This window comes from Pseudomonas sp. 1152_12 (assembly GCF_052850675.1).
On the sequence record NZ_VXCW01000006.1, the window covers coordinates 1 to 423,812 of the forward strand.

A 423,812-nucleotide genomic window follows, 5' to 3' on the forward strand; every position below is an offset into this window, starting at 1 on the left:
GGGAATCTCTGGTGTGTCAGGGATTCAGGCGGCAGCCTTGGCGATCCCCTAGCCAGCGCGCCGTGTGCGTGCGCCCCAGCCCGCTCGCCGTCACTTCACTGCGCTCCGGGTTGTCGCTGAATGCACTGGTCGGCACGTACTGCTTCACATACCCCAGGCAATACTCGGTGGGGTTGTTCTCCACATACCGGCACGAGCAGTACTCCTTGGCCGTGTACGCCGCGATGATGTCGGGGAAGGCTTGCAGGTTGACGCGCTCATGCCACACCCAGCCTAACAAGGCGAGTAACAGCAGCAGGAAAACGCTGATAAACGGGTGACGGCGGATCATGGCTGCACCGCCGCCAGCACGCGTTTGAGCAGTTCGTTATGGCGGTAGCTGCCGTCGCGGTCGTCGCCGTAGCGCACGATCACCAGGTGTTCGTCAGGCAATACAAATAGCGCCTGGCCCCAGTGACCGAGGGCGGCGAAGGTGTCGGCCGGGGCGTCGGGCCACGGGCGGGGCGCGCCTTGCACTTCGCGGTTCAGCCACCATTGGCCGCCGGGCACCGCCTCGTCTTGACCGGATTTGTATTGGTCGAAGGGTCGGCGGTTGAAGGCGACCCAGTCTTTGGGCAGCAACTGTTGATCGCCCCAACGACCGTCGCGCGCCATCAGCAGGCCGACCCGCGCCAGGTCGCGTGCGGTGAGGTAGGCGTAGGACGAGGCGACAAAGGTTTCGTCGGCGTCGGTTTCCCAGGTGGCGTTGTGAATGCCCAGCGGTTTGAACAGTGCCTCCCACGGGTAACTCATATAAGCCTTGTGCCCGAGCATGCCTTTGAGGGCGGCGGACAGGATGTTGCTGTCGCCGCTGGAGTAGCGGAAGACCTGGCCCGGTGCGGCGACAGCCTCGGTGTCAGCGGCGAACTCGGCCATGTCGGCGCGCCCGCGGGTGTAGAGCATCGCCACGACGGAGGATTTCAGCGGGGCATATTCATAGTCTTCCTGCCAGTCGAGGCCCGAGGCCCAGTGCAGCAGGTCGGCCAGGGTGACTTTGGGGTGCTGTTTCATCGGCGGGTAGAAGCGTGCGGCGGGGTCGGTGAGTTTGAAGCGGCTTTCGCCATAGGCCACGCCGAGCACGGTGGCCATCAGGCTTTTGCTCACCGACCAAGTCAGGTGCGGCGTACTGGCAGTGGTGGGCGCGCCGTAACGTTCGTAGATGATCACGCCATCGCGGATCACCAGCAGCGCGTCGGTGCGAATGCCTTGGCGGGTGGCGTCGTCACGGGTTGGAAAAGCGTAGGCATTGAGGTCTTCGACAGCGGGACCGTCGAGCGGTGTGCCCATGGCCCACTCCTTGTCAGGCCAGGTTTCGGCGCGGGCGGTGACGGTGGCTAACAGCAGGGCAACGCACAACAGGCCTCGGACCATGGACACAAACTCAAGGGGGGCATTCAAGCCCGCGAGCCTAGCCTGGATGAGTGACAGTTTTGCTACGCGAGTCTTGAGTGGATGCATGTTAATTGTGGGAGGGGGCTTGCTCCCGATGGCAGTGGCTCAGTCAGCTCATCTGTAACTGATCCACCGTCATCGGGAGCAAGCCCCCTCCCACATTTGGATCGCGCTGCATCCGGTAGAAGACGCCCTGCCGCGGCTGTCATCTAAGCGTCACTGGAACTTCATGGAGATGACACCGAGCCTACATAGCCTGAGTTTGGACAAACAAGTCGACCGGCCGAAACGTGGCTGGCACTCGGAGATTCGCCATGACTCAGATCGCCCGCATCAGCGACACCGGCAATGAACGCCGTCTGCAAGCCGAACGCCTGGTTGGCGCACAGGCGCTGCAGGAAGCCCAGGCCCTGCGGTTCAACGTGTTCAGCGGCGAGTTCAACGCCAAGCTGAAAGGCGCGGAACTGGGTCTGGACATGGATGACTATGATGTTCACTGCAGCCACATCGGCGTGCGGGACTTGAACAGCGGTCGATTGGTGGCCACCACCCGTTTACTCGATCACCAGGCCGCCAGCACCTTGGGCCGCTTCTACAGCGAAGAAGAATTCAGCCTGCACGGCTTGCTGCACCTGCAAGGCCCGATCCTGGAGATCGGCCGCACCTGCGTCGACCCGGCTTATCGCAACGGCGGCACCATCGCTGTGTTGTGGGGCGAGTTGGCCGAAGTGTTGAACCAAGGTGGCTACAGCTACTTGATGGGCTGTGCGAGCATCCCGATGCACGACGGCGGCATCCAGGCCCACGCGATCATGCAGCGCCTGCGCGAACGCTATCTGTGCAACGAACACCTGCGCGCCGAGCCGAAAAAGCCGCTACCGGCGCTGGACCTGCCGTCCAACGTGATCGCGGAAATGCCGCCGCTCCTCAAGGCTTATATGCGCCTGGGCGCGAAGATCTGCGGTGAGCCGTGCTGGGACGAAGATTTCCAAGTGGCCGACGTGTTCATCCTGCTCAAGCGCGACGAGCTGTGCCCGCGTTACGCCCGCCACTTCAAGGCGGCCATGTGATGGGCCGCCTGCGCGTGTACGCGCGGATTGCCCGCGTGCTGCTGGTGGTGGCGCTGGGCTTGAGCATGGCCAGTGTGTTTGGTGTGTTCGAGCGTTTGGGTGTGGCCAACTCGATGGTGCGGCGCCAGCGCTGGTCGCGTTTTTTTATGGCACGGTTGACCCACGCCCTGCCCTTTCGCGTGACGGTGCACGGTGAGTTGCCGCAAACGCCGATGCTCTGGGTGAGCAATCACGTGTCCTGGACCGATATTCCGCTGCTGGGCGCTGTGGCGCCGCTGTCGTTTCTGTCCAAGGCCGAGGTGCGCACCTGGCCGGTGGCCGGCTGGTTGGCGGCCAAGGCCGGTAGCCTGTTTATCCGCCGAGGCTCGGGCGACAGCCAGTTGATCCGCAAGCAGATGACCCGTCACCTGGAGCAGCAGCACCCGCTGCTGATGTTCCCGGAAGGCACCACCAACGACGGGCGCAGCCTGCGTACCTTCCACGGGCGCTTGTTGGCCAGTGCAATTGATGCCGATGTGTCGCTGCAACCGGTGGCGATTCGTTATCTGCGCGATGGGCAAGTGGACCCGTTGGCGCCATTTATTGGCGACGATGATTTGCTCTCGCACCTGATGCGCCTGTTCGCCAATGACCAGGGCGATGTGCAAATCCATGTGCTCACGCCGATTGCCTGCGCCGGGCAAGAGCGCGCGGCGCTGGCGTTCCAGGCGCAGCAGGCGGTGCACAAGGCGTTGTTTGGGCCGTTGCCGGAGACGGAGCAAGTGGCGACTCGGCCTGCATTTGCAGCATGAACACACTTTAAAATGTGGGAGGTGGCTTGCCTGCTATGGTCATGGGTATCTACGCAACTTTTTGTGTTGCTTTTAGCCTGTGATGGTTTAGGTAGATTGAGTACATATCCGTTGCTGCGGTAACGGCGGCTATTGGTTCTGCCCTTACGGCGGGTCACTTTTGGAAAAGAGCCCGGAATGCCGGCCCAGCCAAAAGTAACCAAAAGGGCTCTTGCCCCACCACTCGGCACCTCGCTTAGGCTCGGTGTGCCCTCACTCCGGCCATCGTGGTTAACGGGGCGCCTCAGATCAAGATCAAAAGCAAGAGCACGGCGGCCTAGTAGCCGACCTGAGTGGTTGAAGCAAAAGCAGAGCAGAAGCAGAGCACCACCCTATCTAGCTGATGTAATGAGATCCCAATGTGGGAGCGGGCTTGCTCGCGAATGCGGTGGGGCAGTTACACATGAGCTGACTGACCCACCGCATTCGCGAGCAAGTCGAATCGTCGCACCGCCGCGCCCACAATTTTGACCGAGTTCGACTGCCAGCACCGCAGTGCTCTGCTTTTCTGTGGGAGCTGGCTTGTCGGATCGCCGCACCGCTGCGATGCAGACACCTCGGTGTATCAGGCATAACCAGTTGATGCCATCGCAGGCAAGCCCACAGGTTTAGATCTCAACCGTCAGGTGGGATTGTGCAAATTTCTGCAACTCAGGATAGAACAGCCGAAAGTCTTCACTCAGCGGCTCATACAACACCCGCAACTCGTGCATGGCATGCCTCAATTCCTCGGGCTGGGTCAGGCGCCGCGAAATCCCGCGCAACACCTGCTCCATCACCGCGAACTCACGGTACGAACCCAGCCAGTCATCCGCTGCCATATACGGTGCAATCTGCGCCAGCCGCCCCGGCAACTGCGGTTCGGCCGCCAGTACGCGGTACACCTGCGAAGTGAAGTGCTCCAGAGGCTGGTTGGCATACCGCGCCCAATCCCGCGCCAGGCAGTGATCGAAAAACACATCGAGGACAATCCCAGCGTAGCGCTTGCGGGTCAGGCTGAAGCGTGACAACGCCTCACCTACCAGCGGGTGGCTGTCGGTGAAGCGGTCGATGGAGCGATGCAGCTGGATCGCCGACTCGATTTGCGGGCTGAACTGGCCCTGCAGACGACCTTTGACGAAGTCACCATAGAGACTGCCCAGCAGTTGTGCAGGAAGTTGGCCGCCTAGGTGCAGATGTGCGAGATAATTCATGCCGCGCAGTCTAGCACTGCCATCAATGTATCGTTATAACCCGATATACCGAAATAGCCGATCTTAAGACCAAAAGCATATTGGTATATCGGGATGCAGCGATTTAAAGTTCGCCTCATCGCGATATAACGTTTTACGCAACCGAGCATCCCGCCATGTCCATCGACCTCGACGAAATAATAAAAGCCCTGGCGCACCCAGTACGCCGAGACATCCTCACCTGGCTCAAAGACCCGAAAGTGCAGTTCCCCGAGCAAGTGCATCACCACGAGTACGGCATCTGCGCCGGACAGATCGATCAGCGCTGCGGCCTGTCCCAGTCGACCGTGTCGGCGCACCTGGCGACGTTGCAACGAGCCGGGTTGATCAGCAGCCAGAAGGCCGGGCAGTGGCACTTTTTCAAACGCAATGAGGAAGTGATCCAAGCTTTTCTCGCCGCGCTTACCACTGAACTCAGCGCTGAAATCATCGAACCGCTGTAACCAAGGAAACGCTAATGCCCCTCTCGCTCCTCATACTGGCCCTGAGCGCCTTCGCCATCGGCACCACCGAGTTCGTCATCATGGGCTTGCTGCCCGATGTGGCGGCGGACTTGGGCGTGTCGATTCCCGGCGCTGGATGGCTGGTCACCGGCTACGCCCTGGGCGTGGCCATCGGCGCACCCTTTATGGCACTGGCCACCGCCAAGTTGCCACGCAAGGCCGCCCTGGTAGCGTTGATGGGCATCTTTATCGTCGGCAACTTGCTCTGCGCACTGGCCAGTGACTACAACGTGCTGATGGTTGCCCGTGTAGTCACTGCGCTGTGCCACGGGGCTTTTTTTGGGATTGGTTCGGTGGTTGCGGCCAATCTGGTACCGGCCAACAAGCGTGCTTCCGCTGTAGCCTTGATGTTCACCGGCCTGACCCTGGCCAACGTGCTCGGCGTGCCGCTGGGCACCGCGCTGGGTCAGGAAGCTGGCTGGCGCTCGACCTTCTGGGCGGTGACGGCGATTGGTGTGGTGGCGTTGATTGGCCTGATCCGCTTCCTGCCGGCCAAGCGTGACGACGAAAAACTCGATATGCGCGCCGAACTGGCTGCCCTCAAAGGCGCCGGCATCTGGTTGTCGCTGACCATGACCGCACTGTTCGCCGCGTCCATGTTCACCCTCTTCACCTACATCGCGCCGTTGCTCGGCGACGTCACTGGCGTCTCGCCCAAAGGCGTGACCTGGACCCTGCTGCTGATCGGCCTGGGCCTCACCGTGGGCAACATTATTGGCGGCAAGCTGGCGGACAAACGCCTGGCGGCCACCTTGATCGGCGTGTTCATCAGCATGGCGGTGGTCTCCACGGTGCTGACCTGGACCAGCGTTGCGGTGATCCCGACTGAAATCACCCTGTTCCTGTGGGCCACCGCCTCGTTCGCCGCCGTGCCGGCACTGCAAATCAACGTAGTGACCTTCGGCAAGGCCGCACCAAACCTGGTGTCCACGCTGAACATCGGCGCCTTCAACATCGGCAACGCCCTCGGCGCCTGGGTCGGTGGCAGCGTGATTGCCCACGGTTTCGGCCTGACCAGCGTGCCTTTAGCGGCGGCGGCCCTGGCAATCCTGGCCTTGCTGGTGACCCTGATTACTTTCCGTCAGAACGGCAATGCCGACCTGGCCCCTGCGACCCACTGAGCAATTCACTTAAAGAGAAGGGTGTTATCCCATGACGACTATTTTCGATCCGATCACACTGGGCGACCTGGAATTGTCCAACCGCATCATCATGGCGCCGCTGACCCGCTGCCGCGCTGATGAAGGTCGCGTGCCTAACGCGCTGATGGCCGAGTACTACGTACAACGCGCCTCAGCGGGCCTGATTCTCAGCGAAGCCACCTCCGTCACGCCGCTGGGCGTGGGTTACCCCGACACCCCGGGCATCTGGTCCAACGACCAGGTACGCGGCTGGGCTAACGTGACCAAGGCTGTGCACGGCGCGGGCGGCAAGATTGTGCTGCAACTGTGGCACGTCGGCCGCATCTCCCATGAGTCCTACCTGAACGGCGAAACCCCGGTGGCACCGAGCGCGATCCAGCCCAAAGGCCATGTGAGCCTGGTGCGCCCATTGGCCGACTACCCAACCCCACGCGCCCTGGAAACCGCTGAAATCGCCGACATCGTTGATGCTTACCGCGTTGGCGCCGAAAACGCCAAGGCCGCCGGTTTTGACGGCGTGGAAATCCACGGCGCCAACGGTTACCTGCTCGACCAGTTCTTGCAGAGCAGCACCAACAAGCGTACCGATAGCTACGGTGGTTCCCTGGAAAATCGTGCGCGCCTGCTGCTGGAAGTGACCGACGCGGCCATCGAAGTCTGGGGCGCCGGCCGTGTGGGTGTGCACCTGGCTCCGCGTGCCGACGCCCATGACATGGGCGACGACAACCTGGCCGAGACCTTCACCTACGTTGCCAGCGAATTGGGCAAGCGTGGCATCGCGTTCATCTGTTCGCGTGAAAAAGAAGCCAGCGACAGCCTCGGCCCACAACTGAAAAAAGCCTTCGGCGGCGCGTACATCGCCAACGAACGCTTCACTAAGGACAGCGCCAACGCTTGGCTGGCCTCGGGCAAGGCGGATGCGGTGGCCTTCGGCGTACCGTTCATCGCCAACCCGGACCTGCCGGCGCGCCTGAAGGCCGATGCGCCGCTCAACGAAGCGCACCCGGAAACCTTCTACGCCAAGGGGCCGGTCGGTTACATCGACTACCCGACACTGGCAATCTAATGTAACTCGCGGATCGAGCGCGCGGCGGCGTCACCGCCGCCGCGCGTTCACTGCTGCGTCTCTCGCACTCCTCCCTTCGCTGGCTGATACCTGCCCCAGAAATCCCCCCTGTAGCCATCCCCTTCGGGGTGCGCTGATGTTTGTACATCAGGTCGAATATTCCCCTGCATATCCGCGGTTACTCCCGACATACACCTCGCACTTGATTACGGAAGCTGGCGTTCGCCGACTTTCAAGTGAAGGATTATTAAAGATGCCGATAACAAAGAGCTGCCCTTTTTTCAGGACGGCCACAAAGACCTCTCCAGCCTTGGCTGTGGCCAATGCCCTGGGCCTGTTGGGATGCCTGTTGTTGACGCCGATTGAGACCCAGGCTTATGTCGAACAGGGCCGCCTGAACGATGCTGCCAGCTGGCACAACGAAGAGTTCAAGCTGAATTGGGGATTGGCCGCCGTTGGGGCGGACCATGCCTATGCGCGAGGGTTGAGTGGCAATGGGGTGCGGGTTGGTATTTTCGATTCCGGGGTTAATTTGCACCACAGCGAGTTTGCCGGCAAGGCACCTCTGAGCCTAGTAACAGCCGCACCTGGGTGCACTAGCGACGTCGTTCTGGGCAATGGCGCAGGGTGTTTTTTCAGCGAGGGCAACAAACCCCAGATCAACTATCAGAACATCTTGGCGCAAGAACTGGATTTCATCACGGAACTGCTCGCCAGTAGCGAAATCGAGCCTGAAGAAAAGACGGAACTTCAGGCGCTTCTCGACACCGCTGGGCCGCATTATTCCACCCACGGCACCCACGTCGCCGGAACGATGGTGGCAAACCGAGATGGCTCAGGCATGCATGGCCTGGCTTACGGCGCAGAACTAAGCACAATGAGGCCCGCCAGCAATACCTTCAGCCCTTCTTTATTAGAAGATGGCACGCTATTGACCCGCCCCCCTGCCGGGACGTTGGCGGGCGTCTATGCCCGGTTGCGCGCGAAGGGCGTGCGTGCCGTCAATAACAGTTGGGGAATGGCCACCGCTGAGTTCACTACCGAAGAGGTTGATGAGTTCTTGGCGAACCATTATCTGAGCGATGCGCTGACCCAAGGCTCACGTGATTTCGGTCTGCTGCAAGTGTGGGCCGCTGGCAACACAACAACCGCGAACCTCACACCACGGGACGCACCGATAGCGTCATTAGAGGCTACTCTGCCTCACCTCACACCGGAACTTGAGCCTTACTGGCTGAGCGTGGTCGATCTAAACCACGACTTGAGCCTCAGCGATGAGTCCCGTCGTTGTGGCCTGAGCAAAGACTGGTGCCTCGCCGCACCGGGCACAGACATCACCTCCTCGATTGTCGTTGGCAAAATCGACGCTGAACTGAACGTCGACGCTAAGGGCGAGGTAAATGGCTTCCGTGTCACCGCAGAACGCCCAACCTTTGGCTACGGCACGTTATCCGGTACTTCCATGGCCGCCCCTCACGTCACCGGCGGCCTGGCCCTGCTGATGGAGCGCTACCCCTATCTCGACAACCCGCAAATTCGCGACGTGCTGCTGACCACCGCCACTGACCTCGGCGCATCCGGCGTCGATGATGTGTATGGCTGGGGCTTGATGAACCTGGAAAAAGCCATCGACGGCCCCGGCCAGTTACGGGTCGATACCGACGTCAATATGGACCGCTACGCAGGTGGCGCAAAAGTCTGGGAAGGCGGCGCCTGGGACGATTGGCGTAACGACATCGACGGCCCGGGGCGCCTGGGCAAAAGCGGCGTGGGCTGGCTGCGCCTCAGTGGCGAAAACCGTTTTGCCGGGGCCACGCTCACACAAGGCATCCTGGAGCTGAACGGCCTCAATCGCTTGAGCAGCGACGTCAAAGTAGGAGGAGGCGCGTTCATCCTCAACGGCACCTTGCAAAATACCGTCCTCAACGTCAACGGCGGCGTTGCCCAGGTCAACGGCAGCCAAGTCGGAGCCCGCACCACCGTCGGTGCAAAAGGCACGTTAACCGGCACAGGCCTATTGGCCGACACTCGGGTTGAAGGCACGATCATGCCCGGCACTGACCGCCAGGCGTTGAGGGTCAATGGCGATTATCGACAGGCCACCGGCTCGACGCTGGTCGCCCTGGCCCATGGCACGCCTGAACAATGGGCGTTACGCGTCGCCGGACACGCTCAAGTCGATGGCGGTACGCTGCGCATGGCGCGCCAGGACGGCGTTTTCCCATTGGGCCAGCGCTACCACATTTTGCACGCCAACAGCGGCTTGAACGGCGGTTTCAGCACAGTTGACCACAATGCATTTTCGCCCTTCCTGAGTTTCAATCAGGTGCTTGATGCCAATGCTGTGCGGGTTGATGTTGGGCGGGGTCGCACCTTGGCATCCGCCGCCAACACCCCGAACCAACTGGCCGTCGCCAGTGCCGCTGACCGTGAAGCAATGTCCGGGGCCTTGCCCCAGCGCCTGACTGCGCTGTTCCCGGAGCAAGCGCCGCACGCCCTGGATCAACTCAGCGGTGAACTGCATGCCAGCAGCCAGGCGGTACTGATCGAAAACAGCCGCATTTTGCGCGACGCAGCCCTGGACCGGGCCCGCAGCACAGCGGTCACACGCAGCCGCACACCAGGGGAGCCACGCTCAGGCGTCTGGGTACAGCTACCGCGCTACTCCGGCACATCCGGCGGCGATGGCAACACGGCCCGAACCTCGAACACTACTGCCGGAGTGCTGGCGGGCATTGATCATGAGCTGGAGCAAGGCACGCGACTGGGCGTGGTACTTGGCAGTGGACGTACAGACGTGAAAGCGGGATCGCGTGGCAAAGCCAACATCGACACCTACCAGATCGGCCTGCACGTGGGGCATACCTGGGACGCGTTTGGGTTGTATGGCGGGGCGGCATACGCTCAGCACGAGATCCAGACGAAACGCCAAGTCAATTTCCCCGGTATCAATGAGCGCCTGTCGGCTGATTACAGCGCCCGTACCCTGCAAGTATTCACTGAGGCCAATTATCGTTTTGACCAGGGCGCCTGGGACTGGCAACCGTACGTGCAGCTGGCCCAGGTGCGCCAGCGCAGCGACGGTTTCAGTGAGCACGGTGGCGTCAGTGCGCTGAAAGGCCTGCGCGCAAAAGAGACCGTCAACCTGACTACCAGCGGCGTACGCTTCAACGTTGATCTAAATAAAGCGCACATCGGACCATCGTGGCTAAGCCTGCTTGGCGGCGTGGCCTACACCTTGGCCAATGGCGATGTGCAACCGGCCACCCAGGCTGCCTGGGACGGCGGTTCCAACCTGCAGGTGACGGGGGCGCCGCTCAATCGTCAGACCACCCGACTGGAACTGGGCGCCATCGCCAGGCTGACCCGCGACAGTTCACTGGACCTGGGTTTCAGCCAGCAATGGGGCGAACGCTTTCGCGATCAAAACATCACCGCGCAGTATTCATTGCAGTTCTAGCGGCGCGGCAGGGAAATAGAAACGTTGCCCACGGCAGCGTCTCCAGCGAGGCAACGTGCTGAAACGAAAAAGCCCCGGCTCGCAGGAACCAGGGCCTTTTCGTTGAGGCCGGGAAACATTCCTTCACAGCATTGCAACAATATCGCTACAAAATACTTAGTCGGCTACCTATCAACCGCCCGCATGCCCGTATATAAAGTCATCCTACAAATCCTGCGAAGGGACGATTGACCGTCTCTGGACTTTGCTATTGACACACTTGGATGCAATTACGCATTTTGTCTTAATTGCGTAGGCTGGGGCTCAAGCGCAGCATGTCCAGCCCCGAATCAACCCAGCGTTCGGCATCCTGATGCAGTTGGAAGCTGTCAGGGACCAGTAGCCACTGGCCAATCAAGCCGTGGATGTAGGCATGAATGCACACCGCGCCACGCGCAGTGTCCAGATTTTCCGGAAGTTGCCCGCGATGGACCGCGTTGCGCAATGTCAGGCTGATACGCAGGTTGCATTCCAGGCTATGGGTTTGACGTTGGCGCCGCATATCACACATTTCATCGGTGAACTCGCACTTATGAAACAGGATTTCGTTGATGCGCCGGGTTTTCGGGTCCAGGGCCACTTGATGATAAAGATGAATCAACAGCTTGCGCATACAGCCCAGCGGGTCGACTTCATCCTCGCTTTCACTGGCCCGGGCCAATTCATCGAGGGGCTCGTGCAGCGTGTCGAGCAGTGCCTGCAGCAAATCGGACTTATTGCTGAAATGCCAATAGATAGCGCCGCGCGTCACACCCGCCAACGCCGCGATGTCCGCCAGCGTGGTCCGCGCAACGCCGCGCTCATAAAAGGCTTGCTCGGCGGCTTGGAGAATTTGGCTGCGCGTTTCCTGAGCTTCCTCTTTGGTACGACGAACCATGGCAGTAAAACCTCAATCAGAACACTTGGGACTATCGGTAACGCGGCTTTAATAGACGGTAACGATCATCTGAATAATTGTGGGACGACACCGTCATGGGCGCCGAACGTACTAAAATCGAGGCTTTGGCGGTTGCTTTGTCAACAATCCGCGAAGCCTGTCAAGAGTTTACAAACAACCATGAACGTAAGTATATTGCGTAGCAAGCTACTTATCTACTCACAGCTTGATTTTTACCCTTCCACACTTCTTGTGCGCATTCTGCGCGCCTGACCCGAGGATCTTCATGCAACTTAAGCCAGCTGTTACCGCTCTGGTCACTGCCGTCGCCCTGGCATCGCTGCTCAGCGGATGTAAAAAGGAAGAAGCGGCTCCGCCCGCTCAAATCCCTCAGGTCGGCGTGGTCACTATTCAACCGCAAGCCTTTACCCTGACCACCGAGTTGCCGGGCCGCACCACGGCCTTCCGCATCGCGGAAGTTCGGCCGCAGGTCAACGGCATCATTCTCAAGCGACTGTTCAAGGAAGGCGGCGACGTGAAGGAAGGGCAACAGCTCTACCAGATCGACCCGTCGGTGTATGACGCCACCTTGAAAAGCGCACAAGCGAGCCTGACCCAGACCAAATCCATCAGCGACCGCTACAAGCAGTTGGTCGATGAGCAAGCCGTCAGCCGTCAGGAATACGACACCGCCGTCGCCAACCGCATGACTGCCGAAGCCAACGTTCAAACCGCCCAGATCAACGTGCGCTACACCAAAGTGTTCGCGCCGATCTCCGGACGCATTGGCCGTTCCTCGGTCACCGAAGGCGCACTGGTCAGCAATGGCCAAGCCGACGCCATGGCCGTGATCCAGCAACTGGACCCGATCTATGTCGACGTCACGCAGTCCTCGGCTGAAATGCTGAAACTGCGCCGCGACCTGGCAAGCGGCCAGTTGGAAAAAGCCGGCGAAAACGCTGCCAAGGTCAAACTGACCCTGGAGGATGGCACCGCCTACAGCCAGGACGGCAAACTGGAGTTCTCCGAAGTGTCGGTCGACCAGACCACTGGTTCCGTGACCCTGCGCGCCGTGTTCCCGAACCCTGACCACACCCTGTTGCCGGGCATGTTCGTCCACGCCCAACTGAAAGCCGGTGTGAACAGCAAGGCTATTCTGGCGCCGCAACAAGGCGTGACCCGTGACCTGAAGGGCACTCCAATGGCGCTGATCGTCAACGCCGACAACAAGGTCGAGCAGCGTGAACTGGTGGCCAACCGTACTTACGGCGCCTATTGGCTGGTGGAAAAAGGCTTGAACGCCGGCGACCGTGTGATCACCGAAGGCTTGCAGTACGTCAAGCCGGGCGCCGAGGTCAAGGTCAAGCCTGCCGACAACGCCAAGCCTGCTGACGCTGGCAGTGCTGCTGCTCCTGCTGCCGCTGCCGGCAAAGGGGAGTAACCCATGTCGAAATTCTTTATCGACCGTCCCATTTTCGCCTGGGTGATTGCCCTGGTGATCATGCTGGTCGGGGCACTTTCGATCATGAAGTTGCCCATCAACCAATACCCGGCCATCGCGCCGACCGCCATCGACATCCAGGTGACCTACCCAGGTGCGTCCGCACAAACCGTGCAGGACACCGTGGTGCAGGTCATCGAACAACAGCTCAACGGTATCGACAACCTGCGTTATGTTTCCTCGGACAGTAACTCCGACGGCAGCATGACCATCACCGTAACGTTCAACCAGGGTACCAACCCGGATATCGCCCAGGTTCAGGTGCAGAACAAGCTGAACCTGGCGACCCCACTGCTGCCACAAGAAGTACAGCAGCAAGGTATCCGCGTCACCAAGTCGGTGAAGAACTTCCTGATGGTGATCGGTCTGGTGTCGGAAGACGGCAGCATGACCAAGGACGACCTGTCCAACTACATCGTGTCGAACATCCAGGACCCGATTTCGCGGACCGCGGGTGTAGGTGACTTCCAGGTGTTCGGTTCGCAGTACGCCATGCGTATCTGGCTCGACCCGGCCAAGTTGAACAACTACCAGCTCACGCCGGTGGATGTCAGCGCTGCGATTTCCGCACAGAACGTGCAGGTCGCGACCGGCCAGTTGGGCGGCTTGCCTGCCCTGCCCGGCACCCAGTTGAACGCCACGATCATTGGCAAGACCCGCCTGCAGACGGCCGAGCAGTTCGGCAATATTCTGATGAAGGTCAATACCGACGGTTCACAGGTACGCCTGAAAGATGTCGCCCGTATAGAGCTCGGTGGCCAGAACTACAGCATCGCTGCGCAGTTCAACGGCAAGCCGGCTTCCGGTATGGCGATCAAGCTGGCTTCGGGCGCCAACGCCCTGGACACCGGCAAGGCCATCCGTGCCACCGTCGCGTCGCTTGAACCGTTCTTCCCGCCAGGCATGAAGGCGGTGGTGCCGTATGACACCACCCCAGTCGTGACCGAATCGATCTCCGGGGTAGTCGATACCCTGGTCGAAGCGATCGTGCTGGTGTTCCTGGTGATGTTCCTGTTCTTGCAGAACTTCCGCGCCACCATCATCACGACCATGACCGTACCGGTGGTGCTGTTAGGTACTTTCGGGATCCTGGCCGCGTTCGGTTTCACCATCAACACCCTGACCATGTTCGGCATGATCCTGGCCATCGGCTTGCTGGTGGATGACGCCATCGTCGTGGTGGAAAACGTCGAGCGGGTGATGGCTGAGGAGCACCTGTCGCCTAAGGAAGCGACGGTCAAATCCATGGGCCAGATCCAGGGCGCCTTGGTGGGTATTGCCTTGGTTCTGTCCGCGGTACTATTGCCGATGGCGTTCTTTGGCGGCTCTACCGGTGTGATCTACAAACAGTTCTCCATCACCATCGTTTCGGCCATGGCGTTGTCGGTACTGGTTGCCCTGATCTTCACCCCGGCCTTGTGCGCCACCATGCTCAAGCCGATCGACCCGGAAAAACACGGCCAACCCAAGCGTGGTTTCTTTGGCTGGTTCAACCGCACCTTCGACCGTGGCGTACTGAGCTACGAGCGCGGTGTGGGTAACATGATCAAGCACAAGATCCCGGCGTTCCTGGTGTACCTGCTGATCTTCGCTGGCATGATCTGGTTGTTCATGCGCATCCCTGCGGCGTTCCTGCCCGATGAAGACCAGGGCGTAATCTTTGCCCAGGTGCAGACGCCGGTCGGTTCTACGGCTGAACGTACGCAGAAAGTCATCGACGATATGCGTGCGTACCTGCTCAACGACAAGGAAGGCGAGCCAGGCGAAGGCAAAGGCGTGAAATCGGTGTTTACCGTAAACGGCTTCAACTTCGCCGGTCGTGGTCAAAGCTCGGGCCTGGCATTTGTGATGCTCAAGCCGTGGGCCGAACGTGACGCTTCGAACTCCGTGTTCGAAATCGCCAAGCGCGCCCAGGGCTACTTCATGCAGACCTTCAAGGACGCCATGGTATTTGCCATCGTGCCGCCGTCTGTACTGGAACTGGGTAACGCCACCGGCTTTGACGTGTTCCTGCAAGACCAGGGCGGTGTTGGCCATGACAAATTGATGGCGGCGCGTAACCAGTTCCTCGGTATGGCAGCACAAAGCAAGATTCTGGCAGGCGTGCGCCCCAACGGCGTGAACGATGAGCCGCAGTACGAGCTCACCGTCGACGACGAGAAGGCCAGCGCCCAAGGCATCACCCTGTCGAATATCAACCAGACCCTGGCGATTGCCTTGGGTGGCAGCTACGTCAACGACTTCATCGACCGCGGTCGGGTGAAGAAGGTGTACGTGCAAGGTGACGCCGCCAGCCGCATGTCCCCTGAAGACTTGGACAAATGGTACGTGCGCAGCGACTCCGGGAAGATGGTGCCGTTGTCCTCCATCGCTTCGGGCAAGTGGATCTTCGGTTCGCCGAAACTCTCGCGCTACAACGGTGTAGCGGCGATGGAAGTCCTCGGTACGCCGGCTCCGGGCTACAGTACCGGTGACGCCATGGCCGAAGTCGAGCGTATTGCCAAGCAATTGCCGGCGGGTGTTGGCTATGCGTGGACGGGGCTGTCGTATGAAGAACGTCTGTCCGGCTCCCAGGCGCCTGCGCTGTACGCCTTGTCGCTGCTGGTAGTGTTCCTCTGCCTCGCAGCACTGTACGAAAGCTGGTCGATCCCGATCGCCGTCATCCTGGTAGTGCCGCTTGGGGTTGTAGGTGCGTTGATTGCGACCAGCATGCGCGGGTTGTCCAACGACGTATTCTTCCAGGTGGGCCTGTTGGTGACGGTGGGCTTGGCGGCGAAAAACGCCATCCTGATCGTGGAGTTTGCCAAAGAGCTGCACGAACAAGGCAAAGGCATCGTCGAGGCAGCCATCGAGGCATCCCGCATGCGTCTGCGGCCGATCATCATGACCTCCATGGCGTTCGTGCTCGGCGTATTGCCGCTGGCGATCTCCACCGGCGCCGGTTCGGGCAGCCAGCACGCAATCGGTACCGGCGTCATTGGCGGTATGATCACTGCCACCGTCCTGGCGATCTTCTGGGTGCCACTGTTCTTCGCAACCGTATCGGCTGCTGGCGAACGTAAAAAGAAAGTTATTCCTGAAACTCCTAAAGAGGCTGGCCAATGAGCAAGTCGCTACTTTCCCTAGCCGTCACGGCATTCGTGCTCAGTGGCTGCTCGCTGATACCTGACTATCAGCGCCCTGAAGCACCGGTAGCTGCGCAATTCCCGCAAGGGCCGGCGTATTCCTCGGCCCAGGCGCCGGGCCAGGCCGCTGCCGAGCAGGGCTGGAAGCAGTTTTTCCATGATCCTGCCCTGCAACAGCTGATCCAGACCGCGTTGGTGAACAACCGTGACCTGCGTGTCGCGGCGCTGAACATCGACGCCTACGCGGCGCAGTACCAGATCCAGCGCGCCAACCTGTTCCCCGCCGTATCGGCCACCGGCAGCGGCAGCCGTTCGCGCACCCCGGCCAAGCTGTCGCAGACCGGCGAATCAACCATCAGCAGCCAATACTCGGCGGGCCTCGGGATCAGCTCGTATGAGCTGGACCTGTTCGGTCGTGTACGCAGCCTGAGTGAAGAAGCCCTGCAAAAGTACTTCGCCACTGAAGAAGCGCGGCGCAGCACCCAGATCAGCCTGGTGGCCAGTGTGGCTAACGCCTACCTGACCTGGCAGGCCGACAAGGAACTGCTCAAGCTGACCCAGGAAACCCTCGGCGCGTTCGAGCAGAGCTACAAACTGACCTCGCGCAGTAACGAAGTCGGCGTGGCCTCGGCCCTCGACCTCAGCCAGGCGCGTACTTCGGTGGAAAACGCGCGGGTGCAACTGGCGCGTTACACCCGCCAGGTGGCCCAGGACGAGAACAACCTGACCCTGCTGCTGGGCACCGGCCTGCCGGCGAATATCGCCAGCAAACCGCTGTCGGATGACCTGCTCAGCGAAGTGCCGGCCGGGTTGCCATCGGACCTGCTGCAACGTCGTCCCGACATTGTGCAGGCCGAATACAACCTCAAGGCTGCCAACGCCAATATCGGCGCGGCACGTGCAGCGTTCTTCCCAAGCATCAGCCTGACCGCCAGTGCCGGCACCGCCAGCCCCACCCTGGGCGGCCTGTTCAAAGGCGGCTCGGGCACCTGGTCGTTCGCCCCGCAGATCAACATCCCGATCTTCAACGCCGGTAGCCTGCGCGCAAGCCTGGACTACTCGAAGATCCAGAAAGAGATCAACGTGGCGACCTACGAGAAAGCGATCCAGACCGGCTTCCAGGAAGTCTCCGACGGCCTCGCCGCGCGTGAGACCTACAAGCAGCAGTTGGATGCACAGCGTGGCTTCGTCGCGGCCAACCAGGATTACTACCGCCTGGCCGAGCGTCGCTACCGCATTGGTGTCGACAGCAACCTGACGTTCCTCGACGCCCAACGCCAGCTGTTCAGTGCCCAGCAATCGCTGATCACCGACCGCCTGGCGCAGCTCAACAGCGAGGTCAACCTGTATAAGGCCCTCGGCGGTGGCTGGAACGCGCAGACCGCGAAGAACGAACCGTTGAAAGAAGAAGCACCGGCAATGAAGTTGTTCTGATCGTGCGGGTGTAAAAAAACCGCTTCCCTCACAGGAAGCGGTTTTTTTATGCCTCGGCCTTTTGTTCACCCCAAAATGGGTTCATGTACTCAACTTAAGCGTTGAGAACTTGACCTCCATTTCCTCGCCATCCTCCGCTTGATAATAGAGAGAGAAGCTCACAGTCAGACTAATCTTGCCGTTCTCGTCCTCAGAGATGTGTTCAATCCTCAAACTCCCCGAGTAGTCCGGCGGGAGGTACTCGAGATAGCCCTCCCAACCAAAGCTGGCTTGTATAGGCAGGGGTCTCAGGCCGATGGGGTATGTCTGCCGAGGTTTCAGCTTGCCCGCCTCAAGGGTCAGTTCATTTTTCGAACCAGGGTTGCCCTCAAGGCCTAAGCGAACGAAAAATTGATAATCCTCGATGTAGCTCAACTCGACGCTATCGAAATCAAGCGCGATCTTCTCGCCATCTGCGTTGATCAATTCCCCACTGAACTTATTCACAGTGGTTAAAAAACTCCCCATATCTGATCCAAAGCTCATGATTCATTCTCCCTTCAAGACCTGATAGTAACTGCCACCCTCCCCAAAATAGGCCTTTGAAAGCAGGTGTCTACTGTCAACCCTGACAGTAGACACCTGCACCTGAACACCTGAATCTGACGAGTTGAGTGCACCTTGCGCTCCCTTCAACCTTTCAGGGTAAAATTGGTAACAGATTCTTACAGACCACAAAGGGAGCTTGTCGTAATGATCGTAGGAATCGACCTAGGCACGACCAATAGCCTGGCCGCCGTCTGGCGCGGCGATGCCGCCGAAATGGTACCCAATGCCCTTGGCCAGTTGCTGACCCCGAGTGTGGTCGGCCTGGATGATCAAGGCCGTATCCTGGTTGGCCAAGCCGCTAAGGAACGCCTGCATACCCACCCGCACCTGACCACTTCGCTGTTCAAGCGCTACATGGGCAGTGCCACCGAAGTGCGCCTCGGCGACCGCTCGTTCCGCCCCGAAGAACTCTCGGCGCTGGTCCTCAAAAGCCTTAAAGAAGACATCGAACGCACCTACGGCCAAACCGTCACTGAAGCGGTAATCAGCGTGCCCGCCTACTTCAGCGACGGCCAACGCAAAGCCACGCGCATCGCCGGTGAATTGGCGGGGCTCAACGTTGAAAAGCTGATCAACGAACCCACTGCCGCTGCTTTGGCGTATGGCCTGCACCAGCGTGACAAGGAAACCTCGTTCTTGGTCTTCGACCTCGGCGGCGGCACGTTTGACGTGTCGATCATCGAGCTGTTCGACGGTGTGATGGAGGTGCGCGCCAGCGCCGGCGACAACTTCCTCGGCGGCGAAGACTTCGACACCCTGCTGCTCGAACACTTCGTCGACAGCCAGCGCAACGCCCAGGGTTTCCCGCCCACCAGCAGTGTATTGCAGGCCCTGCGCCGCGAAGCCGAGCGCGTGCGCAAAGCCTTGGGCCAGGACGACAGCGCCGAGTTCGCCCTGCGCGTCGACGGCCAGCAGTGGGTCAAAACCATCACCCAGGCTGAACTCGCCAAACTTTACACGCCCTTGTTGGAACGCCTGCGCGCGCCGATTGAACGCGCCCTGCGCGATGCGCGGATTCGGGTCGGCGACCTCGATGAAATCCTACTGGTCGGCGGCACCACGCGCATGCCGCTGGTGCGCAAACTCGCCGCTGGTTTGTTCGGGCGTTTCCCGTCCATCAGCCTCGACCCGGACCAGGTGGTCGCCCACGGCGCGGCGATTCAGGCGGCGCTCAAAGCCCGTTCGGCGGCGCTGGAAGAGATCGTGCTGACCGACGTCTGCCCCTACACCCTGGGCATCGAAACCTCAAACCAGTATGGTGGCCATATTGAAAGCGGGCATTACCTGCCGCTGATCGAACGCAACAGCAGCGTGCCGGTCAGCCGGGTCAAGAGTGTGGTCACGCTTCACGACGACCAGGCCTTCGTGCTGCTCAAAATCTATCAGGGCGAAAGCCGCCTGGTGAAAGACAATATTGAACTGGGCCAGCTGGAAATCCCTGTGCCCAAGCGCAAGGCCGGCGAAGTCTCGCTGGACGTACGCTTCACCTACGACAACAACGGCTTGCTCGAAGCCCAGGTGAACATCCCGCTGACCGGCGAGCAGCATTCGCTGGTGATCGAGAACAACCCGGGCGTGCTCAGCCCGCAGGAGATCGAGCAACGCCTGCAAGCGTTGGCGCTGCTGAAGATTCACCCGCGCGACCAGCAGGTCAACACGGTGCTGACCGCCCGCCTCGAGCGGCTCTACCAGGAAAACCTCGGCGAATTGCGTGAGCAGCTCGGGCACTGGGCCGCGCAGTTCCAGCAAGTGCTCGACACCCAGGACGAACGCCGCATCCGTGAGGCCCGCAGCGAGCTGACCCGTCAACTTGAGCAACTCGACAACGGGTTCTGGCGCTGAGAGATAACCACATGGACTGTTGGACAGTGTTGCAACTGGCAGACGATGCCGACGAGCGCACCATCAAGCGCACTTACGCGCGGCTGCTGAAAAGCTGCCGCCCGGACGATGACGCCGAGGGTTTCCAGCGCCTGCGCGAGGCCTATGAACAGGCGCTGAACATCGCGCGCTGGCGGGCCGATAACGAGGAGTTGGAAACCGTTGAGGCGCCGATGGCCGAACAGGCCCACGGCAATCTCAACGAGCTGGCTGAACTGATGGACGTTCGCCCCCTGAGTCCTGCGTCGTTCGAACCACCCATGGCGAAAAACGCGTATGACCTCGCCGAGCTGATGAACATCAGCCCGCTCAGCCCCGCCGCGTTTGAAGCGCCAAAGCCCAGCCCGACCCACGCACTGCTCGCCGGCGTGAACGTGCACAACCTCGATGAACGCTGGGCCCAGGCCCAACAGCAGCGCTGCGAAGAAGCATTCCAGGCCGGCCTGCTGCGCCATTGCTTCGAAGCCCCCGGCGAGCGCAGTGCAATCGTCGGTTGGGCGATGCAACACCTGGAATGGCTGACGCCCTGGCAACAGGTGGCGATGACCCCTTGGCAGCACGAAGCCCTCACCCGCGAACTGCTGCAGGATTACCGTCGCACCTTGCAGGAACTGCTGGAGCAAAAGGCCGAGCGCGAGTTCATCACCCAACTGACGCACTACAACGAGCAAGCCTGGCTGCGGGTGTTCGATCAGCAGCAACAGTGGCAACACATCATTTTGCAACTACTGCACGACACCGAATGGAGCGTGCCGCTGTTTGAACGCGTGTGCCAGGCCTTTGGCTGGGACGACCAGAAAGGCGTGTACCCAGAGCCCGCGTGGATGTGGCGCACGCTGGTCGAACGTTGCGAGCAGCAAAGTTTCTACGACAACCTGCTGGAAAAAGCCCAGAACGGGCCACGCAATGCAGTCGACACCTTGGCTGCGCGTCTGTTGCTGACGCCGATGTCCACCACCGAACAGCATCGACTGACTTCACAGTTTGGCGCAGACCAATGGAACGCCTGCCAGCAACTGTCGGAAAAACTCGCCTGGCGTTACCCGTCGTTGCTTGAACGCCTGCCCCAGCACGATGTGTTTTTCTGGCGCAAGTTTCTGCCGCGTCCAGTCACCCAAAAAAGCTGGGCCAGGGTATGGGGCGGGCTGGCCATCGCCACCTGCCTGGCCTCCATCCACCTGAAAAAAAGCCCGGCGCCGGTCGAACTCGTCATGTTCATGCTGCTGACCTTTCTGCCGGCCACCGTCGCCATACGCGCCACCCAGGCCTGGGCGGCATTCACCTCGTGCTTGCGCGTTGCGGACCTGTGGCTGAGCGAGCGGGTGTTGCCCAAACGCGTCAACCCGCGCCAATACTGGCTGGTGCTGCGCCACGGTGTGCCGCAAGTAGGGATGCTGTGGATGTTCGGCTTCGTGCTGGGGCTGATGGGCATGTTCACCTACTTGGGCATGATTCTGATCCACCTGTTCAGCCACCGGCGCATGGGTGAGGTCGACGAATCCTTTAATGCCAAATGGCCGTGGATCAGCGGCCTGCACTGGAGTTACTGGAGCCCATGGCAACTGGTGTTCCTAGTGGTGATGGTGGTCGTGACGCTCGCCTGCCAGCTGTACCTGCCCGGCTTTCCTTTGACCCGCTTGATTGAGTCTCGACTGTAAGCCACCCGTGGCGGGCCAGCCGTTGCAGCGGCGGCCCGTCAACTTGCGTTCGATCATCGCCCACAACCCGCCTGCCCCCACTTTCATCACGCCCACACCGCCAAGCAACATGGCCGACACCTGCATAACCCCAATAACAACAGGTCCTACACCATGAGCACTTTGCACCCGCGCCAGCTGTTGCTGGCGACCGCTGTCGTCAGCCTTGCCCTGCCCGTCGTCGCCGCAGAACACGGCTTTCTCGAAGACGCCAGCGCCAACCTCAACTTGCGCAATTTCTTCATCAACCGCAATTACACCAACCCGACCAAAGCCCAGGGCGGCGCGCAGGAGTGGACACAAAGCTTCATTCTCGACGCCAAGTCCGGCTTCACCCAAGGCACGGTGGGCTTCGGTCTGGATGTGCTGGGTTTGTACTCGCAAAAGCTCGATGGCGGGCGCGGCACCGGTGGCACCCAGCTGTTACCACTGGACCACGATGGCCGCCCGGCGGATAACTTCGGGCGCTTGGGTGTGGCGTTCAAAGCGCGGATTTCCAAGACTGAGGTCAAGGTTGGCGAGTGGATGCCGGTGCTGCCGATTTTGCGTTCAGACGATGGCCGGTCCTTGCCGCAAACCCTGCGCGGCGGGCAGATCACCTCCAAAGAGATCGACGGCCTGACCCTCTACGGCGGCCAGTTCCGCGCCAACAGCCCGCGCGATGACAGCAGCATGACGGATATGTCGATGTCCGGGAAAACCGCTTTTACGTCCGACCGCTTCAACTTCCAAGGCGGCGAATACGCGTTCAACGACAAACGCACCCAGGTCGGCGTGTGGAATGCTCAGCTCAAAGACATCTATCGCCAGCAGTTCGTCAACCTGATCCACAGCCAGCCCGTGGGCGACTGGACCCTGGGCGCCAACCTCGGGTTCTTCTACGGCAAGGACGACGGCAGCGCCCGCGCAGGGAGCCTGGACAACAAAACCTGGTCTGGGCTGTTCTCTGCCAAATACGGCGGCAACACCTTCTATGTCGGCCTGCAAAAACTTACCGGCGACAGCGCCTGGATGCGCGTCAACGGCACCAGCGGTGGCACCCTTGCCAACGACAGTTACAACGCCAGCTACGACAACGCCGAGGAAAAATCCTGGCAAGTGCGCCACGACTACAACTTCGCCGCCCTCGGCATACCGGGCCTGACCCTGATGAACCGTTATATCAGCGGCAGTAACGTGCATACCGGCACCGTCACCGACGGCAAGGAGTGGGGCCGCGAGAGCGAACTGGGCTACACGGTGCAGAGCGGCACATTCAGGGATCTGAACGTGCGCTGGCGCAATTCGAGTATGCGCAGGGACTTCAACAACAATGAGTTCGATGAAAACCGCTTGATCGTCAGCTACCCCATCAGCCTGCTGTAAGCGTCCAGGTCAGCCCGGGTGAAAGCCGCGTGCTGATTGAGCGCGGCTGTTTTGTCGCAAGTTGCCTCAATTGCAGTAGGAACGTTTAACGCTAATCGCTCGACTGACGGATACCTGCGCCGGCGTCGCAAACGCCGGTTCTAAAAACGCTAAGATCCGTCAGGAAGGTAACCCCCCATGAGCTCAGTAACGTCGCATCACAGCCACTTCATGGCGCCATCCCAACCTACCGTCAACAGCAACCCACCCACACCGCGCTCCAACGCACCACGTACTCAAACCACCCAAAAAATGCTGGTGGATGACGGTAACCTGCGTGCAGGTCAGGTACTGATCAAGGGTCTCAAAAACCCTGAACGCCCTGAGACGCTAGCCAATGTTCTGCTCCTCGAAACAGGCGATAAATCAGACCAGATCCACATCAGCCAACGTCCTGATGGCCAACTGTATGCGCAGGTGAACGGTCGCTGCTACGCCTTCAATACGCACGACGGCGAAACAAATGTTCCGACCTTACTGCACATCAAAACCGGGGCGGGTAACGACCGTATTACCATCGATCCCAATGTCACCGTGCGTGTGGAGATCGAAGCCGGCGACGGTGATGACTTTATCCAGGCAGGCGGCGGCCACACCACCATCTACGGCGGGCGCGGCAATGACCATATTCGGCTTGGCAGCGGCATAGCCTATGCAGAAGGCAATGAGGGCGACGACACGATGATGGGTGGCACTGGCAACGCCGTCATGTACGGAAATCGCGGCAGAGACCGCATGTACGCAGGCAGCGGGCCGGCGAGTAAACACAGCCACCTGGATGGCGGCGCCGACGACGACCAGCTTTACGCGGGCAATGGCCATACCGTGCTCAATGGCGGGCTGGGCAATGACCTGCTGGTGGGCCATGACGACACCACCTTTTACACCGGGGAAGGACACGACACCGTCAGGGCCAACACCATCAAGGCACGTATCTATGCACAAGAGACGGATCGCCTCATCGGCACTCAAGGTGCAACCATCAACCACGTGACGCCGACCAAAGCGGGCCGACAAGCCTTCCGGGTAATGGGACCACCCGATTTCATTCAACGGGTCGAAGACGATCTGGAATTGCTTCGCGCATCGCCCCAAGGGCAAAAAGTGCTGGTGGCGTTGGATAAGGCGGCGCTGCAAAACGGCGGCCCCGTCAACATTGTTCCCTCCGATGGCCCCGGTAATCGCTACATATTCTCAAGCGCCGAGCTGCAAAGACTGGAAGATACCCGACAGCTTGGCGATGAACCGGATAACCCGAAGCACGGCTATATCAAGGATGGGGTGCCTGGCGCGCGCGCGGACAAAGCCACAATTCTCTATGACCCGTCATCCTATGGCACCGACGACCCGACTTCGCCCCTGGTCCAGCTGTACCATGAGATGGCGCACGCCTGGAACGGCGCCAACGGCACTTTCCTGCCGGGCTCGAGCAAGCCGACCGCAAAAAATCCTGAGCGTCCTGGTCCACCCAATGCAGAACTGCAAGCCGTCGGCCTGCCAACCAACGCGGCGCCCTTTGACTTCGATAACAACCCCTTCACGCCTCCCACCTCAACCAACCCTGCCCCCTTTACGGAGAACTCGCTAAACGAAGAAATGGGCAAGCCGTTGCGACAACGCTACGCCTTACATCTGAAAGCGGGCTGAGTCAGCGGTCCGCTATCGCTTAAGACCAGCGGCAGTATTTAGCGGTGATGACAGCCGCGATCATGCTGTATCGTGCACGCGCCCTTCACCCGGCACACGGACCCTCGACACGGATGACGACCTCTGAACCCAGGCTGCCATGAAATACCTGACTGTCATTCTGTCGATCCTGCTCAGCGGCTGCATAAGCGCGCCCATTGCCCTCACCGCGCAGACCGAGCAGCGTTTACAAGCCCAGGCCCCCATTCGCTTCTTGCTGACCTTCGATGACGGCCCCAGCGCCTCGGGCTATAACAACCCGAGCCGCTCGGTCATAACCGACCTGGCGCACAACCCGGTAATGCCGGGAATCAAAGCGGTGTTCTTCCTGCAAACCGAATCCTCCCGCGCAGGCGGCAGCCCTCGGGGGCGCAAGACCATTGCGCGTGAATACGCAGCCGGACACGTCCTGGCCTTCCACACGGCCACGGGGTTTCACACCAACCACCGCTGGCTGAGTGACGCCGAGCTTGAAAGCACCCTCAGCCAGGGCGCGGCGGATATCGCCTCGATCACCGGCACGCCGCCTCTGCTGGTGCGCCCGCCCTTCTGGAACTACGACAAGCGCACCTTCGCCGCCTACCAACGCCACGGCATGCACGTATTGTTGACCGACCTGAGTGCCAATGACGGCAAGATCTGGGGCTTCAACGGCAGCCCGCGCCGCCGGGCGAATTTGTACCGGCAACTGTCGGTGGTACGCGAGCGCATTGCCTTGGGCGAGTTACCGACGGTAGACGGCGTGATACCGGTGGTGGTGACCTTCCACGATATCAACCGCTACACCGCGCGGCACTTGCAGGAGTACTTGCAGATTCTGATGGACAGTGCCCGAATCAACGGCATGAAAACCGCTGCCGAGCCGTTCTACACCGACCCCGCCACGCTCGAACGCGCGGCGCTGGCGCGTACGGTGAAGGATATGAATGAAGTGGTGCACTTGCCGGGTGCATGGAGCTGGATATGGGATGCGGACTCCCACTGAAGATTGGAATCGCGCACTTACCGGGTTCATTTTCTTGTCGTCTATGGAACTGCTCACTTATGAGACGCCACTGATGCAGCTTTCGACATCCTATGTTTTCAGGGTTTTCTATAGTGAATACATTACGCCCCGACCAACCCTCACCCGACTCTGCGTACCGCTCCTACATTCACCAGGCGAACGCTTCTGAACATAAAAAAACACTCCCCCCGGCCCTTATCGACGGTAATGTCAAACCTGATACCCCTTACAACTCCACACCCGCCACTCATAAAATTCCGCAAAACCCATCAACAATCGACTTTTACGCGCTCTTCAAAGACGCCAGCATTCACGTGTCCAGAGAGTGCACTGTACGTGAAAGTGAAGTCCGCGCTTATCCCCCTAAATTGGTACGCGATACGTTGACGATAAAAACTGGCGACGGTGATGACATTGTGAACGTCAGTAATGGCGCAAATGGTCATCTGCGTATCACCATCAACACGAGAATCTACGACGTAAAACTTGCCCCCAAGCAAACACTAAAAATACAAACGGAAGGCGGCAATGACCGCATAAAAGTAGACAGCGATGTCCATGCCGAAATCCAGATAGAAGGCGGCGACGGTGATGATCATATTTGGGCTGGCGGGGGCCGTACGAGGGTATTCGGAGGCGCCGGCAGCGATCACATCTATCTTGGCGCCGGCACCAGTTATGCGGAGGGCGGTGACGGTGCCGACTGGATTCAAACCGGCACAGGACGAGCAGTTGTTTACGGCAACAATGGCAATGATGTAATTCAAGGCTACGTAGGCCCTGGGGGCAAACCCGCCTATATGGACGGCGGCAGCGGGAAGGATCAGATTCACGGGGGTTCCAGCCACACCGTCATGAACGGCGGCTTGGACGATGACACATTAAGCAGCGTCGGACGCGCTACCTTCTACTCAGGAAAGGGTGACGATACGATTGTATCCATCCATGACAGCGATCTTATCTACGCAAAAAAAGATGACCTGATAAAAAAGACCACCGCCGCAAAACTCACACTGATCTCACCCAGCGACGCTGGAAAAAAAGCGTTCACTCTTGAAGGCTCTACAGAGTTCCAACAACGGATCAACGATGACCTGGAGATGCTTAGGGGCTCCCCTGCTGGTCAGGAAATGCTAAGCGAGTTGGACAGGATGACCAAGCGCAACGGCTTCCCTCTGAAAATACTGGAGGTTCAATCCGAGGACGTTAACTTCTACACGGGTCATAACGAATACTATGAAAACCTGATCAACACCGGACAAAAACTGCCTATTGGAGAGGATCCAAAGCTGAGCACCCTTCAAGAGGGAAAGCGGGGCGATGTGATGACCAGTGGCGACGTATTCAGTAATCGCTCCTACGTGCCTGAAGGCCCGGTTAACAGATCGCCCCTGAGTGCCTTTTACCATGAACTGTCACACGCTTATAACTTTGGTAACGGCACTGTTTTCCCTGGTAAAACCGACGGGGAACTCAACCTCGAACGTCAAGCTGTCGGCCTGGACACCAATGCCCCTGAATTTGACTTTGATGATGACCCGCTGACGCCTGCCAGCAACACTAACCCCTACCCGTTCAATGAAAACGCACTTCATGAAGAAATGGGTGAGCCGCTACGTGACAAATACCGAGGTTGAGCTGAAGACGCAAGCAAGCTTGGCGGCAATCAAGTTTTTCCGCGCGACTCTACACCCAGCTCATCCCACACCGACTCCGCCAGGTGAAACGTCGCGTTCGCCGCCGGGATGCCGCAGTAAATCGCGCTCTGCATCAGCACTTCCTTGATCTCGGCGCGGGTCACGCCGTTGCTCGCGGCGGCGCGCAGGTGCAGCTTGAGTTCTTCACTGCGGTTCATGCCGATCAGCATCGCAATGGTGATCAGGCTGCGGGTGTGCCGTGGCAGGCCGGGGCGAGTCCAGATATCACCCCAGGCGTGGCGGGTGATCATTTCCTGGAACTCGCTGTTGAATTCGGTCAGGGCGTTGAGGCTGCGATCGACGTGCGCGTCGCCCAGCACTTCGCGGCGCACTTGCAGGCCATCGGCGTAACGTTGTTTCTCGTCCACAAAAAGCTCCTGGTTCAATGAGATATCAGCCCGATCACCCGAGGCGAGCCCACTGGTTGTGATGAATGGGCTCGTTATGGCGAGCGGGCTTGCCACAGAGGGTTAATCAGTCAGCAAAAAACCCAATACACGGTCGCTGAACTCAGCCCCGGCCTGGACGTTCGACAGGTGCGCCGCATAGAACTCGGCGTACTCGGCGCCCCGCACATGGTGCTGGATAAAGTGACTACCGGCCGGCGGCGTGACCGCATCTTCAGTGCCGGCGATCACCAATGTCGGCACTTGGATCGCAGCCAGTTGCTCACGAAAATCGGCGTCGCGCACCGCTGCGCAGTTGGCGGCATAACCCTGGGGCGATGTGGCCGCAAGCATGTCGGTAATCTGCTTGGCCTGGTGCGGATTGGCGGCGGCGAAATCGGCGGTGAACCAGCGCGCAATCGACGCATCGCGCAACGCCACCATGGCGGCCGGGCCATCGCGCAGGACCGTCTCGATACGTGGGTTCCACACCTCAGGCGTGCCAATCTTGGCCGCGGTGTTGCACACCACCAGCCGCTGCACACGGTCACCCGCGTGAATGCCCAGCCATTGGCCGATCAAGCCGCCCATGGACAGCCCGCAAAAATGCGCGCGCTGGATATCCAGTGCATCCAGCAGCGCGATCACGTCACGGCCAAGTTGCTCAATGCTGTACGGCCCCTCGGTGACCAACGATTTGCCATGGCCACGGGTATCGAAACGCAGCACGCGAAAATGCGCTGTAAAGGCCGGCATCTGGATGTCCCACATATGCAGGTCGGTCCCCAGGGAATTGGCCAACACCAGCACGGGTGCGTCGAGCGGCCCGTCCAATTGGTAATGCAATTCGCCCTCGGCGAGTTGTACAAAAGCCACAGCGGTCTCCTTACGCGGTCAATGCAAAATGGTCGGCCACCGCGCGGGTGACCCACATGTGTGCCTGGCCCAGGTAGTGGGCCGGATCAAGCAGGCGGTCCAATTCAGTCGCTGACAGTTCGCCGGTGACCTGTGTTTCGTTCGCGAGTACCGCGCGCAAATGTCGCCCCTCGGCAACGGCGCGCTTGCAACAGTGCTCCAGCAGATGGTGCGCAGTTTCGCGGCCCAGGCGTTGGGCAAGCACACTGCTGACGGCTTCAGCCAACATCAGCCCTTGGGTCAGATCGAGATTGCGCGCCATGCGTTCAGGGTCGACCTCCAGTCCCTCACTCACTAGCAACGCTTGCTTCAAGGCGCCGGACACCAGCCGGCAAATGTCCGGCAAGGTTTCCCACTCAGCGTGCCACAGGCCCAAGCTGCGTTCGTGCTCCTGGGGCATGGCGCTGTACATCGTCGCCACCAATCCTGGCACGCGGGTGGCCGCGCTGATCAGCACAGCGGCGCCCACGGGGTTGCGCTTGTGCGGCATGGTCGACGAACCGCCTTTGCCTGGCGCCGACGGCTCGAACACTTCCGCCGCTTCGGTCTGCATCAGCAGACTGATATCGCGCCCCACTTTACCCAGGCTGCCAGCAATCAGGCCGAGCACGCTGGCGAATTCCACCAGCCGGTCGCGCTGGGTGTGCCAAGGCTGCTCGGGCACACTCAGTTGCAGCTCCGTGGCCAATGCTTCGGCCACCGGCATGGCGTGTTCGCCGAGCGCCGCCAGGGTGCCGGACGCGCCGCCGAATTGCAGCACCAGCAAGCGCGGCTTCAACTCGGCAAGGCGCTGGCGACTGCGCGTCACCGCGCCCAACCAACCGGCGATTTTCATTCCCAGGGTCACCGGGGTCGCATGCTGCAACCAAGTACGTCCGGCCAACGGCACGCGCGCATAGCGTTGCGCCTGCATGGCGAGAATCTCGCCCAACTGCGCCAAGTCCGCTTCGATCAATTCCAAGGCGCTGCGCAGTTGCAGCACCAGGCCGGTGTCCATCACGTCCTGGCTGGTCGCCCCCAAGTGCACATAACGTTCGGCACCGGCGTCTTCGCTGGCGATCAACTTACCCAGCGCCTTCACCAGCGGAATCGCCGAATTGCCCGCCGTGGCAATCGCCACGCCAAGCGCATCCACGTCGTACAAAGACGCCAGGCACGCCTGGGCAATCGGTGCGACGGCGGCCTGGGGAATCAACCCGACCTGGGCCTCGGCCCGGGCCAACCCCGCTTCAAAATCCAGCATGCCCTGCAAACGTCCCCTGTCGCAGAACACCTCGGCCATGCTGTCAGCGGTGAAGTAAGCGTCGAACAGTTGGTTGCTCGTGCGCAGTGTCATAACTCATCCCTTACAGATCGTGATGCAAGTACGCCGCCTCTTTCGGTAGGCGCAAGCTGAACAGGAAGGCCACCGCCATCATCACGGTGACGTACCAATAGAAGGCGTTTTCCATGCCGATGGATTTAAGGCTCAACGCGACGACTTCCGCCGAACCGCCGAACACCGCATTCGCCACCGCATAGGCCAGGCCAACGCCCAATGCACGCACCTGCGGCGGGAACATTTCCGCTTTGACCAAGCCACTGATGGAGGTGTAGAAACTGACAATCGCCAAAGCCAGGGTGATCAGCACGAAGGCCAGGAACGGGCTGCTGATGGTTTTTAACGTGAGTAGGATCGGCACTGTGAACAGTGTGCCAAGGCCGGCAAACCACAGCATCGAATTACGCCGGCCGATCTTGTCCGCCAACATGCCGAACAACGGCTGCATGCACATGTAGAGGAACAGCGCGCCGGTCATGATGTAGCTCGACGTCTTGGCGTGCATGCCAACGGTGTTGACCAAATACTTCTGCATGTACGTGGTGAACGTATAGAAAATCAGCGAGCCACCGGCGGTGTAACCCAGTACCGTCACGAATGCTTTACCGTGGTCGCGTAACAACGCGACGATGCTGCCCGCGTCCTTGTTCTCGCGCATTTCCTTGCTGGAGGTTTCTTTCAACGTGCGACGCAGCAGCAGAGAAATCACCGCCGCGATGGCGCCGATCACAAACGGAATCCGCCAGCCCCAGGCACGCAGTTCGTCTTCGCTGAGGATCTGTTGCAGGATCACGACGACCAGTACCGCCAGCAGTTGCCCGCCGATCAGGGTCACATACTGGAACGAAGCGAAGAAGCCACGCTGGCCCTTGAGCGCGATTTCACTCATGTAGGTGGCAGTGGTGCCGTATTCGCCGCCCACCGACAAACCCTGGAACAAACGCGCCACCAACAGCAAGGCCGGGGCCCAGGCGCCGATGTCTTTGTAAGTGGGCAAAAAGGCGATGACCAAGGAACCGGCGCACATCATCAGCACCGAGATCATCATCGAGCTCTTGCGCCCGTGCTTGTCGGCCACCCGGCCAAATAGCCAGCCGCCGATAGGACGCATCAGGAACCCGGCGGCGAATACGCCAGCAGTGTTCAGCAGTTGGACCGTAGGGTCATCCGACGGAAAAAACGCCGGGGCAAAATAGATGGCGCAGAAGGCATAGACATAGAAGTCGAACCATTCGACGAGGTTGCCAGAGGATGCGCCGACAATTGCAAAAATCCGTTTGCTGCGTTCTTCTCCGGTGTAGTGAATCGTTTTTGTTGTCATGTTTTTTCACTCAGTGGGAACGGTTATAGCCTAGACATACTTTGCAACAAACATGTTCCGCAAGCGGACTTTTGGATAATTGTTGTCTGAACCAGCCTCATCGGGAGCAAGCTCCGTCCCACACTTTGATGTGTGAATTCAGTCAAATGTGGGAGGGGGCTTGCTGCCGACAGGATTTCAAGCCAATTCAGTAATCGAAGAACACCGTTTCCTTATCTGTGCCCTGCAACACCACATTCCACTGATACACACCGCCTGCATCCGTCTTGGCCATCAACGTGCTGCGCCGCTGTGCGGGCACACACGCCAGTAACGGGTCATCCCTATTCAACGCCTCACCGTCAAAATAAATCCGCGTCAGCAAGTGCTTCACCAACCCGCGTGCAAACACTAGCACCACCAGGTGTGGCGCCTGAGTCGTACCCGCAAGCCCCGGCACGCTGCCCGGTTTTATCGTGGTAAAGCGAAAGCGCCCTTCGGCATCCACCGGCACCCGACCAAAGCCTTCGAAGTTGGGATCGACGGCTTTGTCCTGTTCATCTTCAGGGTGATCGTATTTGCCGGCGGCATTGGCCTGCCAGACTTCAAGCATCGCGTCGTTGACGACATCACCGTTGCCGTCCACCACCTGTCCGCTGATCGCCACGCGCTCGCCGAGGGTAGCCGACACGGTGAGGTCTTCGCGGTTCAGCCAGGTCAGGCCGATGTGGTAATACGGCCCGACGGTGTGGGACGTGGTCGCATAGAGTGTCATCTCATTTCTCCATCGGCGTGGCGTCGCGGCCGCGCAGGACGATGTCCCAGCGGTAGCCGAGGGCATAGGAAGGAATGGTTTTTTCCAGATCAAAACTCGCGATCAGGCGCTGCTTGGCCGAGGTGTCCGGCACGCAGTTGTAGATCGGGTCGTATTCCAACAGCGGGTCGCCGGGGAAGTACATCTGTGTAACCAGGCGCGTCAGCACGCTCGGGCCAAACAGCGAAAAGTGGATATGCGCCGGGCGCCACGCGTTGTGGTGGTTGCCCCACGGGTAGGCGCCAGGCTTGATGGTCTGGAACTGGTACCCGCCATCGGCGTCGGTGACGGTGCGGCCGGTGCCGGTGAAGTTCGGGTCCAGCGGCGCGTCGTGCAGGTCGCGCTTGTGGTTGTAGCGGCCGGCGGCGTTGGCCTGCCAGATCTCCACCAGAATGCCCGGCACCGGCAGGCCATTCTCATCCAGCACACGGCCATGAATGATGATGCGCTCGCCTTGCGGATCGCCTTCATGCTGGGCGGTCAGGTCATTGTCCTGCTCATTGACGCGTTCAGCGCCAATGCACGGGCCGGTGATTTCCGACAAGGAATGCGGCAGAAACACCAACGGCTGGGACGGCGAACGCAGGTTCGTCGACTGGTAGGCCGGGTGCAGGTATTCCGGTTGAGTACCGGCTTGCGGGCGCCGGTATCCGGGCTTGTCACTCATGGAGCAATCCTCTCGTATTAGATGCGTTCAATCGCCAGGGCCAAGCCTTGGCCGACGCCCACACACATGGTCGCCAAGCCTCTGCGGCCACCGGTTTTTTCCAACTGGTGCAAGGCCGTCAACACCAACCGCGCGCCACTCATGCCCAGCGGATGGCCGAGGGCGATGGCGCCGCCGTTCGGGTTCACCTGGGGTGCGTCGTCGGCGATGCCCAACTCACGCAGCACCGCCAGGCCTTGGCTGGCGAAAGCTTCGTTGAGCTCAATCACGTCAAAGTCAGTGACTGCCAGGCCCAGGCGCTCCACCAGTTTGCGCACCGCCGGCACCGGGCCGATGCCCATCACACGTGGTGCGACACCGGCACTGGCCATACCCAGCACGCGGGCACGGGCGGTCAGGCCATGTTTTTTAATCGCTTCAGCGCTGGCCAGAATCAGCGCTGCCGCACCGTCATTGACACCTGAGGCGTTGCCGGCAGTGACGGTCCGGTCCGGGCCATTCACTGGTTTGAGCTTGGCCAGGGCTTCCAAGGTGGTGTCGGCGCGTGGATGCTCATCCTGCTCGACCAGGGTTTCGCCTTTTTTATGCGCGACGCGTACCGGCACGATTTCTTCAGCAAAGAACCCGGCAGCTTGCGCGGCGGCCGTACGTTGCTGGCTACGCAGGGCGAAGGCGTCCTGATCGGCGCGGGACACGCTGTAGTCGTCGGCGACGTTATCGGCGGTCTGCGGCATCGCCTCCACACCGTATTGGGCCTTCATCAACGGGTTGATAAAACGCCAGCCGATGGTGGTGTCTTCAAGTTTCATGTTGCGTGAAAACGCGGCATCGGCCTTGCCCATCACGAACGGTGCGCGGGACATCGACTCGACGCCACCGGCAATCGCCAGCTCCATTTCGCCGCTGGCGATGGCGCGAAAGGCCGTGCCGATCGCGTCCATGCCCGAGGCGCATAAACGGTTGAGGGTCACGCCGGGAATACTTTCCGGCAGGCCCGCCAACAGCAGCGCCATGCGCGCGACGTTGCGGTTGTCTTCACCGGCTTGGTTGGCACAACCGAGGAACACTTCGTCGACGGCACTCCAGTCCACCGACGGGTTACGCTCGATCAGCGCCTTGATCGGCAATGCCGCCAAGTCATCGGCACGCACCGTGGATAGACCTCCGCCAAACCGGCCGATGGGCGTGCGGATGGCATCGCAGATAAATACGTCACGCATCAGGCGTCTCCTGGCGCTTGGCCATGGGCGGCGGCGGTGCGAGCTTCGAGATCACGCAGGGCCTTCAGTTCGATATCAGTCGGTGCGTCGGTGATGCTCACCGGGTCGGCGAACCGAATCGCCCAACCGGTGGCCGCGACCACTTGCTCGCGGGTCACGCCGGGGTGCAGCGCGGTGACCACAAATTCATGGCTACCCGCTTCCGGCTCCATGATGCACAGGTCGGTAATAATCCCTACTGGGCCAGCGCCCGGCAGGCCCAGACGTTTACGTGAATCGCCGCCTTCGCCGTGGCCCACCGAGGTGATGAAGTCCAGTTTGTCGACAAACGAGCGCGCCGACTGCTTGAGGATGATCAGCACGCTCTTGGCCGAGCCGGCAATCTCCGGCGCGCCACCGGCACCCGGCAGGCGCACGTTGGGCTGGTAGTAATCACCGACCACGGTGGTGTTGATATTGCCGAAGCGGTCGACTTGGGCAGCGCCCAGAAACCCCACGTCGATACGCCCGCCTTGCAGCCAGTAGCGAAAAATCTCACCGGTCGGCACGACGGTGTCGGCGGTTTCCGCCAGCTCACCGTCGCCGATGGACAGCGGCAGTACACTGGGTTTTGCGCCGATCGGGCCGGACTCGTAGATCAGCACCACATCGGGTGACGAGGTCAGGCGCGCCAGGTTGGCGGCCTTGGAGGGCAAGCCGATGCCGACAAAGCACACCGAGCCGTTCTTGAGGCGGCGCGCGGCGGCGACGGTCATCATTTCATTGGTCGAGTAAGCCATTACTTGGCCTCCTGCGCGGTGGCCAGCTTGGCCTGGAATGCACTGAAATCGACGGTGCCGTGGATGTATTCGTCGATCCAGGCGGTAAAAGTCCCACGGTCACGAGAGATCGGGTCCCACGCCTGGTAGAAGCGGTTATCACGCTCGTTGTAGCCGTGGGCGTAGGACGGATGCGCGCCACCGGGTACATGGCACACCGCCGTCAGCGCCCAGGTCGGCAGCACACAGCTGTTCATCGGTGCATTCAGGTCGTCGACGATTTCTTCGACGGTGACGATGCAACGCTTGGCTGCCAACGCCGCTTCCTTCTGCACGCCGAGAATGCCCCAGAGCAACACGTTGCCCTTGCGGTCGGCCTTCTGGGCGTGGATCACGGTGACATCCGGGCGCACCGACGGCACCGCCGCCAGCACTTCGCCGGTGAACGGGCAAGTCACGGTCTTGATCAGCGGGTTGACCTTGGGCAGGTCGGAGCCGGCGTAGGCACGCAGTACGGCGAACGGCAGGCCCGATGCACCAGCAACGTAGGCGTTGGCCAGGTCGGCGTGGCTGTGCTCTTCGATCTCCAACGATTGCGGCCAGTGTTTTTCCACCGCATCACGCAGGCGATGCAAGGAGCCCACGCCGGGGTTGCCGCCCCAGGAGAAAATCAACTTGCGCACGCAGCCGGCACCGATCAACTGGTCGTAGACCAAGTCAGGCGTCATGCGCACCAATGTCAGGTCTTTCTTGCCCTGACGAATGATTTCATGACCCGCTGCCGTAGGGATCAGATGGGTGAAGCCTTCCAGTGCGACGGTATCGCCGTCGTTCACGAATTGCTTCACCGCGTCACGCAGCGCAAGAATTTCAGCCATCGGTTGGGCTCCCGGTGTTGATCGAAAAAGGCGCTGAGGTGGCGCCGAAGTGCTTGAAGATTAAGCCGGGGCAATGGGGCGAACAATCCGATAATCGACTCAGTGTTCGATTATCGAACGAATTGTTGTCTAGCTAATCGTTCTGCGAGCACGGTCAATGGGGGAGCTGGCTTGCCAACTCCCACAAAAGCATCCTGGGTGCCACGCGATCGCGTCGAGCTTCAGGTCGCATCCGCATGGCTGACCATGCCTTTGATCACCACGGCTGCCGTGGCCAATGCCGCCGGGATCACCAATGCAGTCAGCACTTGCTCGAAGTTCCAGCCCAAGCCCAGCAAGGTGGCGCCCATCCACGCTCCGAGAATCGCGCCGAACCGACCGATGCCGAGCATCCAGGACACACCGGTAGCCCGGCCTTGGGTTGGGTAGAAACGTGCGGCCAGGGACGGCATCGCCGATTGCGCACCGTTGACGCACATGCCGGCGACCAGCACCAAGGTCGCCAATAGCGTGATGTTGCCCAGGCTCTGCCCTACCGCGTAGGCAAACACACCGGCCAGCAGGTAAAACGTGCCGATGACCTTGTGCGGATTGAAGCGGTCCATCGCCCAGCCCACGCCGACGGCGCTGAGTACACCGCCGAACTGGAACAACGCACCGATAAACGCGGCCTGTTCCATGCTGGCGCCGCTGTCACGCATCAGCGTGGGCAACCAACTGGTCAGCAAGTACACAATCACCAGCCCCATGAAGTAGGTGAGCCACAGCAACAAGGTGCCGGCGCTGTAGGTGCCGGAGAAGATCACCGCGAACACGTTGCGCGCCTTGACAGTTTTTTGCTCGGGCACGCTGAAACTGGTGGCTTGGGCAACGAGGTTGGGCTCGATGGGCGACAAGGTCTTGCGCACTTTGTCGCTGCCGCGGTTGCGCACCACCAGGTAGCGCGCGGATTCCGGCAGCCACACCAGCAGCACCACGGCCAGGATCAACGGCAAGATGCCGCCGATCATCAGCAGGCTGTGCCAACCGAACGCCGGGATCAGCTTGGCCGAGATAAACCCGCCACCGGCCATGCCCAGGTTGAAGCCGCAGAACATGCTGGTCACCAGCAGCGACTTATGACGCTCGGGGGTGTATTCGGAGAGCAGCGTGGTGGCGTTCGGCATCCCTGCGCCCAAGCCCAGCCCAGTGAGGAAGCGCAATGCCAGCAACTGGTCGATATTCGTGCTGTAGGCCGAGGCCAGGCTGAACGCACCAAACACCAGTACCGCACTCACCAGCACTACTTTGCGCCCGAAGCGGTCGGCCAGCGGGCCTGAACCCAGTGCGCCGAACACCATGCCGATCAACGCGGCGCTCATCACCGGGCCGAGGCTGGCGCGGTCGATGCCCCAATCCTGGGACAGCGCGGGCGCGATAAAGCCCATGGCGGCAGTGTCGAGGCCGTCGAGAAAGACGATAAGGAAACACAGGATCACCACGCGCCACTGATAGCGTGACAGCGGCTGGGCGTTAATAAAGGACTGCACGTCCAGGTTAGTACCGACAGAAGGCTGATTCATTATTGTTATTTCCACACCGATGGGCGGGCGAACGGCTTGGGGCCGTCATTATTATTGGGGCGGCGCTCAGAGCGCTGCCGCACATTAATAAGCCGCGAGAATCATCGTCAATCGATCAGGCCGGGATCTGTGCGGTCACCGAACAGCTTAGGCAAACAACTGCGCACTCAACTCGCAGCTGGCGCTGAGCATGCTGGGCAAAAATCGTTGCTCAAGCTCACTGCGGCTGACCCGGCCCGCGTGAGTGCTGACGTTGAGCGCCGCCAACACTTGGCCGGACGCGTCATACACCGGCACGGCAATGGAACGCAGGCCCTGTTCCAACTCCTGATCGACGATGCACCACCCTTGCTGACGCACGTGTTGCAGACATTCGAACAAGGCTTCGGGTGTGGTCAGGGTGCGGCTGGTCTTGGTTTGCAGGTCGGCGTGGTCGAGATAGTCCTTGAGCGAGGCATCGTCGAGCGCCGCGAGCAGGATGCGGCCCATGGAGGTGCAATACGCCGGCAAGCGCCCGCCTACCGACAAGTCCACGGAAATCAGGCGCTGGGTGGTGGCGGAACGAGCGATGTAGAGAATGTCGTCGCCTTCCAGGGTCGCCATGTTGCAGGCTTCGTGCAGTTGCTCGCTCATGCGGTCCAGGTACGGCTGGGCCGAGACCGCCAAAGGCGTGGAAGATAAATAGGCATGGCCCAGGGTCAAGACTTTGGGCAATAGCGAATAGGTACGCCCGTCGGTGGTGGCGTAGCCAAGCTTGATCAAGGTGTGCAGGCAACGTCGCACGGCAGCGCGGGGGATTTCGGTGCGATGGCTGATTTGAGCGATGGTCAGGTGACGTTTGCGTTCCTGGAACGCCTGCACCACGGCCAGGCCACGGGCCAGGGACGTCATGAAGTCAGGATCACCGGTAAACGCCTGGATGCGCTTGGCCGGTGAAGCCACGATCGGCGGCGCCACTGACGCGAAGGAGTTGCGCAATTGATCGTTCATTTCAGGGTCCTTTCTCTTATTTTCAACCGCTGGGAGGGTTGGCCGCTATTACAAGCCGCGCCAGCCGCGATGCACAAGGCAGGGCCCGCAACATTGGGCGATTATCGGACGATCATTCGATAATCGCAATTTTGCGAGCAGTGGCGAATCCCGAGCACTGAAGTTTCAGGTTTGCCTTATCGACCCATAAAATGTGCGTGCCCATTTTTTCTTCTAAAAAAGTGCAGCATTTATGGTGATGGTTTTCACACATATTGACGCATGTATGTAACAAAGCGCACATACCGCGTTGACGCTTTTTAACTTTATGGTGATAGTGTTATTCAAATACGCCGCTATAATGCAGGTTGTGCAGAGGTCAGCCCGTTATCTATATCGGGATGGGAGCTCGCCAGGCGTTGCGCGCTGTGTGCATCGCCGGTCACAAGTAGTCGCTTAAAAGATTTGCCCTTTGGCCCTCTTTCAAACTTGAACGGTGCACTGTTCAATTTGAAATAACCTGGGGACGACTTTCAGGCATGACGCTGCACAATCAATAAATTCAACTCAACTCAATTAGGTAACACTGTGACGAAAGACGAACTGCGCGCGGAACTTGAGCGCCAGGAGCAACGTTACAAGGACGTTTACGGCGGGGAAGTCACCACCTACGCCGCCCAGCCTGAGCCCGAGCGCAAACCGTGGCGCAAGCGCGCCAGTTTGCTGGATCAGGCATTTGCCCAGGAAATCCAAAAGATTGAACAGGAACTCAAAACCGAAGAGCCATAAGCGCTTTGAGTTGAGCTTCCCGGTTTTGCCACCACCGCTGGCGCATTGCCAGTGGTGGGCAACCTGATTTTCGTCAGCCCCCTAAAGCCCTAGGCGAAATTTCGTACAAATGTTTCAAACGTGGCATTTCGGTCAAAAAAACCTGCCTTTACGATCCCGCGCTTTATAAATCAAAGACTTGCCAAAGCCCCGAAAACCCTGGGATACGTGCCTGTACCCAATGATTTTTCAGTGAAGATTGTTACCGATGAGCAGCTAATGCATCGATTACTGAGGTTTTCTGGCATAATCGCGCCCCCTTACGACCGGGTCAGAAAACCTTCATGATCGATTTATTCAGCGGACTGGATGCTTGGGTTCTCGTGAGCCTGTTGCTCGCCCTCGCCTTTGTCCTCGCCTTCGAGTTCATCAATGGCTTTCATGACACCGCTAACGCGGTGGCCACAGTCATCTATACCAAAGCCATGCCGCCGCACCTGGCCGTGTTCTTCTCCGGGGTGTTCAACTTCCTCGGCGTGTTGCTCGGCGGTGTAGGTGTCGCCTACGCCATCGTGCATTTGCTGCCGGTGGAGTTGCTGATCAATGTGAACACCGGCCATGGCTTGGCAATGGTCTTCTCTTTATTGGCCGCAGCGATCACCTGGAACCTGGGCACCTGGTACTTCGGCATCCCGGCCTCCAGCTCCCACACCCTGATCGGCTCGATCCTCGGCGTGGGCCTGGCCAATGCCCTGATCAACGATATCCCGCTGGCTGACGGTGTGAACTGGCAGAAAGCGATCGATATCGGTGCGTCCCTGGTGTTCTCGCCGATGGCCGGTTTCCTGGTCGCAGCCCTAGTGCTGCTCGGCCTGAAATGGTGGCGCCCGCTGTCGAAGATGCACAAGACCCCGGACCAGCGCCGCAAGCTCGACGACAAGAAGCATCCGCCCTTCTGGAACCGTCTGGTCCTAGTGATTTCCGCCATGGCCGTGAGTTTCGTGCACGGTTCCAACGATGGTCAGAAAGGCATCGGCCTGATCATGCTGGTGTTGATCGGTATAGTGCCGGCGCAGTTCGTACTCGACCTGGGCAGCACCACCTACCAGATCGAGCGCACCCGCGACGCCACCCTGCACTTGAACCAGTTCTACCAGCGCAACCACGATACCCTCGGTGAGTACCTGGCGCTGGGCAAGAGCATGAAGGACGACCTGCCGGGCAAGTTCCAGTGCAACCCGCAGCAGACCGAGCCGACCATCAACGCGTTGCTGGGTACATTAAAAGGCGTCTCCGACTACCATTCGCTGACCTCCGAGCACCGTATTGAAGTACGCCGCTACCTGCTGTGTCTGGACGATACCGCGAAAAAAGTCGGCAAGCTGCCGGGCCTGGATGCACGCGAGAAGTCCGACCTGGACAAGCTGCGTAAAGACCTGACTGCCACCACCGAATACGCACCGTTTTGGGTGATCCTCGCGGTCGCACTGGCCTTGGGTCTGGGCACGATGGTCGGTTGGAAACGTGTGGTATTGACCATCGGTGAGAAGATCGGCAAGCAGGGCATGACGTATGCTCAGGGCATGTCGGCGCAGATCACCACGGCGAGCATGATTGGCTTGGCCAACATCTTCAGCCTGCCGGTTTCCACGACTCACGTGTTGTCCTCGGGTGTCGCAGGGACCATGGTAGCCAACAAAAGCGGCCTGCAAGGCGGCACAGTGAAGACCATTCTGATGGCTTGGGTGTTGACGTTGCCGGCAACTGTGGCCTTGTCGGCAGGCTTGTTCTGGCTGGCGTCCAAGGCGCTGGGTAGCTGATAGGCTGCCGCTGAGAAAGAAGGCGCGATCTCTTTAGGGGTTGCGCCTTTTTTACGGGCGGTTGATTGAGTACCTATCCGTTATTTGGGTGATGGCTGGCTATACACTCTAAACCGCAGGCAAAAAAAAAGGCGACCGAAGTCGCCCAAAATGCCTTGCGTGCTCATACAACCCAGAAGAACTTACGGTTCTTTACGCTTATTAGCGTCCTTCCAGATAAAAATCCCAAACCCTACAAAAAACAGCACCATGAGGCTGACAGTCAGCACCCCGGCAAACACCACATTATCGAAAAACATGACCGGCCTCCTGCTCGTGCCCTGTTGCGATAGGGCTAAGTTAAAGGAGAAGGCGGATTGGAAAATTGACGAGGATCAATGTCGCCCACAACCGGGCGTAAAGAAGGGGCAATAACTGACCTGCATCAAAAGATGCAGGCTATTTCAACGCTTTTTGGGTTTTTTCTTAGGCTTTTTCTTTACGGTGCCAAGCGGCATGGCTTGTTCAAACGCCTGGCGCACTTCATTCAGGCGTTTGTCATTGAGATCATGCACACGCTTGGCACGCTCGGCATTCAGGTCGATCAGCTTGTCGTCATCACTCATGGCTTGGCTTACGTCGTGGCGGGAATACCTCAATAATGCGGCCTCCCCCGCCTGACAGCAAATACCTGGTGAAAATCCCACCGCATCGCCCTACGCAGCGCTTACTGATCACGCTCAAACGTAATGATAGAGCGAGTGGTCCCCGGCCAGTTCGGCATTTGCCGCCAAGGCGTCAGCACTTCGAGCGTGTCACCCACTATGTGAAAGTCGCGGCACTGTACAGTGCCGACCCACTCCGGGTTCCAGGCAGCATCAACTTGCGTGCACCATTGGTTCCCCTCGACCCGCTCAATACCGGTGTAAGCAACCAGGGTGCTCAACAGCGCTGATTTTTCCGCGTCCGTAGAGCCGGCCTGCCTTCCCTCACCGGTCAACACGAACGCCACCCGATGATCCGCAGTAAAAATAACCCGGCCGGAAGGACTGCCGCCCATCGCGGGGATTTTCTTGCGGGTATCTTGGGATTCGACCTGATAGCCGACCAGCTTCCAGGCCCCGGCCAGCGGTGACTCACTCGCTGCTGCAGCCCCGCAGAGGCCGACAGCAATGCCCAACCCAATCACATTTGCCTTTATATAGTTTTTCATCGCTCTACCATGTCAAAAAACGACACAGAGCTTTGCGCACTAATGCCTAGGGCGATGTAAGAAATATCGCCAAGCTACGACAGCAGAATCAGAGGGCGACAAAAGGTAGGACATTGCCCAAAATCGACATTCCTCATTATCTGTAGGCGCATTCAGTTGGCACTGCACCATGACCTTCCGCCGTTGATGGCCCTGCGCGCTTTTGAAGCCGTGGCGCGGCACTTGAGTTTTATCAAGGCGGCGAACGAGTTGTCGGTCACCCAGAGCGCACTCAGCCACCAGGTGCAAAAGCTCGAACAGCATCTGGGTAAACCGCTGTTTATCCGACGCACCCGAGCGATAGATCTGACCGCCGATGGCCAACGTTACTACGCCGAAATCCGCCCCGCCCTCGACGCAATCGCCGCGGCCACGCGCGCCCAGAAAGTAACGCCCAGTACCACCGTGCTGCGGGTCGGCCTGCTGGCATCCTTCGCCACCCTGTGGCTGGCGCCGCGCCTGGCCAGCTTTCTCAACCGTTACCCGCACATCCGGGTGGAATTGCTGCCGGCGATTCAGCTGGCCAACGTCGCCGCCGCCGAGGTTGACCTGGCTATTCGCTATGGCAAGGGCGATTGGCCTGATGTGCAGGCCACGCGGCTGATGCCTGAAGTGATCTCGCCCGTGTGCAGCCCGGGGTTCAAGGCCAGCCAACTGCACAACGGCCCATTATTGATGGCCACCTCGCACCGCCCTTTCGAATGGACAGATTGGTCCGTGCGCTATCAAGTAGACCTCGAGCGCCATCCCCGCGTGCTGCTGCACGACTACAACATCGTGGTCGAAGCCGCCGTGGCTGGCCAGGGCATCGCCATGGGCCGGCACCGTTTGATCGAACGCAAATTGCAGGATGGCAGCTTGGTGGAAGCCTTCGACTGGCCGCCCTATCAGAGCGAAATTGGTTACTGGCTGATCGCGCCTCAAGGCCCTGCCAGCGAAGCGGCAGACTGCTTTAGCCTGTGGTTGAAGGAAACCTGCACCGACGCGTGAGTTATTTCGATACGTCAGGTGAGATCTATCCGTTTGTCGCGCAGCGCCGCAGCCAACATGCTGAAGCCTTCTTCACTCAAGAGGATTCAACATGAGCGACTCCATCCGCCAACGCGTGCAAGCCCTTGGCCTGACGCTGCCGACGCCCAGCCAGCCCGCGGCCAACTACATCAATCATGTGATCAGCCAGAACCAGCTGTTTATCTCCGGGCAAATTCCCATGCTTGAGGGCAAGCCCGCCTACATCGGCCGCTTGGGCGAAACCCTCAGCGATGAAGACGGTGCCGAGGCGGCAGAGCTGGCGGCGTTGGGCCTGCTCGGGCAATTAAGCGCTGCAGTCGGCGATGATCTATCGCGCGTGGTGCGTATTCTGCGCCTGGGTGTGTTCATCGCCAGCAGCGGCGACTTCCAGCGCCAGAGCGTGGTTGCCAACGGCGCATCAAACCTGGTGGTCAACGCCCTGGGTGACAAGGGCCGACATGTGCGCACCGCCGTCGGTGTTTCCAGCCTGCCGGCCGGTGTGGCAGTGGAGGTTGATGCGATTGTCGAGTTGCAGCCGTGAGCCCGCTCGACGTCCAGCAACTGCGCGACAATACCCCCGGCTGTCAGTCGGGGATCGTGCACTTCAACCACGCCGGCGCCTCGCTACCCAGCCAGGCCAGCCTTGACGCGATCATCGACCAGTTGCAACGCGAAGCCCGCGACGGCCCGATGGAGGCCGGCGAGCATGGCGCCATCCTGGCGGAAAAAGCCCGGCGTGCGGCCGGGCAACTGCTCAACGCGCCGACCGCCTCGATCGCCTTTGCCAGCAGCGGCTCCACCGCCTGGAGCCTGGCGTTTCAGGCGCTGGGGCCGTGGCACCCGGGCGAACGGATTCTGGTTGGCCGTCACGAATGGGGCGGCAACCTGGCGAGTATGCAACTGGCAGTACAAGCCGGTGCACGGATAGAGGTGATTCCCTGCGATGAAACCGGCACGGTCTGCCCGAGTGCGCTGGAGTCGATGATCGATGCCAACGTCAAGCTGATCGACCTGACCTGGTTGCCCGCCAACGGCGGCCTGATCAATCCTGCCGAGGCAATCGGCGCAGTGGCGAGGCGTCACGCCATCCCCTACTTTATCGACGCTGGCCAAGCCGTCGGTCAACTGCCGGTGGATGTGCAAGCGCTGCACTGTGACGTACTCAAGTCGGCTGGGCGCAAACACTTGCGCGGGCCACGCGGTACAGCGTTGTTGTATGTGCGGCCGGAGTTTCTCCAGCGCCTGAATCCCACCCAGCGCGACGTATTTTCGGCACCATGGAACGCCGAAGGTTTCGACCTGCGTAACGATGCCCGGCGCTTTGAAACCAGCGAAGTGTCCTACGCCTTATTGGCCGGTTTGGGCAACGCCTTGCAGGAGGTCAATCGACTGGGTGTAGAGCGGACGTGGGAAAGGGTCTTGCAGCTCAGTGAGCGAATCCGTGAAGCATTGCGTCAGATTCCGGGAGTTTCCCTGCACGACCTGGGCGCTCATCATTCAGGGCTGATCGCGTTCAACCTCGCTGGCTGGGACGCCTTCGAACTCAAACGACGCCTGGGGCTGCAACGAATTAACATCGGCGCCAATGGCGTCGCCTATACGCCGCTGGATATGCAGGCGCGAGACCTTATGAGCATTGCACGGATTTCCGTCAGCCCACTCAACACCGAGCAGGACATTGAACGGCTGATCGGCGCATTGCGCGAGTTGCGCGATTAAACTTCGACGTCCACCCACAGGCCCTGGCGCGGTGCGTCTTCGATTAACGGCACCACCGGCACGGTGTTGTCGGCATTAAGCACATCGCCGGGAATCGCCAAGTGCGCGTCAGGGTCTTCGTCGGCTTCGCGCCGGCGTTTCTGCTGTTCCTGCTGGCGGCGTTGTTCCTCGCGCAGCAGCAAGGTCGACTGCTCGGAATCGCCCTTTTTCAGGTCGATCGTGCTTTCGTTAGAGCCCGCCTGCACTGGCACCACGGGCGGGATATCCGGCTTCTGGCGCACGGGGTCAAGTTGTGACGTGACCGGCACAACACTGACGGGCAGCATGGGTGGCAGCATAATATTACTCTCCTGATCAACAGGCTTTCGGCGGGTTGCAGGGCGACTTGAGGGCAAGCACGCCAAGCTGTGACCCAATCGACACTCGCAAGTGCCCGCCACCTGTCGATCCAGCTTCCGAACAGGTGCGTTAACGGAGTAGTTTTTGTCAGAGTCCTTTGGCTGAGGGCCTTGTTCCGTTAAGATAGTCGGCTTTTTCACGGCGGGAGTCAGGCAGCATGGCGCAGCAGTATCAACCGGGGCAACGCTGGATTAGTGACAGCGAAGCAGAGCTGGGGTTAGGCACCGTTCTGGCACAGGACGGCCGCTTGTTGACCGTGCTCTATCCGGCCACTGGCGACACTCGCCAGTATGCGCTACGGAATGCGCCCCTCACTCGCGTGAGGTTTTCGCCGGGTGACAGCATCACCCATTTCGAAGGCTGGAAAATGACCGTACAGGAAGTCGACGACGTCGACGGCCTGCTGGTCTACCAAGGCCTCAATGGGCAGAACGAGCAGGTCACCCTGCCGGAAACCCAACTGTCCAACTTCATCCAGTTCCGTCTGGCCAGCGACCGTCTATTCGCCGGCCAGATCGACCCGCTGGCTTGGTTCTCGCTGCGCTACCACACGCTGGAACACACCAGCCGCCAGTTGCAGTCCTCGCTGTGGGGCCTGGGCGGCGTGCGTGCGCAACCTATTGCTCACCAACTGCACATCGCCCGCGAAGTCGCCGACCGTATCGCGCCGCGCGTATTGCTGGCTGACGAAGTGGGCCTGGGCAAGACCATCGAAGCCGGCCTGGTGATCCATCGCCAGTTGCTGTCGGGTCGCGCCAGCCGCGTGCTGATCCTGGTGCCGGAAAACCTGCAGCACCAATGGCTGGTGGAAATGCGCCGCCGCTTTAACCTGCAGGTAGCGCTGTTCGACGAAGAACGCTTCATCGAAAGCGATGCCACCAACCCGTTCGAAGACACCCAGCTCGCCCTCGTGGCCCTGGAGTGGCTGGTTGACGACGAGAAAGCCCAGGACGCGCTGTTCGCCGCAGGCTGGGATCTGCTGGTGGTCGACGAAGCCCACCACCTGGTCTGGCATGAAGAGAAAGCCAGCCCTGAGTACTCGCTGGTAGAGCAACTGGCCGAGGTGATTCCTGGCGTGCTGCTGCTCACCGCCACCCCGGAGCAACTGGGCCAGGACAGCCACTTCGCGCGTCTGCGCCTGCTGGACCCGAACCGCTTCCATGACCTGCACGCCTTCCGTGCCGAGAGCGAAAACTATCGCCCGGTGGCCGAAGCCGTGCAGGAGCTGCTGGACAAGGGCCGCCTGTCGCCGAACGCCCACACCACCATCCAGGGTTTCCTCGGCAACGAGGGTGAAGCGCTGCTCACCGCCGTCAACGATGGCGACACCGAAGCCAGCGCACGCCTGGTGCGTGAGTTGCTCGACCGCCACGGCACCGGCCGCGTGCTGTTCCGCAACACCCGCGCCGCCGTGCAAGGTTTCCCGGAGCGCAAGCTGCATGCCTACCCGCTGCCGAACCCGGACGAATACCTCGAATTGCCGCTGGGCGAACACGCCGAGCTGTACCCGGAAGTCAGCTTCCAGTCGCAGCCGGACGTCGAGGAAGAAAACCGCTGGTGGCGCTTCGACCCACGTGTCGAGTGGCTGATCGACCAGTTGAAAATGCTCAAGCGCACCAAAGTGCTGGTGATCTGCGCCCACGCCGAAACCGCCATGGACCTGGAAGACGCCCTGCGCGTGCGTTCCGGCATCCCGGCCACGGTCTTCCACGAGGGCATGAACATCCTCGAGCGTGACCGCGCCGCTGCCTACTTTGCCGACGAAGAGTTCGGCGCCCAAGTGCTGATCTGCTCCGAGATCGGCAGTGAAGGCCGCAACTTCCAGTTCTCCCATCACCTGGTGCTGTTCGACCTGCCGTCCCACCCCGACCTGCTGGAACAGCGGATCGGCCGTCTGGACCGGATCGGCCAGAAGCATGTGATCGAACTGCACGTGCCGTACCTGGAAACCAGCCCGCAAGAGCGCCTGTTCCAGTGGTACCACGAAGCGCTGAACGCGTTCCTCAACACCTGCCCGACCGGCAACGCCTTGCAGCATCAGTTCGGCCCACGCCTGCTGCCGCTGCTGGAAAACGCCGACGACGGCGAGTGGCAAGCGCTGATCGACGAGGCCCGTGCCGAGCGCGAGCGCCTCGAACAAGAGCTGCACACCGGCCGCGACCGCTTGCTGGAACTCAACTCCGGCGGCGCCGGTGAAGGCGATGCGCTGGTAGAAGACATCCTGGAGCAAGACGACCAGTTCGCCCTGCCGATCTACATGGAAACCCTGTTCGACGCGTTTGGCATCGACAGCGAAGACCATTCGGAAAACGCACTGATCCTCAAACCCAGCGAAAAAATGCTCGACGCCAGCTTCCCGCTGGGCGACGACGAAGGTGTGACCATCACCTACGACCGCAACCAGGCGCTGTCGCGCGAAGACATGCAGTTCATCACCTGGGAACACCCCATGGTGCAAGGCGGCATGGACCTGGTGCTGTCCGGCTCGATGGGCAACACCGCCGTGGCGCTGATCAAGAACAAGGCGCTCAAACCCGGCACCGTGTTACTCGAACTGCTTTACGTCAGTGAAGTGGTTGCGCCGCGCTCGTTGCAACTGGGCCGCTACCTGCCTCCGGCCGCCTTGCGCTGCCTGCTGGATGCCAACGGCAATGACCTGTCCGGCCGCGTGTCGTTTGAAACCCTGAACGATCAGCTGGAAAGCGTGCCACGCGCCAGCGCCAACAAGTTTGTGCAGGCCCAGCGCGATCAGCTCACGCCGCGCATCAATGCCGGCGAAGAGAAGATCACGCCGCGCCACGCCGAGCGTGTGGCGCAGGCCAAGCGCCGTCTGGCAGCGGACACCGATGAAGAGCTGGCACGCCTGAGCGCGTTGCAAGCGGTCAATCCGACCGTACGCGACAGCGAGCTAGTTGCCCTGCGCCAACAGCGCGAGCAAGGTTTGGCCATGCTCGACAAGGCGGCGCTGCGACTGGAAGCGATTCGGGTGTTGGTGGCGGGCTAATCACTGCGCTGCCCTGCTAAAAAGAAGGCCCGCGCAATGCGGGCCTTTTTGTTTGGCTTGCGGGCCTCATCGTGGGCATAGGTATCTACACATCTTTTTATGGGTTGAATTCTTTGGTTGTCGCGGGGGCGCTGGGTACATATCCGTTATTTGGGTAACGGCTGCTATTGGTTCCGCTCTTACAGCGGGTCACTTTTGAAAGAGCGCAAAAGTAACCAAAACGCTCTTGCCCCACCACTCGGCACCTCGCTCACGCTTCGGTATGCCCTCACGCAGGCTTTGGACCGTGGGCCGCCGCCATGGGCCATCCTTGGCCCATCGCGGCTAAACCGGCGTCCTGCCGGTTTACCCCCGCTCCAAAGCCTGCGTTCGGCCAGCGTGGTTTAACGGGGCGCCTCAGATCAAGATCAAGATCAAAAGCAAGAGCACGGCGGCCTAGTAGCCGACCTGAGTGGTTGAAGCAAATCAAAAGCACGGCCGAGGCGGCCAGACAGCCGACCTGATATTTGAAACTGAACTCAATCTAATGTGGGAGCCGGCTTGCCTGCGATGGCATCAACTAGTTATGCCTGATACACCGAGGTGCCTGCATCGCAGGCAAGCCACACAGAAAAACAGAGTGCCACGGTGCTGGCAGCTAAACTCGGTCAAAATTGTGGGAGCGGGCTTGCTCGCGAAGGCGTTGGGTCAGTTACACATGAGCTGACTGACACACCGCCTTCGCGAGCAAGCCCGCTCCCACATTGGGATTTCATTACATCAGGTAACTGTGGTGGTGCTCTGCTTCTGCTCTGTTTTTGCCCTGCTTTTGCTTCAACCACTCAGGTCGGCTACTAGGCCGCCGTGCTCTTGCTTTTGATCTGCTTTTGGGGCCTTCCAAAAGTGACCCGCTGTAAGAGCGGAACCCTACGAAGCCGTTACCGCAGCAACGGATATGTACCCATATCTACCTAACCCCGAGTTGCGTAGATACCTATGCTGCGATGGGGTCAACTCGGTCTCAAGCTGTAGCCGCAGCCGACGGCAGTTCCTCCGCCCCCAACCCATCCTTCATCCGCTTGGCATCACGCACAAAACTGCGCGACGCCTGGAACAGAAACAACATGGTCAGGAACAGGGCCACCGGGATCAGGTACATGGCGTCATGCAAGCCGACCGCCTTATACGCCTCAGTCATCTGCGCCGCCCCATCGGCATACATCGCCGAATGGGCAAAATGATCAGACAGCCCGCCCACCACAATCGGCCCCATGCCACCACCGAGCAAGTACAACCCGGCAAAGAACAGTGCCATCGCCGTGGCCCGCAGTCGCGGCTCAACCACGTCCTGAATCGCCGTGTACACGCAGGTGTAGAAGTTATAGGCAAACAGCCAGCCCACACTGAACAACGCCACGAACACACCAATCTCGATACGCCCGGCATGCAAGGCCCAGGCGGTGGAGATGGTGGAGATGATCAGGCTGCACGCCGCGAACAGCAGCCGACCATTGGCGACTCGCTGGTGAATCTTGTCGGCAATCCAGCCGCCCAACGTCAGACCCACCAGGCCGGTCAAGCCAACGATCACCCCGGTGGCCACCGCCGCGTCCTGCAACGGCATCAGGAAATAGCGCTGCAACATCGGCACCAAAAACGAGTTGCATGCATAGGTGGCGAAGTTAAAGCATAGCCCGGCCAGCACCAGCCACAAAAACGTCGGCACCGCCAGCACACGACGAATCGGGCGGTCGACACGTTCCTGTGAGACTTGCACGGTTTCCGCCGCGCCGCGCGCGGGCTCTTTGATATAGAACATGAACACCGCCAGGATCATCCCCGGCACAGCGGCGATAAAGAACGGCGCGCGCCAGCTGTCGAACGCCTTAACCATTGCGCCGATGGTGAAGAATGCCAGTAGCAGGCCCAACGGCAGGCCCAGCATGAAAATGCCCATGGCCCGCGCGCGCCGGTGGGCGGGAAACAGGTCGCCAATCAGCGAGTTGGCGGCCGGTGCATAGCTGGCTTCGCCGATGCCGATGCCCATACGCACCAGCAGAAAGGTCCAGAAACTGCCGACCATGCCATTGATCGCCGTCAGCCCGCTCCAGGCAAACAGGCCCCAGCCCATCAGCTTGCTGCGTGAGCCGGTATCGGCCATGCGCCCCAGCGGCAGGCCGGCAATGGCGTATACGAGGGTGAAAGCGGTGCCGATGATGCCGAGCTGAAAGTCGCTCAGGTGCCATTCCATGCGAATGGGCTCGATGATGATCGCAGGAATGGTGCGGTCGAAGAAATTGAACAGGTTGGCGAGGAACAGCAGGAACAGAATGCGCCAGGCATTCGCCGCTTGGGTCGAGTTCTGCATGGGTCCGTCTCTTTTATTGTTATGAGCGCTACGATGCCCGATATCTGCAACATAGTCAGGCAGGCGCCGGTTGTCTGTAATGATTCGTGAAGCTGATAGGGCGTAATTTCACCCGAACCGTTACCCGTAATCACGAGGGTTTTCCTACGAAAATATAAGTGTTCGCCCCCCTTCCCAACGGCCATGGCAGGATTAGAATGGCGAGCCTTCCGAAACACCCCCATCCCACTTTTCTTATCGATGACGCCCATGTCCGAAGCCAGTCCGTGTCTGAGTTGCGGTGCCTGCTGTTCACACTTCCGTGTGTCTTTCTTCTGGGGTGAGTGCGCCTCATCGGGGGGTACAGTGCCCGATGATCTGGTGGTGCAGATCAACCCTACGCGGGTAGCGATGATCGGTACCGACCAGAAACCTGCGCGCTGCTGCAGCCTTGAAGGTGAAGTTGGTAAGGGCACCCGCTGTACGATCTATGAGCAGCGTTCAAGCCCGTGCCGCGAGTTCGATGCGTCGTGGAGCCAGGGTGAACGGAACGTCGATTGCGATACCGCACGCGCCGCCTTTGGCTTGCCGCCACTGCAAGCGCCTTTAGAACTGGACCTGCCGATGAGCGCTTAGCATCAAACGCTATGACCAGCATGCCAAAATCATTCAGAGCAAAATGCCATTATTCCTGGAAAATCCCGCGAGGCTTCTATACTCGATGTCATAGGCCATTGCTGCAGACAATGACGTACTGACTTTGACGGGACATGCTATGGAATGGCTAGGTATGCATTTTTTTACCGAGCTTCCAGATAACGGGCATTTATTACTCAATTGCAGTCATAACCCTTTCCTGGTGTTGCTGTCCTACTTGGTCGCGTGTGCGGCAGGGTTTGGGACATTGGACTTGGCCGAACGCGTCGGCCATGTCGAAGACCCTACCGCCCGGCGCCATTGGCGCTGGTTGGGCGCAGGGTGTTTGGCGGGCGGGATCTGGTCTACTCACTTCATCAGCATGTTGGCCTTCCAGGCACCTATTGCCATTCATTACGAATTGCTCATGACGTTCGCCTCGCTGGTGATCGCCCTGATTGCCTCGCTGTTTGCCATGCAGACCCTCAGTCATGCGCAGTTACGGTTTTATCAGTACCTGTTGGCATCGGTGTGGATGGGGCTTGGCATCGCCTTGATGCACTACGTCGGCATGTCGGCGATGCGCTCCCAGGCCCAAATGTATTTCGATTCGTGGCTGTTCATGGCCTCGGTCGGCATTGCCATTGGCGCCAGCCTGGCGGCGTTGCTGCTGTCGAGCTACCTGCGTAATGGCGCCGGCGTGTTCCATCAACTGCTCAAATACGCCGCCAGCCTGGTGCTGGGCGCCGGGATCCTGAGCATGCACTTCACCGGCATGGCGGCCATGCAACTGTTGGTGCCCAGAGGGGCGGACCTCACCTTACCGGTGGACAACAACCCCATTCAACTCGGGTTGTCAGTGGCGGTGATCACCTTGCTGGTGATCGGCAGCGGTGTCAGCGCCGCCCTGGCGGATAAAAAACTGCAGCACAAGGAACGCGACCTGCGTCGAGTCAACGCCCTGCTCAGCGAACTGGACCAAGCTCGCGCCTCGCTGCAACAGGTGGCCCACTACGACGCGCTGACCAGTCTCCTCAACCGCCGCGGGTTCAACCAGATCTTTGCGGAAAAGGTCGCTGAAAAAACCAAATACAACGGTATGCTGGCGGTCATCTTCCTCGATATAGACCACTTCAAGCGCATCAATGATAGCCTTGGGCATGACGCTGGCGACCTATTGCTCACCGTGCTGGCCGGGCATATCAAGAGCTCGGTGCGCAGCCATGACGACGTGGTCGCGCGCTTTGGCGGTGATGAATTCTGCATTCTGATCAACATTCACCATCGCGACGAAGCGCGCCACATGGCACAGCGCATCATGCAGAAAATGAAAGAACCGGTCGAATTGGCCGGCCGGCGTATGGTGATGACCACCAGCATCGGTATCAGCCTGTTTCCCGAGGATGGCCTGACCTGCGAGGAGCTGCTTAAAACTGCCGACCTCGCGCTCTACCAGTCCAAAAACGCCGGGCGCAACAGCCTGAACTTCTTCAGTTCCAACCTGAAAACCCGTGCGTTCCTCGAGCTGCAACTGGAAGAGGAATTGCGTGCAGCCCTGCGTGGCCGTAATGAGCTGGTGTTGTTTTATCAGCCGATTTTCGACATGAAGCTCGGCAAAGTCACTCGACTGGAAGCCTTGGTACGCTGGCAACATCCGCAACACGGGTTGCTGGCCCCGGACCGGTTTATCGGTATTGCCGAAAGTAACGGGCTGATTGCCGAGCTGGACCACTGGGTGTTGCGCCAAGCCTGCCACGATTTGAGCCTACTGTCTGACCGGGGCTACACCGAGATGACCATGGCGGTGAACTGCTCTGCCCTGAATCTGGCCCGTGACGAGTTGGCGGACGAAATCGAAGCCGCTCTGCGCTTCGCTGGGATTGGTGCCAACCGCCTGGAGCTGGAAGTCACCGAAAACGCACTGATGGGCAATATCAGCAGCACCCTGGCGCTGCTGCGGCAAATTCGCACCTTGGGCGTCTCGCTGGCGATTGATGATTTCGGCACTGGTTACTCATCACTGGCTTACCTCAAGCGCCTGCCGCTCAACACCTTGAAGATCGACCGTTCATTTATCCAGGACATCCCCAAGTCAATCACCGATATCGAGATCGTCCAGGCGATTATCGGCATGGCCCACACCCTGCATCTGCAGGTCGTCACCGAAGGCGTGGAAACCCAGGCGCAGTTTGAACTGCTGCTCAAACATGGCTGTGATTTCATTCAGGGCTATCTGCTGAGCCCCGCAGTGCCTTTTAGTGACGTTGTTGGCGTGATCCAAGGCATCCAGATGCGCACCCCGCTCTACCCGTTCAACGTGGAGGGCAACAAAGATACCCCCACGCCAACGGGCTCCAACCCCGGCCGTATCGAGCCGCCGTCCACCGTCAGGCCGATTCGCTGACGCCGAATCTTTGGCATTTCGCCATCATTTGCCTAAAGAACGCCGACGAACGGCCGATTCATCAGAGTCCGGCCAGGATTCCCCTTGAAAATTTGGGGTTAAACCCATCCCTCCCGGACTCAGACGCACTGTAAAGTCGCGAACTCTCATTCAGTGATGGCTCCCTGATTTTTCCGGCCATCCGTCCAGGTACATGGCGCCCAATGACTTCCAAAAATAACTCTGTCACCGTGGTATCCGACGTGTTGCCCACTGTACCTGCGGAAAAACCCTCAGGTTCCAAGTCATTGAGCAGCGCCCGCCCGCTGGCCACCCAGCAGTACTTGTACTTCACCGAAACCAATACCGACCGCATCCTCGATAACCTCGACGGCCTGCGTGACATGGTGTTTCCCAGCCTGCCCCAGCAGGAGGGCGACGGCGATGCGCGCAGTGAGCAGGAATTCCCATCAGTGTGCCTGATCGGCCTGGGCCGCTGCGGCTCCAACATTGCCTTGGACGTGGCGGAGCTGGTGTACAACGCGCGCAAGTTTTACCTGAATGAATTCAGCACTGAGGATAAGTCGACGGATAAGGGTTACAGCCCGGCTCAATGGATTCGTAACAATTTGCGCCTGGGCGGCGGCAAGCCCACCAAGCCGGTGTTCCTGGTCGAACCGCTGGTGATGTTGGGCGACCTGGACAAGGACATCGCCGGGCGCATCCGCTTCTCGCGCAAGGGCGAAAAAAGCGGCTTCCTGCGCGACTACAGCAAGATGAAAATAATGGACCTGTCGGAGGTGCACGCCGGCGGCGCCGGTAACGCGCCGATCCTCGGCCAGTACCTGGCAAAAATCATCCTCAACAAAGACACCCAGCGTTTTTCCAGCCCCGACTGGAAGATGATCCACTCGTACTTAATCGACTCCTGCGGCATCAAGGCCAACCAGTCGCGCCTGTACTTCTCGATCTTCAGCGCTGGCGGCGGTACGGGCTCGGGCATGGCCTCGGAGTTCGGCCTGGCCCAGCAACACTCGTACATGAACAAGACATTCGACACCAAACCGGCCGACGAGCACGACAGCAAGAGCGGCCATGCCTTCGTGTTCGAGCCGATCTTCACCAGCGGCATTTGTGTGCTACCGAATATCTCCGATCACCGTAGCGAAATGTCCGAGGCCCTGCACATCAACGCCGGGCGGTTGTTGTGCAAATACCTGTCGGAAGAATGGGACTTCTCGTACAACTTCGACAATGAAGACAGCAGCGAAGCCAGTGTAAAGGGACGTATCCGGCCATGGAACGCGATGATGCTGATCTCCAACGACATCATGCGTTATGCCGAAGAGAGCGATGACGGCAATATCCAGAACATTGACGTCAATGCCATGGAAAAACACGCCAACCAGTACATCTCCCAGCAGATCTTCAATATCCTCACCGCCCAGGCGGTGACGACCGATTACGACCAGAACTATTTCCGGCGTGCCGGTATCGACATTGGCGAAACCATCCGCCTGGATGCCAACGACCTGTTTATGAGCCTGGCGGGACCGGTAGCGATTGCCTATGCCGAGTCCGTGGTGCCGGAAACGCCGGTGCCGTCGAATGACAAGTTCAAGGTGTTCGATAAAGAGCCGCAGCGGCTGAATATCGATGACTTGTTTTTCCGCTCGATCGACCTGCCGCACTTCAATAAAGTTACCCAGGCCATCGAAGGCATCAGCCTGTTGCCGATCGAGTCCAAGCGCTACAAGGCGTCACTGGAGCAATACAAGAATTCCGGCTACGACGCAGCCGCCCTGCATGACCTGCACTTCTTCAAGAACTGCTCGTCGGTGGTGTCGATTGTGTCCTTGCCCAAAGACTACAAGCTGTCCTACATGGACCTGAACCGGCTGAAGACTCACCTCAACAGCCTATTCCCCAACACCACGCTCAAGCGTTACGCCCTGGTGATCGGCGCGTCGGCCAACTTGTCGCTGACCACGCTGATCGCCAAGAGCCCGTGCCTGTCGGATGACTTCCTGACCTTGATCGTGGCGTTTATCAAACGCTGCTTTGCGCGCAACCCGTACCGGTTTGATGACACGCTGGATAACTCGATCCTGGATTTCATCATCCATGAAGACTTCGATGAAGACCGGATCGATGAGCTGCTCAATGAGTTTGAGAACCCGGCGAAGATTCTGGATACCAACTGGTACGCGATCAAACCGATGTACGAGAAGAAGTACCGGGAGTTGATCAACGACAAGGAGAAGTTTGTGTCGATCAACGACATTCGCCTGTCACGGGATTGCGTGAAGAAGGCGATCAAGTATTTGCGTGAGATTTATCGTCACCGGATTGGCAAGACCAAGGTGATTTCGTTGAACAACCATACTGGCAAGACTGCTTAGACCGAGTCGCACCCTTCGCGAGCAAGCCCGCTCCCACATTTTGACCGTATTCCTACAGGAAATACCCGGTACAAATGTGGGAGCGGGCTTGCTCGCGAAAGCGCTCTGCCAGCCACCGCAAACCTGCAACTTTGCCACACCCGGAAACAATTCTCCCGGCCTTACGCCACTCACAAAACTGTTCCCGTGACGCGCACGTCACCCTGACCTGTGACCTTTCTCTACGGCACGATGCCATCACGGCGCCAGCGGTTACTCAGCTACACACTCCCAGCGGCAAAAACACGCACCTTTTCCGTGCGCACGTTTCTTACACTGCCCTTTCCTGGATCAGAATCCACGGCGAAACCACCACGGCCCACAAACTCGGATCACGCTCAACCAGGTCCAACGCCCGCGTCGCAGACACTTCGCCAAGGCTCCCCGCAACCAGCCACGCAGCGACTTTGTCACGGTTATCCTCGGCCATTCCCTCGGCGGCTTCGATCAAATCCAGGCCGGCGTCGACCCACAATAGGGCACCCTTGGCAAAGAACGGTTCAAGCTCCTTCCAGGAAATTTCGGCAGTTTCACCGAGCAGCTTGGCATAGAGGGTGCTAGGTTCTTGCGTCATGGGAGTTCACCTTGGGAAAAAATCGGCGCAATCATACCGTCGAGGCCCTTACAGAAAAACCCAGTTGCAAATGAGGCACCGAACGAAAGTGTCAGGAAAGCCAAGGATTGCCCGAAACTCTGGCATCACCCCGCCGCAATTCTGTCTTTTTCTTTCATTAAAGCGACACCCCACGGTTTTGCCCCCAGCAGCCAGCTTTTCAAGCGATCAACCGGCGCTCTACACTGTACCGGTACAGTTGCCAGGGCACTGCCGGGGGGATATCCGAGATATCTGATCCGGTTCTGCAGCTCACAAGGCCGCTAGAACTATAAAAAATACAACAGTAAGAGTGGAGCACTATGAATAAGGCTACTAAGCAGATTTCCAAACTGTTTGCCGCTATGGTCCTGGCTGGGGTTGCCGGCCATTCGTTCGCAGCCGACACCATCAAGATCGGTATCGCAGGTCCCAAGACCGGTCCTGTGACGCAATACGGCGACATGCAATTCATGGGTGCCAAGCAGGCAATCGCCGACATCAACGCCAAGGGCGGCGTCGATGGAAAAATGCTTGAAGCCAAGGAATACGACGACGCTTGCGACCCGAAACAAGCCGTGGCCGTTGCCAACAAAGTGGTCAACGACGGCGTCAAGTTCGTGGTCGGTCACCTTTGCTCCAGCTCCACTCAGCCAGCAACCGACATCTACGAAGATGAAGGCGTGATCATGATCACGCCGGCGGCTACCAGCCCGGAAATCACCGCCCGTGGTTATAAACTGGTGTTCCGCACCATCGGCCTGGACAGCGCCCAGGGCCCGGCAGCCGGCAACTACATTGCCGACTTCGTGAAGCCTAAGGTTGTTGCCGTACTGCACGATAAACAGCAGTACGGTGAAGGCATCGCCACTGCCGTTAAACAGACCCTCGAGAAGAAAGGCGTGAAAGTCGCTGTGTTCGAAGGCCTGAACGCTGGCGATAAAGACTTCTCCTCGATCATCCAGAAGCTCAAGCAAGCCAACGTCGACTTCGTCTACTACGGCGGCTACCACCCAGAGCTGGGTCTGATCCTGCGTCAGTCCAAAGAAAAAGGCCTGAACGCCAAGTTTATGGGCCCGGAAGGCGTCGGCAACGACTCCATCTCGCAAATCGCCCAGGACGCTTCCGAAGGCCTGCTGGTAACCCTGCCGAAATCCTTCGACGCCGACCCTGCCAACAAAGCCATTGTTGAAGAGTTCACCAAGAACAAGCAGGACCCAACCGGTCCGTTCGTGTTCCCGGCTTATTCAGCGGTTGAAGTCATCGCAGGCGGTATCGCGGCCGCGAAGAGCGAAGACACCGCCAAGGTGGCAGCTGCCATCCATGCAGGCACGTTCAAGACCCCTACCGGCGACCTGAGCTTTGACGCCAAGGGCGACCTGAAAGACTTCAAGTTCGTGGTCTACGAGTGGCACTTCGGTAAACCAAAAACCGAAGTTTCCCCTCAGTAAGCCAGGCGTTACTGGTCAACAAGCCCACTGTGAGAGCAGTGGGCTTTGTTTTACGAGGTTTATGGGCCTGTCACCCGCGATCCGGGCGCTGGCTCACCTGAAAATCTTAAAACCGTCACCAGCGGTTCGCTGGCAAACGCTTTGTGCAAATGTGCTCACAGAACACAGCGCAGGGCCGGAACATGACTCCACCAGTGAAATGCGTATCGGGTTTTTAGGAGCGCTGTAATGCCTGAGCTCTATCATTTTTTCCAACAGCTGGTTAATGGCCTGACCATTGGCAGCACCTATGCCTTGATAGCCATTGGCTACACAATGGTTTACGGCATCATTGGAATGATCAACTTCGCCCATGGCGAGGTCTACATGATTGGTTCCTACGTGGCCTTCATCGCCCTTGCCGGGCTGGCCATGATGGGTATCCACTCCCTGCCGCTGTTGATGACTGCTGCGTTCCTTGCATCGATCGTCGTGACCAGTGCCTATGGCTATAGTATCGAGCGTGTTGCCTACCGTCCCTTGCGTGGCAGCAACCGTTTGATCCCGCTGATTTCAGCTATCGGCATGTCGATTTTCCTACAGAACACTGTACTGCTGTCCCAGGACTCCAAGGATAAGTCCATTCCCAACCTGATCCCGGGGAGCTTCTCCTTCGGCCCAGGCGGCGCACAAGAAGTGCTGATTTCGTACATGCAGATCCTCGTATTCGTCGTCACCCTGGTGGCGATGCTGGGCCTGACGCTGTTCATCTCCCGCTCCCGTCTGGGTCGCGCCTGCCGGGCCTGCGCCGAAGACATCAAGATGGCCAACCTGCTGGGCATCAACACCAACAATATCATTGCCCTGACCTTTGTCATCGGTGCTGCACTGGCGGCCGTCGCGGCTGTGCTGCTGAGCATGCAGTACGGCGTGATCAACCCCAACGCCGGTTTCCTGGTAGGCCTCAAGGCCTTTACCGCGGCGGTCTTGGGCGGCATCGGCAGTATTCCGGGCGCCATGCTCGGCGGGCTGGTGCTGGGCGTGGCTGAAGCCTTTGGTGCCGATATCTTCGGCGACCAATACAAGGATGTGGTGGCGTTCGGCCTGTTGGTTCTGGTGCTGTTGTTCCGTCCGACCGGCATTCTGGGCCGTCCGGAGGTTGAGAAAGTATGAGCAGATATCTTAAATCGGCGTTTTTCAGCGCCTTGCTGGTATGGGCCGTGGCCTTTCCGGTACTCGGCCTCAAACTGAGCATTGTCGGGATCAACCTAGAAGTACATGGCACCGGTCCGGTCACCCTGACCATTATTGCCCTGTGCTCGGTGTTGATGTTCCTTCGCGTGCTGTTCAGCCAGCAGATTGGTGCCTTGTTCAAAGGCAACCGTGCCCCACTGGTTTCGCCCAAGGTCAGTCAATTCCTGACCCTGCCGCGCACCCAGCGCTACATCATCATCGGCCTGATCGTGGCCGCGTTGATCTGGCCGTTCTTCGGTTCCCGTGGTGCGGTGGATATCGCAACGCTGATCCTGATCTACGTGTTGCTGGGCCTGGGCCTGAACATCGTGGTGGGCCTGGCCGGGCTGCTCGACCTGGGTTATGTGGGCTTCTATGCCGTGGGTGCCTACACCTACGCGCTGCTCTCGCACTACCTGGGCTGGGGCTTCTGGATCTGCCTGCCGCTGGCGGGTATGGCGGCGGCCACGTTCGGCTTCCTGCTGGGCTTCCCGGTGCTGCGCCTTCGCGGTGACTATTTGGCGATCGTGACCCTGGGCTTCGGTGAAATTATCCGGCTGTTCCTGCGTAACCTCACCGATATCACCGGTGGCCCCAACGGCATCAGCAGCATCCCCAAGCCAACGTTCTTCGGATTGTCCTTCGACCGCACCGCAGCCGAAGGCATGCAGACTTTCCACGAGTACTTCGGGATCGACTACAACCCGGTGAGCAAAGTGGTGTTCCTGTACCTGGTGGCGTTGTTGCTGGCGCTGGCGGCCTTGTTCGTGATCAACCGTTTGCTGCGCATGCCGATCGGCCGTGCGTGGGAAGCGCTGCGCGAAGATGAAATCGCCTGCCGTGCATTAGGCATGAACCCGACAGTCATCAAGCTTTCGGCATTTACCCTCGGAGCAACATTCGCCGGTTTCGCCGGCAGCTTCTTCGCCGCGCGCCAAGGCTTGGTGACGCCGGAGTCGTTCACCTTTATCGAGTCGGCGATCATCCTCGCCATCGTCGTGCTGGGTGGCATGGGCTCGCAGTTGGGCGTGATCCTGGCAGCGATCGTGATGATCCTGTTGCCGGAAATGATGCGTGAGTTCAGCGAATACCGCATGTTGATGTTCGGCGCCATGATGGTGCTGATGATGATCTGGCGTCCTCAAGGCCTGCTACCGATGCAACGTCCCGAACTTAAACTAAGAGCGGAGCTGCACAAATGAGCCGCGAGATCCTCAAGGTTGAAAACCTAAGCATGCGCTTCGGCGGTTTGCTGGCGGTCAATGGCGTGGCCCTGACCGTAAAAGAGAAACAGGTCGTAGCGCTGATCGGCCCCAACGGCGCCGGCAAGACCACCGTGTTCAACTGCCTCACCGGTTTCTACAAGCCGAGCGGTGGCAGCATCCTGCTGGACGGCCAGCCGATCCAGGGCCTGGCCGGCCACGAAATTGCCCGCAAGGGCGTGGTGCGCACCTTCCAGAACGTGCGCCTGTTCAAGGACATGACGGCGGTCGAGAACTTGCTGATTGCCCAGCACCGACACTTGAACACCAACTTCTTTGCAGGCCTGTTCAAGACCCCGGCGTTCCGCAAGAGCGAGCGCGAGGCCATGGAATACGCTGAGTACTGGCTGGACAAGGTCAACCTCACCGAGTTTGCCAACCGCCCGGCCGGCACCCTCGCCTACGGTCAGCAACGTCGTCTGGAAATCGCCCGCTGCATGATGACCCGCCCGCGGATCCTCATGCTCGACGAACCGGCCGCCGGCCTGAACCCCAAGGAAACCGAAGACCTCAAGGCGCTGATCAGCGTGTTGCGTGAGGAAAACAACGCCACGGTGCTGTTGATCGAACACGACATGAAACTGGTCATGAGCATTTCCGACCACATCGTGGTGATCAACCAGGGTACGCCGCTGGCCAACGGGACGCCGGAACAGATCCGCGACAATCCTGAAGTGATCAAAGCCTATTTGGGGGAAGCGTAAAATGCTGCAATTCGAAAACGTTTCCACTTTCTACGGCAAGATCCAGGCCCTGCACAGCGTCAACGTCGAAGTGCGCCAAGGTGAAATCGTCACACTGATCGGCGCCAACGGTGCCGGCAAATCGACCTTGCTGATGACCCTCTGCGGTTCGCCGCAGGCCCACAGCGGCAGCATCCGCTACATGGGTGAAGAGCTGGTGGGCCAGCAGTCATCACAGATCATGCGCAAAAGTATTGCCGTGGTGCCTGAGGGCCGTCGGGTGTTCTCGCGCCTGACCGTGGAAGAGAACCTGTCCATGGGCGGGTTCTTCACCGACAAGGGCGACTACCAGGAGCAGATGGACAAGGTGCTGCACCTGTTCCCAAGGCTCAAGGAGCGCTTCAGCCAGCGCGGCGGAACCATGTCCGGTGGCGAGCAGCAAATGCTCGCCATCGGCCGTGCGCTGATGAGCAAGCCCAAGTTGCTGTTGCTGGACGAACCGTCCCTGGGCCTGGCACCGATCATCATCCAGCAGATCTTCGACATCATCGAACAGCTGCGTAAGGACGGTGTCACGGTGTTCCTGGTCGAGCAGAATGCCAACCAGGCGCTGAAAATCGCTGACCGCGCCTACGTGCTGGAAAACGGCCGGGTGGTGATGCAGGGCACCGGGGAGCAATTGCTGACGGATCCGAAGGTGCGTGAAGCCTATCTCGGTGGCTGAGCCATTGAGGTAACAAAAAAACGGCCTTCGGGCCGTTTTTTTATCGCGGTTCAAAGCGTCGCGACCAACTCCCCCTTACCCGCGCGCTGGCCTGCCAGCATCAATGCCCCGCCCAATAGCAACAAGCCCGCCGCCAGGAAGGTATACGCGCCGTACACATCCAGCGGCGCGTCGAAATAGGCTATGACACGCTGTGCCACATTTAACGTCTGAGAGCACACCAGCGTGCCGGTTAATGAGGCGATGGCCAGCACCGGCGTGACCGTTGCAGACACACGCCCCATGTAACCTTCCGGCACGGCTTCCTGGAGCATCGGCCCTTGCACAATCGCAAACACCGAGAAGAACAACCCACAGCTGAACATCAGCGCCCAGGCCAAGTAAAACGGCGGATGCAGCGAATACGCCAGGTAGCTGAACCCCATGCACAGCAACGCAAGGGTAAAGGCCTGGCGCGTGCTCAATGACTTCAACAGCGGCCGGACCAGCACGGCAGCAATCAACCCGCCGACAGGGAACGCCGCGAGAATCAGGCCGTATTCATAAGGGCTCAAGCCCAAGGTTTTGAATGCATACAAAGACAATGCGACGTTATTGACCCCCAAGGAAAACCCGTATAACGCCACACCGATCAACAACGTCCTAATCGAGGCGTGCCCCCAGGAAAACCGTAGCCCTGCGAGCACTCCATGCCAGAAGGGCAGCCGTTGTTGCTCGGCCAGCAAGGTCCGGCGCAGGCCCTGGGTAGACGCTATGCACAGGGCCGAACAGGCAAAAGCCAGCACATTGATTAGCAGTGCCAGGGCGGGGCCCACCCACACAAATAATGCCGGCCCAAGGGACGCCGACAACACTGAAATGCCCGTCAGGGAAAACATCGCCTTGGCCGATGCCTCAACGCGTCGTGCCGAAGGGATGACCACTTGCATGATCGCCTGGCGTGATGGGTTGAAAAACTGTGCAGCCGTGCTGTTCACCAACAACAAGAGCAGAACGCCAACGAGCACTTGCATCGGGTCCAGCCTGGCCAGTGAATAGATCACGAAAAAGATCAGGAAGTTGAGCACCCGAATCCCATCCGCCGCGATCATCACGTGCAGCGGGGCCATCCGATCGACCCAAGCCCCGGCCAGTGGGGCCACCCATACACGCGGAATAGCAGAGGCCGCCACCGCCAGGCCTACAGCTGTCGGCAAGAACGCACTGTCGTGAAACAAGTCAGTCACCAGCCACACAATGACGGTGCTCTCGAAAACGAACTCGCCAAACGATGAGAGGGCTTGCCCCAGCCACAAGAATGAGAAATTTCTGCTGATGAAAAAATCTGCAAAGCGGTTCTTCACAGCCACATTACCTTATTGGTCGTAAATACGTTCAAAGGACTCGCAACCCCAGGGCACAGGACTTGATGGGTTCGGACATACCGAATCTGGCAGCGATTTCGAGGGCCGCCACCGCATTCTTGTTACCTTTAACCGCTTCCCCGATAGCGTTGACACAGCACTATGCCAGCCAAAAAACATCAGATTAAAAACACCCGACAAGCGCATGACTCGCGCCCTTCCCCATTCAAACGTCCACGACACATAGGCATTACCCCCCCACACAGGGCCTAAATAACACCGCCCGCTTTCTTTTGAGATATCGAAAATCCGCACTTATATTTAAAAAACAGAATCTATTTAATGAAGCCATCGGTACTTAAACCCTATCAGATGAAACGTTACCCGTTACCGAAAACAGCGTTAACCGAACGTCGTTCATTAGGCTTTTATTTGGCTTGGTAAATAGCCACGCAAGGAAACACCTCAACGCCCGAGCCCGAGTATTCAGGGGCGAGTGATCGCGGCGGCTGGCGAACTGAATTTTTTTTGCCAGCCGCTGTAACGCATGGGGGTGCCCCAACTCTAGAGGGGTAAGCAAGCAAAAACGCTTCCTTACCCAACCTCACTGCTGGAGTTACACCATGACGACTAAATCCCGTTCGCTGTCCGCCGCCACCCTCGTTCTGGCCCTGGGTTCGGCCCTGAGCCTGTCCGCCCTTACAAGCACCGCGCACGCCGCCGATGACATGCAGAAATGCTTTGGTGTCGCCGAAGCCGGCAAGAACGATTGCGCCGCAGGCGCTGGCACCTCCTGCGCCGGCACCTCGAAACTCAAAGACCAGGCCAACGCTTGGAAGCTGGTCCCTGCCGGCACCTGTACCAAAACCCCGAGCAGCACCTCGCCGACCGGTTTCGGCCAGGAAGCAGCCTTCACCGCCAAGTCCTGAAACAGCCCTCGGCCTGAGTACTGATGATGACGCTTTTTCCCCAACACACGGTCTCACCGGCTCAGGTGCCCGGCCTCCCTTACAGGTCCGGGCTGGGGCTGAAGAACGAGCACTTCATCGAAGTGCTCGAGACCTCGCCCGACATCGGTTTTTTTGAAGTGCACGCCGAAAACTACATGGTCGCCGGCGGCCCGTTCCACCATTACCTGGGGTTGATCCGCGAGCAGTACCCACTGTCGTTGCACGGCGTGGGTCTGTCCATCGGCGGCGAAGGCCCGTTGAACCGTGAGCACCTGGCACGGTTGGCTACGCTGATCGAACGTTATCAACCCCACTCTTTTTCCGAACACCTGGCCTGGTCCAGCCACGGCCCGGTGTTTCTCAACGACTTGCTGCCCTTGGCTTATGATGCCGCCACCCTGAAACGGGTGTGCGAACACATCGACCAGGTGCAAAGCACGCTCAAACGTCCGATGCTGCTGGAGAACCCGTCGACTTACCTGCAATTCCAACACTCCACGTTGGACGAGACGGACTTTATCAGTGCAATCATCCAGCGTACCGGCTGCGGCCTGCTGTTGGACGTCAACAACGTCTATGTGTCGTGCATCAATCACCAGCGCGATCCACTTTCCTACATCGACGCGCTGCCATTGGGCGCAGTGGGAGAGATTCATCTAGCCGGTTTCGCCGAAGACACTGACAGCCTTGGTGACCGCCTGCTGATCGATGATCATGGCGCACCGATCGATAACGCCGTATGGCAGCTGTACGAACAGGTCCTCACACGCACCGGGCCAGTGGCCACGCTGATCGAGCGGGATAACCAGGTGCCGGCTTTCCGTGTGCTGCACGCCGAAGCCCAACAGGCCGACGGTTACTTGTCACAGGTGAACGTATGAGCCATCACGCTACGTTTACTACTGCGTTGCTCGCGCCCGACCAGCCCTGTCCCGACGCTCTGTTCAGCAGCAACGGTGCCGACCCCGCCAGTCGTTTTGCGGTGTACCGCAACAATGTCCACAGTTCATTGATCAACGCGCTGGCGACGGCTTACCCCGTGACCTTGCAATTAGTCGGCGATGAGTTTTTTAGCGCCATGGCTGGCCTGTTTGTACGGACGTGCCCGCCTACCAGCCCACTAATCAACGAGTACGGCAGTGCGTTCGCAGCCTTCATTCAGGACTTTGAGCCAGCCGCCAGCGTGCCCTATCTGGCCGATGTCGCACGGTTCGAGCGCTTGCGGGTGCGCGCCTATCACGCGGCGGATAGCCAACCGCTGGACCAGCAAGCCATTCTTCAAGCGCTGCAAGGCCAAACAGAACTGGGGAAATTGCGCCTGCACCTGCATCCCTCCCTGGCCACCTTGAATTCCAGCTACGCGGTAGTGGCCGTTTGGGCTGCGCACCAGACAGAAGGCGCAGTGGCCACCTTGAATCCCTGGCACGCCCAAAGCGCGCTGGTGTTGCGCCAAGGCTTGGCGGTCAAAGTGTTCGCCATCGACAGGGGCTCAGTCGCGTTTATCGACAGCCTGAAGCAGGGCATACCGCTGGAAATGGCGGTGGAACAGGCCGTGCAAGCCTCAGCCGAATTCGACCTGCACCAATGCCTGACCCTGCTGATCAGCCACGACGCCATTACTCATTTGCACTCAGAACAAAAGGTATCGCCATGAACACCTCCCCTTCTTGCCTGGTTAGACGCGCTATCGCACTGCTCGAGAAAATCCCCTACAGCTTGATCGCATTTCTCGCACGTTTTTCCATTGCAGCCGTGTTCTGGAAGTCCGGGCAAACCAAGGTGGAAGGCTTTGCCATCGACCTGATCAGCGGCACCTTCCAACTCGGCGAACCGCGACTGGCCGCGTCAACCTTGCCGCTGTTTCGCAGTGAATATCACGTGCCCTTGCTGTCACCGGAAGTAGCCGCGCACATGGCCGCGTTTGCCGAGCACTTTTTCCCGGTGCTGATCCTGGTGGGCTTTGCGACACGCTTCTCGGCGCTGGCCCTGATCGGTATGACCCTGACCATTCAACTCTTCGTTTACCCGGACGCCTACCCAACCCACGGCACCTGGATCGCCGTGTTGCTGCTGTTGGTCGCCAAGGGCCCGGGCCGCGTGTCCATCGACCACCTGATCTCACGCCGCTACCGCTGAAGCCGATCCAGGGCTTCGCCGCTGCGCTTGAACCAATCCACCAGGTAATCGGCCAGTACCTGGGTGCGGCGCGGCAAGCCGCCCTGATAAGGGTGAACCAGGTACATCGGCATGCTCCGCGTCTGATAATCACGCAGGAGCCAGCGCAATCGACCGTCAGCCAGTTCGGCAGGTAATACGTAGGACGGCAGGCGGGCGATACCGGCACCGACCAGCGCTGCTTTTTTCAACAGGTTGTAGTGGTTGGAGGCAAATGTGCCAGTGACCCGCACGCGCAGCAGCTCATGCTGCTGGTGATACAGCCATTCTTCACGCCCGCTGTAGTGGCTGTTGAGCAAGCAGGCATGGGTGGCCAGATCCGCCGGGGTCAGCGGCTCGCCATGTTGCTCCAGGTAGGCCGGGCTGGCGCAGGTCATCTCGTGCCAGGCCAGCAGGGGCTTGGCCACCAGCCGCTCGTTTTCGATAGCCCCCAAACGTACACCTAAGTCAAAGCCGTCGCGTGCCAGGTCTCGGTAGCTGTTGTTCAATTCCAGCTCGATCTGCACCTGCGGGTATTGCTTCGAAAACTCCAGCAGCAAGCCATCAAAGAAGGTTTCCCCTAACGAAACCGGAACCGTCATACGCACCGGCCCGGCCAAGTCGTCCTTCAGCCGCGCCAATGCCTGACGGGCGCGCTCCACTTGTACCATCAGCGCCTGGGCCTGGGGCAACAATGCCGCACCGGCTGCGGTAAGGCTGAGCTTGCGGGTGGTGCGGTGCAACAGCAGCACGGAAAACTGCGCTTCCAGCTGACTGATGCGCTTGGACAACTGGCCCTTGCTGCACCCCAGTTGTTCGGCCGCGACAGTGAAACTGCCAGCTTCGATCAGTACCGCAAAGGCCGCCAGGTCATCCATCTCGCTCATGGATTGTTTCCAATTGAGAACCAAAGGTTGCCTATTAGCGCGTTTATCCACCTGAAAAGCCACACTAGACTGAACCTTCACTTACCCTTGGAGGAACCGCACGATGAAAATCCTATTGATTGGTGCCAGCGGCACAGTCGGCTCGGCAGTCAAGGCGGAACTGGCTCAGCGTCACGAAGTGATCAGCATTGGTCGCACCAGTGGTGACTTCCAGGTGGATATCAGCGACAGCGCCTCGATCCGTAAGCTGTTCGAACAGACCGGCACCTTTGACGCTCTGGTGTGCGCGGCGGGCAGCGTGAATTTCGTAGCGCTGGGTGACATGAGCGAAAGCGATTTTGAACTGGGCCTGCGCGACAAACTGATGGGCCAGGTCAACCTGCTGCTGATCGGCCGTGAGTATGCCAACGACGGCGCCTCGTTCACGTTCACCAGCGGCATTCTCAACCGTGACCCGATCCGCACCGGCGCCTCGGCCGCGCTGGTCAATGGCGCGATTGATGCTTTCGTCAAAGCGGCAGCGATCGAATTGTCACGCGGCCTGCGCGTCAACTCCGTTAGCCCGACAGTCCTTCTGGAGGCCATGGGCAGCTACGCGCCGTATTTCCGTGGCTACAAACCTGCTCCGGGCGCCGATGTGGCATTGGCTTACGCGAAAAGTGTCGAGGGCCTGCAGACCGGCCAGACCTTTATCGTCAGTTGAATGCACCTTCTGTAAGAAACACCTGAAGCTGGCCAGCGGGCTTGTGGTGCGGCGTCAGCCTGCGTAACGTGGCGGCACTTGTTTGGAGACCCGATAAATGCGCGCCGCCCGTACCCTAGCTCTGTTTGCCTTGCTGCCCCTGTTCACCGCCTGCCAGATGTTCGAGAGCGAGCCGGCCAAACCCTCTACTGCGGGGCTGACGCGCATGCAGGGTGAGCTGACCGCAGTCGGCGGCAAGCTGTTGTTCCAGCCTTGCGGTGACAAACGCAACTACGTGGTCAACGACACGGGCGGCACCAGCATCCTGCAGGAAGCCGCTTCCTTGGCTGGTCAGCAAGGTGCGCTGTTTGCCGATTTACGTGGCAAATTCTCCGGAGTTGCCAGCGGTACCCAGGGTTCGGTGGACCTGCAACAGCTCTATCGCATGGAACGTTCGACCTCAGCCTGCAACGACCCGGACTTCAAACGCATGGTTCTGCGGGCCAACGGTCATAAACCCGCCTGGGCCATGAACGTCACCGCCAAGGGCATGGTGCTGGAACGCGAAGGCCAACCGCCACTCGCAGTACCCTTTGTAGAAGAGCAACTGGGCGACGGCCGTTTCAACCTGATGACCGAAGCCAATAACCAGCGCATAGAACTGTGGGTCGCCCCACAGCGCTGCATCGACAGCGTCAGCGACAGCCTGCAACACATGACTGCCGAGTTGCGGGTCAACGGCCAGGTCCAGCGTGGTTGCGCAGCATTTGGCGGTTCACGCGACGACTGATTCAGCACTGCGCTGTTTTAACCTGACGGAAAACCACCATTGGGGCTTATAATCGCCGGTTTGCAAAACAGCCGGCCTTTTTGTCCGCCGCCTACCGGATCCCGTCATGTTACGAATCACCGAACTCAAGCTGCCCATCGACCATCCCGAAGAAGACCTGCGCCCTGCCATCGTGCAGCGCCTGGGCATCGCCAGTGATGACCTGCTCGATTTCACCCTGTTCAAGCGCAGTTACGATGCCCGCAAAAAATCGTCGGAGCTGTGCTTCATCTACACCGTCGACCTGAACGTGAAGGGCGAAGCCGCCTTGCTGCTCAAATTCGCCGATGATCGCAACATCAATCCGGCGCCGGACGTCAGCTACAAGGTGGTGGGCCAGGCGCCACAAGGCCTGGTCGAACGCCCGATCGTGGTGGGTTTTGGCCCGTGCGGGATCTTCGCCGGGCTGCTGCTTGCGCAGATGGGCTTCAAGCCGATCATCCTCGAGCGCGGCAAAGAAGTGCGTCAGCGCACCAAAGACACCTGGGGCCTGTGGCGCAAAAACGTACTCAACCCTGAGTCCAACGTGCAGTTCGGCGAAGGCGGCGCCGGGACCTTCTCCGACGGCAAACTCTACAGCCAGATCAAGGACCCTAAATTCCACGGTCGCAAAGTGCTGCACGAGTTCGTCAAAGCTGGCGCGCCAGAAGAAATCCTCTACGTCAGCAAGCCACACATTGGTACCTTCCGCCTGACCGGCGTGGTGGAAAACATGCGCCAGCAAATCATCGCCCTGGGCGGTGAAGTGCGTTTCGAACAGCGCGTTACCGACGTGCTGATCGAAGAAGGCCAGTTGAATGGCGTGGTGATCGACGGCGGCGAGCAGATCCTCTCCAAGCACGTGATCCTGGCCCTGGGCCACAGCGCCCGCGACACGTTCCGCATGCTGCACGGACGTGGCGTGTACATGGAGGCCAAGCCGTTCTCGGTGGGCTTTCGCATTGAACACCCGCAATCGCTGATCGACGCTGCACGCCTGGGCAAATATGCCGGGCACCCGAAACTGGGTGCGGCCGACTACAAACTGGTGCACCACGCCAAGAACGGCCGCTCGGTCTACAGCTTCTGCATGTGCCCCGGCGGCACGGTGGTGGCGGCTACCTCCGAGCCGAACCGCGTCGTGACTAACGGCATGAGCCAATACTCGCGTAACGAACGCAATGCCAACTCCGGCATCGTGGTCGGCATCACGCCTGAAGTGGACTACCCGGGTGGCCCGCTGGCCGGCATCGAGTTACAGGAGCGTCTGGAGTCCCACGCTTATATCCTCGGTGGCAGCAACTACGAGGCGCCCGCACAACTGGTGGGCGATTTCATCGCTGGCACGCCGTCCACGGCCATTGGCAGCGTGGAACCGTCATACAAGCCAGGGGTGTTGATGGGGGACTTGGCCCTGGCCTTGCCGGACTTCGCCATCGAAGCCATTCGTGAAGCGCTGCCCGCGTTCGAGAAGCAGATCAAGGGCTACTCGCTGCACGATGCGGTACTGACGGGTATCGAGACGCGCACCTCGTCGCCGCTGCGGATTACGCGTAACGAGTCGATGCAGAGCTTGAACGTTAAAGGTTTGTTCCCGGCCGGAGAAGGCGCAGGTTATGCCGGTGGGATTTTGTCGGCAGGCGTTGACGGGATTCGGATAGCCGAGGCGTTGGCGCGGGATATGTTGGGCATCGAAGCCTGACGCAAAAGCTGAAAATACCGCAGTTCCAATGTGGAAGCAGGCTTGCTCACTCCCACATTGGGTCTTGTGGTGTTTCAGATGTTGGCGCGTAAAACGCTTTGCGGCAGTGGTTCGCCCTGTTCAACACTCGCCGCAACGGCCGCGATCAATCCGCCCAGTTCGTAGCCTTGCTCTGTGAGCCACTGCTGATCGTAATACGTGGTGGCATACCGTTCACCACCATCACACAAGATCGCCACGATCGACCCCGTCTCCCCCGCCGCTTTCATCTGCTGCGCCGCCACTAACGCGCCGATCAAGTTAGTCCCACTCGAACCACCCACCCGCCGCCCAAGCCGCTCGGCCAGGTAATGCATGGCCGCCAGTGACAAGGCGTCCGGCACCTTGACCATCGCATCAATCACCTTAGGCAAAAAACTCGCCTCGACCCGTGGCCGGCCGATCCCCTCGATGCGCGAGCCACACTCCAGACGCAGGCTGGCGTCGCCGCTCTGGTAGAAGTCAAAGAACACCGAACGCTCGGCATCGGCACACAGCACGCGGGTGCAATGCTGGCGATAGCGTACATAACGCCCCAGGGTCGCCGTGGTGCCGCCGGTGCCGGGGCTGGAAATCAACCAGCTCGGCTCAGGGTAATGCTCAAAACGCATCTGCTGGAAGATCGACTCGGCGATGTTGTTGTTCGCCCGCCAGTCGGTAGCACGTTCGGCATAGGTGAATTGGTCCATAAAGTGACCGCCACTTTCCTGCGCTAACCGTTCGGACTCGGCGTAGATCTGGGTCGGATCCTTTACTAAATGGCTCTTTCCACCGTAAAAGGCGATCTGATCGATCTTCGATTGGGACGTCGTGGCTGGCATCACCGCGATAAACGGCAGGCCAAGCAAACGCGCAAAGTACGCCTCCGAAATCGCTGTAGAACCGCTGGAAGCTTCGATAACCGGCGCGCCTGGTTTGAGCCAGCCATTACACAGCGCATACAGAAACAGTGAACGCGCCAGCCGATGCTTGAGGCTGCCGGTGGGGTGGCTAGACTCGTCCTTGAAGTACAACTCGATACCCGGCAACCCCGGTAATGGCAAAGGAATCAGATGCGTGTCGGCACTACGCTGGAAGTCCGCTTCGATGATACGAATGGCTTCGCGGGCCCAGGTACGGTGGTCACTCATAAGGTGCGTCTCTAAAGATTTCAGCCTTGATTTTAGGGGTTTTCCTAAACTGCACACAGATACAGTGACGACTCAAATAGACGCACAATTGCTAGGCTTTGCTGCAGTGCCAAGGCGACCTGCCGTTTATAACAAATAAGAATATAACTTTTGTTTTAACAACTAACAGTACGGGTTAGGGTAGCCACTTATTGAACCTGGATTGGAGAGCGTCCCTTGCCTCTGCGTAGCACTTTCACCCGTTTCTTCCAGCTGGAAGCCGCCAGCGGCCTATTGTTGATCGCCGCTGCCGCCTTGGCGCTGATCATCAACAATTCACCGTTGTCGCACCTGTACAACGCCTTCCTCGACGTACCGGTGGTGGCACAAATTGGTGCGCTGAAAATCGCTAAACCCGCCCTGCTGTGGATCAACGACGGCCTGATGGCCCTGTTCTTCCTGCTGATCGGCCTGGAAGTTAAGCGCGAGTTGCTCGACGGCCACCTGTCCAAGCCCTCGCAAGTGGTGTTGCCAGGTGCTGCGGCCATTGGCGGCATGGTCGTACCGGCGCTGATCTACTGGGCGATCAACAAGGACTTCCCGGCGGCGCTCTCCGGCTGGGCTATCCCAATGGCTACCGACATTGCTTTCGCCTTGGGTGTGTTGGCGCTGCTGGGCAAGCGGGTTCCAGTGTCGCTGAAGCTGTTCTTGATGACCTTGGCCATTATCGATGACCTCGGTGCAATCATCGTCATCGCCGTGTTCTATTCAGCCGACTTGTCGGGCGCCGCCCTGGCGGGTGCAGGCGCTTGCCTGATTGCTTTGATCGCGATGAACCGCCTGGGCGTGATCAAACTCGGGCCCTACCTGATCATCGGCATGATCCTGTGGGTGTGCGTGCTCAAGAGTGGTGTGCACGCCACGCTGGCCGGGGTAACTCTGGCCTTCTGCATTCCGATGCGCACTAAGAATGCCGAGACCTCGCCGTTGATGACGCTGGAACACGCCCTGCACCCGTGGGTGGCCTACGCTATCCTGCCGCTGTTCGCGTTCGCCAACGCCGGCGTGTCCCTCACCGGCGTCAGCCTGGAGAGTTTCACCCATCATGTGCCTCTGGGTATCGCTGCTGGCCTGCTGATCGGCAAAACCGTCGGCGTGTTCGGCCTTACCTGGTTCGCGATCAAGACGGGCCTTGCTGCCCTGCCCAGTGGTGCGAACTGGGGCCAGGTGTTCGGGGTGGCGATCCTGTGCGGTATCGGCTTCACCATGAGCCTGTTTGTCGGCTCCCTGGCCTTTGTGCCGGGCGCCAGCGAGTTCGCGGGTGAAGATAGAATGGGCATCCTCACCGGGTCGATCCTGGCGGCTTGTATTGGTTATGCAGTAACGGCGATGGCGAGTCGCAAAAAAGCCTGAGCCTCTGAAACACCCCAAAAACCCCAATCGGTCATCCGGTTGGGGTTTTCTAGTTCCGCTGCCTACGTTTAGCCAGCAATCCGCCTGCGCGGCCTAAAGACTTTCATCCTCGCGCCGACTAGCTGTTATGGCGATTTCACCGTCCCGGCCTGGGATACCCGCCCGACCTTGCTCCCCAACGCGTTTACAGCCCGAGCGCCAAGCCTATGTTCCTGAGAAATATAAGAATCGCAGCCAGAGCCTTCATCGGCTTCGCCGCTATTGCGTCACTGAGTGTGTTTCTCGGCCTGTTCGCCCTCAAGCAGATTGGCGAAGTTCAGTCCCAGGCGACAGACATTCAAAACAATTGGATGCAGCGCGTCAGACTACTGGCCTTGGCGAATGCTTCACTCGATCGTTTTCGCCTCGGAGAAATGGCGCACATCCTGTCCTCAAGCGATGCGGATATGCAGACCTATGAAGACAAATCCGCAGGCCGCTTGAAAGCTGTGAAGGAGCAGATGGTTCAATATGCAGGACTACTGCGCACCGCCGAGGAAAAGTCACGCCTCGACGCGTTCAACCAGAGCCTGGAGGGCTATGCCAAGAACCACATCGAGATGCTCAAGCGCTCACGCTCAGGCGACAAAGCTGGCGCCCGCGACTTTCTCAACAGCATTCGAGAAAGCTATGAGCAGATGACCAAGAACTTCGACCAACTGATAGACCTCGCCAACAAAGGCGCAGAACAGGCCGGACGTATGTCCGAAGACGCTTACCAGCATGCTGTGAACGGTATCGCGATCGTCATCCTGCTGGTGAGTGCTGGCACTGTCTTGGTGGCGTGGTTACTGACCCGAAGCATTACCGGGCCGATCATGGAAGCGGTAAAGGTGGCCGAAACGATTGCCAAGGGCGACCTCACCCAGCCCATCACCCCCACGGGCAACGATGAGGCTACCCGCCTGCTCCGCGCGCAAGAAACCATGCGCAATAACCTGGTGCAGACCCTGCGGCAGATTACCGGATCATCCAGCCAACTGGCCGCCGCCGCAGAAGAGCTTAATGCCGTCACCGCCGAAGGTAGCCGCGACCTGCAGCAGCAACACGGGGAGATCGAGCAGGCGGCCACCGCCGTCACCGAGATGACCACCGCGATTGAAGAGGTCGCGCGCAATGCGGCCTCGACCTCAGACCTTTCGCAGGAGTCACGCAGCATTGCGTTGAAAGGCCAGCAGCGCATGGTCGAGGCGTTGAATTCGATCCAGGCCCTGACCCGTGGTGTTGAAGTCAGCTCCGGGCAAGTTGGCGGCCTGGCTGAACAGGCCAAGGGAATCGGCAAGGTACTCGATGTGATCCGCACCATTGCCGAACAAACCAATCTGTTGGCGCTGAACGCCGCCATCGAAGCTGCTCGCGCCGGTGAAGCCGGGCGTGGTTTCGCCGTGGTCGCTGATGAAGTGCGCGCCCTGGCCCATCGCACCGCCCAATCAACTCAAGAAATCGAGCAGATGATCGGCAGTATTCAGACCAATACGGCCAGTACCGTCAGCACTATGCTCGACAGCAGTAGCATGACCCAGCAGACCCTGGCCTTGGCCGAGCTGGCGCAACAAGCGCTGGCAGATATTCTGGCGGCCAACGATGAGATCAACGATCGCAACCTGGTGATTACCACGGCGGCGGCGGAGCAGGCAGACGTTGCTCGGGCAGTCGATCGCAATTTGCTGAACATTCAGCAGCTGTCGGTTCAGTCGGCGCAAGGCTCCACCCAAACGACGGCCGCCTCGCAATCCCTGGCCAGCCTGGCGTATGAATTGAACACGATGGTGAAGCACTTTCAGGTTTGAAGGGCGGCTTTAAACTTCACAATGCCTGGCCGAGCGCAGTCTCTGTGGCGAGGGCGCTTGCTCCCTCGCCACAGGCAAATTTCGACATACTCAGCCCTCCATGAGCTGGGCCTTACCTCCAGCCTACTTACCGGAACACCTGGGCTTTTGGCTACAGGTCATTGTCTCCTGTGAGTATGCAACCTCAGCCGCAAACTGAGTTTGCAATAGAAAACCGCCTTACTAAGGCGGTTTTTTATTGCCTGCGTTTTTTGGAAGATCACAGGTCATAAAAAACCCCAAGCGGTGACCCGGTTGGGGTTTTGTGTTTCTACAACCGCCGCTTAACGCGTAACGCGGCTGGTGCCGTTAACGGTCATGATGCGCACGCGGTCGCCAATGCGGAAGATTTCATTTTCCTGCACGGCTTGTACGTAGGCGCGCATGCTGCCGTCGTCTTCGCGAACGGTGATTTCCACACCTTGGGTACGGGTCAGGCCTTCTTCGGTGGCGGAGCCGAGCAGGCCGCCGGCTACGGCACCGATCACAGCGGTGACGATACTGCCACGGCCGCCGCCAATGGCGCTGCCGCCAACGCCGCCGATGACCGCGCCAGCAGCGCCGCCGATTGGGGTCTTGGTGCCTTCGATTTTCACCGGGCGCAGGGATTCAATGGTGCCCATGCGAACGGTTTGTACACGGCGCGCCTCGTCACGGGAGTACGAGTCGCCGGTCAGACTCGAGGCGCAGCCACCCAACAACAACGACAGGGTGGTAAAGCAGGCAACTAGTAAAACGGACTTACGCATAGCATCAACTCCAAAGGACAGGTATTCATTAGACGCCGCAGCTTGGCGCCTGTCACGGCAAGCACGTCAGAAAATTGCTTTCATTCAGCCTTAGTACAGACTGCCAGTACCAGAAAACTCGACGAACGGTAGCTCTCACCCTGCTCCAAATAATGTCATGGAAGCGTTGATCATTGTAGTCGCACAGCAAAACGCCGAAGCCTCTCAGTGAGAGACCTCGGTGCGGCAGACAGCATTCAGGAAAGGTGACGAAAGGTGAAGCTCAGGGCGCGAGGCGCTCACGAGTCCATTCGCCGGCTTGCAGGCGGTAGTTCAGACGGTCATGCAGGCGGCTGGCGCGGCCCTGCCAAAACTCAATGCGCTCGGGCAGCAGGCGATAGCCGCCCCAGTGCTCAGGGCAGTCGGGTTGGGTATCGCTGAAGCGCTGCTCGGTGGCCTTGAGCAAGTCCTGCAGTTCTTCGCGATCACGGATGACCTGGCTCTGCGGTGATGCCCAAGCGCCAAGACGGCTACCCAACGGGCGGACCTGATAATAAGCGTCCGACTCCTCAGGCGTGACCTTGACCACCCGCCCTTCGATACGCACCTGGCGCTCCAGGCTAGGCCAGAAGAACGTCATGGCCGCAAAAGGCCGCGCCGCGAGCTGTTCACCCTTGGCGCTCTGATAATTGGTGAAGAAGGTAAAGCCCTGCGTATCCAGACCCTTGAGCAGCAGGATGCGGCAGTGCGGACGCCCCTCCTGGTCGACCGTGGCCAAGGTCATGGCATTGGCCTCCACCGGTGGCTGTTCGGTTTTGACCGCGTCAGCGAACCACTGGTGGAACAACGCAAACGGCTCGCTCGGAGCCTGGGCCTCGCTCAAACCGTCGCGTGTGTAGTCACGGCGCATATCGGCCAGTGGCTGGGTCATGCGGCTTTATCCTTCTGGTTCAGCAGATCAGTTTTTCGCCTGGTCGTTGGCAACCGGTGCCGCGGCTTTGGCTTTGGCTGGTTTTTTGGCAGCTGGCTTGGCCGGGGCTTTTTTCGCGACGGGCTTGGCTGCGGTTTTCTTCGCAGCGGATGCCTTTTTCGCCGGCGCTTTTGCAGCTGGCGCCGGAGCAGGAACATTCTGCACAGCGACCATTTCCGCTACAGGCGGTGTCTTGCCCGAGTTGTACTTGCTCAGCAGGGCCAACATAGTTGTACGCTGAGTGAACATGATTTCCATGCGACGGTTCAGCGCACGCCCCTGATTACTGTCGTTGGCAGCACGCGGCATAAGGTCGCCCATGCCACGCAGCATGAGGCGATCTTGCTTCAGGCCGCTGAGGCTGAAAATCGAAGCGATGGACTGCGCGCGCTCGCGGGTCAAAGCCTGGCTCACAGGTTCGGCACCACTGGTGTCGACGTGGCCGAGAACCAGCACGGCGGTCTTGGGATCGGCTTCAACAGCCTTGGCGACACGGGTAAATGGCCCCAAGGTAACCGGCAGCAACATCGCTGGGCGTTTCGGGTTGTAGGAACCATCTACCGGAGCAATTACCACCAGTACGTTGTCGCGACGTTCCAGTTGCAGGTTGCTGTCCTTGATCGCAGCGCGCAGGCGCGGCTCATAGTCGTCCAGCCAGGCTTGGGTGATTTTCGGGTCCGGCATCGGCACGTTGGTCACGTCAACCTTGGCCAATGGCTTTGGCTTGCTTTCGAACGGCCACCACCATTTGGTCTCGGTGTCGGTCTTGGCGACAGCAGGCGCGGCGTCCGGAGTCGAAGCCGGCGTTGCGGCCTTGAGGTCGGCTTTCAGGTCAGCCTTGGCATCTGCGGCCTTTTCATCAGCGCTCTTGGAGAAAAACGGCCACCAGCTGGAGCCGGTGTCAGCTTTGGCTACCGGGGCGGCAGCAGCGGCAGGTGCTGGAGCCGCAGCTGCAGCAACCGGCGCGACAGGCTTAGCGCCTGCAGCAGGTTTAGCATCCGGCTTGGCATTGGTTTGGGTCACTGCGTCCTTGGTAGCAGCCTTGTCAGATCCAAATGACCACCAGTGCCCGCCTTCGGCATCACTTTGTGGAGTTTGTGCGCAGCCAGTAATAGTGAGGCACAGCGCCAGTGCCAAGGACTTGTTCGATAACATGAGATATCCACAAAATGAGAAAAAACCGGGGGGGTCTGGTTGACCCGTTAAACAGACGCTTACAGAACATTAAAGTTACGAAATTTCGTTCAGCGCCTTCTTATAGTTGCCTTTGTAACAAAAAAACGTGAAACAGCAAGCTCTTTACAGACAACCGGCCAATATTCCGACCAACTTCTGTGCACGCGGGTCCATAAGTACGTAAGGCCCCAGTGTATTAGTCGCAAAACCGAACGCTACATCATGTTCCGGATCGGCAAACCCCACCGAACCACCGGCGCCAGGATGGCCAAACGCACGTGGGCCAAGGCCGAACGTGGCATTGGGCAATTGCGGTTGATCCAACATACAGCCCAAACCGAAACGGGTTTGGGTCAATAAGGTTTTATCCGGTCCGACACTGTGTTCGCGGGTCAATTGTTCGAGCATGTCGCTTTCCAGCAAACTACCGTCCAACAAGCCACTATAAAAACCCGCCAGGCTGCGCGCATTACCATGACCATTTGCCGCTGGCTGCTGCATGCGCCGCCATTCGGGCTTATTAGTGCTGGTCAGAATGGACGGTGGATTGGCAAATGCACGCGTAGTCATGGCCGCAGGCTCGCGCATCATTACTTGCAGTAATCGTTGCGCAGCTTCATCGCCCATGTTGCCTTTGCTGCGCGCTATATGGGCAACACGATAAAACTCTTCATCCGCCAGACCTACATGGAAGTCCAACCCCAGTGGCCGCGCAACCCGCGCCACAATGGACTCGCCCGGGCCGCGCCCATCGGCGCGGCGCAGCAATTCACCGATCAGCCAGCCATAAGTGATGGCCTCGTAGCCATGCCCTTGGCCCGGCGTCCACCATGGAGCTTCGGCGGCCAGGGTGTCGACCATCAGTTGCCAGTCATACAATGCCTCGGCAGGCAGCATCTCGCGAATCGCCGGCAGCCCGGCCTGGTGGCAGAGCAACTGACGCAAGGTGATGGCTTCTTTACCGGCCGCCGCAAACTCTGGCCAATAGTCAGCAACGGGCGCGTCGAGTTTCAACTTGCCCTCCGCCACCAATTGCAGGGCTGTAACGGCAGTGAAGGTCTTGGTACAGGAGAACAGGTTGACGATAGTGTCGCTGTGCCAGGCCTCAGCCCCGTCCTTGTCCGCCGTGCCGGCCCATAGGTCGACGACGGTTTCGCCGCCGATCTGGATACACAGCCCGGCACCACGCTCCTGCGGGTCATCAAACAACGCGGCGAACGCTTCCCGTACCGCTTCGAACTGAAGTTCGTAATGACCCTGAATCTGCACCTGACCCGCCTCGGAAAACCCTGTAAGAAGTGGCCGTCATTGTTCCAGTCATCAGGGGTTTTGTGAACCCGTCAACGATAAATCAATGGCCGTTTCCAGCGTGCCCACCGGCGTGTCCGGCGCCCTGTCCCGGGCCTTTGCCTGCACTCCCCGACCTGCCGCCTTCACTCTCACGAACCACGCTGGCGGCCTTGGCCTTTTCCGCCTCTTTACCCAACTGATCGACCGCCGCCAGGTTGCTTTTACGCACGCTGTCGACAAAGCCCAGGAACGGCACATCGGTGATGCCGACAAGGCCAAAGTGGCCGTTCTCACCATCCAGCAGACGGCCGGTCACCGGTTGGTCCAAGTACTGGAACCAGTGCACGCCGACGATCGATGGCTCGGCCATGGCATGTTTGAGGAAGTTGCTGTAAGCCGCGCCGCGGTCTTCTTCCCTGGCCAATTGCGTCACACCGCCCCAGAACGGGCCACGGTCCGCCGAGCCGAAGTTGAACTCGGTGATCAGCACCGGCTTGTCCAGCGCGTGCAAAGCGTTAAAGTCATAACCGTCCTGCGGCTTGAGGGTATACATGTTGAAACTCAGCACATCGCAATACTGCGCGCAGGACGCCACGGCCTCCGGCGTGCTCACGGCATAACGGCCGCCCAGCAGCAACTGGTTGGGCGCGTGCCATTTCAGCGAATCGGAGATGGTTTTGAAATACGCATCGGCGAAGGTCTTCTGGAAGTATTTGAAGTCGGCTTCGATCTCCGGATGCTCAGGGTTTGGCATCGGCGGCTCGAAGCCTGGGTCTTCCATCAGCTCCCAGCCCGCCAGGTGAATGCCCCAAGCCTTAGACAGGCCGTCTTCATTGCGGTACTTATCGCGAAGTTGTTTGAGGAATGCGCGCTTGGCCGGTACGTCGGTGGTCATGCGCAGCGTGCCGTAGGCCAAGGCGTAACGGGATTTTGCATCGCCGCCAGGCCCGGCCCAGGCCAGCTCGTTGTCGGCAAAAAAGCCGATCAGCCAAGGGTCGTCGCGGTGATCGCGAGCAGCAATGGCCACGGCACGTTCAGTGGCCATGGCAAAACGCGGGTCGAACGGGTCGGGCATGCCGCCCCACCAGTCGGTGCCGGTGCTGATGCTGGCGTAGTCACCGACAATCGACAGCGCCAAGGTGTACGGCACGCGGTCGGCGCGGGCCAAACCTTCGTCGCTCCAGTTGCCTACGGTGTTGAAACCCCAGGCTTGCAGACGGTCTAGGGTGTGCGTGACCCAACGCTTCTGATCAAAACCGTCAGTGCCATAAGCGCGCTGCAGGTTGGCGCCATAGAAGTCGTACCAACGCCCTACATTGAAGCCCCGGCCTTGGTCGGCGCCGTTGCCGCCACGGTTATCGCCACTGCCGTAGTACTTATCGAACGGCTCGCCGGCCTGGGGCAGCGCGGAAAACATCCACTCGCGACCGGCCACATAAGTCTGGTTGTTGTCCGGCGCCACAGTGTTGACGCCCAGGGAGTAGAACGGATGGCCTTCCGGCGTCACCAGGTACCAGCGACCGTCGCGCTTTTCGGTGCGGAAAAAGCCGCTGGCGTCGAACGCCGGGCCTTTGTTCCAGCCGCCGTATTGGTCCAGGGAAGACTTGTCGCGCTCAGCCAGCCAGCCCTTGAGTTGTAGCTGCTCTTTGGCTGCTGCGGCCTTGAGTTGTTCGTCGCTGCTGACCTTTTCCGGCCAGCGCGCGCGGGTCGACTGGCCATACGCATCCACCAGTTCGCTGTAAGCCGCCTTCAGCACCGGCTCGCTGTCCTGCACCCCGAAGCGTTCCAGCAGGATACTTTGCGCGGCGTTCGGCTTGATCATCGACAGGGTGACCGACGCCACTTGGCTGCGGTCGATTTCCCCGGCGCTGCCGGCCAGCAATACGCGCTGGCCATCCACGGTGATCGGCATCGGCGGGCCGGCTCTCATGCCCTGGCTCAGCGGGTTATTGGCTTGAAGCGGGATCAGTAGGGTCTGGGCCGGGCCAGCTGGCAGATCGACGCGGCTGACCAGGGTTTTGCCGTCGGTGCTTTGCACTTTGACGTAGAGCGTCAGCGCCCAGTCCATGGCGCTTTGGATGCGCAGGCTCATGGCGCCGGACTGCGACCAGTCCCAGACACCGGATTGCGGGCTGAGCATCAGGCTCGGTTCGGCCGCCGGGTTGAAGGTGATGCGGCGCAGCACTTCGCCTTCGGGGGTTTGTTCGGCATTGTATTGCGGCAGGCTGGCGTCTTGGGTCGCCACCTTGACCACATCGGCAGGCCGCACGAAGTTGAACAGCGTTTGTTGTCCGGCGGGCGCGGCCATCAAGGGTGCGGCGAACAGCAAGGCAAAAAGAACAGGCAGCGTGCGAATCATACGAACAAGGTTCTCCCAAACGGCCGGTGAATGGCCTGATGACATAAATCGATAGCAGTGAGATAGACCACTAAGTGGGCGAGTTCGCCCACGGTGGCTCAAGAAATTTCGCGCCTGAAAGGCGGCAAAGCATTCAGGATAGCTTTGCCATAGCGCTGCGTGACCAAACGACGGTCGAGCAAGGTGATGGTGCCCCGATCTTCTTCGGTGCGCAGCAAGCGACCGCAGGCCTGGACCAGCTTCAAGGAAGCATCCGGCACCGAGATTTCCATGAACGGGTTACCGCCCCGTGCTTCGATCCATTCGGCCAAGGCCGCCTCGACCGGATCATCCGGCACCGAGAACGGGATCTTGGCGATCACCACGTGTTCGCAGTAGGCGCCGGGCAAGTCCACGCCTTCGGCGAAACTGGCCAGGCCGAACAGCACGCTGGAATCGCCACCATCGACGCGCGCCTTGTGCTTGTTCAGGGTTTCCTGCTTGGACAGGTTGCCTTGGATAAACACCTGCTTGCGCCAGTCGCGGTCAAGGCCGTCGAACACATCCTGCATCTGTTTGCGTGAGGAGAATAACACCAGCGTACCGCGCGAACCTTCGACCAACGCCGGCAGGTCGCGGATGATCGCAGCCGTGTGCGCCGCGGCATCGCGCGGGTCAGCCTTGAGGTCCGGCACCCGCAGCACGCCCGCGTCGGCGTGATGAAACGGGCTTGGGACCACGGCGGTGACGGCTTTTTTCGGCAACCCGGCACGCATGCGGAAGCGATCGAAAGTGCCCAAAGCCGTCAGCGTGGCCGACGTTACCAGGCAGCCGTAGGCCACGTTCCACAGATTGCGGCGCAGCATTTCGGCGGCGAGGATCGGGCTGGCGTTGACCTCGATATCAAACAGCGCGCCGCTTTCCGACAAGGTCAGCCAGCGCGCCATCGGCGGGTTGTCTTCCGGGTCTTCAACGGTGAAAGCGGTCCACAGCTCCCAGTTGCCTTGGGAGCGCGACAGCAGGCTGCCGAACAACGGGTACCATTCTTCGGCCTGGTTGCTGGCGATGCCGATGTTGACCTCGCCGTCCATACCTTCCTTGAGCAGGTCAGTCAAACGGGTAAACAGGTCGGTCAGGCGCGAAAAGCCCTTTTTCAGTTCAATGCCCATTTCGCGCATGTGCTCGGGGATCAATCCGCCGACAAAGCGATGACGCGGCCGCTCCCGGCCTTCCACGTCTTCACCGGGCTTGAAATCGGCGACCTGCTCGCAGGCACTGAACATGAATTGCTGCTGGGTCTTGATCTCCCGCGCCAGCTCCGGCACTTGCTCGATCAGCTTGCCCAGGTCGCCGGGCAGCGGGTGTTGGGCCAGCAGTTTGGTGAGGTTCTTGGCGGTGGTTTCCAGCCAGTCGGCGGTGGAGCGCAAGCGCGTGTAGTGGGCGAAGTGGCCGATGGCCTTGTCGGGCAGGTGATGGCCTTCGTCGAATACGTAAAGGGTGTCGCGCGGGTCCGGCAGCACGGCGCCGCCGCCCAGGGCCAGGTCAGCCAGGACCATGTCGTGGTTGGTGACGATCACGTCGACCTTGCCCATGCCTTCGCGGGCCTTGTAGAAAGCGCATTGGCCGAAGTTGGGGCAATGGCGGTTGGTGCACTGGCTGTGGTCGGTGGTCAGGCGCGCCCAGTCGGCATCTTCCAGGGCGGTGGGCCAACTGTCGCGGTCGCCGTCCCATTTATTCCCGGCGAGCTTCTCGATCATGCTGGTAAACAGCTTCTGGCTGACTTCATCAACCTCGATCTTGAAGCCTTCTTCTTCGAACAGCGACGCCGTGGCGGTTTGTGCGTGGCCTTCCTGCAGCAATACATCGAGCTTGGACAGGCACATGTAGCGGCCACGGCCCTTGGCCAGGGCGAAGGTAAAATTCAGGCCACTGTTACGCATCAGGTCAGGCAGGTCTTTGTAGACAATCTGCTCTTGCAGGGCGACGGTGGCGGTGGCGATCACCAGGCGCTTGCCGGCGGCCTTGGCGGTCGGGATCGCGGCCAGGCTGTAGGCCACGGTCTTGCCGGTGCCGGTGCCAGCCTCGACGGCCACGATTGCGGGGTCGCCACTGCGCCGACCTTCGTCGTCGGTGTCGATATCCCCGAGGACTTTGGCCACTTCGGCGATCATCAGGCGTTGGCCGTAGCGCGGTTTCAAGCTCTTGGCTTCGAGAAAACGCGAATAGGCGCCCTGGATCGTGGTTTTGAGTTCAGTACTGATCATGGATAGTCGGGCGCAAAAAACGCTGGATAAATTTTCAGTGGTTCGGATCGGCCGCTATCATACCCCGCTAATTAATCCCGCGCAGAACGGAGTACCACAATGACCGCGTTTAGCCTCGCTTACACCCTGCATGTACTGGCCGCCTTGATCTGGGTCGGCGGTATGTTTTTCGCCTGGATGATCCTGCGCCCCGCCGCCGTGGCGGCACTTGAGGGCCCTGCCCGGCTCAAGTTGTGGGCGAATGTGTTTCAACGTTTTTTCGTGTGGGTCTGGGTCGCGGTGCTGGTTTTGCCGATCAGCGGCATCGGCCTGCTGCAACTGCGCTTCAGCGGTTTTGAGACCGCGCCGCGTTACGTGCAGGTGATGATGGGCTTGTATCTGGTGATGACGGCGCTGTTTATCCGTATCCAGGCGTTGAAGTTCCCGGAGCTGCGCAAGGCGGTGGCGGCTGAGGATTGGCCAGCGGGTGCGGCTGCGTTGGGGCAGATTCGCAAGTTGGTGGGGATTAATCTGATTGTGGGGTTGGTGGTGGTGGCAATTGCTTCGGCTCGGCCGATGTTCTGAGGCAATCTTTATTCCGCCATCGCGGGCGGCCCGGCTCCCACAGGTAATTGCATTTCAATGTGGGCGTCGGGCTTGCCCGCGATGGCGTCAGATCAGGCGACTCAGAGCCGCTGAATAGTCACAGCCCCCGCTGGCCCTGCCGGCCCCGGTTGCCCTTCCAAGCCAGGCCGGCCTTTATCGCCGCCATCGGCGCGATACACCAGGCAACCCTTGGACTGCCCACCTTTGCCAGGCTTACCCGCCGTACCGGGCAAACCGCCTGCCCCGCCGTCCACCCAGACCTTGATCTGCTCAGCCGGGAAGCTTTGCGGCAGCTCGACACGCACGTGTGCACCCGCCGCGCCTGGCAGGCCATCACCGCCGTTATCACCGTTGGCACCACGCCCGGCTGAACCCCAGGTGCATCCCGGGTCGACGCCGTTGGCGCCATCCAGCCCGGCATAGCCTTGGGCACCGGCACCGCCACGGGCGTCCACCGACAGTTCTTCAGCGGCCAGAGCGTTAATGCGCAGGACCAAGTCACGCCCAGCTTTAGCAGGCCTTTCGTGGGTGCCGGGAGCACCGCGCGAGGTGATCTGGCTGCCATGTTCCAGTTGCGCGTTACGCACCTGTAATTGCAGCACAGTGTTGCCGGGGGCGATGGCGATGCGCGCCTCACGCCCCAAGTGCAACTCGTCCACAGAGACTTGGCTGATGGTCGCCGGCACCAACAATGTGCCGTAGTCGGCCACATCCAGGCGCTCCAGCTGCAACACGCTGGTACTGCTGGGCAGGCGCATCAGCGAGTTGGTTTCAACACTGACGTTCTGGGCCAGGGCAACGGGGCTGACCAACAGGGCCAACAGAAAAACCTTACGCATGATTGGCCTCCTTGTTCGTTTCATCAATGGCGGCAGGCGCCGACAGGCCCCGCACATGGAACATTCCCACCAACAGAATCTGCAAGCGGTCACGCCAGGGGTAGGCACGGTGTTTCAAGCTGCTGTTGAATAACAGCAACTCCAACAAGTGGGTAAGAAACAACAGGCTGCCGGCCAGGTTGACCAACAGGTGGAACGGATTGGCGAGCGGTATGAACAGATTGACCACCACCACGACCCAGAACAATACCGTCAGAAACTTTCCCAGCCCCCAAAACACCTTCATCCCGCATGCCCCTGCCTATTATTCTTTGGGCGCACAGTACCGACTTCTACAGGCGCTTTGCCAGTGAAGGATGAAAAAACTTGATAAAGGCTCGGTTTGCCTGCGGTTTCGGCGAGGATCGCCAGCAATGCCCCTGTGGCTCCACAGGGGCAAAGGCTGTCAGCGGTTGATTTGGATTTCAACGCGGCGGTTCAAGGCACGGCCATCGGCGGTTTTGTTATCGGCCACCGGCTGGCCTTCACCCGCTCCGACCACCGACACAAAGCTGCTGCGCGGCACACCCGCGCCTACCAGATAATCCGTCACCGAGTGCGCGCGTTTTTCCGAGAGTTTCTGGTTGTAGGCGTCCTTGCCAACGCTGTCGGTGTGCCCACTGACCCGCAGTTGCGCGCTTGGGGCTTCCTGTTTCAGGCGTGTGGCGATGGTATCGAGCTTGGTTTTGTCCGCCGCCGTCAGCTTCGCCGAGTCGAACTGGAAGTGCACATCGCGGATCACAATGGTCTCCTCCTTGACCACAACCACCTCCTCTACCATGGCCGCCACCGGCGCCGGAGGGCAACCGTTGGCATCCACCTGCACGCCTTTCGGTGTGCCTGGGCACTTGTCGCGGCTGTCCGGCACACCATCGCCATCTTCGTCGCCATCGCCGTGCACCCAGCAATAGGCGCCAGCCATGCCGCCGACCAGCAACGCGCCATAACCCGCGTACGCCGAACTTTCAGTGGCGCCAATCGCAGCGCCCGTCACACCACCGACTGCTGCACAGGTGGGCCAATCGGTTTTTTGCAAACCTGCGCAACCTGTCAATACTCCGGTTAGCAGAACCAAGGGTAGAGCTGTCCGCATGATGCTCATCTGATTTCTCCTGAGGGGATCGGCGGGGGCCGACAGGTGGAGTAAAGACGGCTCTTTTCATCTGCGCCACTGCGCCACACCCCCGTATTTATTGGAGATCGCCGTAGATTCGCGAGTTTTCGCCGCCGCCCGCTCTAGGCCCGCACGCTCAGCCGCGCTAGTCTCTACGGTCCTGATGTGAGGATCTCTGATGACCGCTGGTATTTCTTCCCGTACGCCACAGCAAGCGCTGGCCGCTTTGCTGGATTTGCACCAGCCCAAACGCCTGTTGCTGTTAGGCGCCAGCCAGTTTCCGGCGCTGGAGGCGTTTCAAGCCGAGCACCCGGGCACCGTTGTCGCCATCGCTGCGCCTGGGCCGTTACCGGCAGAACTTGCGGCGCAACGTTTTGACTTGGCGCTGGTGGTTGATTGCCTGGAGCACCTGTCAAAACCACAAGGCCTGACCTTGCTCGGCGGCATTCGCAACCTCAATGCCAGCCGCATTGCGGTGCTGGCCGACCTGGACGCCTGCGGTTGGAAGGACACCGATTTCTTCTCCCTGGCCCTGCAGGCTGGCGAACGTTTCCAGCGTGATGATCAGGTGCTGACGCTGTTTACCTATGATCTGCTTGACTATAAACAGGTGCCGGATTGGCTCAACGCCCGCTTCTGGGCCAACCCGGAAAATTTCGGAAAGTATTGGTGGTAACCATGAGTAAATCCGTTTGCCCCTGCGGCAGTGGCAACCTGCTGGATGCCTGCTGCGGCCATTATCACGCTGGCCACCCGGCGCCCTGCGCCAGTGCGCTGATGCGTTCTCGCTACAGCGCGTACGTGTTGGGCCTTGTGGACTATCTGGTAGCCACTACGTTGCCTGCGCAACAAGCGGGCCTGGACCGCGCCGCCATCGGCGCCTGGAGTGCCCAGAGCACTTGGCTCGGCCTCGAAGTGGAGGGCTCCGAGGTGTTCGGCGGCCAGCCTGAGCATGCGTTCGTGACCTTCACCGCGCGCTGGCACGACAGCGCCGGTGAACACAGCCACCGCGAGCAGTCCTCTTTCGTACAGAATGATGGACGCTGGTACTTCATCGACCCGACGGTAGAGGTGAAGGCCGGGCGCAATGATGTATGTTTGTGCGGCAGTGGGCAGAAATTCAAGAAGTGCTGTTCCAGCTACCTCTAACCACCAAAGGATTAACGCCATGCTTCGGATGTACAGCTTGATGCTGGCGTTAACCTTCAGCCTGACCGGCTGCGCCTCGTGGTTCGAGGACACGTCACCCCCGCCCCACGTTTCCTTGGTGAAAGTCGAAGTGGTGCGGGCTAAGTTGCTGGAGCAGAAATTCAAGCTGTTCTTTCGTGTGGACAACCGCGACGACGCCGACCTCACAGTGCGCGGCCTGATCTATAAGGTCAGCCTGGGCGATTTTGTGCTGACCGAAGGCGAATCCAATGAATGGCTCACCGTACCGCCGCGCGGCCATGCTTTTTTTCGGGTGTCGGTGCGCACCAACCTCTGGCCACAGATACGTGACGTGGTGCAGATGCTGAAAAAACCGAGCAAACCCGTGCCGTATCGCCTGGAGGGCGAACTGAAAACCGGATTATTCATCGGTAATGACGTGCAGGTGAACCACAATGGCGAGATAATCCCCGGCGATTTTATTCCGGAGCGACATCGATGACTCAGCAACCCCATGTCCATGGTCCTGACTGCAACCACGATCACGATCATCATGATCACGACCACGGTCATGTCCACGGCCCGAACTGCGGTCACGCTCACCAGGAGCCGGTGCGCAATACCTTGAAGGACGTTGGTCGCAACGATCCTTGCCCGTGCGGCAGCGAGAAGAAATTCAAGAAGTGCCACGGGGCATAAGCCGCGCTGAAGATCCCCATGTGGGCGGGCGCTTGCCCCCACCCACATTGGATCGCACTGCACATCAGGTCCGGTGCTTAAACTGCAACACCACCTCCAGTCCCCCGCCATTCCGATTACTCAAACTCAGCCGCCCCCCATGCGCCCGCGCAATCGTATGCGCAATACTCAACCCCAACCCGTACCCGCCCGTCTCGGCATTGCGTGAACCCTCCACGCGGTAAAACGGCTCCATCACCTGTTCCAGCTGTTCCTGGGGAATCCCCGGGCCGCGGTCGCTGATGACAATTTTCAAGCTGTCCGCCTGGTCCTCGACCTGCATCACCACGTCGCAGCCATAACGCACTGCGTTTTCCAGCAGATTTTGCACACAGCGCTTGAGGCTACGCGCGTAGCCCGGCAACGGTTGCTTCGCACGGCCGACGATGGTCACGCGTTCGCCCACATCTTCCAGGTCTGCCTGAAGGCTTTGCAGCAAGGCGTTGATGTCAATGTTCTGCCGCGTCTCGTTGATTTCACCGCTGCTGACAAAGTCCAGGGTGCTCGACACCATATGTTCCATTTCTTCCAAGTCACTGCGAAAACGCTCTTTGGTGCGCGTGTCTTCGAGCATCTCGGTGCGCAGGCGCAGACGTGTGATCGGCGAGCGCAAGTCGTGGGAAATCGCCGCGAGAAACCGCGTGCGCTCGGCAATGTTGGCGTTCAGGCGCTGCTGCATCGCATTAAACGCCTGGGCGGCGCGGCGCACCTCCGTGGGGCCGTCCACCGATAACGGCGGGCGCTGGATATCGCGGCCCAAGGCTTCAGCGGCTTTGGCCAAGGCGTTAAGCGGGCGGATGGCCACGCGCACAGCCACCAACGCGATCGCCACCAGCACCAACACCCGCAGTAAATAGATGCGCATCACATAGTCGAACAGCACATCCAGCGGCGAGGTGCTGGTCCAGCCCTGCTCTTCACTGGCATCCACCTGCAACCAGCGCCCATCGGGTAAGCGCAACTCGATCAGAAATTGCCCCACCACCGGCGTGGAGCGAAGCAACGTCGACAGCCCGGCGGTTTGCCCCTCGCCATCCACCAACGACAGGCGCAGCAGGGTCAGCGACTGGATATAGCCGGCCTTCTCCGACAGCACCTCCTTGATCAGGCGTTCGGTGGGCCGGTCGCTGTCGGTAAGGGAGCTGGGCGTGTTGCTGGCCTGGTCGCTCACGGTCAGCTGAAAGTGCGGCGTGTTGAGCAGTTTGATCAGCAGGTCGACCTGCTGCGGATCGCGCTGCATCAGGCGCACCACGTCCGCCAGCCGCGTGGCGATCAGGCGTGCGGGGATTTCCAGTACCTGGCCATGACGCCGGTCGTACCAGATGCTGCTGGTCAGCGCCTGGGCCGCAAGCATGCCGCTGACCAGAATCAGCACCAGCCGTCCGAACAGCGAACGCGGCAGCAGTCTCATGACTCCATCACCACGTCATCAGCGGTGAGCATGTAACCCTCGTTGCGCACCGTTTTGATCAGCCCTGCCGGCAGTTGTGAACGCAGGCGGCTCACGCACACGTCGATGGAGCGGTCGAACGGCGTGCTGTCCTTGTCGAACACATGGTTGAGCAAAAAGTCGCGGCTCAGCGGCCGGTTGGGGTGCTGCAACAACAGGCGCAACACGCGGTAATCGGAGTTGCCCAGGCTCACCACCACGCCTTCAGGCGTGAGCAATTGCCGCGCCCGCGTGTCGAGTTGCCAGCCGGCAAAACGAATGCTCGGCGCCTCGTCCAGCCGTGCGCGGTCCGGGAAGCTTTGCACCCGGCGCAACACCGCTTTGATGCGCACCAGCAACTCACGCGGGTCGAAGGGTTTGGGCAGGTAATCGTCGGCGCCGATCTCCAGACCGACAATGCGGTCGATCAACGCCCCCTTGGCGGTGAGCATCACCACCGGCGTGTTGGCTCTCACGCGCAGCTCACGACATAGGCTCAAGCCATCTTCGCCGGGCAGCATCAGGTCGAGCACGATCAGGTCGATCACATTCAGCGCCAGGCGGCGGCGCATTTCCTTGCCGTCGGCGGCGGTGGACACCTGAAAACCCGCGTCGCTTAAATAGTCGCAGAGCAGTTGGCGGATTTGCGGGTCGTCATCGACGACCAATAGGTGGTCAAGCTTTGCCATGGGCATTCAATCCGAAAACTCAAAACGCAGGAGATAGCCGAAAGCTCAGCCAGCAGTGCGCGCAAATGTAATGGAATGTTGTGGGAAACCATAATCACGCATCCGCGATACAAACCTGGGGTATGGCGAGCCGAAACGCTCTTTAGACTACCGAACCTAAATGAGAGTAATTGTAATTTAGACGCGGAAGTAGCTCATGTCATTGCCCGCGCCTCACCGCCAGTGTCGATTATGAGTGCTAACTTTCCCTCATCAGGAACCTCCGCCATGTTCAAACCCCGTAACGTGCTCCAGCTTGGCGTGCTGTTCGCCGCCCTGCTTCTGGGCCACGCCGAAACCGCCGCCGCCCATGAAGTCACTGACGTGCTGGGCCGTAAAGTGGAAGTGAAGGACGACGTCCAACGCGTGGTGCTCGGCGAAGGCCGCTTGATTTCGGCGTTTGCTTTGCTCGACAAGGACGCGCCGTTCCAGCGCATCGTCGGCTGGCAGAACGACTTGAAGCTGCTGGACCCGCACACTTACACCGCTTATGTAGCGAAGTTTCCCACGGTCAAAGACATCCCGTTGATAGGGCAAGCATCCGAGCAAAGCGTCAGCGCCGAGGAAATTCTCTCGCTGAAACCTGACCTGGCAGTGTTCAGCATTTCCGGTCACGGTCCTACTGAACACAGCGCAGTCGCTGATGTGCTGACCAAGGCCGGTATTCCGGTGTTGTTTGTCGATTTCCGCATCAACCCGGTACATGGCACCCACACCAGTATGAAAGCACTGGGCCAGGCCTTGGGACGTGAAGCCCAGGCCAACGCCTTCCTTGATTTCTATGACCAGCACATCAAAGTCATCACCGACGCCGTCGCCACGCTGCCTGCTGGCACGCGCCCAAGCGTGTTTCTGGAACTGTTGGCCGGTGCCTGGCAGGCGCCAGGGCACACCACCGGTAAAAGCGGCATGGGCGAAGTGATCAAGCTGGTCGGCGGGCGCAACATCGCCGCCGAGGTGGTGCCGGGAGCGCTGGGTGATATCAGCGTGGAGTACGCGTTAAAGGCTGATCCGGATGTGTACGTGGCCACCGGCAACCACACACCGGGGCTGATTCTGGGCGCTGGCGTGAGCACTGATGAAGCACGCGAGGCGTTTGATCGGGTGTTGGCGCGTCCGGAATTCGCCAATCTTCGTGCGATCCGCGAGGGCAAGGCCCACGGCCTGTGGCATGACTTCTACAACTCGCCGTACAACCTACTGGCAATTGAAGCGCTGGCCAAGTGGGTGCACCCGCAGCTGTTCGCCACGCTCAACCCGCAGGCGAGCATGGAGCAGATCAACCGGCGGTTCCTGGGCATGCCGTTGCAGGGTGCTTATTGGATTGATGCAAAAACTAAGTAACACACCGGTAAATGTGGGAGGGGGCTAGCTCCCTCGCACATTTTCAGATGTTTATCGCGTTCAAGATTGTGTGAGCCACATGACCACTCAACCCCTCGATCTCGCCAGCGCCACTCACGGTTACCGTCGCTTGCTGGCACGGCGTGCCTGGCTGCTGGCGCTGCTGGGCACGGCACTGGTCTGCGCAATGCTGCTCGACCTGGCCAGCGGCCCGTCGGGCATGGGCCTGCTGGCTTTGCTCGATGGCATCCTGCACCCCTCGCACCTGAGCGCCACCGACCAGGTGATCATCTGGAACGTGCGCCTGCCCTACGCACTGATGGCGGTGCTGGTGGGCTGCGCGTTGTCGCTGGCAGGGGCCGAAATGCAGGCGATCCTGAATAACCCACTGGCTAGCCCGTTCACACTCGGCGTGTCGTCCTCGGCTGCATTGGGTGCTTCGCTGGTCATTGTGTTTCCGGTCACAACGCTGTGGGTGTCGGCCAACACTGCGATTTCCATCTCGGCGTTTATCTTCGCGGCAGCCTCGGTGTTCTTGCTGCACGTCATGTCGCGCCTGCGCGGTGCGGGCGTGGAAAGTTTGGTGTTGTTCGGCATTGCGCTGGTGTTCAGTTGCAACGCAGTGGTGGCCTTGCTGCAACTGGTCGCCACCGAAGACGTATTGCAACAATTGGTGTTCTGGACCCTGGGCAGCGTGACCCGCGCTAACTGGGACAAGCTCGGCATCCTGGCGGTGGTCGTGGCGGTGGTCATGCCATTTTCGTTTGCTGCCGCGCCGCGCCTGACCCTGCTGCGCATGGGTGAAGACCGCGCACAAAGCTTTGGCGTAGACGTGAAGCGGCTGCGGCTTTTCTCGTTGTTGCGCATCAGCCTGTTGTCGGCCACCGCCGTGGCGTTCGTAGGCACCATCGGGTTTATCGGCCTGGTCGGTCCACATATCGCACGGATTCTAGTGGGCGAAGACCAACGTTTCCTGCTGCCCGCCAGCGCCTTGACAGGTGCGTTGCTGCTGGCGCTGTCATCGATTGCCAGCAAGCTGATCATGCCGGGGGTGATCGTGCCGGTGGGTATCGTTACTGCCTTGGTGGGCGTGCCGATTTTCGTGGTGTTGGTGTTCAAACGCGGGAGGCCGCTATGAGTAAGGGCTTATCGGTACACAACGCCAATGTCAGTTATGGCCAGCGCCAAATCGTGCATGACTTGAGCTTGCCCACCCTAACCCACGGCAGCCTGACCGCGCTGATAGGGCCCAATGGCGCGGGTAAATCGACGTTGCTGCGCGCTGTGGCCGGGCTGGAAAAGATGCAAGGCGTTGTAAGGCTAGGCGGCCTGGACTTGTCGGCAATGTCCGTGGCCGAGCGTGCGCATCGTGTCACTTACATGCCGCAAAACCTGCCTCCGGGCTTAAGCCTCAGCGTGATGGAAAGCGTGATCGCCGCATTGCGCGTGGCCAATGTGCAGGGCCTTCCGTTATCCAGTGAGGCTTGCCTGCGCGAAGCCTTTGAGGCGTTGCAGCGCATCGGCATCGCGCACCTGGCCGATCAACTGTTGAGCACCTTGTCCGGTGGCCAACGCCAACTGGTCAGCCTCGCCCAACTCATCGCACGCCGCCCGCAAGTGATGTTGCTCGACGAACCTACCAGCGCCCTCGACCTCAATTACCAACTGAAGGTCATGGACTGCGTGCGTGGGCTGGTGCGCGAGCACCATTTGATCGCCGTGGTGGTGCTGCACGACATCAACCTCGCTGCGCGCTTTGCCGATCAGATCGCGGTGCTACGCCAGGGCCGGCTGTATGCCAGCGGCTTAGCGGATGAGGTGCTCGACCCGGCGTTGTTTGCCGAGGTGTATGGCGTGCAGGCGCGAATTGAACGGTGCTCGCAGCAATCGTTGCAGGTGCTGGTGGACAGGGCTGTGTGAAGCGCTTCTAACGTTAGACGCAAATGTTTGATTGAATTATTGCCCGTCGATCATCACCTATACCTACAGGTATTCGCTCAATTGGAGAGCTTCATGATCGACCTGTATTACTGGACTACCCCCAACGGTCACAAAGTATCGCTGTTTCTGGAAGAGGCCGGCCTGCCCTACAAGGTGCACCCGGTCAACATCGGCCTGGGCGACCAGTTCAAGCCGGACTTCCTGAAGATCGCTCCCAACAACCGCATTCCAGCCATCGTCGATCAAAACCCGACCGACGGCGGCGCACCGATTTCGCTGTTTGAGTCCGGTGCGATCCTGCTGTACCTCGCGGAGAAAACCGGTCAGTTCATTCCCAAAGACCTGCGCGGTCGCCAGCAAGCCTTACAGTGGTTGTTCTGGCAAATGGGCGGCCTAGGCCCGATGGCGGGGCAGAATCACCACTTCAGCCAATTCGCGCCGGAGAAAATCCCTTACGCGATTAAACGCTATGTGGATGAGACCGCTCGTCTCTATGGTGTGCTGGACCGGCGCCTGGCGGACCGCGCGTTCGTGGCGGGTGAGGACTACAGCATTGCCGACATGGCGATCTACCCGTGGATTGTTTCCCACAAGTGGCAGAGCCAACGCCTGGAGGATTTTCCCCATGTGCACCGTTGGTTCAACAGCATCAAGGAACGGCCGGCGACGGTTCGGGCATATGAACTGGTGCAAAAAGTGAATCCGCCGAAATCCTGATCTGAAGTTGTACGCAGTCAAATGTGGGAGCAAGCCCCTCCCACCTTGATTTGCGCAATACGCATGTTCTCACGCTTAACCTAAAACTCCTGCTTGCGTCGCTTCGCCGCGCTCACTAACGTAGCGGCTTTAATGACGCTACCCCCCGCAGGAGCTTTGCCATGGCCTCGCCAGCCCTCTCACATTTTCTTCCCCGGTTCGGCGTTGCCGCGGCAGTGGCCAGTGCGTTAAGCCTGGCCGGTTGCCAGCTCCAGAGCACCCAGGACACCCTGCCGCCCGTTGCTGGCGTGCAGCCGATCAAGGGCCTGGCCCAGAATGTGTCGGTACGCCGCAATGCCCAGGGCATGCCGTTGATCGAAAGCAACACCTTTCATGACGCGCTGTTCAGCCTCGGCTATGTACACGCCAGCGACCGCATCACGCAGATGGTCACCTTGCGCCTCTTAGCTCAGGGCCGCCTGGCCGAAATGTCCGGCCCAGAGGTACTGGATGTCGACCGTTTCATGCGTGCGGTCAACCTGAAAAAAAGCGCCGGCGAGCTGTATAACGCCTCATCGCCGCGCCTCAAGCGCTTCTTTGAAGTGTATGCGCGCGGCGTCAACGCCTACCTGTTCCGCTACCGCGACAAGCTGCCGCCGGACCTTGCCCAGACCGGCTACAAACCCGAGTATTGGAAGCCAGAAGATTCGGCGCTGTTGTTCTGCCTGCTGAATTTCAGCGAGTCGAGCAACCTGCAGGAAGAACTCTCGTCGTTGGTGCTGGCGCAGAAAGTTGGCGTCGACAAGCTCGCCTGGCTCACGCCAAGTGCGCCGGATGAGCCGATCCCACTGGCCGAAACCGACAAACTCAAGGGCGTGAATCTGAGCCAGATTACCGGCCTTGCCGGGTTGGACTCCGTCGGCCAGCAACTCAACAGCCTCAATGCACTCGCAGTCACAACCTCCAGTAACTGGGCGATCGGCCCACACCGCAGCCGCAGCGGCAAAAGCCTGCTGGCCAGTAACCTTGCCGCTCAACCGCAAGCACCGTCGCCGTGGAGCTACGTGCAGATTCGCGCACCGAAATACCAGGCGGTCGGCGCCTCGATTGCCGGCCTGCCAACCCTGTTTTCCGGCTTCAACGGCAAAGTGGCGTGGAGCATGAGCGCGGTCAAAGGCGACACCCAGGACCTGTTCCTGGAAAAGGTCAAACGCCAGGGCAGTGCGTTGTACTACGAGAACAACGGTAAATGGCTACCGGCCGCCGTGCGCAATGAAACCTACTTCGCCAAGGGCCAGCGGCCGATTCGCGAAGTGGTGTATGGAACCCGTCATGGCACCCTGCTCAACAGCAGCCAAGCGCTCACCACCGGCTTCGGCCTGGCCCTGCAAACCGCCGACTTCAAGGACGACAAGAGCCTGGACGCGTTCTTCGACCTGTCCCGTGCGCAAAACGCCGGCAAGGCTTCGGACGCGACCCGGGAAATCCGCGCCATCGCACTGAACATGATCTTCGCCGACGCCAGCAACATCGGCTGGCAAGTCACCGGCCGCTTCCCCAACCGCCGCGAAGGCGAAGGCCTGCTGCCCTCGCCGGGCTGGGACGCACGTTTTGACTGGGACGGTTACGCCGACGCGATGCTGCACCCCTACGATCAGGACCCGGCCCAAGGCTGGATCGGCACCGCCAACCAGCGCACCGCACCGCGCGGCTATGGCATGCAGTTGTCCAACTCCTGGGATGCACCGGAGCGCAGCGAGCGCCTGGCGCAACTGGCCAACGCCGGTCAGCACGACAGCCGCAGCATGATCGCCATGCAATACGACCAGACCACCACCTTTGCCGCCAAGCTCAAGACGATGTTCCAGGCGCCGGGCATGGCTCAGCCGCTGAAGCAGGCGATTGATGCACTGCCGACGGCCGACGCCACCAAGGCTCGTGACGCGCTGAACCGCCTGATGGCGTTTGATGGGCGCCTGGCGCCGACGTCCGCCGACGCGGCGATCTACGAACTGTTCCTGCAGGAAAGCACTAAGCAGATCTTCCTCGACGAACTCGGCCCGGAAAACAGCGCCAGCTGGAAAGCTTTTATCAGCAACGCCAACCTGTCCTATTCCGCCAACGCGGATCACTTGCTGGGCCGCGAAGACAGCCCATTCTGGGACGACGTGCGCACCGCGCAGAAAGAAGACAAACCGGCGATTCTGGCGCGCAGCCTGGCCGCCGCGATCACGGCGGGCGACAGCCAACTGGGCGGCGATCACAAAGCCTGGCAGTGGGGCAAACTGCACACCACCACCTGGAAAAACACCAAGGGCCAGGTGATTCGCGGCCCACTGGCCAGTGGCGGCGACCAGAACACCTTGAACCCCGCGCCCTATACCTGGGGCCAGGATTTCAACACCACCCAGGTGCCGGCGTTGCGCATGATCGTCGACTTCGGCCAGGTGGAACCGATGATGGGCCAGGGCGGCATCGGCCAGTCCGGCAACCCGGCCAGCCCGAACTATGCGAACGGCATCGACCCGTCGCTCAAGGCGCAATATCTGAGCTTCCCGATGCAGCCGCAGAACTTTGAGAAGGTGTATGGGAAAACCCGGTTGACGCTCACGCCAGGCAAGTAACCGGATCAAAATATGGGAGGGGGCTTGCTCCCGATAGCGGTATATCAGTCACTGATGTGTTGACTGAACCACTGCCATCGGGAGCAGGCCCCCTCTCACCTTTGGGATGTATGCATTCCGATAGAACTTCTGCGCTGCGCCTCTCCTCCTATTTGATAAGCCCATTGCCCCGGCACGCCCATGGACCTTGTCATCGCCCGGCCCGAAGGCCTCTACTGCCCCGTCGGAGATTTTTACATCGACCCGTGGCGCCCGGTCGAGCGTTCGGTCATCACCCACGCCCACGGCGACCACGCCCGCACGGGCAACCAGCACTACTTGGCCGCCGCGCCCGGTGAAGGCATCCTGCGCTCGCGCCTGGGCCTGGATATCAACCTGCAAACCCTGGCCTATGGCGAAAAACTTGTGCACCACGGCGTGACCCTGAGTTTTCACCCCGCCGGGCATGTACTCGGCTCCGCGCAAGTGCGCTTGGAATACCAGGGCGAAGTCTGGGTGGCGTCCGGCGACTACAAGGTCGAACCCGACGGCACCTGCGCGCCGTTCGAGCCGGTGCGTTGCCACACTTTTATTACCGAATCCACCTTTGGCCTGCCGATCTACCGCTGGCAGCCCCAGGCGCAGATCTTCGCCAGCATCAATGACTGGTGGCAGGCCAATATCGACGCCGGCAAGGCCAGCGTGTTGTTCTGTTATTCATTCGGTAAGGCCCAGCGCATTCTGCACGGTATCGACGCCAGTATCGGCCCGATCCTCAGCCACGGTGCGGTCGAACCGCTTAACCGGGTATATCGCGAAGCCGGGGTGTATATCCCCGAAACGCTTTACGCCGGCGACTTCAAAAAAACCGACCCGCTGCTGCGCCAAGCCCTGATCATCGCGCCCCCTTCTGCTGGCGGCAGCACCTGGATACGTCGCTTTGGCGACTACAGCGACGCCTTCGCCAGCGGCTGGATGCGCCTGCGCGGCACGCGGCGGCGGCGCGGTGTAGACCGGGGTTTTGTGCTCTCGGACCATGCCGACTGGCCCGGGCTGTTGTGGGCCATCGAGCAAACCGGCGCTGAGCGGGTGATGGTCACCCACGGTTCTGTCGCCGTATTGGTGCGTCACCTGCGGGAAAAAGGCTTGGACGCTCAGGGTTTCACCACCGAATATGGCGATGACGAAGAGGAAGCCACGGCATGAAAGCGTTCGCCGAGCTGTACGCCAACCTCGACGCCACCACCTCCAGCAACGCCAAGCTCGCCGCCTTGCAGGCCTACTTCCGACATGCACCACCGGAGGATGCCGCGTGGGCAGTGTACTTTCTGTCTGGCGGGCGACCTCGGCAACTGGTGCCTACGCGCCTGCTGCGGGACATGGCCACCGAAGCATCGGGTATCGAGCCGTGGTTGTTTGAAGAGAGCTACCAGTCCGTGGGTGACTTGGCCGAGACCATTTCCCTGTTGCTGCCACAATCTTGCTACACCTCAGAACACGGCTTGGCAGTGTGGCTGGAAGAAAAGCTCCTGCCCCTGCGTGGTCTGCCGCCCCTGGAACTGGCCGAACGCCTGCCAGCACTCTGGGCGCAACTGAATCAACCAAGCCTGATGGTCTGCATCAAGTTGATCACCGGCAGTTTTCGCGTGGGCGTGTCCAAACTGCTAGTGACCCGCGCCCTCGCCGCCATGGCTGACCTGGACAGCAAACGCGTGGCCCAACGGCTGGTGGGCTACACCGACTTGTCCAATCGTCCGACCGGCGAAGGCTACCTCAAGCTGATTGCTGCCGAATCATCCGACGAACATGCGCAACGTGGCGGGCAGCCGTATCCGTTTTTTCTCGCCCATGGCCTGGCGCAACCGGTGGAGCAATTCGACGCCGTACTTGGCTCACCCGCTGACTGGCAGGTGGAATGGAAGTGGGATGGCATCCGCGCGCAGTTGGTCAAGCGTGGTGGTCGGCTATGGGTCTGGTCGCGGGGCGAAGAACTGGTTACCGAGCGCTTCCCCGAACTGCACAGCCTGGTCAGCGGCTTGCCGGATGGCACGGTGATCGACGGCGAAATTGTGGTGTGGAAGGGCTCGGTGCAACCCTTCGCCCTCCTGCAACAGCGGATAGGCCGCAAGACCCTGAGCAAAAAAGTCCTCGAGGACGCGCCGGTCGCCGTCCTGGCCTACGACCTTTTGGAGCACCAGGGCGACGATTGGCGCAACCACACCCAGGCCGAGCGTCGTGCCCAACTTGAGCAGGTGATTGAACGGTGCAACCAAGCCGTGCTACGGCCCTCACCGCTGCTGACAGGCACATCTTGGACCGACCTGGCTGAGCAACGCGAAGACTCTCGTCGCCTCGGCGTGGAAGGCATGATGCTCAAGGCCAGGGACGGCCTGTACGGCGTGGGCCGCACCAAGGACATGGGCGTGTGGTGGAAGTGGAAAGTCGACCCGTTCAGCGTCGATGCGGTGTTGATCTACGCCCAACGCGGCCATGGTCGCCGCGCCAGTCTTTATAGCGACTACACCTTTGCAGTGTGGGACGGCGCGCCCGGCACGGAGCGCACGTTGGTGCCTTTTGCCAAGGCATACTCAGGGCTGACCGACGAAGAAATGCGCAAGGTCGACGCGATAGTACGCAAAACCACGGTGGAGAAATTCGGCCCGGTCAGCAGCGTGACGCCAAGCATGGTGTTTGAGCTGGGTTTTGAGGGTATTGCCCTGTCGAAGCGGCATAAGAGCGGAATTGCGGTGCGGTTTCCGAGGATGTTGCGGTGGCGGCAGGACAAGGCGGTGGATGAGGCTGACAACCTATCCACGCTGCAAGACCTCCTGGCGTGACACACATTCCCGTGAGAGCGGGCTTGCTCCCTATGTCGATAGATCAGTTACAGATAAGTTGACTGGCCCAGCGCTATCGGCAGCAAGCCCCTCCCACGTTTTGATCCGGGAAAAGATCCAAAATGATGCACTGAAAAATCAATGCCCATTTCCGGGCATCTCCTACACTCAGATCTCCCTTATCCCACCTTTTAAAACGCTCATTCGGAACTATGGTGCAGAAATTGCTACTTGTGATCCGTCTGACACCGTTCAGTAACAGTCCTAAACGCGCCACAAGCGCTTATCTTGGTTTCCAGGGATTACATAATGAAAAAAGCATTGCTGACCCTTTCTGCACTGGCTCTGTGCATGGCTGCTGGTGTTGCTACAGCCAAGGAATACAAGGAATTGCGTTTTGGTGTCGATCCTTCCTACGCGCCGTTCGAATCCAAGGCCGCCGATGGCAGCCTGGTCGGCTTCGATATCGACCTGGGCAATGCGATCTGCGCCGAGCTGAAGGTTAAGTGCAAGTGGGTCGAAAGTGACTTCGACGGCATGATTCCAGGCCTCAACGCCAACAAGTTCGACGGTGTGATTTCCTCGATGACGGTGACCGAAGCCCGTGAAAAGGCGATCGACTTCTCCAACGAGCTGTTCTCCGGCCCAACGTCCCTGGTGTTTAAAAAAGGCGCAAACTTCTCCACGCCTGAGTCTCTGAAGGGTAAATCGGTAGGCTACGAGCAAGGCACCATTCAGGAAGCCTACGCCAAGGCCGTGCTGGACAAAGCCGGTGTGACCACCAAGGCCTACGCAAACCAGGACCAGGTGTATGCCGACCTGACTTCCGGGCGTCTCGACGCTTCGGTACAAGACATGCTGCAAGCCGAACTGGGCTTTTTGAAGTCGCCAGCCGGTGCTGACTACGAAGTCAGCAAGGCCATCGACGACCCACTGCTACCGTCGAAAACGGCGGTCGGTATCAAAAAAGGTAACAAAGACCTCAAGGCCTTGCTCAATAAAGGTATCAAAGCGTTACACGATGATGGCACCTACGCCACCATTCAGAAGAAACACTTCGGCGATCTGAACCTGTACAGCGGTAAATAATACCCCGGCGCCCACCTGTTTCAGGTGGGCGCTTTTTTATCGCCATAGGTCCTGAATTCATGTTTGAAGATCTTTTGCAAACCCTGGGGCTGAGTGCCTTCAGTTTGAAGGGGTTCGGCCCGCTGTTGCTGCAAGGTACGTGGATGACCGTGAAACTGTCGGTCGCCTCCCTGGCTGTCAGCGTCCTGCTCGGCCTGATCGGCGCCAGCGCGAAACTGTCCCGCGTCAGCCTGATCCGCATCCCCGCCCAGCTCTACACCACTTTGATTCGCGGCGTGCCCGACTTAGTGCTGATGCTGCTGATTTTCTACAGCCTGCAAATCTGGCTGACCGGTTTTACCGACTTTATGGAATGGGACTACATCGAGATCGACCCATTCAGCGCCGGGGTTATCACCCTGGGCTTCATTTACGGTGCCTACTTCACCGAGACGTTTCGCGGCGCGATCCTCGCGGTGCCGCGTGGCCAGTTGGAAGCGGCGACCGCCTACGGGCTGACGCGCGGCCAGCGGTTCCGCTACGTGACCTTCCCGCAGATGATGCGCTTTGCCCTGCCGGGCATCGGCAACAACTGGATGGTGATGCTCAAGGCCACGGCACTGGTGTCGATCATCGGCCTGGCCGACCTGGTCAAGGCGGCGCAAGACGCCGGCAAGAGCACTTATCAACTGTTTTACTTTCTGGTCATCGCGGCGTTGATCTACCTGCTGATCACCAGCGCATCCAACTTCGTCCTACGTCGGCTTGAACGTCGCTACTCCGCTGGGTCCAGGGAGGCCGTGCGATGATCGAAATTCTGCAGCAATACTGGCGGCCTTTCCTCTATAGCGACGGCCAGCACATCACCGGGCTGGCGATGACCATGTGGCTGCTCAGCGCCTCGCTGGTGATTGGCTTTCTGGTGTCGATTCCGCTGTCCATCGCCCGCGTCTCGCGCAAACGCTACATACGCTGGCCGGTGCAGTTCTACACCTACCTGTTTCGCGGCACGCCGCTCTATATCCAACTGCTGATCTGCTACACCGGCATCTACAGCATTGCAGCAGTGCGCGCGCAGCCGGTGCTGGATGCGTTCTTTCGCGATGCAATGAACTGCACCATCCTCGCGTTCGCCTTGAACACCTGCGCCTACACCACCGAGATTTTCGCCGGGTCGATCCGCAGCATGGCCCACGGCGAAGTCGAAGCGGCCAAGGCCTATGGCTTAAGCGGTTGGAAGCTGTACGCCTATGTGATCATGCCGTCGGCGCTGCGCCGCTCATTGCCGTACTACAGCAATGAAGTGATCCTGATGCTGCACTCGACCACGGTAGCGTTTACCGCGACGGTGCCGGACATTCTCAAGGTGGCGCGGGACGCCAACTCAGCCACTTACATGACCTTTCAATCATTCGGCATCGCTGCGCTGATCTACCTGACGGTGACCTTTGCACTGGTCGGGCTGTTTCGTCTGGCGGAACGCCGCTGGCTAGCCTTCCTCGGGCCGAGCCATTAAGGAGCCTTCATGCGTCATCAGGTACATGATCTGATCGCGCCAGTGCCTGGCACGGCGCGGCAGATTCACAGTTTCCACTTCGGCCCGGAACAGGCCGAAGGCAAGGTCTACATCCAGTCATCGCTGCACGCCGACGAATTGCCTGGCATGTTAGTGGCCTGGCACCTCAAGGCGCGACTGGCTGAGTTGGCGGCGGCCGGAAGGCTGGTGAGCGAAATCGTATTGGTGCCAATCGCTAACCCGGTCGGACTGGAACAGGTGTTAATGGACATTCCGCTGGGCCGTTATGAGTTGGAAAGCGGGCAGAACTTCAATCGCCGGTTTGTCGACCTCAGTGAAGAAGTCGGTAACCAAGTCGAATATCTGCTAGGCGATGACCCTCAGCACAACGCGCGGTTGATCCGCGCCGCCCTGGCCACAGCCCTGGCCGCGCAAACCGCCGACACCCAGTTGTACTCCCAGCGGCTGGTGCTGCAACGCCTGGCCTGTGATGCCGTCCTGGTGCTTGACCTGCATTGTGACTTCGAAGCGGTGGCGCACCTGTACACCACGCCCGAGGCCTGGCCGCAGGTGGAGCCGTTGGCGCGCTATATCGGCTCGGAGGCCAACTTGCTCGCCACCGACTCCGGCGGGCAATCCTTTGATGAGTGTTTCACCCTGGTATGGAGGCAGTTACAGCAACGCTTCGGCGAGCGCTTCCCGATTCCCATGGGCAGCGCTTCGGTGACCGTCGAACTGCGCGGCCAGGGCGACGTCAACCACGGCCTGGCCAACCTCGACTGCCAGGCAATCATCGACTATCTGATCCATTTCGGCGCGATTGAAGGTGCTGCGGCGCCACTGCCCGCGCTGTCCTACCCGGCCACTCCACTGGCGGGTGTTGAGCCTGTGGCCACGCCGGTGGGCGGCTTGCTGGTATTCAGCGCCCTACCGGGTGAATACCTGGAGGCCGGACAACTGATTGCCGAAATCATCGACCCCATTACTGACCGCGTAACGCCCGTGCACTGTAAAAACGCCGGCCTGCTTTACGCCCGTTCGCTGCGGCGCATGGCCACTGCCGGGATGGTGATCAGCCATGTCGCCGGCACTGAAGCCTACCGCAGCGGCTACCTACTTTCGCCTTAAGGATGCACGCCCATGTACAAATTGACCGTTGAAGGCCTGCATAAAAGCTATGGCGACAATGAAGTGCTCAAAGGTGTCTCGCTCAAGGCCAAGACCGGTGACGTGATCAGCCTGATCGGCGCCAGCGGCTCGGGCAAGAGCACCTTTTTGCGCTGCATCAACTTCCTGGAAACTCCGAACGACGGCTCAATGACCCTCGACGGCCAGCCGATCCGTATGGTCAGCGACCGCCACGGCATGCGCGTGGCCGACGACGCCGAGTTGCAACGCCTGCGAACACGGTTGGCGATGGTGTTTCAGCATTTCAACCTGTGGAGCCACATGAGCGTGCTGGAAAACATCACCATGGCCCCGCGCCGGGTACTGGGTTGCAGCAAAAAGGACGCCGAAGACCGCGCCCGTCGCTACCTGGACAAGGTGGGCCTGCCGGCGCGCGTGGCCGATCAATACCCCGCGTTCCTCTCCGGTGGTCAGCAGCAACGGGTGGCCATCGCCCGTGCCCTGGCCATGGAACCTGAGGTGATGCTGTTCGACGAACCGACCTCGGCCCTCGACCCGGAGCTGGTCGGTGAAGTGCTGAAGGTGATCCAAGGGCTGGCCGAAGAAGGCCGCACCATGATCATGGTTACCCACGAGATGAGCTTTGCGCGCAAGGTCTCGAACCAGGTGCTGTTCCTGCACAAAGGCTTGGTGGAGGAGCAAGGCGCACCTGAGGATGTGCTGGGCAATCCGAAGAGCGAGCGCTTGCAGCAGTTCTTGAGCGGCAACTTGAAGTAAACCTTTGCGGCGCCGGGAGGGTCTTTGCAATAGAGCCTCCAGAGCGTCAGCCGCCGCATGGCAAAACCCTTCGACTTCGCTAAAAAATGGTTTGCCGCCAAAGGCTGGAAACCGTTCGCCTTTCAGAAAGACGTGTGGGCGGCGGTCAAGGGCGGCCGCTCCGGCTTGCTGCATGCCAGCACCGGCGCGGGTAAAACCTATGCGCTGTGGTTCGCCGCACTCAATCGTTTCGCCATCACCCGCCCGCCGGACATCGGCAAACGCAAACCGCCTGCCGAGCCGCTGACGGTATTGTGGATCACGCCCATGCGTGCGTTGGCCGCCGACACTGCACGCGCTCTTGAAGCGCCGTTGCAGGCGTTGCAGATCCCTTGGAGTGTCGGCCTGCGCACCGGCGACACCAGCAGCAGCGAACGCGCCCGCCAGACCCGCCGCCAGCCCACTGCACTGGTCACCACGCCGGAAAGCCTGACGTTGATGCTGGCGCGTGCTGACAGCCAGACGAGCTTGGCGCACCTGCGCATGGTGATTGTGGATGAGTGGCATGAACTGATCGGCAATAAACGTGGCGTCCAACTGCAGCTGGCGCTGGCGCGCCTGCGGCGTTGGCATCCGGCGCTGATGGTGTGGGGGATTTCCGCGACGCTGGGCAATCAATCCCACGCGTTGGAGGTTTTGGTCCCACAAGGCGGCGGGATCAATGTGCAGGGGCAAACGGCCAAAGAGCTGAAGGTCGATACCTTGTTACCGCCCACCGACGAGCGCTTTCCCTGGGCTGGGCACATCGGTTTGAAAATGTTGCCCCGCGTGGTGGCCGAGGTAGATTCCAGCAGCAGCTGCCTGGTATTCACCAATACGCGGGCGCAGTCGGAGATTTGGTACCAGGCGTTGCTCGAAGCCCGTCCGGACTGGGCGGGCTTGATTGCTTTGCATCACGGCTCACTGTCGCGCGAGACCCGCGATTGGGTGGAGCGGGCCTTGAAAGACGGTCAACTGAAAGCCGTGGTGTGCACCTCCAGCCTGGATCTGGGTGTGGATTTCCTGCCAGTGGAGCGCGTCTTGCAGATTGGCTCGGCCAAAGGCGTGGCGCGGCTGATGCAGCGCGCCGGACGCTCAGGCCATGCGCCGGGGCGGCCTTCACGCGTGACGCTGGTGCCGACCCACAGCCTGGAACTGGTGGAAGCCGCCGCTGCCCAAGACGCAATTGCACAGCGACGCATTGAAGCCCGCGAATCGCCTTACAACCCTTTGGATGTGCTCGTACAACACTTGGTGAGCATGGCATTGGGCGGTGGCTTTACACCGGATGCGCTGCTAGCGGAGGTCCGTGGCGCCTGGGCTTATCGTGACCTCACGGAGGCCGATTGGGCCTGGGCGCTTGGGTTTGTGCGCCATGGCGGGCTGTCGCTGACCGCGTACCCGGACTACCGCCGCGTCGAGCCTGATGAACATGGCGTCTGGCGGGTACCGGATGCGCGCTTGGCCCGTCGTCATCGCATGAGTGTGGGCACTATCGTCAGCGATGCGAGTATCCAGTTGAAGTTCTGGAGCAAGGGCGGCGGCGGGAAGAGCTTGGGCAGTATCGAGGAAGGTTTCATCGCACGGTTAAAGCCCGGCGATGGCTTCTTATTTGCCGGGCGTTTATTAGAGTTGGTCCGGGTGGAAAACATGACGGCGTATGTGCGCCGCAGCACCGCAAAAAAGGCGGCCGTGCCACGTTGGAACGGCGGGCGCATGCCACTTTCTAACGAGCTGGCCCACGCGGTGGTCGAGCGTTTTGATGCAGCGGCACAGGGGCACTACGACGGCCCGGAGATGCAGGCGGTGCAACCTCTGCTGCAAACCCAGTTGCGCTGGTCCGGCCTGCCGACGCGTGAGCATCTGCTGGCCGAGGCGTTGAAATCACGTGAGGGATGGCACCTGTTTCTTTATCCCTTCGCGGGGCGCCAGGTGCATCTGGGGCTGGCGAGTTTGCTGGCGTGGCGGGTCAGCCAACAGCAACCTGTGACCTTTTCGATTGCCGTGAACGATTACGGGTTGGAGCTGTTGAGTGCCACCGAGGTGAATTGGCCGGTGTTGTTGAACGAGGTGCTGCTGAGCCCGACTGATTTACTGACAGACGTGGTCGCCAGCCTTAATGCCGGGGAACTGGCCCTGCGCCGTTTTCGCGAAATCGCGCGCATCGCCGGGCTGGTGTTTGCCGGCTACCCAGGCGCTCCAAAGAGCACGCGGCAGGTGCAGGCCTCCAGCGGTTTGTTCTTCGAAGTATTCAAGCAATATGACCCGCAGAACCTGCTGCTGACCCAAGCTGGGGAAGAAGTCCTGCGTGATGAGCTGGATATTCGTCGACTGGAACAGACATTGCGCCACTTGGCTGAGCTAAAACTGGACCTACACATGATCGAACGGCCTACGCCGCTGGCCTTCCCGCTGCTGGTTGAGCGGATGCGTGAGAGCCTGAGCTCGGAAAAACTCTCGGAGCGTATTGCGCGAATGGTCAGGGATTTGGAAAACGTCGCAGATAACGGGAGGCGCTGATGCATCGTTCGGTGACGCTTGAGGGAGAGGAGCTGTGGCTGATGGCGGAAAAGGCCATGTATTGGCCCTCACGTCGGTGCCTGCTGATTGCCGACGTACATTTTGGCAAGGCCTGCGCCTACCGCAGTCTGGGCCAACCGGTGCCACAAGGCACCACAACTGAAAACCTGCAGCGCCTGGACCGGCTGTTATCGGCCTTGCCGTGCGAGCAGCTCATCTTTCTCGGTGACTTCCTGCACGGCCCCGGCTCTCACGCCAGCAGCACCCTGAGCGCCTTGAGGGGCTGGCGTGAGCGCAATCGCGGCTTGAGCATGACGTTAATTCGCGGCAATCACGATAAGCGCGCGGGTGACCCGCCTGCCGACCTGAGGATTGCGGTAGTTGCCGAGCCATTACTGATGGGCCCGTTTGCCCTGCAACACGAACCGCAAGCGCATCCCAGCCACCATGTGCTGGCAGGGCACGTGCACCCGGTCTATCGCTTGCGCGGCAAGGGTCGCCAGAGCCTGCGCCTGCCTTGCTTTCAGCTGGGATTGCGGATCAGCCTGCTGCCGGCGTTTGGCGCCTTTACCGGGGGTTATGCAGTGGAGCAGGATGACGGACAGCAAGTCTTTGTGATCGGCGATCAGGACGTATGGCCAGTTCGATGAAGAACTGACCATTGCCTGATCCCACACGGATCAGGCGACCGGTGCGGGTGGCGGCTCGTCGGGAATTGTCGGCACACCGGGTTCGGTGGGTTGCGGGTAATCTTCGTCAGGTTGCCCAGGAATGCCGCCTGCATACGCAGGATCGGCCATCAGGGACCAGGCCAGAACACCAATCTGGTTGGGTTCAAGCCGGGCGAGTTCGGCGCTGATTCGCGGGTCGATCTTCATAAAGTACTCCTCAAGCGTGGCTCGGTGCGTTTTGCACGCACCGAGGCAGTACACCCAATAGAGTCACTTCCTGCAGACTAATTCCCTTTGCGTGTAAGACCTTTCGATCAAGCGCGTGGGAGTGTGACGCCGCGCTGGCCTTGGTACTTGCCTGCACGGTCTTTGTAGGACACTTCACAGGCCTCGTCGGACTGCAGAAACAGCATCTGTGCCACGCCTTCGTTGGCGTATATCTTGGCCGGCAACGTGGTGGTGTTGGAGAACTCCAGGGTCACGTGACCTTCCCACTCCGGCTCAAGTGGGGTCACGTTGACGATAATGCCGCAACGCGCGTAGGTGCTTTTACCGAGGCAAATGGTCAGTACGTCGCGCGGAATGCGGAAGAACTCCACGGTACGCGCCAGGGCGAAGGAGTTTGGTGGAATGATGCACACGTCGCTTTTGACGTCGACGAAGCTCTTTTCGTCGAAGTTTTTCGGGTCGACGATCGCCGAATTGATATTGGTGAACACCTTGAATTCATCGGCGCAGCGCACGTCGTAGCCGTAGCTGGAAACACCGTATGAAATCACACGCTCATCGCCTTCGCCACGGATCTGGCGTTCAACGAACGGTTCGATCATGCCGTGTTCTTGCGCCATGCGGCGAATCCACTTGTCCGATTTGATGCTCATGGCGGGTGTCCTGAATAGCGAGGTGGAAAAATTCTGTTGGGCATCTTACCGGGGCCAGCCGTGGGGTTCAAAGGGCGCGGGTCTTTTCTTGATGAATGCACTGCCTCCTATAAGCCGCAGCCAGCGGGGCCGGTACTCATATTGCAGCCAGCAGTGACAGGAAATACCACCGCCAGTCACGAAAATAGAGAAACCTTAGGAAATACCATTGGCACGTTCCGGAAAAAGGGTTAAGGTGGCGCCACTGTGCTGCTTGTGTCACTGAGAATCTCTACACGATATGTTGAATTTCGATCCAACCATCTCCAAGAATTTTTCCTGCTCTTTGCACTCAGTCTCGGCCAGGGCTTTTCCTGAGTCGCAGTTAACTTTGTCCAAGGAGATACACCATGTCTAATCGCCAAACTGGTACCGTTAAGTGGTTCAACGATGAAAAAGGCTTCGGCTTCATCACTCCACAATCCGGTGACGACCTGTTCGTTCACTTCAAAGCTATCCAATCCGACGGCTTCAAAAGCCTGAAAGAAGGCCAACAGGTTTCTTTCATCGCTACCCGCGGTCAGAAAGGCATGCAAGCTGAAGAAGTTCAAGTTATCTAACTTGTACTGACTTAGTCGAAAAAACCCCGCCCTTAAAAGCGGGGTTTTTTTATGCCTGAAGTTTGGGCATGCCCGGATAAAATACCCCGCACAAAAAAAGGCTTGCTCCCGATGGCGACGGGCCAGTCAATACATCAGCTGACTGCCACACTGCCATCGGGAGCAAGCCCCTTCCCATATTTAAGCGGCGTCGTTACTGGAACAACGACTCACTCGACAAGCCGTTCTTCTCGAGGATCTCACGCAAGCGCTTAAGGCCCTCTACCTGGATCTGCCGGACTCGCTCACGCGTAAGACCAATCTCCAGGCCTACATCCTCCAGGGTGCTGCTCTCATGGCCACGCAGGCCAAAGCGGCGAATCACTACTTCACGCTGCTTGTCCGTGAGCTCCGACAACCACTGGTCAATGCTTTGCGAAAGATCATCGTCCTGCAACAGCTCACAAGGATCTGTCGGACGATCATCCGTCAGGGTGTCTAGCAGGGTTTTATCCGAATCCGGACCCAGCGAGACATCGACCGAAGACACGCGCTCGTTCAAGCCGAGCATACGCTTGACCTCGCCTACCGGTTTCTCAAGCAGGTTGGCGATTTCTTCAGGCGAAGGTTCATGATCGAGTTTTTGTGTCAGCTCACGTGCCGCCCGCAGGTAGACGTTAAGCTCCTTGACGACATGGATCGGCAACCGGATCGTACGGGTCTGATTCATGATCGCCCGTTCGATGGTCTGGCGAATCCACCAGGTGGCGTAGGTCGAAAAACGGAAGCCCCGCTCGGGGTCGAACTTCTCCACCGCCCGGATCAAGCCCAGGTTGCCCTCCTCGATCAGGTCCAACAGCGACAGGCCACGATTGACATAGCGTCGGGCGATTTTCACCACCAGCCGCAGGTTGCTTTCAATCATGCGCTTGCGCCCAGCCGGATCACCCTTTTGCGACAAGCGCGCAAAATGAACTTCTTCTTCGGGAGTGAGCAGAGGGGAGAAGCCAATTTCATTGAGGTACAGCTGCGTTGCGTCGAGCGCCCGCGTGTAGTCAATGTACTTGTGTTGCTTTAACGCAGTGGAGTTCTTGGATTTGGTGCGAACTGAAGGTGCAGACCCTTCATCATTCGACATCGATTCCTTTTCGGTGAGACTCTCCATTTCAAGGAGAACCTCATCGTCGATGTCAAACTCCGGCGCTTCTTTACTGAGAGCCATTGTTATAGTCCTTTGGTGAGTTCGACCTCAAGCTCAAGCGGCGCCTTTATCCTTGGCAGCGCTGGAGCCTGTTCCTTCTACGCGAGGGAACAGGCTGTGCAACACATCAACGGCGGGGTAGGAATTGCAGTGGATCTACAGGCTTCCCTTGGCGGCGAATCTCAAAGTGCAGTTTCACCCGGTCCGTACCAGTTGACCCCATTTCGGCAATTGTCTGTCCGACCTTGACCTGCTGCCCCTCCCGAACCAACAGCCTACGGTTGTGACCGTAAGCACTGACGTAGGTATCGCTGTGTTTGATAATGACCAGCTCGCCGTAGCCCCGCAAACCACTCCCGGCGTAAACCACTGTCCCATCAGACGCAGCTAAAACAGGCTGTCCCAAATCTCCGGCGATATCAATGCCTTTATTCAAACTACCGTTTGAAGAGAATTTTCCAATTAATACCCCATTGGAAGGCCACCCCCAACCGGTCGGCGCAGGGCCAGCAGGTGGCAATGGAGCGGGGGCTGGCTTGCTCGAACCCGTAGGCACGGCGGTGCCTGCGGGGCGCGTGATGATCGTGGTTTTGCTCGAAGACGAGGGCGAAGATCCGGACTTTGTCACAACTGCCGTAGGTGCCGAACCGCTGCGCCCATCGAAACGAATGGTCTGTCCCGGATGTATCGTATAGGGCACAGGAATGTTATTACGCGCTGCGAGTGCCTTGTAATCCCAGCCGTAGCGGAAGGCGATCGAGAACATCGTGTCCCCCTTTCGCACTACATACTGCCCGGTGGTGACCGTCGGTTTTTGCGGCACTGCTTTATTACGGTCAACTACCCGCGCGCCCCCGGAAGGCGTGCTCGAACAAGCAGCCAGTAAGGAACTCAAGACAAGGCCAAGCACCAGTCGCTGAAAACTTGTTTTACTCATACGCTGCGCAAGACCTGTGAGACTCACCCGCCGCTCCCTTTGTGGTGGCTGAACATGAACGCCTGTATCAGGCTTGAAATATGACGCAAGTATAACTGGGCATTGAGTTTTTACCGGCACACGACTGAGACGAAAAATTCATCATATTTAAAGTCGGACGCCATTCATGTTGACTCAATAAGCTCCGCTGTAAGACACATCCCCACCAACAGAATTCACTGCCTGCGAATAAATGATCAGGCCAGCGGGCCATTGAGCAACGGTACGAAGCGCACAGCGCCCAGCACATGCCGGGAAAAACCTTCGTCTTCTCGGATAATGAGCATCAATTGTTGCACTTCGCCGGCCCCCACCGGGATGACCAGCCGCCCGCCGGGCGCCAGTTGATCAAGCAACGCCTGCGGAACATCGGTGGCAACGGCGGTGACAATGATGCCGTTATACGGCGCCAGGGCCGGCCAACCTTCCCAACCATCTCCCCAGCGGAACACCACGTTGCGCAGGTTCAACTCCACCAGGCGCTCCTTGGCACGGTCCTGCAGGACCTTGATGCGTTCCACCGAGAACACCCGCTCCACCAGTTGCGACAGCACGGCGGTCTGGTAACCCGAACCCGTGCCGATCTCCAGCACTTTGTCCAACGGCCCCGCCGCCAGCAACAGCTCACTCATGCGCGCAACCATATAAGGCTGCGAGATGGTCTGGTTGTGGCCGATGGGCAACGCGGTGTCTTCATAGGCGCGGTGGGCCAGCGCTTCGTCGACGAACAGGTGGCGCGGTGTGCGCCGGATGACTTCCAGCACTTGGGCGTTTGATAGCCCTTCTTCGTACAGACGCTGGATCAAACGCTCGCGGGTACGCTGAGAGGTCATCCCGATGCCACGGCGCAGCAAATCGTCGTGTTCACGCGCCATTAACGCAGCCCCTCGAGCCAGCCATCGAGACTATTGAAGGCATCACTGAAGGTGCGATCAAGCTGCAACGGAGTAATCGAAACATAACCTTGCATCACCGCATGAAAATCCGTGCCTGGGCCACCGTCCTCGGCGTCGCCGGCTGCCGCGATCCAATATCCCTCTTTGCCACGCGGATCGACCACCTTCAATGGCGCGGCCGCACGGGCGCGATGGCCCAAGCGCGTTAGCTGGATACCGCGAATATGGTCGAGGGGCAGGTTGGGGATATTAACGTTGAGCACCGTCCGCGGTGGCAAGTCCAGGGAACCGTGGGCCTCCACCAGCTTGCGCGCGAAATACGCCGCCGTCGCCAGGTTATCCAATTGCCGCGAAGCAAAGGAAAAGGCGAACGAGGTTCGGCCCAGAAAGCGCCCTTCAAGGGCCGCCGCCACGGTGCCGGAATACAACACGTCATCGCCCAGGTTAGCGCCCAGGTTGATGCCTGACACCACCAGATCCGGCTCCTGATCCAACAAACTGTTGATTGCCAAGTGCACGCAGTCGGTAGGGGTGCCATTCACGCTGATAAAGCCATTGGCCAGAACCTGCGGGTGCAACGGACGATCGAGCGTCAGCGAACTGCTGGCGCCGCTTTTGTCCTGGTCCGGGGCGACCACCACACACTCGGCATAATCTTGCAGCGCAGCGTAAAGCGCGGCAAGGCCAGGTGCGGTGGCACCGTCATCGTTTGATATCAGAATACGCATGGGCTGTCCGTCTGCCCCACCGGCACCAGATCAACAAGCTCGCGCACCAAGACAGTGGCGAAGCATCCGGCCGGCAGGACGAATTCCAATTGCAGAATGTCAGGACCGGGATAATGCCACGTCAACCCGCCAATGGGCAGTCGCAGAATGCGCCGCTCCTGGCTCATGCCGGCATTCACCAGCCAATCACGCAGGTCGGCTTCACTGGCGGCGACCGCTTGCTCCAACTGATGCGTTGCACCGCTGGCCGGCGAATCGCCTTCGCCCCACTGTGGCCCGGTTGGGTGCAGGTCCAGAATCGCCAGGCGTGGGTCGCTGCATTCAGTCTCCCCGGCCGGAAAAAAACTGCGGCTGTCGGTAAACGCCAGCAGGTCGCCAATCTGGGCGCGCTGCCAGGAACCGTCCGCGACACGTGCCGCCAACACTTTGTTGAACAAAAAGCTACGCGCGGTCGACAGCAACCGCGAACGCACATTGCGCTGCTCCGGCAAAGCCTTGCGCGCCGCCCATTGACGCGCGTCCACCACGTTGCCGCCGTTGTGGCCAAAGCGCTGGGCGCCGAAGTAGTTAGGTATGCCGTGCTGGGCAATCAGTTGCAAACGCGCGTCGATGGCGACGGTATCGCCGGCCAACTGGGTCAGGCGCAAGGTAAAACCATTGGCGGCATGCGCACCGCGCTGCAGCTTGCGCTTGTGGCGGGTCATTTTAAGGATCTTGAGGGTGTCGTTTTCCGCACCGCTCATGTCCGGGTCGGCCTTGCCCGGCAGTTGCACGCTGAACCACTGGCGGGTCAACGCCTGGCGGTCCTTGAGCCCGGCATAACTGACGGTGCGCAACGGTACGCCGGCCGCCTTGGCGATGCGCCGCGCAGCCTCTTCAGTATTCAGACCACGCTTTTCGACCCACAGCCACAGGTGCTCACCGTCGCCGGTCAGCGGGATATCCAGCACTTCGTCTACTTGGAAATCTTCAGCCGTCGCCTTCAGGACCGCGCTGCCCAAAGCCTCGCCATAGGCCCGTGGGCCCAGCAATTCCAAGTCATTCATGCGCGCAGCAACAAGGCAACGGAGTGTACCGCGACGCCTTCTTCCCGACCGGTAAACCCGAGCTTTTCGGTGGTGGTGGCTTTCACGTTAACTTGATCCAATTCAATTTGCAGGTCTGCGGCAATCAAAGCGCGCATCGATTCGATATGCGGGGCCATTTTCGGCGCCTGGGCGACGATGGTGTTGTCGACGTTGCCGACCTTCCAGCCTTTGGCGTGGATCAGGCCGACCACATGGCGCAGCAAGACACGGCTGTCCGCGCCCTTGAAGGTCGGGTCAGTGTCCGGGAAGTGCTTGCCGATATCGCCCAACCCCGCCGCGCCGAGCAAAGCATCGCTCAAGGCGTGCAACACAACGTCGCCGTCAGAATGAGCCAGCAACCCATGGTGGTGTGCGATGCGCACGCCGCCCAAGGTGATGAAATCGCCTTCAGCGAAACGGTGCACATCATAGCCGTGGCCAATACGCATAAAAAAACGCCCCGATTTAATTCAGGGCGTGATTCTACCTACTTTTGCCTCACATTAACCGAGCAAAGCACGACCATGATGTCGCAAATGATCTTCGATAAAGCTGGCGATAAAGAAGTAGCTGTGGTCATAGCCAGGCTGCAGGCGCAGTTCGAGCGGGTGGTTGGCCGCCTTGGCTGCCTGCATCAAGGCCTCGGGCTTGAGCTGCACGGCGAGAAAATCGTCGCGGTCGCCTTGGTCCACCAGCAATGGCAGTTTTTCCGAGGCTTCGCTGATCAATACGCAGGCATCCCACTCACGCCATTTAGAGCGCTCCTCGCCCAGGTAGCGGGAGAAGGCTTTCTGACCCCACGGGCAATCCATCGGGTTGTTGATCGGCGAAAACGCCGACACCGATTGGTAACGCCCAGGGTTGCGAAGGGCACACACCAACGCCCCGTGGCCGCCCATGGAGTGACCGCTGATGCCGCGTTTATCCGAGGCAGGGAAATGCGCTTCAACCAAAGCAGGCAATTCCTTCACCACGTAGTCATGCATCCGATAGTGCTTGACCCAAGGTTCCTGGGTAGCATTCAGATAAAAGCCCGCACCCAGGCCAAAATCCCAAGCGTTATCCGGGTCGCCCGGCACATCCGGCCCGCGCGGGCTGGTGTCCGGCGCGACGATAATCAAGCCAAGCTCGGCGGCCATGCGCTGGGCACCAGCCTTCTGCATGAAGTTTTCATCGGTGCAGGTCAATCCGGACAGCCAGTACAACACCGGCAGCCTACCGCCCTGCTCCGCTTGTGGCGGTAGGTAGACAGCAAAGGCCATGTCGCAACCGAGCACGTCGGAATGATGCTTGTAGCGTTTATGCCAGCCGCCGAAGCTCTTCTGGCAGGACAGGTTTTCCAGACTCATGGCCGACCTCAAAAATGGATGACGGTACGAATGCTCTTGCCTTCATGCATCAACTCAAACGCTTTGTTGATGTCTTCCAGGCCCATGGTGTGGGTGATGAAGGTGTCCAGCGGGATCTCGCCGGTCTGGGCCATTTCCACGTAGCTTGGCAGTTCGGTGCGACCGCGCACGCCGCCGAACGCCGAACCGCGCCAGACGCGCCCGGTCACCAATTGGAATGGACGAGTGGCGATTTCCTGGCCGGCACCGGCAACACCGATGATCACCGACTCACCCCAACCTTTGTGGCAGCACTCGAGGGCCGCGCGCATCAATTGCACATTGCCAATGCACTCGAAGGAAAAGTCCACGCCGCCGTCTGTCAGGTCGACGATTACGTCCTGGATTGGGCGATCGTAGTCTTTCGGATTGATGCAGTCGGTGGCGCCCAGTTGCTTAGCGATTTCAAACTTTGCCGGGTTGATGTCGATGGCAATGATGCGACCCGCCTTGGCTTTCACCGCACCGATCACGGCCGACAGACCAATGCCACCGAGGCCGAAGATCGCCACGGTGTCGCCCGGCTTCACCTTGGCCGTGTTAATCACCGCACCGATGCCGGTGGTGACGCCACAACCCAGCAGGCAGACTTTTTCCAGTGGCGCTTCTTTAGGGATTTTGGCCACGGAGATTTCCGGTAGCACCGTGTACTCAGAGAACGTCGACGTACCCATGTAGTGGAAAATCGGCTGGCCTTTGTAGGAGAAACGCGTGGTGCCATCGGGCATCAGGCCTTTGCCCTGAGTAGAACGAATGGCCTGGCACAGGTTGGTCTTGCCCGACAGGCAGAATTTGCACTTGCCGCACTCCGGGGTATACAGCGGGATCACGTGGTCACCAACGGCGAGCGAGGTCACACCTTCGCCGATCGCTTCGACCACCGCACCGCCTTCATGACCAAGGATCGATGGAAAGATGCCTTCCGGGTCAGCGCCCGACAACGTGTAGGCGTCGGTATGGCACACACCCGATGCGACCACGCGCAACAGCACCTCGCCGGCCTTGGGCATGGCGACGTCCACTTCAACAATCTCAAGGGGCTTTTTCGCTTCAAAGGCTACGGCGGCGCGGGACTTGATCATCCGGGTTTCTCCAGGGAGTTAAAAACTGAGACCGTCAGTGTAAAACATGCTCCAGTGATTAATAATCCGAACAAAAGCAAAACTTTATTGCTGTACAGGGATAATCGACATGTTGGAAAACCGCTGGGAAGGCATTGATGAGTTTGTTGCGGTGGCCGAATGCAGCCAATTCACAGCGGCAGCTGAGCGCCTGGGCGTGTCGTCTTCGCACATTAGCCGCCAGGTTGCACGCCTGGAGGAGCGGCTACAGACGCGCTTGCTGTATCGCAGCACCCGCAAGGTGACCCTAACCGAGGCCGGCCAGACTTTCCTGCAACACTGCCAGCGTTTACAGGACGGTCGCGAAGAAGCCTTGCGCGCAGTGGGTGACCTCACCAGCGAACCTAAGGGCATGCTGCGCATGACCTGCGCGGTGGCGTACGGCGAGCGCTTCATCGTGCCGTTGGTCACACGGTTCATGGGCCTCTACCCGCAATTACGCGTGGATATTGAATTGAGCAATCGCCAGTTGGACTTGGTGCATGAAGGCCTCGACCTGGCGATCCGCCTGGGTCGCCTGCAAGATTCGCGTATGGTCGCCAGCCGCCTGGCCCCTCGACGCATGTACCTGTGCGCGTCGCCGTCCTACCTTGCGCGGTATGGTCGGCCACATAGCTTGTCGGAATTGAGTCGACATAACTGCCTGATCGGCAGCTCGGATATCTGGCAACTGGCCCAGGAAGGGCGCGAATTTTCTCAACGCGTGCAGGGCAACTGGCGCTGCAACAGTGGGCAGGCGGTACTGGATGCCGCGCTGCAAGGCGTAGGGTTGTGTCAGTTGCCGGACTATTACGTGTTGGAGCATCTGCACACTGGCGCACTAGTGCCGTTGCTGGAGGCACATCAACCGCCAAACACGGCGGTGTGGGCGCTGTATCCGCAGCAGCGACATTTGTCGCCCAAGGTCAGGAAATTGGTGGATTTCTTGAAGGAGGGGTTGGCTGAGCGGCCGGAGTACAGCAGTTGAAGATGCGGTTTAACTGACTACCTGCGGTTCGCCCACCGCAGCCGCAGCCATTCCAGATCTTCCGGCCGGGTCACCTTGATATTGTCGGAGCGTCCTTCGATCAATCGCGGCGCCTGGCCGGACCACTCCATCGCGGAGGCCTCATCGGTGATCAGCGCATCGGCCACCAGGCTATCAGCCAAGGCACGATGCAAGGCGCCCAGGCGGAACATCTGCGGCGTATACGCCTGCCAGATCAGGCTGCGATCCACGGTTTCCACTACGCGAGCGTGTTTGTCGACGCGCTTGAGGGTGTCGCGCGCTGGCACGGCCAGCAAGCCGCCGACCGGATCATCCGCCAGTTCAGCCAGGAGTTTGTCGAGGTCGTCACGACTCAGGTTAGGCCGCGCCGCATCGTGCACCAGCACCCAATCGTCATCACTGGCGCCCAGGGCATTCAATTGCAACAACGCATTTAGCACCGACCCCGAGCGCTCGTCGCCGCCATCCGCGCGCACGATACGCGAGTCGCTGGCGCAAGGCAGGTTCGGCCAATAGGGATCATCTACAGCAAGACTGACCACTAGCCCCTTGAGGCCTGGGTGGTCGAGAAAACAGCCGAGGCTGTGCTCAAGAATAGTGCGCCCGCCCAGTTGCAAATATTGCTTGGGACGGTCCGCGGCCATACGGGCACCGACGCCCGCGGCAGGAATCACGGCCCAGAAGGCCGGTAACGAATGGTTCATTGGGCCAACTGGTAGAGGGTTTCGCCCTCCTTGACCATGCCCAACTCATGACGAGCCCGCTCTTCAACGGTCTCGGTACCTTTTTTCAGCTCAAGCACTTCGGCATCAAGGACGCGATTGCGCTCCAGCAGGATTTCGTTTTCGGCGTGCTGATCGGCAATTTGCTGGGTCAGCTCTTTCACCTGCGCAAAGCTGCCATTACCGACCCATAGGCGGTACTGCAGGCCAGCCAGCAACAAGAGCAAGACGAGGAACAACCAATTGGGACTGCGCATCGAAATCCGGGTATCCAGTAAAAAAAGACAGCCATGTAAAACTTTTGAAGCAACTGATAGCACGAAGCCTGGATGAACCAGGCTTGTGCTTGCTAGCCTTCAGATTAGCGTCGAAAACCACTCTATCGTGTTTTTCCGACGTAATCCGCTGACTTTTTACCGTGCTTTACCATCAAGGAGCAATCAGCCGCGAAACTCGCTGCGACCGTTGTACTTGGCTTTACCTGCCAGTTGCTCTTCGATACGCAGCAATTGGTTGTACTTGGAAACACGGTCGGAACGGCACAGGGAACCGGTCTTGATCTGGCCAGCCGAAGTGCCCACGGCCAGATCGGCAATGGTCGAATCTTCGGTTTCGCCGGAGCGGTGCGAGATCACGGCGGTGTAGCCCGCAGCCTTGGCCATCTGGATGGCTTCCAGGGTTTCGGTCAGCGTTCCGATCTGGTTGAACTTGATCAGGATCGAGTTGGCGATCTTCTTGTCGATGCCTTCTTTCAGGATCTTGGTGTTGGTCACGAACAAGTCGTCACCCACCAGTTGGACCTTCTCGCCGAGCTTGTCGGTAAGGACTTTCCAGCCTGCCCAGTCGGACTCGTCCAGGCCGTCTTCGATCGAGATGATCGGATAGCGCTCGGTCAGGCCTTTGAGGTAGTCAGCAAAACCTTCGGAGGTGAACACATGGCCTTCGCCGGACAGGTTGTATTTACCGTCCTCGTAGAACTCGCTGGCGGCGCAGTCCAGAGCCAGGGTCACGTCGGTGCCCAGCTTGTAGCCCGCGTTGGCCACGGCTTCGGAGATCACTTTCAGTGCATCTTCGTTGGACGCCAGGTTCGGGGCGAAACCACCTTCGTCACCCACGGCGGTGCTCAGGCCACGGGCCTTCAGCACAGCTTTGAGGTGATGGAAAATCTCGGTGCCCATGCGCAGGCCTTCGGAGAAGGTCTTGGCGCCAACCGGCTGCACCATGAATTCCTGGATGTCGACGTTGTTATCGGCGTGCTCGCCACCGTTGATGATGTTCATCATCGGCACCGGCATCGAGTAAACACCCGGGGTGCCGTTCAGGTTGGCGATGTGTGCGTACAGCGGCAGGTCCTGATCCTGTGCAGCAGCCTTGGCAGCAGCCAGGGACACGGCGAGGATGGCGTTGGCGCCCAGGCTGCCTTTGTTTTCGGTGCCGTCGAGCTTGATCATCGCGTGGTCCAGAGCTTTCTGGTCCAGCGGGTCCTTGCCCAGCAACAGGTCACGGATCGGGCCGTTGATGTTGCCTACAGCCTTGAGTACACCCTTGCCCAGGTAACGGCTCTTGTCGCCATCACGCAGTTCCAGCGCTTCGCGCGAACCGGTAGAAGCACCGGACGGCGCGCAAGCGCTGCCGATGATGCCGTTATCGAGAAGCACGTCGGCTTCGACGGTGGGGTTGCCACGGGAGTCGAGAACTTCACGACCTTTGATGTCGACGATTTTTGCCATTGTTGTAAACACTCCAAAGTTGACGAAAACGACGCAGCTGAAGGAAATCTTTTGACCGACCGCAAGGGTGGAACAACGGGGCAGGCTTGCAGGCGACAAGGCTCAGGCCCGCAGGCCTGAGCGTAAAGCGAGGGAAAGTCTACCGGAGAAATGGCGCTTACGCGGTCTCTACTGTCGGAAAACTCTTGACCAGTTCGTCCAACTGCTTGAGCTGGGCCAGAAACGGCTCCAGCTTGTCCAGGCGCAGGGCGCAAGGGCCGTCGCATTTGGCATTGTCCGGGTCCGGGTGAGCTTCCAGGAACAGGCCCGCCAGCGACTGGCTGATGCCCGCCTTGGCCAGGTCCAGCACCTGGGCACGTCGCCCGCCAGCAGAATCGGCGCGACCACCGGGCATTTGCAGCGCGTGGGTCACGTCGAAGAATACCGGGTATTCGAACTGTTTCATGATGCCGAAACCGAGCATGTCCACCACGAGGTTGTTGTAGCCGAAGCTCGAACCACGCTCGCAGAGGATCAACTGGTCGTTACCCGCTTCCACGCACTTGTTCAGGATGTGTTTCATTTCCTGGGGCGCGAGGAACTGGGCTTTTTTGATATTGATCACAGCGCCGGTCTTGGCCATCGCCACGACCAGATCGGTCTGGCGCGACAGGAAGGCCGGCAGCTGGATGATGTCGCACACCTCAGCGACCACGGCAGCCTGTTCAGGCTCGTGGACGTCGGTGATGATCGGCACGCCGAAGGCTTGCTTGATGTCCTGGAAGATCCGCATGCCTTCTTCAAGGCCGGGACCGCGATAGGAGATCACGGACGAACGGTTGGCCTTGTCGAAGCTGGCCTTGAACACGTAAGGGATACCGAGTTTCTGGGTAACCTTTACGTACTCTTCACAGACCTGCATCGCCATGTCGCGGCTTTCCAGCACGTTCATGCCGCCGAACAGCACCATGGGCTTGTCGTTGGCAATCTCGATGTCGCCTACGCGAATGATCTTCTGGGCCATCAGGTTTACGCCTTCTTCTGATGTTGCGTCAGTGCTGCTTTAACGAAACCGCTGAACAACGGGTGACCATCGCGCGGCGTCGAGGTGAACTCAGGGTGGAACTGGCAGGCCACGAACCACGGATGATCCGGCGCCTCGACCACTTCAACCAACTTGCCATCACCGGAGCGACCGGAGATTTTCAGGCCGGCTTCTTTGATCTGCGGCAGCAGGTTGTTGTTCACTTCGTAACGGTGACGGTGACGCTCGACGATCACGTCCTTGCCGTAGCAATCGTGAACCAGCGAGCCCGGCTCCAGCAGGCAGTCTTGCGCGCCAAGGCGCATGGTGCCGCCCAGGTCGGAACTTTCGGTACGGGTTTCAACCGCGCCGGTAGCGTCTTCCCACTCGGTGATCAGGCCCACGACCGGGTGGCCGCTGGTGTGATCGAACTCAGTCGAGTTAGCGTCTTTCCAGCCCAGTACGTTACGAGCGAACTCGATAACGGCCACTTGCATGCCCAGGCAGATCCCCAGGTACGGCACTTTATTTTCACGGGCGTATTGAACCGCGGTGATCTTACCTTCCACACCACGCAGGCCGAAACCGCCGGGCACGAGAATCGCGTCAACACCTTCGAGCAGCGCGGTGCCCTGGTTTTCGATGTCTTCGGAATCGATATAGCGCAGGTTGACCTTGGTACGGTTGCTGATACCGGCGTGGCTCATCGCTTCGATCAGCGATTTGTACGCGTCCAGCAGCTCCATGTACTTGCCGACCATGGCGATGGTCACTTCATGCTCAGGGTTGAGCTTGGCGTCGACCACCGCTTCCCACTCGGACAGGTCTGCGCCATTGCACTGCAAGCCGAAACGCTCGACCACAAAATCGTCCAGGCCTTGCGAGTGCAGGATGCCCGGGATCTTGTAGATGGTGTCGGCGTCTTCCAGGGCAATCACCGCACGCTCTTCAACGTTGGTGAACTGCGCGATCTTGCGACGCGAGGAGATGTCGATCGGGTGATCGGAGCGGCACACCAGCACGTCCGGCTGCAGGCCGATGGAACGCAGTTCCTTGACCGAGTGCTGGGTAGGCTTGGTTTTGGTTTCGCCGGCAGTGGCGATGTACGGCACCAGTGTCAGGTGCATCAGCATCGCGCGCTTGGCGCCGACTTCGAAACGCAACTGGCGGATGGCTTCGAGGAACGGCTGGGATTCGATATCACCCACGGTGCCACCGATCTCGACCATCGCCACGTCGGCATCGCCTGCACCCTTGATGATGCGGCGCTTGATTTCGTCGGTGATGTGCGGGATCACCTGAATGGTTGCACCCAGGTAGTCACCACGGCGCTCTTTGCGCAACACGTGCTCGTAGACACGGCCAGTGGTGAAGTTGTTGTTCTGGGTCATGGTCGTGCGGATGAACCGCTCGTAGTGGCCCAGGTCCAGGTCAGTTTCGGCGCCGTCGTGTGTGACGAACACTTCACCGTGCTGGAACGGGCTCATGGTGCCCGGATCAACGTTAATGTACGGGTCCAGCTTGAGCATGGTGACCTTAAGTCCCCGCGCCTCCAGGATGGCCGCCAATGAAGCGGAGGCAATGCCTTTCCCCAATGAAGAAACAACACCGCCCGTGACGAATATGTAGCGCGTCATGAAAAACCCTAGAAGTCTGCGTTAAAGCGGTCCGAGCCGCCGGGGAAAGCGAAGGAAGGCCGAAGCCCCCGATCACCTGCATTAATCACAGTGCACCTTTCAAAAAAACCGCCGCGTTGTGACAGACCAGCAATGAAACACCGGTACGTTGATCGCTACACATTTTTTGGAATCGCCCAGCAAAAACTGCTTGGTAATCGGCAACTGCTGCAATTCAGTCGAATCCACAGAAGTTGTATCAAGAAGGGAGCGTAGTCTACCGGAAAGGCTCTATCAGCTCAAACCTTGATCGCACGTCTGTGGCATCCAATGTAATTGCCAGTCGCCCGGCGATGTCACCCATAACCCCGCAAGGCTGGGGACAGCCAGCAGTTGTTCACCCTGATAGAGCAGCGGCAATCTGCCACGCACGAAGCCCGGCAGCCCACATTCGTTCAGCAAACGCTTAAGGTCACGCCGGCCTCGGCCCGGCACGTCAATGATTTCGCCGCCCTGACGGTAACGGATCACCAATGGGCCTGCGGGGGCTTTGCCGGCAAATCTCAGCTGGCCATTGCCAGGTAACTCTAGAGGGTTTTGCGGCTGCGACCAGCTCACTGACGTGTCGGAAAATTCCGACCACGCGGAAGGCAGCCACCAAATGCGCTCGCCAGAACGGTGCAACTGGCCGTCGGCCAGGCACCACTGCGGTTGCGCGTCGCCCTTGGCATCGCGCAGGGAATACCAGCTGGCCCAGTGGTCGCTGTCGGGTAAACGAGTAAGAGGGTTGAGCCAATGGCGCAGGGCATTGCGCTGACGGGCATCGGTAAGCTCGCGTAACGGCGTAAGGGCCAACGACGGCAAGGACAACCAGGGAAATGCCGAGGGTTGGTCGGCGGCTTGCAGGTCCATCAATGCCAATTCGTCCAGCAGGCCCTGGGCTTCGCTGAGGTGTTCGGCAGTGCGGGCCAGGCTTGCGACCGCTTGAGGCCAACGCTCCGCCAGCACCGGGACGACACGATGGCGCAGGTAATTGCGGGAAAACCGCGAATCGGCGTTGGAAGGGTCGTCGATCCACGTCAACTGGTGTTGGTGGGCATAGGCCTCCAACTCAGCACGCGAGGCATCCAGCAAGGGTCGCACCAAGTGTCCATCCGCCAACGGGCGATGCACGGGCATTGCCGCCAACCCTCGCACGCCCGCCCCGCGCAACAGGCGAAACAGCAGGGTTTCGGCTTGGTCGTCACGATGCTGGCCGGTGAGCATCACCTGCCCTGCCCCGGTCACCTCGGCAAACGCCCGGTAGCGCGCATCACGCGCTGCACGTTCAAGGCTGGCTCCCGACTGAACATGCACGTGCACCACGCGCAAGGGCACGCACAGCTCGTCACATACAACTTGGCAATGACTTGGCCAGGCATCGGCGGCAGCTTGCAGGCCATGGTGGATATGGATGGCGCTGAGAGGCGGCAGGGTTGCGGTGTTTGCCAGGGAGGCGAGGAGGTGCAGCAGGACGGTGGAGTCGAGCCCACCGGAGAATGCGATATGCCAGGCCGGGGCGTTGCGCCAGGGCGCAAGGTTTTGCAGGAGTTTGGCGGGTAAAGTAGGGCTCATCAAAAATACCGGCGCAGAACTGGAATACGGCAGCCAAGCATACACAAAGCAAATGTGGGAGCGGGCTTGCTCGCGAAGGCGGTGTGTCAGTCACTGAATAGGTCGACTGATACAGCGCATTCGCGAGCAAGCCCGCTCCCACATTCGTACGGCTTTGCCTGTCAGATCAGAGACCGTAGCTCATCAGGCGCTCATAACGACGGGCCAACAGCGCTTCGTTATCAAACTTCTTCAGCATCGCCAGTTGCGAGCCCAATTCAGCGCGGATGGTCGCAGCAGCGGCAGCCGGGTCGCGGTGGGCACCGCCTAACGGCTCGGCGATGACTTTATCAACGATACCCAGGCCTTTAAGGCGATCAGCAGTGATCCCCATGGCTTCGGCAGCGTCGGGGGCCTTTTCAGCGGTTTTCCACAGGATCGAGGCGCACCCTTCCGGCGAGATCACCGCGTAGGTCGAATATTGCAGCATGTTCAGTTGGTCGCAGACGCCAATGGCCAGCGCACCGCCAGAACCACCTTCACCAATGACAGTGGCGATGATCGGGGTTTTCAGGCGCGCCATCACCCGCAGGTTCCAGGCGATGGCTTCGCTCTGGTTGCGTTCTTCAGCGTCGATCCCAGGGTAGGCACCCGGGGTGTCGATGAAGGTCAGGATCGGCATCTTGAAGCGCTCGGCCATCTCCATCAGGCGGCACGCCTTGCGGTAGCCCTCAGGGCGCGGCATGCCGAAGTTGCGACGAACTTTCTCGCGTACTTCACGGCCTTTCTGGTGACCAATCACCATCACCGGCTGGTCGTCCAGGCGAGCGATACCGCCCACGATGGCGGCGTCGTCGGAGAAGTGGCGGTCGCCGTGCAGCTCGTCGAACTCGGTGAAGATGTGCTGAATGTAGTCCAGCGTGTACGGACGGCGCGGGTGGCGAGCCAGGCGCGCGATCTGCCAACTGGTCAGCTTGCCGAAGATGTCTTCGGTGAGCGTGCTGCTCTTGTCTTGCAGGCGAGCGATCTCATCGCCGATATTCAGCGAATTGTCATTGCCGACCAGGCGCAGTTCTTCAATCTTGGCTTGCAGGTCAGCGATCGGCTGTTCGAAATCAAGAAAATTCGGGTTCATAAGCGTCCGTCTTGGGTCGACGGCCAAGGAGTGCCTGGCCAGCCGGTTGTCTATTCGCGCCCTACCTTAAGGGAGCGGCGCGTTTAGGTCGAGATTAAATGTTCAGTCGAGATCAGACCTATCTGACCGTCAACGGTATTGGAGGAAGACGTTGTCTCGCCCGAACTGGTCACGCAAAGCTTGAATCAAGCCATCAGCGGGATCAATTCGCCACGTCTCACCGAACTGCAACATTGCCTTGGCATCGTTGCCGGTGTACTCCATGGTCACCGGGCACGCGCCACGGTGGCGCTTGAGCAGGTCACCCAACCAGCGTAGCTGATCGCCCTTGAGCGCTTCAGTCTTGACCTTCAAGCGCAGGCTTTCCGCGAGGTTGGTGCGTGCGTCTTCCATACTCATCACCCGCTTGATCCGCAGGCGCAGGCCACCGGAGAAGTCGTCATTGCTGACTTCCCCTTCCACCACCACCATCGCATCAGTCTGCAGCAACGACTGCGCGGAATGGAACGCGTCGGCAAACAGCGACGCTTCAATCCGGCCCGAGCGGTCGTCGAGGGTGATAAAGCCCATCTTGTCGCCCTTCTTATTTTTCATCACCCGCAGGGCAATGATCATGCCGGCGACGGTTTGGGTATCGCGTGCCGGTTTCAGGTCGATAATGCGCTGCCGAGCGAAACGGCGAATTTCACCCTCGTATTCGTCAATCGGGTGACCCGTCAGGTACAGGCCCAAGGTGTCTTTCTCACCTTTGAGGCGCTCCTTGAGAGTCAGCTCCTTGGCCTTGCGGTGGTTGGCGTATACATCCGCGTCTTCTTCGACGAACAGCCCGCCAAACAAGTCGGCATGACCACTGTCGTGGGTGCGCGCTGTCTGTTCAGCAGCCTTGATCGCTTCTTCCATGGCGGCCAGCAGCACCGCACGGTTGCGGTCTATATTGGCCTGATACGCTTTCGGCTCATCATGGAAATACGGGCCGAGACGATCGAGTGCGCCACTGCGGATCAAGCCATCGAGGGTGCGCTTGTTGATGCGCTTGAGGTCAACCCGCGCACAGAAATCGAACATATCCTTGAACGGCCCATGCTGGCGCGCTTCGGTGATCGCTTCTACCGGGCCTTCGCCAACGCCCTTGATTGCGCCGAGGCCATAGATGATGCGGCCTTCGTCGTTCACCGTAAACTTGAACTCCGAGGCGTTCACGTCCGGCGCGTCGAGGCGCAGCTTCATGGTGCGCACTTCCTCGATCAAGGTCACGACCTTGTCGGTGTTGTGCATATCCGCCGAGAGTACCGCGGCCATGAACGGCGCCGGGTAGTGGGCTTTCAGCCAGGCGGTCTGGTAGGACACCAAGCCGTAGGCAGCAGAGTGGGATTTGTTGAAGCCGTAACCGGCGAATTTTTCTACCAGGTCGAAGATGTTACCGGCCAGGTCTGCGTCGATATTGTTGGTGGCGCAACCTTCAATGAAACCGCCGCGCTGCTTGGCCATTTCCTCGGGCTTTTTCTTACCCATGGCGCGACGCAGCATATCCGCACCGCCAAGGGTGTAACCGGCCATCACCTGGGCGATCTGCATCACCTGTTCCTGATACAGGATGATGCCGTAGGTCGGCGCCAGTACCGGCTTGAGGCCTTCATACTGGTAGTCGGAGTGCGGGTACGCCAGCTCGGCGCGGCCGTGCTTACGGTTGATGAAGTCATCCACCATGCCCGATTGCAGCGGCCCCGGACGAAACAGTGCCACGAGTGCGATCAAGTCTTCCAGGCAGTCCGGCTTGAGCTTTTTGATCAGCTCCTTCATGCCGCGCGACTCAAGCTGGAACACCGCCGTGGTTTCGGCTTTTTGCAGCAACTGGTAGGTCGGCTTGTCGTCCAGCGGAATAAAGGCGATATCCAGCGGTTCTTCGTTGACCTTGGCGCGCTCGCGATTAATCGTTTTGAGCGCCCAGTCGATGATGGTCAAGGTTCGCAAGCCGAGGAAGTCGAACTTCACCAGGCCGGCCGCTTCCACGTCGTCCTTGTCGAACTGGGTCACCAGGCCATCGCCTTCTTCGTCGCAGTAGATCGGCGAAAAGTCGGTCAGCTTGGTCGGCGCGATCACCACACCACCGGCGTGTTTACCGACGTTACGCACCACACCCTCAAGCTTGCGTGCCATGTCCCAGATTTCGGCGGCTTCTTCATCGATCTTGATGAAGTCGCGCAGGATTTCTTCCTGCTCGTAGGCTTTTTCCAGGGTCATGCCGACTTCGAACGGGATCATCTTCGACAGACGATCCGCCAAGCCATAGGACTTGCCCTGCACCCGCGCCACATCACGGATTACAGCCTTGGCCGCCATGGAACCGAAGGTGATGATCTGGCTTACCGCGTTGCGGCCGTATTTTTCGGCCACGTATTCGATCACGCGGTCGCGACCGTCCATGCAGAAGTCAACGTCGAAGTCGGGCATGGAAACCCGCTCCGGGTTCAGGAAGCGTTCGAACAGCAGGTCATATTCCAGCGGATCGAGGTCGGTAATCTTCTGCACATAGGCAACCAGCGAGCCAGCACCCGACCCCCGGCCCGGCCCAACCGGCACGCCGTTGCTCTTAGCCCACTGGATAAAGTCCATTACGATCAGGAAGTAACCGGGGAACCCCATCTGGATAATGATATCCAGCTCGAAATTCAGCCGATCAACGTAGACCTGACGCTTGGCCTCGTAGTCTTCGGTGGTGTCCTTGGGCAGCAGAACGCTCAGGCGCTCTTCCAGACCGTCGAAGGACACTTTGCGGAAATATTCGTCGATGGTCATGCCATCGGGAATCGGGAAATTGGGCAAAAAATGCTTGCCCAGCTTCACTTCGATGTTGCAGCGCTTGGCGATTTCGACAGAGTTTTCCAAGGCTTCAGGCAGGTCGCTGAACAGCTCGGCCATCTCGTCGGCGCTTTTGAGGTACTGTTCTTCGCTGTAGTTCTTCGAACGGCGCGGGTCATCCAGGGCCCGGCCTTCACCGATGCAAACGCGAGTTTCGTGGGCCTCGAAATCTTCTTTCTTGATAAAACGCACATCGTTGGTCGCGACCAGCGGCGCGCCCAGCTTGTCAGCCAGGGCCACAGCGGCGTGCAGATGTTCTTCATCATTGGGGCGGTTGGTACGCTGGACTTCCAGGTAGAAGCGGTTGGGAAAAACCTCCATCCACTCACGGGCCAGCACTTCGGCTTCCTGCGGGTTGCCGCCGAGCAACGCGATACCGACCTCACCTTCTTTAGCCGCCGAGAGCATGATCACGCCCTCGCTCGCTTCGGCCACCCACTCGCGCTCAATGATGATCGAGCCGTTACGCTGGCCGTCGATAAAGCCGCGGGAAATCAGCTCGGTGAGGTTGCGATAACCCACGCCGTTCATCGCCAACAGGCTGATGCGGCTCAGGGGGTTATCCGGATCTTTGTTGGACAGCCACAGGTCGGCGCCACAAATCGGCTTGATACCAGCGCCCATGGCGTTCTTGTAGAACTTGACCAAGGAACACATGTTGTTCTGATCGGTCACCGCTACCGCAGGCATGTTCATGCCCACCAGGGTTTTGACCAGCGGTTTGATCCGTACCAGGCCGTCGACCAGAGAGTATTCAGTGTGCAGGCGCAGGTGAACGAATGAAGCCGGCATAGTGATCCTGTTCTATACGTGGAAACAACAAGGCCCGGAAATCCGGACTTTAAAGCTACTGCGCTTTAAAGGCCGGATTGTACCGGGCCTTGGCAAAAACATCAGCCTCGCGACTAAACCTCGCTGAAGCTCTCACGTAGCTCATAAGCCTGACGCACCGGGGCAAACGAGCGGCGGTGGATCGGCGTAGGGCCAAGGCGAGCCAGGGCTTCCAGATGAACGGGCGTCGGGTAGCCTTTATGGCCGCCTATGCCGTAGCCAGGGTAAATCAATTCGAACGCGGCCATTTCACGATCACGGCTGACTTTGGCCAGGATCGAAGCGGCGGCAATGGCCGGAACCTTGCTATCACCCTTGACCACCGCTTCTGACGGCATCGCCAGTTTGGGGCAGCGATTGCCATCAATCATCGCCATTTTCGGGGTAATGTGCAGGCCTTCCACCGCGCGTTGCATGGCCAGCATGGTCGCGTGGAGGATGTTCAGCTCGTCGATCTCTTCGACTTCAGCACGAGCGATATGCCAGCTCAGAGCTTTTTCACAGATCTCGTCGTAGAGCTTCTCCCGACGGGCCTCGGTGAGTTTTTTCGAATCGTTGAGACCCAGGATTGGACGGTTCGGGTCGAGAATCACCGCCGCCGTGACGACAGCGCCGCACAAAGGACCGCGCCCAACTTCGTCAACACCAGCGACCAGCTCGTGAGCTTCGGCAACCAGGCTGAAATCCAGGCCCATTTGCTTCGTCATAAGGCTTCCTGTTTGTGGCCTATCAAGGTCAGCACGGCATCTGCAGCCTGGTTCGACGCATCACGGCGCAAGGTCCGGTGGATGTCATCAAAACCACGGGTCTGTTCTTCGCCGCCGTCGATCAAGGGTAGTAGAGTTTGCGCGAGGGCCTCGGGCGTCGCATCGTCCTGCAACAACTCCGGCACCAGCAAGCGCTGAGCCAGCAGGTTGGGCAAGGAGATGTAAGGGCTTTTGACCATACGTTTGAGAATCCAGAAAGTCAGCGGCGCCAGGCGATAGGCCACGACCATTGGGCGCTTGTACAGCAAGGCCTCCAGGGTCGCGGTGCCCGAGGCGATCAGTACCGCATCGCAGGCTGCGAGGGCCAGGTGCGACTTGCCGTCAAGCAAGGTCAACGGCAGGTTGCGGCCTTCAAGCAGCGCCTCGATTTGCACGCGCCGTTGCGGGTTGGCGCACGGCAACACGAAGCGCACGCCGGGCTTGAGGGTTTGAAGGCGTTCGGCGGCGTCAAAAAACAACGCGCCGAGGCGACCGACTTCGCCGCCACGACTGCCGGGCATCAGCGCCACCAGCGGGCCGTCGGGTAAACCCACTTCGGCACGGGCGGCTGAGCGGTCAGCTTGCAACGGAATGGTGTCGGCCAGGGTATGCCCGACAAACCGCACCGGCACACCCTTCTCTTCATAGAACCGGGCTTCGAACGGCAGCAGGGTCAGCATCAAGTCGCAGCCTTCACGGATCTTCAGCACGCGTTTCTGACGCCACGCCCATACGGACGGGCTGACGTAATGCACTGTCTTGATCCCGGCCTGACGCAACTTGAGTTCGATATTGAGGGTGAAGTCCGGCGCATCGATTCCGATAAAGACGTCAGGCTTTTCTTCGATCAGTGTCTTTATCAGCAGCTTGCGGCGAGCCAGCAACTCACGCAGACGCCCCAACACTTCGACCAGGCCCATGACCGACAAGCGCTCCATCGGAAAGTAGGAGACCAGGCCTTCGGCTTGCATGAGCGGGCCACCCACACCGATAAACTCCACCGCAGGATGCCGGGCCTTGAGCGCCCGCATCAGGCCGGCGCCCAGAATGTCGCCGGAAGCTTCCCCGGCCACCAGCGCGATACGCAGATTAGCCATGATCAGCGTGTGATGCCGCGAGTCGATGCCTGGATCGAGTCACGGAAGGCCGCGACTTCCGGGAACAACACTGCTGGCTCTGCCAGTTCGGTCAGAGCCTGATCAACCGTCAACCCTTGGCGATAGACCACCTTATAGGCGCGACGCAGCGCGTGAATCGCCTCTTCGCTGAAACCGCGACGGCGCATGCCTTCGAAGTTCATGCTGCGCGCCTCGGCCGGGTTGCCGAACACGGTGACGAATGCAGGAACGTCCTTGCCGATCGCAGTCCCCATGCCTGAGAAGCTGTGGGCGCCAATATGGCAATACTGGTGCACGAGGGTGAAACCGGACAGAATCGCCCAGTCGCCAACATGCACATGACCCGCCAGCGCGGTATTGTTGACCAGGATGCAATGGTTGCCGATCACGCTGTCATGGCCAATATGCGCATAAGCCATGATCAGGTTGTGATCACCCAAGGTGGTCTCGGCACGATCCTGTACGGTGCCGCGGTGAATAGTCACGCCTTCACGGATGATGTTGTGATCACCGATTACCAAGCGCGTTTCTTCCCCCTTGTACTTCATGTCCGGGGTGTCTTCGCCTACCGAGGAAAACTGGTAGATGCGATTGTGTTTGCCAATGCGGGTCGGACCTTTAAGGATCACGTGCGGCCCGATGACAGTCCCCTCGCCGATTTCAACACCTGCGCCGACGATCGACCAAGGGCCGACCTCAACGTCGGCGGCCAGAACGGCCGACGGATCGATGATTGCGCGAGGGTCAATCAAACTCATAGTTTACGTTCCGCGCAGATGATCTCAGCGGAGCACACCGGCTTGCCGTCTACCGAGGCCTGGCATTCGAACTTCCAGATCTGGCGCTTGCAGCTGATGAACTTGGCTTCCAGGATCAACTGGTCACCCGGTGTGACCGGGTTACGGAAGCGCAGCTTGTCGGAGCCCACGAAATAGTAAAGCGTGCCATCGGCAGGCTTGAGGTCGAGCATTTTAAAACCAAGGATACCGGCAGCCTGGGCCATCGCTTCGATGATCAACACGCCCGGCATGATTGGATGCGCGGGAAAGTGACCGTTGAAGAACGGTTCGTTGATGCTGACATTCTTGTAGGCACGAATGCGCTTTTCCTCGACATTGAGGTCCACTACACGGTCCACCAGCAGGAACGGGTAACGGTGAGGCAGGTATTCGCGAATCTCGTTGATGTCCATCATTTCGGGGGGAAGCCTGTAATAAAGATTGGGGGCAGGCGGACTAAACGCAGGCCCCGCTAGCAAATCAAGGAGGCAGTCTCGCGGCTGTGCACACTTGATATGGAAATGGTATCAGCCTTCTGATGAAGCATTACCGTCAGGGGTCACGTCCCCAACACGCTTTTCCACCTGTTTAAGGCGTCGAGCCATGTCATCGATCTTTCTCAAGCGTGCTGCACTTTTGCGCCATTCAGCCGCTGGCTGCATGGCGGTACCGGAGGAGTAGGAGCCAGGCTCGGTAATCGAGTGGGTCACCATGGTCATGCCGGTAATGAAGACGTTGTCGCAAATATCGATATGGCCCACCAGCCCAACGCCACCGGCGAGCATGCAATGCTTGCCAATCTTGGCACTGCCGGAAATCCCCACGCAGGCGGCCATCGCGGTGTGATCGCCAATCTGCACGTTATGGGCGATCTGGATCTGGTTGTCGAGCTTCACACCGTTACCGATCACGGTATCGGCCAAGGCCCCACGATCCACAGCCGTGTTGACACCGATTTCCACGTCATCGCCGATCAATACGCCGCCAACCTGGGCAATCTTGTGCCAAACGCCTTTGGAGTTGGCAAAGCCAAAACCTTCACCACCAATTACCGCACCCGACTGAATGACAACCCGCTCACCGATACGCACGTCGTGGTAAAGGGTCACGCGGGGGGCCAACCAGCCATCGGCACCGATTTCACAGCGCGCACCAATAAAGCAATGCGCGCCCACCGTGACACCAGCGGCAATGCGCGCGTCGCTCTCAATCACGGCGAATGCGCCAATGCTGGCCGCGGGATCAACCTGAGCATCGTCGGCGATAACGGCAGACGGGTGAATACCACCAGCCGCCTTGGGCTTCGGATCAAACAGGTGCGATACCCGGGCATAGGCCAGGTAAGGATCGGCCACCACCAGCGCATCCCCGACAAATCCCTCGGCATCGGCGGCCTTCAGCAATATAGCTGCGGCTTGGCTGTCGACCAGGTATTTACGGTATTGGGGATTTGCAAGGAAGCTCAACTGAGCTGGGCCAGCCTCCTGCAAGGTGGCTAGCCCAGTGATTTCTTTCTCCGGGGAGCCACGTAAGGTGGCCCCCAGGAACTCGGCCAAATCGCCGAGTTTGATAGTCGCGGTCATGGCTTACTTCAGCTGGTTCATGCGCTCGATCACCTGACGGGTGATGTCGTATTGAGGCTTGACGTCAATCACGGCGCCGCGTTCGAACACCAGGTCAAAGGCACCTTTCTTGATGACTTCTTCCACGGCGCTGTCGAGTTTCGGCTTGAGCTGCTTGAGCATTTCACGGTCAGCAACGGCTTTCGCTTCGTTCAGTTCCTTGGACTGGAACTGATAGTCACGAGCCTTTTGCTTGAATTCAAGCTCCAGACGCTCACGCTCGCCTTGCTGCATTTTATCGCCACCCGCTACCAAGCGGTCCTGGATACCCTTGGCACTGCTTTCCAGGGTCTTGAGCTTGGTCAACTGCGGACCGAATTTCTTCTCGGCATCCACGGCATAACGCTTGGCCGCGTCGGATTCCAGCAGAGCCATCTGATAGTTCAGGACGGCGATTTTCATTTCGGCGAAGGCCGGGGTGGTTACCAGCACGGTGGCCAGCAGAACCAATTGAGTCAACTTACGCACGATGTACTCCTACAGAATCCGTTGTCGTTATCTTGGGTCAGACGCTTAGAACGTCTGGCCGAGGGAGAATTGGAAAATCTGGGTTTCAGCGTTATCTGGTTTCTTGATCGGCATGGCCAGAGCAAAGCTCAGTGGGCCAAGCGCGGTCACCCATGTCACACCAACACCCACGGAGCTGGCCAGGTTAGTCAGGCTGACGTCGTTGCACTGAGTCTGGGACTTCACGCCGCTCGGGTTGGTGACCTGCTGACACTTGGAGTCGAACACATTACCCACGTCCCAGAAGAGCGAGGTCCGCAACGAACGCTGGTCCTTGACGAACGGCAGTGGGAACAGAAGCTCTGCGCCACCCTGGATCAACACGTTACCACCGAACGCCAGAGCATCATTATTGGAGTCAACGGTGGTGCCCTGGTTACCGGTTACCGCCTGACCACGGCTTGGGGTACCACGTGGACCCAAGGTACTGTCCTTGAAGCCACGCACCGAGTTGAAGCCACCGGCATAGTAGTTCTCGTAGAACGGCAGCCCATTGGTCGAACCATAACCGTCGCCATAACCCAGTTCAGTGTGCAGGCGCATGGTGTAGTTATCGCTCAGCGGCTGGAACAACTGGCCACGGTAGTCGAGCTTGAAGAACGACAGGTCGCTGCCCGGCGTGGTGGCTTCCGCCGTCAAACTTTGCGAATGGCCACGGGTCGCCAAAACACCTTTGTTCAGGGTCGATTCCGACCAACCGACCGAGGCCTTGAAGTTCAGGAACTGGTCACCTTCACGGCGCACGAAGTCGAAAATCTCGTCCGTGGTGTACACACCGGTCTTGATTTTGTCCTGTTGCGCAGTAAAGCCGAAGGTCAGGCGCGAAGTCTCGCTGATCGGGTAACCGACGTTGACACCGGCGCCGAGGCTGTCGATCGCATAGCTCGCAACGTCAACGTTAAGGTCTTTGTAGTCGGTGGTGCGGTAGAAGGCGTTGTAGCCAAGGCTCACACCGTCAGCAGTCCAGTAGGGGTCGACATAACCGAAGTTATAGCGGCTCTGGTATTCGCTTCGGGTCAGGCCGATGGAAACCTTGTTACCCGTACCAAGGAAGTTGTTCTGGGTGATCGAACCACCGAGGATCAGGCCCGCACTCTGTGCAAAACCGACGCTGGCAGTGATCGAGCCCGAAGCTTGTTCTTCAACGGCGTAGTTCACGTCAACCTGGTCATCCACACCTGGTACGGCCGGGGTTTCGACGTTGACTTCTTTAAAGAAGCCCAGACGCTCAAGACGGGTCTTGGACTGGTCGATCAGGTAAGTCGACGCCCAGCCACCTTCCATCTGACGCATCTCACGACGCAGCACTTCGTCCGCAGACTTGGTGTTGCCACGGAAGTTGATGCGGTTTACGTAGGCACGCTTGCCTGGGTCGACAACGAAGGTGATGTCCACAGTGTGGTCATCATCGTGCGGAGTCGGCACACCGTTGACGTTGGCGAAGGTATAGCCTTCGTTACCCAGACGGCGGGTGATCAGCTCGGAAGTGGTGGTCATCAGCTTGCGCGAGAACACCTGGTTCTTCTGCACCAGCAACAGCGCCTTAACCTGGTCTTCGGGTACCTTCAGGTCGCCGCTGAGCTTCACGTCACGAACGGTGTACTTTTCACCTTCGTTGACGTTAACGGTGATATAGACGTGCTTCTTATCCGGGGTGATGGACACCTGGGTCGAGGCGATATCCATGTTGATATAGCCACGGTCAAGGTAGTAGGAACGCAGGCGCTCCAAGTCACCAGAGAGCTTTTCACGGGCGTACTTGTCATCGTTCTTGAAGAACGACAGCCAATTGGTGGTCTTGAGCTCGAACAGGTCGATCAGGTCGTCATCAGCGAACTTGGTATTACCCACCACGTTGATGTGCTGAATCGCCGCCACGGTGCCTTCGTTGATGTTGACCTTGAGGCCAACACGGTTACGAGGCTGGGGGATCACTTCAGTTTCCACAGACGCTGAGTAGCGGCCCTGGGCAACGTACTGGCGTTGCAGTTCGTTACGCACACCCTCAAGGGTGGCGCGCTGGAAGATCTCGCCCTCGGCCAGGCCGGATTGCTTGAGCCCCTTCATCAAGTCTTCAGTGGAGATCGCTTTGTTGCCCTCGATCTCGATACTGGCGACGGAAGGTCGCTCGACGACAGTGATGACCAGGACATTGCCTTCGCGACCCAGTTGGATATCTTGAAAGAACCCGGTTTTGAACAGCGCACGAGTGGATTCCACCAGGCGACGATCATCCGCCTGTTCCCCGACGTTCAACGGCAAGGCACCAAAGACACTACCTGCGGAAACCCGCTGGAGGCCGTTGACGCGAATATCGGAGATAGTGAAGGACTCGGCGTGAACTTCGGCGATCATCAATACGGTGAAAACCGCAGTTAGCAGCAGACGTTTCATGAAGTCCTTTCTTATTCCAACTGGCAATAAACAAACTGCCGCAAAATGCGGCAGATTCGCAATTCAGCGAAGCGTTACAGTCGTCCCAGATCGTTGACCAGAGCTAACAACATCACTCCGACCACCAAACTGATACCGATCTGTATCCCCCAACCCTGCACCCGATCCGACAAGGGGCGACCACGCACCCACTCGACCAGATAAAACAACAGATGCCCCCCATCCAATACTGGAATGGGCAGCAAATTCAGAACTCCAAGACTAATACTCAGATAAGCCAGGAAATTCAGGAAATCCGCGACACCCGACTGGGCAGAAGCGCCCGCCACTTTAGCAATGGTTATCGGTCCACTCAAGTTTTTTACCGAGAGCTCGCCGAACAACATTTTCTTGAGCGATTCGAGGGTCAGCACACTCATGGTCCAAGTGCGTTTTGCACCCTCGCCAATAGCCGCCAACGGCCCGAAGCTGACCTCCCGCACCATCGAAGGCGGCCACTCGACACCTTTCACACCAGCACCCAGGTAACCCCCGGCCGCCTTGGCCTCCCCGCGAACCGACAGTGTCACAGGGACGTCGATTTGAGCACCATCGCGCTCAACTTTCAGCACAATTTTGGTATCAGGGCGTACACGCACCAAGTCAACCACCTGTTGCCAGTCGCCCAGCGTCTGGCCATCGAGCGCCAGCAAACGGTCGCCCGTTTTCAAACCAGCAGCCTGCGCCGGACCTTTCGGGTCCAGCTCGGCGAGCACCGGCGGCAACGCTGGACGCCACGGACGAATACCCAGGGACTTGATCGGGTCAGGCTCATCCGCCCCCTTGAGCCAATGGTCCAGAGCCAGCTCACGCGGCGTCTCGGTGGTGGAATCCTGATCGCGCACCACGACATTGATGGTGCCACTTTCACCCATGCGGCGTACCAACTGCAAATTGACGGCGCCCCACCCGGTGGTCGGCTCGCCATCAATAGAAACAATTTCCTGCCCGACGACAAGGCCGGCCTTTGCCGCCATGCTGTCCGCCTCGACCGCGCCGATAACCGGGCGCACCTGCTGACTGCCCATCATCGCCAAGACCCAGAAGAACACAATCGCCAACAAGAAGTTGGCGATTGGGCCAGCTGCAACAATAGCGATACGCTGACCAACGGTCTTACGATTGAAGGATTGGTCCAACTGATCAGCAGGCACTTCGCCTTCGCGCTCATCGAGCATCTTGACGTAGCCGCCCAACGGAATGGCAGCAATCACGAATTCAGTGCCACGACGGTCGTGCCAGCGCAGCAACGGCATGCCGAAACCGACGGAAAAGCGCAATACCTTGACGCCGCAACGACGTGCCACCCAGAAGTGGCCGAATTCGTGGAAGGTAACCAGCACACCCAGAGCAACCAGGGTGCCGACAATCATGTAGAGCGCACTCATCTAATTTCTCCGCATTCCAATCCAGTGCCTGAAGACTTAAACCTGCCCACAGACTAACGCGCGTTGCGGTTCAACCATTGCTCAGCCAGCGCACGGGCTTTTGTATCAACCTCGAACACTGCCGTTAAATCATTAACTGCCACTACCGGTTCAAGACTCAAAACATCCTCGATGATACTCGCGATCTGCGGAAAGCGGATGCGCCGTTCGAGAAACGCCGCCACGGCCACTTCATTGGCCGCATTGAGCATTACCGGTGCACTGTTACCCACCTGCGCCGCCTGTCGCGCCAGGCGCAAGCACGGAAAGCGCTGCTCATCCGGCGCTTCGAAGTCCAAGCGCGCAATCGCAAACAGGTCCAACGGCGCAACGCCGGAGTCAATCCGCTCCGGCCACGCCAGGGCATTGGCGATTGGCGTGCGCATGTCGGGGTTGCCCAACTGGGCCAACACCGAACCGTCCACATAGTCGACAAGGGAATGAATCACACTTTGCGGGTGAATCACCACCTCGACCTGATCCGGCCGGGCGTCGAACAACCAACATGCCTCGATCAACTCCAGGCCTTTGTTCATCATGCTCGCCGAATCCACAGAGATTTTTCGCCCCATGGACCAGTTCGGGTGTGCACATGCCTGCTCAGGCGACACGCGCTCCAGATCAGCCAATGGCGTTTGCCGGAATGGGCCACCGGAAGCTGTCAGAAGAATCCGCCGTACCCCCACCTGACTCAGGCCACGGGCAAAGTCACCGGGCATGCATTGGAAAATCGCGTTGTGCTCGCTGTCCAGGGGCAGCAGAACGGCGCCGCTCTTGCGTACTGCCTGCATGAAGAGCGTGCCGGACATGACCAACGCTTCTTTATTAGCCAGAAGGATTTTCTTGCCGGCATCAACCGCCGCCAGTGTCGGACGCAAGCCTGCCGCCCCGACAATGGCCGCCACCACGGTGTCGACCTCGGAGTCGGCTGAGACCTGGCAAAGGCCCTCCTCGCCCACCAACACTTGCGTAGCAAGGCCAGCAGCCCGCAGATCACCCTGAAGGCCACGCGCTGCTGCGGCTTCAGGCACTACCGCAAAACGCGGTGTGTGACGAACACACAAGGCCAGCAATTCAGTTAACCGTGTGTAACCCGTCAGAGCAAACACCTGATAGCGATCAGGATGACGAGCGATCACATCCAGGGCACTCAGCCCGACCGAACCGGTCGCGCCCAGTACGGTCACCTGTTGCAGGCGGCTCACGAAGCCGTCATCCACAACAGTACGGCAAATACCGGAATCGCAGCGGTAAGGCTGTCGATACGATCCAGTACACCACCATGACCCGGCAGCAGGTTGCTGCTGTCCTTGATCCCGGCCTGGCGTTTGAACATGCTTTCGGTGAGGTCACCGACCACCGAGATAAACACGACCACGGCCGCCCCCAGCAAAGCCAGGAGGATTTCCCTCACCGACCAGTCGCGCACAACACCGACAACCAACGTGATGACCAACGTGAATGCCAAGCCACCGTAAACGCCTTCCCAGCTCTTGCCGGGACTGACCGCCGGCGCCAACTTGCGCTTGCCGAAAGCCCGACCGGAGAAGTAGGCGCCGATATCAGCCCCCCACACCAGCACCATCACCGCCATGATCAACCCGTTGCCCATCGGCGAATTCTTGATTTCCACCAACCCTTGCCAGGCCGGCAGCAGAATCAACAGACCAATGACCAATTTGCTGGCCACACTGGACCACTGACCACTGGTGCGCGGGTACGTCAACACGAGAAAGGTCGCGAGCGCCCACCACAGCACCGCTGCGCCCAACACCCAAGGCACGACAACGCTCGAAAGCATATGCATGAGGAACAGCAGCAGCGCCACGACAGCGGCGTACACCACGCGGGGCAACTGCGCACTGAAACCGGCCAGGCGCGCCCACTCCCAGGCCCCCAGGGTCACGACCAGGCCGATAAACAGCGCAAAGCCGGAACCGTCGAGCAGGAAAAACCCGCACAAGGCGATCGGCAGCAGGATCAGTGCCGTGATGATTCGTTGTTTAAGCATTTAAACCCGGGCTCCAGCTTCGATCTGCTCGCTCGTTTTACCGAAGCGACGCTGACGGGAAGCGAAATCGGCCAGCGCATTGCGCATGGCATCGTGTTTGAAGTCCGGCCAGAACAGGTCGGAGAAGTACAACTCGGTGTAGGCCAACTGCCACAACAGGAAATTGCTGATGCGGTGCTCGCCCCCCGTGCGAATGCACAGGTCCGGCAACGGCAGGTCGCCGGTTACCAGGCAGGTTTGCAACAGTTCGGGCGTGATATCGTCAGGCCGCAGATGCCCGGCCTGCACTTCGCGGGCAAGCCGCTGTGCAGCCTGGGCAATATCCCACTGACCACCGTAGTTGGCTGCAATCTGCAAGACAAAACGATTAGAGCCGGCAGTGATAGCTTCGGCCTCGCGCATGGCGGCTTGCAGCTCCGGGTGGAATCGTGAGCGATCACCAATGATGCGCAGGCTGATGTTGTTGTCATTGAGGCGCTTGGCCTCACGACGCAACGCCTTGAAGAACAGGTCCATCAAGGCACTGACCTCTTCGGCGGGCCGCTGCCAGTTCTCGCTGGAGAAGGCAAACAGGGTCAACACCTCAACCTTGGCCTCGGCACACACCTCAATCACGGCGCGCACCGCATCGACACCCGCTTTATGCCCGGCAACGCCCGGCATAAAGCGTTTCTTCGCCCAGCGATTATTCCCATCCATGATGATCGCGACATGGCGCGGCACCGCGGAAGGCACAGTCTGCTTGGTCTTTTCCATGAAGGCGTCCTGACCCCTTATACGGCCATCAGGTCCTTTTCTTTCTCTTCCGTGGCCTTGGTGATCTGGGCCTCGGCGTCTTTGGTCAGCTTGTCGATATCGGCGACGGCACGACGCTCTTCGTCTTCGCTGATTTCTTTATCCTTGACCAGCTTCTTCAGGTCACCCAACGCATCGCGGCGGATGTTACGCACAGCAACGCGCGCATCTTCAGCTGCGCTGCGCGCCTGCTTGGTGAAGCCCTTACGGGTTTCTTCGGTCAGGGCAGGCATGGAGATCAGCAACAACTCGCCCAGGTTGGTCGGGTTGAGGTTCAGACCGGCGCTCTGGATCGCCTTGTCGACAGCGCCGAGCATGTTGCGCTCGAAGGCAACGACTTGCAGGGTGCGCGAGTCTTTTACGGTGATGTTGGCCACTTGGGTAATCGAAGTGTCTGCGCCGTAGTACGGCACCATCACGCTACCCAGGATGCTTGGGTGGGCCTTGCCGGTACGAATCTGACCAAATGCGTGGTTCAGAGAGTCCAGGGATTTCTGCATGCGCTCTTGAGCGTCTTTCTTGATTTCGTTGATCATTGTTCGATTTCCTCGATCAGAGTCCCTTCCGCGCCGCCGTGTACGATATTCAGCAGGGCACCGGGCTTGTTCATGTTAAATACGCGCAACGGCATCTTGTGGTCGCGGCACAGGCAAATTGCCGTCAGGTCCATCACGCCCAGCTTGCGATCCAGTACTTCATCATAAGTCAGATGATCGAACTTCTCGGCATGCGGGTCTTTGAATGGATCTGCTGTGTAAACACCGTCAACCTTGGTGGCCTTGAGCACCACGTCAGCATTGATTTCGATACCGCGCAGGCACGCTGCCGAATCAGTGGTAAAGAACGGATTACCAGTACCAGCAGCAAAAATCACCACCTCTTTGGCATCCAGGTGACGCATGGCTTTGCGACGATCATAGTGATCCGTTACACCGACCATGGAAATAGCCGACATGACGATAGCGGTGATATTGGCACGCTCCAGGGCATCACGCATGGCCAAGGCATTCATCACAGTGGCCAGCATGCCCATGTGGTCGCCGGTGACTCGGTCCATACCGGCAGCACTCAGTGCCGCACCGCGGAACAAGTTGCCGCCACCAATCACCAGGCCGACCTGAACACCGATACCGACCAGTTGGCCGACTTCCAGCGCCATGCGGTCGAGCACCTTGGGATCGATCCCGAACTCTTCCGAGCCCATCAGGGCCTCGCCGCTAAGCTTGAGTAGAATGCGTTTATAGCGAGCCTGATAACCACTGCCCTGCTGAGCCATTGCGAATCTCTCCTGCGGCGTATTTTTTAAAAATTCTTGGCGAGCCGTTTACGGCTTGCGTTCACTCTAGCTGGACGCTATCGCAGCGCCATCGGAACACGGCTTTGTAAGCCAGTTCCGCAGGGAATCCAATTAAAAATTGGCCTTCCCATTTGAAAAGAGGCTGCGCGCGTGAGCGGGCAGCCTCTTTCGGGCGACAGTTAAAAACTGTCTTATTGCTTGGCGGCAGCCAGCTGGGCAGCAACTTCTTCAGCGAAGTTGTCGACCGGCTTCTCGATGCCTTCGCCTACTTTGTAGTAAGTGAAGGAAACGATTTCAGCACCGGCTTTCTTAGCCAGTTCGCCAACCTTGATTTCAGGGTTCTTGACGAACGCCTGCTCAACCAGGCTCGCTTCAGCCAGGAACTTGCTGATACGGCCTTTGATCATGTTTTCAACGATGTTCTCTGGCTTGCCGGCGATCTTGTCGGCGTTCAGGCTCAGGAACACAGCTTTTTCGCGCTCGATTGCGTCAGCAGACACTTCCGATGGCAGCAGGAACTCAGGGTTGCTGGCTGCTACGTGCATAGCGATGTCTTTAGCCAGCTCAACGTCGCCGCCTTTGAGGGCAACCACGACGCCGATTTTGTTGCCGTGCAAGTAGCCACCTACCACATCACCTTCGATGCGCGCCAGACGACGGATGTTGACGTTTTCGCCAACCTTGCCGACCAGTACCAGGCGAGCAGCTTCTTGAGCTTCGATCAACGGCTCGACGGTGGTCAGCTTGTCGTCGAATGCTTTCTTGACGCTGGCAGCAACGAACGCTTTGAAGTCGTCCTGCAGAGCCAGGAAGTCGGTCTGCGAGTTCACTTCCAGCAGAACTGCGGCTTTACCGTCTTCAACCAGAGCGATAGCGCCTTCAGCAGCTACGTTGCCTGCTTTCTTGGCAGCCTTGATGGCGCCGGAAGCACGCATGTCATCAATGGCTTTTTCGATGTCGCCGCCGGCCTTGGTCAAGGCCTTTTTGCAATCCATCATGCCTTCGCCGGTACGCTCACGCAGTTCTTTAACCAACGCTGCAGTAATCTCTGCCATTTCAAAATCCTCTTGGATAGGTTTTCAACCATTCCACCCGATCAAACGGGCGATCAATTCTTCCCGAATCACCCTTGTAGGCCGCTGCACGTTACAGAGCAATGATGCGCTGCCACAAGTGGGCGCCAACAAATGGTTTTCGAGGTGGCAAAAAGGGGGCCAAGCCCCCTTTTTGCTTACTGAGTCAACGCCAGGGCGTCAATTACTCAGCGGCAGCTACCGGAGCTTCTTCAACGAACTGCTCGGTACCACCAGCAACGTGGTTGCGACCACGGATTACAGCGTCAGCCATCGAACCCATGTACAGCTGGATAGCGCGGATTGCGTCATCGTTGCCTGGGATGATGTAGTCAACGCCTTCCGGGCTGCTGTTGGTATCGACTACGCCGATAACCGGGATGCCCAGCTTGTTGGCTTCGGTGATCGCGATGCGCTCGTGGTCAACGTCGATAACGAACAGTGCGTCAGGCAGACCGCCCATGTCCTTGATACCACCCAGGGAACGATCGAGCTTTTCCAGGTCGCGAGTGCGCATCAGCGCCTCTTTCTTGGTCAGCTTGGCGAAAGTACCGTCTTCGGCTTGCACTTCAAGGTCACGCAGACGCTTGATGGAAGCACGGATGGTTTTGAAGTTGGTCAGCATGCCGCCCAACCAGCGGTGATCGACGTACGGCGAACCGCAACGTGCTGCTTCTTCAGCAACGATCTTGCCAGCGGAACGCTTGGTGCCGACGAACAGAATCTTGTTTTTGCCCTGAGCCAGGCGCTCTACGAAGGTCAGCGCTTCGTTGAACATTGGCAGGGTTTTTTCAAGGTTGATAATGTGAATCTTATTACGCGCGCCGAAAATGTACTTACCCATTTTCGGGTTCCAGTAACGGGTCTGGTGACCGAAGTGCACACCGGCCTTCAGCATATCGCGCATGTTGACTTGGGACATGATAGTTCCTTAATAAGTCGGGTTTGGCCTCCACGTATCCCAATGACCAACCAGCGGCATTCGCCTCCGGCACCCAGGTCATCGTGTCGACACGTGTGTGGATTTAAGCTTTACGGGGCATCCCCGGAAAGCGGCGCATTTTATACCACACGAAGGACAAAAACGAAACCCGCAATCACATTCGCCGTATTCCGCTTTTGCGTAAGCCTTTGAATAGAGCCACCCTGCCCTTACCTTATAGAGAGAAGCGATCGTCAGACGCTCATGATTTGCCGCCCGCGTCTGGTAGAATCGCGTTTTTGTGGCTTGTGCGAATTCTGCAACCTTTTGTCGCACACCCGTAAACCGTATTGATTTCAGCGCGTCGCGCTAGAGAGAGCCTGTAATGACCGTTAGTTTGAAAACCGCCGAAGATATCGCCGGCATGCGCATCGCCGGCAAACTGGCTGCCGACGTGCTGGAAATGATCGCCGAACACGTCAAGCCCGGCGTCACCACCGAAACCCTGAACCAGATTTGCCACGACTACATAGTCAATGTGCAGGGCGCCATCCCCGCGCCCCTGAACTACAAAGGCTTCCCCAAGTCGATTTGCACATCGGTCAACCACGTGGTCTGCCACGGGATTCCAGGCGACAAGCCGTTGAAGGACGGCGACACCCTGAACATCGACGTCACCGTGATCAAGGACCGTTATTTCGGCGACACCAGCCGCATGTTCCACGTCGGCACCGTGCCGGTCTGGGCCGAGCGCCTGTCCCAGGTCACCCAGGAATGCATGTACAAGGCCATCGAGATCGTCAAACCCGGCTGCCGCTTGGGCGACATCGGTGAAGTAATTCAGAAGCATGCCGAAAAGAACGGCTTCTCGGTGGTGCGCGAATTCTGCGGCCACGGTATCGGCACGGTGTTTCACGAAGAACCACAAATCCTGCACTACGGCCGCGCCGGCACCGGCATGGAACTCAAAGCAGGCATGACCTTCACCATCGAACCGATGATCAACCAAGGCAAGGCCGACACCAAGGTGCTGGGCGACGGCTGGACCGCCATCACCAAGGACCGCAAGCTCTCGGCCCAGTGGGAACACACCTTGCTGGTCACCGAAACCGGCTACGAGATCTTCACTCTGCGCGCCGACGACACCATCCCGCGCATTTCGGCTTAAAGGCTGCCCTGGTTTTCCCAAACTGTGCTGTGACTGACTGATAGATAGAAAGGAAAGCCGATCGATGCCCCAGGTGGATCCCGAACTCTTCGACCGTGGCCAGTTCCAGGCCGAACTGGCCCTGAAGGCGAGCCCAATCGCCGCCTTCAAGAAGGCTATCCGCCAAGCCCGCGAGGTGCTTGATGCGCGCTTTCGCAGCGGCCGGGACATTCGTCGGCTGATCGAGGACCGCGCCTGGTTCGTCGATAACATCCTGCAAAAGGCTTGGGAACAGTTCAGTTGGAGTGAAGACGCCGATATCGCCCTGGTAGCTGTCGGCGGTTATGGCCGTGGCGAACTGCACCCGTATTCCGACATCGACCTGCTGATTCTGCTCGACAGCGCCGATCATGAGATCTTTCGCGATTCCATCGAGCGTTTCCTGACGCTTTTGTGGGACATCGGCCTGGAAGTAGGTCAGAGCGTGCGCTCGGTAGACGAATGCGCCGAAGAAGCCCGCGCCGACCTCACCGTCATCACCAACCTGATGGAAAGCCGCACCATTGCCGGCCCCGAACGCCTGCGTCAGCGCATGTTGCAAGTCACTAGCACAGCGCACATGTGGCCAAGCAAGGATTTCTTCCTGGCCAAGCGCGCCGAGCAGAAAGCTCGGCACCACAAGTACAACGACACCGAATACAACTTGGAACCCAACGTCAAAGGCTCGCCGGGCGGGCTGCGGGATATCCAGACGATCCTGTGGGTCGCGCGTCGCCAATACGGCACCCTGAACCTGCGCGCCCTGGCTGGCGAAGGCTTCCTGGTAGAGAGCGAAAATGCCCTGCTGGCCTCGTCCCAGGAGTTCCTGTGGAAGGTGCGCTACGCGTTACACATGCTCGCCGGGCGCTCCGAAGACCGCTTGCTGTTCGATCACCAGCGCTCCATCGCCACTCTGCTGGGCTTTGAAGGCGAAGACGCGAAGACCAGCATCGAAAGCTTTATGCAGCAGTACTACCGGGTGGTGATGAGCATTGCCCAGCTCAGCGACCTGATCATCCAGCACTTCGAAGAGGTGATCCTGGCCCCCGAAGACGAAGCACCGCCGCAGCCGATCAACTCTCGCTTCCAGTTGCATGACGGCTACATCGAGGCGCGCAACGACAACGTATTCCGCCGCACGCCGTTCGCCATGCTGGAAATCTTCGTGTTGATGGCCCAGCAACCGGAAATCAAAGGTGTGCGCGCCGACACCATCCGTTTACTACGGGAAAACCGTCACCTGATCGACGACGAGTTTCGCAACGACATTCGCAACACCAGCCTGTTTATCGAGCTGTTCAAGTGCCGCATCGGCATCCACCGCAACCTGCGACGCATGAACCGCTACGGCATTCTCGGGCGCTACCTGCCGGAGTTCGGCTTCATCGTCGGGCAGATGCAACACGACCTGTTTCACATCTATACCGTCGACGCCCACACCCTGAACTTGATCAAGCACCTGCGTAAGTTGCAGTACACCCAGGTGTCAGAGAAATTCCCGCTGGCCAGCAAGCTGATGGCCAAGCTGCCCAAGCCCGAGCTGATCTACCTGGCTGGCCTGTACCACGACATCGGCAAGGGTCGGCATGGCGATCATTCGGAAATCGGCGCGGTGGACGCTGAGGCCTTCTGCCAGCGCCACCAATTGCCGCTGTGGGACAGCCGCCTGATTGTCTGGTTGGTGCAAAACCACTTGGTAATGTCGACCACCGCCCAGCGCAAGGACCTGTCCGACCCGCAGGTGATCCACGACTTCGCCGGGATCGTCGGTGATGAAACCCGCCTCGACTATCTGTATGTGCTGACCGTTTCCGACATCAACGCCACTAACCCGACGCTGTGGAACTCGTGGCGCGCGAGCCTGCTGCGCCAGCTCTACACTGAGACCAAGCGCGCGCTGCGCCGTGGCCTGGAAAACCCGGTGGACCGCGAAGAGCAGATCCGCCGCACCCAAAGCGCGGCCCTGGATATCCTGGTGCGCGGCGGCAATGACCCCGACGACGTCGAGCAGTTGTGGTCGCAACTGGGTGACGATTACTTCCTGCGCCACACTGCTGGTGATGTCGCCTGGCACAGTGACGCAATCCTGCAGCAGCCGGCCGACGGCGGCCCGCTGGTGCTGATAAAGGAAACCACCCAGCGCGAATTTGAGGGTGGCACGCAGATCTTCATCTACGCGCCCGACCAGCACGACTTCTTCGCCGTGACCGTGGCCGCCATGGACCAGCTCAACCTGAACATCCATGACGCCCGCGTGATCACCTCGAGCAGCCAGTTCACCCTCGATACCTACATCGTGCTCGACACCGACGGTGACTCCATCGGCGATAACCCAGTGCGCGTGAAAAAAATCCGCGAAGGCCTGACCGAAGCCCTGCGTAACCCGGACGATTACCCGACCATCATCCAGCGCCGGGTGCCGCGCCAGCTCAAGCACTTTGCCTTCGCGCCACAGGTGACCATTTCCAATGACGCCCAACGCCCGGTGACCGTACTGGAGCTCAGCGCGCCCGACCGCCCGGGCCTGCTCGCGCGAATCGGCGGAATTTTCCTGGAGTTCGACCTGTCGCTGCAGAACGCCAAGATCGCGACCCTCGGCGAGCGCGTGGAAGACGTATTTTTTATTACCGACGCCGACAATCAGCAGCTGTCCGACCCGGAACTGTGCCGACGCTTGCAGGAAGCAATCGAGCAGCAATTGAGCGTGACCCAGGAACCCGGTATCGAGCTGGCGCGACTGACGATATGAACACACGGCGTCTCCCGTGGAGCCGCGCTTGTATGGGTGCGGGCTTGCTTGCGAATGCGCTGGATCAGTCAATATAGGCATAGCTGACAAGCCATCTTCGCCAACATCCCCGCCACCACCTTTGAATTGCTTTGCCTAGCAGACCGAATGCTTTCAACCGAATTTGACGAGATTTGCGATGAACAACGCCCTGAACCAGCTGCAGCCCTACCCGTTCGAGAAACTGCGCGCCCTGCTCGGCAGCGTCACGCCAAACCCGGACAAGCGCCCGATCGCGCTGTCCATCGGCGAGCCTAAGCACAAATCCCCGGCATTCGTTGCCGAAGCGCTGAGCAACAACCTCGACCAGATGGCGGTATACCCGACCACCCTGGGCATCCCGGCGCTGCGCGAGGCCATCGGCGCCTGGTGCGAACGCCGCTTCAACGTGCCCAACGGCTGGCTCGATCCGGCGCGCAATATCCTGCCGGTCAATGGCACCCGCGAGGCACTGTTCGCCTTCACCCAGACCGTGGTTAACCGCAGTGACGATGCACTGGTAGTCAGCCCGAACCCGTTCTACCAGATCTACGAAGGCGCCGCGTTCCTGGCCGGGGCCAAGCCGCATTACCTGCCGTGCCTGGATGCCAACGGCTTCAACCCGGACTTCGACGCCGTGTCGGCGGACATCTGGAAACGCTGCCAGATCCTGTTCCTATGCTCCCCGGGCAACCCGACTGGCGCACTGATCCCGGTCGAGACCCTGAAAAAACTCATCGCCCTGGCCGACGAATACGACTTCGTAATCGCCGCCGACGAGTGCTACAGCGAGCTGTACTTCGACGAACAAACCCCGCCGCCGGGCCTGCTGAGCGCCTGCGTCGAACTGGGCCGCCAGGACTTCAAGCGCTGCGTGGTGTTCCACAGCCTGTCCAAACGCTCCAACCTGCCGGGCCTGCGCTCCGGTTTTGTCGCCGGCGACGCCGACATCCTCAAGGCTTTCCTGCTGTACCGCACCTACCATGGCTGCGCGATGCCGGTGCAAACCCAACGGGCGAGCATCGCGGCCTGGCAGGACGAAGGCCACGTGCAGGCCAACCGTGACCTGTACCGGGAAAAGTTCGACGCCGTGCTGGCGATTCTTAAGCCAGTACTGGACGTGCAAACCCCGGATGGAGGTTTTTACTTATGGCCGAGTGTGAATGGCGACGATGCTGCCTTTTGCCGTGACTTGTTCGCGGAAGAACACGTGACCGTGGTGCCGGGCTCGTACCTGTCGCGGGAAGTGGACGGCGTGAACCCTGGGGCCGGGCGTGTGCGCATGGCGCTTGTCGCGCCGTTGGCGGAGTGCGTGGAAGCGGCCGAACGGATTCGCGATTTTATCCAGCGCCGCCGTTAATGCCGGTGCCGCCCCCACACAGTGGGGGCGGCCGCTACAGATTCATCTTGCAACCCATAAAAGGGAACATAAACTCGTAAACACTTCACCTGAGTGCATCCGCGTTTTTCGCAAAGCGGCTCAACACCGCCACGCGGGCAATGATCAACACCGCAGTTACTTAAGACTTCCCAAGTTCGCCTCACTCATGTCCAGGTCCGCGAGCACTTCACGCAGAACGTCATCATCAATCTGATGATGACGGCTCAAGCTGTACAACTCCAAGCGCTGCGCGCGCAGGGCCTTGAGTCGCAATTTGCGCTCCAACTGGTCCATCTGCTGCGCCAGCGCCTGAGCTTCGGCGGAGTCGTTGAACACTTCCAACTGATGGCGATATTCCGACATCAGCCGCGCCTTGAGCTCAGCGGCCAGGGCGGCCTGCGCGGCGTCCTGGGTTTCGGTTTCTGCAGGCTCTTCTGCCTCAAGGGCATGGATGGCAGCCACGGCGGTCTTTTTCCAGGCCTCGCGTACTTCGTTGTGGCGCTTTTCATCAGGACTCTTTTCGATGCCGCGCAGGAGCAGCGGCAGCGCGATGCAGGCGGCAACCAGTGATAGCAGGATCACGCCGGCAGCGATGAAAATCAGCAGGTCACGCTCGGGAAAGCTCTGCCCGGGGGCCAACAGCAACGGCACCGACATCACACCGGCCAGGGTCACGGCGCCGCGCACACCACCAACGGTCAACAACCAGCAGGAGCGAGCGGTCGGCACCAGGGTCAGCTCGCTTTTCCCACGTAGCCGGCGCAGCAGTCCCGACAGTCGCCAGATGCTCTGCACCCAGATAAACCGTAATACCACCAGCATCAGAAAGATCGCAATCACATCCAGGCAGCGGTACAACAGGGTTGGCCACAGCGTCAGCTCATGGCTGACCACCGCTTTGATGATGTCCGGCAGTTGCAGGCCCAACAGCAGGAATATCAAACCGTTGAATGCAAATTCCAGCAGCGACCAGACACTGCGGTTGAGCAAGCGTGTGCTGGTCTGGCGTGGCAACAGGTCGAGCCAGCTTTGCATCATGCCCGCCGCGACCGCCGAGAGAATCCCTGATGCACCTAGGCGTTCAGCCAATACATACGCGGCAAACGGCAGCAGCAACATGAACACCACGTGGGTGGCCGGGTCGTCCCAGCCCCGCGCGATCATCCAGGCACGCAAACGGCCGACCAGCCAGCTCAACGCCACGCCCACCGCCAGGCCGCCCACCGCCACCAGCACAAAGGTCAGGCTGGCGTCCGCCAGGGAGAACACGCCGGTCAATGCCGCCGCCAGGGCAAACTTGAAGGTCACTAGGCCCGAGGCATCATTCATCAGCGCTTCGCCCTGGAGCATGTGCATCAGCGGCTTCGGCAGCCGGTTTTGGGAAATGGCCGACACTGCTACGGCATCTGTCGGTGATAAAACAGCCGCCAGGGCGAAGGCCACGGGTAACGGGATCGTAGGCAAAAGCCAATGAATGAAGTAGCCAGCGCCGACCACGGTGAACAGCACCAACCCCACCGCCAACGTCAGAATCGGGCCTCGCAATCGCCACAACTCGCGCTTAGGCATGCGCCAGCCATCGGAGAACAACAGTGGAGGCAAGAATAAAAACAGGAACAGCTCGGGGTCCAGGACTACGTGCAGCCCCAGCGTAGGCCAGGCCAGCAAGGCGCCGGCGGCGATCTGCACCAAGGGCAACGGGAGTGGGATGATACGCCCCACAAGACGCGAAACGCTGACCAGCATCAGCAGGATGAGAACGGTGTAGGCGGTTTGCATAACGCGGGTTTCCCGGACAATCGACTTGCGACGACACACATCAGGCAACAACTGGGCATTGAAGTGCCATATTACCCGGGTATGTTACGCGCCTATGCTGCGCGATGGCTTTTGCACAAAAGTCGCACTGCATCATAGGCAAGCATGACGAGCGGCACCCAAACGTGCTGGTCATGGCATAATCCGTGACCTTTAGTTTCTACTTGGTCCAAAGGGGGGCAATTCCTTGACCGCTTCAAGCAAAACGTTGCACCTTTTCGGCATCAAAGCCTGTGACACCATGAAAAAAGCGCGCACTTGGCTCGAAGAGCACGGCGTGAGCTATGAATTCCACGACTACAAAACGGCCGGTATCGACCGCGAACACTTGACCCAATGGTGCAACGAGCACGGTTGGCAGGTGGTTTTGAACCGTGCGGGCACCACCTTTCGCAAACTCGAAGACGAACGCAAAGCCGATCTCGATCAGTCGAAAGCCATTGAATTGATGCTCGCACAACCCTCGATGATCAAGCGCCCAGTGCTGGATCTCGGTGACAGAACCCTGATTGGCTTCAAGCCAGAAAGTTATTCGGCAGCCCTCAAGTAGGCCAGCCTTCCATTTTTGTAGAGGTAACAGCATGTCCAATTCCCTGTTCAGCCTGGGCTTCGGCGTCGGCACTCAGAACCGCCAAGGTGCTTGGCTGGAAGTGTTTTACGCACAACCCTTGCTCAATCCGTCGGCTGAAATCGTCGCAGCCATTGCACCGATCCTGGGCTACACCGAAGGCAACCAAGCCATCACTTTCACCGTTTCCCAGGCCCTGCAACTGGCTGACGCACTCAAAGGCGTCGACACCGCCCAAGCCGCCCTGCTGAGCCGCCTGGCTGAAAGCCACACGCCGTTGGTTGCGACCCTGTTGGCCGAAGACGCTGCACTGACCTCCACACCTGAGGCCTACCTCAAGCTGCACCTGCTGTCCCATCGCCTGGTCAAGCCGCATGGCCTGAGCCTGGCCGGTGTGTTCCCGCAGCTGCCGAACGTGGCCTGGACCAGCCAGGGCGCGATCGACATCAACGAACTGGCCGAACGCCAACTGGAAGCGCGCCTGCGTGGCGAGCTGCTGGAAGTGTTCTCGGTGGACAAGTTCCCGAAAATGACCGACTACGTGGTCCCGGCCGGTGTACGCATCGCTGACGCCGCGCGGATCCGCCTGGGCGCCTACGTGGGCGAAGGCACCACCGTGATGCACGAAGGTTTCATCAACTTCAACGCTGGCACCGAAGGTCCGGGCATGATCGAAGGCCGCGTATCGGCTGGCGTGTTCGTGGGCAAGAATTCGGACCTGGGCGGCGGCTGCTCCACCATGGGCACCCTGTCGGGCGGTGGCAACATTGTGATCAAAGTCGGCGAAGAGTGCCTGATCGGCGCCAACGCTGGTATCGGCATCCCGTTGGGCGACCGCAACAAGGTGGAATCGGGCCTGTACGTCACCGCTGGGACCAAGGTTGCGTTGCTCGACGAGCAGAACCAACTGGTCAACGTGGTCAAGGCGCGCGAACTCGCCGGCCAACCAGACCTGCTGTTCCGCCGCAATTCCGAGACCGGTGCCGTGGAGTGCAAAACCCACAAATCGGCCATCGAACTGAACGCAGCGCTGCACGCTCACAACTAAGCAGCCACTCGATGCCACTGGCGGGCCGCGCCTTCGGGTGCGGCTCGCTTATACGAGTCTTGAACCCCATGCTTGTGCCCTCTCCCTGGCGCGCCGATTTTCCGGCCATCGCCACCCTGCAACGGCAAGACCAGACTTACCTGGACAATGCCGCCACTACGCAAAAACCCCAAGCCCTGTTGGATGCCATCAGCCATTACTATGCCAATGGCGCAGCCAATGTGCACCGTGCCCAGCATCTGCCGGGCGCCCATGCGACCCAGGCGTTTGAAGACAGCCGCAGCAAGGTCGCGCAATGGTTGAACGCAGGGGACAGCGGGCAAATCATCTTTACCCACGGCGCAACCTCTGCGCTGAATCTCCTGGCCTATGGCCTGGAGCACTTATTCAATGCGGGCGATGAGATTGTCATCAGCGCCCTGGAACACCACGCCAACCTGCTGCCTTGGCAGCAACTGGCCAAACGCCGCGCGGTCACGTTAGTGGTATTACCGCTCGGCGATGACGGCGTGATCGATCTGCAAACCGCCGCCGAATTGATCGGCCCGCGTACACGCGTGCTGGCCGTGAGCCAATTGTCCAACGTGCTTGGCACCTGGCAACCTTTGGACGCCTTACTGGCAATGGCCAAGGCTCACGGCGCGCTGACCGTGATCGATGGTGCCCAGGGCATCGTGCATGGCCGCCACGATGTGCAGGCGCTGGGCTACGACTTCTACGTCTTTTCCAGCCACAAACTCTATGGCCCCGACGGCGTTGGCGTGTTGTATGGACGCAACGAAGCTTTGCATCACCTGCGTCACTGGCAGTTCGGTGGCGAGATGGTGCAACAGGCGGACTACCACAGCGCGAGCTTTCGCCCCGCGCCTTTGGGTTTTGAAGCGGGCACACCGCCGATTGCCAGCGTGATCGGCCTGGGCGCCAGCCTGGATTACCTCAGCTCGCTGGATCAATCTGCGGTGGTCGCCCATGAAGCGGCACTGCACGACTACCTGCTACGCGGGCTGACCGCGCGCAAGGGCGTTCGCATACTGGGCTCGCCGCAGGTGGCGCTGGCAAGCTTTGTGGTGGAAGGGGTGCACAACGCCGACCTTGCACACCTGCTGACCGAGCAAGGTATCGCGGTACGTGCCGGCCATCACTGCGCAATGCCATTGCTCAAGGCGATGCACTTGACCGGGGCGATCCGTGTGTCCCTGGCGCTGTACAACGACTCCGATGACCTGGAACGCTTTTTTGAAGCGTTGGACCAGGCGCTGGACATGCTGCGATGAGCCTGCCAGCCGATGCAGTTGACGCACTTGAGTCGTTTCAATCCGTGGGCAGCTGGGAGCAGCGCGCGCGGATGCTGATGCAATGGGGCGAGCGGCTGCCAGCCTTGGCGGATGAGGACAAGGTTGAAGCCAACCTCGTGCAGGGCTGCGAAAGCCTGGTGTGGCTGGTCGGCCGTTTGCAGGACGGCCACTGGCAGTTCGCCGCGAGCAGCGACGCGCGCATGATTCGCGGCTTAGTGGCGTTGCTGCTGGCGCGGGTTAATGGGCTGTCGGCGGCCGATTTGCAGGCGATCGATTTGCCGGATTGGTTTACGCAGTTGGGCCTCTCGCGACAGTTATCGCCTTCACGCAGTAATGGTCTGAACGCCGTACTGCAGCGCATGCGTGAACTAAGCCATACGCAAAACTAAATGTGGGCTCACGCCCACATTTGGATCTATGTTTGGCAGTAAATTTAAGTCGGCTTGACCCGCTCTGAAGGCCTGCGCACCCCTGCCACAATCTTATCCACTGCCTTGGTCGCCGCCACCATGCCGAACGTCGCGGTGACCATCATCACCGCGCCAAACCCACCGGCGCAGTCCAGCTTCACGCCATCGCCGACAAAACTCTTCTGCAAACAGATACTGCCGTCCGGCTTCGGATAGCGCAGCTGCTCGGTGGAAAACACGCACGGCACGCTGTAATGGCGAGTCACGGTGCGCGAAAAACCGTAGTCACGGCGCAGGGTCGAACGCACTTTCGACGCCAACGGGTCATTGAACGTGCGGTTCAGGTCGCACACCTGAATCAGCGTCGGGTCGATCTGCCCGCCCGCGCCGCCGGTGGTGATGATCTGGATCTTGCGCCGCTTGCACCAGGCAATCAGCGCGGCCTTGGCGTTGACAGCGTCGATGCAGTCAATCACGCAATCAATGTTCGGGGTGATGTACTCGGCCATGGTGTCGCGGGTGACGAAGTCCGCCACCGCATGCACGGTGCACTCCGGGTTGATACTGCGCAGGCGTTCGGCCATCACTTGAACCTTGGGCTTGCCCACGGTGCTGTCCAGGGCGTGCAACTGGCGATTGCTGTTGCTAACGCACACATCGTCCAGGTCAAACAGCGAAATCTCGCCCACCCCGCAACGGGCCATGGCTTCCGCCGCCCACGAGCCCACGCCGCCGACGCCGACGATCGCCACGTGGGCCGCTTTCAAGCGTTCCAGGCCTTCAATGCCATACAAGCGGGCGACGCCTGCAAACCTCGGATCTTCTGTGCTCATGACCATTACCCCAAAAACCGGCGCGCATTATGGACTACAGCGCGACAAGATCGAAGCTACAAGCTACAAGTAAAGAACTTAGATGGCCTTTCGCTGACTAACGTCCGGCTTTTCTCTGTCTGCTATACGCTCAGTCAAAGGCCGGTGTAGGATGCGCGCCGTTCGGCGTAGGCCGACACCTCTTTTCGTTCCACACCCTTTGGAACCCGAAATCGCCATGTCATCGCGTAAATTTGGACTCAACCTGGTGGTGGTGCTGGCAATTGCCGCGCTGTTCACCGGCTTCTGGGCGCTGATCAACCGCCCGGTCACTGCCCCCAACTGGCCCGAACAAATCTCCGGGTTCTCCTACTCGCCGTTCCAGCAAGGCCAGTTCCCGCAGAAAGACCAGTACCCAAGCGACGAAGAAATGCGTCGCGACCTCGAGATCATGAGCAAGCTGACGGACAACATCCGTACCTACTCGGTCGACGGCACCCTGGGGGACATCCCTAAGCTGGCGGAAGAGTTCGGCCTGCGCGTGACCCTCGGCATCTGGATCAGCCCGGACCTGGAACGTAACGAGCGGGAGATCCAGCGCGCCATCGAGCTGGCCAATAGCTCACGTAGCGTCGTACGCGTGGTGGTCGGTAACGAAGCGTTGTTCCGGGAAGAAATCACCCCAGAAGCGCTGATTGTGCTGCTGGACCGTGTGCGCGCCGCCGTGAAGGTCCCGGTGACGACCTCCGAGCAGTGGCACATCTGGGAAAAGAACCCACAACTGGCCAAGCACGTCGACTTGATCGCCGCGCACATCCTGCCGTTCTGGGAATTTATTCCGATGGACAAGGCTGGCCAATACGTACTCGACCGCGCACGGGACCTTAAGAAGCTGTTCCCGAAAAAGCCGCTGCTGCTGTCGGAGGTTGGCTGGCCGAGTAACGGACGCATGCGCGGAGGTAATGAAACCTCGCCGGCAGACCAGGCTATTTACCTGCGTACGCTGGTCAACAAGCTAAACCGCCAGGGCTACAACTACTTCGTGATCGAGGCGTTTGACCAGCCGTGGAAAGTCAGCGACGAGGGCTCGGCGGGCGCGTACTGGGGCGTGTACAACGCCGCGCGCCAGCAAAAATTCAACTTTGAAGGCCCAGTAGTCGCTATCCCGCAATGGCGCGTACTGGCCATCGGCTCGGTGGTGCTTGCGCTGCTGTCGCTGACCCTGCTGATGATCGACGGCTCGGCCCTGCGCCAGCGTGGCCGTACCTTCCTGACTTTTATCGCGTTCCTGTGCGGATCGGTACTGGTGTGGATCGGCTACGACTACAGCCAGCAATACAGCACCTGGTTCAGCGTGACCGTCGGTATCTTGTTGGCACTCGGCGCTCTCGGCGTGTTTATCGTGTTGCTGACCGAGGCCCACGAACTGGCGGAAGCAGTGTGGACCCACAAGCGCCGGCGGGAATTCCTGCCGGTGAAAGGCGATTCGCACTACCGCCCGAAAGTGTCGATCCATGTGCCGTGCTACAACGAGCCGCCGCAGATGGTCAAACAAACCCTCGACGCCCTAGCCGCCCTCGACTATCCAGACTACGAAGTCCTGATCATCGACAACAACACCAAAGACCCGGCCGTGTGGGAACCGGTGCGCGACTACTGCGAAACCCTCGGCCCACGGTTCAAGTTCTTCCACGTTGCGCCCCTGGCCGGTTTCAAGGGTGGCGCGCTGAACTACCTGATCCCGCACACCGCCAAGGATGCCGAAGTGATCGCGGTGATCGACTCGGACTACTGCGTGTCGCCGAACTGGCTCAAGCATATGGTGCCGCACTTCGCCGACCCGAAAATCGCCGTGGTGCAGTCGCCGCAGGATTACCGCGACCAGAACGAAAGCACCTTCAAGAAGCTCTGCTACGCGGAATACAAAGGCTTCTTCCATATCGGCATGGTCACCCGTAACGACCGCGACGCGATCATCCAGCACGGCACCATGACCATGACCCGGCGCTCGGTGCTCGAAGAACTCGGCTGGGCTGACTGGTGCATCTGCGAAGACGCCGAACTGGGCCTACGCGTATTCGAGAAAGGCTTGTCGGCGGCGTATTACCACGACAGCTACGGCAAAGGTTTGATGCCGGATACCTTTATCGACTTCAAGAAGCAGCGTTTCCGCTGGGCCTACGGCGCGATCCAGATCATCAAGCGCCACACCGCCAGCCTGTTGCGCGGCAAAGGCACCGAGCTGACCCGTGGCCAGCGCTACCACTTCCTCGCGGGCTGGTTGCCGTGGGTGGCGGACGGCATGAACATCTTCTTCACCGTTGGCGCCCTGTTGTGGTCGGCAGCGATGATCATCGTGCCGACGCGTGTCGACCCACCGCTGCTGATTTTCGCGATTCCGCCCTTGGCACTGTTCGTGTTCAAGGTGGGCAAGATCGTTTTCCTCTACCGCCGTGCAGTGGGCGTGAACTTGAAAGATGCGTTCTGCGCGGCCCTGGCCGGGTTGGCGTTGTCCCACACCATCGCCAAGGCGGTGCTGTATGGCTTCTTCACCACCAGTATTCCGTTCTTTCGTACACCGAAAAACGCGGATAACCACGGTTTCTGGGTAGCCATTTCCGAAGCTCGCGAAGAGATGTTCATCATGCTGCTGTTGTGGGGCGCGGCGCTGGGGATCTACCTGGTGCAGGGCCTGCCGAGCAATGACATACGCTTCTGGGTAGTGATGCTGCTCGTGCAGTCGCTGCCGTACGTAGCGGCGCTGATCATGGCGTTCCTCTCGTCGCTGCCAAAACCTGCGCCAGCGGTTGAGCCGGCAACGGCTGAGTAAAAACTTGCGCAATGCACTAAACGGCGGCCTCTGGCCGCCGTTTTGCTATAAGATAACGGCCGTTTTGCGAGACTTGGCCCGCCCCGGCTCTATGTGGGAGCTGGCTTGCCTGCGATGCAGACGCCGTGGTCTGACAGACACACCGCAGCGATGCCATCGCAGGCAAGCCAGCTCCCACATTTGTCCTGCGCCATCTCAAATGTCCTGCGCCCATTACACGCTTTCCGGAGTTTCCCAATGACGGCCCATGCCGACCTTTCGCCGACCCTTGAACTCGCTATCGACCTGATCCGTCGCCCCTCGGTGACGCCGATCGACGCCGACTGCCAGAAGCTGATGATGCAGCGCCTGGGCGATGCTGGCTTTGCGCTGGAGCCGATGCGCATTGAAGACGTGGACAACTTCTGGGCCACCCATGGCAAGCATGACGGCCCGGTGCTGTGCTTTGCCGGCCACACCGACGTGGTGCCGACCGGCCCGGTGCAGGCCTGGCAGAACGACCCGTTCGATGCGCTGATCGATGAAAACGGCATGCTCTGCGGCCGTGGCGCTGCAGACATGAAAGGCAGCCTGGCCGCTATGCTGGTGGCCGTCGAGCGTTTCGTCAGCGACTACCCGGACCACAAAGGCTCAGTGGCCTTTTTGATCACCAGCGATGAAGAAGGCCCGGCGCACCATGGCACCAAAGCCGTGATCGAGCGCCTGGCCGCGCGTAAGGAGCGTCTGGACTGGTGCATCGTCGGCGAACCGTCGAGCACCACGCTGGTGGGCGACGTGGTCAAAAACGGCCGTCGCGGCTCTCTCGGTGCCACCTTGACTGTGCGCGGCGTGCAAGGCCACGTGGCCTACCCGCATCTGGCGAAGAACCCAATCCACCTGGCCGCCCCGGCCTTGGCGGAACTGGCGGCCGAGCATTGGGATGATGGCAACACCTTCTTCCCGCCGACCAGCTTCCAGATTTCCAACCTCAGTTCCGGCACCGGCGCCACCAACGTGATCCCCGGTGACCTGACGGCGATTTTCAACTTCCGCTTCTCCACCGAATCGACTGTCGAGGGGCTGCAGCAGCGTGTCGCGCAAATCCTCGACAAGCATGGCCTGGACTGGCACGTGGAGTGGGCCTTGTCGGGCCTGCCGTTCCTCACCGAACCGGGTGCCCTTCTGGATGCGGTATCTGCCAGCATCAAGGCGATTACCGGCCGCGAAACCCAGGCATCCACCAGCGGCGGTACCTCCGATGGGCGCTTCATCGCCACGCTGGGCACTCAGGTGGTCGAGCTCGGCCCGGTCAACGCAACGATCCACCAGGTTAACGAACGCATCCTGGCCAGTGACCTCGACGTGCTGACCGAAATCTATTACCAAACCCTGATCAAGTTGCTCGCCTGATGCTCGCTTGCCCCATTTGCAGCGCACCGCTCAACGCGGTGGACAATGGCGTGGCGTGCCCGGTCGGGCACCGTTTCGACCGTGCGCGCCAGGGTTACCTGAACCTGTTGCCGGTGCAGCACAAGAACAGCCGCGACCCGGGCGATAACCTGGCCATGGTCGAAGCACGCCGCGACTTCCTCAACGCCGGGCACTACGCCCCGGTGGCCAAGCGCCTGGCCGAACTGGCCGCCGAGCGTGCGCCACAGCGTTGGCTGGACATCGGCTGTGGCGAGGGTTACTACACCGCGCAACTCGCCGAAGCCCTGCCCGATGCCGACGGCTACGCGCTGGATATCTCCAAGGAAGCCGTCAAGCGCGCGTGCAAACGCAACCCGGCGCTGACCTGGTTGATCGCCAGCATGGCCCGCGTGCCGTTGGCCGATGCCAGCTGCCAGTTCCTCGCCAGCGTTTTCAGCCCCCTGGATTGGGCAGAGGCCAAGCGCCTGCTCAGCCCCGGCGGCGGCCTGATGAAGGTCGGCCCGACTGCCGGCCATTTGATGGAACTGCGCGAGCGCCTGTACGACGAAGTGCGTGAGTACACCGATGACAAGCACCTGGCCCTGGTGCCGGACGGCATGAGCCTGGCGCACAGCGAAACCCTTGAATTCACCTTGAGCCTGGCCGAGCCAAAAGACCGAGCCAACCTGCTGGCGATGACGCCACACGGCTGGCGCGCAAGTGCCGAGCGCCGCGCCGAAGTGATCGAGGCCGCCGAACCGCTGCAGGTCACGGTGTCGATGCGCTACGATTATTTCGTGCTTCAATAACCGACTTTTAAACATCCGCGAATGGATTTTCGAATCCCGCAACGAGGAACATCCATGCGCCAACCTGATATCGAGATTTACCTGAAGGACGCCGACGTCGACCACAAGGCCATTGCCGCCTGGCTGGGCGCCGCACTGGGCCCGTGCACCGACTGGGCCCAGAAAGGCCAGACCTACAAGTGCAAGGCCGGCAACGTGCCGGTCACTTGGTTACCTAAGGCAGTCGGCAAGTGGAACAGCCTCTACCTGGAAAGCGACCAGACCCCGTGGGACGACGACATCGCCTGCGCCCGCGCCGCCTTTGCTGCGCTGAACGTCGAAGTGCGTTGTGCGCCGGGTACGTGGGTTGAGGAAGAAGGTGAGGAAAGCGCTGATCGCTGGATGCGCATCAGCGTGGACGGTGAAGAAGAGATCACCTGGAAAACAGCCTGACCCTGAAGGGTGACCCCAATCAAAATGTGGGAGCGGGCTTGCTCGCGAAAGCGGTGGATCAGTCACTTTTATACTGACTGACACACTGCTTTCGCGAGCAAACCCGCTTCCACATGGGTTCAGCGGTGTAGCAAAATCCAGGTTAAAGACCCACCACATCCTCCGCCTGCAACCCCTTCTCGCCGGTCACCACGGCGTATTCCACCTGCTGGCCCTCGGCCAATGAGCGGTGGCCGTCACCGCGAATGGCGCGGTAGTGCACAAACACATCCTTGCCGTCTTCACGCTGAATAAAGCCATAGCCCTTTGCATCGTTAAACCACTTCACATTGCCGGTTTCGCGCGTTGCCATCTGTTTTGCTCCCACATGCTTTTATTGTTGAGTCGTTCGCATTGAACTGCCGAGTATAAGACAGGCTCAAAAACGATCAACTCAAGTTTACATCGCCGCTTTTTTGCCGATTTTCGACGAATACGGCACACTACCCACCCGAGCGCCTGCTCGGTTTTTTCCACTTGAAGCAGCACGCCTATGACCCGCTCCCCGTTCCGCCGTCTGGTGTTTGGCACCTTGCGCCGACTGTTGTACCTCTGGGTTCGCTCGGAGACGATCAACCAGTCGTCCCTAACCCTTAACCTCGACCGCAGCCGGCCGGTGTTTTACGTCCTGCAATCGCCCTCCCTCACCGAATTGGCGGTGGTCGACACCGAGTGCACCAAGGCCGGCTTGCCGCGCCCGGTGCTGCCGGTCTCGGTAGGCCCGCTGATCGAACCGGCGGCGTTCTTTTACCTAACGCCCGAGCCGGATTGGCTCGGCCGTCAGGACAAACGCGGTGCGCCGCCGACCCTGACCCGGCTGGTCAACACCCTGAGCGACCACGCCGAAGAGAATGCACAAATCATTCCGGTCAGCGTGTTCTGGGGGCAATCGCCCGAGAGCGAGTCCAGCCCGTGGAAACTGCTGTTTGCCGATAGCTGGGCCGTCACCGGGCGCCTGCGCCGGTTATTGAGCATCCTGATCCTGGGTCGCAAGACCCGCGTGCAATTCTCCGCGCCTATTAACCTGCGTGAATTGATCGAGCACAATAAAGGTCACGAACGCACCGTGCGCATGGCCCAGCGCATCCTGCGCGTGCACTTTCGTAACCTGAAGACTGCGGTCATCGGTCCAGACCTGTCGCACCGCCGCAATCTGGTGAAAGGCCTGGTGAACATGCCGCTGGTGCGCCAGGCCATCCTGGATGAAGCCGAGCGCGAAAAAATCACCCCGGAAAAAGCCAAGGCCCAAGCCTTGCGTTATGGCAACGAGATCGCCTCGGACTACACCTACACCGCGATCCGCTTCCTGGAAGTGGTGCTGAGCTGGTTCTGGAACAAGATCTACGACGGCATCAAGGTCAATAACATCGAAGGTGTGCAAAAGGTTGCCCAAGGTTATGAGGTGATCTACGTACCTTGCCACCGCAGCCATATCGACTACCTGCTGCTCTCCTACCTGCTGTTCAAAAACGGTTTGACCCCGCCGCACATCGCCGCGGGTATCAACTTGAACATGCCGGTGATCGGCAGCCTGCTGCGTCGTGGCGGCGCGTTTTTCATGCGCCGCACCTTCAAGGGCAACCCGCTGTACACCTCGGTGTTCAACGAATACCTGCACACGCTGTTCACCAAGGGTTTCCCGGTCGAGTACTTCGTCGAAGGCGGGCGCTCGCGCACCGGGCGCATGCTGCAACCAAAAACCGGCATGCTGGCGATTACCCTGCGCAGTTTCTTGCGGTCCTCGCGCATGCCCATCGTGTTCGTGCCGGTGTACATCGGCTATGAGCGCGTACTCGAAGGCCGCACCTACCTCGGCGAGCTGCGCGGTGCAAGCAAGAAGAAAGAGTCGATCTTCGATATTTTCAAAGTGGTCGGCGCGCTCAAGCAGCGCTTCGGCCAAGTGGCGGTCAACTTCGGCGAGCCGATCAAGCTGGCCGAGTTTCTCGACGCCGAGCAACCCGACTGGCGCGCCCAGGAGCTGGGCCCGAACTACAAACCGGCGTGGCTCAACGAAACCACCCACCGCCTCGGCGAACAGGTGGCACGCCACTTGAACGAAGCCGCCGCAGTAAACCCCGTGAATCTGGTGGCCCTGGCGCTGCTCTCGACCACGCGCCTGGCCCTGGACGAACAAGCCATGGCACGCCAGTTGGATCTGTACCTGGCGCTGCTGCGCCGCGTGCCCTACTCGCCGCATACCACCCTGCCGGAAGGCGATGGCATGGCGCTGATTAAGCACGTCAAGGACATGGACCTGTTGTCGGAACAGAGCGACGCACTGGGTAAGATTTTGTATTTGGACGAGCAAAACGCCGTCCTGATGACTTATTACCGCAACAACGTGCTGCACATCTTCGCCCTGCCGGCGTTGCTGGCGAGCTTCTTCCAGAGCAGCTCGCGCATGAGCCGTGAACAGATCCTGCGCTACACCCGCGCACTCTACCCGTACCTGCAATCGGAGCTGTTTATCCGCTGGTCGCTGGACGAGTTGGACGCGGTGGTCGACCAATGGCTTGCAGCGTTTGTCGAACAAGGCTTGCTGCGCTTCGAGAACGACGTGTACCTGCGCCCGGCGCCGAGTTCACGCCACTTTGTACTACTGACACTGCTGTCCAAGAGCATCGCCCAGACCTTGCAACGCTTCTACATGGCGATCTCGTTGCTGCTCAACAGCGGCCAGCACAGCATCAGCGCCGAAGAGTTGGAAGACCTGTGCACGATCATGGCCCAGCGCCTGTCGATCCTGCACGGCCTCAACGCTCCGGAATTCTTCGACAAGAGCCTTTTCCGACATTTTATCCAGACGTTGCTGGAGCAAGATGTGCTGCGCCGCGATGAAGCCGGTAAGTTGAGCTACCACGACCTGCTCGGTGAGTTGGCCGAAGGTGCGGCCAAACGCGTACTGCCGGCCGATATTCGTTTGTCGATCCGCCAAGTGGCCTTGCATCGCGTGGACGGCGCGGCTGAGACTGCGGTTGAAACCGAAAAAAGCCGCTAGATTGAATAAGGCGCCGGGCGGTTTCCGGCGCCGTTGAAAAGGAGCTGTACCATGAAAAAGATCATCCTCCTGGGCCTGACCGCCCTGCTCGGAGCTTGCCAATCCATGACCCCGAAGGCCAGCCTCGACGGCGAAGTGTTTTACCTGCAACGCATCGCGCTGCCGCCCGCCGCGATCTTGAGCGTCAGCCTGCAGGATGTGTCCTTGATGGACGCCCCGGCCGTGACCCTCGCCGAACAAAAAGGCCCGGTCAAAGGCCAGGTGCCACTGCCGTTTCACCTGAGTTACGACCCGGCTCAGATTAAGCCCGGCCACACGTACTCGGTGAGCGCTCGCATCGAGCTGGATGGCAAGCTACTGTTTATCACCACCGAACGGCACGCTGTGCAGCTCAACGGCCAAGACCCACAACCGCTGCGCCTGCGGGTTGATGCGGTCGCACATTGATCACTCCATTTCAAAAGGAAGCGCTCATGCTCCGTAAATCCCTTCGCCTCACTGCCCTGTGTGCCGGCCTGTTATTCGGTGCCAACGCCATGGCCCTGTCACTTGGCAGCCTGTCCCAGGGTGACGCCAGCGGCGGCCTCAAGGACGCGCTGACCCAAGGCGCACAGATTGCCGTGAAACAACTGGGCGTACCTGGTGGTTTCAGCAACAACCCTGAAGTGAAGATCGGCCTGCCCGGCAAACTGGGCAAAGTCGCCGACAAGCTGAAAATGTTCGGCATGGGTGATCAGGTCACGCAACTGGAAACCAGCATGAACAAAGCGGCAGAAACCGCCGTGACCCAGGCTCAGCCGATCCTGGTCAATGCGGTGAAGAACATGAGTGTGACCGACGCCAAGGGCATCCTCACCGGTGGCCAGGACTCTGCTACGCAATACCTGAACAAAAGCAGCCGCGAAGAGATCCGGGCCAAGTTCCTGCCGATCGTCAAGGCGGCCACCGACAAGGTCGGCGTCGCCCAGCAGTACAACGCGTTGGCTGGCAAGGCGGCAGCGTTTGGCGCGGTTGATGCCAAAAGTGCCAACGTCGAAAGCTACGTGACCGAACAGGCGCTGGACGGCTTGTTCAAGATGATCGCACAGCAGGAAGAAACCATTCGCAAGAACCCGGCGGCGGCGGCCACCAGCTTGGCGAAGAACGTGTTTGGCGCGCTATAAACCCTAAGAGTCATCCTCACTCACTGCACCCAGGTCAGTACGGGCCTGGGTGCAGCTGTCTTACGCTAGCAGCCTAGCGACTCAACGATATAGCGGATACAAAGGCCGGCAAGGCACTGGCTGCTCACAGGTCGGGTAAGTCTGTGTCTGTGTCTGTGTCTGTGGCTGTGGCCGTGGATGCGAGTTGGTGTAGCCCGGCTGGGCGGTGTGGGAATGACAATCAACGGTCTGCTCACACACCGGGTAAGTCTGTGGTTGCGGTTTAGCGTAGATCGGCCTGGTGGGCTGGTGATGACTGGTTTGCCCATAACCTGGCCGCTGCGGCCTAATGTTCCCACTATCGTTACAGCGCAATTTGTTGCCCACCAGCGTCCCCAGAAATGCACCTTTGAAAGCAGCAACGGCATTAAAAAACGACATGTAGTACTCCATAAACTCATTGAAATAGGCACGACCGCCAAAAGGCAAAGCCGAAACCTGCGCCTGTCCATCAGGCAATTCTGAGTGGAGTCAAAAAACCGATCGTTCCAGATGAACCGAGGCCGCTTTGAGTCAGCATGTAAATCAATGAATAACCGAGACCGCCAATCGCCCTATCATGAGCGTGGCGAAACAGCAGATCGCCAGGGGCGTCGCGCGGTTGATCTTCAACGGCTTCAGCCACGCCTGCTGCCCTCACCTGAACACCTTCACATCTCCCAACATAAACTATCGCGCATCCTTCTTGACCCGGAACCACGCCGCATACAGCGCCGGCAGGAACAATAGGGTCAACGCCGTCGCCACAATCAACCCGCCCATGATCGCCACGGCCATCGGCCCGAAGAACACGCTGCGTGAAAGTGGGATCATCGCCAGTACCGCCGCCAGCGCTGTCAGCACAATCGGACGGAAGCGTCGCACGGTCGCTTCAATGATCGCTTGCCACGGCGTCAGGCCGGCCTTGATGTCTTGTTCTATCTGGTCCACGAGGATCACCGAGTTACGCATGATCATCCCCGACAAAGCGATGGTCCCCAGCATGGCGACGAAGCCGAAGGGCTGGCGGAAGACCAACAGGAACAAGGTCACGCCGATCAGGCCCAGGGGCGCCGTGAGAAACACCATCGCCGTGCGTGAGAAGCTGCGCAGTTGCAGCATCAACAACGTCAACACCACCACGATAAACAGTGGCACACCGGCCTTGACCGAGTTCTGGCCACGTGCGGAATCTTCGACGGTGCCGCCGACTTCCAACAGGTAACCATCCGGCAGTTCGGCACGCACGCCTTTGAGGGTCGGCAGGATTTGCTGGACCAGGGTCGCCGGTTGCTCCTTGCCGTAGATATCGGCGCGCACGGTTACCGTCGGCAGGCGGTTACGGTGCCAGATAATGCCCTCTTCAAAGCCGTATTCAAGGGTCGCAATCTGCGACAGCGCGACGCTTTTGCCGTTATCCGTCGGTACGGCCAGGCTCGGCAACAACGACAACTCAGTACGTTCATGCACGGTGCCGCGCAAGAGGATCTCGATCAACTCGTTGTCCTCGCGGTACTGGCTGACGCTGGAACCGGTGAGTGAACTCTGCAGGAATTTCGACAGGTTGGCCGTGCTCACACCCAGCGCGCGCGCGCGGTCCTGGTCGATATTGAGGTAGATGATCTTGCTTGGCTCTTCCCAATCCAGGTGCACGTTGACCACGTGGGTATTTTCGCGAACCTTAGCCGCCACTTTGCGTGCCAGGGCGCGGACTTCTTCGATGTGTTCGCCGGTCACGCGAAACTGTACCGGGTAACCTACAGGCGGACCGTTTTCCAGGCGAGTAACCCGCGAACGCAGCTCTGGGAACTGTTCGTTAAGCGTTTCGATCAACCATGTGCGAAGGCTTTCGCGCTCTTCGATGGTCTTCGCCAGCACCACAAATTGCGCGAAGCTGGCAGCCGGCAGTTGCTGGTCCAGCGGCAGGTAGAAGCGCGGCGAACCGGTGCCAACATAGGCCACGTAGTTGTCGATGCCGGTGTGTTCCTTGAGCAAGGCTTCCAGGCGTTTGACCTGCTCGGCGGTATTGCTCAGGGAGGCGCCTTCCGCCAGTTTGAGGTCGACCATCAACTCCAGTCGCCCGGAGGCCGGGAAGAACTGTTGCGGCACAAAGCGGAACAGCGCAACCGAGCCGATAAACAGCAGCAAGGTCAACACAATCACGGTTTTGCGCCGACGCACACACCATTCAACCAGACGTCTTACGCGCTGATAGAAAGGCGTGCCGTAGGGATCGGGACCATCGGTGCCATGTTTGGCAGCATGAATCTTCGCCAAATCCGGTAGGAGTTTTTCTCCCAAGTACGGCACAAACACCACGGCGGCAACCCACGACGCCAACAATGCGATCGTCACTACCTGAAAGATTGAACGGGTGTACTCGCCAGTGCTCGATTGCGCGGTGGCAATCGGCAGGAAACCCGCCGCCGTAATCAACGTGCCGGTGAGCATCGGGAACGCGGTGCTGGTCCAGGCGAAGCTGGCGGCTTTGAGCCGGTCGTAGCCCTGCTCCATTTTGATCGCCATCATTTCCACGGCGATGATCGCATCATCCACCAGCAAGCCGAGGGCCAAGACCAGCGCACCGAGTGAAATCTTGTGCAAGCCGATGCCAAGGTAATACATGGTGGCAAAGGTCATCGCCAACACCAGCGGAATCGCCAGGGCCACGACCATCCCGGTGCGTACGCCAAGGGAGAAAAAGCTCACCAGCAAGACGATGGCCAACGCCTCGGCGAGTACCTGAACGAATTCGCCGACGCTGGTTTTCACCGCTGCGGGTTGGTCCGACACCTTGCGCAGCTCCATGCCTGCCGGAAGGTTCTTCTGCAAACGTGCGAATTCACCTTCGAGGGCCTTGCCCAGTACCAGAATGTCGCCGCCATCTCGCATGGCCACGGCCAGGCCGATGGCGTCCGCGCCCATGTAGCGCATCCGGGGTGCCGGTGGGTCATTGAAGCCACGGTGGATATCGGCCACGTCGCCAATGCGGAAGGTGCGGTCACCTACACGAATCGGGAAGTTGCGAATCTCCTCCACCGTCTTGAAGTTACCCGAGACGCGCAGTTGCACGCGCTCGGTCGGGGTTTCGAAGAAGCCTGCGGTAGAGACCGCGTTCTGCTCCTGCAAAGCCTGCTGTACAGCAGCCAATGGCAGGCCGAGGGTGGCGAGCTTGAGGTTGGACAGTTCGATCCAGATCTTCTCGTCCTGAAGGCCAAGCAGCTCGACCTTGCCCACATCCGGCACGCGTTGCAGTTGAATCTGGATGCGGTCGGCGTAGTCCTTGAGCACCGCGTAATCAAAACCTTCCCCCGTCAGGGCATAGATATTGCCGAAGGTCGTGCCGAATTCATCGTTGAAAAACGGTCCCTGAATATTCGGCGGCAAGGTCTGGCGAATGTCGCTGATCTTCTTGCGCACCTGATACCACAAGTCGGGAATCTGCGCGGAGTGCATCGAGTCGCGGGCTATAAAAGTGACCTGGGATTCACCGGGACGTGAGAAGGAGACAATGCGCTCATAGTCGCCGGTCTCCATGAGTTTTTTCTCTATGCGCTCGGTGACCTGCCGCGAGACTTCCTGGGCCGTAGCCCCCGGCCAATTGGTCTTGATTACCATGGCCTTGAACGTGAACGGTGGGTCTTCGCTTTGCCCCAGCTTGGTGTAGGACAGAGTGCCGACCACCGCCAGAAGGATCATCAGGAACAGTACGATCTGGCGATTACGCAACGCCCATTCGGAAAGATTGAAACCCATCGGGGACTACTCCTTGTTGGCCGCCAGATTCACTACGCGGTTGGAGCGATCCACGGGGCGCACTTGCTGGCCCTCATGGAGCACATGCACACCCGCCGCAATCACCCAGTCGGAGGGAGCCAGGCCCTCCAGAACCGGTACGGTTTTTTCGCCAAAGGCGCCGATGCGTACCGGGGTGCGCTTGAGTGTGTTGTCCGCCTGTACCCGCCAGACGTAGGGCGCACCATTCTCCGAACTCAGTGCTGACAGCGGCACCGACAGAGGAATAACGCCGTCGGCCTGTATGTATACGCGGGCGCTTTGACCCAATTCAGCCGGGACTTTGCCGCCGGTAAACGCGACGCGGGCGGCGAAAGTGCGGGATTTTGGATCGGCGGCGGGCGACAACTCACGAATGCGCCCGGCAAAACGCTGGTCGGGCTGGCTCCACAATTCGACCGACACCGGCTGGCCGATCTTGAACCGACCGAAGCCTTGCTCCGGCAGGCTGATCAGCACTTCACGCTCGCCATCGGTGGCCAGGGTGAATACGGTCTGGCCAGCAGACACCACTTGGCCGACTTCCACCGCGCGTTTGGCGACCACACCGTCTTGGGGCGCACGCAGCACAGCGTAGCCCGCCTGGTTGCTGGACACGTCGAACTCGGCCTTGATCTGCTTCAGGCGTGCCTCACCGGATCGGTAGAGGTTTTCGGAATTGTCGTACTGGGAACGGCTGACCATCTGACGGTCCATCAGGGTCTTGTAACGATCACGCTCGGCGCGCACGAGGCTCAGGTTGGCTTCGGCGGCGGCTACTTGAGCACGAGTGGCTTCCAGTTGCAGGCGCACGTCCTGCGGGTCGAGTTCGGCCAGCGGCTGATTGGCCTTCACCCGTTCGCCCTCCTCCACCAGGCGTTTGCTGACTTTGCCGCCAATGCGAAAGGCCAGGTCCGGCTCATATCGGGCACGCACCTCACCTGGGAAACTGTCCATCGCCTGCGCCGAGGGTTGTGGTTGCACCACCATCGCCGGGCGGATGTTGGTGTGAGCCGCTTCTTCCTGGCCGCAGGCGGCCAACAGGAAGATCAGGCTGACAGGCAACGCAAGTGGCAGGAAAGTGCTGCGCATGCTGAAGGACCTTTCGCAAATGTAACAAGGAATAATTATACTTACCGGTATGTTATTAATACCAAACTCATCAGTCCAGTATTAAAGGTGAAAATGTCCGACAATCCTGTAAACACCAATAGCCCCGGGCGTCCCAAGGACATGGCAAAACGCCAGGCAATCCTCGAAGCAGCGAAAATCCTGTTCTTGAGTAATGGCTACGCCAGCACCAGCATGGATGCCGTGGCCCTTGAGGCCGGCGTGTCGAAACTGACCGTCTACAGCCACTTCACTGACAAAGAGACCTTGTTCACCGCCGCCGTCGTGGCGAAATGCGAGGAACAACTGCCGGTGATGTATTTTGAGCTGCCAGTAGGCATACCGGTGGAAACCGTGCTGCTGAACATCGCACGGGGCTTCCATCGGCTGATCAACAGTGAGGAGTCGGTGAACCTGCATCGCCTGATGATGACCACCGGCAGTCAGGACGTGAAACTCTCACAGATCTTCTTTGAAGCCGGCCCCATGCGCATGCTGCAAGGCATGGAGCGCCTGCTCAGCCGCATCGACCAGAGCGGCGCCCTGCGCATCGACAAACCGTTTACGGCGGCCGAGCACTTCTTTTGCCTGCTCAAGGGCACGGCGAATTTCTGTTTGCTGTATGGCTGTGGCGGGCAACTGAGTGAAGAAGCCGCCGAAGCGCATGTGCAGGAGGTGGTGGGGTTGTTTATGCGGGCCTATAGGCCCTGAGCGTTGTGCTGCCTGAGTTGGACTGAGCGTAGGCAGGTCGGCGACCACAGAAGAGCTGCTCTGTGTTGCTACGTTGTTGCTTCAACCACTCAGGTCGCCGCACAAATGGATAGATACCCAGCCCCAAAAAACCACGCTCAAGCCACTCGGATGCCCAAGCCGCGACAGGCCCTCAGCCCCGGCGAGCACTCACGGTTTTAAAGCCTTCTTAGGATAGATGTCATACCGGCTCGACTTCCCATCCAACGCATGGCTCGGCTTGGCCCCCTCAATGCACGGCGCCTTGCGCGGGCGCTTGACCACCACACGGTGGGTGGCCAAGGCCAGGGCGGCGGCGAGCAAGGCCGGTGCGTCCGGATCATCGCCCACCAGTGGCCGGAACAGGCGCATTTCCTTCTTCACCAGTGCGGTTTTCTCACGATGAGGAAACATCGGGTCCAGGTAGATCACCTGTGGCGGCTCGCCTTCCCACGTGAGCATCACATCGATGGAGTTGCCCTTTAGCAACTTCATGCGCGCCACAATCGGTGCCACTTCAACGTCATCCGCGCCGCGAGCCAGGCCGTCCTCGAGCAAAGCGCCGATCAGCGGTTGACGCTCTATCAGGCTCATCTCGCACCCCAGGCTAGCCAATACAAACGCATCCTTACCCAAACCCGCCGTGGCATCCAGCACCCGTGGACGCACGCCTTGAGCAATCCCCACAGCCTTGGCGATCATCTGCCCGCTGCCACCGCCGTATAACCGCCGGTGCGCCGCGCCACCTTCGACAAAATCCACGCGCACCGGCCCCGGCGCATCAGGCCCGAGCTGTTGCAGTTGTAGGCCGTGCTCGCCGACTTGAAGGGAAAAGTCCGCCTCCTCCAGCTGTAAAGGTAGGCCAAGCTGCGAAGCCCATTGCTCGGCACGCGCCTTAAAACCTTCGGCCATGGCCTCGACCCGAATGCGGCTGGCCGCTGGTTGTTCGCTCATCAATCGCTACGCTCAAAAATATTAAGGATCGGCAAACAGCGGCCGATAAAAACAACAATCAGGTATTTTGCCAGAGCTGAGCGTCGACCGAGAAAAATGTCAGACATTCTTCCCCTAACTATCGGTGTACTGCCGACCCACAACCACTACGGCCTGCGCAATACTCAAGCGCTGGCCGGGGTGAGTCATGTGTGGCAGGACTTCTTCGCCCGTGCCTTGGCCGAGCAGCTCGGTGACACGCCGGACGCGCTCGCCGCCAAAGCACCGGCACCGAAAGATCCGGCGGTAGAACCCAGTGAAGGCGCCGACCTGCTGTCGCAGATCCTTACCCAACGTGAGTGCGATGTAAAAGACACCGAGATCGTCCCGCCGGAGCCGCTCTTCCTCCCTATCGCCGAACTTGAAACCGAGTTGCTGCCACCGCCTCCCGTGCCGTTTCCTGCAGAAGAGATCGTCGCCCAACAGCGCCAGCAGAATTTCGAAAACGGTTGGGTACGCCCGATTGTAGTGAACGCCGGTCAACCGCTGCCCGAGCCAGGTCCGGCGCCGAAACCAAAGCCGCTGCACTTGCCAATCGCCGAGTTTGAACTGGACTTGCTGCCACCGCCCGCCACGCCGTACCCGACCGAAGACCTGCTAGCGCAACAGAAAGCGCTGGACTTCGATTACCACTGGGCGCGCCCTCTGATCCTCAACAACCTGCGCCTGGCCGCCTAAGCCTCAGCGACACACCCACCAACGGCCCATGTCCAAATGGAAGTGGTTTCGATGGGCGGCGTTGTAGTCCGGGCTCAACACCACGTTGAAATCCTCGCAGGCGCCATCACGTACCTGTCGCAAAAAACGCGCACTGTCGCCCTCCCCCGGCCAATCTTTGAGCACACTGATGCTGCGCCCATCCGCCAGGCGAAAGCCGGTGATATCCAGGGCATTCGCCGAGGCATGCTGACTGAGTCGTCCGTCTGCGCGGTTGTACATGTTGCGGCAGGCAAAGCTGCCCACGTGATCGACCCGCGTCACCGCCTGGCCAAACACCGCCTGGGACGCCGGTTGCAGGCTGTGGCGCTCGAACAGGGCAAATGCGACGGCCAACGGGCAACTGGCGAGAAAGCTGCTGCTCAAGGCTACGTCGGCGCCTTGCACGCGCAAGACATTGCGCAATGGGCACGCGGCGTCGACAGCGCTGTCTGCCTGATGGCTGACGCGCAAACCAGAGGTTTTCAGCACTTGGTCGCACAGCGCCGGGTCGTCCTGCAACCGGCCGAGTTTGAAGCGTGTGAGCACATTCGGGCTGGCGCGCACATCCAGCGGTGCCCAGGGGTTCCACTCAGCCAGCAACGGCACCCAGCCACGCCAAACGCCCAGTGCGAACACACCCGCCAGCAACAGCAGCGCCCCGACCACTCTGAAAAAGCGCACGGCTCAACCCTTGAAAAATTGGTTGGCCTGGCTGAACGGCATCTTGCGGTCGGTGAAGGTAAACGTGCCCAACTCATACACTTCCTGCGCTGCGCGGTAAAACTCGCCATACGCCGCCAGCGCCAAGGCCGAGCCGACACTGATGCGCCGTACACCCATCTCGCTCAACTGCGCGACGCTGAGGTTCAAGCCGCCGGACATCAACACATTCACCGGTTTGGGCGCGACGGCCTTGACCACCGCCAGCACTTCTTCGGCACTGCGCAGAGCAGGGGCATACAACACGTCAGCCCCCGCTTCGGCATAGGCTTGCAGGCGGCGAATAGTATCAGCCAAGTCCAGGCGGCCATGCAGGAGGTTTTCCGCGCGAGCGGTCAGCGTGAACGGAAACGGAAGGCTGCGGGCGGCGGCAACCGCGGCTTCGACACGCTCTACAGACAAATCGAAAGGGTAGATAGGGTCGACGGCAACCCCCGTGGCGTCTTCGATGGAGCCACCGACGATCCCCGACGCGGCCGCACGTAGGATGGTCTGGGCACAGCCCTCGGGAGTATCGCTGAAGCCGTTTTCCAGGTCAGCCGCCACCGGCAGCGCGGTCGCCCGAACAATCGCTGACGCATTGCCCAATGTGTCCGCAAGCGACAACGCCCCTTCCGCATCCGGCCGTCCTAGGCTGAACGCATAACCTGCACTGGTGGTGGCCAAGGCTTCAAAGCCGAGGCTGGCAAGCATGATGGCTGAGCCTGCATCCCACGGGTTGGGCATCACGAATGCGCGATCACGCGTATGCAAAGCTTTGAAGGTTTCGGCGCGAAGGGTTTGGGCATCCATGTCTGGCTCCTGGCGGAAAAAGGAGCCTTAGAGTAACCCCAGTTGCTCGGCAGCGGGTTCTCGATGCAAGGTCGGCAACGGTGGCAGACCCGGCAAACGCGCCATCAGTTTTTCATGAAAGCGCAGCGCCAGTTGCGCGGCCAGGCGGTTATCCGAGGTGTGCAGGAACATGTAGGGCGTGCGACCTTCCTCGATCCAGCCGGCGATTTTTTCTACCCATGGCAGCAGAAATGGGTCATTGGCTTCCAGTTCCGGATGACCGATAAAGCGCACTTGGGGAAACAGCGTCAGTGCAGCCGGGCGCGGTGGCACCTTGGGCTTTTTCGATTGGGCGTGGAGCACGGCGGCCGAGGTAGAGGTGCAACTGAACAGCGCACGTGGGTCCAGACAGATACGCTCGACACCACGGTCGCGCAGCAGGCGGTTGAGGATCCGTTCAGCATCGCCCTTGGCAAAGAACTCCGGGTGGCGTACTTCCACCGCCAGCGGGCGCTCCAGGCCATCAATAAAACCTGCCAGTTCACCGACGCGTTGCGGCGAAAAACTCGCCGGCAGTTGTAGCCACAATGGCGAAACACGCTCACCCAGCGCGCTCATCAAGCCGACAAAACTTTGCGCCGCCGGTAACTGCTCCCGCAAGTCGCCAGCGTGGCTGATGTCACCGGGGAATTTGGCGGTGAAGCGAAAATCCTCAGGCATGATTTCGGCCCAGCGCTGCACGGTGGCGGCCGAAGGTCGGGCATAAAATGTGGTGTTGCCTTCAACGGCGTTGAAGACTTGGGAATACAGCGCGAGGTAGTCGCCGGAGCGTGCATCGGCCGGGTACAGGTACTCGCGCCAGGCGTTTTCACTCCAGGACGGGCAACCGATAAAGTAAGGCAGACGCATCAGATATGGAGGTCGAGACCCAGCACTTCCATGTCCCATTCGACAAAACCGGCGGTGGTCAGGTAGCTGGCCAGGGCGGTGGCGACGCTTTTGCTCATGGAGCGGGGGAAGACCATGTCTTGCTGACGGGCAGGAAGACCGCTGGTACGGGCGCCGCCGGACGCTTGGGCGCTGGAATGGGCATTGGCATGCGACTCGGACTGGACCTCGATGAAGTCCGGCGAATCCTCGACGGAATCGTCTACCGTCACGTTCGCCTTACGTGGCTTACGCTTGAGGGGATAGGACTGTGAGGAAAAGCCGTCTATGCGCATACATGCAGACTCGATATCAATGATGGCAATTTAGCGGCACTTTCCGTAGTGCGCAAATGCTCTGGTGATAACTAGAACACATAATTTGTAAAAGGTTTAAAAACGGGGAGAAATTCTGACGATTGGCGGTTTTTTGGTAGGCCGCACTTAATGTGGCGAGAGAACTTGCTCCCTCTTCACAGTTAAAGGCCGCGTTCAGCCTTGGTTTGAGCGACTTTATCGCGCAGATAAACCGGCGCTGCCTGATCGGCAGGAATCGCCTCGCCGCGTTCAAAAGCGAAGCGCGCCAAGGTCAGTAAGTCTTGCGCATGAGGCAACATCGCAGCGTCCTGGCCAGCCAGCTTCACACCGATGCGCTCGCCATAACCCCAGCCAGTACCGGCACCGAACCAGTCTGCGCTGGCATCATCTGGCAGTACAGAAGACTCCGGCGACTGCACCGCTTCCACGCCCACCAAGCGCATCTCGCCAGCCGTCTCGCGATAGCAACCCCAATAGACTTCGTCCATGCGTGCATCGATGGCCGCCGCGACGTGCGAGGCGCCGTGCTCACGCAGCGCGCGCTGAGCCAGCACTGCCAGGTTGGAAACCGGCAACACCGGGCGCTCCAGCGCAAAGGCCAGGCCCTGCACCACACCGATGGCAATACGCACACCGGTAAACGCACCGGGGCCACGGCCGAAGGCAATGGCGTCGACGGCAGACAGCGTGGTGCCCGCGTCTTCAAGCAGTTGCTTGATCATGGGTAACAGCTTCTGCGCATGCAGGCGCGGGATCACCTCGTAGTGGCTCGTTACCTTGCCATCGTGCAGCAAGGCAACGGAGCAAGCTTCAGTCGCGGTGTCCAGGGCCAGCAGGGTGCTCATGGGTGTGGGTGTCCAAGTCGAAAAAAGTGCGCCAGTATAAACAACAACGGCCCGCAAGCGGGCCGTTGTACGTGAAGCTGATCGCTGAATCAGCTCAGAGCATGCAACACCTTGGCGGTGATGGCTTCAACCGAGCCCACACCTTCGATGTGGCTGTACTTCGGCTTGCCGTTCGCAGCAGACAACTTCTGGTAGAAATCCACCAGCGGTTTGGTCTGAGAGTGATAGACCGACAGGCGATGACGCACGGTTTCTTCAGTATCGTCTTTACGCTGCACCAGGTCTTCGCCGGTCACATCGTCTTTGCCTGCCACTTTAGGTGGGTTGTAGGCGATGTGGTACACGCGGCCCGAGGCTTCGTGAACGCGACGGCCAGCAATACGCTGCACGATTTCTTCATCTTCTACCGCGATTTCAACCACAGCGTCCAGCTCTACGCCGGCCTTCACCAGGGCTTCAGCCTGGGGAATGGTGCGTGGGAAGCCGTCGAACAGGAAGCCATTCTTGCAGTCTTCCTGGCTAATGCGTTCCTTGACCAGGTTGATGATCAGGTCATCGGAAACCAGGCCGCCGCTGTCCATCACGCTTTTTGCGATCAGGCCCAGCTCGGTGCCGGCCTTGACGGCAGCGCGCAGCATGTCACCGGTGGAAATTTGTGGAATGCCGAATTTTTCAGTGATGAACTTTGCCTGAGTACCTTTACCGGCCCCGGGAGCTCCCAGCAGAATGACGCGCATCGATGTGCTCCTCAATTTTTTATAGAGATGACGCTCGGATTCGCCGCGTGGGGCCAATCTCGTAAAAATGTGGGTCTAGGCCGATGAAACGGCCAAAGGCTGATCAAGATACACAGCGGGCCCTATCCATACAAGCCGCCGAAAGTCGCAGGAACCCACGCCGCGCATGCGTTACAGGTCGGGGGTGACTGAGTGCAACCCTGCCCCTTGAACGCCGACCGCCCTTTTCAGGGCGGCCGTCATGGTTTATCCGCAAGCCTTTGAGAACACGCAAGAAACCTTAGCCGGTGTTGCGCAAACCGGCTGCGATACCGGCCACGGACACCAGCAGTGCCTGTTCCAGAGGGCTGTCTTGGACAGCTTCCTGCTGACGCGAACGTGCCAGCAACTCGGCCTGCAGCAAGTGCAACGGGTCGAGGTAGGTGTTGCGCAGGCGGATGAACTCAAGTGTGTCTGGGCTATGGGCCAGCAGTTGCGACTGGCCAGTCAGGCCAAGCACCACGCTGCACGCCTGCGACAATAGGTCGCGTAAGTGCGCACCCAATGGCAGTAGATCAGGCTGCACCAGACGCTCGTCATACAAACGCGCGATGTCAGCATCGGCCTTGGCCAGCACCATTTCCAGCATGTCGATGCGGGTGCGAAAGAACGGCCACTGCTCGCGCATCTGCCCCAGCAGCTCGCCTTCGCCGCGCTCCAAGGCCTTGCTCAATGCCGCTTCCCAGCCGAGCCACGCGGGTAGCATCAGACGGGTTTGGGTCCAACCGAAGATCCAGGGGATCGCGCGCAAGCTTTCAATACCACCCGCACGGCGTTTGGCCGGGCGACTGCCCAGCGGCAAGCGCCCGAGCTCCTGCTCTGGGGTGGATTGACGGAAGTACTCGACGAACTGCGGGTTTTCCCGCACCACGGCGCGGTAGGCGCTGACACCGTCTGCCGCCAATTCGTCCATCAAATGGCGCCAGGCGGGCTCAGGTGGTGGTGGCGGCAACAGCGTGGCTTCCAGAACGGCGGCCAGGTAAAGGTTGAGGTTCTGCTCGGCGATGTCCGGCAGACCAAACTTGAAGCGGATCATCTCGCCCTGTTCGGTCGTACGGAAACGCCCCGCCACCGAACCCGGCGGTTGTGACAGGATCGCCGCGTGCGCCGGGCCGCCGCCACGGCCGACGGTACCGCCACGACCGTGGAACAACAGCAATTCCACTTGTTGTTCGCGGCAAATATCCACCAAACGTTCCTGCGCCCGGTACTGAGCCCACGCAGCGGCGGTAGTGCCGGCGTCTTTGGCTGAGTCCGAGTAACCAATCATGACTTCCTGCGGGCCTTGCAACCGTGCGCGATAGCCTGGCAATTGCAACAGGGTTTCGATCACCGGCCCGGCGTTATCCAAGTCGGCCAGGGTTTCGAACAGCGGCACCACGCGCATCGGCCGTTGCACGCCCGACTCTTTAAGCAGCAACTGCACCGCCAGCACGTCGGAGGCGGCACCCGCCATCGATATGACATAAGAGCCAAGCGACGCAGCGGGCGCGGCGGCGATTTCCTTGCAGGTGTTCAACACCTCGGCAGTCTCCGCCGACGGCTTGAAGTAACCCGGCAGCAGCGGTCGGCGATTGGCCAGCTCCTTGGTCAGGAAGCTGATGCGCACCTCTTCGTCCCAGTCTTCGTAGCGGCCCAGGCCCAGGTAATCGGTAATTTCGGTCATGGCCGATGAATGTCGGCTGGAATCCTGACGCACATCCAGGCGCACCAGGAACAGGCCAAAGGTCACGGCGCGGCGCAGGCAATCGAGCAGCGGGCCATCGGCGATCACACCCATGCCGCACGCGTGCAGTGACTGGTAGCACAGCTCCAGCGGGTCGAGCAGGTCGCGGTTGTTCTGCAATACGTCAACCGGCGCCGGGGTGCTGGCGGTCAGCGAGGTATGCGCCCATTGACGCGTAGCGCGCAGGCGGTCACGCAGTTGCTTGAGCAAGGCGCGATACGGCTCGACGCTATCGCCAACCTTGGCGTGCAACGCCGGGCTGGCCTGCTGCATCGACAGCTCGGAGGCCAAGTGATCAATGTCGCGCAAATACAAATCGGCCGCCATCCAGCGTGCCAACAGCAGCACTTCACGGGTGACCGGCGCAGTGACATTCGGATTGCCGTCACGGTCGCCGCCCATCCACGAAGCAAAGCGAATCGGCGCCGCCTCCAAGGGCAAGTGCAGGCCAGTCGCAGCGTGTAAAGCCTGGTCGGCCTTACGCAAATAATTCGGGATGGCATGCCAGAGCGAATGCTCAATGACCGCAAAGCCCCATTTGGCTTCGTCGACCGGCGTCGGGCGCACGCGGCGGATTTCTTCGGTGTGCCAGGCTTCGGCGATCAACCGTTGCAGGCGTGCGCGGATCTGTTCACGCTCGGCCGTGGTGAGGTCGCGGTGATCCTGCAGCGCCAACTGCGCCGCAATCGCATCGTATTTCTGGATCAGGGTGCGGCGCGCCACTTCGGTCGGGTGGGCGGTGAGGACCAGTTCGATCTCCAACCGCGCCAACTGGCGGGCCAGGGATTCGTTGCTGTGGCCTTCGCTTTGCAGGCGGGCCAGCAACTCCGGCAATACGCGAGATTCGAACGGGGCCGGTTGTGACTCATCGCGCCGGTGGATCAACTGGTACTGCTCGGCGATGTTGGCCAAATTGAGGAACTGGTTGAAAGCCCTTGCCACCGGCAGCAGCTCGCCTTCCTGCAACTGGTTCAAGCTGGCGCTGAGTTCCTCACCGGCGGCTTGCTCGGCTACCGCACCACGCCGGTCGGCCTTGGCGCCTTTGCGGATCTGCTCGATCTTGGCGAGAAAATCATCGCCGTATTGCTCTCGAATGGTGTTGCCCAACAGCTCACCCAGCAGGTGAACATCCTCACGCAAGCGTGCATCGATATCACTCATCAGCCAATCTCCAGCCAGAATTCCGGGACGCGCAGGTGTTCCAGAGTGCCGCCCGCATCGGTTTCTGACAAGACACTTTAAACCTTGTGACTTGCAGCTAGTCTCAACTGTGAGTCAGCACGTTATCCACGCATCTGACTGGACACTCATCACCGCCTGCCATCGTGGGCTTACTGAGGTTGCCATGAAAATCCGAGAACTGGCCCAGCATTGGGAAGAGAACGCCAAGGGTCGCTTGACCAAAACCGAGTACGCGATTCATCTGGACGTGGAGTCGGCCGCACGGCTGGCCGCCATTGCCGAGATGTACCCCAAGCGCCACACCGAAGAACTGCTCGGCGAGCTGATCGGCGCCGCCCTCGAAGAGCTGGAAGCCAGCTTCCCTTACATCAAGGGCCAGCATGTAATCGCCACCGATGAAGAAGGTGATCCCTTGTATGAAGACGTCGGCCCTACGCCCCGCTTTCTGACGCTGTCACGTCGCTATCTGCATGATTTATCGGTAAGCGCTGACGAACAGAAGCACTGATAAACATCCACCAGAATTGATCCAGCCCAAATATTCCGGGCCTTTCAGAGGGTCGGAATACCCCTGGGCGCGGCAAAAGTTCCAACTTTCAAACATTGACCACTCAGTCAGATATTTTTTTAGGCAAATCGCCATCTTCTCTGAACTTTTGAAAAAAGCCTCCGGTCACAGCCAGTAAGCCATCACTTGGAACGGTCGTTTGAAAGGGGCTTTCGAGCTTTACCGCCGAGGCCGAAACCGTTGACCAGTGACGTGGATTTTGATGTTTTTCAGGAGTTACATAATGGAGTTGAAGACGATGAAGACCAGCACTGCCAAGTCCTCGTTTAACCACCTGCGCGGGCTGAAATTGGCCGCGCTGGCAATCGGCACCAGCTTCGTCCTGGCGGGCTGCGCCGGCAACCCTCCGACCGAGCAGTACGCTGTGACCCAATCTGCGGTGAACAGCGCGGTCAGCGCCGGTGGCACCGAGTACGCAGCGGTTGAAATGAAGTCGGCTCAGGACAAGCTCAAAGAAGCCGAAATCGCCATGCATGACAAGAACTACGATAAGGCTCGCCAATTGGCTGAGCAGGCAGAGTGGGACGCTCGCGTCGCTGAGCGCAAATCTCAGGCTGCCAAAGCCGAACAGGCTGTGAAGGACTCCCAGAAAGCTGTTCAGGAGCTGCGTCAAGAAGGCATGCGCCCAGCTGTTATGAAGCAGCAATAAGCCGCCGCCTCTGATTGCATTGCACCCGAAATCGAATTGAAAGGACGACACGACTATGCGTAAACAATTGATGATCCCTGCCCTGCTGGCGATGAGCGTTGCCTTGGCGGCTTGCTCCACCCCGCCGAACGCGAACCTGGAAAACGCACGGACCAACTTCTCGGCCCTGCAAACCAACCCACAAGCGACCAAGCTTGCGGCGCTGGAAACCAAGGACGCCAGCGAATGGCTGGACAAGGCTGACAAGGCCTACCGCGATAAGGAAGACGAGAAGAAGGTCGACCAACTGGCCTACCTGACCAACCAGCGCGTTGAAGTGGCGAAAGACACCATTTCGCTGCGCGAATCCGAAGCCAAGCTGAAAAATGCCGGCGACGAACGTGCCCGCGCCCTGCTGGACGCCCGTGACGCGCAAATCAAGCAACTGCAAAACAGCTTGAACGCCAAGCAGACCGACCGCGGCACGCTGGTGACGTTCGGTGACGTGCTGTTCGCCACCAACAAGTCCGATCTGAAATCCAGCGGCTTGGTCAACATCACCAAGCTGGCGCAGTTCCTGCGTGATAACCCGGACCGTAAAGTGATCGTCGAAGGCTACACCGACAGCACCGGTTCCGACTCGTACAACCAGAGCCTGTCCGAGCGTCGTGCAGCTTCGGTACAACGTGCACTGGCGCAACAGGGCGTGGATATCTCGCGCATCGTGACCCAGGGTTACGGCAAGGAATACCCGGTTGCCGACAACGGCAGCGTTTCGGGCCGTGCCATGAACCGCCGCGTTGAAGTGACCATCTCCAACGACAACCAGCCAGTCAAGCCACGCTCTTCCGTCGCTTACTGATTGATTGAAGTTGAATAAAAAAACCCACCTGCTGGTGGGTTTTTTTATCTATCAAACGTCGACTTTGCGGCTGCTATCGTCGGCAGGCATCATGGCCTCCATGCCTTGGCGACCCGCCATCATTTTCTCAAGTTTCTTTGCATCCATCTGGCCTTCAGAACCCTCAGACCCGCCGCCCTGAGCACCGCCTGCTGACTTCGACAACATATCCATGAGCATTTTCATCGGGTCTTGTTTCTCTTGCTTCTGCGCACCTTGCTCGTCGCCCTGGCCCAGCTGTGCTGCGCCCCGAGCCATTTCCAATATCTTATTTATCGCGCCAATTCCGCCAATTCCGCCAATTCCGCCAATCATGATCACACTCCAGAGTCGTTATACGTAAGTTAACTATCAGCAACACTGACAAGTCATTCAGTGGCGTCTTACGCAATACGGTTCCAGATATTTCCGTAATCAGGCGAATTGAGCTACTCCTGCAGTTGTGGCGTCTCCTGGCCCATGCAACGAACGGCTTGCTTCTTGTTGTTCACCAACACACCGCTCAAGCCTTTCTGTTCGGTATCAAACATGACCAGCACACCGTCGACGCATTGCGCCACTTGCGCAGCTGGGGTCAGTGAGATTTTGTAGTCCTCTCCCGGCACAGTCTTGAGCATGGTGAAATCGCTGAGCAGCAACGCATCTTCCGGCTTGGCGAAATGCAAGTAGCCATAGAACCATAGGCAACCGACGGTGCCGATGATAGTGCCGATGCCGGTGAGGATCAGCGGGATCATGTTGCGTTCTTCACTCATTGCGGGCTCTCTGATGAATCAACTTTAGGGTTCGGGTAGTTGGGGATTTCCCCCAAGCGGCGCAGGCCGTTGAAGTGCTGCGGATCGTCTAGATAACGCAGCATCACGGTTTGCCAGGTCTTGTCGGCAAACGTCTGCACGTGCCCGCCACGGGTTAGTTGCAGCACCCTTGGCGGTGGTGCGGCCTGGTACAGGCGGATGCCATTGGCCAGCGGCACGATCGGGTCATCCACACTATGAAACAGCAACTTCGGCACGCCGGTCAGTTGCGGCATGGCGTTGATCGCACTGTCGCCGTCAGGCACCAGCCAGGACAGGGGCACTTGAAACGGCCATGTTAACCAGGAGGTACTGAGCGCGAACTGTCCTACGTCACGATAACTGGCGGGCACGCCGTCCAGCACCAACGCCTTGAGCCGAGACTGACGCTCCGGGTGCGCCGCCAGGTAATGCACCACCAGCGAGCCGCCCAGGCTTTGGCCCAACACAATCAGCGGTTGGCCTTGGGTTTCGGGGGCTTTGTCAAGCCAGCTGAACGCCGCATCGATGTCCTGATAGATCGCCGGCAACGACGGTTTACCTTCCGAGAGGCCATAGCCGCGATAGTCGAGCAGCAGCACCTGATAACCCTGCTCCGGCAACCACCAACTGCCACCCAGGTGCCAGGCCAGATTGCCGCCGTTGCCATGCAGATGCAGCACCGTACCTTTGAGCGGCACGCCGGGTTTGGCCGGCAGCCACCAGGCGTGAAGTTTTACGCCATCGGCGGTGGTGAGCGTAACGTCACGGTACTGCAGGTGAGCTTTGTCCGGCGTGAATGGCAGGCCAGGTTCGGGGTAGAACAACAGCGAGCTGCAGCCGTTCAATGTGAGTAGCAGGCAAAGAATGCCGAGGATTCTCATCCGTTGAAGCCTCGTGAGCAGGTTGGAAAAAAGTTTTTGAAACCCATGAAGATCAAATGTGGGAGCTGGCTTGCCTGCTCCCACATTTTTGACCCGGTTTCTTCAGGAATATCGCCTAAAGGATGTTGGAGTAATCCGCCTCGATCCGGTCCAGGCTCAAATGGTTGAGGAAGTTGGAGAAGCACATCCACGCCGCCAGGGCGTTCATGTCGCGGAACTGTTCGGGCAGGTATTTGGGCGGCACCACCAGGCCTTCATCCACCAATTGGCGCAGGGTACGCATGTCTTCCAGGGTGGTCTTGCCGCAGAACAGCAGCGGCACTTGTTCCAGTTTGCCTTTGCGCACGGCCAGCTGGATGTAGTTATAGACCATGATAAAGCCCTTGAGATAGGACAAATCCTTGGTGAATGGCAGACCGGTCGGCGTTGAACCACGGAAAACCCGGCTGGCATTGCCGTAGCTTTCGGCCATTTCAAAGCCTTGCTCGCGGAAGAATTCGAACACCTGCAAGAAGTCGGCACCCTCCTCGACCATATGGATAGCGCGAGTGCGGTTGGTCAGCTTGCGCAGGCGGCTCGGGTAGGAGGCGAAGGTGATGATCTCCATCAGAATCGCCAGGCCTTCCTGGGTCACGGTCGATGAGGGTGGGCCCTTGGACAGGAAGGTGCAGATCGGCTGGTTCTGGCCGTTGAGCGTGGTGCCGACGTGCACCAGGCCTTCATGCACTTCCAGCGCGCGCACATCGCGGTCGTTGAACATCGCGTCGGCGCGGATCTTGATGTAGTCGGCACCCGCCGCCGCATCGGCGACGATACCGTCGGACTCAAATACCCGAATGGTTTCTTGCGCCTCGCCAAACACTTTGTTCAGGCGGGTTTGCAGCAACGCCACGGCATCCTTGGCGGTCAAGGTCTTGGCTTCGTCTTTGAGGTCGCCACGGCCGTCGATGTTGTTGAGGTAGTCGGAGAGCATCAGGCCGAGGTCAGCCAGGGTTGGGTCGCCAGCGTGAAACGCATCGGAGGCGGCGCCGTACAACTCTTGGGAGATCAGGCCGAAGTCCTCGGTGCCGCGCGCTTCGAGCATGCGCACCACCATGCGGTATTCCTTGCACATGCGCCGCATGATCTGCCCGACCGGATTAAATTGGCCAAGCTGGCGGGTGATGTCGCGCTCGATGTTCTGAAACTCCAGCTTGACCGCGCTGGAGTCAAACGACAGCGGCCGGTTAAGGTAATAATCACGGTCAACGGCGGGCATGGCCTTGCCCTTGGCTTTGAGGAATCCCTGGCGAATGTTCTCGTCCCACTTCACAGCGTCGAGGACACGAATCGGTGTTTGCGCCAGCACAATGCGATCAGACAAGGTGCGTATCGTCTGCTGGTAATCGTCCACCCGGTGCTTCCTCTTTAAACGTTATTTACGCGCACGCTGGTAGCGCACGGCTTCAACGAACACATCGGCATTGGCCGGGTCATCCAGGTAGGCAAACACCTGGTCCAAGGGGCTGTCGACCAGCACACCAGCGCCTTCGACGCTGTCCACGGTGCTGCCACGTAAAAGCTTTTGGCCGATGGCTTGATGGATTTGCTCAAGGTCGAGGCTGTAGACCACCAATTCAGGCGTTTTGTCGCCCTCACCTTCAAAATCAAAGCCTGCAAGGATGAAATGCCCGCCAAGCCGGTCCGGCAACGGCGCCGACAAATACCAACGGCTGCCATGGCGCGAGACAGTAAACAGGTACTCATCGCGCTGGCCCGGCTTGGCTTTAGGGTAGCTCACGGCTCTATAACGGTGCTCACCCGCGCGGGTGATCTGCAGGTTGAGCGGTTCGCCCCAGGCATTCTTGCTCGACCAATGCCCGAGCAAGGCATCCGGCGCTGATTCGCGCGCCGGCAGCGGTTCCTTGAAGGTCACCAGGCAACCGCTGAGCAATAGGAACGACAAGGCGATTAGCGCGACACGCCAGGCTTTCATCAGATACCCCCCGGTGTCAGACCGAGGCCAACACCAAATGCATGTAACGCTTGAGGATCTCAAGCATCTCTTCACCGGTCAGAGGCTCTGGGCCGCCAAGCAGGCCCTGATATTCCATCCGACTGATAATCGCCGTCAACACTTTGGCATCCTGTTGCGGCTCGCGAGACCCTAATACCCGGAAAAACTGCTCCGTGCCCTGCAGCAGAATCTGTTGGTGTGAGCGCACAAGTTCGGCCAGGCGCGGGTTGAGCAAGGCTTCTTGGCGAAAGGCCTGTTCGGCCATCAGGTATTCGCGACGGTTGGTCAGTTGGCGCAGCACGTAGTCGGCGGTGAGCCGCGCAATGTCATCGGCCAATTGCGAACGCGACTGCGGGCTGCCATCGCCATAGGCGACCATCTCACGCAGCAGGCCTTCGTTACGTACCCACAGCTTGCCCATGAAGGCAGCGCTGCGTTCGACGTATTGGGCGAAGGTATCGGTGAGCAGGTCATCGATATCCTTGAAATAGTAGGTAGTGGCCGACAACGGCACGCCGGCCTCTGCCGCCACCGCGCGATGGCGTACCCCACGTACGCCGTCGCGCACTACGATGCGCATGGCCGCATCGAGAATATCCTGCCTGCGCTGCTCGCTGCCTCGGCGGCTGGCCTTACGGCCTTGGTACTGGACGCTTTCAGCCACGGCAGCAGCAATGCCGGCGGCGCCTTCTTGAGCCATTACGCGGTTCACGACAGATCTTCCTTTTAGACCGATAAATGATCGTTCCACGCTCTGCGTGGAAATGCCGTCAGGTTGTGACGCAGAGCGTCACGGGATGCGCTCCCACGCAGAGCGGGAGAACGATCACCGATTCCCTGGCGCTGTTCGCTTGACGCTTGTTTACGCCACATAAAAAAGCCGCCTTATAAAAGGCGGCTTCGGGTTTCGCTACGGCTACGCTTGTGGCCGCATGTGCGGGAACAAGATCACGTCGCGGATCGACGGCGAGTTGGTCAACAACATCACCAACCGGTCGATACCGATACCTTCACCGGCCGTCGGCGGCATGCCGTACTCCAGCGCGCGGACGAAGTCGGCGTCGTAGTGCATGGCTTCGTCGTCGCCGGCGTCCTTGTCGGCCACCTGCGCCATGAAGCGCTCCGCCTGGTCTTGCGCATCGTTAAGCTCGGAGTAGGCGTTGGCGATTTCGCGCCCGCCAATGAACAGCTCGAAACGGTCGGTGACGTTCGGGTTGTCATCGTTGCGACGCGCCAGCGGCGACACTTCGAACGGGTACTGGGTAATGAAGTGCGGCTGCTCCAGCTTGTGCTCCACCAGTTCTTCGAAAATCATCACCTGCAGTTTGCCCAGGCCTTCAAAGCCCAGCACCTTGGCGCCAGCTTTCTTGGCGATGGCGCGGGCCCTGTCGATGTCGGTCAGGTCGTCAGCGCTCAGCTCAGGGTTGTACTTGAGGATCGAATCGAACACCGACAGACGCACGAACGGCTCGCCGAAGTGGAACACCTTGTCGCCGTAAGGCACGTCGGTACTGCCCAGCACCAGCTGCGCCAACTCGCGGAACAGTTCTTCGGTCAGGTCCATGTTGTCTTCGTAGTCGGCGTACGCCTGGTAGAACTCCAACATGGTGAATTCAGGGTTGTGACGGGTCGAGACGCCTTCGTTACGGAAGTTACGGTTGATCTCGAACACCTTCTCGAAGCCGCCAACCACCAAACGCTTGAGGTACAGCTCCGGCGCGATACGCAGGAACATTTCCAGGTCCAGCGCGTTGTGGTGGGTTTCGAACGGCTTGGCTGCGGCACCACCCGGGATGGTTTGCAGCATCGGCGTTTCCACTTCCAGAAAGTCACGCTGCATCAGGAAGCTGCGGATGTGCGCGATAACCTGCGAACGCACACGGAAGGTCTGACGCACGTCTTCGTTAACGATCAGGTCAACGTAGCGCTGGCGATAACGCTGCTCGGTGTCGGTCAGGCCGTGGTGCTTGTCCGGCAGCGGGCGCAGCGACTTGGTCAGCAAACGCACGCTGGTCATTTCAACGTACAGGTCGCCCTTGCCGGAACGCGCCAGGGTGCCTTCGGCTGCAATGATGTCGCCCATGTCCCAGGTTTTCACCGAGGCCAGGGTTTCTTCGGGCAGCGTTTTACGGTTGACGTAAACCTGAATGCGACCGGTCATGTCCTGGATCACCATGAACGAGCCACGGTTGAGCATGATGCGACCTGCCACCTTGACCGGGATTGCAGCCTCTGCCAGCTCTTCCTTGGTCTTGTCCGCATACTCTTTCTGCAAGGCATCGCAGTAGTTGTCACGGCGGAAATCGTTCGGGAAGGCATTGCCCTTGGCGCGCTCGGCAGCAAGCTTTTCCTTGCGCAGGGCGATCAGGGAGTTTTCTTCCTGTTGCAGGGCTTGCAGGTCGAGTTGTTGGTCGCTCATGTCTTTTGAAATTCCATCACAGGTTCGTTGCCCCCGCCGGAGGCAGGGGACTTAAGGTCTTGGCTTACGGTTTAAAGCCCCGATTTCAGGCTGGCTTCCAAGTATTCGTCGATATCACCGTCGAGCACCTTGTCGCAGTCGCTGCGCTCGATGTTAGTGCGCAGATCCTTGATCCGCGACGCATCCAGCACATACGAACGGATCTGGTGACCCCAGCCGATATCCGACTTGGTGTCTTCCAGCGCCTGGGAAGCAGCGTTGCGCTTCTGCATTTCCTGCTCGTACAACTTGGCCCGCAGCATTTTCATGGCGGTGTCCTTGTTCGCGTGCTGGGAACGCTCGTTCTGGCAGCTGACCACGGTGTTGGTCGGTACGTGGGTAATACGTACGGCCGAGTCGGTGGTGTTTACGTGCTGGCCACCGGCACCGGAGGAGCGGTAGGTGTCGATTCGCAGGTCGGCCGGGTTAATCTCGATTTCCACTTTGTCGTCGATCTCTGGGGACACGAACACCGCGGAGAACGACGTGTGGCGACGGTTGCCGGAGTCGAACGGGCTCTTGCGCACCAGGCGATGCACGCCAATTTCGGTACGCAGCCAGCCAAAGGCGTATTCACCCTTGATGTGCACGGTCGCGCCTTTGATACCGGCGACTTCACCGGCCGACAGCTCCATGATGGTGGCGTCGAAACCGCGCTTGTCAGCCCAACGCAGGTACATGCGCAACAGGATGTTGGCCCAGTCCTGGGCCTCGGTGCCGCCGGAACCGGCCTGGATATCCAGGTAGGCGTTGTTCGGGTCCATTTCGTGGCTGAACATGCGGCGGAATTCAAGCTTGGCGAGGTTTTCCTCGAGACGGGCCAGCTCGGCGACGACATCGCCCACTGCGCCTTCGTCGTTTTCTTCAACAGCCATGTCCAGCAGGTCGCGGCAATCGCCCAGACCGGTGTTCAATTCGTCGAGGGTGTCGACGATCTGCGCCAGCGCAGCGCGCTCGCGGCCCAGTTCCTGGGCGTATTCAGGTTTGTTCCAGACAGCCGGATCTTCAAGCTCGCGATTGACTTCAGTCAGACGCTCATGCTTTTGATCGTAGTCAAAGATACCCCCGAATAGTTTCGGAGCGCTCGGACAGGTCCTTGATGGTGTTAAGGATCGGGTTGATTTCCATGGCGGGCAGCACTCGTTGGCGAACTTTTGAAAGCCGACGAGTATAACGACAAACGGCTGGAAACGGCAGTCCGCTTAGCCGAAAAGGCAGGATTTGTACACAATCCAAGACCCTCCCAGATTGAATTGGGCGCGACCTCAGGTCACTCAATACCCACCTGATTGCGCCCATTATGCTTGGCCGTGTACAACCCCTTGTCCGCCGCCATGATCAGCTGCCGACAATCCGAGCCCTGCACCGGCGTCAGGGTCGACAGGCCGATGCTGATGGTCAGGCTCGCGCCTTCTGCCGGGGCAATGTGCGGGATTTTCAGCGCCGCCACCGCCATGCGCAGCTTTTCCGCTACCAGCCGTGCACCGCCCGGCGAGGTATTGGGCAACACCAGCGCAAACTCTTCACCGCCGTAACGCGCCGGTAAATCCGAAGGACGACTGCTCGCTTCGCGGATGCTTGCAGCGACTTTACGCAGCGCTTCGTCGCCCTCGACATGGCCAAAACTGTCGTTGTAGGTCTTGAAGAAGTCCACATCGATCATCAGCAACGACAGCTGGGTCTGGTCACGCATGGCGCGGCGCCATTCCAGTTCCAGGTATTCGTCGAAGTGGCGGCGGTTGGACAACCCGGTAAGGCCGTCGGAGTTCATCAACCGCTGCAGCACCAGGTTGGTGTCGAGCAGTTGCTGCTGGCTGACCCGCAATGCACGATACGCTGCATCCCGCTGTAACAGGGTCATGTAAGAGCGAGAGTGATAGCGAATGCGCGCTACCAGCTCGATGTTGTCCGGCAGCTTGACCAGGTAATCATTGGCCCCGGCCGAAAACGCCGCGCTCTTGATCAAGGGCTCTTCCTTGGTCGAAAGCACGATGATCGGAATATTCGCCGTAGCCGGATGATTGCGGTATTCGCGCACCAGCGTCAGGCCGTCGAGCCCCGGCATGACCAAGTCTTGCAGGATCACCGTCGGTTTGATGCGAATCGCTTGGGCAATGGCCTGATGTGGGTCGGCGCAGAAATGGAAGTCGATATTTTCTTCATGGGCCAAGCCACGCCTTACGGCTTCGCCGATCATGGCCTGGTCGTCGACCAGCAACACCATGGCAGCATTTTCGTCGGTCTTGATGTCGTCGATCTGTAAATCATTCATGTGAGGTCACCTGAATTACTGCCTGCAAGCCGGTACCGCGAGAGGTTTTGATCATTTTGCAAACACCTCCAGCAATCGGGGCGCAATCCTGTCCAGTGGGCGAATTTCAACAGCAGCATCAATCGCCGCCGCCGCTTTGGGCATGCCATATACCGCCGAGCTCTGCTGATCCTGGGCGATGGTCAAGTATCCTTGTTCACGCAGCAATTTGAGCCCCTGGGCACCGTCGCGCCCCATGCCGGTCAGCAATACGCCGACAGCGTCGCCGTTCCAATGGCTGGCGACGCTTTCAAAAAATACATCGATAGACGGTCGGTAGATCTCGTTCACAGGCTCCGCGGTATAGGCTAGCGTGCCATTTTTCAACAGACGAATATGGTGGTTGGTGCCGGCCAGCAGTACCACGCCACTTTGTGGCGGCTCGCCCTCGCGCGCCAGGCGTACCGATAGGCCGGACGCACTGCTCAGCCATTCGGCCATGCCGGCGGCGAACACCTGGTCCACATGCTGCACCAATACGATGGCCGCAGGAAAATCCCGTGGCAAACCCTTAAGCAGGATTTCCAGGGCGGCCGGGCCGCCTGCCGACGAGCCAATCACCACCAGGCTCTGGCGCTTGCCCGTGGCACGCGGGGCCGCGGTCTCGGTACGTACCCGACTGCCACGCTGGCCGACCAGCCAGCCAATATTAAGGATTTTGCGCAGCAACGGCGCCGCCGCGTCCTTGGCGTTGCCAACCCCCAGCGCCGGTGTATCGACGACGTCCAGGGCGCCATGCCCCATGGCTTCGAACACGCGACTGACATTGGCCTGACGGTCTACGGTGACGATCACAATCGGGCACGGCGTCTCGGCCATGATCCGCCGAGTGGCCTCCACGCCGTCCATCACCGGCATGATCAGGTCCATCAGGATCAGGTCCGGGGTCAGTTCGGCGCAGCGCTGCACAGCTTCCAGGCCATTGTTAGCCACCCACACCACTTGATGAGCAGGTTCCAGATTCAAGGCGCGGCGCAACGCCTCGACCGCCAGCGGCATGTCATTGACGATCGCAATCCTCATGCCCGCGCGCCCCCAATCAGTTCCACCACAGCGTCCAACAACGCGTCGTCATGGAAACTGGCTTTAGCTAAATAGTAGTCGGCGCCGGCGTCCAGTCCGCGACGCCGGTCTTCTTCGCGATCCTTGTACGACACCACCATCACCGGCAACGATTGCAGGCGACTATCACGACGCAAGAGTGTGACCAATTCAATACCGTCCATGCGAGGCATATCTATGTCAGTGATAAGCAGGTCGAAGTCTTCGGAGCGCAAGGCGTTCCAGCCATCCATGCCATCGACCGCGACAGCCACTTCGTAACCACGGTTAAGCAACAATTTACGTTGTAGCTCACGCACGGTGAGCGAGTCATCCACCACCAGCACGCGTTTACGCGGCGCTTCGGTGGCCAGCTGGCTGCGCGGGGCGATGCGCTCCAGGCGGCCGGTATTGAGCAGCTTGTCGACCGAGCGCAGCATGTCTTCAACATCGACGATCAGCACCACCGAGCCGTCATCCAGCAACGCACCGGCGGAAATATCCTGGACCTTGCCCAGGCGATCATCCAGCGGCAACACCACCAAAGTGCGCTCGCCGATAAAGCGTTCCACCGCGATACCGTAGATCGCATCACGCTCGCGAATCACCACGACTTTCAGCGTATCGTCGTTGCTCTGCCCCGCCGGGCGCTGCAACAACTGGCTGGCCGCGACCAAGCCGACGTGGCGACCTTCGTGCCAGAAATGCTGGCGGCCTTCCAGTTGCACAATGTCATCGGGGGCCAGGTCGCACATGCGCTCGATGTGCGCCAGCGGGAACGCGTACGCTTCTTCGCCAACGTCCACCACCAGGCTGCGCACCACCGACAGGGTCAACGGCACCTCGAGGTGAAAGCGGCTGCCCTGCCCCGCCGTCTGCTCCAACACTACGGCACCGCGCAACTGGCGGACCATATGCTGCACTGCGTCTAGACCGACACCGCGCCCGGACACCTCGGTGACTTTGTCGCGCAGGCTGAAACCCGGTAGGAACAGGAACGTCAGCAGCTCCTCCTCGCTCAAGCGCAGGGCGGTTTCCAGCGGTGATAGGTGCCGGTCGACGATGGTGCCGCGCAAGCGTTCCAAGTCGACGCCATTGCCGTCGTCGCTTAATTCCAGCACCAGCAAACCCGCCTGGTGCGAGGCGCGCAGGCGGATCAGGCCTTCTGCGGGCTTACCGACCAGCAGGCGCTGCTCGGGCATTTCAATACCATGATCGACGGCGTTACGTAATAAATGTGTGAGCGGCGCTTCGAGCTTTTCCAGCACGTCGCGGTCGACCTGGGTCTTTTCGCCTTCGATCTCCAGGCGCACCTGCTTGCCCAGGCTGCGACCGAGGTCGCGGACCATGCGCACCTGGCCGGCCAACACATCGGCGAATGGCCGCATGCGGCAGGCCAACGCGGTGTCGTACAGCACTTGCGCGCGCTGCCCGGCCTGCCAGCCGAACTCATCCAGCTCAGCGGTTTTTTCCGCCAGCAGCGCCTGGGCTTCGCTCAACAAGCGGCGCGTGTCGGCCAGGGCCTCCTGAGCCTCGAGGTTCAAATCCAGGGCCTTGAGGTGGCCGTCCAGAGCATCCAAGGCGCGGGCACTGTTGCTTTGAATGCGCTTGAGGCGGTGCATGCTCACCAAGTAAGGCTTGAGCCGCTGGGTTTCCACCAAGGATTTACTCGACAAGTCGAGCAGGCTGTTCAAGCGCTCGGCGGTCACCCGCAGCACGCGCTCGCCGCCTTCGGTCATGCGTTTGTTCTGGCCCGCTGGTGAAGGGGTGACCGGTGGCTCGGGCGGCAGCTCTTCGATGATGGGCGCCGGTGTCGGTGCAGGCGGTGGCGCGATTTTAGCCGTCGGCTGCGATGGATCGAGCAGGCGCTCCATCAATGCCACATAGGCTTGGATATCCGTCGGGCCGACGTCGTTGCCCGGCGTGGCGATGCGCATCAGCAGGTCAGTGCCTTGCAACAAGGCGTCGATATGTTCGGGTTGCAGGTACAGGCGGCTTTCCTGTGCGCTGACCAGGCAATCCTCCATGACGTGGGCCACGCTGACGCCGGCGTCGACCCCGACAATCCGCGCCGCGCCCTTGAGCGAGTGCGCGGCGCGCATGCAGGCTTCCAACTGGTCGGCCTGGGTCGGGTTGCGTTCCAGGGCCAGCAAACCGGCGCTGAGCACCTGAGTCTGCGCATCGGCTTCCAGGCTGAATAGTTCCAGCAGCGAGGCGTCGCGCATCTGGTCGGGGGTCATGTGAGGCTCCGGGTCACGGCGGACAACAATTGCGCCTCGTCCAGCCAACGCAGGCTGCGGCCTTTCCACTGCAGCACACCTTGGGTGAAGCGCGCACTCGCTTGGGTGCCGGAGGCCGATGCAGCCATCAAGGTGCGCTCATCGATGGCGTGAATGCCGTCAACTTCATCGACCGGCACCACCACCGGGCCGTCCTGCGCGGCAATGATCAACATGCGTGGCATGACGCGTCCCCCGCTGGCGCCGTTGCTGGTGGCGTCCAACCCGAGCAACTCGACCAGCGACAGACACGCCACCAGCGCGCCCCGCACGTTGGCCACACCGAGCAGTGCCCGCGAGCGTTGGTGCGGCAGCGAGTGAATCGGTTGCAATGGCGCCACTTCCACCAAGCAGCGGGTGGCGATGCCCAACCACTCCTCGCCAAGACGGAACATCAACAGCGAGCGGGTGACCACATCGCTGCCGACCTCAGTGGCCGCCTGCGGACGCCGGTCGTCCTGCTGCAAGGCATAGCGGTCGAGCAAACGTGTGGCGGCGGCGGAATACACCGAGCAGTTGCGACAGTGGATATGGTCCGCCAGCAAAGGGCAGGACTTATCACCATGAATGCCGATGCGGTTCCAGCAGTCGTCAATGGCTTGGGTGTCGGCCAGGGTCAGGTCCAGGCCTGCGGTGTCGAGCGCATCAAGGCTACTCATCGTTTGGACTCACTGTCAGCTCGCTCGCTACGCGCGGCCCGCGCTTGCAACCGGCGCGCCCCCGCACTATCACCCTGGGATTCGAGCAACGCGGCCAGGTGCATCAAGGCCTGCGGGTGCTGCGGTTCCAGGTACAAGGCTTTTCGATAATAACCCTGGGCCTCCAGGGCGCTGCCGGCTACATCGCTGAGCAGCCCCAGCCAGTAAAACACTTGGGCGGCTGGCGGATGGTGACTTAAATATTGTTCACAGACGGCGCGCGCCTCGGCACTTTTGCCTTCATTGGCCAGCGTGGCGATACGGCTGAGCAAGTCGCCCGCGTCGGTCTGCGGCGCCTTGATCGGCACCACGTGGGCACTGACCGTACTGAACGGGCGCGGCTTGGGCGGAATGGGCGCCGCACTGCGCTGTAGTGCGGGTGCGGGCGCAGGTATCGGTACAAAGATCGGTTCAGGCTTGACCGGCTCGACGTGCCGGCTGAAGGCGAAGGACTGCGGCACGCCAATCGAACGCATGCCATGGCGCCCCAACAGGCTACCTTCAGCCGGGCCGATAAACAGCACGCCGTCTTCATGGGTCAAGGCCTTGAGCACATCAAAGACTTGCTTTTGGGTCGGCTGGTCAAAGTAGATCAGCAAGTTGCGGCAGAACACGAAGTCGTAGGCCAGCTCATTGGCCAGCAGGCCCGGGTCGAGCAGGTTGCCGACTTGCAAACGCACTTGTTCACGCACCCGGTCGGCGATGCGATAACCCTCCGGCTCTTCAGTGAAGTGCCGCTCACGAAAATCGATATCGCCGCCGCGAAACGAATTCTTGCCATACACGCCGCGTCGGGCACGCTCCACCGACAGCGGGCTGACATCCAGACCAAGCACCTTGAATTGATGCGGCGCCAACCCGGCATCGAGCAAGGCCATGGCGATCGAATAGGGCTCTTCGCCGGTGGAACACGGCAGGCTGAGGATACGCAATGCACGCATCTGCTTGATCTCGACCAGGCGTGCCTTGGCCAGACGGGCCAGGGTCGCGAAGGATTCTGGGTAACGGAAAAACCAGGTCTCGGGGACGATCACCGCTTCGATCAACGCTTGCTGCTCATCCAGCGAACTTTGCAAGTGCTGCCAGTACGCCTGCGGCGTCTGCGCCTGCGTGACCTGGCTGCGCTGGCGCACCGCGCGCTCGATAATCGCCTCGCCCACCGAGGCAACGTCCAGACCAATGCGCTCCTTGAGGAAGGCAAAAAAGCGCGGGTCGTTACTCATACGCTCAGCTCGGTGGAAAACAGCAAGGCACGCACGGGCTCGGTGAGCAACTCGTTGACACCAATCCACTGCATCAACCCCAACGCATCTTCACGCACCCGCCCCAGGTAGGGCGCCTCGCGGTTGTCCAGCCCGTACGGCTGGAACTCGTCGACGCCGCAGCGCAGCGTGTCGGTGGCTTGTTCCAGGATCAGCCCCAGCCAGCGCGCTTGAACCCAAGGTTGCGGCTGGTAGTTGACCAACACCAGCCGTGTACTGGTACGCGCCTGGGCCGGTGTGCCGAAGGTCAGCGCACACAGGTCGATCACCGGCACCAGCGCGCCACGGTGGGCAAAAATCCCCGCCACCCAATCCGGCGCGTGGGCGATGGGTTTGAGCGGCAGTCGCGCCAGTACCTCGGCGACTTCGGTCGCCTTGAGGGCAAAGCGTTCGCCGCCGATGTAAAACACCAGAAACAACGCCTTTTGCGCTGCCGGAACGGCGCCGCGTGTAGCCGCAAAGTCGCTCATCAGACTTTAAAACGCGACACGCCGCTGCGCAGACCGACCGCAACCTGGCTCAGTTCATCAATGGCAAAGCTGGCCTGGCGCAGGGATTCCACGGTCTGGCTACTGGCATCACCCAGTTGCACCAACGCGTGGTTAATCTGCTCGGCGCCGGTGGCCTGTGCCTGCATACCTTCGTTGACCATTAACACCCTCGGCGCCAGAGCCTGGACCTGATGGATGATCTGCGACAACTGCTCGCCCACTTGCTGCACTTCGAACATGCCGCGGCGCACTTCTTCGGAGAACTTGTCCATGCCCATCACGCCTGCCGACACCGCCGACTGGATCTCGCGCACCATCTGCTCGATGTCGTAGGTCGCTACGGCCGTCTGGTCCGCCAGGCGGCGCACTTCGGTGGCGACCACGGCAAAACCTCGCCCGTATTCACCGGCCTTCTCGGCTTCAATCGCAGCATTGAGCGACAACAGGTTGGTCTGGTCGGCGACCTTGACGATGGTCACCACCACTTGGTTGATGTTGCCGGCCTTCTCGTTGAGGATCGCCAGCTTGGCGTTAACCAGGTCAGCGGCGCCCATCACCGAGTGCATGGTTTCTTCCATACGCGCCAAGCCTTGCTGACCGGAACCGGCGGCGACCGATGCCTGGTCAGCGGCGGTGGAAACTTCGGTCATGGTACGAACCAAATCCTTGGAAGTGGCCGCGATCTCGCGGGACGTCGCGCCGATCTCGGTGGTGGTGGCGGCGGTTTCGGTGGCAGTGGCCTGTTGCTGCTTGGAAGTAGCGGCGATCTCGGTGACCGAGGTCGTCACCTGTACCGACGAACGCTGGGCTTGGGACACCAACGCGGTCAGCTCGGTCATCATGTCGTTGAAGCCGGTTTCAACGACACCGAATTCGTCCTTGCGCTCCAGGTTCAGGCGTTTGCTCAAGTCCCCCGTGCGCATGGTGTCAAGGATCTCGACGATGCGACTCATCGGCGCCATGATCGCACGCATCAGCAACAGACCGCAGAGGCCAGCGGCAAGAATGGCCAGGATCAGCGAAACACCCATGCTGATCTTGGCGGCCGAGACGGCGTCGTCGATGGCGGCGGTGGCGTTATCGGCGACCTGCTTGTTCTCACTAATAATGTCATTGAGCTTCATGCGGCCTTCGGTCCAGGCGGGCGTCAATTGCTCATCGAACAGCTTTTGCGCCTCGACAGCGTTGTTAGCCTGATGGGCCTCCAGGACCTGAGCAAGCATCTTGTTGTAGGTCTGATGGAGTTTCTCGAAGGCGTCGAACTCGGCGCGATCCTGACCAATTTTGATAGTGCCCGCGTAGCTGGCCATATGCTGTTCAAGGCGTGCTTCGAAGGCCTTGTAGTCCTGCTTGTCGGCCTCTGAGATGCTCTGATTTTTGTGCGTGCCGACCAATTCCTGGGTTTGCAGGTAGCTGTCGACCCAGGCGCTGCGAATCATCGAGCTGAAAAACAGCCCAGGCACGGCGTCGTCCCGAACGGACGTTTCGCTGACTTCGATCTTCAGCAGACGTGAATACGAGACCACGACCATCAGCAGCATGATCGCGATAATTACCGCAAAGCTCGCCAAAATTCTTTGGCGCAAGGTCCAGTTCTTCACAGTAATTCCTCGAAGGGGCATTCAAATGGAGGGGAGTATAGCTGAGCAGATGCCCTCCTTTATCAATGCGGTTTGATGTAACGATCACAGAAAGCAAAAACACCCCGAACCAGGTTAACGGCCGGGGTGCTGGAGGTCCACGGTGCGTGTTCAGAGTGTGGCTTGGCGCACCTGCTTTTCCAACTCGACCTTCAGACTTGGTTCAAGCTTCAACTGGCGCGCCAATTCGTCCAGATAGGCCTTTTCCATGAAGTTTTCCTCGTCCACCAGCATCACGCTGGCGACGTACATCTCGGCGGCCATTTCCGGCGTGACGGCTGCGCGCGCCACATCGGCGGGGTCCAGGGGTTTATTCAACTCGGCGTGCAGCCAGTTTTGCAGCTCGCGGTCATTATCCAGCTTGGTAAACTCGCCTTCGATCAGCGCGCGTTCGCGCTCGTCCACATGCCCGTCAGCCTTGGCGGCCGCGACCAGCGCTTTAAGAATGCCCTGGCTGTGCTGCTCGACCTGGGCCGATGGCAAGCGGTCGATGGTTTGCGGCTCGCCCTGGGGTGCATTGGCCTGTTGCGCCTGCCAATTGCCGTAGGCCTTGTAGGCAATTACACCCAATGCTGCCAAGCCACCGTAGGTCAGGGCCTTGCCGCCAAACTTGCGCGCTTTTTTATTGCCCAGCAACAGCCCCATGGCGCCCGCCGCCAAGGCTCCGCCGCCCGCGCCGCCAAGCAAACTGCCCAGCCCGCCACCGCCGAGCAGCCCATCGAGGGCGCCTTTATCATTCGGTTTGCGCGGGTCGCCGGCCTTTTTCTGCAACATATCCTGGCCAGACTTGAGTAACTGATCGAGCAATCCACGGGTATTCATACATAGCCTCCAGACACTGGGTTCGTAGGACCAATAGGCCCTCAGCGTAAAACTAAGTGCCAAAAACCCCAGATCTAGAGTGCTTCGAGTTGTAACGTCGCCAGCCAATACCGGAAACCTCTTGTTTCATATGCAACGCCATCACCCCGCCCTCAACCAATTTTCCTTCCTCATCGAACCGCTTAAGCTATCCGGCGTCTGTTTAAAGTCCGTTGCGTTTGGCCGAAGGCATGTCCGAACCGTTATTTCTGATCCGCTACGTGCCAGGAACGGCGCGGGATTTGCTCACGACAGGTTGTCTCTATGCACCGCAGGAATTTGCTCAAAGCGTCCATGGCCATTGCGGCTTACACCGGTTTATCCGCCACTGGCCTGCTGGCCGCACAGGCCTGGGCAGGTAACCGTGCCGCCGATGGCAAGGCCGTGGCGTTTGATTTTGAAGCGCTCAAGGCCCAAGCCAAACAGCTCGCCGGGACCGCGTATAAAGACACCAAACAGATGCTGCCGCCGACCTTGGCGACCCTGACGCCGCAGAATTTCAATGCCATCGGCTACGACGGTAACCATTCGCTGTGGAAGGAATTGAACGGCCAGCTCGACGTGCAGTTCTTCCACGTCGGCATGGGGTTCAAGACGCCGGTGCGCATGCACAGCGTCGACCCCAAGACCCGCGAAGCACGCGAGGTGCATTTCCGCCCTTCGCTGTTCAACTATGAAAAGACCACGGTCGACACCCAGCAACTGACCGGCGACTTGGGGTTCTCCGGTTTCAAGCTGTTCAAGGCACCGGAACTGGATCGCCATGATGTGCTGTCCTTCCTCGGCGCCAGCTACTTCCGCGCGGTGGACTCCACCGGCCAGTACGGCCTTTCCGCACGCGGCCTGGCGATTGATACCTACGCGAAAAAACGCGAAGAGTTCCCTGACTTCACGCAGTTCTGGTTCGAAACCCCAGCGAAGGACGCCACGCGCTTTGTGGTCTATGCCCTGCTCGACTCCCCGAGTGCCACCGGTGCCTATCGCTTCGACATTGATTGCCAGGCCAACCAAGTGGTGATGGCCATCGACGCGAACATCAACGCGCGCACCGCCATCGAGCAACTGGGCATCGCGCCGATGACTAGCATGTTCAGTTGCGGCACCGTTGAGCGCCGTATGTGCGACACGATCCACCCGCAAATCCACGACTCGGATCGCCTGGCGATGTGGCGCGGCAACGGCGAGTGGATCTGCCGCCCGCTGAACAACCCGGCCAAGCTGCAGTTCAACGCGTTCACCGACACGGACCCGAAAGGCTTCGGCCTGGTGCAGACCGACCATGAGTTCGCCAGCTACCAGGACACCGTGGACTGGTACAGCAAGCGCCCAAGCCTATGGGTGGAACCGACGACGGCGTGGGGCGAAGGCTCGATCGACTTGCTGGAAATCCCCACCACTGGCGAAACCCTGGACAACATCGTGGCCTTCTGGACCCCGAAAAAACCTGTAGCCGCCGGCGATTCACTCAACTACGGCTACAAGCTGTACTGGAGCGCGCTACCACCGGTGAGCACACCACTGGCGCAAGTCGACGCTACCCGTTCCGGCATGGGCGGCTTTACCGAAGGTTGGGCACCGGGCGAGCACTACCCCGAAGTGTGGGCGCGTCGCTTTGCCGTGGACTTCAAGGGCGGGGGGCTGGATCGCCTGCCGGCCGGCACCGGAATCGAGCCCGTGGTGACCTGTTCCCACGGTGAAGTGAAAGACTTCAGCGTGCTGGTGCTCGACAACATCAAGGGCTATCGCATTCTGTTCGATTGGTACCCAACCAGCGACAGCGTGGAGCCGGTGGAATTGCGGCTGTTTATCCGCACCCAGGACCGTACCTTGAGTGAAACCTGGCTGTACCAGTACTTCCCGCCAGCGCCGGACCAACGCAAGTACACCTGACACCGAGGTGCACAATGTGGGAGGGGGCTTGCTCCCGAATGCTGAGTATCAGTCGCTGTATCTATTGGCTGACCCATCGCATTCGGGAGCAAGCCCCCTTTCACATTATTCAGCGGTGGCTCAGAACCGCGAGACGCTTTTCATCGCCCCAATCAAGTACAGCATCGCCACCTGATCGTTCTCGGTCAGCGCGCGGTACTGCTCCAGCAATTGCACCTCATCCGAGCTCAACCTTCTGCCACGCAAAGACACCTTGCGGGTCAGAAACCTCACCACCGCACCCGCAACACCATAGGACTTGGCCATGGACTGCTTCTCCTGATATCGATCTATGACTCCTGGCGCCCATTACCTGCCTCCCGTGACGCGCAAGGCGTTTGCGGACTGAACCGACTGACTCCCTGGGCCAGAAATCAGACTTACCCTAAGCGTAGAAACAATCTGCTCCCGTGTGGGATTTTTTTAGAGTATTAACTTAAATAAATCGCTTAGGTAACAAAGACCTACAGCGTCTTCCCACACTGTCGCCGACAGAGGTAAATGCCGCAAAAACAACCGCGAAAAAAACCCACCGGGTCAGGGCAGGTTTTGATGGGCCAAGTGTGGGATCAATCCCTCAGATCAGATTCATGGATCGGCTGATCGCGGTGGGTCGCCCGTTGATACTGCGCCGGCCAGATCGCCTGGCGCCCGCCCAAGTCATCATCGGCATGCAGCGGCCAGTACGGGTCACGCAACAGTTCACGGGCCAAGAAGATGATATCGGCCTGACAAGTACGCAAGATGTGCTCGGCCTGGGCTGGCTCGGTAATCATGCCGACCGTACCGGTGGCAATGCCCGACTCCTTGCGCACACGTTCGGCAAAGCGCGTCTGGTAACCGGGGCCGGTGGGAATTTCGGCGTTGGCGGCGGTGCCACCGGAGGATACGTCGATCAAGTCCACGCCACGGTCTTTCAGGCGTCGCGCCAGTTCCACGGTTTCATCCGGGTTCCAGCCGTCTTCCACCCAATCGGTGGCCGATACCCGCACGAACAGCGGCAGCTCCTCGGGCCAGACTTCGCGCACCGCCTTGGTCACTTCCAGCACCAGGCGGATGCGATTTTCAAACGAACCACCGTATTGGTCCTGACGCTGGTTGCTGATCGGCGACAGGAATTGGTGCAGTAGATAACCGTGCGCAGCATGGATTTCCACCACTTCAAAACCGGCGGTCAGCGCGCGTTTGGCGGCAGCGACAAAGTCGGCGATCACGTGCTGGATTTGCGCCTCGTCCAATGGCGTGGGCTGCGTGTGATTGGGGTCGAAGGCAATCGGCGATGGCCCCACCGGCACCCAGCCGCCATCTTCCGGCTTAACGCTGCCGTGCTTGCCGATCCACGGCCGATGGGTGCTGGCCTTGCGCCCGGCATGCGCCAACTGAATACCTGCCACCGCGCCCTGGGCGGCAATGAAACGCGTGATGCGTTGCAGCGGTTCGATTTGTGCGTCGTTCCACAGGCCCAGGTCCTGGGCGGTGATACGACCATCAGCGGTCACGGCGGTGGCTTCAGTGAAAATCAGCCCGGCGCCGCCCACGGCACGGCTGCCAAGGTGTACCAAGTGCCAGTCATTGGCCAGGCCATCGTCGGATGAGTACTGGCACATCGGCGAGACGGCAATCCGGTTGAGCAGGGTCAATTGACGGAGGGTGTAGGGTTCGAGCAGCTGACTCATGGCGCACCTCTTCTGGGTCCTGTGGGCACTATTCAAACAGTGCTTAGAGCCTAGTCGACAACAGTGGATTGCACAGGGTTCAGACGGAAAGCGGGAGCCGATTGCCGGCTCCCGTGTTGCAGTGACTTACATTTCGACCTGGGTGCCCAGCTCGATCACCCGGTTTACCGGGAGCTTGAAGAAGCGCAGGTTGCCGTTGGCATTCTTCAACATGAAGGCAAACAAGCTTTCACGCCAACGGGCCATGCCCTTGATGCGCGAGGCGATCACCGTTTCGCGGCTGAGGAAGTAGGTGGTACGCATCGGGCTGAAATCCAGGTCTTCCAGATGGCACAGCTTCAGCGCCTCGGGCACGTCAGGCTCGTCGGTAAAGCCGAAATGCAGGATCACCCGGAAGAAGCCTTCCCCATAGGCGTCCACCTCAAAGCGCCGTGAGGCGGGCACGCGCGGAATATCTTCGTAGACCACCGTCAGCATCACCACCTGTTCATGCAACACCTGGTTATGCAACAAGTTGTGCAACAACGCGTGGGGCACGGCGTCCGGGCGCGCGGTGAGGAACACGGCGGTACCCTGCACACGATGCGGCGGCTGCACGCGGATACTGCTGATAAAGATCGGCAAGGGCAGCCCGCCTTCGTCGAGGCGGTCCATTAACAGCTCTTTGCCGCGTTTCCAGGTGGTCATCAGCACAAACAGCACAATCCCTGCTAACACTGGGAAGGCACCGCCCTGCAAGATTTTCGGCACGTTGGCGGCGAAGAACAGGCCATCGACCAACAAGAAGCCGATCAACACCGGAATCGCCAGCACCGGTGGCCATTTCCACAGCAACAACATCACCGCCGACACCAGGATGCTGGTGATCAGCATGGTGCCGGTCACTGCCACGCCGTAGGCCGAGGCCAAGGCGTTCGAAGATTCGAAGCCCAGCACGAGCAGGATCACGCCGACCATCAGCGACCAGTTCACCGCACCGATGTAAATCTGGCCTTGCTCGGCACTCGAGGTGTGCTGGATGTGCATGCGCGGGATGTAACCCAATTGGATCGCCTGGCGGGTCAAGGAGAACGCGCCGGAAATCACCGCCTGGGAGGCAATGACGGTGGCCAGGGTCGACAGTGCCACCAGCGGGATCAACGCCCACTCCGGCGCCAACAAATAGAACGGGTTACGCGCCGCTTCGGGGTTTTCCAGCAGCAAAGCGCCCTGACCGAAATAATTGAGCACCAGTGCCGGCAGCACCAGAGCGAACCAGGCGCGGGCGATCGGCTTGCGGCCGAAGTGCCCCATGTCGGCGTACAGCGCTTCGGCCCCCGTCAAGGCCAGCACCACGGCGCCGAGGATTGCCACGCCTATGCCCGGATGGGACACAAAGAAACGCCAGCCCCACGCCGGGTTCAGCGCATTGAGCACCTCAGGGTGTTGCACAATCCCGTGTACACCGAGGCCACCGAGCACCAGAAACCACACCACCATCACCGGCCCGAACAGCTTGCCGATGCGGTCGGTGCCGTGTTTCTGAATCAGGAACAGGCCCACCAGCACCACCAACGACAGTGGCACCACCCAGCGCTCAAGGCCATCAAAGGCGAGCTCCAGACCTTCGACCGCCGACAATACCGAGATCGCCGGGGTGATCATGCTATCGCCGTAAAACAACGCCGCACCGATCAGGCCGAGGATCACCAGCACCGAACGTAACTTGGGGTACGGCGCCGCCGCCCGCCGCGCCAATGCCGTCAGGGCCATGATGCCGCCTTCGCCCTGGTTGTCCGCGCGCAAAATAAACAGCACGTATTTGATCGACACAACCCACACCAGCGACCAGAAAATCAGCGCCAGAATGCCGAAAACGCCGTCATGGTTAACCTGAACCCCATAACCGCCGGTGAACACTTCTTTAAGGGTATAGAGCGGGCTGGTACCGATATCGCCGTAAACCACCCCGACCGCCGCCACCAGCATGCCAATCGGCTTTGCATTGGAGTGCTCGGCACCTGCTGCCTGACTATTTGCCTGACCCATCAACCACTCCTGCCCTTTGACCTGAGGTCTTTTATAAACAACGCGTCTAAGCTGACCGTAGCATGCGCTGTTTTACTTCTCGTAACAGACGTTTTATTGACCCAAGGGTTTTACCCATGGCAACGGCGCGAAGCATAGCGCAGCACTCGTCGCATTTCCCTGCATAAAGCTGGTCAAGTGCGTTGCCCATCGCTAGAATTGCGCACTTTTTGATCAGAGGCGCGTTAAGTGCCCGTCCGCCGCCCTGCCCTTCATGGCGGCGGCGTCATTCAATACCGAGGTTAGACATGTCCACCACCATCGCAAAAGCCAACCCCAAGGTCGGCTTTGTATCCCTGGGTTGCCCGAAGGCTCTGGTCGACTCCGAGCGCATCCTCACGCAACTGCGTATGGAAGGCTATGACGTCGTGTCCACGTACCAGGACGCCGACGTGGTGGTGGTCAACACCTGTGGCTTCATCGACTCGGCCAAGGCTGAGTCGCTGGAAGTGATCGGCGAAGCCATCAAGGAAAACGGCAAAGTCATCGTCACCGGCTGCATGGGCGTGGAAGAAGGCGCTATCCGTAATGTGCACCCGAGCGTGCTGGCCGTGACCGGCCCGCAGCAATACGAGCAAGTGGTTAATGCCGTGCACGACGTAGTGCCGCCGCGTCAGGACCACAACCCGCTGATCGACTTGGTGCCGCCGCAAGGCATCAAGCTGACGCCGCGCCACTACGCGTACTTGAAGATATCCGAAGGCTGCAACCACAGTTGCAGCTTCTGCATCATCCCGTCGATGCGCGGCAAGCTGGTCAGCCGCCCGGTCGGTGACGTACTCGACGAAGCCCAGCGCCTGGTCAAATCCGGCGTGAAAGAGCTGTTGGTGATCTCCCAAGACACCAGCGCCTATGGTGTTGACGTTAAATACCGCACCGGTTTCTGGAATGGCGCGCCGGTGAAAACCCGCATGACCGAGCTCTGCGAAGCCCTAAGCAGCCTGGGCGTATGGGTACGCCTGCACTACGTTTACCCGTACCCGCACGTGGACGAGCTGATCCCGTTGATGGCCGCCGGCAAGATCCTGCCGTACCTGGACATCCCGTTCCAGCACGCCAGCCCGAAAATCCTCAAGGCGATGAAACGCCCAGCCTTTGAAGACAAGACCCTGGCGCGCATCAAGAACTGGCGCGAGATCTGCCCGGAGCTGATCATCCGCTCGACCTTCATCGTCGGCTTCCCCGGCGAAACCGAAGAAGACTTCCAGTACCTGCTGGACTGGCTGACCGAAGCGCAGCTGGACCGCGTCGGCTGTTTCCAGTACTCACCGGTGGAAGGCGCTCCGGCCAACCTGCTGGACGCTGCCATCGTACCGGACGACGTCAAGCAAGACCGTTGGGAGCGCTTCATGGCGCACCAGCAGGCGATCAGCTCGGCGCGCCTGCAACTGCGCATCGGCAAGGAAATCGAAGTGCTGATCGACGAAGTCGACGAGCAAGGCGCAGTTGGCCGTTGCTTCTTCGATGCGCCGGAGATCGACGGTAACGTGTTTATCGACGATGCCAGCGGTTTGAAGCCGGGCGACAAAGTCTGGTGCACGGTGACTGACGCGGACGAATACGACCTGTGGGCGCAAAAGCGCGACTGATCGTCACTGACGTGTAAAAAAATGAAAAAGCCCCGCCTCTGGACAAGATGCGGGGCTATTTTAGGTCTATCGTTTGCCCATTGGCGCCAATCATCGGCAAGGGGCAGCGGGCATGCGTCAGCGTTCAGTTATCCACACACCTAAAATCAGCGACTACGCGCAGTTGGCGCAGATCTGGGAAGACTCGGTGCGAGCCACCCACGATTTCTTGCCGGACAGCTACATCGTCCTGCTTAAGGACCTGGTACTGAAACGTTACTTGGACTCGGTGATGCTGATCTGCACCAAAGACGCTCGCCAACGTATTACCGGGTTTGCCGGGGTGGCAGCGGGCAAGATCGAAATGCTGTTTATCGACCCGCAGTACCGTGGCCAGGGCCTGGGCCGACAGCTGCTGCGTTATGCGATCGAGCACATGAATGCCGATGAGTTGGACGTCAACGAACAGAACCCCCAGGCCGTGGGCTTTTACTTCAAACAGGGTTTCGAAGTGATCGGACGTGCGGAACATGATGGTCTGGGCCAGCCGTACCCGTTGCTGCACATGCGTCTGCGTCAGCAGCAACATCTACGCAGTGGCTGACCCCACACATTTTGAAGCCTGTATTGACCAATAAAGCACCGTGCTGAAATGGGGCCGGGATTAACCGCGCCCACACAGGTACAATAGCCGCCCCCTTTTGCTACGGCCCTTGTCATGACTGACCCCATACGCCTCTCCAAACGCCTTATCGAACTGGTCGGTTGCTCCCGTCGGGAGGCCGAGTTGTTTATCGAAGGCGGCTGGGTCTCGGTGGACGGCGAAGTGATCGACGAGCCGCAGTTCAAGATCACCACCCAAAAGGTCGAGCTGGACCCAGAGGCGCAAGCCACTGCGCCGGAGCCGGTGACCATTCTGCTGCACGCGCCGGTGGGTGTGGATGCCGAAACGGCCATGGCCTCGATCAGCGCCGAAACCTTGTCGGAAGAACACCGTTTCAGCAAACGCCCGCTTAAAGGCCACTTCCTGCGCCTGACCGCCAGTGCCGACCTGCAAGCCAAGGCCAGCGGCCTGCTGGTGTTCACTCAAGACTGGAAGATTCTGCGCAAGTTGACCGCCGATGCCGCCAAGATCGAGCAGGAATACGTGGTGGAGGTTGAAGGCGACATGGTTGCCCACGGCCTCAACCGCCTGAACCACGGCCTGACCTACAAAGGCAAAGAGCTGCCGGCCGTGAAAGCCAGCTGGCAGAACGAAAACCGCCTGCGCTTTGCGATGAAGAACCCGCAACCGGGCGTGATCGCCCTGTTCTGCGAAGCCGTTGGCTTAAAAGTCATCGCCATCCGCCGCATCCGCATTGGCGGTGTGTCCATCGGCAAAGTGCCGGTGGGCCAATGGCGTTACCTGTCCGGCAAAGAGAAGTTCTAAGCCGCCCCTCCTTTTCTCGGCACCGACACATGTGCGCGGTGCCCTCAGTTGAATACCAGGATTACCCATCATGATTCACAACGACGTACTGCGCAGCGTGCGCTACATGCTCGACATCAGCGACAACAAGATGGTCGAGATCATCAAGCTCGGCGGTATGGACGTGACCAAGGAAGACCTGCTGACTTACCTCAAGAAAGACGAGGAAGAAGGCTTTGTGTTCTGCCCGGATGACGTCATGGCCCACTTCCTCGATGGCCTGGTGATCTTCAAGCGCGGCAAGGACGAAAGCCGTGCGCCGCAGCCGATCGAAACCCCGGTGACCAACAACATCATCCTCAAGAAGCTGCGCGTGGCCTTCGAACTGAAAGAAGACGACATGCACGCGATCCTCAAGGCTGCCGAGTTCCCGGTATCCAAGCCTGAGCTGAGCGCACTGTTCCGCAAGTTCGGTCACACCAACTACCGTACGTGCGGCGACCAGTTGCTGCGTAATTTCCTCAAGGGCCTGACCCTGCGGGTTCGTGCGTAAGCCATGAGTTACAACGTCTCGCCCGTCGGTTTCGTGCGCTCCTGCTTCAAGGAGAAGTTCGCCATCCCACGCCAACCGCAACTGGCACCGGCCGCCCGTGGCGTGCTGGAGCTGGTGGCGCCGTTCGACAGCGGTGAGGCGGTGCAGGGCCTGGAGCAGGTCAGCCATGTCTGGTTGCTGTTTCTGTTCCATCAAGCCCTGGAAGACAAGCCGCGCCTGAAAGTACGCCCGCCGCGCCTGGGCGGCAACACGTCCATGGGCGTGTTCGCCACTCGCGCCACCCATCGGCCCAATGGCATTGGCCAGTCCGTGGTGAAACTGGACAAGGTCGAGCCGGGCCGGCTGTGGATTTCGGGGATAGATTTGCTTGATGGCACGCCAGTGCTGGATATCAAGCCGTATGTACCGTACGCCGACATTATCGACGGTGCCACCAACCGTGTCGCCAGCAGTGCGCCGCAGCTGATTCCCGTGCAGTGGCTGAAGACTGCCCTGCAACAGGCACAGGGCCATGCGCAGCGCCTTGACGAGCCATTGGTGGCCTTAATCGAACAGTGTCTGGCGCAGGATCCACGGCCGGCGTATCAAACGCCGGGGCCGGAGCGCGAATATGGCGCGCAGTTCTGGGATGTGGATGTGCGGTGGCACTATCCCGAGGTTGGGGTGATTTGTGTGCTGGAAGTCATTGCGGCCAAGTAAACGCCGAAAACAAATGTGGGAGCTGCCACACAAGCCTGCTCCCACATTCATTTGGATCAGCGTTTATTTCTCGACGAACGCACGCTCGATCAAGTAATCACCCGGCTCACGCATACGTGGCGAAACTTTCAGACCGAAGCTGTTCAGCACTTCGCTGGTCTCGTCCAACATGCTTGGGCTGCCACAGAGCATGGCGCGGTCATCTTCGGGGTTGATTGGCGGCAGGCCGATGTCACTGAACAGCTTGCCGCTGCGCATCAGGTCGGTCAGACGGCCTTCGTTTTCGAATGGCTCACGGGTCACGGTCGGATAGTAGATCAACTTGTCACGCAGGGCCTCGCCGAAGAACTCGTTCTGCGGCAGGTGCTCGGTGATGAATTCGCGGTAAGCGACTTCGTTGACGTAACGCACGCCGTGGCACAGGATCACTTTTTCGAAACGCTCGTAGGTTTCCGGGTCTTGGATCACGCTCATAAATGGCGCGAGGCCCGTACCGGTGCTGAGCAGGTACAGGTGTTTGCCCGGCTTCAAATCGTCAAGCACCAGGGTGCCTGTCGGTTTTTTGCTGATGATGATCTCGTCGCCTTCCTTCAAGTGCTGCAATTGGGAAGTCAGCGGGCCATCAGGCACCTTGATGCTGAAGAACTCCAGATGCTCTTCCCAGTTCGGGCTGGCAATGGAGTAAGCGCGCATGAGCGGGCGGCCATTAGGCTGTTGCAGGCCGATCATCACGAACTGACCGTTCTCGAAGCGCAAGCCCGGGTCGCGGGTGCACTTGAAGCTGAACAGAGTGTCGTTCCAGTGATGAACACTGAGGACACGCTCGTGGTTCATGTTGCTCATGTACGGGGGACTCCTGGAAATGGGTCTGCGCCAAAATGTTGGATGCGCAATTGCACAGCATTCTAATGGCGGCGACAATATCTGTTAACTGGATTATTAAGATAAGGGTTATCGGTTATATCGATATGCGATTTACTCTCCGTCAACTGCAAGTCTTCGTCGCCGTCGCCCAGCAGGAAAGCGTCTCACGCGCTGCTGGCCTTCTGGCCTTATCGCAATCCGCCGCCAGCACCTCGATTACCGAGCTGGAGCGTCAATCCAGCTGCCAATTATTCGACCGCGCGGGCAAACGCCTGAGCCTCAATGCCCTCGGCCATCAGTTGTTGCCCCAGGCCGTGGCGCTGCTGGACCAGGCCAAGGAGATCGAAGACCTGCTCAACGGCAAGTCCGGCTTCGGCTCGCTGGCGGTCGGCGCCACCCTGACCATCGGCAATTACCTGGCCACGCTGCTGATCGGCAGCTTCATGCAGCAGCACCCCGAAAGCCAGGTGAAGCTGCACGTGCAGAACACTGCACATATCGTGCACCAGGTGGCGCACTACGAAATTGACCTGGGTCTAATCGAAGGCGACTGCAGCCACCCGGACATCGAGGTACAAACCTGGGTCGAAGATGAGCTGGTAGTTTTTTGCGCACCGCAGCATCACTTGGCCAAACGCGGCGTGGCGAGCATGGATGAGTTGACCCACGAAGCGTGGATACTGCGCGAACAAGGCTCCGGCACGCGGCTGACCTTTGACCAAGCCATGCGTCATCACCGCAGCGCGCTGAATATCCGCCTGGAGCTGGAACACACCGAGGCGATCAAGCGTGCGGTGGAGTCAGGGTTGGGGATTGGCTGTATTTCCCGGTTGGCACTGCGCGATGCGTTTCGCCGTGGCAGCTTGGTACCGGTGGAAACCCCGGACTTGGACCTGGCGCGCCAGTTCTACTTCATCTGGCATAAACAGAAGTACCAAACGTCGGCGATGCGCGAGTTTCTAGAGCTGTGCCGCGCCTTCACCGCCGGGGTTCAGCGCAGCGACGAGATCGTGCTGCCGAGCATTGCCTGAGCCTCAGATCAGAATCACGGCCCACACCAGGGTAATCATGGTCAGCGCGACGAATTGCGCGGCGCTGCCCATGTCCTTGGCGTTTTTCGACAGCGGGTGCAGGTCGAGAGAGATCCGGTCGATGGCGGCTTCCACCGCTGAATTGAGCAACTCGACGATCAACGCCAGCAAGCACACGGCGATCAACAAGGCGCGCTCGACGCGGCTGACGTGCAGGAAAAAGCTCAGCGGGATCAGGATCACGTTGAGCAATACCAACTGACGGAATGCTGCCTCGCCAGTGAAAGCCGCACGCAGGCCATCCAGGGAATAACCACCTGCGTTGAAGATACGTTTGATACCGGTTTGACCCTTGAAAGGCGACATAGATGTAGGCAACTGAACCAAAGGAGTGGGGGAAACTAGATCACGCAAAGTCAAAAAAGCGTGAATCAGTAACAACTTAATGCTGCGAAATTGACTCAAGTTGTTGCAAGAGCAACGCTGCCTGAGTGCGCGTGCGTACGCCCAGCTTGCGGAAAATCGCCGTAACGTGGGCCTTGATGGTCGCTTCAGACACGCTTAGCTCGTAGGCAATCTGCTTGTTCAACAACCCTTCGCAGACCATGGTCAGTACTCGAAACTGCTGGGGTGTCAGGCTGGCAAGGCCATCCCGGGCAGCCTTGGCTTCGTCGGACACGTTGATTTCTTCGAACGCTTGCGGCGGCCAGGACACGTCACCGTCCAACACCATACGCACGGCTTTCTGGATATCTTCTATACCGCTGGACTTGGGAATAAAGCCGCTGGCGCCAAACTCCTTGGAGCGCACCACCACGTCAGCGTCTTCCTGGGCCGAGACCATCACCACCGGAATCTGCGGGTATTGCCCGCGCAACAGTACCAGCCCCGAGAAACCGTAGGCGCCGGGCATGTTGAGGTCGAGCAACACCAGGTCCCAGTCGGATTTTTCGGTGAGACGGGCTTCCAGCTCAGCAATGCTGGCCACTTCGACCAGGCGCACGTCCGGCCCAAGGCCCAGGGTTACGGCCTGATGCAGCGCACTGCGAAACAGTGGGTGGTCATCAGCTATCAGGATTTCGTATGTGGCCATTGATTAAATGATCCTGTTTTTATGGCAGCCCTGATGGGTTCAGGGTTCGCCAGTACACAAGGCAACGGCCAGGCAGCCATCACCACAGGGCATGCTCAACGTCAAAAACACCTGCAACGACGCTGAAAATTCACGCTTACGCCCCAATCGGCGCCCAGCATGCCCAGCGTAGCCTAGAGGGTCAAGCACTACGCCCGCGGGCATTCTAGCGGGCCGCGGGTTTACGGTGCCATCATGCAAACGTCGTGTGGTTATAGCACCGGGATATAGGGTGTAAGGCGAGTATGGACGATGTCCGTCGGGTCCAGCGGTAGTTGGAACTTGGCTGCCAAGTAATGGGTGCTGAAGACGTCGAGGTAGGCGTCCAGCACTTCACTGGCGGCTTGGTCGTTGGCCAGCTCCAGGCACAACGCCGCGACTTCGGCGGTGCAGAAATGGTCATCACGTTTGGAGCGGCGCAGCTTGTAGCGCGACAGCTGTTCGGGCGCCAGGCTGAGCACCGGCAAGTGTTCCAGGTAGGGGCTTTTGCGGAACATCTTGCGTGCCTCGCTCCAGGTGCCGTCCAGCAGGATAAACAGTGGGCGCTTGCCAGCCTGCACCGTGACTTCGCCGACGACCCGCTCAGGCGCGACGAATTCGCCGGGGAACACGATATAGGGCTGCCATTGCGGGTCGGCCAGCAAGGTCAACAGTTCGGGGTCGACCTCGGTGCGCGACCAAGCGAACGCGGTGGTGTCTTCGATCACATCGGCGATCAGCCAGCCGGTATTGCTGGGTTTCATCGGCTCAACGTCGTGCATCAGCAGACACATGGCCGAGCGAGCTTCTACCTTCGGCCGCCAGGCACACAGGCAATACTCGGGAATTACCCGACAGCCGGGGCAGCGTTGGGCGCGCGAACCACGGTTGAGAAAAGGCCGCACGGCCCGCGCCAGGCGCTGAGTACGCAAACGGGAGACGGCATGGCTCATCGGGTACAACCCATGAAAGGGGAAATCGACACTGAGGGAACTCGAGGCAGGCTTTAAGTGGCCGCAGTTTACCAGAGCCATCCGCACTTCTGAGCGATACGCCTGGCTGTAGTGGCAAGGGCTCACCTATAATTGCGCGCCACTGAACGCACAGCGCAGTGGCTGGTCTATGCACCAGTAACCGAATCAGGAGAGTTTCATGCTGCGTTCCATGCTGCGCGTTGTCGCCCCATCCGTCGCCCTTGCGTTGGTGTTGCCTATGGGCGCCCACGCGGCCTCGCTGCTGGAGGCCCAAATGAACCGCAAGCTGCAAAGCGTCGCGGCTGAAAGCAACAAGGACCTGCCCCGGGAAATCGACGAAAAAACTCTGGAAGTGGCCTACACCGTTGAAGGCATGCAACTGATCGATCACCTCAGTGTGCAACCTGACCGCGCTGAACAGATGCGCGCCAACCCCAAGGCCGTGTATTTCCAGCTGGGTCAGAGCGTGTGCCTGAACAAGGGTTACCGCGAGTTGATGGCCAAGGGCGCGGTGATGCGCTACGAAATCACCGAGAACAAGACCAACCGCCCAGTGGCGTCGGTCAAGTTTGTAGAAGCGGATTGCCCGGCACCTGCGGCAGCCAAGAAGAAAAAGTAATAGACGCCCCACCGTCGCGCGCTGCTGTCCTGTGGCGCGCACGTCCCTCGCTGCCTATGCCAGACAACAGCTAAACTCCCTGATGTGTCGCCAATAACCGGTTGCCAGTCAAGGGTTTTTCGGCTCATGATCACGTTATCCCGGCAGCCCTTCCATCGCGTTTTTCACGCCGCTCTGTAACATTTTCAGGGCAAAAGAAGGTTGCCCTCCTGCGATTTGCAGTGCAAAGGTTTCCAAATCACAAGGAACATACAGAGCCCGCCTTGCCACTCGGCGAACACCCTGCAAGCTTGTGGCATGCAGCGACACATGCAGTGTCGTGGCCGCGGACGACTATCTCGCCGATGGCCCAGGTTCTGTGAAGAAGGAGAAGTTGAATGCCTTACGAATCGAATGACCACCTGCTCCGTCATTTTGAAGAACACGGGACCGACCTCACACAGCAGGTCGATGCGCAACTCCAGCTGATCGCTCCCCAAAGCCCGAATATCCCCCTATATCGTGACATGATCCTCACCGTTCTGCGCATGGCCCAAGACGACCGCAATCGCTGGAACGCCAAAATAACCTTGCAGGCAATCCGCGAACTGGATAACGCGTTCCGCGTATTGGAACAGTTCAAGGACCGCCGCAAGGTGACGGTATTTGGCTCAGCGCGAACGCCGGTCGAAAGCCCGCTGTACGCCTTGGCCCGCGATGTCGGCGCCAAGTTGGCGCAATCAGAGCTGATGGTGATCACCGGCGGTGGCGGCGGCATCATGGCAGCAGCCCACGAGGGCGCCGGCCTGGAACACAGCCTGGGGTTCAACATCACCCTGCCGTTCGAACAGCACGCCAACCCCACCATCGACGGCACCGAAAACCTACTGTCCTTCCACTTCTTCTTCACCCGCAAGCTGTTCTTCGTCAAAGAAGCCGATGCATTGGTGCTGTGCCCAGGCGGTTTTGGCACACTGGATGAAGCGCTGGAAGTCCTCACCTTGATCCAGACCGGCAAAAGCCCGCTGGTGCCGGTGGTACTGCTGGATGCTCCGGGCGGCGGGTTCTGGCAAGGCGCACTGGACTTTATCCGCAGCCAGCTGGAAGCCAATCGCTACATCCTGCCCACCGACCTCAAGCTGGTCCGCCTGGTGTACAGCGCTGAAGAGGCGGTGGACGAGATCAATCAGTTCTACGCCAATTTTCACTCCACGCGCTGGTTGAAGCGCGAGTTTGTGGTGCGCATGAATCACCCGCTCAGCGAGCGTGCCCTCGCCCACTTGCAGAGCGAGTTTGCCAGCCTGCGCCTGAGCGGGGAGTTCCAACAGCAGGCGTATACGGGTGAAGAACATGATGAGCCGAGGTTCGGCCATTTGACGCGGTTGGTGTTCAATTTCAATGGGCGTGATCAGGGCCGTCTTCGCGAATTGGTGGATTACATCAACTTACCGGAGAACTGGGCACAGGCTCAGGGGAAGGCACAGCAGCGAGTGACGCCTGAGCCGGCGTGACGTTTTGAAAGCAAAAAAAAAGGCCCACTATTTTCATAGTGGGCCTTTTTTGTGGTGCCTCTGGTGACCTTGCAATGAAGCGAATGGGGCTGCTGCTCGGCCCAGCGGGAGCAAACTCCCTCGCCACAAAAGCTCGCCTATCGTCCTGGTCAATCGTCCATGTCTCGGCCACTCAGTAGTCGGCTGATCATCTCCATCGAGAACCCGCGATAACTTAGGAAACGACCTTGCTTCGCACGCTCCCTGACATCAATCGGCAGATGGCCGGCAAACTTGCGGCGCCAGGTATCTTCGAGCTGCGACTGCCAACTGATACCGCACTCACGCAGGGCAAGATCTATATCGGCGCGTTGCAGACCGCGCTGGCTAAGCTCTTCGCGAATTCGCGCGGGGCCATAGCCGGAGCGCGCTCGGTAGGAGACAAAACTTTCGAGATAACGGGCTTCCGATAGCAGCCCTTCTTCCGTTAAGCGGTCGAGGGCAGTTTCGATCATCTCAGGCTCTGCGCCGCGCTGACGCAGTTTACGCGTCAGCTCGACTCGACCGTGCTCGCGCCGAGCGAGCAGGTCCATTGCAGTACGCCGAACGGCGACGAGTGTATCCAGTACAACAGTCATCGTTTGCTTCAGATGTCAGTGTCGGCTTCTTCTACTTCTTCAACCGGTTCACGGTTGGCTGCAGCTTTCACGTCAGGTGCTGGAGTCAGCAGCTTGTCGCGGATCTGCTTCTCAAGCGTGGCAGCGATATCCGGGTTGTCCGCCAGGAACTTGGCCGAGTTGGCCTTACCCTGACCGATCTTGCTACCGTTGTAGGCATACCAGGCGCCGGACTTCTCGACGAAACCGTGCAGCACACCCAGGTCGATCATCTCGCCGTTCAGGTAGATACCCTTGCCGTAGAGAATCTGGAACTCAGCCTGACGGAAAGGCGGGGCCACTTTGTTCTTAACGACTTTAACGCGGGTTTCGCTACCGACAACCTCGTCGCCTTCTTTAACCGCGCCAGTACGACGGATGTCCAGACGGACCGAAGCGTAGAACTTCAGCGCATTACCACCGGTGGTGGTTTCCGGGCTGCCGAACATCACGCCGATCTTCATACGGATCTGGTTGATGAAGATCACCAAGCAGTTAGCGTTCTTGATGTTACCGGTGATTTTACGCAGCGCCTGGGACATCAGACGGGCTTGCAGGCCCACGTGCATGTCACCCATTTCGCCTTCGATTTCAGCCTTGGGCACCAGGGCCGCCACGGAGTCGACCACGATCACGTCGATGGCATTGGAGCGCACCAGCATGTCGGTGATTTCCAGGGCTTGCTCACCGGTGTCCGGCTGGGAAACCAGCAGGTCGTCAACGTTGACGCCCAGCTTGCCGGCGTATTCAGGGTCGAGGGCGTGCTCGGCGTCGACGAAGGCACAGGTAGCGCCCATTTTTTGCGCCTGGGCAATCACCGACAGAGTCAGGGTAGTTTTACCGGAAGATTCAGGCCCGTAGATTTCAACGATACGGCCTTTTGGCAGGCCGCCAATGCCGAGCGCGATGTCCAGACCCAGAGAGCCAGTGGAAATAGCCGGGATCGCCTGACGGTCGTGATCGCCCATACGCATTACGGCACCCTTGCCGAATTGACGTTCGATCTGACCCAGGGCCGCAGCCAAGGCTTTCTTCTTGTTGTCGTCCATTAAAGTCCTCACGCAATCAATAAGGCCTGACGGCCAACACCTGTATAAGTAGACAGTATTGTTCCACAAAGATCGAAGATCGCCTACCCCTGATTTTCTATTTCTGCTGCAGCTCGTCGCAACAAGCCCTCTAACGCGGCTTTTACCGTTTGTCGGCGGACCTCGTCACGGTTGCCGGGGAAGTGCGCCAGCTCCGCCGTCACCTCTTCGCCAACGCCAAAGGCCAGCCAAACGGTGCCCACCGGCTTGTCCGGCGAACCGCCGTCGGGGCCCGCCACGCCGCTGACCGCCACGGCAAAGCGCGACAGGCTTTTTTCCTGCGCGCCTCGGACCATTGCCTCCACCACCTCCTGGCTGACGGCGCCGACCTTGGGGAACAGGTCGTCTGGAACACCCAATTGCCGCGTCTTCTGTCGATTGGAGTAAGTGACATAACCGGCCTCGAACCAGGCCGAACTGCCCGGAATCCGCGTGATGGCTTCGGCAATGCCCCCGCCAGTGCAGGACTCAGCGGTGGTGACGTGGGCATTGAGCACCTGCAAGCGGCGACCCAATTCAGCGGCCAGTTGAGTGATTTCCTTCACGGTCGTCTCCAGAAGTAGGCGGGGATTTGCCTACCCTACAGGAGCAAATCGCTCGCGCAAGCCACAGACTGGATCAAGATGCTAACGCCCGACGGCGCGCGCATACGCCTGGCAGGCCCGCAAGGCGATCAGGGCGTTATCACCGTCGTCGGTGATGGCGATAATTCGTTGAGCATGCGCCGGGTCAAGTCGGGCTCGCGCGGTTGCATGAACCACGCCGCCGGGGGTGGTGGAGGTTGGCACAGGGCAACCAATGGTGGGGCCGGTGGCGTCGAGTAGGACTGACAAGCGCACATCAGCAGAGGCCAGGCGGTCGCGCAGAGCAGCTTGGTTATGTTGGGCATCGCTCAACTCCCGAGCATGTTGTTGGTCGCTCGCGCTGAGTTGTTGCTCCAGGGCCAGCCGTTTGTCGTGTTCTGCCTGCTGCTGATGCACGTACGCTTCGCGTTGCTGGCTGAGTGCCTGGGCATGCTCAACCGATTGCTGCTCGAGCTGCACGCCATAACGCCAACCCTGCACCTGCCATGCCACCGCCATCAGCAAGAAAACACCGACCCAGCGGCCCGCCTCTAGGATGCGCATAACAGCGCTTTCGCCCGTGCCCACAACTGCAAACGGTCTTCCAGGCCATTGAGCCCACCGTTGATGCGCCGGGTAATCGTGGTGAACTGGTCCCTGTCAGCGAGTTCGTTCAAACCGTTGCTCTGCCAGAACCACGCAGCGGACTCACACGCCCACTGCGGTTGCTCCAGCAGCTCGGGCTGGCGCAGCAGGCGATCATCATCAAACAGCGCCAGGCTGCAGGCGAGGTAGTTACGACGCCCGGTGATCTGGATCAGCCCCCGGCCCCGATACTTCTGGCCGTCTTCGTCCGCCTCGGGGGTATTGCCCAGGCGGGCAGCCAAGGTGCCAGTGTCGTATTTACTCAGGTATTGATCGCTGCCCAGCTCGCGAAGGTAGCGCAGCTCGCCAGATTCGTGACCGATCTGGGCGAGGAAGGCAGCGATGCGCTTTGCACGGTTTATCTCGAAACGAACGAAAGCCCCATTTAAAGGTGTTAAAAAAACGCCCGCTCTAAGGCGGGCACCCGGCATAACGCCAAGCAACTGGGGGAGTGTTATCAGCATTGGTTTTACCCTCAAAAACCTCTATGTCGACAACCCATACGCCGTGATCGAACTGCGATAGCCCGTCACTGGATCGCCGACATGAACCACCTGATTTATCGACCAGCGCCCCTGCATATAGGACGGCCAGCTCTCATCGAGCACTAACAACCCTTCGGCGGCCAACAATGGATTGCCTGGGCAATCGATCAGCAATTTCAAATCTTCACGCCCCACACGACGGAGTTCGCCTTCGGCAACGGCGCGCGCTTCGGCTTCGTTCTGGTAGCGTTGGCGCAAGGTTTTGAACGGCGCATTTCCCACCTGGACCACACGCTGCTTGCCAGCGCCGGCATCCCACCAACTGGCGCGGCAACCTGCGTATTTCGCGCGGGAAGTTTCGTCGAGTTTGGCGGTAATGAAGCTCTGTTCACCGGGGCGGTTGTCTTGCGTCACGGACAGCTTCACCTGCGGCAGTAGCTGGCCGGAGAGCGAATTGGCTCGACCGGCTTCGGCCAACACATAGAGTTCGTTAAACGGTTTGGTGACCGCAGAGTAGAGTTTGGCAAGGCGCGAAATGAACGCCATGTCACTTTCATTGGACTGGTCGATGTGCGCGATCGCAATCCCCTCCAGCGCGGGTGCCACCCGTGGTGAAAAGCCGTGAGGGCTGACCAACTGACGAAACAGCGCGCCCAGCGTTGTCGGACCGTAGCTGGCGGATCGACGCTGACGGTAACCCGTGGCATCGACCACACTGAAGGGCGCGGCGGTGGCCACGATCATCAAGCGCATGGGAAACAGCACCGGGGTACGTTGGGTGACGACAAACTCGCCCTTTTCCACCAAGCCCGACTCCAGATAACCAGCACGCAAGCCGATCTTGCCGCTCAGGGTGGGCAAACCTTCCAGTCCTTCAATATTAAGTGTCAGCTCCAGCCGATCCGCCTTAATGCCGGCAGCGTCAGTGTGGCTCCAGTGCATCAGCCGTTGATTAAGCAGCGCCGCGTTGGCGCCGTAAAACTCCACGATGGGTGTGAATCCCTGTGCCATGCAGCCTCCTTAATCCCAGGCCAGAACAGGCCGTACCGCAGCGGGCCGCGCTTGCATTTCAGGCACGATCACCCACACACCGGCCGGCAGTACCGGGCCGTATTCGGCCAGTAAGGGGTTGTGGCGCCAGAGGGTTTCTTCCGCCGCGTCATCGCAACGCCCCACCTCGCGGTAGAGCAGCAGGTTGACCGAATCACCGGCAATACTTCGTACTCTACGCATTGACGAACTCCTCTAATTCCATGGTCCAGTTCATGAGCATGGCGGTGCCGTCGTCGATCACATTGCTCTGGGTTTCCGCCACCGAATTGATCCGCCAAAGACCCCAGTTACGGCCGATGCCATCGACCAGGGGCAATGGCGCCCGCGCATTTTGCAGCGCACGCAATTCATCCAGGCGCTGCATGCCGATGGCGTACATGGCCATGCCGCTGAACGTGAGTTTTTCCAGCTTCTGGCCGCTCTGCCGCGACTGAGATTTGCTGGCAATAATCGCCAGGTCACTCCAGCCGCCGTCGCTGGTACGTATCAGCGACGAATAGGCAAAGCCTCGGGACAAGCCAAAGATAAAGTCGCCGAGGACCATTTGTTGTCGCATCAATCACCTCCTGAAGGATCGGCCAGTGCCGCGTTGCGCCGAATCCCCAGGCTGTCGGTGACCATCGGCATGCATTGAAATTGCAGGGCCTGGATCACTTGGTTGACGACGTGCTGGGCATCGGCGGGGTTAACGCCCGTGATCTGGATGCTCGGGGCGAGGGTGACTTGCACGTTGTCTGTGCGCGCACTGTTGAGCTCTTTGCTCACCGCCGCGGGTGCAGGCAAGCGATCGCTTGAGCTGAACAACTTATCGCCCAGCCAGGCGCCCGCTTCACTGCCGAGCAGGCCGCCGATGGCGCCACCGATCGCAGTGCCGACACCGGGGAAAACCAGCGTGCCGATAGCGGCGCCAGCGGAGGCACCGGCCCAGGCGCCACCGGCTGAGCTCAGGCCTGAACCGACAGCTTTTGCGTCGCCATTGCGTACGCCCTGGATCACATTGATGGCGGTGTCGGCATACCTCAACGGGCCGAGGCGGCGGGCGCCGACTGATCCCAGCCGTGTCATGGCGTTCGCCAGCCGAGAGGTTGCCGGCGCTGACACGCTGGGAACAGCACCCGCGGCACGGTTCAACGGCGTGGGTGACGCAGGCTGGGGCGGATTCGCGCTCACTTGGCCGGGCATCGGGACCAAGCCTCGATCCAACGCCTCAATCAATCCGACGCCCTTGCCTGGCGCCAGATTGCGCGCGGCATTGGCCCCCAGCCGATTGGGCGGCTGACTCGGGCGCGGGGATACCCCTTGAGTCGATGCACCGCTATGAAAGCCCAATCGCGGGCCTTCAAATGCCTTCCCAACCCTCTCGAACAGGCTGCGCACCGTCGCGGTGAACCCGCTGGTTGTTTTGCTGGAGGTATTCCTCCACCCCGCTAACCTTGATCTGCCCGCACCTTTGCGCGCCGGCGTGTTTTTGGGCCCAAAACGCTCGCGCCCACGCAGCGCCTCGCTGACGCCTGGGCAGCAGCCATCATTGCCCTTGCTGGCGCCCTTGAACAACGCACCTATGCCGGGAACTCTGCCAAGCGTGCCCTCAATGGTCTTGTCTGAAACCTTGGTTCTGAACGAACCCGTCAGGCCTTCTCCCGACCACTTGAGAAACTTGATGAGTGAGGATTCGTCGGCAGGCGCTTGTCCTTTCGATGTGTTTTTCGCTTCACTGGCAGCGGTGCCGCCCACCGTGCCCGCCAGCGTAGCGCCCGTAATGAATAACGTACTGGTCAGGGTTTCCAGTGTCTCTCGCAGCCGCACTTGCTCCAGGGTCAAGGCGTTGATGTCCACGCTGACGGTGACCAGTGCCGAGCTGAGCTGCGACTGCGACTGTGGTTGCGGCTGCGGCTGCGGCTGCGGCGCAGCATTCAGACTGACAGGCGCGGCAAGGCGTACGGAAAACGGTGCCAGCACATTGCCCAGATCCGCATCGCCGAGCATCCAGCGCTTATCTTGCTGAGCAAGCCTGGTCTGAAATTGAGTCTCTTGCATCCCGCTTACTCCTGTTTAACGCCAAGGCGAGTGATCGCAATGTCGTAGCGGCGCAATGCTTTGCCGGCGTCCCAGTCGAGGATTTCCGCCTCATTGACCGAGTAAATCAGCGGCACCACATCGAGGATCACTTCGATGTCGCGCGCCGAAAGAAGTCCGCCGGTTGATTTAAAAAATCGTCGATACGCTCCTGCAATTCCGTCCAATCGGGTACGGTCAGGCCGGCGAGGTCAGGGATCATCAAGCCGGTGCAGTGAGCGGTGATGAACTCGGCACGCTCTTTATTGGTGGCGAGTTTTTTCATCACTTTGGTGGCGCGCAGGGCGGGCATTTCCAGGGGCAGTTCGGTCAGCGAGCGGCCAGCGGCGTCGAGGGGCAGGAGCAGTTGGACCGACTTGTCGTGGGACGCTTCTTCGTGCGCCTTCAGAAAGAACGACGCAGGGCGCGTCGACATTTCATGCACGTACTGGGCGATGCTCACGTAGTCCGGACGCTTGAGTTGGTCGAGTTCTTTTTCCGACAGGCCGGTGGCGAGTTTCGCCAGTTCAAAGAACTGGTCGTCCTCGTCATCACCGGCCCGGGCCAGCGCGGCTTTTTGCGCGGCGTAGTACAGCGGTTTGAGTTGAACCTGCTGGATCGTCGCGCCGGTGTCGGCGGTGATCGGAGACAGCAGAATATGCAGCGGTGGCATCCAGGCCATGGGGCAATTCCTTGTAGTGCGTGTTTGAAAATCTCAGGGCGAGCACGGTCAATGTGGGAGCGGGCTTGCCTGCGATGGCATCACCTCGGTACACCAGACACACCGAGTAGCCTGCATCGCGGGCAAGCCCGGCTCCCACATTGACTGTGCCCACTTCAGATCACCGTCGTCGTTAAGGCATCAATACGGCGCGGCGCGCATCGCCGAGAATGTCGACACCGTTGAGCACGAACTTCTGAGTGCGCACGTCGATGTCGATCACCGAAATGCCGTTTTCCAAACGGTTGTACGTGCGGCAGGACAGCTCCAGCGTGGTGGTGGCCTTGTCGCCCATCTTCAGCTTCGCCTCCTGCAGGGATTTCAACTTGCCGCCGACGGTGTGATAGGTGAAGTACGTCTTGCCATCCTGGTCCTGGCCGGCTTCACGCACGTTCAGCAGGATGTCGTCACCCAAGCGCACGCCGAGGGCCAGCATGATTTCCGGGCCGGCACCTTGCAGCACCAGCGTGGCATTGAGCACCTTGCCGCTTTTGGCCATTTCCTCAGCGATGAAGCGCCCACCGGACATGGCTTCCATGTCGAACTCGATCTTCGGCGGGGTGAACTCTTCCACGGTCGCGGACAACGGCAGGCCTTGAAGGGTGGCCGCAATGGCCTGTCTTACACGGTTGGTAAACATTAGAGAACGTCCTCCAGAAACTGCTCGATGATTTCATCGCGGGCATTGAGTTGATAAATCATGTGTTCGTTCGGCGCGTAGCGGCCGTAGTCGATGACGATGAACCAGGTGCCGTTCTTGTACTTCTCGACACTGTTCAATTCCGGGTGCAGGTACACGCTGCCGCCGGGGATGGTTTCGTCGGCAACCAGGGTTTGCAGCCAGTCGTTGATGCGCTTGACCTCCAGGTCCATGAAGGACTTGGTGAGGTTCTTGGCCATGGCCTTTTGGCCAGCCTTGACCAGCTTGCGGCTGATCGCATCTTCCAGGCCCACGTAGCTGATGAACTTGCCGGTGATGGAGCGGTTACCCAGCAGCGAAAAACCGCCAAGAATGGTGCGCGCGTAGTAGCTCACGCCATAACGGTTGAGCAGGTCGCCTTCGGTGGACGTGTCGAGGATGTTGTACTCGACCACGCGGGAAACGTCCTCGGCGAACGTCACCTGATTACCTGGGCTTTCCCACTGCTTGACCTTGGCCAAAGCGGCGATGGCCAGCGACGATGGCGACAAGAACACATTCTTCTTGGCTGCCTTGGAGTACACCGACGGCATGTTGTGCACCAGCAGGCAACGGTCGAAGCCGAGGTCGGCACCGCCCAGCTCGCCGCTGTAGGTCACTTGGTCGGCGACGGACACGTCCTTGCCATCCAGCACCACACGCGCCTTGATGCGCTTGCCAAAAGAGGCGAATTCACCGGCCACAGCCTTGGTGCCCGTGAAGCCTGGCGCGCCGATGATGGTCAGGTCTTCCGGGACGCTGCTCAGGGCCGCCAGGCCCAGCTTGCGGCCGGTGGCTGGCTCATTGCCGCCGATCACATTGTTGACGGTGTCGGCCGGGGTTGCGCCCTCCTCCACGATCACCACGTAGACCGGCACCTTCACCACTTTGAGGATCTGGTAAACGGCCTGGAACAGCGTGCCCGACTCAGCGCCGGTCGGGTCCAGCAGCGCCTGGGTGGTGAAGCTGTTGATACGAAACGGCGCGTTTTTCGGGATCGACGCGTGGGCGTTCGGCGCAGTGCCGACCAGGCCGATAACGTTGTCGCCCAGGCCACCCATGGCCTCGGGGGATTCGGTGGCATTCACGGTGATGCCGTTGTGCTCGAAGTTCAAAACCTCAGCCATGGTTAGTCAGCCTTCTTGGGGGTGGAGTTGAGGACGCTGGTCAGTTCCAGGCGGCCGGCGGTGCGCAGGGCGGATGCTTCGACGTCGAGCAGTTCCAGCTCTTCGCCGGCGGTGGACCAATGGCCACCTCCGGTGGGGAATGGGATGAGGACGGTGTAGGTTTGGCGGTTGGCCATGGGTGGATCTCCGGGCATAAAAAAAACCGCAGCGCGGTTTTCGTGTGGGTTAGTTGGTGTTAAAGGAAAATAGAAAGGGGCGTCTTATGTTTCGCGCTGCTCCTGCCCTTTTTCAACCTGTCTGTGGCACTTCTGGTCGAAGTAACTCGTCTGGAAAGCCTGTTTGCTCTGGCCAACCACGAAGAGCAAGTCGATAACTTTGCAATTGCCGATATTGCTCGTCTGTCAATGTTGGTATATGTCCCGCATCAAGTTCGTCCCTATGACGCGCCACCAACATGTCAGTCCTGAGCAGCTCGGTGTCTCGCCAAAATCGCTCACGCTGAACCTGCTGTTCAACATTCAGCGCAGGGGGGTCCACGGCGACTGGCAGACCATTTTTTCCCGCAGTGATTTGCTTACCCGATGATTGCGCTTCAAGTAGCGCTTGACGCAAATCCTCGGAAATCTCTATTGCGTCTTTTGGCAACTGATCACCATAGATATCGTCGTCATAGAATGCTGAGGTCACCGCACAAAAGAAGACCGTCATGTTTACTCTCCAATAGCCCAAAGTCGGTAAATACGCATCCCAGTGTCATTTGAATATACAAAGCCAGAAGCTCCGGAATAACTTGAGCCTTCAACACTGTAGGCAGGGAAATGAGGACCAATACCGCTACCCAGTCCTAGGATGGGTTGAAAGGTAGCGGTACGAAAAGAAGTCGGATAGGCGATGGTCCATGGCACGGCAACGCCAGGAACATGAGTGACCGTGAACTCACACCACTGCATAATTTGCCCATTAAGCAAACGTGCCCAACCATTCTTCCCTGAGGACTTCATCACCGCTTTGATGCGGCCGGCCTCGATATTGTCGACTCGAAAGACAATGTCTGACCCAGCCTGCGGGATGCCGCCCTCTGCGAACATGCCAGTATCGCCATCTTCAGCAAAGGAGTAACCGGAAACGCTCGAAGAATCGCTCTGGTTCGGGGGCCCTTTCGGCGCACGAACACCTTTGAGTATTTGAAGAGCCCCCGATGTGTGTTTACGCATCAACATATCGCCATCAGCAAACAGCTCGATCTGGCCATCGCCGCTACTGAACAACCCAGTATCAGCGTCGAAAACAAACCCACATCTGTTCGGATTTCCGGGCCCGCCTGTCCCTACCTTGCCTATAAGCATTCCGGTCATTTGCCCGCCAGAAAGGGCTAGTTTCTTCGCTGAGGCTGCGTCTACGGCGTTCTGAACAAATGCAGTATTGGCGAGCTTAGTGTCATTGGTTTCGGGAGCCGCAGTAGGTGTCGTCGCACCTGGTAATACCGCGTTCAGAATGGTTGATTTGGCAGCTCCGAATCGAGCCAATTCGGTAGAGTCGGACATGAGCAGAAGTTCACTACCGGATTGTGGCAACGTGCCTTCCGTCGCAAACAAGCCAGAATCACCATCGACGCCGAACGCGTAGCCCATGTCAGATGCGTCGTTGGTCGGCACACCCTTTTTTGAGCGGACACCCGCGGAAGCAATCAAGGGCCCCGTCATAATGTCGCCGGCCTTCGATACCTTTGCGGCCAGCGCACTTTTCATATCTTCTTTGGTCGGAGCGTCAAGAATGCCGCTTTCAGCTAAAGTCGTCGGGTTCGTACCGGCAGTAGCCCGACCATACTTATCGACAGTGAGACTCTTATAGGTTCCCGCTTTAATACCGGTTCTGCCTACCAGCATTTCAAACACCAACGCCGTCGAACCGAGGCTTATCGGCCCATTCGTGACCAAGGCCCAAAGAGAATCACCGAATGCTGTGCCCTCCTCGACCATAACCGTCAAACCCGGTGTTACTTTGGCGCTATTGTCAGCATCAGAAGCACGCGACCATGCACCGTTGGCGACAACATAGATACCGTTGCCCCTCGATTCAGCCTGGCCAGTCACCAACACCCGCTGACCCGCTACAACTGCAAAACCATCAATTTGCTGTGCGCCACTCAATGCGATGTTCGCGGTAGAAACCACGCGCACCGACTGTTTCGCATCCAGCTTGGCCAACTCGTCAGCCACATAACCCGTCACCCACGCCCGCGTTGCCTTAACCACCGTGTCATCAATCAACAACGTCACAAGCGCCGCATTACTGGTCTCGAAAATCGATCGAATATAGAACTCTTTCCCCGAACCCGACGTCGCAAGCACCGGCTTGAACGACTCCGGGTATTTAACGATTGCGTAAAGAACCCCGGTATCCGTCCAAAGCCCAGCCTCACGCACATACCACCCACCGACCTCAGGTGGAATCGTCACCTCGGCCAGCAACCAGCTTGGATTTTTCTCATCCTGAAACAGCGCATTCAACGGCCCGCGCCACACTTCACGTTTCAGCGCTTTTGCAGTGGCGTCGGGGTTGTAGACGGCGCCATTGCCATCACCCACCGAAATCTGCGCGAGTTTGATCGGTACGCCAGCAGCTTTGCAGGCAGTTTCATAAGCAATCCCTGCATTAGTCAGCAGGGTATAAAAGTCGGCCATTTAGGACCCCTGTGGATAAATAGTGACGGTTTCGACCGTGTAGAGCCCGCAGGCCATAAAGGCCGCGCCGGACGCTTCGAGCCCCTGGATAACAATCGGATAAATAGTGGTCAGCTCACCGCAGACGGTAGCCGCCCCGATGGAGTGGCTGCCAAACGCGCTCAAACCCACCGTGACAGTAAAAGTGTCGCGCTCGCTTTTAGCCTCCGCCAGGCGCCGGTCCAGTCGTGCATCGATTTCTTCGCTGTAGGGCAGCTCGGAGAAAGCCCTGATGGCGAAGCTATAAGGTTTGCCTCGCGGGGACTGTTCGTACCAGGCCCGTACTTCGGGGATCAGTTGCAAGCCTTTGGCCGCGTTCTCAAGCGCTTTACGCGTGCCTGCCTGCCGAGCGGTCGGCCAGGCAAGCTTTACTGTTGCGCGCTTTTCGACCTCTGGAGCAGTAGCGCTCCACTCGTTCACGCCTCGGTCAGCCGCCAGATACGGTAAAAAATCGGCGGGGGTATGCGTCGGGTTCATCAACTCGGGAAACGGCGGCATGACTCGCTCGAGTAACTGACCGAAGCCTTGATCCAGCGCTTTTTCCAAAGGCGAGCTGTTGGCGGGCAACAGGCTCGGTTTGCGCTCACTCATAGCGTGCGCACCTCCACTTCAACCCCGGTGCAGAACGGCGCCTGGAAGGCCGTCGCAATGATCGGCGCCAGAGGCTCAAGGATCTGCAGTTGCGCAGCACCGGCACTGTGAATCGCATAGTCAATCCAACTCGGGTCCACCCGCCCTTCCAGCCGATGACAAGACGCTGCGTAGTCCTGCAGCAGTTTCTGTGCGGCGACTTGAGTGAGCCCCGAATCCGGGCCGGCGTTGATTTTGGCGACCACGCGGATTTTGTACGGCAGGATTTGCGCACCTTGCACGCTGACCAGGTCAGTCTCCGGTCGCACATCCGGCCGTGCGAAATGGCGACGAACGCCGTCAAGCAAATCGGCGGACGGCGTGCCGTCGCCCTCACGAGAAAGCACGGTGACCATCACTTCGCCGGGCGCAGTGCGTCGGCCATTGCCATCCTTGACCTGGGCCGCATAGCCGTCCGGATCAAAGGTGTAGCTGACCGTCACCACGCCCGGTGTCGCGCTTTGCACGTTCACCGAAGGCCGCTCGCCGAGGGTAAAAACCTCGCGGCGATACTGCATTCGCGAACCTGCGGCCGGGGCGTGTGGCGCCAGGTAATAACGCAGTCGCGCATCGTCATCGCTTTCCAACGTCGACGGCACGGGTGGGAAAGCCGCCGGGTCTCCGGGGTCGAGTACTTGGCGCTCCAGGCCCATGTCGGCCAGGCGTGCATCCAGGTTGCTGCCGGTGGCCCACCACGCCAGCATCTGCTTGATACGCGCATTGTATTTGCGCTCGTGGGTTTGCAGGCGCACGCAAAAGGCTTCCAGGGCCAGGGTCAGTAACTCGCTTTCGTTGTCGAGGCTGACCTTGAGTTTGGCTGCGCTTTGCGGCGCGCGGGTGGCGACGTAATCGACCACGAACGCCTTGAATTCAGCCAGCAACGGTTCGAACTCATCTACCGCGACGATGGCCGGCTCCGCCAGTTGGTTTTGGCCGGGGATCAACATGCTCATGTCACGACCTCGAAGGTTTGTTGGCGGTTTTTCCAGGTGCCGGCAAAACGCAGCAACAGGCCGGCACCTTGGCGGGTGGCGACGATGACCTGGGGTTGGAAGTCGCCGATGCCGTTCTGCGCGTTGTAGAACGCTTGGGCGGCGTGGCTTTGGGCGAGGATCAGCAGGTCGTCGCCGAGGTTCTGGCCCAGCAGTTGCGGGATCATCGAGCCATACAGCGGACGCTTCTGGCGGGTGCCCAAAGGGGTGGTCAACGCTCGGGTGGCGCGCTGCACGAATTGCAGCCAGTCATCGACGGCTGCCCCGGTGTTTCGATCGATTCCGATCATGGGATGTCCTTATCGGGGGCTGATGACGCGTCCTTGGTGGTCCACCACCGGGCCGCTGAAGTGCGCGCCGCCGGCATCCAGCAACAGGCTGGTGCCGCCGACTTGCAGGGTGATGTTCTGGGCGCTCAGCGTCAGGCGGGCAGCGCCGACCTTGATGTCGACCTGTTCGCGGGAACCGCTGAAGGTGGTGGGGCCGTTGACCCAGTTGAAGGTGTGGCTGGCGTCGTCGTAGTCGCTTTGGGTGCCGTCTTGATGGCGGCGTCGGGTCAGCGTCGCCACGCTGGAAACCGGCGGGAAGCGATCACTGTTGAGGCCAAACAACGCCACTGACTGCGAGCCGCCCTCACCGCCGCCGTAGTTGAGCAACAGGCATTGCTCACCCACAGTGGGGATGCGGGTTTCGGTCTGCGCACCGGCGCTGGGGTTGAAAAAGCGGATCGCCGGTGTGAGCAAGTCGCCATGGCTGACCTTACAAGTGTTGCTGGCAGCATCGACTTCCTGGCACACGCCGATTCGACAGAAACTTTCAGCGCGTCGGTATAAGTCTTCGAGTTGGGTTTCCATCTCCACTAAACGCTCGATGATCGGCCCCAGTTGCATGCGTAACAGCGCGTCAAACATGGGCTACTCCGCCAGTGGTTTGTATTGATCGGGGTCGTTGATGTTCGACACTTCCCAAGTGCGGGCAAACAGCGGCTGGCCTGTGGGATCGTTGAGCAGCACCGGCCCGAGATAGAGGGTTTGCGTGAAGGAAACGGTCCAAGTGTCGTAGTCCGTTTGCGCAGTGGCCCGCAGAGAGGGAGCGGCGACGATATTCGTCGGCAAATCGCACTGTGCCTGCGGCAGGTTCCAGCGGTTATCCAGCACCAGGTCCATGAGTTGGCTGGCCAGGTCGCAGGCATCAAACGGCAATGCACCCGGCGCGACCATGGCCTTGAGCGAAATGGCCAAGGCGTGGGCTTTACGACCTTCGCGGGAGCGAATGCCCGGGCCGTTGCCCTCGACCGTGATCAATACGCCGGTTTTATCCTCGGCGCCCTGAAAGTCTTGATGAGTGCCGACCTTCAGGTCCGGGAACGCGGCGTGCAGTGCGTCGCCAATGGCTTGGGGCAGTTGGGAGGGTTTTTCGATAAGCGTCATTTTAAGTAGCGTCCTTGCAACGGTTACTGCGGGTCCTGGCGGGAGCCTTGGTTGACGCCGATGCGCTTGGCCGCCCACCGCTCATAAAGGCCGATGGCTACATCCGCACCGGCCATGGCGGTCAGGCAACCAATGGCGCCGGCCGTCCAGATCGACATGCCGGCGGCGTAACACAGCATCAGGGCTGACACCCCGCAGACCACGCACGCCCCGGACCTCAAGGCCAGGCGCCGAATCAGCGACCAACCCCGCGCGCCCTCCTTGTCGGCGCGCCACATTTCGCCGGATACACCGCCGATCACGGCCAGTGCGATCACCAGCCAGATAGGCATTTCCGCTAACGCTTGCTGCTCGTTTGTCATGTCACGCCTCCTGGCTGAGCATTACCGGCGCGGTGCCGGCTTTGTTGGGGTAAATCCATTTATCGGTAGGCATTCCAAAAAGCCCGGTTGCCCGGGCTTTTCAGTAATGATGTCCTCGAACCTTCGGCGCTACTGGCGCGGTACGGTTCTTTCCTCAATGTTTTTCCGACCACGATCCCTGTCTGCCGGATAACTGCTTCTGGTGCTTTACGCTGCACACCCGGGTCAGTTGCCAACCCTCTGAACCGTTAAGGCCGGTTCATCGCTGCCTGTTTTTTGAAGCGGTGAAACTAAAGAGCGTCGGCATCCTTGCCGGTGTTGCCTGGCATCCCTTCCATCGCTTCGATGGCGTCCTTGCCGATGTTGCGTGCCTTCCTTGTCTTCCTTGGCAGCATCCTTGCCGCCTCCACCAGGCCTTGTTGGCTGGCTTGAGATGAAGAATATGCATGTATGCATATACAGTCAATGCACAAATGCATTTATTTTTCCCAGTAAAATGCATCAATGCATTTACAGCGTTGTGGGGTAAGGGTTTGACGGTTTTCTACAGGCGAAAAAAAGCCCGCTCGTTGGCGGGCTTGGTCTTACGTAAGAAGGTTAACGGGCGTACATGCCCCACCAGAACACATGACCGAGGATGCTGATCTGCTCATCCTGGATATCCTGGAAGCTGTAGTCCTCGTCCGGGTGCTCATCGCGATTAAAACTGCGCAGGCGAATCCCGGAAGGCAGGCGGTAGAGCTGTTTCACCCGCAACTGGCCATTGTGGTTGATGGCATACAAGTCGCCATCAACGATGTCGCCAATGCCGCTTTTGCCGGCATTCACGCCCACCGTGGCGCCGTCGCGCAGCACCGGCAACATACTGTTGCCGCGCACCGTCACACACTTGGCCTGGTCGAACTGCACACCGTTATGCCGCAGGCTGCGCTTGCCGAAACGCAGGCTAGCCTTCTCGCTTTCCTCGATGACGAATCTTCCTGATCCAGCAGCCAATTCAACCTCGCGCAGAAAGGGGATCGACACCTCGTCATCATTAACGGGCGTGTCGTCGTCCCACAGGCTTATGTCCTTGAGTTCCGAATGCATCGGGTCGCGCCCGTCATCCCGCAAAGCCCCCACCGCCGCGCGCCCGCGCAAGTGGTCGGTGCTGACGCGGAAGTACTCGGCGATGCGTGAGATGTGCTTGTCCGACGGGTCAACGATCTTGCCGCTGAGGATCCGGGACAACGTAGATTGAGGCACGCCGGTACGCCGGTGAAGCTCCGTGGGGGAGATCCGGTCGCGGTCCAGCAGCTCTCTTAAGACGATAGATACGTTGCGTTTTTGCATAACGGGGATAATGGCGGGAGATTTGGGGGTTGGCAAATGCTAATTTGCATATTTAATGCATCGACAAGGATGTATTAGGAGATTTTTCGTCGAGTAGCGAGGCTTTAACCGCGTGATAGTCTTTCACACACCGCTGATACCGATGGGGATGTTTGATGGAACAGGCCGCATTTCCCGATATTGACAGGATGACGCCCGCGGAGATTGAGATTTCAGAAGAAGCATTGCGTTTTGCTCGCTCCAATAAGAAGTCAATTGCCAGACGCCTGACAGACAAAGCTATTTACCCGTCAGAGGAGTCGCCTGTATCCGTCTTCATGGCTGGATCGCCCGGCGCGGGAAAAACAGAGGCTTCAATCGCTCTTGTGAACCTATTCGCTGACACCCCCATTCTACGAATCGATCCTGATGAACTTCGCAACGAGTTTGCCGCTTATCAGGGGCCGAATTCGTGGCTTTTCCAGCGAGGGGTTTCAATTCTGGTCGAGAAAATAATTGATCAGGCATTGGATCAACGACAGTCCCTCCTACTCGATGGCACCTTTTCGAATCTCAAAGTCGCCAGAAGCAATGTTGAACGCTCATTGAAAAAAGGAAGATTCGTACAGGTCTTGTACGTATATCAAAACCCCATGCTTGCTTGGGATTTCGTGAAGGCTCGCGAGGAGGCCGAAGGCAGAAGAATTCGTAAAGAGCATTTCATCGAGCAGTACTTTGCAGCACGTGACGTAGTGAACGCGCTTAAGCTAGAGTACGGAAGCGACGTTCACGTGGATTTGCTCATCAAGCACATCGACAATTCTGGACGGCTTTACAAAGCGGGCGTCGATAGGATTGACTACCATATCCCTGAGCAGCATACACGGGCCGATCTAGAGGCCAGTCTCGGGCCACCATCAGGAGCGCATTGATGATTTCGATCAAGCTGGGCTTGTCCAAAGGCGTAAAAAGCTCCTTTGCCGACTTTATTCGTGACGCAAAATCTGATCAGAAAAAGCGCGTTTACAGTGAGGTTCTCACTGAGGCGACGAAGCAACAGAATCTCGTGATGATGAAGGCAGAGGCGAAAAGAGCCTGATTCCAACCAAACCTCCTTCTCAAAGCCCGACCCAGAGTCGGGCTTTTTATTGGGCCAATTTAGTCACCACACAGGGACACGTTTATAATCCATGCCGCGATGTGCTTTTCGACAGCAGCTTAGCGACATATTCATTTCCCTAGTTGCACCCACCACACCACCACGCTAACCTCCCCGCCGTCGCTGCCAATTCAGCGACCGGGCCTGATAACCCGGCAAGATGCAGGCGCACCAAGCGCCCTCAAAACCCGATTTGCAGGCGTTTTTTTTCGCCCAACATTTCGTGCAATGGCGGCTGTGCGTGGGAGACCTTCGGGTCTGCCGGGTTCCTGTATCTCCGGTTTATCAGCCTGCGCACAGCTGCCACCCAATTCGCCTGATAACGAATGTGGTAGCTCTCAATTGATATGGGAGCTTTACCGATGACCGCTACAAATCCGTCTGCGTTAACCACCCTCGGCGTCACCCCCTTCTCCTTTCATTCCGACCAACCTCTATTCCGCGTCAACAGCGGTGTTTCCCTGCACGAAGCCTTGCATCACGCCTCCGACCTTCTTCACGTTGCCAAGCGGCTCGCAGAAGATGCGGCGATGGCCAAGGAGACGGACCGTTACGCCTGGGCGTCGCATTACTTGCAGGAGATGGTGAAAGCGGTGATTGATGATGTGGTGAAGGTGTTGGATTCGCCCAGCAACATTCAGTAAGGGCGAAAGTAAGAAGGGGCGGCGCATGTGAATAACTGCGTCGCCCCTTTTTTGTGTTTTACCTAGCCGTTTTGTGAACTGCGAAGGGCCGACTTCGCGTGTTAACCTTGCGCCCATCGCAAAAAATGCTGGGCCAAGCGCCCAATGCCGATCAGTTACGCGACCACGATTGGGCAAGATGTGGAGCTTTAGGAGTTCAGCGATGCAGGCGTTGCGGCCTGCAGGTACGGCGCGGCGATCCCTTCGCAGCCTCGCTGAAGCTCGACAGCTCCCACATTCGGCCTGCGTCGTTTGGAAGTCCGCGCTCCGCAACTGATCGACACTGGACCACGCGCCCCCTTTGCCCCATCACTTTCAACGAATTTGCCTACTATCCAATGAGTAAAAACACGTCCGATCTGTCTTCCCACACGCCAATGATGCAGCAGTACTGGCGTCTGAAAAACCAGCACCCTGATCAGTTGATGTTCTATCGCATGGGCGACTTCTACGAGATCTTCTATGAAGACGCGAAGAAGGCCGCCAAGTTGCTGGACATCACTTTGACCGCGCGCGGGCAGTCGGCGGGGCAGTCAATTCCGATGTGTGGGATTCCTTACCATTCGTTGGAAGGCTACTTGGTCAAGCTGGTGAAGCTGGGCGAGTCGGTGGTGATCTGTGAGCAGATCGGCGATCCGGCGACCAGCAAGGGGCCGGTTGAACGTCAGGTGGTGCGCATTATTACGCCGGGTACGGTGAGTGATGAGGCGTTGCTGGATGAGCGTCGTGACAACCTGATCGCGGCGGTGTTGGGCGATGAGCGTCTGTTCGGCCTGTCGGTGCTGGACATCACCAGTGGCAATTTCAGCGTGTTGGAGATCAAGGGCTGGGAAAACCTGTTGGCGGAGCTGGAGCGTATCAACCCGGTGGAGTTGTTGATCCCGGATGATTGGCCTAAGGACTTGCCAGCGGAGAAGCGTCGTGGGACCAAGCGTCGTGCGCCGTGGGACTTTGAGCGGGATTCGGCACTGAAGAGTCTGTGCCACCAATTCTCGGTGCAAGACCTTAAAGGTTTCGGTTGCGAAAACCTGACCCTGGCCATCGGCGCCGCCGGTTGTTTGCTCGGCTATGCCAAGGAAACCCAGCGCACCGCCCTGCCGCATTTGCGCAGCCTGCGCCATGAACGCCTGGACGATACCGTGGTGCTCGATGGCGCCAGCCGTCGCAACCTGGAGTTGGACACCAACCTGGCCGGTGGCCGCGATAACACGCTGCAATCGGTGGTCGACCGTTGCCAGACCGCCATGGGCAGCCGCTTGCTGACCCGTTGGTTGAACCGCCCACTGCGCGACCTGACGGTGCTGCAAGCGCGCCAGACGTCTATTACCTGCCTGCTGGATGGCTATCGCTTTGAAATGCTGCAGCCACAGCTGAAAGAAATCGGCGATATCGAGCGCATCCTGGCGCGGATCGGCCTGCGTAATGCGCGGCCGCGTGACTTGGCACGCCTGCGCGATGCCTTGAGCGCGCTGCCGCAACTGCAAGTGGCGATGACCGAGCTGGACACGCCGCACCTGCAACAACTCGCCGTGACGGCCGGCACTTACCCGGACCTCGCGGCTCTGTTGGAAAAAGCCATTATCGACAACCCGCCGGCGATCATCCGTGACGGCGGCGTGCTGAAAACCGGTTACGACACCGAGCTGGATGAGCTGCAATCGCTGAGCGAGAACGCCGGGCAGTTCCTGATTGACCTGGAGGCCCGCGAAAAAGCCCGCACCGGCCTGGCCAACTTGAAGGTTGGTTACAACCGCGTGCACGGCTACTTTATTGAGTTGCCGAGCAAGCAGGCCGAGTCGGCGCCAATCGACTATCAGCGGCGTCAAACCCTTAAAGGTGCCGAGCGTTTTATCACGCCTGAGCTCAAAGAGTTTGAAGACAAGGCGCTGTCGGCCAAGAGCCGCGCCCTGGCGCGGGAAAAGATGCTCTATGAAGCGCTGCTCGAAGACTTGATCAGCCGCTTGGCGCCACTGCAAGACACCGCCGCCGCCCTGGCGGAACTGGATGTGTTGAGCAACCTCGCTGAGCGCGCACTGAACCTCGACCTGAACTGCCCGCGTTTTGTCAGCGAGCCGTGCATGCGCATCGTGCAGGGGCGCCACCCGGTGGTCGAGCAGGTATTGACTACGCCGTTTGTCGCCAACGACCTGTCGCTGGATGATGACACCCGCATGTTGGTGATCACCGGTCCGAACATGGGCGGTAAATCCACCTACATGCGCCAGACCGCGCTGATCGTGTTGCTGGCGCATATCGGCAGCTTTGTACCCACGGCCAGTTGCGAGCTGTCGCTGGTGGACCGCATTTTCACCCGGATCGGTTCCAGCGATGACCTGGCTGGTGGCCGTTCGACCTTTATGGTGGAAATGAGCGAAACCGCCAACATCCTGCACAACGCCACCGACCGCAGCCTGGTGCTGATGGACGAAGTGGGCCGCGGCACCAGCACCTTTGATGGTCTGTCCCTGGCGTGGGCGGCGGCTGAGCGTTTGGCGCACTTGCGCGCTTATACGCTGTTTGCCACGCACTATTTCGAGCTGACCGTACTGCCGGAAAACGAGCCGCTGGTGGCTAACGTGCATCTCAATGCCACTGAGCACAACGAGCGCATCGTGTTCCTGCACCATGTGCTGCCGGGACCGGCCAGCCAGAGTTACGGCCTGGCCGTGGCGCAACTGGCCGGTGTGCCGAGCGAGGTGATCACGCGTGCCCGCGAGCACCTGAGTCGCCTGGAAGAAACTGCCCTGCCGCACGAGATACCCGTGGCCAGCCCGGCCAAAGCCAGCAACAAACCGAGCGCGCCGCACCAGAGTGATATGTTCGCCAGCTTGCCGCATCCGGTGCTGGATGAGTTAGCTAAGCTTGACGTGGACGGCTTGACGCCGCGTAAAGCGCTCGAAATGTTATATGCACTGCAGACTCGGATATAACGCAGACGCTTGCAAGCTGGTAGACTCTCGCGCGGTTTGGGATGCTGCAGGCTTTTAGCCTGGTCTGCAGACTATCGCTCCTGAACCTCGCGAACCCCACCACAAGGGGTTTCGCTGCCGCCGCCTGAGGAGAGAATTAGAAATGACCTTCGTCGTTACCGACAACTGCATCAAGTGCAAGTACACCGACTGCGTCGAAGTGTGTCCGGTGGACTGCTTCTACGAAGGCCCGAACTTCCTGGTTATCCACCCGGATGAGTGCATCGACTGCGCCCTGTGTGAACCAGAGTGCCCGGCCGTCGCTATTTTCTCCGAGGACGAAGTCCCGGCAGAGATGCAGGAATTTATTCAGTTGAACGTTGATTTGGCGGAAATCTGGCCGAATATCACTGAGCGTAAAGATCCGATGCCTGATGCAGCGGAGTGGGATGGCAAGAAAGGTAAGATTGCAAACCTCGAGCGCTAAACGCGCCGCCACCCAATAAAAAGGCCTCTTGCGGGCCTTTTTGCTTTTCTGCAGGGTGGGTTTCACTTTTCTACAGGCAAAAAAAAGGGGCGGTATGACCCGCCCACATTTTTTCCCTAGTCCCTGTATTCCTTTTCATCGTCCTGATGAATCGCATCCTGCGACGTTCCTTCAACCATCGTTCCTTGATGGCTGTGTCAATCCGTGGACACAGGGCTGATGTTAGAGAGTTCCCAGGGAAGTTCAACGGGATCCAAACAGTGAGCTGACAGACTTCAGCACTCAAATTGAAATAAATAATTGTTTAATTTCAATAAGATAGAAAAATATTTCGCGAATTCAAGACGTACACGCGCGGTAAAAAAACCAAACACTTACCCAAAAGTAGGCGAATGCTTACACGCGCCATTGCGTAAATGCGTATTTGGGAACCGTTGACGAATCCTCAGGCATGAAAAAAAGCCCCGACACAGTCGAGGCTTGTTTTCCTTCAAAACCGATCAGTCGTCGCTGACCGTGATCGTCGGCATGGCTGGCGCAGCTGCTTCTTGCAGGACGATCCGCGCGCCGACATGACGGGCCAGCTCCTGGTAGATCATAGCGATCTGCCCGTCGGGCTCGGCCGCCACAGTGGGCTTGCCGCCGTCAGCCTGTTCACGGATTTCCATCGCCAACGGCAACGAGGCGAGCACTTCAACGCCGTATTGGGTTGCCAGCTTCTCGCCGCCGCCCTCGCCAAACAGATGCTCGGCATGCCCGCAGTTGGAGCAGATGTGTACCGCCATGTTTTCCACAACGCCCAGCACCGGGATGTTGACCTTGCGGAACATCTCCACGCCTTTTCTGGCGTCGAGCAGCGCCAGGTCCTGAGGCGTGGTCACGATCACCGAGCCGGCCACCGGGACTTTCTGCGCCAGGGTCAGCTGAATGTCGCCGGTGCCTGGCGGCATGTCGATCACCAGGTAATCCAGGTCGCCCCAGGCGGTCTGGGTGACCAGCTGCAGCAGCGCGCCGGAGACCATTGGCCCGCGCCAGACCATCGGCGTGTTGTCATCGGTGAGGAAGGCCATGGACATGACCTCAACGCCCATCGACTCAATCGGCACGAACCACTTTTGATCCTTGACCTTGGGTCGGGTGCCTTCAGCGATACCGAACATCACGCCTTGGCTGGGGCCATAGATGTCGGCGTCGAGAATGCCCACGCGGGCACCTTCTCGGGCCAGAGCCAGCGCCAGGTTGGCGGCCGTGGTGGATTTACCCACACCGCCCTTACCGGACGCCACAGCGACCACGTTCTTGACATTGGCCAGGCCCGGGATCTGCGCTTGGGCCTTGTGCGCGGCGATCACGCATTGGATGTCGACCTTGGCCGAACGTACGCCGTCCAAGCCCTCGATGGCCATTTGCAGCATCTGCGCCCAACCGCTCTTGAACAGACCGGCTGCATAACCCAGTTGCAACTGGACTGAAACCTGGTCGCCCAGAACCTCGATGGCGCGTACACAGCCGGCGCTGACCGGGTCCTGGTTCAAATAGGGGTCGGTGTATTGGCGAAGAACGGCTTCCACCGCTGCGCGAGTGACGGCGCTCATGGGCTACTCCCGAAAAAAGACTGACTGAAACAGGCGGCTATCCTAACCGTTCCAGGCGCCCAACGGCATGCTTTCCAGACTTGGGAATATTCAGAAACCGCGCCACGGGGTGAAATATATTTCCCGGCGCTTTATAGTGGCCGACCTCCGTTTCATCAAGTAGCCGAGCCCCATGTCCGAGCCACGCAAGATCCTCGTCACCAGCGCCCTGCCCTATGCCAATGGTTCTATCCATCTTGGCCATATGCTTGAGTACATCCAGACCGATATGTGGGTGCGCTTCCAGAAGCATCGCGGCAATCAATGCATTTATGTCTGCGCGGACGACGCCCACGGTTCGGCCATCATGTTGCGTGCCGAAAAGGAAGGGATCACCCCGGAACAACTGATCGCCAATGTGCAGGCTGAACACAGCGCCGACTTTGCCGAGTTCCTGGTGGATTTCGACAATTTCCACTCGACCCACTCCGACGAAAACCGCGAGCTGTCGAGCCAGATCTACACGCGCCTGCGCGACGCCGGGCACATTGCCACGCGTTCGATCACGCAGTATTTCGACCCGGAAAAGAAAATGTTCCTGGCCGACCGCTTCATCAAGGGCACCTGCCCGAAATGCGGCACCGAAGACCAGTACGGCGACAACTGCGAGAAGTGCGGTGCCACTTACGCACCGACTGACCTGAAAAACCCAAGGTCGGCCATCTCCGGCGCCATTCCGGTGCTCAAGGATTCCCAGCACTTCTTCTTCAAGCTCCCGGATTTCCAGCAGATGCTGCAAACCTGGACCCGCAGCGGCACCCTGCAAGACGCCGTGGCCAACAAGATCGCCGAGTGGCTGGATGCCGGCCTGCAACAGTGGGACATCTCCCGCGATGCGCCGTACTTCGGTTTCGAGATCCCGGACGAGCCAGGCAAGTACTTCTATGTGTGGCTGGACGCGCCGATCGGCTACATGGCCAGCTTCAAGAACCTCTGCGATCGCACGCCTGAGCTGGATTTCGACGCGTTCTGGGCCAAGGACTCCACCGCCGAGCTGTACCACTTCATCGGCAAGGACATCGTCAACTTCCACGCGCTGTTCTGGCCGGCGATGCTCGAAGGTTCGGGTTACCGCAAGCCCACCGGCATTGCCGTGCACGGCTACCTGACGGTCAACGGCCAGAAGATGTCCAAGTCGCGTGGCACCTTTATCAAGGCGCGCACCTACCTCGACCATCTGTCGCCGGAATACCTGCGCTACTACTACGCGTCCAAGCTGGGCCGTGGCGTAGACGACCTCGACCTGAACCTGGAAGACTTCGTACAAAAGGTCAACTCGGACCTGGTGGGCAAAGTCGTCAACATCGCCAGCCGTTGCGCCGGGTTTATCCACAAGGGCAATGCCGGCCTGCTGGTGGCCGAAAACGCCGCGCCGGAACTGACCGAAGCTTTCCTGGCCGCCGCGCCAAGCATTGCCGACGCCTATGAAGCCCGCGACTTCGCCCGTGCCATGCGCGAGATCATGGGCCTGGCCGACCGTGCCAACGCCTGGATTGCCGACAAGGCACCGTGGTCGCTGAACAAGCAGGAAGGCAAGCAGGCTGAAGTCCAGGCGATCTGCGCCACAGGCGTCAACCTGTTCCGCCAGTTGGTGATCTTCCTCAAGCCGGTGCTGCCATTGCTGGCTGCCGACGCCGAGGCGTTCCTCAACGTTGCGCCGCTAACCTGGAACGACCACACCACATTGCTCAGCAACCATCAGTTGAACGCGTTCAAGCCGCTGATGACCCGCATCGACCCGGTCAAGGTGCAGGCCATGACCGATGCTTCGAAAGAAGACCTGGTCGCCAGCCAGACCGACACCGGCGAATCGGCACCGGCGGGCAATGGTGAGTTGGCCAAAGACCCGATCTCGCCGGAAATCGACTTCGACGCCTTTGCCGCCGTGGACCTGCGCGTAGCGCTGATCATCAAGGCCGAAGCCGTGGAGGGTGCCGACAAGCTGCTGCGCCTGACCCTGGACATCGGTGATGAGCAACGCAATGTATTCTCCGGGATCAAGAGCGCTTACCCGGACCCGTCAAAGCTCGACGGCCGACTGACCATGATGATCGCCAACCTCAAGCCACGGAAAATGAAGTTTGGTATTTCCGAAGGCATGGTGATGGCGGCAGGTCCTGGTGGTGAAGAGATCTACTTGCTGAGCCCTGATAGCGGCGCCAAGCCGGGTCAACGCATCAAGTAAGACGCTGGGCTGAGCAGGCTTGTTGTGAGCGGGGCTTGTTGTGAAGTGCGGGCTTGGCCCGCTCGCCACAACAACCCCGCTTGGCACAACAGCCTGCTGATCACTAGTGGCCCGTCTGCCACAACCAGCGGGCTCACCCCAACAGGCCCCGTTGTTTAACCGGCATGCCAATGATCACCCCATGAACCTGATTCAACGTATCGACGCGCTGCTGCCGCAGACCCAATGCGGTAAATGCGGGCACCCAGGCTGCAAGCCCTACGCCGAAGGCATCGCGCTGGGTGAGGCGATCAACAAGTGCCCGCCTGGCGGCCAGGAAACCATCGCCGGCCTTGCGCAATTGCTGCGTGTGCCCGTACTGGAACTGGACACCAGCCGAGGCGACGCCCCCGCCCAGGTTGCTTATATCCGCGAAGCCGAGTGCATCGGCTGCACCAAGTGCATCCAGGCTTGCCCGGTGGATGCGATTGTGGGCGCCGCCAAGTTGATGCACACCGTGATCATCGATGAATGCACCGGCTGCGACCTGTGTGTAGCGCCCTGTCCTGTGGACTGCATTGAAATGCACCCTGCCGCCACAGTGCTGCCGATTGTTGGTGGCCTGGTAACCAACGATCATCAGCGCCACGAACGTGGCCTCAAGCGCGACCGGGCACGGCGGCGCTATGAACAACGTAACGCGCGCCTGCAACGCGAAGAGGCGCATAAGCTCGCTGAGCGCCTGGCACGGGCCAAACGTTCAGCGCCAATTGCACCTGTACCGGTCGACAGCGTTCAGGCGGCCCAGGATGCAGCGATCAAGAAAGCCAAAATCACGGTTGCCATGAGCCGCGCCCAACTGCACAAGTCATTGAAGGCGTTTGGTCACCCGCCAACCTTTGAGCAACAGTCGCAGCTTGTCGTGCTGCAGCGGCAGTTCGAAGCGGCGGAGCAGGCGCTCGTCGCCCTGGAGGTGAACACCCCGCCGCCGTCAACGACGATTAAAGACCCTGAGCTCAAGCGCGCAAAAATCCAGCTGGCCATGCACCGCGCCGCTTTGAAAAAGGCTCAGGACCAGAATGCTGACGAACAGCAGCTTGCAACGTTGAATGCCGCACTGACCGCCGCCGAGCAAACCCTGCACGATGCCGAAGTCGCCAGCGAGCAGCCAAGGCCGGACTTGCAGCGGGTAGAAAAACGCCCCATCGACGCCCGATTGCGCCAGCTGAAGACCGCCCTGGCTTATGCCCGCGCCGATGTCAGCAAGTTGCAACGCCAGCCAGGTGTCAGCGCGAATGAACTGAAAGCCGCGCAATACAAGCTTGATGAAGCGCAGCGCAACGTGGACGCCCATACCGGCGTTTGATCCACAACAGGTGCTGCCGGTCGTGATGGCGATGGTTTATCCTGCAGTGCCCGTACCCGCTGTTGAAAATCACGCTGACCGCCTGCAAGGAAATGCCTGCCCCATGAACGCCGCAAAACGCCTGGAAATTTTCCGCAGGCTTCACGAAGACAATCCGGAACCCCAAACCGAGCTGGCCTACTCCTCGCCGTTCGAGTTACTGATTGCGGTGATCCTGTCGGCCCAATCCACGGACGTTGGCGTCAACAAGGCCACGGCCAAACTCTACCCGGTGGCCAATACGCCAGAGGCGATCTATGCCTTGGGCGTGGTGGGTTTGTCGGAATACATCAAGACCATCGGCCTGTACAACAGCAAGGCCAAGAATGTGATTGAGACTTGCCGCCTGCTTGTTGAATTGCACGGCAGTGAAGTGCCACAAACCCGTGAGGCCCTGGAAGCCCTTCCCGGGGTGGGCCGTAAAACCGCTAATGTGGTGCTCAACACTGCGTTCCGACAACTGACCATGGCGGTGGACACCCATATTTTTCGCGTCAGTAACCGCACCGGCATCGCTCGCGGCAAGAACGTCGTGGAAGTGGAAAAGCAGTTGATGAAGTTTGTGCCCAAGCCGTACTTGCTCGACGCCCATCACTGGCTAATCCTTCACGGGCGCTACGTTTGTCAGGCGCGCAAACCTCGTTGCGGCAGTTGCCGCATCGAAGACCTGTGCGAATACAAGGACAAGACATCCGACGATTGAGGGGTGATGGGTTTTCTCGATCAGTCGATTGAAAAAATCTTTTTTACCCTTTCGTGGTTTATCGTTATAAGGAGCGCCAACGGCAGTCTTAGCCTGGAGTTAACGTTATGAGCACTGGCAAAGAACAACTGGATGTAGAAGACGACCTCGTCGAAGCGGATGACGACGGGGAAGCCCCCGTGGCAGAGGTGGCCAAGACCAATTTGAGCAAACGTCGCACTATCGATAACTTGCTGGAAGAGCGACGCTTGCAAAAACAGCTGGCCGATTACGACTTCGATCTCTGACCGAGCTGCCTTCGACCGGAAGCCTCCCTGACGGAGGCTTTTTTTTGCCGGCTATGCGAGGTCGTGTGGAACGCACGCCTCCTGTTATACGAGGCCGTTGCGTTGAGCCAACTCAATCAGATCCACGAGCGAACGCGCATTGAGCTTGAGCAGCAGGCGCGTCTTGTAGGTACTGACGGTCTTGTTGCTGAGGAACATGCCGTCAGCGATCTCTTTGTTGGTTTTGCCACGCGCCAGTTGCTGCAATACCATCATCTCTCGACCCGACAAGCGCTCGACCATATCCGCCTCACTGGCGTTCCCCATAGTGGAGCGTACGGAGTTGAGGGCCTGGTTAGGGAAGTAGCTGTAGCCGGAGAGTACCGCCTTGATAGCGCTCAGCAACTCCGTCAGGTCCTGCTGCTTGCACACATAGCCAGCTGCGCCCGCCTGCATGCAGCGCATGGAGAAGTGGCCGGGCGCCTGGGACGTCAGCACCAATACCTTGACAGGTGCGGGCTGCTTGGTAGACGCCAGGCGACAGATAACCTCCAGGCCATCGAGTTTGGGAATTCCGATATCCAGTATGACAATGTCCGGCACATGCTCGCGTGCAAGTTGCAACGCATCGACGCCGTTATCAGTCTCGGCAACGACCTCATAACCATGACGCTCCATCAGCATGCGCACAGCAAGACGAATGACGGGATGATCATCCACGATCAGCACTTTATTCATGAGAAAGTCCAATTTCGCTGTTCGAATTATTTAGAGCAAGCACAATAGCCTAGTCGTTTCCTAGTTGGCATAGCGCTCCCCCCCAAGCAACAGCAAGCAGAGACCCAACCCACAACGATAAAGGAATTAACCTACAAAAAAACACTAACTCGGATGCATTAGGTTGTATGCAGGCTTTCAGAACTTTCCGGGGGCATACATATTTTGAGTGAAATATCCGCCGCATAAGCGGTTCAAGGTAAACGTGCCGCACAAGACTTTCAGGAAATGCCCATTGCGTGCAGCCGCCAGACGAATGAACAGGTGAGAAAATTCCGACTCTTTTAGTTCCATTCAACATATTTTCTAACATCCTTAATTCCTACAGAATTTTCTTCGTCTTACATACCATTCTCACTTATATAGTGAATCTTCTGTAAGACATAGTTCCTAGGCAGGTGTTAAAAAATCGTTCATACATGTCAAACAACACGCATACAGCGGAGCAACTTTTATATCCGACGAACAATAAACATCCATCAAACGCCTTTAAACATTTGGCGGCATCCCTAGCTAGAACCTTGAATACATAGGCAAAAAAAAGTGGCCCCTTAAACAGGGGCCACCGTTCACAGCCAAGGCATCACTCAGAACAGCTTGCGACCCTTGTTGGCAGCAATGCGCATACGCAGCGCATTCAACTTGATGAAGCCTGCAGCGTCCGCCTGATTGTAGGCGCCGCCATCTTCTTCGAAGGTGGCGATATTGGCGTCGAACAGCGATTCATCAGACTTGCGACCGGTAACAATCACATTGCCCTTGTACAGCTTCAGGCGCACAACGCCATTCACGTGGGCCTGGGAGGCATCGATCATCTGTTGCAGCATCAGACGCTCAGGGCTCCACCAGTAGCCGGTGTAGATCAGACTGGCGTACTTGGGCATTAGCTCGTCTTTGAGGTGAGCCACTTCGCGGTCCAGGGTGATGGACTCGATGGCGCGGTGAGCGCGCAGCATGATGGTGCCACCCGGGGTTTCGTAGCAACCACGGGACTTCATGCCCACGTAACGGTTCTCAACGATGTCGAGACGGCCGATACCGTGTTCACCACCGATACGGTTCAGGGTCGCCAGCACGGTGGCCGGGGTCATTTCGACGCCATCCAGCGCGACGATGTCGCCGTTGCGGTAGGTCAATTCCAGATATTGTGGTTTGTCGGGCGCGTTCTCCGGGGAGACGGTCCATTTCCACATGTCTTCTTCGTGCTCAGTCCAGGTGTCTTCCAGCACGCCGCCTTCATAGGAGATGTGCAGCAAGTTGGCGTCCATCGAGTACGGAGACTTCTTCTTGCCGTGACGCTCGATCGGGATTGCGTGCTTTTCAGCATAATCCATCAGCTTTTCACGAGACAGCAGGTCCCATTCGCGCCAAGGGGCAATCACTTTCACGCCGGGCTTGAGTGCGTAGGCACCCAGCTCGAAACGCACCTGATCATTACCCTTGCCGGTAGCGCCATGGGAAATGGCGTCGGCGCCGGTTTCGTTGGCGATTTCGATCAAGCGTTTGGCGATCAGCGGACGTGCGATGGAGGTACCCAGCAGGTACTCGCCTTCGTAGACGGTGTTGGCGCGAAACATCGGGAAGACGAAATCGCGGACGAACTCTTCGCGCAGGTCGTCAATGTAGATCTCTTTCACGCCCATGGCTTGCGCCTTGGCACGTGCAGGTTCGACCTCTTCGCCCTGACCCAGGTCAGCGGTGAAGGTCACCACTTCACAGTTATAAGTATCCTGCAGCCACTTGAGGATCACCGAAGTGTCCAGGCCGCCGGAATACGCGAGAACGACCTTGTTTACGTCGGCCATGCCATCACTCCACGGGGTTGTACGGAAAGCCGTCGATTCTACCGACCAAAACCGTGAATTTACAGAGGCGCGACAGCAAATGAAGATAAAGCGACAGATTATGTCGAGCGGGCGACCGATGGCCGCACCTTATGAAGTGTGTGCAGGATTGCTCGGGCCCGCGGCCTGCGGCGCCGGTTTCTCGGGGGCTGCCACGCGTTCGAGCTGAATATTCACACGACGGTTGCGCGCACGGTTGGCGGCACTGGTGTTGGGCACCAGTGGGTAACTTTCACCGTGGAACCGCATCGTGATCTGCGATTCCTGGATGCCGGCGGCTTTAAAGTAGTCCATGACTGCCAGCGCACGGCGGCGCGAGAGATCTCGGTTGGTCAGGCGGTTGCCGCTGTTATCGGAATGGCCGTTCAACTCGACGTGATTGACCGTGGGGTCGGCTTTCATGAACGCGAGAATCACATCCAGCTTTTTCTTGGCAGCCGCGTCCAGCTCAATGCCACCACCAGGGAAGCCTACTTCGGTCTGTTTGACCTGATCGTAATTCATCGGCAACAGCTTGGTGGTGCAGACTTGATAGTCGTTGTAAGCCTTGTTGAATTTTACCGGCAACAGCCGGATTTCCGAGTAGCCACCGTCACGTCCGTAATGGCGCACGGTCGGGCTGCGCCCTTCCAGCAACCCAGTGAACAGCCGCCCGGCCTGGGCCTGAGAGCTGTTGAAGAGCACATCGCCACTACCGGCACGCACGGCGCCGAGGTTGATATCCCCCCGGCCCGGCTGCCACGGTGCAGCGGCAGCCAACAAGGTTGCCGACCCCGCGCCCAGCGAGCCGTTGTAGGCTTTCAGGCGAAAGGTCGCCTGCTCGCCCGCCCGACGCACGAACTCACCCGAGCCGAAATCGGTGATCGGCTGGGTCAGGCGGCACTCAAACTGGTCACCTTCCACCTTCCACTCAATGTTCTCCAAACGTGTCTGGAACGTGAGGGCCATCGCAGGCAGGCTGGCGAACACACTGAGCAGGGCTAGGTAATGCTGGCGCACGGGAGGCTCCACTGGTTTCTACAACACTTCAAGGCGTCATACGTCGTTAAGGCATACCCAGTGATATCGGTAGCGTCCTGCAAAACTTGATAGCGAGTGCCTGCAAGAGTCTTTTCCGGTAGCATTCCCACCAGATTGACCCGCCTGGAATCCCCAATGTCCGACCGCCTGACCCTGCTGCGTCCCGATGACTGGCATATTCATCTTCGCGATGGTGCTGCGTTGCCTCAAACTGTGGCCGATGTAGCGCGCACGTTTGGCCGCGCTATCATCATGCCTAACCTGGTGCCTCCGGTGCGTAATGCCGCTGAAGCCGACGCCTATCGCCAGCGGATCCTCGCGGCACGGCCGGCCGCCAGCCGCTTCGAACCGCTGATGGTGCTCTACCTGACCGACCGCACCCAGCCTGAAGAAATTCGTCAGGCCAAAGCCACAGGCTTTGTCCATGCCGCCAAGCTATACCCGGCGGGTGCGACCACCAACTCCGATTCCGGCGTGACCAGTATCGACAAGATCCTGCCGGCGATCGAAGCGATGGCTGAAGTCGGCATGCCGCTGCTGATCCACGGTGAAGTCACCCGTGGCGATGTGGACGTGTTTGATCGTGAGAAGATCTTCATCGACGAGCATATGCGCCGTGTGGTCGAGCTGTTCCCGACGCTCAAGGTGGTGTTCGAACACATCACCACGGCCGATGCCGTGCAGTTCGTCACCGAGGCTTCGGCCAACGTGGGTGCGACCATCACTGCGCATCACTTGCTCTACAACCGCAACCACATGCTGGTGGGCGGGATTCGGCCGCACTTCTATTGCTTGCCGATCCTCAAGCGCAACACTCACCAAGTGGCCCTGCTGGACGCTGCCACCAGCGGCAACCCGAAGTTCTTCCTCGGCACTGACTCCGCGCCCCACGCCCAACACGCAAAAGAAGCTGCGTGTGGTTGTGCCGGTTGCTACACCGCTTATGCGGCGATTGAGCTGTACGCCGAAGCATTCGAGGCGCGCAATGCCCTGGACAAGCTCGAAGCGTTCGCTAGCCTCAACGGCCCGCGCTTCTATGGCCTGCCGGCGAATACCGACCGCATTACTCTGGTCCGTGAAGACTGGACCGCCCCTGCCAGCCTGCCGTTTGGCGAGCTGACTGTTATCCCGCTGCGCGCCGGTGAAACACTGCGCTGGCGCCTGCTGGAGGAAAGCAAGTGAGTGAAGACCATTACGATGACGAACACGAGCACAGTGGTGGCGGTTCCCGTCACCCGATGGCCGAGCGGTTTCGTGGCTATCTGCCGGTTGTCATTGACGTAGAAACCGGCGGCTTCAACTGCGCCACCGACGCCTTGCTGGAAATCGCAGCGACGACCATCGGCATGGATGAGCAGGGTTTTGTGTTCCCGGAACACACTCACTTCTTCCGCGTCGAGCCATTCGAAGGTGCGAATATCGAAGCCGCAGCCCTGGAGTTCACCGGGATCAAGCTCGATCACCCACTGCGCATGGCGGTGAGTGAAGAAGCGGCGCTGACCGATATCTTCCGTGGCGTGCGCAAGGCGCTGAAGGCCAACGGCTGCAAACGCGCGATCCTGGTCGGCCACAACAGCAGCTTCGATTTGGGCTTCCTGAATGCCGCCGTGGCGCGGCTGGACATGAAGCGCAACCCGTTTCACCCGTTCTCCAGCTTCGACACCGCCACCCTCGCTGGCCTGGCTTATGGCCAGACCGTGCTGGCGAAAGCCTGCCAGGCGGCCGGTATCGACTTCGACGGTCGTGAGGCCCACTCGGCTCGCTACGACACCGAAAAGACTGCCGATCTGTTCTGCGGCATCGTCAACCGGTGGAAGCAGATGGGTGGCTGGGAAGATTTCAACGACTGAGGTGTAGCTGAGCTCTGTGGCGGACACACTCGCCACAACAGCCCACTCGCGACAAAGTTGAATCCCGCACATAAAAAAACCGGCCTTTTCAGGCCGGTTTTTTTGTACCGAGAAACGGGCTTACAGCTTGCCAGCGTTCTCAGTCAGGTAAGCCGCAACGCCTTCTGGCGAAGCGTTCATGCCTTTGTCGCCTTTTTTCCAGTTGGCAGGGCAGACTTCGCCGTGCTCTTCGTGGAATTGCAGAGCGTCGACAAGGCGGATCAGCTCTTCCATGTTACGGCCCAGCGGCAGGTCGTTGATGATCTGCGAGCGCACAACGCCCTTGTCGTCGATCAGGAACGCGCCACGGAAAGCCACACCGCCTTCGGACTCAACGTCGTAGGCTTTGGCGATGTCGTGCTTCATGTCGGCAGCCATGGTGTATTTGACTTTGCCGATGCCGCCATCATTGATGGCAGTGTTGCGCCAGGCGTTGTGGGTGAAATGGGAGTCGATCGAAACGGCGACCACTTCAACGTTGCGCGCCTTGAAATCGTCCATGCGGTGGTCCAGAGCGATCAGCTCCGAAGGGCAGACGAAGGTGAAGTCCAGCGGGTAGAAGAACACCAGGCCGTATTTGCCTTTGATGGCTTCAGACAGTTTGAAGCTGTCTACGATTTCGCCATTGCCAAGGACAGCTGGTACGTCGAAATCCGGGGCTTGTTTGCCGACGAGTACGCTCATTGGTTATCTCCTGATGTAGGGGTGACGATTGAAGTAAAAGGACCGGCCCGAGTCTGGCGCAGATAAGCGACAGCCCTGTGACGCAGTCACGCTTCGTGAAGACCGACCATCATACACTGAAAAAACCGTTCGTCAGCGCGCCGGCAGCCCCCAGCAATACCCTACGAATCTACTTTGACAATCATTCTCGTTAACATTAAGATCCATCGCACTTAAGCCTTAAACCCGCGATGGTTCTCCCTTATGTATGTCTGCCTCTGCACTGGCGTCACCGACGGACAAATCCGCGAAGCAATCTATGAAGGTTGCTGCAGCTACAAGGAAGTACGTGAAACCACCGGCGTTGCCAGCCAGTGTGGTAAATGTGCTTGCCTCGCCAAGCAAGTGGTACGGGAAACCCTGACGCAGCTGCAAACAGCCCAGGCCGCGCTCCCCTACTCAGCAGAATTTACGCACGCTTAAATAGGCGTGTTTTGAAGAACCGGACTTAGCGTCCGGTTTTTTATGCCTGCAATTCAATTAGTTAGCGCCAAGACGCGGAACACAAACATTCTTATTCCGATTAATTTTCATTTATTATTCAATAACTTAGGTTTGACACTAGAGTTTTCGCCGCTCAAACTCCGCCCTATACACAGCTATTACAGGGCAGGACCCCAGTCATGAAAGGCGACATCTCAGTCATCCAGCAACTCAACAAAATCCTTGCCAATGAACTGGTCGCGATCAATCAGTACTTTCTGCATGCACGCATGTATGACGATTGGGGCCTGGAAAAGCTCGGTAAGCGTGAGTACAAAGAATCGATCAAGGCGATGAAGGACGCAGACGCGCTGATCAAGCGCATCCTGTTCCTGGAAGGCCTGCCGAACGTGCAGGACCTGGGCAAGCTGAACATCGGCGAGCACACCCAGGAAATGATCAGCAGCGACCTGAAGTTCGAACAGAAGAGCCACAGCGACCTCAAGGCCGCCATTGCTCACTGCGAAACCAAGGGCGACTTCGGCAGCCGTGAACTGCTGGAAGATATCCTGGAAGACCAGGAAGAACACATCGACTGGCTGGAAACCCAGCTGGGCCTGATCGACAAAGTCAGCCTGGAAAACTACCTGCAATCGCAGATGGGTGAATAACCCGTAGTTCTACCGGCTACAAAAAAGCCCCGCTCTCTTTCGAGAAGCGGGGCTTTTTATTGCAGGCCGACTCTACACAGGATCAAGCGTCAGTCTTAGCTGCCGCGTTTACCGCTGCTTCTTTGATCAACGCTTGCAGCGAACCATCCGCAGCCATCTCAGTGATGATGTCGCTGCCGCCGACCAGCTCACCGGCTACCCACAGTTGTGGGAAAGTTGGCCAGTTGGCGTACTTCGGCAGGTTGGCGCGAATTTCAGGGTTTTGCAGGATATCCACGTAGGCGAATTTTTCGCCGCATTGCATGATGGCCTGGGAAGCCTTCGCGGAGAAACCGCACTGAGGAGCGTTTGGCGCGCCCTTCATGTAAAGCAGAATGGTGTTGTTGGCAATCTGCTCTTTGATCGTTTCGATGATATCCATGGAACACCTCGGCTGGAACTTTGCGACTCACAGGTCGGCACGGTGGCGCATTGTAACGCAAAATTCCAGGCCGGTGGTCGGGCTCCTTACGCAGCGGCTACCTGTACCGGCACACCGTTGAGCGCCGCATTGCCGGATAACTCGTCCAACTGCCGCTCATCGGTCAGGTCATTTGCACTCGCGCCCGGCTGCCCACTCGCGATGCTCATCCGTACGCCTGGGCGGTCGTGCCCCCAGCCATGGGGCAGGCTGACCACGCCGGGCATCATGTCCAGGCTGGCCACCACTTCCACTTCTATCATGCCGATGCGCGAGCTGACACGCACCCGCTGACCATCACACAACTGCCGACTGGCGAGGTCGTCAGGGTGCATATGCAACTGATGGCGCGGCTTGCCCTTCACCAAGCGGTGATAATTATGCATCCACGAGTTGTTACTGCGCACATGCCGACGGCCGATCAACAGCAGTTCGTTGACCATCGGCACCGGCTGCGCCGCAAACCGCGCCAGGTCTGCCAGTATCACTGCAGGCGCGGTCTGCACCTGACCGCTGGCGGTTTTCAAACGCAGGGCAAGGTTGGGCTTGAGCGGCCCCAAATCCACGCCATGGGGATGCTCCGCGAGCATCGCCAACGACAGCTTGTGATCAGACGCATCACCGTAAGCCCCGCCACGCAGGCCGAAGTCGATCATCTGCGCTGGCGGCAGGGTCGGCTTAAGCGCCAAACCGGTCTGCGCCGCAAAGGCCTTGGCCAGGCCGACAAAGATTTCCCAGTCATGCAGAGCGCCTTCAGGCTTGGGCAGGATCGCCCGATTGAAACGGGTGACATTACGCACCGCAAACATATTGAAGGTGGTGTCGTAGTGGTCGTTTTCCAGCGCCGACGTCGACGGCAAAATCAGGTCGGCGTAACGCGTGGTCTCGTTAATATAGAGGTCGATGCTGACCATGAACTCCAGCCCATCCAGGGCTTGCTCCAGCTGCCGACCATTAGGCGTCGACAATACGGGATTGCCGGCCACGGTCACCAGGGCGCGGATCTGCCCTTCGCCTTCGGTGAGCATTTCTTCGGCCAAGGCGGAAACCGGCAACTCTCCACCGTATTCGGGGCGGCCCGACACACGGCTTTGCCAGCGATTGAAATGCCCGCCGCCAGTCGAGGCCACCAGGTCCACCGCTGGGCTGGTACACAGCGCGCCACCTACACGATCAAGATTGCCCGTGACCAGATTGATCAACTGCACCAGCCAATGACACAAGGTGCCGAACGCCTGGGTCGATACGCCCATGCGCCCGTAACACACCGCCTTATCCGCAGCAGCAAAGTCTCGCGCCAACTGGCGGATTTTCTCGGCCGGCACCGCACACTGAAGGCTCATGGCGTCGGCGGTGAACCCGGCAATGGCACGACGCACGTCCTCAAGGCCTTCAACCGGCAAATGACTCCCGCGGGTGAGGTTCTCGCTAAACAGCGTGTTAAGTAAGCCGAACAGCAGCCACGCATCACCACCAGGGCGCACGAACAGATGCTGATCGGCTATCGCGGCCGTCTCGCTGCGCCGTGGGTCAACCACCACTACTTTGCCGCCTCGGGCCTGGATGGCCTTGAGGCGCTTCTCCACGTCAGGCACGGTCATGATGCTGCCATTGGACGCCAGCGGGTTACCGCCGAGGATCAGCATGAAGTCGGTGTGATCGATGTCCGGAATCGGCAGCAACAGGCCGTGGCCGTACATGAGATGACTGGTGAGGTGATGGGGCAACTGATCCACCGAGGTCGCCGAAAACCGATTACGCGTTTTGAGCTGGCCAAGGAAATAGTTGCTATGGGTCATCAGCCCGTAGTTGTGCACGCTGGGGTTGCCCTGATACACCGCCACCGCATTCTGCCCATGGCGCGCTTGAATGCTGGCCAATCGCTCGGCGACCCTTGCAAACGCCTCGTCCCACGAAATCGGCTGCCACTCGCTGCCCACCCGTAACATGGGCTGACGCAGACGGTCCGGGTCATTCTGGATGTCCTGCAGCGCCACCGCCTTGGGGCAGATATGCCCACGACTGAAGGTGTCTAGTGGGTCGCCCTTGATCGAGGTGATCGCCAGGCTGCCGTCGTCGGCTTGGGTAGTTTCCAGGGTCAGGCCGCAGATGGCTTCACACAGATGGCAGGCACGGTGGTGGAGAGTCTTGGTCATGGCCAGTCTCTTTATTGGGCTTTGACCTGACTATGGGCCGAGATTTTGACGAGCACCAGCAACGTTCGTCCTGTGAATCGACGAGCATCAGGCCAACACATGGCTAAACATGTGCAAATGTTTCATAGCGTTACGCACGGCAGTCGAAACCGACACAACCCGGCCTGAGACCGCCCCCACACGTTGCAAAAGGTCTCGGCGCCAGTGTACAAATGGGCCGCTGCTGTCAGGAATCAGTCTTCAAAAGCGCTCCGGCGCCCTTCTTGAACACCCTTAAAACCGTAGCCCTATTGGTAAGACGCGACATTTAATTATAAGATCGCGCCTTCCCCTATTTCGTCGCCCCGTGCGGCTTTCGCCGCAGGTCTCGCCCGTTGTCACAATAAACAAGGCTTTGAGTATCTGCGGTCTGTTGCAAAAAGGTAGTTAATGATGAGCGCAAGGCACTTTCTCTCCCTGATGGATTGCACGCCCGAAGAGCTGGTCAGCGTGATCCGTCGAGGCATTGAGCTTAAAGACCTGCGTAACCGCGGCGTACTGTTCGAGCCTTTGAAAAACCGTGTGCTCGGGATGATTTTCGAGAAGTCGTCGACGCGCACCCGCGTGTCGTTCGAAGCTGGCATGATCCAACTGGGTGGCCAAGCCATCTTCCTGTCCTCGCGCGACACCCAACTGGGCCGTGGCGAGACGATTGCCGACAGCGCCATCGTGATGTCGAGCATGCTCGATGCGGTGATGATCCGTACCTTTGCCCACAGCACCGTGACCGAATTTTCAGCCAACTCCCGGGTACCGGTGATCAACGGCCTGTCCGATGACCTGCACCCCTGCCAGTTGCTGGCCGACATGCAAACCTTCCTTGAGCACCGTGGTTCGATCCAAGGCAAGACCGTGGCCTGGATCGGCGACGGCAATAACATGTGCAACAGCTATATAGAAGCGGCGATCCAGTTCGACTTCCAACTGCGCATCGCGTGCCCGGAAGGCTACGAGCCTGACGCGCGTTTCCTGGAGCAGGCAGGTAGTCGCGTTACCCTCGTGCGCAACCCACGTGACGCAGTGATCGGCGCACATTTGGTGAGCACTGATGTCTGGACCTCCATGGGCCAGGAAGAAGAAACCGCCCAGCGCCTCGCCCTTTTCGCACCATTCCAGGTGACCCGCGCCCTGCTCGATCTGGCCGCGCCGGATGTGCTGTTCATGCACTGCCTGCCCGCTCACCGTGGCGAAGAAATCAGCCTGGACCTGCTCGACGATAAGCGCTCGGTCGCTTGGGACCAGGCCGAAAACCGCTTGCACGCGCAAAAGGCGCTACTCGAACTCCTCGTCCAGCCGTCGTACCATCACGCATGAGCCAGCCATTACTGCTGAACCTGCGCAATCTGGCGTGCGGCTATCAAGATCAACGCGTGGTGCAGAACCTCAACCTGCACCTCAACGCCGGCGACATCGGCTGCCTGCTTGGGTCTTCGGGCTGCGGCAAAACCACTACTTTGCGCGCAATTGCTGGCTTCGAACCAGTGTACGAAGGTGAAATCATCCTGGCCGGCGAAGTGATTTCCAGCCCAGGCTTTACCCTCGCGCCGGAGAAACGCCGGATCGGCATGGTGTTCCAGGACTACGCACTGTTCCCGCACTTGAGCGTGGCCGACAACATCGTCTTCGGCATTCGCAAGCACCCGCAAAAAGACCGCGTGGTCGCCGAGTTGCTCGAGCTGGTCAACCTGAAGAACCTGGGCAAGCGTTTCCCTCACGAGCTTTCCGGTGGTCAGCAACAACGCGTCGCCCTTGCCCGCGCGCTGGCGCCGGAGCCGCAACTGTTGTTGCTGGATGAACCGTTCTCCAACCTCGACGGCGAGCTGCGACGCAAGCTCAGCCACGAGGTGCGCGACATTCTAAAGGCGCGCGGCACCAGTGCGATTCTGGTCACCCACGACCAGGAAGAAGCCTTTGCCGTCAGTGACCACGTGGGGGTTTTCAAAGAAGGCCGTCTTGAGCAATGGGACACGCCCTACAACCTCTATCACGAACCGCAGACGCCGTACGTCGCCAGCTTTATTGGCCAGGGCTATTTCATCCGTGGTCAATTGAGTTCGCCGGAATCGGTCAGCACCGAACTGGGCGACTTGCGCGGCAATCGCGCCTACACCTGGCCCACGGGTGGCGCGGTGGATGTGTTGCTGCGCCCGGATGACATCGTCTACGCGCCCGACAGCGCGTTGAAAGCGCGTATCGTCGGCAAAACGTTCCTCGGCGCCTCGACCCTGTACCGCCTGCAGCTGCCGACAGGTGCACAGCTGGAGTCGATTTTCCCCAGCCATGCCGATCATCAGGTCGGTGCCGATGTGGGGATTCGTGTGGCGGCTGAACACTTGGTGTTGTTTCAGGCCTCGGGCAGCGTTGCGGCGCAGGTTTCTAAATCCGACTCCGGCGTACGCCGTTACAGCCCCGCTAGCTGAGTCACTGACGAAACCAGATCAAAATGTGGGAGCAAGCCCGCTCCCACATTAGATCTCGTCGCCTTCAAAATGCGAGTTTCACACCCGACCAATCGGCGCAAATTTAGCCTGCGTATGCTCAGCCAGCACCGCCGCCGGCAGTTCAACTTCCAACCCCCTCCTCCCGGCACTCACAAAAATTGTCGCAAACGGCTGCGCCGTCACATCGATAAACGTGCGCAGACGCTTCTTCTGCCCCAACGGGCTGATACCGCCCAACAGGTAACCCGTAGAGCGTTGCGCCGCTGCCGGGTCAGCCATCTCGACTTTTTTTACACCCGCCGCATGAGCCAACGCCTTTAAATCCAGACTTCCGACGACCGGCACCACCGCCACCAACAATTCGCCTTTCTCACTGCTGGCCAGCAAGGTCTTAAACACCTGCGCAGGGTCGAGACCCAATTTCTCTGCGGCCTCCAGGCCATAGGACGCCGCCTTGGGGTCATGTTCGTAACTGTGGATGTGATGTTCGGCGCGAACTTTTTTCAACAGGTCCAATGCGGGTGTCATGGCTACTCCAGGCATGGCAAACAGAGGTGCAATTCTAGGCCAAGCCCACTCAAAACGCTCTAGTGTGCCCCTCCCGCAATACGCCGCGACCGAGACAACCATGATCATTCACCAGACTAATAGTTTGAAAATGACCAATGGTTCACTTTCGACCTTTGACAGCCGTCATTCTTGTCTATATTTTTTCGTTTCCGAATACTGTAGGAATAGAGCTGCAGTACTCCAGCAGTAAGCTGTGACTTGGACGGGGATCCACGCCACGGTGAGAATCGCGCAACAGCCCGTTGAGGCCGCGCGCCAAACAAGAACAACAATCGAGGTTTTCCATGACAACTGCTCTTCAACAGCCTTCACTTTCGAGCCAATGCATGGCCGAATTCCTGGGGACTGCGCTTCTGATCTTCTTCGGTACAGGATGTGTCGCTGCCCTCAAGGTCGCGGGTGCCAGCTTTGGGTTGTGGGAAATCAGTGTCATCTGGGGGATCGGCGTGAGCATGGCGATCTACCTGAGCGCCGGTATTTCGGGGGCTCATCTCAACCCGGCGGTGAGTATCGCCCTGTGTATTTTTGCCGATTTCGACAAGCGCAAACTGCCCTTCTACATCCTCGCCCAAGTAGCCGGCGCCTTCTGTTCCGCCGCGTTGGTGTACACGCTGTACAGCAATCTTTTTTTCGATTACGAACAAACCCACCATATGGTGCGCGGCTCCCAGGCCAGCCTGGAGTTGGCGTCGGTGTTTTCCACCTACCCGCATGCCCTGCTGAGCACAGCCCAGGCGTTCTTAGTGGAAATGGTCATCACCGCTATCCTGATGGGCGTGATCATGGCGCTTACCGACGATAACAATGGCCTGCCACGCGGCCCGTTGGCCCCACTGCTGATTGGCCTGTTGATCGCCGTGATCGGCAGCGCCATGGGCCCGCTGACCGGCTTTGCGATGAACCCGGCACGGGATTTTGGGCCTAAGCTGATGACCTTTTTCGCCGGCTGGGGTGAAATGGCCTTTACCGGCGGTCGCGATATTCCTTACTTCCTGATTCCGATTTTCGCGCCGATTGTCGGCGCGTGCCTCGGTGCTGCGGCCTATCGCGGGCTGATTGCCCGCCATCTGCCGAGTGCCGCTCCTGCTATCGCTGAAGAAACAACTGACACGGCTGTCAACGGCAAGACGCGTATTTCCTGATACCGCTGGCCTGGTCCGCTCTGCCCCTTTGCGTCCCAGGCTGATTCCTTACTTCCTTATTTTCCGTCTAAGGCAATCGACATGACCGACATTCAGAATAAGAACTACATCATTGCCCTCGATCAGGGCACTACCAGTTCCCGGGCGATCATCTTCGACCGTGACGCCAACGTGGTCTGCACCGCCCAGCGCGAATTCACCCAGCACTACCCGCAAGCCGGCTGGGTCGAACATGACCCGATGGAAATCTTCGCCACCCAGAGCGCTGTAATGGTCGAGGCCCTGGCGCAAGCCGGCCTGCACCATGACCAGGTCGCCGCCATCGGTATCACCAACCAGCGTGAAACCACCGTGGTCTGGGACAAGATCACCGGCCGCCCGATCTACAACGCGATCGTCTGGCAGTGCCGCCGCAGCACCGAGATCTGCCAGCAGCTCAAACGCGACGGCCACGAGCAATACATCAACGACACCACCGGCCTGGTTACCGACCCATACTTCTCCGGCACCAAACTCAAGTGGATCCTCGACAACGTCGAAGGCAGCCGTGAGCGTGCACGCAACGGCGAGTTGCTGTTCGGTACCATCGACAGCTGGCTGATCTGGAAATTTACCGGCGGCAAAACCCACGTCACCGACTACACCAATGCCTCGCGCACCATGCTCTTCAACATCCACACGCTGGAGTGGGATGCGAAGATGCTGGAGATTCTCGACGTACCGCGCGAAATGCTGCCAGAAGTGAAGTCCTCCTCGGAAATCTACGGCCGCACCAAAAGCGGCATCGCTATCGGCGGCATCGCCGGTGACCAGCAAGCGGCGCTGTTCGGCCAAATGTGCGTAGAAGCCGGTCAGGCCAAGAACACTTACGGCACCGGCTGCTTCCTGCTGATGAACACCGGCGACAAAGCGGTCAAATCCAAACACGGCATGCTGACGACCATCGCTTGCGGCCCACGCGGCGAAGTGGCCTACGCCCTGGAAGGCGCCGTGTTCAACGGTGGCTCCACTGTGCAGTGGCTGCGTGACGAGCTGAAGATCATCGCCGACGCCACCGACACTGAATACTTCGCCGGCAAGGTCAAGGACAGCAACGGTGTGTACCTGGTGCCCGCCTTCACCGGCCTGGGCGCTCCGTATTGGGACCCGTATGCCCGTGGCGCGCTGTTCGGCCTGACCCGTGGCGTACGCGTGGATCACATTATTCGTGCAGCCCTGGAGTCGATTGCCTTCCAGACCCGCGACGTATTGGACGCCATGCAACAGGACTCGGGCGAACGCCTCAAAGCCCTGCGCGTGGACGGTGGCGCGGTGGCCAACAACTTCCTGATGCAATTCCAGGCCGATATCCTCGGCACCCAGGTCGAGCGCCCGCAAATGCGCGAGACCACCGCACTCGGCGCGGCTTACCTGGCAGGCCTGGCCTGTGGTTTCTGGGGCAGCCTGGACGAATTGCGCGGCAAAGCTGTGATCGAGCGCGAATTCGAACCGACGCTGGATGAAGCCACCAAAGAGAAACTCTATGCCGGCTGGCAGAAAGCGGTGAGCCGCACCCGCGACTGGGAACCGCACGAAGGCGCTGAATAAGCCAAGCGCCGGACCCACATAGGGTTGTAACTGGCGGGGAGCCGCTTGCTGCGTCATCATGGGCCACTTTTGTACGGCAGCCCAAAGGACGCCCCATGAATCTGCCTCCCCGCCAGCAACAAATTCTCGAACTGGTCCGCGAACGCGGTTACGTCAGCATCGAGGAGATGGCGCAGCTATTCGTTGTCACCCCGCAAACCATCCGCCGCGATATCAACCAGCTGGCGGACGCCAACCTGCTGCGCCGCTACCACGGCGGCGCGGCCTATGACTCCAGTGTCGAAAATACCGCGTACGCCATGCGCGCCGACCAAATGCGCGATGAAAAACAACGCATCGGCGAAGCCATTGCCGCGCAAATCCCCGATCACGCCTCGCTGTTCATCAATATCGGCACAACGACCGAATCGATCGCGCGTGCGCTGCTCAATCACAACCACCTGAAAATCATCACCAACAACCTCAACGTCGCCACCATGCTCAGTGCCAAGGACGACTTCGATGTGCTGCTGACCGGCGGTAATGTGCGGCGTGACGGCGGTGTGGTTGGCCAAGCCAGTGTCGACTTCATCAACCAGTTCAAGGTCGACTTTGCGCTGGTGGGTATCAGCGGTATCGATGAAGACGGCAGTTTGCTCGACTTTGATTACCAGGAAGTGCGGGTTTCCCAGGCGATTATTGCCAATGCGCGCCAAGTGATCCTCGCGGCTGACTCGAGCAAATTCGGGCGCAATGCCATGATTCGTTTGGGACCGATCAGCTTGGTGGACTGTTTGGTGACCGATCAACAGCCAGTGCCAGCGTTGGTGCAGTTGTTGAACCAGCATAAGGTCAGGCTGGAAGTGGTGTAGCGCCTCCACTGCCACTGTCGCACCCCCTTCTGCATTCGACCGCACTCCCATGCTGGAACTCGGTGAAATGTGAGAGGGGTTGGCGCCCGATGGCAATCTATGTGGCTGGCATTTATGAAGCCTTCCCCCAGGCTCATGTTCACAAATTTTCCTTTCTCGCCTCGTCGATGAGTTTTTTCAATCGAAGTTGGGTGGCTGCGCGCGCGTTTATCAGCTACCATTTTCGCAAATGAACATTAATGTTCGAATTCCAAGACGAAAAAATCGCGAGGCCAGCCGATGAACCCTTCCACCTTGCCTGCTCCACCGCTTGCCGAAGTCTATGACGTTGCCGTAATCGGTGGCGGGATCAATGGCGTCGGCATTGCAGCAGACGCAGCCGGACGCGGTTTGTCGGTATTCCTTTGCGAAAAGGACGACTTGGCCAGCCACACCTCCTCCGCGAGCAGCAAGCTGATTCACGGTGGCCTGCGTTACCTCGAGCATTACGAATTCCGCTTGGTGCGCGAAGCCCTGGCCGAACGTGAAGTACTGCTGGGCAAGGCACCGCATATCGTCAAGCAGATGCGTTTCGTGCTGCCGCACCGCCCGCACTTGCGCCCGGCATGGATGATTCGCGCCGGCCTCTTCCTGTATGACCACTTGGGCAAGCGCGAAAAGCTCGCTGGTTCGAAAAGCCTGAAGTTCGGCCCAGATAGCCCGCTGAAAAGTGAAATCACCAAAGGCTTCGAATACTCCGACTGCTGGGTCGATGACGCTCGCCTTGTTGTACTCAACGCCATGGCCGCCCGCGAAAAAGGCGCGCACATCCACACCCAGACCCGTTGCATCAGCGCACACCGCAGCAACGGCATGTGGGAAATGAACATGGAACGCGCCGACGGCAGCCTGTTTTCGATCCGTGCCCGGGCACTGGTGAACGCTGCTGGCCCATGGGTCGCCAAATTCATCAAGGAAGACCTTAAGCTGGATTCACCTTACGGCATTCGCTTGATCCAAGGCAGCCACCTGATCGTGCCGAAACTGTACGAAGGCGCGCACGCGCACATCCTGCAGAATGAAGACCAGCGCATCGTCTTCACTATTCCGTACTTGAACCACCTGACCATCATCGGCACCACCGACCGTGAATACACCGGCGACCCAGCGAAAGTGGCGATTACCGAAGGTGAAACCGACTACATGCTCAACGTGGTGAATGCCCACTTCAAGAAGCAGTTGAGCCGTGACGACATCGTCCACACCTACTCCGGTGTGCGCCCGTTGTGCAACGATGAATCAGACAACCCGTCGGCCATCACTCGCGATTACACCCTGTCGCTGTCCGGCGGCACGGGCGAGGCGCCAATCCTGTCAGTGTTCGGCGGCAAGCTGACCACCTACCGCAAACTCGCCGAGTCGGCGATGGCGCAACTGGCACCGTATTTCACACAGATGCGCCCAAGCTGGACGGCAAAAGCCAGCCTGCCTGGCGGCGAAGACATGACCACGCCAGAGGCGTTGGCCGAGGCCATCCGCGCCAAGTTCGACTGGGTGCCAAGCGAGATCGCCCGCCGTTGGTCCACCACCTACGGTAGCCGCACCTGGCGCCTGCTGGAAGGCGTGCAATCGCTGGCGGACTTGGGTGACCACTTGGGTGGCGGCTTGTACACCCGCGAAGTCGATTACCTGTGCGCCGAAGAATGGGCAACGCAACCGCAGGACGTGCTGTGGCGCCGTACCAAGCTTGGCCTGTTCACCACCCCGCAAGAACAGGACAACGTGCAGCGTTACCTGTCCAAAGTTGAGCAGAACCGCGCAAAAATTGAAGCGGCCTGATCAGGCCATAATGGAAAGCCCCTGCACCGAAAGGTCCAGGGGCTTTTTTATGCCTGCGCCCGAAAGACATGAGTCCGTGCAAACCAGCGTGCGCCGCCGCAGGACACCATCAAGATGGTCCAGGGCTTGGGCTTTGCCGCGAACTCAAGCAAGCGATTGAGTTTCTTGCACAGTACTTCATGGCATTTGGCATCGTGCCCGATGCGCTGAAAAGGACTTTTGGCTGGACAGGCATTCCGGTCTCTTTTCCAGAAGTGCCCCACTGCAAGAGCGGAACCGATAGCCGTCGTTGCCCCAGCAATGGACATACACTCACTCCGCCACAGCCATTCGGTTTTCCGAACACCACGCCCCGACCGATTCGGTTTGCCGGACCTAACGGCGAAAACCTTCCGGTAACACAAAATTAATATTCATATAAATCAAGTAGATAGCCTTTAATTTCAGGTATGGCACGACTCATGCTCTACACTCCCTGACGATTGCCTGAGACGCTTCAGGAGCCGTTACGGGCATTCGCTGTACAAGAGAGCCGTTTTAGCCGGCTTCATAAAAAAAACAAATGTCGAGGAAGTATTGATGCGCATCGTTCCCCATATCTTGGGCGCAGCTATCGCTGCTGCTCTGATCAGCACTCCAGTTTTCGCCGCCGAACTCACCGGCACACTGAAGAAAATCAACGACTCCGGCACCATCACTCTCGCCCACCGCGACAGCTCCATTCCGTTTTCCTACATCGCGGATGGTTCGGGCAAACCCGTGGGCTACTCCCACGACGTTCAGTTGGCTGTCGTTGAAGCCCTGAAAAAAGACCTGAACAAGCCCGATCTGAAGACCAATTACAACCTGGTCACCTCGCAAACTCGTATCCCGCTGATCCAGAACGGCACCGCGGACCTCGAGTGCGGCTCGACCACCAACAACGCCGAGCGCGCCCAGCAAGTTGATTTCACCGTCAACATCTTCGAAATCGGCACCCGTCTGCTGGTCAAGAAAGACAAGGATGGCAAGCCGTCCTACGCCGACTTCGCCGACCTGAAAGGCAAAAACGTCGTGACCACCGCTGGCACCACGTCCGAGCGCATCATCAAAGCGATGAACGCGGACAAGCAGATGGGCATGAACGTCATCTCCGCCAAAGACCACGGCGAATCCTTCCAGATGCTGGAAAGCGGTCGCGCCGTTGCCTTCATGATGGACGACGCCCTGCTGGCCGGTGAAGAAGCCAAGGCCAAGAAGCCGGATGACTGGGTCATCACCGGTACTCCCCAGTCCTTCGAAGCCTACGCGTGCATGGTGCGTAAGAACGACCCAGCCTTCAAGAAAGCCGTGGATGACGCCATCGTCGCCCTGTACAAATCCGGCGAGATCAACAAGATCTACAGCAAATGGTTCGAGAGCCCGATTCCACCAAAAGGCCTGAACCTGAACTTCCCGATGAGCGAAAAGGTTAAGGAGCTGATCGCTAACCCAAGCGACAAACCAGCGCCTGACGTAAAAATCTGATACCTGACTAAGCTTATGCCCTGAGGGAGACAACCCTCCCTCAGGTGTCTGTTACTACCTGCTTGTTTTAATTTGGAACACTCGACCTGGCGGTTTTCGAGCCGATCGTGTGTGCCTGACGTTCAACGTCGGGCGGGAATGGATCTCCCCCAAGCAGGTGCTTGTACATCGATCGATCTCGAGGGGAGACCCTAATGAATTACAACTGGGACTGGGGCGTGTTCTTCAAGTCCACTGGCGTGGGCAGCGAGACTTATCTCGACTGGTACATCGCCGGCTTGGGCTGGACCATCGCCATCGCTGTTGTGGCATGGATTATCGCCTTGTTGCTGGGGTCCATTCTGGGCGTCATGCGCACCGTGCCAAACCGCATCGTATCGGGCATCGCGACCTGCTACGTGGAACTGTTTCGTAACGTGCCGCTGCTGGTTCAGCTGTTTATCTGGTACTTCCTGATACCCGATCTGCTGCCGCAAAACCTGCAGGACTGGTACAAACAAGACCTCAACCCCACCACCTCGGCCTACCTGAGCGTTGTCGTGTGCCTGGGCCTGTTCACCGCCGCCCGTGTGTGTGAACAAGTGCGTACCGGCATCCAGGCGCTGCCACGTGGCCAGGAATCCGCTGCACGCGCTATGGGCTTCAAGCTGCCGCAGATCTACTGGAACGTGCTGCTACCCCAGGCTTACCGCATCATCATTCCGCCGCTCACCTCGGAATTCCTCAACGTGTTCAAGAACTCCTCCGTGGCGTCCTTGATCGGCTTGATGGAGCTGCTGGCGCAAACCAAACAGACCGCCGAGTTTTCGGCCAACCTGTTTGAAGCCTTCACCCTGGCCACGCTGATCTACTTCACCCTGAACATGAGCCTGATGTTGCTGATGCGCGTGATCGAGAAGAAAGTTGCGGTGCCCGGCCTGATCTCCGTGGGGGGTAAATAATGGAATTTGATTTCAGCGGCATCATCCCCGCCATCCCAGGCCTGTGGAACGGCATGGTCATGACCTTGCAGTTGATGGTCATGGGCGTGGTCGGCGGCATCATCCTAGGTACGATCCTGGCGCTGATGCGCCTGTCGTCGAGCAAACTGTTGTCGCGCTTGGCGGGCGCCTATGTGAACTACTTCCGCTCGATCCCACTGCTGTTGGTGATCACGTGGTTCTACCTGGCGGTGCCGTTCGTGTTGCGCTGGATTACCGGCGAAGACACCCCGATCGGCGCGTTCGCCTCCTGCGTCGTGGCCTTCATGATGTTCGAAGCCGCGTACTTCTGTGAAATCGTGCGGGCCGGCGTGCAGTCGATCCCCAAGGGCCAGATGGCCGCCGCACAAGCGATGGGCATGACCTATGGCCAGACCATGCGTCTGATCATCCTGCCCCAGGCGTTCCGCAAGATGACCCCGTTGCTGCTGCAACAGTCGATCATCCTGTTTCAGGACACCTCGCTGGTTTACACCGTGGGCCTGGTGGACTTCCTCAACTCCGCCCGCTCCAACGGCGACATCATTGGCCGCTCCAATGAGTTCCTGATCTTCGCCGGTGTCGTCTACTTCATCATCAGCTTTTCCGCCTCGCTGCTGGTCAAGCGTCTGCAAAAAAGGTTTGCCGTATGATCTCTATCAAGAATATCAACAAGTGGTATGGCGACTTCCAGGTGCTGACCGATTGCAGCACCGAGGTTAAAAAAGGCGAAGTGATCGTGGTGTGCGGGCCGTCCGGCTCGGGTAAGTCCACCCTGATCAAGTGCGTCAACGCACTGGAACCGTTCCAGAAGGGCGACGTGGTCGTGGATGGCACCTCCATCGCCGACCCGAAGACCAACCTGCCGAAACTGCGTTCGCGCGTGGGCATGGTGTTTCAGCACTTCGAGCTGTTCCCGCACTTGACCATCACCGAAAACCTGACCATTGCGCAGGTCAAGGTACTCGGCCGCAGCAAGGAAGAGGCCACCCAGAAAGGCTTGCAACTGCTGGAGCGCGTCGGCCTGTCGGCGCACGCCCACAAGCACCCGGGCCAATTATCCGGCGGCCAGCAACAACGTGTGGCGATTGCTCGCGCACTGGCCATGGACCCGATCGTCATGCTATTCGACGAACCGACCTCGGCGCTGGACCCGGAAATGGTCAACGAAGTGCTCGACGTGATGGTGCAACTGGCCCAGGAAGGCATGACCATGATGTGCGTGACCCACGAAATGGGCTTCGCCCGCAAAGTGGCCGACCGCGTGATCTTCATGGACGCCGGCAAGATCATCGAAGACTGCCCGAAAGAAGAGTTCTTCGGCGACATCAGCGCCCGCTCCGAACGCGCGCAGCACTTCCTTGAGAAAATCCTGCAGCACTAAGCCCTATATAGCTTCCACTGTGGAAACCACGCCCATGTGGGAGCGGGCTTGTGTGGGAGCTGGCTTGCCTGTGATGGCATCACCTCGGTGCCCCTGTGATACCGAGGCGTCTGCATCGCGGGCAAGCCAGGCGCCCACAAAAGCCAGGCTCCCACACAAACAGGTTCGTGCCAGGGCTGGCAAGCTCTGGTTGACCCAAGGCATCTGTGATGAAATGCGACCCCAACCAATTTCGCGCCGCACCGCCATCACTTGCCGTGAAACCTCGTCTGATTCGCCAACTGTTCCTGCCGCCGTTGATTATCGCCCTGATGATCGGCTTGGGTTATATCGGCTTCTGGGTCAGTGAGTACTACGGCATCCGCACCCTCAGCGACAACGGCGAACGCCAGTTGGAGTTGCACGCGCGCACCGTCGAAAGCGAACTGAGCAAATACACCTACCTGCCAAGCCTTCTGGAACTGGAATCCAGCGTCTCCACGCTGCTCGCCGACCCAAACCAGGAAACTCGCAAGACCGTCAACGATTACCTCGAAGGCCTGAACCGGCGCAGTCGCAGCCGGGCCATCTACGTGATGGACACCACCGGCCGCGTGCTGGCCACCAGTAACTGGCGCGATGCCGACAGTTACCAGGGTGAAGACCTGTCCTTCCGTGCCTATTTCCAAAACGCCGTACGCGGCCAGCCCGGCCGTTTCTATGGTATTGGCAGCACCAACGGCGAACCCGGTTACTACCTGGCCCACGGCCTGGAAGAGCACGGCAAGATCATCGGCGTGGCCGTGGTCAAAGTGCGCCTTGAAGCACTCGAAGAACGCTGGCAGCGCGCGCGTCTCGAAGCCTTTGTGAGCGATGAGAACGGCATCATCATTCTCTCCAGCGACCCGGCTCGCCGGCTCAAGGCCGTGCGCCCGCTGAGCGACGACACCAAAGAACGCCTGGCCCACAGCCTGCAATATTACTGGGCAACGCTTAACGAACTGGAGCCGCTGGCCCGTGAGCGACTCAATGAGGGCACCGAAAAACTGACCTTCCCGGCCAACAGCGAAGTGGTCAACGACGAGCACGAGGTCAGCTACCTCGCACAAACCCGCCCCCTTAACGACACACCGTGGAATTTCACCCTGCTCACCCCGCTCAATGACCTGCGCCGCGCGGCGATCAACCAGGGCATTCTGGTGGCCGTTGCGTTTGGCCTGGTCGCGTTTTTGCTGATCGCTTGGAATGAGCGGCGCAAGGTCATCGCCACCCGCCTCGCCGCGCGGGAAGCCTTGCAGGAAGCCAACAGCCAGCTGGAACGGCGGATAGCCGAACGCACCGCCGACCTGCGTGCCAGCAATGAACGGCTCAAGGGCCAGATTCGCGAACGGCGCCAGGCCGAAGAAACCTTGCGCCGCGCCCAAGATGAGTTGGTGCAGGCCGGCAAACTCGCCGCCATCGGCCAGATGTCGACCAGCATCGCGCATGAATTGAACCAGCCGCTAGCGGCGCTACGCACGCTGTCGGGCAATACCGTACGCTTCCTCGAACGCGGCGCCCTCGATACCGCCAGCGCCAACCTCAAGACCATCAACGAACTGATCGACCGTATGGGCCGCATCACCGCCAGCCTGCGCTCCTTTGCCCGACGCGGCGATGACCAGGGCGAAGCCAACCTCGGCAAAGCCGTGGACGCGGCGTTCCAGGTGCTCAGTGCACGCCTGGACGGCCTGCCGTTGACCGTGCACCGCGACTTCGCCAACGCTCAGTTGCAGATCGACCAGACGCGCCTGGAGCAGATCCTGCTTAACCTGATCGGCAACGCCCTCGACGCGATGCAAGCACAACCGGCTCCCGAACTGTGGCTGGACGGCCACATGTTTGAGGGCAAGTACCGCCTGCACGTGCGCGATAACGGCCATGGCATTGATCCCGAAACCCGCAAACATCTATTCGAACCGTTCTTCACCACCAAACCTGGCGAACAGGGCCTGGGCCTTGGCCTGACGCTTTCCGCCAGTCTCGCTGCGGCCACCGGCGGCAACCTTGCCGTGGAACATCCCGCCAGCGGTGGTACTGCCTTTGTCTTGTGCTTGCCACTGGCAAGCACCCAAAAAGCTGAGTCGACATGAATACAGACGCTACCGCCTCTAAAGACGACCTCACCGTTCTGATCGTCGAAGACGACCCCCATGTGCTGCTCGGCTGCCAGCAAGCACTGGCGCTGGAAGACATTCCCAGTGTGGGCGTAGGCAGTGCCGAAGAGGCCCTCAAGCGCATCGGCGAAAACTTTGCCGGTATCGTCATCAGCGATATTCGCCTGCCGGGCATCGACGGCCTGGAGCTGTTGACCCGCCTCAAGGCCTTGGACAACAGCCTGCCGGTGGTACTCATCACCGGCCATGGCGATATCTCGATGGCCGTCGGCGCCATGCGCAACGGCGCCTACGACTTCATGGAAAAACCCTTCTCGCCCGAACGCCTGGTCGACGTCGCCCGCCGAGCCCTGGAACAACGCGGGCTGGCGCGAGAGGTGTGGTCGCTGCGCCGCCAACTGGCTGAGCGTAACTCTCTGGAAGGCCGCATCATCGGCCGCTCGCCGGCCATGCAGAACCTGCGCGAACTGATCGCCAACGTCGCCGACACCTCGGCCAACGTGCTGATCGAAGGCGAGACCGGCACCGGCAAGGAACTGGTCGCGCGCTGCCTGCATGATTTCAGCCGGCGCCATTCCCACCAATTCGTCGCCTTGAACTGCGGCGGTCTGCCAGAGAACCTGTTCGAAAGCGAGATATTCGGCCACGAAGCCAACGCTTTTACCGGCGCCGGCAAACGGCGCATCGGCAAGATCGAGCACGCCCACGAGGGCACGCTGTTTCTCGATGAAGTGGAAAGCATGCCGATCAACCTGCAGATCAAATTGCTGCGGGTGTTGCAGGAACGCACCTTGGAGCGCCTGGGTTCTAACCAGAGCGTGGCCGTGGATTGCCGAGTGATCGCTGCCACCAAGTCCGACCTCGACGAACTGAGCCGCGCCAGCCAGTTCCGCAGCGACCTTTACTACCGCCTCAACGTAGTGACCCTGGAGCTGCCGCCGCTGCGTGAACGCCGGGAAGACATCCTGCAATTGTTCGAACACTTCCTGCAGCAGTCGTCGCTGCGCTTTGACCGCAGCGTGCCGGAGCTGGATAACCAGACGGTGTCGAGCCTGATGAGCCACGACTGGCCAGGCAACGTGCGTGAACTGCGCAACGTCGCCGAGCGCTTCGCCCTGGGTTTGCCCGCTTTCAAAAAAAGCGCCAACGGCACCGTCAACCACGGCCTGGCCTTTACCGAAGCGGTGGAGGCGTTCGAGCGCAATCTGCTGGTTGACGCCTTGCAACGCAGCGGTGGCAACCTGACCCAGGCCAGCCAGGAACTGGGGATGGCCAAGACCACCCTGTTCGACAAGGTCAAGAAATATGGGTTGAGCCACTGATGGACCTATTCCTAAAGGCCGTCATTGGCGCGGCCGTGGTGTTGATCTTGGCGGCGCTGGCCAAGACCAAGAACTATTACATCGCAGGGTTAGTGCCGCTGTTTCCGACTTTTGCGTTGATTGCGCATTACATCGTCGGCAAGGACCGTTCGTTGGAGGATTTGAAGACCACCATCGTGTTTGGGATGTGGTCGATCATTCCGTATTTTGTGTATTTGGCGACGCTCTATGTGATGGTCGACAGGATGCGCTTGGAAGCGTCACTCGCCGTGGCGGCGGTGGCGTGGTTGATGGCGGCGACGGTGTTGGTGACGGTGTGGGTACGCCTCCACACCTGACACAACTGGGTAAACATGTGGGAGCAATGATGGGTGCCTGGAAAATCAGCGCACGATCTTGTCGACCTGAATCCCTAACTTCTTCAACCGATACCAAAAGCTCCTCTCGGAAATCCCGATCTTCGCCGCCGCCGCCGCCTGCACGCCGTTGCTCTCATTCAACGCCGCCAGAATGTAGGTTTTCTCGACCTCCGCCAGGGCCGCATCCAGGTCCGAAGGCACGCTTGGGCTGTCGCCCAACAGTGCCGTGACGCCACCCTCGGCGGGCCTGGACGCAAACAAATACGCCGGCAGATCGATGTCTTCGATCACCGGCGATGCCGCGACGATGGTCGCGCGCTCCACGCAGTTTTGCAGTTCACGGATATTGCCCGGCCAGCTGTAGGCCGCCATGGCCTGCAACGCCTCGGGGCTGAAGCCGGTGATGCGCTTACCGGCGGTGGCGCTCAGGGTCTGGGCGAAATGTCGGGCCAGTGGCACGATATCCTCGGCACGTTCGCGCAGGGCTGGCAGTGGGATCGGGAACACATTGAGGCGGTAATACAAGTCCTCGCGAAACTCTTTATTGGCCACCGCATCCAGCAGGTTTTTGTTGGTGGCGGCGATCACCCGCACGTCTACCTTGCGCTCTCGTGGGTCGCCCACCGGCTCGATTACACGCTCCTGCAAGGCGCGTAGAATCTTGGCCTGCAGTGCCAAGGGCATATCACCCACTTCGTCCAGAAATAGCGTGCCTTTGTCAGCCTGCATAAATCGCCCTACCCGGTCTGCCACAGCGCCGGTGAAGGCGCCCTTGCGATGACCGAACATCTCGCTTTCCAGCAAACCTTCGGGGATGGCTGCACAATTGACCGCCACGAACGGCTTATCGGCGCGGCTGCCGTGCTTGTGGATCGCACGGGCAACCATTTCCTTGCCGGTGCCGCTTTCGCCGGTCAGCAGGATGGTTGCGTTACTGTCACGTACCGAGTCGATCGCGTGCAACACCTGGCGAAATGCCGGGCTGTCGCCGACCAAGCTGTCGAATTGCGCATGGTGATCAAGCTCGGCGCGCAGCCGCGCGTTGTCGCGCAGGATGTCGCGAAACTGCAGGGCCTTGGCCACGGTGATGTCCAGCTCGTCGATATCGAACGGCTTGGCAATGTAGTCATAAGCGCCATTGCGCATCGACTGCACAGCGTTTTTCACCGTGCTGTAGGCGGTCATCACGATCACCGGCAATTCCGGGAAACGCACTTTTATCTCAGCCAGCAACGCTGGCCCATCCATGCCCGGCATGCGCCAGTCGCTGATCACCAGGTCGATGTCTTCCTGCTCCAGCACTTTGAGTGCATGCAGGCCGTTGCTCGCGGTGAACACTTGAATGCCGCTCTGGCTCAAAGCCGAGGACAGCAAGTCGCAGAGCTTGGGCTCGTCGTCGACTACCAATACGTTATGCGTCATGACCTTCCTCATCGTCGCCATCGTCTTCACCGTGGGCCGGAATGTACAGGCTGAAGGTGGCGCCGGCATCTTTCTCACTGGCACATTCGATGCTGCCGTCGTGACTTTCCATGATCGAATAGACTTTGGCCAGGCCTAAGCCTGTTCCCGAGGCTTTGGTGGTGACAAAGGGCGTGAAGATCCGCTCGATCATATCCGCCGGAATGCCCTGGCCGGTGTCGGCGATGCTGATCATCGTGTTGCCGCCCACGCTACGAATGCCCAAGGTCAGGCGTCCACCTGCCGGCATTGCATCGATGGCGTTGAGAATCAGATTGAGGCACGCCTGCTTGAGCTGTTTGGCATCGGCATAGATCATCGCACCGGGTGCTTGGTCATCAATGTGCGCGTCAATGTTATGGGTGGACAACTCCGGGCTGCAGAAGCCGAGGATTTCTTCAACCAGTGCGCGCGCGCTCTGCAGCACCCGCAGCGGCGGGTTGGGTTTGGCGAAATCGAGGAACTCGGTGATCAGATCATTAATGCGACTGACCTCGCTGATCACGTACTCCAGGTGGCGCTTGTCGGTTTCCGGCAAGTCGGCACGACGGTGGAGCAGTTGGGTAGCCGTCTTGATAATACCCAACGGGTTACGAATTTCGTGGGCAAGGCCCATGGCAACTTCGCCCAGCGCGTGCAGCCGATCACGGCGACGCAACTGGGCTTCGAGGTGATGCAGTTCGCCCAGGCGCTCGGTCATGTGGTTGAACGTGCTGCTCAGTTGCGCCAGCTCGTCGCCGCCGCTGACCAACACGCGGTGTTCATAATTGCCCGAGATCACCGCGCCCACGCCTTGGGACAAGTCCCGCAGCGGCTTGGTCAGGCGCCGCGACACCAGCACGCCAGCGCCCAGGGACAACGCCGAACTGAGCAGGAAAATCAGCAAGAACAGGTTGCTCTGGTTCACCAGCCCAACCAGGCTGGTATGGCGCAGCAAACCGCTGAAGATCACGCCTTGCAAGTCGCCGGCGTCATTGAAGATCGGCCAGTACAAACCACTGTAGTTGTTGGTGAACTGCTCGCTCGGTTGTTTGGTGGCGCGCATAGCCGTTTCGACATTCTTGGGGATGCGCGAAGGGTGATTTTCGAAACGCTGGGTCGAGAATATTTCGTTAAAACCCGAAGGATTGGCCAGGTACAGACGCAGGTCGAGAGAGTGCACATCGGCCACACTGGTGAGGAAACTGCTGTCCAGGTAAGTCGCCACCAATAATACGTAGTCGACGCCCTCCTGGTTAGTTTCGAACGTCGAGACCACCAGGCCCGTACTCACGCCAGCCACCTGGATGGTTTGCAATACCGCATTGCTGGTCAGATTGATTTGCTTGACGACATCGTCGGGCGCGGTGCTGAACACGATCTTGTGGTCACTCATGCGAATCAGCGAGACCACATCGATATCAGTGGCCTCGGCAATATCAGCCGTGAGCCGGTCATGCTTGGCAGCCTGCCGGTTCAAGGGCGGGCTGGTGTAGCGCAGGAACAGCTTGGCCATGCGCGCGTTGTCATGAAGGATGTCGCCAATCTCGTCCTTGACGATTTTGGTCGACTCCTGCAGCCAGATCCGCACGTTACTGTCGAAAATCTGCGACAGCGTGGTCGCCGCCAGCTCGGCGGCTATCATGGTAGGAATGACGCTGACCAGCCAGAACGCCAGCACCAGCTTGCGCTGGACGCTCCAACGCGAAATGGCAAAGGGGCGGGCTTTCTGGCGGGTCTTGGTGATCATCAGGTTTCGCTTATCGCAGCAGCCATGGCAGGGTCGGATCGATCCGGTCTTATATACATTTTCACGAGTTTAAGCAGGCCATTGACCAGCCGATTACGGTGACGAAAGAACATGCTGTTACCCCGAAACTCGCAACCCAGACGCAGCTTACTGGCATACCCTTCCTGACCGCACTCGTAAACGGGAATATTGTGCTGAATACAGTAATCGACATTGGTCAGCCAGCACCTGAAGTACAAGTGGTAGTCGCGGCTGAATTCACTGTCATGGCCAAAAAACTTATCGATCAAACGGTGCTGGTCCAACAGCACCAAATTGAACGCCACCAGTCGCTCGTCTACCCAGTAAAGAGCACAGACCGCGCGCCCTTCCAGGCGTTCCAGAATGCCGGTGAAGTAACTCGCCGGCAGACGCTCGAATTGCAAGTCGGCGCGACTGAGGGTGTCTTGGTACAGGCGCATCACCGCAGGCAGCACATCATCAATGTTATCCCGCCACTCCACCCGCGGGCCCGGCGCACGCAACTTGCGGCGCAGGTCTTTACGGGTCGCCTTGCACAGCGACCCCAGGTAGGCGTCCACTGAACCGTAAGGCACCGCCAATAAACCGCTGGGCAGGCTCGGCATGCTCTGAAACCCCGCCACACGGCAACTGTCTGCCCAGTGCGGGTCATTGGTTGGTACGTCTTTGACCGCCACCAGGCCAATCCCGAATGCCTGGGCATCCTGGCGTGCAGCCTCAAGCAAGTGCTTGATCAACAGCGGGCGCTGCGCTTCAGGAACGCTACTGGCGACTCCAGCATCGCAACGTTCGGCAACTGGCGAGCCGATGGCATACAACTGCAACCGCAAAACACCCGGCCACAGTCGCTCCAGGCGCTCGGTAAAGCGCTTGCCTGCACCCGACACCGTAGTGTCGAGGCGATAATAAGTGATGAACGCGGCAGCGACTGCCACCAGCGTTTCATCGTCGTAAACAACCAGGTAACGCCATTTGAAATCATCGATGGCGGCGTTTTCCACGGCGACGTAAAAATCCCAATCCTCCAGAGCTCCGGGAAAACAGTCGTTCCAGGCACTGCGCGGGATGGCCCGGATGGTCGAGAAGGCTTGGGCGGTGATCACGTCGCGTCCTTAGGCTTATGCCCGCTGTCGATAGTCTACGGGGGCCTGGATAGACTCGGCATGTTGCTCGACAAATTCGGCGCTCAACTCGATCACGCGACGGTATTGCAGGTCCACGGTGATCATGTGGTAGCAGTTGTCCAGCAGGATTTTGGTCACGGGGCCGCCCAAGTGGCGTTCCACATAGTCAGCGTTCCAGCGGCTGGTGATGTCATCCTCAATGGAGTGCAACACCAGTGCAGGCACCTTGACCTCGGGCATGCGTTTTTTGACCACGGCGTTCATGCGGTGCAACTCGCGCACCGTGATGCCCTCCATGGTCAGTAAACCGGCCTCGCTGCTCTCCCCTTCCTTCATCTGACGCTCGACGATGGCCCGCAGGCGCTCGTTCTTGATGCCGTAAGGCGGCTTCTCTTCAAAGCGGCAGATGTGCACGCCAAATGGGATTTTCATCAACAACGGCGTCAGGAACGCCAGCTTGTTGATGCTCCAGCCGTCGTACTTCAAGGTCGTGGAATACATCAATAGCCCGGCGACTTGGCCAGGGTGCTCGGCGGCCACATACATCGACATCACCGCGCCCATGGACAAACCACCGACAAACACCTGCTCATGGCGTTGCTTGACCTGTGCGAAGGTCTTGCGCACGCCTTCGTACCAGTCCAGCCAGCCGGTGGCCTGCAGGTCACTGTTATCGCCGCAATGACCGGCCAGGGTGGGCACATACACCGTGCAGTTACCCGCCTTCGCCAGCCCTTTGGCGACCTGACGCAATTCCGTCGGGGTGCCGGTCAGGCCGTGGATCAACAGGATCCCGACCGGACCTTCACCGAGAACGAAGCCGGCATCACCTTCACCGAGGTCGATCCCGGACGTATTCACCGTTTGGTCGCCCGAACCAGCAGTTGCTCGAGGAGCTTCAAGCCCAGGTCGATTTCCGGGTAGCTGATTTCCAGCGACGGTGCCAGGGTGATCACGTTTTTGTAGTAGCCGCCCACGTCGAGGATCAAGCCGAGTTTCTGGCCATCCACAACCATGTCACCCTTCATGCCTTCTTCGACCATGTAATCGAGGGTCGCCTTGTCCGGCGTGAAGCCATCCGGGCCGCAAATTTCGCAGCGCAGTGCCAGGCCCAGGCCGTCGACGTCGCCAATGATCGGGAAACGCTTCTGCAGGTCTTGCAGGCCTTCCAAGAAGTATTTGCCCTTAGCCATGACCATCGCGCCGTAGTCGACTTCGCTGGTCATCTTGAACATTTCCAGGCCTACCGCCGTACCCAGTGGGTTGGAGGCGAACGTGGAGTGGGTCGAACCTGGCGGGAAGACTTTCGGGTTGATCAACTCTTCACGCGCCCAGATGCCACCCAGTGGGTTCAAGCCGTTGGTCAGTGCTTTGCCGAAAACGATTACGTCCGGCTGCACGTCGAAGTGCTCAATCGACCACAGCTTGCCGGTACGGTAGAAGCCCATCTGGATTTCGTCGGAGACCATCAGGATCCCGTGTTGGTCCAGCACGTGCTTGAGTTCGCGGTAGAAGTTCATCGGCGGAATGACGTAGCCACCGGTGCCCTGGATCGGCTCGACGTAGAAGGCTGCGTACTCGCACTGGTTGGTTTTCGGGTCCCAGACGCCGTTGTATTCAGTCTCGAACAAACGGGCGAACTGCTGCACACAGTGGCTGCCGTATTCTTCTTTGGTCATGCCTTTCGGGCCACGGAAGTGGTACGGGAACGGGATGAAGTTGGCGCGTTCACCGAAGTGGCCGTAACGGCGGCGATAGCGGAAGCTCGAGGTGATCGACGATGCACCGAGGGTACGGCCGTGGTAACCGCCTTCGAAGGCGAACATCAGGCTCTTGCCGTTGGAGGCGTTACGCACCACTTTCAACGAGTCTTCAATGGACTGCGAACCGCCGACGTTGAAGTGCACGCGACCGTCGAGGCCGAATTTCTTTTTGGCGTCGACCGCGATCATTTCCGACAGTTCGATCTTGCCTTTGTGCAGGTACTGGCTGGCGATTTGCGGCAGGGTGTCGATCTGCTGTTTCAGCGCGTTGTTCAGCCGTGGGTTGGCGTAGCCGAAGTTAACGGCCGAGTACCACATTTGCAGGTCGAGGTAGGCCTGGTCTTCGGTGTCCCACACGTAGGAGCCTTCGCAACGGCTGAAAATACGCGGCGGCTCGATGTAGTGAACAGTGTCGCCGTAGGAGCAGTACTTGGCTTCTTTATCCAGAAGAATCTGGTCTTCGGCGGTGGCGATACGGATATCAGACATGATGGAAGAGTTCCTGATTGTCGGCAGTAAAGGTGTTGGCGTTGGCGGCGATACCCTGAGGCAGCTTGGCCAGCAAAGCGGGCAATTCGGCAAAGGTGTCGAAGCGCGCGTGAGGAATGTTGTTAGCTTCGCAATACTTGGCGAGGCTGCCTTTGGCGAAGACGAAGTCTGCGGTAGAGGCCACGCACATGTCGGACTTGCCGTCGCCGATCACCAGTACGCGCTTATTGCGCGGGGTGGATTTGCACTTGCAGTTGCCGGAAGCGGCACGGCAGGCATCGCTGGAATACGGGAAGTCGATGCGCCAGCTGTTCTGGTCGACCTGACGCAGGCGGTTGGCAAGGATCGGCAGCAAGGTCACGTAGTTGCGCGACAGGATGCGCGCGATGCCTTGTTCAATGCCGTCGCTGACCACTTCGATGGTCGCACCGAGGCCCATGACGTGATCGACGAAATCCGGAAAATCCGGGTCGATCTCAACGCTGTCAAAGTACGCCAGCAGTTCAGCCGGGGTCGCCTTGATCAGCGCCAGTTGGCGGCTCAGGCATTCGCGTGAACCAATATGCCCATCCAGCCATTCCTGTTCGATGGTTTCCCACTCTTCGCCTGCGAAGCGTTGGAGGACGTTGTCGATGACGTCGGTGGGAGTGATAGTCCCGTCGAAGTCGCACACGATATGCCACTGGATCATTGCCTGTCCTTGAGTTGGAGGGCTTGAAGATTTGCGCTTTGGGCGCTTGCCACAGGGGTATAGCAGGGACTGTGCCAACTGGTTAAAACCCAGCGGGGCTGGGGTTCCGGCCGTTGCTTGGGGTGAAATGTGTCGCAGGAGCTACAATTTTTGTAGCTTGCTACAAACAAGATGAGTGCTTGCGTCAGGGATACCCTTCGCGCGTGAATGCGCGCAAGTTCAGATAAGGAAACGTTCCATGGTCAAGGTTACTTCTGCTGTATTCGCCGGTTTGCTTGGGCTGTGGAGCTTTTCCAGCTCGGCAGCCGCCGAGGGCATTACCGGAGAAGTGGGCGCAGGCGTCAGTTACCAACCCCACGACCCTACCGGCAGCCGCTACGAAACCCAGCCGATTCCCTACTTCGACCTGGACTGGGGCAGTGTCAGCCTGGGTACCGACGACGGTCTGACCTGGAGCGCGCTCAATACCAACGGTATTACCGCCGGCCCGTACATCAACTATCTACCGGGCCGCACGGCCAATGGCTCACTGCGCGGTTTGCGCGATGTACAGGACATGGCTGAAGTTGGCGGTTTCATTCAATACGCACCGGCTGAGTTCTGGCGTGTGTACGCCCAGGTCGGCCAGGCGGTGGGCGGCAGCCGTGATCGAAGTGGTGTGCTGGGCAAACTCGGCGGCGAGCTGGGCTACCCGCTCGGTGGCGGCATCATCGGCAGCACTGGGCTGATGGCGCACTTTGCCGATGCTCGTCAGACGCAGGCCTTTTTTGGTGTTGATGATAAGGAATCTGCAGCTTCGGGTATTCGCGCCTACAACGCCAGTGCGGGGTTTCAGAACCTGACGTTGACCCAGAGTTTTGAATTTCCGCTGGCGACGCATTGGTCGTTGTTGGCCAGCGCCAGTTGGACGCACTTGGTGGGGTCGGCGGCCAACAGCACCCTTGTTAAGGAAAAAGGGGATGTGAATCAGGGGCAGGTGCAGACCGCGATCAGTTACAAGTTTGACTGAAGGCTGGCAGCTGGCGGCTGTGTACATATCCGTTATTTAGGTAACGGCTGATATGGGTTCCGCTCTTACAGCGGGTCACTTTGGAAACGCCCCAAAGTAACCAAAGGACTCTTGCCCCACCACTCGGCACCTCGCTCACGCAGGCTTTTGACCGTGGGCCGCCGCCATGGGCCATCCTTGGCCCATCGCGGCTAAACCGGCGTCCTGCCGGTTTAGCCACGCTCCAAAGCCTGCGTTCGGCCAGCGTGGTTTAACGGGGCGCCTAAGATCAAAATCAACAGCACGGCGGCCTGAGCTTGGAAGCTGAACTCAAGCCAGCTCCCATAGAAAAGCAGAGCACTGCGGTACTGGCATCTGAACTCGGTCAAAACTGTGGGAGCGGGCTTGCTCGCGAATGCGGTGGGTCAGTTAGCTTATTTGTAACTGAACCACCGCATTCGCGAGCAAGCCCGCTCCCACAATTGGATCTCGGTACATCAGACAGAAAGTGTGCCGCTGTGCTTCTGCCCTGCTTCTGCTTCAACCACTCAGGTCGGCTACTAGGCCGCCGTGCTCTTGATCTTGATCTGAGAGGCCCCGTTAACCACGCTGACCGAACGCAGGCTTGAATCCGTGGGTAAGCGAGGTGCCGAGTGGTGGGGCGAGGACCTTTTGGTTACTTTTGGGTCCTTCCAAAAGTGACCCGCTGTAAGAGCGGAACCCTAGGTGGCCGTTACCGCAGCAACGGATATGTACTCAAACCACCAAACGAAACCATCAGCCCTTAGCCTCACTGATAATCTGGCGGATCGCCCCAACAAAGGCCTCAGCCGGCTGCCCACCACTCACCGCATACTGATCGTTAAACACAATCGTCGGCACCGAAGTCACCCCCCGAGAAATCCACAGCTGCTCCTGCTCACGCACTTCTGCCGCATATTCATCGCAGGCCAAAATCTCAGCAGCACGCTTGATATCCAACCCAACACCTTCAGCAATAATCGCCAAAGTCGCATGGTCAGACGGATCCTGCCCATCAGTGAAATAAGCCTTGAACAGCGCTTCCTTAAGGTTGTACTGCAACCCCTCCAACCCCGCCCAATGCAGCAGACGATGCGCATCAAAAGTGTTGTAGATACGGCTCTGCCCATCCGTGCGAAAGGCAAAACCCAACGCCGCGCCCATGTCACGAATACGCGCACGGTTAGATTGCGATTCCTCTGCGGTGGAACCGTATTTTTCAGTGATGTGTTCGACAATATTCTGCCCAATCGCGGGCATATCAGGGTTCAGCTCAAACGGCTGAAAATGAATCTCGGCCTGCACCTCAGCACCCAGTTGGTCCAGCGCCTCGGTCAACCCACGCAGGCCGATAATGCACCAGGGGCAAGACACATCGCTGACGAAATCGATTTTCAGGGGAGTACTCATGGTAGGTGACCTCGCGGGCAGTCTTGTCGGCATTAGCGTGCCGTAAAAGCTGCACCATACACCAACTTCACAACACCTTCGAAGGCTGACCCAAGTCAATCTGCGCCCAGTGCGCGGCATCTTCGCGATGGGCCTGCAGGTACGGCAACACCGCCGCCAGCAACGGCGCCTTGAACGCCTCCTGAAAACGATGGGCCAGGCCGGGAATCAACTTCAACTGGCTGCCCTGGATATGCGCGGCCAGGTGCACGCCATGCATCACTGGCAGCAACGGGTCGGCAGTGCCGTGCACCACCAGCGTCGGCACCCGCAGTTGGTTGAGCAACGGCACCCGGCTGGGCTCGGCGAGTATCGCCATGATCTGGCGCTTGACGCCGTCCGGGTTGAAGGCCCGATCGTAAGACAGCGCCGCCTGATGCAGCAGTGCCTGGCGATCATCTTTCACATTCGGGCTGCCCAATGCCGCCAGCAGATCAGCTTGTTGCTCCAGCGCCACTTCACGATTGGGCGCACTGCGCCGCGACAATAACTGCACCAGCGCTGCATTCGGCGCTGGCAAGCCTTCGGCGCCGGAGCTGGTCATGATCAACGTCAAGCTCTCAACCCGTTGCGGCGCCATGGCCGCAAGGTGCTGCGCGATCATGCCGCCCATGCTTGCGCCCAGCACATGGAATTGGCGGATCTGCAACGCGTCCATCAAACCCAGGGCGTCGTCAGCCATATCAGTCAGCGTATACGGCGCCGCCACCGGCAGGCCGAGCTTGTAGCGCAGCACTTCGAAAGTCAGGTTGGCGCTGGCAGGCAGCTGGCGCCACGTCGACAGGCCGACGTCACGGTTGTCGTAGCGAATCACCCGAAAACCCTGCTCGCACAGAGCCACCACCACCTCATCCGGCCAGTGGATCAGTTGCCCACCCAGGCCCATCACCAGCAGCAGCGCAGGGTCGGACGCACGGCCGATACTCTGATAGGCGATGCTCACCTTTTCCAGGTCGACCGTTTGCGTCGGGACATTGACATCACATCGAGAAGCCGCAAAAGACGGCAGGCCGAACAAGAGAGCGGCCAGTAAAAACCACACGCGCATGAAAAACACCGAAACGCAGAACCCCAGTAGAGCGCGAGTCTGATGAAGTTTGTTCAAGCGCGCAGCCACACTTGCGTGACAGTTTGATGAATGCCGCTCAACGGTCGCTACGATACCTATATGACGCCGACCGCCTGACTCGTAGCTCTCTAATAGGGTTTTGAACCCACCGAGAACATTTGCGCCATGAGCCTGTCTTCGACTCTCTCCACTGATACAACCGAGCCTGCAGCCACAGGCCCACAGCCTGTTACCGACTTCGCCACCTTACTTCCAACGTTGCAATTGCCCCGTGAGGAAGACCTGTTGTCAGACGCAACCCAGCGCTGGAAAGACTGCCGCCGCGAGATGCTCACGCTGATGGCCGGTGCCCCGACGGTACGCGACTCAATCAATCGGCTGCTCCAGGCACAATGGCAACTGGACGGTGAGCGTGTGGTGCTGCAGTTCAGTGCCACGCAACAACACGGTCGTAGCCAGATTACGCTGACCGACGCCTGTCTCTACATGCAACAACGCCCGAGCCTGGACACCGCGCAAGTGCCTGAGGGCAGCGTGCTCTATCTGCCGCCGAATCACGCCCTGATGCGCTACTCCCTTGGCCTGCTGCTCGACGAGCTAAAAACCCTGGATCTGGAGCAAGCTATCGAGGACAACTGGCTTCGGTACTGGCGCACAGAGCGCGCACCCAAGACCCCGGTGACGTGCCTCCAACGTGCGACCGAGCTCTACCGGGCTCATTTCGAAGCCAGCGGTGAGCATGTGCTGGCCGAGGGCAAGGTCAATACCGAAGTCCTCGACCCCTTGTTCTGGCTGATCAACCCGACTCAGGCCACGTCCGACATACAGAAAATCTACATCGAACAACTGCTGCTCAAGCCCTCCGCTATCAATGCCAACGCCATAGCGCTGCCCGGTGCCTGGGTACTGACCCTCGATGTCGAAGAACCGGCCAACCAACTGTTGTACCTGCCAACCCGCGCACCGGCATGGAAGTGCTTCACCCACCGGGTATACATGGAGCGATGGCTGCTCGAGCAGCAACCCGGATTGTTCTCCACCGCCGGTATTGATGCTGGGGCAACCATTGAATACAAGAGGAACAACAACCCGCTGGAAGCGGGTATCAGCCTCTGGCTCAAGCAGTTGGTCGAAAACCAGTATCAAGATGCGATCAGGTCCTCTGCCGAGATTGAAATCCACCATGCCTACTTGGCCCGTCAGCACATCGACCAACTCGACGCCCAACGCCACAGCCACTCGCTGTTTGCCCAGGCTCCCGAGCTGCCAGAGCCCGACGTCGATACACTCAGCGCCGTGAACTTCCTGCAGTTCGGCCAATTGCATAACCGCGTGGGCGCGCGTCAGCGCAACGCGCTGATGCAACAGCAACGCCGCGCACTCCAAAGCCTGCTCGGCAGTGACACCCCGTCAAGCCCGTGCTGGCAGTCATTCAAGCAGCAACTGGACGCGCTGAAGGTGCAGCAAAATGCCGCCGAAGAGGCGGCAAGTGCCATGCTGAACCGGCGGCCGCTGGATCTTGTCGCGCTCAACACTCACTACAGCGCGCTCTACCACGCTCGCCATCAGGGTTTGCAGATCGAGGCGCGCATTCAGCGGACCTTGAACCAGATCAGCGAAGACGAACTGCATATGATCGAAACGGCACTGGTGACGCCCGAGCGGGACGTCGTGGCACTGACGTTGTCGGTCACGCTCCCCGGCAATCCCGCGCCCATCGTTACCGAACTCAACGGGCCGCTGGTCTTCCTGCCACCCCAGGATCCGCAGACGCCGACCACACGCGACGGCACGCACTTTATTTACTGGCCCGGCAACGGCGGCGCCTTGCAAAGATTCGCCTCCCGACAGGCGCTGGAAGAAGGTCTGTTTGGAATTGATCCTAAGGATGACGTAGTGACCCTGCGGTTCAAGGTAGTGGCCAAAAACCCGTTCGAGTACAGTTTGAGCAGCCAGCAGACCGCCTTCGATGAACAGGCCGCACGCCTGCGTCAGACCTGGGCCGCCCCTGAAGACGCATCAAAGCTTGCCGGCGAGCTGGAAAAACTGCGCGAGCAAACGCTTCCCGGCCTGCTGATACCTGATAACTCGGCACGCGAGGCGGCGCACCTGCAACTCATCGAGCAACACAATGCTGCGCTGTTGGCCGAACAGGTACCCACGTGGCTTAGCAGGCAACCCCCCGCAAAGCGCGACGCGCTCAAGGCCCTGTTGCATGACTACATCTCGGCAGCCAAACGCTCGCAAGCGCTGATCGAGCGTTCCCTGCCACCTCGCGATGTGTTTGTCAGGCAGAAGCTCGACGCACGTTTACGCAAGGATTTCTCGATCAAAAAAGGCTTCACCCTCCAGCTGGAACTGCCCGACTCGGTGGTGCAAAGAAGGGAGTTCATCGAAGGTTCCGCTATGGGCACGCCGGTCAGACTCGTCGATGTGCCCAGCAAAGAACGCAGCAAGATATCCCTGGACGAGTTGGCCCTGCGCAACATCGGTGACGACATCAGCCCACGCCTGGGATTCGTCAGCGTAGAGGTGACAGCCGACGACCCCCATGAGCGTGACACGCTCAAGGTCGGTGTCACTGCGGACTATCTGGCGCGCACGGTGAAAGATCTCAACTTGGCACAAAAATACGAAAATCTGATCCGTGCCACGTTCATGGGGGCACCGGGGGAATCCACCTACCAAAAACTTTATCGCCGTGAATGCCTGACCGAACCCCTGCGCTTGATGCTCAAGGGCCAAAGCATGCTGGCCCGCCTGCAAGGCCTTCGCGATGATGACGCGTATCTGGACCTGCTCAATATCGCGATTGATGCCAATACCCCGGCCGCCTGGGAGGTCGGTGGCAAGCGCATCCGCCTGCTGCCAGCCCATCTGGGCGCAGGTGGCAAGGACACGAACGAGGAAAGCACGATCACACTGTCGGGCATCACGTTCATTGAGGAACGCAACTCGGGGAAAACCTTGCTCTACCTGCCTGATGCGCCCGACGAACGCTGCCTGCGAGGCTATGCAAGCCTTGAGCAAGCGCGCATTGCCCTGTTTGAGTTGTGCCGGCTCGACAGCATGGTGGCCTACGTCGCGGGTCGCGCGATCAAAGGCAATGTGCAGGCACACATCGGGCGCATCGACCAGGCCACCATCACAGGCTACAACGCGATTATCGGGGCTGGCCTGCCTTGGCCCGCTACCACCTCACTGGCCGCCCATCAAGTGGATGCGCACATGGGTCGCCTGATCGAGGCCAACCGCAATGGAACACGCTCCAACGCTGACCTGGCGCAGGAGAAACACGAACTCAAGACCGGCCGCCTGATCAACGGCATCCATATCGCCCTGGGTTTTGTGCCCTTTATCGGAACCGCCGTGTGCATCGCAGAGGCCGTCAACAGTCTGTACGAAGCAGTCGCAGCGTTCAGGCGCGCAGAGATCGGGCATGGCATTGATCAATTGGCCTCGGTGTTCGAGTCCCTGGTTTATGCAGGCATGGATGCCGCTGCCACAGCCGCCACACCGTCGGCAAAGGGCAGCACGGCTCGGCTGCTGATGATCTCTCGCCAGCTGAAACAACTCTCGGGCACCAGCTTCTGGCGGTCGTTGAAAGCGCGCCAGGGGACCACCACCCGCCATCGCTTCGCCGGTTACCAACACCTTGAAACCGTGGATGCGGGCAGCCTGCAACCCGTGGACACAGGCCCTTATCGCCACACCTTACGGCACACGTCTGGCGAGCACTTCATTCTGAGTGAAGGAGAGCAGTTCAAGGTCAGGTTTGACCCCACCACGCACGAAATGCGCCTGGTCGCCCAAGGCAAGGATTACGCCCCGGCCATCGCCCTGGACCATGCCCGCCAGTGGGACACTTACTCAGCGCTGCATGGCGGCCGCCTTACCGGTTATGGTGGCGGCAGCCGCAGGCCACGTGGCGCCGGCGCCCGCGTACCTGCCGCAGTGGAACAGCAAGCACCGTCATCGGTAGCCCAGGTAAACCGGCAACGCCAGGTAGCCATACAAGAAGTCAATAGACTCTCAATGGAGTTCGACGCACAACTAAAAATGACCAACGGCCAAGTCGAGATATTGGAAAATCAATACGGTGTGCCCACCACCGAGACAGGCATGGCACAGAGGACGCAAGCCACCAAGACGGTGGACCCGCTGCTGGCCGCAGACATTGAACGCGCCAAGCAACTGTACGCGGTCAATGAATCAGCCGCAGGGTTCCAAGGCAGTCACCTGCGTCAGACCATTGCCACTAATCAAAGCCGAAACGCCATGGTGGCGAGTGATCGTTACGCGCGCCTGGCACTCAATGCCAATCGACGGTTGCATAGCTTGCTGGATCAGTTGACAGAACTAAAGATACGCATGCAGGCAATGCGCGCTTTCGGCACTGAATACCTGAATGCTGAGAAAGCGCTCAAACAGAATCGACTTGAAATGTTCAATGAACTGAAACAGATAGAGGTCGCACTCAAACAAATTGATATCTGGTTTAAACGCATTACCGTCCCTTCCATGAAGCCTCCCGTCGTGGAAATCGCCTTGCCGCTGCAGGACGCTTTCACCCCGCACCGTCTGGAGACCTTGCAGGCCGGACAGTTGCTGCAAACCCTGCACGGTCAGCGCCAACCCGGACGCTCTAGCTGGATCTATCAAGAAAGGCTACTGCACCAAGCCATCGAGAAGCTCGATCGCACCATCAGCGCCCATCTGGAACTTCCCGAGGCCAACATCAGCAAGGCCCAACGCAACCAGGTGCTACGCAATACCGTCGAGGTGTATGAACAATTTCAGCTTGAGCTGACTACCTGGAACGCCCGGTCACCTGATCACTTTGACGCAAGCGCTGTTTCACACATGCTGGAAATCATGAAAAAACTCACGGCGCGGGCCCGCAAGGGCATCAAGAAGGCCGACACCAAGCCCCAGGCCCAGCAGACTAAAAACCTCTTTGAAACAGAGGATGGGCAGATACTGGTGGGCACCGAGAAGGCGGCGCAACAACAATCAGCGAGACAATTTATTGTCACGGACAGCGAGGGGAAAACGGTCGAGGTGTGGGACCAAATCTCCAATAGCCGGCGCTATCGCCTGAACACTGCGCAAAGCCAGGCCAGGACTCAGCCCCCAGCGCTGCCCAACGACCTACCCACCATCGTCACCGAAGCTCAAGCCCGCTTGGATGCGGTGGATGGATTCGAAAGCAAAGTCCGCACTTACACAACAATGGACCCGATCAACCTTGAGCACATGTTAGTCAGTGAAGCCAACGCGTTGGAATTTCGGGCCAACCAGTTGCAAAGCCTGTCCCCCACCCATTCGCTGATCGCCCCCCTGCGCAATCGGGCAACGCCCCTCAAGACAGCCGGACAGGCCCTGCGTATCGAGCGTACGCTGTCCAGCAAAAAACCAACCGAAGGCTATCTGGACTACCTGATGGAACAGAACCGCGTAGAGATTCGCAAAGTCGGCGGGCGCCGTGGGCTGAAGCAAAAACGTCCCGATGGAGAAACTGACTACTTGCAGGAATATGCCATTCACGACCGCCAGGCACCGGGCAAGCCTTTGTGGTATGCCCACTTTCACTACGTGAAGGCAGACTCGGCATTCGACGTTTTTGGCAAGGCGCATTTGAAAATCCCTGAGCAACAGTATCTGGGCTTGCACTGGCAAATTGACGCTGAAAAGGGTGGAGTAAGGTTCGCCGACCTGAAAATTTGGCGTGGCAACATTGGGAAGCCTTTGGCCGACAAGCACTTTAAGGATGTCAATTAACGGGTCCGGTACTCTGTGCATGAACATGAGCAGAACTCAATGCGTTAACATTGATCACAAATTCTGCTCATGGAGGCCATCGTGCTGGAAATTCGTCACCTCAAAACCCTGCACGCCCTGCGCGAAGCCGACAGCCTGGTCGAAGCCGCCGAGCGCCTGCACCTGACGCAATCGGCGCTGTCCCATCAGTTCAAAGAGCTGGAGGAACGCCTGGGCATGCAGCTGTTCGTGCGCAAGACCAAGCCGTTGCGCTTCACCAGCGCCGGCTTGCGCCTGCTGCAATTGGCCGATGCTACCCTGCCCTTGCTGCGTGGTGCCGAGCGCGATATTGCACGCCTGGCTGGCGGTACCGCCGGGCGCTTGCATATGGCGATCGAATGCCACAGCTGCTTCCAATGGCTGATGCCGACCATCGACCAGTTTCGCGATGCCTGGCCGGAAGTCGAACTGGACCTGGCGTCCGGTTTCGCCTTCGCGCCTTTGCCGGCGCTGGCGCGTGGCGACCTGGACCTGGTGGTAACCTCCGACCCGCTGGAATTGCCGGGTATTACCTATGTGCCGCTGTTCACCTACGAAGCCATGCTGGCCGTGGCCAACCAGCACGCGCTGGCGAACAAGTCGTACATCGTGCCCGAAGACCTGCTCACCGAAACCCTGATCACCTACCCGGTGGAACGCGACCGCCTGGATATCTTCACCCGTTTCCTGGAGCCGGCCGACGTGGAGCCGGCCCAGGTGCGCACCTCGGAATTGACGGTGATGATGATGCAACTGGTGGCCAGCGGCCGTGGTGTGTGCGGCATGCCACATTGGGCGCTGCATGAATACAGCTCACGCGGTTACGTGAAGGCCAAGCGGTTGGGCGAAAAAGGCTTGTTTGCGACGTTGTATGCGGGAGTTCGGGCGGACATGCTGGATGCGCCATATATGCGCGACTTTTTGCTGACGGCCAAGGACACGTCGTTTTCCACGTTGGATGGCGTCAGCGCTGTGCGTTAAGCGCCTCAGGCTAAAACATGGGCGCGGGCGTACTCGCAAAAGCGGTGGTTCAGTCAGCGCATGTGTTGATCGGCACAACGTCTTCGCGAGCAAGCCCGCTGTCATATTAGCCGTCACACGGTTCTCAACTCACACCACATGTGGATTTTGTCGAAATAGTCCTCACCCACACGCACCGCCAGCGGCTCCAGGCCGTACTGAATAAACCCGCAGCGCTGGTACAACGCGAAGGCGGCGTCGTTGCCGGCGGTGACAGTCAGTTGAAGCAGTTTAAGGCGCGGATGTTTACGCGCCTCGGCGAGCGCCGCCTCCACCAACTGGCGGCCCAGGCCTTTGTGCTGGTAAGCGTGGTTCACATACATACCGAATAAGGTCACCTTGTGGCGCGCCTTCTCACGCGGCTCGAAGGCCAGGCCAACGATGCCCGCCAATGCGTCGCCATCGAATGCCCCGAGCAGCCAATCCAGCGGGTTGTCCAGGCGCTTTTGCCACCAGCTCAACGGCATCAAGGCGCGCTCCGCTACGCTGGAGGTGAATGCCTGGGGATAGGCGCCGTAAGCCTCAAGCATCAACGCCCGATACGCCTCGGCGTCGTTGGCGCCAAGCGAACGAATTATCATGCATCGCAGCTCAGCGATGCGCGGTAAAACGGCAGGATCAGGTCGCGCGTCAACGGCGCCAGTTGCAGGCCACCGTCACCGGCCGGGTCGATCCAACACACCTCTTCGATCTCAGCAGCGGGCGTTACCGCCACGTCGATGTGCACCTGAAACAACTCGGCTTGCACGGTGAAACCCGGCTCGTTGGCGGCAGGCGCCGAGAAGTGCCCCAAGTACACGGCCTCGTTTGGGTCGATGCGCAGGTTTAGTTCCTCAAACAGCTCACGGGCCAGGGCTTGGGCGGGTTGTTCACCGGCGTCGATCTTGCCGCCTGGCTGCATGAACGCCTGGGTGCCGCGCTTGCGCACCAGCAGAGTCTGGCCGTCGCTGCCGATCAGCAGAGCGGCGGCGATGCGAATGGTAGCTGTCATGTAAAAACTGCCTTGAATGCAAAAGTGAAAGGATCACGGAAAGCGTCTTAACCGGAAAGTGCAGCCTCATCCGGCTCTTTGATAAAAACGGAGTACTTGGCCCCTTCCATCGCCTCAAACGCAATCAACTTGTCCACCAGCGGCAGGTTCAGCACTTTGCCGGCGTTGAGCAGCAGCATGCCGTTATCGGCGTTGAGGTTGCGCGCCAGTACCATGCCCTCGGTCAGTTCACGGGTGGTCAAGACTTTCACACTCGGGTCACCCAGCGTCACGTCACTGAGGAACGCGGCGCAAGCCTGCACAAAGTCTTCGACCATGTCCGGGTCGTAAAGCTTGCCGGCGTATTTACGGATGTAGAGCAGCGCTTCATCGCTGTTCATCTGGCGCTCGAGGATCAAACCTTTTTGCAGCTCGATAAAGTCGACGGCCAGTTTCAGCAAGCGCGCACCCGAGGGGATCAACTCGCCCTTGAGATGGTCGGGAAAACCGCTGCCGTCCCAGCGTTCCTGGTGATGACGAATCAGGCGCGCAGCGTCCTTCATCGGCTCCAGGGTCATCAGCAACGACTCACTCTGGGTCGGGTAATCCCGAAAGCGTTCGCGGTCGGTGCTATGCAGCATGTCCGAGGGCGCGACCATCATGCTGTCGCTCCAGCTCAACTTGCCGATGTTATAGAGCGCTGCGGCCATGGTCAGGTCGCGGGCGCTGGCTTCGTCCATCGCCTGAGCCTTGCAATAGACGCGAATCAGTTCGATCAGTTGGCGGTTAGTCTGTTTTTGCTTGGGCAGACGCAGGTTGGCCAGCAGTGAAAACACTTCTGTACCGGTCACATAGCTGCGTTTGAGTTCATCGTAGGCCAGGTCGAGCATGTCGGCGGTTTGCTGCAACTCGCTGGTACGCGCGTCGACGCGTTTTTCCAGGGTGGCGTTGAGGGCTTTCAACTGGTCGTTCTGCTCGCGAGTCAACTGCTCAAGACGCTGCCGTTCGCGCTCGGAATGCCGGTGCTCCAAAGACTGGCGCAACGTCAGGAGCATTTCCTCATCGTTCCAGGGTTTGCTGATGTAACGGTGAATCTGACCTTCATTGATCGCCTTGATCATCATGACCATGTCGGCATAGCCAGTCAGCAGGATGCGGGTGGTGGACGGGTACAGGCGGTGAGTCTCGGCCAGCAGCATGGCCCCGTCCATGGCCGGCATGCGCGCATCGGTCATCACCAGGTCAATGGGCTGGGCCGCCATGATTTCCAGGGCCTGGGCGCCACTGCCAGCCAGCAGCACGTCATAGGGCTGGCCACGCAGCAGGCGGCGCAGGCTGTTGAGAATCGATTCTTCGTCGTCAACCAGCAAAATAGTGGGCGTATAGGGGGACGTCGTAGCAGTTTGTTCATCCATGGCGACACCTCCTGGCAATGACACACGATTGATTCATTGCGACCCGACGTGATCCATCGCTGTACTTGCTCACGCATTGAGCGCTAGATGAACGCCGGGGTAATGGAGGTTGATTTGACGACAACTGGCCGACTTATTCAAGCGAGCCGACTATGCTTATGGCATGAAGCTGGTGACAGTTACTGTTTATCGAAGCATTCAAGGTAAGGAAGCCCTATGCGCCAGAAATCGCCGTTGCGCGTCTCTCGGTATCAGCCATGACGCCGCGATCAGGACGGGCCAATCGACGCATTCTAATCGTCGATGACACGGCTTCGATCCACGCGGACTTCCGCAAGATCCTGTGCGCCGATGCCCAGGGCGGCCAGACACTGGACAGCATCGAAGAAACCTTGTTCGGCACCGCCCCGGCCGTGCGCCAGACCTTTGTATTGGACTCGGCCTATCAAGGCCAGGAAGCCCTGACACTGGTGAACAAAGCCCTGGCCAACAACACACCGTATGCTCTGGCTTTCATCGACATGCGTATGCCGCCAGGCTGGGACGGCCTGGAAACTATCGAACAACTGTGGAACGTCGACCCTCACCTGCAAATCGCCCTGTGCACGGCATACTCCGACTATTCGTTCGAAGCCATCGAAGCGCGCCTCAAGTACGACGACCAGTTGCTGATCCTGAAAAAGCCTTTCGACGACCTGGAAATTCGCCAGATGGCTACTGCCCTGACCTGGAAATGGCAGTTGGCACAGGACGCGGCAATCAAACTGATCGGACTGGAACGCACGATTGAGGAGCGCGTGCAGGAACTGCTCAAAGTCTCGCATCTGCTGCAATACGACGCCCTGACCGAACTGCCCAACAGCACACTGCTGGGCGACCGCCTCACGCAAGCCATCGCAGTCTGCAGGCGCCATGGCACCCAGTTGGCGGTGATGTTTATCGGCCTGGACCGCTTCAAGCGTATCAACAACGCCCTGGGCCACCCGGTCGGCGATGAAATGCTCAAGCACGTCAGCCAGAGCCTGGTGGCCACGGTGCGCGAGTCGGACTCCGTGTTTCGCTACGGCTCCGACGAATTTGTGCTGATCCTCAACGACATCAAACACCCTCAGCAAACCCAGTACATTGCCGAAAAACTCCTCGCCGCCGTCAGCACCACCCGCTACGTGGCAGGACACAACCTGAGCGTCACGGCCAGTGTGGGCATCAGTGTTTACCCCAATGACAGCGCCAACGCCGTGGAATTGATCAAAAAAGCCGAAACCGCCATGCGGGCCATCAAAGACCAAGGCCCCAACGATTTCAGTTTTTTCATCGACGAGATGAACCTGCGCGCCCAGGCCCACCAAAGCCTGGAAAGCGCCATCCGGCAGGCCCTGCAGCGCAATGAATTTACCCTGCATTACCAACCGAAACTGGACTTGAACAGCGGGCAGATCGTCGGCGCCGAAGCGTTGGTTCGCTGGCACCAGCCCGACCATGGCTGGATCTACCCGTCAGCCTTCATTCCCGTAGCCGAAGACAGCGGCCTGATCGTGCCGTTGAGCCAATGGGTGTTGTGCCAGGCATGCGAGCAAGCACGCGCCTGGCAAGCTGCCGGCCTGCCTCCCATTTGTATCTCGGTGAATATCTCGGCGATTGATTTTCGCCAGCGACACTTTGTCGCCAACCTGGCGGCGATCCTGGAGCGTACGGGCCTGGCGCCGCACTTGCTGGAGTTGGAGATCACAGAGAGCGTGCTGATGCAGAACGTCGAGGACACACTCAACACCCTGCGCGGGATCAAGACCCTGGGCGTGCGGCTGTCGATCGACGATTTCGGCACCGGGTATTCCAGCCTCAGTTATTTACGCCGTTTTCCGATTGATGTGCTGAAGATTGATCAATCGTTCATTCGTGGCTTGAGCGACAACAGCCCGGACGCGCAACTGGTGGGTGCAATCATCAGCCTGGGTAAAAGCCTGGACTTGAACATCGTCGCCGAAGGCGTGGAGACCGTTGAGCAGTTGCAGTTTCTGAAAGCCCACCAGTGTGAAGAAGGCCAGGGTTTTCTGTTCAGCAAAGCCGTAGCGGCCGATGAGTTCGCCCAGTTATTGCCAACCGGGCGACGCAGCCTGATGCCTGACCACTGACTTTTTACCGCAAGGAGCGACCGTTTGAGCCACAGCACGCCGCGCACGCACCACCTGTTACCACCGGTTCTGGGCATCACCCTTGCCCTCGGTTATGGCACCTGCTTGCCCGTGACGGCAGCGCCGCTGGATGAACCGCTCAAACCACTGCCGCCAGTGCCAACGCTGGACGCGGCCACCGTGGAATTGGGGCGCCAACTGTTCAACGAGACACGCCTGTCCGTCAACAACACTAAGTCCTGTGCCAGTTGCCATAACCTGGAAATGGGCGGTGACGACAACCTGGCATTTTCCCTGGGCTTCGATGGCAAGCCAGTCGCGCTCAACACCCCGACGGTGTTCAACGCCAGCCTGAACTTCAAGCAATTCTGGAACGCCAGGGTCGACACGCTGGAAGCGCAGGTTGAACAGGTGGTCATCAGCCCCATGGAAATGGGCAACGACTGGCAGACCGTGGTCCAGACCTTAGCGGCACTGCCCACCTACCAGGCCGCGTTCCAGCAGGTCTATCCGGACGGTGTGACGGCAGCCAACGTGCAAAACGCCCTGGCCACCTATGAACGCACCTTGCTCACGCCCAACTCGCGCTTCGACCAGTACCTGCAAGGCAACACCGACATCCTCACCACCAATGAGAAATATGGCTACCTGCGCTTCAAGGACTATGGCTGCATCGCCTGCCACCAAGGCGCCAATATCGGCGGCAACATGTACCAAAAGTTCGGTGTGATGGGTGACTACTTCAAGGCCCGTGGCAACCCGACCGAAGCTGACCTGGGCCGCTACCTGCTGACCCAGAACGACGACGACCGCAACGTGTTCAAAGTGCCCAGCCTGCGCAACGTGGCAGTCACTGCCCCGTACTTTCACGATGGCTCGGCCAAGACCCTTGAGGAGGCTGTCGATGTCATGTTCAAGTATCAGCTGGGGCGAATCCCCTCGGCTGAAGACAAGACGCTGATTATCCAATTCCTCAAGACATTGACCGGCGAATGGGCGGGCAAGCCACTATGAAGTCATCCCGCCTCGCCAGCCTGCTTACGCTCAGCGGTATTGCCTTGATACTGGCCTCAGTGCTGGTGTTTCTATACCTCAAGTCGGTCGGCGACCAGTCCACCACTTACACCGAATCACGCGACCTGATCAGCCAGATCAAGCAACTCAACTCCCAATGGGACGTCGAAGTGCTAAAGGCCCGGATCGCCCTCACCCACAACTATGACCCGCTGGTGGTCCCGTTCAAGGAGATGAGCGCGCTGTGGGCCAATCTGGAAAGTCGCGAGGCGCAACACCGCCACGCAAACCTGGCCGGTTGGCAGGCCGAGCGGGATACGTACCGCCAGTCGTTCCAGGAAAAGGCGCAACTGGTGGAACAGTTCAAGTCGCGCAATGCGGTGCTGCGCAATTCCCTGGCCTTTTTGCCGACGGCCGAGGACGACATACAGGCGCATTTCCTGCAACTGGACGACGCCGACAAGCTGCAACAGCAAAGCATCGCCACCGACACCTACGACTTACTGCTCAGCGCCTTGGAGTTTGCCCAGGTGACGAGCGATGACAAAGCCGCAGACATCCTCGTGGGCCTGAACAAACTGGCGATCAACAGACAAAGCCTGCCCGCAGAATTCCAGGTGCCGGTGGAAATTCTCAGCAATCACATTGCGCTGATCCTGCGCGAACAACCCCTGGTCAACGACCTGCTCGATCGCATTGCCGCGATCTCGCTGTCCGATCAGCTCGACGCCATGACCACCCAACTCAACCAAGACCAGGCCGCCGCCGACCTGATTGATCAGAAGTACCACCGCTACCTGCTGGTGTTTTCCACACTGCTGGTGGTAGTGCTGTTGTACCTGGCGATTCGCTTGATGCGCAGCTTTGCCGAGATCAACCGGGTCAACCGCGCCTTGAAGGCGGTCAATGAAAGCCTTGAACAGCGTGTAGAGGCGCGCACGCGCGAACTCAAAGACGCCCAGAGCGAACTGCTCGACAGTGCGCGCCAGGCCGGCATGGCGGAAATCGCGACCAACGTGTTGCACAACGTCGGTAATGTGCTCAACAGCGTGAACATCTCCGCCGAGCTGGTCACGCGCAAGCTGCGCACCAGCAAGGCCTTGGGGTTGGGAAAAGCCATGCAACTGATCAACGAGCACCCGGATGACCTCGGCACCTACCTGCGCGAAGACGAGAAAGGCAAACTGCTGCCCGGCTACCTCAACCAACTGGTGGACGCCATCGCCATTGAGCAACAAGGCCTGACCGACGAACTGGCGCAGTTGAGCAAAAGCGTGGACCACATCAAAGACATCGTTTCCACTCAGCAGTCCTACGCCGGCGTGTCCAGCCTGCTGGAACCGGTACAGATCAGTGCACTGATGGACGACGCCCTGCGCATGAATTCTGGGGCGCTGAGCCGTCATCATGTGACGGTGGTCAAGGAGTACGCCGAGGTGCCGGAACTGATGGCGGACAAACACCGGCTGTTGCTGATCATGGTCAACCTGATCAGCAACGCCAAATACGCCATGTCGAACCTCTCCGACCGCTCGCGGCAGATCACCTTGTCGATCACCACGGTGGAAGGCAGTCTCTTGCAGATCAGCGTCAAGGACGAGGGCGAAGGCATCCCTGCCGAAAACATGACGCGGATCTTCACCCACGGTTTCACCACGCGTAAGGAAGGCCACGGTTTCGGCCTGCACAGCTGCGCCCTGGCCGCCATCGAAATGAATGGGCGCGTCACCGCCCACAGTGATGGGCCGGGCAAAGGCGCCGTGTTCACCTTGCAAATCCCCCTCAACGATGCAGCAGGCCAAGCATGAACCAAGCCCCTAACCGACGCATTCTGCTGATCGACGACACACCCTCAATTCACGAAGACTTCCGCAAAATCCTCATGCCACCCATGGCGCAGAACCAGGCTCTGGACGATATGGAGGCCGCCTTGTTCGGCGCCAGCGACGCACCGCAAGGCCCCGTATTCGAACTGGACTCAGCCTACGGTGGCCAAGAGGGGCTGAAGTTGCTTGAAGTGGCCACGGCCGAGCAAAAACCTTACGCACTGGCGTTTGTCGACATGCGCATGCCCCAGGGCTGGGACGGCGCGCAAACCATTGAGGAACTCTGGAAAGTCGACTCCAACCTGCAAGTGGTGGTGTGTACCGCCTACTCGGATTACTCCTGGGAAGAGCTGCTGTTCCGCCTGCACGCCCACGACCGGCTACTGATCCTGAAAAAACCCTTCGACAACATTGAAGTGCAGCAAATGGCCAATACCCTGGCCGCTAAATGGGACATGGCGCGACGCGCGTCCTTGCAAAACTCCCACCTGGAACACTTGGTGGAACAGCGCACCCTGGCACTGACCCAGACAAGCCAGGCGTTACAAGTGGAGATCGACGAGCGCAAACAACTGGAAAGCCAGCTGGTGCAATCGGAGAAGCTCGCCTCTCTGGGCCAACTGGCGGCCGGCGTGGCCCACGAAATCAATAACCCGGTGGGGTTTATTTCCTCCAACCTCGGCACCCTGGGCGGCTACTTCAACCAATTGCAAGAAATGCTCGATGCCTATCGACAGGCAGAAACCGCACTGGGTGGTGAACAGTTCGAAGCCCTGCGTCGGCGCCTTGACCTGGATTTCCTCAAGGAAGACATTCCCACACTGCTGCGCGAATCCAAGGAAGGTATTGGCCGTGTGGTGCAGATCGTCAAGGATTTGAAGGACTTCTCCCGGGTTGACAACGACCAGTCCTGGCAATGGGCAAACCTGCAACAGGGCATCGATTCAACCTTGAACATCGTCGCCAGCGAACTCAAGTACAAAGCCGACGTGATCAAGCACTACACGCCGCTGCCGGATATCGAATGCCTGGCATCGCAGCTCAACCAAGTGGTGATGAACCTGGTGATCAACGCCGCGCAGGCCATGGGCCCGGAACGCGGCACCATCACGATCAGTAACGGGGTGGAAGGCGAGAATATCTGGCTGGAAGTAACAGACAATGGTTGCGGGATTGCCCCGGACAGCGTGCAAAAAATCTTCGACCCATTCTTTACCACCAAGCCGGTGGGTGAAGGGACGGGGTTGGGCTTGTCACTCTCCTACGGCATCGTCAAAAAACACCGCGGTGTTATCTCTGTCAGCAGCGAAGTGGGCAAAGGCACCACCTTTCGGGTGGTGCTGCCCATTCGCCAAACGGTTTGACCGCCCTCACGCCTCGGCGTTTTTCGAGCTCGAACCAAACGAAGCGAAGCGCTTGTTGAACCCGGCAATCCGGCCTTCGGCCTGGGTCTTGCGCTGCTGGCCGGTGTAGACCGGGTGCGAGGCGCTGGAAACGTCCAGCGGGATGTACGGGTAGGTGTTGCCGTCGCTGTGTTTTTGAGTACGATCGCTGTCGGCGGTGGAGCCGATCAGGAAGAACACGTCGGCGGCGGTGTCGTGGAACAGTACGGTGCGGTAGTCGGGATGGATACCAGCTTTCATAAAGCCTCCGGGGCGTCTGGGTGCACTTGATTTGTTACACAGTAACACAAGCCATGCACCCAAACGAGAACCTATTGCAATAAGAATAGACCTCAGGCTTCTAAGCGGTTTCCTGGAAGTCCATTTCCGGCGGCTGTTGCGAGAAGCCACGGGTTAGGAATCCCAGGTAAACCAGGCCGATCGCCAACCACACCACGCCCAAGTAAATCGCCAGGTGATCCAAACTGACCATCAGCCAAAGGTCCGCCAGCAAGCCGATGGCCGGGAACAGCAGAAACAGGATCACCTCACGCACGCCGCGTTCTTTTGCACCGATCCAGTAGTGAAAGATCACCGACAGGTTCACCAGGCTGAACGCCAGGAATGCACCGAAGTTGATGAACGAGGTGGAGGTGGTCACATCCAACTTCAACGCCAGTAACGCCACGACCGCACACAACAGGATGCTGTTGACCGGCGTGCCGAAGCGCGCATGCAAGGTGCCGAAGAACGACTTGGGCAACACACCGTCACGGCCCATCGCGAATAACAGGCGCGAACCACTGGCCTGGGCCGACAGCCCCGAAGCGAACTGGCCGACGATCAAGCCGATCAGGAAGATCGACACAAACAGGTCACCGCCGATATTGCGCGCGATTTCGTAAGCCGCCGAATCCACATCGGCAAACTCGAACGCCGGATGAGCGATCTGCACAAAATACGACACGCCGACGAAGATCAGCCCACCGATCAAGGTGATCAGCATGATCGCCCGCGGAATGGTACGGCGTGGGTCGCGGGTTTCCTCGGTCAGGGTGCTCACCGCATCGAAGCCCAAGAACGAATAGCAGGCGATGGCCGCACCGCTCATGATCAGCGGCATGTGCATCTGCCCGTTAAAGAACGGGGCGATGGTCCATAGCGGCTTGCTCGCATCGCCACCGATGTAATGGATGCACAGTGCGACGAACGCAATCAGCACCAGGAACTGCACCAGCATCAGCAGGGCGTTAATGCCGTTGGCCAATTTCAGACCGATGATATTGATCGCCGTAGTAATGCCGATAAACGCCAGCACCCATAGCCACTGCGGCACCGCAGGGAATGCCGAATGCAGATACGCCGCCCCGATCAACCAGATGGCCATGGGTAAGAAGAGGTAGTCGAGCAACACCGCCCAACCTGCGATAAAGCCCAGCTTGGGGCTGATGGCCTTACGTACATAGCTGTAGGCGGAGCCGGCTACAGGGAAGGCTGAGGCCATGCGCCCGTAACTCATGGCAGTGAAAAACATCGCCACCAGCGCCGCCAGGTACGCGGCGGGGACCATGCCCGCAGTGGATTGCGCGAGGATGCCGAAGGTGCCGAGCACAATGATCGGCGTCATATAGGCGATGCCAAACAGCACCACCGACCCTAACGACAGGGTGCGTTGCAAACGAGCCATGAGCGATTCTCCGCAGATTTATTAGAGTTATGGCAGAACTGAAGTCGGTGAAACACGAGCAATATTTTTATGATGGATGCAGCTTTTGTGGCGAGGGAGCAAGCTCCCTCGCCACAAGGGTGTCAGCGTTAAACTTGGGGAATCAGCAGTTCGCGCGTCCCGTCTGTGCGCTCAATCACCTCACCCGGCAATTTCAAGCGCTGGTCATCCAGGTAGCGGTAGTCCTTGCGAGCCGCCACCCGTTGGTCGAGGTCCAGCTCGACCGTGAACTGCCCTTCCTCACGCCCGGCTTCAAACAGCAAGGTGCCAAATGGGTCAACCAAGGCACTCCCACCGGCAAACAACAGGCCGCCGTCCCCCTCTTCGACCCGGTTGACCATGAGCGCAAACGCCTGATTTTCCTGGGCGCGGGCCATGATTGCGGTGCGGTGCGTGGAGCCGTACGGGTCCATGTTGCCGTTGGTCACGATCAACAGTTCGGCACCCAGTTGCGCCAAGGCGCGGGCAGTTTCCGGGAACTCGATGTCGTAGCAGATCAGCAAGCCGACGCGCACGCCGTTCCACAGACACGTGGCGTAGCGATCCCCTGGCGTGAACACGCCGCGATCCGAGGCCCACAGGTGGGTTTTGCGATAACGCAAGGCAATGCCTTCCGGGGTAATCAGCAAAGTGGTGTTATAAAATTGGCCGTCGTCGTGCTCGGCCATGCCAATCACCACGGCGATATTGCGCGCGCGGGAGGCCTCGATAACGGCCTGTACAGTCGGGCCGCCTAACGGCTCGGCGATAGCAGCCACGGTCTCGGCCGACGGGAAGCCCATCAGGTGGGTTTCCGGGAATACGATCAGTTGCGTGTCGGCGGCGCAGGCAGCAATTGCCGCCAGGGCGCGCTCAAGGTTGTAAGCTGTGCCGTTATCACGACCTGCCAACTGGGCAAATTCGACCTTCATGGGAAGTCCTGTTGTTTTATCTGTGGCGCAGTATGCGCAGCCGCACCCGCCGGGGAAATCACGCCGCCGGGGTAACCCATTGGGGGTAGACGAATGACAGTCTCGCTGCAAGACATCGCCTGGCACCGCTCGGTGGGGCAAATGATAGACGCCCTAGACCAGGCCAATTTCTGGACCCAGCTTGTGCGTTTACTCGACCACTACGTGCCGTTCGATAGCTGGGTGGTGTTGCTGTTCAGCAGCGCACACCGCCCACTGGTGTTCGCCGAATGCCCGGGCGCCGACGGCACGCCGGACCATTTATTCCAGGACTACCTCAACGGTCTGTACTTGCTCGACCCCTTCTACATCGCCAGCCGCGAGCACTCACGCACCGGGCTGTTTCGCCTGGCGGACGTCGCGCCCGAGCATTTTGAACTCACCGAGTACTACCAGCGCTACTTCCGCCTGAACGTCGTGGCGGATGAAATCCAATTTAATTGCCAACTGCCGGATGGGCGTACCCTATGCCTGTCCTTGGGCTCGAAACAGCGTTTTGACCCGCAGCAGATTGCTCTGCTGTCGCTGATCCAGCCTTGGGTGCTGAGCCTGCTGCGCCAGCGCCTGCCCTATGAGCTGCATCAGGTCAGCGCCCCGCAGCCGCCGATGCACAATGATGATTGGGGCGCGCAACTCACCGCCCGTGAGCTGGATGTGGGCCGCTTGATGCTCAGCGGTTGCTCCAGCAAGGAAATCGCTCGTAAGCTGCAAATCTCTGTTGAAACCGTGAAAGTCCATAAGAAACACATGTACAGCAAGCTTGGGATCAAATCCCAGTCGGAGCTGTTCTCGATCTTTCTTCAGGCGCAAAACGCCTAGCCGATGAGTGAACCAAGGAAAACCGTATGAGCCTGTCGTTACTAAGCCGTTACGCCTTCTTTGCCGTGTGCGTCATTTTCACCCTCGTAAGCTTGCCTTTTATCGAACATGAATGGCTGTGGCCAATCACCCTGGTCACCGGCATTCTCACCCTGATCGGCTTGTTCGACTTACTGCAAAGCCCCCACGCGGTGCGTCGCAACTACCCGATCCTGGGCAATATTCGTTACCTGGTGGAAGCCATCCGCCCGGAAATCCGCCAGTACCTGCTGGAGTCCGACAGCGACGCGCTGCCCTTCTCGCGCTCACAGCGTTCGCTGGTGTATTCGCGCGCCAAGAACGAAACGGCCGATAAGCCTTTCGGCACCTTGATCGACGTCTACCAGTCAGGTTTTGAATTTATCGGCCACTCCATGCGCCCCGCGCCGTTGAGCGACCCCAGCGCGTTTCGTGTGATGGTCGGCGGCCCGCAATGCAAACAGCCGTATTCGGCGTCGGTGTTCAATATCTCGGCGATGAGCTTCGGCTCACTGAGCGCCAACGCGATTCGTGCGCTCAACCAAGGCGCCAAGCTTGGCAATTTTGCCCATGACACGGGCGAAGGCAGCATCAGCCCTTACCACCGCGAAAACGGCGGCGACCTGACCTGGGAACTGGGCAGCGGCTACTTCGGCTGCCGCACCAGCGACGGCCGTTTCGACCCGGAACGCTTCGCCGTGCAGGCACAGAACCCGCAAGTGCGCATGATCGAAATCAAGATGAGCCAGGGCGCCAAGCCCGGCCATGGCGGGATTCTGCCCAAGCACAAGGTCACCCAGGAAATCGCCGAAACCCGCGGCATCATGATGGGCGAAGACTGCATCTCGCCGTCGCGTCACAGCGCGTTTTCCACACCTGTCGAGATGATGCAATTCATCGCCCAACTGCGCGAACTGTCCGGCGGCAAACCAGTGGGCTTCAAGTTCTGCCTGGGCCACCCCTGGGAATTCATGGGCATTGCCAAGGCCATGCTCGAAACCGGCATTCTCCCGGACTTTATCGTGGTCGACGGTAAGGAAGGCGGCACCGGCGCCGCGCCTGTGGAATTCACCGACCATATCGGCGTGCCGTTGCGTGAAGGCCTGCTGTTTGTGCACAACACCCTGGTCGGCCTGAACCTGCGCGACAAAATCAAGCTCGGCGCCAGCGGCAAGATCGTCAGCGCGTTCGATATCGCCAGCGTCCTGGCCATCGGCGCCGACTGGGCCAACTCCGCGCGCGGCTTCATGTTCGCCATCGGCTGCATCCAGTCACAAAGCTGCCATACCAACAAATGCCCGACCGGCGTCGCCACCCAGGACCCGCTGCGTCAGCGCGCTCTGGTAGTGCCGGACAAAGCCCAGCGCGTGTTCAACTTCCACCGCAACACCCTCAAGGCGCTGGCGGAAATGCTCGCGGCGGCTGGCCTGGAGCATCCGTCGCAGCTGTCGGCCAAGCACTTGGTGCGGCGTATGTCGGCGACTGAAATCAAGCTGTTCTCGCAGTTGCATGTGTTCCTCAAGCCGGGTGAATTGCTCACCGGTGAAGTCAACGGCGAGTTCTATTCGCGCATGTGGCAGATGGCGCGGGCGGACAGTTTTGAGCCGCATGAAATCGCGGCGGCGTGAAGACACCGGCCATGCTCAAAGTCATCGCTGAAGACTTCATCAAGCCCGAACATCTGGAAACCGTGCGACCGTGGTACGCCGAGCTGGTCGAAAAAACCCGCCTGGAACCGCTGTGCATTGCCTACGAGTTGTTTGTCGATCAGAAAAACCCGGGGCACTTCATTTTCATCGAGCAATGGCCCGATCAGGCCGCGCTCGATGCGCACTGCCAAACCGAACACTTCACCCGGCTGGTGCCGCAAATTAATGCGCACCAAGCCAAGCCATGCCGGGTACTGTTGATGGATGCGTTCTAAACACCCGATTGCTGCTGAACCCGACCAAATCCGTGTGGAAACCGGCCGGATGTACCTCGCCGAAGCCGGTACCGCCCATGGTGTGCTTGCCGGCAGCTACGGCACATTGGTGGTCATTGATGTCTAGAGACATTCAGTAATACCCAGCCTTTGCAATTGCTTACAAATACCGCCAACCTGCGCCCGCCCGACGTGTGGCGGGCGAAAACCCTGCCGTTCGCCGGTAATTACTAAACCATTTGTTCAAGAGCCCGCTGCCATGCTGAACGGACGCGACCCGCGCATCGATTTTTTTCGGGGCCTGGCGTTGATCTTCATTTTCTGGGATCACGTACCCCACAATCCTCTCGGCTTGATCACCTTACGAAACTTCGGCTTCAGCGATGCGGCAGAGGTCTTCGTGTTCCTCGCTGGGTTCGCCTCGGTGCTGGCCTACAGCAGAGTGATGCAACGCGAAGGCTATTGGATGGCCTGCCTGAAAATCCTGCGCCGCACCTGGGTGCTGTACGTGGTGCATATCTTCTTGCTGGCGCTGCTGATGGGCATCGTGTTTTACGCCAACAACCATGTGCAAACCCGCGACCTGGTGGCGGAGATGGGCCTGACACACTTCGTCACCCACCCGCAACAGGCGCTGACCGATGAGCTGTTATTGCGCTTCAAACCCAATCTTATGGACCCGTTGCCGCTGTACATCGTGTTGCTGGCAGGCTTGTCCGTGGTGCTGCCGCTGATGGTGCGCGCCACCTGGGCGGTGATCGGTGTGTCGCTGGCGGTGTACCTGATGGCGCCGTGGATGGGTTGGAACCTGCGCGCCATCGCCGATGGCGTGTGGTATTTCAACCCGATCACTTGGCAGTTGCTGTTTGTATTGGGCGGCGCTGCGGCGATTCATAGTCAGCGGCCAATCGCCCCCGACACGCGCCCTTTGCAGCGCCAGCCGCTGTTTGTCGCGGCGGCGATTTATGTGGTGCTGGCCGGTGTGATTACGCTGTCCTGGCTATGGCCGCACATCCATGACGCGGTGATGCCCGCAACACTGAGCAACTGGTTGTACCCCATCAGTAAAACCGACCTGTCACCGGTACGCCTGGTGCATTTCCTGGCGCTGGCCTATGTCACCTCCAAGCTGCTGCCTGGCCGCGGCTGGACACAAAACCGGCTGGCCGAACGCATCTGCCAGATGGGCCGATATTCCCTGGAAGTATTCTGCCTGGGTGTAGTGCTGGCGCCCCTGGCGGATATGCTCAATGCACTGGCGAATGACGCCGTGGCCATGCAGTTGCTGACGGCGCTGGTCGGCGTGGTGTTGATGTCGGCCCTGGCTGCCTGGATGGAGTTGAACAAGCGTCTCAACCAGGCGCCGCGTGCGACTGCCGAAGCGGCGCTAGGTGAACACCACCCGCGCTGAACTGCGCCGCTCGGCGCAAGCCCCGCCCATTAGCCACAACTGCGAAGCTTGCCCAAGGGCAAGCTTCGCAGCGGCGACCATCAAGCCGAGCGGGGTTTGCCCAGGCCGGCAGCCGTCGGCTGCAGCTTGAACACATAGAACAGCACCGTCAGCAGCACCAGAAACACCGGGCCTACGTACAGTGCAATTCGGGTCTGCGGGAAGTACGCCATCAGGCCCACCACCAACACCAGGAATGCCAGCGCCAGGTACGAACTGACCGGGTATAGCCACATGCGGTATTTGAGGCCATCCGCCTCGGCCGCGCTCAGGCTTTTGCGGAATTTGAGCTGGGCCAGCAGGATCATCAGCCAGGTCCAGATCGCGCCGAATGTGGCAATGGAGGTGACCCACACAAAGACTTTTTCCGGAACCATGTAGTTGAGCAGCACGCCCAGCAACAGCACGAAGATCGACAGCAGCAGTGCCTTACGGGGCACGCCGTTGCTCGAGGTGGTGCCAAAGGTGGCCGGCGCCTGTCCGTTCTGCGCCAGACTGTAGAGCATGCGCCCGGTGCTGAAGATGCCACCGTTGCAGGAGGACAACGCAGCGGTGATCACCACGAAGTTGATGATGCCGGCGGCGGTCTTGATACCCAGGCGTTCGAAGGTCATCACGAAGGGGCTGCCCTGGGTGCCGATTTCGTTCCACGGGTAGATCGACAGAATCACGAACAACGCGCCGACGTAAAACAGCAGGATGCGCCAGAACACCGAGCCGATGGCACTTGGGATCGTCTTCTGCGGGTTCTTCGCTTCACCGGCGGTCAGGCCGATCATCTCCACGCCCAGGTAGGCGAACATCACCATTTGCAAGGACATCAGCACGCCCTGCACGCCGTTGGGCATAAAGCCGCCGTGGGCCCACAGATTGGAAATACCCAGCGCCACGCCGTCATTGCCGAAACCGAACGCGATGATGCCGACGCCACCGATGACCATCGCAATGATGGTGACGATCTTGATCAACGCGAACCAGAATTCGAACTCACCGAAGGCCTTGACTGCGATCAGGTTGATGGTGCCCATGCTGACCAAGGCCGCCAGGGCCCAGATCCAGCGCGGTACGTCGGGGAACCAAACGCCCATGTACACCGCGACGGCGGTGATTTCCGCCACACAAGTCACCAGCCACAGGAACCAATAGTTCCAGCCGGTGAGAAAACCCGCCAATGGGCCAAGATAATCCTGGGCATAACGGCTGAATGAGCCAGCGACGGGGTTGTGCACCGCCATCTCGCCGAGGGCGCGCATGATCACCAGGATCGCCAGGCCGCCGATGATGTAGGACAGCATGATCGCCGGGCCGGCCATTTCGATGGCCTGGGCCGAGCCCAGGAACAGGCCGACACCAATACAGGCGCCGAGCGCCATCAGGCGAATATGCCGTTCACCAAGTTCGCGTTTGAGCGGGCCGCCTTGAGCGGTCTCGCCATGGGGCAGTGGGTTGCCGACTGGCATAGGGGTACAACCTCATTTTGTTATTGGATTGTCCGTCGAGTTTCCAGGGTGCAGGCCGGTAAACCTGCGTCCTTGTCGAAACGAGACCGCCTCATGGACGGGCCCTTCTTGCCAGGCAAGATCAGCGGGGCGTGCAGTATAAAAAGCTCAGAGCAGGTTCATTCACTATAAAAACGTACCAATTTAGGGGAAGCACCGGCAAAAATGCAATTTTACAGGAGCATATGACCTGCAGCGGGCGACAAAACGTCGCGGCGCACCCTGCTGACAAATGGCTTGTTGTGGCGAGCGGGCTTGCTCCGCTCGTCACAAGCACAACAGCCACAGACAAAGCACGCAATTCCCTCACACCCAGCGCCCAGCGACTAAGCTTCAGGCAAGTCCGATCAATCTGCGTAAAGGGATCAATCGACTATGGGCGCACTGTGGCAAACCGAATCGAGCAAGGCTGCGAAACTACAAGGCAGTTCGGACCCAGCGCCCTTACCCAAAAATGAACCCAGGTCCCGCTATGTGCGGCGCTTGTTCGGGTTGCTCGTGCTGATGGCGCTGGTCGCCCTGGGGGTTGGCGCCGCCAAAGAAATGCGCACCTCCCGCCTGCAGGCCCAGGCGCTCAGCGGCCTGGCGCGCAACCTCACCTATCAGGTAGAGCCTGGCCCCAGCCAGGCCATGGTTTATCCCGGCGCCGGGCCGTTCGACCGGCGTCTGGGTTACAGCAACCTCGGCACATTCGTGCCGCGCCTGCTCAAGCGCGGTTATGTGATTGAGGCCCAAGCGCGTTTTTCGCCTGCGTTGATGGATTACAGCGCCAAGGGCCTGTTTGTGCCCTATGCGGAAAAAATCCAGGCTGGGCTGTCCATCACGGACTGCAGCGCCGTGCCGCTGTACCAATACCACTACCCGCAACAGCTGTACCAAAGCTTCGCTGCGATCCCGCCCGTGGTGGTCGACAGCCTGCTGTTTATCGAAAACCGTGACCTGCTCGACCCTAACCAGCCCCAGGCCAACCCCGCCGTGGACTGGCCGCGCTTTGCCAAGGCCGCGTGGTCGCAAGTCGCCAAGGTGCTGCACCTACCGGGCCAGAGTGCCGGTGGCAGCACCTTGGCCACGCAGTTGGAAAAATACCGCCATTCCCCGGAGGGCCTGACGGTGTCGGGCGAGGAAAAACTGCGGCAGATGTTTTCCGCCGCTGTACGCGCCTATCGCGATGGGCCGGACACCTTACCGGCACGGCAGAATGTTCTGCGTGACTACCTCAACAGCGTGCCGCTGTCGGCGGTGCCTGGCCACGGCGAAGTGCACGGTTTGGCCGAGGGTTTGCGGGTGTGGTACGGCGTCGATTTCAACCAAGTCAATCAGGCGCTGGCTGGCCCGGTAAGCGCAGCGCAAGGCCTGGCCCTGCGTGAAGTATTGTCGTTGATCATCGCCCAGCGCCGCCCTTCTCATTACTTGGTCAAAGGCCGCGAAGCACTGGCGCAACTCACCGACAGCCACCTGCGCCTGCTGGCGCAGAACGGCGTCATCACACCGGCACTGCTGCAAGCGGCGCTGACGGCCAAGGTCAGCTACCGTGACTGGTTGCAACAACCGACGATGCAACCGGTGGAGACCAACAAAGGCATCAGCATGGCGCGCGCGCGCCTGGCCACCCTGCTCGACCGGCCGCTGTACGACCTCGACCGTCTTGACCTCGCGGCCACCACCACTCTGCAGGCACCGTTGCAAGGCCAGGTCAGTGATTACCTTAAGCACCTGGCCGACCCAGACTTTGCGCGCCAGGTCGGCCTGCTCGGCGAACGCCTGCTGACCCCGGCCAACACCGCGCACGTGCGCTACAGCTTCACCTTGTTCGAACTGACGCCGGACGGCTCAAGGGTGCGCGTACAAACCGACAACACCGACCAGCCTTTCGATATCAACGAAGGCAGCAAACTGGAATTGGGTTCCACCGCTAAGTTGCGGGTGCTGACCACCTACCTGCAAATCGTCACCGAGCTGCACGACAAGTACGCCGCCCACCCCCCCGACGCGTTGAAAAAAGTCACGGTCGACGAGCAGGATCGCTTGAGCCGCTGGGCCCTCGATTACCTGATCCAGGCGCCGGATAAAGCCCTGGCGAAAATGCTCGACGCCGCCCTTGATCGCACCTACTCGGCCAGCCCCGGCGAAAGCTTTTTCACCGGCGGCGGCTTGCATCACTTCCACAACTTTCGCAACGAAGACAATGGCCGCAGCCCCTCCTTGCGCGATGCTCTGCGCGAGTCGATCAACCTGCCGTTCATTCGTCTGATGCGTGATGTGGTGCGCTACACCACCTATTCCGCTGCCAACAACAGCGCCGCGTTGCTCAAGGACGACAATGACCCGCGCCGCCAGGAGTACCTCGCCGATTTTGCCGATCGCGAAGGCACGACCTTCCTGCGCAAGTTCTGGAAGAAGTACCAGAAGAAAGACACCCAGGCGCGGCTCGATACGTTCCTCGACGGCCTGCGCGCCACACCGATTCGCCTGGCCGCGGTGCACCGCTATTTGTTGCCCGAAGCCAGCCAGGAGAGCTTCAACCTGTTCGTGCGCGCACACCTGACCGGCGTCAAAACCAGTGAGAAGCTCACCGACGAGCGCCTGCAAAAACTCTACAAGGCCTATGGCCCCGGCACCTATGACCTGCCCGACCAGGGCTATATCGCCAAGGTCCACCCGCTGGACCTGTGGTTGATCGGCTACTTGCTCAACCATCCCGAGGCGACCTTCAGCGAGGTGGTCAAGGCCAGCCGGTTCGAGCGCCAGGAGGTTTACAGCTGGTTATTCAAAAGCCGCCATCAGAGCGCGCGCGACAGTCGCATCCGCACCATGCTTGAGGTTGAAGCCTTTCTCGAAATTCACCAGCGCTGGCAAACAGTTGGCTATCCGTTCGACCACTTGGTGCCGTCGCTGGCCACCGCGCTTGGCAGCTCCGGCGACCGCCCGGCAGCGCTGGCGGAGTTGATGGGGATCATCCTCAACGATGGTGTGCGCGCGAAGGTGGTACGTATCGACAGCCTGCACTTCGCCGCCAATACGCCCTATGAAACCCAGATGATCAACGACCCCGTCGCCGGCAAACGGGTGATACCGGTGGAGGTGGCGCGGGCGCTGCGCGGGGCCTTGTCCCAAGTGGTGGATGCCGGCACCGCCAAACGCGTGGCCGGCAGCTTCAAACTGGCGGACGGCACACCTCTGGCCATGGGCGGCAAGACCGGCACTGGCGACAACCGCATTGAAGCCATCGGTGCCGGCGGGCGGGTGCTCAGCTCCAAGGCGATCAACCGCACCGCCACTTTTGTGTTCTATATTGGCGACCGCCACTTCGGCACCCTCACCGCCTTTGTACCGGGCAGTTCAGCGCAAGGCTTCAAGTTCACCTCAGCGCTGCCTGTGCAGGTGCTCAAAGGTATGGCGCCGATTTTGATGCCGTACTTGCAGCCGGGCAGCCGGACACTGTGCCTGTCAACGGCGAGTGCGCACTGAAAAACGGGCGCCTGGCAAATCGACTGGGGCATTCCTGCCAGTGCGCCACAAACAACCCCTTTAGACTGAACACCGCCGGTTCCCCCACCGCCTCCAGTCTGAATACTGCCTTGAGACACCCCTCTCTTGCCGACCCTGGAGCAAGGGAGCTGCACGCCTGGGCTAAAGCAATCGTCATTGAAACGGGCCGGAGCGGGTAAAAACCGGAGCTGATCGCGATCCGGTGTGGGACCGAGCCTGACCATCCAGCTGCAGACCCGCCATCGGTCGGGTCAAGTTGCCCAGAAAAAAGATATATCTTAAGTTATGTCTAAACATGTCTGGAGCGAGGCAACATGAGCGAACATCCCCACCAACGGCCCGCCCATGGCGGTGACGGTTTCGACAAACGCTCTGGCCGGGAACGCGGCGAGCGCGGCCCACGGGTTTTCGCAGCTGGCGACTTGAAGCTGCTGTTACCCTCTCTGATCGCACAGCAGCCCTGCCACGGCTATGACCTGATCCGCCAGATCGAAAGCCTGTTCGACGGCGCCTACACCCCAAGCCCGGGAGTGATTTACCCCACCCTGACTTTTCTGGAAGAGAGCGATTTGATCGCCGGCAACGCCGATGGCGGAAAAAAGCGCTACACAATCACCGACGCCGGTCGTCTCTTCTTAAGCGAGCAAGCCGTTGCTCTTGACGGCGTGCGCATGCGCATCGATGTCAGCAAGCGCTCGCTACGTGGCCAGGACCGCCCGCCGCAAATCCACGAGGCGGTGCACAACCTGCGCCACGCCTTGCATTCGCACCACGGGCGCTGGAGCCCGGAAGAAATCGATCGTGTCGCGGCGCTGCTCAATAGCACCGCTCAAGCCATTGCCGACGGGAAAAACCTATGAATACTCAAGCTATCCATCGCGTTACCCATGAAATCAAGCGTCGCCGCCTGGATGTACTGCGCGTGGTCGACATCACTCCACGCATGCGCCGCATCACCTTGGGTGGCCCTGAACTCGCCGGTTTTATCAGCCTGGGCAGTGACGATCACATCAAGCTGCTGTTCCCGCAAAACGCCGCCGAGCAAGCAGCGCTGGAAAGCCCCGGCTTCAGCATTAAGGGCGACGGCCCGCAACCGGCCATGCGCGACTACACGCCACGGCGTTTCGACCTGAGTATCGGCGAGCTGGATATCGACTTCGTACTGCACGGCGATGGGCCTGCGTCGACCTGGGCCGCGCAGGCGAAAGTCGGCCAACACCTGTACATCGGCGGGCCACGCGGTTCAATGATCGTGCCGGACATCTTCGACAGCTATTTGCTGATTGGCGATGAAACAGCAATCCCGGCCATTGCCCGCCGCTTGGAAGAACTGCCGGCGGGGCGCAAGGTGCTGGCGGTGATCGAAATCGCCAATGTGTCGGAACAACAGCAACTGAAAAGCGCAGCGGATGTGGACGTGATTTGGGTAGTTCGCGGCCAGGACGACTTGCCCGACACGGTGCGCAATCTGACGCTGCCGAGCGGCTCGCTGTACACTTTTGTCGCCACCGAAACCAAGCTGTCACGCCAGGTTCGCCGTGTGCTGCTGGACACGCACAAAGTCAATGAAGAATTCCTCAAGGCCGTAGGCTACTGGCGCGCGCAAGGCAACGAGGAAGAGTAAGCCGAACACACATCAACGGTGGAAGCGGGCTCGCCCGCTCCCACATTCAGTTCTGCGGGGGCTTTAAGAATTTATCCAGCCCCACCACTGCCAATGCAATCACGATGAACCCCGCCAGAATCCCCCCGGCATTCACAAACACTTGTGGATAACCGAGCGTGTCCACGTCAAAGAACGGGTACTGATACTGCCCGAGCAAATGCCCACGCAGCAGCGCATAAGAGAAGTACATCAACGGGTAGATCACCCAGGCGCAGAGGTGTTTGAGGTGCAATGTGCCTTTGGGCACATACCGCCACCAATAAACCACAAACAACACTGGCATCACGTCGTGCAGCAATTCGTCGGCAATAAATTGAAAACCCGTCGGGCTCCATAAGTGCCGCAGCAGCACGTTGTAGGCCAGGCTGACCACGATAATGCTCGTGGCGATCCCACTGCTGACCGGGGGCGCCAGGAAGAACCGTTTCGCCGCCGATTCGCGTGTCACCAGCGCATAGCTCAACACCATGACGACAAGCGTATTGGTCAGCACCGTGAAAAAACTGAAGAAGTTGATCAGCCCGCCCAGCAGGCTCGCGCCGACCTGCCAGCGCGAATAGAAAATCAGGTACTGCTGAATCACCAGCCCGATCCAACCGGCCAATGCTGCCGCCGCCACATACCGCTTCATGCGCTCAGTCCAACGGGCGTTTGGTGCGCATCAGCTTCACGTATAAGCCTTCGACTTTCTCACGCGCCCACGGGGTTTTTCGCAGAAACGTGAGGCTCGACTTGATACTCGGGTCGCTCTTGAAGCAGCGCACATCAATGCGCTCGGCCAGGCCTGCCCATTCGTAATGCTCCACCAAAGTGGTGAGGACGTGTTGCAGGGTCACGCCGTGGAGTGGGTCGTTGCTTGTCGCGGTCATGCCGGGCCTTTTGCAAAAATAGGAAACACAGCCGCGCACCTTAGCCGACAGGGGGTAGAGGTGGAAGCACTGCATTGAATATAGCCCTTGAGAAAAAGTTCCTCTTTTCAGTAAAAAGAGAGATGTTATATTGTAACGATACTTATCAAAAGTAACGGATTCGATACCGTTTTTAAGCCTTCTCTTTTTGTGCAGCTTTGCCAAGGAATGTCCGATGTCCCTCTCTTCTCTCTGGCGCTTGACCCCAGTCGCCGCCGCCCTGCTGATCTGCTCCGAAGCCCACGCCCTTGAGTTGCAACCCCAAGTCATCACCGGCAACCCGCTGGGCAGCGAGCAACTCGCCGCGCCGACCACCGTGCTGGAAGGCGATGACCTGACCCTGCAACAAAAAGGCAGCCTCGGCGAAACGCTCAACAAGCAGCCGGGCGTGTCGTCCTCGTACTTTGGCCCAGGCGCCAGCCGGCCAATCATTCGTGGCCAGGACGGCGACCGCATTCGCATCCTGCGCAACGGCGTGGGCGCGCTCGATGCGTCGTCGCTGTCCTACGACCATGCGGTGCCGCTGGACCCGGTAAATGTCGAGCGTATTGAAATCGTGCGCGGCCCGGCCGCCCTGCTGTACGGCGGTAGCGCCATCGGCGGCGTGGTCAACACCTTCGACAATCGCATCCCCACCGAAGCCATCGAAGGCATCCACGGCGCCGGTGAATTGCGCTACGGCGGCGCCGACACCACCCGCAGCAGCGCTGGCAAGCTGGAAGCCGGCAACGGCACCTTCGCCCTTCACCTGGACGCCAATGCGCGGGAATTCAACGACCTGAAAATCCCCGGGCAGGCACGTAGTCGCCACGCCCCACAAACCGACGATAGCCCCAGCAAAAACGGCCGCCTGGGTAACAGCAATGGGCGCCAAGACGGCGGCGCAGTCGGCGGTTCCTACACCTGGGATGACGGTTACGCCGGGCTGTCCTACAGCAACTACGACGCCAATTACGGCTCACCCGCCGAGCAGGACGTGCGCATCCGCATGAAGCAGGATCACTACGCTTTTGCGTCCGAGATCCGCAACCTGCAAGGCCCGTTTACCTCGTTGAAACTCGACGCGGGCTACACCGACTACGAGCACCGCGAAATCGAAGGCGGCGAAACCGGCACAGTGTTCAAAAACAAGGGATATGAGGCACGCGTTGAGGCGCGCCACCAGCCGATCGGCCCGTTTGATGGCGTGGTCGGCGCACAGGTATCGCGCAACGAGTTCTCGGCCCTGGGCGAAGAAGCCTTCGTCCCGCAGACCGACACCAACGCCGGCGCGCTGTTCATCCTCGAAGAAATGCAGGCCACCGAACGCCTCAAGCTCAGCCTCGGCGGGCGCCTGGAACACACCAACGTCGACCCGAACACCAAGGGCAACGCGCGCTTCGCCGGTGCCGACAAGTCCAATAACTTCACGGCCGGCAGCCTGTCATCGGGCGCGGTGTACACCCTGACGCCGATCTGGTCCCTGGCCGCAACCCTTGGCTATACCGAGCGCGCACCGACCTTCTACGAGCTGTATGCCAACGGCGCCCACGTCGCCACCGGCACTTACGAGCTGGGCGACGCCAACCTGAAGAAAGAAAAAGCCGTGTCCAGCGACCTCGCGCTGCGCTTTGACAATGGCACCCACAAGGGCAGCTTCGGCGTGTTTTACAGCCGCTTCTCCAATTACATCGGCTTGTTGGGCACAGGTCGCACGCTCAACGATGAAGGTGAAGAGGACGCGGACGGCATCCCTGAGTACACATACTCCGGCGTGCGCGCACGTTTCGCCGGCTTCGAAGCCCAAGATCACTGGAAGCTGGGTGAAGGTGCCTACGGCAAGTTCGCTCTAGAGCTGTCGGGTGATTACACCCGCGCTACCAACCTCGACACGGGTGAAGCCTTGCCACGCATTGCGCCCCTGCGTTTGAACAGCGGTTTGCTCTGGGAGCTGGACCGCTGGCAGGCACGAATCGACGTGGAACATGCAGCGGGTCAAGGGCGTGTGCCGGATAACGAAAGCGGCACCGATGGCTACACCACCTTGGGCGCAAGTGCGGGTTATCGATTTAATGTCGGTGGCAGTCAGTGGCTGGCGTTCGTCAATGGCGAAAACCTGACCAACCAGACCGTGCGCTATGCCAGCTCGATCCTGCGCGATATTGCCCCGGCGCCGGGGCGCAGTGTGCAATTTGGCGTGCGTACGACCTTCTAATTCCCTCCACAAATCCCCTGTGGGTGGGTGCTTGCTCCCGATAGCAGTGTGTCAGACAGCTTATGTAACTGGCTCACCGATATCGGGAGTAAGCCCCCCTTCCACATTTTTTTGCAGCGACACTTAGTCACTGTTACCAAATCTGAAATGATGCATCTTGCGATTTGCGCTTTCTCTTGGCGCATCAGCGCTTTATCCTTGCCGCAACGAACTGAAACGTTTCACTTCCGCGGTCGATCCCATCTTGCCGAATACATCCCCCTTCATAGACAGCGCTGTCTTACACCGACCTGCGCCCTAGAATATATCGCCCGCCTGTGGATAACCCCCTTATCCCCAGAAAAACCGAATTAACGCTGAACCAAGCCCGCGCCGAATCGTCATCTACAGTGAAGCACGGGGTTACATAATTCCAACGTCACGGAGAAACACACTATGAGCACTGATGGTGCTTCAAGCCCAAGCCGCCTGCTGCCCAGGCTGCTGGGGATCTTGCTGCTGATCATGGGGCTGGCCTTGCTGGCCGGCGGCGTCAAGCTGAGCATGCTCGGCGGGTCGCTGTACTACCTGCTGGCCGGTATCGGCATCGCCCTCACCGGCGTCTTGCTGCTGGCCACCCGCCGCGCCGCACTGGGCCTATACGCACTGGTGCTGTTCGCCAGTACCGTGTGGGCACTGTGGGAAGTCGGCCTGGATTGGTGGCAGTTGGTGCCGCGCCTGGCGCTGCTATTCGCCTTGGGCATTGTCATGCTGCTGCCGTGGTTTCGCCGTCCGTTGCTGCGTGGCCAACCCGCGCCGCTGGGCACTGGCGCACTGAGCGTAGCCGTGGTGCTGGCCGGTGCTGCCGCCCTGGCCAGCCAATTCACCAACCCGGGTGAGATGGTCAAGACCGGCCAACTGGACCGCGACGCCGTGCCAGGTATGGCCAGCGCCGCGCCGACCCAGGCCGATGGCGACTGGAATTCCTATGGCCGCTCGGCCTTCGGTGATCGTTACTCGCCTCTGGCGCAGATCACCCCGGAAAACGCCCACACGCTGGTGCCGGCGTGGACCTATCGCACCGGTGACATCCCTGGCCCGGGCGATCCCGGTGAAACCACCGCAGAAAACACCCCGCTGAAAGTCAACGGCATGCTCTACGTGTGCACCCCACACAGCCAAGTGATTGCCCTGGACCCCGACACCGGCAAGGAAATCTGGCGTTTCGACCCGAAGATCAGCAGCGAAGGCGCCGCGAACTTCAAGGGTTGGGCGCACATGACCTGCCGTGGCGTGTCGTATCACGATGACGCGGTGTACGCCTCCGAACAAAGCCCTACCGGCAGCGCCAGCGCTGCTCCGGTCAGCGCGGTGTGCCCGAAACGCATTTTCGTACCGACTGCCGACACCCGTCTGATCGCCCTGGACGCCGACACCGGCAAAATGTGCGAAGACTTCGGTGATAAAGGCCAGGTCGACCTGCGTGCCAACATCGGCGGCTTCGCCCCCGGCGGTTACTACTCCACCTCGCCACCGGCCGTGACCAAGAACCTGGTCGTGATCGGCGGTCACGTGACCGACAACGTCTCCACCGACGAGCCGAGCGGCGTGATCCGCGCGTTCGACGTGCACACCGGCAAGCTGGTGTGGAACTGGGACAGTGGCAACCCGGACGACACCACCCCGTTGGCCGAAGGCAAAACCTACACCCGCAACTCGCCGAACATGTGGTCCATGTTCAGCGTTGATGAAAAACTCGGCATGCTTTACCTGCCGATGGGCAACCAGATGCCCGACCAATACGGCGGTGACCGTACCGAAGACTCGGAAAAATACAGCGCCGGCCTGACCGCTCTGGACATCGACAGCGGCCACGTGAAGTGGACCTTCCAATTCACCCACCATGACCTGTGGGACATGGACGTAGGCGGCCAGCCTTCGCTGATCGACATCAAGACCGCTGACGGCGTCAAGCCAGCAGTCATGGCGTCGACCAAGCAAGGCAGCATCTACGTGCTGGATCGCAGCAACGGTAAGCCGGTCGTGCCGATCAACGAAATCCCTGTACCGCAAGGCGCAGTGGCCGGTGATCACACCTCGCCGACTCAACCGAAGTCCGACCTGAACTTCATGCCGCCGCCGTTGAAAGAACGCGACATGTGGGGCGTGACCCCGTTCGACCAGATGCTGTGCCGGATCGATTTCAAATCCATGCGCTACGACGGTCCGTTCACCCCGCCATCATTGCAAGGTTCGATCGTTTACCCAGGTAACTTTGGCGTGTTCGACTGGGGTGGCATTTCCGTCGACCCGGTACGCCAGATTGCTTTCGTGAACCCGAGCTACATGGCGTTCAAATCAAAACTCATCCCGGCCGCCGATATCGCCAAGCAAGGCCCACGAGTCAGCGAAACTGAAGGTGTGCAGCCGAACAAAGGCGCGCCGTACGGCGTGATCCTCGAAGCACTGCTGTCGCCTCTGGGCCTGCCGTGCCAGGCACCGGCGTGGGGTTATGTGGCCGCAGTCGATCTGACCAACCACCAGACCATCTGGATGCACAAGAACGGCACCGTGCGTGACAGCTCGCCGGTTCCAATTCCGCTGACTATGGGCGTGCCTAGCCTGGGCGGCACCTTCACCACTGCCGGTGGCGTGGCCTTCCTCAGCGGCACCCTCGACCAGTACCTGCGTGCCTATGACGTAAAAAACGGCAAGCAACTGTGGGAAGGCCGCCTGCCTGCAGGCGCGCAAACCACCCCGATGACCTACACCGGCAAGGACGGCAAGCAGTACGTGCTGGTCATGGCTGGCGGTCACGGCTCGCTGGGCACCAAGCAGGGTGACTATGTGATGGCGTTCAAACTGCCGGATTAAGGAATACCGGCGGCAAAAATAAAGGCGGCTACCTGATGGGTAGCCGCCTTTTTTGTGCCTGCCGCGAACGACATGCGAGAGGGGCTTGCTCCCAATGCCGCTGTACCAATCGTGGATTCTTCCACTGACACACCGCTTTCGGGGGCAAGCGCCCTCCCACAGGGTTCAGGTGGTGTTCTGGAGGTCGGGTTTACACGACAATCCGCGCGCGCCGCATCCACATTTCAAACGCCATGGCGGTCAACGGTCGACTGATCAAGTAACCCTGGGCCGTGTCGCATTTCCACTGCTTGAGCAACGTCAGACTGGGCTCGAACTCCACCCCTTCGGCCACCACTTTGAGCCCCAGGTTGTGGCTCATTTCGATGGTCGAACGCACGATCACGCCGTCACCGCTGGTGCTGTCGAGGTTGCGGATGAACGACTGGTCGATCTTCAATTCCTGCACCGGCAAACGCTGCAATTGCGCCAACGACGAATAGCCGGTGCCAAAGTCATCCACCGACAGGCTGATGCCGTAGCTGCGCAGTTGTTCAAGCACGCCGAGGGCCTGCTGTGGGTTGTGCATGATCGCGCTTTCGGTAATCTCGAAAATCAGGTGCTCGGCCGATACTTGGTATTGCATCAGCAATGCGGTGACGCGAATGGCCAGGTCATCATCAGCCAGGTCGTCCACCGAAATGTTCACTGAGAGCTGCATGTGCAACCCGCGCTGGGCCCAATCGGCGATCTGGCGGATGGCTTCCTCGATCACCCACAGCGTCAGGCCACCCATACTGCCGGTGCGCTCGGCCAACGGAATGAATTCGGCAGGTGACACCTGGCCTAGCGTCGAGTGCTGCCAACGCAGCAAGGCTTCCGCCTGGCGTACATGCCCCAGGTTGAGGTCGAGCTTGGGCTGGTAGTACAGGAACAACTCGCCCTCCACGACCGCGCGACGCAGGTCGCGGATCAGCGTGATCTGGCGCTGGTGCGCCCGCTCGCGGTCTTGCTGATAGATCTGCAGATGCCCGGGCAAGCTCGCCGCATCATGCCGAGCAATGGCGGCGCGGCTGATCAGCTCGTCCACCTGCTGGCCGTCGGTGGGGTATGCCGCAATGCCGATACTGACTTCATGACGCACTTCGTCATGGCCGATGCGCTGGGGTTCGGTAAGCAGCCCATACAGGCGGTCAGCGCGGGCCACGGCGCGGTCAATCTCGGTGTTTTCCAGCAGTAGCAAAAACTCACTGCCAGCAATGCGCGCGGCGGTGTCGCTGGCCAACAGGCTCATGGACAAACATCGGCTGGCTTCGCGCAGCATTTTCTCTACGCCCTGAGGGCCAAAGCCTTCGTTGATCAGTCGGTAGTTTTCAATCCCCAGGTACAGCAACACCACCGGCCGCCGCGCACTGATCGCGCTGCCCAGACGCTCCATGGCCAGGGCGCGGTTGGGCAAACCTGTGAGCGGGTCATGCAGGGCGTTATGGGCTAACTGTTGCTCGCGCACGGCAATGCCGCTTTGCATGGCATTGAAGGCACGGGCCAATAGGCCGAACTCGTCATGGCTGCGTACCCGTACCGGCGTATGGTAATCGCCGTCGCCAATTCGCTCGGCGGCTTCGACTAAGGCATTGAGCGGCCGGGATACGCGCCGCGCCAACAATAGAGCGGCCGCCAGCGACACCAACAGCACCGCCACGGCAATCCCGAGAAACTGTCGGTCCAGCGGCGCAAAGGATTCCAAGGCGTGATCCAGTGGGCTTTGCAGCAACACGCGGACCTCATCGTTGTGCCCCGTGTTGGCCAGTGGCAACACCTGGCTGAGCACGCGTTGCCCGTGAAATAGGCTGATCTGAGCATCAGGGTTCAGATGTACTTCGTGCAGCCTATGGACGATGGAGGCCTGATAGGCTTGCGGCTGAGTACTGAACAACTCGCCGACGTGGCCGTCCTGCACGCTGAGGAACGACACGTCGAGGTTGCTCATGGAACGCAGTTCATTGGCGAACAGCCTGTCCATCGGGAAGCCCATGACCACGCGAGCGATGGGCTCCGGGTCGAACACTTCTTCCTGCACCAACAAATAGGGCTGGCCGTTCATGGCGACGATGAGCATCTGCTGGCCACTGCGCCGCGCATGGCGCAAGGCCTCCTCATAGAGAAACGGCTCGCCCTGTACTGGCACAGGCAAGGTGCTAACCATGACCTTGCCGTTCAGGCCCAACACAAACACTTCCGTGGAATGGATACCCGTGCCATGCCGACGCAGCGCGGCCAGGATCGATTCGGCCTTGCCTTCGATCACCGCTTGTTTGAATGGGCCATCGACAGTGAGCCAGTCCAACCCGTACTGCAGACGACGCCCGCGCAAGTCCAACAAGCGTTCAAAAACTTGGATGCCTGTACTGAGCTGGACCTGGGCCTGGTTTTCCATGGCACGGGTGGTGGCGGCCTTGACCGCAAAATAGGTGGCGGCCACGACCACCAGCAACAACAGCGCCAAGACCCCGGCGATGCGGGTCTGGAAAGTGTGGCGCCACTTCATTACCGCGCCCTTCGGCAGCGCTCGCCTCTGTGTGCCATTGCTTCCTTTTGTCATGCGCATCCCTGACGACTGCTGATCTGGCGTCAAAAAACCATCTATTTTAATTGAATATCCGGCTTTAGCAGATTAGCTGGGAGTTGGGATATGTACACTCAGTGAAGCCTGGAAACTCACCGTCACATTATTGACGACAGCCAGCTGTCTTGAGGGCGTGAGTCATGCATATATATCTCCGTTTTCCGACACTTGGCGTCCGACGGCGTTCGTAGAATCCTGATTCGAGCTATGAAAATATCGACTTTCTTTTCCCAAGGAAGTGGCGATGCGTTATTTGAAGATAACAGCACAAGACGACTACGATAACGATGTAATCGACGCGGTCTATTTAGAGTTTTTTGATGGCGTAAACGCTAAGGCTGTTGCCGAAGCGCTGGTCATGAATACGCAGGAACACGACCATGGAAGTTTAAAGTGGGTGCTGGCCGAAGACATTAATGGTAACGGCGTCAGCAATACCGTCGATAGCGCGTTGGCACGCGCCTTGGCCAGAAGTTTTCTCAAGTTCCAATGGTGGAAGGTTGATCAGCCGTTTAACCGCTACCTTGAAGTCCTTGCTGAAGACCTTGACCTTGACGGCAAGCCCGACCTGGTCAGGCTGAGATTTCATGAAGGCGAAGGGGCACCGACCGATGAGACGTTGGTCGAAGCCGCCGCCTGTGTCTTTCTCAATGACCCTGCCGGACGTTATGTCACGCTCAACGCAGACGTAAATGGCGATTGGAAGACCGACCCTTGGGATACCACGCTCGTGGTGGACATGGCACGTCTCTTTCTGAAGTGCGACTGGAATAACGCTCACGTGGCAAAACCCTGCACGTTTACCCCGGTAACGTTGTAGTCACTGGACCACTCGAGGCAGTCTCATCTATAGGTTTTTTATGCGCTAATTAATCATACGTGCCCATGATATCTATGGCAGCGACAAGCCTGATATGGTTTATCTGGACTTTTACGATAATGGGCTCGCGAAGCCTCTTACTCTAAGCGCCACCCTGTTCGTTATAAACAGTGACGGTAAACTTGATTCGAGCCTGGCCGTCGACATCAACAATAACGGTGTTGCTAACAAACGGAATGAAGTGATGGCGCTTGAGTTCGCCCAACAGTTCATTGAGTTCAACTGGTTTAGCCTGGATGTCCCCTTCGATAAATACCTCAAGGTATTTGCTGAAGTTTTCGATACCCATGGCATACCTGATACCGTGCGGTGAGCAGGGATGTGAATAACGACGGCAAAACCAATGCCGCGAACACCGAACTGGTCCGTCGTTTCTGTAGAAATTTTCTGGTTTTCGGCTGGCATGATGCACGCCGATCCCAGCCGTCGATATAACCGCGCAAATCGATTACTTCTCGCCCCAAAAAACCTGATGTGACTAGAGGGCCGGCTTTCCGGCCCTTCCTATGGACTCATCACCCCACGGCCCGAGCGCGCAGAAATTCCGCCCACCGACGGACCAGGTAATTGTGCTCATCCATCACCGAGTTCCATACTGCAATGTGTCCCATGCGTTGCTCATAGGAACCCCCATCGCGCACATCACCGATATCGATCAACGGCAACCCATCACTGCCCAACAGCTCTTCGCGGGCAGGTTTACCGGCGTACCAATAATCCCACTCGGCGCTACTCAAATGATCGCGAGTTTGTGCCGGATTGCCGATGTAATAACCCTGGCGCGCCATCACCGCTCCCGGCCAACCCGACAGCCACCAATTCAGATAGGCATACGCCGCATCCAGTACCGGGCCCTGGGCATGACGCGACAATGACAAGCCGCCAAACCAGGCGCGATAACCCTCGCAGGGCACCGCCAACCGGTATTTCCCGCCCGCACGGTGCAGGCGCATCAAGGTCGGCGACCACAAACTCTGGATATCCACGCTAGGGCTGAGCATCAACTGCGCCGCCTCTTCGTCATCCGACCAGAACGCCGCAAAATGCCCCTCCTTCTGCTTGCGCACCAGAACGTCGGCAAGCACATCGATCTCTTCGATGCTCATATTGCCGATGTCCTTGAAGTGCGCCAGCCCCGCACCCTGCACTGCCAACGCTGCATCCAAAGCGCCAATGGCGGCATCACTTTGCAACGCGGTACGCGCACGCCAGGCCGGGTCAAGCAGCCAGCCCCAGCTTTCATTGCCGTGACTGAACCCTTCAGGCATTCGCTCGGGGCGGTAGACAAAACTGTCGGCGTTATGCGTCAGCGGCAACATGCTGATGCGCTCGGTCACCGTACTGCCGAGGCTGCCGTCGTGCTGCACGAACAGCCGCTCGCTGGGCACACTGCCGCTGCCCAGGCGGTCGTTGGCCGACAGCCGCCCACGCTTGGGCAGGTCGTTGATCTCATGCCACAGCGCAATGCGCCGCGTGTCGATGGGCTGGATCGCCCGCGCCGGCCACACGAAGTCGACGTTGTGGAACCACTGGTCGTACAGGTCATAGCTCCCGGGCTGCATCACGGCGATGCGCTGGGCTTGCGCGACATCGTGCACCTGATACACCAGGCGAATACCCAACTCTTGCTCGGCCCGCACACGCAAGCATTCCAGCAACGTTACGGACGTACCCAGCACGCGCAGCGTAATCATGCTGCGAACCGTCGCGAGAACACGTCGAAAGAGCGCCGCAACAGTACCGGGTCGAGACCACGCAGGATAAACACCAGTCGGGACTGGCGGTCAGTGCCCGGCCACGCGGGCAAGTGCACGGGGGCATGGAGGCAGTGCTGCACGCCATGAATGACAATGGGGGCGGAGCTTGCGTTCACGTTAAGCAGTCCTTTGACGCGAAGGATTCGTTCGCCGTGGCATCTTAGCAGCATCGACAACCACACCCCGAAGCCAACCCAATCCAGCGGCTGGTCGAAGCTCAGGCAACAGACTTGCGCCGCGCCGTGGGTCGCCGTGTGGGGTTGATACAGCTGCCAGCGGCTGACTTCTACGGCGGGCTTGGCGCCGCGCAAACCTTCGCCGAGCAGCAGTTGGTCGCCGCTATGAATGTCATGGGTATTGAGGATCGGCGTACCGCCATTGAGCGCCTGCAAGTGCGCGCGCAACGCCGCGCAATCGCCTGCCAGGTCAGTCTTGCTCAACAGCAATCGGTCTGCCGCCGCCACCTGGGCCAGCCATTCCGGGTGCAAGCGCTCCTGAAGCTCGGCGTGGCTGGCGTCGACCAGCGTAATCACCAGGCCGATATGGAAACGTCCGCGCAACTGTATGTCGTTGTTCAACGTGGCGAGAATCGGCGCCGGGTCGGCGAGACCCGTGGTTTCCAGGATAACGCGTTTGAAGGCTGGGATTTCACCGCGTTCACGGCGTTGCAACAAGCTGAGCAGCGCGTCTTTCAACTCGCCGCGAATCGAACAGCACACGCAGCCACTGGGAAGTAACACGGTGTCTGGCGCGACTTCTTCCACCAGCAGATGGTCGATGCCCACATCGCCGAACTCATTGATCAACAGCGCTGTATCACCGAGGCTTTCGCCTTGCAGAAGGCGCTGGAGCAAGGTGGTTTTGCCGCTGCCGAGAAAGCCGGTGATGACGTTAAGGGCAATGCTCATGACGACTCCAGGTAATCAAGCAGACGTGGATCAAGCGGGTCCAATGGGCGGCCAAGCATGGTTTCCGCCGCCTGCCAGAGTTGATCCAACCCACTCGCCAACGCCTGCTTGCCGGTGGCGCCCAACAACAGATAAGAGGCGCCTTGGAAGTCTTCGACCTTGAGCCGAAAAGCCGCCAACACCTGGTTGATCGCCGCGATCCGGCGCAAGCGTTCGCGGCGCCTGGGCAGTTCATCGCCCAAGGGGTCGCTCCAGTGCAGCTCTTCGCCGAGCAGCCCGCAGAGTCCGCACATGGCTAAACCTCACTCATGGCATGACATCGCCAGCGTTCGGGCCAAGCGTTTGACCGACGAACAGGTTGCCACCTGGCTCACTGGCGAGTAACACGGCGGTGGGCGCCACTTCATCGGCCAAGCCGAAGCGGCCCAGCGGCAGCTCAGCAGCCTTGGCGCGCTTCCAGTCGGCGCTGATGCCGCCCACCAGCGGCGTTTCGATAGGGCCGGGCGCGATGGCGTTGACCAGCACATTGTCCTTGGCCACTTCCAGCGCCAGTGATTTGGTGAAACCGATTACGCCAGCCTTGGCAGCGGCGTAGTGGGTCAGCTCGACGCCGCCCTTGATGCCCAGCTGCGAGGCAACATTGATGATCCGCCCCCAGCGCTGCGCGAGCATGTGGGGCAAGGCGCGCTGGCTGGCGACAAACACGCTGGTGAGGTCGACGCGCAACATGTCGTTCCACATCTCGATGGACAGGTCGACGCAGCGCGCCTGGGTGAGCATGCCGGCGTTGTTGACCAGAATATCAATGCCGCCAAACTGCTCGACGCAACGGTCGACACTGGCTTGGGCGCCTTCGACAGTGCCGACATCGGCCAGGCACTCGAATACTTCAGCGCCGAGGTTGCGACAGGTGATAGCTGTTTCGGCAAGGCTGGCGGCGTGGCGGTCGGCCAGCAGTAAGCGCGCGCCTTCGGCGGCGTAAGCGCGGGCGATGGCGGCGCCAATGCCACTGCCTGCGCCGGTAATGACGGCGCGGCGGTGAGTGAGTTGCGGCATGTAAATTCTCCTGAAACAGGCACAGTCCCAATGTGGGAGGGGCCTGCCCTCTCCCACCGTTAAATCCAGTACATCAGTCGGGCCAGCGTACGGTTAGTCCACCGTCGATGACGATGCTCTGCCCGGTCATATAACTCGACGCCTCACTGGTCAAGAACTGCACCAGCGACGCCACCTCATCCGCCCGCCCGACCCGGCCCAACGGTATCGCCCGCGCAGCCTTCGCGAGCCCTTCAGGCCCCAACGAGTTCTTCGCATCCAACGACTGCGGCGTCTCGATCAACCCGGGAATCACCGCATTGCAACGAATCCCCAACGGCGCCAACTCCACCGCCAACGACCGGCACAGCCCCGGCACTGCGGCCTTGGCTGCCGCGTAGTGGCTGTGTTCCTGCCAGCCGTACACGCCACCGGCAATCGACGAAATCGCCACCAGCGCGCCGCCCTCGTTCATATGCCGAATCGCAGCGCGGAAGGTACGCATCACCCCGGTGAGGTCGACATTGAGCATCTCGTTCCACAGCTCATCAGTCATTTCCAGCAACGGCGCGCGGCGCAATAAGCCGGCATTGGCCACCGCGTAATCCAGGCGGCCGAAATGCTGCACCGCTTGTGCGGCCAACGCGTCTACCGAGGCGCTGTCGCCGACGTCCAGCGGCAGCATCAGGCACTCACCGCCCGCCTCTTCCACCAGGGCGACCGTGGTGTGCGGGTCATGCGGATCAGCCGGGTAATACCCGCCCACCACCGCCACGCCGCAGCGCGCATACGCCACGGCGAGGGCTTGGCCGATGCCACTAGCGGCCCCCGTAATCAAGGCAACTTTACGCTTCATCACACATTCCTCACTGAACGGTTTCCGGACGCACATGGCGGGCGGCAAACATCAGCGCGCCAGACAAGAAACACGGCAATGCGCCGAACCACAGCGCAGCGGTCTGCCAGTCACTGCCGGCGGACAACACTTGGGTAGCGCCGAAACCTGCGACTACCGCACCAATCGGGCCCATGGCATGGATAATCGCGCCGCCGGTAGCGCGGATGCTGGTAGGGAAGCTCTCGCTGATAAAGAACAGCGCCGCCGAATACGGCCCGATCAGGAAGAACAGACCCAGGCTGTAAAGGCCGACCACCATCGGCATATTGCTCGGGCCGAACAACATGCCGGCAAATGCCAGCCCGCCAAGCATCCAGCCCAGGCCAATAACGTTGCGGCGGCCGATCTTGTCGCCCATCCAGCCGTGGGTCAGGTAACCGCAGTAACCCACCAAGTTGGAGAGCACGAGGATGATCAGCGAGTTCTCGAACGAGATGTGGTGCACACTGACAATCACCGAGGTGCCGAGCACGCTGAACACCTGAATCGCTGCCCAGTTGAGCAACAGCGCGGCACCGATCACCAGGGTCGCGCGACGCGCAGGGCCACGAAACGCGGCTTTGAGGCCGGCCTTGCTGTGTTCGTCGTAATCCACTGCGTAGGTTACGGCGACGTTCTGCGCTTGCTTCACCGCGCCGCTTTTACGCAGCTCGCTGATGCGCTGGTGAATCTGGAACTGTGGGCTCTCCTTGAGCTTGCGCGCCATGATCGCAATCACAATCGCCGGAATGGCCGCGAAGATGAAGCAACCCTGCCATCCAATAATGGGCAGCAACAGCGCGGTCAAACCGGCAGCGATCAACGCACCAACCGGCCAGCCGCCCTGCACCAGGCTATAGATAAACCCACGGCGCTTGGTCAGTCGCGGATCTTCAGAGGCGCCATATAGCTCGCTCAGATACGTGGCATTGACGGTTTCCTCGGCATAGCCAAGACCGCCCAAAGAACGGATCAAAATCAGCGGCGATTTGCCCCACGCCCCACCAATCGCGGTGAGTGCCGAGCACAGCGCAGACCCGGCCACGGTAAAAATAATGCCTTTGCGTCGGCCCAACTTGTCGACGACAGGGCCTATGGCAAAGGCGACCACCGCCGTGCCCACCGCCACCCAGGTCGCGATTTCCGCCTGCTCCACTTCTCCCCAACCGAAGTGCCGGCCGATCTCCGGCAGCAAGGTGCCGAACAGGATGAAGTCATACACTGCAAACACCCAGGCGAAAAACGCGATCCAGGTGGCGAAGCGCACTTCCTGTGACGTCAGTTGCCGGGGTTTCCAGCCAGTCAGGTCAAGCTTGTTGTAGATGGACATAGATCGCGCCTCACAAGGTTAGGGGCAAATGCCAACTCGCTAAGGTGGAACCTCTAGCTGATGCGAGGAAGCTTGCTCTCGCTGGACTGCGTAGCTGTCCCATTTTTTAGGGCCGCTTCGCGCCCTGGCGGGAACAAGCTCCCTCGCCACAGGTCACGGATGACTCAGATCAGGAGCGCGGTTGGCGCCGGATAAAGTCGTCGGCGATTTCATCAAAGGTGACGAAGCGCACACCCGCATGGCTCTGGATATGTTCGATCAAGCGCTCGAGCATCAGCAGCACTTGCGGGCGGCCGGACACGTCGGGGTGGATGGTCATGGTGAACACCGCGTGCTCGTGCTCGCGGTAGACCCAGTCGAACTGGTCGCGCCACATTTCTTCGAGATGGCGCGGGTTGACGAAACCGTGGCTGTTGGGGGCTTTTTTGATGAACATCATCGGCGGCAGGTCATCGAGGTACCAGTTGGCGGGAATCTCAACCAGGTCGGTTTCTTCACCGCGCACCAAGGGTTTCATCCAGGTATCAGGGTGCTGGCTGTAGTCAATCTTGGTCCAGCTGTCACCCTTGCGTACGTAGTAAGGGTGGAAGTCGTTGTGCATCAGGCTGTGGTCGTACTTGATGCCTTTTTTTAGCAGCAGCTCGTTGGTGACCTTGCTGAATTCCCACCATGGCGCGACGTAGCCCGTGGGGCGTTTGCCGGTGACTTGGGTGATCAGCTCGATAGACTTGTCGAGAACGATTTCTTCCTGCTCAGCCGTCATCGCGATGGGGTTTTCGTGGCTGTAGCCGTGCACACCGATTTCGTGGCCAGCGTCGGCCACCGCCTTCATCTGCTCGGGGAAGGTTTCCATCGAGTGACCCGGGATAAACCAGGTGGTACGCAGACCGTAACGCTCGAACAATTTGAGCAGGCGCGGCGCGCCGATTTCACCGGCGAACAGGCCACGGGAAATGTCGTCCGGCGAGTCTTCGCCGCCATAGGAGCCGAGCCAGCCGGCGACGGCGTCAACGTCGACGCCAAATGCACAGAGAATGTCTTTAGCCATGGTGTGTCTCCTTAAATAGTCATCACAGATTCGACAGACAACGCCGTACGCAACAGGCGTGCGTCTTCCCCCGTCGGGGCACTGAGCAGCAACCCGGTGGGCAGGCCCTGGGCATCGAGCCCGCTGGGCAAGCTGACGCCAGGCATGTCGAGCAAACTGCCGGGCATGGTCAGGCGCAGGGTGGCGAGGTTGGTTTTTACGAACAGGTCGTCATCGGCTTCCAGCGGGGCCAACGGTGGGGCGACATGGGCAACGGTCGGGGTGATTAGAACAGCGCCATCGAGCTCGTCGACCAGTTGAAGTTGCAGGCGCCGGCGCGCATCGGTCAGCTGCAGTAACTGGCTGGCGGGCAATGAACGCGCGGCTTCGAGGCGGCGGCGTACGCGCGGATCGAGTCGCTCGGCATCGCGGCTGTCGAGCAAGGCTTCGTGCAAGGCGAAAGCTTCGAACGAGCCGAGCCAGCCGCACTGCTTGATCAGGTTGAGAGTGGCTTGGAAGGTGGCCGACGCACGCACCTCGATCAGTGCGCCAGCGGCTTTGAGTTGGTCCACCGCGCGCAGCAGGTTGTTGCGTACGGCAAGCTCGATGTCTTCCAGTGTTCCTTGCTCAAGCACAAAACGCTGGCCCTTGAGACTGCGAGGGCTATGGGTTTGCATGCGGCCGTTGAGTAAGTCGTCGATGGCCAGCGCATCACGCACGCTGCGGGTCAGCGGGCCAAGGCTGTCGAGGGTGTGCGCCAGTGGGAAAACCCCGTCGCGACTGTAGCGCCGGCAACTGCTGCGGTAGCCCACCACACCATTGAGCGCAGCCGGAATACGGATCGAGCCGGCGGTGTCGGTGCCCATGGCGATCGGTACGATCCCGGCGGCCACGGCGACGGCCGACCCTGACGATGAACCGCCGGGAATGCGCGGTTGATCAGCGCTATGGGGATTGTAAGGCGTGCCGAAATGCGGGTTCAGGCCCAGACCGGAATACGCCAGCTCGCTGAGGTTGGTCTTGCCCAGACTGACCATCCCGGCGCGGCACAGCAGCCCCACGCTCTGCGCGTCGAGCAAGGCCGCTGGCGCCTCGCGACGGTAGGCGGCACCGGCTGTGGTAATACTGCCGGCGACATCAAACAGATCTTTCCAGGCCAGGGGCACACCATCGAACACGCTCAAGGGCTGGCCGGCTCGCCAGCGCGCTGCGGAGGCTTCAGCTTCGCGGCGGGCGCGCTCGTCAGTCAGGCAGATAAACACGCTTGGGGCCATGCTCGCGTGCAGAAGTGCCTGCTCGAAGACTTGCACCGGGTCGCTGCGACCACTGGCGAACGCTTCGGCCATTGACGTGGCGTCTGACATCAGAATGCACCTCAAAAAATGTATATATTAATAAAATGTACATTTTATAGAGGCAGCTTTCGTGCCAGTCTCTTGGCAGCGTTTTTTGCGCGAATGAGGTTTCTCGCCGAGAGCTACGGCCTAGATGGTTTTGTAGGAAGCAAAATTGCCAGGCCCAAGCGCGGGAAAAGGCTCGCAATGAAATATTGTATCTTTTATTAATAAGTACATTTTGGTGCAAAAAGTAACAGCGCAATTGGTAAGGCCCCAAAAATGTGCCACTGACGTGGCGCAGAGTGACAGGTGCATCTATGAGAGAATCCACGGCCTACGTCCTACACAACTCAGAACTTTTTACGTCAGAGAATGCGATGAAAGCAGTGTCCGCCTCGGCCTCCCGTTACGCGATGATTCACCAAGTGTTGCGTGACGCGATCGTCAACGGCACTGCACGCCACGGGTTGGTCTTGCTGGAAGCACCGTTGGCCGAGTTGTTCGGCACCAGCCGTGTGCCGGTGCGCAAGGCGCTGGACCTGCTGCACGACGAGGGCCTGATCTGTCGTTTCAACGGCCGCGGTTACCTGATCAACCCCGAAGGCCTGGCCATGGAACCGCTACGCCTGCCCTTGAGCCACGCGCACCTGGGCCTGAATGGCGACGACGAACTGGTGGACACCCGGCCGTTGGGCGAACGGATCGTCGAGGAAATCGGGGCGGCGCTGTCCACCTGCATTGCCTTCGGCCACTACCGGCTGGATGAGCAAGCCGCCGCCGACCACTATGGCGTCAGCCGCGCCGTAGTGCGTGAAGCGCTGATGCGCCTGCGTGATCGCGGCCTGGTGGAAAAAGAACCCTATTCACAATGGCTGGCTGGGCCGCTGACCGCGCGCGAAGTCACCGAAGACTACGAATTGCGCGCCTGCCTGGAACCTGAAGCGCTGCGCCAGAGTGCACCGAACCTCGACCGCGAAATGCTCGAGACGATGTTGCAGCGCGTGCTGGATGCCGAGGAAAGTATGCAGTGCAGCCTGGAAGCCATTGAGCAAATCGAACAGGACTTGCACCAGCGCTGCCTCGCTGGCCTGCAAAACCGCAAGATCGCCGCGCTGATTCGCCAGGGCCAGAGCCCGATGATCATCAGCCGAATTTTTTACCGTTTGCTGGGGATCGGCGCGGATCCCGCCATGCTTGCCGAACATCGACTGATTCTTGAGCTATTGCTGCACGGTGCGTTCGATGCGGCGGCGCTGAGTTTGCGTGAACATTTGCAACGGGCCAGTCAGCGTATGTTGCAGCGTTTGAAGGTGTTGTCGGTGCTACCGGAACAGCCGATTCCCGCCTACCTCCACAAGATCAGCTAACCCCACGCGCTCTGAAATGTGGGAGCTGGATTGCCTGAGATAGCGGTCTGCCAGCCAACACATCAGTGGCTGATGCACCGCCATTGCAGCTTAGGTATCCACACATCTTTTTATGGGTTGAATTCTTTGGTTGTAGCGGGGGGCTGGGTACATATCCGTCATTTGGGTAACGGCTGCTATTGGTTCCGCTCTTACAGGCGTAAAGCGCCGCTGTCGAAAATATTATGCAATATGTTGCTAACTGCGCCCGGCCATTGAAACCACCGCTGCACCGCCCCATCTAACTTGCATACTTCCTTATGCAGGTGCCCCATGAGCGACCAGCAAGAACTCCCGGACATCGACCTCAACGATTACGCCGATCCGGAAAACGCTGAACACGAAACATCGTCCAACACCGGCCTGGCCCTGCCGGGGCAAAACCTGCCGGACAAGGTTTACATCATCCCGATCCACAATCGGCCGTTTTTCCCGGCGCAAGTGCTGCCGGTGATCGTCAATGAAGAACCGTGGGCCGAGACCCTGGAACTGGTGAGCAAATCCGACCACCATTCCCTGGCGCTGTTCTTCATGGATACGCCGCCGGAAGATCCACGCCACTTCGATACCTCGAGCCTGCCGCTGTACGGCACACTGGTGAAGGTGCACCACGCCAGCCGCGAGAACGGCAAGCTGCAATTCGTTGCCCAGGGCCTGACCCGCGTGCGCATCAAGACCTGGCTCAAGCACCATCGCCCACCGTACTTGGTGGAAGTCGAATACCCGCACCAGCCGACCGAGCCGACCGATGAGGTCAAGGCCTATGGCATGGCGCTGATCAATGCGATCAAGGAACTACTGCCGCTCAACCCGCTGTACAGCGAAGAGTTGAAGAACTACCTCAACCGCTTCAGCCCCAACGACCCGTCGCCACTCACCGACTTCGCCGCCGCGCTGACCTCGGCCACCGGTAACGAGCTGCAGGAAGTGCTGGACTGCGTGCCTATGCTCAAGCGCATGGAAAAAGTGCTGCCGATGCTACGCAAGGAAGTCGAAGTCGCGCGCCTGCAAAAAGAAATCTCGGCCGAGGTGAACCGCAAGATCGGCGAGCATCAGCGTGAGTTCTTCCTCAAGGAACAACTCAAGGTCATCCAGCAGGAGCTGGGCCTGACCAAGGACGATCGCAGCGCGGACGTCGAGCAGTTCGAACAACGCCTGGTCGGCAAAGTGCTGCCGACCCAGGCGCAAAAACGCATCAGCGAAGAAATGAACAAACTGTCGATCCTGGAAACGGGTTCGCCGGAATACGCCGTGACCCGCAACTACCTGGACTGGGCGACCTCAGTGCCGTGGGGCGTGTATGGCAAGGACAAGCTCGACCTGAAACACGCGCGCAAAGTATTGGATAAACACCATGCGGGCCTGGATGACATCAAGAGCCGTATCCTCGAGTTCCTCGCGGTGGGCGCCTACAAGGGCGAAGTCGCCGGTTCCATCGTGCTGCTGGTTGGTCCGCCGGGCGTGGGCAAAACCAGTGTGGGCAAATCGATTGCCGAGTCCCTGGGCCGGCCGTTCTACCGTTTCAGCGTCGGCGGCATGCGCGACGAGGCCGAGATCAAGGGCCATCGCCGCACCTACATAGGCGCCCTGCCCGGCAAGCTGGTACAGGCGCTCAAAGATGTGGAAGTAATGAACCCGGTGATCATGCTCGACGAGATCGACAAGATGGGTCAGAGCTTCCAAGGCGACCCGGCGTCGGCGCTGCTGGAGACCCTCGACCCGGAACAGAACGTCGAATTCCTCGATCACTACCTGGACCTGCGCCTGGACCTGTCCAAGGTGTTGTTCGTGTGCACGGCGAACACCTTGGACTCAATCCCCGGCCCGCTGCTCGACCGAATGGAAGTGATTCGCCTGTCGGGCTACATCACCGAAGAAAAAGTCGCCATCGCCAAACGCCACTTATGGCCGAAACAGCTGGAAAAAGCCGGCGTGTCGAAAAACAACCTGAGCATCAGCGACGGCGCCCTGCGCGCGTTGATCGACGGCTATGCGCGCGAAGCCGGGGTGCGCCAGCTGGAGAAACAGCTGGGCAAACTGGTGCGCAAAGCCGTGGTCAAGCTGCTGGACGAGCCGGACTCGGTGATCAAGATCGGCAACAAGGACCTGGAAAGCTCCTTGGGCATGCCGGTGTTCCGCAATGAACAAGTGTTGTCCGGCACCGGCGTGATCACCGGCCTGGCCTGGACCAGCATGGGCGGCGCGACCTTGCCGATTGAGGCGACGCGCATCCATACGCTCAATCGAGGCTTCAAGCTCACCGGGCAGTTGGGTGACGTGATGAAAGAGTCCGCCGAGATTGCCTACAGCTATATCAGCTCGAACCTGAAGTCGTTTGGCGGTGATCCGAAATTCTTCGACGAAGCCTTCGTGCACTTGCACGTGCCGGAAGGCGCCACGCCCAAAGACGGCCCGAGCGCCGGCGTGACCATGGCCAGTGCGCTGCTGTCGCTGGCGCGTAACCAACCGCCGAAAAAAGGCGTGGCCATGACCGGCGAGCTGACGCTGACCGGGCATGTACTGCCGATTGGCGGGGTGCGTGAGAAGGTGATTGCGGCGCGCCGCCAGAAGATTCACGAGTTGATCTTGCCGGAGCCGAATCGCGGCAGCTTTGAGGAGTTGCCGGAGTATCTGAAGGAAGGCATGACGGTGCACTTTGCCAAGCGCTTTGCGGATGTGGCAAAGGTGTTGTTCTGATAGTGCTCTAGTGGCTGTAAGGGCCTCATCGCGGGCAAGCCCGGCTCCCACAAGGATCGGTGTTGTCAAAGACAACCCGGTCAACTGTTGGAGCGGGCTTGCCCGCGATGGCGTCGGTGGCCCCACTCTTGCGCCCTTCTGCCACACCTTGCCTCATCTTCGGTTATGCTCGCCCTTCGTCGCCAAACAACGGAGCCCCCATGACCGCTGCCCGCCTGCTTCTCCCCTTGAGCCTTGCCCTGCTGGCCGCGTGCGCCAGTGCCCCCAAGCAAAACGTCACCGTGGAAAACCAGAGCGCCTGCCCGCTCCAGCTTAAATCCGGACAAAACCTAACCCTCACCTTACCGAGCAACCCCACCACTGGTTACCGTTGGGCCATCCAGGATTCCGCCGGCGGTGTGCTGCGCGCACTCAGCCCTGAGGTTTACAGCAGCACAGAATCCGGTGTGATCGGTGGTGGCGGCCAGTCGACCTGGCGCTTCCAGGCCTTTGCTGCCGGCCAAGGCCGTCTGCGCCTGACCGCCCAGCAACCCTGGGAACCGGAAGCCGAACCCGCCGAAACCTTCGACTGCGCCATTACGGTGAACTGATATGCCTTGGCTGATTCTTGCGTTGATGGGCGCCAGCACATTTATCTACGGCCTGAGCACCCATGCGGCCTTACTGTGCCTGCTGGTCAAACCGCTGCCGGTATTGGCGCTGCTGGGCTGGTTGCATGATGCGCCGCCCACCGACTATCGACGCTGGATCAGCCTGGGGCTGATATGTTCCTTGGTGGGCGATGTATTGCTCGCGTGGCCGGGCGACCTGTTTATTTTTGGCCTCGGCGCTTTTTTGTTCGCGCACCTGGCGTATTTGAAAGCCTACTTCAGCGATTGCCGCCGCCTGGCGGTGTTACCACTGGTATTGGCGCTGGGCGTGGGCGCTATCTTGCTGGGCATCCTGATTTCCCATGGCCTGGGCGATTTGCTGATACCCGTCGTGGTTTATGCACTGGTGATCAGCGCCATGCTCTGGCGTGCATTGGCACGGTTGGGCAGTGACGTACCCAAGCAATCGGCCCTGTTGGCGGCGGCGGGGGCGGTGTCGTTTGTATTTTCCGACACGCTCATCGGCATCAATCGGTTTGTGGTCGCCTTTGAAGCGGCACCGTATTTGTTGATTACCACGTATTGGCTGGGCCAGTGGGGCATCACCGCTTCTGCTTTCCATCAGACAACCCGCGCACACGAGGGCCAACTTGGCTAAAATGCCGGCCTTTCCCCCTTCGTCGCCGGAACAGCCGTGAGCAAAGAACCCGATCGCCTATTCGCCCAGCCCCTGCCCCAGGTGCCAGACTTCGCCTTTAACGAGGACGTGGTGAGGGTGTTCCCGGACATGATCAAGCGCTCGGTGCCCGGTTATCCGACTATCGTCGAGAACCTCGGCGTGCTCGCAGCGCAATTTGCCCAACCCAATAGCGTGCTCTACGACTTGGGCTCTTCTCTCGGCGCGGTCACCCAAGCGCTGCGCCGCCATGTGCGTACGGACGACTGCCGGGTGATTGCGGTGGATAACTCGGCGGCGATGGTCGAGCGTTGCCGCGAATACCTCAATGGCCAGGACTCAATGTTCCAGGAGTTGCTGCCGGTTGAGGTGATCGAGGGCGATATCCTCGCGTTGCAGTTCCAACCGGCCTCGGTGGTGGCGCTGAACTTTACCCTGCAATTTATCGCCCCCGATGAGCGCCTGGCGTTGCTCGGGCGCATCCGCCAATCGCTGTTGCCGGGCGGTGCGTTGATCCTCTCAGAAAAGCTGCGCTTCAATGATCCGCAAGAGCATGCGTTGCTCACCGATTTGCACATCGCGTTCAAACGCGCCAACGGCTACAGCGAACTGGAAATCGCCCAGAAGCGCAGCGCCATCGAAAACGTCATGAAGCCCGATAGCCTCGAAGAACACCGCGAACGCCTGTTGGCGGCCGGGTTCTCGAAAGTCGTGCCGTGGTTCCAGTGTCTTAACTTTGCCTCGTTGATTGCCTTGCCATGATTGATCTGTCCCCCCTCGCCCGCCATCTGGTGGGCACTCCCTTGGCCGTGTGGGCCCAGGGCCTGCAAGCACAACTCGATAGCAAGATGGAAAAGGGTCACGGCGACCTTGAGCGTTGGCAGAGTGCGCTGGATGCGCTGCCGAACATCCAGCCCAGCGAGGTCGATTTGCTCAACGGCTTGACCCTCGACACGGATTGCGACGACACCACCCGCGCACAAATGCACACCGCGTTGATGGGCTTGAGCCCGTGGCGCAAAGGCCCATTCCACTTGTTCGGCGTGCACGTGGACACCGAATGGCGTTCGGACTGGAAGTGGTCGCGGGTTGCGCCGCACTTGGATCTGAAAGGCAAACGCATCCTCGATGTGGGCTGCGGTAACGGTTACTACATGTGGCGCATGCTCGGCGCCGGTGCCGATAGCGTGATTGGCGTGGACCCGAACTGGCTGTTCTTTTGCCAGTTCCAGGCGGTGCAGCGCTATTTGTCGGCGCCAAGGGCCTGGCACTTACCGTTCCCGTTTGAAGACCTGCCGCCGAACATGGAGGGCTTCGACACGGTGTTTTCCATGGGCGTGTTCTATCACCGTCGCTCGCCCATCGAGCACTTACTGGCGCTGAAAGATTGCTTGGTCAAAGGCGGCGAACTGGTACTCGAAACCTTGGTGGTCGAAGGCGATGAGCAGCAAGTGCTGGTGCCGGAGGACCGCTACGCGCAGATGCGCAACGTGTGGTTTCTGCCATCGGTGCCGGCGCTGATGTTGTGGCTGCGCCGCGCGGGCTTTAGTGAAGTGCGTTGTGTGGACGTGAGCGTGACCACGGTCGAGGAACAGCGCGGGACGCCGTGGATGAAGTTCCAATCGCTGAGTGATTTCCTCGATCCGGACGATCACAGCAAGACCCTTGAAGGGCTGCCGGCGCCGATGCGGGCAGTGATCATCGCGAGGAAGTAACCCGAATCTTCCTGAAAAAATGGAGATCAACATGTGGGAGCTGGCTTGCCTGCTCCCACATTGGTTTTCAGTATTCTTTAGCGTGTGGGTTTGGCTCGGCGAGCCTTAAAGAACTCACTCAGCACCGTCCCACATTCCTCGGCCAACACCCCACCTTCAAACAACACCCGATGGTTGAGAAAGCCCTGGGTAAAAAACTGGCCCTGGCTCTGCACGATCCCAGCTTTGGGCTCCAGCGCGCCGTACACCACCCGCGCGATGCGTGAGTGCACGATCAGGCCCGCGCACATGCTGCACGGCTCCAGCGTCACATACAGCGTGCTGCCGACCAGGCGATAGTTGCTGATCGCTTGCGCGGCGGCGCGGATGGCGACCATTTCGGCATGGGCGCTGGGGTCGTTGCCACTGATCGGGCAGTTGAAACCGCGACCGATGATTTCACCGCCCTGCACCAGCACCGCACCCACGGGCACTTCGCCCAATGCTGCGCCTTGAGCCGCGAGAGCCAGGGCTTCGCGCATGAAGTCCTGATCGCGGCTGCGGTCGATGATCGCTGTGGGGCGAACCTGACGCATCACGCCACCTCAATCGCGGCCATCAGGCCGGTTTCCATGTGGTCGATCACATGGCAGTGGAACATCCATACCCCCGGGTTATCCGCCACCAACGCCACGCGAGCGCGCTCGTTCTTGCCCAGCAGGTAGGTGTCGGTGAAGTACGGGATCACCTTGTGGCGGTTCGAGGCGAGCACCTTGAAACTCATGCCGTGCAGGTGGATCGGGTGTTGGTACTGGGTCATGTTCTTCAATTCGAAAATGTAGCTCTTGCCCTTCTCAAGCGTGGCAATCGGGCGGTCGGCGCAGGTCTTGTCGGTGATGTCCCAGGCCTTGCCGTTGATTTGCCACAGGCTCGGCGGCTTGCCGTCATCGACTGAGACAGTACCGACCCATTCGAAATTGAAGTTGAGTTTCTCGGCGTTGGCCAGGTCTGGCTCGGCAATCGGGTTGGCGGGTAGCGCCGGTGGCCATTCGGTTGGCGCGTCGGTATTGGCGATCGAACGGAACGTGCCCAGGCGCACCGGGCCATTGCGGATAGAGAGTTCTTCGCCAGCCGGCGGCGCCTTGATCGCCAGGCAAATGCGCATGCCCGGGCCCAGCCAGTATTCCTTGCCCAGTGGGCGCGGCTCGATCGGGTTGCCATCCAGCGCGTAGATCTGCGCTTCGACGCCGGGAATATTAATGCGATAAGTCAGGGTGTTATCGAGGTTGAGCAGGCGCACGCGGGTGATCTGCCCGGCGGGCAAATCGACTACCGCCTGGGACACGCCATTGATCGTCGACAGGCGCCCGGCCGTGCCGCCACGCGCGGCTTCTCGGGGTACGCTGAAGGCGACAAAGGCGCCCTCTTCGTCCACGTGCCAGCTTTTCAGGCTCAGGGTGCGTTCGTGCTTGAAACCGGTGGGTTCGCGCTCCTCGATGATTAGCGGGCCGACCAGGCCACGACCGAGTTCTTCGCTGCTGTTCACATGCGGGTGATACCAGTAGCTGCCGGCGTCAGGCACGCGGAATTTATAGTCGAAGTATTCACCGGGCAGCACCGGCAATTGCGAGACGTAAGGCACGCCGTCCATTTCCAACGGCAGGCGGATGCCGTGCCAGTGGATGGTGGTGGCGACCGGCAGGTGGTTGATGAAGCGCACCCGCAGCCATTCGCCCTGACGCACACGCAACTCGGTGCCCGGCGCCGATGGGCCGAACGCCCAGGCTTCGGTCTTGTGGCCTGCAACCAGCTCCACGTCGAGCGGTGCGGCAATCAGCTCGTAATCGTGCCCCGCTTCGGCCTCGGCGACTTTCCCCAACCAGTAGCGGTAGGCGCCACCGGCACCGGCACCCACTACGGCCAGGCCTGCAAGACCACCCAGGATTTGTCGACGGGAAAAGGATCGGGACACAACAACCTCACGTATCTGCCGCAGACTCAGGCCTGCAAAGGGCAGATACGATACACCTGCATTGGCTAAACAGTAAGGCTTCTCATGTGGGAGGGGGCTTGCTCCCACCCACATTGGATCTTTATTGTTTTTTAAGGCTTGGCGGCCGCCAGGATCAGCGCTTTCATCTCGGCCACAGCGCCTTTGAACCCGACGAACAGCGCATGGGCCACCAGCGCGTGGCCGATATTCAGCTCGTTGATACCCTTGATCGCGGCCACGGCTTCGACGTTGTGGTAGTGCAGGCCATGGCCAGCGTTGACGATCAGGCCTTCACTCAAACCGCACTTCACGCCGTCGATGATGCGCTGCAACTCGTCAGCCACTTCAGTGGGCGTGGTCGCATCGGCGTAACGGCCAGTGTGCAGCTCGATGGCCGGTGCACCCACGCGGCGCGAGGCTTCGATCTGGCGCGGGTCGGCGTCAATGAACAGCGAGACTTCGCTACCGATCCTCGACAGACGCTCCACGGCGGATTTGATCCGCGCTTCCTGGCCGGCCACGTCGAGGCCGCCTTCGGTGGTCAGTTCCTGACGGGTTTCCGGCACCAGGCAGATGTGTGCCGGGCGGATGCGCTCGGCGAATGCCATCATTTCTTCGGTGACGCCCATCTCGAAGTTCATGCGGGTTTGCAGTACGTCCTTGAGCAGCAACACGTCGCGCTCCTGGATGTGACGGCGGTCTTCGCGCAGGTGCACGGTGATGCCGTCGGCGCCCGCTTCTTCGGCGTCCAGCGCGGCCTTGACCGGGTCGGGGTAACGGGTGCCCCGGGCCTGGCGCAGGGTAGCGACGTGGTCGATGTTCACGCCAAGAAGAATGCGGTTGCTGGTGGTCACGGAAGCGCTCCTGAAAAGGGAAAGAAACGCTGCACAGCATACACGGGGTTGTCAGGGCTTTCGAAACAACTCGCGACTGACCAGCGGCCGGCCACCCAAGTGAACAGCCAGCGCCTGGCGCATCAAACGCTTGGCGGCAGACAACGCGCCAGGCGCGGTCCAATCGGCTTCGCTCATGGCCAGCAACTCGGCGCCCTGGAACAGACCGGGTTGCAGCAGGTACACGCGCTCAAGGCCAGCGTCGACTTGCAGGCGGTACATGCCGTCCTCGACGATGGGGTCGCCGTGCAGGTCGTTGCTCAGTTCAAAGCCGTAGCCCAGGTCGTCGAGCAGGCGCCATTCGAAAGCGCGCAGCAGCGGCTCCAGGGGGCGGCCTTCGGCCAGGGCCAACAACGTGGCAGCGTAGTGATCGAACACCGCCGGGTGCGGGTCTTCGGCGGGCAGCAGGCGAATCAACAGCTCATTGAGGTAGAGGCCGCTGAAGAGTGCTTCGCCATTGAGCCAGGCAGAGGTGCCGACGCTTTCCAGGCGACCGACGTTTTTCAGCTCGCCCTTGCCACGAAACTCCACGTCCAGAGCCACAAACGGCCGGGCCAACGTGCCAGCCTTGCCTCGGGCGCTACGCAAGACTGCACGCAGGCGGCCTTGGGGCGTGAGGAAGTCCACCAAGGCGCTGGTCTCGCGGTAGGCGCGGCTATGCAGGACGTAGGCGGGTTGGCTGGGGGGTGGCGTTTGGGACATGGGTTCTCACTGCTGGAATGCATTTTTGAAAACTACACAAACCTAATGTGGGAGGGGGCTTGCCCCCGATGGCAGTGTGTCAGTCACTTATTTATTAACTGACCCACCGCTATCGGGGGGCAAGCCCCCTCCCACATTTTTTTGCCCTGCGGTGTCCTTACAAGTCGCCGTAACCCAGGGAGCGCAACGCGCGCTCATCATCAGACCAACCACCCTTAACCTTCACCCACAGGTTAAGCATGATCTTGGAGTCAAACAGCAACTCCATGTCCTTGCGCGCTTCGGTGCCGATGCGCTTGATGCGCTCGCCCTTGTCGCCAATGATGATTTTTTTCTGGCCGTCACGTTCGACGAGGATCAGCGCATGGATATGCAGGGTTTTGCCCTGCTGCTTGAACTCTTCGATTTCGACGGTGATCTGGTACGGCAGCTCGGCGCCCATCTGGCGCATGATTTTCTCGCGCACCAGTTCGGCAGCGAGGAAACGGCTGCTACGATCGGTGATCTGGTCTTCCGGGAAGAAGTGCTCGTTCTCCGGCAGGTAACCGGCGATCACGCGCTCCAGGGCCTCAAGGTTGTGGCCGTGCTGGGCCGAGATCGGCATGATCTGGGCGTTCGGCAGTTGCTCCTGCAACCACGTCAGGTGCGGCATCAGCTCGGCTTTGTCTTCGATGCGGTCGGTCTTGTTCAGCGCGACGATCAAAGGGCCGGTGACGTACTGCACGCGCTCGAGGACCATCTGGTCTTCGTCGGTCCACTTGGTGCGGTCAACCACGAAGATGACTACATCGACGTCTTTCAACGCCGCCGAAGCGGTCTTGTTCATGTAACGGTTAAGCGCTTTCTCGCCACCTTTGTGCATGCCTGGGGTATCAACATAGACCGCTTGCACGCTGCCTTCAGTCTTGATGCCGAGCATGTTGTGACGGGTGGTCTGCGGCTTGCGCGAGGTGATCGCGAGCTTCTGGCCGAGGATGTGGTTCAGCAGCGTGGACTTGCCCACGTTCGGGCGGCCGACGATGGCAACATAGCCACAGCGTGTTGCGGTTGAATCAGTCATGGCCATTCTCCACGCCCAGGGCAATCAGTGCTGCAGCGGCCGCTACCTGTTCGGCAATACGACGGCTCACACCCTGACCTCGGCTTTTTTCATTCAATAAGGTGATTTCACATTCCACGAAGAACACGCGGCAATGCGGCTCACCCTGGATATCCACCACTTCGTAGCGTGGCAGTTCGCAACCACGGGACTGCAGGTACTCCTGCAGGCGGGTCTTGGGGTCTTTATTGGTGTCGACCAGCGTCAGGCTTTCGATTTCCGAAGCCAGCCAGGCGACCACACGTTCCTTGGCCGTCTCCATGCCCGCATCGAGGTAGATCGCACCAATCAACGCTTCGAGGGCATCAGCGAGGATCGACTCGCGACGAAAACCGCCGCTTTTCAATTCACCGGAACCCAGGCGCAGGTATTCGCCTAAGCCAAAACCACGGGCCAGTACGGCCAGGGTCTCGCCTTTCACCAGGCGTGCACGCAGGCGCGACAGCTGGCCTTCGCGCGCTTGAGGGAAACGCTCGAACAGCGCCTCACCGGCAGCGAAGTTGAGGATGGCATCACCGAGGAACTCCAGGCGCTCGTTATTACGCCCGGCAAAACTGCGGTGTGTGAGGGCAAGGACCATCAATTCCTGGTCCTTGAAGGTGTAGCCGAGCTGACGCTCGAGACGACTTAGAGAAACGGTCACGGTTTATCCATATCTAGTTGGTGGCACCGGCGGCCATCGAAGATTGACGCAATGTTCAAATTCAATTCCTGGTGGGCGCTGCATGAGGCAGGACGATTGATTGTCCCAACCCCAGAAAAGCATTCGGCGCTGTGTTCACAGCGCCGCTGGTATTACTTGATCAGCCCGACCCGCGAGAAGTTCGGCAGGTGGCTGAGTTTGGGTTCCGGCCAGCTCATCCAAACCGCAAAGGCTTTGCCGACAATGTTCTCGTCGGGAACCATGCCCAGCAGGTCCTTGGGAATGTTGGGGTCATCCCAGTACCGGCTGTCGTTGGAGTTGTCGCGGTTGTCGCCCATCATGAAGTAGTGACCCGACGGGACAGTCCATTGGCCACCCGGCATGGAGCGCCCCATGGCTTTATGGACCAGGTGCTCGGAATCACCGACCTGCTCTTTATAGACTGCAACATCACCCAGCGGTGGATCATAGGTGGTGCCGATCATCTGGTCGGTAATCAACTGACCGTTGATATACAGGTGTTTGTCGTCGGTGTAACGCACGACATCACCTGGCAACCCGATGACACGCTTGATGTAGTTCACGCTTGGATCAGCCGGAAAACGGAACACCATCACATCGCCGCGTTGCGGGTCACCCACCGGGATGATTTTCTTGTCGATCACCGGCAAACGGATCCCGTAGGAAAACTTGTTCACGAGGATGAAGTCGCCGACGTCCAAGGTAGGTTTCATCGAACCCGACGGGATCTGAAACGGCTCTACCAGGAACGAACGCAACACCAGTACGATGAACAACACCGGGAAGAACGACTTGCCGTATTCAACCAGCAAAGGCTCTTTGTTCAGCTTCTCGACCACCACCGCATCGGGCTGGCTGACGCTGCCCTGATAGGTGGCGATAGCCGCCCGCCGACGCGGGGCGAAGAACACCAGATCGAGCAACGCCAAGAGACCGCAAACGGCAACGGCGATGACCAGCAACAGCGGGAAATTTAGCGACATAGGACCTAACTATCCAACCTGAGCACCGCAAGGAAGGCTTCTTGTGGAATTTCCACGTTGCCCACTTGCTTCATGCGTTTTTTACCGGCCTTTTGCTTCTCAAGCAGCTTGCGCTTACGGCTTACATCACCGCCGTAGCATTTGGCCAGTACGTTCTTTCTGAGTGCCTTGACGGAGGTCCGCGCAATGATCTGCCCGCCAATGGCGGCCTGGATCGCGACGTCGAACATCTGGCGCGGAATCAGTTCTTTCATCTTTTCGGTCAACTGGCGACCTTTGTAGTGCGCGTTGTCCTTGTGCACGATCAGCGCCAGGGCATCGACCTTGTCGCCGTTGATCAGCACATCCAGCTTCACCAGATTAGCCGATTGGTAGCGATCGAAATGGTAATCCAGCGAAGCATAGCCGCGACTGGTGGATTTGAGACGGTCGAAGAAGTCCAGGACCACTTCGTTCATCGGCAAATCGTAGGTCACTTGCACCTGGGTACCGAGGAACAACATGTCGTGTTGTACGCCACGTTTTTCGATACACAGGGTAATCACGTTGCCCAAGTGTTCCTGCGGCACCAGGATATTGGCCCGCACGATCGGCTCGCGCATGTCTTCGATAGAGGACAGATCTGGAAGCTTGGACGGGTTGTCGACGTAAATCGTTTCACCGGTTTTCAGCGCCAGCTCAAAAATAACCGTTGGCGCAGTGGTGATCAGGTCCAGGTCGTATTCGCGCTCAAGGCGCTCCTGGATAATCTCCATGTGCAGCATGCCCAGGAACCCGCAACGGAAGCCGAAGCCCAGGGCGTCGGAGCTTTCCGGGGTGTACTGCAACGACGAGTCGTTGAGGGTCAGCTTCTGCAAGGCCTCGCGGAAGTCTTCGAAGTCATCGGAACTGACCGGGAACAAGCCGGCATAAACCTGCGGCTGGATGCGTTTGAAGCCGGGCAGCACGTCGACGTCAGGGGTGGAGCTCAAGGTCAGGGTGTCACCCACCGGTGCACCGTGAATGTCCTTGATACCGGCGATGATGAAGCCTACTTCACCGGCCTTAAGGTCAGTGGTGGCGGTGTGCTTGGGGTTGAATACGCCGACGCTGTCCACCAGGTGGATCTTGCCGGTGGACTTGACCAGGATCTTGTCGCCCTTCTTCACCCGGCCGTGGCGCACACGTACCAGGGAAACAACGCCCAAGTAGTTGTCGAACCAGGAGTCGATGATCAACGCTTGCAGCGGATCTTCGTAGTTGCCAGTAGGCGCTGGGATGGTCTTGACCAGACGCTCGAGCACTTCGTCAACGCCCAGGCCGGTCTTGGCGCTGCACTCGACGGCGTCGGTGGCGTCAATGCCGATGATTTTTTCGATTTCTTCTTTGACGCGGTCCGGATCGGCCTGTGGCAGGTCGATCTTGTTCAGTACCGGCATGACCTCAAGGCCCTGCTCGATCGCGGTGTAGCAGTTGGCTACGGACTGGGCTTCTACGCCCTGGCCCGCATCGACCACCAGCAAGGCGCCTTCACAGGCCGCCAGCGAGCGGCTGACTTCGTAGGTGAAGTCAACGTGGCCGGGGGTGTCAATGAAGTTCAGCTGGTACTTGATACCGTCTTTGGCGGTGTAGTACAGGGTAACGCTGTGGGCCTTGATGGTGATCCCGCGTTCCCGCTCGAGGTCCATGGAGTCCAGGACCTGGGCTTCCATTTCACGCTCGGCAAGGCCGCCGCACATCTGGATGAATCGATCGGCCAGCGTCGACTTGCCATGGTCAATGTGGGCGATGATGGAGAAATTGCGGATATGACTCAAATCACTCACGGATCAACACTCAAAAAGGCTGCAGGCAGATTGCCCGCTGAAAAATAGCCGGGAATTGTACCTGATGCTCAGGCCAAACGTCATCTTTGCTGACCAGAACAAAAATGCCCCGATCTCTCGACCGGGGCATTTTTTGTTCATAAGCGCGGTATCAACCGGCTCGGCGCAACAGCCAGAACCCGGCCAGGGCGCAAATAGCCGTCGGTACCAGCACTGCAAACAGCGGCGAGAAACCGAATACCAGGCTCGACGGGCCGAGCAGGTCCTGGGCGATGCGGAAGGTAAACCCCACCAGCACACCGGTAAACACCCGCTGACCCAAGGTCACGGAGCGCAACGGGCCGAAGATAAAGGAAATGGCCATCAACACCAGCGCGGCGGTCACCACCGGCTGCAGCACCTTGACCCAGAACGCCAGCCAGTAGCGGCCGTTATTCAAGCCCTGGTCCTTGAGGTAGTGGATATAGCTCCACAAACCGGAGATCGGCAAGCTTTCCGGGATCATCACCACGGTATTGAGCAGTTCCGGCTTCAGGGCGATGTCCCATTGCTCGGTCGGCACGTTGATCACCTCGGTGCTGGCCTTAGTGCCTTGCCCGACGTTGCGAAAGTACGTAGTGGTGACATCGTTCAGCGTCCATTTCTCGGCACTGTACTGCGCGCGCTTGGCGAAACTGGAGGTCAGCATGTGCCGCTCTTTGTCGAACGTGTAACGCGTCACACCAATTAACAGGCCATCAGGCTGCACGGCGTTGATGTGGATAAATTCATCACCCTGGCGGTGCCACAGGCCATGCTTGGCGCTCTGCGCATCGCCCGAGCCTTGAGCCAGGGCGCGATTGGCCTGAGCGGTGGCTTCAGACGGCGGCGCCACGTATTCGCCAATCAACACACTACAGGCCATCAGCAGCAGCATAGGTTTCATGACCGCCCAGACGATACGACCGATGGACACACCGGCAGCGCGCATGATGGTCAGTTCACTGTTGCTGGCCAGGGTGCCCAGGCCGATCAGGCAGCCAATCAACCCGGCCATCGGCATCATTTCGTAGAGACGACGCGGCGCGGTCAGCGCCACGTAGCTCAGTACGTCGGTAACGGTATAAGTGTCGGTGACGTTGCCCACTTCATCAATGAAGGCGAACAACGACGCCAAGCCGAGGATGATGCCCAATACCGCCAGGATGGCGATCAGTACGCTGCTACCAATGTAGCGGTCGAGCTTAGCCACGAGCCAACTCCTTCAGGCCACGACGGCTCTTCATTTTCAAACGGATAGGTTCCCAGTAGAGCAACCCCAGGCCGATCATCAGGAAAATCCCGTGTACCCACCACAAGCCCAGGACCGGCGACAATTTGCCTTTTTCCAAGGAGCCACGGGCGGAAATCAGGATGGTCAGGTAGGCCATATACAGAAGAATGGCCGGGAGCAGCTTGAGGAAACGACCCTGACGCGGGTTTACCCGGGACAGTGGAACAGCCATCAAGGTCACGATAAACACCAGCAACGGCAGGGAAATGCGCCATTGCAACTCGGCGATGGAGCGCAGCTCCTGGCTGCCGAACAGCGACGCCGTCGGCAGCGCGTCGCGGTCGGTCACCTCTTCGCTGATCTCCGGCCTAGCCAGCATTACGCCATAAGTGTCGTACTTGATCGCCCGATAATCAGCCAAACCTGGGCTGCCGTCATAGCGATAGCCATTTTCCAAGATCAGGTAACGGCTGCCGTCAGGGCGAACTTCCTGGCGACCACTGTTGGCCACCAAAATTGAAATGCCACGGTCTTTCTGGTTATCGCCCTGGTTTTTCTGAGAAATAAACACGCCGCCGAGGTTGGCACGGTCATCGGTCATGGTTTCGGTGTAGGTCACCCGCGTACCGTCGTTGAGCGCCTGAAAGCGCCCGGGCTCGAGGGTGTCGAACTCGGTCATCGCATCCTGTTTGTTCAGCAACAATTGGAACTGCATTGCGCCCTGAGGTGCCAGGCTCATGCTCAACCACGCCACCACCAGCGCAACACCGGCGGCCGGCACCATGGTCATAGCCAACAGACGCTGCTGGCTCATGCCGGTGGCCGAGAGCACAGTCATTTCGCTTTCAAGGTACAAGCGGCCGTAAGCCAGCAGGATGCCGAGAAACAGGCCAAGCGGCAGGATCAACTGCAGAAACCCCGGCAGACGAAAGCCCATGATCAGGAACAAAGAGCCCGGATCCAGGGCGCCAGAGGCGGCCTGCGCAAGGAATTTGACGAAACGACCACTCATGGTGATGACCAACAGCACCGCACTCACGGCACTCAGGGTCAACAGGACTTCGCGGGACAGATAACGGAAGACGATCAAACCAGACACTCCAGGGTTGTCAGGCTAAGGCGGCCAAACAAGCAAGCATACCGAGTCGGCCCATGTGCACGGGCCGGTAAAAAAGATGGCGCATTATCCTGTGATTGGCCGCGCCTGTCACGGAGCTTGCTCACACGCGTGCACAAAGCATGCAGCAAGGGTTGTCAGGCTTCGCTTGCGAGGTTCAAACTGCGGCCTTTGTCGCGGGCGGTTTACAGAGCTGCCACGCTTTAAAGCCTGCGTACAGACTCAGGCTCACAGACCTTCATAAGGGACCCGAAAATGGAATTGGTTGTAAAAAGCGTTAGCCCCGAAACGTTGAAAACCGCCACCCTCGTGGTCGCTGTCGGCGAGGGCCGCAAGCTCGGCGCCGCCGCCAAGCAACTGGACGAACTGAGCGGCGGCGCCATCAGCGCGGTCCTCAAGCGCGGCGACCTGGCCGGCAAAGTCGGCCAAAGCCTGCTGCTGCAAAGCCTGCCCAACCTCAAAGCCGACCGCGTATTGCTGGTAGGCGTGGGCAAGGACGCCGAACTGGGCGACCGCCCGTTCCGCAAGATCATCAGCGGTATCCTCACCACTCTTAAAGGCCTGGGCGGCACCGATGCGGCACTGGCCCTCGATGAAATCGTAGTAAAAGGCCGCGACAGCTACGGCAAGACCCGCCTGCTGGCCGAAAGCCTGGTGGACGGCGGTTACGTCTTCGATCAGTTCAAGAGCCAGAAGGCCGAACCGCGCGCTATCAAGAAAATCACCCTGCTGACCATCAAAGCCGCCCAGGCTGAAGTCGAACGCGCCGTCACCCACGCCACCGCCATCGCCAACGGCATGTCGTTTACCCGTGACTTGGGCAACCTGCCGCCGAACATCTGCCACCCAACCTACCTGGGCGAACAAGCCAAGGCGCTGGGCAAGGAGTTCAAGGGCCTGAAGGTTGAAGTGCTGGACGAGAAGAAGATCAAGGAACTGGGCATGGGCTCGTTCTATGCCGTGGGCCAGGGCAGTGACCAACCGCCACGCCTGATCGTGATGCAATACAACGGCGGCAAGAAGTCCGAGAAGCCTTACGCGCTGGTCGGCAAAGGCATCACCTTTGACACCGGCGGCATCAGCCTCAAGCCGGGCGCCGGCATGGACGAAATGAAATACGACATGGGCGGCGCCGCCAGCGTGTTCGGCACCCTGCGTGCCGTGCTGGAACTCAAGCTGCCGATCAACCTGGTGTGCATCCTGGCCTGCGCCGAGAACATGCCAAGCGGTGGTGCTGCACGCCCGGGCGACATCGTCACGACCATGAGCGGCCAGACTGTCGAGATCCTCAACACCGACGCCGAAGGCCGTCTGGTGCTGTGCGATGCCCTCACCTACGCCGAACGCTTCAAGCCACAGGCCGTGATCGACATTGCCACCCTGACCGGTGCCTGCGTGGTCGCCCTCGGCGCTCACACCTCGGGCCTGCTGGGTAACAACGACGAGTTGATCGAGCAACTGCTCAGCGCCGGCAAGGCTGCCGACGACCGCGCCTGGCAACTGCCGCTGTTCGACGAGTACCAGGAACAACTGGACAGCCCGTTCGCCGACATCGCCAACATCGGCGGTCCAAAAGCCGGCACCATCACCGCCGCCTGCTTCCTGTCGCGCTTCGCCAAGAACTTCAACTGGGCGCACCTGGACATCGCCGGTACGGCCTGGACCAGTGGCGGCAAGGACAAGGGCGCCAGTGGCCGTCCGGTTCCTCTGTTGACCCAGTACCTGCTGGATCGCGCCAAAGCCTGAAACTGAAGATTCCGGGGCGGCCTTCATGGCGTCCCGGTCTCAGGAACCGCAATGACCCAAGTCGACTTCTATATATTGCCCAGCGCCGATCCCACTGCGCGCCTGGACTTTGCCTGCAAACTTACCGAAAAAGCCTGGCGCATGGGCCACCGCATCTACCTGCATTGCAGCGATGCCGCTCAGCGTGAAGACCTTGACGCCCGCCTGTGGCGCTTCAAGGGCGAAAGTTTCGTGCCCCATGGCCCTGCCGAGTCCGAGCCCGAAAGCCCGGTTGTACTAGGGCTGGGCGACAACTGCGGCGATCACCATGACCTGCTGGTCAACCTGGACCTGAAAGTACCGGCCTTTGCCAAAGCGTTTGCCCGTGTGGCGGAAGTGGTGGTGGAAGACACGGCTATTCGTCAGGCCGCGCGGGAGAGTTTCCGTTTCTACCGCGAACAGGGCTATTCTCTGCAAGATCACCGGCTACAACGACTTTGAGTACATGATGGACACGCCAAACCCTACAAAGAAAGACGACCACCTGCTGGACGACCTCGAGTCGATCCGTCAATTGCTCGGTGATGATGGCTTGCAACCGCCGCTGCTGACCGAAACGGTCGATGGCGAGGTACAGATTCCGCTGTTGTTCGACATGGTCGGGGGCAAACCTCCCGCACCTGAACCTCTCAAACCGGCCCCTGCTGCAGAACCGGCACCCGCCGCAGAAAAAGCCCCCGATGCGTTGCTGCTGCATCTGGACAATGAACTACGTGCCGCCGCGCGGCTGATCATGCAGGATGTGATCGACGACTTTGCGCCGCATATTGAAGCCGAGATCAAACGGCGGATGGATGCGCGGATGGAGCGGTTGCTCAATCAGTATCAATCTTGATCCAGGATGCCTGCCGAGAATGCCTATGTCGCGACGCGGCCGGTGCCAAGGAGGGCATGCATCCACTCACATCATGACATGACCACCTGTCGTAACTGGTATTTCTAACAGTAGATGCACCAGCGATTTGGGACAAAGCTCATCTGAAATTATTCCTTGTCGGAGATTTAGATGATGGGCGTTCCTACTCAATTTTATCCAATTACCGAATGGACACCTGCGCAATTCCCGATTTTCTTCGGCGAAGGAATTCCAGGCCAGCCTGTCACCATATGCCAATCAAATACCGGTCTAGTCGTTGCACAAACAACCGTCGATGGAAACGGCAATTGGCTGACCCAATCCCACGTAGCACTACCTTTGGGCCCCTATTCAGTTACCGCCTATTACGACCTGAGCCAAGGGTATGCACCCAATCTTCCCTTTCACGTTGGCTCCCCTTCTCAAATAGCGGGAAATGGCCCCTCCCAGTCAGATAACTCCCCCGTTCTCACCAGCCTGACTATCGTTGACTCCCTTCGTCCATGGCTTACAGGGACGGCTCCACCGAATGCGACGGTCGTGATTGCCCATTCGGGTGGCAGCGTTTACTACGCTTCAGTGGGTGCGGACAGTAATGGCTATTGGGAAGCCACGCCGACTACTGACCTTGTCGTTGATGCCAATAACTGGGTAGACCTTGCGTTGATCGCGAATGATGCCGGGGGCAACGCTTTATCGCCTTGGGTGGGTGTGCAGTTGACGGTTTTATTGACGAGCACTGGGGGCGGCGCCATGGCCGATGGCACCCCACCTGTCATCAACAGCCCGGCCAACAACAGCTCCGTCCAGGCACTCCGACCAACATTCACCGGCAAAGCCGCGCCCAACGCCAGGATTGGTGTGCACAATGATGCCGTCAACGTCTACTACGGCGATTGTTATGCCGACGCCAACGGCAACTGGACCTACCCATTTCCTCAAGATCTTGCTCCTGGCCAGGTCACGTTGAAGTTCGGCCAGTTCAGTCAATCCGCTAGGCTATCGGCCGATACGGCCCATACGCTTAACATCGCACTATCTGGTTCTGGCAACGCCCTGCCGCCGGGCAGCCCACCCAGACTCACCAGCCCCACCACCGTCAACTCACTGCGCCCCTTGCTGACCGGCAAAGCCGCGCCCAATGCCATCGTCTATGTTTATCTTGAAGGCGGCAGCGTGTTGTTTGGCAAACCTCAAGCTGACAGCAACGGTGATTGGCAACTGCAACTGAGTCAGGACATCTACTCCAGCTCGACGCCGCTGTCCCTGGCGGAATTCAATGCCAACGGTGCTCTGATGTCTGGCTGGACAGCAGTTACCCTGACCATGAGCACTGCACCCACCAGTAACGCCTTGCCTTCCGGCAGCGCGCCTCAACTCACCAGCCCCACCACCGTCAACTCACTGCGTCCCTTACTGACCGGCAAAGCCGCGCCCAATGCCATCGTCTACGTTTATCTTGAAGGCGGCAGCGTGTTGTTTGGCAAACCTCAAGCTGACAGCAACGGTGATTGGCAACTGCAACTGAGTCAGGACATCTACTCCAGCTCGACGCCACTGGCCCTGGCGGAATTCAATGCCAACGGTGGTCAGGTGTCTGGCTGGACAGCAGTTATCCTGACCATGAGCAAGACATAAACCAGTCTGGTCGCACGGTAGCTGGTGACGCGCGAAGCACAATGACTCAGCGTGCGATACCAGCGACCAAGCGTCCATTTCACGGGGCTAAATCGGTCTGAACAGCAGCGTATTGCCAGAATGGGCTTACGTAACAATTACCCTCGCTCAAAAAGAGAGTGCCAGCCTGTGTAAACCACATCGAGTTCAACCGGGTGATGCAGTTTTTTACATCGCCCATCACCTCGCCCTACGCGCGCTGGCTCATCCCCGCTATACTTCCCGGCTTTTCCTGAATAAATGCCAATAGGGTCCCGCCGCGCATGGATAAGACCTACCAGCCGCACGCCATTGAAACTTCCTGGTACAACACCTGGGAGTCCGAGAATTACTTCGCCCCGCAAGGTGCGGGCGAGTCCTACACCATCATGATTCCGCCACCGAACGTCACTGGCAGCCTGCACATGGGCCATGGCTTCAACAATGCGATCATGGATGCGTTGATCCGTTTCCGCCGCATGCAGGGCCGTAATACCCTGTGGCAACCGGGTACTGACCACGCCGGTATCGCCACACAGATGCTGGTGGAACGCCAGCTCGAAGCCACCGGCCAAAACCGTCACGACCTGGGTCGCGAAAAATTCCTGGAGAAGATCTGGGAGTGGAAAGACCAGTCCGGCGGCAACATCAGCCGTCAGATCCGTCGCCTCGGTTCGTCTGTGGACTGGAGCCGCGAGCGCTTCACCATGGACGATGGTCTGTCGGAATCGGTGAAAGAAGCCTTCGTGCGCCTGCATGAAGACGGCCTGATCTACCGCGGCAAGCGCCTGGTCAACTGGGACACCAAGTTGCACACGGCAATTTCCGACCTCGAAGTGGAAAACCACGACGAGAAAGGTTTCCTGTGGAACCTCAAGTACCCGCTGGCCGATGGCGCCAAGACCGCTGAAGGCAACGACTACCTGATCGTCGCCACTACCCGTCCGGAAACCATGCTCGGCGACGCCGCCGTGGCGGTTAACCCGAACGATGAACGCTACCAGGCGCTGATCGGCAAGTTTGTCGAGCTGCCATTGGTTGGCCGTCGTATCCCGATCATCGCGGACGACTACTGCGACCCTGAATTCGGCACCGGCTGCGTGAAAATCACCCCGGCCCACGATTTCAACGACTATGAAGTCGGCAAGCGCCACAACCTGCCGTTGCTGAACATCTTCGACAAGAACGCCGCCGTACTGCCGGCCTGCCAGGTGTTCAACCTGGACGGCACGCTGAACGAGAGCATCGACGGCAAGATCCCGGCCGAATACGCCGGCCTCGACCGTTTCGAAGCGCGCAAGCAGATCGTGGCGGCCTTTGACGCTGCCGGTCTGCTGGTAAGCGTTGACGACCACGGCCTCAAAGTGCCGAAGGGCGACCGTTCCGGCACCATCATCGAGCCGTGGCTGACCGACCAGTGGTACGTGTCCACCAAACCGCTGGCCGAGCCTGCGATTGCTGCCGTGGAAGACGGCCGCATCCAGTTCGTGCCTAAACAGTACGAAAACATGTACTTCTCGTGGATGCGCGATATCCAGGATTGGTGCATCAGCCGTCAACTGTGGTGGGGCCATCGCATTCCGGCCTGGTACGACGAGTCGGGCAAGGTGTACGTAGGCCGCGACGAAGCCGAAGTGCGTGCCAAGCACAACCTCGGCGCGGACATCGCCCTGCAACAGGACAACGACGTACTGGACACTTGGTTCAGCTCGGGCCTGTGGACCTTCTCGACCCTGGGCTGGCCGCAACAGACTGAGTTCCTGAAGAAATTCCACTCCACCGACGTGCTGGTTACCGGCTTCGATATCATTTTCTTCTGGGTTGCCCGGATGATCATGCTCACCATGCACTTGGTGAAGAACGAAGACGGCACGCCGCAGGTGCCGTTCAAGACCGTGTACGTACACGGCCTGGTGCGTGATGGCCAGGGCCAGAAGATGTCCAAGTCCAAGGGCAACGTCCTGGACCCGCTGGACATCATCGACGGCATCGACCTGGAAACCCTGGTGCAGAAACGCACCTCGGGCCTGATGCAGCCAAAACTGGCCAAAAAGATCGAGAAGCAGACCCGCGACGAGTTTGCCGATGGCATTGCCAGCTACGGCACCGACGCCCTGCGTTTCACGTTCTGCTCGCTGGCGTCCACCGGTCGCGACATCAAGTTCGACATGGGCCGCGTCGAAGGCTATCGCAACTTCTGCAACAAGATCTGGAACGCTGCACGTTACGTGCTGGATAAAGGCGAAGACTGCGGCCAGAACGGCGAAGCCTATGAGCTGAGCCTGGCTGATCGCTGGATCATCTCGCAGCTGCAGCGCACCGAAGCCGAAGTTACCCGCCAGCTCGACCAGTTCCGTTTCGACCTCGCCGCCCAGGCCTTGTACGAGTTCATCTGGAACCAGTATTGCGACTGGTACCTGGAACTGTCCAAGCCGGTACTGTGGGACGAAAACTCGCCGATCGAACGCCAGCGCGGCACCCGCCGCACCCTGGTGCGCGTACTCGAAGTGGCGCTGCGTCTGGCGCACCCGTTCATGCCGTTCATCACCGAAGAGATCTGGCAGCGCATCGCGCCGCTGGCCGGTATCGAAGGCAAGACCATCATGCTGCAACCTTGGCCGGTGGCCAATGAAGCGCGCATCGATGAAGCGGCCGAAAGTGATATCGAATGGCTCAAGACCCTGATGATGGGCACGCGTAACATCCGTGCCGAAATGAACATCGGGCCGGGCAAGCCGTTGGCAGTGTTTGTGAAGAACGCCAGCAGCGAAGATCAGCGTCGCCTCAGCGAGAACGACGCACTGCTCAAGAAGCTGGCGAAGCTGGAGTCGATCACGGTATTGGCTGACGGCGCCGAAGCACCGCTGTCCGCGACCGCGCTGGTCGGCGAGATGGAAGTGCTGGTGCCGATGGCCGGCCTGATCGACAAAGGCGCGGAATTGGCCCGTCTCGATAAGGAAATCCTGCGCCTGCAAGGCGAAGTGCAGCGAGTGGGCGGCAAGCTGTCCAACGCGGCGTTCGTCGACAAGGCGCCGGCGGAGGTGATCGATAAGGAGCGCGCCAAGTTGGCTGAAGCTGAACAGGCTCAGGGCAAGTTGGCGGAGCAACGCAGTCGGATTGCCAGCTTGTAAGTCAATGCTGGAATAAAAAGAGAGACCTTCGGGTCTCTTTTTTTGCGCAAAATTAACTGGTCTAACTATGGAGACACTTAAGCGCGAAAAGTTATAAAAAACTGTCAACATTGACAGTATCAACCCACTGGAAAGCGGCATTACTCTGAAACAAAGCTCTCTGCCGTGCATCATTTTGAAGCACGGAGGCAGCCTACTTTTTAAGGAGTTTCCAGATGGCTAATTCGACAGCTGTTAAACAACGTGTCGTTGACGAAGGTAGCCCGAATATTCATGGGGTCGACCCCTTTTCGGGCGCATTTTGCACATTTATCCCGATAGCTGAATTAGTTGGAAATAATGGGTTGGGCCCGACTTTGGATCTGAAGGTTTACCACACGTCGGGCCGCGGCACCCACTACCTCGAAAATTGTAGTATCCGATTTAACCATGCTTATTTTTACGAAGACCGTCTACCAATAATTCCGAGCAACAATTTCGGCGAAATTTACTTAGAGAACGGAGCCAGTTGGACATGGGACGGAAAAAGCGATATTGCCTTACCCCACGTCGTTATCAGCCGGGATAGCGAGCAACTTAAATTCACACATAAAAGTGGAAAACAAGAACGTCTTACCAAATTCCGAGCCCCCTCATCCAACCCGCAAATAGATAAAGGCTATTATCTTCCAACTACAATAAGTTCACCCTCTGGGCATAAAATTTACCTCCAATGGGATTTGATTAAAGAAACCAACTCATTCATAAACCTGTGGCTCCCACGCCTACAGTCAGTATCCGACGAGTCAGGAACCCTATTGACCGTTGGTTACACCATGCTCGGCAGCATAATGCAGGTCACTTTCGATGTATGGCCAGGAACCAACGACAATTACACGATGGATTTTCAATTTACCGAGGGCTTGTTGAGTACAGTACGGCAGAGCAACCAGATAGACACGACAGCGTTCGAGTACACCGACTCTATCAGCAAAATAAAACACAGCAGCGGACTCACGGAGGCAATTAGTTATCAGAACGGCAAAGTTTCCAACCACCTTATTACCGACAACAACGCGACCATCATACAAAACAATCAATATATTTACACCACCTCAAAAGGCAACCAAATCACCTCAGTAACGGAGATAGGCAATAAAAAAACTGAATATCAGTTTTCGACCAACCGCCTACCGACAAAAGAAACAACTTGGGTAGATGGCTTATTATTGAAAACCGTTGAGTTAAGTAGAACCGTGAAAAACGGAGGGACTGTCCTCACGGGTGCCGCTAATGACCCCCTCCCAGACCGTATTGAAAGCACCACTAGCACGACCTACACCAACCCCGACCTGACCGCTCGCACGGAAGTCGTCGTTATCACAATGGACACCTTAGGCAACATCATTTCAAAGACAGAAAACGGCGTAACAACGGAGTGGACTTATTATCGGGGAATGTTGGAAGAAGACATACTCGTCAAAACAGAAAGAGTTAACACTCCCACAACGCCTTTGAGTGTTATTGCGGCCATAGGTGATTACGCAAACCCTATCGGCTGGGGATACCAGCTGTTCGGTAAAGCCGGGTTGACCTGGGGTACACGTGAGCTGCGCCAAAAGGTTATTTCGCCTTACGTCACCAGTAACGGTCAACAGACCTTCAACCTCCCGGTGGCCATTCGTTGCCCTGGCGACCCAAATTACTTCAAGGTTCACGTCGAATCCGAAAAGGTCTATACCCTGAACAACGGCCAACGGACTGACTTGCAGTGGACCTTCTACAGTTACGATGGGCTGCCGGTCAAAGACGCCCTGGTAAAAGGTCCAACCCTCAAACCTTCGAAAAAATTGACAATCTATAACCCGGTTGGGGATGCCAATGGCAGGCTCTCATCATGGGCGAACGGCAACATGGTGCTTGAAGAGAATACTTATGATACTGACATTAATTCACCTCACCATGGGCGGTTATTGAACAGCACGCAATCTATCCTTGACGCCGCCGGCAAGGTCGTTCCGGGCTCTGTAGTCAGTACTGCGATCGGCTACGGGCTTTCCAACAATCAACTCACTACAACCACTTATGTGACCGCGGGCACTGCACCTGCAGTCACCGGAACTCAAGTCATTCAAACGCTCACCGGCTTGCTTCAGGCCCACATTGATGCCCAAGACAATACGACCCTTTACGAATACGACGCGCAGCGCCGTATAATCCAACAAACCGTATATGCCGGCGAGCCCGAGCTCAAAGGCACGACCACTTTCACCTACGTAGACGCTGGCACCGAAACTCAAGTAACGCGTACCAGCCCGTTCGGAGAACAAAGCAGAGACGTATTTGATACGTTGGGCCGCCCCATCCGAAACGAGTGGCTACACACTGATGGTTCATGGCTGAAGTTATACGAAATAACTTACGACGCCCAAGGTCGAGAGGCGTCCACGACACAATTCGACTACACCGCCAATAAAACGCAATTGCCCCCGCAAACACGTAACTTCAGCTATGACCGCTGGGGGCAGCTCTCAGAAATCAAGTGGGCCGCGAGTGGTGAGACCGAGAATTTTTCGTACGACCCGGTCAACCGCAAGACCTCAACCTGGGTAGTACAAGGCAGTGAAACGGGCGGGCGCACCATACAGGTATTCGACGAACCCGGTGGAGAACAACGCCACGAGTCGTATCTTCATGCCAATGGTAAGTTCGTGAGCTCACAGACGTATCGCTACAACGCCCTAGGTCGTCTGACCACCGAGACTTCAAGCGAGGCATATGCGATTCACCGTAATTACGACGCTTTTGGTCGCGTAAGCCGTATGGAAACCGCCGGTATCACAACGATTAATGACTTTCCTGCCCATATCCAAGCACCCGTAGCGACAGCTGCCAAGCTGGAATCCAGCGGCCAAACAGTTTCACTGGGCACCCAGACAGTAGATGGCCTGAGCCGCGTGACGGCTACCGTACTCGGCGGCACTAAAGTGAACTATGCCTATATCGGAAGCGGGAATTGGGGCAAAGCAGATACTCAACCCAGCGCAACGAACACCTCATCTACTCGCATTAAGCTGAGCAATGCTTGGGACGCGCAAACCCGCACCCTTACTGAAACCATTACCGGAGGCATTAACCGAGGTAGTGATTCAACTACCTCTCAAGCAAGATACGAATACTCCATTCAAGGCCTCTTACTGCGATCAACTGATGCGTTCGGTAACAGCACTCAATACACTTACGACACCCAAGGCCGTCTACTGAACAGCGCCAGCGCAACGCTGACCGTAGACTTTATATATGGCCCGTTAGGTAGACTGGAATCCGAAACATTGAATGATCTAACCCATGGTAAGACCATGACGACTGCGTACACTTACAACGCATCCGGTCAAGAAATTCAACGTCAATTCAATGCCACAGGTTTTCCACCCCTTACATTAAAAACAACGTATACCACCTCTTTAATCGCTGAAATGGAAATACTCCAAGGTGCATCACTGTTGCGCAAGGAAGAGTACCGTTACGATTTCAGAGGGCAACTCGAAACCTATCTGTGCAGCGGCCCCCATAAACCCTCCACGCCTGACCGCTATGTGATTGACCGACAGGATTTTATATACGACATGGCCGGCAACCTGATTCAATGTACCGTGACAAGCAATGGCAGTACGTTTATCGATAAATACACATTTGGGGCTGCAGACCCCTGCCAACCTCAATCCACTACACTTCAGAGAGGTACGACTCAACAAACCCATTCTTATAAATATGACAGCCTTGGTTATTTTATAAACAAAGACGGCTTCCCACTCACTTACAATATCCAGGGTCAATTAACCGTTCACAGTGACGCACAACAACGTTTCGACTACCATTACGACAACATTGGCCGACTCGCTGGGTGCTCAGGTACGGGCCACTACGACCAGTACTATTATAAAGATGACTTCCAATACGCTCGGAAAGGTGTATTTAGCAGCAATGGAGTTTTTAGCTACCGCACTTCCATTTTGATGAACCAGAGCACTTCCTGCTTATTGCTGCAGCAGAGTATCAACCAAGACAGCAACATGCCAACAACAAGCCGCAGTTTCGAGGTAAAAGACATCAAAGGCTCGGTGATTGCCAGTTACGACCTGTCTACCAATTCAATTTCATACTTTGTTTACACGCCATACGGCTATCGCCCTCATACCATCGATCAGCGCTCGTGGGTTGGGTTTAACGGCCACCCCATGGACAGCGTTACCGGTAATTATCCTCTGGGGAACGGAGCGAGAGTCTACAATCCCGCGAAACAAAGCTTTGACGCTCCTGACCCTATCAGTCCGTTTGGTGCAGGTGGATCAAATCGATATCGGTATTGCAGCAACGACCCGGTCAATAAAAGTGACCCCTCTGGGTTCGCGGAGGTCTTGAACCAATACTCTGTCATTACCCACGCGCCAGTGATCGAAAACCCGGTTGTAGCCGCTGTGGGGATCGGCGTAATCGGTATCGCACTGGCACCCTTTACCGGCGGTGCTTCAATAGGGTGGACGGTAGCAGCGGTAGGTTTAGCTACTGTGTCCGCGGGCTTTGGTATCGCCTCTGCGGCACTACGAGAAAGTGACCCTGACCTCTCAGAAGCATTAGGTTGGGCTGCACTCGGGACCGGTCTGCTCGAAGCAGGCGCAGGCGCCGGGCTAGCTTTGCGCGCTGCAAGAGCAGGGGCAAAGGGGGCAGCCAGGGAAACCAGTCTCGCGTATCAACACGGCAGCATAGCCAAAGGCCAGATGGGCGTTGAAACGCTGACCGTTAAGACACGGAGTCTTGGTTTTCACAATGGACCCGCTTCATATGAGCTTTACAGCGGAGGTCCGAACGCTACTAAAGCGTATATTTACAGCCACGGAGCGTCGCGTGCCGAGAAGTTCCGATTCGCTCTTCCATCAGGAGTGGACCTTCATTTTTTCGCACCTAAAGGCGCGTCAATTGCGACAGATGATAGCCGATTGCTACAGCATCTTTCGGGAAGGCTGAATGGAAACTATATAAGCAAAGCACACAATTCACTTAACCCCAAATTAGCACCCGACTATATCTTGACCGAGTTCAAGCCTAAAGACATGGTAACCAACGATATTCTCAAAACGCCGCAAGACCTGGACAAAGTAATGAAACAATTAGCAGCGGCCCATAGTATCGATATTATTCGCCCAAAGGGTCAGATACCGCTCAGCGAATTGATCACGTCACTTCAAGCGCAGAACTACAAAAAAATATACGGCTCGTTTTGCCGGGGTCCTATTCGGGATTTCGTTGGCGTCGCAGAAATCAAAAGAATAAGACATTCAAAATGGCGCATGTTCGTACTGGACATGGACGCCTCATTGGCTAATCGAGTTTAACCAAGCAACATCTCCTACTCACGATGGAGACCTCGCTAACACCGCGCTCCCGATGCACTCGGGAGCCGGCATCGGCCTGATACACGCCGCCACCAAGTTGAAAGTGCACCCCCTAAGGAAGGTCTGAAGTACCCACCGTTTTTTGATCCCCTCTTTGCGTGAGGTTCAAAAAGCGCTGATTCGGTCGAATCATTAGACCTTTCCACTTCTTAATTCATGATTTTCCTCTAAGTCGCGCTGTTTCAGGGCGATTAGCCCGCATTACAGGCGCACCTCTCCAGTATTCAACAATCGTTTTCGCACCATCCACAAGTTCGACAAGGCGAACAACGTCGTCTGCTGAGCACTGTTTTTCGTCAGACCACGAAAGCGCACTTTCGTATAGCCAAACTGGCGCTTGATCACCCGAAACGGATGCTCAACCTTGGCTCTGACTTGCGCTTTCGCATACTCAAACCCGCGTAGCACACTGCCGATCACTATGTCTTTGCCATGCTCTTTGTACGAGCTTGGCCGTGCAGCAAGTGGACGGCAAGCTGTCCAACTCGGCGTTTTTGGACAATGCGCCGGCTGAAGTGATCGAGAAGGAACCCGCCAAGTTGGCCGAGGCTGAGCGGGCGTTGGGTAAGCTGGCCGAGCACATGTGTGGATCTCCAGTCTGTAAGCTGGAAACCATGTAAAAAAGAGACCTTCTCAGGTCTCTTTTTTATGGGCGCTTTTTGATCAATATGGCAACTATCAACTTGCCACGAGCGAGCAGCAGGTTGAGGGCGGGCTTATTGCGATACAGGTGGAACATTTACCTGGCCTGTACCCGGATCGCCCACTTTCCCATTCGCCATGACCCCCTTACAAACCCATTTCCCCGAGATAACAGTAAACTGGACATTTGATCCCGCCGGAAGATTCAGCGGAGAAGCAAGGGTTGTATTCTGGATGTTAATATTAGTCGCCTTTGAACCAATATTCTCAATAAAGAGGTTTTTACCTTCTCTAAGTGAAGACCCAGCCACTCCAATAGTGAGCGGATCGGCAAAGTCGCCATCACTGACCCGAAACGCAGACGCGCCTGCTGACTCTACAATAATAGTCCCGGCGGCTTTACCATTCATCGTATTCTCCGAAGGAGACTCCTCAGCCGCCCACGCATTCATCGCCAGCAACATCGATCCAACTAAAATTACAGAAAAGTGCTTATTCATTGTGTTATCACCTTAAGTAGATTGAGGCCAACCTGATATTTCAATAAAAAACTAACACACTGAAAAACCATCAATCTACTGTCAGAAGTAACAGGTCAACTAATCATTAAAGAATAAGTCGTCACGTTATAATTACGATTACACGCACATCCAGGTTACTCCCCCAAAAGATAGATATTCCTGTTTTCAGTCAGGAATGTGTGACAATGCCCACCACTTTGAGCCAACACCAGAATCAACATGACCGCCCCCAGCACACCCAAACCACCGCGCAAGAAGCCTAAAACCGCAGCCCCGGCCAAGCCCGTCGCGCCGCGCAAAGAGGCTACCTTGCACCCGCGCAACCGCCACACAGGCCGTTACGACTTCCCGGCGCTGATCAAGACCACGCCGGAACTGGCGAAATTCGTGATCCTCAACCCCTATGGCAAAGAGAGCATCGACTTCGCCAGCCCGGACGCGGTGCGGGTGTTCAACCGGGCACTGCTCAAATCGTTCTATGGCATCCAGCATTGGGATATCCCGCAGGATTACCTCTGCCCGCCTGTGCCGGGGCGCGCGGACTACGTGCACTTCCTTGCCGACCTGTTGGCCAGCGTCAACGACGGCAAGATCCCGCGCGGTTCAATCGTCAAGGTGCTGGACATCGGCATGGGCGCCAACTGCGTCTATCCGCTGATTGGTTATATGGAGTACCGCTGGAATTTCCTCGGCTCCGAAGTCGACCCTATCGCCGTGGCCGCCGCTAAAGCCATCGTGCAGTCCAACGACTTGAGCAAGGTCATCCAACTGCGCCAGCAAACCAACCCCAAGCAGATCCTGCTGGGCCTGCTGGAGCCGGGTGAGCGCTTTGACCTGACCATGTGCAACCCGCCGTTCCATGCATCCATGGACGAAGCCACCAAGGGCAGCGAGCGTAAGTGGCGCGCCCTGGGCAAGGCCGATCCCAAGCGCAAGTTGCCGGTGCTGAACTTCGGCGGCCAGTCGGCAGAGTTGTGGTGTGAAGGCGGTGAAGCGCGCTTCGTGACGCAGCTGATCGCTGAGAGTGCGCACTTTGCCCACAAGGTGTTGTGGTTCAGCACGCTGGTGTCAAAAGCGTCGAACTTGCCCGCGATCGAGACCGCGCTCAAAAAAGCCGGCGTGCTGGAAAGCCAAGTGGTGGAGATGTCCCAGGGCCAGAAGCAAAGCCGCTTTGTAGCTTGGACCTTCCAGACCAAGAACGAGCAGCAGATCTGGCGCCAGCGCTGGGTTCGCGACTAACCACACAAAGCCCGGCACAAATCGCAGGCAACAAAAAACCGTGCCCGGATTGCTCCGGAGCACGGTTTTTTTGCTGCGTCTTACTTGTTAACAGCGTCGGTCAGGCCTTTGGCCACAACCAGCTTGATAACTTTCTTGGCAGCGATTTCGATGGCAGCGCCAGTCGAAGGGTTACGGCCAGTACGGGCTGGACGCTCGGTCACTTTCAGTTTGCCAACGCCTGGCAGAGTGATTTCGCCGCCGTTTTCCAGCTGATCAGCAACAACTTGGCTCAGTTGGTCCAGCAGAGCGCGCACGGTAGTTTTCGGTGCGTCTACTGCTTCAGCCAGGTCAGCGATCAGTTGGTCTTTAGTAATAGCCATTGTGGTGTTCCTTCCCTATCAAATTCATATGGATTGCAGAGTGCAGTGTCAGCCATCGAGCCCGACCGTCATGGCCTGGCACCCCCGGCTATAACCACGGAGATCGGGGTTATAGATGCTTGAAACGGGGATTGGTTCGACCTGACAGATGCTGAATGCACGCTTAACGCCGAGACTTGGCGTAAGACGGGGCAAAACTAGCACAGAGACGGGGAAATATCCGCCTCAACATACCCATTTGGTCAGCTTTATCGCTCTAAACCGTGAAAAAAAGGCATATCGCCCGTCAGAGAGCAGCCAAAACGTCCTTCGAAGCGTGCCATGCCCAATGGGTGCGGTACACTGGGCGACTTTTTGGGGAGGCCAACCGCTCCCCTTCAACCAGCCGAGAAGCCTATGCCGATCCGTCATTGCATTGTTCACCTGATCGACAAAAAACCCGACGGCACACCCGCAGTTCTGCACGCCCGCGATTCCGAGCTGTCCGAATCCGCGGCCATCGAGAACATGCTTGCCGACCTCAACGAGAGCTATAACGCCAAACAAGGCAAGGCCTGGGGTTTCTTCCATGCCGAGTCCGGCGCGCACCCGTTCAGCGGCTGGTTGAAGGAATATTTCGACGGTGGCCAGGATTTCACTACCTTCAGCCGCACGGCGGTCGAGCACCTGCAAAAGCTGATGGAGGAATCCAACCTCTCCACCGGCGGCCACGTGTTGTTTGCCCACTACCAACAAGGCATGACCGACTATTTGGCCATCGCCCTGCTGCACCACAGCGAAGGCGTGGCAGTGACCGATGAGCTGGACGTAACCCCCTCGCGCCACCTCGACCTGGGCCAACTGCATCTGGCAGCACGCATCAACGTCTCCGAGTGGCAGAACAACAAGCAGTCCAAGCAGTACATCTCCTTTATCAAGGGTAAGAACGGCAAGAAGGTTTCGGAGTACTTTCGCGACTTTATCGGCTGCCAGGAAGGCGTCGACGGCCCGGGCGAGACCCGTACGCTGCTCAAGGCGTTCAGCGACTTCGTTGAAAGTGAAGACCTGCCGGACGAATCCGCCCGCGAGAAAACCAAGACCTTGGTGGACTACGCCAGTAGTCAAGCCAAGCTCGGCGAGCCGATGGGCCTGGAAGAACTGTCGGGATTGATCGATGAAGATCGGCCTAAAGCGTTCTACGACCATATCCGCAACAAGGACTACGGCCTGTCGCCGGAGATCCCGGCCGATAAACGCACCCTCAACCAGTTCCGTCGCTTCACCGGCCGCGCTGAAGGCTTGTCGATCAGTTTTGAAGCGCACCTGCTGGGCGACAAGATCGAGTACGACGAAGCCGCGGGCACCTTGATCATCAAGGGCCTGCCGACCCAACTGACCGACCAGCTCAAGCGCCGAAACTGATGCTCGGCGGGGTCTTGAAGAAAGTCCTGCTGGTACTACTGGTTGTGGTGGTGATCCAGAACTGGGGCAAGATCGAGCGGCTGTTCAACCCCTCGCAGGTGGCGTCAGAGCAAATACGCGCCTCGGCGCGCGTGGTGCTCTACTCCACCGAGTGGTGCGGCTACTGCAAGCAGATCCGGCGTTTTCTGGACCAGAAAGGCATTCCGTACCAGGCGCTGGATATCGAGAAAGACGCCCAGGCGCGCCAGGCGTATGAGGCGTTGGGCGGTGGCGGGATTCCGTTTGTGGACGTGAATGGCACGCTGATTCGCGAGTTCAACCCTGAAGCGATCATGGCCGCGCTGAAGTAACCCCATTTGTAAAACACAGCAGATCAAATGTGGGAGCGGGCTTGCTCGCGAAAGCGCAGTGTCAGTCGCCACATGTATTGACTGATCCACCGCCTTCGCGAGCAAGCCCGCTCCCACATTTAGTTCTGCAGCGTCCTTAGAAGTTAGCTTCCAACGACACCATCGCCGTACGCTCCTCCCCCACGTTGTAATACGCCGTGCTCGGCCCCAGGCCATTGACCGGTGCCGAGTTGAACGCCACGGTGCGTGCCGAGCTCAAGTACTCCTTATCGAACACGTTAAGCATCGAAAACCGCAGGGTCGCTGACTTGATGACCTTCTTGTCGACCGGCAAGTAAATACCGGCGTTCAAGTCAAACACCGTACGGCCGTCGATTTTTTCCTTGTTGGTCAAATCGCCATAAAAGCTGCCGACGTACTTGCCCGCGATGTTGCCGTAGAAGCGCGAGTCGTCATACCCGAACACCAGGTTGAACATGTTTTCCGGCACGTTGGCCAGTTGCTTGCCCGCCGTCGGCAACAACACGTTCTTGCTGAGCAAATTGTCTTGCTGCTCCGACTTCGTATAGGTGTACGAGGCGTAGTAGTTGAAGTGATGTGGCAGCAGGCCACTCCACTCCAGCTCCAGACCTTTGTTCTCGACGCTGCCGACGTTGAGCACCATGTAGTCACCGGCGGAGTCAGTAGTCGACACTTGGCGATCCTTGAAACTGATGTAGAACAGGGTCGCGTTCAGCGCCATGTTTTCTTCGCTGTAGCGCCAGCCGAGTTCTTGGTTCCAGCTCAGTTCCGACTTGAGGCTGACGGAGTCGCCCTTGTTGTACAGCACGTAGTTCGGCGGTGTACGCATGTTGCGGGTGACGTTGTAGAACGCCTGGTTACTCTCATCGACCTGGTACTTGGCGCTGAAGCCCGGCAGGAACTGGTGGTAGCGGGTGTTACGTTTTTCCGGCTTGTCGTACAGGCTGCCGAGGTTGTTGCCGTCACGCTCGACATATTGGTAAGCCAAGGTGCCGACAAAACTCAGGTCGGGGGTGGCTTGCCAGCTGTCCTGCACCCAGAGCTTCTGCGACGGGGTGACGGTGTAGTAGTGGCGGCCTTGTACGGTCGCGCCGTTCTTGTCGACCACTTGGCCGCCGCTGTTATAGTCGCCCCACACATCATCGGGTGCACCTTCGCGGTTGATCCCGATAAAGGGTTGGGTCTGGCGCTGGCGTGCGCGCTCATACCAGTAGCCGTAATCCAGGCTGTGTTGTTCGTTGATGTCCCACTTCATTTTCGCGGTGACGCCAGGGCGCCAGGTCTCGGTCCACGAAGGGCGGTAGTAGTTGTCCGATTTCAGGTTGCTCAGGTCGTAGTTGCCAGCCTTGTCGGACTTGGGCCCCAGGCTTGAAGCGGTCTGGCCGCTGAAGCTGCCACCGTTGGCCCAGTAGTAATACGGCGTAACCGTGAGCGCCAAATTGTCTTGCAACTGCCAACGTTGGGTGAGCGTGGCGTTGACACTTTCGAACGGATTGCGGTTGAGCTTATAGGACGAAGACAGCAGGCCGGACTTGTAAACTGGAGTTTGCGCGTAGTCCTTGCGCCGCCCCTCGTTCTCAAATTGCGCCTTGCTCAGGGTGCTGTAGTTGTAGTTTTCTTGGTTGTTGTATTTGACGGTCGCCAGTGTGGAGTTGCCACTGCCGTCTTCGAACAGGCTGCTCCACTCGACCTTGTCGCTACGCATCGTGCCTTTGCCGCGCCACTTATCACCTTCCAGGTGCGATGCTGATATCCAGGTCTTGAGGCCGCCGAAATCGCCGGTGTTCAACCGCACGAAGGTCTTGCGCAGGTCATTGGCGCCGACGATCTGTTTGGCAAATAACCCGGACTCTTTAGTCGGCCGGATCGTGATCATGCCGATGTTGCCGCCGCTGGAACCGATGTGCGGGCCGTCCGCCTCGGAGGAGCCTTGGGTGACAAACACTTCGGCGAGGTTTTCCGGGTCGCCCAGTTGGTTTGAATAAACGCTGTAGTTGCCCGAGTCGTTGATCGGCACGCCGTCAACGGACACCCCGACCTGATCGGAGCTCATGCCACGCATGGTGAAGTTGGTGCCACTGGTGCCGCTGGCATCATCGCTGGAAACGTTGATGCCCGGCGTATATTTGAGCTTGTCGATGGCGTTGGCAGTCGCCGACATTTGGTCCATGGCTTCCTTGGTCACCGTCGACCGCGCCTTGGCACTTTCTTCGCGAATCATGTGCCCGTTGCCCAGCGTTTGTTTGCCGGCGATATTCACCGAGCCCACATCCTGTGCGTCGTCCGCCAAAACCAGCGGTGCAAAGCCGCCCAGGCCCGAGGCTAATAGCAGGGCATAAAGATTGTTGTAGTTCACCTGTAGATCCCTTACTGACGTTGCTCTGTTGTATGGGGCAGTCGCGCCGGCACTGGGTTGGCAGACGACGCTTAGCTTCCTGACCACTTGTTCAGGAATCCGAGGATGATCCACGCCACGTGTAACGGTTTGGTGACAAGTTTGGGTGATTGCGATGAAGGTTCGGTGGGGCCGGCGCGTAGAGGCCGTCTCGAGGATAGTTACGCGTAACTAAGGCTTGATGGGTAACTAGCGCAGCACAATCATGCGGCCCAACAGGTTGTGCTGTTCAAACCCGAGCACCGCCTGCAAGGCATTCAACACCGCCTGCGGGTCCTTGCTCGGAAAGCTGCCGCTGACGCGTTTGGCGGCCATCTCATCATTCAGCAGCAGGATTCGGCCAGGGAAGTAACGGCGCAGGTCCTGTACCACGTCGGCGAGTGGCGCCTTGTAGTAGTTGAGCCAACCGTCACGCCAGGCCAGGCGTGATTCGCTGTCGACGGTGTGCATCGGTTCAGCCAGCCCCTCGGCGTAGGCCACTTGCTGGCCTGCGGTCAGAATTTGCTGCTGGCCCTGTTTGGACGGCGTCACGCCAACTTGGCCGGACAACACTGTCACCTGGGCCCCGGCCGGTTGCAGGCGCACTTCGAACTGTGTGCCCAGCACCCGCGTTTCGCCACTGCCAGCGCCGACCACAAACGGCTGGCCGGTATGGGTGACGCTGAAAAAAACCGCCCCGCGACGCAACTGGATATGGCGCTCGCCGTGGCTGAAATCCACAGCGATGGCGCTGTCGGCATCCAGGGTGACTTGGGATTGATCGGCCAGGGTCACAGTTTTCACTTGCCCCGGTGCCGTGAAGTAATCGGCGCCAACGTCATCGACCCAGCGCGACGGCTGCCAACCGGCCGCCATCGACACCATCACCAGTAGGCAGGCGGCCATAGACAAGGCGCCGGACCAGCGCACCAGGCGCGCACGCTTCGCGGTGTCCATCGCGTTGAGGTAGCCCTGCAGGGCCAAGGCGTCTTCGTCCGCGAGTTTGCGTGCTGGTACTTCGCTCAATTCCCACAGCACCTGCGCTTGAGCGTAGGCCTCGACGTGCGCAGGATCGGCACGCAACCAGTGGCTGAACATAGCTTGGTCACCGCTGCTGGGCTGGTCGTGCAGCAGGCTTAGCCAGTCGAGGGCGGCCTGTTCCTGGGCGGGCGTGGGGGGCGCGTTCACGGTGCTTTCCCTGGCGTGCGTGCGTGCATGGGTTCGCGAAGGCTGGCCTTGCAGGCTTCGAGGGCACGCATCATATGTTTTTCCACCGCACTTTGGGACAGCCCCATGGCCTTCGCGATTTGCGCGTATTTGCGGCCGTGGATGCGGTTGAGCAGGAAAATCTGCCGAGTGCGCTCCGGCAAGCTGCGCAGGGCGGCCTCGACATGGCGCAGGTCATTGCCTGCTTCGAGGGCGGCTTGGGGCTCTGAACCCTGATTGTCCTGCTGTTCCGGCAGCCAGCCTTCGCTGCTACGTGCACGGGCGCCTTCACTGCGCAAGTGGTCGATGGCGATGTTGCCCGCGCAGCGCAGCAAGTAGGTACTGAGTTCTTCGACCTGCACCAACGGCCGGCGCCAAAAGCGTAGGAACAGGTCCTGCACCAAGTCGGCCGCCGTGGCACGGCAGCCCACGCGGCGACTGACCAGGGCTTCCATCTGCGCGCGCTGCGACAAAAATACCTGCAGGAAATGCGCACGCCCACCGGCCGCATCGGTGTGCGGGCTGTCTTGGGGGTCCGGTGGCGTACTGATGATCATGGGAGGCTCAGAATAAGGCGAACGCCGCGACAGGGCTGGCCAGCAGGCCGACGCCCGCCAGGATCAAGGCCAGTCTTGGCCGATACGGCAACAGCAACACCAGCAGCAATGCGCTGAGCATCAATACGGCGCACCACTCCACCAGGCCTTGGGCCAGGCCCGAGACAACCATCGCAGGCGCAATCGACAGCGCCAGCAGCAACCCTGCGACCGCACGTAATGTGAGGCGTCGCGCAGATGAGGGCTTGCTGTGCAGCAGCTCACCGTGATGGCGGTCGGTGGACAGGCACAATGCGGTAAACCCGGCGTAGCACATCAGCAGCGCGAGCAACATTCAGTTCGCCTCCTGCTTAAGCGTCAACGCCCGTGTGCCTTGGGCCTTGGACTGCGGCGCCGTGCGGTGCTGCATCTTCCAGGCCGCCCAGGTCAGGAACAGGCCGCTGGCAAGGCACGTCAGATCGAAACCGGCCATGGCCCAGTCACCACGGGCCAGTGACACACCCAAATGCTGCGAGGTGGTCAGCGCGTTCAGCAGTGGAATCGTCACAAACAGCAACGCGGCGAAGCTCAATTGCTCAACCCAGCCCTGACGACCTCGACGCAGCACGGCGTGCAACAGGCTCAAGGCCCAGGCGATAAAGAAGGCCTGCACTTCCCAGTCGGAGCGCTCGGAAAAGCTCACCGGCAACAAACGGTTGGCCCAGAAAAACCCTGCTATGGCGATCATCAACCCGGACATACTGGCCATGTTCAACACTTCCACCAGCCGCAGTTCAAACGGCATCACGCCGGTTTTGGCGTGCTTGAGTTGGCGCTTGCCGAGCCAGATCACCAGGCCCGTGCCGATCATCGCCGTGCCCGCAAGGCCACAGATAAAGTACAACCAACGCAGCACCGGGCCAGCGAAATGGCCCATGTGCAGGCCGTAGAAGCTGCCACCAATTGCAGCGGGTAACGACTGCTTACCACTGACGCGCAACAACTCGCCGGTAGTGCCGCTGAACGACACGCTGCTGCCGAAATCATGCGCCACGCGGTCGGCACCTGAGCGCACCACATTGACCGAGGCGTTCACATCCCCTGGGTTGTTGACCACTAAACGGCCTACATGCCCACCGGCCCATTGCGCGCGTGCTTGCTCATACATCGGCAATAACGGCAGCAATTTACCCGGCTGGCCGAGCGCCGGCGCATTGTTGATATTGGGGAACACCTCATTGAAAAACCCACGACTGTCGTCGCCGTAGGAAGCCACGATAGGTGCGGGCATCACCATGTTCATGAAGATCACCAGGCTGCTGTAGGTGATCATCACGTGAAACGGCAGCACCAGCACGCCCACTGCGTTATGCCCGTCGAGCCAGGAACGCTGGCCTTTGCGCGGGCGGAAGGTGAAGAAGTCCTTGAAGATTTTCTTGTGGGTGATGATGCCGGTGATCAGCGCGACGAACATCACCATCGCGGCGATGGTCGACAACCAACGGCCCCACGGGTAGGGCATTTGCAGCTGAAAGTGGAAGCGGTAGAAGAACTCGCCGCCCATGCTTTCACGGGCCTCGACCGCTTGGCTGGTGACCGGATCGAGGACTTTCTGGGTGAAATTGCCGCGCTTGCCGGGGTCGACTTTGTCTTGCCACATCACCGACAGGCCGGGGTCACGCCTGTCCGGCAGGGTGATAAACCAACGCGCGGCATTGGGCGCCTGTTCCTGCAGATAGGTTTGGGCGGCGGCGAGGCTGCGCGCATCGTCCAGTGGATAAGCCTGCACTTCGGGCTGCATCCAATGGGTAATTTCGTCTTTGAAATACGCCAAGGTGCCGGTCAGGAAAATCGCAAACAGCAGCCAGCCAAAAATCAACCCGGCCCACGTATGCAACCAGGCCATCGCCTGGCGAAACCCCTCTTTCATGTGCGAGCCATCCAAAAACCTACACCTGCCAGCGTGGCAAACAGTGCACTTGGCACCATGACACCCGCCCAGGCGCGCGACGCGGTGCGGCAGGCAAAACACCAGAGCACCGCCAGCAGGTAGAACACGAACGAACTCATCATCCCGGTAATCACCGCGTCGGCGCGGGACGTGGGTATCCACAACGCCAGGCAGACCGCTGCCAGAGACGCCATCAGATAACCGCCCACCACGGCTGCCAGCACACGCGAGGTGACGGCAAGGCGGTAGGCAACGGGCAGTGAAGTTTTGCTTTTCATGCGGGAGACGCCAGGTTCATCAGCGCGCAATATTAATGATAAATATTCTCATAAGCAAAAGAGAACGGATGAATCACCGGCCTTGCCGGATTGCCGAACCTCGTCACGCGACCTACAATGCGAACAATTCTTGTTCTCTAAAGTATGCCGATGCTTATGGAGTGATCGCGTTGCAGCCGTCCAACACCGTCGAAGTTCTGTACAACGACCATCACCACTGGCTCACCGGCTGGTTGCGACGCAAGCTCGGCTGCCCACAAAACGCCGCCGACCTGGCCCAGGACACGTTTATCCGCGTGCTCACCGCGCGGGAAACTCCGACGCTGATCGAACCCCGCGCCTTCCTCACCACTGTGGCCAAGCGCGTACTGTCCAACTTCTACCGCCGCCAGGAGCTGGAGCGCGCCTACCTCGATGCACTGGCGCACATGCCCGAACAGGTGACGCCGTCGGAAGAAGACCGCGCAATCATCCTGCAAACGTTGATGGAGTTGGACCAACTGCTCGACGGCCTGCCCGGTCAGGTCAAACGCACGTTCCTGCTGGCTCAGCTCGACGGCCTGACCTACGCACAAATCGGCGCCGAACTGGGCATTTCCATCGCCACGGTCAAACGCCACCTGAATAAAGCCGCCATGCGCTGCTACTTCGCCCTGTGAACGTCTCCACGCATGTCGCCGAGCAAGCTGTGCACTGGCTAATGGAAATGCAGCAAGGCGCGCTCAACCCGCGCCAGCAAGCGGCCTGGCAACAATGGCTGGAAGCGCACAGTGAACATCAGCGCGCGTGGGATCATATCCAGCGCGTCAACCGACGCCTGCGTGGCATGCCCTCTCCCTTGGCCCATGCCGCCTTGAACGCACCGAAATCCAGCAGCCGGCGCCAGGCCCTCAAGCTGCTGCTGATACTCGGCGCCGGTTCGGCCGCAGTCTGGAGTTTGCGCCAACAACCTATCTTGCCGCCGCTGAGCGCCGACTACCGCAGCCCTGTCGGCCAGCGCCGCACGGTGCAGTTGGCCGACGGCAGCCAGTTGCAGCTAAACACCGGCAGCTCGGTGGATGTGCATTTTGATGGCCACCAACGCCTGATCCGCCTGCTTGAAGGCGAAATCCTGCTGACCGCCCGCCCAGGCGATACGCCGCTGCACGTGCTGACCGGGCAAGGCCTGCTGAGCAGCCAAGCGGCACAGCTGAACGTGCGCCAGTTCAACGACCATACCCAACTGGCAGTGTTCGACGGCCACGTCGACGTGATGCCTAATACCTACAGCGGCCTGCCGCTGACCGTCGAGGCCTCGCGCCAAGTCAATTTCACCCGCAAAGGCTGGGACACCCCGCGCCCTACAGACGCTAACAGCGGCGCCTGGGCGGACGGCATGCTGGTGGCGGCGCATATGCGCCTTGAAGACTTCCTTGCCGAGTTGGGTCGCTATCGCCGTGGCCAGATCAATTGCGACCCGCAAGTGGCCAACCTGCTGCTGTCCGGCAGCTACCCGTTGGATGACAGCGAACGCATCCTCGACCTGCTGGAAGTCAGCCTGCCGGTCAAAGTGCGGCGGTTTACCCGCTACTGGGTGACCGTCCAGGCACGCGCATAAATTATTTTCAAACCAAATGAGCCGTTTTCCACACCTCGCGTGACAGAGAAGGAAAGCCACCTTGATCCTTCCTTCTCAGGACCGCCCTTCATGCCCCAGCAACCGACGCTCCTCGCCCGTACCTTGCGCCAACTCCTACTGGGCGCCAGCCTCAGCCTTACCGCGCTGGCACCTGTCATGGCCGCCGATGCCAAGCCGTATCACATCGCCCCGGCGTCGCTGGAAGCGGCATTGAATCAATTTGGCCGCGAAGCCGGCGTGCTGATTTCCTTTGGCTCCGAGGTTACAGCGGGTATGCAAAGCCGTGGTTTGTCGGGCAGCTATAGCGCCGACGATGGCCTGCAAAAACTGCTCGAAGGCACCGGCCTGCACGCCCGCGCCGAGGGCGAGAACGCCTACAGTTTGCAGCAGGCCAGCGCCCCTGCCACCCTCCAATTGCAAACCTCAAACGTGGTCGGCGACTGGCTCGGCGATGCCGCGCAAACCAACGTGTTCGAACACCCCGGCGCGCGTGATGTGATCCGCCGCGAAGAGTTCGAGCGCCAGGGCGCAACCCAGGCACGTGACGTGCTCAACCGTATCCCCGGCGTCAACGCCCCGGAAAACAACGGCACCGGCAGCCATGACATGGCGCTCAACTTCGGCATTCGCGGGCTCAACCCCCGCCTGGCTTCGCGCTCCACCGTACTGATGGACGGCATCCCGGTGCCCTTCGCGCCTTATGGCCAGCCACAACTGTCGTTCGCGCCGATCAGCATGGGCAACATGGACGCTGTGGACGTGGTACGCGGCGGCGGCGCGGTGCGTTACGGCCCGCAAAACGTCGGCGGCATCGTCAACTTCGTGACCCGCGCGATTCCGGATGCACCGACGGTCAAAGGCGGTTTGCAGACCGAGACCAGCCCGTCCTCCCGCCATGATGGCTTCAAGACCACCGGCAATTTGCTGGCAGGCGGCACGGCCGACAATGGCCTCGGCGGCGCGATCCTGTACGCCGGCACCCGTGGCGGCGACTGGCGCGAAAACAGCAACGCGCGCATCGACGACTTGATCCTCAAAGGCAAATACCAGCTGGACGACGCCAACAGCTTCAACGCCATGGCGCAGTACTACGAAGGCCAGGCCGATATGCCCGGTGGTTTGAATGTGAGGGACTACAAGGCCGACCCGTATCAGTCCACGCGCCCCTACGACAAATTCTGGGGCCGCCGTACGATGTTCAACGCCGGTTACCGCTACCAGGAAGACCGCCGCGAATTCACCGCCAACACCTTCTTCACCACCACGTTGCGTAATGGCTACCTGGACCAGGGCAGCTTCCTTTCGCTGTCGCCGCGCGAGTACTGGGTACGCGGCCTGGAAACTCGCTTCGCTCAGGGCTTCGACCTCGGCCCGACCAGCCACGAGGTCGGCGTCGGCTACCGCTATATCAACGAAGCCGGCCACGAGTTGCGCTACCGCACGCCGATCAGCGCCAACCAGCAACTGCCCGACACCAACAGCCGCAACGACCGCGATACGCGTGGCGCCACTGAAGCCAATGCGTTTTTCGTCGATGACCGCATCGATATCGGCAAGTGGACCATCACCCCAGGCATTCGCTACGAGATGATCGAGTCCCAACAAACCAACAACCTGACCAACGTGAAGTACAAGGGCGACTACAACACCGCGCTGCCGGCGTTGAACGTGCTTTACCACCTCACCGAAGACTGGAACCTCTACGCCAACACCGAAGGCTCGTTCGGCAGCGTGCAGTACAGTCAGATGCCGAACCGCGTTAGCAGCGGCGAAGTGAAGCCGGAGAAAGCCCGCACCTGGGAACTCGGCACGCGCTACGACAACGGCACCCTGCGTGCGGAAATCGGCGCGTTCCTGATCAACTTCGACAACCAGTACGACAGCAACCAGACCAACGATTCGGTGATTGCCCGTGGCGAGACTCGCCACCAGGGTATCGAGTCGAGCATCAACTACGCCCTCGACGGCTTGAGCCCGGAGCTGGCCGGGTTTGATGTGTACGCCACCTACGCCTACGTCGACGCAACCATCCGCGAAGACGGCTCGAACAAAGGCAATCGCGTGCCCTTCTCGTCCAAGCACAAAGGCACCCTGGGCGTCGGTTACACCGAAGGCCGCTGGAAGCTCAACCTGGACAGCAGCTACCAGAGCAGCCAGTTCGCCGACAACGCCAACACCCAGGCGGAAACGGCCGACGGTGCCAATGGACGCATCCCCGGCTACATGCTGTTCAGCAGCCGCGCAGCGTATGACTTCGGCCCACAACTGTCGGATTTGAACGTGGCGGTCGGTGTAAAAAACATCCTCAACAAGCAGTACTACACGCGCTCGTTCGACGATAACAACAAGGGCAAATATGTGGGTGAACCGCGCACGGTGTACGTGCAAACGTCCATCGCGTTCTAACTGCCTGCCAGGCAACTGGGCGTTGCCGCGACTAGAGCATCGATGGCACAGCGCGTCTTGGCCGGCATATGCGCGGCCGTGGGCCAAATCACATGGATCGGCGCCGGCTGGTCGCGGTAACTCGGCAGCAGCGCTTCCAATTGGCCGCGCAGCACATAGTGCGCAATCAACCAGCTCGGCAACCAGGCCAAGCCCACGCCCGCAATAGCGGCATCGGCCACGGCCTGAAGGTCATCCAGCACCAAAGGCGATGGCACACCCGAATGCTGTGAGGTATTGCGCCGGTAGGCAATGCCTCGGTGACCCGCGAGGTCATCGATACACTCAATCCGCCCCACGCGTTGCAAGTACGCCGGTGACGCAGCCAGGCCCACGGACTGTTCGCCCAAGCGGCGTGCGCTCAAGCGGTCGGTATCCGGCAGCGGGCCGATGCGCACGGCAACGTCGAAGCCTTCCTGCGCCAAGTCTATCAGCCGGTCAGAGAACGAAATCTCGATTTCCAATTGCGGGTAACGGTCCATCAAGCCCCACAAAGCAGGCGCCGCATAGTGGTGACCGAACGCCAGCGGCAGGCTCGCTCTTAGCCGCCCGCGCGGCTGTTGTCGACCACTTTCCAGTACCGATTCGGCGGCCTCCAACTCTGCCAGCGCACGCAGGCAGTGCTCGTAATACGCCTGCCCATCCTCGGTCAGATGCTGGCGGCGGGTAGAGCGCTGCAACAGGCAGGTGCCCAAGCGTGCTTCTAGCCGCGCCAAGCCTTTGCCTACGGCAGAACGCGTGAGGTTCAGCCGCTCGGCGGCCTCGGTCAGGTTGCCGCTCTCGACGATTTGCAGAAAGAGCTCAACGCCATCAAAACGCGGGGTGGCCATGATTCTATTGTCGCCCTTGATTCCCTTATTAACGGAAAACTTATCACGAATCAGGAATCCTGTTCTCGCGAGAATAGTGCCCTCACCTGACCGTAAGGAATCCCCCATGTTGCCTGCCGCCGTATCGGCCATCAGCGCACCGCGCACCGCCAGAGATGGCCTTGCGCTCACCGCCGTCTGCCTCGTAGCCCTGATGTTCGGCCTGGAAATCTCCAGCGTGCCGGTGATCCTGCCAACCCTGGAACAACAGCTGGGCACGGGTTTCCAGGATGCGCAATGGATTATGAATGCTTACACCTTGGCCTGCACCAGCGTGTTGATGGCGGCCGGCACGCTGGCCGATCGCTTTGGGCGGCGACGCATGCTGGTACTGTGCTTGTGGCTGTTTGGCTTGGCCTCGCTGGCCTGCGGGCTGGCGAACGACGCCTCCACGCTGATCGCCGCGCGGTTTATCCAGGGCGTGGGCGCCGGGGCAATGATGATTTGCCAGTTCGCGATTCTTTCGCATCAGTTCCGCGAGCCGGCGGCGCGAGCGCGTGCCTTCGCGATATGGGGCGTGATCGCTGGCGTGGGCCTGGGCTTCGGGCCGATGGTAGGCGCGCTGATTTTGGCAGTCGCGGACTGGCGCTGGGTGTTCCTGGTGCATGTGCCGCTGACCTTGCTGACACTGGTGCTGCTGCGCATCAGCGTGCAGGAGTCCCGTGACCCGGCCGGTCATCGCCTCGACATCGCTGGCATGCTGACGCTGACGCTGTCGGTGTTCGCTTCTGTTTACTTCATCACCCAGGGCAGCGAGAACGGCTTTGGCACGCCGGCCATGCTTGGCTGGGCAGGCTTGTCGCTGGCCGGGCTGCTGTTATTCATCACTGTCGAGCGACGCAGCGCGCACCCGATGTTCGATGTCTCAGTGTTCCGCATCCAGCGCTTCAACGGTGCGCTGATGGGCTCGATCGGCATGAACTTCAGCTTCTGGCCGTTCATGATTTACCTGCCGCTGTACTTCCAAGCGGGCCTGGGCTACGACACGCTGACCACCGGCGGCGCCCTGCTCGCCTACACCTTGCCGACCTTATTGGTGCCGCCGCTGGCCGAACGTCTGGCCCTGCGCTACGGCGCCGAGCGCATCATTCCTTTGGGGCTGTGCATGACGGGCGCGGGGTTTATCGCCATGGCCGCGGCCAATGCCGCCGAGCACCCGAGTATTGTGCTGGTGCTGGGCAGTTGCGTGATGACCGGCGTGGGGTTGGCGCTGACTAATTCGCCCACCACCAACACCACCACCGCCTCAGTTTCAGCCGACCGCGCGGGCATGGCCTCGGGCATAGACCTCAGCGCCAGGCTGATCACCCTGGCGCTCAACATCGCGCTGATGGGCCTGGTGCTGTTGCTGGGGATCAGCCATCACCTCTGCGGTGTACTGCCCGCCAGCTCGGCACTGGATTGGCCCGCCATCAGCCAAAACATTGCGACCGGCAAGCTGGACACACTAGGCTTGGCCCGCGCAGATGCCCAGGCGGCCCTGCGCCACGGCGCCGGTTGGACGATGCTCTTTGCGGGCTTCGGTGCCGGCGGGTTGGCGATGCTGAGCGGGTATTTCTTCCGACGTGGCAGGTAATCGAAAACGGGCCTGCAGATGCAGGCCCGTTTTGTTAGGGTTGAAAAAACAGTCAGCTATCAGCCGTTAAGCGCAGCCTGTTCGTTTTCCAGAAATTCCTCTTCGAGTTCGGCCTCGTCGGCCTTGGTATCAGGCAGTGCTTGCCCGGCGGCGCGTGGTTTGCCGCGTAACTTACCGTACAGATGCTCCAGCGCATGCTCAAGCTTCGTGGCAGCGCCATCAATCGCCTGTTCCAAGGTGTCGGCCTTATGCAGTACCGACAGCGGTTGATGGCCTTTTGGCCGCGCTTCCAGGCGGCAACTTAAATCGTGGGGACCGGGCTTATCGCCATTCTCATCCTTCAGGTAGACCTCGACGCGGGTCAGGTCTTCTTCGTAACGTTCGAGCGTGCTCTCAATGGTAGTACGTACCCACTCCTCCAGTCGGATGCTGCTTTCAATATGGTTATCGCTATTGACTTGGATTTGCATAGTTCTTCCCTTATTTCAGCTAGCTCGCGGGAGGTCACAAACTGCAACACCGGGGTGGTGAAACCATGACCTCTTGTTTACACAATTGAGCAGTCAGAAGAACATTTCAAGCCCTTTGCAAAGATAAATCCCACTTTACAAATTAAGCCTGACGACGAGCAAGATCACTGTTAGGGTGGGGAGTTAGTTACATCTTCTTACGCCCAGCGAACCTCATAATTGCCCCTCTCCCAACGGGTGCAATCCGCGAAAAATCCCCGCTTCCTCTACCAGCCAGTCATGCACCGCGCGTACGCCCGGATGATTCAGCGCGCCCGGCGCATACAGCAACACATAGCGTTTATGGTTCGGCACGCCCAGGCCGAACGGCACGATCAAGGTACCGCGCTCCAACTCATCGTTGAGCAACGTGCGCCGGGCGATGGCCACGCCCATGCCGGCGATGGCGGCTTCGATCGTCAGGTGGTTGCGGTTAAAGGTGTGGCCGCGCCGTACGTCGGCGTGGTGATAGCCGATGGCGTTCAGATAAAACTCCCACTCGGCGTATTCATAACTCCCACGCCAGGCAGTGATGTCGTGCAGCAGCGGAAAATGCGCCAGGTCGGCCGGGCCATGCAGCGGCGGGCGACCGCGCAATAGGCTGGGGGCACACACCGGAAAAATCTGCTCATCGAGCAGGGCGGTGGATAACAGGCCGGGGTAGCTGCCGTCATTGAGGTCGATAGCCAAGTCGAAGTCACCTTCGTGCAGCGCGATGCTGCTGTCTTCGGCGACCATGCGCAGTTGGATATCCGGAAAGCGTTGCTGCAACCGCGGCAAACGCGGGGTCAGCCATTTACCGAGAAACGACGGGATTGAGCGTAGGCGCAACGTGCCACTGATCATCCCCGCGTCCAGCCGCTGCAACTCCGCATCGATGCTGCCGTAAGCCTCCCCCACCGTCGCCGCCAGCCGTTGCCCCTCGGCACTCAGCTCCACACCGCGCGCGCGCCGATGGAACAGCCGAAACCCCAAACGTTCCTCCAACTGGCGGATTTGCTGGCTCACCGCCCCCGGCGTGATGTGCAGTTCTTCGGCGCAGCGGGTGAACGATAAATGCCGCGCAGCGCAGGAAAAAACGTGCAGCCAGACGTAGGTCTGGCCATGAAGGGGCCGGGTCATAGCGTTTAGTCCTGCTAAAGGGTGTCTTAGGATAATTCGTTGGTCAGTGCCGATCTAGAGGCTCAGTATCGCGCCAATTCCGCCTGCTCTACAAAACATGGCAGCGATTTCTACTCCATTGCTTGTAAGGCTTTAGCATGGCTATCAGTGTTTTCGACCTATTCAAAGTGGGCATCGGCCCTTCCAGCTCCCATACCGTCGGCCCAATGCGGGCGGCAGCGACCTTTGCCCAAGTACTCGCCGACCAAGATTTACTGCGTCATACGCGCCGTGTCGAGGTGCGCCTGTACGGCTCGCTGTCTGCCACCGGCGTCGGCCATGCCACCGACCGCGCCTGCGTGATGGGCTTGATGGGGGAATGGCCGGACAAGGTCGACCCCACCTCGATCAATGCACGTATCCAGCAACTGCGCGAAACCGGCCAATTGTTACTCGCAGGTACACAGGAAATTGCCTTCAACTGGCACAAAGACCTCCTGCTGCTGGACGAAAGCCTGCCCTACCACCCCAACGCCATGTCCCTGCACGCCTATGGCGACAATGGGTTGCTGAGCGAACAAACCTATTACTCGGTAGGCGGCGGTTTCATCATCGAGTCGGCCGAAGCTGCTTCCGGTATCGCACCTACCAGCGATGTTGAATTGCCCTACGAATTTTCCAGCGCCGTCGAACTACTGGCCTTGTGCAACAAGCACGGCTTGCGGGTTTCCGAGCTGATGATGGCCAACGAACGCGCGTGGCGTAGCGACGAAGACATCCGTAGCGGGCTGCTGCACATCTGGTCGGTGATGCGCGAATGCGTGGAGCAAGGCTTGCGTGATGAAGGCATTCTGCCAGGAGGCCTGGATGTGCCACGCCGTGCAGCGAAACTGCACCGCAGCCTACTGGAAATCGGCAAACCCAACGTGATCACCTCGACCTTGTCGGCGATGGAATGGGTCAACCTGTTCGCCCTCGCCGTCAACGAGGAAAACGCCGCCGGTGGGCGCATGGTAACCGCACCCACCAATGGTGCGGCAGGCATCATCCCGGCGGTGCTGCATTACTACATGAAGTTCAACCCGGACGCGTCTGACGACGACGTGGTCAATTTCTTCCTCGCCGCTGCCGCTGTCGGCATCCTCTGCAAGAAAAACGCCTCGATCTCCGGCGCCGAAGTTGGCTGCCAGGGCGAAGTGGGTTCCGCCTGCGCCATGGCCGCCGCCGGCCTGGCTGACATCCTCGGCGCCACCCCGGAACAACTGGAAAATGCCGCCGAAATCGGCCTGGAACACAACCTCGGCCTGACCTGCGACCCGGTCGGTGGCCTGGTGCAAGTGCCGTGCATCGAGCGCAACGCCATCGCCGCCGTCAAAGCCATCAACGCCACACAAATGGCCCTGCGCGGTGACGGCAAACACTTCATTTCCCTCGACCGGGTGATCCGCACCATGCGCGATACCGGCGCCGATATGCATGACAAATACAAAGAAACTTCACGGGGCGGCCTGGCGGTCAGCTGGGTGGAGTGCTGATCGGAGCACTTTTACCCGCCCCATACGTGAGCCCGCGCAAAAATAATAACGAGGCAATACCGATGACCGATGTACGTACACCTGCTGCCGAAAATCCTGCTTCAGAGACCTCCGTTACAAATGGCTGGACCAAACACGACACCACCTGGATGCTGGGCCTCTACGGCACCGCCATCGGCGCAGGCACCTTGTTCCTGCCAATCAATGCCGGCGTCGGCGGCTTCTGGCCACTGATTGTGCTGGCGTTGCTGGCCTTCCCGATGACCTTCTTCGCGCACCGTGGGCTGACGCGCTTTGTGTTGTCAGGCAAATCCGGCGATATCACTGACGTGGTCGAAGAACACTTCGGCGTCGGTGCCGGCAAACTGATCACCCTGCTGTATTTCTTCGCCATCTTCCCGATTCTGCTGGTGTACAGCGTGGCACTGACCAACACCCTGAGCAGCTTCATAGAGCACCAACTGCACATGGCCCCGCCGCCCAGGGCGATCCTGTCGCTGGTGCTGATCCTCGGCCTGATGGCCATTGTGCGCTGCGGCCAGGGCGTGATCGTCAAGGCCATGAGCGTGTTGGTGTACCCGTTCGTCGCCGCCCTGCTATTGCTGGCCGTCAGCCTGATCCCCAACTGGAACGGCGCCTTCTTCGCCTCCGCCAGCGAAGGCATGCCGCTGCCGGCTTTCTTCAAGACCTTGTGGCTAGCTATCCCGGTGATGGTGTTTTCGTTCAACCACTCGCCGATCATCTCCGCGTTCGCCGTCGACCAGAAGCGTGTGTATGGCACACAGGCAGAACGCAAAAGCAGCGGCATCCTCGCCACTGCCCACGGCATGATGGTGCTGACCGTCATGTTTTTCTGCTTCAGCTGCGTGCTGGCGCTGTCGCCAGCTGATCTGGCGGCTGCCAAGGCGCAGAACATTTCGATCCTGTCGTACCTGGCTAACCACTTCCAGACCCCGGTGATCGCCTACGCCGCTCCGTTGATCGCGCTGGTGGCAATTACCAAATCCTTCCTCGGCCACTACATCGGTGCCAGCGAAGGTTTTCAGGGGTTGATCGTAAAATCCCTGCGTGGGCGTAACCGCTCAATGTCGTCCAAAGGGCTGGAACGCTGCACCGCGTTGTTAATGGTGCTGACCTGCTGGGCAGTGGCCACCTTCAACCCAAGCATCCTGGGCATGATCGAAACCCTAGGCGGGCCGATCATTGCGTGCCTGCTGTTCCTGATGCCCATGTATGCGATTCGCCGCGTGCCCTCTTTGCGTCAGTATTCGGGGCAGGTGTCGAATATATTTGTGGTGGTGATCGGGCTGATTGCGCTGTCTGCGATCGTTTTCTCTGTGTTGCCCTGAAATAGCCCACAGCACAAATCCAATGTGGGAGCGGACTTGCCCGCGCCAGTGGTCTGTCAGCCAGAAATTATTAAGCTGATCCACCGCAATCGCGGGCAAGCCTGCTCCCACAGGGGTTAGAAACAGTCAGATAGGTCGCCATACGGCACGCCCTTTGCTGTACAGCCTACGAGGCAAACGGACTTTGTGAACCCTCAGCGACGGAGTGGCCGGTGGTCAGGTAACGCGAACTAAACCCGACACCGGTCGTCAATGACTGCATGTTCTTATCAGGCGGTAACGCACCATGGACAATCCTTTTCAGATCATCACCGACACCTTCACCCCACAATACCGCGTCAACCTGAGCATCCAGCGGCTGGATGGCAGCATCATGCTCACCCTCTCCAATGAGGAGGGCGTGGTCGCCAAACGCATGATCAGCGCAGAACAGCGCAACGACCCGCAACGGCTCAAACGGCTGGTGCAAAGCATTCAATTTGGCATCGCCATCGAGCAGGGCCATAGCGCCATGGAGATCCTGACGATGATGACGGACGGCGACCATAAACTTCTGCAGCGACCGCCCGCCAACACCCTGCCCTTCAGCGTCGGGCTTTAAAGCTCGCCCTTCTCGGTTTCCAGGCTCACCTCGCCTTTGCGACGCGGGCCTTCAACCTTCACCGACGGAAACGCCGACGAGGCGTAGCGCACCACCAGAATCGAGAACGCCAACAGCAGAATGCCGCCGCACAGGTAGATGATGCCGATGTCAGGCGGGTTGTGGTGCGATACGTTGGAAATCAGCAGGCGCGTCAGCGCAGTGATTGCCACATAGATCAGGAAGCGCACCGGCATGTGGTTGGTCTTGAAGTAAATCCCGACCATCGCGCCCAGTTCCAGGTAGATGAACAGCAGCAAGATGTCATCAATCTTGATGTGCCCGGTCTCCAGCATCCCCAGAAACTCCATCACCGCTGCCCAGGCGGTCACCGCACCAATGGCGAACAGCGCCAGGTAATGGAACGTCTCGACAAACAAATTGCCCAGCGACTCGGCCAGCCCATGGACTTGCTGGCGCAGCTTTTCGGCCCAGTTGATTTTCACGATGATGCTTCCTTAGGTCGGCTCGACCGGATAATGCGGGTTGGACGTGACGGTTGTTCTGCATGCAGAAAAAAGGCCAGAGGCCGGTATAAGATGATGGCGACGTGACGTGAGGCACAGGGTGACAACACAACTTGCTCCCGTTGGGCCGGGCTGACGCTCCAGCGCGTAGCGCCCCTAAAACCTGCAAATGGGTTTTAACTGGAAGAATACGTTCGCCTGAATTGGGGCTGCTTCGCAGCCCAACGCGAGCAAGCTCGCTCGCCACAGTTACGCGCTTTGCCTCAGGCGGGTGCGACTTGCTCCAGCGCTCGGTCGACTAATAAGCCGCCCATTTCTACCAGTTGGTGAATCGCCAAGACCAGGCTTCGCTGCGGGCCTTCAAGGTCGAATGCCAGCATATTGGCCATTTCACGGGCGCTGCTTAGGGTTTCGCTGGCGTTTGCCAGAAGGGTTTCTGTGTCCACTGTAGGTGTGACGCTGAATAGCGTGACGGGCGGCTCGGAATTCAAGGCATCGGCGGTACGGTGAGTATTGTTTGGCATAGTGCGGCTCCGGTATTAATCAAGAAAGCTCTCCTTCTTCATGTTCGAGCCGCCAAGCTCGGCCCCGCGATGCAGGCCCGGAGAAGGTAAGCCAGGGTAGGATTACTCGGCAACCTCAGCGTGTTGTCAGAAATTTCCGTTCTAGCAAACCCCTATTTCCCAGCTACATTAAAAAACTGCTACCCAAACCCCATGGTTTGGCTTACTATTTTAGCTGTATATAAATACAGTATTCGCAAAAGACAACTATCGTGAAGGCATGTGAGGTGGTGAATGGCCGTCGAAGTGGTATACCGCAGCAGCCGAGATCTGGAGCGTTTGTTCATGGATAAAGCCGAAGCTGACCGTCATGACAAGATGCTTGAACTCGCTGAGTTGCTGGCAGAAGTGTTGCAAAAAGCCGTGCCGTCCCTGAGCGAACAGCAGGTGGAGGAAGCCGGGATCTACATGGCGAAGAACCGCGATGTATTTGCCAAGGCGTTCAAGAGCCAGCCGGACGCGCTGTCCGAGTTGCTGAACCCAACGGCCGAGTAAAGCCCGAATTGAACAGGCCCTGAATCATTGATTCAGGGCCTTTTTAATGCCTGCGCTACGGGTAGAGCAGGCGTTCAGCCAGCTCATCCGCCACCCGTGCGGGCGAGCGTTTTTCGGCTTGAGCGTGGGCGAAAATTTCCGTCAGCCGCGTGCCGATGTTCGACAGGTGCGCGGTGATGCCTGGCAGCTCGGTGCCGCTGTGCTTGAGGGCGACGTAGATCAGGCCGCCGGAGTTGATCACATAGTCCGGCGCGTAGAGGATGCCGCGCCCTTCCAATTGGTCGGCGATGTCCAGGTTGGTCAGTTGCGCGCTGGCGGCACCGGCCACGGCGGCGCAGCGCAGTTGGCCGACGCTGAGTCGATTGAACACGGCGCCGACGCCGCAAGGCGCGAGGATGTCACAGGGCGTGCTGAGCAAGGCGTCGTTGGCGATGGGGTGCGCGCCGAGTTGTTCCATGGCCAGTTGTACCTTGCCGTGGTCGATGTCGCTGACCAGCAGTTCGGCGCCCGCGGCGTGCAGTTGTTCGGCCAGGGCGTAACCCACATTGCCCAGGCCCTGGACGGCTACGCGCAAGCCCTCGAGGTTGTCGCTGCCCAGACGGGCCATGGCGGCGGCGCGGATGCCGGTGAACACGCCCATGGCGGCATGCGGCGCGGGGTCGCCGGCGGCGGTGGTGCTGGTAACGAAGCGGGTGTACTGGGCGATGCAGTCCATGTCGGCCACCGACGTGCCGCTGTCGATCGAGGTAATGAAGCGCCCGTCGAGTTTTTCAATGCAGCGCCCGAAGGCTTCGAACAGCGCTGCGCGGCTTTCCACGTGCACGGGCCGGATGATCACGGCAGTGCCGCCACCCACCGGCAAACCGGCCAGGGCGGCTTTGTAGCTCATGCCTTGGGCCAGGCGCGCAGCATCGGCCACGGCACTTAAATCGTCGGGGTAAGAGAGGTAACGACAGCCGCCTAAAGCGGGGCCCAAGCGGCTGTTATGGATGGCGATGATCGCCTTCAGCCCGGTCACCGGGTCGACGCTCAGGTGCAGCGATTCAAGGCGGGTGCTGTGCATGAGCGCAAACATCGTCAAGCTCCCGAATCACTTCTGGTAGAGGCCCAAGTATAGGCTCATGGTTGAAATCTGCCGAAATACGCTGGAATAAGCCGAGCGATTTCGTAGGCCGTACGACATAAGCAAACAGGATATTTCTTAAGTCACTGGACGAAAATTCACAGCAAGGCTAAAACGGGGGCATCCGCCGGAGAACGCAATGAATCCCCGCAAAGCATTTTTCGCCTGCCTGGACCGTTCACCCGCTGCGCTGTTTGAAGCCGCGCTGTGGATGGCGGCCGAGCACGACCCGGCCGTGCAGCCGCAGGTGATCCTGCAAGATCTTGCGTTACTGCAACAACAGATCAGCGTAGGTATGCCCCTGTTGCCGGCGGATGAACTCGGCCAGCCGCTGTTGCGGCGTATGAATGACCTGGGGTTCGCCCAGGACGACTTCACCCCCCTGCGCCCTGCCGCCGCCCTGCTCGACAAGGTGCTGCAGCGCAAACGCGGGCAGCCGCTGGCGATGGGGCTGATCGCGCTGGAGCTGGCGCGACGCCTGAATATCCCCATGGTCGGCGTGAACTTTCCGGGCCATTTTCTGCTACGCGTGCCCGGCGCCGATCACCTGCTGGACCCGTGCGGCGGGCGGCGTCTGTACCCCAATGATTGCCGCGAGTTGCTGCATCGTCAGTACGGGCCAAATCTCAAGTTACAGGCCGACCACTTGGTCACCGCCGAACCGCGCTCGATCCTGCAACGGCTGTCACGCAACCTGCGCCAGTTACATCTCTCCAACGATAACCCGTTGGCCGCGCTGATCGACGCCGAACGCGTACTGGAGCTGGGCAATGCCAGCGCGGCCGACTACCTGGCACGGGCCAGTTTGTATCAACGCCTGGATTGCCCCAGCGCCGAGCGCTATGACCTGGAGCACGCCTTGTTACTCAGCGAAGACCCGATCCAGCGCCTGCGCCTGACCGAGCGGCTGGGGCACCTGCCGCCCAACTCAGTGGTGCATTAATGGGGTGGGAGCTGGCTTGCCTGCGATGGCGGTGAGTCAGCCATACAATGGCTATCGCAGGCAAGCCAGTTCCCACATTTGATTCGCGTTGAGTCAGTGATTGGCCGGCGCTTTGAGAATATCGCTGTGCAACGGCTCCTTCGGCGCAGTGGATCCAGGCGAACGCACTTGAATGATCAACAACGCGGCAATCACAGCCGGAATCGCGCAGAAGAAGAAAATCTGCTGCACCGGAATATGCATCGCCAGCAGCATGCTGCCAAACAACGGCCCCAAAATTGAACCGAATCGCCCCACTCCGAGCGCCCAGCCAGTGCCAGTGGCACGTACGTGCGCCGGGTAGAAATTACTGGCGAACGCATTGAGGGTCAGTTGGCCGCCGATGATGCAGAACCCGGCGGCGAACACACACGCCACCAGATAGCGCGGATTATCGTGGTTCAAGCCGAGCAGAACGGTGCACACCGCAGCCGCCGCCAACACACCGGACAATAGCCGCACTTTGCTTTTCAGGCGGTCGGCGAACCACGCCATGCCGATGGCGCCCAAGGTGCCAGCAAACAGGAACATCGACGTCACCAGGTTGGCTTGCTTCAATTGCAGGCCACTTTCCAGCAGCAACGACGGCAACCAACTGATCATGAAATACAGCAGGATCAGGCTGACAAAAAAGGTCGCCCAGATCAGCATGGTCGGGCGCGCGTAACCGTTACGAAACAGCTCCACCACCGTGAGTTTGCTGCCTTGTTCCTGGCGGCTTTCAGCCTCACTGGCCAGCGGCGGCTGCCAGTCGGGCAGCATGCGCGCCGTAACCTTTTGCAACCGCGCATACGGCGATGCATCGCGCAGCAAACGCGGCAGGGATTCAGGCAGCAGCCAGACCAGGAAAGGAAACAACAGCAACGGCGTCACACCGCCTGCCAGGAACACCGCCTGCCAGCCGTAGCCTTCGATAAATCCCGCCGCCACAAATCCGCCCGCCGCACCACCGAACGAGAAACCGCAGGCTGCCAACGTCACCATCAAGGTACGCATGCGTGGCGGCGAATACTCCGACATCAATGCCATCGCACTGGGCATGGCGCCGCCCATGCCGATGCCGCAGATAAACCGCGCGGCCATCAGCGTGGTCAGGGAATTGGCGAATACCATCAACACCGTAAGGCTGGCGTAGATCAGCACGCAGGCCAGCAGGATGCGGCGCACGCCAAAGCGATCCGCCAGCGGCGTCACCAGCAATGAGCCCAGCGTCAGGCCGAGCAGGTTGGCACTGAACACGGGGCCAAACGCGGCTTTTTCCAGGCCCCAATCCTTGGCCAACGCCGGCACCACATACCCCAGCACCTGGGCATCGTAGCCGTCGGTCACCAGCAGCAGCGCCAACAACAGGAGGATCAACCACTGATAGCGCGACACCGGGCGGGCGTCGAGTGCCGCGCGAAAGCTGGCAATCTGATTGTGCATCGCAAGGTACCTGTTTTATTTTTATGGGGTGACGCAAATCCAATCTGTGAGGGGGCTTGCTCCCGATAGCAGTTTGTCAGCGATGATTGTGTCGGCTGACCCACGCAATCGGGAGCAAGCGCCTCTCACATTGATTTAGGGTGTGTCTGGTGTATCCGGTTGGTTAGCCGGATGCGCCTGCACAAACGCCGGATGCTGCGCCGCCAGGGCCGCCACGCGGCCAATACGCGGGTACGCCGCCAGCGGCACGTTGAAACGCTCCGCCGCGTACAGCTGCGGAATCAGAAACGCATCCGCCAGCCCCGGTTGTTGGCCAAAGCAAAAGCCTGTATCGCCAATCAACTGCTCCACTGCGGCCAAGCCCTGGCTGATCCAATGCCCGATCCACTCGAGCAATTGCGCCTCATCATGCCCCCACTTGCGCAGCAAGTTCTGAGTGCTGGAATTGTGCAGCGGGTGAATATCGCAGCCGATGATCGAGGCCACCGCACGCTCATGGGCACGGGTCGCCAGGTCGTTGGAAAGCAGCGGCACCTGTGGGTAACGTTCGTCCAGGTACTCGATGATCGCTGGCGACTGAATCAACAGCTCGCCGTCATCGGTACGCAACGCCGGCACACGGCCCTGTGGGTTAATCGCCAGGTATTCAGGCTGGCGATTAGCGCCGCCCGGCGGCACCAGCAGGTTGACCGGCACGGCAGTGAAGTCCAACCCCTTGAGCGCCAGCGCGATACGTACCCGGTATGACGAAGTGGAGCGGTAGTAAGTGTAGAGTTCCATCGCCCTGCCCTCTTAGCGCGCCGCGACCACGGTGCCACGGCATTCGCCGAAGCCGATGGAGGCAAACCCTTCGCGGCTGCACCGTGCGCGCAGGATGATTTCGTCGCCGTCCTCGAGGAACTTGCGCACTTCGCCGGAGGCCAGTTCAATCGGCTTTTTGCCGCCTTCGGTGATTTCCAGCAGGCTACCGAACTGTCCCGGCTGCGGCCCGGACAAGGTGCCTGAACCAAACAGGTCACCGGCCTGCAACTGGCAACCGTTGACGCTGTGGTGTGCAACCATTTGCGCCACGGTCCAGTACATGTGTTGAGTGTTGCTCAAGGTCAGGCGATGGGCCGCCAGGTTTTGTTCGCGCATCGCGGCGGTGGTCAGCAGCACTTCCAACTCGATATCAAACCCACCCGCCGCCTGATCACGCGTGTCCAGCAGGTACGGCAGCGGCTGCGGGTCACCTTCTGGGCGCGCCGGTTGGGCTTTGCGGAACGGCGCCAACGCTTCGGCCGTCACGACCCACGGCGAGATGCTGGTGATAAAGCTTTTCGACAGGAACGGGCCCAGCGGCTGGTATTCCCAAGCCTGGATATCCCGTGCGGACCAGTCATTGAGCAGGCAAAAACCGGCGATGTGTTCGGCGGCGTCGCCAATCGCAATCGAGTCGCCCATGGCATTGCCCTGGCCGATCCAGATGCCCAGCTCCAATTCGTAATCCAAGCGCGCGCAGGGGCCAAAAGTCGGCTCGGACTGGCCGGCTGGCAGGGTCTGGCCTTTAGGACGGCGCACCTCGGTGCCCGATGGGCGAATGGTCGAGGCGCGGCCGTGATAGCCGATTGGCACGTACTTATAGTTCGGCAGCAGCGGGTTGTCAGGGCGGAACAGTTTGCCGACGTTCTGCGCGTGTTCAATGCCTACGTAGAAGTCGGTGTAGTCGCTGATTTTTGCCGGCAAGTGCATCTGGCAATCAGCCGCACGGTGCAACACCTGCGCCTCACGGGTGTGCAACTTGCTGCCTTCGGCGAGCAGTGCCAGCAGGCGCTCGCGCAAGGCTACGCGCGGGCCACGGCCGAGTTCAAAAAACGCGTTCAGTTGGCCACCGGCAGTGGCTTCAACGGCACGCCGTGCTTCCCCTTCGAACTCATCCAGCGCAGCGTGCAGGTCGAGAATCGAATCGCCAATCGCCACGCCACTGCGCGGGGCCGAGCCATTGATGCTGAACACGCCCAGCGGCAGGTTCTGCAAAGGGAAATCACGGTGGCCGTTGGCGGAGGCTACCCAGCTGCGGGTAAAGGTTGGCTGAGTCATCGGTTATCTCCGGTTCGGGTTGAAGGTGGCAGGCAGCGAGGCCCAGCACGCGTCGTAAGAGGGTTGCAGTTGCGGGCATTCCAGGGCGAACTGTGTGGGACGCAGCACTTGGCTGGTCTCGAACATAAAGGCCATGGTGTTATCAATCTTGTGCGGCGCCAGTTCCACGTTGATGGCGTTGGTGCAGGTCTCGCCATCCGGGCCGTGGGCGCTCATGCAGCTGTGCAGCGACGCTCCACCGGGCAGGAAGCCTTCGGCCTTGGCGTCATAGGCGCCCTGGATCAGGCCCATGTATTCGTTCATCAGGTTGCGGTGGAACCATGGCGGACGGAAGGTGTTCTCGGCCACCATCCAGCGCGGCGGGAAGATCACAAAGTCGAGGTTGGCCAAGCCGTGCACGCTGGTGGGCGAGGTCAATACGGTAAAGATCGACGGGTCCGGGTGATCGAAACTGACGGTGCCAATGGTATTGAAGCGGCGCAGGTCATATTTGTACGGCACGTTGTTGCCGTGCCAGGCGACCACATTCAGCGGGGAATGGTCCAGCTCACAGGCCCACAACTCGCCGAGGAACTTCTGTACCAGCGTTGTCGGTTTCTGGTGGTGTTCGTAGTGGGCTACGGGGGTAAGGAAATCACGCGGGTTGGCCAGGCCATTGCTGCCGATCGGGCCCAGGTCCGGGAGGCGCAGCGGCGCGCCGTGGTTCTCTGCGACGTAGCCACGCGCTTGTGCGTCGAGCAGTTCGACACGGAATTTCAGGCCTCGCGGCAACACCACGATTTCCAGCGGCTCGACGTCCAGCACGCCGAGTTCGGTGACGATACGCAGGCGGCCCTGCTCGGGCACGATCAACAGTTCGCCATCAGCGTTGAAGAACACGCGCTCCATCGAACGGTTGGCGCGGTAGTTGTAGATGCTGATGCCGGAGGGTTTTTCCGCGCCCGAGTTGGCGACCATGCCGACCAGCCCGTCGATGAAGTCCGTCGGCTCGCTGGGAATATCCAACGGGTTCCAGCGCAGCCGATTCGGCGTCACCGCACCCAATGGCCCACCGGCCAGTTGCCGTTCAAGCTTCACAAAGGCCGGGTGATTGGCTGATGGCTGAATGCGGTAAAGCCACGTGCGGCGGGCTTCGCTGCGCAGCACGGTGAAGGCCGTGCCGGAGAATAGTTCGGTGTAAAGGCCATAGGGCGCTTTTTGCGGGGAATTCTGGCCGACGGGCAGCGCGCCGGGCAGGGCTTCGCTGGCGAATTCATTGCCAAAGCCCGATTGGTATTCGAGGTTCATGAATCATCCTCTGTACGGAAGTTATTTTTATCGTAATCCAGTTACGCATAACGTAATTTGATCACTGTCGACCGTCAAGCTATAAAGACGCCCATTCATCTCTCGGATTCTCGTCCCTCCATGGAAAAGCCCCGCGACACCGGTAAACAGAAAGTCCGCTCGGCCGAAGTGGGCACCGATATCCTCAAGGCCCTCGCCGAACTGTCACCGGCCACTTCGCTGTCGCGCCTGGCCGAGCATGTGCAGATGCCGGCGAGCAAGGTCCACCGCTATTTGCAGGCGCTGATTGCCTCAGGCTTTGCCGAACAGAACACCGTCACCAACCATTACGGCCTGGGCCGCGAAGCGTTGCGGGTGGGTTTAGCGGCGCTGGGCAGCATGGATGTGCTGAAAGTCGGCGCCCTGCCCCTGGCGGAGCTGCGCGATGAATTGAATGAAACCTGCTTTTTAGCGGTGTGGGGCAACCAGGGCGCGACGGTGGTGCACATCGAGCCGGCGGTGCGCGCGATCACGGTAGTGACGCAGTTGGGTTCAGTGCTGCCACTGCTCAGTTCCTCCACCGGGCTGGTGTTCAGCGCTTACCTGCCGTCGCGGGAAACCGTGGAGTTGCGTGAGCGTGAGATCCAAGCCGGTCTCGCCCACGCCTTGGCCGACAATCAGGCCTACGCCAGCACATGCGAACAGATCCGCAGCCGCGGCCTGCACTTTGTGCATGGTTTGCTGATGCCCGGCGTCGATGCATTGTCGGCCCCGGTGTTCAATGCGGTCGGCCAGGTGGCGGCGGTGATGACCGTGGTCGGCCCTACTTCACTGTTCCACGCCGATGAAGATGGCCCGGCGGCGCAGCGTTTGCTGGCGGCGACCCGGGCCGTGAGTTGGCGGATGGGCTATCAGCCCTAAGTCAATCGTCCCACCGTGACAGGGCCACTGCCACGCGATTTTCCAAGGCCTTGACCTTCGCGCCCGCCACCACATAGTTGTTACTCATCATCGAGAACACCAACTGACGCCCGTGGGCGTCGGTGATGTAGCCACTCAAAGACGACACGCCGCCCATGGAACCCGTCTTGGCATGCAAATTGTTCTCGGCCGGTGTGCCGTGCAGGCGATAGCGCAGGCTGCCACCGGTCATGCGCTCAGTATTGCCAGCAATCGGCAGCGCGTTGTACCAGGCGTTGAACCATGGCTGTTTGCTCGCGGCCAACAGCAGGTCGGTGAGGGTTTGCGCCGACACCAGGTTCTGCCGCGACAGACCGGAACCGTCAACCTGCTTCAGCGTCGCGGTATCCACACCCTGGCGCTTGAGAAACCCCGCGACGGCCACCACGCCCGCCGCCGCTGTACCGCTATTCGCGGTCTGGCGGCCCATGGCCTTGAGCAACGCTTCAGACATGTTGTTGTTCGAGAGTTTGAGCAGTGGCGTGATCAGCTCCTGCAACGGCGCCGATTGATGCTCGGCCAGCACCGTCACGCCGGCCGGGCTGGTAGCCCCCATCACCCGACGGCCCAACACGGTGATGCCCTGCTGCTTGAGGGCTTGCTCAAACAGATTGGCCACCAGTTGTGTCGGTTCCCAAACGCTGATCAGTTGTGGACTCTGCCGGCCCGGTGCCACTGCGCCGCTGAGCTCTAACAGGTTGGTGCCGTGGCGGCGGTTGATGCCATAGGTGTTACCTGACCCACTGACAGCGCGGTTGCTCAGTTGCAGGTAGTCGGTCGGCGGGAAGACCTCGACGCTCACAGGCAGGCCGACACGCACCGGCGCCTTGGCCGTGACCAGCACACTGCCTGCATCAAAATCCGAATTGGGTGACACGGTCAGCGCTGAAATCTGCGCGCCGTAGTAAGTAGTTTCATCATCATGGGACCAATCGACGCCCAGCCGCTCGGCGTCAAACCAGGTGTCGTCGAACACCAGGTCGCCTTGCACCTGGCGAACACCTTGGCTGGCAAGTTGTGCCGCCAGGGCCTGGTAGTCGGCGAACTGAATGGTCGGGTCGCCCAGGCCACGCAGGTACAGGTTACCGGTCAGGCGAGTGCCCTGGCGTATGCCGTTGCTCAGCAGTTGCGTGGAAAACCGGTATTGCGGCCCCAGCACGTCCATCGCTGCAGCGGTGGTCAGTAGTTTGAGGTTGGAGGCAGGCACCAACCGTGTGCGTGGGTTGTGCTGGTAGAGCGTGTTGCCGCTGCGCGCGTCACGCACCATCAGCGACACCGTGGCGCCCTGCAGCGCTGGATCGGCCAGCAATTGATCAAGTGAGTTGGAGGTCTGCGAAACACTCGCGCAGCCGCCCAGTAAAAAGCTCAAGCCGACCAGCATTGCGCTGGTATGTATCCATCTGCCCAACTGCATCAGTATCGTTTTCCCGCAAAGTCTTCAGTGGCAGCAACGCTACCAGCTCAATGTCTTCGTGGCGAGCGGGCTGGCCGCAGTAAGCCCGCTATCCACGACAGCCCGCCTGACATTAAAACTGGAGCGTACTCGACACCGACACCTGCCGCGCATCCCCCAGCGACACAAACACCCGGCTCGCGGCGGAGGCGTAGTAAGTGCGATCAAACACGTTCTTCACATTGAGCTGGAACTTGACCTTCTGCCCTTCGATCTTGGTGTCATAGGTGGCGAACGCGTCTGCAACGGTGTAGCCGGGCAGGTTGAAGTCGTCGGCGGCATCGCCAGCGCGCTCACCGACATAACGAGCACCCGCGCCGACCCGCAACTGATCCCCCCCGAACACATTGCCGAAGTCGTAGACCGCCGAGAGAGAGCCGGTGTGCTTGGCCACGTTTTGCAGGCGGTTACCCTCAAGTGTCGGGTCTTTGTCCTTGATGTCTTCGGCATCTGTGAAGGCGTAGCTGCCGATCACGCTCCATCGGTCGGTCAACTGACCGGTAGCGTCCAACTCCAGGCCACGCGAACGTACTTGCCCGGCAATGCTGTAGACGGTGTTCGCACCTGAACCCACCGACACCAGCACGTTGCGTTTGTCGATATTGAACAACGCCGCGCTGGCGGTAATCCGTCCAGGAATGTCGAGCTTGGCCCCCAATTCCCAGGACTTGGATTCCTCCGGCGTGAGGTCGCCGGTCAAGGTGCTGCCATCGGCCAAGGCGGCGACGGTGGAGTTGGGCTTGAACGACTCGGTGTAGCTGCCGTAGAACGACAACTCATCCGTGTAGCGGTACACCAGGCCAGCACGCGGCACCCAGGCTTGGCCATTGCCGTTGGTGTTGGCCTTGAATGGCACGCCCTTACCGGCGTATTGGTCGTACATCTGATAGCGCACGCCGCCGACCAGGATCCACTGGTCGGTCAGGTGGATGGCGTCCTGCAGGAACAATGAGTCGCTGCGCAGCAGGTCAGTCTGGGCACTGTCCTTGGCGCTGACGGTGGTGCCTTGTACATCCTTGCCGTAGACCGGATTGATGTAGCTGAAGGGGCTGCGTTGCGCCTGACGAATCAGGTCGGCGCGGTAGATTTTGCGGTATTCATCGTCCAGGCCGAACACTAGATCATGCTGCATGCCTGCGAGGTACACCTTGCCCTCCAGGCTCATCGTGGCGAAGCGATCAGTGGTCAACGCGCCCCGGGTGCCGTCCATACTGCGGGTCAGGGTGCCGTTGGGGTTCACCGACACAATACGCACTTGGCTCGCATCGTAGGTTTCGCGGTTCCAGCTGTAGCCGAAATGCGCTTTCCAGTCGTCGCTCAAATCGTGGTCGACTTCCAGCCGGTACAGGTCGGAGCGGCCTTCCATGTTGTTGAACGGCTCATCCAGGCGACGCGTCGCGGGGATGTTCAGCGGGTGGTTGGTCTTGGGATCGATAGCCGTACCACGGTCGAACGGCGAGAGGAATTCACGGTGTTCATAGGCGAAGACCACTTGGGTGGTGTCGCCGTACCACGCCAGGGACGGGGCCACCAGCGTCTCGCGGTGGGTGCCGAAATTGCGCCAATAATCTTCGTCTTCATGGTCGACAATCAGGCGATAGGCCAGCCCGCCATCACCAATCGGGCCCGTGGTGTCGAGGTTACCGCCGCTGCCGTTCTTGCCGTCACCGAAGGTCGAGCCGCGCACAGTCAGGGAAGTGGATTGCACCAGCTCGGGCTTTTTGCTGACGATATTGACCACGCCGCCCGGGTCCTGAATACCGTATAGCAGTGAGGACGGGCCTTTGAGCACTTCAACGCGCTCGGCGGTGGCGTTCAACGCACGACCCTGCACCACCGGCATGCCATCCTGCATGATCGAGCCGTTACGGTTACCGCCAAAGCCGCGCAACATCACCGCGTCCTGGGTACTGGCCAAGGTGTTGGACTGGGTGATACCGCTAATATTGGCGAGGGCGTCGTCCAGATTGCGCGGGGTCTGGTCGCGCAGCACTTGGGCGGGCACCACGTTGACGGTTTGCGGGGTTTCCAGCAGCAGGCCATGGGAGCGCATCACCGAGCTGGTGGGCGGTGGCTGGTAGCTGGTGCTGTCCTGGGTCTGGCCGGCCCCGCTGATGGTGGTGGCGCCGAGGTTGACCGCGCCGTCGGTGGGCACGGGCTCGAGGGCCAGGGTGCGCGCGTCGATCTGGCGAAAGGTAAAACCTGAGTCGCCGAGCAGGCGTTGCAGGGCTTGGGTCGCGCTCATCTGCCCACTGACCGCCGGGGCGCTGAGGCCGTAGGGCGCTTCATCGGTGTAGATCACGCTGATGCCGGTGACCCGGCTAAAATCGCTCAGGGCCTGGGGCAGCGGTTTGGCTGCCAGAGCAAAGTTAAACTGGGCACTTTGCTGCGCCTGCGCCTGCGCCACAGCCATCGGCAGCAACGCCAGCCCCGACACCGCCAATACCGAGGCTCCCAGCCACTGTTTTACCCAACCGCCCGCCGTCGATTTCATGCTGTGAGCACCCGTGTAGAAAACGCTGTTAATGCGAATAGATCGCAGTTTCAAGCACTACACGGATGGGCGGTGGATTTACCTCACCTTTGTTGGCAACTATTTTTTATTGCGCCTGAATGCGGAAACCCAAGCGCGGGAAGTGCACATGCACGGTGCCGCCCCGCTCGTCGGTACGCCGAAGGATCAGCTCTTCGCGCCCGGCAAACAGCAGCTCGCCAGCCACCAAGTCGGTGCCGTAGTCAGTGGCGCAAATGCTGACTTGCTGGCCCGGTCTGAAACCGTTCAAATCCTCGAACTGTTCATCCGGCAAGGCCGCAGGCGTCGCATTACGCGCGACTTCCAAGGCTTGCGTGGCGCTCATTTCACTGGCGGTGCCATGGCCGAAGCTCAGCACGCGGTCCAGCCAGGTGGCGACGGTGGGATAGGCATCCACCAACGGCGCCGTCACCTGCGAACCTTTGAGGAACCATAACGAGTGAGCCAGGGCAAAGTCGGCAATCGACGGTTCACCGAACAGGAAGTCGCCTGCCTGGTGCTGCAATTGCTGATCGATGCGGCTGATGATCGTCGGCCATTGATGCTTGGCGAGGTCCAATTGCACGCGGGTGGCAGTGCCACCGCTGAACAGTTTGGCCCGGTCAGCCACCAGTACTTCAAGCATCTGCGGCGGCACCTTGGCGAACTTGACCGCCAGGGATTCGGGCTGGAACACCAGCGCCACAGCGTGAGAGAACACCTGCGAATCGGCCCAGGCGGCGAAGCTTTGGGTAACCAGTTCAAGGCCTTGGGGAAACAGCGCGGGGGCGGACTTTTCCTGCTCCAGACGGTGAGCGATCAAGGCGGTGTCGCAGTAGATATCGGCACCGACCTGCAACACCGGCGTCTTGCGGTAGCCGCCAGTGAGGGCGGTCAAGTCAGGTTTGGGCATCACCGGCGAGATCAACACCGAGCGCCAGGACAAACCTTTGAAGCCCAGCAGCAGTCGGGCTTTTTCAGCAAAGGGGGACTGCGGGTAGTGGTGCAGGATCAACTCAGACATGCCAGGCTCCGCTTCAATAAATGAGCCGCTAGCTTAGCCTGCAAAACCGCGCGTGGGAGCAATGGGAACCCATCAGTCAAATCTATGAACCACTCGCTGCCAGACACTCCTTGGCGCTCTTCTTCAGCTTCTTGATCAGCCGTTCCTGGCGCAGCGCCTCGCCCTTGCTCGCGCATTGCTCGGTATACACCAACGCCACGGCAGGGCTGGACAGGAAGAAACGCGCGCCCTTGCCACTCTGGTGCGAGGCAAAGCGGCGCACCGGGTCATTGCTGATGCCGCAATACAGCGAGCCATTGGCGGCGCGCACCAGGTAGACAAACCAGGGTTTGGGTTCAGAAAGATCAGTCACAGGTCGATTCGGCAAACCAAAGGAGTGCCAATCTTATCAACGACCGGCCTGGAATGCCTTCAGGCCTTTGAGTGCCTGGGCGCGCACGGCGTTTTTCAACGCGGGTGACCAACCCAGCAACAGCCCTTTGAGGCCCAAGGCCTGGCGCGACCAACGCCACAGATCGAAATGGTCGTGGTGCTCGCAGATCTTGCCATCGCGAAACACAAACCGTGCGCCGATATCGTTGACCACCGTATTGCCGGTGGCGCTGAACAGGTAAGTCGCTACCCAATGCGCGCTGCCGGTGGTTTCGTCACTGCGTATATGGTCGAAGGTCAGCGAAAAGTCCTTGGCGCGGGTGGTCAGCATGCGCCACATATCGCCAGCATCACGGCCACGCAGCTCGCCGAACGCCGGATCGCTGAACAGTACGTCGTCGGTGTAGCAGGCGGCCATGGCCTCGGCGTCCAGGCGTTGGAAGGCACTGTAGAACTCGGTGATCAGAGCGTTGTGGGCATCACTCATGGGCAGGTTTCGCACGATAGTCAGGGGTGTTGAACGATAGTCCGCGCGGCGAGGGAAAGCCATGCCCCCTGAGTGATACCCGGCGGGGCTACATATACTTGACCTCCATGGTGGCGCTGCCGTCTAAATAGATTTCTTCGTCCATCGGCAGATAATTCTTGTGCGCGAGGGTTGTGGTTACTATTACATCCAGTTTGAAGGTCGTCATGGCCAAGGGCGTGAGTGCTGCGCTACTCGGGTCTTTGGCGGTGCGCCTGAAGCCTGGCTGCCAGACCGCATTGTTGGCATACACCCACTCATTACCATCCCAGGATTCGATCAATTCTGCGGGTTGATCGTCAGCGGTAGCATTGGCCATTTGCAGTCGGTACCTACCGATCTTTTGACCGCCGCTGGCCAGGCTCAAACCAAAATGTGACTTATCCCCCGACTGATACGGAGACGTCGCGGTACCGGCGCGGTTATCCGTAATGTTAACGGCCATCAACATCGGCCCACTGCAGTCAACTTTCAAATTCAGCGTAGCGTCTGGCAGTTCTTTCTCGCCCGACGCAGGGAAGTCCTGAAACGAGACTTTCCCATGATCCACCACCCCATTATTGGACAAGGTTGGCGTACACGCCGACGGCGTGATCACACCCACGACACTGAGGTCCGCGCTGGACGCAGCGATTGCATTGGAACCACCGACGAGCAAGCAGCCGGCGGTTATAAGCACACGAAACGATTGCATATTAATGCTCACTTTTCGGTCGATAATTAACAGCATAAACACGCGCACAGGGACGCACTGCCGAGCTGTAAGTTCGACTCAACTAAATAGACTAGGAATGTTATGCCGCCCCGTGAATAGCCGTGGCGACCCTGACAACTTAGTGGCTAATTCGTTAAGACTTAATACACATATTACGAATTCCACCGACGCTCCATTTAATTGAGCGCCGTCCTACAACTGCAACGCTCTACGGCACCATTCCAGCGGCACGCGCATAGGCAAACAAGTCCACATCCGTCGAAATACACAGCCGTTGCATAGCCGTGCTTTTTTGTTTGCTGATGGTGGAAATGCTGCGGTTGACCCGTGCCGCAATCTGGCTGACGGTCAAGCCACTGGCAAGCATGCGCACCACCTCTCGCTCCTTGCCGGATAACTGCGGCTGTTGCGACTGATCGCCGCCGCCAGCTTCCACCAGTTGCTCGCGCAGAGACTCACTGGCGAAGCTCTGGCCAGCACACACGGCCTTGATCGCCTGGGGCAACTCCTTGGCCGAGGCATTTTTGGCCACGATGGCTCGAGCGCCATGGGCAAAAGAAGCACGCAAGGTGGCGATATTGGCAAACATCGTCACCAGAATCACCGGCAACCCCGGGTACTGGCGACTCAACAGGCTCAGCAAACCGTAGCCGTCGGCCTGTTGGCCGCCAGGCATGGCGAAGTCAGTGATGAGTAAGTCGCAGGGGACCTTAGCCAACAAGCTAAGCAGTTCATCGGGACCACTGGCCTCACCGACCACCTTGCATCTACCGCCCGCCTCGATCACCACTCTCTGCCCGATACGCACGATGGGATGATCGTCAGCAATAATTACTCGAAGCATAGCTACCCACGGATGATGGCAAATTGAATCCGCGCAAAATACCCCCGCCGTCGCTCCTCAACAACCGCCAAACAGAAGCACTTTTTAGCCGCGCCCAATGCCAGATAGCGGACGCCATAAAACCTACAAAATAAAAGGAAAGTACTCACATCTAAAAACTACAATGCAAAAGAATAAATTCCTACAAATCGAAGCGTCATATCGTACTCACGTACGCGAAGTAAAGTTTGAGGTCATGCTCAAACGCCTTCAAGCTGCACAGGCTCGATCCGATACCATCGGCGCGGACCCGTTCAATCAACAAACCACCCTGCATTTCCAGATCATCACACCCTAAAAACGCCAGGCTTCCCAACAAACGATGCAACCGCTCCAGCACGACCTGTGCGTTCGCTGTAAGGCGCGCATATGCCAGCGCCGCACAGTCCTTGCGGGCTTCGCGCAACAGGCTGTCAAGCATCTGGTTCACCACGAGTTCGCTGCCGAACGTCTGGATCAGGTCCGCTCGGGTCGGCCAGGCCCTTAAGCCCCCAGGGGCAGATGGCGAGACGCCGCATGGCGGGCCCGGCAGCCAACGCCCCAGCACATCGTACAGCTGCGCAAACGTCAGTGGCTTGACCAGCCACGCATCCATTCCGGCATCACGGCAGCGCTGGGGATCATCAGCCCGCAGGTTGGCGGTCAGCGCGATGATCGGCACCCGTCGATAGCCATTTTGCTGCTCGTGAAGGCGTATTGCACGGGCCAGGGCATAGCCATCCATCAGCGGCATTTGACAATCGCTGATCACCAGATCGAAGCGCCTGCGGGTGATCGCCGCCAAGCCTTCACAACCATCACCGACCACTTCATGGCCGAGCCCGAGTTTTTCCAGAAGCCAGCCCAACAGCGCTCGATAGGCCGAATGATCTTCAGCCACCAGTACCGCCATTTGGCGCCAGTGATCCGGGGGAGAAAAATGGAAAGGAACCTGCTGTGAAGAGGTATCGCTCGAAAGCACTCTCGCTCACCTCGTTGAAGTTGTCGGTAATGCAGCGCTGGTAGTCCCGAAAAAGGGCTGAGGAGCGCTGACGCGACAGTCAAAGGCGAGGCACTTTGCAGCGTCTTATGACATTCACATGACTGTCATCGCGGCAAAAAAATAGCGCTTGAAGACCGTGATGGCGATACAACAACTACGAAACTGATGATTTACCTACATTAGCAGTCAATTATTCCGACACAAGTAAGTCCCTTTTCCCTCACTCGCAGCATTGTCGTAATTGTTGCATGTCGCCAGCGCAGACCTGTCGCTAGATTACTGCCCACTCTTGCCAGGGGCGGTCTATGGCCTCCCTGAGCATTCCCCCGAAAACATGAGTCGACGTCTGACTGTGCGCGCCGATACGTCATTACGCGACAAGCCGACCCGTACTGGAACCTACTGAAATGAACACCGTATTCGCCTTGTTAAGCACCGCGCTGTTGCTCACCAGCACCTCAACGGTTTTTGCCGCCAGTAGCACAGACTTGACCGTCAAGGGCCTGATAACACCCAGCGCCTGCACGCCCGGTCTTTCGAGCAACGTAATCGACTACGGAAAAGTCTCGGCCAAGGATCTGAAACCGGACGCCTACACGCGGCTCGGCGATAGCCTCCTGCAAATGACGCTCACCTGTGATGCCCCGACCCTGATGGCCCTGCAAGGCGTCGATAACCGAGGCGATGCCTATGACTCATATAACGCCTACGGCCTGGGCCTGGTCAGCGGTAAAAAACTGGGTGGCTATACCCTGGCGTTCAGCAATGCAATGAACAACGGCGCGGCGATTTCCGTGCTTGAGTCGGGCGATAACGGACGCACCTGGAAGGAAAACTACCTGGGTGACACCTTGCCACTCTCCTTCCTCGCTTCGTTTGGCGATCAATCAACAGGCAACTGGGCCCCCACGCCAGTCCAGAACGTCACGTCAGACCTCAACGTGCAAGCCATCATCTCCCCCACCGCGGGGATGGACCTGAGCAACGAGGTACCGATCCTCGGCTCCGCCACCCTGCAAGTGCGCTACCTGTAACCCACCGGCTTTACTGCATCGCTCACAAGGACCTGTGCCCATGGAGAAATTCCCCCCCGCCGCTCTTGCCCTTCTGCTGGCAGCCTGCGCACCCGGCGCACTCGCGGCCAGTCATGCCGACTTGAGTGTCACCGGGATCATTACCCCCAATGCCTGTACTCCATACCTGACCAATGACGGCGTGATCGACCACGGAAAGATGGCCGTCAAGGACCTGCAACAGACGAAGCCCACGTTGCTGGACCCCGCTGAAATGCAACTTGAAGTGCATTGCGACGGCGAGACACTTTTCACCCTGACGACCTCGGACAATCGCGCTGGCACCTCGGCCATCAACCCGGCGCATCACGGCCTGGGGACCACTCCTGAAGACGAGAAGCTGGGGAGTGTCGCCTTCACGTTATTCGATCCGATTGCGGATGAAACCGCAGTCAACGTGATCGTCTCGCGCAACGGCGGCGCCAGCTGGAGCTTATCGCCCTACTTGGGGCATGAGGCACTGACGTCGTTCGCAGCGACGGGAGGCCCGAACACCCCCGTCGCCATCAAAGACCTGCGGGCGAGGCTGCGCGCATTCACCATCATCGTGCCGTCCCGCGACCTGACCCTGCTTGATGAAGTGCCTATCGACGGCCAGGCCACGCTGCAACTCAAGTACTGGTAATTGCGCTTTTTCTTCCGTTCCTCATTAGGAGCAACACCATGAGTAAGTCCCTCAACACCCTGATCGGCAGCCTGATGTTGGCAGCCGCCAGCACTGCCTTTGCCGCCTCCAGCACCGACCTGACGGTCAAGGGCCTGATTGTCCCGAGCGCCTGCGTCCCGGGGCTTACCAACGGCGGGGTCGTGGATTACGGCAAGGTTTCGGCCAAGGATTTGAATGCCGACAAGTCGACCTCTCTGCCTATCCAAATCCTGCAGTTTACCCTCGATTGTGACGCCGAGACCCTGGTGGCCATGGAGGCCAAGGACAACCGCGAAGGGTCTGACTCCAACAACGATTTCATGGAATTTGGCCTGGGCATGATCAATGGCACGGAAAAACTCGGCGGCATGGAACTCAAACTGTTTAACCCGCTTTCCAATGGTGCATCGATCAGCACCATCGGTTCCTACGACAATGGCGCCAACTGGAGCTCCGAGCGCCAACTGATGCGCGACAACATCCTCGCGCCAGCCGCAACCGGTGTGAATGCGCCCATTCCAGTCCAGCAATGGACTGCCGACCTTCACGTCATGCCCTTTATCGCCAAAACCAGCGGGCTGACCCTCACCAACGAGGTCGCCATCGACGGCTCGGTGACCCTTATCGTGCGCTACCTGTAATTCCATGCGCATCGAACAAGGGCAGGTCTTCACGCCTGCCCTTGCCCTGTACACAAACGATGAACAAGGCAACCGGTGAACTTTCCTCATGAAGCCCATCTCTTCACGCCTTCTTGCCCTGCTTTACGTGCTCGGCACCAGCTCGTTGGTAGTGGCGGCGTCCAGCACCGAGTTGAACGTTACCGGCTTGATAACGCCCAGCGCCTGCACCACGACGTTGTCGCCCGACAGCATCGTCGACCACGGCAAAGTGCCGGCGCACACACTCAACCAGTACGAGTTCAAAGACCTGCCCACTCAAGAACTGGGCCTGGAGGTGAGCTGCAACCAACCGGTGCTGTTCGTACTGGTAGGCGTGGACAATCGCGCCGACTCCTCCCTGGGGCCGGGTTTTTATTACGGCCTGGGCAACAATACTCATGCGCCCACCGAGCGGCTGGGCATGATTTCCCTGACCATTCGCCAGGTCACGGCCGACAACCAGCCCGTACTGGTGCTGGCCTCCAGCAACCAAGGTGAGACGTGGTTCCCCGAATCCAAGGCCTACCCGAACAACTACATGGGCTTCGCCAGCCCGGGCACGCTGGTGCCGGAACCCCATCGCCTGGTGAACGCCACCCTGCAAATCAACACATCCATCAACGCCGCCACCTATTTGACCCTCAAGCAGGAAGTGCCGCTGGACGGTTCAATCATGCTTGACCTGAGGTATTTGTAGCCATGACTGCCCTACCCGTTTTGACCCGGATATTCATCTGCGTTCGCCTCACAGGTCTTTACCTCGGCGCGCTGGCGCTGGCGATCGGCAGCCCTGCCGTGGTGTTGGCCGATGGTATGGTGCCCGACACCTCGGTGGTGATCGTCAACGAGGCCGACGGCGAAGCCTCAGTCACCGTAACCAACACCGACGGTAAGCTGGCCCTGCTGCACGTCACCCTTGAAGACATTCCCGAAGACACGGCGACGCTGCTGTTTGTGACTCCGCCCTTGGCTAGAGTCGAGCCGGACAAGAGCCAACTGATCCGCTTCATCCTGCAATCGCCCGAGCCACTGACCACCCAACGTTTGAAACGGGTGACCTTTGAAGGCCTGCCCCAGGGCCGTTCGGCGGCCCTGGCTGGGCATGCACAGGTGGGCGTGACGGTGCGCCAGAACCTGCCGGTGATCCTGCACCCCAAGGGCTTGGCCCCCAACCGCACGCCCTGGACTGGGCTGGAGTGGCGCTTGAGCCAAGCGCAATTGAGCGTGCACAACCCGACACCTTACGTGGTGCGCCTGGCCCAAGAACTACGGCTGCTGCCCGGCAGCGGTTCGGCCTTGTTGCCGCGCACCTATGTGCTGCCAGGTGAAACCCTGAGCGTGACCGCCACAGGCACCGGCGCCAACCGCGTGCAACTGCAACCGGCCACAGTGTATGGCTTTGCCGTGGCGCCTTACGAAGCACCCATCACCTTATAAAAAAGAGTGGCCCGCCAAAGCCACCCAATATTTGAGTACGACCTTGTGAGCACAGCATGACTGACAGCGACGGCAGAGCCGTGCCTGGCGTTTCACCGCGCCACGCACGCAGAATACTGACGAGTCTGGCACTGACCCTGGGCGGCGCACTGCCGTTCGGCGCGCCATTGGCGAGCAACCTGCTCGCCGGCTCTTTCGACCCCCAGACCCTGTCCCGGCGCGGAATCGACCCGGAACTGGCCAACCAACTGCTGCAAGCCCCGCGTTTTGCACCGGGCCGGCATGCGCTCAACCTGAGTATCAATGGCCAGCGCCGTGGCCGCGTCGACGTGGCGTTCGACCGCCAGGGCGGCCTGTGTTTCAGCCGTGCCCTGCTGGATGCGGGCAACTTGATTGTGCCCGATGACGACGGGACGACCACCTGCCATCGCTTTATCGAACGCTACCCGCAAACCGTGATAGAGCAGGACCCGGCCGGTCTGGGCCTGGCGCTGGTGGTGCCGACCGACGCGCTGCGCCCGGCCAAGCAGGATATTTCCGGCTACCAGACCGGCGGCAAAGCCTTGCTGCTCAACTACGACCTGACCGGCCTCTACAACGAGTTTGGCGATAACAGCAGCCGCTTCGGCTCGGCCAACACCGAGGTCGGCTTCAACGCCGGCGACTGGATCGTGCGCAGCCGGCAGGTCAAGACCTGGCAGGACAGTAGTTCGCGCACCACCCACCTGGACGCCTACGCCCAGCGCACTTTTGCCGAGCAGCAGGCGGTGTTGCAGGCCGGGCAAATCAGCCTCTACAACCCGGTGCTGGCCGGCACGCAGATTACCGGCGCCCAGGTGCTGACCGAAACCGCGTTGCAGGACCAGAACCAGGGCGCGACCATCACCGGCATCGCTAACAGCCCGGCCCAGGTGGAAATCCGCCAGAACGGCGCGTTGATCCACTCCACCGTAGTGCCCGCGGGGCCGTTTGCCCTGGCCGACGTGCGCCGCTTGAACAGCCGTTCCGACGTGGAAGTCACGGTCAAGGAAACCACCGGCGAAGAACGCCGCTTTACCGTGCCCGCCGCCATGCTCGGTCTGGGCCTGCCCGCGCCGGGCTATTCGGTGGCGGCTGGGCGCATGCGGCAGATCGGCAACAGCGACGCCCAAGAGCCTTGGGTGATCAGTGCGGGCTGGAGCGGCCCAGTGCACCCTCAACTCAGCGTCAGCGCTGGCGGGCTGGTGGCGGATGCCTATCGCTCGGCGGGTGCAAGCCTGGGCTGGTTACCCTGGCAGGACAGCCAACTGCAGTTCACCGCACAGGCAGCCCAAGCCAGCCTCCAGCGCGAGGGAACAGAGCGCGGCGTGCAAACCGACCTGTCCTGGTCCCAGCGCCTGAGTGACAGCTGGGCCGTAAGCACCGCAGGCTCGTGGCGCTCCCAGGGTTACCGCGACCTCGAGGATTCAACCTACGTCGGCAATAGCCAAGAGCAACAGCGCACGCGTTACCGCGACCAGCAAAGTTTTACCGCGTCCTGGGCGCACCCGACGTTGGGGGCGTTCAGCGCCGGGGTCGCGCGCACCGCCTCGTATGACGGTGAAAGCAGCAGCCGTGCGCTGGCATCGTGGGGCACCAGTTTTGGCCAGGTGTCGGTGTCGGCCAGCGCCGAATGGCAAGTGGGCGGCCGCCAGCAGAACGACGACAGTATTTACCTGAACATCAGTGTGCCGTTGGGTGAGAGCCGGCGTGGGCGCGCCTGGGTACGCAATACCGGGGGCGAGCACCGCCTCGGTGCGGGCGTGAGCGAACAACTCAACGATCAATTGAGCTACCGGGTAGGCGTGGAACGCGACAGCCGTGACCGTGAAGTGGAGTCGTCGGTCGGCGTATCGGCGTTGCCGTGGTACAGCCAGCTGGACTTCAACTACACCCGCAGTAACGACGAGCGTGCCAGCTATCAAGGCGGCGCCCGCGGTGGCGCGGTGTTACATGAGGACGGCGTGACCTTCTCGCCATACCCGGTGCGCGACACGTTTGCCGTAATGTCGGTGGGCGACATGGCAGGGATCAAAGTCAGCACCCCAAGCGGCCCGGTATGGACCGACTGGCAAGGCCAGGCGGTGGTGCCGCAACTCAACGCCTATGGCCGAAGCCCGGTGGAAGTGCAGGCGCGCTCACTGCCGCGCAATGCTGATATCCACAACGGCCTGGCCGTGATCGCTGCCGGACGCGGTGCAGTCGACAAGGTGCACTTCGGCGTCGCCCTCACCCGTCGCGCCCTGTTGAACGTGACCACCGACAGCGGCCAGCCGTTGCCACGCGGCGCCACCGTGAGCAGCGCCGACGGCGAGTTCATCACCCTGGTGCAGGAAGGCAGCCAAGTGTTCCTGCCTGACGTACTTGACCCACGCGCGCTGTGGGTCAAGGCACCGGGGCAGCCACGTTGCCGACTGGACTTTGAACTGCCCAAACACGCCGATCCCGACGTGTATTTCGAAACCGCACCGGCCCGGTGCCGCCAACCATGAGGATGTCCACCATGGGCCTGAAACACGCGTTATACCCCTTGGGTTTTGTGCTGCTGAGCGCAAATGCCTGGGCCGCCGAAGAGTGCCAGCTCAACCTCAGCCAGGCGCAGCTGGATTTTGGCCTGATGAACCGCGCCGTGGCGTTAGTCCCCGCGCCTGAGCGATTGTTGGGGGAACGGCGTATCAGCCTGACGCTGAATTGCCCGCAACCCACCGACATGAGCCTGTTTTATCGCGCACTGGGCGCCGGGCCGGAGCGTTTTCGCTTTACCGAGCGCGGCAGCTATGGCCTGCGGGTCAGTGAAGCGCTGCTGGACGGGCAGGCGGTGGAACTGGGTGTGATTGCAGGCCAGGGGCTGCCCCCCTCCGCTATCAGCACGCATCTGGCGTGGCAACCCGACCACGGCCTCGTGCCGATGCGCGCAGGCATGCCGGTAACCGGGCGCAACTTGTCATTGCAGATCGACGCCAGTGCCTGGGCCCGCGAAGACGCCGCGCGGGTGCGCGATGCCGTGACCTGGGACGTCGCTGGGCTGTTCGACGCCATCACTGCCGGGCGCTCGCGGGAACTGCGCCTGCAAGCGCGCTTTGCGCCGGCGGCGTGTACACCCATCCTGTCCAACGGTGGCCATGTGGAGTTTGGCAAGCTGTCGGTCAGCGACCTGAATCTGGACCAGGACACCCCTCAGGCCCCACGCACCTTGTCGCTCAGTGTGACCTGCGATGGGCCGACCGCCTTCGCCGTTCGCATGCAGGACAACCGCCAGGGTTCGGCGACCGGCGTCGCCGATGAAAGCACTTATGGATTAGGCCTGGACGCTCGCCAACAGAAAATCGGCCGCTATCGGTTGTTGTTCGACACGGATCGCATCACCGCCGACAACTTCGCCCAAGTCTTTCAAACCCACTCCGCCACCGACCAGGGACCGTGGAGCGGCGCCAGCGCGGGGGTCGTTGCCGTCGGCGCTAATCGCTACCTGGGTTTTGGCGCTGCATCCGGCAGCACCAGCGGCCCCAGTGCCATTCAAAACCTCAATGCCACGCTGAGCCTGGAAGCGATGATTGCGCCTCTTGGTTCGCTGGATTTGAGCAGCGAGGTGCGGCTGGATGGCTCGGGCACTCTCGAAATTTATTATTTATAGGTTCATAACATGCAAGCGTTTCTGATCTCTCTGACCACCCTGGCATGCCTGGCCACAGCCTTGGCGGCCCAAGCAGCCTCAACCGTTGATCTGAGCGTCAGCGGGTTGATCACTCCCAGTGCCTGCGAGCCCAGCTTATCCAACGGCGGTGTGTATGACCTGGGCAAGATTTCCGCCAGCGACCTGCACGTCGATCAACCCACCAGGCTTGCGGTCCACAACCTGCCCCTGGCGATCACCTGTGAGGCATCAACGCTGCTGGCGATTGAGCCGAGGGATAACCGCCTTGGGTCCAGCTACGATGAAAGCCCGACTCGATTCGGCCTGGGACACGTCAGTGGCGACAACAAGCTCGGCTACCTGTCTTTGCGCCTCAACTCGATCATGGCCGATGGCGTCGGTATGTACCCCCTTGGCTCAACCACGTCCTCAAGTTGGGCTCCGACAAGCCTGCTGTCGAACGCCTTCCTCACGTCGTTTACTTCCGTGCCCACGGGGTTGACGCCGACACCGATACAACAATTGAACGCAGACCTGCAGATCACGCCGACCATCGCCCCTGCCAGCACCTTGCCGCTGACAGAACAGATGCCCATTGATGGTTCCGTGACCCTGACCATGACGTACTTATAGGAACTGAATCATGAAAATCTTGTTGAGCACATTAACTGCCGGCGTGTGGCTGACCAGCCTGTCTGCGGCCAACGCCGCGTCCACCGCCGAGCTGACCGTGGGTGGGCTGATCACACCCATGGCCTGCACGCCCGTGTTGTCCGCTGGCGGGTTGATCGATTTCGGCAAGATCTCTCAGAAGGACCTCAACCAGACCACCGGCACCCGGCTGCCACTTAAATCGCTGACGCTGACCGTCAGTTGCAACGCCCCTGGCCGTTACGCCTTGCGCATGCGCGATAACCGCGACGGCACCGCCCATGTCAACAGCGAGATCTATTACGGGCTGGGGCTGGACAGCGCAGGCAACAAACTCGGCGTGTACTCGGTGAGTTTCGATCCCAAGCAGACCGTGGCCGATGCCCTGCCGGTGACCTACGGCACCGAGTCCACCACCGGTGGCCTGGCCTGGCGCACGTCCAACAGCAACCCCATTGATATCGGCTCCAAGAGCTTACTGGGCTTTACCGATGTGGTCGGCAGCACCGCCGGACCGTCGGCGATCAAGAACCTGACCAGCACCCTGACATTGGAAGCGGTGATCAACGCCAAGCAGAACCTGGACCTGAGTGTGGAGACGCCCATGGACGGCTCCGCCACGTTGGAAGTGGTCTATCTCTAACCCTGGAGTTTTTCGCTGGCGGCCTGCACATACAACGCACGCCCGGCGCCGAGCCCGGCGATGATCGCGCCCAGCCCGATCACTGCGAAGATCCAGCCCACGGCGTTCCAGCCGCCGGTCCAGTCATGCACCAGGCCGACCGCGAAGGGGCCCATGGAAGCCAGCGTGTAACCAATGCCTTGGGCCATGCTCGACAGGTTGGCCGCCACGTGGGAATCACGCGAGCGCAGCACGATCAGGGTCAGCGCCAGGCTGAAGGTGCCGCCCTGGCCCAGACCCAACAGGATCGCCCAACCCCACAAGCCATCAAGTGGGGCATACAAGCAACCAAACAAGCCGCCAAGGGTCAGCAGCATCACCACCACGATGGCCAGGCGCTGGTCCTTGCCACGCGTAGCCAACCACGGCGCGGCGAGGGAACTGGCCAATTGCACGATCACCGAACCAGACAGCACCAGCCCCGCCTCGGTCGCCGTGAGACCGCGGCCAATCAGAATAGAAGGCAACCAACCAAACACGATGTAGGCCAGTGAGGATTGCAGGCCCATGTACAACGTCACCTGCCAGGCCAGCGGATCGCGCAACAAACCTTTCACGCGGTAGGCAACTTGATGCGCGCCGTGTTTTTGCCCCACTTGCGGCAACCAGAACAGCGCCGCCACCAGCGCCGGCAGAATCCAGAAGCCCAAGCCGATGTTCCAGCTGTCACCGAAATACTTGCTCAGCGGCACCGTCGAACCGGCCGCCAACGCGGCGCCCAAGCACAGCGCCATGGTGTACACGCCGGTCATGGTGCCGGCCTGCTTGGCAAAGTCGCGCTTGACGATACCCGGCAGCAACACACCGATGATGCCGATGCTCGCACCGGCAATCAGGCTGCCGGCGAACAGGCCGACCTCACCGAAGGAGCTGCGCAGAATGATCCCGGCCGCCAACGTCAGCAGAATCCCCAGCACCACCCGCTCAGCGCCGAAGCGCCGCGCCAGGATCGGTGCCATCGGCGCAAACAGCCCCAGGCACAACACCGGCAAGGTGGTCAGCAAACCGGCTTTGGCCGCCGACAGTCCGAGACTGTGTGATACGTCAGCCAGTAGCGGCGACAGGCTCGACAGCGCCGGGCGCAGGTTCAGCGCCACCAGGATCAGGCCCAACAGCAACAGCCACGGCCGCGCGACCACCGGCGGGGTATGCTGCACCACGTCGTCGTCGGCTTCGGCGTCGATCAGCAGCGCATTGAGTTCGGTGGTGCGTTTGGCTTCAAGGTTCATTGATCAACTGCCGGCAGAGGGATTTGGCGCGTTCCGGGTCTTGGTGCTCCACGGCGTCGAGCAGGGCGACATGCAGGTCGAACACGGCCTGGCGCCGCGGTGAGATGTTCAGGGTCTGGCGCAACTGGGCGCCGACAATGGCGCAGAAGTACTGATACAACTCGCTTAAGGCCGGGTTGTGCGCGGCGTCCACCAAGTGCTTGTGGAACACCAGGTCGGCACTGATATAGGCCTCCAGGTCACCGTGGTACAGCTCGGCGCTGACGCTTAAGGCTTGGCGTAAATTTTTCAGGTCTTCAGCTGTGCGGCGCAACGCCGCGAGCCCAATGGCCTCCACTTCCAGAATCTGCCGGGTCTCTTGCGCCTGCTCCAGGGTGCAGTGAGACAGCGCGCGCATCGCGCCCAACGGGTCGGTCATCGAGCGTAAATAACTGCCGTCGCCCTGGCGGATTTCGATCAAGCCGCAGAACGCCAATACACGCATGGCTTCGCGCACGGTGTTGCGGCTGATGCCCAGCTCGGCGGACAACTCGGGCTCGGTGGGCAGGCGCTCGCCGATGGCCCATTTGCCTTCGGTGATGCGCCGACGCAACTGCTCCAGGGCCTGGTCGACGAGGGAGCGTTTGATCAGGGGGACGATGTCTGTCATGGGCTTTGCGTTTTTGTCCAATCATAGGATGAATTTTCCTACAGCCTATGAGGAGTTGCCTGCAAAGGCAACGCACTAGGGTTCATAAGCAGCAAAAGGAGCAGTATTTTCGATTGGTAAAATCACCCTTAAAGGGATGAACCTATGAACACCCAACATTGCTTCATATGCGGCGCCCCCGACGCCATGGTGCGTTTTGAGGGCCGCAGTGAAACCCTGCGAATCAAAGGCATGGAACAGCGCATTGAGGCTCTATCGGGCTGGGAGTGCCAACTGTGCGAGGACGGCATGTATGACCCCGACAGCAGCGAACGCCATGCCAAGGCAAGTGATGACCTGCTGCACGCCGCTCGGCGGATGATAGGAGCCGAACTCAAGCGTATCCGCCGCAAGCTGCACCTCACGCAAAAAGAAACCGTGCAGTTGCTTTCCGGTGGCGGGCACAACGCATTCTCACGCTACGAACGCGGCGAAATAACGCCGCCCAAACCGTTGACGGTGTTAATGCGCCTGCTGGACCGTTACCCACATTTGCTCGCCGATGCCAAAGAGCTGGCCGAAGGTGCGGACCTGCGCAACGCCTTTACTTGCACGCCCCATAACGAAACACAAGATGCCCTCAAAACGTCTTGAACAGGCAAAAAAATAAACCCGGCACCAGGCCGGGTTTAGCGTTTCAAACATCGATCAATGCAAAATCTGGCTCAAGAACAACTGGGTCCGCTCATTCTGCGGGTTGTCGAAGAAGTCATTCGGCGCCGCCTGTTCCACGATCTCGCCTTTGTCCATGAAGATCACGCGGTTAGCCACGGTGCGGGCGAAGCCCATTTCGTGGGTCACGCACAACATGGTCATGCCGTCTTCGGCCAGGCCGATCATGGTGTCCAGAACCTCTTTCACCATTTCCGGGTCCAGCGCCGAGGTCGGCTCATCGAACAGCATGATTTTCGGTTTCATGCACAGGGCACGCGCGATGGCCACACGCTGTTGCTGGCCACCGGACAGTTGCCCCGGGAACTTGTGCGCCTGCTCCGGAATGCGCACGCGCTCAAGATAATGCATGGCAATTTCTTCGGCCTTGCGCTTGGGCATCTTGCGCACCCACATCGGCGCCAGCGTGCAGTTCTGCAGGATGGTCAGGTGTGGGAACAGGTTGAAGTGCTGGAACACCATGCCGACTTCACGACGGATCGCTTCGATCTGCTTGAGGTCATTGGTCAGTTCCACGCCATCGACCACGATGCGGCCCTGCTGGTGCTCTTCCAGACGGTTAAGGCAGCGGATGGTGGTGGACTTGCCCGAACCCGACGGGCCGCACAGCACGATACGCTCGCCCTGCTTGACGTTGAGGTTGATGTCTTTCAACACGTGGAACTGGCCGTACCACTTGTTGACGCCCTGCATCTGGATAATGCCTTCAGGGCTCACAGGCTGTTTGCTCGCTTCGCTCATAACAACAACTCCTAACGCTTGTGGCCTGTGTCGAGCTTACGTTCCAAATGAATGGAATAGCGCGACATACCAAAACAGAAAATCCAGAACACCAAGGCGGCGAACACATAGCCTTCGGTGGCCATGCCCAACCATTTAGGGTCAGCGGCGGCTTGCTTGACGCTGTTGAGCAGGTCGAACAGGCCGATGATGATCACCAGGCTCGTGTCCTTGAACAGCGCAATAACCGTGTTGACGAGCCCCGGAATCACCAGCTTCAGGGCTTGCGGCAGAATCACCAGGCCCGTGCTGCGCCAGTAACCCAGGCCCATCGCCGCGGCCGCTTCGTACTGACCTTTGGGGATCGCCTGCAAGCCACCGCGCACCACTTCAGCCACGTAGGCCGACTGGAACAGGATCACGCCGATCAGCGCCCGCAGCAGCTTGTCGATGCCCATGCCTTCAGGCAGGAACAACGGCAGCATCACCGAGGACATGAACAGCACCGTGATCAACGGCACGCCGCGCCAGAATTCGATGAAGGTCACGCAGATCACACGAATCGCCGGCATGTTCGAACGCCGCCCCAAGGCCAGCACAATGCCCAACGGCAAGGCGCCGGCGATGCCGACAGTGGCGATGACCAGTGTCAGCATCAAGCCGCCCCACCGGTTGGTGGGCACGTTGGTCAGGCCGAAGATGCCGCCGTGCAACAGGAAGTAGGCAATGATCGGGTATAACACCAGAAAGCTCAGCCCGTAGATCGCCTTGCGGTGAAAGCGCGAGATGAACAATGGCGCTACGCCGACGATGGCCAGCCACACAGTCAGGTCCACACGCCAGCGCAGATCGCCCGGGTAGTAGCCGTACATGAACTGCCCGAAGCGCTGTTGGATAAACACCCAACAGGCGCCCTCCTTGGTGCAATCGGCGCGCGTTGTACCGACCCAATTGGCGTCCAGGATCGCCCAGTGCAGAATAGGCGGCACGACCAGATAGATCAGGTAAAACGCAAACAACGTCAGCAGGGTATTAAGCCAACTGGAGAACAGGTTGGCGCGCATCCAAGCCATCGGCCCGAAGACTTTATTCGGCGGCGGCATGTCAGGTTTAAACGTATGCGTAGTCATGCTGGTTTCCTCACCGCTCGATCAGCGCAATGCGCTTGTTGTACCAATTCATCAGCAGGGAAATACTGATGCTGATCGCCAGGTACACGCTCATGGTGATGGCAATGACCTCGATGGCCTGGCCGGTCTGGTTGAGCACCGTGCCGGCAAACAGTGAAACCATTTCCGGATAACCGATACCGGCGGCCAACGACGAGTTTTTCGCCAGGTTCAGGTATTGGCTGGTCAGCGGCGGAATGATCACCCGCAGAGCCTGCGGGATGATGACCTTGCGCAGTGTCGGCCCAGGGCGCAGGCCCAGGGAACGTGCGGCTTCGGTCTGGCCGTGGCTGACAGACATAATGCCCGAACGCACGATCTCGGCAATAAAGGCAGCGGTGTAGACGGTAAGCGCCAGGGTCAGCGCCAGCAGTTCAGGAATCAATACCCAGCCGTCAACAAAGTTGAAGCCTTGCAGTCGGGGCATTTCCCAGCGCAGCGGCGCGCCGAAGATCAAGGCCCCCAACGCCGGAATGACGACAAGCAGCGCAAGCCCCACCCAGAATTTGTGGAAGGGTTCGCCGGTCGCTTCGAAGCGTTTGTTGGCCCAACGCGCCATCAACACGCTTGCCACAATGGCCACCACGATACTGACCATAAACGGCCAGAACCCGTCAGCGGCCAGCGCGGCCGGCATATTCAGTCCACGACTGCTAATAAAGAAGGTATCGCCGAAGTTATGGCTGTTGCGCGGCCCCGGCATGGTCAGGAACACCGCGAAGTACCAGAACAGGATCTGCAGCAGCGGCGGGATGTTGCGGAACACTTCCACATACACCGTCGCCAGCTTGTTGATCATCCAGTTCGGCGACAACCGGGCCACGCCAATGATGAAACCGAGCAGGGTCGCCAGGACTACGCCGATCACCGTCACCAGCAAAGTATTGAGCAGGCCGATCACAAAGACGCGGGCATAACTGTCCGATTCGGTGTAGTCGATCAAGTGCTGCGCGATGCCGAAGCCGGCACTGCGCTCAAGAAAGTCAAAACCCGAGGTGATGCCCCGGTGCTGAAGGTTGGTCTGGGTATTGTCGAAGAGGTACCAGCCCAGCGAGATCACCGCCACAATCGTGATGATCTGGAAGAGCCACGCACGCACTTTGGGATCGCTGAAGCTGAGCTTCTGCTTGGGTGCGCCGATTTGATTTTGCATGAAGTGCCCCGTAAATAATGGAACAGAACATCACCCGGTGGTTGGCCCACCGGGTGATAGAACCATCAACGATCAGCGTACAGGGGGTGCGTACTGAATGCCGCCGTTAGTCCACAGCGCGTTCAGGCCACGGTCGATTTCCAGCGGAGTGTTCTTGCCCAAGTTGCGCTCGAACACTTCACCGTAGTTACCGACTTGCTTGACGATCTGTACAACCCAGTCTTTTTTCACTTTCAAGTCTTTGCCGTATTCGCCGTCAGCACCGAGCAGACGGGCAACGTCCGGGTTCTTGGTGGATTTGGCTTGTTCTTCGACGTTTTTGGAGGTGATGCCGGCTTCTTCAGCGTTGAGCATGGCGTAGCCAACCCAGCGCACGATGGCCAGCCACTCGTCGTCGCCGTTACGCACGACCGGGCCCAGTGGTTCTTTGGAGATGGTTTCCGGCAGCACCACGTAGTCTTTCGGCGAAGCCAGTTTGCTGCGCTGTGCGTAGAGCTGGGATTTGTCCGAGGTCAGCACGTCGCAACGACCGGATTCCAGCGACTTGGCGCTTTCATCGGAGGTGTCGAAGGTGATCGGGGTATATTTGAGGTTGTTGGCGCGGAAGTAGTCAGAAACGTTCAGCTCGGTGGTGGTACCAGCCTGGATGCAGATGGTTGCACCGTCCAGTTCCTTGGCACTTTTCACGCCCAGCTTGTTGTTAACCAGAAAGCCAACGCCGTCGTAGTAGGTGATGAAGCCTGGGAATTTCAGGCCCATGCCCGCATCGCGAGAGCTGGTCATGGTGGTGTTGCGCGACAGGATGTCGATTTCGCCGGATTGAAGCGCGGTAAAACGCTCCTTGGCGTTCAACTGGCTGAATTTGACTTTGGTTGCATCACCGAATATGGCGGCTGCCACAGCGCGGCACACGTCAGCGTCGATCCCAAGGATCTTGCCCGTGGCATCCGGCACCGAGAAGCCTGGCAAGCCGTCACTCACGCCACATTGCACGAAGCCTTTCTTCTGCACGGCGTCCAGAGTAGCGCCAGCTTGGGCGAAACCACTGACACCCAGTACAGCGGCCGCGGTCACAATGGCCAGGGTGGATTTCAATACCTTCATTCAAACCTCCAGTTTTGCTCTTGTTGTGTCGGAGCTCGAACCTCAGCGCACCCTTATGAGGCGATATCGACCCGTGTTGGCTTTTTTTAGGGTCAAGCGGCATGAAGTTGTCGCAGTAATTCCAGTCGCTATCCCACAAGCGGCAGTCACTGATAGTGTTACCGTCCTAGGATAGTTCTGACATCGACCTACACGTAGCAAGCCCCGTACCAGAGTGGTGGCTGAGTTGTTTCAGCCCATGGTCAATAGAAAAACTTTCAACCTTGCGACATTCTCTTAACAGATCAACCTGTCGCGCACCGTTCCGACGCACCCAATCGGAGCGCACGCACATATATGGAGCAGACATGACCGAACCCTTGATTCTTCAGCCCGCCAAGCCCGCAGACGCCTGCGTCATCTGGTTGCATGGCCTGGGTGCCGATCGCTACGACTTCCTGCCGGTGGCCGAGGCGCTGCAGGAAAATTTATTGTCCACACGCTTTGTGTTGCCCCAGGCACCGACACGTCCGGTGACTATTAATGGCGGTTACGAGATGCCCAGTTGGTACGACATCAAGGCCATGAGCCCAGCCCGTTCCATCAGCCTGGAAGAGCTGGAAGCGTCGACCAAAATGGTCACGGACTTGATCGAAGATCAAAAAAGAACCGGAATAGACGCCTCGCGGATTTTCCTCGCCGGTTTTTCCCAAGGTGGCGCCGTGGTCTTCCACACCGCCTTTCTTAAATGGCAGGGGCCCTTGGGCGGCGTGATTGCCCTCTCTACTTATGCACCAACCTTTGGTGACGAGCTGGAATTGTCTGCGAGCCAACAGCGCACGCCTGCCCTCTGCCTGCACGGTCAGTACGACGACGTGGTGCAAAACGCCATGGGCCGAAGCGCCTACGAGCACTTGAAGAGCCGTGGTGTCACCGTGACATGGCAGGAATACCCAATGGGTCACGAAGTGTTACCTCAAGAGATACACGACATAGGTGCCTGGTTGGCCGCGCGCCTGGGCTGAAAACCAGCCATTATGTAGCCGTGTGACCAACGCACTACGCCGCGCCCGATTCTTGCATTACACTGGCCGGCGTACATTCCTTAATCAATTAATGAGATGACCGTGCTCAAAGCACTTAAGAAGATGTTCGGCAAAAGCGAGGCTGAGCCGCTCGCGCCAGTTCCCAGTGCTCCTGTCCCCAAGCCCGGCAACCGCATTGACGGTAAACAGCCAGAGCGGACCGCACCTGTCGCCGCACCGAAGAAACCACCGGTGACCCAGCCTGAACTGGAAAAAACTGCCGAGGCCGCGCCTGCTCCTGCGCCGAAAGCGCCCCGCCGCGAGCGCGCACCAAAAGCGCCCGTGACGCCCTGGAAACTCGAAGATTTCGTCGTCGAGCCCCAAGAAGGTAAAACCCGCTTCCACGATTTCAAACTGGCCCCGGAACTGATGCACGCTATCCAGGACCTGGGGTTCCCCTACTGCACGCCGATCCAGGCGCAGGTGCTGGGCTTTACCCTGGCGGGCAAAGACGCCATCGGCCGTGCACAGACCGGCACCGGCAAGACCGCCGCGTTCCTGATCTCGATCATCACCCAGTTACTGCAAACGCCACCGCCCAAAGAACGCTACATGGGCGAGCCGCGCGCACTGATCATCGCCCCGACTCGCGAGCTGGTGGTGCAGATCGCCAAGGACGCGGCCGACCTGACCAAGTACACCGGCCTCAACGTGATGACGTTCGTGGGCGGCATGGACTTCGATAAGCAGCTCAAGCACCTAGAAGCCCGTCACTGCGACATCCTGGTGGCCACCCCGGGCCGCCTGCTCGACTTCAACCAGCGCGGCGACGTGCATTTGGACATGGTCGAAGTGATGGTGCTGGACGAAGCCGACCGCATGCTCGACATGGGCTTCATCCCACAAGTGCGTCAGATCATTCGCCAGACCCCGCCGAAAAACGAGCGCCAGACCCTGCTGTTCTCCGCGACCTTTACCGAAGACGTGATGAACCTTGCCAAGCAGTGGACCACCGAGCCGTCCATCGTTGAGATCGAAGCGCTGAACGTTGCCAGCGAAAACGTCGAACAGCACATTTACGCGGTGGCCGGCGCCGACAAGTACAAGCTGCTTTACAACCTGATCAACGACAACGGTTGGGAGCGCGTGATGGTCTTTGCCAACCGCAAGGATGAAGTACGCCGCATCGAAGAACGCCTGGTGCGCGATGGCGTTAACGCTGCGCAACTGTCGGGCGATGTGCCGCAGCACAAGCGCATCAAGACGCTGGAAGGTTTTCGCGAAGGCAAGATTCGCGTGCTGGTGGCCACCGACGTGGCCGGACGCGGGATTCACATTGACGGCATCAGCCACGTGATTAACTTCACCCTGCCGGAAGTACCGGACGACTACGTACACCGCATTGGCCGTACCGGCCGTGCGGGCGCGGCGGGTGTATCGATCAGCTTTGCAGGCGAAGATGACTCGTATCAGTTGCCGTCGATCGAGACGTTGCTGGGGCGCAAGATCAGCTGTGAAACGCCGCCGACGCACTTGCTGCGGGCTGTGGAGCGCAAACGCCCGTAAGCTGGAATGCGATTAAAAATGTGGGAGCGGGCTTGCTCGCGAATGCGGTCTGTCAGTTAAAGATGTACTGACTGAGACGCCGCTTTCGCGAGCAAGCCCGCTCCCACATTTGCATCTCCACACACATTTAGTCAGCGGTTTATTTCCAGCGATCCGCCGCCGCGTGATCGCTGCCCCGCCCTTCCACCCAGCGCGGGCCCTCTGGCGTGTTCTCTTTCTTCCAGAACGGCGCGCGGGTCTTCAGGTAGTCCATCACAAACGCACAGGCATCAAATGCGGCCTGGCGGTGTGCACTGGCTGCCGCAACAAACACGATCGGCTCGCCCGGCTCCAGCGCGCCGATACGGTGCAGCACTTGCAGCTTGAGCAACGGCCAGCGCTGCTCGGCTTCCACGGTGATCTTGGCCAGGGCCTTTTCAGTCATGCCGGGGTAGTGTTCAAGGAACATCCCCGACACCTCGCGCCCATCATTGAAGTCGCGCACATAGCCGACAAAACTCACCACCGCGCCCACGCCGACATTGGCCGCGTGCATCGCGTTGACCTCAGCACCGGGGTCAAACGCCTCGGCCTGTACGCGAATAGCCATGCTCAACCTCCGGTCACGGGCGGGAAAAACGCAACCTCATCGCCATCGACGAGCGGCTCGTCCAGCGAACACAGCTCTTCGTTGCGCGCACACATCAAGCTGGACTCGTTGAGCACTGCAAACTCAGGGTCTGCCGCCAGCGCCAGACGCACCGTATCAACCGTGGCGAAATCGCCTTCCATCTCCAGCGAATCAAAGCCCACCGCCTCGGCGTAGCGCGCAAAAAACAACACGTTGATGCTCATGCCTGGTCCGCCTTGAAATGCCCGCTTTTGCCGCCGAGCTTTTCCAGCAGGCGAATACTTTCGATGGTCATGCCACGGTCCACGGCCTTGCACATGTCGTAGATCGTCAGCGCCGCGACGCTGGCCGCGGTGAGGGCTTCCATCTCCACGCCGGTCTGGCCACTGAGTTTGCAGCGCGCAAGGATATGCACAGCGTCCAGACCATCGGCGCGCAGCTCGACCTTGACGCCGGTGAGCATCAGCGGGTGGCACAGCGGGATCAAGTCACTGGTTTTCTTTGCCGCCTGGATCCCGGCAATACGGGCCACGGCAAACACGTCGCCCTTGGGGTGGGCGCCGTCGACAATCATTTTCAGGGTCTCGGGCAACATGCGCACCCGCGCTTCAGCCACGGCCTCACGGAACGTCACGGCTTTGTCAGTGACGTCGACCATATGGGCGCGACCTTGGGAATCGAGATGAGTCAGCACAGGGATACTCCTGATCAGGAGCGGCAATTGTAAACCTGTGAGTCAATTTTGCGCAGGGCTGTTTATCCCATGAGTAAAGGGGCGCAGTGCGCCCCTTTAGGGACAGCAGCCCGGGGTTAGAAGCGGAAAGTAAATCCAGCATTGATCCCATTGTTATTACCGCGATTGGACAGCAAACCGCTGTAGCTCAAGGACACCAGCGTGTCCTTGGTCAAGGCCATTTCCGCGCTGGCCTTGATCACCGCACCATCACGGGCGACGGGCACGCTATTGACCGCAAAGGCGGTGTTGCTGCCGGCGAACTTCAACGCAGCGTCACGATCGGTGTCGCCAAACTGATGCTCCCAACCCAGCTCACCGCGCAACGTCACCGCCGAGGTCGAGCTGACCGGCACTTGGGTATGCCCGCGCAAGCCCAAGGTCGAGAGTGTGGCGTCCTGGCTCTGCTTGCTGGCATGCAAGGCTGCGGCGCCGCCTTTCTCCTTGAACGAATCGCTCTGGTAGTTCAGGTACGTGAGGTTGGCGAAGGGTTCGAACAGGCTCCATTGGGTGTAACCGATCTCGGCAAACACTTGATCCGTGCGCGCGTTGTAGTCAGCTTTGTCATAGTCCGACTGGTTGGCGTAAGCCACGCGCCGCGAAGTGTCCAGACGGTGCCAGGTGGTGGCGCCACCCAGGCGTAGCGCTATTGCGTCGAAGCGCTTACCGCCGTAGACCGACAGATGATAGTTGTCGCTGTCTGCCGAAGCCGAGGCGTCACCGTTGAGATGGCTCTGGGTGTAGCCGGTCGCGGCGCCCAGGCGCCAGCCGTCGCCGACCTCGGTGTCCAGGCCCAGCAGCACACCGCTGGTGGACGACGAATAACCGCTGGCGTTGTTATCACCGTTGACGTTGTTGCGACCGCCGAGCAATTGCACCCAGCCACCGTTGTCACTGCTTTGGATCTGCGCACTGGAGTCCAGCGCCTGGGCCTGTTGCAGGCGACCATTGACCGCCTGTCGAATGTAACGACTGTCGGCCATTTGCGCCGCGGCCACATCCGAATGCAGTTGCCCCGACAATTGCTTGAACGCGTCCCGCGCCTGGGCGGCTGAGTCAGAGGCCAAGAGGCTTTCATACACGGGGCTGCCACTGCCCAAGGTCTCGGCCAGCGCTGCCACCGCGCGCTCGTTGCGAGTTTGCGCGACGCTGGCAAAGGTCGTCTGGTTACGCTCCACCGCCAGAGTCAGTTGGTTCGGTTGGTAATTAAACTGAGTACCAATAAACAGGTAGTTGGGCGAGATCGCCGCAAACTGGCCATTGATACCTTGGCTGGCGCTGAGGATATTGAACGGCTGGCCCAATAAACTACGCGCCTCGGTGGCCGACAGCAGGTTGGGGCTATTTTCCAACGACACGGTCACTACACCGCCGTTGAGGGTGGCGACGCCGCTGCTCTGGATCTGGTCGCTTCGCCCATTCGGGCCGACTTCCACGGCATACACCGAGCCCGAGTTGAAGGTCACGTCACCGGTGTGCAGCGTGCCGATCGAATGCCCCGGCGCCACGCGGCCGCCGTTATTCACGGTCAAGGCGCCCACCGTACCGTTGCCAGCTAATGTGCCGCCCAGCGTGGTCGCCACACCGTTATCCGCATTCAACGTGCCCACGGCGCTGCCATCCACGGTCACGGCAGAGGTCAACGAACCGTCCACCGACAGCTTGCCGCCGCGTACCCAAGTGCTGCCCGAATAGGTGTTCTGGCCTTCCAGCACCAGTTCGCCGTCGCCTGACTTGGCCAGGCTGCCAACATAGGTGTTACCGGTGAGCAAGTCCGTGCCGCGTGCCAACGTCGCCAACTCGCGGGCGTGGCCGATTTCGTACTGAAACTGATCGTCCGCCGAGGCATTGGCGGGCAAGCCGTTGAGCCAGCCTTTTTGCTGTTTGGTGGTAGCCCAGGTCGCCTGCTCGGTGGCGTCTTCCACACGCCGAGCACGAATGGCTTCGTCGGAAATCGGGTTGACCCAGATGTCGCGAGTCCCGGAGGGCAAGGCAACGGCTACCGAACCGAGGAACTGACCTGGGCCTTGCATGGCCTTTTGCAAATTGGGTAAACCCCAGCCACTGACCACACCCGGCACTTGCGGCGTACCCGGCGCGGCATCGTGCACCGGTTGCAGGTTATCGTAAGTTCGGCCACCGGTCAGGCTCCCCACGGGCGTGCCCGGCCCATCCGGCGCTTGCAGGCTGGAGGTGGTGAGCAACACATCGCGGGCCTGGCTGGCCGTCATGTAAGGGAAACGCTGAATCACCAGGGCCAAAGCCCCTGAGACACTCGGTGCGGCAGCGGATGTGCCATTGGCATTGGGGATAATTTCCCCTTCTGGCCCAGTGGACGGAATACCCGAAACGCCCATCACACACCACCACTTCGACGTGCCGCAGCGGTTGTATACCTGCGCGCTGGTCTCGTCATAGCCGGTGATGGAAAGGAACTTGCTTTCTATATCAGGCTTGAAAAACGGCAAGTTGGCGTTGGTGTCCGGGTTGGCACCGTGGCTGTCGTTGCCCGCCGAAATAATCTGGATAAACGTGTTTTGTCGCGCGGCATCGGCCATCGCGTCCATCCAGGTTTTCTGCCCTGAGTGGGCCTTGTCCCAAAACGGACGATAAGCGGCGGTCATGTCGCGCAGGTTATCGGCCGCGCTGTCGCCAACATTGCCGAAGTGGTTCTCCACGTCGTTGCGCGAGTTTTGCCCCCAGCTCTGGTTGACGATCGACACGTTCTTCGCGGCCAGCGCGTTGTAGCTGGCCATGAAGGCGTTGTAGTCGAGGTCATTGGAGCCTTGGAAACGGTTGTCATCGGTGCCGCCAGTATTGGCGACGAAGATATTCGCGTCGAAGGCAATGCCGTGCATGCCGGTGCCGTTGCGGCCGGCACCCAACACACCAGACATCTCGGTGCCGTGACCGTCGTTGATCGTCGGGTCGTACTCCCCGGAAATACTGAAGTGCTCGCCCTTTTGAAACTCGCCGTCCGGGGTGTCATGGATATAGCGCGGATGGGTGGCGTAGTACTCGCCGGTAGACGTCACCGCCTGCACGCGATCCTGACCCTGTGCATTTTTGCCCTGGAACTCGAAATGTTCGGTGAGGATGCCCGAGTCCAGCACGCCCACATTCACGCCCTTGCCGGTCATGCCCAAGGCATAGGCGTAGTACGCGTTGGTGCGGTCAAGGCCCGAGTTGACCTGAGCTTCGGGCGTCTTCCAGGTTTGCGCGTTGGCGCTCCAGTCACGGGTGGCGGCGGCCCAGGACTGGCCGGCGCTCAGTTGCCCGCTGAGGTTGCTGCTGACACCCGGTTCTACATAGGTGTAGGGCTTGGCAGCCGGCAGGTTGGCGATGATGGCTTTGGAGAAGTCGAGAATATTGGTGGTGTAGCGGCCGTTGTTGCTAAAGAGCCGGCTGCGGTAGTAATCCAGCCGCGAGGCATAGTCCAGCGGGCGCTTGGTATCGCCAAGCATGGCGCCAATGGTGAGGTTTTCCGGCTGCAGCTCGTAGTTTTGCTTGAGGGCTGAATCGAACTTGTCCGATTGGGCGGCAAAGTCCTTGGCGGCGAGGTCGACGATATCGGTGTACGCAAACCGCAGGTTTTTATACACGTCGGTGTCGGGGCCAAACGACGCAACGGCTTTTCTGAATGCCGACTCCAGCACTTGAGAGGTATAGGGGCTGGCGTCATCGGCCATCGCCATGGGCCCCTGGCTCAGCCATAAAGCCAGCCCGAGTGCGATGGGCGTGAGGGGTATCGATTTAAAACCTGTAGTGCGCTTGCTTGTTTGAGACAAGGTGAAGCCATTACCTGCTACGTCCATCATTCCGTTCCCTTTGGATATGTGCGTCGTCAATGAGCGATGTATCGGGCTTTTTGTAATAGGCAGGGTCACGCGAAAAAACCATAGGTTTTTTAAAACATCGTCGAATCAATCAGGTGGTTCTCCGACGGGGTCACGCAGCGGTCTTATTGTTTTTGCGGCGCGAAAAAATGTAACAAAATAATTACAAATCCCACAAGCACTCACGGCGCATTAACGAAGACAAATGTCGCCCACAACAAAAACCCCGAATTTCGCGAGAAATTCGGGGTTTTTTGTGGCATTTAGCCACTAACTACGACAGGACTGTGTCTACAAATGCGACTCGGCGTACTCGGCCAGAATTGAACGAGGCACCCCTTGCAGCGCGATATGCACGCCGTTGGGGAAGTCTTTGAAGCGTTCCGTCAGGTAAGTCAGCCCGGAGCTGGTCGCGGACAGGTAAGGGGTGTCGATCTGTGCCAGGTTGCCCAGGCACACCACTTTGGAACCGGCGCCAGCACGGGTGATGATGGTTTTCATCTGGTGCGGCGTGAGGTTCTGGCATTCATCGATCAAAATCAGGCTCTGCTGGAAGCTGCGACCTCGAATGTAGTTGAGGGATTTGAACTGCAACGGCACTTTGCTGAGGATGTAATCGACGCTGCCATGGGTGTTTTCGTCATCCATGTGCAAGGCTTCGAGGTTGTCGGTGATCGCCCCCAGCCACGGCTCCATTTTTTCCGCTTCGGTGCCGGGCAGAAAGCCGATTTCCTGGTCCAGGCCCTGCACGCTGCGGGTGGCGATGATGCGGCGATAGCGCTTGGTCACCATGGTCTGTTCGATCGCGGCAGCCAGGGCGAGGATGGTTTTCCCTGAGCCTGCGGCGCCGGTCAGGTTGACCAGGTGAATGTCCGGATCCAGCAACGCGTACAGCGCCAGGCTCTGGTAGATGTCACGCGGTTTCAGGCCCCAGGCTTCCTGGTGCAACAGGGGTTCCTGATGCAGGTCGAGGATCAGCAGCTTGTCGACCTGAATCTCTTTGATCCAGCCTACAAACCCCTGCTCGTCGATGATGAATTCGTTGATGTGCACCGCAGGCAGGTTGTCGATCAGTTGTACCTGGTGCCAGGTGCGGCCATGGTCCTGACGGGTTTCGACCTTGCTGACGAGGTCCCAGAAGGAACCGGTCACGGTGTGATAACCCCGCGACAGCATCGACACATCGTCGACCAGTTGGTCGGTACTGTAGTCCTCAGCAGCGATCCCACACGCTCGTGCCTTGAGGCGCATGTTGATGTCTTTGGTCACCAGCACCAGGCGCAGATCCTTGTCGCGCGCGTGCAGGTCGATCAATTGGTTGATGATTTTGTTGTCGTTCAGATTTTCCGGCAACAGGCTGTTGGGCTCGCTGCGCTTATTCATCAGAATCGACAGCAAGCCCTTGGGCCCGCTTTTGCCCCGCTGAATCGGCACGCCGACTTCAACGTCCTCAGGCGACGCTTCGCCCAACGTCTTGTCGATCAGGCGGATGGCCTGGCGGCATTCGGCGGCAACGCTGTGGTGGCCGCTTTTGAGTTTGTCGAGCTCCTCAAGCACGATCATCGGGATGGCGACGTGGTGTTCTTCAAAGTTAAGCAGTGCGTTTGGATCGTGAATCAATACGTTGGTATCAAGCACATAAAGGATTGGCTGGTCGGAAGAAGGGTTACGTCCATGATCATCCATACTCGGTCACCTTTGTGGGAGCCAGTCGACGCAATACCACAACAGTGCTGCGCCTCGATTCGACCACCGACTGCACCGCAGTGACGTCAAGTGCAGTGCCCACATGAGGAGTCTTGGAAGACGCCACCTGTGTTGCAGGTTTCGGCGATCTGCCTTCGTAATACCGCAAAAACCATGACAGGAAAAAGCACTTTGACGTTTTTTTGAAGTTTATTTTTCAGGATGACGAATAGCACTAGCCGAGTGCCAGCCCCCCCGTTAAAGTCGGAAGTCGGCCCGCATCGAAATGTCGCTTAAAATCACCCCAAAAACGCCTCCCCCCAACAGGGCCGGGCATTTTAGCCTTTTCAGCGAAACGCCTCCCGGCAGTCCTGCCAACCCAGCCCACTCTGCGCCGTTGCCTGCAGCAACATCGGCAATGCGACCCGCGCCTTGTCCTGGCTGTCGTGAAACACAATCACGCCTTTGCGCCATAGCAGCATCAGTGTCAGCACCCGCTGCGCCGACTCGTCAGCCTTGAGTTTGCCCGGCTCATCTTGGGAATCGATGTCCCATAGCGCTACCTGCAAACCTTGCGACTGGAAGAAACCCTGGCTGTCGGCGCGACGCTGGCCGTAGGGTGGGCGAAACAGCGGCAGGTAGTTTTCCGGCATCAGGTTCTGCGCCAGTGATGCACTACGGGTGATCGAGCTTTTCCAGTCGACCCAATGGCTGTGGGAACGGTATTGCCAACCCTGGGTGCCCACACACTGGCCTTGGTACAGCGCCTGCACATCGGCAGCGGAACTGCGCTCCACACGGGTTTGCAGGCTGCTGCCGAGGGCAAAAAAAGTGGCGCTCATCTTTTGCTTGCGCAGGTAGTCGGTGAGCCAATCGGTATTGCCACTGACCGGCGCGGGGCCGCCGTCGAAAGTCAGCAGGAACAGACGGTCGTTGAATTCGTCGCCATTGCGTTCGTGGTCGCCAAAACGCAGCACTTCACTGCTGATTTGCGGGAACAGTGCGGCTTTGCGCAGCAGTTCGTCCAGGTAGCGTTCGTGGAAGTTATGGCTGGGGCCGGCCCAGCCTATATAGAAGGAGTTGTCGCTGACCTGGAATTTTCCGGCTTGCTCGCGCAGGTCATCCATGTTTTCGACCAGGTAGCAGAATGAGGCATCTTCTTCGCAGCTTTGCTGGGCGAAGGTGTAGTTTTCCAGCAAGCGCTGCCAGAGCTGGCGCCGCAGGTCGTCGATGGCCGCCAGGTTGATGATCTTCAGGCCCAGGCGTTGTTTGAGCGCGGCTTCGTCCTGAGCTTCGCTGGCGATCAAGCTGTGGGCGAACATCAGGATTTCGGCGCGTGAGGCGACGTCGAACAACGCGGGGCTGCTGAGTTTTTCAGGCCAGGTGGTGCGGTCCAGGCTGGCTACGTCAACCGGCGCCGAGTTGGCGTTCAGGCATAACAGGCAAGCTGATAATAAAAGCGCGATTCGCACCTAGGGTCTCCCTCTCTAGAGTCGTCGGGCACTATAGCTGATCGCCTGCTTGGGGTTATTGGGTTGGTGGGTATATCTGGTGTTTGGGGTATGGCTGATATTGGGTGGTGTGTATATCCGTTATTTGGGTAACGGATATACACACAAAAACCACAGCTATCTATCACCATCATAGGTGGAGTCAAACCGCATGACCCCCTAGAATCCCCCCCACGATTACAGGAGCCAACTTCATGCTGATGGTGATTTCCCCCGCCAAAACCCTCGACTTCGAGTCCAAGCCGGCCACCCCGCGCTTCACCCAGCCGCAATACCTCGACCATTCCCAGGAGCTGATCGAGCAATTGCGTGAGCTGACCCCGGCGCAAATCAGCGAATTGATGCATGTGTCCGACAAGATCGGCGGCCTCAACGCCGCGCGCTTCGGTAGCTGGACCCCAGCTTTCACACCGGAGAACGCCAAGCAGGCCTTGCTGGCCTTCAAGGGTGACGTCTACACCGGCCTGAATGCCGAAACCTTCAGCGATGCCGATTTCAGCTACGCCCAGGACCACCTGCGCATGCTCTCGGGCCTCTACGGCCTGCTGCGTCCGCTGGACCTGATGATGCCGTACCGCCTGGAGATGGGCACCAAGCTGCCCAACGCTCGCGGCAAAGACCTCTATGCCTTCTGGGGCACGCGCATCAGCGAATGGTTGAATGAAGCACTGGCCGAACAAGGCGACGACGTGCTGCTCAACCTGGCCTCCAACGAGTACTTCTCGGCGGTCAAGCGCACGGCCCTGAACGCACGCATCATCAACACCGAGTTCAAGGACCTGAAGAACGGCCAGTACAAGATCATCAGCTTCTACGCCAAGAAAGCGCGGGGCATGATGAGCCGCTTTGTGATCGAAGAACGCATTAACGATCCGGTCAAGCTCAAGCAGTTCGATGTGCAGGGTTATCGCTTCAATGCCGAGCAGTCCAAGCCGGATAATTTGGTGTTTCTGCGCGATCACGCACCGGAATAGGGCCCTGATACGTCTTCACAGACACTAAAGATCCAA

380 protein-coding genes and 5 pseudogenes are annotated in these 423,812 nt (G+C 59.5%); 171 read left to right on the top strand and 214 right to left on the bottom strand.

Going from position 1 to position 423,812, the window contains the following annotated elements; all coding sequences use genetic code 11:
- Positions 1-16: 16 nt before the first annotated feature.
- Together FW764_RS12495 and FW764_RS12500 are read right to left on the bottom strand one after the other, a co-directional pair.
- Positions 17-331, bottom strand: a complete 315-nt coding sequence (locus FW764_RS12495) for an amidase (RefSeq protein ID WP_446434192.1) — start codon at positions 329-331, stop codon at positions 17-19.
- Entirely contained in the window at positions 328-1,410 is a 1,083-nt protein-coding gene (locus tag FW764_RS12500) for a serine hydrolase domain-containing protein (RefSeq protein ID WP_446434493.1), read from the bottom strand. The genes FW764_RS12495 and FW764_RS12500 overlap by 4 nt, the downstream gene beginning before the upstream one ends.
- 335 nt (positions 1,411-1,745) lie before the next feature.
- Here FW764_RS12500 and olsB point away from each other — a divergent pair, with 335 nt between their 5' ends.
- Both olsB and FW764_RS12510 read left to right on the top strand, forming a co-directional pair.
- A complete protein-coding gene (gene olsB, locus FW764_RS12505; RefSeq protein ID WP_003172415.1) occupies positions 1,746-2,501 on the top strand; it encodes an L-ornithine N(alpha)-acyltransferase in 756 nt (251 codons plus the stop codon).
- Positions 2,501-3,292, top strand: a complete 792-nt coding sequence (locus tag FW764_RS12510; protein WP_446434193.1) for a lysophospholipid acyltransferase family protein — start codon at positions 2,501-2,503, stop codon at positions 3,290-3,292. The genes olsB and FW764_RS12510 overlap by 1 nt, the downstream gene beginning before the upstream one ends.
- Before the next feature lie 647 nt (positions 3,293-3,939).
- On the opposite strand, the gene FW764_RS12515 is transcribed toward FW764_RS12510, so the two are convergent.
- On the bottom strand, positions 3,940-4,524 hold the full coding sequence (locus FW764_RS12515; protein ID WP_446434194.1) for an acyl carrier protein phosphodiesterase: 585 nt from the start codon (positions 4,522-4,524) through the stop codon (positions 3,940-3,942).
- Between the two features lie 155 nt (positions 4,525-4,679).
- On the opposite strand from FW764_RS12515, the gene FW764_RS12520 reads away from it, so the two are divergent.
- From FW764_RS12520 to FW764_RS12535, 4 genes are all read left to right on the top strand, one after another.
- A complete protein-coding gene (locus FW764_RS12520; protein WP_414188937.1) occupies positions 4,680-5,006 on the top strand; it encodes an ArsR/SmtB family transcription factor in 327 nt (108 codons plus the stop codon).
- Between the two features lie 14 nt (positions 5,007-5,020).
- Entirely contained in the window at positions 5,021-6,187 is a 1,167-nt protein-coding gene (locus tag FW764_RS12525) for an MFS transporter (protein ID WP_446434195.1), read from the top strand.
- A 31-nt stretch (positions 6,188-6,218) separates the two neighbouring features.
- Positions 6,219-7,274: an alkene reductase gene (locus tag FW764_RS12530; RefSeq protein ID WP_446434196.1), complete on the top strand. Its 1,056-nt coding sequence runs from the start codon at positions 6,219-6,221 to the stop codon at positions 7,272-7,274.
- A 316-nt stretch (positions 7,275-7,590) separates the two neighbouring features.
- Complete coding sequence (locus FW764_RS12535; RefSeq protein WP_446434494.1) at positions 7,591-10,734, top strand: autotransporter domain-containing protein; 3,144 nt, start codon at positions 7,591-7,593, stop codon at positions 10,732-10,734.
- A gap of 283 nt (positions 10,735-11,017) precedes the next feature.
- Here the strand turns inward: FW764_RS12535 and FW764_RS12540 are convergent, their stop codons facing one another.
- Positions 11,018-11,650 carry a TetR family transcriptional regulator gene (locus FW764_RS12540; RefSeq protein ID WP_446434197.1) on the bottom strand — a complete coding sequence of 211 codons (633 nt, stop codon included), beginning with the start codon at positions 11,648-11,650 and terminating at the stop codon, positions 11,018-11,020.
- A gap of 286 nt (positions 11,651-11,936) precedes the next feature.
- On the opposite strand from FW764_RS12540, the gene FW764_RS12545 reads away from it, so the two are divergent.
- From FW764_RS12545 to adeC, 3 genes are read left to right on the top strand one after another with little or no spacing between them, the layout of a single operon-like run.
- Positions 11,937-13,091 carry an efflux RND transporter periplasmic adaptor subunit gene (locus FW764_RS12545; protein ID WP_446434198.1) on the top strand — a complete coding sequence of 385 codons (1,155 nt, stop codon included), beginning with the start codon at positions 11,937-11,939 and terminating at the stop codon, positions 13,089-13,091.
- 3 nt (positions 13,092-13,094) lie between these two features.
- On the top strand, positions 13,095-16,256 hold the full coding sequence (locus FW764_RS12550; RefSeq protein ID WP_446434199.1) for an efflux RND transporter permease subunit: 3,162 nt from the start codon (positions 13,095-13,097) through the stop codon (positions 16,254-16,256).
- A complete protein-coding gene (gene adeC, locus FW764_RS12555; protein WP_446434200.1) occupies positions 16,253-17,710 on the top strand; it encodes an AdeC/AdeK/OprM family multidrug efflux complex outer membrane factor in 1,458 nt (485 codons plus the stop codon). The genes FW764_RS12550 and adeC overlap by 4 nt, the downstream gene beginning before the upstream one ends.
- Positions 17,711-17,791: 81 nt before the next feature.
- On the opposite strand, the gene FW764_RS12560 is transcribed toward adeC, so the two are convergent.
- Positions 17,792-18,235, bottom strand: coding sequence for a hypothetical protein (locus FW764_RS12560; protein WP_446434201.1), 444 nt, complete (start codon positions 18,233-18,235; stop codon positions 17,792-17,794).
- A 207-nt stretch (positions 18,236-18,442) separates the two neighbouring features.
- On the opposite strand from FW764_RS12560, the gene FW764_RS12565 reads away from it, so the two are divergent.
- From FW764_RS12565 to FW764_RS12590, 6 genes are all read left to right on the top strand, one after another.
- Positions 18,443-20,140 carry a molecular chaperone HscC gene (locus FW764_RS12565; protein ID WP_446434202.1) on the top strand — a complete coding sequence of 566 codons (1,698 nt, stop codon included), beginning with the start codon at positions 18,443-18,445 and terminating at the stop codon, positions 20,138-20,140.
- Between the two features lie 11 nt (positions 20,141-20,151).
- Positions 20,152-21,837 carry a J domain-containing protein gene (locus tag FW764_RS12570; RefSeq protein WP_446434203.1) on the top strand — a complete coding sequence of 562 codons (1,686 nt, stop codon included), beginning with the start codon at positions 20,152-20,154 and terminating at the stop codon, positions 21,835-21,837.
- 153 nt (positions 21,838-21,990) lie between these two features.
- Positions 21,991-23,241, top strand: a complete 1,251-nt coding sequence (locus tag FW764_RS12575) for an OprD family porin (RefSeq protein ID WP_446434204.1) — start codon at positions 21,991-21,993, stop codon at positions 23,239-23,241.
- Positions 23,242-23,418: 177 nt separating this feature from the next.
- The gene (locus FW764_RS12580; protein ID WP_446434205.1) at positions 23,419-24,927 is read left to right on the top strand and encodes a M91 family zinc metallopeptidase; all 1,509 of its coding nucleotides are present in this window, start codon (positions 23,419-23,421) and stop codon (positions 24,925-24,927) included.
- A gap of 139 nt (positions 24,928-25,066) precedes the next feature.
- Entirely contained in the window at positions 25,067-25,951 is an 885-nt protein-coding gene (locus tag FW764_RS12585) for a polysaccharide deacetylase family protein (protein ID WP_446434206.1), read from the top strand.
- A gap of 113 nt (positions 25,952-26,064) precedes the next feature.
- Positions 26,065-27,609, top strand: coding sequence for a M91 family zinc metallopeptidase (locus FW764_RS12590; RefSeq protein WP_446434207.1), 1,545 nt, complete (start codon positions 26,065-26,067; stop codon positions 27,607-27,609).
- 29 nt (positions 27,610-27,638) lie between these two features.
- On the opposite strand, the gene pcaC is transcribed toward FW764_RS12590, so the two are convergent.
- From pcaC to pcaR, 11 genes are all read right to left on the bottom strand, one after another.
- Positions 27,639-28,037 (bottom strand): 4-carboxymuconolactone decarboxylase, encoded by a 399-nt coding sequence (gene pcaC / locus FW764_RS12595; RefSeq protein WP_446434208.1) that lies wholly within the window; start codon positions 28,035-28,037, stop codon positions 27,639-27,641.
- 102 nt (positions 28,038-28,139) lie between these two features.
- The gene (gene pcaD / locus FW764_RS12600) at positions 28,140-28,931 is read right to left on the bottom strand and encodes a 3-oxoadipate enol-lactonase (RefSeq protein ID WP_446434209.1); all 792 of its coding nucleotides are present in this window, start codon (positions 28,929-28,931) and stop codon (positions 28,140-28,142) included.
- A 10-nt stretch (positions 28,932-28,941) separates the two neighbouring features.
- Positions 28,942-30,306, bottom strand: coding sequence for a 3-carboxy-cis,cis-muconate cycloisomerase (locus tag FW764_RS12605; protein ID WP_446434210.1), 1,365 nt, complete (start codon positions 30,304-30,306; stop codon positions 28,942-28,944).
- A 10-nt stretch (positions 30,307-30,316) separates the two neighbouring features.
- Positions 30,317-31,612 (bottom strand): MFS family transporter, encoded by a 1,296-nt coding sequence (locus FW764_RS12610; RefSeq protein ID WP_446434211.1) that lies wholly within the window; start codon positions 31,610-31,612, stop codon positions 30,317-30,319.
- 187 nt (positions 31,613-31,799) lie between these two features.
- Positions 31,800-32,366, bottom strand: a complete 567-nt coding sequence (pcaG, locus tag FW764_RS12615; protein WP_446434212.1) for a protocatechuate 3,4-dioxygenase subunit alpha — start codon at positions 32,364-32,366, stop codon at positions 31,800-31,802.
- A gap of 1 nt (position 32,367) precedes the next feature.
- Positions 32,368-33,072, bottom strand: coding sequence for a protocatechuate 3,4-dioxygenase subunit beta (gene pcaH / locus FW764_RS12620; protein ID WP_446434213.1), 705 nt, complete (start codon positions 33,070-33,072; stop codon positions 32,368-32,370).
- A gap of 17 nt (positions 33,073-33,089) precedes the next feature.
- Positions 33,090-34,295: a 3-oxoadipyl-CoA thiolase gene (pcaF, locus tag FW764_RS12625; RefSeq protein ID WP_446434495.1), complete on the bottom strand. Its 1,206-nt coding sequence runs from the start codon at positions 34,293-34,295 to the stop codon at positions 33,090-33,092.
- Positions 34,292-35,071, bottom strand: a complete 780-nt coding sequence (locus FW764_RS12630) for a CoA-transferase subunit beta (protein WP_446434214.1) — start codon at positions 35,069-35,071, stop codon at positions 34,292-34,294. The genes pcaF and FW764_RS12630 overlap by 4 nt, the downstream gene beginning before the upstream one ends.
- Positions 35,071-35,928, bottom strand: coding sequence for a CoA transferase subunit A (locus tag FW764_RS12635; protein WP_446434215.1), 858 nt, complete (start codon positions 35,926-35,928; stop codon positions 35,071-35,073). The genes FW764_RS12630 and FW764_RS12635 overlap by 1 nt, the downstream gene beginning before the upstream one ends.
- Positions 35,929-36,149: 221 nt before the next feature.
- Positions 36,150-37,490, bottom strand: a complete 1,341-nt coding sequence (locus FW764_RS12640) for an aromatic acid/H+ symport family MFS transporter (protein ID WP_446434216.1) — start codon at positions 37,488-37,490, stop codon at positions 36,150-36,152.
- Positions 37,491-37,637: 147 nt separating this feature from the next.
- Positions 37,638-38,480: a pca regulon transcriptional regulator PcaR gene (gene pcaR / locus FW764_RS12645; protein ID WP_446434217.1), complete on the bottom strand. Its 843-nt coding sequence runs from the start codon at positions 38,478-38,480 to the stop codon at positions 37,638-37,640.
- 567 nt (positions 38,481-39,047) lie between these two features.
- On the opposite strand from pcaR, the gene FW764_RS12650 reads away from it, so the two are divergent.
- Both FW764_RS12650 and FW764_RS12655 read left to right on the top strand, forming a co-directional pair.
- Positions 39,048-39,248: a hypothetical protein gene (locus FW764_RS12650; RefSeq protein WP_003189295.1), complete on the top strand. Its 201-nt coding sequence runs from the start codon at positions 39,048-39,050 to the stop codon at positions 39,246-39,248.
- 323 nt (positions 39,249-39,571) lie between these two features.
- Positions 39,572-41,047: an inorganic phosphate transporter gene (locus FW764_RS12655; RefSeq protein WP_446434218.1), complete on the top strand. Its 1,476-nt coding sequence runs from the start codon at positions 39,572-39,574 to the stop codon at positions 41,045-41,047.
- A gap of 182 nt (positions 41,048-41,229) precedes the next feature.
- Here the strand turns inward: FW764_RS12655 and ccoM are convergent, their stop codons facing one another.
- The 3 genes from ccoM to FW764_RS12670 form a co-directional block, all read right to left on the bottom strand.
- Positions 41,230-41,346 (bottom strand): cytochrome c oxidase subunit CcoM, encoded by a 117-nt coding sequence (gene ccoM / locus FW764_RS12660; RefSeq protein WP_017137226.1) that lies wholly within the window; start codon positions 41,344-41,346, stop codon positions 41,230-41,232.
- Between the two features lie 144 nt (positions 41,347-41,490).
- Positions 41,491-41,685, bottom strand: coding sequence for a hypothetical protein (locus FW764_RS12665; RefSeq protein ID WP_446434498.1), 195 nt, complete (start codon positions 41,683-41,685; stop codon positions 41,491-41,493).
- A gap of 68 nt (positions 41,686-41,753) precedes the next feature.
- On the bottom strand, positions 41,754-42,239 hold the full coding sequence (locus FW764_RS12670) for a lipocalin-like domain-containing protein (protein ID WP_446434219.1): 486 nt from the start codon (positions 42,237-42,239) through the stop codon (positions 41,754-41,756).
- A 156-nt stretch (positions 42,240-42,395) separates the two neighbouring features.
- On the opposite strand from FW764_RS12670, the gene FW764_RS12675 reads away from it, so the two are divergent.
- The 3 genes from FW764_RS12675 (at position 42,396) to FW764_RS12685 (ending at position 45,008) form a co-directional block, all read left to right on the top strand.
- Complete coding sequence (locus FW764_RS12675) at positions 42,396-43,268, top strand: LysR substrate-binding domain-containing protein (protein ID WP_446434220.1); 873 nt, start codon at positions 42,396-42,398, stop codon at positions 43,266-43,268.
- A gap of 91 nt (positions 43,269-43,359) precedes the next feature.
- A complete protein-coding gene (locus FW764_RS12680) occupies positions 43,360-43,830 on the top strand; it encodes a RidA family protein (protein WP_446434221.1) in 471 nt (156 codons plus the stop codon).
- Positions 43,827-45,008, top strand: a complete 1,182-nt coding sequence (locus tag FW764_RS12685) for an aminotransferase class V-fold PLP-dependent enzyme (protein WP_446434222.1) — start codon at positions 43,827-43,829, stop codon at positions 45,006-45,008. Before FW764_RS12680 ends, FW764_RS12685 begins: the two co-directional genes overlap by 4 nt.
- Here FW764_RS12685 and FW764_RS12690 read toward each other — a convergent pair.
- Positions 45,005-45,346 carry an aspartate-semialdehyde dehydrogenase gene (locus FW764_RS12690; RefSeq protein ID WP_446434223.1) on the bottom strand — a complete coding sequence of 114 codons (342 nt, stop codon included), beginning with the start codon at positions 45,344-45,346 and terminating at the stop codon, positions 45,005-45,007. The two genes, FW764_RS12685 and FW764_RS12690, sit on opposite strands and share 4 nt — an antisense overlap.
- A gap of 218 nt (positions 45,347-45,564) precedes the next feature.
- On the opposite strand from FW764_RS12690, the gene rapA reads away from it, so the two are divergent.
- Entirely contained in the window at positions 45,565-48,411 is a 2,847-nt protein-coding gene (gene rapA / locus FW764_RS12695) for an RNA polymerase-associated protein RapA (protein WP_446434224.1), read from the top strand.
- A 1,000-nt stretch (positions 48,412-49,411) separates the two neighbouring features.
- Here the strand turns inward: rapA and FW764_RS12700 are convergent.
- Positions 49,412-50,758: a spinster family MFS transporter gene (locus FW764_RS12700; protein WP_446434225.1), complete on the bottom strand. Its 1,347-nt coding sequence runs from the start codon at positions 50,756-50,758 to the stop codon at positions 49,412-49,414.
- 249 nt (positions 50,759-51,007) lie between these two features.
- On the opposite strand from FW764_RS12700, the gene FW764_RS12705 reads away from it, so the two are divergent.
- The 3 genes from FW764_RS12705 (at position 51,008) to FW764_RS12715 (ending at position 56,158) form a co-directional block, all read left to right on the top strand.
- Positions 51,008-51,373 carry a YkgJ family cysteine cluster protein gene (locus FW764_RS12705; protein ID WP_446434226.1) on the top strand — a complete coding sequence of 122 codons (366 nt, stop codon included), beginning with the start codon at positions 51,008-51,010 and terminating at the stop codon, positions 51,371-51,373.
- Between the two features lie 139 nt (positions 51,374-51,512).
- Complete coding sequence (locus FW764_RS12710; protein WP_446434227.1) at positions 51,513-53,777, top strand: putative bifunctional diguanylate cyclase/phosphodiesterase; 2,265 nt, start codon at positions 51,513-51,515, stop codon at positions 53,775-53,777.
- Between the two features lie 203 nt (positions 53,778-53,980).
- On the top strand, positions 53,981-56,158 hold the full coding sequence (locus tag FW764_RS12715; protein WP_446434228.1) for a hypothetical protein: 2,178 nt from the start codon (positions 53,981-53,983) through the stop codon (positions 56,156-56,158).
- Between the two features lie 310 nt (positions 56,159-56,468).
- On the opposite strand, the gene FW764_RS12720 is transcribed toward FW764_RS12715, so the two are convergent.
- Entirely contained in the window at positions 56,469-56,771 is a 303-nt protein-coding gene (locus FW764_RS12720) for a DUF2288 domain-containing protein (RefSeq protein WP_446434229.1), read from the bottom strand.
- A gap of 341 nt (positions 56,772-57,112) precedes the next feature.
- Between FW764_RS12720 and FW764_RS12725 the strand changes: the two genes are divergently transcribed.
- The 5 genes from FW764_RS12725 (at position 57,113) to FW764_RS12745 (ending at position 62,121) form a co-directional block, all read left to right on the top strand.
- A complete protein-coding gene (locus FW764_RS12725; RefSeq protein WP_446434230.1) occupies positions 57,113-58,240 on the top strand; it encodes a branched-chain amino acid ABC transporter substrate-binding protein in 1,128 nt (375 codons plus the stop codon).
- Between the two features lie 228 nt (positions 58,241-58,468).
- On the top strand, positions 58,469-59,392 hold the full coding sequence (gene livH, locus FW764_RS12730; protein WP_083359749.1) for a high-affinity branched-chain amino acid ABC transporter permease LivH: 924 nt from the start codon (positions 58,469-58,471) through the stop codon (positions 59,390-59,392).
- Positions 59,389-60,654 (top strand): high-affinity branched-chain amino acid ABC transporter permease LivM, encoded by a 1,266-nt coding sequence (locus FW764_RS12735; protein WP_446434231.1) that lies wholly within the window; start codon positions 59,389-59,391, stop codon positions 60,652-60,654. The genes livH and FW764_RS12735 overlap by 4 nt, the downstream gene beginning before the upstream one ends.
- Positions 60,651-61,418, top strand: coding sequence for a high-affinity branched-chain amino acid ABC transporter ATP-binding protein LivG (gene livG / locus FW764_RS12740; RefSeq protein WP_010212365.1), 768 nt, complete (start codon positions 60,651-60,653; stop codon positions 61,416-61,418). The genes FW764_RS12735 and livG overlap by 4 nt, the downstream gene beginning before the upstream one ends.
- Before the next feature lies 1 nt (position 61,419).
- Complete coding sequence (locus tag FW764_RS12745) at positions 61,420-62,121, top strand: ABC transporter ATP-binding protein (RefSeq protein ID WP_083359752.1); 702 nt, start codon at positions 61,420-61,422, stop codon at positions 62,119-62,121.
- A gap of 50 nt (positions 62,122-62,171) precedes the next feature.
- Here the strand turns inward: FW764_RS12745 and FW764_RS12750 are convergent, their stop codons facing one another.
- Positions 62,172-63,470 carry an MFS transporter gene (locus tag FW764_RS12750; protein WP_446434232.1) on the bottom strand — a complete coding sequence of 433 codons (1,299 nt, stop codon included), beginning with the start codon at positions 63,468-63,470 and terminating at the stop codon, positions 62,172-62,174.
- A 617-nt stretch (positions 63,471-64,087) separates the two neighbouring features.
- Here FW764_RS12750 and FW764_RS12755 point away from each other — a divergent pair.
- Genes FW764_RS12755 through FW764_RS12770 form a run of 4 tightly spaced genes read left to right on the top strand, consistent with a single transcriptional unit; the run spans position 64,088 to position 66,550 of the window.
- On the top strand, positions 64,088-64,393 hold the full coding sequence (locus FW764_RS12755; RefSeq protein WP_069552052.1) for a BufA1 family periplasmic bufferin-type metallophore: 306 nt from the start codon (positions 64,088-64,090) through the stop codon (positions 64,391-64,393).
- A gap of 23 nt (positions 64,394-64,416) precedes the next feature.
- Positions 64,417-65,295, top strand: coding sequence for an MNIO family bufferin maturase (gene bufB, locus FW764_RS12760; protein WP_446434233.1), 879 nt, complete (start codon positions 64,417-64,419; stop codon positions 65,293-65,295).
- On the top strand, positions 65,292-66,068 hold the full coding sequence (locus tag FW764_RS12765; protein ID WP_446434234.1) for an HvfC/BufC N-terminal domain-containing protein: 777 nt from the start codon (positions 65,292-65,294) through the stop codon (positions 66,066-66,068). Before bufB ends, FW764_RS12765 begins: the two co-directional genes overlap by 4 nt.
- A complete protein-coding gene (locus FW764_RS12770; RefSeq protein ID WP_446434235.1) occupies positions 66,065-66,550 on the top strand; it encodes a DoxX family protein in 486 nt (161 codons plus the stop codon). The genes FW764_RS12765 and FW764_RS12770 overlap by 4 nt, the downstream gene beginning before the upstream one ends.
- Here the strand turns inward: FW764_RS12770 and FW764_RS12775 are convergent.
- Positions 66,541-67,455 carry a LysR family transcriptional regulator gene (locus FW764_RS12775; RefSeq protein WP_446434236.1) on the bottom strand — a complete coding sequence of 305 codons (915 nt, stop codon included), beginning with the start codon at positions 67,453-67,455 and terminating at the stop codon, positions 66,541-66,543. The two genes, FW764_RS12770 and FW764_RS12775, sit on opposite strands and share 10 nt — an antisense overlap.
- Before the next feature lie 103 nt (positions 67,456-67,558).
- On the opposite strand from FW764_RS12775, the gene FW764_RS12780 reads away from it, so the two are divergent.
- The 3 genes from FW764_RS12780 to FW764_RS12790 all read left to right on the top strand — a co-directional run bounded on the left by FW764_RS12780 (position 67,559) and on the right by FW764_RS12790 (position 70,647).
- Positions 67,559-68,158, top strand: coding sequence for a short chain dehydrogenase (locus tag FW764_RS12780; protein ID WP_446434237.1), 600 nt, complete (start codon positions 67,559-67,561; stop codon positions 68,156-68,158).
- Positions 68,159-68,255: 97 nt separating this feature from the next.
- Positions 68,256-68,927, top strand: coding sequence for a COG3650 family protein (locus tag FW764_RS12785; RefSeq protein WP_446434238.1), 672 nt, complete (start codon positions 68,256-68,258; stop codon positions 68,925-68,927).
- A 106-nt stretch (positions 68,928-69,033) separates the two neighbouring features.
- A complete protein-coding gene (locus FW764_RS12790) occupies positions 69,034-70,647 on the top strand; it encodes an NAD(P)/FAD-dependent oxidoreductase (RefSeq protein ID WP_446434239.1) in 1,614 nt (537 codons plus the stop codon).
- A 74-nt stretch (positions 70,648-70,721) separates the two neighbouring features.
- Here the strand turns inward: FW764_RS12790 and FW764_RS12795 are convergent, their stop codons facing one another.
- Positions 70,722-71,816, bottom strand: coding sequence for a PLP-dependent cysteine synthase family protein (locus tag FW764_RS12795; protein ID WP_446434240.1), 1,095 nt, complete (start codon positions 71,814-71,816; stop codon positions 70,722-70,724).
- Positions 71,817-72,032: 216 nt separating this feature from the next.
- Here FW764_RS12795 and nhaA point away from each other — a divergent pair, with 216 nt between their 5' ends.
- From nhaA to FW764_RS12810, 3 genes and pseudogenes are all read left to right on the top strand, one after another.
- Positions 72,033-73,208 (top strand): Na+/H+ antiporter NhaA, encoded by a 1,176-nt coding sequence (nhaA, locus tag FW764_RS12800; protein WP_446434241.1) that lies wholly within the window; start codon positions 72,033-72,035, stop codon positions 73,206-73,208.
- Between the two features lie 206 nt (positions 73,209-73,414).
- Positions 73,415-74,179, top strand: a pseudogene (locus FW764_RS12805) (MCP four helix bundle domain-containing protein); the annotation flags it as partial.
- Positions 74,180-74,428: 249 nt separating this feature from the next.
- Positions 74,429-75,037 carry a methyl-accepting chemotaxis protein gene (locus FW764_RS12810; RefSeq protein ID WP_446434496.1) on the top strand — a complete coding sequence of 203 codons (609 nt, stop codon included), beginning with the start codon at positions 74,429-74,431 and terminating at the stop codon, positions 75,035-75,037.
- Positions 75,038-75,360: 323 nt separating this feature from the next.
- Here the strand turns inward: FW764_RS12810 and FW764_RS12815 are convergent, their stop codons facing one another.
- The 6 genes from FW764_RS12815 to dinG all read right to left on the bottom strand — a co-directional run bounded on the left by FW764_RS12815 (position 75,361) and on the right by dinG (position 83,842).
- The gene (locus FW764_RS12815; RefSeq protein ID WP_016970370.1) at positions 75,361-75,825 is read right to left on the bottom strand and encodes a glycine zipper 2TM domain-containing protein; all 465 of its coding nucleotides are present in this window, start codon (positions 75,823-75,825) and stop codon (positions 75,361-75,363) included.
- A gap of 262 nt (positions 75,826-76,087) precedes the next feature.
- Entirely contained in the window at positions 76,088-76,735 is a 648-nt protein-coding gene (gene pdxH, locus FW764_RS12820; protein ID WP_446434242.1) for a pyridoxamine 5'-phosphate oxidase, read from the bottom strand.
- 27 nt (positions 76,736-76,762) lie between these two features.
- Positions 76,763-77,929, bottom strand: coding sequence for an OmpA family protein (locus tag FW764_RS12825; protein ID WP_446434243.1), 1,167 nt, complete (start codon positions 77,927-77,929; stop codon positions 76,763-76,765).
- 144 nt (positions 77,930-78,073) lie between these two features.
- A complete protein-coding gene (locus tag FW764_RS12830; protein WP_446434244.1) occupies positions 78,074-79,219 on the bottom strand; it encodes a serine hydrolase domain-containing protein in 1,146 nt (381 codons plus the stop codon).
- Positions 79,220-79,301: 82 nt separating this feature from the next.
- Positions 79,302-81,599: a beta-galactosidase gene (locus FW764_RS12835; protein ID WP_446434245.1), complete on the bottom strand. Its 2,298-nt coding sequence runs from the start codon at positions 81,597-81,599 to the stop codon at positions 79,302-79,304.
- Positions 81,600-81,697: 98 nt separating this feature from the next.
- Positions 81,698-83,842 carry an ATP-dependent DNA helicase DinG gene (gene dinG, locus FW764_RS12840; protein WP_446434246.1) on the bottom strand — a complete coding sequence of 715 codons (2,145 nt, stop codon included), beginning with the start codon at positions 83,840-83,842 and terminating at the stop codon, positions 81,698-81,700.
- A 99-nt stretch (positions 83,843-83,941) separates the two neighbouring features.
- Between dinG and FW764_RS12845 the strand changes: the two genes are divergently transcribed.
- The gene (locus FW764_RS12845) at positions 83,942-84,406 is read left to right on the top strand and encodes a CopD family protein (protein WP_446434247.1); all 465 of its coding nucleotides are present in this window, start codon (positions 83,942-83,944) and stop codon (positions 84,404-84,406) included.
- Positions 84,407-84,507: 101 nt separating this feature from the next.
- On the opposite strand, the gene FW764_RS12850 is transcribed toward FW764_RS12845, so the two are convergent.
- The 3 genes from FW764_RS12850 to FW764_RS12860 form a co-directional block, all read right to left on the bottom strand.
- Entirely contained in the window at positions 84,508-85,266 is a 759-nt protein-coding gene (locus FW764_RS12850; RefSeq protein ID WP_446434248.1) for a collagen-like protein, read from the bottom strand.
- Positions 85,259-85,552, bottom strand: coding sequence for a DUF1145 domain-containing protein (locus FW764_RS12855; protein WP_446434249.1), 294 nt, complete (start codon positions 85,550-85,552; stop codon positions 85,259-85,261). Before FW764_RS12855 ends, FW764_RS12850 begins: the two co-directional genes overlap by 8 nt.
- A 159-nt stretch (positions 85,553-85,711) precedes the next feature.
- Entirely contained in the window at positions 85,712-86,407 is a 696-nt protein-coding gene (locus tag FW764_RS12860) for an OmpA family protein (protein WP_446434250.1), read from the bottom strand.
- Between the two features lie 190 nt (positions 86,408-86,597).
- On the opposite strand from FW764_RS12860, the gene FW764_RS12865 reads away from it, so the two are divergent.
- The 4 genes from FW764_RS12865 to FW764_RS12880 are packed head-to-tail and all read left to right on the top strand — an operon-like array spanning position 86,598 to position 88,267.
- On the top strand, positions 86,598-87,095 hold the full coding sequence (locus FW764_RS12865; RefSeq protein ID WP_446434251.1) for a DUF6231 family protein: 498 nt from the start codon (positions 86,598-86,600) through the stop codon (positions 87,093-87,095).
- 2 nt (positions 87,096-87,097) lie between these two features.
- Complete coding sequence (locus FW764_RS12870) at positions 87,098-87,568, top strand: YchJ family protein (protein ID WP_446434252.1); 471 nt, start codon at positions 87,098-87,100, stop codon at positions 87,566-87,568.
- Positions 87,569-87,587: 19 nt separating this feature from the next.
- On the top strand, positions 87,588-88,070 hold the full coding sequence (locus tag FW764_RS12875; RefSeq protein WP_446434253.1) for an LEA type 2 family protein: 483 nt from the start codon (positions 87,588-87,590) through the stop codon (positions 88,068-88,070).
- Entirely contained in the window at positions 88,067-88,267 is a 201-nt protein-coding gene (locus FW764_RS12880; protein ID WP_003213695.1) for an SEC-C metal-binding domain-containing protein, read from the top strand. Before FW764_RS12875 ends, FW764_RS12880 begins: the two co-directional genes overlap by 4 nt.
- A gap of 64 nt (positions 88,268-88,331) precedes the next feature.
- On the opposite strand, the gene FW764_RS12885 is transcribed toward FW764_RS12880, so the two are convergent.
- Entirely contained in the window at positions 88,332-89,717 is a 1,386-nt protein-coding gene (locus tag FW764_RS12885; protein ID WP_446434254.1) for an ATP-binding protein, read from the bottom strand.
- A complete protein-coding gene (locus tag FW764_RS12890) occupies positions 89,714-90,424 on the bottom strand; it encodes a response regulator (RefSeq protein ID WP_446434255.1) in 711 nt (236 codons plus the stop codon). Before FW764_RS12890 ends, FW764_RS12885 begins: the two co-directional genes overlap by 4 nt.
- A 267-nt stretch (positions 90,425-90,691) precedes the next feature.
- Here FW764_RS12890 and FW764_RS12895 point away from each other — a divergent pair, with 267 nt between their 5' ends.
- The 14 genes from FW764_RS12895 to pdeM all read left to right on the top strand — a co-directional run bounded on the left by FW764_RS12895 (position 90,692) and on the right by pdeM (position 107,561).
- Entirely contained in the window at positions 90,692-91,807 is a 1,116-nt protein-coding gene (locus FW764_RS12895) for an ABC transporter substrate-binding protein (RefSeq protein WP_446434256.1), read from the top strand.
- A 79-nt stretch (positions 91,808-91,886) separates the two neighbouring features.
- Entirely contained in the window at positions 91,887-92,945 is a 1,059-nt protein-coding gene (locus FW764_RS12900) for a FecCD family ABC transporter permease (RefSeq protein WP_446434257.1), read from the top strand.
- Positions 92,942-93,727, top strand: coding sequence for an ABC transporter ATP-binding protein (locus FW764_RS12905; RefSeq protein ID WP_446434258.1), 786 nt, complete (start codon positions 92,942-92,944; stop codon positions 93,725-93,727). The genes FW764_RS12900 and FW764_RS12905 overlap by 4 nt, the downstream gene beginning before the upstream one ends.
- Positions 93,728-93,820: 93 nt before the next feature.
- Positions 93,821-94,465 (top strand): glutathione S-transferase N-terminal domain-containing protein, encoded by a 645-nt coding sequence (locus FW764_RS12910; RefSeq protein WP_446434259.1) that lies wholly within the window; start codon positions 93,821-93,823, stop codon positions 94,463-94,465.
- 161 nt (positions 94,466-94,626) lie between these two features.
- Positions 94,627-97,068: a penicillin acylase family protein gene (locus FW764_RS12915; protein WP_446434260.1), complete on the top strand. Its 2,442-nt coding sequence runs from the start codon at positions 94,627-94,629 to the stop codon at positions 97,066-97,068.
- Positions 97,069-97,248: 180 nt separating this feature from the next.
- Positions 97,249-98,253 (top strand): ligase-associated DNA damage response exonuclease, encoded by a 1,005-nt coding sequence (locus FW764_RS12920; RefSeq protein ID WP_446434261.1) that lies wholly within the window; start codon positions 97,249-97,251, stop codon positions 98,251-98,253.
- Positions 98,250-99,884 carry an ATP-dependent DNA ligase gene (locus FW764_RS12925; protein WP_446434262.1) on the top strand — a complete coding sequence of 545 codons (1,635 nt, stop codon included), beginning with the start codon at positions 98,250-98,252 and terminating at the stop codon, positions 99,882-99,884. Before FW764_RS12920 ends, FW764_RS12925 begins: the two co-directional genes overlap by 4 nt.
- Before the next feature lie 309 nt (positions 99,885-100,193).
- Positions 100,194-100,973, top strand: coding sequence for a transporter substrate-binding domain-containing protein (locus tag FW764_RS12930; protein ID WP_446434263.1), 780 nt, complete (start codon positions 100,194-100,196; stop codon positions 100,971-100,973).
- A gap of 59 nt (positions 100,974-101,032) precedes the next feature.
- Positions 101,033-101,761, top strand: a complete 729-nt coding sequence (locus FW764_RS12935) for an ABC transporter permease (protein WP_446434264.1) — start codon at positions 101,033-101,035, stop codon at positions 101,759-101,761.
- Positions 101,758-102,468: an ABC transporter permease gene (locus tag FW764_RS12940; protein WP_446434265.1), complete on the top strand. Its 711-nt coding sequence runs from the start codon at positions 101,758-101,760 to the stop codon at positions 102,466-102,468. Before FW764_RS12935 ends, FW764_RS12940 begins: the two co-directional genes overlap by 4 nt.
- Before the next feature lie 9 nt (positions 102,469-102,477).
- Positions 102,478-103,596, top strand: a complete 1,119-nt coding sequence (locus FW764_RS12945; protein ID WP_446434266.1) for a succinylglutamate desuccinylase/aspartoacylase family protein — start codon at positions 102,478-102,480, stop codon at positions 103,594-103,596.
- Between the two features lie 12 nt (positions 103,597-103,608).
- Complete coding sequence (locus tag FW764_RS12950; RefSeq protein ID WP_446434267.1) at positions 103,609-104,373, top strand: ABC transporter ATP-binding protein; 765 nt, start codon at positions 103,609-103,611, stop codon at positions 104,371-104,373.
- A 57-nt stretch (positions 104,374-104,430) separates the two neighbouring features.
- Positions 104,431-106,911 (top strand): ligase-associated DNA damage response DEXH box helicase, encoded by a 2,481-nt coding sequence (locus FW764_RS12955; RefSeq protein ID WP_446434268.1) that lies wholly within the window; start codon positions 104,431-104,433, stop codon positions 106,909-106,911.
- Positions 106,911-107,561: a ligase-associated DNA damage response endonuclease PdeM gene (gene pdeM / locus FW764_RS12960; RefSeq protein WP_446434269.1), complete on the top strand. Its 651-nt coding sequence runs from the start codon at positions 106,911-106,913 to the stop codon at positions 107,559-107,561. Before FW764_RS12955 ends, pdeM begins: the two co-directional genes overlap by 1 nt.
- A gap of 30 nt (positions 107,562-107,591) precedes the next feature.
- Here pdeM and FW764_RS12965 read toward each other — a convergent pair whose 3' ends face one another.
- Positions 107,592-107,789, bottom strand: a complete 198-nt coding sequence (locus FW764_RS12965; RefSeq protein WP_083359791.1) for a hypothetical protein — start codon at positions 107,787-107,789, stop codon at positions 107,592-107,594.
- Between the two features lie 107 nt (positions 107,790-107,896).
- A complete protein-coding gene (gene dcd / locus FW764_RS12970) occupies positions 107,897-108,463 on the bottom strand; it encodes a dCTP deaminase (protein WP_003189215.1) in 567 nt (188 codons plus the stop codon).
- Between the two features lie 389 nt (positions 108,464-108,852).
- Between dcd and FW764_RS12975 the strand changes: the two genes are divergently transcribed.
- Positions 108,853-109,062: a cold-shock protein gene (locus FW764_RS12975; protein WP_002554837.1), complete on the top strand. Its 210-nt coding sequence runs from the start codon at positions 108,853-108,855 to the stop codon at positions 109,060-109,062.
- A gap of 193 nt (positions 109,063-109,255) precedes the next feature.
- Here FW764_RS12975 and rpoS read toward each other — a convergent pair whose 3' ends face one another.
- The 8 genes from rpoS to FW764_RS13015 all read right to left on the bottom strand — a co-directional run bounded on the left by rpoS (position 109,256) and on the right by FW764_RS13015 (position 116,379).
- Positions 109,256-110,263 (bottom strand): RNA polymerase sigma factor RpoS, encoded by a 1,008-nt coding sequence (gene rpoS / locus FW764_RS12980; protein WP_446434270.1) that lies wholly within the window; start codon positions 110,261-110,263, stop codon positions 109,256-109,258.
- Between the two features lie 106 nt (positions 110,264-110,369).
- Positions 110,370-111,206, bottom strand: coding sequence for a peptidoglycan DD-metalloendopeptidase family protein (locus FW764_RS12985; RefSeq protein WP_446434271.1), 837 nt, complete (start codon positions 111,204-111,206; stop codon positions 110,370-110,372).
- A gap of 209 nt (positions 111,207-111,415) precedes the next feature.
- Positions 111,416-112,051: a protein-L-isoaspartate(D-aspartate) O-methyltransferase gene (locus FW764_RS12990; protein ID WP_431751939.1), complete on the bottom strand. Its 636-nt coding sequence runs from the start codon at positions 112,049-112,051 to the stop codon at positions 111,416-111,418.
- Positions 112,052-112,092: 41 nt separating this feature from the next.
- Complete coding sequence (surE, locus tag FW764_RS12995) at positions 112,093-112,842, bottom strand: 5'/3'-nucleotidase SurE (protein ID WP_414188793.1); 750 nt, start codon at positions 112,840-112,842, stop codon at positions 112,093-112,095.
- Entirely contained in the window at positions 112,830-113,888 is a 1,059-nt protein-coding gene (gene truD, locus FW764_RS13000; RefSeq protein ID WP_446434272.1) for a tRNA pseudouridine(13) synthase TruD, read from the bottom strand. The genes surE and truD overlap by 13 nt, the downstream gene beginning before the upstream one ends.
- Positions 113,885-114,358 carry a 2-C-methyl-D-erythritol 2,4-cyclodiphosphate synthase gene (ispF, locus tag FW764_RS13005; RefSeq protein WP_446434273.1) on the bottom strand — a complete coding sequence of 158 codons (474 nt, stop codon included), beginning with the start codon at positions 114,356-114,358 and terminating at the stop codon, positions 113,885-113,887. Before ispF ends, truD begins: the two co-directional genes overlap by 4 nt.
- A gap of 54 nt (positions 114,359-114,412) precedes the next feature.
- Complete coding sequence (gene fghA / locus FW764_RS13010; RefSeq protein WP_446434274.1) at positions 114,413-115,258, bottom strand: S-formylglutathione hydrolase; 846 nt, start codon at positions 115,256-115,258, stop codon at positions 114,413-114,415.
- Positions 115,259-115,266: 8 nt separating this feature from the next.
- Entirely contained in the window at positions 115,267-116,379 is a 1,113-nt protein-coding gene (locus FW764_RS13015) for an S-(hydroxymethyl)glutathione dehydrogenase/class III alcohol dehydrogenase (protein WP_446434275.1), read from the bottom strand.
- 109 nt (positions 116,380-116,488) lie between these two features.
- Here FW764_RS13015 and FW764_RS13020 point away from each other — a divergent pair, with 109 nt between their 5' ends.
- Positions 116,489-117,385, top strand: coding sequence for a LysR substrate-binding domain-containing protein (locus tag FW764_RS13020; RefSeq protein ID WP_446434276.1), 897 nt, complete (start codon positions 116,489-116,491; stop codon positions 117,383-117,385).
- 17 nt (positions 117,386-117,402) lie between these two features.
- Here the strand turns inward: FW764_RS13020 and ispD are convergent, their stop codons facing one another.
- From ispD to rpsB, 23 genes are all read right to left on the bottom strand, one after another.
- Positions 117,403-118,110, bottom strand: coding sequence for a 2-C-methyl-D-erythritol 4-phosphate cytidylyltransferase (gene ispD, locus FW764_RS13025; RefSeq protein ID WP_446434277.1), 708 nt, complete (start codon positions 118,108-118,110; stop codon positions 117,403-117,405).
- The gene (gene ftsB, locus FW764_RS13030) at positions 118,107-118,385 is read right to left on the bottom strand and encodes a cell division protein FtsB (protein ID WP_058412406.1); all 279 of its coding nucleotides are present in this window, start codon (positions 118,383-118,385) and stop codon (positions 118,107-118,109) included. The genes ispD and ftsB overlap by 4 nt, the downstream gene beginning before the upstream one ends.
- Before the next feature lie 183 nt (positions 118,386-118,568).
- Positions 118,569-119,858, bottom strand: coding sequence for a phosphopyruvate hydratase (eno, locus tag FW764_RS13035; RefSeq protein WP_446434278.1), 1,290 nt, complete (start codon positions 119,856-119,858; stop codon positions 118,569-118,571).
- Between the two features lie 157 nt (positions 119,859-120,015).
- Positions 120,016-120,861 (bottom strand): 3-deoxy-8-phosphooctulonate synthase, encoded by an 846-nt coding sequence (gene kdsA, locus FW764_RS13040; RefSeq protein ID WP_446434279.1) that lies wholly within the window; start codon positions 120,859-120,861, stop codon positions 120,016-120,018.
- Positions 120,862-120,866: 5 nt separating this feature from the next.
- Entirely contained in the window at positions 120,867-122,498 is a 1,632-nt protein-coding gene (locus FW764_RS13045) for a CTP synthase (RefSeq protein ID WP_106577157.1), read from the bottom strand.
- A gap of 273 nt (positions 122,499-122,771) precedes the next feature.
- Positions 122,772-124,091, bottom strand: coding sequence for a tRNA lysidine(34) synthetase TilS (tilS, locus tag FW764_RS13050; RefSeq protein WP_446434280.1), 1,320 nt, complete (start codon positions 124,089-124,091; stop codon positions 122,772-122,774).
- A gap of 166 nt (positions 124,092-124,257) precedes the next feature.
- On the bottom strand, positions 124,258-125,205 hold the full coding sequence (locus tag FW764_RS13055) for an acetyl-CoA carboxylase carboxyltransferase subunit alpha (RefSeq protein ID WP_064451162.1): 948 nt from the start codon (positions 125,203-125,205) through the stop codon (positions 124,258-124,260).
- Between the two features lie 129 nt (positions 125,206-125,334).
- Positions 125,335-128,856, bottom strand: coding sequence for a DNA polymerase III subunit alpha (dnaE, locus tag FW764_RS13060; RefSeq protein WP_446434281.1), 3,522 nt, complete (start codon positions 128,854-128,856; stop codon positions 125,335-125,337).
- 113 nt (positions 128,857-128,969) lie between these two features.
- Positions 128,970-129,602, bottom strand: a complete 633-nt coding sequence (rnhB, locus tag FW764_RS13065) for a ribonuclease HII (protein ID WP_446434282.1) — start codon at positions 129,600-129,602, stop codon at positions 128,970-128,972.
- The gene (gene lpxB / locus FW764_RS13070) at positions 129,599-130,738 is read right to left on the bottom strand and encodes a lipid-A-disaccharide synthase (RefSeq protein ID WP_446434283.1); all 1,140 of its coding nucleotides are present in this window, start codon (positions 130,736-130,738) and stop codon (positions 129,599-129,601) included. The genes rnhB and lpxB overlap by 4 nt, the downstream gene beginning before the upstream one ends.
- Before the next feature lie 2 nt (positions 130,739-130,740).
- Positions 130,741-131,517: an acyl-ACP--UDP-N-acetylglucosamine O-acyltransferase gene (gene lpxA / locus FW764_RS13075; protein ID WP_446434284.1), complete on the bottom strand. Its 777-nt coding sequence runs from the start codon at positions 131,515-131,517 to the stop codon at positions 130,741-130,743.
- Entirely contained in the window at positions 131,514-131,954 is a 441-nt protein-coding gene (fabZ, locus tag FW764_RS13080; protein ID WP_003172281.1) for a 3-hydroxyacyl-ACP dehydratase FabZ, read from the bottom strand. The genes lpxA and fabZ overlap by 4 nt, the downstream gene beginning before the upstream one ends.
- 111 nt (positions 131,955-132,065) lie before the next feature.
- A complete protein-coding gene (gene lpxD / locus FW764_RS13085) occupies positions 132,066-133,121 on the bottom strand; it encodes a UDP-3-O-(3-hydroxymyristoyl)glucosamine N-acyltransferase (RefSeq protein ID WP_446434285.1) in 1,056 nt (351 codons plus the stop codon).
- Between the two features lie 3 nt (positions 133,122-133,124).
- Complete coding sequence (locus tag FW764_RS13090) at positions 133,125-133,628, bottom strand: OmpH family outer membrane protein (protein WP_003189173.1); 504 nt, start codon at positions 133,626-133,628, stop codon at positions 133,125-133,127.
- A gap of 45 nt (positions 133,629-133,673) precedes the next feature.
- Positions 133,674-136,061, bottom strand: a complete 2,388-nt coding sequence (gene bamA / locus FW764_RS13095) for an outer membrane protein assembly factor BamA (protein ID WP_446434286.1) — start codon at positions 136,059-136,061, stop codon at positions 133,674-133,676.
- Positions 136,062-136,135: 74 nt separating this feature from the next.
- A complete protein-coding gene (gene rseP / locus FW764_RS13100) occupies positions 136,136-137,488 on the bottom strand; it encodes a sigma E protease regulator RseP (RefSeq protein WP_446434287.1) in 1,353 nt (450 codons plus the stop codon).
- A gap of 53 nt (positions 137,489-137,541) precedes the next feature.
- On the bottom strand, positions 137,542-138,732 hold the full coding sequence (ispC, locus tag FW764_RS13105; RefSeq protein ID WP_446434288.1) for a 1-deoxy-D-xylulose-5-phosphate reductoisomerase: 1,191 nt from the start codon (positions 138,730-138,732) through the stop codon (positions 137,542-137,544).
- Positions 138,729-139,538, bottom strand: coding sequence for a phosphatidate cytidylyltransferase (locus tag FW764_RS13110; RefSeq protein WP_446434289.1), 810 nt, complete (start codon positions 139,536-139,538; stop codon positions 138,729-138,731). Before FW764_RS13110 ends, ispC begins: the two co-directional genes overlap by 4 nt.
- Complete coding sequence (gene uppS / locus FW764_RS13115) at positions 139,539-140,294, bottom strand: polyprenyl diphosphate synthase (protein WP_064451153.1); 756 nt, start codon at positions 140,292-140,294, stop codon at positions 139,539-139,541.
- 17 nt (positions 140,295-140,311) lie between these two features.
- Entirely contained in the window at positions 140,312-140,869 is a 558-nt protein-coding gene (frr, locus tag FW764_RS13120; RefSeq protein ID WP_049709667.1) for a ribosome recycling factor, read from the bottom strand.
- Positions 140,866-141,609 (bottom strand): UMP kinase, encoded by a 744-nt coding sequence (pyrH, locus tag FW764_RS13125; protein ID WP_071487452.1) that lies wholly within the window; start codon positions 141,607-141,609, stop codon positions 140,866-140,868. Before pyrH ends, frr begins: the two co-directional genes overlap by 4 nt.
- A gap of 212 nt (positions 141,610-141,821) precedes the next feature.
- Positions 141,822-142,685 carry a translation elongation factor Ts gene (gene tsf, locus FW764_RS13130; protein WP_304628248.1) on the bottom strand — a complete coding sequence of 288 codons (864 nt, stop codon included), beginning with the start codon at positions 142,683-142,685 and terminating at the stop codon, positions 141,822-141,824.
- 202 nt (positions 142,686-142,887) lie between these two features.
- Entirely contained in the window at positions 142,888-143,625 is a 738-nt protein-coding gene (gene rpsB / locus FW764_RS13135) for a 30S ribosomal protein S2 (RefSeq protein ID WP_003219330.1), read from the bottom strand.
- Between the two features lie 385 nt (positions 143,626-144,010).
- Here rpsB and map point away from each other — a divergent pair, with 385 nt between their 5' ends.
- The 3 genes from map (at position 144,011) to dapC (ending at position 148,938) form a co-directional block, all read left to right on the top strand.
- A complete protein-coding gene (gene map, locus FW764_RS13140; protein ID WP_083359813.1) occupies positions 144,011-144,793 on the top strand; it encodes a type I methionyl aminopeptidase in 783 nt (260 codons plus the stop codon).
- A 64-nt stretch (positions 144,794-144,857) separates the two neighbouring features.
- Positions 144,858-147,560 carry a [protein-PII] uridylyltransferase gene (locus tag FW764_RS13145; protein WP_446434290.1) on the top strand — a complete coding sequence of 901 codons (2,703 nt, stop codon included), beginning with the start codon at positions 144,858-144,860 and terminating at the stop codon, positions 147,558-147,560.
- A 178-nt stretch (positions 147,561-147,738) separates the two neighbouring features.
- Positions 147,739-148,938, top strand: coding sequence for a succinyldiaminopimelate transaminase (gene dapC / locus FW764_RS13150; RefSeq protein ID WP_446434291.1), 1,200 nt, complete (start codon positions 147,739-147,741; stop codon positions 148,936-148,938).
- Between the two features lie 156 nt (positions 148,939-149,094).
- On the opposite strand, the gene FW764_RS13155 is transcribed toward dapC, so the two are convergent.
- The gene (locus tag FW764_RS13155) at positions 149,095-150,738 is read right to left on the bottom strand and encodes a Na+/H+ antiporter (RefSeq protein ID WP_446434292.1); all 1,644 of its coding nucleotides are present in this window, start codon (positions 150,736-150,738) and stop codon (positions 149,095-149,097) included.
- A gap of 280 nt (positions 150,739-151,018) precedes the next feature.
- On the opposite strand from FW764_RS13155, the gene FW764_RS13160 reads away from it, so the two are divergent.
- The 4 genes from FW764_RS13160 (at position 151,019) to FW764_RS13175 (ending at position 154,077) form a co-directional block, all read left to right on the top strand.
- Positions 151,019-151,327: an arsenate reductase gene (locus tag FW764_RS13160; protein WP_232000172.1), complete on the top strand. Its 309-nt coding sequence runs from the start codon at positions 151,019-151,021 to the stop codon at positions 151,325-151,327.
- Between the two features lie 31 nt (positions 151,328-151,358).
- Positions 151,359-152,393, top strand: coding sequence for a 2,3,4,5-tetrahydropyridine-2,6-dicarboxylate N-succinyltransferase (dapD, locus tag FW764_RS13165; protein ID WP_446434293.1), 1,035 nt, complete (start codon positions 151,359-151,361; stop codon positions 152,391-152,393).
- 68 nt (positions 152,394-152,461) lie between these two features.
- The gene (locus tag FW764_RS13170; protein ID WP_446434294.1) at positions 152,462-153,667 is read left to right on the top strand and encodes an aminotransferase class V-fold PLP-dependent enzyme; all 1,206 of its coding nucleotides are present in this window, start codon (positions 152,462-152,464) and stop codon (positions 153,665-153,667) included.
- On the top strand, positions 153,664-154,077 hold the full coding sequence (locus FW764_RS13175) for a SufE family protein (protein WP_446434295.1): 414 nt from the start codon (positions 153,664-153,666) through the stop codon (positions 154,075-154,077). Before FW764_RS13170 ends, FW764_RS13175 begins: the two co-directional genes overlap by 4 nt.
- Positions 154,078-154,121: 44 nt before the next feature.
- Here the strand turns inward: FW764_RS13175 and tcdA are convergent, their stop codons facing one another.
- Complete coding sequence (tcdA, locus tag FW764_RS13180) at positions 154,122-154,937, bottom strand: tRNA cyclic N6-threonylcarbamoyladenosine(37) synthase TcdA (protein ID WP_446434296.1); 816 nt, start codon at positions 154,935-154,937, stop codon at positions 154,122-154,124.
- A gap of 211 nt (positions 154,938-155,148) precedes the next feature.
- On the opposite strand from tcdA, the gene FW764_RS13185 reads away from it, so the two are divergent.
- The 4 genes from FW764_RS13185 (at position 155,149) to FW764_RS13200 (ending at position 160,370) form a co-directional block, all read left to right on the top strand.
- Positions 155,149-157,740, top strand: coding sequence for a glycosyltransferase (locus FW764_RS13185; RefSeq protein ID WP_446434297.1), 2,592 nt, complete (start codon positions 155,149-155,151; stop codon positions 157,738-157,740).
- A 237-nt stretch (positions 157,741-157,977) separates the two neighbouring features.
- Positions 157,978-159,129, top strand: a complete 1,152-nt coding sequence (gene dapE, locus FW764_RS13190; protein ID WP_446434298.1) for a succinyl-diaminopimelate desuccinylase — start codon at positions 157,978-157,980, stop codon at positions 159,127-159,129.
- On the top strand, positions 159,129-159,938 hold the full coding sequence (locus FW764_RS13195) for a putative RNA methyltransferase (protein WP_446434299.1): 810 nt from the start codon (positions 159,129-159,131) through the stop codon (positions 159,936-159,938). The genes dapE and FW764_RS13195 overlap by 1 nt, the downstream gene beginning before the upstream one ends.
- Before the next feature lie 54 nt (positions 159,939-159,992).
- Entirely contained in the window at positions 159,993-160,370 is a 378-nt protein-coding gene (locus FW764_RS13200; RefSeq protein WP_446434300.1) for a hypothetical protein, read from the top strand.
- Positions 160,371-160,512: 142 nt separating this feature from the next.
- On the opposite strand, the gene FW764_RS13205 is transcribed toward FW764_RS13200, so the two are convergent.
- A complete protein-coding gene (locus FW764_RS13205; protein ID WP_032891681.1) occupies positions 160,513-160,722 on the bottom strand; it encodes a cold-shock protein in 210 nt (69 codons plus the stop codon).
- 180 nt (positions 160,723-160,902) lie between these two features.
- On the opposite strand from FW764_RS13205, the gene plsB reads away from it, so the two are divergent.
- From plsB to FW764_RS13220, 3 genes are read left to right on the top strand one after another with little or no spacing between them, the layout of a single operon-like run.
- The gene (gene plsB / locus FW764_RS13210) at positions 160,903-163,407 is read left to right on the top strand and encodes a glycerol-3-phosphate 1-O-acyltransferase PlsB (protein ID WP_446434301.1); all 2,505 of its coding nucleotides are present in this window, start codon (positions 160,903-160,905) and stop codon (positions 163,405-163,407) included.
- Between the two features lie 51 nt (positions 163,408-163,458).
- Entirely contained in the window at positions 163,459-163,854 is a 396-nt protein-coding gene (locus FW764_RS13215) for a YbaY family lipoprotein (protein ID WP_446434302.1), read from the top strand.
- Between the two features lie 26 nt (positions 163,855-163,880).
- Positions 163,881-164,570, top strand: coding sequence for a DUF4197 domain-containing protein (locus tag FW764_RS13220; RefSeq protein WP_446434303.1), 690 nt, complete (start codon positions 163,881-163,883; stop codon positions 164,568-164,570).
- A 490-nt stretch (positions 164,571-165,060) separates the two neighbouring features.
- On the opposite strand, the gene FW764_RS13225 is transcribed toward FW764_RS13220, so the two are convergent.
- Genes FW764_RS13225 through FW764_RS13235 form a run of 3 tightly spaced genes read right to left on the bottom strand, consistent with a single transcriptional unit; the run spans position 165,061 to position 169,454 of the window.
- On the bottom strand, positions 165,061-165,234 hold the full coding sequence (locus FW764_RS13225; protein ID WP_446434304.1) for a hypothetical protein: 174 nt from the start codon (positions 165,232-165,234) through the stop codon (positions 165,061-165,063).
- A 44-nt stretch (positions 165,235-165,278) separates the two neighbouring features.
- The gene (locus FW764_RS13230) at positions 165,279-168,344 is read right to left on the bottom strand and encodes an efflux RND transporter permease subunit (RefSeq protein ID WP_446434305.1); all 3,066 of its coding nucleotides are present in this window, start codon (positions 168,342-168,344) and stop codon (positions 165,279-165,281) included.
- A gap of 6 nt (positions 168,345-168,350) precedes the next feature.
- Positions 168,351-169,454 (bottom strand): efflux RND transporter periplasmic adaptor subunit, encoded by a 1,104-nt coding sequence (locus tag FW764_RS13235; protein WP_446434306.1) that lies wholly within the window; start codon positions 169,452-169,454, stop codon positions 168,351-168,353.
- Positions 169,455-169,547: 93 nt separating this feature from the next.
- Between FW764_RS13235 and FW764_RS13240 the strand changes: the two genes are divergently transcribed.
- On the top strand, positions 169,548-170,183 hold the full coding sequence (locus FW764_RS13240; protein ID WP_446434307.1) for a TetR/AcrR family transcriptional regulator: 636 nt from the start codon (positions 169,548-169,550) through the stop codon (positions 170,181-170,183).
- A 189-nt stretch (positions 170,184-170,372) separates the two neighbouring features.
- On the opposite strand, the gene FW764_RS13245 is transcribed toward FW764_RS13240, so the two are convergent.
- Positions 170,373-171,155, bottom strand: a complete 783-nt coding sequence (locus tag FW764_RS13245) for a class I SAM-dependent methyltransferase (protein WP_446434308.1) — start codon at positions 171,153-171,155, stop codon at positions 170,373-170,375.
- Between the two features lie 96 nt (positions 171,156-171,251).
- Here FW764_RS13245 and FW764_RS13250 point away from each other — a divergent pair, with 96 nt between their 5' ends.
- Positions 171,252-171,872 (top strand): energy transducer TonB, encoded by a 621-nt coding sequence (locus FW764_RS13250; protein WP_446434309.1) that lies wholly within the window; start codon positions 171,252-171,254, stop codon positions 171,870-171,872.
- Positions 171,873-171,875: 3 nt separating this feature from the next.
- Here the strand turns inward: FW764_RS13250 and FW764_RS13255 are convergent, their stop codons facing one another.
- The 7 genes from FW764_RS13255 to ppc form a co-directional block, all read right to left on the bottom strand.
- Positions 171,876-172,574, bottom strand: a complete 699-nt coding sequence (locus tag FW764_RS13255) for an extensin-like domain-containing protein (RefSeq protein WP_446434310.1) — start codon at positions 172,572-172,574, stop codon at positions 171,876-171,878.
- 3 nt (positions 172,575-172,577) lie between these two features.
- The gene (locus FW764_RS13260; RefSeq protein ID WP_446434311.1) at positions 172,578-173,405 is read right to left on the bottom strand and encodes an isocitrate lyase/PEP mutase family protein; all 828 of its coding nucleotides are present in this window, start codon (positions 173,403-173,405) and stop codon (positions 172,578-172,580) included.
- 27 nt (positions 173,406-173,432) lie between these two features.
- Positions 173,433-174,293, bottom strand: coding sequence for a DUF72 domain-containing protein (locus FW764_RS13265; RefSeq protein ID WP_446434312.1), 861 nt, complete (start codon positions 174,291-174,293; stop codon positions 173,433-173,435).
- On the bottom strand, positions 174,293-174,607 hold the full coding sequence (locus tag FW764_RS13270; RefSeq protein WP_446434313.1) for a hypothetical protein: 315 nt from the start codon (positions 174,605-174,607) through the stop codon (positions 174,293-174,295). The genes FW764_RS13265 and FW764_RS13270 overlap by 1 nt, the downstream gene beginning before the upstream one ends.
- A 182-nt stretch (positions 174,608-174,789) precedes the next feature.
- Entirely contained in the window at positions 174,790-175,473 is a 684-nt protein-coding gene (tsaB, locus tag FW764_RS13275) for a tRNA (adenosine(37)-N6)-threonylcarbamoyltransferase complex dimerization subunit type 1 TsaB (RefSeq protein WP_446434314.1), read from the bottom strand.
- 89 nt (positions 175,474-175,562) lie between these two features.
- Positions 175,563-176,210, bottom strand: coding sequence for an adenylate kinase (gene adk, locus FW764_RS13280; RefSeq protein ID WP_083359838.1), 648 nt, complete (start codon positions 176,208-176,210; stop codon positions 175,563-175,565).
- A 280-nt stretch (positions 176,211-176,490) separates the two neighbouring features.
- Positions 176,491-179,136: a phosphoenolpyruvate carboxylase gene (gene ppc, locus FW764_RS13285; protein WP_446434315.1), complete on the bottom strand. Its 2,646-nt coding sequence runs from the start codon at positions 179,134-179,136 to the stop codon at positions 176,491-176,493.
- A gap of 184 nt (positions 179,137-179,320) precedes the next feature.
- On the opposite strand from ppc, the gene FW764_RS13290 reads away from it, so the two are divergent.
- The 3 genes from FW764_RS13290 (at position 179,321) to FW764_RS13300 (ending at position 181,215) form a co-directional block, all read left to right on the top strand.
- Positions 179,321-179,665, top strand: a complete 345-nt coding sequence (locus FW764_RS13290) for a pilin assembly protein (RefSeq protein ID WP_446434316.1) — start codon at positions 179,321-179,323, stop codon at positions 179,663-179,665.
- Positions 179,666-179,948: 283 nt separating this feature from the next.
- Positions 179,949-180,374 carry a DUF4398 domain-containing protein gene (locus FW764_RS13295; protein WP_083359841.1) on the top strand — a complete coding sequence of 142 codons (426 nt, stop codon included), beginning with the start codon at positions 179,949-179,951 and terminating at the stop codon, positions 180,372-180,374.
- A 55-nt stretch (positions 180,375-180,429) separates the two neighbouring features.
- Complete coding sequence (locus FW764_RS13300) at positions 180,430-181,215, top strand: OmpA family protein (RefSeq protein ID WP_446434317.1); 786 nt, start codon at positions 180,430-180,432, stop codon at positions 181,213-181,215.
- 51 nt (positions 181,216-181,266) lie between these two features.
- Here FW764_RS13300 and FW764_RS13305 read toward each other — a convergent pair whose 3' ends face one another.
- From FW764_RS13305 to FW764_RS13380, 16 genes are all read right to left on the bottom strand, one after another.
- A complete protein-coding gene (locus FW764_RS13305; RefSeq protein ID WP_446434318.1) occupies positions 181,267-181,569 on the bottom strand; it encodes a hypothetical protein in 303 nt (100 codons plus the stop codon).
- Positions 181,570-181,682: 113 nt separating this feature from the next.
- Positions 181,683-182,009: a hypothetical protein gene (locus FW764_RS13310; RefSeq protein WP_010212625.1), complete on the bottom strand. Its 327-nt coding sequence runs from the start codon at positions 182,007-182,009 to the stop codon at positions 181,683-181,685.
- Complete coding sequence (locus tag FW764_RS13315) at positions 182,006-182,911, bottom strand: alpha/beta hydrolase (RefSeq protein WP_446434319.1); 906 nt, start codon at positions 182,909-182,911, stop codon at positions 182,006-182,008. Before FW764_RS13315 ends, FW764_RS13310 begins: the two co-directional genes overlap by 4 nt.
- 115 nt (positions 182,912-183,026) lie before the next feature.
- Positions 183,027-184,304: a flavohemoglobin expression-modulating QEGLA motif protein gene (locus tag FW764_RS13320; protein ID WP_446434320.1), complete on the bottom strand. Its 1,278-nt coding sequence runs from the start codon at positions 184,302-184,304 to the stop codon at positions 183,027-183,029.
- Positions 184,305-184,325: 21 nt separating this feature from the next.
- A complete protein-coding gene (locus tag FW764_RS13325; protein ID WP_446434321.1) occupies positions 184,326-184,886 on the bottom strand; it encodes a hypothetical protein in 561 nt (186 codons plus the stop codon).
- A 16-nt stretch (positions 184,887-184,902) separates the two neighbouring features.
- Positions 184,903-185,619, bottom strand: coding sequence for a TetR/AcrR family transcriptional regulator (locus tag FW764_RS13330; RefSeq protein ID WP_446434322.1), 717 nt, complete (start codon positions 185,617-185,619; stop codon positions 184,903-184,905).
- 204 nt (positions 185,620-185,823) lie between these two features.
- Positions 185,824-187,326 carry a lysine--tRNA ligase gene (lysS, locus tag FW764_RS13335; protein WP_446434323.1) on the bottom strand — a complete coding sequence of 501 codons (1,503 nt, stop codon included), beginning with the start codon at positions 187,324-187,326 and terminating at the stop codon, positions 185,824-185,826.
- Positions 187,327-187,397: 71 nt separating this feature from the next.
- Positions 187,398-188,493, bottom strand: a protein-coding gene (gene prfB / locus FW764_RS13340; RefSeq protein ID WP_096236834.1) for a peptide chain release factor 2 whose coding sequence is annotated in 2 segments (ribosomal slippage) — positions 187,398-188,420 and positions 188,422-188,493 — 1,095 coding nt in all. Because the reading frame shifts where the segments join, the coding sequence is not laid out codon by codon here.
- A gap of 142 nt (positions 188,494-188,635) precedes the next feature.
- On the bottom strand, positions 188,636-189,637 hold the full coding sequence (locus tag FW764_RS13345) for a diguanylate cyclase (RefSeq protein ID WP_446434324.1): 1,002 nt from the start codon (positions 189,635-189,637) through the stop codon (positions 188,636-188,638).
- A gap of 51 nt (positions 189,638-189,688) precedes the next feature.
- A complete protein-coding gene (cheB, locus tag FW764_RS13350) occupies positions 189,689-190,699 on the bottom strand; it encodes a chemotaxis-specific protein-glutamate methyltransferase CheB (RefSeq protein ID WP_446434325.1) in 1,011 nt (336 codons plus the stop codon).
- The gene (locus FW764_RS13355; protein WP_446434326.1) at positions 190,696-192,957 is read right to left on the bottom strand and encodes a response regulator; all 2,262 of its coding nucleotides are present in this window, start codon (positions 192,955-192,957) and stop codon (positions 190,696-190,698) included. Before FW764_RS13355 ends, cheB begins: the two co-directional genes overlap by 4 nt.
- Positions 192,954-193,655: a chemotaxis protein CheW gene (locus FW764_RS13360; protein ID WP_446434327.1), complete on the bottom strand. Its 702-nt coding sequence runs from the start codon at positions 193,653-193,655 to the stop codon at positions 192,954-192,956. Before FW764_RS13360 ends, FW764_RS13355 begins: the two co-directional genes overlap by 4 nt.
- On the bottom strand, positions 193,652-194,917 hold the full coding sequence (locus tag FW764_RS13365) for a CheR family methyltransferase (RefSeq protein WP_446434328.1): 1,266 nt from the start codon (positions 194,915-194,917) through the stop codon (positions 193,652-193,654). The genes FW764_RS13360 and FW764_RS13365 overlap by 4 nt, the downstream gene beginning before the upstream one ends.
- On the bottom strand, positions 194,914-195,426 hold the full coding sequence (locus FW764_RS13370) for a chemotaxis protein CheW (protein WP_446434329.1): 513 nt from the start codon (positions 195,424-195,426) through the stop codon (positions 194,914-194,916). The genes FW764_RS13365 and FW764_RS13370 overlap by 4 nt, the downstream gene beginning before the upstream one ends.
- Positions 195,426-197,048, bottom strand: coding sequence for a methyl-accepting chemotaxis protein (locus tag FW764_RS13375; protein ID WP_446434330.1), 1,623 nt, complete (start codon positions 197,046-197,048; stop codon positions 195,426-195,428). Before FW764_RS13375 ends, FW764_RS13370 begins: the two co-directional genes overlap by 1 nt.
- A gap of 150 nt (positions 197,049-197,198) precedes the next feature.
- On the bottom strand, positions 197,199-197,909 hold the full coding sequence (locus FW764_RS13380; protein ID WP_446434331.1) for a tellurite resistance TerB family protein: 711 nt from the start codon (positions 197,907-197,909) through the stop codon (positions 197,199-197,201).
- 303 nt (positions 197,910-198,212) lie between these two features.
- Here FW764_RS13380 and FW764_RS13385 point away from each other — a divergent pair, with 303 nt between their 5' ends.
- Complete coding sequence (locus tag FW764_RS13385) at positions 198,213-199,838, top strand: glucan biosynthesis protein D (RefSeq protein WP_446434332.1); 1,626 nt, start codon at positions 198,213-198,215, stop codon at positions 199,836-199,838.
- A 120-nt stretch (positions 199,839-199,958) separates the two neighbouring features.
- Here FW764_RS13385 and FW764_RS13390 read toward each other — a convergent pair whose 3' ends face one another.
- The 3 genes from FW764_RS13390 to FW764_RS13400 all read right to left on the bottom strand — a co-directional run bounded on the left by FW764_RS13390 (position 199,959) and on the right by FW764_RS13400 (position 203,581).
- Positions 199,959-200,144, bottom strand: a complete 186-nt coding sequence (locus FW764_RS13390; protein ID WP_446434333.1) for a hypothetical protein — start codon at positions 200,142-200,144, stop codon at positions 199,959-199,961.
- Between the two features lie 302 nt (positions 200,145-200,446).
- A complete protein-coding gene (locus tag FW764_RS13395) occupies positions 200,447-201,553 on the bottom strand; it encodes an NADH:flavin oxidoreductase/NADH oxidase (RefSeq protein ID WP_446434334.1) in 1,107 nt (368 codons plus the stop codon).
- A 126-nt stretch (positions 201,554-201,679) separates the two neighbouring features.
- A complete protein-coding gene (locus FW764_RS13400; protein ID WP_446434335.1) occupies positions 201,680-203,581 on the bottom strand; it encodes a potassium transporter Kup in 1,902 nt (633 codons plus the stop codon).
- Positions 203,582-203,868: 287 nt separating this feature from the next.
- Between FW764_RS13400 and rimO the strand changes: the two genes are divergently transcribed.
- The 5 genes from rimO to tsaA all read left to right on the top strand — a co-directional run bounded on the left by rimO (position 203,869) and on the right by tsaA (position 207,848).
- Positions 203,869-205,209 carry a 30S ribosomal protein S12 methylthiotransferase RimO gene (rimO, locus tag FW764_RS13405; protein ID WP_446434336.1) on the top strand — a complete coding sequence of 447 codons (1,341 nt, stop codon included), beginning with the start codon at positions 203,869-203,871 and terminating at the stop codon, positions 205,207-205,209.
- A 112-nt stretch (positions 205,210-205,321) separates the two neighbouring features.
- Positions 205,322-205,792 (top strand): GNAT family N-acetyltransferase, encoded by a 471-nt coding sequence (locus tag FW764_RS13410; protein ID WP_446434337.1) that lies wholly within the window; start codon positions 205,322-205,324, stop codon positions 205,790-205,792.
- Positions 205,793-205,906: 114 nt separating this feature from the next.
- Positions 205,907-206,617, top strand: coding sequence for an rRNA pseudouridine synthase (locus tag FW764_RS13415; protein WP_446434338.1), 711 nt, complete (start codon positions 205,907-205,909; stop codon positions 206,615-206,617).
- Positions 206,618-206,687: 70 nt separating this feature from the next.
- Positions 206,688-207,149, top strand: a complete 462-nt coding sequence (locus FW764_RS13420) for a DUF1456 family protein (protein WP_083359865.1) — start codon at positions 206,688-206,690, stop codon at positions 207,147-207,149.
- Positions 207,150-207,152: 3 nt separating this feature from the next.
- Positions 207,153-207,848 carry a tRNA (N6-threonylcarbamoyladenosine(37)-N6)-methyltransferase TrmO gene (gene tsaA, locus FW764_RS13425; RefSeq protein ID WP_446434339.1) on the top strand — a complete coding sequence of 232 codons (696 nt, stop codon included), beginning with the start codon at positions 207,153-207,155 and terminating at the stop codon, positions 207,846-207,848.
- 63 nt (positions 207,849-207,911) lie between these two features.
- On the opposite strand, the gene fpr is transcribed toward tsaA, so the two are convergent.
- Positions 207,912-208,691: a ferredoxin-NADP reductase gene (gene fpr, locus FW764_RS13430; RefSeq protein ID WP_003189055.1), complete on the bottom strand. Its 780-nt coding sequence runs from the start codon at positions 208,689-208,691 to the stop codon at positions 207,912-207,914.
- Positions 208,692-208,816: 125 nt separating this feature from the next.
- Here fpr and FW764_RS13435 point away from each other — a divergent pair, with 125 nt between their 5' ends.
- A complete protein-coding gene (locus FW764_RS13435) occupies positions 208,817-209,743 on the top strand; it encodes a LysR family transcriptional regulator (protein WP_010212678.1) in 927 nt (308 codons plus the stop codon).
- Positions 209,744-209,746: 3 nt separating this feature from the next.
- Here FW764_RS13435 and FW764_RS13440 read toward each other — a convergent pair whose 3' ends face one another.
- The 3 genes from FW764_RS13440 to FW764_RS13450 all read right to left on the bottom strand — a co-directional run bounded on the left by FW764_RS13440 (position 209,747) and on the right by FW764_RS13450 (position 211,807).
- Positions 209,747-210,109: a diacylglycerol kinase gene (locus FW764_RS13440; RefSeq protein WP_094949927.1), complete on the bottom strand. Its 363-nt coding sequence runs from the start codon at positions 210,107-210,109 to the stop codon at positions 209,747-209,749.
- 76 nt (positions 210,110-210,185) lie between these two features.
- Positions 210,186-210,836, bottom strand: coding sequence for a response regulator transcription factor ErdR (gene erdR, locus FW764_RS13445; protein WP_446434340.1), 651 nt, complete (start codon positions 210,834-210,836; stop codon positions 210,186-210,188).
- A 251-nt stretch (positions 210,837-211,087) separates the two neighbouring features.
- Entirely contained in the window at positions 211,088-211,807 is a 720-nt protein-coding gene (locus tag FW764_RS13450; RefSeq protein WP_446434341.1) for a tRNA-uridine aminocarboxypropyltransferase, read from the bottom strand.
- 199 nt (positions 211,808-212,006) lie between these two features.
- On the opposite strand from FW764_RS13450, the gene FW764_RS13455 reads away from it, so the two are divergent.
- Both FW764_RS13455 and FW764_RS13460 read left to right on the top strand, forming a co-directional pair.
- Positions 212,007-212,447: a PA3611 family quorum-sensing-regulated virulence factor gene (locus tag FW764_RS13455; protein ID WP_094949925.1), complete on the top strand. Its 441-nt coding sequence runs from the start codon at positions 212,007-212,009 to the stop codon at positions 212,445-212,447.
- Positions 212,448-212,824: 377 nt separating this feature from the next.
- Positions 212,825-213,937, top strand: a complete 1,113-nt coding sequence (locus FW764_RS13460; RefSeq protein ID WP_446434342.1) for an LOG family protein — start codon at positions 212,825-212,827, stop codon at positions 213,935-213,937.
- Positions 213,938-214,086: 149 nt separating this feature from the next.
- On the opposite strand, the gene recX is transcribed toward FW764_RS13460, so the two are convergent.
- From recX to FW764_RS13575, 23 genes are all read right to left on the bottom strand, one after another.
- On the bottom strand, positions 214,087-214,554 hold the full coding sequence (gene recX, locus FW764_RS13465) for a recombination regulator RecX (RefSeq protein WP_446434343.1): 468 nt from the start codon (positions 214,552-214,554) through the stop codon (positions 214,087-214,089).
- A gap of 8 nt (positions 214,555-214,562) precedes the next feature.
- Entirely contained in the window at positions 214,563-215,621 is a 1,059-nt protein-coding gene (gene recA / locus FW764_RS13470; protein WP_048720087.1) for a recombinase RecA, read from the bottom strand.
- Between the two features lie 83 nt (positions 215,622-215,704).
- Positions 215,705-216,205: a CinA family protein gene (locus FW764_RS13475; RefSeq protein WP_446434344.1), complete on the bottom strand. Its 501-nt coding sequence runs from the start codon at positions 216,203-216,205 to the stop codon at positions 215,705-215,707.
- A gap of 81 nt (positions 216,206-216,286) precedes the next feature.
- Positions 216,287-216,787 carry a lysis system i-spanin subunit Rz gene (locus FW764_RS13480; RefSeq protein ID WP_446434345.1) on the bottom strand — a complete coding sequence of 167 codons (501 nt, stop codon included), beginning with the start codon at positions 216,785-216,787 and terminating at the stop codon, positions 216,287-216,289.
- The gene (locus FW764_RS13485; protein WP_446434346.1) at positions 216,775-217,332 is read right to left on the bottom strand and encodes a glycoside hydrolase family 19 protein; all 558 of its coding nucleotides are present in this window, start codon (positions 217,330-217,332) and stop codon (positions 216,775-216,777) included. The genes FW764_RS13480 and FW764_RS13485 overlap by 13 nt, the downstream gene beginning before the upstream one ends.
- A 21-nt stretch (positions 217,333-217,353) precedes the next feature.
- Entirely contained in the window at positions 217,354-218,364 is a 1,011-nt protein-coding gene (locus FW764_RS13490; RefSeq protein ID WP_446434347.1) for a phage late control D family protein, read from the bottom strand.
- Between the two features lie 9 nt (positions 218,365-218,373).
- Complete coding sequence (locus FW764_RS13495) at positions 218,374-218,586, bottom strand: tail protein X (RefSeq protein WP_305458262.1); 213 nt, start codon at positions 218,584-218,586, stop codon at positions 218,374-218,376.
- On the bottom strand, positions 218,579-218,962 hold the full coding sequence (locus FW764_RS13500; protein ID WP_446434348.1) for a phage tail protein: 384 nt from the start codon (positions 218,960-218,962) through the stop codon (positions 218,579-218,581). Before FW764_RS13500 ends, FW764_RS13495 begins: the two co-directional genes overlap by 8 nt.
- Complete coding sequence (locus FW764_RS13505; RefSeq protein ID WP_446434349.1) at positions 218,962-220,443, bottom strand: tail tape measure protein; 1,482 nt, start codon at positions 220,441-220,443, stop codon at positions 218,962-218,964. Before FW764_RS13505 ends, FW764_RS13500 begins: the two co-directional genes overlap by 1 nt.
- A 5-nt stretch (positions 220,444-220,448) precedes the next feature.
- On the bottom strand, positions 220,449-220,574 hold the full coding sequence (locus tag FW764_RS13510) for a hypothetical protein (RefSeq protein WP_017844653.1): 126 nt from the start codon (positions 220,572-220,574) through the stop codon (positions 220,449-220,451).
- Positions 220,571-221,143 (bottom strand): phage tail assembly protein, encoded by a 573-nt coding sequence (locus FW764_RS13515; protein WP_446434350.1) that lies wholly within the window; start codon positions 221,141-221,143, stop codon positions 220,571-220,573. Before FW764_RS13515 ends, FW764_RS13510 begins: the two co-directional genes overlap by 4 nt.
- Before the next feature lie 172 nt (positions 221,144-221,315).
- On the bottom strand, positions 221,316-221,822 hold the full coding sequence (locus FW764_RS13520) for a phage major tail tube protein (protein WP_083359882.1): 507 nt from the start codon (positions 221,820-221,822) through the stop codon (positions 221,316-221,318).
- Complete coding sequence (locus FW764_RS13525; RefSeq protein WP_446434351.1) at positions 221,822-222,988, bottom strand: phage tail protein; 1,167 nt, start codon at positions 222,986-222,988, stop codon at positions 221,822-221,824. The genes FW764_RS13520 and FW764_RS13525 overlap by 1 nt, the downstream gene beginning before the upstream one ends.
- A 2-nt stretch (positions 222,989-222,990) precedes the next feature.
- Positions 222,991-223,164: a hypothetical protein gene (locus FW764_RS13530; RefSeq protein WP_163005422.1), complete on the bottom strand. Its 174-nt coding sequence runs from the start codon at positions 223,162-223,164 to the stop codon at positions 222,991-222,993.
- Positions 223,165-223,276: 112 nt separating this feature from the next.
- Entirely contained in the window at positions 223,277-223,696 is a 420-nt protein-coding gene (locus FW764_RS13535) for a phage tail assembly chaperone (RefSeq protein WP_446434352.1), read from the bottom strand.
- Between the two features lie 2 nt (positions 223,697-223,698).
- Positions 223,699-225,672: a phage tail protein gene (locus tag FW764_RS13540; protein ID WP_446434353.1), complete on the bottom strand. Its 1,974-nt coding sequence runs from the start codon at positions 225,670-225,672 to the stop codon at positions 223,699-223,701.
- Positions 225,673-226,302: a phage tail protein I gene (locus tag FW764_RS13545; RefSeq protein ID WP_446434354.1), complete on the bottom strand. Its 630-nt coding sequence runs from the start codon at positions 226,300-226,302 to the stop codon at positions 225,673-225,675. It lies immediately after the preceding gene.
- On the bottom strand, positions 226,299-227,294 hold the full coding sequence (locus FW764_RS13550) for a baseplate J/gp47 family protein (RefSeq protein WP_446434355.1): 996 nt from the start codon (positions 227,292-227,294) through the stop codon (positions 226,299-226,301). The genes FW764_RS13545 and FW764_RS13550 overlap by 4 nt, the downstream gene beginning before the upstream one ends.
- Complete coding sequence (locus tag FW764_RS13555) at positions 227,291-227,623, bottom strand: phage baseplate protein (RefSeq protein WP_083359888.1); 333 nt, start codon at positions 227,621-227,623, stop codon at positions 227,291-227,293. The genes FW764_RS13550 and FW764_RS13555 overlap by 4 nt, the downstream gene beginning before the upstream one ends.
- Before the next feature lie 9 nt (positions 227,624-227,632).
- On the bottom strand, positions 227,633-228,244 hold the full coding sequence (locus FW764_RS13560) for a phage baseplate assembly protein V (protein ID WP_446434356.1): 612 nt from the start codon (positions 228,242-228,244) through the stop codon (positions 227,633-227,635).
- Positions 228,245-228,247: 3 nt separating this feature from the next.
- Positions 228,248-228,763 carry a hypothetical protein gene (locus FW764_RS13565; RefSeq protein WP_083359890.1) on the bottom strand — a complete coding sequence of 172 codons (516 nt, stop codon included), beginning with the start codon at positions 228,761-228,763 and terminating at the stop codon, positions 228,248-228,250.
- Positions 228,764-228,786: 23 nt separating this feature from the next.
- The gene (locus tag FW764_RS13570) at positions 228,787-229,125 is read right to left on the bottom strand and encodes a phage holin family protein (protein WP_446434357.1); all 339 of its coding nucleotides are present in this window, start codon (positions 229,123-229,125) and stop codon (positions 228,787-228,789) included.
- A 597-nt stretch (positions 229,126-229,722) separates the two neighbouring features.
- A complete protein-coding gene (locus FW764_RS13575) occupies positions 229,723-230,457 on the bottom strand; it encodes a LexA family transcriptional regulator (protein WP_073637233.1) in 735 nt (244 codons plus the stop codon).
- Between the two features lie 188 nt (positions 230,458-230,645).
- On the opposite strand from FW764_RS13575, the gene FW764_RS13580 reads away from it, so the two are divergent.
- The 5 genes from FW764_RS13580 (at position 230,646) to fdxA (ending at position 235,674) form a co-directional block, all read left to right on the top strand.
- A complete protein-coding gene (locus FW764_RS13580) occupies positions 230,646-231,368 on the top strand; it encodes a zeta toxin family protein (protein ID WP_410524794.1) in 723 nt (240 codons plus the stop codon).
- Complete coding sequence (locus tag FW764_RS13585) at positions 231,368-231,535, top strand: hypothetical protein (RefSeq protein ID WP_177016320.1); 168 nt, start codon at positions 231,368-231,370, stop codon at positions 231,533-231,535. The genes FW764_RS13580 and FW764_RS13585 overlap by 1 nt, the downstream gene beginning before the upstream one ends.
- 422 nt (positions 231,536-231,957) lie before the next feature.
- Entirely contained in the window at positions 231,958-232,239 is a 282-nt protein-coding gene (locus FW764_RS13590) for a DUF3077 domain-containing protein (protein WP_446434358.1), read from the top strand.
- A 377-nt stretch (positions 232,240-232,616) separates the two neighbouring features.
- A complete protein-coding gene (gene mutS, locus FW764_RS13595; protein WP_446434359.1) occupies positions 232,617-235,208 on the top strand; it encodes a DNA mismatch repair protein MutS in 2,592 nt (863 codons plus the stop codon).
- Positions 235,209-235,350: 142 nt separating this feature from the next.
- Complete coding sequence (gene fdxA / locus FW764_RS13600; protein ID WP_094952854.1) at positions 235,351-235,674, top strand: ferredoxin FdxA; 324 nt, start codon at positions 235,351-235,353, stop codon at positions 235,672-235,674.
- A 500-nt stretch (positions 235,675-236,174) separates the two neighbouring features.
- On the opposite strand, the gene apbC is transcribed toward fdxA, so the two are convergent.
- Positions 236,175-237,269, bottom strand: a complete 1,095-nt coding sequence (apbC, locus tag FW764_RS13605) for an iron-sulfur cluster carrier protein ApbC (RefSeq protein ID WP_446434360.1) — start codon at positions 237,267-237,269, stop codon at positions 236,175-236,177.
- A gap of 172 nt (positions 237,270-237,441) precedes the next feature.
- On the opposite strand from apbC, the gene metG reads away from it, so the two are divergent.
- The 4 genes from metG to FW764_RS13625 all read left to right on the top strand — a co-directional run bounded on the left by metG (position 237,442) and on the right by FW764_RS13625 (position 241,867).
- Positions 237,442-239,493: a methionine--tRNA ligase gene (metG, locus tag FW764_RS13610; protein WP_446434361.1), complete on the top strand. Its 2,052-nt coding sequence runs from the start codon at positions 237,442-237,444 to the stop codon at positions 239,491-239,493.
- Between the two features lie 181 nt (positions 239,494-239,674).
- Positions 239,675-240,838: an electron transport complex subunit RsxB gene (gene rsxB / locus FW764_RS13615; protein WP_446434362.1), complete on the top strand. Its 1,164-nt coding sequence runs from the start codon at positions 239,675-239,677 to the stop codon at positions 240,836-240,838.
- Positions 240,839-240,941: 103 nt separating this feature from the next.
- On the top strand, positions 240,942-241,580 hold the full coding sequence (gene nth, locus FW764_RS13620) for an endonuclease III (RefSeq protein ID WP_446434363.1): 639 nt from the start codon (positions 240,942-240,944) through the stop codon (positions 241,578-241,580).
- A 107-nt stretch (positions 241,581-241,687) separates the two neighbouring features.
- Complete coding sequence (locus FW764_RS13625; RefSeq protein ID WP_083359900.1) at positions 241,688-241,867, top strand: PA3496 family putative envelope integrity protein; 180 nt, start codon at positions 241,688-241,690, stop codon at positions 241,865-241,867.
- 84 nt (positions 241,868-241,951) lie between these two features.
- Here the strand turns inward: FW764_RS13625 and FW764_RS13630 are convergent, their stop codons facing one another.
- The 3 genes from FW764_RS13630 to FW764_RS13640 all read right to left on the bottom strand — a co-directional run bounded on the left by FW764_RS13630 (position 241,952) and on the right by FW764_RS13640 (position 245,466).
- Positions 241,952-242,584, bottom strand: coding sequence for a response regulator transcription factor (locus FW764_RS13630; RefSeq protein WP_053254650.1), 633 nt, complete (start codon positions 242,582-242,584; stop codon positions 241,952-241,954).
- A gap of 626 nt (positions 242,585-243,210) precedes the next feature.
- Positions 243,211-244,428: an argininosuccinate synthase gene (locus FW764_RS13635; protein ID WP_017738284.1), complete on the bottom strand. Its 1,218-nt coding sequence runs from the start codon at positions 244,426-244,428 to the stop codon at positions 243,211-243,213.
- A gap of 129 nt (positions 244,429-244,557) precedes the next feature.
- Entirely contained in the window at positions 244,558-245,466 is a 909-nt protein-coding gene (locus tag FW764_RS13640; protein ID WP_446434364.1) for a flagellar protein MotY, read from the bottom strand.
- A gap of 156 nt (positions 245,467-245,622) precedes the next feature.
- On the opposite strand from FW764_RS13640, the gene pyrC reads away from it, so the two are divergent.
- A complete protein-coding gene (gene pyrC, locus FW764_RS13645; RefSeq protein WP_446434365.1) occupies positions 245,623-246,669 on the top strand; it encodes a dihydroorotase in 1,047 nt (348 codons plus the stop codon).
- Positions 246,666-247,337, top strand: coding sequence for a ribonuclease T (gene rnt / locus FW764_RS13650; RefSeq protein WP_083359903.1), 672 nt, complete (start codon positions 246,666-246,668; stop codon positions 247,335-247,337). The genes pyrC and rnt overlap by 4 nt, the downstream gene beginning before the upstream one ends.
- Positions 247,338-247,457: 120 nt before the next feature.
- Here the strand turns inward: rnt and FW764_RS13655 are convergent, their stop codons facing one another.
- A complete protein-coding gene (locus tag FW764_RS13655; RefSeq protein ID WP_003172097.1) occupies positions 247,458-248,060 on the bottom strand; it encodes a peroxiredoxin in 603 nt (200 codons plus the stop codon).
- 243 nt (positions 248,061-248,303) lie between these two features.
- On the opposite strand from FW764_RS13655, the gene FW764_RS13660 reads away from it, so the two are divergent.
- Together FW764_RS13660 and bfr are read left to right on the top strand one after the other, a co-directional pair.
- On the top strand, positions 248,304-248,522 hold the full coding sequence (locus FW764_RS13660) for a bacterioferritin-associated ferredoxin (RefSeq protein WP_010564137.1): 219 nt from the start codon (positions 248,304-248,306) through the stop codon (positions 248,520-248,522).
- A 200-nt stretch (positions 248,523-248,722) separates the two neighbouring features.
- Positions 248,723-249,193, top strand: a complete 471-nt coding sequence (gene bfr, locus FW764_RS13665) for a bacterioferritin (protein WP_017738288.1) — start codon at positions 248,723-248,725, stop codon at positions 249,191-249,193.
- 82 nt (positions 249,194-249,275) lie between these two features.
- Here bfr and grxD read toward each other — a convergent pair whose 3' ends face one another.
- Together grxD and FW764_RS13675 are read right to left on the bottom strand one after the other, a co-directional pair.
- Positions 249,276-249,614, bottom strand: a complete 339-nt coding sequence (grxD, locus tag FW764_RS13670) for a Grx4 family monothiol glutaredoxin (RefSeq protein ID WP_438869350.1) — start codon at positions 249,612-249,614, stop codon at positions 249,276-249,278.
- Between the two features lie 86 nt (positions 249,615-249,700).
- Positions 249,701-251,809, bottom strand: coding sequence for a molybdopterin oxidoreductase family protein (locus tag FW764_RS13675; RefSeq protein ID WP_446434366.1), 2,109 nt, complete (start codon positions 251,807-251,809; stop codon positions 249,701-249,703).
- A gap of 432 nt (positions 251,810-252,241) precedes the next feature.
- Between FW764_RS13675 and argF the strand changes: the two genes are divergently transcribed.
- Positions 252,242-253,162: an ornithine carbamoyltransferase gene (gene argF, locus FW764_RS13680; protein WP_446434367.1), complete on the top strand. Its 921-nt coding sequence runs from the start codon at positions 252,242-252,244 to the stop codon at positions 253,160-253,162.
- A complete protein-coding gene (locus FW764_RS13685; RefSeq protein ID WP_446434368.1) occupies positions 253,159-254,268 on the top strand; it encodes an ABC transporter ATP-binding protein in 1,110 nt (369 codons plus the stop codon). Before argF ends, FW764_RS13685 begins: the two co-directional genes overlap by 4 nt.
- A gap of 78 nt (positions 254,269-254,346) precedes the next feature.
- On the opposite strand, the gene ybaK is transcribed toward FW764_RS13685, so the two are convergent.
- The gene (gene ybaK / locus FW764_RS13690) at positions 254,347-254,817 is read right to left on the bottom strand and encodes a Cys-tRNA(Pro) deacylase (RefSeq protein ID WP_446434369.1); all 471 of its coding nucleotides are present in this window, start codon (positions 254,815-254,817) and stop codon (positions 254,347-254,349) included.
- A gap of 326 nt (positions 254,818-255,143) precedes the next feature.
- Here ybaK and FW764_RS13695 point away from each other — a divergent pair, with 326 nt between their 5' ends.
- The 4 genes from FW764_RS13695 to glpD all read left to right on the top strand — a co-directional run bounded on the left by FW764_RS13695 (position 255,144) and on the right by glpD (position 260,257).
- Positions 255,144-256,001: an MIP/aquaporin family protein gene (locus FW764_RS13695; RefSeq protein WP_446434370.1), complete on the top strand. Its 858-nt coding sequence runs from the start codon at positions 255,144-255,146 to the stop codon at positions 255,999-256,001.
- Positions 256,002-256,082: 81 nt separating this feature from the next.
- Positions 256,083-257,588: a glycerol kinase GlpK gene (gene glpK / locus FW764_RS13700; RefSeq protein WP_094953449.1), complete on the top strand. Its 1,506-nt coding sequence runs from the start codon at positions 256,083-256,085 to the stop codon at positions 257,586-257,588.
- A gap of 95 nt (positions 257,589-257,683) precedes the next feature.
- Positions 257,684-258,439 (top strand): DeoR/GlpR family transcriptional regulator, encoded by a 756-nt coding sequence (locus tag FW764_RS13705; protein WP_010212755.1) that lies wholly within the window; start codon positions 257,684-257,686, stop codon positions 258,437-258,439.
- Positions 258,440-258,718: 279 nt separating this feature from the next.
- Positions 258,719-260,257: a glycerol-3-phosphate dehydrogenase gene (gene glpD / locus FW764_RS13710; RefSeq protein WP_446434371.1), complete on the top strand. Its 1,539-nt coding sequence runs from the start codon at positions 258,719-258,721 to the stop codon at positions 260,255-260,257.
- A gap of 46 nt (positions 260,258-260,303) precedes the next feature.
- Here the strand turns inward: glpD and FW764_RS13715 are convergent.
- Positions 260,304-260,520: pseudogene (locus FW764_RS13715) on the bottom strand (hypothetical protein); the annotation flags it as partial.
- Positions 260,521-260,836: 316 nt separating this feature from the next.
- Between FW764_RS13715 and FW764_RS13720 the strand changes: the two are divergent.
- From FW764_RS13720 to FW764_RS13750, 7 genes are all read left to right on the top strand, one after another.
- Positions 260,837-261,763 carry a glutamate/aspartate ABC transporter substrate-binding protein gene (locus FW764_RS13720; RefSeq protein WP_446434372.1) on the top strand — a complete coding sequence of 309 codons (927 nt, stop codon included), beginning with the start codon at positions 260,837-260,839 and terminating at the stop codon, positions 261,761-261,763.
- Positions 261,764-261,957: 194 nt separating this feature from the next.
- Complete coding sequence (locus FW764_RS13725) at positions 261,958-262,704, top strand: amino acid ABC transporter permease (protein WP_083359915.1); 747 nt, start codon at positions 261,958-261,960, stop codon at positions 262,702-262,704.
- Positions 262,704-263,375 carry an ABC transporter permease subunit gene (locus FW764_RS13730; protein ID WP_083359916.1) on the top strand — a complete coding sequence of 224 codons (672 nt, stop codon included), beginning with the start codon at positions 262,704-262,706 and terminating at the stop codon, positions 263,373-263,375. The genes FW764_RS13725 and FW764_RS13730 overlap by 1 nt, the downstream gene beginning before the upstream one ends.
- The gene (locus FW764_RS13735) at positions 263,372-264,106 is read left to right on the top strand and encodes an amino acid ABC transporter ATP-binding protein (RefSeq protein ID WP_446434373.1); all 735 of its coding nucleotides are present in this window, start codon (positions 263,372-263,374) and stop codon (positions 264,104-264,106) included. Before FW764_RS13730 ends, FW764_RS13735 begins: the two co-directional genes overlap by 4 nt.
- Before the next feature lie 209 nt (positions 264,107-264,315).
- Positions 264,316-266,217 (top strand): sensor histidine kinase, encoded by a 1,902-nt coding sequence (locus FW764_RS13740; RefSeq protein ID WP_446434374.1) that lies wholly within the window; start codon positions 264,316-264,318, stop codon positions 266,215-266,217.
- Positions 266,214-267,563 carry a sigma-54-dependent transcriptional regulator gene (locus FW764_RS13745; RefSeq protein WP_446434375.1) on the top strand — a complete coding sequence of 450 codons (1,350 nt, stop codon included), beginning with the start codon at positions 266,214-266,216 and terminating at the stop codon, positions 267,561-267,563. The genes FW764_RS13740 and FW764_RS13745 overlap by 4 nt, the downstream gene beginning before the upstream one ends.
- Positions 267,563-267,901 (top strand): GlpM family protein, encoded by a 339-nt coding sequence (locus tag FW764_RS13750; RefSeq protein ID WP_446434376.1) that lies wholly within the window; start codon positions 267,563-267,565, stop codon positions 267,899-267,901. The genes FW764_RS13745 and FW764_RS13750 overlap by 1 nt, the downstream gene beginning before the upstream one ends.
- 45 nt (positions 267,902-267,946) lie before the next feature.
- Here FW764_RS13750 and FW764_RS13755 read toward each other — a convergent pair whose 3' ends face one another.
- The 6 genes from FW764_RS13755 to FW764_RS13780 are packed head-to-tail and all read right to left on the bottom strand — an operon-like array spanning position 267,947 to position 275,200.
- The gene (locus FW764_RS13755) at positions 267,947-269,344 is read right to left on the bottom strand and encodes a sigma-54-dependent transcriptional regulator (protein ID WP_446434377.1); all 1,398 of its coding nucleotides are present in this window, start codon (positions 269,342-269,344) and stop codon (positions 267,947-267,949) included.
- On the bottom strand, positions 269,334-271,112 hold the full coding sequence (locus FW764_RS13760) for an ATP-binding protein (protein WP_446434378.1): 1,779 nt from the start codon (positions 271,110-271,112) through the stop codon (positions 269,334-269,336). The genes FW764_RS13755 and FW764_RS13760 overlap by 11 nt, the downstream gene beginning before the upstream one ends.
- Positions 271,112-272,236: a GNAT family N-acetyltransferase gene (locus tag FW764_RS13765; RefSeq protein WP_446434379.1), complete on the bottom strand. Its 1,125-nt coding sequence runs from the start codon at positions 272,234-272,236 to the stop codon at positions 271,112-271,114. Before FW764_RS13765 ends, FW764_RS13760 begins: the two co-directional genes overlap by 1 nt.
- Before the next feature lie 15 nt (positions 272,237-272,251).
- Positions 272,252-273,118, bottom strand: coding sequence for an alpha/beta hydrolase (locus tag FW764_RS13770; protein WP_446434380.1), 867 nt, complete (start codon positions 273,116-273,118; stop codon positions 272,252-272,254).
- Positions 273,115-274,509 (bottom strand): aspartate aminotransferase family protein, encoded by a 1,395-nt coding sequence (locus FW764_RS13775; protein ID WP_446434381.1) that lies wholly within the window; start codon positions 274,507-274,509, stop codon positions 273,115-273,117. The genes FW764_RS13770 and FW764_RS13775 overlap by 4 nt, the downstream gene beginning before the upstream one ends.
- On the bottom strand, positions 274,502-275,200 hold the full coding sequence (locus FW764_RS13780; protein ID WP_446434382.1) for an MtnX-like HAD-IB family phosphatase: 699 nt from the start codon (positions 275,198-275,200) through the stop codon (positions 274,502-274,504). Before FW764_RS13780 ends, FW764_RS13775 begins: the two co-directional genes overlap by 8 nt.
- A gap of 238 nt (positions 275,201-275,438) precedes the next feature.
- On the opposite strand from FW764_RS13780, the gene FW764_RS13785 reads away from it, so the two are divergent.
- On the top strand, positions 275,439-276,209 hold the full coding sequence (locus tag FW764_RS13785; protein WP_446434383.1) for a MipA/OmpV family protein: 771 nt from the start codon (positions 275,439-275,441) through the stop codon (positions 276,207-276,209).
- Positions 276,210-276,965: 756 nt separating this feature from the next.
- Here FW764_RS13785 and FW764_RS13790 read toward each other — a convergent pair.
- Complete coding sequence (locus FW764_RS13790) at positions 276,966-277,619, bottom strand: DsbA family oxidoreductase (protein WP_446434384.1); 654 nt, start codon at positions 277,617-277,619, stop codon at positions 276,966-276,968.
- A 67-nt stretch (positions 277,620-277,686) separates the two neighbouring features.
- Positions 277,687-278,706, bottom strand: coding sequence for an alpha/beta fold hydrolase (locus tag FW764_RS13795; protein WP_446434385.1), 1,020 nt, complete (start codon positions 278,704-278,706; stop codon positions 277,687-277,689).
- Positions 278,707-279,012: 306 nt separating this feature from the next.
- On the opposite strand from FW764_RS13795, the gene FW764_RS13800 reads away from it, so the two are divergent.
- Positions 279,013-284,508 (top strand): dermonecrotic toxin domain-containing protein, encoded by a 5,496-nt coding sequence (locus FW764_RS13800; protein WP_446434386.1) that lies wholly within the window; start codon positions 279,013-279,015, stop codon positions 284,506-284,508.
- An 81-nt stretch (positions 284,509-284,589) separates the two neighbouring features.
- A complete protein-coding gene (metR, locus tag FW764_RS13805) occupies positions 284,590-285,507 on the top strand; it encodes a transcriptional regulator MetR (RefSeq protein WP_446434387.1) in 918 nt (305 codons plus the stop codon).
- Positions 285,508-285,620: 113 nt separating this feature from the next.
- On the opposite strand, the gene FW764_RS13810 is transcribed toward metR, so the two are convergent.
- From FW764_RS13810 to FW764_RS13820, 3 genes are read right to left on the bottom strand one after another with little or no spacing between them, the layout of a single operon-like run.
- Positions 285,621-286,127: an N-acetyltransferase family protein gene (locus FW764_RS13810; protein ID WP_446434388.1), complete on the bottom strand. Its 507-nt coding sequence runs from the start codon at positions 286,125-286,127 to the stop codon at positions 285,621-285,623.
- Positions 286,124-286,537: an NUDIX hydrolase gene (locus FW764_RS13815; protein ID WP_446434389.1), complete on the bottom strand. Its 414-nt coding sequence runs from the start codon at positions 286,535-286,537 to the stop codon at positions 286,124-286,126. Before FW764_RS13815 ends, FW764_RS13810 begins: the two co-directional genes overlap by 4 nt.
- Positions 286,538-286,584: 47 nt before the next feature.
- Positions 286,585-287,931: an HD domain-containing phosphohydrolase gene (locus tag FW764_RS13820; RefSeq protein WP_446434390.1), complete on the bottom strand. Its 1,347-nt coding sequence runs from the start codon at positions 287,929-287,931 to the stop codon at positions 286,585-286,587.
- 257 nt (positions 287,932-288,188) lie between these two features.
- Between FW764_RS13820 and FW764_RS13825 the strand changes: the two genes are divergently transcribed.
- Genes FW764_RS13825 through FW764_RS13840 form a run of 4 tightly spaced genes read left to right on the top strand, consistent with a single transcriptional unit; the run spans position 288,189 to position 294,267 of the window.
- Complete coding sequence (locus tag FW764_RS13825) at positions 288,189-290,063, top strand: putative bifunctional diguanylate cyclase/phosphodiesterase (protein WP_446434391.1); 1,875 nt, start codon at positions 288,189-288,191, stop codon at positions 290,061-290,063.
- A gap of 54 nt (positions 290,064-290,117) precedes the next feature.
- A complete protein-coding gene (locus tag FW764_RS13830; protein ID WP_446434497.1) occupies positions 290,118-291,077 on the top strand; it encodes a cytochrome-c peroxidase in 960 nt (319 codons plus the stop codon).
- Complete coding sequence (locus FW764_RS13835) at positions 291,074-292,885, top strand: DAHL domain-containing protein (protein ID WP_446434392.1); 1,812 nt, start codon at positions 291,074-291,076, stop codon at positions 292,883-292,885. The genes FW764_RS13830 and FW764_RS13835 overlap by 4 nt, the downstream gene beginning before the upstream one ends.
- Positions 292,882-294,267: an ATP-binding protein gene (locus FW764_RS13840; RefSeq protein WP_446434393.1), complete on the top strand. Its 1,386-nt coding sequence runs from the start codon at positions 292,882-292,884 to the stop codon at positions 294,265-294,267. The genes FW764_RS13835 and FW764_RS13840 overlap by 4 nt, the downstream gene beginning before the upstream one ends.
- Positions 294,268-294,273: 6 nt before the next feature.
- Here the strand turns inward: FW764_RS13840 and FW764_RS13845 are convergent, their stop codons facing one another.
- The 3 genes from FW764_RS13845 to FW764_RS13855 form a co-directional block, all read right to left on the bottom strand.
- Positions 294,274-294,546, bottom strand: coding sequence for a type B 50S ribosomal protein L31 (locus tag FW764_RS13845; protein WP_446434394.1), 273 nt, complete (start codon positions 294,544-294,546; stop codon positions 294,274-294,276).
- 100 nt (positions 294,547-294,646) lie between these two features.
- Positions 294,647-295,972, bottom strand: a complete 1,326-nt coding sequence (locus tag FW764_RS13850; protein WP_446434395.1) for an APC family permease — start codon at positions 295,970-295,972, stop codon at positions 294,647-294,649.
- Positions 295,973-296,100: 128 nt separating this feature from the next.
- Complete coding sequence (locus FW764_RS13855; RefSeq protein ID WP_446434396.1) at positions 296,101-296,922, bottom strand: carbon-nitrogen hydrolase family protein; 822 nt, start codon at positions 296,920-296,922, stop codon at positions 296,101-296,103.
- A gap of 93 nt (positions 296,923-297,015) precedes the next feature.
- On the opposite strand from FW764_RS13855, the gene FW764_RS13860 reads away from it, so the two are divergent.
- From FW764_RS13860 to FW764_RS13880, 5 genes and pseudogenes are all read left to right on the top strand, one after another.
- On the top strand, positions 297,016-297,780 hold the full coding sequence (locus tag FW764_RS13860) for a response regulator transcription factor (RefSeq protein WP_446434397.1): 765 nt from the start codon (positions 297,016-297,018) through the stop codon (positions 297,778-297,780).
- Positions 297,781-297,806: 26 nt separating this feature from the next.
- Entirely contained in the window at positions 297,807-299,426 is a 1,620-nt protein-coding gene (locus FW764_RS13865) for an FMN-binding glutamate synthase family protein (RefSeq protein ID WP_446434398.1), read from the top strand.
- Positions 299,427-299,437: 11 nt separating this feature from the next.
- A complete protein-coding gene (locus FW764_RS13870) occupies positions 299,438-299,722 on the top strand; it encodes a putative quinol monooxygenase (RefSeq protein WP_446434399.1) in 285 nt (94 codons plus the stop codon).
- A gap of 28 nt (positions 299,723-299,750) precedes the next feature.
- Positions 299,751-299,849: pseudogene (locus tag FW764_RS13875) on the top strand (cupin domain-containing protein); the annotation flags it as partial.
- Between the two features lie 132 nt (positions 299,850-299,981).
- Positions 299,982-301,133, top strand: a complete 1,152-nt coding sequence (locus FW764_RS13880; protein ID WP_446434400.1) for an OpgC family protein — start codon at positions 299,982-299,984, stop codon at positions 301,131-301,133.
- A gap of 80 nt (positions 301,134-301,213) precedes the next feature.
- Here the strand turns inward: FW764_RS13880 and FW764_RS13885 are convergent, their stop codons facing one another.
- A complete protein-coding gene (locus FW764_RS13885) occupies positions 301,214-302,632 on the bottom strand; it encodes an amino acid permease (protein WP_446434401.1) in 1,419 nt (472 codons plus the stop codon).
- 414 nt (positions 302,633-303,046) lie between these two features.
- Here FW764_RS13885 and FW764_RS13890 point away from each other — a divergent pair, with 414 nt between their 5' ends.
- From FW764_RS13890 to FW764_RS13900, 3 genes are all read left to right on the top strand, one after another.
- Positions 303,047-306,139 carry a transglycosylase domain-containing protein gene (locus FW764_RS13890; RefSeq protein ID WP_446434402.1) on the top strand — a complete coding sequence of 1,031 codons (3,093 nt, stop codon included), beginning with the start codon at positions 303,047-303,049 and terminating at the stop codon, positions 306,137-306,139.
- A gap of 335 nt (positions 306,140-306,474) precedes the next feature.
- Entirely contained in the window at positions 306,475-307,020 is a 546-nt protein-coding gene (locus FW764_RS13895; protein ID WP_446434403.1) for a PadR family transcriptional regulator, read from the top strand.
- Positions 307,017-307,784 carry a siderophore-interacting protein gene (locus FW764_RS13900; protein WP_446434404.1) on the top strand — a complete coding sequence of 256 codons (768 nt, stop codon included), beginning with the start codon at positions 307,017-307,019 and terminating at the stop codon, positions 307,782-307,784. Before FW764_RS13895 ends, FW764_RS13900 begins: the two co-directional genes overlap by 4 nt.
- Positions 307,785-307,830: 46 nt before the next feature.
- Here the strand turns inward: FW764_RS13900 and FW764_RS13905 are convergent, their stop codons facing one another.
- Both FW764_RS13905 and FW764_RS13910 read right to left on the bottom strand, forming a co-directional pair.
- Positions 307,831-308,457, bottom strand: a complete 627-nt coding sequence (locus FW764_RS13905; protein ID WP_446434405.1) for a Pr6Pr family membrane protein — start codon at positions 308,455-308,457, stop codon at positions 307,831-307,833.
- 4 nt (positions 308,458-308,461) lie between these two features.
- Positions 308,462-308,695 carry a VF530 family protein gene (locus FW764_RS13910; RefSeq protein ID WP_048720273.1) on the bottom strand — a complete coding sequence of 78 codons (234 nt, stop codon included), beginning with the start codon at positions 308,693-308,695 and terminating at the stop codon, positions 308,462-308,464.
- A 214-nt stretch (positions 308,696-308,909) separates the two neighbouring features.
- On the opposite strand from FW764_RS13910, the gene FW764_RS13915 reads away from it, so the two are divergent.
- Positions 308,910-310,928 (top strand): TonB-dependent receptor, encoded by a 2,019-nt coding sequence (locus tag FW764_RS13915; protein ID WP_446434406.1) that lies wholly within the window; start codon positions 308,910-308,912, stop codon positions 310,926-310,928.
- Between the two features lie 435 nt (positions 310,929-311,363).
- Positions 311,364-313,781 (top strand): glucose/quinate/shikimate family membrane-bound PQQ-dependent dehydrogenase, encoded by a 2,418-nt coding sequence (locus FW764_RS13920; RefSeq protein ID WP_446434407.1) that lies wholly within the window; start codon positions 311,364-311,366, stop codon positions 313,779-313,781.
- A 190-nt stretch (positions 313,782-313,971) separates the two neighbouring features.
- On the opposite strand, the gene FW764_RS13925 is transcribed toward FW764_RS13920, so the two are convergent.
- Entirely contained in the window at positions 313,972-316,308 is a 2,337-nt protein-coding gene (locus FW764_RS13925) for a putative bifunctional diguanylate cyclase/phosphodiesterase (protein WP_446434408.1), read from the bottom strand.
- Positions 316,309-316,630: 322 nt separating this feature from the next.
- Between FW764_RS13925 and FW764_RS13930 the strand changes: the two genes are divergently transcribed.
- Positions 316,631-317,206, top strand: coding sequence for a hypothetical protein (locus FW764_RS13930; RefSeq protein ID WP_446434409.1), 576 nt, complete (start codon positions 316,631-316,633; stop codon positions 317,204-317,206).
- A 142-nt stretch (positions 317,207-317,348) separates the two neighbouring features.
- Here FW764_RS13930 and FW764_RS13935 read toward each other — a convergent pair whose 3' ends face one another.
- The 9 genes from FW764_RS13935 to FW764_RS13975 all read right to left on the bottom strand — a co-directional run bounded on the left by FW764_RS13935 (position 317,349) and on the right by FW764_RS13975 (position 325,564).
- On the bottom strand, positions 317,349-317,555 hold the full coding sequence (locus FW764_RS13935; RefSeq protein WP_446434410.1) for a hypothetical protein: 207 nt from the start codon (positions 317,553-317,555) through the stop codon (positions 317,349-317,351).
- Positions 317,556-317,781: 226 nt separating this feature from the next.
- A complete protein-coding gene (locus FW764_RS13940; RefSeq protein WP_446434411.1) occupies positions 317,782-318,960 on the bottom strand; it encodes an ABC transporter substrate-binding protein in 1,179 nt (392 codons plus the stop codon).
- Positions 318,957-319,931 carry a CobW family GTP-binding protein gene (locus FW764_RS13945; protein WP_446434412.1) on the bottom strand — a complete coding sequence of 325 codons (975 nt, stop codon included), beginning with the start codon at positions 319,929-319,931 and terminating at the stop codon, positions 318,957-318,959. Before FW764_RS13945 ends, FW764_RS13940 begins: the two co-directional genes overlap by 4 nt.
- Positions 319,928-320,224, bottom strand: coding sequence for a hypothetical protein (locus FW764_RS13950; protein ID WP_446434413.1), 297 nt, complete (start codon positions 320,222-320,224; stop codon positions 319,928-319,930). Before FW764_RS13950 ends, FW764_RS13945 begins: the two co-directional genes overlap by 4 nt.
- A gap of 13 nt (positions 320,225-320,237) precedes the next feature.
- Positions 320,238-320,987, bottom strand: a complete 750-nt coding sequence (locus FW764_RS13955) for an SDR family NAD(P)-dependent oxidoreductase (protein ID WP_446434414.1) — start codon at positions 320,985-320,987, stop codon at positions 320,238-320,240.
- Positions 320,988-321,060: 73 nt separating this feature from the next.
- Complete coding sequence (locus FW764_RS13960; RefSeq protein ID WP_446434415.1) at positions 321,061-321,822, bottom strand: SDR family NAD(P)-dependent oxidoreductase; 762 nt, start codon at positions 321,820-321,822, stop codon at positions 321,061-321,063.
- Positions 321,823-321,832: 10 nt separating this feature from the next.
- Positions 321,833-323,173 carry an MFS transporter gene (locus FW764_RS13965; RefSeq protein WP_446434416.1) on the bottom strand — a complete coding sequence of 447 codons (1,341 nt, stop codon included), beginning with the start codon at positions 323,171-323,173 and terminating at the stop codon, positions 321,833-321,835.
- A 169-nt stretch (positions 323,174-323,342) separates the two neighbouring features.
- Complete coding sequence (locus tag FW764_RS13970; protein WP_053254585.1) at positions 323,343-324,221, bottom strand: polysaccharide deacetylase family protein; 879 nt, start codon at positions 324,219-324,221, stop codon at positions 323,343-323,345.
- Positions 324,222-324,232: 11 nt separating this feature from the next.
- Positions 324,233-325,564, bottom strand: coding sequence for an amidase (locus FW764_RS13975; RefSeq protein WP_446434417.1), 1,332 nt, complete (start codon positions 325,562-325,564; stop codon positions 324,233-324,235).
- Positions 325,565-325,914: 350 nt separating this feature from the next.
- On the opposite strand from FW764_RS13975, the gene FW764_RS13980 reads away from it, so the two are divergent.
- The 6 genes from FW764_RS13980 to cmoB all read left to right on the top strand — a co-directional run bounded on the left by FW764_RS13980 (position 325,915) and on the right by cmoB (position 332,621).
- Positions 325,915-326,904: a GntR family transcriptional regulator gene (locus FW764_RS13980; protein WP_446434418.1), complete on the top strand. Its 990-nt coding sequence runs from the start codon at positions 325,915-325,917 to the stop codon at positions 326,902-326,904.
- Positions 326,905-327,216: 312 nt separating this feature from the next.
- On the top strand, positions 327,217-329,640 hold the full coding sequence (lon, locus tag FW764_RS13985; RefSeq protein ID WP_446434419.1) for an endopeptidase La: 2,424 nt from the start codon (positions 327,217-327,219) through the stop codon (positions 329,638-329,640).
- A 200-nt stretch (positions 329,641-329,840) separates the two neighbouring features.
- Positions 329,841-330,230, top strand: a complete 390-nt coding sequence (locus FW764_RS13990) for a protease inhibitor I42 family protein (protein WP_446434420.1) — start codon at positions 329,841-329,843, stop codon at positions 330,228-330,230.
- A gap of 1 nt (position 330,231) precedes the next feature.
- On the top strand, positions 330,232-330,888 hold the full coding sequence (locus FW764_RS13995; RefSeq protein WP_446434421.1) for a lysoplasmalogenase: 657 nt from the start codon (positions 330,232-330,234) through the stop codon (positions 330,886-330,888).
- Positions 330,889-330,924: 36 nt separating this feature from the next.
- A complete protein-coding gene (cmoA, locus tag FW764_RS14000; RefSeq protein ID WP_446434422.1) occupies positions 330,925-331,668 on the top strand; it encodes a carboxy-S-adenosyl-L-methionine synthase CmoA in 744 nt (247 codons plus the stop codon).
- Positions 331,665-332,621, top strand: a complete 957-nt coding sequence (gene cmoB / locus FW764_RS14005; RefSeq protein WP_446434423.1) for a tRNA 5-methoxyuridine(34)/uridine 5-oxyacetic acid(34) synthase CmoB — start codon at positions 331,665-331,667, stop codon at positions 332,619-332,621. The genes cmoA and cmoB overlap by 4 nt, the downstream gene beginning before the upstream one ends.
- 77 nt (positions 332,622-332,698) lie before the next feature.
- Here the strand turns inward: cmoB and tadA are convergent, their stop codons facing one another.
- From tadA to lptF, 10 genes are all read right to left on the bottom strand, one after another.
- Positions 332,699-333,196, bottom strand: a complete 498-nt coding sequence (gene tadA, locus FW764_RS14010; protein WP_446434424.1) for a tRNA adenosine(34) deaminase TadA — start codon at positions 333,194-333,196, stop codon at positions 332,699-332,701.
- The gene (locus tag FW764_RS14015) at positions 333,196-334,572 is read right to left on the bottom strand and encodes a multicopper oxidase family protein (protein ID WP_446434425.1); all 1,377 of its coding nucleotides are present in this window, start codon (positions 334,570-334,572) and stop codon (positions 333,196-333,198) included. The genes tadA and FW764_RS14015 overlap by 1 nt, the downstream gene beginning before the upstream one ends.
- A 131-nt stretch (positions 334,573-334,703) precedes the next feature.
- Positions 334,704-335,447, bottom strand: coding sequence for a pyridoxine 5'-phosphate synthase (gene pdxJ, locus FW764_RS14020; protein WP_446434426.1), 744 nt, complete (start codon positions 335,445-335,447; stop codon positions 334,704-334,706).
- A 51-nt stretch (positions 335,448-335,498) separates the two neighbouring features.
- Positions 335,499-336,188 carry a DNA repair protein RecO gene (gene recO, locus FW764_RS14025; protein WP_446434427.1) on the bottom strand — a complete coding sequence of 230 codons (690 nt, stop codon included), beginning with the start codon at positions 336,186-336,188 and terminating at the stop codon, positions 335,499-335,501.
- A 157-nt stretch (positions 336,189-336,345) separates the two neighbouring features.
- Positions 336,346-337,248, bottom strand: coding sequence for a GTPase Era (gene era / locus FW764_RS14030; protein WP_003234112.1), 903 nt, complete (start codon positions 337,246-337,248; stop codon positions 336,346-336,348).
- Positions 337,241-337,930 carry a ribonuclease III gene (rnc, locus tag FW764_RS14035; RefSeq protein WP_003188856.1) on the bottom strand — a complete coding sequence of 230 codons (690 nt, stop codon included), beginning with the start codon at positions 337,928-337,930 and terminating at the stop codon, positions 337,241-337,243. Before rnc ends, era begins: the two co-directional genes overlap by 8 nt.
- A 152-nt stretch (positions 337,931-338,082) precedes the next feature.
- Positions 338,083-338,934 (bottom strand): signal peptidase I, encoded by an 852-nt coding sequence (gene lepB / locus FW764_RS14040; RefSeq protein WP_446434428.1) that lies wholly within the window; start codon positions 338,932-338,934, stop codon positions 338,083-338,085.
- A 5-nt stretch (positions 338,935-338,939) separates the two neighbouring features.
- On the bottom strand, positions 338,940-340,739 hold the full coding sequence (gene lepA, locus FW764_RS14045; RefSeq protein ID WP_003210439.1) for a translation elongation factor 4: 1,800 nt from the start codon (positions 340,737-340,739) through the stop codon (positions 338,940-338,942).
- Between the two features lie 151 nt (positions 340,740-340,890).
- On the bottom strand, positions 340,891-341,970 hold the full coding sequence (lptG, locus tag FW764_RS14050) for an LPS export ABC transporter permease LptG (RefSeq protein ID WP_446434429.1): 1,080 nt from the start codon (positions 341,968-341,970) through the stop codon (positions 340,891-340,893).
- Positions 341,963-343,081, bottom strand: a complete 1,119-nt coding sequence (lptF, locus tag FW764_RS14055) for an LPS export ABC transporter permease LptF (protein WP_446434430.1) — start codon at positions 343,079-343,081, stop codon at positions 341,963-341,965. Before lptF ends, lptG begins: the two co-directional genes overlap by 8 nt.
- Positions 343,082-343,363: 282 nt before the next feature.
- Between lptF and FW764_RS14060 the strand changes: the two genes are divergently transcribed.
- The 6 genes from FW764_RS14060 (at position 343,364) to FW764_RS14085 (ending at position 355,908) form a co-directional block, all read left to right on the top strand.
- On the top strand, positions 343,364-344,854 hold the full coding sequence (locus tag FW764_RS14060; protein ID WP_017136291.1) for a leucyl aminopeptidase: 1,491 nt from the start codon (positions 343,364-343,366) through the stop codon (positions 344,852-344,854).
- Positions 344,855-344,905: 51 nt separating this feature from the next.
- The gene (locus FW764_RS14065; RefSeq protein WP_446434431.1) at positions 344,906-345,334 is read left to right on the top strand and encodes a DNA polymerase III subunit chi; all 429 of its coding nucleotides are present in this window, start codon (positions 344,906-344,908) and stop codon (positions 345,332-345,334) included.
- Positions 345,335-345,341: 7 nt separating this feature from the next.
- Positions 345,342-345,728 (top strand): DNA polymerase III subunit chi, encoded by a 387-nt coding sequence (locus FW764_RS14070; RefSeq protein ID WP_446434432.1) that lies wholly within the window; start codon positions 345,342-345,344, stop codon positions 345,726-345,728.
- Positions 345,729-345,899: 171 nt separating this feature from the next.
- Positions 345,900-347,387 (top strand): hypothetical protein, encoded by a 1,488-nt coding sequence (locus FW764_RS14075; RefSeq protein WP_446434433.1) that lies wholly within the window; start codon positions 345,900-345,902, stop codon positions 347,385-347,387.
- Between the two features lie 302 nt (positions 347,388-347,689).
- The gene (locus tag FW764_RS14080) at positions 347,690-350,536 is read left to right on the top strand and encodes a valine--tRNA ligase (protein ID WP_446434434.1); all 2,847 of its coding nucleotides are present in this window, start codon (positions 347,690-347,692) and stop codon (positions 350,534-350,536) included.
- 215 nt (positions 350,537-350,751) lie between these two features.
- On the top strand, positions 350,752-355,908 hold the full coding sequence (locus tag FW764_RS14085) for an RHS repeat domain-containing protein (RefSeq protein ID WP_446434435.1): 5,157 nt from the start codon (positions 350,752-350,754) through the stop codon (positions 355,906-355,908).
- A 261-nt stretch (positions 355,909-356,169) separates the two neighbouring features.
- Here FW764_RS14085 and FW764_RS14090 read toward each other — a convergent pair.
- Positions 356,170-356,433, bottom strand: a pseudogene (locus FW764_RS14090) (transposase); the annotation flags it as partial.
- Here FW764_RS14090 and FW764_RS14095 point away from each other — a divergent pair.
- A pseudogene (locus tag FW764_RS14095) lies at positions 356,424-356,572 on the top strand (hypothetical protein); the annotation flags it as partial. The pseudogenes FW764_RS14090 and FW764_RS14095 sit on opposite strands and share 10 nt — an antisense overlap.
- Before the next feature lie 112 nt (positions 356,573-356,684).
- Here the strand turns inward: FW764_RS14095 and FW764_RS14100 are convergent.
- The gene (locus FW764_RS14100; protein WP_446434436.1) at positions 356,685-357,110 is read right to left on the bottom strand and encodes a hypothetical protein; all 426 of its coding nucleotides are present in this window, start codon (positions 357,108-357,110) and stop codon (positions 356,685-356,687) included.
- Between the two features lie 240 nt (positions 357,111-357,350).
- Between FW764_RS14100 and rlmF the strand changes: the two genes are divergently transcribed.
- Complete coding sequence (gene rlmF, locus FW764_RS14105) at positions 357,351-358,370, top strand: 23S rRNA (adenine(1618)-N(6))-methyltransferase RlmF (protein ID WP_446434437.1); 1,020 nt, start codon at positions 357,351-357,353, stop codon at positions 358,368-358,370.
- 80 nt (positions 358,371-358,450) lie between these two features.
- On the opposite strand, the gene FW764_RS14110 is transcribed toward rlmF, so the two are convergent.
- Positions 358,451-358,732, bottom strand: coding sequence for an HU family DNA-binding protein (locus FW764_RS14110; RefSeq protein WP_003188840.1), 282 nt, complete (start codon positions 358,730-358,732; stop codon positions 358,451-358,453).
- 396 nt (positions 358,733-359,128) lie between these two features.
- Between FW764_RS14110 and yejK the strand changes: the two genes are divergently transcribed.
- Together yejK and FW764_RS14120 are read left to right on the top strand one after the other, a co-directional pair.
- On the top strand, positions 359,129-360,133 hold the full coding sequence (gene yejK, locus FW764_RS14115; RefSeq protein ID WP_003171997.1) for a nucleoid-associated protein YejK: 1,005 nt from the start codon (positions 359,129-359,131) through the stop codon (positions 360,131-360,133).
- Entirely contained in the window at positions 360,133-360,483 is a 351-nt protein-coding gene (locus FW764_RS14120) for a glutaredoxin family protein (protein WP_446434438.1), read from the top strand. The genes yejK and FW764_RS14120 overlap by 1 nt, the downstream gene beginning before the upstream one ends.
- 136 nt (positions 360,484-360,619) lie before the next feature.
- Here FW764_RS14120 and FW764_RS14125 read toward each other — a convergent pair whose 3' ends face one another.
- The 6 genes from FW764_RS14125 to FW764_RS14150 all read right to left on the bottom strand — a co-directional run bounded on the left by FW764_RS14125 (position 360,620) and on the right by FW764_RS14150 (position 366,849).
- Complete coding sequence (locus tag FW764_RS14125) at positions 360,620-362,860, bottom strand: TonB-dependent receptor (RefSeq protein ID WP_446434439.1); 2,241 nt, start codon at positions 362,858-362,860, stop codon at positions 360,620-360,622.
- Positions 362,861-363,088: 228 nt separating this feature from the next.
- On the bottom strand, positions 363,089-364,066 hold the full coding sequence (locus FW764_RS14130) for a FecR family protein (protein ID WP_446434440.1): 978 nt from the start codon (positions 364,064-364,066) through the stop codon (positions 363,089-363,091).
- Positions 364,063-364,641, bottom strand: coding sequence for an RNA polymerase sigma factor (locus FW764_RS14135; protein WP_446434441.1), 579 nt, complete (start codon positions 364,639-364,641; stop codon positions 364,063-364,065). The genes FW764_RS14130 and FW764_RS14135 overlap by 4 nt, the downstream gene beginning before the upstream one ends.
- A gap of 7 nt (positions 364,642-364,648) precedes the next feature.
- Positions 364,649-364,975: a DUF3325 domain-containing protein gene (locus tag FW764_RS14140; RefSeq protein WP_446434442.1), complete on the bottom strand. Its 327-nt coding sequence runs from the start codon at positions 364,973-364,975 to the stop codon at positions 364,649-364,651.
- On the bottom strand, positions 364,976-366,550 hold the full coding sequence (locus FW764_RS14145; protein ID WP_446434443.1) for a PepSY-associated TM helix domain-containing protein: 1,575 nt from the start codon (positions 366,548-366,550) through the stop codon (positions 364,976-364,978).
- The gene (locus tag FW764_RS14150) at positions 366,547-366,849 is read right to left on the bottom strand and encodes a DUF3649 domain-containing protein (protein WP_446434444.1); all 303 of its coding nucleotides are present in this window, start codon (positions 366,847-366,849) and stop codon (positions 366,547-366,549) included. Before FW764_RS14150 ends, FW764_RS14145 begins: the two co-directional genes overlap by 4 nt.
- Positions 366,850-367,019: 170 nt before the next feature.
- On the opposite strand from FW764_RS14150, the gene FW764_RS14155 reads away from it, so the two are divergent.
- The 3 genes from FW764_RS14155 (at position 367,020) to fecA (ending at position 370,873) form a co-directional block, all read left to right on the top strand.
- Entirely contained in the window at positions 367,020-367,508 is a 489-nt protein-coding gene (locus FW764_RS14155) for a sigma-70 family RNA polymerase sigma factor (protein WP_446434445.1), read from the top strand.
- A complete protein-coding gene (locus FW764_RS14160) occupies positions 367,505-368,446 on the top strand; it encodes a FecR domain-containing protein (RefSeq protein WP_446434446.1) in 942 nt (313 codons plus the stop codon). The genes FW764_RS14155 and FW764_RS14160 overlap by 4 nt, the downstream gene beginning before the upstream one ends.
- A 90-nt stretch (positions 368,447-368,536) precedes the next feature.
- Entirely contained in the window at positions 368,537-370,873 is a 2,337-nt protein-coding gene (fecA, locus tag FW764_RS14165) for a TonB-dependent Fe(3+) dicitrate receptor FecA (RefSeq protein WP_446434447.1), read from the top strand.
- Here the strand turns inward: fecA and FW764_RS14170 are convergent.
- Complete coding sequence (locus tag FW764_RS14170) at positions 370,870-371,742, bottom strand: LysR family transcriptional regulator (RefSeq protein ID WP_446434448.1); 873 nt, start codon at positions 371,740-371,742, stop codon at positions 370,870-370,872. The two genes, fecA and FW764_RS14170, sit on opposite strands and share 4 nt — an antisense overlap.
- A gap of 106 nt (positions 371,743-371,848) precedes the next feature.
- Between FW764_RS14170 and FW764_RS14175 the strand changes: the two genes are divergently transcribed.
- On the top strand, positions 371,849-373,357 hold the full coding sequence (locus tag FW764_RS14175; RefSeq protein ID WP_446434449.1) for an MFS transporter: 1,509 nt from the start codon (positions 371,849-371,851) through the stop codon (positions 373,355-373,357).
- Positions 373,358-373,416: 59 nt separating this feature from the next.
- Here FW764_RS14175 and FW764_RS14180 read toward each other — a convergent pair whose 3' ends face one another.
- On the bottom strand, positions 373,417-373,827 hold the full coding sequence (locus tag FW764_RS14180) for an HPF/RaiA family ribosome-associated protein (RefSeq protein ID WP_106579487.1): 411 nt from the start codon (positions 373,825-373,827) through the stop codon (positions 373,417-373,419).
- A gap of 213 nt (positions 373,828-374,040) precedes the next feature.
- A complete protein-coding gene (locus FW764_RS14185; protein ID WP_446434450.1) occupies positions 374,041-374,988 on the bottom strand; it encodes a LysR substrate-binding domain-containing protein in 948 nt (315 codons plus the stop codon).
- Between the two features lie 137 nt (positions 374,989-375,125).
- On the opposite strand from FW764_RS14185, the gene FW764_RS14190 reads away from it, so the two are divergent.
- From FW764_RS14190 to FW764_RS14200, 3 genes are all read left to right on the top strand, one after another.
- On the top strand, positions 375,126-376,502 hold the full coding sequence (locus tag FW764_RS14190; RefSeq protein WP_446434451.1) for an L-serine ammonia-lyase: 1,377 nt from the start codon (positions 375,126-375,128) through the stop codon (positions 376,500-376,502).
- 62 nt (positions 376,503-376,564) lie between these two features.
- On the top strand, positions 376,565-377,851 hold the full coding sequence (locus FW764_RS14195; protein WP_446434452.1) for a serine/threonine transporter: 1,287 nt from the start codon (positions 376,565-376,567) through the stop codon (positions 377,849-377,851).
- A gap of 286 nt (positions 377,852-378,137) precedes the next feature.
- The gene (locus FW764_RS14200) at positions 378,138-378,452 is read left to right on the top strand and encodes a DUF3509 domain-containing protein (protein WP_446434453.1); all 315 of its coding nucleotides are present in this window, start codon (positions 378,138-378,140) and stop codon (positions 378,450-378,452) included.
- Here FW764_RS14200 and FW764_RS14205 read toward each other — a convergent pair.
- A complete protein-coding gene (locus FW764_RS14205) occupies positions 378,449-378,937 on the bottom strand; it encodes a phosphate-starvation-inducible protein PsiE (protein WP_446434454.1) in 489 nt (162 codons plus the stop codon). The genes FW764_RS14200 and FW764_RS14205 overlap by 4 nt on opposite strands.
- A gap of 284 nt (positions 378,938-379,221) precedes the next feature.
- A complete protein-coding gene (locus tag FW764_RS14210; RefSeq protein WP_446434455.1) occupies positions 379,222-379,482 on the bottom strand; it encodes a DUF6124 family protein in 261 nt (86 codons plus the stop codon).
- A gap of 273 nt (positions 379,483-379,755) precedes the next feature.
- Here FW764_RS14210 and FW764_RS14215 point away from each other — a divergent pair, with 273 nt between their 5' ends.
- Entirely contained in the window at positions 379,756-380,016 is a 261-nt protein-coding gene (locus tag FW764_RS14215; RefSeq protein ID WP_016974596.1) for a YebG family protein, read from the top strand.
- 55 nt (positions 380,017-380,071) lie between these two features.
- On the opposite strand, the gene FW764_RS14220 is transcribed toward FW764_RS14215, so the two are convergent.
- Positions 380,072-381,091, bottom strand: coding sequence for a Glu/Leu/Phe/Val dehydrogenase dimerization domain-containing protein (locus FW764_RS14220; protein ID WP_446434456.1), 1,020 nt, complete (start codon positions 381,089-381,091; stop codon positions 380,072-380,074).
- 187 nt (positions 381,092-381,278) lie between these two features.
- Here FW764_RS14220 and FW764_RS14225 point away from each other — a divergent pair, with 187 nt between their 5' ends.
- Positions 381,279-382,082: a SirB1 family protein gene (locus tag FW764_RS14225; protein WP_446434457.1), complete on the top strand. Its 804-nt coding sequence runs from the start codon at positions 381,279-381,281 to the stop codon at positions 382,080-382,082.
- A 93-nt stretch (positions 382,083-382,175) separates the two neighbouring features.
- On the opposite strand, the gene FW764_RS14230 is transcribed toward FW764_RS14225, so the two are convergent.
- The 4 genes from FW764_RS14230 to hmgA form a co-directional block, all read right to left on the bottom strand.
- Complete coding sequence (locus FW764_RS14230; protein WP_446434458.1) at positions 382,176-383,546, bottom strand: MFS transporter; 1,371 nt, start codon at positions 383,544-383,546, stop codon at positions 382,176-382,178.
- Positions 383,547-383,681: 135 nt separating this feature from the next.
- Positions 383,682-384,326, bottom strand: coding sequence for a maleylacetoacetate isomerase (maiA, locus tag FW764_RS14235; RefSeq protein WP_446434459.1), 645 nt, complete (start codon positions 384,324-384,326; stop codon positions 383,682-383,684).
- A gap of 12 nt (positions 384,327-384,338) precedes the next feature.
- Entirely contained in the window at positions 384,339-385,625 is a 1,287-nt protein-coding gene (fahA, locus tag FW764_RS14240) for a fumarylacetoacetase (RefSeq protein WP_446434460.1), read from the bottom strand.
- A gap of 3 nt (positions 385,626-385,628) precedes the next feature.
- Positions 385,629-386,912: a homogentisate 1,2-dioxygenase gene (hmgA, locus tag FW764_RS14245; protein ID WP_446434461.1), complete on the bottom strand. Its 1,284-nt coding sequence runs from the start codon at positions 386,910-386,912 to the stop codon at positions 385,629-385,631.
- Between the two features lie 120 nt (positions 386,913-387,032).
- On the opposite strand from hmgA, the gene FW764_RS14250 reads away from it, so the two are divergent.
- A complete protein-coding gene (locus tag FW764_RS14250; protein WP_446434462.1) occupies positions 387,033-387,812 on the top strand; it encodes an IclR family transcriptional regulator in 780 nt (259 codons plus the stop codon).
- A 1-nt stretch (position 387,813) separates the two neighbouring features.
- Here FW764_RS14250 and dacB read toward each other — a convergent pair whose 3' ends face one another.
- The 8 genes from dacB to FW764_RS14290 form a co-directional block, all read right to left on the bottom strand.
- Complete coding sequence (dacB, locus tag FW764_RS14255; RefSeq protein ID WP_446434463.1) at positions 387,814-389,265, bottom strand: D-alanyl-D-alanine carboxypeptidase/D-alanyl-D-alanine endopeptidase; 1,452 nt, start codon at positions 389,263-389,265, stop codon at positions 387,814-387,816.
- 112 nt (positions 389,266-389,377) lie between these two features.
- Complete coding sequence (locus FW764_RS14260) at positions 389,378-391,798, bottom strand: TonB-dependent siderophore receptor (RefSeq protein WP_446434464.1); 2,421 nt, start codon at positions 391,796-391,798, stop codon at positions 389,378-389,380.
- 106 nt (positions 391,799-391,904) lie between these two features.
- The gene (locus FW764_RS14265) at positions 391,905-392,840 is read right to left on the bottom strand and encodes a glutathione S-transferase family protein (RefSeq protein WP_446434465.1); all 936 of its coding nucleotides are present in this window, start codon (positions 392,838-392,840) and stop codon (positions 391,905-391,907) included.
- Between the two features lie 82 nt (positions 392,841-392,922).
- Positions 392,923-393,192, bottom strand: a complete 270-nt coding sequence (locus tag FW764_RS14270; RefSeq protein ID WP_446434466.1) for a GIY-YIG nuclease family protein — start codon at positions 393,190-393,192, stop codon at positions 392,923-392,925.
- Between the two features lie 36 nt (positions 393,193-393,228).
- Positions 393,229-393,699: a nuclear transport factor 2 family protein gene (locus FW764_RS14275; RefSeq protein WP_446434467.1), complete on the bottom strand. Its 471-nt coding sequence runs from the start codon at positions 393,697-393,699 to the stop codon at positions 393,229-393,231.
- An 88-nt stretch (positions 393,700-393,787) separates the two neighbouring features.
- Positions 393,788-394,432, bottom strand: a complete 645-nt coding sequence (locus FW764_RS14280; protein WP_446434468.1) for a DUF1120 domain-containing protein — start codon at positions 394,430-394,432, stop codon at positions 393,788-393,790.
- Between the two features lie 229 nt (positions 394,433-394,661).
- Positions 394,662-395,297, bottom strand: coding sequence for a response regulator transcription factor (locus FW764_RS14285; protein ID WP_083360019.1), 636 nt, complete (start codon positions 395,295-395,297; stop codon positions 394,662-394,664).
- 196 nt (positions 395,298-395,493) lie between these two features.
- A complete protein-coding gene (locus FW764_RS14290) occupies positions 395,494-396,297 on the bottom strand; it encodes a response regulator (RefSeq protein WP_446434469.1) in 804 nt (267 codons plus the stop codon).
- A 428-nt stretch (positions 396,298-396,725) separates the two neighbouring features.
- Here FW764_RS14290 and FW764_RS14295 point away from each other — a divergent pair, with 428 nt between their 5' ends.
- From FW764_RS14295 to FW764_RS14335, 9 genes are all read left to right on the top strand, one after another.
- Complete coding sequence (locus FW764_RS14295) at positions 396,726-397,352, top strand: DUF1120 domain-containing protein (RefSeq protein WP_446434470.1); 627 nt, start codon at positions 396,726-396,728, stop codon at positions 397,350-397,352.
- Between the two features lie 40 nt (positions 397,353-397,392).
- Complete coding sequence (locus FW764_RS14300; protein WP_446434471.1) at positions 397,393-398,016, top strand: DUF1120 domain-containing protein; 624 nt, start codon at positions 397,393-397,395, stop codon at positions 398,014-398,016.
- 38 nt (positions 398,017-398,054) lie between these two features.
- Positions 398,055-398,678 carry a DUF1120 domain-containing protein gene (locus FW764_RS14305; RefSeq protein ID WP_446434472.1) on the top strand — a complete coding sequence of 208 codons (624 nt, stop codon included), beginning with the start codon at positions 398,055-398,057 and terminating at the stop codon, positions 398,676-398,678.
- Positions 398,679-398,766: 88 nt separating this feature from the next.
- Complete coding sequence (locus tag FW764_RS14310; protein ID WP_446434473.1) at positions 398,767-399,396, top strand: DUF1120 domain-containing protein; 630 nt, start codon at positions 398,767-398,769, stop codon at positions 399,394-399,396.
- 2 nt (positions 399,397-399,398) lie between these two features.
- The gene (locus FW764_RS14315; RefSeq protein ID WP_446434474.1) at positions 399,399-400,136 is read left to right on the top strand and encodes a fimbria/pilus chaperone family protein; all 738 of its coding nucleotides are present in this window, start codon (positions 399,399-399,401) and stop codon (positions 400,134-400,136) included.
- A 56-nt stretch (positions 400,137-400,192) separates the two neighbouring features.
- The gene (locus tag FW764_RS14320; protein WP_446434475.1) at positions 400,193-402,646 is read left to right on the top strand and encodes a fimbria/pilus outer membrane usher protein; all 2,454 of its coding nucleotides are present in this window, start codon (positions 400,193-400,195) and stop codon (positions 402,644-402,646) included.
- An 11-nt stretch (positions 402,647-402,657) separates the two neighbouring features.
- Entirely contained in the window at positions 402,658-403,788 is a 1,131-nt protein-coding gene (locus tag FW764_RS14325) for a DUF1120 domain-containing protein (RefSeq protein ID WP_446434476.1), read from the top strand.
- Between the two features lie 9 nt (positions 403,789-403,797).
- Positions 403,798-404,421 carry a DUF1120 domain-containing protein gene (locus FW764_RS14330; RefSeq protein ID WP_446434477.1) on the top strand — a complete coding sequence of 208 codons (624 nt, stop codon included), beginning with the start codon at positions 403,798-403,800 and terminating at the stop codon, positions 404,419-404,421.
- A gap of 10 nt (positions 404,422-404,431) precedes the next feature.
- Positions 404,432-405,082 carry a DUF1120 domain-containing protein gene (locus tag FW764_RS14335; RefSeq protein ID WP_446434478.1) on the top strand — a complete coding sequence of 217 codons (651 nt, stop codon included), beginning with the start codon at positions 404,432-404,434 and terminating at the stop codon, positions 405,080-405,082.
- Here the strand turns inward: FW764_RS14335 and FW764_RS14340 are convergent.
- Positions 405,079-406,350 (bottom strand): CynX/NimT family MFS transporter, encoded by a 1,272-nt coding sequence (locus FW764_RS14340; RefSeq protein ID WP_446434479.1) that lies wholly within the window; start codon positions 406,348-406,350, stop codon positions 405,079-405,081. The genes FW764_RS14335 and FW764_RS14340 overlap by 4 nt on opposite strands.
- Complete coding sequence (locus tag FW764_RS14345) at positions 406,340-406,999, bottom strand: FadR/GntR family transcriptional regulator (RefSeq protein WP_446434480.1); 660 nt, start codon at positions 406,997-406,999, stop codon at positions 406,340-406,342. Before FW764_RS14345 ends, FW764_RS14340 begins: the two co-directional genes overlap by 11 nt.
- A 144-nt stretch (positions 407,000-407,143) precedes the next feature.
- On the opposite strand from FW764_RS14345, the gene FW764_RS14350 reads away from it, so the two are divergent.
- Positions 407,144-407,632 (top strand): type II toxin-antitoxin system MqsA family antitoxin, encoded by a 489-nt coding sequence (locus tag FW764_RS14350; protein ID WP_446434481.1) that lies wholly within the window; start codon positions 407,144-407,146, stop codon positions 407,630-407,632.
- Between the two features lie 54 nt (positions 407,633-407,686).
- Here FW764_RS14350 and FW764_RS14355 read toward each other — a convergent pair whose 3' ends face one another.
- The 4 genes from FW764_RS14355 to FW764_RS14370 all read right to left on the bottom strand — a co-directional run bounded on the left by FW764_RS14355 (position 407,687) and on the right by FW764_RS14370 (position 411,856).
- Positions 407,687-408,451, bottom strand: coding sequence for an amino acid ABC transporter ATP-binding protein (locus tag FW764_RS14355; protein ID WP_446434482.1), 765 nt, complete (start codon positions 408,449-408,451; stop codon positions 407,687-407,689).
- 11 nt (positions 408,452-408,462) lie between these two features.
- On the bottom strand, positions 408,463-409,560 hold the full coding sequence (locus FW764_RS14360) for an amino acid ABC transporter permease (protein ID WP_446434483.1): 1,098 nt from the start codon (positions 409,558-409,560) through the stop codon (positions 408,463-408,465).
- Positions 409,561-409,570: 10 nt separating this feature from the next.
- On the bottom strand, positions 409,571-410,752 hold the full coding sequence (locus tag FW764_RS14365; protein ID WP_446434484.1) for an amino acid ABC transporter permease: 1,182 nt from the start codon (positions 410,750-410,752) through the stop codon (positions 409,571-409,573).
- Between the two features lie 72 nt (positions 410,753-410,824).
- On the bottom strand, positions 410,825-411,856 hold the full coding sequence (locus FW764_RS14370) for an amino acid ABC transporter substrate-binding protein (protein ID WP_083360036.1): 1,032 nt from the start codon (positions 411,854-411,856) through the stop codon (positions 410,825-410,827).
- Positions 411,857-412,203: 347 nt separating this feature from the next.
- Between FW764_RS14370 and FW764_RS14375 the strand changes: the two genes are divergently transcribed.
- Both FW764_RS14375 and rhlB read left to right on the top strand, forming a co-directional pair.
- The gene (locus FW764_RS14375; protein WP_446434485.1) at positions 412,204-412,860 is read left to right on the top strand and encodes an alpha/beta hydrolase; all 657 of its coding nucleotides are present in this window, start codon (positions 412,204-412,206) and stop codon (positions 412,858-412,860) included.
- A 96-nt stretch (positions 412,861-412,956) separates the two neighbouring features.
- On the top strand, positions 412,957-414,426 hold the full coding sequence (gene rhlB / locus FW764_RS14380; RefSeq protein ID WP_446434486.1) for an ATP-dependent RNA helicase RhlB: 1,470 nt from the start codon (positions 412,957-412,959) through the stop codon (positions 414,424-414,426).
- 139 nt (positions 414,427-414,565) lie between these two features.
- Here rhlB and moaE read toward each other — a convergent pair whose 3' ends face one another.
- From moaE to FW764_RS14410, 6 genes are all read right to left on the bottom strand, one after another.
- Positions 414,566-415,015, bottom strand: coding sequence for a molybdopterin synthase catalytic subunit MoaE (moaE, locus tag FW764_RS14385; RefSeq protein ID WP_446434487.1), 450 nt, complete (start codon positions 415,013-415,015; stop codon positions 414,566-414,568).
- 2 nt (positions 415,016-415,017) lie between these two features.
- Positions 415,018-415,260, bottom strand: a complete 243-nt coding sequence (gene moaD, locus FW764_RS14390; protein ID WP_446434488.1) for a molybdopterin converting factor subunit 1 — start codon at positions 415,258-415,260, stop codon at positions 415,018-415,020.
- Positions 415,257-415,730, bottom strand: a complete 474-nt coding sequence (gene moaC / locus FW764_RS14395) for a cyclic pyranopterin monophosphate synthase MoaC (protein WP_446434489.1) — start codon at positions 415,728-415,730, stop codon at positions 415,257-415,259. The genes moaD and moaC overlap by 4 nt, the downstream gene beginning before the upstream one ends.
- A 116-nt stretch (positions 415,731-415,846) precedes the next feature.
- Complete coding sequence (locus tag FW764_RS14400) at positions 415,847-419,584, bottom strand: autotransporter domain-containing protein (RefSeq protein WP_446434490.1); 3,738 nt, start codon at positions 419,582-419,584, stop codon at positions 415,847-415,849.
- A 312-nt stretch (positions 419,585-419,896) separates the two neighbouring features.
- Positions 419,897-421,291 (bottom strand): PhoH family protein, encoded by a 1,395-nt coding sequence (locus FW764_RS14405; RefSeq protein ID WP_048723779.1) that lies wholly within the window; start codon positions 421,289-421,291, stop codon positions 419,897-419,899.
- Positions 421,292-421,638: 347 nt separating this feature from the next.
- On the bottom strand, positions 421,639-422,763 hold the full coding sequence (locus tag FW764_RS14410; protein WP_446434491.1) for a polysaccharide deacetylase family protein: 1,125 nt from the start codon (positions 422,761-422,763) through the stop codon (positions 421,639-421,641).
- Between the two features lie 233 nt (positions 422,764-422,996).
- Here FW764_RS14410 and yaaA point away from each other — a divergent pair, with 233 nt between their 5' ends.
- Positions 422,997-423,776, top strand: a complete 780-nt coding sequence (gene yaaA, locus FW764_RS14415) for a peroxide stress protein YaaA (RefSeq protein WP_446434492.1) — start codon at positions 422,997-422,999, stop codon at positions 423,774-423,776.
- Positions 423,777-423,812 lie beyond the last annotated feature (36 nt).

Excerpts from the sequence above, each read along its gene's own strand:
- FW764_RS12495 (WP_446434192.1), bottom strand. The coding sequence starts at position 331 with ATGATCCGCCGTCACCCGTTTATCAGCGTTTTCCTGCTGCTGTTACTC.
- FW764_RS12500 (WP_446434493.1), bottom strand. The coding sequence starts at position 1,410 with ATGGTCCGAGGCCTGTTGTGCGTTGCCCTGCTGTTAGCCACCGTCACC.
- olsB (WP_003172415.1), top strand. The coding sequence starts at position 1,746 with ATGACTCAGATCGCCCGCATCAGCGACACCGGCAATGAACGCCGTCTG.
- FW764_RS12510 (WP_446434193.1), top strand. The coding sequence starts at position 2,501 with ATGGGCCGCCTGCGCGTGTACGCGCGGATTGCCCGCGTGCTGCTGGTG.
- FW764_RS12515 (WP_446434194.1), bottom strand. The coding sequence starts at position 4,524 with ATGAATTATCTCGCACATCTGCACCTAGGCGGCCAACTTCCTGCACAA.
- FW764_RS12520 (WP_414188937.1), top strand. The coding sequence starts at position 4,680 with ATGTCCATCGACCTCGACGAAATAATAAAAGCCCTGGCGCACCCAGTA.
- FW764_RS12525 (WP_446434195.1), top strand. The coding sequence starts at position 5,021 with ATGCCCCTCTCGCTCCTCATACTGGCCCTGAGCGCCTTCGCCATCGGC.
- FW764_RS12530 (WP_446434196.1), top strand. The coding sequence starts at position 6,219 with ATGACGACTATTTTCGATCCGATCACACTGGGCGACCTGGAATTGTCC.
- FW764_RS12540 (WP_446434197.1), bottom strand. The coding sequence starts at position 11,650 with ATGGTTCGTCGTACCAAAGAGGAAGCTCAGGAAACGCGCAGCCAAATT.
- FW764_RS12545 (WP_446434198.1), top strand. The coding sequence starts at position 11,937 with ATGCAACTTAAGCCAGCTGTTACCGCTCTGGTCACTGCCGTCGCCCTG.
- FW764_RS12550 (WP_446434199.1), top strand. The coding sequence starts at position 13,095 with ATGTCGAAATTCTTTATCGACCGTCCCATTTTCGCCTGGGTGATTGCC.
- adeC (WP_446434200.1), top strand. The coding sequence starts at position 16,253 with ATGAGCAAGTCGCTACTTTCCCTAGCCGTCACGGCATTCGTGCTCAGT.
- FW764_RS12560 (WP_446434201.1), bottom strand. The coding sequence starts at position 18,235 with ATGAGCTTTGGATCAGATATGGGGAGTTTTTTAACCACTGTGAATAAG.
- FW764_RS12565 (WP_446434202.1), top strand. The coding sequence starts at position 18,443 with ATGATCGTAGGAATCGACCTAGGCACGACCAATAGCCTGGCCGCCGTC.
- FW764_RS12570 (WP_446434203.1), top strand. The coding sequence starts at position 20,152 with ATGGACTGTTGGACAGTGTTGCAACTGGCAGACGATGCCGACGAGCGC.
- FW764_RS12575 (WP_446434204.1), top strand. The coding sequence starts at position 21,991 with ATGAGCACTTTGCACCCGCGCCAGCTGTTGCTGGCGACCGCTGTCGTC.
- FW764_RS12580 (WP_446434205.1), top strand. The coding sequence starts at position 23,419 with ATGAGCTCAGTAACGTCGCATCACAGCCACTTCATGGCGCCATCCCAA.
- FW764_RS12585 (WP_446434206.1), top strand. The coding sequence starts at position 25,067 with ATGAAATACCTGACTGTCATTCTGTCGATCCTGCTCAGCGGCTGCATA.
- FW764_RS12605 (WP_446434210.1), bottom strand. The coding sequence starts at position 30,306 with ATGACACTGCGCACGAGCAACCAACTGTTCGACGCTTACTTCACCGCT.
- FW764_RS12610 (WP_446434211.1), bottom strand. The coding sequence starts at position 31,612 with ATGACAACAAAAACGATTCACTACACCGGAGAAGAACGCAGCAAACGG.
- pcaG (WP_446434212.1), bottom strand. The coding sequence starts at position 32,366 with ATGACACTCTATGCGACCACGTCCCACACCGTCGGGCCGTATTACCAC.
- pcaH (WP_446434213.1), bottom strand. The coding sequence starts at position 33,072 with ATGAGTGACAAGCCCGGATACCGGCGCCCGCAAGCCGGTACTCAACCG.
- FW764_RS12630 (WP_446434214.1), bottom strand. The coding sequence starts at position 35,071 with ATGGCTTACTCGACCAATGAAATGATGACCGTCGCCGCCGCGCGCCGC.
- FW764_RS12635 (WP_446434215.1), bottom strand. The coding sequence starts at position 35,928 with ATGGCTGAAATTCTTGCGCTGCGTGACGCGGTGAAGCAATTCGTGAAC.
- FW764_RS12640 (WP_446434216.1), bottom strand. The coding sequence starts at position 37,490 with ATGAATCAGCCTTCTGTCGGTACTAACCTGGACGTGCAGTCCTTTATT.
- pcaR (WP_446434217.1), bottom strand. The coding sequence starts at position 38,480 with ATGAACGATCAATTGCGCAACTCCTTCGCGTCAGTGGCGCCGCCGATC.
- FW764_RS12655 (WP_446434218.1), top strand. The coding sequence starts at position 39,572 with ATGATCGATTTATTCAGCGGACTGGATGCTTGGGTTCTCGTGAGCCTG.
- ccoM (WP_017137226.1), bottom strand. The coding sequence starts at position 41,346 with ATGTTTTTCGATAATGTGGTGTTTGCCGGGGTGCTGACTGTCAGCCTC.
- FW764_RS12670 (WP_446434219.1), bottom strand. The coding sequence starts at position 42,239 with ATGAAAAACTATATAAAGGCAAATGTGATTGGGTTGGGCATTGCTGTC.
- FW764_RS12680 (WP_446434221.1), top strand. The coding sequence starts at position 43,360 with ATGAGCGACTCCATCCGCCAACGCGTGCAAGCCCTTGGCCTGACGCTG.
- FW764_RS12690 (WP_446434223.1), bottom strand. The coding sequence starts at position 45,346 with ATGCTGCCACCCATGCTGCCCGTCAGTGTTGTGCCGGTCACGTCACAA.
- rapA (WP_446434224.1), top strand. The coding sequence starts at position 45,565 with ATGGCGCAGCAGTATCAACCGGGGCAACGCTGGATTAGTGACAGCGAA.
- FW764_RS12700 (WP_446434225.1), bottom strand. The coding sequence starts at position 50,758 with ATGCAGAACTCGACCCAAGCGGCGAATGCCTGGCGCATTCTGTTCCTG.
- FW764_RS12705 (WP_446434226.1), top strand. The coding sequence starts at position 51,008 with ATGTCCGAAGCCAGTCCGTGTCTGAGTTGCGGTGCCTGCTGTTCACAC.
- FW764_RS12710 (WP_446434227.1), top strand. The coding sequence starts at position 51,513 with ATGGAATGGCTAGGTATGCATTTTTTTACCGAGCTTCCAGATAACGGG.
- FW764_RS12715 (WP_446434228.1), top strand. The coding sequence starts at position 53,981 with ATGACTTCCAAAAATAACTCTGTCACCGTGGTATCCGACGTGTTGCCC.
- FW764_RS12720 (WP_446434229.1), bottom strand. The coding sequence starts at position 56,771 with ATGACGCAAGAACCTAGCACCCTCTATGCCAAGCTGCTCGGTGAAACT.
- FW764_RS12725 (WP_446434230.1), top strand. The coding sequence starts at position 57,113 with ATGAATAAGGCTACTAAGCAGATTTCCAAACTGTTTGCCGCTATGGTC.
- livH (WP_083359749.1), top strand. The coding sequence starts at position 58,469 with ATGCCTGAGCTCTATCATTTTTTCCAACAGCTGGTTAATGGCCTGACC.
- FW764_RS12735 (WP_446434231.1), top strand. The coding sequence starts at position 59,389 with ATGAGCAGATATCTTAAATCGGCGTTTTTCAGCGCCTTGCTGGTATGG.
- livG (WP_010212365.1), top strand. The coding sequence starts at position 60,651 with ATGAGCCGCGAGATCCTCAAGGTTGAAAACCTAAGCATGCGCTTCGGC.
- FW764_RS12745 (WP_083359752.1), top strand. The coding sequence starts at position 61,420 with ATGCTGCAATTCGAAAACGTTTCCACTTTCTACGGCAAGATCCAGGCC.
- FW764_RS12755 (WP_069552052.1), top strand. The coding sequence starts at position 64,088 with ATGACGACTAAATCCCGTTCGCTGTCCGCCGCCACCCTCGTTCTGGCC.
- bufB (WP_446434233.1), top strand. The coding sequence starts at position 64,417 with ATGATGACGCTTTTTCCCCAACACACGGTCTCACCGGCTCAGGTGCCC.
- FW764_RS12765 (WP_446434234.1), top strand. The coding sequence starts at position 65,292 with ATGAGCCATCACGCTACGTTTACTACTGCGTTGCTCGCGCCCGACCAG.
- FW764_RS12770 (WP_446434235.1), top strand. The coding sequence starts at position 66,065 with ATGAACACCTCCCCTTCTTGCCTGGTTAGACGCGCTATCGCACTGCTC.
- FW764_RS12775 (WP_446434236.1), bottom strand. The coding sequence starts at position 67,455 with ATGAGCGAGATGGATGACCTGGCGGCCTTTGCGGTACTGATCGAAGCT.
- FW764_RS12780 (WP_446434237.1), top strand. The coding sequence starts at position 67,559 with ATGAAAATCCTATTGATTGGTGCCAGCGGCACAGTCGGCTCGGCAGTC.
- FW764_RS12785 (WP_446434238.1), top strand. The coding sequence starts at position 68,256 with ATGCGCGCCGCCCGTACCCTAGCTCTGTTTGCCTTGCTGCCCCTGTTC.
- FW764_RS12790 (WP_446434239.1), top strand. The coding sequence starts at position 69,034 with ATGTTACGAATCACCGAACTCAAGCTGCCCATCGACCATCCCGAAGAA.
- FW764_RS12795 (WP_446434240.1), bottom strand. The coding sequence starts at position 71,816 with ATGAGTGACCACCGTACCTGGGCCCGCGAAGCCATTCGTATCATCGAA.
- FW764_RS12810 (WP_446434496.1), top strand. The coding sequence starts at position 74,429 with ATGGTCGAGGCGTTGAATTCGATCCAGGCCCTGACCCGTGGTGTTGAA.
- FW764_RS12815 (WP_016970370.1), bottom strand. The coding sequence starts at position 75,825 with ATGCGTAAGTCCGTTTTACTAGTTGCCTGCTTTACCACCCTGTCGTTG.
- pdxH (WP_446434242.1), bottom strand. The coding sequence starts at position 76,735 with ATGACCCAGCCACTGGCCGATATGCGCCGTGACTACACACGCGACGGT.
- FW764_RS12825 (WP_446434243.1), bottom strand. The coding sequence starts at position 77,929 with ATGTTATCGAACAAGTCCTTGGCACTGGCGCTGTGCCTCACTATTACT.
- FW764_RS12835 (WP_446434245.1), bottom strand. The coding sequence starts at position 81,599 with ATGATTCGCACGCTGCCTGTTCTTTTTGCCTTGCTGTTCGCCGCACCC.
- dinG (WP_446434246.1), bottom strand. The coding sequence starts at position 83,842 with ATGATCAGTACTGAACTCAAAACCACGATCCAGGGCGCCTATTCGCGT.
- FW764_RS12845 (WP_446434247.1), top strand. The coding sequence starts at position 83,942 with ATGACCGCGTTTAGCCTCGCTTACACCCTGCATGTACTGGCCGCCTTG.
- FW764_RS12850 (WP_446434248.1), bottom strand. The coding sequence starts at position 85,266 with ATGCGTAAGGTTTTTCTGTTGGCCCTGTTGGTCAGCCCCGTTGCCCTG.
- FW764_RS12855 (WP_446434249.1), bottom strand. The coding sequence starts at position 85,552 with ATGAAGGTGTTTTGGGGGCTGGGAAAGTTTCTGACGGTATTGTTCTGG.
- FW764_RS12860 (WP_446434250.1), bottom strand. The coding sequence starts at position 86,407 with ATGAGCATCATGCGGACAGCTCTACCCTTGGTTCTGCTAACCGGAGTA.
- FW764_RS12865 (WP_446434251.1), top strand. The coding sequence starts at position 86,598 with ATGACCGCTGGTATTTCTTCCCGTACGCCACAGCAAGCGCTGGCCGCT.
- FW764_RS12870 (WP_446434252.1), top strand. The coding sequence starts at position 87,098 with ATGAGTAAATCCGTTTGCCCCTGCGGCAGTGGCAACCTGCTGGATGCC.
- FW764_RS12875 (WP_446434253.1), top strand. The coding sequence starts at position 87,588 with ATGCTTCGGATGTACAGCTTGATGCTGGCGTTAACCTTCAGCCTGACC.
- FW764_RS12880 (WP_003213695.1), top strand. The coding sequence starts at position 88,067 with ATGACTCAGCAACCCCATGTCCATGGTCCTGACTGCAACCACGATCAC.
- FW764_RS12885 (WP_446434254.1), bottom strand. The coding sequence starts at position 89,717 with ATGAGACTGCTGCCGCGTTCGCTGTTCGGACGGCTGGTGCTGATTCTG.
- FW764_RS12890 (WP_446434255.1), bottom strand. The coding sequence starts at position 90,424 with ATGGCAAAGCTTGACCACCTATTGGTCGTCGATGACGACCCGCAAATC.
- FW764_RS12895 (WP_446434256.1), top strand. The coding sequence starts at position 90,692 with ATGTTCAAACCCCGTAACGTGCTCCAGCTTGGCGTGCTGTTCGCCGCC.
- FW764_RS12900 (WP_446434257.1), top strand. The coding sequence starts at position 91,887 with ATGACCACTCAACCCCTCGATCTCGCCAGCGCCACTCACGGTTACCGT.
- FW764_RS12905 (WP_446434258.1), top strand. The coding sequence starts at position 92,942 with ATGAGTAAGGGCTTATCGGTACACAACGCCAATGTCAGTTATGGCCAG.
- FW764_RS12910 (WP_446434259.1), top strand. The coding sequence starts at position 93,821 with ATGATCGACCTGTATTACTGGACTACCCCCAACGGTCACAAAGTATCG.
- FW764_RS12915 (WP_446434260.1), top strand. The coding sequence starts at position 94,627 with ATGGCCTCGCCAGCCCTCTCACATTTTCTTCCCCGGTTCGGCGTTGCC.
- FW764_RS12920 (WP_446434261.1), top strand. The coding sequence starts at position 97,249 with ATGGACCTTGTCATCGCCCGGCCCGAAGGCCTCTACTGCCCCGTCGGA.
- FW764_RS12925 (WP_446434262.1), top strand. The coding sequence starts at position 98,250 with ATGAAAGCGTTCGCCGAGCTGTACGCCAACCTCGACGCCACCACCTCC.
- FW764_RS12930 (WP_446434263.1), top strand. The coding sequence starts at position 100,194 with ATGAAAAAAGCATTGCTGACCCTTTCTGCACTGGCTCTGTGCATGGCT.
- FW764_RS12935 (WP_446434264.1), top strand. The coding sequence starts at position 101,033 with ATGTTTGAAGATCTTTTGCAAACCCTGGGGCTGAGTGCCTTCAGTTTG.
- FW764_RS12940 (WP_446434265.1), top strand. The coding sequence starts at position 101,758 with ATGATCGAAATTCTGCAGCAATACTGGCGGCCTTTCCTCTATAGCGAC.
- FW764_RS12945 (WP_446434266.1), top strand. The coding sequence starts at position 102,478 with ATGCGTCATCAGGTACATGATCTGATCGCGCCAGTGCCTGGCACGGCG.
- FW764_RS12950 (WP_446434267.1), top strand. The coding sequence starts at position 103,609 with ATGTACAAATTGACCGTTGAAGGCCTGCATAAAAGCTATGGCGACAAT.
- FW764_RS12955 (WP_446434268.1), top strand. The coding sequence starts at position 104,431 with ATGGCAAAACCCTTCGACTTCGCTAAAAAATGGTTTGCCGCCAAAGGC.
- pdeM (WP_446434269.1), top strand. The coding sequence starts at position 106,911 with ATGCATCGTTCGGTGACGCTTGAGGGAGAGGAGCTGTGGCTGATGGCG.
- FW764_RS12965 (WP_083359791.1), bottom strand. The coding sequence starts at position 107,789 with ATGAAGATCGACCCGCGAATCAGCGCCGAACTCGCCCGGCTTGAACCC.
- dcd (WP_003189215.1), bottom strand. The coding sequence starts at position 108,463 with ATGAGCATCAAATCGGACAAGTGGATTCGCCGCATGGCGCAAGAACAC.
- FW764_RS12975 (WP_002554837.1), top strand. The coding sequence starts at position 108,853 with ATGTCTAATCGCCAAACTGGTACCGTTAAGTGGTTCAACGATGAAAAA.
- rpoS (WP_446434270.1), bottom strand. The coding sequence starts at position 110,263 with ATGGCTCTCAGTAAAGAAGCGCCGGAGTTTGACATCGACGATGAGGTT.
- FW764_RS12990 (WP_431751939.1), bottom strand. The coding sequence starts at position 112,051 with ATGACCTCTCAGCGTACCCGCGAGCGTTTGATCCAGCGTCTGTACGAA.
- surE (WP_414188793.1), bottom strand. The coding sequence starts at position 112,842 with ATGCGTATTCTGATATCAAACGATGACGGTGCCACCGCACCTGGCCTT.
- truD (WP_446434272.1), bottom strand. The coding sequence starts at position 113,888 with ATGAATGACTTGGAATTGCTGGGCCCACGGGCCTATGGCGAGGCTTTG.
- ispF (WP_446434273.1), bottom strand. The coding sequence starts at position 114,358 with ATGCGTATTGGCCACGGCTATGATGTGCACCGTTTCGCTGAAGGCGAT.
- fghA (WP_446434274.1), bottom strand. The coding sequence starts at position 115,258 with ATGAGTCTGGAAAACCTGTCCTGCCAGAAGAGCTTCGGCGGCTGGCAT.
- FW764_RS13015 (WP_446434275.1), bottom strand. The coding sequence starts at position 116,379 with ATGATCAAGTCCCGCGCCGCCGTAGCCTTTGAAGCGAAAAAGCCCCTT.
- FW764_RS13020 (WP_446434276.1), top strand. The coding sequence starts at position 116,489 with ATGTTGGAAAACCGCTGGGAAGGCATTGATGAGTTTGTTGCGGTGGCC.
- ispD (WP_446434277.1), bottom strand. The coding sequence starts at position 118,110 with ATGAACCATTCGTTACCGGCCTTCTGGGCCGTGATTCCTGCCGCGGGC.
- ftsB (WP_058412406.1), bottom strand. The coding sequence starts at position 118,385 with ATGCGCAGTCCCAATTGGTTGTTCCTCGTCTTGCTCTTGTTGCTGGCT.
- eno (WP_446434278.1), bottom strand. The coding sequence starts at position 119,858 with ATGGCAAAAATCGTCGACATCAAAGGTCGTGAAGTTCTCGACTCCCGT.
- kdsA (WP_446434279.1), bottom strand. The coding sequence starts at position 120,861 with ATGGCCCAGAAGATCATTCGCGTAGGCGACATCGAGATTGCCAACGAC.
- FW764_RS13045 (WP_106577157.1), bottom strand. The coding sequence starts at position 122,498 with ATGACGCGCTACATATTCGTCACGGGCGGTGTTGTTTCTTCATTGGGG.
- tilS (WP_446434280.1), bottom strand. The coding sequence starts at position 124,091 with ATGAGCCCTACTTTACCCGCCAAACTCCTGCAAAACCTTGCGCCCTGG.
- FW764_RS13055 (WP_064451162.1), bottom strand. The coding sequence starts at position 125,205 with ATGAACCCGAATTTTCTTGATTTCGAACAGCCGATCGCTGACCTGCAA.
- dnaE (WP_446434281.1), bottom strand. The coding sequence starts at position 128,856 with ATGCCGGCTTCATTCGTTCACCTGCGCCTGCACACTGAATACTCTCTG.
- rnhB (WP_446434282.1), bottom strand. The coding sequence starts at position 129,602 with ATGACGAAGCAAATGGGCCTGGATTTCAGCCTGGTTGCCGAAGCTCAC.
- lpxB (WP_446434283.1), bottom strand. The coding sequence starts at position 130,738 with ATGGCTAATCTGCGTATCGCGCTGGTGGCCGGGGAAGCTTCCGGCGAC.
- lpxA (WP_446434284.1), bottom strand. The coding sequence starts at position 131,517 with ATGAGTTTGATTGACCCTCGCGCAATCATCGATCCGTCGGCCGTTCTG.
- fabZ (WP_003172281.1), bottom strand. The coding sequence starts at position 131,954 with ATGATGGACATCAACGAGATTCGCGAATACCTGCCTCACCGTTACCCG.
- lpxD (WP_446434285.1), bottom strand. The coding sequence starts at position 133,121 with ATGACCGCGACTATCAAACTCGGCGATTTGGCCGAGTTCCTGGGGGCC.
- bamA (WP_446434286.1), bottom strand. The coding sequence starts at position 136,061 with ATGAAACGTCTGCTGCTAACTGCGGTTTTCACCGTATTGATGATCGCC.
- rseP (WP_446434287.1), bottom strand. The coding sequence starts at position 137,488 with ATGAGTGCGCTCTACATGATTGTCGGCACCCTGGTTGCTCTGGGTGTG.
- FW764_RS13110 (WP_446434289.1), bottom strand. The coding sequence starts at position 139,538 with ATGCTTAAACAACGAATCATCACGGCACTGATCCTGCTGCCGATCGCC.
- uppS (WP_064451153.1), bottom strand. The coding sequence starts at position 140,294 with ATGGAAAAGACCAAGCAGACTGTGCCTTCCGCGGTGCCGCGCCATGTC.
- frr (WP_049709667.1), bottom strand. The coding sequence starts at position 140,869 with ATGATCAACGAAATCAAGAAAGACGCTCAAGAGCGCATGCAGAAATCC.
- pyrH (WP_071487452.1), bottom strand. The coding sequence starts at position 141,609 with ATGGCTCAGCAGGGCAGTGGTTATCAGGCTCGCTATAAACGCATTCTA.
- tsf (WP_304628248.1), bottom strand. The coding sequence starts at position 142,685 with ATGGCAGAGATTACTGCAGCGTTGGTTAAAGAACTGCGTGAGCGTACC.
- rpsB (WP_003219330.1), bottom strand. The coding sequence starts at position 143,625 with ATGTCCCAAGTCAACATGCGCGATATGCTGAAGGCCGGTGTGCACTTC.
- map (WP_083359813.1), top strand. The coding sequence starts at position 144,011 with ATGACCGTTAGTTTGAAAACCGCCGAAGATATCGCCGGCATGCGCATC.
- FW764_RS13145 (WP_446434290.1), top strand. The coding sequence starts at position 144,858 with ATGCCCCAGGTGGATCCCGAACTCTTCGACCGTGGCCAGTTCCAGGCC.
- dapC (WP_446434291.1), top strand. The coding sequence starts at position 147,739 with ATGAACAACGCCCTGAACCAGCTGCAGCCCTACCCGTTCGAGAAACTG.
- FW764_RS13155 (WP_446434292.1), bottom strand. The coding sequence starts at position 150,738 with ATGCAAACCGCCTACACCGTTCTCATCCTGCTGATGCTGGTCAGCGTT.
- FW764_RS13160 (WP_232000172.1), top strand. The coding sequence starts at position 151,019 with ATGAAAAAAGCGCGCACTTGGCTCGAAGAGCACGGCGTGAGCTATGAA.
- dapD (WP_446434293.1), top strand. The coding sequence starts at position 151,359 with ATGTCCAATTCCCTGTTCAGCCTGGGCTTCGGCGTCGGCACTCAGAAC.
- FW764_RS13170 (WP_446434294.1), top strand. The coding sequence starts at position 152,462 with ATGCTTGTGCCCTCTCCCTGGCGCGCCGATTTTCCGGCCATCGCCACC.
- FW764_RS13175 (WP_446434295.1), top strand. The coding sequence starts at position 153,664 with ATGAGCCTGCCAGCCGATGCAGTTGACGCACTTGAGTCGTTTCAATCC.
- tcdA (WP_446434296.1), bottom strand. The coding sequence starts at position 154,937 with ATGGTCATGAGCACAGAAGATCCGAGGTTTGCAGGCGTCGCCCGCTTG.
- FW764_RS13185 (WP_446434297.1), top strand. The coding sequence starts at position 155,149 with ATGTCATCGCGTAAATTTGGACTCAACCTGGTGGTGGTGCTGGCAATT.
- dapE (WP_446434298.1), top strand. The coding sequence starts at position 157,978 with ATGACGGCCCATGCCGACCTTTCGCCGACCCTTGAACTCGCTATCGAC.
- FW764_RS13195 (WP_446434299.1), top strand. The coding sequence starts at position 159,129 with ATGCTCGCTTGCCCCATTTGCAGCGCACCGCTCAACGCGGTGGACAAT.
- FW764_RS13200 (WP_446434300.1), top strand. The coding sequence starts at position 159,993 with ATGCGCCAACCTGATATCGAGATTTACCTGAAGGACGCCGACGTCGAC.
- FW764_RS13205 (WP_032891681.1), bottom strand. The coding sequence starts at position 160,722 with ATGGCAACGCGCGAAACCGGCAATGTGAAGTGGTTTAACGATGCAAAG.
- plsB (WP_446434301.1), top strand. The coding sequence starts at position 160,903 with ATGACCCGCTCCCCGTTCCGCCGTCTGGTGTTTGGCACCTTGCGCCGA.
- FW764_RS13215 (WP_446434302.1), top strand. The coding sequence starts at position 163,459 with ATGAAAAAGATCATCCTCCTGGGCCTGACCGCCCTGCTCGGAGCTTGC.
- FW764_RS13220 (WP_446434303.1), top strand. The coding sequence starts at position 163,881 with ATGCTCCGTAAATCCCTTCGCCTCACTGCCCTGTGTGCCGGCCTGTTA.
- FW764_RS13230 (WP_446434305.1), bottom strand. The coding sequence starts at position 168,344 with ATGGGTTTCAATCTTTCCGAATGGGCGTTGCGTAATCGCCAGATCGTA.
- FW764_RS13235 (WP_446434306.1), bottom strand. The coding sequence starts at position 169,454 with ATGCGCAGCACTTTCCTGCCACTTGCGTTGCCTGTCAGCCTGATCTTC.
- FW764_RS13240 (WP_446434307.1), top strand. The coding sequence starts at position 169,548 with ATGTCCGACAATCCTGTAAACACCAATAGCCCCGGGCGTCCCAAGGAC.
- FW764_RS13245 (WP_446434308.1), bottom strand. The coding sequence starts at position 171,155 with ATGAGCGAACAACCAGCGGCCAGCCGCATTCGGGTCGAGGCCATGGCC.
- FW764_RS13250 (WP_446434309.1), top strand. The coding sequence starts at position 171,252 with ATGTCAGACATTCTTCCCCTAACTATCGGTGTACTGCCGACCCACAAC.
- FW764_RS13260 (WP_446434311.1), bottom strand. The coding sequence starts at position 173,405 with ATGGATGCCCAAACCCTTCGCGCCGAAACCTTCAAAGCTTTGCATACG.
- FW764_RS13265 (WP_446434312.1), bottom strand. The coding sequence starts at position 174,293 with ATGCGTCTGCCTTACTTTATCGGTTGCCCGTCCTGGAGTGAAAACGCC.
- FW764_RS13270 (WP_446434313.1), bottom strand. The coding sequence starts at position 174,607 with ATGCGCATAGACGGCTTTTCCTCACAGTCCTATCCCCTCAAGCGTAAG.
- tsaB (WP_446434314.1), bottom strand. The coding sequence starts at position 175,473 with ATGAGCACCCTGCTGGCCCTGGACACCGCGACTGAAGCTTGCTCCGTT.
- adk (WP_083359838.1), bottom strand. The coding sequence starts at position 176,210 with ATGCGCGTCATTCTGCTGGGAGCTCCCGGGGCCGGTAAAGGTACTCAG.
- ppc (WP_446434315.1), bottom strand. The coding sequence starts at position 179,136 with ATGAGTGATATCGATGCACGCTTGCGTGAGGATGTTCACCTGCTGGGT.
- FW764_RS13290 (WP_446434316.1), top strand. The coding sequence starts at position 179,321 with ATGAAAATCCGAGAACTGGCCCAGCATTGGGAAGAGAACGCCAAGGGT.
- FW764_RS13295 (WP_083359841.1), top strand. The coding sequence starts at position 179,949 with ATGGAGTTGAAGACGATGAAGACCAGCACTGCCAAGTCCTCGTTTAAC.
- FW764_RS13300 (WP_446434317.1), top strand. The coding sequence starts at position 180,430 with ATGCGTAAACAATTGATGATCCCTGCCCTGCTGGCGATGAGCGTTGCC.
- FW764_RS13305 (WP_446434318.1), bottom strand. The coding sequence starts at position 181,569 with ATGATTGGCGGAATTGGCGGAATTGGCGGAATTGGCGCGATAAATAAG.
- FW764_RS13310 (WP_010212625.1), bottom strand. The coding sequence starts at position 182,009 with ATGAGTGAAGAACGCAACATGATCCCGCTGATCCTCACCGGCATCGGC.
- FW764_RS13315 (WP_446434319.1), bottom strand. The coding sequence starts at position 182,911 with ATGAGAATCCTCGGCATTCTTTGCCTGCTACTCACATTGAACGGCTGC.
- FW764_RS13325 (WP_446434321.1), bottom strand. The coding sequence starts at position 184,886 with ATGAAAGCCTGGCGTGTCGCGCTAATCGCCTTGTCGTTCCTATTGCTC.
- lysS (WP_446434323.1), bottom strand. The coding sequence starts at position 187,326 with ATGAGCGACCAACAACTCGACCTGCAAGCCCTGCAACAGGAAGAAAAC.
- FW764_RS13345 (WP_446434324.1), bottom strand. The coding sequence starts at position 189,637 with ATGAATGATTTACAGATCGACGACATCAAGACCGACGAAAATGCTGCC.
- cheB (WP_446434325.1), bottom strand. The coding sequence starts at position 190,699 with ATGAGGATTGCGATCGTCAATGACATGCCGCTGGCGGTCGAGGCGTTG.
- FW764_RS13355 (WP_446434326.1), bottom strand. The coding sequence starts at position 192,957 with ATGACCCCCGACCAGATGCGCGACGCCTCGCTGCTGGAACTATTCAGC.
- FW764_RS13360 (WP_446434327.1), bottom strand. The coding sequence starts at position 193,655 with ATGAGTAGCCTTGATGCGCTCGACACCGCAGGCCTGGACCTGACCCTG.
- FW764_RS13365 (WP_446434328.1), bottom strand. The coding sequence starts at position 194,917 with ATGAGTAACGACCCGCGCTTTTTTGCCTTCCTCAAGGAGCGCATTGGT.
- FW764_RS13370 (WP_446434329.1), bottom strand. The coding sequence starts at position 195,426 with ATGAGCGACTTTGCGGCTACACGCGGCGCCGTTCCGGCAGCGCAAAAG.
- FW764_RS13380 (WP_446434331.1), bottom strand. The coding sequence starts at position 197,909 with ATGAATACCCGTGGATTGCTCGATCAGTTACTCAAGTCTGGCCAGGAT.
- FW764_RS13385 (WP_446434332.1), top strand. The coding sequence starts at position 198,213 with ATGCACCGCAGGAATTTGCTCAAAGCGTCCATGGCCATTGCGGCTTAC.
- FW764_RS13390 (WP_446434333.1), bottom strand. The coding sequence starts at position 200,144 with ATGGCCAAGTCCTATGGTGTTGCGGGTGCGGTGGTGAGGTTTCTGACC.
- FW764_RS13395 (WP_446434334.1), bottom strand. The coding sequence starts at position 201,553 with ATGAGTCAGCTGCTCGAACCCTACACCCTCCGTCAATTGACCCTGCTC.
- FW764_RS13400 (WP_446434335.1), bottom strand. The coding sequence starts at position 203,581 with ATGGGTCAGGCAAATAGTCAGGCAGCAGGTGCCGAGCACTCCAATGCA.
- rimO (WP_446434336.1), top strand. The coding sequence starts at position 203,869 with ATGTCCACCACCATCGCAAAAGCCAACCCCAAGGTCGGCTTTGTATCC.
- FW764_RS13410 (WP_446434337.1), top strand. The coding sequence starts at position 205,322 with ATGCGTCAGCGTTCAGTTATCCACACACCTAAAATCAGCGACTACGCG.
- FW764_RS13415 (WP_446434338.1), top strand. The coding sequence starts at position 205,907 with ATGACTGACCCCATACGCCTCTCCAAACGCCTTATCGAACTGGTCGGT.
- FW764_RS13420 (WP_083359865.1), top strand. The coding sequence starts at position 206,688 with ATGATTCACAACGACGTACTGCGCAGCGTGCGCTACATGCTCGACATC.
- tsaA (WP_446434339.1), top strand. The coding sequence starts at position 207,153 with ATGAGTTACAACGTCTCGCCCGTCGGTTTCGTGCGCTCCTGCTTCAAG.
- fpr (WP_003189055.1), bottom strand. The coding sequence starts at position 208,691 with ATGAGCAACATGAACCACGAGCGTGTCCTCAGTGTTCATCACTGGAAC.
- FW764_RS13435 (WP_010212678.1), top strand. The coding sequence starts at position 208,817 with ATGCGATTTACTCTCCGTCAACTGCAAGTCTTCGTCGCCGTCGCCCAG.
- FW764_RS13440 (WP_094949927.1), bottom strand. The coding sequence starts at position 210,109 with ATGTCGCCTTTCAAGGGTCAAACCGGTATCAAACGTATCTTCAACGCA.
- erdR (WP_446434340.1), bottom strand. The coding sequence starts at position 210,836 with ATGGCCACATACGAAATCCTGATAGCTGATGACCACCCACTGTTTCGC.
- FW764_RS13450 (WP_446434341.1), bottom strand. The coding sequence starts at position 211,807 with ATGAGCCATGCCGTCTCCCGTTTGCGTACTCAGCGCCTGGCGCGGGCC.
- FW764_RS13455 (WP_094949925.1), top strand. The coding sequence starts at position 212,007 with ATGCTGCGTTCCATGCTGCGCGTTGTCGCCCCATCCGTCGCCCTTGCG.
- FW764_RS13460 (WP_446434342.1), top strand. The coding sequence starts at position 212,825 with ATGCCTTACGAATCGAATGACCACCTGCTCCGTCATTTTGAAGAACAC.
- recX (WP_446434343.1), bottom strand. The coding sequence starts at position 214,554 with ATGACTGTTGTACTGGATACACTCGTCGCCGTTCGGCGTACTGCAATG.
- recA (WP_048720087.1), bottom strand. The coding sequence starts at position 215,621 with ATGGACGACAACAAGAAGAAAGCCTTGGCTGCGGCCCTGGGTCAGATC.
- FW764_RS13480 (WP_446434345.1), bottom strand. The coding sequence starts at position 216,787 with ATGCGCATCCTAGAGGCGGGCCGCTGGGTCGGTGTTTTCTTGCTGATG.
- FW764_RS13485 (WP_446434346.1), bottom strand. The coding sequence starts at position 217,332 with ATGCTGATAACACTCCCCCAGTTGCTTGGCGTTATGCCGGGTGCCCGC.
- FW764_RS13490 (WP_446434347.1), bottom strand. The coding sequence starts at position 218,364 with ATGGCACAGGGATTCACACCCATCGTGGAGTTTTACGGCGCCAACGCG.
- FW764_RS13495 (WP_305458262.1), bottom strand. The coding sequence starts at position 218,586 with ATGCGTAGAGTACGAAGTATTGCCGGTGATTCGGTCAACCTGCTGCTC.
- FW764_RS13500 (WP_446434348.1), bottom strand. The coding sequence starts at position 218,962 with ATGCGACAACAAATGGTCCTCGGCGACTTTATCTTTGGCTTGTCCCGA.
- FW764_RS13505 (WP_446434349.1), bottom strand. The coding sequence starts at position 220,443 with ATGCAAGAGACTCAATTTCAGACCAGGCTTGCTCAGCAAGATAAGCGC.
- FW764_RS13515 (WP_446434350.1), bottom strand. The coding sequence starts at position 221,143 with ATGGCCTGGATGCCACCGCTGCATATTCTGCTGTCTCCGATCACCGCC.
- FW764_RS13520 (WP_083359882.1), bottom strand. The coding sequence starts at position 221,822 with ATGTTTACCAACCGTGTAAGACAGGCCATTGCGGCCACCCTTCAAGGC.
- FW764_RS13525 (WP_446434351.1), bottom strand. The coding sequence starts at position 222,988 with ATGGCTGAGGTTTTGAACTTCGAGCACAACGGCATCACCGTGAATGCC.
- FW764_RS13530 (WP_163005422.1), bottom strand. The coding sequence starts at position 223,164 with ATGGCCAACCGCCAAACCTACACCGTCCTCATCCCATTCCCCACCGGA.
- FW764_RS13535 (WP_446434352.1), bottom strand. The coding sequence starts at position 223,696 with ATGACGGTCTTCTTTTGTGCGGTGACCTCAGCATTCTATGACGACGAT.
- FW764_RS13540 (WP_446434353.1), bottom strand. The coding sequence starts at position 225,672 with ATGGCCGACTTTTATACCCTGCTGACTAATGCAGGGATTGCTTATGAA.
- FW764_RS13545 (WP_446434354.1), bottom strand. The coding sequence starts at position 226,302 with ATGAGTGAGCGCAAACCGAGCCTGTTGCCCGCCAACAGCTCGCCTTTG.
- FW764_RS13550 (WP_446434355.1), bottom strand. The coding sequence starts at position 227,294 with ATGAGCATGTTGATCCCCGGCCAAAACCAACTGGCGGAGCCGGCCATC.
- FW764_RS13555 (WP_083359888.1), bottom strand. The coding sequence starts at position 227,623 with ATGATCGGAATCGATCGAAACACCGGGGCAGCCGTCGATGACTGGCTG.
- FW764_RS13560 (WP_446434356.1), bottom strand. The coding sequence starts at position 228,244 with ATGTTTGACGCGCTGTTACGCATGCAACTGGGGCCGATCATCGAGCGT.
- FW764_RS13565 (WP_083359890.1), bottom strand. The coding sequence starts at position 228,763 with ATGACGCTTATCGAAAAACCCTCCCAACTGCCCCAAGCCATTGGCGAC.
- FW764_RS13570 (WP_446434357.1), bottom strand. The coding sequence starts at position 229,125 with ATGACAAACGAGCAGCAAGCGTTAGCGGAAATGCCTATCTGGCTGGTG.
- FW764_RS13575 (WP_073637233.1), bottom strand. The coding sequence starts at position 230,457 with ATGCAAAAACGCAACGTATCTATCGTCTTAAGAGAGCTGCTGGACCGC.
- FW764_RS13580 (WP_410524794.1), top strand. The coding sequence starts at position 230,646 with ATGACGCCCGCGGAGATTGAGATTTCAGAAGAAGCATTGCGTTTTGCT.
- FW764_RS13585 (WP_177016320.1), top strand. The coding sequence starts at position 231,368 with ATGATTTCGATCAAGCTGGGCTTGTCCAAAGGCGTAAAAAGCTCCTTT.
- FW764_RS13590 (WP_446434358.1), top strand. The coding sequence starts at position 231,958 with ATGACCGCTACAAATCCGTCTGCGTTAACCACCCTCGGCGTCACCCCC.
- mutS (WP_446434359.1), top strand. The coding sequence starts at position 232,617 with ATGAGTAAAAACACGTCCGATCTGTCTTCCCACACGCCAATGATGCAG.
- fdxA (WP_094952854.1), top strand. The coding sequence starts at position 235,351 with ATGACCTTCGTCGTTACCGACAACTGCATCAAGTGCAAGTACACCGAC.
- apbC (WP_446434360.1), bottom strand. The coding sequence starts at position 237,269 with ATGAGCGCCGTCACTCGCGCAGCGGTGGAAGCCGTTCTTCGCCAATAC.
- metG (WP_446434361.1), top strand. The coding sequence starts at position 237,442 with ATGTCCGAGCCACGCAAGATCCTCGTCACCAGCGCCCTGCCCTATGCC.
- rsxB (WP_446434362.1), top strand. The coding sequence starts at position 239,675 with ATGAACCTGATTCAACGTATCGACGCGCTGCTGCCGCAGACCCAATGC.
- nth (WP_446434363.1), top strand. The coding sequence starts at position 240,942 with ATGAACGCCGCAAAACGCCTGGAAATTTTCCGCAGGCTTCACGAAGAC.
- FW764_RS13625 (WP_083359900.1), top strand. The coding sequence starts at position 241,688 with ATGAGCACTGGCAAAGAACAACTGGATGTAGAAGACGACCTCGTCGAA.
- FW764_RS13630 (WP_053254650.1), bottom strand. The coding sequence starts at position 242,584 with ATGAATAAAGTGCTGATCGTGGATGATCATCCCGTCATTCGTCTTGCT.
- FW764_RS13635 (WP_017738284.1), bottom strand. The coding sequence starts at position 244,428 with ATGGCCGACGTAAACAAGGTCGTTCTCGCGTATTCCGGCGGCCTGGAC.
- pyrC (WP_446434365.1), top strand. The coding sequence starts at position 245,623 with ATGTCCGACCGCCTGACCCTGCTGCGTCCCGATGACTGGCATATTCAT.
- FW764_RS13655 (WP_003172097.1), bottom strand. The coding sequence starts at position 248,060 with ATGAGCGTACTCGTCGGCAAACAAGCCCCGGATTTCGACGTACCAGCT.
- FW764_RS13660 (WP_010564137.1), top strand. The coding sequence starts at position 248,304 with ATGTATGTCTGCCTCTGCACTGGCGTCACCGACGGACAAATCCGCGAA.
- bfr (WP_017738288.1), top strand. The coding sequence starts at position 248,723 with ATGAAAGGCGACATCTCAGTCATCCAGCAACTCAACAAAATCCTTGCC.
- grxD (WP_438869350.1), bottom strand. The coding sequence starts at position 249,614 with ATGGATATCATCGAAACGATCAAAGAGCAGATTGCCAACAACACCATT.
- FW764_RS13675 (WP_446434366.1), bottom strand. The coding sequence starts at position 251,809 with ATGACCAAGACTCTCCACCACCGTGCCTGCCATCTGTGTGAAGCCATC.
- argF (WP_446434367.1), top strand. The coding sequence starts at position 252,242 with ATGAGCGCAAGGCACTTTCTCTCCCTGATGGATTGCACGCCCGAAGAG.
- FW764_RS13685 (WP_446434368.1), top strand. The coding sequence starts at position 253,159 with ATGAGCCAGCCATTACTGCTGAACCTGCGCAATCTGGCGTGCGGCTAT.
- ybaK (WP_446434369.1), bottom strand. The coding sequence starts at position 254,817 with ATGACACCCGCATTGGACCTGTTGAAAAAAGTTCGCGCCGAACATCAC.
- FW764_RS13695 (WP_446434370.1), top strand. The coding sequence starts at position 255,144 with ATGACAACTGCTCTTCAACAGCCTTCACTTTCGAGCCAATGCATGGCC.
- glpK (WP_094953449.1), top strand. The coding sequence starts at position 256,083 with ATGACCGACATTCAGAATAAGAACTACATCATTGCCCTCGATCAGGGC.
- FW764_RS13705 (WP_010212755.1), top strand. The coding sequence starts at position 257,684 with ATGAATCTGCCTCCCCGCCAGCAACAAATTCTCGAACTGGTCCGCGAA.
- glpD (WP_446434371.1), top strand. The coding sequence starts at position 258,719 with ATGAACCCTTCCACCTTGCCTGCTCCACCGCTTGCCGAAGTCTATGAC.
- FW764_RS13720 (WP_446434372.1), top strand. The coding sequence starts at position 260,837 with ATGCGCATCGTTCCCCATATCTTGGGCGCAGCTATCGCTGCTGCTCTG.
- FW764_RS13725 (WP_083359915.1), top strand. The coding sequence starts at position 261,958 with ATGAATTACAACTGGGACTGGGGCGTGTTCTTCAAGTCCACTGGCGTG.
- FW764_RS13730 (WP_083359916.1), top strand. The coding sequence starts at position 262,704 with ATGGAATTTGATTTCAGCGGCATCATCCCCGCCATCCCAGGCCTGTGG.
- FW764_RS13735 (WP_446434373.1), top strand. The coding sequence starts at position 263,372 with ATGATCTCTATCAAGAATATCAACAAGTGGTATGGCGACTTCCAGGTG.
- FW764_RS13740 (WP_446434374.1), top strand. The coding sequence starts at position 264,316 with ATGAAATGCGACCCCAACCAATTTCGCGCCGCACCGCCATCACTTGCC.
- FW764_RS13745 (WP_446434375.1), top strand. The coding sequence starts at position 266,214 with ATGAATACAGACGCTACCGCCTCTAAAGACGACCTCACCGTTCTGATC.
- FW764_RS13750 (WP_446434376.1), top strand. The coding sequence starts at position 267,563 with ATGGACCTATTCCTAAAGGCCGTCATTGGCGCGGCCGTGGTGTTGATC.
- FW764_RS13755 (WP_446434377.1), bottom strand. The coding sequence starts at position 269,344 with ATGACGCATAACGTATTGGTAGTCGACGACGAGCCCAAGCTCTGCGAC.
- FW764_RS13760 (WP_446434378.1), bottom strand. The coding sequence starts at position 271,112 with ATGATCACCAAGACCCGCCAGAAAGCCCGCCCCTTTGCCATTTCGCGT.
- FW764_RS13775 (WP_446434381.1), bottom strand. The coding sequence starts at position 274,509 with ATGTCTGATATCCGTATCGCCACCGCCGAAGACCAGATTCTTCTGGAT.
- FW764_RS13780 (WP_446434382.1), bottom strand. The coding sequence starts at position 275,200 with ATGATCCAGTGGCATATCGTGTGCGACTTCGACGGGACTATCACTCCC.
- FW764_RS13785 (WP_446434383.1), top strand. The coding sequence starts at position 275,439 with ATGGTCAAGGTTACTTCTGCTGTATTCGCCGGTTTGCTTGGGCTGTGG.
- FW764_RS13790 (WP_446434384.1), bottom strand. The coding sequence starts at position 277,619 with ATGAGTACTCCCCTGAAAATCGATTTCGTCAGCGATGTGTCTTGCCCC.
- FW764_RS13795 (WP_446434385.1), bottom strand. The coding sequence starts at position 278,706 with ATGCGCGTGTGGTTTTTACTGGCCGCTCTCTTGTTCGGCCTGCCGTCT.
- FW764_RS13810 (WP_446434388.1), bottom strand. The coding sequence starts at position 286,127 with ATGATAATTCGTTCGCTTGGCGCCAACGACGCCGAGGCGTATCGGGCG.
- FW764_RS13815 (WP_446434389.1), bottom strand. The coding sequence starts at position 286,537 with ATGACAGCTACCATTCGCATCGCCGCCGCTCTGCTGATCGGCAGCGAC.
- FW764_RS13820 (WP_446434390.1), bottom strand. The coding sequence starts at position 287,931 with ATGGATGAACAAACTGCTACGACGTCCCCCTATACGCCCACTATTTTG.
- FW764_RS13825 (WP_446434391.1), top strand. The coding sequence starts at position 288,189 with ATGACGCCGCGATCAGGACGGGCCAATCGACGCATTCTAATCGTCGAT.
- FW764_RS13835 (WP_446434392.1), top strand. The coding sequence starts at position 291,074 with ATGAAGTCATCCCGCCTCGCCAGCCTGCTTACGCTCAGCGGTATTGCC.
- FW764_RS13840 (WP_446434393.1), top strand. The coding sequence starts at position 292,882 with ATGAACCAAGCCCCTAACCGACGCATTCTGCTGATCGACGACACACCC.
- FW764_RS13845 (WP_446434394.1), bottom strand. The coding sequence starts at position 294,546 with ATGAAAGCTGGTATCCATCCCGACTACCGCACCGTACTGTTCCACGAC.
- FW764_RS13850 (WP_446434395.1), bottom strand. The coding sequence starts at position 295,972 with ATGGCTCGTTTGCAACGCACCCTGTCGTTAGGGTCGGTGGTGCTGTTT.
- FW764_RS13855 (WP_446434396.1), bottom strand. The coding sequence starts at position 296,922 with ATGAAGGTCGAATTTGCCCAGTTGGCAGGTCGTGATAACGGCACAGCT.
- FW764_RS13860 (WP_446434397.1), top strand. The coding sequence starts at position 297,016 with ATGACAGTCTCGCTGCAAGACATCGCCTGGCACCGCTCGGTGGGGCAA.
- FW764_RS13865 (WP_446434398.1), top strand. The coding sequence starts at position 297,807 with ATGAGCCTGTCGTTACTAAGCCGTTACGCCTTCTTTGCCGTGTGCGTC.
- FW764_RS13870 (WP_446434399.1), top strand. The coding sequence starts at position 299,438 with ATGCTCAAAGTCATCGCTGAAGACTTCATCAAGCCCGAACATCTGGAA.
- FW764_RS13880 (WP_446434400.1), top strand. The coding sequence starts at position 299,982 with ATGCTGAACGGACGCGACCCGCGCATCGATTTTTTTCGGGGCCTGGCG.
- FW764_RS13885 (WP_446434401.1), bottom strand. The coding sequence starts at position 302,632 with ATGCCAGTCGGCAACCCACTGCCCCATGGCGAGACCGCTCAAGGCGGC.
- FW764_RS13890 (WP_446434402.1), top strand. The coding sequence starts at position 303,047 with ATGGGCGCACTGTGGCAAACCGAATCGAGCAAGGCTGCGAAACTACAA.
- FW764_RS13895 (WP_446434403.1), top strand. The coding sequence starts at position 306,475 with ATGAGCGAACATCCCCACCAACGGCCCGCCCATGGCGGTGACGGTTTC.
- FW764_RS13900 (WP_446434404.1), top strand. The coding sequence starts at position 307,017 with ATGAATACTCAAGCTATCCATCGCGTTACCCATGAAATCAAGCGTCGC.
- FW764_RS13905 (WP_446434405.1), bottom strand. The coding sequence starts at position 308,457 with ATGAAGCGGTATGTGGCGGCGGCAGCATTGGCCGGTTGGATCGGGCTG.
- FW764_RS13910 (WP_048720273.1), bottom strand. The coding sequence starts at position 308,695 with ATGACCGCGACAAGCAACGACCCACTCCACGGCGTGACCCTGCAACAC.
- FW764_RS13915 (WP_446434406.1), top strand. The coding sequence starts at position 308,910 with ATGTCCCTCTCTTCTCTCTGGCGCTTGACCCCAGTCGCCGCCGCCCTG.
- FW764_RS13920 (WP_446434407.1), top strand. The coding sequence starts at position 311,364 with ATGAGCACTGATGGTGCTTCAAGCCCAAGCCGCCTGCTGCCCAGGCTG.
- FW764_RS13925 (WP_446434408.1), bottom strand. The coding sequence starts at position 316,308 with ATGAAGTGGCGCCACACTTTCCAGACCCGCATCGCCGGGGTCTTGGCG.
- FW764_RS13930 (WP_446434409.1), top strand. The coding sequence starts at position 316,631 with ATGCGTTATTTGAAGATAACAGCACAAGACGACTACGATAACGATGTA.
- FW764_RS13935 (WP_446434410.1), bottom strand. The coding sequence starts at position 317,555 with ATGGGTATCGAAAACTTCAGCAAATACCTTGAGGTATTTATCGAAGGG.
- FW764_RS13940 (WP_446434411.1), bottom strand. The coding sequence starts at position 318,960 with ATGATTACGCTGCGCGTGCTGGGTACGTCCGTAACGTTGCTGGAATGC.
- FW764_RS13945 (WP_446434412.1), bottom strand. The coding sequence starts at position 319,931 with ATGAGCATTGCCCTTAACGTCATCACCGGCTTTCTCGGCAGCGGCAAA.
- FW764_RS13950 (WP_446434413.1), bottom strand. The coding sequence starts at position 320,224 with ATGTGCGGACTCTGCGGGCTGCTCGGCGAAGAGCTGCACTGGAGCGAC.
- FW764_RS13955 (WP_446434414.1), bottom strand. The coding sequence starts at position 320,987 with ATGCCGCAACTCACTCACCGCCGCGCCGTCATTACCGGCGCAGGCAGT.
- FW764_RS13960 (WP_446434415.1), bottom strand. The coding sequence starts at position 321,822 with ATGAAGCGTAAAGTTGCCTTGATTACGGGGGCCGCTAGTGGCATCGGC.
- FW764_RS13965 (WP_446434416.1), bottom strand. The coding sequence starts at position 323,173 with ATGTCCATCTACAACAAGCTTGACCTGACTGGCTGGAAACCCCGGCAA.
- FW764_RS13970 (WP_053254585.1), bottom strand. The coding sequence starts at position 324,221 with ATGGCTAAAGACATTCTCTGTGCATTTGGCGTCGACGTTGACGCCGTC.
- FW764_RS13975 (WP_446434417.1), bottom strand. The coding sequence starts at position 325,564 with ATGTCAGACGCCACGTCAATGGCCGAAGCGTTCGCCAGTGGTCGCAGC.
- FW764_RS13980 (WP_446434418.1), top strand. The coding sequence starts at position 325,915 with ATGAAAGCAGTGTCCGCCTCGGCCTCCCGTTACGCGATGATTCACCAA.
- lon (WP_446434419.1), top strand. The coding sequence starts at position 327,217 with ATGAGCGACCAGCAAGAACTCCCGGACATCGACCTCAACGATTACGCC.
- FW764_RS13990 (WP_446434420.1), top strand. The coding sequence starts at position 329,841 with ATGACCGCTGCCCGCCTGCTTCTCCCCTTGAGCCTTGCCCTGCTGGCC.
- FW764_RS13995 (WP_446434421.1), top strand. The coding sequence starts at position 330,232 with ATGCCTTGGCTGATTCTTGCGTTGATGGGCGCCAGCACATTTATCTAC.
- cmoB (WP_446434423.1), top strand. The coding sequence starts at position 331,665 with ATGATTGATCTGTCCCCCCTCGCCCGCCATCTGGTGGGCACTCCCTTG.
- tadA (WP_446434424.1), bottom strand. The coding sequence starts at position 333,196 with ATGCGTCAGGTTCGCCCCACAGCGATCATCGACCGCAGCCGCGATCAG.
- recO (WP_446434427.1), bottom strand. The coding sequence starts at position 336,188 with ATGTCCCAAACGCCACCCCCCAGCCAACCCGCCTACGTCCTGCATAGC.
- era (WP_003234112.1), bottom strand. The coding sequence starts at position 337,248 with ATGACTGATTCAACCGCAACACGCTGTGGCTATGTTGCCATCGTCGGC.
- lepB (WP_446434428.1), bottom strand. The coding sequence starts at position 338,934 with ATGTCGCTAAATTTCCCGCTGTTGCTGGTCATCGCCGTTGCCGTTTGC.
- FW764_RS14060 (WP_017136291.1), top strand. The coding sequence starts at position 343,364 with ATGGAATTGGTTGTAAAAAGCGTTAGCCCCGAAACGTTGAAAACCGCC.
- FW764_RS14065 (WP_446434431.1), top strand. The coding sequence starts at position 344,906 with ATGACCCAAGTCGACTTCTATATATTGCCCAGCGCCGATCCCACTGCG.
- FW764_RS14070 (WP_446434432.1), top strand. The coding sequence starts at position 345,342 with ATGGACACGCCAAACCCTACAAAGAAAGACGACCACCTGCTGGACGAC.
- FW764_RS14075 (WP_446434433.1), top strand. The coding sequence starts at position 345,900 with ATGATGGGCGTTCCTACTCAATTTTATCCAATTACCGAATGGACACCT.
- FW764_RS14080 (WP_446434434.1), top strand. The coding sequence starts at position 347,690 with ATGGATAAGACCTACCAGCCGCACGCCATTGAAACTTCCTGGTACAAC.
- FW764_RS14085 (WP_446434435.1), top strand. The coding sequence starts at position 350,752 with ATGGCTAATTCGACAGCTGTTAAACAACGTGTCGTTGACGAAGGTAGC.
- FW764_RS14100 (WP_446434436.1), bottom strand. The coding sequence starts at position 357,110 with ATGAATAAGCACTTTTCTGTAATTTTAGTTGGATCGATGTTGCTGGCG.
- rlmF (WP_446434437.1), top strand. The coding sequence starts at position 357,351 with ATGACCGCCCCCAGCACACCCAAACCACCGCGCAAGAAGCCTAAAACC.
- FW764_RS14110 (WP_003188840.1), bottom strand. The coding sequence starts at position 358,732 with ATGGCTATTACTAAAGACCAACTGATCGCTGACCTGGCTGAAGCAGTA.
- yejK (WP_003171997.1), top strand. The coding sequence starts at position 359,129 with ATGCCGATCCGTCATTGCATTGTTCACCTGATCGACAAAAAACCCGAC.
- FW764_RS14120 (WP_446434438.1), top strand. The coding sequence starts at position 360,133 with ATGCTCGGCGGGGTCTTGAAGAAAGTCCTGCTGGTACTACTGGTTGTG.
- FW764_RS14135 (WP_446434441.1), bottom strand. The coding sequence starts at position 364,641 with ATGATCATCAGTACGCCACCGGACCCCCAAGACAGCCCGCACACCGAT.
- FW764_RS14140 (WP_446434442.1), bottom strand. The coding sequence starts at position 364,975 with ATGTTGCTCGCGCTGCTGATGTGCTACGCCGGGTTTACCGCATTGTGC.
- FW764_RS14145 (WP_446434443.1), bottom strand. The coding sequence starts at position 366,550 with ATGAAAGAGGGGTTTCGCCAGGCGATGGCCTGGTTGCATACGTGGGCC.
- FW764_RS14150 (WP_446434444.1), bottom strand. The coding sequence starts at position 366,849 with ATGAAAAGCAAAACTTCACTGCCCGTTGCCTACCGCCTTGCCGTCACC.
- fecA (WP_446434447.1), top strand. The coding sequence starts at position 368,537 with ATGCCCCAGCAACCGACGCTCCTCGCCCGTACCTTGCGCCAACTCCTA.
- FW764_RS14170 (WP_446434448.1), bottom strand. The coding sequence starts at position 371,742 with ATGGCCACCCCGCGTTTTGATGGCGTTGAGCTCTTTCTGCAAATCGTC.
- FW764_RS14175 (WP_446434449.1), top strand. The coding sequence starts at position 371,849 with ATGTTGCCTGCCGCCGTATCGGCCATCAGCGCACCGCGCACCGCCAGA.
- FW764_RS14180 (WP_106579487.1), bottom strand. The coding sequence starts at position 373,827 with ATGCAAATCCAAGTCAATAGCGATAACCATATTGAAAGCAGCATCCGA.
- FW764_RS14185 (WP_446434450.1), bottom strand. The coding sequence starts at position 374,988 with ATGACCCGGCCCCTTCATGGCCAGACCTACGTCTGGCTGCACGTTTTT.
- FW764_RS14190 (WP_446434451.1), top strand. The coding sequence starts at position 375,126 with ATGGCTATCAGTGTTTTCGACCTATTCAAAGTGGGCATCGGCCCTTCC.
- FW764_RS14195 (WP_446434452.1), top strand. The coding sequence starts at position 376,565 with ATGACCGATGTACGTACACCTGCTGCCGAAAATCCTGCTTCAGAGACC.
- FW764_RS14200 (WP_446434453.1), top strand. The coding sequence starts at position 378,138 with ATGGACAATCCTTTTCAGATCATCACCGACACCTTCACCCCACAATAC.
- FW764_RS14210 (WP_446434455.1), bottom strand. The coding sequence starts at position 379,482 with ATGCCAAACAATACTCACCGTACCGCCGATGCCTTGAATTCCGAGCCG.
- FW764_RS14215 (WP_016974596.1), top strand. The coding sequence starts at position 379,756 with ATGGCCGTCGAAGTGGTATACCGCAGCAGCCGAGATCTGGAGCGTTTG.
- FW764_RS14220 (WP_446434456.1), bottom strand. The coding sequence starts at position 381,091 with ATGTTTGCGCTCATGCACAGCACCCGCCTTGAATCGCTGCACCTGAGC.
- FW764_RS14225 (WP_446434457.1), top strand. The coding sequence starts at position 381,279 with ATGAATCCCCGCAAAGCATTTTTCGCCTGCCTGGACCGTTCACCCGCT.
- FW764_RS14230 (WP_446434458.1), bottom strand. The coding sequence starts at position 383,546 with ATGCACAATCAGATTGCCAGCTTTCGCGCGGCACTCGACGCCCGCCCG.
- maiA (WP_446434459.1), bottom strand. The coding sequence starts at position 384,326 with ATGGAACTCTACACTTACTACCGCTCCACTTCGTCATACCGGGTACGT.
- fahA (WP_446434460.1), bottom strand. The coding sequence starts at position 385,625 with ATGACTCAGCCAACCTTTACCCGCAGCTGGGTAGCCTCCGCCAACGGC.
- hmgA (WP_446434461.1), bottom strand. The coding sequence starts at position 386,912 with ATGAACCTCGAATACCAATCGGGCTTTGGCAATGAATTCGCCAGCGAA.
- FW764_RS14250 (WP_446434462.1), top strand. The coding sequence starts at position 387,033 with ATGGAAAAGCCCCGCGACACCGGTAAACAGAAAGTCCGCTCGGCCGAA.
- dacB (WP_446434463.1), bottom strand. The coding sequence starts at position 389,265 with ATGCAGTTGGGCAGATGGATACATACCAGCGCAATGCTGGTCGGCTTG.
- FW764_RS14260 (WP_446434464.1), bottom strand. The coding sequence starts at position 391,798 with ATGAAATCGACGGCGGGCGGTTGGGTAAAACAGTGGCTGGGAGCCTCG.
- FW764_RS14265 (WP_446434465.1), bottom strand. The coding sequence starts at position 392,840 with ATGTCTGAGTTGATCCTGCACCACTACCCGCAGTCCCCCTTTGCTGAA.
- FW764_RS14275 (WP_446434467.1), bottom strand. The coding sequence starts at position 393,699 with ATGAGTGATGCCCACAACGCTCTGATCACCGAGTTCTACAGTGCCTTC.
- FW764_RS14280 (WP_446434468.1), bottom strand. The coding sequence starts at position 394,432 with ATGCAATCGTTTCGTGTGCTTATAACCGCCGGCTGCTTGCTCGTCGGT.
- FW764_RS14285 (WP_083360019.1), bottom strand. The coding sequence starts at position 395,297 with ATGCTTCGAGTAATTATTGCTGACGATCATCCCATCGTGCGTATCGGG.
- FW764_RS14295 (WP_446434470.1), top strand. The coding sequence starts at position 396,726 with ATGAACACCGTATTCGCCTTGTTAAGCACCGCGCTGTTGCTCACCAGC.
- FW764_RS14300 (WP_446434471.1), top strand. The coding sequence starts at position 397,393 with ATGGAGAAATTCCCCCCCGCCGCTCTTGCCCTTCTGCTGGCAGCCTGC.
- FW764_RS14305 (WP_446434472.1), top strand. The coding sequence starts at position 398,055 with ATGAGTAAGTCCCTCAACACCCTGATCGGCAGCCTGATGTTGGCAGCC.
- FW764_RS14310 (WP_446434473.1), top strand. The coding sequence starts at position 398,767 with ATGAAGCCCATCTCTTCACGCCTTCTTGCCCTGCTTTACGTGCTCGGC.
- FW764_RS14315 (WP_446434474.1), top strand. The coding sequence starts at position 399,399 with ATGACTGCCCTACCCGTTTTGACCCGGATATTCATCTGCGTTCGCCTC.
- FW764_RS14320 (WP_446434475.1), top strand. The coding sequence starts at position 400,193 with ATGACTGACAGCGACGGCAGAGCCGTGCCTGGCGTTTCACCGCGCCAC.
- FW764_RS14325 (WP_446434476.1), top strand. The coding sequence starts at position 402,658 with ATGGGCCTGAAACACGCGTTATACCCCTTGGGTTTTGTGCTGCTGAGC.
- FW764_RS14330 (WP_446434477.1), top strand. The coding sequence starts at position 403,798 with ATGCAAGCGTTTCTGATCTCTCTGACCACCCTGGCATGCCTGGCCACA.
- FW764_RS14335 (WP_446434478.1), top strand. The coding sequence starts at position 404,432 with ATGAAAATCTTGTTGAGCACATTAACTGCCGGCGTGTGGCTGACCAGC.
- FW764_RS14340 (WP_446434479.1), bottom strand. The coding sequence starts at position 406,350 with ATGAACCTTGAAGCCAAACGCACCACCGAACTCAATGCGCTGCTGATC.
- FW764_RS14345 (WP_446434480.1), bottom strand. The coding sequence starts at position 406,999 with ATGACAGACATCGTCCCCCTGATCAAACGCTCCCTCGTCGACCAGGCC.
- FW764_RS14350 (WP_446434481.1), top strand. The coding sequence starts at position 407,144 with ATGAACACCCAACATTGCTTCATATGCGGCGCCCCCGACGCCATGGTG.
- FW764_RS14355 (WP_446434482.1), bottom strand. The coding sequence starts at position 408,451 with ATGAGCGAAGCGAGCAAACAGCCTGTGAGCCCTGAAGGCATTATCCAG.
- FW764_RS14360 (WP_446434483.1), bottom strand. The coding sequence starts at position 409,560 with ATGACTACGCATACGTTTAAACCTGACATGCCGCCGCCGAATAAAGTC.
- FW764_RS14365 (WP_446434484.1), bottom strand. The coding sequence starts at position 410,752 with ATGCAAAATCAAATCGGCGCACCCAAGCAGAAGCTCAGCTTCAGCGAT.
- FW764_RS14370 (WP_083360036.1), bottom strand. The coding sequence starts at position 411,856 with ATGAAGGTATTGAAATCCACCCTGGCCATTGTGACCGCGGCCGCTGTA.
- FW764_RS14375 (WP_446434485.1), top strand. The coding sequence starts at position 412,204 with ATGACCGAACCCTTGATTCTTCAGCCCGCCAAGCCCGCAGACGCCTGC.
- rhlB (WP_446434486.1), top strand. The coding sequence starts at position 412,957 with ATGACCGTGCTCAAAGCACTTAAGAAGATGTTCGGCAAAAGCGAGGCT.
- moaE (WP_446434487.1), bottom strand. The coding sequence starts at position 415,015 with ATGGCTATTCGCGTACAGGCCGAGGCGTTTGACCCCGGTGCTGAGGTC.
- moaD (WP_446434488.1), bottom strand. The coding sequence starts at position 415,260 with ATGAGCATCAACGTGTTGTTTTTTGCGCGCTACGCCGAGGCGGTGGGC.
- FW764_RS14400 (WP_446434490.1), bottom strand. The coding sequence starts at position 419,584 with ATGGACGTAGCAGGTAATGGCTTCACCTTGTCTCAAACAAGCAAGCGC.
- FW764_RS14405 (WP_048723779.1), bottom strand. The coding sequence starts at position 421,291 with ATGGATGATCATGGACGTAACCCTTCTTCCGACCAGCCAATCCTTTAT.
- yaaA (WP_446434492.1), top strand. The coding sequence starts at position 422,997 with ATGCTGATGGTGATTTCCCCCGCCAAAACCCTCGACTTCGAGTCCAAG.